Below are 453,849 nucleotides of genomic sequence, written 5' to 3'. Positions count from 1 at the left end.
GGCTTCGCGGGCGGTGTCGTCTCGCTGTTCTGCGCGCGCATGCTGCTCGGCGTCGGCGAGGGTGCGGCGCTGCCCGCGCAAGCCCGCGCGCTGGTCAACTGGTATCCGGCGAGCAAGCGCGGCTTCGTGCAAGGGCTCACGCATTCGTTCTCACGCCTCGGCAACGCGGTCACGCCACCCTTGATCGCGTTGCTGGTCGCATTCGCTTCGTGGCGTGCTTCGTTCGTGCTGGTCGGCGCGCTGACGGCCGTTTGGGTCATCGCCTATGCGTGGTACTTCGCCGATAACCCGCGCAAGCATCGGCACATGACGGCCGAGGAAGAAGCGGAGTTGCCGCCCGAACACAAGGTCGCCGTCGACAAGACGCGCGAGCCGACGCCCTGGGGCCGCCTGCTCAAGCGCATCGCGCCGACGATGATCGTCTATTTCTGCTATGGCTGGACCGGCTGGCTGTTCTTCACCTGGCTGCCGACCTTCTTCATGCATGGACGCGGTCTCGATCTGAAGAGTTCGGCGCTGTTTTCCGCAGGCGTGTTTCTTTCGGGTGTCGTCGGCAATACCGCGGGCGGCGTGATTTCGGATCGCATTCTGAAGCGCACCGGCAGCGTGGTTTCGGCGCGGCGCAACATGATCATCGTCGCGTTCCTCGGTGCGCTCGTGTTTCTCGCGCCCGTGATGGTCGTGAAGTCGCTGCCGGTCATGGCTGCTTCGTTGAGCCTGTCGTTCTTCTTCCTTGAGATGACCATCGGGCCGATCTGGGCCGTGCCGATGGATATTACGCCCAAGCACGTCGGGATCGCGAGCGGGCTCGTGAATGCGGGATCGGCTATCGCGGGGATCTTTTCGCCAATCGTGTTCGGGTTCGTCGTCGATCGGACTGGGAGCTGGACGTTGCCTTTTGCGGGGTCGCTCGGTTTGCTCGCGGTGGGGATCGTGATGACGTTTTTCATGCGGCCGGATATCGCGCTGGATCATGCTTCGGCGAAGGATGATGCTTTGGATGGGGAGTTGGTCGGGCGGTGAACGTCGGCTTTCGCCAGACCGCAGGGAACGCCCGCGAATGCGGGCGTGGACGATCGGGGCCTACTCAGTGTACGGACCTTTATAGTTAATCGAGCCAAGCATAACGCCGCCTCCTATGGCATCGACTAACCCCTCACCCATCCCGCGCAAGAGAACAAAGGCTTTCGCGCTCGCTCCAAGCGCACTTGCAAACAAGCCGGGGTTGAACATCCACGGAATCATTGCTCGTTGATCGATGCCTGCAATGAAGCCTGAGATGTTTTCCGTGACTAGCAGTCCGGCGCTCGCATCTACATAGATCGTCATTCCTGCAAAATCCTCTGGCTTTAATTCGGGCTCGCGGAACCGGTAGACAAAGCCCCTGCCTTGAAAGTCCGTCGTTGCACCCGAACCGCTTACCGTGCCTTTACGCGGCAATCTAATATCTGGCAGTCGCAGACTTTTCGGCATACGCGTGCTCAAGCCGACGCCCGCGCCAAAGCCGGCATATTCAAACGCGTGGAGCTTATGCGCTGGATCTTTCAAAATGAATTTCCCGCCCGAAAGCAGCAGATCACCGATTGATGCGGCAGCAGAACCGGCCGTTTCATACTCCCATTGGCTCGATTTAATCATCGTCGCCCCACCGGTGCTTGTTTGGACGCATACCGTAAAGACCACCTATGATAAAGACCGCAGAGAATGCCGTTATAAATGTGTGCATGCCCCATATACTCAATTCGTTATTTACTCTGGCCTCGATATACGGGGTTGTCCGATACCTGATTTCGACGCGATCACCCACTTCTGTGCGATACGTTGTGCTCCCTGCGAACGATGATCGCCTTCCATCACTCGTCGTGAACTCTATTTCTGGATGAAAGCCTCCGGCATTGAGCTTGACTACGGTGCCCCATGTCACCACCGAGTAAAGTCGAAACTCCAACGTCGATGGCAAAAACGGCAACTGAAGCGCGAAGACTGCGCAACCCATAATCACCGTATCCCAATTGATTTTCGAGCGATCAATCTTGAACATGATCAGTCGCCGCACCGTATTACGTAGTGATTGGTTGAAACGCCACATGCAGCGCCCTCCATGTTCATCAGGGTGTATTCTCGTTTGAACTCGTCAAACGAAATCACGACACGCTCATAATGTCCGTAGCCGGTGCCGTATGGCACGATTCGATGCACCATGACATTTTTCATTTGAATCTTAAGTGTGGGCTTCGGCGGAATGATTTTTCCGAGTGGAGTCGTTGACGATTGCGCAAAGGGACTAAGAACAGTCAAAATACCTTCCGACGCCACCTTGCTATGCAAGAGCATATTGAGCAAACCAGTAGATGCGAGACTGATGCGATGCACGAACGTGATGTGTTCGATAGTCGCGCGCTTATTGCGAGAAGCGCCGCGCGAACTTTGGTGCATATTCCATTCATAGCGGTACACATCAATTTCACCGACATGGCCCACGGCACTCGCTTCACCGGTGACGCCATCTATTTTCACAAAGATGTTCGTGTCGCTCATTGCTTATCCTTCGTTCTTTTCTCTCGCGATGGATGACTTGCCCTCGCTCAACACAAGCGGGCAGCGCACAGAGCATAGATATGGCAACGACTTGATAGCCATACGATATTTCTCATTCTCAATTAAAAAGCCCGCTCGTTGAGCGGGCTAGCGTGCACGGCGAAATAAGCGCGCGCCAGTGCGCGGGTTATCACCTTTTTTATTCACCGCTTATCGATTCTTCAAGCCCGTCGAATCGCATCGATCACCAGTTGCGTCGCCGGACTGATCCGCCGGTTCTTCCTGAGAATCAACCCATAAGGCGCGAGCCGCCCGCGCAATGCAGTGGGCAACGACGCAATCGTATCGAGCGCCGAATAATAGTCAGCGACGGAACTCGGCAACACCGCAAGCATGTCCGAGTCCCGCAACAGCGACAACGTGGTGAGAATGGAAGACGTCTCGACCGTACTCACCGGCGGCGCAACACGCGACTCCCGAAACGTCTGATCGATGATCTGCCTCATCGGACTCGGATGCGGCTGCACGATCCACGGATACTTCGCGAGATCTGCAAGCTTCGGCCTCCCCGCCATGGCGACCGCCGGGTGATCCGGCCGCGCCACGATCGCCAATGCCTCTTCCGACAAGGTCTCGAACGTCAGATCGAGCGCGGAAAAGCCGTAAGGAATGCGCCCCACCACGATATCCAGCTGATCCTGCTGCAACGCCTGCACGAGCACATCGCTCGTATCGATCTGCACGCTGATCTGCAGGCGCGGATGCGCTTCCTTCAGCTGCACGATCACCTTCGTCAGCAAATCGGGCGCCGGCGCCATCACCGCGCCGATGCGCACCTTGCCGATATCGCCCGCCTCGATCGCCGCCAGTTCCTCGCGCAGTTCATCGAGATCCTCGAAGACGACGCGCGCGTAGCGCATCACCGCCTCCCCGTAGATCGTCGGCTCCATGCCGCGCGCATGACGCACGAACAGCGTCGCGCCGATGGTGTCCTCCAGCTCCTTAAGCGCCTTGGTCGCGGCGGGCTGCGTCATCGCGAGTTCGTCGGCGGCGCTTCTGAGCGATTCGGTTTCCGAAAGCGCCGTCATCAATTGCAGATGACGCAGGCGCAGGCGTTTGCGGATGGTCGTGGCGGGCGCGATCATGCGAGCGATAACTCCAGGAAATAGCCTGATGCAAATAATTCAATGGTCAGTTATCGCAGAGTTTCGCACACTAGCGCTACCCGATACAGCCGCGCAAACCCTCGTTGCAGCGGCCCCCACCCGACTGGAACCGGAGACACCCGAGATGAAGATCAAGCATGTCCGCGCACGCGTTTTCGAATGGAAAGGCAAGGTCGTGCCGCCGCAATCGCACTTCTGCACGAACGCCGTCGACGTTCTCTACGAACGCGGCGATGCGATGGGCTCATTCCGCTTTCACGGCTGGCTCGTCGTCGAGATCGAATGCGACGACGGCACGGTGGGTATCGGCAATTGCGCGCTCGCGCCGCGCGTCGCGAAGCAGATCGTCGATGAATATCTCGCGCCCATCGCCATCGGCGAAGATCCGTTCGATCACGAATACATCTGGCAGAAGATGTATCGGCGCACGCTCGCATGGGGTCGCAAGGGCATCGGCATGGCGGCGATCTCCGCAGTGGACATCGCGCTGTGGGACATCATGGGCAAGGCGGTGAAAAAGCCTGTCTTCAAGCTGCTCGGCGGCCGCACGCATGAGAAGATCTGGTGCTATGCGTCGAAGCTCTATAACAACGACGACCGCGACGCCTTTCTCGCGGAAGCCCAGGGCTATCTCGACCAGGGCTTCACCGCGATGAAGATGCGCTTCGGCTACGGCCCGAAAGACGGCCCGAAGGGCATGGCGAAGAATCTGGAGCAGGTCCGCCTGTTGCGCGAACTCGCAGGCGACGATGTCGACATCATGCTGGAGTGCTACATGGGCTGGACGCTGGAATACGCGCGCCGCATGTTGCCGCGTCTTGCCGAGTTCAATCCGCGCTGGCTCGAAGAACCCGTGATCGGCGACGACGTCGAAGGCTATCAGGAGCTTAAGAAGATGAACATCGTGCCGATCTCCGGCGGCGAGCACGAGTTCACGAGCTATGGCTTCAAGGATCTGCTGGAACGCCGCGCCGTGGATGTCATTCAGTACGACACGAACCGCGTGGGCGGCATCACCGCCGCGCGCAAGATCAACGCGATGGCGGAAGCCTGGTCCGTGCCCGTGATCCCGCACGCGGGCCAGATGCATAACTATCACCTGACGATGTCGAGCACCGCGAGCCCGATGTCCGAATTCTTCCCCGTGTTCGATGTGGAAGTGGGCAACGAGCTCTTCTATTACATCTTCGACGGCGAGCCGCAACCGGAGAACGGCTATCTGCAACTCTCCGATGAAACGCCGGGCCTCGGCATCACGCTGTCCGACAAGCATCTGAGCGATTTCGACATCATCGAATGACGCAATGATGCAGGGCCGATGCAGCCCGCCCATATCAGGAGACAGGCATGGAAGGCAGGATCGAATCACCCGCGGCGCATGACGCCGCCGCGTCCGGACACGCGACGAGCGTACGCTGGCGCATCTTCGGCGTGGTGTTTCTCATCACGCTGATCAACCTCGTGGACCGCATCTCGCTTTCCATCGCGATGCCCACCATCGCGAAGGAGTTCGCGCTCTCGCCCGCGATGCAGGGGCTCGTGCTCTCGAGCTTCTTCTGGTCGTATGCGCTGTTGCAGATTCCGGGCGGCTGGCTCATCGACAAACTGGGGCCGCGCAAGGTCATTGCAGGCGCAACTGTCTTGTGGGGTCTCTTTCAAACGTTGATGGGCGCGGCCACCGGCGGCCTGTCGATGCTGCTGCTGCGCGTGGGTCTCGGCGGCGCGGAAGCCCCGCTCTTTCCCGCAGGCAGCAAGCTCAACGCGCTCTGGCTATCGCGCGGCGAACGCGCGCGCGGCGCGGTGCTGATGGATGCGGGCTCGCCGCTCGGCGCGGCGATCGGCGGCCTCGCGATCTCGCATCTGATCCTCATGTTCGGCTCGTGGCGCACCGCGTTCGTCGTCGCGGGGCTTGCGACGATCGCGTGTGGCTGGCTTGCATGGCGCTATCTGCGCGACGACCCCGCGAAACATCCCGGCGTGAATGGCGCGGAACTCGCGCATATCCGCGACGGCGCGCCGTCCGTGTCCGGCGCTGCCCGCGCGGTCCATGACGATGCGCCGTTGCCGCTGCGCTCGACCATCGCGATGTGCGTCGGCCGCATGAGCTGGGCGATGATCTTCTTCGGCCTGCTCACGTGGGGCCCGAGCTACCTGACGCAGGCGCGGGGCCTGAGCCTGTCGCAGATCGGCGCGGCGACCTTCTTCATCTTTCTCGCGGGCGCGCTCGGCTCGCTGTCGGGCGGCTTTCTGTGCGATGCGCTGTGCGCGAAGAATTTCTCGCGCGGCAAGGTCGTGAAGAGCATGATCACCGTATCGGGCGCGGCGACGCTCGCCGTGTTCGCCGCGCTGCCGACGATCACGTCGCCCGTCGTCGCGGTCGCAGTGCTGTGCGGCGCATCGTTCCTGCTGATGTGGGGCAGCCTCTACTGGAGCCTGCCTTCGCTGCTCGCAAGCCCGGGACGCGTCGGCCTGCTCGGTGCGTGCATGAACTGCGCAGGCAGCGTCGGCGGCATTTCGATTCCGCTCATCACCGGCTTCATTCTTCAGCGCACCGGCTCCTTCGATGCGGTGCTGCACTTTTACGGCGCGTGCGCGCTGGTGTATATCTTCGGTTCGATTGCAATCGATCTGCGCCGCACACGCTGATCACCGACCCACAGACCCTACGAACATGAAACCTCGCATCGCAGTTCTTCTCGGCGATCCCGCCGGCATCGGTCCCGAACTCATCGCGCGTCTCATCGCGAAGCCCGAGAATCGCGCGCGCGCCGATCTGCTGATCATCGGCGACAGGCGTGAGCTCGACAAAGGCATGGAGATCGCGCAGCAACGCTTCGAGTATCACGTGGTCGACGATGAAGCCGCCGCCGCGCGCGATACCGACGTGCCTTCGCTCATCGACTTCCGCCTGCCCGACGATGGGCTCTACGAGCGCGCCGTGGCGACGGAACGCGGCGGCCGCTACAGCCTCGAAGCCTTCAAACAGGCACTCGCGATGACGCGCGTGAACCGCACGCAAGCGATGCTCTTCGCGCCCGTCAACAAAACCTCGCTGCACATGGCCGGCATGGAGACGAACGACGAAATGGAGTGGTTCGCGCGCCAGCTCGACTACAGCGGCGCGTTCTGCGAGTTCAACGTGCTCGACGAGCTGTGGACCTCGCGCGTGACCTCGCATATCGCGCTGAAGGACGTGAGCGCGAAGCTCACGCCCGAGCGCATCATCGGCGCGGTGCGACTGATTCACGATGGATTGAAGCGCGCAGGCATCCACGCGCCGCGCATCGCCGTATGCGGCTTCAATCCGCATAACGGCGATAACGGCGCCTTCGGCCGCGAGGAAATCGACGTGATCGCGCCAGCCGTCGAACAGGCGCGCGCGCAGGGTTATGACGCGCAAGGCCCCTTCCCCGCCGACACCATCTTCGTGCGCGCGCGCGATCAGAAGGTCTTCGACGGCGTGGTCACGATGTACCACGACCAAGGCCAGATCGCGATGAAGCTGATGGGCTTCTGGCGCGGCGTCACGGTGCACGGCGGCCTGCCCGTGCCGGTCACGACGCCCGCGCACGGCACCGCGTTCGATATCCACGGCCAGGGCCGCGCCGATGTCGGCGCCACGCAAAAGGCCTTCGATATCGCCGTGAGAATGGCGCAGGACCGTGCGAGCTGACGTCATGATGCAAGCGCGTATCGAAGCCTTGCGCGAACGCTTCCTGGAAAGCGGCGACGACGCGGACCTGCCCATCGTCGACGCGCATCATCACTTCTGGGACGTGACGCACAACGATCATCCGTGGCTGCGCGATCTGCCGCGCATTCCGTTTCGCTATGGCGACTACGCGGCGATCTGCAAGGACTTCCTGCCCGATGATTACTTCGCGCAGGCGGGCAATCATCGCGTCGTGAAGACGGTCATGATGGAGGGCGAATGGAACCCGCGCGACGTGCTCGGCGAGGCGCGCTGGGCCACCGCGCTGCACGAACGCACCGGCCTGCCGAACGCGATGGCTGCGCAGATCTGGCTCGATCGCGATGATGTCGCCGATGTGATCGACGCCTATCGCGACATGCCGCTCGTGCGCAGCGTGCGCCACAAGCCGAAGACGGTTGCGCGCGCGGCGCATCGCGCGGATTTCGATGTGCCGGGCTCGATGCGTTGCGCGCGCTGGCGGCGCGGCTATGCGTTGCTCGCGCAAAGCGGCCTGATGTTCGAATTGCAGGCGCCGTGGTGGCATTTCGGCGAAGCGGCGGAACTGGCGCGCGACTTTCCGCAGATGAAGATCATCGTGAATCACACGGGCCTGCCCGCGGATCGCAGCGACGAAGCGCTCGCCGCATGGCGCGCCGCGCTCGATGCGCTCGCGCGATGGCCGAACGTATGGCTCAAGATATCGGGCATCGGCGAAGCGGGTGTAAGCTGGAGCGTCGCGCGCAACGGACGCGTCGTGCGCGATGCGATCGAGAGCTTCGGCGTCGAGCGGTGCATGTTCGCGAGCAACTTTCCGGTCGATAGCCTCGTCGTCACGCTCGATGAGCTTTTCAAGGGATTCAAGACCATCGTCGCGCAGCGCACGCGTGAAGAACGGCTCGCGCTCTTTTTCGACAACGCAAGCGCGCTGTACCGGATCTAGACCCATCAAAGGAGACACACTTCAATGGCTGCACCTGTTTATCGCGGCGTATTTCCCGTCGCCCCGACCATCTTCGACGATCAGGGCCGTCTCGATCTCGAAGGCCAGAAACGCGCGATAGATTTCATGATCGATGCCGGTTCGCACGGCGTCTGCATACTCGCGAACTTCTCTGAGCAGTTCGCGCTGTCCGATGCCGAGCGCGACACCGTGCAACGCACCGTGCTCGAACATGTGGCGGGCCGCGTGCCGGTCATCGTCACGACCACGCATTTCAGCTCGCGCGTCTGTGCCGAGCGCAGCCGGGCGGCACAGGACGCAGGCGCCGCGATGGTCATGATCATGCCGCCGTATCACGGCGCGACGATTCGCGTCGGTGAGCGCGGCATTCACGAGTTCTATCGCGAAGTATCGAATGCGATCGACATTCCGATCATGATTCAGGACGCGCCCGTCGCGGGCACGCCGCTTTCCGCATCGTTTCTCGCGAAGCTCGCGCGCGATGTCGAGCACGTGTCGTACTTCAAGATCGAAACGGCGCAGGCGGCATCGAAGCTGCGCGAACTGATCGAACTCGGCGGCGATGCGATCGTCGGTCCGTGGGATGGCGAAGAGGCCATCACGCTGATGCCCGACTTCGACGCAGGCGCGACCGGTGCGATGACGGGCGGCGGCTATCCGGACGGCATCCGCAAGATCGTCGACGCCTATTTCGCGGGCGATACCGAGAAGGCTGCGGAGTTGTATCAGCAATGGCTTCCGCTCATCAACTACGAGAACCGGCAATGCGGTCTTGCCGCGTGCAAGGCCTTGATGAAGGAAGGCGGCGTGATTCGTTCGGATGCGGTGCGTCATCCGCTGGCGGCGATGCATCCCGCCGTGCGCGACGGGCTGTTGAAAGTCGCGCGCAAGCTCGATCCGCTCGTGCTGCGCTGGGGGCGTTGAACATACCTCGCGGCGGCATTTGCGCGCGCCACCCGTGCGTCAGTCAACGCGCCGCCACGCGTATCAACCTTCCCGCCACATCCGCCTGATCGGCAGCGACGCGCCACTTCGGAAACGTCCCGGATCTGTCGACTTTCCACGGATCGCCGATTTCGTCGACGTACGTCGCGCTCGCGTTGCGCCCCGCCGCTGACGCGCGTCTAAGCGCGCCCGGCGCAGCGCGTTCGAACGAACGGCTGCCCTGTTCGTTGAACACGGTCGCAAGCGGCCGCCGCGCCTGGCCCGACAGGCTGAGCGGCGCGCCAAGCGGTCCTGACGGCGCGCGCAGCACCGCATCGGCGGGCTTGCGTCCGGCGAGGATCGCGGCGAGCAGCGCGGACGGACCGTTCGATGTCGATGCTTCGCGATCCGTATCATCCGTGCGCTTCGCGGGCGGCGCGCTCGGTGAATCGAGCGCGAGCGGTTCGCTCGCGCCATCGATCTGCACGACGAGGATGACGTGCCAGTCGTCCGGCGTGTTGTTGTAGCGCGGCGCGAGCGACACGAGACGCAGTCGCGCAATGTCGAAACCCGCGTCGCGCAGCAGCAGATATTTGGCGACGGCGAAATCCTTGCACACGCCGCTTTCGGCAAAGAACCGCGCCGGCGCGTAGTAGCTGCCGTCGGTTCCGTCGCGGTAGCGGACTTCGTTGACGAGCGCATCGGCGAGCAGCGCGGCTGATTGATCGCCGGCCTTCGTGCGCTCTGCCCGCACCTGCGCGACGAGCCGGGACCAGCCGGCGGGTTCGCGCGTCTGGTGGCTGCGCAGCGCTTCGCGCAGGCGCTGCACGCGGCCGATCGCATCCGACGAAGGTTCAAGGTTCTTGTCGGCAAGCGGCAGGAGGAACATCAGGTCGCCGACTTGCGCGAGTTCCGGGCGGATCTTCCGGTTGGCTTCCCACCACGTCCCGGCGCGCAGGCGCTCGATGCCGCTTTGCAGCGCGTGCGGCATCGACGAAGCGCTGGCGTCCTCGTCGCGCGTGCCGGGTGCATGGTTGTGCGACGCGGCTGGCAGACTCGCGGCGCCCGCGACGACGGGCAACAGCACCGCGGCAGCGAACGTGCACTGGAGCAAGCAAAGAAGCAGTCGAGCGAGCGGCATGGGTTGACTCCCGGTGTTTCGAAGCCTCCAAATGCCGTACACGCCGTTCGGCGCAAGACAACATTGGCTTGAAACCAACATTGCATGCGGCGTGCCAATTCGTCGTATCGCTCTACGTCATTGATTAAACGGGGAATTGTTCTTACGGGCCCGGTGTGGCGAACGCCGCATGACGCTCGCCGCCCAACAGACGCGCGATATCTGTCGGCGTGTCCCGCACGCTTTGAGTTCGCGAAAGGTGAATACGGCAAGTGGTTTCGCAGTGCAGCAGGCCATCACGGCGCATCGCTACGCCAGTCCGAGCGCGTCGAGATAGACGTTCATTGATCGCTGAACCAATACGGCGATCAGCCGGGCAATGCCCGTGTAGTCGTTGCTCACGCAAGCGTCATCCAGCGAATCGCAATAATCCGCACGATCCCCGCTCCGGACGACGGCCGGGGGATAACCGGATTTCATCAACTCGACGTTCAAGAGCAGGCGCCCCGTTCTGCCATTTCCGTCCACGAACGGATGGACCTTAACGAACCGCGTATGAAGTTCCGCCGCGCGAGCGAGAGGATGCATGTTCCCTGCTCTCGCATGCCACTCGACGAGCGAAGCCAGTTCAGCCGGCAGATTCAGAAAGTCCGGTGGAATCGTACGCGCGCCCGATATCGCTACGTTCACATGGCGATAGCGGCAGGCTTCCTCACCGGCACGGCCCTTCAGCACCACGTTGTGGATGTTCCTGATCTGCCATGCGGACAGGGACTCGTTCGTCGCGACGATCTCATCGAGGTAACGCATCGCGTCGGGACGGCCCATGCTTTCGCAGTACTGCGGCAGCGATTTGCCGTCCATGGCCATGCTGTCGAGCACGACCCGAGACTCGCGCAATGCGCGAGTGTGGCGCCCGGCTCCATGCGCTTCAGGCGTCCATTCAAGCCGCAGTCTGTCACGCAGCGAAGCCAGAGCCGGAGGCGATAGCGGACGCATCGCGTCCAGTTTCGCCTTGTCGGCATCGATCGCTTCCAGCATCCGTTGCAGAGACGAGTCCATGGCCTGCGTACCTGATTCGTCGATTGTACTCACTAGCCTGACGTTGCCTTACCGGACAAAAAAAACGCCAACCCGCAGGTTGGCGTTTGCCCGAGATATCGCTGCCGGTATCAGAACTGATTCATCGTGTTGTCCTTACCCGCCGCCTTCAGCGCCGCTTCGCCGCTGAAGTACTCCTTGTGGTCATCGCCGATATCCGAGCCCGACATGTTCTGGTGCTTGACGCACGCGATGCCCTGACGGATTTCCTTGCGCTGCACGCCCGCCACGTAACCCAGCATGCCCTGATCGCCGAAGTATTCCTTGGCCAGATTGTCAGTCGACAACGCGGCGGTGTGGTACGTCGGCAGCGTGATCAGATGATGGAAGATACCTGCTTCGCGCGACGCGTCGGCCTGGAAGGTACGGATCTTTTCATCGGCGAGCTGCGCCAGTTCGGTCTGGTCGTATTCCACGCTCATCAACTGGGCGCGGTCGTATGCCGAGACATCCTTGCCCGCGGCCTTCATCGCGTCGTAAGCCTGCTGGCGGAAATTCAGCGTCCAGTTGAACGACGGGCTGTTGTTGTACACCAGCTTCGCGTTCGGGACGACCTTGCGAATCTCGCTCACCATGCCGTTGATCTGCGCGATATGCGGCTTTTCGGTTTCGATCCACAGCAGGTCGGCGCCGTTTTGCAGCGCGGTGACGCAATCCAGCACGCAGCGCGCTTCGCCCGAGCCGGCGCGGAACTGGAACAGGTTGCTCGGCAGGCGCTTGGGACGCAGCAGCTTGCCGTCGCGCTTGATGATGACGTCGCCATTGCCCAGTTGGTCGGCCGACAATTCCTCGCAGTCGAGGAACGCGTTGTACTGGTCGCCAAGGTCGCCCGGCGTGTGGGTCACGGCGATCTGCTTGGTCAGGCCTGCGCCCAGCGAGTCAGTACGAGCGACGATGATGCCGTCATCCACGCCCAGCTCCAGGAAGGCGTAGCGGATCGCGCGGATCTTCGCCAGAAAGTCTTCGTGCGGCACGGTGACCTTGCCATCCTGGTGGCCGCACTGCTTCTCGTCGGACACCTGGTTTTCGATCTGGATGCAGCATGCGCCCGCTTCGATGAACTGCTTGGCCAGCAGGTACGTGGCTTCCGCGTTGCCGAAGCCCGCATCGATGTCGGCGATGATCGGCACGACATGCGTGACGTGGTTGTCGATCTTTTCCTGGATCGCGGCCTTGGCAGAACCATCGGCAGCGTCGAGCTGGCGGAACAGGCCGCCCAGTTCACGGGCGTCGGCCTGACGCAGGAACGTGTACAGCTCGCGAATCAGCGCGCTGACGGAGGTCTTTTCGTGCATCGACTGGTCCGGCAGCGGGCCGAACTCCGAGCGCAGCGCGGCCACCATCCAGCCGGACAGATAAAGGTAACGGCGCTCGGTGCTGTTGAAGTGCTTCTTGATGGAGATCATCTTCTGCTGACCGATGAAGCCGTGCCAGCAACCCAGCGACTGCGTGTACTTCGACGGGTCGGCATCATACGCGGCCATGTCGGCGCGCATGATCTTCGCCGTGTACCTGGCGATATCCAGGCCCGTCTTGAACTTGTTCTGGGCACGCATGCGGGCGGCGTACTCGGGATTGATGGCATTCCAGGCGCTGCCGTTAGTCTCTTTCAAACCAGCAACTGCCTTGATGTCGTCTTGATATTGGGCCATGTGACTCTCCTGGGAACAAAGCGGGTTTAACTGAATGATTTGGCGGGCCGCCGCGTCTGTCGTAGCGAACTGCATGACTCAATACTACCGCCATTTCACGCTCGCGAGTGAAGTCTTATATAAGACATAAGACATTATTAACGTATATTTTTCAATGGCTTAGACGACTATTTTTGCAATGCAAAACACGTTTTCAAGCGGCAAAAAGTCGACGGCGCGAAAATTCATCGCGAATTCCGCGATGTGAAATGTCCTTTCGGTTGCTGAAGACAGGTCAGCAGGGATGGCCCGAGCGACGTACGATGTCTGTTTCGACGTGCCGAGGTCGCGACGCGGCCCGACGTCCATTCGTTTTTTATCGGAGGCGAACGTGCCAGGGTTACTTCCCGATGTCGACCGCGAGGGGCTCCTCGAATATTCAGTCGTCTACACCGACCGATCGATCAACCATATGTCGCGGCTTTTTCAGGGCGTCTTGCGCGATATTTCTGCCGCCCTGAAACAGGTCTACAACGCGAAGTCGGCTGTGGTCGTCCCGGGCAGCGGGACGTTCGGCATGGAAGCCGTTGCCCGGCAGTTCGCGACGAACAAGAAGTGTCTGGTCATCCGCAATGGCTGGTTCAGCTTCCGCTGGACGCAGATTTTCGACATGGGCGGCATTCCGTCTGAATCGACGGTGTTGAAGGCGCGTCCGGTCGAATCGGGGAGGCAGGCAGCCTATGCACCGCCTCCGGTCGAAGAAGTGGTGGCTGCGATCAAGGAGAACAAACCTGATCTGGTCTTCGCGCCGCATGTCGAAACCGCGTCCGGAATGATGTTGCCCGACGCCTATTTGCGCGCGGTATCCGATGCCGTTCACGATGTCGGCGGCATGTTCGTACTGGATTGCATCGCCTCCGGCGCGATCTGGGTGGATATGCAGGCGAGCGGCGTCGACATTCTGATCAGCGCGCCGCAAAAGGGATGGAGCGCGCCGCCCTGTTGCGCACTGGTCATGCTCAGCCCGCTCGCGCGCGAAAGAATCGACTCGACCATCAGCACCAGTTTCGCGTGCGATCTTCGCAAATGGCTGCAGATCATGGAGGCCTACGAAGGCGGCGGCGTCGCATATCACGCCACGATGCCCACGGACAGTCTCGCGACGCTGCGCGACGTGATGAAGGAAACCGAAGCGTACGGTTTCGACAAGGTGAGAGCCGAGCAGCTCGAACTCGGCAAGCGCATTCGTTCGCTTCTGACTGGCGCGGGCTTCAGGAGCGTGGCGGCGGAAGGCTTTCAGGCGCCGGGCGTCGTGGTCAGCTACACGGACGACGACGGCATACGCTCCGGGAAGAAATTCGCCGACGCGGGCTTGCAGATTGCGGCTGGCGTGCCTCTCCAGTGCGACGAGCCCGCGGATTTCAAGACCTTCCGCATCGGCTTGTTTGGCCTGGATAAGCTGCATGACGTCGAAGGCACCGTCGCGAGGTTCGCGAAGGCGCTGGATAGTCTTCGTTAAGACGCGTCGCTATCCTGCGTCGCGAGTGCAGCGGCGCGCGTGCATCGGTGCCGCGCGCCGCATGGAGCCGCGCGGTGCTCCATGACGGCAGGAAACCCGTCCGGCCGGACACTTCAAACCCGCGTTTATTCCTTTCCCGCCCGCAAATAAATCGCCGCTTCCACGCGGAACAAAACCTCCTGCCTCGCTGTTTTGCTATCGACGGTCGCGACATCCCACGGCGACCATGATCGGCACGATTCGCTCGGCGAACGGCTCGACAGGAGGCATCATGCACCGCGAAATCTTCGTCCTTGAGCACAACTTCTTCAGCTTCGGCTGCATCTATCGGGTGGACGTGCGCAGTCGCAGCGGCCGCCTGATCGAGACCCGCTACGTGAAGCTGAACGATATCGCGTGGTGCTAGGCGCTCTCCCCGACACTCAACCACAAGCTCAGATTTTCGAGGAGACCTCTCCATGCCCTACGCTTATGCCCAGTTGCCCGACATCGTTCCCCACGATGAATGGCTAAGAGGAACCTCGGCGCTGCTTCAGGTACGCGGCGCGGCGCTGAAGGATCTGGATCAGCAGATCCTCATGTATCAGCGCAACCGGACGGTTCATCAATTCCACTCGCTGGTGCAGGCGTACGAGCGCTGGCAACTTTCGGCCGGCCCCGACGATGCCTGGAAAAGCGCTTCGCGCAACGGCTCGAAATACTTCACGCTGCTCGATCAGCAACTGCGCGGCAACGGCGACACGGACGCCGCGGCAGGCGCGCAGGACTTCATGACGCCGGCGCTCATCAACGCACGCCTCGGCGTGCTGTACCTCTTCGGCAACCTGGAACTGGAGGACGACACGTTTCAGGTGCTGCTGGAAGGCGCTTTCGATATCACCAACGTGGGCCTCGGGTTCGCGCCGGACACCAATGTCGCGGCGGCGCGCGCATCCGCGGTGCTGGACAACAGTGTCGTGCAAAAATCGGCATCGCTCGCGCTCGAACAGGTGCAGCAGAAGATCAGGAAGCGCAAGGAACCGACGCTCACGAAATCGAATCAGCTCACGAATTCCACGCTTACGTTGCCGGCGTTGAGCAGCGCGGCGCAGCGGCTGTACGAGGCCATTCGCGCCAAAGTCGAGGAAGGGGCGAGAAAACTGTGGGACATGATTCGCGAAAAGGTCGCCGACATCCGCAACGATCCCGGCGGTTTCGCGCTCGACACGATGCCCGCGCTGTTGCGCAAGCTCATCGATTTCCTGTGCGGCAAGCTGCTCGCCACGCTCGCGCCGTTCATCGGCGCGGGCCTCGATATCGCCAAGGGCATCGCCAATACCGTCGATAGCAGCATCACCAAGTATCGCGAATGGGTGCAAGGCCGCGACGTGCAACTGCTGGCCGGGCATCCCGGAACCATCGTGGAAGCGATCAGGCGCGCGATGAAGCTGAGCATCGGTTCCGGCGTATACGACCTCGTCAAGGGCGGCGCGAGCCTCGGCCTGCAGTTCGCGAGCCAGGGTGCGTCGACCATCATCGATGCGGTCGTGTCGATCATGGAAACACTCGCGAAGGTGATCTGGAAGATCGTGGAAATCAAGCGCATCAAGCGCTTTTGCGAGCAGGCGAAGGGTTACTGGGAAGCGCGCATGCAACGCGACGCGCTGCATACCCGGCCGCTCGCCTTCAACGGCTGGTTCAAGCGCTACGCCGTGCCGATTCCGGCGCTCTCGGTGCTCGCCCTGAACTCCGGCATCTGCGGCGACAAGATGCACTTCCTCGCGATGTTCAAGGATGACGAGAACATCGTCACGCAGGCGGAATTCACGGCCGGCTGCAAGTACGTCGACAGCCTCAAGGTCTGGGGATCGGACTATCTGGGCGATGCGGGCTTCGCATTCAGTTCCGACGACGCGATGATCAAAGGTCTGCTCACGCTCGCCACGAGTCACAAGGAAGAGCAGACCTGGGACCTGAAGGTGCGCAAGGCCGTGCTCGGCTTTTTGAACGGATAGCGCCTTGGCGCAAGACATGAAGAACGCCTTCGCTCATGCGAAGGCGTTCTTCATTCGGGGTGCCTGTTTCCACGGATCGAGCATCGCCGAGACCACCACGCACGACGCCGATCTGTTCCATCGACAAAGAAAAATTCATGTGGAATAGAAGCCGGGGTACGGCTGTTTTCGTCGCAATACCTTCACGCTCCGAGGCATCGCCGCGATGAACGCCCGAACCCTGCTGCACACCATTCGTTTGAGCGTCGCCCTTGCATGTCTGTGCGCGCTGCACGGTGCGCACGCGGGCCAGGCGATGCTGCTGCCCGAAGGAACCGTCACGCTGATCCGCGCGACGTCCGTGTTCAACGTCGATGCGCCCGTCGCGCTGCAGCCAGGCGATCTGCTCGCCACCGATGCACACGGCGGCGCGCAAATCGAGGACGGCGACGGCACGATCGTCGCGCTCGGCGCCAACACGCGCGTCGCCATCGATGCCTTGCCGCACGGCGATGCGCTCGCGCTCCTCTCAGGCTGGATCAAGATCGCGCGTCCGCGCACGGGCACGGCCGGGCCTTTGTCGATCGATACGCCCGCGCTCGACGCGAGCCTGCTCGACGGCGCGGCGGTACTGCATGCGAGCCGCGACATGACTTCGCTCTTCATCGAAACGGGCAGCATGATGCTCGCCCTGCCCGAACATGCCGACGCGCATCAGCAGCTCGACGGCGAACACTACGCCGAACGCGAGACCGGCAAGCCGCTCGATGTGGGCAAGCGCCCCGCGACGTCGTTCATCGCCGCGATGCCGCTGCCTTTTCGCGATCCGCTTGCTTCATCGGCGACGCCCGCGAAGGCGAAGCTCGTCGCGCCCGTGCAGGGCCGCGCGGCGACATATGCCGATATCGCCGACTGGCTGAGCGCGCCGCTGCCGATCCGGCGTGGCTTCGTCGCACGCTTTCGGCCGCTTGCGCAGGGCGAGCCGTTCCGCGCGCAAGTGCGGCAGAACCTGCGCAATCTTCCCGAATGGCGGCGCGTGCTGTGCCTGCCTCCCGCCATGCCGCGCCGGCGTGCGCCTTCGCCCGCGCAGAACCCGTCAACCGAGGTGGAATCATGAGACTGTCGCTCGCCGTCAAGTTCAATCTGGTGTTTCTGGCGGTGTTCGTCGTCGGCTTCGTGTCGGCCGGATTCGCCGCGCGCGAGTTGCTGCGTCGCGCGGCCATCGACGAAACCGTGCAGAACGCGCGCGTCCTCATGGAAGCGGCGGGCGCGGCGCAGAACTACACCGCGACGCAAGTCACGCCGCTTCTGCAGACGCAGCTCAAGTACAGCTTCGTGCCGCAATCGGTGCCGGCCTTCTCGGCCGTCGAAACGCTGATGACGCTGGAGAAGCGCCTCGCGGGATACTCCTATCGCTCGACGATGCTGAACCCGACCAATCCGCGCGACCGTCCCTCGGACTGGGAAGCGGATGTCATCCGCCATCTGCACGACAAGCCCGAACTGAAGGAAGTCGTCGGACTGCGCGACACGCCGACCGGGCAGAACCTCTACATTGCGCGCCCGAACCGCATCAACGACGCCGCCTGCATGGAATGCCACAGCGTGCCCTCGCGCGCCCCGAAAACGCTCGTCGACAAATACGGTCCCGACAACGGCTTCAACTGGGCGATGCACGACGTCATCGGCGCGGATTTCGTCTCGGTGCCGATGGCGCTGCCCATCGCGCGCAGCAACGCGGTGCTGCGCACCTTTCTCGGCTCGCTCTTCGCCGTGTTCGTGCTGTTGCTGATCGCGCTGAACGTAACGGTGCATCTGCTCGTCACGCGGCGCATCCGCGCCCTCTCGCGCGCCGCCGATGAAGCCAGCCTCGGTCAACTCGACGGCGCGAACTTCAGCGAGCGCGGCCGCGACGAGATCGCTTCGCTCGCCGCGTCGTTCGCGCGCATGAAGACGAGTCTCGTGGAAGCGTTCAAGATGATCGAGGCATGAGGTGAAAGCCGCTGCGATGGACCCGCCGCGCATCGCCCGACTGGGCAAGTACCGCATCGACGCGGTGCTCGGCACGGGCGCAATGGGCGTGGTCTATCGCGCCTTCGATCCGCACATCGAGCGGCATGTCGCGCTGAAAACGGTCCGCCACGAGCTGCTGGAGAGCGGCGAGCGCGCGAGTCTGATGACGCGCCTGCGCAGCGAGGCGCAGGCCGCCGGACGGCTCACGCATCCGAACATCGTCGGCGTGTACGACTACGGCGAAGCCGATGACACCGCCTATATCGCGATGGAGCTGGTCTGCGGACACGCCCTGAAGCCCTTGCTCGACGCGGGCCGTCCGCTCGCACTCGCGAGCGCGCTCGACTGGTTCGCGCAACTGCTCGCCGCGCTCGGCTTCGCGCACGCGCACGGTGTCGTGCATCGCGACATCAAGCCTGCGAACCTGCTCGTCAGTGAGCAAGGCCGGCTGAAAGTCGCGGACTTCGGCGTCGCGCATGTCGAATCGTCGACGCTGACGCTGGCGGGCGCGATGATCGGCACGCCTTGCTACATGTCGCCGGAGCAGTTCACGGGCGAGTCCGTCGATGGACGCTCGGACCTGTTCTCCGCTGCGATCGTGCTCTATCAGATGCTCACCGGATGCCGGCCGTTCGCGGGCGCATCGCAGGCGGAAGTGATGCGGCAGGTCATACACGAGACGCCGCGCGTGCCGTCCGTCTGCAACCCGGCGCTGCCGTCCGGGATCGATGACGTGCTGATGCGCGCGCTGTCCCGTCGTCCCGCCGCGCGCTTTCAGACGGCCGATGCGCTGCGGCAGGCGCTGGCGCTCCACCAGGCCTCGGACGACTGCACGATTCTCGAAGCGCAGCCGGTGACGTCAGCCGCTGCGCTCGCGTCGGGAACGGGCTCGTGGCGCGGCGAGTCGTTGCCGTCGCTCACGATGTGGCCCGCCGCCACGCTCGCCACGGTCGAGGCGCGGCTCGCCGCGCAGATCGGCCCGGTTGCGCGTCTGCTGGTGCGGCGCGCCGCGGCGCGCAGCGCGGACGCGCCGGATCTGCCGGCGCTCGTCGCGCTACTCGCGCCGCATGTGCCTTCCGAGCGCGGCCGCGCGCAGTTCGTCGCCGCTTTCGCGGACGGGTCGAGCGCGGGCACGGCGCATGGGGCGGCATTGGCGCCCTCGTCGCTCGATGCAGAAGAGGTGCGGGCCGCCGCGCTCAAGCTCGCCGTTTATCTCGGTCCGATCGCCACCCTCATCGCAAAACGCGAGGCCGCCCGCGCGGCCAGCCTGCGCGCGCTGCACGAACGGCTCGCGGCGGCCATCTCCGATCCACACGACCGCGCGCGTTTCCAGCGCGATGTCGGACTGTAGCGCCCGTTCACCACGACCCGCATCCGAAGGAGCACGACCGATGAATCCCGACACGCTCATCCGCCGCGCGCCGGTGCGCCTTGCCGCATGCGCGGCGTCCGGCCTCACCGATGCCGGCCGCGTGCGCCGCGAGAACCAGGACCGCTTTCTGATCGATCCGGCGCTGAACCTCGTCGCGGTCGCGGACGGCATGGGCGGCCATGCCTTCGGCGCGCGCGCCAGCGCGCTCGCGCTCGACTGCATCGCCACGCGACTCGCCGCCGATACGACGTCGCGCGCTCACGCCGACGCCGCCCACACCTACGATCCCGACGCCACCGTACACGATGAATCGGCATGCGCGATGCGCGCCGCCGCCGACGCGCTCGACCACGCCAACGCGACGCTTCACGCGATGAACCTGCGCGAGCGCCTCGCCCACCGGTCGATGGGCACCACGTTGACGGGCATCTGGCAGCCGTCCGGCTCGGCGAGTCTGATCTCGCTTCACGTCGGCGACAGCCGCCTCTACCGCTATCGCGACGGTGCGCTCACGCAGCTTTCGCGCGACCAGACGCTCTATCAGCAGGCGCTGGAGCGCGGTGTCATCGAACATTTGCCTCCGCGCAACGTGCTGCTGCAGGCGCTCGGGCCGCTGCCGTCGATCGCGCCCATCATCGAAACGCATGCGTGGCTGCCCGGCGACCGTTATCTGCTGTGCAGCGACGGGCTGCACGGCGAGGTGCCGCATGGCGAAATCGAAACGGTCCTCGGAGCGATGACGCCGCAAGGCATCGACGACGCCTGCGAGCGGCTGGTGGCGCTCGCGCTCGATGCGGGCGGCAAGGACAACATCACGGCCGTCATCGCCTGCTTCGACGGCGTCTAACCGGCACGGTCATCGAAGAGCGCCGCGACGAACGCGGCATCGGGCAGACCTGCGCTCGTGCGCGCCGATTGCGCGTGCCACCAGACGCTCGTTCCCCTGGCTCCTGCATGCGGCGGCGTCGAAACTTCGTTCGCGTCATGTCCGAGCGATAGCGCCAGCAATCCGGCATCGAAATCCGCGAGACGCGCGCCCTTGCCGAGCGTCGCGAGCGCGAGCGCGCCGCAATGCGCAAACCACGCGTGCGAATGCGGACGCCAGGCGGACCACGCGCCCGCTTCGACGGGCGCGGCGATCGTCAGGGGAAAATGCCGGCCCGCACTGTCGACGCTCGGCATCAGCACGCCCGCCCAGCCGTCCTCACCCAGCACGCCGCCGCCGAGCGCGAAGCGCCACAGCGGCGCGGTCAGATACGCGTCGAGCCAGGCGCGCCCGCGCGCCGCGCGGCTCGCGAGCAGGCCCGCCTGCAACATCGCATCCCAGGGAACGACGAAGCCTTGCGGCAGACGCCGCGTCACGAAGTCGCCGTTGCCGCGCAGCTTGCCGAAGCATCCGGCGACACCCGGCGACGCCATCACAGATGTTCCGGACAGCGAAACTGTTCGAGCGGCGCGCGCCGGAAGGGATTGACGACGCTCGTCGCGTCCAGCTGCAGCACGGCCTTGCGTCCGGCGGAATCGAGCGTGAGCCGGTAGCGGTCCGGCTGCGCGGTGGCATCGAGCCTGCCCGCATCGATCAGATGCAGGAGCGCCCACGGACCGCTCGCGTCGAGCGGCGCGGCTTGCGTCGCAAAAGCCGGATCGAACTGCGCACTGGCGCGGCCCGTGTTCTTGCCGCTCGGCCACTGCAGCAGCATCGACTGAAGGCCGTCCTGTCTGAGCGCAAGCTGCTGCCCGTCGATGTCGAGATTCAGTTGCGTCACCGCCGGATCGAACGAGAGCGCCTTCACGCGAAAACGGATCGACATGTCGCGGCTGCCGTCGTGGAAGAACGCATCGCGGATCTGCGCGGCACGCTGGAATTGCGCGAGCGCGTCGCGCGGCATGCCCGCCGGCGGCGTGCCGGCGCGCCATTGCCAGACGGGCCCGCTCGTATCGACCAGCGCGGCCAGGTTCTTCTGGAAGAAATCGTCGATCAGGCCGCCCGGCGCGAACAGCTTGCCGAAGTCGTCGGCGGCGACGTCGCGCGTAGAAGCACGCACGAAGGGATAGCGGCCATCGAGCGCGCGGCGGCACAGCAGGCCGGCGTTCGCGTTCCACTGCGCATCCAGCCGGGCGCGCTCGCCGCCTTCGAGGAGCGCCGTGCCGGCCGTGGCGATCGACGCGGCGACCGGCGTGAGCGGCGCCGGGCTCGTCTGGCTCGCGAGCCTCAGCTTGCCGAGCGCGTCGCCGGCGGGCGCGGGCTGGCCCATTCTGCGCGCGGCGTCGGCGGCATCGAGATAGACGGCGGCGTCCTTGAGCGGCGCGAGCGCGCGATCCAGCACCGTGGGGTCGCCCGGCTTGCCTGCGAGCTGATGCAGCGGCTGGAAGTGGTCGTCGACGCGCGTCGTCGGGTTCGCGCCGAGCGTCGTCTCGCGCGCCGCCGCGACGATGAACTTCCTGAGCGGCGAGTCGGGCGCGGACAGCTCGTTCGAGATACGCGCGCCATCGGCGAGACCGCTGACGGGCGCTGCGCTCACATCGTCGAGCAGTGCGTCCCATGCGTGGATATACGCGTCGAAGTAACGCTCGTCGAGTGCGGCGCGCAATGCGGCGATGCCATCGGGCGTGAGCGCGACGTCGTCGCGGCCGAGCACCCAGGCGTCCTTCTCGACATTGGCGAGCGCGGCGTCGCGCAGGCGCGTGTATTGCGCATAGCCGGCGCGCGTGTACGCGCCCGCGACGCCGGCCGTGAGCGGCGCGCCGCTCGTGCGCCGCAGCAGCAGCGGCGCGTTGGGTCCGGCCGCTGCGCTCACGCTGAACGCAGCGATGTTGCCCTGCGCGAGTTCGCCATCCACCCGGTTGCCGATGCGCTGCGACAGCGGCAACTCCGCCAGCCGCGCGCGCGCCGTCCTGATGAGCGCGTCGTCGAGCGGGAGCGACGGATCGAAGTGCGTCTTGTCGAACAGCGCGGCGAGATGCGCGTCGAGCGCGCTGCGCTGCGCGGGACTCGCGTCACCCGCGAGCGCCGGAACCAGGTGCGCGCGCAGCGCGGCGGCGTCGAAATGGCGCGCGTCGCCGAGCATCAGATAGGCGCGCAGCGCTTCATACCGATGCGCTTCGGATGCCGAAGCATTGCCCGTTGCGCCATCGCGCAATTCCTGCGTCAAGGTGCCGACCGCGAGCGGCAGCAAGGTCTGATCGAGCAGACGCCGGTACGTCACGCGCGCCGCCTGACCGAGCTTGTCGCCCTGATAGAGCCAGAGCCGCGTGAGCCACGGCACCGGCTTGCCGGCGTCGGCATAGCCGCCGGGCAGCGCGCGCGCCGCGTCCAGGAGCGGCAGCACGGCGAGCGGACCGGCGGCCGCGTTCGCCTCGCGCGCCAGTTGCCCGACATGCTGCGTCTCGCGCTCGAACGCCGCGACATAGGCGCGATTGCGCTGATAGCTCACGGCCATGCACGCGAGCGCGAGCGCGAGCGTCACGCCGACCAGCGCGAGCGCGCCGCGCCGCAGCCACGCGCTGCAGCGCTCGAAGCGGGCGTTCGCGCCCACCAGCCCGGCTTCCGCGATCACCACGTCCTTGAGCATCCGGTTGATGAAATACGCGCGCCCCGACGCATCGCGGTTATACGCCGCATCGCGACGCAAGCCGAGCGATTGCGCGATGCTGCTGATCGCGCGGTCGATCGGCCGGCCGTGCTGCGTGCCGCTCGTGAAATAGACCCCGCGCAGGAGCGGCGACGCGTCGAAGCGCGTGCCGCGAAACGCGCCATCGAGAAAACGGCCGAGCGCCGGCTGCAGCCCCGCGAACTGCTGCGCGAAGCCGTAGATGCGCGCGCGCCGCGCGACGTCCGTCTCACGCTGCATGCGATGCAGCACGCGCGCCTGCAGCCGCGTGCCGAGCGCATCGAATTCGGCGGGGAATGCGGCGAGCGCCGCGCTCGCCCCCGGCGACTCGTCGAGCGCGAAGGTGATGCCCCAGACCTGGTTGCGCTCCGCTTCGCCGAGATCGTCGAAGAATTCGGTGAAGCCCGCGAGCAGGTCGCACTTCGTCACGACGACGTACACCGGAAAGCGCACGCCGAGCCGCTCGCTCAGCTCCGTGAGGCGGCTGCGGATCGTGCGGATGTGCGTGTCGCGCGCGGCGTCGTCCTCACGCACGAGATCCGCCGCCGAGAGCGTGACGATGACGCCGTTCAGCGGCCGCCGCGGCCGGTATTTGCGCAGCAGTTGCAGGAAGCCGGTCCACGCGGATTCGTCGGCGTGTGCGTCGCTGTCCTGCGTCGTGAAGCGGCCTGCCGTGTCGACGAGCACGGCGTCGTCGGTGAACCACCAGTCGCAGTGACGCGTGCCGCCGACGCCGCCGATCGCGTCCTCGCCGAGCTTCTCGCGCAGCGGAAAGCGCAGGCCGGAATGCGCAAGCGCCGTGCTCTTGCCGGTGCCCGGCGCGCCGATGAACATGTACCACGGCAACTGATATACCCATTGACGGCCGTTGACGCCTTTCATGCGCGCCTGCCGCAGGATCGCGAGCGCCTGCTCGAAGCGCTCGCGCAGCACCGCGAGCTCCGCGCTGCCGGCCGCTGGCGCCTGTCCCTGCCCCGCCACGCCGCTCATGAAGCGCAGATTGACGAGCCGCGCGGCGACGAGGCGCGCGCCCCAGACGATTCCCCACACGGCGACGAGCGCGGCCATCGCGATCCAGCGGTGGCGAGCCGTCTCGAGCGGCGCGTGGCCATCGAAGGCGAACAGCGGCCCTTCGAACCACACGACGACGAGCAACGCGAGCACGCCCGCAAGCGTCAACCATTGCGGCGTCCTGAGCGCTCCTGCGATCTTTTTCATCGATATCTCCATGCTGATCTGCTTGACGAATGACTTACGACGATGCGCCCGGCGCGAGCAGCGTGATCTCCACGCGGCGGTTTTTCGCGCGGCCGGCGGGCGTATCGTTCGACGCGAGCGGCTCGGCGTCGCCGCGCCCTTCCGCCGAAAAGCGCGCGGGCGTGCCAGTGAGCGACGCGAGCATCGCGCGCACGCTGTCGGCGCGCGCCTGCGACAGATGCCAGTTCGACGGGAAGCGCGCGGACACGAGCCGCTGATCGTCGGTATGGCCCGTCACGACGACCTTGCCGGGCACGCCTGCAAGCGCCTGCGCGATGCGCCCGATCAGCGCGCCGTAGGCGGGATCGAGCGACGCGCTGCCGGAGGCGAACAGGTTGTCGCCGTTGATCGTGACGATCGAGCGGTCCGCCGCTTCGCGCACCGAGACCAGGCCTTCGCGAATCTCGGGCGCGAGGAAGCTCGCGAGGCTCGCGGCGGCGGCGGGCATCGCGGCGGGCGCGATCACGCGCGCCGGCGCGGCGGGCCGCGCGCTCACTCTCACGCGAACGCGGTCGAGCGCTTCGAACGCGGGGTCGGACGTGCGATTCAGGCTCATCGCGAGCGCGATGTGCGTCGCCACCACCACGACGCCCGCCAGTGCGGCGCAGACCCACGGCGGCATGCGCTGCACGAGCGGCCGGCGCGCGCGCTCGGCGGGCCGCCAGTGCACCGACAGTTCGGTTTCGAACGCGCCGCGCTGGTCGCGGATGATGCGTTCGAGCCGCTCGCGCACGGATTCGAGCTGACTGCGTCCGCCGTCGATCAGTCGATAGCGTCCTTCGAACCCGAGCGACAGGATCACGTACAGAAGCTCCAGCACGTCGACGTTGCGCGCCGGGTCCTGCGCGAGCCGTTGCAGGATCAGAAAGAAGCGCTCGCCGCCCGACGCCTCGTTGTGAAAGGTCACGAGCAGGCTGCGGCTCGCCCAGACGCCGCTGCCCCACGGCGTGCCCGCGATCGCCTCGTCGATGCAGGTGCACAGGCAATAGCGCGCCGCCGCGAGCTTCTCGGTGTCGGCGCCGCCCGCGCGGGCCTCCTGCTCGAAGGCGCGCACCATGCGTACGAGCTCGCCTCGCACGCCTTCGATGTCCGCGATCGCCGCACGCTGACGCAGCGGCAGCGCCAGTTCGATGAGCGGATTGGCCGCGCGCACCAGCGGGTTCAGGCCGCTCGCGGCCGGCAGCACCGGTGCGCGCAGCGCTTCGTCCATGCGCGCGCGCTCCGCCGGGCGTGCGCCCGGTTGCGGAATCAGAATGGTGTCGTCGGGATCGAAGCCGGCTTGCGGCAAGGCGGGTGCATTCACGATACGTTCCTTCGTCGAATGGAGCGGGGATTCACGGGCGGATCGCCCAGAACTCGAACTGGATGCCGGGAAAATCCCCCGCTACATGCAGCGCCACGCCCGCCGAGGTCGCGAACTGCCACCACAGATCGCCGCCGCGCTCCAGCTCGAAATAGGTGAAGCCGGCATGGAACGGCAACTGGCGCGGCGCGACCGGCAGCGCACGCAGCGCGACGCCCGGCAATTGCAGATTGACGAGATCGCGGATGCGCTCGACTGGCCCGAGCTTGGCCTGCTGCGGAAAGCCGTTGAGCAGCACGGCGGGCGCGAGATCGGCCTTCACCGCGAGCACGAAGCTCGCCGAGCGGAACAGCTCGCGGTCCGGCACGATCGCCACGCGCAGGCCGTACTTGCGCTCCTCCAGCGCGATCGGCACGGCATGCGGGTCCATCACGGCGGCGAGCGCGGCGCGCAGCGCATCGACGATCGGCGTGAAGGTCGCGTCGAGCCGCTCGTGGCGATACGCCGGGAACGCGCCCGGACGCTTGCCGGACTGGCTGAACGTGGCAAGCTCGCCCGCCAGTTGCAAGGCGTGCTGATGAAGGTCGTGCGGATGCAGACCGGTCGTCGACGCGATCCCCGCGAACAACGGCTCCGCCCGGTTGAGCACCTGCAGCAGCAGAAAGTCGGCGATCTCCGCCGCGCCGGTCGCGGCGGGCTGGGCGAGGCGCGCGGCGAGCGCATCGGCGCGCTGGTGCATGAGGCCCGTGAGTTCGTCGACGAATCCGCACAGCCGCCGCGACACGCGATAGTCGAGGCAGGGCGGCGCGTAGGCGGCATCGAGCACGATGCTGTTGTCCGCGCGACGCTCGACGATGCGCGCGATCCCGAGCGACGTATGCGCGTGCGCCACGTCCTCCTCGAACGCGAGGCGCAGCTGCAGCTTGCCGACCTGCACGAGCGCGGCGCCGGTCGCGCCTTCGTTGCTGTCGAGCACTTCCGTTTCCGCGATACGGTGGCGCGCGAAGCCATCGTGACCGGCCTGCGCCGCATACGCGGCCTCGGGCGCGCCATGACGCGCGACGGGCAACGCGAGCACGACCGTCAGATCGCGCGCGTCCTCGGGCACGGCGAGGGGAAGCGGGAGTTCATCGTCGGCGGGAAGCCGGAACGGACTGCCATCGGGCAGCACGCCCGCGCACGCGGTCAGCGCGATGCGGCCGAGCTTCAGTTGCCCGACGTCGATCTCCAGTTCCGAAAAGCCGAACGCATAGGGCCGCAGGGCGGCGCAACGCGCGTCGATCTGCGCGCGCATGTAGCGGTCATGCTGCTGCAGATGCTGCGGCTGAAGCAGCATGCCTTCGGACCAGATCACCTTGTTGTTCCTGGACATCGTCGCCTCGCGCTTGGATTCAATGAAGGATTGAAGGAGCCAGCGGCTTCGCATCGGCGAAATCGTTCGCCTGCCGCTCATATGCGTCGTTGAAAGCGCTGCCGGTGAGCGCCTGGAGGTCGTCGGCGCTCGCGCGCGTCAGTTCGGCATGCAGCGCCACCAGACGCTCCCACTGACGCGCCTTGCGGCACGCGGGCAGCCAGTCGAGCCAGCCGCGCCGGGTGTCGGCGGCCGCCGCGATCGCCTGCGGATCGAAGCGCCCGAGCAGGTGCTGCATGGCCGCGCGCGTGCCCGCGAGGACCGCGAGTTCGTGCCGCCGGATATCGTCGAAGGCGCCTTGAAGCGCGCTCTGCGCGGGCAGATAGCCGGCGCTCGCGCCACGCAGCATCTGCGCGAGCGCGCCGTCGCCGTCGGGGAAAAACTTGAGCGGGTTGTTGTCGCGCTGGACCAGCATGGTCGTGTCGAGGCTGATTTCGCGCTTCATCACCGAGCGCGAGAGCAGCACGTCCACGACGCCTCGCACCGCCGTGCGCAGCATCGCGCCCGCGAGACGCGCGACCTCGGCGGCATTGCGTGTGTTGAGCGCGGCGGCATCGACGCCCATGCCGTCGAGCAACGCCGCGTAGGCCGATTCGGCTACCGCGTCGTTCGCGGCGGCCGTCGTGGGGATCGGCAATTCCGGGGCGCTCGTGCAAGGCGCCAGCGCCATGTCGCCGAGCGGATCGTAGTCGTGCGGAATGCCGCCCGCCAGCGCATGCGTGATCGCGCGCACGGGCGGCGCGTAGGCGACCTGCTCGGGCGGCACGTGATCGCTCTGCGATCCGGCGAACGCCGCATGGCCGTCGAGCCGGTGAGGCGCTGCATGTTCACCGCAGAGCGGATCGAAGCGCGGGCTCGGCAGCGGCGAATCCGCCAGCACCGCCGCGCAGGCGAGCGGATCGTGCGCGAAGGTCTGCGCCGCGCCCTCTTGCTGCGCGCTCGCCGCGTCCAGAGGATCGAAGCCGCGACGGTCATGCACGCCAAGCGGCGCGTCGAACGCTGCAGCGGGTGCGCGCGCCATCGTTCGCACGCCGAGCCGGTAGCCGCCGATCTCCAGCACGTCGCCGTCGGCGAGCGGCGCGGGCTGGCCGCCCGCGAGCGGCCGGCCGTTGACCCGGCTCGGATTGCCGCCGAGATCGGCGAGCCGCCAGCCGTCCTCGGTCCAGTCGATCCGCGCATGCACGCGCGACACGGTCTTCGCCGCATCCGGCAGCACCAGCACGTTGCCGGTGCCGCGCCCGATGGTGCCGCCCGCGGCGCCGAAGCGGCACGCGAGCGGCGCGTCGGGCGTGCTGCCCTGATAGCTCTCCACCGTGAGCGTGAGATACATGGAGTCTCCTTGGTGTCCGTTCATCTGGAGCCGTCGTCGGCCTGGCGGGGCGCGGCGGGCGCATCGGGCGACGCGCTCGCCGCGCCCGCGCCGGCGCCTGCCCCGCCGCAGTTGATCTGCACGACCACGCCGTCGATCGACACCGGCCCGGCCGCGCTGATCGCGATGCCGGACGGTCCGAGCACGATGGTGTTGCCGCCCGCCTTGAGCGTAAGCGTCACGCCGGCCTCGATGGTGACGTTCGCTCCGCCCTTCACATCGACGTTAACACCCGCCCCCACCGAAATATTCGCCCCGCTCTTGTGATGTGTATCGCCGCCGATTTCGAGGGAAAACTTGCCGCCGATGCCCGTGCGCTGGTCGCCTTGCACCGCGTCGCTGCGATTTCCGCCGCAGCGCGCGTAGTCGTCCTGCTCGACGATTACATGCCGCTCGCGGCCGATGCGCGTGAGCGCGTCGTGCTTGACCCAGGTTTCCAGGTCGCGCTCGGCGTGAAAGAACAACTGCTCGGCATCCTTCGTATCGTCGAAGCGCATTTCGTTGAAGCCGTTGCCGCCTTTCGTCGAATTGCTCTTGAGCGTGGTGCGGGCCATCTTCGCAGGCAGTTCGTAAGGTGTTGTCTGCGCGGCGTTGTAGACGCTGCCGATCACGAGCGGCTGATCCGGATCGCCTTCGATGAAATGCACCAGCACTTCCTGTCCGATGCGCGGCAGGAAGAACGCCCCGTAGCCCTTGCCGGCCCAGGGCTGCGCGACGCGCACCCAGCAGCGCTGCAGCGACTCGCGCGACGCCTCCGGTCCGAGCTGCTCCCAAAGAAACTGCACCTTGATGCGGCCGTATTTGTCGGTATGGATCTCTTCGCCTTTCGGCCCGACGACCACCGCCGTTTGCGGCCCCGCCACGCACGCGCGCGGCGTGCTGCGCGCGGCCCGGAATCCGGCGTCGCGCGGCAACGCCGTGAAGGCGCAATCGAACACGGGCGGCCGGGCGCGCGCCTCGAAAGTGGAAATATAGTCATCCGAATTGATTTCATATTCGGCCGAAACGACGAGGTACTCACCGTTGTGCTGCGCGAGCGGATGATCGCTCAAATGCACGGTTCCGCCAGGCCAGATGGCGCGCGCGGTCGTGCGCGCGCTCACGAAGACATTGGCCGCCTGATGCGCCTCGACGCGCGCGCGTGCGAGACGCTCGGCGTCCTCGTGGCGCGTGTAGCCCGGCGCGTGCTCCTGCATCGCGTAGACGGGTTCGTCGAAGCGCTTCACGCGATGCGCGCGCGCGACGAGACCTTGCTGCGCCGATTGCGACGGCTTCTCGAAGTCGTAATCGTTGAGCTCGACGATGCCGGTCGCCACTTCGCCGCCCGTGGACCATGCGTAGACCCACTCGTGCTCGTGCGGCGCGCTGCTCTGCGCGCGAAATGGCAGTGCATCGCAATGCGGCGTCGCGCCATGCGCATGCGACGAATCCGTGAGAATCAGCCGATGCTTGCCGCCCCGATGCTCGAAGTAGTAATAAATGCCTTCGCGCTCGGCGAGCCGGCTCACGAAATCAAAATCCGTCTCGCGGTACTGCGCGCAATGTTCGAGGCCCGGATACGTCGCCGAGCACTTGTTCTCGAAGTCGATGTGAGAGTCGGCGAGCACGCGGCCGATGATCGCGGACGCGGTCATCTGGTGGAAGAAGCGGCAGTGCGACGCGCGCGTGAGCAGCCACAGGCGCGGGCGCACCGTCGCGCGATACAGCGCCGGGCGGTTGGGCTGCGTGCTCGCGGGCCGCGCCAGCTCGAACGCCGTGACGATGCCGTTGTACTCGCGCGTGCCGCCCGACGGAATCGCGAGCGACAGCGAGAAGTCGCTGCCGAGCATCTTCGCGATGTCGAGATTCGAGCGGTCGGCGAGCAGTTCGAGATCCCATTGCGCGAGGCGTCCCAGTTCCTCGCGTCCGCGCATGCGATACAGCACGAGCGCGTTCTTGCCGAACGCGCAGGTCACCTGCGCGATGCGATCGTTGTCGGTGAGCATCATCGGCGGCCTCGTCGTTCAGGGAATCTGCGTTTCGCACGTCGCCGGATCGGCGATCGTCACCACGCCGCCCCAATTGCAGAGGCATTTGGAAACGTTGTCGAGCGACGGCTGGTTGCCGAGCAGCGCCGTGAGCGCGCCTGGCACCCAGGGCGACAGGGTCGCGGGCACGCAGGGCATCGGCGTCGGCGTGCCGAGCGCGGCGGCGGTGGCCGCGGCGACTTCGGGATTCGCCTGCGAGGTGCACATGCCGAACGGCATGATGTTCACGAGCGGCTCGTGATCCATGATGTTCGCGGCAATCGACCCTTCGCAGCGCACGCGGTTGACGGGCAGGACGACGAGCGCGGACGGCGTCACGCCGAACGAGCATTGCAGCGTCGCGCCCATGACGACTTGTTGTGGCATGACCGGCTCCTCAATCGAACGAATAGGTGAACTCGCCGTCGCATACGCCGACTTCGACTTTCGCCACGCTGCGGCCATCGACGAGACGGCTCAGGAATTCCGTGCTCACGCGCGGCAGCACGGTGTTGGTGAGAATCGCGTCGATCATCCGGCCGCCGCTCGCGAGTTCCGTGCAGCGCCGCGCGATCTGCCCGACCACCGCGTCGTCCCAGGCGAAGCTCACGCGCTGCCGCTCGCCGATGCGCCGCCCGATGCGCGCGAGCTGGAGACGGATCACCGCATCGAGCATCGCCTGGTCGAGCGGGTAATACGGGATCACCGCGACGCGCCCGAGCAGCGCCGGCGGAAATGCTTCGAGCAGCGGCTCGCGCAGCGAGCGCGCGATGTCTTCCGGCGCCGGCGCTTCACGCCCGCCGCACAGATGCGTGATGAGTTCCGTGCCGACATTGGTCGTGAGCAGGATCAGCGTGTTGCTGAAATCGATCTCGCGCCCCTCGCCGTCTTCCATGCGGCCCTTGTCGAAGACCTGAAAAAAGAGCTTGTGCACGTCCGGATGCGCCTTCTCGAACTCGTCGAGCAGCACGACGCTATAGGGACGGCGCCGCACCGCCTCGGTGAGCACGCCGCCTTCGCCATAACCGACGTATCCCGGCGGCGCGCCCTTCAACAGCGAAACGGTGTGCGCTTCCTGGTACTCGCTCATGTTCACGGTGACGACGTTGTCCTCGCCGCCGTACAGCGCCTCGGCGAGTGCGAGCGCGGTTTCGGTCTTGCCGACGCCCGAGGTGCCCGCCAGCATGAACACGCCGACCGGCTTGCAGGGATCGTCGAGGCCGGCGCGCGCGGTCTGCACGCGGCGCGCGATCATGTCCATCGCGTGACCCTGTCCGACGATGCGGCGGTTCAGCGTCGCGGCCAGCTCGAGCACGCTGGCGGCTTCGTCGCGCACCATGCGGCCGACCGGGATGCCGGTCCAGTCCTGCACCACCGATGCGACCGCGTGCGCGTCGACGCCCGGCAGGATCAGCGGCGCTTCGCCCTGGCGCTCGCCGAGTTCATCGGTCAGCGCTTTCAGGTCGGCGAGCGTGACGGACTCGCCGCCCGCCTCGATCGCCCGCCGCGCCGCGAGAATGCGTCCGACAAGCGCGCGCTCCGTCTCCCAGCGCGCGGTGAGATCGGCGAGGCGCGCACGTTCGGCGTCGAGCCGGGCGGCGACATCGGCGGCGCGTTCCCGCGTGTCGATGCCAAGCGCCGCTTCGCGCGCCACAATCTCGCTTTCCGTCGTCCACGTCTCGATGCGGCGCCTCGCATCGTCGATGGCGGGCGGCAGCGCCTGCTGGCTCACCGCGACGCGCGCGCAGGCGGTGTCGAGCAGGCTCACGGCCTTGTCGGGCAACTGGCGCGCGGGAATGAAGCGATGCGAGAGCTTCACCGCCGCCTCCAGCGCCTCGTCGAGCACCTGCACGCCGTGATGGCGCTCCATCTTGCGCACGAGGCCGCGCATCATCGCGATCGCGCCCGCTTCGGTCGGCTCCGGCACCTTGACCACCTGAAAGCGCCGCGTGAGCGCCGGGTCCTTCTCGATGTGCTTCTTGTATTCGACCCAGGTCGTCGCCGCGATCGTGCGCAGCGTGCCGCGTGCGAGCGCGGGCTTGAGCAGGTTGGCGGCGTCGCCGGTGCCCGCCGCGCCGCCCGCGCCGACGAGCGTGTGCGCCTCGTCGATGAAAAGAATCACCGGCCGGTCCGACGCCTGCACTGCTTCGATCACCTGCTTCAGCCGGCTCTCGAATTCGCCCTTCACGCTCGCGCCCGCCTGCAGCAGACCGACATCGAGCGTACGCACGACGGCGTCGTGCAACGCGGGCGGCACGTCCCCGGCGACGACGCGCTGCGCGAAGCCTTCCACCACCGCCGTCTTGCCGACACCCGCCTCGCCCGTCAGGATCGGGTTGTTCTGCCGCCGCCGCATGAGAATGTCGATGACCTGGCGAATCTCCGTATCGCGCCCGACGATCGGATCGAGCTTGCCCTCGCGCGCCTCGGCGGTCAGATCGACGGTGTAGCGGGCGAGCGCGTCGTTCTGCGCGAGCGGCGCGGCGGGCTCCGTGACGGGCGCAGCCTGCGCTTCCGGCGAGCCGTCGAGCAGCGCGTCGAAGCGCGCGGACAGCACATCGAAGCTGATCTTCTCGAACTGGCGGGACAGCGCGTAGAGCGCGTTGCGCAGGTTCGGCGTGCGCAGCATGCCGATCACGAGATGCCCGGTGCGGACCTTCGAGGCATTGAACATCAGCGAGCCGAAGACCCAGCCGCGCTCGACGGCTTCATCGACTTGCGCGGAGATATCGGAAACGGCGGTCGCGCCGCGCGGCAGGCGATCGAGCGCGGCGGTCAGATCGCGTTCGAGCGCGGCCTGGTCCAGCTCGAAATGCCGCACGAGACGACGCAGATCCGAATCCGCCGCGAGCAGAATCTGATGCACGCAGTGCGCCAGTTCGACATACGGATTGCCGCGCAGCTTGCAGAACGCAGCGCCGTTTTCGATCGCACGATAGGCAAGCGGATCGAGCTTGCCGAACAACGCCATGCGGCTGATTTCAGTCATGAGAAGTCTCCTTGCTTCTGGCTTGCTTCTGGTTCGCTTGCGCCTGCCCGGCGATCACGACCCGATGGTTGTCATGAACCGGCGCGCCGCTCGTGAGCCAGGTGTTCCAGCCGAGGCGCGCGCCGTTCATCGAATGCCCTTGCAGCCGCAGCGGCGGCACTTCCTCGCGCTTCAGATGCAGCGCCACGTCCCAGTCGAGCGGATCGCGCACGTAGTTGCGGACCCAGTCGGCGAGCTTCGTGAGGCTCGCGCCGCCCGGCAGAAAGCGCATGAAGTCGACATAGCCGAGCGGTCCGATCACGATGCGAAACTTGTGCTGGCAATCCCAGACCCGCGTGCCCACGACCGTCGATACGCCGAGCCGCGCGCCGCAAAGACGTGTGCGCGCGTCTTCCGGCAGCGCGATCCAGTGGCCGCGCCACGGCTCGATCGACACGTTCACGCCGAAAAAGCGCGCGAGAATCAGCCGCAGCCCGTCGGCATGGCGCGTCGGCGCGGCAAGCACGCCCGCGAAGTGACGCTTGGCGGAATCGGGCACGGCGTCGCGATCGGCGAGTGCGGGCGCGCCGAGGCCGAACAGGCTGCCGACGTAGCCCGCGAAGCGATCGTCGCGCGGACGGTCGGCGCTCACGACCGGCTGCGCATCCGCCCACGCGCGATAGAACAGCGACAGCATGCGGTGATGGAACACGTCGAGAAAGCGCGCGAGCGTCGGATCGTTCGCGTTGCGCGCGCGCTCGCGCACGTAGGCGGTCAGGTGAGTCGGCAGCGGTCCGTTCGGTCCGAGCAGGCCGAGAAAATTCACCGCGAGCCGGCCGGGCTTGCCGTCCTCGCCCGGCGCGTAGTCGCCGAGCGTCGTCGGATGAAAGATCAGCTCGGGGTCTTGCGAGAGCCGCACGGCGTCGTCGCGCACGGACAGCGACCGGCCGAGGCGCGGACGCTCCGCATGCGCCTGCTCGATCCGCCGCAGGGCCTGAAAGAAGTCGAAGCGGCGGGCGTCGCGGGCGAGCACGCCGTCGATGGTCAGAGCGTCGCGCATCGTCCGGTCCTCGCTGGCCACCGCATGACCGGACCACGCGCGAGCGTCGCGACGTGGGTCTCGGTGAACGAATTGATCGACACGTACTGCGCGAAGAACTGCGCGAGCACCGCGCCGAGCAGGAACGCGCTCGCGCCTTCGAACGCGGCGTCGTCGAAGTGCAGCGTGATCGCGAGGCCGCGTCCGTAGACGATCGGACCCGGCGAAGGCAGACGGCGCACGACCGGCGCGCACGACACCGAACGCAGCCCTTCGACCTGCCGGTGCGCGGCGGCGTCATCGGCGGGGCAGTAGAGCGTGAGGAGTTCGCGCAGCGCGCGGGCGCCTTCCTGCTCGTTCGTATCGACGAGCGATGCGTAGTTAAGCGAAAGATGATCGAGCAGCCGCCACGCCGCCGGTCCTTGCGCGAACGAAGGCAGCGGCCGGCTCGGACCCGCGACGCAGCGCACGGCGGTGACGGGCGCTTCGGCGTCGAGCGTGAAGTCGGTCGAGCCCGCGCCGACCGGCATCGAGAGTGGCAGATCGCGGTTCGTGCACCACGCGCTGATGCCGAGCTGGCGCGCTTCGCCGCTTTGGGGCGCGCTCGCCGCATCGACCAGCGCGATGAACGCTTCGCTGCCGAGGTAGCTGCTGCGCGCGCCGTTCTGCTGCTGCCGCACCGACGCGCGCCGCGCCTCGCGACGCAGTTGATAGAACGCGCCGCCCTCGCCCGGCAGGTCGAGATCGTTCGCGCAGTGGAACGGCCGATACTGCTTCTGCGCATCGGCGCCCGCGCCGTAGCCGGTGACTTCGTCGATCTGATGGATTTCGTAGTCCATCGGACGCGTGCGATCGACCACGACGTGATATTCGAACTCCGTGTCCGACAGCGCGACGCGGTCGGTGCGGCGGCGAAACAGGTTGATGGCGGGCGTGCAGTCGAGCGCGAAATTCGAGGCGTCGACGCCGCGTTCGAGCGACGCATCCGCCTGATCGAGCAGGATCACGATCTCCGCTTCCCGGCCGTGGCAAAGACGCAGCGCATCGCGCAAGCCGGCCAGTTCGACGAACATGAAGCGCGGCGCGAAGGCGAAATATTCTTGCAGCAGACGATAGCCGTCGAACGATTGCCGGCCGACCGGCAGAAGCGCCTCGTCTTCGGCAAAGCCGAGCGGCTGCAGCGTCGTGCCGGGCAGCACGGCGAGCGTGGTTGCGGCGCTCGCGCCATTGCCCGGCTGCATCACCGCGACGCCGACGCAATGCGCGAGCAGCCGCTCGTGCAGTTTGGCCGGCAGGCCATCCGGGCCGCGCAGATACAGCGCGAGACGGTCGAGCGAGAGGCGCTCGAAGCCTAGCGAGCCGGTCGCGCGCACACGCAGGCGCAGTCCCGCCTTGACACCCGCGGGCAGCGCCGCCGCCGCGTTCAGCGATCCCGCGTGCGTGAAGAACTTCGCCTGCGCGATCTCGATGGGCCACAGCGTGAGCGCATGCGCGGTGCGATATTCGCAGCGCGTCGACGCGGACTTGTCGAGCATGCCGCGCAGCGCCGTATGACGCGGCACCACGATGCCATCGGCGCTCGCCGCGAGTTGCGGATTCGCGTGGTCGGCCTGCAACTGCACGACGGTCATCGACGGCGTCGGCGCGAGATAGTGCGGATACGCCTGTTCCAGCAGATGCTGCGTGAAGCGCGGGAACTCGGCGTCGAGCTTCATCTGCACGCGCGCGGCGAGAAAGCTGAAGCCCTCCAGCAGCCGCTCGACATACGGGTCCGCGCATTCGACGCCATCGAGTGCGAGCCGCCCGGCGATCTTCGGAAACGCAGCGGCGAATTCTCCGCCCATCTCCCGGACGTGCTGAAGCTCCTGGCTGTAATACCTGAGGAACGCGGGATTCATGTCTGCTGCTCCCCGGCCGACGCATCGCAGACGCGCACTTCGCCCGCTTCGAGATCCAGTTCCGTGCGCAGGAACAGCCGCTCGGGATATGGCTGCGACCACATGTCCGCCTCGATCTCGAAGCGGATCACGTGGCCGCCTCTCGCGCCACGCGCGCTTTTGGCGACGCCCGCGCCCTTCGCCTCGTCGATCGCCGTCACCTGCACCGATTCCCGCGCGAGCCGCGGCTCGAAAGCCCACAGCGCGTCGCGGATGATGCGCTCCAGCGCGCCCGCGGCGAGCGCGGCGACGTCGCGGCCGGCGAGATCCGGCAGGCCGTAGTTGAGCACCGACGTCGCAACATGCGGCAGCGTCGCCGCGCCCTGCGCGTTCGATCTCTCGCCGAGACCGCTCGCGTTGAGAAGCCAGCCGATATCGCGCTGCACGCTGTCGCGCAGCGCACGCGCCGAGATCACGCGACGCTCGCGGGATTCGTGACGCGCATGCGGTTCGAAATCGGTCAGGCGGTCCAGCAACGACGGCTGCAGCCGGTCGCGGGCGGAAGGTTCGGACATGGGCGGCTCCTTTTGCGGGCAATGGGCGGACGTGACGCGGCTCAGGCGGCCTTGGCCGTCGGCAGCTTCGACACGAGCCGCAGGGACACCGTGAGACCTTCGAGCTGGTAGTGCGGGCGCAGGAAGAACTTCGACGTGTAGTAGCCCGGATTGCCCGCCACTTCCTCCACGATGACCTGCGCGTCGGCGAGCGGCTTGCGCGCCTTGGTGTCTTCGGAGGAATGCGTGGGGTCGCCATCGACGTACTGGAGAATCCAGTTCTGCAGCCAGCGCTCCATGTCGTCGCGTTCCTTGAAGGAGCCGAGCTTGTCGCGCACGATGCACTTCAGGTAGTGCGCGAAGCGGCAGCACGCGAACAGATAAGGCAGACGCGCGGCGAGATTCGCGTTGGCGGTGGCATCGGGGTCTTCGTATTCGGCGGGTTTGTGCAGCGACTGCGCGCCGATGAATGCCGCGAAGTCCGAGTTCTTCTTGTGCACGAGCGGCATGAAGCCGTTCCGGGCGAGTTCGGCCTCGCGCCGGTCGCTGATCGCGATCTCGGTCGGGCACTTCATGTCGACGCCGCCGTCGTCGGTCGGAAACGCATGCACCGGCAGACCCTCGACCGCCCCGCCCGACTCGACGCCGCGAATGCGCGAGCACCAGCCGGAGGTCTTGAACGAGCGCGTGATGTTCGCCGCCATCGCATACGATGCGTTCGCCCACGCGTACTTGCTGCTGTTCGCGCCGACGGTGTCTTCCTCGAAGTCGAACGCCTCGACCGGGTCGGACTTCGCGCCGTAGGGTGCGCGCGCGAGAAAGCGCGGCATCGCGAGGCCGATGTAGCGCGAGTCCTCGGAATCGCGCAGCGAACGCCACGCGGCGTGCTCGGGCGTCTGGAAGATCTTGGTCAGATCGCGCGGATTGGCGAGTTCCTGCCACGATTCCATCAGAAGCGCCGCCGGGTCCGCGCCCGCGATGAACGGCGCGTGCGCCGCCGCCGCGATCTTCGCGATCTGAGTGAGCAGGTCCACATCCGGGCCGCTGTGATCGAAGTAGTAGTCCGCGACCAGCGCGCCGTACGGCTCGCCGCCGAACTGACCGTACTCTTCCTCGTAGAGCTTCTTGAAGAGCGGGCTCTGATCCCACGCGACGCCGCGATACTTCTTCAGCGTCTTGTGCAGATCCGCCTTGGAGATGTTGAGCACGCGGATCTTGAGCGACTCGTCGGTCTCCGTGTTGTTCACGAGGTAATGCAGGCCGCGCCACGCGCTCTCGACCTGCTGGAACGGCTCGCTGTGCAGGATCAGGTTGATCTGCCCGGTGAGCGTCTGATCGATCTGCGCGATCAGCGCCTCGATGGTCGCGAGGACATCGCCGGAAATCACGCCGGTCTCGCGCAATGCCTGCTCGGCGAGCGTGCGTACCGCGTTCGCCACGGCGTCGCGGGCACGCTCGGACTTGGGCTTGAATTCCTTTTGCAGCAGCGTGGAGAAATCGTCGAGTCCGGGCGCCGCGTCCAATACGGCGGCGCTGCCCTGTTGCTGGATGCTGAGATCGTTCATCGCGTCATGCTCCGGTGACGGGTTTGTCTGCGTCGTCGTTCCGACGAGGCTGGGTGGCGAGCGCCTTCATCAACGCGGGCTCTTCGAGCAGACGGGCGATCAGCGCTTCGGCGCCGGTCTTGCCGTCCATGTAGGTCAGGAGGTTCGCCAGTTGTGTGCGCGCTTCCAGCAGTTGCCGCAGCGGCTCGACCTTGCGTGCGATCGCGGCGGGCGTGAAGTCGTCCATGCTCTCGAAGGTCAGATCGACCGCGACGTTGCCGTCGCCCGTCAGCGTGTTCGGCACCTGCACCGCGACGCGCGGCTTCATCGACTTGAGACGTTCGTCGAAGTTGTCCACGTCGATTTCGAGAAACTTCCGTTCGGCGGCGGGCGCGAGCGGCTCGGCGGGCTGTCCCGCCAGATCCGCGAGCACGCCCATCACGAAGGGCAGGTTGACCTTCTTCTCCGAGCCGTAGATTTCGACGTCGTATTCGATCTGCACGCGCGGCGCGCGGTTGCGCGCGATGAATTTCTGACTGCTTTCCTTTGCCACGATGTCTGCTCCTTTGCTTTGCTTGTATCCGGGGCCGCTCAGACGACGCCGCCCAGATGCCTGAATTGATGCGCGCCGTCCGGCGCGACGTCCTCGATGATTTCGATGAAACTCTTCCCGACCAGCCTGCGCGCGCGTTGCAACAGCACCGGCAATGGGCTCGACGGCTCGCACTCCGCGTAGTACGCGCAGATCGCATCGAGCGCGTCGCTCACGTCTTGTGCGCTCGCGATGCGCCGGGGCGCTACGGGTCCGGCCGCGACGACTCGATGCGTCGCCGGACCGGAACCCGCGCCCTCTTCACTGCTGCTGGTCTCCATCACCCTTCCCCTTTTCCCCGTATCCGGATCCAGCACTTCGACCCGCGCCGCCACGAACTCCCCGATGCGTCCGAGCGGCCGCGCGAGCGGTCCGAAATCGAGCGCGCGCGCCGGCCCCACGCGAGCGGTCAGCGTGCTCTCGATCTGCGCGAGCGACGCCCGCGCCGCCGCGAGCGCCACGCCCATCGCCCGCGCTGCGTCGATGCCTGCCTGCGCGAACGCCGCATCGATGGCCGCGAGCGTCGGCATCTCGTCGCCTTCGACAAGCGGCGCTTCACCCGCCATCACATCGAGTTCGCGCAGTGCGAAACCGCGCTGGCCGCGCGGCGCGACGAACGGCACGTCGCGCAGATCGCCCACCAGTCCCGCGTCGTCGACGAGCGCCGAGAGCGCGTTGACCCGCGCGATCGGATCGTCGCCGTCGCTGGCATCGAGCTGCGGATGCACGCCGCCCCAGTGCTGATCGAGCAGCCCTTCGATCAGCGCAAGGCCGCGCGCCAGTCCGATGAAGCCCTCGCGGACCGTGCTCGAACGCGTGTAATGCACCGCCACGCGCAGATCGCGCGTGCGTTCGAGCAAGGTCATCGAGAGCGAGTGGGCGAGCGTCCAGTCGGGCGGCGTGGCGGCGATCACGGTGCCGCCGTACTGGGCGTCGGGCTTGCCGGCGAGCGCCTCTTCCAGCGACCGGAAATCGGCGCTGTACTCTTCGTCCTCGCCGCACGGAACATCCGGCGAGAGGTCGGTGAGCCAGGCTGCGATATCTGCGCGATTCATGGTGAGGTCCGAAAAAGGCGTGGGTTAGTTCGTGAGCGGGCGGTTCATTCCGACTTGTTCTTCGGGATGTTCCACTTGCCCGTCACCACGCCGCCCTTCTTCGCGCCGGTGTTGTCCTGCGGCTGATACTCCATGTTGAATTGCGCGAAGTTGAGCGTGACACTCTCGGCAATCTGGTCCCCGCCGCCCGAGCCCACCGAGTGGCTGCTGATGAGCACTTCCTTGAGCGTGATCTTCAGATACTCGACCGGCTCGTTGCCGCCCGCCTTGCGCAGCGTGAGCACGGCCTCGGGCATGTGCACGCCCTGGCAGCACGACTGCACGATCGTGGGCGAGCTTTTGTCGACGTACTTGCTGATCGTGAGATCCTGCACCGACGCGGTCCCGGTGCCGCCGCCCGTGCCGGTGTGCGTGGTGCCCATCTGCGAACAACCCCAGGACCAGCTCAGCACTTCGATCTCTTCGGTGTGACCCACCGCCAGAGATTCACCCTTGATATCGCCCAGCTTCAGAAACATATCTACAGCCATGTCAGTCTCCAGAGAAAAATGCGCCTTGCGGCACAGGCAAAATTCGCGTCGCCATTGGATCGCGAAGCTTGGTTTGCGGGCTTTGGATGCGCCGCATTGATTTGGATGCCTAATTTGTATCGATGCTTCGACGCGTTCGAAACGTCGCACATCAACCACTATTCACGTCAGGATTCATTCGCCGAGCGCGCGGCGGATCGCCGCCGCCACGGCTGTCACGTCGCCGCGTTCGCAAAGCGCAGCCCAGCTTTCAAGCGTGTTACGACTCACCGCCGGTGCTTCGCAAAGTTGCGCAAATCGTGCGAGGGTTGCCGTCGAACCGGCTATGCTATGAAAACGTTCGCGTCCGATGCACGCGTCCAGCATGACCGCCATGCCTGCCTGCCGGGCCCGGTCGAGGAGGGTCTCCATGATCTGTCTCCTATTCGGTGGTTCGAGTGCGCGCCGTTGCGCGATCCGTGACCCGAAAACAGCCGCCCCCCGCCGCTTATTCCGCAAAAAAAATCGAAAAATTTTCGGAATAGATCGGCTTCTGGAGTGTTGTCAATCATGAGTGCGCCCATCACAGGAGTTGCCGCGATGAACGACGACGACCTGACGACCGTCCTGCCGACGCTGTTGCCGCGGCTATGGCGGTTCGCGCTGCGGCTCACGCAGAACCAGCACGACGCCGAGGATCTGGTGCAGCGTGCCTGCGTGCGGGCGCTGGAGCGGCGCAGTCAGTTGCAGCCGGGCACGTCGACGCTGAGCTGGCTGTTTTCGATCGTGCATTCGACGTGGATGAACGAATTGCGCGCACGTTCGATCCGCAGCCGCGGCAGCATGGACTGGCAGGATGAGGAGATCGAATCTTTCGCCGATCCTTCGGCGCGTAATCCGGAACTCGATATGCTGCATCGCCAGGTAATCGACGCGGTCGAGGCGCTGCCCGAAGCGCAGCGCGTCGTGATGGTGCTGGTGGCGATCGAAGGCCTCAGCTATCGCGAGGCGGCCGAGGTGCTCGACGTGCCGATCGGCACGGTCATGAGCCGGCTGTCGCGCGCGCGGCTTACGATCGGTCAGAAATTCAGCGTGCAGGCCTCGACGGCAACAACTAGAAAAGGGGAATCCTTATGATGAATGTCGATGATTCGCTGCTGATGTCGTACGTCGACGGGGAGCTTTCGCCGGAGCAGCGCGCGGAAGTCGAAGCGGCGATCGCGCACTCCGATGAACTGGCGGCGCGCGCAGCGGCGCTGCAGGCGTCGGTCCTGCCGTATCGCGCCGCGTACGACCGGCAAACGGTTCCGCCCGTGCCGGAAAGCCTCACGCGCCGCATCGAGGAGCTCGTGAGCGTCAGCGCGCCCCAGGAGCGCAAGGCGTCACGCGGCGCGCGCCGCTTTTCGATGCAGTGGGCGGCCGCGGCCTTCGTCGCGGGTGCGGTCTGCTCGGGCGTGCTCACCGGTTATCTCGGCGGCTACAATCCGTTCAATCGCGGCGCCGATCCGTGGGTGCAAAGCGTGGCGGACTATCAGGTGCTCTACGGACGCGACACGGTCGCCAATCTGCGGGAAGACAAGGTCAGCACGGAGCAGGTTCTGTCCGATATCCACCAGCGCGACGGCATGCCGGTCGCGGTTCCCGATCTGCGTCAGGTCGGTCTCAAGTTCAAGCGCGTGCAGCGCCTGAATTACCATGACCGCCCGCTCATCCAGATGGTGTATCTGCCGGAGCGCGGCGATCCGGTCGCCCTGTGCGTGATCGAGGAAAACGAGGGCGACGCGCCGGTGCGCTCGGGTCAGGTCGGCGAAATGAAGACGGTCACGTGGCGCGCGAACCGGCTCGCTTACGTGCTGCTCGCCAAAACGCCATCGCTCGATCTGCAGGCAGTCGGCAACAGCATCGCCAGCGGGAAGACGGTTCCGCTATACAGCGATCGCGCGGATGTATCGCACGATAGTTAGCGAGGGCGAAAGCAATAGTTGAACACGCGCGAGATCAGGAACAGGCAAAGCACCCCGGCGAGCACGGGCAGCAGCAGAAACTTCACCGATGCTCCGCCCGCCAGCATGATGACCAGCGGATCCGCGCCCGCCGGCGGGTGCACCGTGCGCGTCAGTTGCATCGCCGCGATGGCGAGTCCGACCGCGATCGCCATCTGCCATAAGCCGATGCCTGCGAACGCGCAGATGCCTACGCCGATCGCGGATGCAATCAGGTGCCCGAACACCAGATTCCTCGGTTGGGCAAACGCGCTCTCGGGCACTGCGAAAAGCAGCACGCACGATGCGCCGAAAGGCGCGATCAGAAGCGGCAAGCCGGTGGTTTTCGCGAGCAAGCCGAGCACGCCGATCGCAGCCGTGCCCCCAAGAAAGCCGAGCAACGCAGGTCCTGCCATGATGCGAGCCGTTGCTCGCATCCCTTCGCCGGATACATTTTCCATTTCGCTGTGACGAGATTGGTTGATACGCCGCGATGCGTGATGTCTCACCCATCGCGGCGCGATGGCTATGCCCAATCAGGCGACCTTGAACCGGCTCGCTTCTTCCGAGCCTTTGGTAGCGTTGCCGGCGGAATAGGAATGCGCACCGGTACCGGCGAGCTTGCCTCCATCGACGATCAGATACTCGTCGCGGATCGGACGTTCGCCGAACCAGCAGTCCAGAATCTCGCGCGTGCCGGCCGCGTAGCGCGTCTGCGCGGACAGCGTCGTGCCGGACGTGTGCGGCGTCATGCCCTCGTGCGGCATCGTGCGCCACGGATGATCGCCCGGCGCGGGCTGCGGGAACCAGACGTCACCTGCGTAGCCTGCGAGCTGGCCGGTTTCGAGCGCGTGCACGATGGCATCCCGATCGCAGATCTTGCCGCGCGCGGTGTTGATGATGTACGCACCGCGCTTCATCTTCGAGATCATCTTTTCGTTGAACAGATGCTCGGTTTCGGGGTGAAGCGGGCAGTTGATCGTCACGATGTCGCAGACCTTCACCATCGATTCGACGCTGTCGTGCCACGTCAGGTTGAGCTCGCGCTCGATCTCGCCGGACAGACGATGACGGTCCGTGTAATGCAGCTTGACGTCGAACGGTTTAAGGCGCCGCAACACCGCCAGTCCGATACGCCCGGCCGCCACCGTGCCCACATGCATGCCTTCGAGGTCGTAGGCGCGTTCGACGCAATCGGCGATGTTCCAGCCGCCCTTCTTCACCCACTCGTGCGAGGGCAGATAGTTGCGCACTTGCGAGAGGATCATCATGACGACGTGCTCGGCCACGCTGATACTGTTGCAGTACGTCACCTCGGCGACCGTGATGCCGCGCTCGATCGCGGCCTGCAGATCGACGTGATCGGAGCCGATTCCGGCCGTGAGCGCGAGCTTGAGCTTCGGCGCCTTCGCGATGCGCTCGGCCGTCAGGTACGCCGGCCAGAACGGCTGCGAGATCACGACTTCTGCATCGTGCAGTTCGCGCTCGAAAACGGAATCCGGTCCGTCCTTGTCGGACGTGACGACCAGCGTATGTCCTTGCGATTCGAGGAAGCGCCGCAAGCCCAGTTCACCCGACACGCTGCCGAGCAACTCGCCCGGCGTGAAGTCGATCGCATCGGGCGTCGGCGCGGTCTGGCCGCCGGGATAGCTCGTGATTTCGGGCACGCCGTCGCGGGCGTATTTTTTCGGCATGCCGTTGACGGGATCGTCGTAAAGCACGCAAAGCACCTTGGCCATTTCGTCTCGCTCCGTTTGATTTGAAAGATCGGCCCGGCAAGTCATGACGCGCTGGGTCGATGGAGCCAAGTCTCGGCGAACGGGCGTGGTCGCGTCCAATCGTTTGGACGTATGCGCTGATAAGTGCGGCTTATCAAGCGCCGCGTTGTGCGGGCGGCAGCAGCGTATCGAAGCGCTGCTGGAGATCGAGTTCGCCAACCGCGCTCCACATCGCCGCGACGAGCGGCGGCATGGCCGGCGCACTGCGCGTGATGAGTCCGATCTCGCGCGTGAGTTCGGGCTCGAGTGGAATCGCGCGCACGCCGCTTTCCTTGCCGTCGATCACGCTGAGAAGACTATGCGGAAGGATGCTGTGCAGCCCCGCGTGCTGCACGTTCGAATGCAGGGCGAGCAGCGAATCGGTTTCCAGCACGACAGTCGGCTGGACGCTCGCGCGCCTGAACGCTGCGCTGATCACCTGGCGATTCTGCATCGCGGTGCCGAGCAGACAGAACGGCAGGTTGCCCAGTTCCGACCACTTCGCCGCGCGCGGGCGCGCACGCGTGTGCGTCCCCGCTGGAGACAACAGAAAGTAGCGCTCCAGATACAGCGGCAGAACCGCGAAGCCGGCCTGCACGCGCTTGTCGAGATACGTGAAGCCGATATCGATCTCGTAGTCGTCGAGCTGACGGAGAATGACGTCGGAACTCAGCGAACGCACGGCGTAGTGGATCGCTGCGTGCTGCGCGCGGCACGCGCCGAGCAACAGGCCGATGATCGGCATGGTCGTCGGAATCACGCCGAAGCGCAGCGTGCCCGTCAGGCGCACCTGCGACGCCGACGCATCCTGGCGCATGTGCTCGAGCGCGGCGAGCGTCTGGCGCGCCCAGCCGAGCACCCGCTCGCCTTCCTCCGTGAAACCAAGGAAGCGCCGTCCGCGTTTGACGATCACGAGCCCCAGTTCCGTTTCGAGACTGCGGATCGCCGATGACAAGGCCGGCTGCGACACGTTGCACAACTCGGCCGCTTTCGCAAAATGCTGCTCGGTCGCGAGCGTGACGAGATACTTCAGCTGGCGGATGAACATCTGGACGCCTGTACCATTTCCATTGCCGCTCCACGTTATATCTTATCGAATATAACGATGCAGATCGGTTCTGTCCACGTCGCCGGCGAAGCCAACCAGCAGAAAGTCCTCAGAGATACTCTACATTCCCGTCGACGCTGATCGACTGCCCGGTGATGTTGCGGGCGGCGGGTGAAGCAAGAAAAAGCGCCGTGGCGGATATGTCCTGCACCGTCACCATGCGACGTAACGAGATCTTCCCCAGGTATTCATCCCGCATTGCGTCTGCCGTCACGCCCAGTGATTCCGCCCGCGCGGCGATCACGCGATCCATCCGTTCCCCTTGCACGATGCCCGGCAGAATGGCGTTGACTCGAATGTCGCTGGGCCCCAGTTCGATGGCCAGCGATTTGGTTAGCCCGACCAGCGCCCACTTCGTCGCGGCATAGGGCGTGCGAAACGCGTAGCCGAGCCGCCCCGCAACCGAAGACATCGTGATGATGCTCGCGCTCCGGGATGTCTCCTTCATGAGCGGCACCGCCTTGCGCAGGAAGTTGAACTGTCCGTTCAGATTGGTGGTGACCGTTCGCTCCCACTGTTGCGCGTCGATATCTTCGATAGCCCCTGTCGGACCGGCGATGCCGGCGTTGTTGATCAGCAGATCGAGTCCGCCCAGCGCGCGCGCGGTTGCCGCGACGACCTCATCGACCTGGGTCGAGTCGCTCACGTCCGCGACGCAGCCATGCAACGACGCACTCGTCGACGTAAATGCTTCGACGGCGACGGCATCGACGTCGCAGATGACGACCTGCGCGTCGGCCTCGACGAACGCCTGAGCCATCGCGGCGCCGATGCCCGAGGCCGCGCCGGTGATCAGTACCCGCAAACCAGGCTGCGGCTTCAACAGTTCAAAAGTATTCATGTGGATCTCAGAGCGTCATGCCGCCGGACACTTCGATCACGGCGCCATTGATGTAACTCGCTTCGTCGCTGGCGAGAAACGCGTAGACATTCGCGACCTCTTCCGGCGCACCGAGCCGGCCCAGCGGCACCTGTTCGCGCATCTTGCGCAGAACGTCTTCGGGGATCGTCGACAGGATCGACGTGTCGATGAACCCGGGGGCGACAGCGTTGACGCGAATGCCCTTCGGCCCGAGTTCCCGGCTCCATGTCTTGGTGAAACCGATCACACCGAACTTGGACGCGGCGTAGTTGGTCTGGCCGAAATTCCCATAGATGCCGACGACCGAACTCGCATTCAGAATGACGCCCGAGCCTTGCGCGACCATTCCGTCCAGGACGGCCTGGCTGGCATGAAAGACAGCGCGCAGGTTGACGTCGATCACCGCGTCGAACTGGTCGAGGGTCATCTTCTGGAGACGAGCGTCGCGCGTGATGCCCGCATTGTTCACGAGCACGTCGATACGGCCGAAGCGCTTGATCACGCCTGCGACCACCTCGTCGACGGCGAGCCTGTCAGTCATGTCGATGCAGTATGCCGCCGTTTCTGCACCCGCCTCCTGGCAAGCCTGCGTCACTTCCCTGAGCGCTTTCTCGTTCACATCGCACACGACAACGGCCGCGCCTTCCTGCGCGAACTTGCGAGCGGTAGCGGCGCCAATGCCCTGTCCCGCGCCCGTGATCAGCGTTACCTTTTTCTGTAATCTCATCTTTTCGCTCTGTGTCGATCGTTCAGGATTGCATGCCGGCAGCACTGCCGTTGCCAAGCGGGGACGATGCTTCGGCCTCGCGGCGAATCGCCTTTGCGAACAATGGCACAAGCAGCAGGCCGAGCAACGACGCCACGAGAATGATGTAAAAGCCGGAATCGCTACGTCCCGTCACGGTCTCGGCCAAGCCGAACAGGTAGGGTCCGACGAACCCGCCGATCAGCCCGATCGTGTTGATGAACGCGAGACCTGCAGCGGCCTGAATGCCGTGCAGACGCTTCATCGCAATGGCCCAGTACGATGGCAACACGCCCCCGGCGAAGAAAGCCGTCACCGCAAGCAGCACCATGCGCGCCGCGGGGCTCGACGTGGCGATGAACGCGCACGCACCGGCGATGAGTCCAACCGTGAGAATGCCAAGGAACGCGCAGTCATTGCCGTAGCGCCGATGAATCCGTGGCAGGATCAGCACGCCCAGCAGGAAGCCAAGACCGACGCTCGCGGCAAGCACGCCGACGAGCAGCGGCGACTTGACGTGCATCTGCTGAATCATCGAGGGCGCGAAAAAGTACAGACCGACGAACGCCACCTGGTTGAGGAAGTAGATCAGGCCCATCATGACGGTCGTAGGGCGCTTCAACGCCGCCATCCAGTCAGAAGACGTCAGCTCCGGATGTCCTTGCGCATCAGCGGCGGCACGCGACTCCAGCGCCTGGGCTTCCTCGACGGACAGCCAGCGAGCGTCGCGCGGACGCTCCGGCATCTTGAAGAAAAGCAGAATGCCGACCAGTACGCTGGGAATGCCCTCGATCATGAACATCCATTGCCAGCCATGAAGGCCGCCGAGGCCGTTCATCTGCATCAGGGCGCCGCCGAGCGGACTGCCGAGCATCAGCGCGAGCGCCGGCGCGATGTAGATCCAGCCCACGACGACCGGCTTGTCGTTCGGTGCGAACCAGAGCGTGACCATGTACATGAGCGCCGGGAAAAGCCCGGCCTCGGCGATGCCCAGCAGCACGCGCAGAACGTAGAACGACCACTCGCCCTGCACGAACATCATCGCGGTGGAGAGAATGCCCCATGTCACCGCAATTCTCGCAATCCATCGACGCGGCCCGATGCGATGCGCGGCGAGATTGCTCGGCACCTCCAGCAAGGCATAACCGATGAAGAAGATGCCCGAACCCAACCCGTACGCGGCGGCGCTGATGCCGACATCGATTGCCAGTTGAGCTTTCGCCAGCGCGACGTTCGTGCGATCCAGGAACGACATGAAGTAGATCGCACACATGAGTGGAATAAGGCGCTGCATCGCTTTGCGGGTAGCGGCGCGGTGCAGCTTGTCGAGGTCGTCGATGATGTTCATTGTGTCTCCGGGATGGGTCTGCGCCCTGTCTGCGAATATCGAGAGTCTTACGGTGTAACCTTGTCGCGCCCTTTCAGCCCGAGCATCGCGCGCGCTTCGTCCGGCGACGCTATTTCGAGCGACAGCTCTTCGAGGATGCGACGGATCTTGCGTACTTGCTGCGCGTTCGACTCGGCCTTGACGCCCTTGGCGATGTACACGCTGTCTTCCAGCCCGACGCGGACGTTGCCGCCGAGAATCGCGCTCATCGTGACGAGCGGCATCTGGTGACGGCCCGCGCCGAGCACGGAGAAGTGATAGTTCTCGCGTCCGAACAGGCGGTCGGCCGTTGCGCGCATCACGGTCATGTTCTCGGGATCCGCGCCCATGCCGCCGAGAATGCCGAACACCGACTGAATGAAGAACGGCGGCTTGATCAAGCCCTGATCGACGAAATGCGCGAGATTGTAAAGATGTCCGAGGTCATAGCACTCGAACTCGAATCGCGTGCCTTTACCGCCGAGTTCGAGGAGGATGTGCTTGATGTCCTTGAAGGTGTTGCGGAAGATCATGTCCTCCATGCCTTCGACATACCCCTTTTCCCATTCGTAGCGCCAGGACGACGTTTTCGCCGCAAGCGGATGGATCGAGAAATTCATCGAGCCCATGTTGAGCGAACACATCTCGGGCGCCGCGCGCAGTGGATAGGCGAGCCTCTCTTCCAGACTCATGCGCGTGCTGCCGCCCGTCGTGATGTTGATGACCGCGTCCGTCGCCTCTGCGATGGCGGGGACGAATTCGCGGAAGATGTCGGGGTTGGGCGTCGGACGGCCGTCGATGGGATCGCGTGCGTGGAGATGGATGATCGCCGCTCCGGCTTCGGCGGCTTCGATCGCCTGATCGCGAATCTGGGCGGGGGTGATCGGCAGATGCTCCGACATCGTCGGAACGTGGGTGGCGCCGGTGACAGCGCACGAAATGATGACCTTGCGGCTCGAATCGCTCATCGAAAAATCCTCGTCTCCGTTTCCATTCAGCGCCTCCCGTACACGGAGTGGCGCCTTGTGACTCGAATCTTATTGAGGTAGCATCCGCGAGAAAAGGTCTTTTTCGGACACTCGAGAGTCCTCAGAGGACAACAGGACACATGGCTACCATTCGACCTCCGCTCAACGAACGCATGTTCGCGCCCTACAAGATCGCCGCACTGGTCGAGGTGCTCGCAGAACAGGGAATCGCGCCCCAAGACAGCCTGAGCGGCTCGGGCGTCACGGTTGCCGAACTCCAGGACGCTTCGGTGCTCACGTCCATCGGGCAGTACGCGACTGTCTGCAGGAATGCCGTGTCGCTCGGCTGCGAGCCGGCAACGCCTTTCAAGGTCGGACGCAAATTGCATTTGTCCGCCTACGGGATGTATGGCTACGCGCTCATGTCGTGTTTGTCGTTGCGCGACTATTTCAAGCTCGGCGTGAAGTATCACCGGCTCGCAACGCCGACCGTCGCTATCGAATGGACGGAGTATCCGGATCGCATGGTCTGGACGTTTCCTGATGCGTTCACGTCGAGTCCGTCGCGCGAACTGCGCGAATTCATCATCGAGCAGCAATACACGCAACACGTGACGCATCTTCAGGACGTCGCCGGCGGCGTATGCCCGCCGGTGAAAGCGTGTTTCTCATATCCCGCGCCCTCGCACGCAGACATTTACGCTGACTATCTCGGATGCGAATGCCTCTTCGATCAGGAGCAATGCGAGCTGGTCTACGACAGCGCGATTCTTGAACGCAAGCCGCAACTTGCTCACCCTCTCACGACGACATTGCTGCAAGAGACCTGCGATCGGTTGATTGGACAGGCGAAGACATCCAGCGGCGTCTCGGGCGAGGTGTACCAAAGCCTGATGGCCACGCCCGGATCCTTTCCCGACATGGAGAGCGTCGCGAAGTCGATGCATCTGACATCGCGCACCCTGAGGCGGCGACTGGACGAAGAAGGCTCGTCATTCCAGGCCATCGTCGATGATGTCAAACGCTCACTCGCGCTCGAATACCTCAAAACGACGAAGATGAGTACCGAGGACGTCGCGATGCTGCTTGGATTCAGCGATGCCGCGAACTTTCGGCGCGCGCTCAAACGGTGGACGGGGAAAGGCGCGGAGGAGCTTCGTCGCTGAAGCTGGAATCTGTCCCAACTGGTATTTGAAGTTCACCTCCACGTTGTTCGACGTCGCGCGGTCGCTGCTCCCTCCCGCGGGTTTCAAACCCACCCGGTGACGTAATAGACGCCGATGACGAACGCGACCGCCATGGTCTTGATGAGCGTGATCGCGAAAATCTCCCGATAAGACTGTCGATGCGTCAGCCCGGTCACCGCCAGCAAGGTAATGACGGCCCCGTTGTGCGGTAGCGTGTCCATGCCGCCGCTCGCCATCGCGACGACGCGATGCAGGACATCCAACGGTATGTGCGCTGCTTGCGCATTCCTGATCAACAAATCGGATGTCGCGGCAAGCGCGATGCTCATGCCGCCGGAGGCCGACCCGGTGATGCCGGCCAGCGTGCTCACCGACACGGCGGCATTGACGAGCGGGTTAGGGATGGTCTTGAGCGCATCGCTCACGACCAGGAAACCCGGCAATGCAGCGATCACTGCACCGAACCGTATTCCGACGCCGTGTTCATTGCAGCCAGCAAGGCGCCGCTTGCAGCAGCGCGCGTGCCATCGGCAAAAGTGGCTGCGACCCGCCTGTACGCCGTCAAGACCACGAGCGCGATGCCGAGAATCAATGCAGCCTCGACGGACCAGATCGCTGTCACCGTCTTGATCGACGTCGTAACCTGACCGTGCACGCCTGGCAGCACCTCCGGCGCCACGGTGTACGAAGGTCCATACCAGAGCGGAATCCACTTCGTGAAGCAATAGTTCGAGACGCCGACCAGGACTAGCGGCATGATCGCCAGCACCGGGTTGGGCAGCATGTTCTCCGCCACGCGCTCCGGTTCGTTGACGAGCGCCGTGCCGTAACCTTCGCCCGTTGCCATCACGCTCTTTCTGCGCCATTCGAGATAGATCAGTCCGACGACGAGCATGAATACCGAACCGCTCATCCCAAGCGCAGGCGCGGCCCAGCCCGTGGTCTTGAAAAAGGTCGACGGGATGATGTTTTGAATCTGCGGCGTGCCGGGAAGCGCATCCATGGTGAAGCAGAACGCGCCCAACGCGATGACGCCAGGCATTAACCGCTTCGGAATATTGCTCTGCCGATAGAGCTCCGCAGCGAATGGATAAACCGCAAACACGACCACGAAAACCGACACCCCGCCGTAAGTCAGCAACGCGCACACCGTAATGATCACGACATTCGCGCGTGAACGGCCGATATACCGGATGGCGGCCGCGACAATGGCGGCTGCAAATCCCGATATCTCGATCAACTTTCCAAATAATGCGCCAAGCAGAAACACCGGAAAGTAGAGCTTCACGAAGCCAACCATCTTCTCCATGAAGATGCCCGAGAACACCGGCGCCACGGCTGCGGGTTCCGTGAGGAAGACAGCGCCGAGCGCGGCGATCGGCGCAAAAAGAATCACGCTGTAGCCGCGATACGCCGCGACCATGAGAAACGTCAGCGAACAAAGAACAATTACCAAGGCCATACCTGTCTCCGGTCCCGACTATTTCTTTCGGTTTTGATTTTCAAACTCACAGTGAAGTCTTCGGCTGTTTTCAAAATCCGGTCTCCTCATTTTATTTAGCCATACGAAATTACAAGGATGGAGTATCGCGCTGGATGACCCGACGACATTCAGATTGACTTAACTGGCCCCGGCGAGACACATGACTCGCGCCTCTGCATTACGCAGTCGCAGCGGCAGGATGTCCTGATACGCGGTCGATGCATACCATTCTTCCGCGCGTTGGAGGCTTTCGAATTCGAGGACCACGATCGTGCCGCCATCCGTTGTTCCTTCCAGCACGTTTTGCGTGCCGCCCCGAATCAGGAACACGCCGCCGTATGCGTCGAGCGTTGCCTGAACCTTGCTGCTGTATTCGCTCCACTCAGCGTTGGCCGAGCGAATATTCACTTCGGCAAAAATATAACCCTTGGTCATTTTGAAGTTCTCTCTGCGTTCGATATGTCGTTCAACGTCGGGAAGCGAAGGCCTCGGGCGCGTCGCAGGCCACTGTGCCCATCTTTGCCGGCACCGACACTTCAAGAAGCTCGAAGTCTTCCGAGATGGCGATCTCGTTGTGCTTCAGCCCACCCGGAATAAGCAGCGATTCGCCTGCGCTCACGCGAATCTTCCGTCCGTCCTCGATCAGAAGATCAACCCATCCCCGCAACGTGAAGATGAACTGGGACTCGCACAAGTGGTAGTGCCAGCCCGTTTGCTGCATGTCGCCCGTGGCAATGGTGAGTTGCGCACGCATGCGACCGTCCGTGGCATCCGTGACACTAAGATCGCGATATTTAAAGAATTCGCGACGCCCCGGCACCAGTGGCGCGGTTTCCGGAGTGGCATAGGCAAGTTTCGCAATCAGCTCGGCGGAATTCATGATTTTCTCCGTGGGTTCAGGCAGTTGAAGGGTTAATGAACGCTATCCGCGGAGCTATCGTCGTGGCGCGCCACGAACCGTCACGCCGCCGCGTACTTCCACGATCTTGAGGATGAACGTGAAGTCGTCGCCTCCGTGGCCCTGTTCGATGGCGCCATGCCATAGACTTCGCGCTTCGTTCAGCACGGGCACCGGCACGTCGAGCGCCTCTGCTTCGGCAATGGCAAGCTCCACGTCCTTTGCCACGATCGACATGTACGCACCGAAGTCGAATGCGCCGCAGATGGCGAAGCGGGCGAGAATATCCGCGGCCGCGCTGTGGCCGGTGCTCGACCGGATCACCTCGACCATTGCGTCCGCGTCGAGTCCCGCCTTCGCGCCGATCGTGAGCGCCTCGGAAGCCACGGCCATGTTGGCTGCGAGCATGATGTTGTTCACCAGCTTCATCGCCTGGGCCTGGCCGGGCTGTTCGCCGAGCCGGCAGATTGTCTTTGCGATGAGTGTGAGCCACGGCATGGCGGTCGCGATGGTCTCGTCATTGCCGGACAGCATGATCGACAAGGTGCCTGCGCGCGCCGCAGCGGGCCCGCCGCTGACTGGCGCATCGATGGTCGCGATGTTCGAGGCAGCGAGCCGCTTCGCATTCGACGAGATCACGGTCGGTCCGAGCGTGGACATCTCGATATAGGTTTGCACGCGCTTGCCCGCAACCACGGCATCCTGCCCGAACAGCGCGCGTTCGCAGACGTCGCTGTTCGGCAGACAGGCCATGACAACGGTCGCCGCATCCGCCACCGAACGCGGGCTGGCATGCGCGATCGCGCCAGCTTCGACGAGCGGCCCGACCGCTTCCGGATTCGGGTCGAACACATGCAGCGTCGAGCCTGGATGAATGAGCCGCAGGGCAATCGCGGCGCCCATGTTTCCGAGGCCCAGAAAGCCGAGATGCGTGGTATTGCTCACGTTGTTGAGTCTCCGTGAATTCAGATGATCAGTTCAATCAGGAAGGGCCCGTTTTGCAGGAAGCTCTGCTTCATCAGGTCCGCGCATGCTTCCAGTGTCGTCGCGCGCGCCGCTTCCACGCCCATGCCATTGGCGAGCTTCACCCAGTCGAGATCGGGGTTGGAGAGATCGAGCATGCTCATCGCGGTCGGGCCCGGAATGGCGCCGACATTCTGGTATTCGCCGATCAGGATGTTGTATTTCCGGTTGCTGAGAAGGATCGTCGTGCAGGGCAGCTTCTCGCGGGCTTGCGTCCATAAGGACTGCAACGAATACATGGCCGAGCCGTCCGCCTGCAGACTGATGACTCGCCTCGCTCCACCGCTCGCCACCGCCGCGCCGGTCGCCACGGGCAGGCCGTCGCCGATGGCGCCGCCAGTCAGTTGAAGCCAGTCGTGCGGCGCGGCCCCATGGGTGAACTGGTAGAAGCCGCGCCCGAACGAAACGCTCTCGTCGGACACGATGGCGTTCTCCGGCATGAGCGCGGCCAGCGTCCGCGCGAGGCCTTCCGGCGTCGGCGTGCCTCGGCCCGCTTCGGGTCGCGGACCGGCATCGGGCATGGCGGCCGGGGGCGCATTCAGCGCTTGCGCGAGCGCCAGCAATGCGGAAACAGGATTCTGCTCGACGCGCGACACGGTGTGAATCTGCGCAGTGCCCGAGTATTGAATGGAAGGCTTGCCGGGGTACGCAAAGAATCCGACCGGTGCTTTCGCATTGACCAGGATGATGTGCTGGAATGGCTCCAGCAGCTTGATGGCCTGATCGGTGTTGTACGGCAGGCGCTCGATCGGCAAGCGGCCACGGCCGCGCGCGACGCGTCCGTTCACATACTCATACTTCAGTGTCGCGCCCGTTGCGCTCGCGATGCGCCATGCCAGCTCCTGCGCTTGCGGCATCGCGCAGTGTCCGCCGAGCAGGATCAGTACGTTCGGGTTGTGCCGAAGGATGCGCGCAGCCGTCTCGACCGCGAACGGATCGACGGCAGGCGCGGCGGGAACGGGCAGCGCGCGCGCGGCAACGCCACCTGCATCCCACGACGTATCGGACGGCAGAATGAGCGTGGCGATCTGTCCCGGCGCGGTGCGCGCCGCCGCTACCGCCGCCGCCGCATCCCTGCCGACATCGGCCGCGTGCCGGCTCGTGCGCACCCAGCGCGACACGGCATTGGCGAGGCCAGCGGTATCGGCGGTGAGCGGTGCATCGAACGGCTGATGATAGGTCGCCTGATCGCCCACGATATTGACGATGCCGCTATTGGCCCGGCGCGCGTTGTGCAGATTCGCCCAGCCATTGGCGAGCCCCGGCCCGCAGTGCAGCAGCGTGCTCGCCGGCTTGCCGGCGATACGGTAGTAACCATCGGCCATGCCGGTCACGATGTTTTCCTGAAGGCCGAGCACGCAACGCATGCCCGGGATCTGATCCAGTGCCGCAACGAAGTGCATCTCACTGGTTCCGGGATTGGCGAAGCAGGTGTCGATGCCCGACTCGAGCAACGTGGTAACAAGACTCTCAGCGCCATTCATGCTGTACTTTCTCCGATTCAACGATATGCGCGCCGGCCGGCAAGGAACGCCCGCCCGGTTCGCGATTGCAGATGTGCCGGCCTTTCATACGATCGCGCGGCTGCGCAGCGCCTCGATATCGCCCGCACGCATCCCGCAGAGCGATGCGAGCACCTCGTCGGTGTGCTGACCGAGCGTTGGCGGCGGCGTATCGTAGGTCATGGGTGACGCGGACATGCGGATAGGACTGGCCACGCTCGGCACGCTGCCTGCCAACGGATGCGCAATGTCCACCCGCATCTGCCGATGTTTCACCTGCGGATGCTCGAACGCCTGCGCGATGCTGTTGATGGGCCCGGCGGGCACGCTTTTCCGATTGAGCTGCACGGTCCACTCGTCCACCGTGCGCGTGAGCATCATCTCTTCGAGCATGGGAATGAGCACATCGCGGTGAGCCACGCGTGCAGCGTTGGTCGCGAATCTCGGGTCGGCCGCGAGATGAAGGCAGTCACCCGTCTCGCAGAACTTCGCGAACTGACTGTCGTTGCCGACGGCGATCACCATTTGCCCGTCCTTCGCGTCGAACACCTGATATGGCACGATGTTCGCGTGTGCATTGCCTTGCCGGCGCGGCGTCGTCCCCGAGACGAGGTAGTTCAGGTTCATGTTGGCCATCGTCGCCACCTGAACATCGAGTAACGCCATGTCGATGTACTGCCCTTCACCCGTTGTGGCCCTCTGCGCGATGGCCGCGAGTATCGCGACCGTCGAATACATGCCCGTCATGATGTCCGCAAACGCGACGCCGACCTTCTGCGGGCCGCCACCTGGACACTCATCGCGTTCGCCGGTGATGCTCATGAGGCCGCCCATGCCCTGAACGATGAAGTCGTAGCCGGCCATCCCGGCGAGCGGTCCGGTCTGCCCGAAGCCCGTCACCGAGCAATAGACGAGACGCGGGTTGAGTTTCCGAAGGTCTTCGTATGACAGACCATAGCGGGCCATATCGCCCACCTTGTAGTTCTCGATGAATACGTCGGCCTGTGCCGCGAGCTGACGGACGATGGCCTGACCCTCCGCACGCGCTATGTTCAGGGTCACAGACTTCTTGCCGCGATTGGCCGCGAGATAGTAGGCGGCTTCGCCCGTGGGTCGACCTTCTGGGTCCGTCAGATAGGGCGGTCCCCAGCCACGCGTGTCATCGCCGCTTCCGGGCCGTTCGATCTTGATGACTTCTGCTCCCAGATCCGCGAGCGTCTGACTCGCCCAGGGTCCGGCGAGCACGCGCGACAGATCCAGCACGCGTACACCGGATAATGCTTTGGACATCTGTTCTCTCCTGCTTGAGTCGTGTTGATGCGGGCAGTCTTCAGGCCTGCGCCCAGCCGGAGACGGCCTTGACCTCGAGAAACTCCCCGATGCCCCACACGCCGCCCTCACGTGCGCGGCCCGATGCCTTGATGCCGCCGAAAGGCGATCCGGCTCCACGCGGTTTGCCGTTCATCTCGACCATGCCGGAGCGCAGCCGCGCGGCGACGCGATTGCGCTTCTCGCCGTCCGTGGATTGCACGTAGTTGGCGAGGCCGTAGGGCGTGTCGTTGGCAATGGCGATGGCTTCATCCTCGCTATCGAACGGGATGATCGAGAGCACCGGCCCGAAGATCTCCTCGCGGGCAATGGCCATCTGGTTATTCACATCGGCGAAGACAGTCGGACGAACGAAGTAACCAGCCTCGTGTCCGCGCGGGCGTCCGGGACCGCCTGCCACGAGTCGCGCGCCTTCGTCGATGCCCTTTTCGATCATCTCCTGCACTTTCATGAACTGCGCCTCGGATGCGAGCGGCCCCATGTGCTTGCCCGGCTGATGAGCCACATCGACGGCCACGCTTTGCGCGATCTCGCGCGCTTGCTCGACCACGCGCTCGTAGATCGACCGCTCGACCAGCATGCGCGTGGGTGCGTTGCAGCTTTGTCCCGTGTTCTTGAAGCAATGGAGCACACCGCGCTTCACTGCGCCTGCATCCGCGTCTGCGAAGACAAGATTCGCGCCTTTGCCGCCGAGTTCGAGCGATACGCGCTTGAGGGTCTGCGCCGCCGCGATCGAAATGGCGATGCCCGCGCGCGTCGAACCGGTGAAGCTGATCATGTCCACATCCGGATGGGATGAGAGCCGTGCGCCCGCTTGCGCGCCGTCGCCATTGACGAGATTGAAGACACCGCCCGGGAAGCCCGCTTCGTCGATGTACTCCGCGAAAAGCAGCGACGACAACGGGGCGATTTCCGAGGGCTTGAGCACCGCGGTGCAGCCCGCGAGCAACGCGGGCACGACCTTCAGCGCGACCTGGTTCATCGGCCAGTTCCACGGCGTGATGAGGCCCGCTACGCCGATCGGCTCCATCAGGATGCGGTCATCGGGAGCGTGAGCTCCCAGCGGGCGTTCGAATCGAAAGTCACGAAATGCGGCGATGAAATTTTCGATGTGGAACGCACCGGCGCCGACGTGGTCGTGCGCGGCCAGGTCGATGGGCGCGCCCATTTCCAGGCTGATCATCTCCGCCATCTCGGGCGCGCGACGCTCGTAGATCGCAAAGAGCTTCTCCACCAGCGCGAGGCGCTCGGCCGGCGTGGTACGCGACCAGCCGGTGAAGGCACGGCGCGCCGCATCGACCGCACGATCGATGTCGGTTTCATCGCCGGCGGAAATGACTGCGCAGGGCTGTCCGGTCGATGGATCGACGACGGGAAGCGCTCGCGCCGTCCGTGGTTCATCCCAGCGCCCATCGATATAGAACTCTCTTTTTTCAAGCACGATTTCTCTCAGGCTGCAGATTTCAGAATCGACGCTTCCCGTATTGCGAAGAGCGGGAAGTCCCATTGGCCGAACGGTAAGCTCGGTCATTTGACGTTGCAAATAGGGATAACCCGTTGTCTATAGGATAACGATCGGCAGGCCCGTGGGCCGGTCGTTACACCTTGATCGACAGGTTTGAATCGAATCAAAAAGAAACGCGGAAAACGGCCATTCCGCGAGAATGGGGACGAATGCGGGCGCGAGCGTTCGGATGGATTTGCGCGTTCATCGGCCCGCAGTGCGGCATTGACAGGACCGGACAGCGTCGTGCGAGTGGTAGAGTTAACGGACCGCCTGAGCGCGAATCCCCACGTCGATCGACGATCCGGATCAAGGAAATCACCGCATTGCCCACAACGAAAAGACGAGCTACGCAGACTTCGACGCCGTCCAGGCACGAATTGTCTGCCGGGTCCGCCGACAGTGGCGGCGGGCGACGGCGCATCCAGTCGGCGGACAAGGCGACGGAAATGCTGCTTGCGCTCGTCACAGCCGGGAAGGCTGCGCCGTTGCGAGATCTGGCGCGCGCGGCAGGCATGCCGAACAGTCTTGCGCATCGATATCTCGCCAGTCTCACTGCGAGCGGTCTGGCCGTGCAGGACGAAATCACCGGACTTTACGACCTGGGCCCCGCTGCGATTCGCATCGGCGCGTCCGCGCTCGGACGCCTCGATCCTTTGCGGCTTGCCGGCGAAGCGATGCCGCAACTGGTCGCCGACACGGGTCTCCCCACTCTGCTCAATGTGCTCGGTGACCGCGGTCCAACCATCGTCCGTTGGGAACGCAGTTATGTTCCCTTCATCACGACGCTGTCAGTCGGATCGACATTCCAGTTGACCAACTCGGCAACGGGGCGCGCGATGCTCGCGTTCATGCCCTCTCAGATAAGAGACCATCTGATCGAACTGGCCGTATCGAAGAATCACGAAAAGCCACCGTCAGATCTGCTCGATCGTCTGGCGACGGTTCGTCGGCGTGGGTATGACGAGGCGGAGTCCGTGCTCATCCCTGGCCTCGCCGCCATAAGCGCGCCGATTCTGGACGTGCAGGAAGAAGCCGTTGCCTGTCTGACCTTGATTGGCGCGAGCGTGGAAGTGTCGTCGATCAAGGAAATGGCCATCGCGCGCCTGGTCGAAGCGAGTTCGCGCGTGTCGCAGGCATGCGGAAGCCGGTTCTCGTTTGGCGGCGATGGCGTCGCGGAACCTTGACAATCGAATGCGTTGCAAAAGCCGGTGCGGCGTGACGGCTTCCGGCTCGCCCGCGTTGAAACGCGGCGCATCGACACGGCGCTTCGCTAGATCCCACTGGCACAAACATCGATCACATCGAGCAACGCGCGCTTGAGGGCATTCGCCGGCGGCAAGTAGGCAGTCCGACGCCCGCCGTTTGGCCGTGGAGCTGGAGAGCCAAACGAAGGCAGCCAGGCCGCGAGATGCGGGTCGGTTACGTCCGCTGCGTCATACGGCGAAGCCCACCCCCGCGAGCATCGACACGCGCGAACGCGTCTCCATCGGCTCGCCGTCCAAGCCGAGGATTTGCGGACCTTCCACGATTCCGAGTTGAGAGGGATATCGGAGCGCGCCTAGCAGAGTTGTGTCGCGATAAACCTATACTTCGCGACTTTTCTCGCGTTACGCATCATGAACCGAAACACTCTCTCGCTTGCGGTAGCAAGCTTCGCGCTGATTTGCATCGGCGCGCTTGCCTGCCCCAAGACGGGCGACATGCGACCAAAAGACGAGGCCGCGCTCATTGCGGTCGTGAATCATCAAGCACAGCGCTGGGATGACGCCGAGAATGATGTCCAGCACGAGTCGATTGGACCCGCACGCGACACCTCGCTGTGCAACATGCCGAAGGAGGCTCGCAATTGGAGCGGTACGGTCGAACGTATCGATACATATCTTGCCAACGAAGCGCGGTTTGAAATCAGGATTGCGCCCAATCTGACGCTGGGCACGAACGGCGAGTTGCAGGACGCCGGGTCGAAGATTCAGCGGGGAACGCGGCTGTTCGATTCGGTCGCAAAGCTTTCGCGCGGACAGCGGGTCGTTTTCTCCGGGCGATTTGTGCCGGATTCAAAAGGCTGCTTGACTGGATACGGCACGGCCGAACGAGGCAGCGCGATTGCGCCGAAGTTTGTCTTTGCCTTTGATCGCGTTAGCCTCTTGAGATAGAGAGCTATCGGTGCACGGAGCGAATCGGCGCGCGAGCGCGGCAAGCATTCTTTAGCTGCTGCTGACGCTGCTTGATGAGCGCCGCGAGGTTCGCTGCGTTATACGTCACACTTCGCGTGCCATCGCCCTTCGTGTACAAAAAGTAGACGCCTTGCGCGCCGGTCGAGAGCTTCACATAAGCCGCTTGACGCGATCGAGATGCCAGAGTCGCTCGCTTCACGAACGGCCCAGTTCGCGAGACTCTCGTTCGTGCTCTTTCCTTTGAGTATGGTCTTTATGTGTTTTGCATCGCTACAACGCTAACTGTGAAACCAAACCGCGCGCGGCTTCGCTCTGTCCTGCGAGCGTCATGGCGAGTTCGCCATTGATTACGGCAATTACTATGCTAACTGACGGATTCATCTTTCAGTAGATTGCCGGGACCGCTTTTTCGAAAGTGGTCCTTCAGCCCATCACACTCGACGCGAGCAGCACCAAGGCATCCGCGAGCGACAACACAGTCGTACGCGAATCGAACGCGGTGGAAAACAGATGGTCATGCACCACCTGATCCGGGTCGTAACAACAATCCTTGACCGTGTACAGGCGAAAGTCCGCATCGCTCGCATACGCAACCGACGACAACACGACCCCGGTCGACGCAATACCGGCCATGATCAGCGAATCGACGCCTCGTGCAGCGAGCCGTTCCGCGAGACCGGTGCCGAAGAACACGCTGGCCCGGTGCGCGATGACGAGCGGTTCATCGTCGCGCTGGCCCAACTCCGGCGCGATACCGTCGTCGGTGAAAAGACCCAGCCGTTTGATTCCCTGCCCGTTCTTGTTCGATGGGCTGACTTCCGGATAGCCCGGACTGAAGCGGAGATTGGCGAAATAAACGCCGACGCCGCTCGCCCGCGCCGCGTCGCATAGCTTGCGCGTATTGGCGATCAGCGCCGGCGCGACCGATAAAAAGAGCCCGAGAATATCGGTCTGGTAATGCATGACGATGAGCGCGGTTCGCGCCGGCGCGATTGCCGGAATGTGCGGGCTCGAGCGCTGCTCTGTTTCCATATCCACTCTCCTTTGCGTCGAACACGGCCATCAGGCCTCGCCTGCCCCAGGCTTCGCATGCGCCAGCGCCAACGCCAATCTCGCCCCCACCTCGGCATTGTGTTTCACGATCGCGATGTTCGTCGCCAGACTGCGCCCGCCCGTCAGCGCGTGGATGCGAGCCAGCAAGAAGGGGGTCAGCGCCTTGCCGGTGATGCCTCGCTCCGTCGCCTCGACGAGCGCCTGCCGCGTCAGAGCGTCGATCTCTTCGACCGCCATCTCCGACGCTTTCGGCACCGGCGTGCTCAATACGACACCCCCGGCGAGTCCCAGGTCCCACTTGGCGCGGATGAAGCGTGCCTGCTGCGCCGCGTCGTCCAGCCTGAAGTCCGCGCGAAAGCCACTGTCGCGCGTGTAGAACGCCGCGAAATTGTCCTGCTCGCAACTGAGCACCGGCACGCCGTGCGTCTCCAGGTATTCCAGCGTGAGCCCGATGTCGAGGATGGACTTCGCGCCGGCGCAGACCACCGCCACCGAGGTCTTCGCCAGCTCCTGCAGATCGGCCGAGATATCGAACGTTTCCTGCGCGCCCCGGTGCACGCCTCCAATGCCGCCGGTGACGAATACCTCGATGCCCGCCAGTGCGGCACATATCATCGTGCCGGCAACCGTCGTGGCCCCAGGCTCGCCGCTGGCCAGCACGGCCGGCAGGTCGCGGCGGCTGACCTTGTGCACGTGGTCCGAACGGCCGAGCAGTTCCAGCTCGCCATCCGTCACGCCGACGCGGATTCGCCCGCCGATCACGGCGATCGTCGCGGGCTCGGCCCCCGCATCCCGAATCAGCGCCTCTACGTCGCGCGCGGTCCGGATGTTCTCGGGGTAAGGCATGCCGTGGGCGATGATGGTCGATTCCAGCGCCACGATGGGGCGGCCCGCGGCCCGCGCGGCCGCCACGGGCGCGCTCAAGGTCAGCCATGATCGTGCAAGGTCGTTAGCCATGTCGATGTTCCCGGCGGTGCGATGTCAAAGTATGCAGCATCGCGCCATTCTGCTTCAGACATCGTTCGTTCCTTTCCCGCATTGGCTCCGTGCATGCGGGTCTTCCCGGCCTCATGCAGGGAAGTCATGCGCCCCATGAGATCTTTTCGATTGTCGCCACGACCGGGCCGCGTCGAGAATGATTCCACCCCAGCCACCGCCAGCGCGCACTGTTGACTCGTGCACCCCGACCGCGTCCGTGCTCAAACCAACCAGGAATGCGACGACCGATGAACCTTCGCGAATCCATCAAGCACTTCGACTCATGCCTTCGAACCTGTGGCGAAACGCTCGTCACACTGCTCGAAAACTACGGCGTCGAGTACGTCTTCGGCATCCCGGGCGTGCACACCGTGGAGCTCTATCGCGGGCTTGCGCACTCGTCGATGCGGCACGTGACGCCTCGTCACGAACAAGGCGCGGGCTTCATGGCCGACGGCTACGCGCGTGTCACGGGCAAGCCCGGTGTGTGCTTCATCATCACCGGGCCGGGCATGACCAACATCGCGACCGCGATGGCGCAAGCCTATGCCGACTCCATTCCGATGCTCGTGATATCGAGCGTCAATGCACGCAACCACCTCGGCAACGGCGACGGTCGTCTGCACGAGCTTCCTTCGCAGCGCCAAGTATTCGACGGACTCGCCGCGTTCTCCCACACCCTGCTCGATGCCGCCGAGTTGCCTCAGGTGCTGGCTCGCGCGTTCGCCGTGTTCGAGAGCGCGCGGCCACGGCCCGTGCATATCGAGATTCCGCTCGATGTCATCGTGTCCCCGGTGCATGCGATGAAGGCTTCGCCCGCTGTGCGCGCGGCGAAGCCCACCGCACATCCCGCCGCGCTCGCCGCTGCCGTCGAACTGCTCGCCGATGCCCGCCGCCCGCTGATTCTCGCCGGCGGCGGCGCGGCGCACGCAGCGGTCGAATTGCGCGAACTGGCCGAGCGGCTGCAGGCGCCCGTCGCGCTCACCACCAACGCGAAGGGACTTCTGCCGTGCAAAGAGCCCCTTCTCATCGGCTCGACACAGTCGCTGCCGCCGACCCGCGCGATGATTCGCGAAGCCGACGTCGTGCTCGCGGTCGGCACCGAACTGGGCGAAACCGACTACGACGTGCTTTTCGATGGCGGGTTCGCGATCGACGGACAACTCATCCGCATCGATATCGATGCGCAGCAGGTCATGCGCAATGCGCAACCGGACGTGGCGATCGTCGGCGACTCGCGCGAGACGTTGAGCGCGCTGTCGACGAGACTGCACGAGCGACCGGTGCGTCCCGCATCGCCCGACTGGGGCGCGGCGCGCGTGACGGCGGTGCGCAACGCAATCTTCGCCGGCTGCGACGCCGCGATGCGATCGCAGCAACGCCTGATCGACACGATCGTCGACGCGCTGCCCGGCGTCATCATCGCAGGCGATTCGACGAGCCCGGTCTACGCGGGCAATTTTCTTCACGATGCGCCGGCCCCGCGCTCATGGTTCAACTCGTCCACCGGCTACGGCACGCTCGGATACGGGCTGCCCGCCGCGATCGGCGCGAAGCTTGCCGCGCGCGAGCGGCCGGTCGTGTGTCTGATCGGCGACGGCGGCCTGCAGTTCACGCTGCCGGAACTGGCGAGCGCGGTGGAAGCGCGCGTGCCCGTCATCGTGCTGCTCTGGAACAACTTCGGCTACGGCGAGATCCGGAAATACATGGACCAGCGCGATATCTCGCCCGTTGGCGTCGATATCTACACGCCCGACTTCATCGCGCTGGCGAAAGCCTTCGGATGCGAGGCCGCGCGCGCCGACGATCCACAGGCGCTCGACGCGCAATTGCGGAAAGCCGTTTCGCGCGAGGTCCCGACCGTGATCGAGGTTCGCGAAGCCGACTGGTTTGCGCGGGTGCCGTCATGAGCGCGCAGACACGCCCTCTTTTCGATGTCCCGCTGCGCACGCAACTTTTCATCGATGGCCGCTGGTGCGTGCCCGAGACGCGGCGGCGCTTGGCCGTCGTCAATCCGTCGACGGAAGAAACGATCGTCGAAGTGGAAGTCGGCGGCCCCGCCGATGTCGATTGCGCCGTGCGCGCGGCATCGCGTGCATTTCGCGCCTGGAAGCAGACATCGGGCGCACAGCGCGCCGGTTTTCTGCGTGCGATTGCGCGCGGTGTGGAGGCGCATGGCGAGCACCTCGCCGCGCTTCAGTCGCTCAACAACGGCAAGCCGATTGCCGAATCGCGCATCGACATCGGCGACGTGGTCGCGACCTTCGACTACTACGCTGAACTCGCCGAAACGCTGGACGCGGCGGAAGAAGAGATCGCGATTCCGAGCAGCGATCATCGCGCCGTGATCCGTCGTGAACCGACGGGCGTGGTCGGCTTGATCGTGCCGTGGAACTTCCCCATGGTCACGACAGCGTGGAAGCTCGCCCCCGCGCTCGCCGCGGGATGCACCGTCGTGCTGAAGCCGTCCGAATTCACCCCCTTGCCGGAGCTGGAACTGGCCGCGATCGTCGAGCGCGCGGGTCTGCCGCCCGGCGTATTCAACGTGGTGACGGGTACCGGCGCGGAGGTCGGTGCCGCGCTCACGACGCATCCGCTCGTGTCGAAAGTGTCGTTCACCGGCAGCACGGCGGTCGGCGAGCAGGTCATGAAAGCGGCGGCGCAATCCATCAAGGGCGTGAGCCTCGAACTGGGCGGCAAGTCGTCGATCGTCGTGTTCGCGGACGCCGACCTCGATCTCGCCGTCGATCTCGTCACGGGCGGCGCGTTCTTCAATGCCGGACAGATGTGCTCGGCCACGTCGCGGGTGCTCGTCGAGCGGCCGCTCGCGGAGGCGCTGATCGCGCGTCTCGCCGACCGCGTGGCGCGAACCGTCGTCGGCGATCCGTTTGCCTCCGGCGTGCAGATGGGGCCGCTCACGAACCGCGCGCAATACGAACGCGTGCAACGTTTCATCGCGCGGGGCAAGGCGGATGGCGCGAGTCTCGTGGTCCAGGGCGAAGCGCCGGAAGGAGCAGGCTATTTCGTTCAGCCAACCATGTTCGTCGATCTTCCCACCGACAGCGCAATATGGCGCGAAGAAATATTCGGACCCGTGTTATGCGTGCGCAGCTTCGATACGGAAGACGATGCGATCGCCACGGCCAACGATACCGAGTTCGGCCTGGTCGCAACCGTCGTCACGCGCGACGGGCCACGCGGCCAGCGCGTGGCCGGCGCGCTGCAGGCCGGCGTCGTCTGGATCAATTCACCGCAACTGATCTTTCCTCAGACGTCCTGGGGCGGCTACAAGAAAAGCAGCATCGGCCGCGAACTGGGGCCGTTCGGGCTCGCGGCATTCCAGGAAGTCAAACAGATCCTGAGCGCGGCCGATCCCGTTTGAAAGGCTTTTCGAAGCTTGAGCCATGCGTTCGGCTCATGGCAACCATGCCGAGAATTCGATTGTTGCCGAAATTTGGCATCCCTAGAGTGTTCTCACCGAAGCCGTTGTTGATCGACCCACCGCATTGACCGACCGCTGCACCGTTTTCGCGAGGAGTGAGCCATGCAAGACATCAAACGAGGCAGAAGGCAGGCCATCAAGACCATCGGCGCGGCGCTCGCCGCATCGAGCCTGCCGATGCCGTTCATCAGCACGGCGAAGGCGCAGGAAAAGAGCTTTGCCGGCAAGACGCTGCGCCTCTTGACGTGGTCCGACGACACCGGCGCGGCGGCATTGCGCAACATCGCCGCGACCTTCAGTCAGAAGACCGGCGCGCAGGTCGTCGCGGACCGCGCCGACGGCACCTCCGGCATGGTGGCGAAAGTGAAGGCGGCCGGCGACAGGCCGACCTACGACGTGATCACGCTCGCGGGCGTGGGCGCGTCGGGCCTCGCGGACGCCGGCCTTCTGATGAAGCCCGATCTGAACAAGCTGCCGAACCTGAAGGACGTCGGCGCGCAGTACCGCACCGGCGCCAATGGTTTCGGGATCGGTTATCTGCTGTGGTCGGACGGCCTCTTCTACAGCACGGCCTCGGTCAAGACGGCGCCGTCGAGCTACGAGGCGCTCTGGGATCCGAAGTATGCAGGCCGGATCTTCCTGCCGCCGCCGGAGTGGGCTGAAGCGGTCGATCTCGCGATCATCGCCGCCAAGATGGCCGGAGGCTCGCAGCAGAACATCGAACCGGGCTTCAAGAAGCTCGCGCAACTGAAGGACCGCGTGCTCACGCTCGGCGAGAACCCGAACCAGGTCGCCGATCTGTTTCGCACCGGATCGCTGGATATCGGCGGCATCTATTCGCCGGCGTTCTTCCCCAATCAATTGCGCAAGCCCGAGTACAAGATGGCCGTCACGTATGGCATGAAGGAAGGCTTCGCGACACAACTGATGTTCACGGTCATCCCGAAGGCGCATCCGGGCGATATCGACCTGATCCACGCGTTCATCAACCATTCTCTCGACGCCGGCGTGCAAGGCCGCATGGCCGCCGACGTGCTGAACGGTCCGGTGAACTCGAAGGCCGTGATTCCCGCCGAAAGCCGCGCGTTCGTGCCGTCTGCCCAACAGATCGCCGAGAGCGCCGTGTTGCACGACGACAAGGCGCTGGCGGCGGTGCAGCCGGCCTGGATCAAGCGCTACACGGAAATCTTCTCGGCCTGACATCCATGTCCGCACTCCTTTTCCGTCGCAGGACAGGCGCAATGGCAGACGAAGCCGTCGGGCAGCCGGCGGCTCCCGCGTTGCCCAGGGTGCCGCCCTGGGCGCTGCTCGCGCCGATCCTGGCGTTTCTCGCCGTGCTCATCGCGGCTTCGCTCGCGGTGCTGCGCATGAGCATCGGCGTGTCGGGGAACGAGTGGCATGCGTTCACGCTGCGCAACTACGCGGACCTCGCCGATTCGTACTTTCTGCGTTCGCTCTGGCTCACGCTGAAGCTCGCGTTCCAAAGCATGATCTGCGCGGTGCTGCTCGCGATTCCTGTCGCGCTTGCCATGGCGCGCACGGAGTCGCGGCTCGCGCGCCGGCTGCTCCTTGCAGGCGTGCTCCTGCCGCTGCTCGTCAACCTGCTGCTGCAGGGCTACGGCTGGCTCGTGATGCTGGGACCGGCGGGCATGCTCAATCATGCGTTGCTCGCCGCCGGCGTCGTGCAGCGACCGCTGCAGTGGCTCTACCGTGAGAACGGCGTGCTGCTCGGCCTGATCCAGACCGCGTTTCCGCTCGCCGTGCTGCCACTCGCGAGCGCGATGCGCGCCATCTCGCGCTCCTACGAGGAAGCGGCCGCGACGCTCGGCGCAAGCCGCGGGCAGACGTTGCGCCACATCGTGCTGCCGCTCGCGATGCCCGGCCTCGTGTCCGGCGCCCTGCTGGTCTTCGCTTACAACGCGAGCGCGTTCGCCGTGCCGCTGCTGCTCGGCGGGCGGCGCGTGCCCATGCTCGCCGTGCTGGTGCACGATCAGGTCGCGCCGCTCCTGAACTGGCCGGCGGCGTCGGCATCCGGCGTGGTGCTGATGGTGGCGACGCTCGTCGTCATGTCGGTCTCGCAACGGCTCGTGCGCGGCATGCAACGCACGGAGGAGTCTTGCTCATGAGTACCCTGCGCCTCTCCGCGATCATGCCGGGACGGCTGAGCCGCGCGACCAGCCTGCTCGCGACCATCGTGCTGTTTCTCGCGGCATTGCCGATCCTGACGATGATCACGATGTCGTTCGGCACGTCGGACACGCTCGAATTCCCGCCGCAGAGCTTCGGACTGCGCTGGTATCACGCCGGGTGGCACACGTTCCTGTCGCCCGACGCCAGCGATGTGCTCTCGATGGGCACTGCCCTGACAACGAGCTTCATCGTCGCGATCTCGACGATGCTGCTCGCCACCGCGGTCTCGGTGCCCGCCGCCTACGCGCTCTCACGCTACCGCTTTCGCGGCAAGGCCGTGATCGAACAGCTCGTCGCGCTGCCGCTCGTCTATCCGCTCGTGATGCTCGGGCTTTCGCTGCTGCTCGTGTTCAACGTGCTGCCCGTCGAGCTCGGCATCTTCCGGCTCATCATCGCGCACGTGATTCTCGCCTTGCCGTTCACGGTGAAGAACTGCGCCGCGTCGGTCGCCTCGATCGGCCCCGAGTTCGAGGAAGCCGCGTGCCTGATGGGCGCGAGCCCGCGCCGCGCGATCGTCGATGTGGTTCTGCCGCTCATGCGGCCAGGCATTCTGGCCGGCATGCTGTTCGCCTTCATCATCTCGTTCAACGAATTCACGGTGACGTTCTTTCTGTACGGCATCGACACGATGACGTTGCCGATCTGGCTGTACAGCCGCACCGTGTCATCGCTCGATCCGACCGTGTTCTCGTTCGCGGTCGTCATCGTGCTCATCGATTTCGCGTTGATCTGGCTGCTCGAAAAACTGGTCGGCGACGCTGGCGTCGCGCTGTGAAGTCGCGCTGTGAAAGGGAACCCTCATGACTCATCTGACACTTCAGGCGGTGACGAAGCGCTTTCACACCGCATATGCAGTCGACCACGTCGATCTCGCCGTGCCCGACGGCAAGCTCGTGTGCTTTCTCGGACCCTCCGGCTGCGGGAAGACGACGCTGTTGCGGATCATCGCGGGCCTCGAAACGGCGACGTCCGGAACCGTCGCATTCGCCGGGCGCGATCTGACGCACGTGCCGGCGAACCAGCGCGATTTCGGCATGGTGTTCCAGTCGCTCGCGCTCTTTCCTCACATGACGGTGGCGCAGAACATCGCCTATCCGCTGCGGCTGCGCCGCGTCGCGAAGGACGCGCAGGCGGCGCGGGTCGCCGAGCTGCTCGAGCTGATCCAGTTGCCGCATATGGCGGACCGGCCCATCTCGCGGCTCTCGGGCGGGCAGCGCCAGCGCGTGGCCATCGCGCGCGCGATCGCGTCGTCGCCGAAGCTGTTGCTGCTCGACGAACCGCTCTCCGCGCTCGACGCGAAGCTGCGCGAAGCGATGCAGGTCGAAATCCGCCTGCTGCAGCAACGCCTCGGCATCACGACGATCATGGTGACGCATGACCAGCGCGAAGCCATGACGATGGCCGACGAAATCGTCGTGATGGAAAAAGGACGCATCGCGCAGGTCGGCAAGCCGCTCGACATCTATCGCAATCCCGTCAGCGAGTTCGTCGCCGATTTCATCGGTCTCGGCAACATCCTGCCCGTCACGCTCGACGGCACGGATCGCATCGCGCTCCCGGGCGGCCAGCAGATTATCGTCGACGGCGCGCTGCGCGCAGTCGACGCAACAGGTGATGTCCGCTTGCTGATTCGCCCCGAGGATGTATCGATGCGCTCGGTCATGGCCAATCCGGGACCGAATGTGCTGGCCGGCAAAGTGGCGTTCATCCGCGATGTCGGCTCGTCGCTCGAAGCCACCATCGATTGCGCCGGCTTCACGCTCACCGCCGCCACGACCCCGCGCGAAACACCGGACCTGCGGGTTGGCATGCCCATCTTCGCGGAGTTGCCTCCGCATGCCTGCAAGCTCATCGCGGCACGTACCGCGCACTGATTCACGCCGACCAAAACACAGTCACAGGAGACACCCCATGAACACGACGACTTCCGTGCAGCGCTTCCTCAAGCGCGCGTCCGCCACCCTCGCCCTCTCCGGCGTCGTGGGCCTTTGCGCATTCGTGCCGCTCGCGCAAGCCGATGCGCTCGACTCCATCAGCAAATCCGGCGTCGTGCGGATCGGCGTGTTCGAGGACTATCCGCCGTTCGGCTCGATCGGGCCGGACATGAAGCCGCAAGGCTATGACATCGACGTTTCCAGCCTCATCGGCAAGACGCTCAACGCGAAGGTCGAACTGATTCAGGTCACGGGCGACAACCGCATGGCGTACCTCGTCGACCATAAGGCCGACATGCTGCTCTCGGTCGGCAAGACGCCGGAGCGCGAAAAGGTCATCGACTTCTCGCAGGCGTATGCGCCGTACAACCTCGCCGTATTCGGTCCGAAAACGCTGGCCGTGAAGAACGCGGGCGATCTGGCCGGCAAGAGCATCGCGGTTGCGCGCGGCACGCTCGAAGATCTGAGCGTGAGCAAGGTCGCGCCGCCGTCCGCGACCATCAAGCGCTTCGACGACCCGAATGGCGCGATCTCCGCGTTTCTGGCCGGGCAGACGCAATTGCTCGTGGTCGGCAACGACGTGGGCGCGACCATCATCGCCCGTCACCCCTCGAACGATCCCGAGCAGAAATTTTCGCTGTTCAGTTCGCCTGATCATGTCGGTCTGAACAAGAACGAACCGCGCCTCAAGCAGAAGGTGGACGAAGCCATCGCAGCCGCGAAGAAGGACGGCACGATGAACGCCATTTCCCAGAAGTGGCTGCGCGCACCGCTGCCGGCCGATCTGTGATGCGCTGCGCCTTTTCGTCCATTCGCGCGCCGGGGATACCTCGATGACCTACACGTTCGATTTCAGCGACTTCGGTCTCTACGCGGACGTGCTCGCGCATGGTGTCGCGGTCACGCTGGGTCTCACCGCCGTATCGACGGTCCTGGGCGGTCTGGTCGGTATCGGCGGAGCGTGCATCGCCGTGACGGGATCGAAGCCGGTTCGCGCCTTGGTAGCTGCGTACGTCGAGCTGATTCGCAATACGCCGTTTCTCGTGCAGCTGTTCTTCGTGTTCTTCGGGCTGCCGAGCCTCGGCGTGCATATCGGCGAAATGGAAGCCGCCGTGCTCGCAATGACGGTGAATCTCGGCGCGTATGCGATAGAAATCGTCCGGGCGGGCATCGACTCGATTCCGCGCGGACAGGTTCAGGCCGCGATGGCGCTCGGCTTGCGCGGCCCGCACGTGTTTCGCCACGTGGTGCTGCCGCAGGCGATTGCCAACGTATTTCCGGCGTTGCTCGGCCAGGTCCTGATCGTGATGCTCGGCTCCGCGGTCGTGTCGCAGATCTCGGTGGCGGATCTGACCCATGCCGCCAGTTTCATTCAGTCGCGCAACTTCCGATCGTTCGAATGCTACGTGATCGTCACCGCGATCTATCTGCTGCTGTCGATCGTGCTGCGCCTCTTGATCAACCGGGTCGGCCGGCGGCTGTTCGCAGGGCGGGCCGCCCGCGGCGTCACGATTGCGCCGCGACGCGGCTTGCGCGGCCTCCTGTCCGTGCGTGCAGCCCTGGCCGGTCGCGGCCTTCCGAAGGAGCGTTCACGATGATCGAGTTCACGCTATGGGATATCGCGCGCAATCTGATGCTCGCTGCGCGCTGGACGCTGTTGCTTTCGGTGATCGCGTTCGCAGGCGGCGGCCTGACGGGGCTGGTGCTGCTCGCCATGCGCGTGTCGCCGTTGCCGTGGCTGCGCAGGTTCGTGGTGCTGTATGTCGAAGTGTTCCAGGGCACGCCGCTCCTGATGCAGCTCTTCCTCGGCTTCTTCGGCCTGCCGCTGCTGGGCGTCGAAGTGTCGCCGTGGGCTGCGGCGACGGTCACGCTCACGCTCTATACCGGCGCCTATCTCTCCGACATCTGGCGAGGCTGCGTCGAAGCGGTGCCGCGCGGTCAATGGAGCGCGGCGGCGAGCCTCGGCATGACATGGACGCAGCAGTTGCGCTACGTCGTGTGGCCGCAGGCATGGAAGATCGCCGTGCCGCCCACCGTCGGCTTTCTCGTGCAGGTCGTGAAGAGCACCGCGCTCACGTCGATCATCGGGCTCACGGAGCTGACCAAGACCGGCACCATGATCACGAACGCAGTGTTTCGCCCTTTCCCGATCTACGCCCTCGTCGCGTTGCTGTACTTCGCGATGTGCTTTCCGCTGACCTGGTATGCGCGCGCGCTCGAACGCCGGTATCGGGTCGGCAGACATCGTTGAAATTCGACACGGTGTCCAACGTCCTTTCAAAACGGGTTCGCGCATGATTTCCATCGGTAACGTGTCGAAGTGGTACGGCCAGTTTCAGGTTCTGACCGACTGCACCACCACGGTCAGCAAAGGCGAAGTGGTCGTGGTCTGCGGGCCTTCCGGGTCTGGCAAATCGACCCTCATCAAGACGGTCAACGGACTCGAGCCGTTTCAGAGCGGGAACATCACGATCAACGGCGAGTCCGTCCATGACAAGCGGACCAATCTGTCGAAACTGCGCTCGAAGGTCGGGATGGTGTTTCAGCATTTCGAGCTGTTTCCGCATATGTCGATCACGGAGAACCTCACGCTTGCGCAGACGAAAGTGCTGGGCCGCTCGAAAGACGAAGCGTCCGACAAGGCGCTGCGCCTGCTCCAGCGAGTCGGCCTGCGCGCGCACGCGGACAAGTACCCCGCGCAGCTGTCCGGCGGCCAGCAGCAGCGCGTGGCGATCGCGCGGGCGTTATCGATGGACCCGGTCGCGATGCTGTTCGACGAACCGACTTCCGCGCTCGATCCGGAGATGATCAACGAAGTGCTGGACGTGATGGTCGAGCTGGCCCAGGAAGGCATGACGATGATGTGCGTCACGCACGAAATGGGCTTCGCCAGAAAGGTCGCGCACCGGGTGATCTTCATGGACCACGGGCGCATCGTCGAAGACGACGACAAGGACGCGTTCTTTGCCCATCCACGCTCCGAGCGTGCGAGGGAATTTCTGGGCAAGATACTTCATTGATAGCGTGTCGCCGTCGCGGTGCGTCGGGCTTGCTACACTACCTGCGCAGCACACGATTCCCCTGACCGGAGACACGCCCCATGCGACGACTTCCTCCGCTCAATGCATTGCAGATCTTCGAGACAGTCGCGCGGCACCGCAGTTTCACGCGCGCGGCTGAACATCTGTGCCTCACGCAAGGGGCGATCAGCAGGCAGATTCTCGCGCTCGAAGAGTACTTCGGATTTCCTCTTTTCATACGGGGCGCACGGGGACTGACGTTGACCGCCGAAGGCGACGTGCTGCTGCCCGTCGTCAGAGAGGGGTTCGCGCGTATCGAGGAAGTATCGTTGCGGCTCACGCGCCAGCGCACCGATCTCGCGCTGAAGGTTCCGACCTGCGTGATGCGCTGGATGCTGCCGAGGATCATGCGCTTTCAGGGCGAGCATCCCGAACTGCAACTGCAGATCACTACAACCTGGCAGCACGACGTCGACTTTCAGGTGGAATCGTTCGATGCGGCGATCATCTATGGTTCGTCGCCGGGTGCGGACGTGCACGCCGTGCCGCTCTTCGACGAGCAGCTTACGCCCGTGTGCTCGCCCGATCTGCTTACTGAAAGGCCGCTGGCCGCCACGGCGGATCTTGCGCATCATGCCCTGCTGCATCCGACGCGGGATCATCGCGACTGGAAGCTCTGGCTCGACCGCGCGGGTGCGAACGAGATCGATGCGACGCTCGGCCCGACCTTCGAAACGCTCGATATGGCGACCAATGCCGCCATGCAGGGTTTCGGGGTTGCGATCAGCGACCGCACGCTGGTCAGCGAAGACGTCGCCGCCCGACGGCTTGTCATGCCGTTCGACACCGTGCTGGAGACGGGGTCACGCTACTACTTCGTCTATCCGGATTGCGTCGCGAATCAGCCGAAGGTCAAGCTCTTCAGTGAATGGATCACGCGCAACCGGGACCCTGTTTCGGCTGCCGGACAGGTCCGATAAGGCCGGTGAAAGCGATTTCGTTCAATTGCCGAAAGGAGCGTCGTCCCGTGAAGAACCGCCTTCTGTGCATGCTGCCCTTCATGTGGGCCAGCGCGGCCTGGGCCGCCGCCCCTGTCTGCTTCCCGGTCGGCACGAACATGACGCTTCGCGGCACGCCCGTGCAGGACGTCATGGAAACCGACGGCGGCGCGCAACAAGCCGTCTGGATGCTGGCGATGGACCCGCCGCTGTGCGTGATCGACAAGCGCTTTTCTCAGGACGCGCAGGGCCGGGTCCTGGTCCCCCGTGTATTGATCATCGGGCCACCGCTTCCGACGGGCGTCACGCTCTCGGTCACCGGCATGCTGATGCGACGCAGCGCACCGCCTTACTACATGGCCCCGACGTCCGCCTGGGTCGTCCCGCCGACGATGGTCCCGCCGCGCCAATAGCCGTCGCCCAGCCGCCTCACGCATCCGGTCAGCCTCTGCCGACGAACGGCATTTTGGTCGCCATGACCGTATGGAACAGCACGTTTGCGTCGAGCGGCAGACTGGCCATATAGGCGACCGAACGCCCGACTATCTCCACGTCGATCAGCGGTTCGGCGGCGAGTTCGCCGTTCGCCTGCGGCACGCCCTGCGCCATCGCCGAGGCAAGCGCACTGTGGGCGTTGCCGACATCGATCTGACCGACGGCAATGTCCTGCGCGCGGCCGTCGAGCGATGCGCAGCGCGTGAGTCCCGCGACGGCATGCTTGGTCGCGGTATAGGCCATCGAATTGGGACGCGGCGCCCATGCGGACAGCGAACCGTTGTTGATGATGCGGCCGCCGCGCGGCGTCTGTGCCGACATGATCCGGAACGCGCTCTGCAGGCAGAAGAACATGCCGTTGAGATTCACGTCGACCACGCCGCGCCATTGCGCGGGCGTCCACGTGTCGAAAGGCCCCGGCGGATTGCCGACGCCCGCGTTGTTGAACAGCAGGTCGAGCCGGCCGAATCGCGCGACGACCGCGTCGAACGACGCGGCCACCGCCCGCGCATCCGACACGTCGCATGGGAGCGCGAGTGCGCGGCCCGCAAACTCGCGGGCATGTGCAATCTCCACGAGCGGCTCGCGGCGCCTGCCGAGCAGCGCGATCGACCAGCCGTTGCGAAGCAGTTCGAGCGCCGCCGCACGGCCGATGCCCGAGCCCGCTCCTGTCACGATGCCTACGCGCGTCGCTTGCGCGTCGTCCTGTCGAATCATGCGCTCTCCATCAATGGTTGTCGCGCGCCTCGCCGCGCGTCTCGACGATGTTCAGAAACAGTGTCGCCGGTTCGAGGCACGCGCCGTCGCCGTGCTGTCCGACCATGCTTCGATAGATGGCCTGCCACGGCGTCTGGTCCGCGAGTTCGGGCGGCGTCCACGCGGCGCGCCGCGCGGCGAGTTCATCGGCGCACACGAGCAGATCGACACGCCGCGCGTTGAGATCGATACGCAGGCGATCGCCGGTCTTCAGCAACGCGAGCCCGCCTCCCACCACCGCTTCCGGCGACACGTTCAGGATCGACGGACTGCCCGACGTTCCGCTCTGACGGCCGTCGCCCATGGTCGGCAGCGTGTCGACGCCGCGCCGGATCAGCGCGGCGGGCGGCTGCATGTTGACCACTTCGGCGCCGCCCGGATAACCGACCGGACCGCAGTTGCGCATGACCAGGATCGAATCTTCGTCGATATCGAGTGCAGGATCGTCGATGCGCGCGTGATAGTCCTCCGGGCCTTCGAAGACGACCGCTTTCACTTCGAATGCATCCGCGTCGGCGGCGTTCGACAGAAAGCGCTCCCGAAAGCGCGCGTCGATCACGCTGACTTTCATCACGGCGTTGTCGAACAGATTGCCGCTCAGCACGACATGGCCGCCCGCTGCCTTGAGCGGCGCATCGAAAGCGCGAATCACCTCGCGGTCGGGCTCGGCGACGCCGGCGAGATTCTCGGCGAGCGTGCTTCCCGTCACGGTCAATGCATCGCGATGAAGCCGGCCCGCACGGAGCAGTTCGCGCATCACGCCAGGCACGCCGCCCGCACGGTGGAACGCCTCGCCCAGAAAGCGCCCGGCCGGCTGGCAATCGACCAGCAGCGGAATCTGCGCGCCCACGCGCTGCCAGTCGTCGAGCGTATGGCGCACGCCGACGTGACGCGCGATCGCGATCAGATGAATCGGGCAATTCGACGACGCGCCGATCGCGGCCGCGACCACGACCGCATTCTCGAACGCCTCGCGCGTCATGATGTCCGACGGCCGCAGGTTCTCCGCGATCATCGACACGATCCGCCTGCCCGTCTCGTAGGCGAACCAGCCGCGCTCGCGGTAGGGCGCGGGCACGGACGCGCAACCGGGCAGCGACATGCCGAGCGCCTCGGCGAGCGCGTTCATCGAAAGCGCGGTGCCCATGGAATTGCAATGCCCGGCGGATGGCGCGGACGACGCCACTTTCTCCATGAACGCGTCGTAGTCGATCTGGCCGGTCGCGAGTTCCTTGCGCGCCTCCCACACGACCGTGCCCGACCCCGCCAGCTTGCCGCGATACCAGCCGTCGAGCATCGGTCCGCCCGACAGCACGATCGACGGAATGTTGACCGTCGCCGCCGCCATCAGGCAGGCGGGCGTGGTCTTGTCGCAACCAGTGGTGAGCACGACGCCGTCGAGCGGATAACCGTGCAGTACTTCGACGAGACCGAGATACGCGAGATTGCGGTCGAGCGCGGCGGTCGGACGCTTGCCGGTTTCCTGGATCGGATGCACGGGGAACTCGAGCGGGATGCCGCCCGCGTCGCGAATGCCGTCGCGTACGCGCTTCGCCAGTTCGAGATGATGCCGGTTGCACGGCGCGAGATCCGAGCCGGTTCGCGCAATGCCGACGATCGGCTTGCCCGACTGCAACTCCTCACGCGTGATGCCGAAGTTCATGTAGCGCTCGAGATAAAGCGCGGTCATGCCGGGATTCGACGGGTCATCGAACCAGCGGCGGCTGCGCAGGCGCTTCGGTCCGGCAGGTGACTGAGCAGGGATCAACGAAGTCTCCATGAATGATCTATCGCGCGCGCAACAGCGCTTCATGACGATCGATGAACGACGCCACCGCTTGCGCGAAGCGTTCGAGATCGCCTTCGTCGTGCGCCAGCGTCAGCACGATGAAGCCGCGCCGCGCGACATAGCAGCCGCGCTCCAGCATGTGGAAGAAGAACAGGTCCTTGAGCAGCGACTCGCCTTCGATGAAGTCCTCCACCGAATGGATCGGATGCACGCCCGCATGCAAGTTCATCAACGATCCGATACCGGTGAATTGCATCGCCACGCCGCGTTCGCGACACAGTCCGTTCAGTCGCGCGCGCAGCCGCTCGCCCTTTTCGCTGAGCGCGGCGGCAGCACCCGGCGTATAGAGCCGCGACAGACCCGCGTGCCCCGCCGCCATCGACAGCACGTTGTTGTTGAAGGTGCCCGCGTGCGGCGTCGCGCCGGGTCTGCGCGGATCGAATTGCGCCATCACGTCCGCCCGGCCGCCGAACGCGCCGAACGACATGCCGCCGCCGATGTACTTGCCAAAGGTCGTGAGGTCGGGCCGGATCCCGAGCAGCGCCTGCCGTCCGCCGCCCGACAGCCGCGAGGTCACGACTTCGTCGAAGATCAGCAGCGCGCCGTGACGCTGCGTGAGATCGCGAAGGCCTGCGAGAAAATCCGCTTCGCCGACGATGCATCCGCCCGCGACCTGCATCGGTTCGACAATGACGGCGGCGATTTCATCGCCATGCGCGGCGAAGATCCGTTGCGCGCCGGGCAGATCGTTGTAGGACGCGACGATGAACTCGTGCGGCACGTTCACGGGACTGTTGCCGTTGCCGAAGGTCAGCACGCCGCCGTGATATCCGCCGGTGAACGCTACGACTTTCCTGCGCCCCGTAAAGATGAGCGATGCCGCGATGGCCATCAGGTTCGACTCGGTTCCCGAATTGGTGAAGCGCAAGGACTCGACCGACTCGAAGCGTTCGCGCAACAGGCGCGCGAGCGGCACTTCGAGCGTGTTGTGACCCGTCAGGTTCAGGCCGTTGTCGAGCGCCTCGACGATCGCCGCGCGTATCACGGGATGGCTGTGGCCGTACATCGCCGTCGTGTATTCGGCAAGGAAATCCGTGTAGGCGTGGCCGTCCAGATCCCACAGGCGCTTGCCTTCGCCGCGTGCGATCGTCAGCGGAAACGGCGCATAGAACAGCACCGAGCGCGTGTTGCCGCCAGGCATGACAGCGAGCGCGTCGAGATGGGCGGCGGCGCTCTTCGGATTCGCCTCGGCAAAGACGCCGGCGGCGCGCTCCGCGGCTCGGCCGAGTCCTTCCACGTCGAGTTGCGGAGATACTGCGTTTTCAGTGGACATACGCTTCCTGGATGGTTCGAGGTTGGTTCACGATCGGCATCCTTCCCGCGGTCAGTCGACCGGCACGATCGATCCGCCCGCCGACCAGTACACCGTCATCGGCGCCTTGATCCATTCGCCGCGCTGATCGAACCGGACCTGACCGAACAGCGTATTGAAGGTGGTCTGATGCAGCGTCTTGTCGAGCGCTTCGGGAGAGAGCGATTGCGCCGACGAGATCGCGTCGCCGATCATCATCGTCGCTGCATAGAACGACGGTCCCTTCTGATCCGGATTCACGCCATACGCCGCCTTGAAACGTGTCTCGAAACGCTTGCCTTCCGGCAATGCGCCGAGCGGCATGCCGCCCTGCGGACAGTACATCTTCTTGTCGAGCGCACCGTCGGCCAGGCGCGGGAATTCGCCGACGCACAAGCCGTCGCCGCCCATCAATACGCCGTTGACCGCGAGATCACGCATCTGCCGGGCCAGATAGGCGGCCTGGCCGTAGTAGCCGCCGTAGAAGATGCCGTCTGGTTTCGTCGGCTTGATTTTCGAGAGCACGGCCTTGAAGTCCACCGTGTGATCGGTCGAATACTCGCGCGTCACGATATCGATGCCGAGCTTCTTCGCGGTGGCGACGAACACATCCGCGACGCCCGAGCCATAAGCGGTGCGGTCGTCGATCACCGCGACGCGCTTCAGATGCAGCGTATTGAGCGCGTAATCCGCCATCTTCGCGCCGAGCACGTTGTCGTCCGTGGTGAGGCGAAACACGTACGGGTAGCCCGGCTCGGTCAGCGCCGGGTTCGACGCCGCGGGCGTGATCATGATTACCTTGGCGTCGTTGTAGATCTTCGATGCGGGAATCGTCACGCCTGAATTCCAGTGACCGATGACGGCGATCACGCCGCTGTCCACGAGCTTCTGCGCGGCCGTCACGCCGGCTTTCGGATCCGACTGGTCGTCCACCGAGATCAGTTCGAACCTGAGCGGCTGGGCGCCGAGCGTCATGCGCCTCGCGTTCAGGTCGTCGACCGCCAGTCTCGCGCCGCGTTCATTGTCCTTGCCGCTTGCCGCCTGCGAGCCGGTCAGCGGACCCGCCACGCCGATCTTCACGAGTGTGTCCGCACGCACGGCCGGAGCCGCACACGCGATGCTCATACATAGAATGAAAGTCTTGATTGCCGGGATACGCATGTTCGTGCTCCTGTTACCGTTCGATGAGCCGTTCCAGTAAGCCGCGCACCGGTTCGAGCGTGGCGAATTCATGGTCCGGACGCGCCTGCCAGTCGCCCAGACGCTCGTTGCCGCGATTGATCCACGCGACCCGGATGCCGAGCGGCTTCGCGCCGTCGATGTCCGCCCAGGTGCCGATCGAGCAATGGAAGATCTCGTCGGCATTCAGGCCGAGCGTCGCGAGCCCGGTCTTGAAGATCGTTTCCGAAGGCTTGTAGGCCCGCGCCATTTCAGCCGTCGTCACGTGCGGAAAGTAGCTCACGAGGCGGCTGCGGCGCCACAGGTCCGTGTCCATGTTGGTGATGGGCATCAGCGTGAAGTGTTCACGGGCCCAGTCGAGGAAAGCCACGGCGTCGTCGAAGGGCGGCGAGGACTCCACGAGATGCGTGAGCAGCAGCTCGGTCAGCGCCGCCATGTCCCGGCCGTCGGTGCATCCTTGCGCGAGCGCTTCCAGACAGCCCGTGAGCGCATGCTGCGCCACCACGCGATAACGCATATAGGCGTGGCTTCGGTAGGTCTGGACCGCGCGCATGTCCCAGTCGAGGTAGACATCGGCGGCGGATTTCGCCGGAGCGAGGGAGAGATGCTGCAGCACGGCTTCGATGCCGCGTATGCCTCCCGTGGTCACGTCGACGAGCGTGCCGAAGTAGTCGAAAGTAAGCGCCCTGGGTTTCATGAACCGATCCTTTGCGTAGTATGCCTAATCAAAATGAATGCCGCGCCGCTTGCTTGAGCGGCGTTCTGTTCAGCCAAAGCGGCGCGCCCGCGAGGTCCGTGCCGCCGATTTGCATTTACTGTACGCCGTACAATTAAACCGCGCAAGCGAGCAGATTGCCGGGTTTTCCCGCACGTGTCGCGTGCGGGCACCGATTGCAGTAGAGTGACGCTCGGTCGAACTGAAACTCGGGAAGTTACGTTGAGCAAAAAGGAAGAGGCAGCGCCGCCCGCGCCAGAAAAGAAGCGACGGGGCCGCTCCGCGCGCGATCAGGGGCTCTCGCGGGAACGTGTCGTCGAAGCGGCGCTCGCACTGATCGACGCCAAGGGTTACACGTCGTTCAGCCTGCGCGATGTCGCGCGCGAGCTCGGCGTCTATCCGACCGCCATTTACTGGTACGTCGCGAGCCGCGACGAATTGCTCGTCGAAGTCATCACGCGCGCGCTCGGCGACCTCGTTCCCCCAACGCTTCCGCCGGGGCGCTGGCGCGAGTGGCTAAAAGAATTGTTCCATCGCTACCGTTCGGCAGTCGCGCGGCATCCGAACGTCGCGCCGCTGCTCGGGTCGCAGATCATTTCGAACGCCAGTATGAATCCGGTGATGGTCGAGGCGGTACTTCAGACGTTGTTGTCGGCGGGCTTCAAATCCGAGGAACTGATTCACGTCTACAACACCGTGATCACCGCCATGGTCGGATTCGTCACGCTCGAATTCGCCAGCCACGGCGCCGATGAGCGCGACGAATGGGAGAGCAGGCTGCGCACACGTTTCGAAGAGCTTGAACGTGATGCGTTTCCGCTGTTGACGGCGAACATGACGCGCATGTCCAACCAGGCGTTCATCGTGCGATGGAAGGGAGGAACCAATCGCGCACTCGAGCGAAGCTTCGATCGATATATCGACGTCGTGCTGGATGGATTGCAGAATCAATTGGCGCGTGATGGCGGCGCTGAGAGATAGCGCCGCGCCTTAGGATGCTTCGATGTCTGACCAGACGGGCACGTCCGGATACTGAAAGCGCGCAAGCGTGTCGCGCTTCATCTCGACGCTGTAGCCGGGCCGGCTGGGCGGCATATAGCGGCCCTGTCGAATCGTCACGGGGTCGAGGAAGTGTTCGTGCAGATGATCGACATACTCGAGCACGCGATTCTCGAGCGACCCGCCCACGGCGATGTAGTCGAACAGCGAAATATGCTGCGTGTACTCGCAAAGACCCACGCCTCCACCGTGAGGGCACACCGGGATGCCGAACTTCGCCGCCATCAGCAGGACGATCAAGACCTCGTTGAGACCGCCGAGACGTGCTGCATCGACCTGGCAGAAATCGAATGCGCGCGCCTGGAACATCTGCTTGAACATCACGCGATTGTGGCAGTGCTCGCCGGTCGCGACGCCTATCGGCGCGATCCGCTCGCGGATGCGCGCATGGCCGAGAATATCGTCGGGGCTCGTCGGCTCCTCGATCCACAAGGGCTCGAAGACAGCCAGCCGGCGCATCGCCTCGATCGACTGATCGACGCTCCAGACCTGATTGGCGTCCATCATCAGCGCGCGCTCCCAGCCGATCTCCTCGCGCAGGATCTGCGCGCGCCGCATGTCCTCGTCGATGTCGGCGCCGATCTTCTGCTTGACGTGGGTCCAGCCGGCAGCGACGGCTTCGCGGGCGAGCCGGCGCATCTTCTCCTCGGAGTAGCCGAGCCAGCCCGGCGCGGTCGTATAGCCGGGAAAGCCGTGCTCCAGCATCTCGGCCTCGCGGCGCGCCTTGCCGGGCGCTTGTCTGCGCAGCAGCGCGATCGCTTCCTCCGGCGTCAGCACGTCGGTGACATAGCTGAAGTCGAGGCATTGCACGAGCGCTTCGGGCGTCATGTCGACGAGCAGCTTCCAGATCGGCTTGCCCGCCGATTTGGCCCACAGATCCCACACCGCATTGACGATGGCCGCCGTGGCGAGGTGGATCACGCCCTTCTCCGGCCCGAGCCAGCGCAACTGGCTATCGGCGGACGTTATCCGCTTCCAGAAGCCGCCCATGTCGGCGGTGATCGCTTCGAGCGTGAGGCCCGAGACGAGCCCGGACAGCGATTCGACGGCCTTCACGCAAATCTCGTTGCCACGTCCGATCGTGAACGTCAGGCCGTGCCCTTCCATGCCGTCGGGTGAATCCGTGTGCAGAACCACGTAGGTCGCCGAGTAATCGGGCGCGGCATTCATCGCGTCGGAGCCGTCGAGAGACTTCGACGTGGGAAACCGGATGTCGCGGACTTCGATTTGGGTGATTCGCGTGTTCATGTGTGTCGTGGCTCGCTTGAAGTGAACTGGACTGTACATGTCCGCGCGATATATGAATAATTGTCGATCCGTATCTATCGATACCAGAATTCATATGTCTTCCGACCTCCCCGACCCGGCGGCCGCCGTCGCGCCGTCACATGCGCCGCTGAAGATCTCCAGTCGCCAGATCGCCCTGATCAATGCGCTGGCCGAGTACCGCAACCTTCGCAAGGCCGCGGCGGCGATGCACACCACGCAGCCCGCGGCGAGCCTGCTTCTGCAGCAACTCGAAGAGCGCATCGGCGTGCCGTTGTTCACGCGTCTGCCGCGCGGCATGGAGCCGACTGCGTTCGGCGAAGTGCTCATTCGTTTCGCGCAGGGCGTGGTCCACGAGTTCAGCCATGCCGAATCGGAAATCAGGGAACTGGCGGCAGGCGCGGCGGGGCTCGCGCGCATCGGGACGGTGGTCGGGCCGGTGCCCTCGCTCATCACGCGCAGCCTGCTGGCGTTCAAGGCGGATAACCCGCGGGTGCGGATTTCCGTCGATGTGGGCACCAGCGACATGCTGTTGCCGTCGCTGATCCGTGGGGATCTCGATGTGGTGATCGGCCGTCTGCCCGACCGGAGCAGTCATCCGGAAGTCGAGGTGGAACTGTTCGGCACGCCCGAGCACATGCGCGTGATCGGCAGGCCGCAACATCCCGCCACACAAATGGACAAACTGGCGCTCGAGGATCTCGTGACGCTGACGTGGATTCTCCATCCCGTCGGAAGCCCGATGCGCCTGCGCGTGGAGAACATCCTGGCGCTCGCCGGCATGACCGACACGCTCGACGTCATCGAGACCTCCAACCTTCTTGCCACGACCGCGATGATCGAAGCTTCGGACATGATCTCGGTGGTGCCCGAGGACGTGGCGCAGTACTACGCCCGTTACGCGATCGTGGCCGTGTTGCCGGTGGAGTTGCCCGTGCCGATGGTGAACCTTGGGCTGTTGACGCTGCGCGGGCGGGCTTTATCGGCGGCAGTGACGCGGTTGATCCAGCACCTGCGCGAACAGGGCGGATGCAGCGCGTCTGCTCGCTATCTGTCAGCCGAACTCGGCGATCCGCCCGGACCGTAGGGGTCCGGATTGCCGAATCTGGGAAGCGAACCGTTCAACCGCGCCTTGCGAAGTTCGTCTTGCACATCCTGCCGGGATTTTGGCGGCGGTGTCGCTGGCAAGGGCGGCGGAACGTCGACCGGAAGCGGCCGGCTCTGGATCGCAGGCTGAGCCGTCTCATCCCCCGGCAACGCCCGCAGTGCTGAGTTCGCCAGCGCAGGCTGCACAGGGAGCATTGCGTCACGATTCGGGCTTTCCGCATGATCGATCTCCGCTTCATGATGCCCGGAGGAGACAGTATTGTCGTGTGCGCTTCCCGCGCGTTCATTGCTCTGCGGCGCTGCATGCTTGCGCTCGGCAGGCCGTCGCGGCTGCTGCGTGATCGCGCGCCCCGGCCTCCCTCTTTCGACATTCGAAGCCTGCGAGCTCGCCTCTCGCGGACTCGAATCCAGCTCATCGGCAGCATCCGGGCCACCGACGCTCGATTTCATTTCGGCCGTGACCGGCTTATCGGCGTCGATATCCTCCCCTTCGTCCGAATTAGCGCGTACCGGAAGGACATTCGTAGCGGGCGACAATGAACCAACGGTGCCCGTCACCACTGATGACTGTTGCCGGGATGACCATACCGGTTCGATCGCATGCTGCTCATGGTGCGGGAACAATGTGAATAAGCCGAGGATTGATACCCCGACAATCCAAAAGCCCATGACGACGATACGATCGTAATTTCCAAGCATCAGATGCTCCCCGCTGATTCGCGCGCCCACGGCTTCGGCTGAGCCGCCGACCTCTCATTGCGCATACGGAGCACAGCGACAGTGAGATTCAAGTGGTTACAGATTCTTTCACTCGAAGCCCGCTACGACATGTCGTTACCGCGTCAACAGGTAGGGATTTGCAAACTCGACCGCGTGCGACGAGCGTATCGTCGTGAGGTATGACGAAAGGGCCTCACGCGCGATCGTTATTGATTCACTAATCGGGCGATCGCGTATGCCCGACCTCCGAGCAGATGAGACAGATCTCCAATCCGTTTTTGTCGAAGGCCATCTTCACCTTGCTTGCGATGGCAATCCCCGCGCCCGCAATCAATGCCAGCGCTATCAGTCCCATAAGTAGTCGATCCCGCCCTATCGCATGAATCGCCTTCCAAAGCGAATTAACGATTCTGCTCATTGCATTGCTCCTGATTCATGCAGGGACGCCGACCTGAGATGTCGTTCGCCCCACACCCGCAAAGCGACCAATCCAGGCAAGCGCATAGAGGCGTGGTCGCATTAGATTTAAGGCATATTGTGACATAAATTCAAGCAATTCTCCGAAGCAGGCCGACGGTGCGACAATCGGCCCTTGCTAGCCAGAGCCGCCCATCCGCTGTGTGACGGGCCTTCAGGAGCGCGCCCCTTAGCCTGACGGTAGATCCAGTGGCCACTACCTGATTTCGCTCTCGTACGACCCAGCGTGTCCCACGAGCAGACGTTCGAGCACGTTCGCGTCCGTCCATTCTTCGACGCTCAGCACAGCATGTGCCAGCGAACCGGTTGCATCGTGTCCGATCACATCGGCCGCGAGGCTCCGGTACTTCGTCAGCAGTTGCGTATCGTCCAGTGGACGGCGCGGGTCGCCCAGCGGAATCGTCGCCTGAAGCGAGCGCACCGTGCCGTCGACGTACGTGACCGTGACTTCGGGCTCGTCGAGATCGGCCAGCGATGCATCCGGCTCGAGCACGATGCGCTGCATCATCGGCGTGACGCGCTCGTCCCCGCGCGCGCGTCCGGTGAACGCCTCGATGCCCGCATGGCCGAACACGAGTACAGCGGCGAGCGCATAGGGCATGCTCATTTGCGCCGATGCCAGATTGACCGGCTCGCGGTCGCCGCACATCCCGTGTACGAATTCGCTGAGCTTCACGCGCACTTGCGCGACCGAACCACCCTTCGTCAGTTCGATGAGCGCGTCCAGCGCCGAATGAATGCTGCGGCAGCACGCATGTGGCTTGATTGAGCAGCGCATGATCTTCCAGTTCGCGCCGAGTTCCGCGACGAGCGCTTCGGGGCTGGCCGAATCGGGCGCGAACGTGCGCAGGAAGCCGCCCCACACGTCCTCGAAAACGCGGCTCGCGCCGCTCATACCCTGCGCCGCGAGCAACGCCGCCGTGAGGCCGCCTTCCGCCGCGCGTCCGGAATGCAGGCGCTTGGTCTGCGACCCGTCGTGGATGAAGCCCCAGAGTCCTCCCGCGAAGCTCGCCGCATGCCCGAGCACCGCGCCGATGCCGCGCGCATCGAGACCGAGCACGCGCGCACTCGCGGCGGCGGCGCCGAATACGCCGCAGGACATCGTCGAATGCCAGCCGCGTCCGTTGTGCGCCGAGTAGCCGCCGCACGCTTCGAGCACGCGCCGCGCGATGTCGTAGCCGAGCACGATCGCGTGCAGCAACTCCCGGCCGGATAAGGGCCGCTCGACACGGTTCAGCGCCGCAAACACCGCCGGCACGACGACCGCGCCCGAGTGATCGCAACCGCCGGAATCGTCGAGTTCGAGCGCATGCGCCGCGATGCCGTTGATGAACGCGGCATCGCGTGCATGCGTGCGTCGCGATGTGCCCCAAACGATGGCGTCGCCGGTCGAGTCCATCACCGAGCGCGCAACGCGCGCCGGCTCGGTGCGCGCGCCGGCGAGCGCTGCGCCGAGCGTATCGAGCAGATGCCGTTTTGCCTTCTCGACGACCTCTGGCGGCAGATCATCGAACGACGAGTCCGCGATGAAGTTCGCAAGCCGTTCCGACAGAAAGTGCTCTCGCTTGTTCATACGATGGTGTTCCTGTGACGCTCGAAGATCTCGACCGGATGTCCTGCCTCGTTGGCATCGCATCGCTCGCGCCACCACGACGCGGCCTGCGCGCCGGTCGCGAACCAGACATCGCCGCGTGCGCGCATCGTCGCGAGCAGGGACCGCAATACGCCGATGCGTCCCGCCGTGCCGATGATCTCCGGATGCAACCGCATCACGAAGCACAGGCCGAAGCGATGAAATGCCTCGAAGTCGCGCGTCCAGTTGTCGAGCACTTCGCGATACGACGCGATGCGCGACTGACCGACCGGCACCGGCGGCGCGAGATTGAACGCGAAGTAAGGCTCGTCTTCGAGTTCCACGTGCAGCGGCAATTCGATCAACGGCGCATCGTGATGGTAGTAAGGCAGGTCGTCGCCATGCCACGCCGAGGTCCACGTGACGTCGCGCGCGTGCAGATGCGTGGCGAAGCCCGGCGCCCAGTTGCCGGTGAACGGACGAAAGCCGACGGGAGCACGCCCGAGCGCTTCGGCGAGCACCGCGTGCCCGCGATCGAACGAATGCTTCTGCTGCGCGAGATCGAGCGCATCGAAGTCCTCGCAGGCATCGCCGCTTATCCCCATTTCGTGACCAGCCGCGTCGATAAGCGCGACGAGATCGCGATGCGTTCGCACGACCTGTCCAGGCACGAACCAGCTCGAAGGCACATCGTATTCAGCGAGCGTATCGAGCAGGCGATGCACGCCGCGCTTCGCGCCATAGCGCCACACGGACAAGGATTTCTCGCGGCCCTCGATAGCCGGCGTCTGCGTGCGAATGCCAAGATCGTCGTTGAAATCGACGGTGAGAATCACGGCCGAGCGCGCGCCGCCGGGCCATTTCGCAGCGTTTCTCATGCGCCCGCCTGCCCGCTCGACATCCACCAATCGGCTACTTCGCTGCCGGTCGCGAACCATGCGTCGCCCGCCGCGAGCATGTGATCGATCAAGCCCTCGATGAGCGCGATGCGCCCGGGCTTGCCCGACACCTTCGGATGAAACAGCGTGGTCATGCAGAGCCCCTCTTCATGCGAGCCGTCGAACTCGCGGCGCCAGTTGTCGAGCGTCGTCTCGTAGCTCGCGATACGATCGAGGCCCGCGGGAAAGTCCGGCCTGCGCTGATACGCAAGCGATGCATAGTCGTCCAGTTCCCAGCGCGCGGGAATCTCGATCAGACCGCTCTGCGCATCGAGCACATAGGGACGATCGTCGCCGCGCATCGAGCTGGAATAGCGCACGCCGAACTCCGCGAGAATGCCGGCGGTCGCAGCGGTCCAGTCGCCCGATGGCGTGCGAAAGCCGACCGGACGCACGCCGAGATGACGTTGGAAGAGTTGTGTCGAGATCTCCATGACCTCGCGCTGACGCTCCGGCGTGAGCGTCCAGAACGCCTCGTGCCGGTAGCCGTGATACGCGACTTCATGACCGCCGCGCACGATCTCGCGGCATTGCGACGGCCAGTTCTCCATCACCCATGCGGGTATGAAGAACGTCGCGCGCACGCCGCGTTCGCCGAGCACATCGAGAATCCTGCCGAGCGCGCGCCACGGCCCATAGGCGCCCAGCGTGAAGTACGCGGGATTGCGCCAGATCGAGCCGTCGAGCATGGCGCCGCCGGTCGGGCCGTCGAGATCGAACGCGAGCGCGACGCACGAGCGCTTGCCATTGGGCCAGCGCGGCGTCGCGGATCGTGAATCAGTTGCTTGCATTGATCAGCGCCTTTTGAACGCCATGGTCCTGCAAGCCCCACTTGGCAAGTATCTTTTGATAGGTGCCGTCGGCGATCAGCTGATCGAAGGCCTTCGTCACGGCGTCGTTGACGGCCGCGTTGTCCTTCGCCATGCCGACGCCCATGTATTGCGACATGAAAGGCGCGCCGATCGTCACGTAGGCGTTCTGATCGATCCGGTTCTGATACGGCATGGTCTCGCCGCCCTGCACGGCTGCGTCGAGCCGTCCCTGACGCAGTTGCATGCGCGCATCCGACGAGCCATCGGTGCCGACGACCGTGACCGGCTTCTTGCCCGTCTTCACGCAATGCTCATCGCTCCACGCCTTGATGTTCGTAGGAAACGAGGTGCGCCGGCTCGAACCGATCGTCTTGCCGCACAGCGTATCCATGTTGGGGAAATCGCCCGCGCGCGTTTTCAGCGCATAGAACTGCGGGCCGCTCTTCAGATAGTCGAGAAAGTTCACCGACGCGCGCCGCTCGGGAATATCCGTCATGCCCGACAGGATGATATCGACGCGCTTTGTGGCGAGCGCGCTCAGCATCTGATCGAAGCTCGTTTCCTGCCATACCATCTTCACGCCCATCTTCGCGGCGAGCGCTTCGCCGAGGCCGATGTCGAAGCCGGTCAGCTTGTCGGTTTCGGGGTCCTTGAACTCGAACGGCGGATAGTTCGGCACCACGGCGGCGACGATTTCCTTCTTGCCTGGCGCGGACGTCTGCGCGCTGGCCGCATCGACATGCAGCAGCGCGGCGGCGCACACCAATGCACAGAGGCTTTGCAAACGAAGAATGGCTTTCATGAAACGCTCGCTCCGGAATCGATTGATTGAATAAGCTTCAGACGTTCTCAGGCCAGAACGGCGGAAATGAAATCTCGCGTGCGGGCATGGCGCGGTTCGGACAGCACCTGCTCTGGCGGTCCGGCCTCGACGATTTGCCCTTGATCCATGAATACAACGCGATTCGCCACTTCGCGCGCGAAGCCCAGTTCGTGGGTGACGATGATCATCGTCATGCCGCTTCGAGCGAGGCCGCGCATCACGGCGAGCACTTCACCGACCAGTTCGGGATCGAGCGCGGACGTGGGTTCATCGAACAGCAGCAGTTGCGGATGCATCGCGAGCGCGCGTGCGATGGCCACGCGCTGCTGCTGGCCGCCCGACAACTCCACGGGAAAGGCATCGCACTTGTGGCCGAGCCCCACGCGTTCGAGCAGCGCGCGCGCTTCCTTCACGGCTTCCACGCGCGGCCGCTTCAGCACATGCACCGGACCTTCGATCACGTTCTCCAGCGCCGTCATGTGCGGGAAGAGATTGAAGCGCTGAAAGACCATCGCGGTCGCGAGACGCTGCCGCGCGATCTCCTTCTCCGAGAGTTCATGGAGCTTGTGTCCCGCCTGCCGATAGCCGAGCAATTCGCCCTTCACCCACAGCGATCCTTCGCTGACCGTTTCGAGCTGGTTGATGCAGCGCAGGAACGTGCTCTTGCCCGAGCCCGAAGGCCCGATGATGCACAGCACTTCGCCCTCGGCGACATCGAGCGTGATGCCCTTCAGCGCCTGGAACTCGCCGAACGATTTGCGCACATCCGCTGCGCGTACGATTGGATTCATGCGTGTCTCCTCACTGACGGCTCGAGGCCCGGCCCGCGCCGCGCGCATAGCGCCGCTCGACCCGCGTCTGCAGAAACGAAAGCACCGTGACGACGACGAGATACCAGATCGCCCCGACGATCAGCAGCTCGATCACGCGTCCGTTCGCGTAGTAGATGTTCTGCGCGTTGTGCAACATCTCCGCGTACTGGATCACGCTCGCGAGCGACGTGAGCTTGACCATGCCGACGAGCTCATTGCCGATGGGCGGCACGATCACGCGCATCGCCTGCGGAAGAATGATGCGGCGCAGTGCCTGAAGGCGCGGCATGCCGATCGACTTCGCCGCTTCGTATTGCCCGGTATCGACGGACAGCAGCCCCGCGCGCACCACTTCCGACGTATACGCACCCTGATTGATGCCCAGTCCGAGGAGTGCCGCGAGAAACGGCGTCATGACATCGACCGTACGCAGCGCGAACACGCCCGGAATGCCGATGGTCGGAAACACGAGCGCGAGGTTGAACCACAGGAGCAGTTGCAGAATGACCGGCGTGCCGCGAAAGAGCCATACGTAGCCTTGCGAGACGGAACTCAGCACCGGATTGCTGGAGAGCCGCATCACTGCCGTGATGACGCCGAGCGTGATGCCCAACGCCATCGCGAGTATCGTCATGACGATGGTGTTGACGAGGCCCATCAGGATCGTGCGCGCGGTGAGAAAGCGCCCGACCGTCTGCCATTCGATCTGCCCGCGCGCGAACGCCGCGACGATATATCCGATCACGACGATGATCGCCGCCGACGCCACATAGCGGCCCCAGTACCTGCGACGCACGCGTTCGAGCGTCGACGGCTGCGCTGTCATCGAATGCTGCGCCTGCTCCGCTGCGCTCAACATGTCGGACCTCCGTATTCGTTTGCCCATTCGCTCTGCCGCGCGAGCGCCAGTTTCAGGCGATCGATCTGCTCGACGACGCGTGCCGGCGCCGTGCCGCCGAAGCCGCTGCGTGCATCGACGGCGGCTTCGAGCGTGAGACGGTCCAGCACGTCTGCATGAAGACGCGGATCGACTGCGGCGAGCAGGTCCACCGTCACCTCGGACAATTCGATGCCGCGTTCCTCGCACGCCCGCACCAGCGCGCCGGTGATCTCGTGCGCCTCGCTGAACGGAATGCCTGCGAGCGCGAGCCAGTCGGCCACTTCGGTCGCGAGCGTGAAGCCGAGCGGCGCCTGCCTGCGCAATTCGTCCACGTTCACGCGCATCGTGCGGATCATGCCGGCCATCGCGGGCAGCGTGAGCGCGAGCGTGTCGATGCTGTCGAACGCGGCGTTCTTGTCTTCGGCAAGATCGCGGTTGTACGCGAGCGGCAGCGACTTGAGCGTCGCGAGCAGGCCGCTCAGATTGCCGATCAGACGCCCCGCCTTGCCGCGCGTCAGTTCCGCGATGTCGGAGTTCTTCTTCTGCGGCATGATCGAGCTGCCGGTCGCGTAGCCGTCGTCGAGCTCGACCCAGCGGAACTGGCGCGAGGTCCAGAGAATCACTTCCTCCGAGAGCCGCGACAAGTCCACCGCCAGCATGCTCGTGACGAACAGGAATTCAGCGACGTGATCGCGCGCCGCGACGGCGTCGATCGAGTTTTCGCAGGGCCCGTCGTAGCCGAGTTCGCGTGCGGAGAGCGCCGGATTCACGCAGATGGCCGAGCCCGCGAGCGCCGCCGCGCCGAGCGGCGAACGCGCGCTGCGCCGGTCCCAGTCGAGCAGGCGATCGACATCGCGATAGAACGCCTGCGCATGCGCCAGCAACTGATGCGCGAACACGACGGGCTGCGCCGGCTGCAGATGCGTGAAGCCCGTGCTGTAGCTGCGCAGATGCGCTTCTGCCTGAGCGACGAGCGCATCCTGCAGCGCAATCACGTCGCGCGCGATCCTGCGCGCCTTGTCGCGCAGGAACAGGCGCAGGTCGTTGGCGGCCTGGTCGTTGCGCGAGCGTCCCGCGCGCAGCTTCGCGCCCGCCGCGCCGAGCCGTTCCGTCAGCACGCGTTCGAGGAACGTGTGGACGTCCTCGTCGTGCGGCGACGGCGCGAGGCGCCCTTCGACGAATTCGGCGCGCACCTGCTCCATTTCCTTCAGCAGGTCCCGCAGTTCGTCCGCGTTCAGGATGCCCGCGCGCTGCAGCTCGCGGGCGTGCGCCTTGGAGCCTGCCAGGTCATAGGGCGCGAGCCTGAAGAAGCTTTCCTCGGAGCGCGACAGCGCCTTGAGTTCGGCTGCGGGCGCCGATCTGAAACGTCCGCCCCACAGCCGTTCGGTCCCTTCCGTCACCTTCATGCTGAATCCTCGTCACGTTGAGTTCACGACGAGCATAGGCCTACAATTTTTTTGTTTGTAGCGAGATTTTGAACCTGCTTTAATGAAATTTTTCTCAGCATCTCAACTGTGAACCAGCCGAACGACCATGCGTAGCCGCCTGCCGCCGCTCAATCCCCTGCGCGCTTTCGAAGCGACCGCGCGCCATGCCACCGTCGCCAAGGCCGCAGAGGAGCTGAACGTCACGGCGAGCGCGGTCAGCCATCAGGTGCGCGTGCTGGAGGAATCGCTCGGCGTCGACCTGTTCATCCGCTCGCGCGCGCGGCTCAAGCTCACGCCGGCGGGCGAAGCACTGCTGCCCTCGGTGCGCGGCGCGTTCGAGATGATCGCCACGGCAGTCGCGAAGGTGGGCGAGACGGTCGTTGCGGGGGATCTCGTCGTGTCGGCGCCGCTCTCGTTCACCTCGCGCTGGCTCGCGCGGCATATCGGCGACTTTCTGCATCGCTATCCGTCGATCAAGCTGAAGTTGATTCCGTCGAACGACGACAAGGAAGTCTATTCGCCTGACGTGGATGTCTGCATCCGCTACGGCGAGGCGCACTGGAAAGACCGCTCGGTCACGCTGATCGAGCATCCGTCGCTGTATCCGGTGGTGAGTCCCGCGTTGATGAACGGCCCGAAGGCGATCCGCTCACCCGAGGACCTGCGGCACTATGCGCTGTTCTGCGAGCACGCCGGTTCGTGGATGCGCTGGCTCATGGAAGCGAAGGTGGAGCATCCCGAACGCATGCGCGTTCTGGAGATCGGCAATGCTCATATCGCGGTCGAGGCTGCCCTGCACGGTCAGGGCGTCGCACTCGGCGACAGCATCTCCGTGCGCGACGATCTGATCGAGGGCACGCTCGTGCGGCCGTTCAAGGCTACCGTGCCGTCGCGGCATCCGTACCACATCGTGCGGCCGCCGGAGCGCGCGGATGCGCCGCTCGCATCCGTGTTCGTGTTCTGGCTCGAACAGCATCTGAGCGAGTCGGCATAGGTCTGCTGCGGCTCGCGAGCCAGCGGGCGTCAATTCGCGCGACGCGATCGCATGTTCCGGCAATGTGTCCAGCGGTTGACGGAGCCGATGCGAGATCAAAGGTTGGAAAACCGTATATACTGTTTTTTCCGATCGAAGGGAGAGACCATGAACACGCCAAAAATCGAACCGCCTACCAAGAAAGCCTTCAACTTCCCGAAAAGCGCCCCGGCAAAGAACAAGAAGGCGCTTGCGAAAGCGCCCGTCGCCAGCGAGGTCGAAAACGCTGCGCCCACGCCCCGTGCGGCAAAGAAGACTGCCAGGAAAGAAGTGATCAAGCCGTCCGCCAGCGCGTCGAAGCCCGGGCAGGCTGAAAAGAGCAGCCAGAAGCTCGCCAAGCCAGCCGCGGAGAAGTCCGCCCGGACTGTGGCCAGCAAATCCAAGGACACAGCAAGCGCAAGCGAGGCGAAGCGAGCGAAGAAAGAAAAGGTCGTGCGCGACAGCTTCACGATGCCGAAATCGGACTATGCGAAACTCGCGTCACTCAAGCAGAAATGTCTCGCGAACGGCGTACGTGTAAAGAAGAGCGAACTTCTGCGCGCCGCGCTCGCCATGCTGGATAGCGCGCCGGAGAAGCGTATCGTCGCGGCGATCAAGGCGCTCGAAACGGTCAAGACGGGCCGTCCAGCGGCCGCCTGACGACCCTCGAATGAGCATGCGATGCGAGGTGACGAGATTGACGCCACGAGCGCCTCACATCGCATAAGCGTCTCCTATCCTCGAGCAAGCCAGCGGACACGCCTGATACGCAATCTCCGCCCGAAGGACGGGAAGATCCGTGGAGTCGCACTCCACGACGCATTCAAGCGTGAATCTCAGGCCAGCAACTTCCGCGCGGGCGCACTTGAGCAGCGCATCCAGACGACTGCACGCATTCACCGGAACCGGCGCGTGCCGAAGGATCGCGCGCAGCGGCATCGTCGTCCACACTCAACGGGTCACGGACGTCGGTCGCCGCAGCCCGAAGCGGCTGCGGCCCTTCTTTATTCACGCCTTATGGTCGCGCAGGAATCGGAAGAACTCCACGCCTTCCTGCAGGCGTCGTTTCATCATCTCCCAGCTCACGAGCATCTCGCGGACGATTTCCCAGATTTTCGTGGGCCTGAAATAAAAGCGCTTGTAAAACTCCTCGACGCCGAGAAAGATCTCTTCGCGCGACAGGTGCGGATAGCCGATAGCCGATTGCTGAGTACCCGCTGAACTGACGAGCGTGATGACCTTGCTCTTCTCCAGCCATCCATTCTCGACAGCCTGCTTGTGAAGGACCGTCCCCGGATACGGCGCGGCGAGCGAAACCTGGATGGTGTGCGGATTGATCTCTTTTGCGTACTGGATAGTTTTCTGAATCGTTTCTTGCGTTTCTCCCGGAAGCCCAAGAATGAATGTGCCGTGGATCTTGATGCCGAGCTTGCGGCAATCTTCACTGAAGCGGCGCGCCATATCGGTGCGCAACCCTTTTTTGACATTGACGAGAATCTGGTCATCACCCGATTCGTAGCCCACCAGCAAAAGCCGCAGGCCGTTATCCTTCATCACCTTGAGGGTCGAGTACGGCACGTTCGCTTTCGCGTTGCAGGACCACGTCACCCCCAGCTTGCCGAGACCGCGAGCAATCTCCTCGGCCCTCGGCCTGAGATCGGTGAAGGTGTCGTCATCGAACATGATCTCCTTCACTTCGGGCATGTTGTCCCTGATCCATTTCACTTCTTCGAGGACGTTCTCCACCGACCGGGTCCGGTAGCGATGCCCCCCGACCGTATGCGGCCAGAGGCAAAACGTGCACCGCGACTTGCAGCCCCGTCCCGTGTAGAGCGATACATAGGGATGCTTGAGATATCCGCTGAAGTAGTTCTCGGTCTTGAGGTCACGCTTGTAGATGGGCGCGACGAACGGCAACTGATCCATGTCTTCGAGAATCGGCCTGGCTTCGTTGTGCGTGATGCCACCGTCGGGTAGCCGATAACTCAGGCCGGGAATGGACTCGAACGGCACTCCCTGCGCGATGTCGCGGCACGTGAAGTCGAATTCTTCACGACACACGAAATCGATCGAATCGCTCGCGGCAAGCGAGCCGTGAGGATCGACGGCCACCTTTGCCCCGATCATCCCAATCCGGATGCTGGATTTGCGTTGTTTCAGATGCTCCGCGAAACGCACATCGCTCGAGAACGACGGCGAGCTCGTATGAATGATGATCAGATCGTATTCCTGAGCGATATCCAGCGTCGCATCCAGAGACAGGCCATCCGCGGGGGCGTCCACGACACGGCTATCCGGGACCAGCGCAGCGGGCTGGACGAGCCACGTCGGATACCAGAATGATCGTATCTCGCGTCTCGTCTGGAAGCGTGAGCCTGCTCCGCCATCGAAGCCGTCGAACGAAGGTGCCTGGAGAAACAGTGTTTTCATGGATGCCCTCAAAGGTTACGGGATTACTTTGCGTTCACGTTGTCCAGCTTGGCAGCCATCGGGCGCCGAGGACCGAACGAACGCTCGGCCAACTGCCAGTAAACGAGCCCCGGCACGAAGAACAGCAGATCGCGCACGCGCCGCGCACCTGCGAGCGCGAGACACGTGGGCGCATCGATACCCAGCATGCCGCCGATCAGAACGAAGCCGCCTTCCTGCACGCCGATGCCACCCGGCACGACAAAGGCCACGCTGCTGACGAGTTGAATCAGCGCCTCCAGCACGAACGCCGTCGTGAAGCTTGCATTCGAGCCGAGCACGCGCAACGCCACCCAGATCTCCAGTGCCAGGCCGAGGCACTGCAGCGTTTGCCAGACGAACACATAGCGCGCCACGATGCCGGTCTGTCGCCAGATCAGCTTGATGGACTGATCGATTCGCGCTGACTTTCCGACCAGGGCGTACACCTTTCCGCTGGTGACCTTGTTGAGCGTTCGCGCGACACGTTCGAACGGCCGTGCATGCTGCACGAGCGCGAACAGCAGGAGCACCGGCATGAGTCCGGCAAGACCCCATGCGAACCCTCCCGCAAGACGCGCGGCATCCGACGAAGTCTGCCCCAGCACGTAGCCAATGGCTACGAGCGCAAACACAACCTGACTGATCAGCGTGAGTTGCATGTCGACGACGAGACTCGCCACCGCTGTTGCCGGACGCACACCGACACGACCGAGCAGGCGAAATGACACGATCTCTCCGCCGATCCGCGCGACGGGCAGCAGTCCGTTGATCGACTCGCGAATCCAGACGAGCTTGAGCATGGTCGCGAAGGAAGGCCGCTCTGCTTCACGTATCAGCAGGCGCCAGTCCCAGGCGTTCGGCAACATCGGAAGGACATGCACGAGCGCGGCCAGCAGCAGCCCTGCGCCGCCGGTTTCCAGCAAATGCAGGATCGCTACAGGGTCGTCGCGCCAGATGAGCCATCCTGCGATCACCAGGCCGAGCAACGCGGCAATGGACCCGAGAAATTTCATTTCGGCACGTCCTGTCCAGAACGAGTGGCAGATATCGAGTCGATCATCATTTCAGGCCTGGGTCACGTTGGACACACGGCGACATCAAGCCGTCCCCGTCGACATCGAAGCGTCGTCCACGCCACAACACGCGAAACGAGAGGAAGCTCGCCACGTAGATTACGAATTGAAGGACATCCCAGAGCGGCAACCATGGGAAGCCGTTGCAGCGCTCGCCCGTCGAGCGATCGGTTTGCCATACCAGGAGTGCACGAACGACGAGGGTCAGCACGACCAACCCGCATGCCAGCGGATTGCCGGAAGAAAAGAGCACGGCGAGCAATGCAAGCGGAAACGGATGCATCAGGACGGCGCCGAGATGCCCCATCCTGTCCGCAGCGCGGATCGTGCGGCTCCACCGCAACTCGTGCGCGAACAGTTGGGAAAACGTGGTTTCGACGCAGGCATGACTCACGATGAAAGGCGCAACGACGACTGAAGCACCACTGCTGCGGACCGCTTCGCCAATCGCGTAGTCTTCCGCGAGATGATGTCCGAACTGCGCGAGGCCACCGATGCGCTGCAGTGTCGCCCTCATGATGGCAATCGACTGGCCGAAGCAAGGTCGCGCGCGTTCAATCGAGAGTCCGGTCACTACGCCGGGCAGGAAGTGATAGTCGGTCATGGCGCCGCTGACCCGAGGCCAGAACCCGGGCGCACACATTCCGCGATAGGCGCAAGTAACAAGGCCGACGCCGGGTTGCTGAAGCGCACCTACGACGTCGCGCAGGAAGCTGGGCTTCACGCGGACGTCGCTGTCGGCGAAGCAGAGCAGATCGTGCTCCGCGCGGTCCAGCATGTTCGCAAGATTGGCGACTTTTCGGTTGGGCCCGTACACCCTGGCGTCTACGACGACTGTTATGTGTTTCTCGGGAAAGCGCGCGCACAACATGTCGACGGCTTTAAGCGCCGCGTCACCCTCGTCATGGACGCCCAAAACATATTGAACCGCTCCCGGATAGTCCTGCTGCACAAAGCTCGTCAAGTTCTCGAATAGCTGCCACTCGGCGCCGTGCAACGGCGTGATGACGGTGACCGCCGGGAAGGAGACGGGCGCGTGTATCGGACGCGAGAAGAAACGTCGCATGACGAAACTCGCCGACACGGTGTACGCGACACCGACGCCGGAGCACAGTGCAGATAAGGTGGCGGCACAGGCAAAGAGCAGGTGGACAACATGCGGTTGAGCCATATGCCTCGGAGACCATAGCACCGTTGGGATGCCAAGCCTGAGTGACAGTTGCTTAAGACAACCTTAAGGACGGCGCCAGCCGTCGCACTATCGCCGTCTTTCTGGCGATAAGCAAACTGTCAGGAGAAGCGTTCAGGCTCGAGATCAACTGCTGCTACACCCGTTCCATGTCGATCACACTCGTGCGTCGAACGTGCAGATCATCGAAAGGCATAGGCAAGCCCAACACCGTATGTCAGTTGATTGCGCGTGCCACGCTGCGTCACGATGGGGCTGGCCGCCGAGTCGCCCATCAGACGCTGGTAATAGACCATCGCGCCCGCGTACCATTTCGGGCTGATTTGAAAGATACCGGCAACCCAGCCGGTAATCTGATTGAGGCCGCCTCCGGGATTGAAGACCGGCAATCCGCTCTTCTGCGAGTCCTCGGATGTCACGCCGTAGTAGGTCTCGTTGAAGCCGCCGCTCACCCATGTCGCGCCGAGTCCGCCGCCGACGAACACGCGCGAATGCAGCGGAAACCACGCGCTCGTATTCACCGACGTGCGCGCACCCGTGTAGACGGAACCGGCATTCGTGACGACGGTAATCTCCCCTCGCAAACGGTACGGCACATCGCCGATGTGACTGTATTCGTAGCCGACGTACCCGCCCCCTTCGAGCGTGGTGGAGACGTCGTGGACCTGTGACACCACGGGGTCGTCGACATTCCGTCGTCCTAGACGAAGCGCCAGCGCCGGCCCCCACTGAAACCCCGCCAGGCTTCCGAAGTTGTATTGCGTATACGTTCCGTACCATTCGAACAGATGGCCACCGCTCGTCACGTAACGCATGCCCGGAAGCACGCCTACGATGCGGTCCTTGCCGCCGGCATACTCGGTGGTCGAGCCGATCCCCGCGCCGAAGAAATTGGGCAATGCGTTCGAAAAATCGACCGGGCTCGCGCAGGCGCTGCCGAGGACAAACGAAGAACAGGCGCCGATGATCACTCTGCATGGTTTCACGCGTGCCTCTCCGGTCGATATAACCCCCGCCTGCCTCGCGCGATATCCCGCGTTGAGCGTTCGCTTTACAAAAGTCATTCACAATGGCCGAGGATGCAGCTATCTTGATGCACACACGACATCCAGGATGTCTCGACCCGCCCCCCGGAACTCACATCATGCTCGCGTGCAATCTCAGGCTCATCGCGTTCGTTGCGGCGATTCTCGTCTGCTCCTGGCCGGACGTGTCTTCGGCAACGGAGCAGGCACAGCAAAGGCGCGCCGGGCGCGACGTCCGCCAGGATACGCGCCAGCACGCCCGGCACACGAAGCAGGACTGCCGCGCCGCCAACCAGCAATCGAACGCGCATTGCCGGCACGACAAGCGGGAGACGAAGCAGCACGGGCGTCAAGCCGCAAGAAACATCAAATACTGATCAAGCAGGACGCGGTCAAGGCCAGTTCGCGTCACTGCTTCTCGATGCGCCACTCTTGCCGGACTGTTGTTGTCATGCACATGCACCCATGCGTCAGTTCCTGCTAGCGCGGCGACGGATCGGACGGCGGAAGCCCGAAGTGCGTCTTGACGTCTTTCACGCCCGGGACATTCTCGGCTGCGACGCGGATCGCGTTGCCTTCCTCCGAACCCACGACCGGCCCCCAGAGATGCACGGTTCCGTTTTCGACGGTGACGTTTTCACGTGCCAGCGCCCAGGGATGGTCCTTCATGGCCGCGAGCACGTCCTCGCGGATCGCGTTATCGCCGCTCTCCGCCGTAGCGGACACATCGGGCGCCATGGTCACGAGCGCGCGAATCAGGTTGGCGCGGCTTACCACGCCGACGATTTTTCCGTCGCGCATGACCGGCACGCGCTTGATATGGCGACGATCGAGCAGCTCGGCGATATCGGCGACCGGACATGATTCGGTCACCGTCGAGACATCGGTGGTCATCACGTCCTTGACCTTCCTCGCGTGTTCCTTCACATACTGGCTCGCGAGTTCGGTCGTGGACGCGGCAAGTTCGAGCCACCACGAACGCTGTTTGACGCCGGTCCCGATTTCCGCGCGACGCATCAGATCGCCCTCCGTGACCATGCCGAGCAGTGTGCCGGACTCGTCGACCACGGGCATGCCGCTGATGCCGGCGAACACCATCATCCCTGCCGCGTGCCGTATGGTCATGTCCGGAGTGGCCGTAATGATCGAAGTCGTCATGATGTCGGAAGCTCGCACGTTCATCTCCTTCAGCCAGGTCAAGATGCCGCTGTGGTCACAGTATGCGAACTCCAAAGTGAATTCAAGAAACGGGACGCGTGCATGTCCAGGAGACTTAAGTACCAACTTACGCAAAGCCGTGCTACTTGTATTTCGTGTTCGTGCGTGATATCGACTCTATATGGAAGGGTCATCCGAAGCTGCAGATGACACCGGCAGCGCTCAGCGTCCTCGCGGCGACCAGATGACTCGTACGCGGTGCAACGCCGCGAGTAACCATGCGACATACATTCCGATGCACGTTCATTGAATGGAGACGTCGTTATGAGCAAGCACTCCAGAAGCGACGCACCGCAAAAGCCCGTTCCCGAGAGCGATGAACTTCGACTCGTCGATGCATGGTGGCGCGCGTGCAATTACCTTTCGGCGGGCATGATCTTTCTCATCGAAAATCCGCTGCTGCGAGAGCCGCTCAAATCCGGGCACGTTAAACAACGCCTGCTCGGTCACTGGGGCGCGAGCCCCGCTCTCTCGTTCACGTGGGCGCATCTGAACCGCGTAATCAAGCGCGACGATCTCGACGTGATCTTCATGGCAGGACCCGGTCACGGCGCGCCCGGCGTGCTCGGCCCCGCCTATCTGGAAGGCACCTATTCGGAGGTGTATCCGGACAAGAGCGAAGATGCAGAAGGCATGCAGAAGTTCTTCAAGCAGTTCTCTTTTCCCGGTCATATCGGCTCACACGTGACACCGGAAACCCCGGGCTCCATTCATGAAGGCGGAGAGCTTGGCTATAGCCTCTCTCACGCCTATGGGGCGGCATTGGACAACCCGGGCTTGATCGTCGCGTGCGTGGTCGGCGACGGCGAAGCGGAGACCGGTCCGCTCGCGACGGCCTGGCACTCGAACAAGTTCATCAATCCCGCGCGCGACGGCGCCGTGCTGCCGATCCTGAACCTGAACGGCTACAAGATCGCCAATCCGACGATCCTCGCGCGCATCAGCCACGAGGAACTGGAGGCCTTGTTCGTCGGCTATGGCTATCGGCCTTATTTCGTCGAGGGATCGGATCCGGCCGAAATGCATCGGAAGATGGCGGAGACGCTCGATGCCGCGACCGCCGGGATCCGCGCGATCTGGGACGAAGCGCGCAACGGCAAGGACGTCGAGCGGCCGCGCTGGCCGATGATCGTGTTGCGCACGCCGAAGGGCTGGACCGGGCCGAAGGAAATCAACGGCCACAAGGTCGAGGGCTCGTGGCGCGCGCATCAGGTGCCGTTCTCCGATGTGCATAACAATCCCGCGAATCTCGCGGTGCTCGAACGCTGGATGCAGAGCTACAAGCCCGAGGAGCTTTTCGACGACGACGGCAGGCTGCGCGCGGAGATTCGAGCGATCGCGCCCACCGGCACGCGACGCATGAGTGCCAATCCCCACACGAACGGCGGCGTGCTTCGCAAGGAACTGAAGCTTCCCGATTTCCGCGCCTATGCCGTCGATGTCGGTCAGGCCGGCAAGATCCAGCACGAAAACACGCGTCCGCTGGGCGCGTTCCTGCGCGACGTCATGCGTTGCAACATGGACCGGTTCCGCGTGTTCGGCCCCGACGAAACGGCATCGAATCGACTTCAGGCCATCTATGAAGTCAGCAAGAAAGTCTGGATGGCCGATCTCCTTCCCGAAGACGAGGACGGCGGCGAGTTGTCGCGCGATGGCCGCGTCATGGAAATGCTCTCCGAGCACACGCTGCTCGGCTGGCTCGAAGGCTATCTGCTGTCAGGGCGACACGGCTTCTTTCATACCTACGAAGCATTCGCGCATGTCATCGATTCGATGTTCAATCAGCATGCGAAATGGCTCGACATCTGCAAGAACCATGTGCCGTGGCGCGCGTCGGTGTCGTCGGAAACCATCCTGCTCTCGTCCACCGTGTGGCGGCAGGATCACAACGGCTTCTCGCATCAGGACCCGGGCTTCATCGATCTCGTCACCAACAAGAGCCCTTCGGTGACGCGCGTGTATCTGCCGCCGGACGCCAACACGCTGCTTGTCGTGGCAGACCAGTGCCTGCGCTCGAGCGATTGCATCAATGTGATCGTCGCGGACAAGCAGAAGCATCTGCAGTTCACGACCATCGACGAAGCGATCGTCCACTGCGCGAAGGGCATCGGTGTGTGGCGCCGCGCGAGCAACGACGAGAACGACGAACCCGACGTGGTCATGGCGTCCTGCGGCGATGTCGCGACGCAGGAAGCGCTCGCCGCGACCGCCATACTCCGCGAGCGTCTGCCGGAGCTCAAGGTGCGCTTCGTGAACGTAGTCGATCTCTTCAAGATGCAGCCCAACACGGAGCATCCGCACGGCTCGAGCGTGCGCAATTTCGAGAGCCTGTTCACCATCGACAAGCCCGTGATCTTCAATTTCCACGGCTATCCGTGGCTGATCCACAGGCTCGCCTACCGGTTCCGCAATCACGAGAATCTGCACGTGCGCGGCTATAAAGAGAAGGGCAATATCAACACGCCGCTCGAACTGGCGATACTCAATCAGGTCGATCGTTTCAATCTCGTGATCGATGTGCTCGATCGCGTGCCGCGCCTGCGCGGTAGAACCGCGCATCTGAGAGAGGATATGAAGAACGCGGTCATCTCTCATCTGGATTACGCGCACACGCACGGCACCGACAAGCCGGAAATCGCGGAATGGGTGTGGCCGTTTTGATAACCGAACGGGGATGGTCATGACGACGCGCCATGGACGGTTCCTGAGTGCCAGCCTCGTCGTCTTGCTGGCAGGCTGCCCCTCGAAACAGCAGGATCAGCCGGCTCAGACTCAAGCGGCGTCGGCGCCTGCTCAAGCTTCGGCGGCGCCGCCTGCCTCCGTCGCGGCGCCGGTTTCGGCAGCGGTGCCCGCCTCCGTTGCGGCTGTGCCGCCGCTGCCCGCTTCCGCGACGCAGCCTGCGGCCCAGCAATATCCGCCGGAGGAACTCGAGGCGCTGGTCGCGCCGATCGCACTCTATCCTGATTCGCTGCTGTCGCAGGTGCTGATGGCATCGACTTATCCGCTGGAAATCGTGCACGCCGCGCGTTGGGTCAGATCGAATCCGAATGTGAAAGGCGACGCCGCGGTAAAGGCCGTGCAGGATCAGACATGGGACGTCAGCGTGAAGTCGCTGGTGGCGTTTCCCCAGGTGCTCGTCCCCATGAACGACAAGCTGGACTGGACCCAGCGACTCGGCGATGCGTTTCTCGCGCAACCCAACGACGTGCTGGCCGCCGTGCAGCGTCTGAGGATTCGCGCGCAGGACACCGGACATCTGAAGTCGACGCCGCAGCAGAAAGTGAGTGTCGAAGCACGGTCCGCCACGAGCCAGAGCGGCCAGCCGGGTCAGGCGCCGCCCACGCAGATCGTGCGTATCGAACCGGCCAATCCGCAGGTCATCTACGTGCCCTCCTACAATCCGACCGTCGTGTATGGCGCCTGGCCCGCGCCGGCCTATCCGCCGACCTACTGGCCGCCCCCACCGGCCTATTACCCCGGCGCCGCCCTTGCGAGCGGCTTTGCGTGGGGCCTCGGCATTGCCGCGGCGGGCGCGATCTTCAGCGATTGCAACTGGAACAACAACGACGTCAACGTCAACATCAACAAGGCCACGAACATCGATCGCAACTTCGACCGCACCAAGGTCGAGGGCGGCAAGTGGCAGCATGACGCGCAGCATCGCCAGGGCGTTTCCTATCGCGACAACGCAACGCGCGACAAGTACTCACGCGGCGTGCAAGGTGCCGATGCCCGGCGCGACTATCGCGGACGCAACGGCGCTACGCCGGAGCGCGCGGGCGCGGCCAATCGGCCCGCGACACGCGACCAGGCGGCCAACCGGCCCGCTCGCGCCAACAACGCGAACGTCGCCAACCGCGCCGACGCCGGCAATCGCGCGCATGCGCAAAATCGTCAGGCGGGAGCGGGCAATCGGGCGCAGACGGCCGACCGCAAAGCGCCAGCGGCCAATCGGCCTCAGACCGCCAATCGGCCGGCGCACACGCCAGAGCGCGCTCAATCACACGCCCGTGGCGGCGCAGCGGGCGCGCAGGCGGGCAACCGGGGCGCATACGGCGGCGGCCCGCGCGACACCGCATTTCAGGGTGTCGGCGGCGGCGGTGGCGCGGCGCAACGCGATTTCAACCGTGGACAGTCGAGCTTCCAGTCATCGAACTTCCATCGTGGTGGCGGCGGTGGCGGCGCGCGTGGTGGTGGTGGCGGCGGTGCGCGCCACGGCGGACGGCGCTGAGGAGAGCGATCATGAAGAGACTATCGGAGATTGGCGCGCTCCTCGCCTTGGCCGGCAGCACGCTGAGCGTCGCGCTCGCGCTCGCCGTCATTCCGGTTCCGGCGATGAGCGCGCAGAAGTTCTTCCAGACACCCGAGGCGGCGATGAACGCCTTCGGCAGCGCCGTCGCGGACAACGACGAAAGCGAACTCAGGGCGTTGCTGGGCGGCGACTTCCGCGACGTGATTCCTTCGGTCGGCGCCGAGCTGCGCAGCAAGTTCCTGACCGCGTGGCAGGCTTCGCACGCGATCCAGACGACCGACAATGACCACGCCCGGATCGCCGTCGGCAACGACGGCTGGACGCTGCCGATCCCCCTCGTGAAAACGCAGCAAGGCTGGGAATTCGACATGCGCGCTGGCGCCGACGAGATGCGCCTTCGGGAGATCGGCCGCAACGAGCTTGCCGTGATCCAGACGATGCTCGCGATCTACGATGCACAACGCGACTACGCATCGAAGTATCACGACGGCAACAAGGTCTACGTCTATGCAGACAAGTTCGCCAGCAGCAACGGCAAACACGACGGCCTGTACTGGCCGACCAGCGCCGACGAGGAACCGAGTCCGCTCGGTCCGGCCTTCATGACAGCCGGCGCTCGCGCCAGATCGGAGTCGGGCTACTACGGTTATCACTACAAGCTGCTGCGCGCCCAGGGGACTCATGCGCCGGGTGGCGCATACGACTACATGGTCAACGGCCGTCTGTTCGGCGGCTTTGCCGTGGTCGCATGGCCGGCCCATTATGGGGAAACGGGCATCAAGAGCTTCATGGTCAGTCACGACGGACAGGTCTATGAGCGCGATCTCGGCCCGGAAGGCGACAAGAAGGTCCAGGCGATGAAATCATTCGACCCCGGACCGGGGTGGAAAAAGGTGTCGCCCTGAAGGGTTCGGTTCGCGAGCTTAGCCGATCCTCGGGTTCACAACCGAGATCGTCAGACCTGACGGTATCCCGTTACCCAGGTACCAGCACTTCTGCCACACCGGATTCGTGTTGGTGATCACTCCCGTCACGATGTAGCCGCTCGGCGCCATGCCGCCCACGCTGAACGGGCCATCGACCAGGCTGTTGTCGATATGGTTCGTGATCTGGATATCGACGGTCTTGGGGACCGGTCCCGCGAGCGATCCCAGATCGACCTGGATGCCCGGGCCGGCGCAGCCCAGCGTCTTCGGGCTGACGATCCTGATCGCCCGGAACACCGCAGTGTTGTCATTCGGTTCGATGTCGAGCCCCGCCCCCGGAGCCGTTCCACCGATGTTCTGCCAGACAGGGCTGTTGAACGTGACGGTGTCGCCCGAAATGATCGACACACCCTGGCGGCGACAGCCATCCGCGAGATGGTTGCTGACCGTGATGCCCTTGCTCGTCACGCCGTCCACGGAATAGCTGTTGGCAATGTAGATGCCGTCACCCCAGCAGTCGATGGTCGTCGGCGACGTGATCGTGATGTTCGAACTGCCTGCGATCGAAATGCCCATGCCCCACTCCCCCGACGTCGCCGCATTGAGCGACTTGCTGCCGTCGAGGTACGGCGATTCGATGTTCACGTTGCTCACATCCCAGAGGCGCATCATCTGATACGAGTCGGTATTGTGAGCCAGCAGCTTGATCGAAGCGCCTTGTGCGAAGCGGATGTGCGTGTTCGAGCGCAGCGTGAGGCCCGTGCTGTCGATCCGGCTTTGCCCGGTGATCAGGAGAATCTGCCCGACCGATCCGTCGATCGCGGCCTGCAGCGCCACGCGGTCGTTCGTGGTTCCGTCGCCCTTCACGCCGAAAGAGGTGTCCGTCAGGACGCCGTTCGGGCTGCGTCGCTCGCATTGCGCGTGCCGGTGACCGTGTCCGGACTGGTCACGCTCGCGCTCTGTGAACCGGTGCCTGTACCCGGTGTAGTGCCGGTCGTGTCCTGCGAGCCGCCGCTCGTGCCCGGACTCGTCTTGCTCGACGAGCTGGCCGCAGTCGGTGAACTCACGCCACCACCGCCGCCGCAAGCGGACAGCACAAGCGAGCCGGCGCCGCAGACGAGCGTCGAAAGGATTTTGCGACGCATCGCGCTGGGAATATCGGAGCGTGTCGAGGCCATCGAGAAATCTCTCGTGCGCGACTCGGTGGAGTCGAATTGATTTGCGCCTCACGAAGATGAAGCGACAGGCGACGAGCGAACCGTTTCGGCGCTTGATTGGTTTACGGCGCGAGAATCGAATTCCTTAATAAAAAGGCCGTCATAACGTGGATGGTCTTCGCCTGAGACGAGTACATGTAATTCGGGATGGCGTAGCAGAATTGACAAGCGAATGCGGCATTGCGGCCAGCGCCCGCGTTGCTGAAACGTCGCAGTGGATCGTTTCTCTCCGCTCGATCTGATTTGGCGATTTACCGGATCATCGATTCAAAACAAATCGCTTTCGAAACAGACACGAATAAATATAGGAGCCTTGAGATTATCGAATTGATTTTAGATCTGACCGCCATTCACGGCACTTCAAAAGTCTTCGCAGTGTATTTTCATTATCGGAAATTGTGGATGCCTGCCGACCTCGCGCATTGCTCACGTCAGAGCGTCACCACGACCACCAGACCGCATGACACTGCGCCCCCGAGCGTCACATGAGCGCTGATACGCTGTGCGATCGTCCCGACGATCGACAGTCCGAGTCCTGATCCATCCACTTCGCTGCCAAGCACGCGATAGAAAGGGTCGAACACACGCGTGCGCTCCTCGGGCGCGATGCCCGGGCCCGTGTCCTCGATCCGGATCCACGGCCTGCCTTCCGTGGTTCCCGTAGAGAGATCCACGCGGCCTCCGTGCGGCGTGTATCGAATGGCGTTGTCGACGAGATTCTTGATCATGATCGTCAGGTCGGCCTGCGGCGCATCCACGTACACCTCCTGCACGCTGGACACGCCTATATCGATCGCCTTCGCTTCCGCGAGCGGCATGAGGTCCTCCAAGATGTTGCGAAAGACCTCCTGAACACGCAGGTTCAGGCTTTGCGCCGACACATGGTTTTGCAGACGCGCGAAGGTCAGCAATTGTGTGAGCAGGGATCGCGATCGCGCGAGACCACGCCGTACCGCATCGAGACGCTCGCGTGCGCCGTCGGACAACTCGCACTCGTTCAACCGCTCGACTTGCAAGGACAGCGCCGTCAGCGGCGAGCGAAGTTCGTGGGCCGCGTCGGCAACGAATCTGCGTTGCAGCGCGAACGATGTCTCCACGCGCGCAAGCAGCCGGTTGATCGCAACGACGAACGGGACGATTTCGCTCGGCAACGTCGCGCTCGAAAGCGGCGAGAGATCGTGTTCGGGACGTGTGTCGAGATCGACGGACATTGCCGAAAGCGGCCGGAACATATGCTGCAGGATCAGATGCAACGCCGCGATCAGTACGATCGCCAGCGCCCCGAACGGCATGACGGTGGCGAGCGCGCTATTGCGCGCGATCTCGTCGCGTCCGACGGTCTGCTGACCGATCACGACGCGCGTTCCGTTCGGGAGCGTCTTGACGAAGAAACGCCAGGACACGCCGCCGACGATCGCGCTCTGGAGTCCGTCGGGCAATGCGGCGGGGACGGCGAGCGGCTTCGACTCGTCGACGGTCTGAATCACGAGCCTCGATTCGTGATCCGCGCCCGCGACGTTTGCAAGCGCCTCGCGCTCCATCACGTCCAGCGTGCCCGGCGTCACGAGCGCGGAAACCTGCAGGAGCTGGCCGTCCTGCAATTCGTTTGCCTCGTGAAACGCCACCTTGAACGCAATGGCGCCGCCGATGGTCGCAAACGCGACGATCAACATCGACAGCCAGGCGGACAGCCTGAACTGGAGCGAACGCGTCATGTTTGCCTGGACACCATCCAGCCGACGCCACGGACGTTCTTGATGGCGTCGACGCCGAGTTTCTTGCGCAACGAGTGGATCAGAAACTCCACGGCATTGCTTTCGACTTCTTCGTTCCATCCGTAGATGCGGTCTTCCAGATCCGCACGCGACAGAATCGCGCCAGGCCGGATCATCAGCGCCTGCATGAGCGCGAATTCGCGGCTGGAAAGGCGGATCAGCGCGCCGCCCGAACTCGCTTCGCGCGTCGCCGGGTCCAGCGTGAGCACGCCGTTGGTCATGACCGGCGCGGCCTGCCCTCCGCGCCGGCGAATCACGGCGCGCATGCGCGCGAGCAGCTCGGCGATTTCGAATGGCTTGATGAGGTAATCGTCGGCGCCTTCGTCCAGTCCGCGGATGCGGTCCTCGATCGAATCGCGCGCCGTGATGACGATGAGCGGCACGGGATGATCCCCGCGGCGCACGGTGCGCAGCACCTCGAAGCCATCGGCGCCCGGAAGGCCGAGGTCGAGCAGAATCGCATCGTAGACGTGCGTCATGAGGCTCGTCCACGCGAGCTTGCCGTCGCGCACCCAATCCACGGCGTAGCTGCAATCCTTCAACGCATCGTGAACGGACTCGCCGATCATGCGGTCGTCCTCGACCAGCAACACCCTCATACGCGCCTCCCCGTCGCCTTCGCCATAGCGCACGGGCGGCGAAGGGAATCGTATATCTGCAGAGTTTCTCTCTGCGCGATCCGGGAGGTTAGTCGAACAATCCTTATGAGACGCTTAGGACATTGCAGGAAGGCCGTGCATGCGTGACGCGCGCGATGTCCAGGCGACATCGCGCGCAGATCGTCTTACTGATAGAAATTGAGCGTCAGCATCGCCGAACGTCCGGGCGCCCAGGTCGCATAGATCGGGTATGCGCTCGAATAGTATTTGCGGTCGAAGATGTTGTTCACGTTCAATTGCAAGTCCACGCTTTTCGCGACGTGATAGGTCGCCATTGCGTCGAAGCGCGCGTAGCCGGGCGTCCACTTGAGCACCGTCGGCGAAACCGACGCATACGACTTGCTCGCGATGATCGCGCCCGCGCCGACCTTCAGCTTCGGCGAGACGTCGTAGAACGACCAGAGCGTGAAGTTGTGCTTGGGCACCATCACCATCGGCAGACCGGACGACGCCGCGCTGACCGCGCCCGCATCGACGGTGATCGCGTCGAGATACGAATAGCCGCCGAAGATGCTCCACTTGCCCGTGACGTTGCCGGCCGTGCCGACTTCGACGCCGCGCACGCGCTGATGACCCGCGTTGATCGTGCCGCCCAGACCGTCGCTCACGCGTGCGTTGGTCTTGTCGGTCTGGAACAGCGCGAGGTTCATCGACAGACGGTCGAGCACGTCCCACTTCGCGCCGACTTCGATGTTGCGGCTGCGCTCCGGCGACAGATCCTGATTCGTGGCCGTGAGCTGATCCGTGCCGCCGCCGAGACCCGAGTTCGCGCCCGGCGGATTCGCGGAGGTGCCATACGACGTGTACAGGCTGACCGTCGGAAGCAGCTTGTACACGAGACCGAGCTGATAGCTGAAGAGATTCGAGTTGTTGGTCAGGTCCTTCGCGCCGGCCTGCGTCGACGTGACGTCGAAACGGTCGAAGCGCGCGCCCGCGTTGAAGAGCCAGCGGTCGGTGATCTTCACGCTGTCGAACAGATAGGCCGAAGCGATATTGGTCTGCGTGTGCGTCGCCGCGCCGGGAAAGCCCTTGTCGCCATTGAGCAGCACGCTGCCGAGCCACGGATTGTCCGGATTCCACGCGTTGACCGGCGTGCAGTTGTACGCGACCGAGCACGGACCGCCCGTGCGGATGTTGTTGCCCGCGCTATCGGTGACGAGATAGCCTTCATAGAGGCTGCGCTCGTGACTGAACTCGACGCCGCCCGTCATCGTGTGCTGCATGCCGAGCAGCGTCGCCTTGCCGGTCAGCTCGGTCTGGTTCGTGATGCTGTTGGTCGCGTACTTGCCGCTCTTTGCCTGCAGACTGAGAATGTTCGACGTCGGGCTCGTCAACTGCGGATTGGTCGCGATGTAGTCGAGCGTGGAGCGGCCGAACATCGTCGTGTTCCTGAGCTTCAGATTGTCGTTGAAGCGATGCTCGACGCGCACTTCGCCGGTGTCGGTCTGTCCATAGCGATAGTCACGGTTATTGAAACCGTAGAACTGGCCGCGGTCGCTGTTGATCGGAGTGCCGCCCGTCGAGCGGAAAGGCACGCTGAAATCGGGCATGTCGTAGCTGTTCAGATGGTAGTAGCTGAACGTGACCGTCGTCGGGCTGTTCAGGCCGAACGCCACCGAAGGCGCCACGCCCCAGCGCTTGCTATACACGTTGTTGCGGCCCGGCTGATTCGCATCGAAGCCCATCGCGTTGAAACGGAACGCGCTGTCGTCGGCGAACTTCTGGTTCACATCGAGCGTCAGGCGCTTGTACGCATCGGTCCCGATGCCCGCGCTGCCGCTGATGAAGTTCTCGTTCTTCGGCATCTTCGTTTCGATGTCGATGGAACCGCCCACCGCACCGCGCCCCGCATAGACGGAGTCCGGTCCCTTGATCACCGTGATGCTCTCGATATCGAACGTTTCGCGGTTCTGCACGCCCGAGTCGCGGATGCCGTCGACGAAAATCGAATTGCGCGATTCGAACCCGCGAATCACCGGCCGGTCCGCCGAAGGATTCGCTGCCGCATCGCCGCCGAGGAAGGTGATGCCGGGAACGGTCTTGAGCGCATCGGCGAAGGTGGTCGCGTTGGTCTCCTTGATGAGTTCCTCGGGAATGACCGTGATCGAACGCGGCGTGTCGAGCAGTGGCGCAGTGAATTTATACGATGGCAATTCCTTCGTCTGCAGGTCCGACTGAACCGCCGCCGCGTTCACCTGGACCGCGGGCAGCGATTGCGCCGACGGGTCGCTGGCGTTTGGCGCAGACGTCGACTGCGCGACGGCCTGGGACGGAACGAGAAAACTTGCGCAATAAAGAGCACCGACGGACGCGAGCAGGCGCGTCCGCGTCTTTAACAAAGCGGGCATGGTGACAGAGTGAAGAAGGATGAAGCCCCACGTTGCATGGAGCGGACAGGGCGCGAAACGGGATCGCGTTTAGAAATGGTTAATGAGAATCATCCTCAACAACCGAGACCGGATTGTAATGTTTATTTACAAACGTGTAAATGTCTTCGAACGCCGATCTCGCGAGACGCCCGTCAGATAAGGCGAAAGCGCAACGCTGAAAGCTTACGCTAAGTAAACAATCTCTCGAACATGGCATAATGCGAATGATTCTTATTGGCGATTTTAGCAAGAACGACGACGCTCCCTTCCCGATTCCCTCACTAAGCGACCCCTAAGTAATCCCCATCAGAGTGCCTCATGAGTCGACGCTGGTTCAATCTCAAGGAGAGGCCTCTGATGTCCATATCCAAACGAACGTATCTCATCCAGGCAGCGAACAAGGTTCCGGAAGTGACGATCGCGTTCTGGCTGATCAAGATACTGTCGACGACCGTCGGCGAGACGGGCGCCGACTATCTCGCCGTCAATGTCGGGCTGGGCATGCTCATCACCGACGCGATCACGGCCGCGCTTCTCGCCATCGCGCTCGGCTTGCAACTGCACTTTCGAAGACTGGTCCCGTGGGCTTACTGGCTCAGCGTGGTGCTGATCAGCGTCGCTGGCACGCAGATCACCGATGCGCTGACCGATGGCGCCGGCGTCAGCCTGTATCTGAGCACCGCCTGCTTCGGCGCGCTGCTCGCGATCGTTTTCTGGCTCTGGTATCGCAGCGAGGGAACCTTGTCGATCCAGCATATCGACACCCGGCCGCGCGAGATCTTCTACTGGGTCGCGATTCTTTGCACGTTCGCGCTGGGCACCGCGGCAGGCGATCTGGCGACGGAAGCATTGGGACTGGGATTCTCGTGGGGCGTCGTGGTCTTTGGCGGACTCATCGCGCTTACTGCGGCGGCGGCGTATTTCGGTGCGAACCGCGTGCTCGCCTTCTGGATCGCCTATATCCTCACGCGCCCGCTGGGCGCTTCACTCGGCGATCTGCTCTCGCAGTCGCGTACGTATGGCGGCGTCGGGCTCGGCGCGGTCTATACGAGCGTGGCGTTTCTCACGGCGATCGTCGCGCTGGTGATTTTCGTCAGTATTCGCAAGCCGACGGCCAAGGCATCGCCGTCGGCACACATCTAGTCTTTAACGGGAGAGTCGAAGCATGAAAGCAAATTGGCTGTTGGTCACTGGCGTCAGCGCTGTCATCGGCGCGGCGGCGTTCCTTACTTCGTTCTCGCCTTCGGGTTTCGAACTGGTTGCCTCGGTACAGGCCGCATCGAAGCTTGGAGACCTGTCTGCGTTTCGCGGCATCGTCGTGGATACGGCGGCGAAGGTCGATAAGAACGATCTCGCTGGAGCCAAGACTCGCATCAAGGATCTTGAAACGTCGTGGGACGAAGCCGAACCCGCGCTCAAGCCCAGAGCCGCGTCGGACTGGCATACCGTCGACAAGGCGATCGATCGCGCGCTCGAGACGTTGCGCGCCAAAGCGCCCGAACAGGCGGCCTGCAAGAAGGCATTGGCGGATCTGCTTGCAACGATGGACAAGCTCGGATCATAGTAACGACGTGCCTGCTGCACGGCCGGCCACGGCCTCATGACAATCAAAAACCAAGGGCGGAATGCATATGGATACGTTGTTGCTCGTCAAAGCCGCGATCATGGGCATCGTCGAAGGGTTGACGGAGTTTCTGCCCATCTCGTCGACCGGTCACCTGATCCTGGCTGGCTCGCTGCTCGACTTCACCAGCGAGAAAGCCAAGGTATTCGACATCGCGATCCAGACGGGCGCCATCTTCGCCGTGATCCTGTTCTACTGGCGTCGTCTCGTCGACACCGCCGCCGCGCTCGGCGATTCCTCGCGTGCGCGGCGTTTCGTGTCGAACGTGCTGATTGCGTTCCTGCCTGCGGTGGTGATCGGTCTTCTGGCAGGCAAGGCGGTCAAGGCGCATCTCTTCACCCCGACCGTCGTGGCCACCTCCTTCATCGCCGGCGCGCTGGTGATCCTGTGGGCCGAGCGCCGGCCCAAAAGCGTGGTGCGCGTCTTCACCGTCGACGACATGTCGCCGTTCGATGCGCTCAAGGTCGGTCTCCTGCAATGTCTCGCGCTCGTGCCGGGCGTCAGCCGTTCGGGGTCGACCATCATCGGCGGCATGCTGGTCGGGCTGAGCCGAAACGCGGCGACCGAGTTCAGTTTCTTTCTTGCGATTCCCACCCTCATCGGCGCGGGCGCGTACAGCCTCTTCAAGGAACGTCATCTGCTCTCGGCGGCCGACGCGCCTTTGTTCGCCGTCGGATTGATCTTCTCGTTCCTGAGCGCATGGGTATGCGTGCGCTGGCTGCTGCGCTACGTCGCCACGCATGACTTCGTGCCGTTCGCCTGGTATCGGATCGCGTTCGGCATCGCCGTGCTGGTCACGGCGCATTTCGGCTGGGTCAACTGGGCCGACTGACGCGTCACCAGACGGCCGACGCAGATTACAGGATTGTCATGTGACAGTCAGAATCAGGTAAGTCGGCGACCCGCACACTCCACTGCGTTGTGCAATCAAAAACCCGCGTGTCCGAGCGCCGGGTAACAACCGTGGATACGTCTAGTGTGGATCGTTCGACTGGCCCTTCGTAGGCCCTATACCTTCATCGTTCTGGCGCTGCTGCTGTTCATGATCGGCCCGCTCGCGATCCTGCGCACGCCGACCGATATCTTCCCCAACATCAATATTCCGGTAGTCAGCATCGTCTGGTCCTATAACGGCTTTTCCGCCGAGGACATGGCCCGGCGCATCACGACCAACTATGAGCGCGCGCTGACTTCGGATATCGAGAACATCGAGCACGTGGAGTCGCAGTCGCTCAACGGCGTGTCGATCATCAAAATCTTTTTTCATCCCGGCGCGGACATCAACCGCGCGGTGGCGCAGGCGACGTCCAGCTCGGCGTCGATTCTGCGCGTCCTGCCGCCAGGCACGCTGCCGCCTAATATCATCACGTATAACGCGTCCACCGTGCCCATCCTGCAACTGGGTCTGACGAGTGCGACGCTGCCGGAGCAATCGCTGTACGACCTCGGCAACAGCTTCGTTCGCACGCAGCTCGCCACCGTGCAGGGCGCAGCCGTGCCGCTGCCCTATGGCGGCAAGATTCGCCAGATCATGATCGATATCGATCCGCGCAAGCTGCAGGCGAGAAACCTCTCGCCGAGCGATATCGTCAACGCGGTGAACGTGCAGAACCTGATTTTACCGGGCGGCACCGCGAAGATCGGCACGCGCGAATACAACGTCCAGATGAACGGCAGCACAGAGAGCGTCGCCGCGCTCAACGATCTGCCCATCGAGGCGGTCAACGGCGGCGTGGTCTATCTGCGCGACGTGGCCCAGGTGCGCGACGGCTATGCGCCGCAAACCAACATCGTACGCAGCGACGGAAAGCGCGCCGCGCTGCTGACCGTCGAGAAGACCGGCAGCACGTCCACGCTGACCATCATCCAGCAGATCAAGTCGATGCTGCCTACGATCTCCGCCGGCTTGCCCAAGGCGTTGCATATCGTGCCGCTCGCGGATCAGTCGGTGTTCGTCAAGTCCGCGATTCTCGGCGTGGTGCGCGAGGCGCTGATCGCCGCGTGCCTGACCGCGATGATGATCCTGCTCTTTCTCGGCAGCTGGCGCGCGACGCTCATCATCGCGGTGACCATTCCGCTGTCGGTCATCACTTCGCTGCTGGCGCTGTCTGCGCTCGGCGAGACCATCAACATCATGACGCTCGGCGGTCTCGCGCTCGCCGTCGGCATTCTGGTGGACGATGCGACCGTCGCGATCGAGAACATCACGCATCATCTGGAGAACGGCGCGCCGCTTGCGGACGCCATTCTCAACGGCTCCGGTGAGATCGCCGTCCCCACGTTCGTATCGACGCTTTCGATCTGCATCGTGTTCGCGCCGATGTTCATGCTTTCGGGCGTGGCGCGCTATCTGTTCGTGCCGATGGCCGAGGCAGTCGTGTTCGCCATGTGCGCTTCGTACTTCTTCTCGCGCACGCTGATTCCGACGCTCGCCATGTACCTGCTCAAGGCCCGCGCGAAACAGGCGCCGGCTGGGCGGCTCGCGTTTCTGTCGCGCTGGCAGGCGGGCTTCGAGCATCGCTTCGAAGCTGTGCGCCTGCGTTACAAGGCCGCGTTGACGCGCAACACGGGCAGGCCGCGCAGCGTCGTCATGGTCTTCGCGCTTTTCTGCGCGGGCTCGATGGCGCTGATTCCGTTCGCGGGACGCGACTTCTTTCCCAGTGTCGATACCGGCGAGATTCGCCTGCACATGCGCGCGCCGACGGGCACACGCATCGAAGAAACGGCGCGGCTCACCGATGAAGTCGAGGCGAAGATCCGCACGGTGATACCGAAGTCCGAAGAGGCGTCGCTGCTCGATAACATCGGCCTGCCGGTGAGCGGCATCAACCTCACGTATTCGTCGTCGGCGCCGATCGGCTCGGAAGATGCCGACATTATGATCGCCCTCAAGCCCGGTCATGCGCCCACCGCATCGTACGTCGCGAAACTGCGCGGCGTGCTGGCGGCCTCGTTTCCCGGCACCACGTTCTCGTTCCTGCCCGCCGACATCACGAGCCAGATTCTCAACTTCGGCCAGCCCGCGCCGATCGACATACAGATCGTCGGCAGGAACCTCGCCGCCAATCGCGCGGTAGCCAACGATCTGCTCGCCCGGATACGCGGCGTCCACGGACTCGTCGATGCACACATCCAGCAGCCCGACGATGCCCCGGCGATCAACGTCCGTGTCGATCGCACCAAGGCCATGCTGGCCGGCCTCACGCAAAAGCAGATCGCGCAGGACATGCTGATCTCGCTCTCGGGCAGTTCGCAGACGACGCCGAATTTCTGGCTCGATCCGAAGAACGGCGTGAGCTATCCGCTCATGGCGCAGGTGCCTCAGTACGACATCCATTCGTTGCAGACGCTCGCCAATCTGCCGCTCAGCCAGCACACGGCGTCGAGCGCGCCGCAGAGCATCCTGGCGTCGCTCGGCAGCATGCAGCGCGGCTCGCAGCAGGCGGTGGTGTCGCACTACAACGTGCAGCCCGTGATCGATATCTACGCCTCGGTGCAGGGCCGCGATCTGGGTGGCGTCGCCGCGGACGTGTCGCGCCTGATCGCGCAGAGCCGCGCCCATCTGCCGGGTGGCTCGACCATCGTCATGCGCGGGCAGGTCCAGTCGATGACGCAATCGTTCAACGGACTCGGCTTCGGACTGATCTTCGCCATCGCGCTCGTCTATTTGCTGATGGTCGTGAACTTTCAGTCGTGGCTCGATCCGCTCATCATCATCGGCGGATTGCCTGCATCGCTTGCAGGTATCGCGTGGATGCTCTTCGCGACGGGCACCACGCTGAGCGTGCCGGCGCTGACCGGGACGATTCTCTGTATCGGCATCGCGACGGCCAACAGCATTCTGGTGGTCAACGCGGCGCGCGAACTGTTGAGCAATGGCATGGCGCCGGTGCAAGCCGCGATCGAAGCGGGCTTCTCACGCTTTCGCCCGGTGCTGATGACCGCGCTCGCCATGCTGATCGGCATGCTGCCGATGGCGCTCGGACTGGGCGATGGCGGCGAACAGAACGCGCCGCTCGGACGCGCGGTGATCGGCGGCCTGATGCTCGGCACGGTGTCCACGCTGCTTTTCGTCCCCGTGGTGTTCGGCGTGGTGCACGCATGGCTCGCACGCCGGCGCGCCGCGCGAGGCGCATCGGACCTCCATCCTTCCATCGACGCCAAATAACGACCATCATGAATCAGCAAGACGAACACACCACCAAGCCGCGCATGCCACGGCGCATTCTTCCTCCGCTGATCCTGCTCGGGATCGCCGCCGCACTGCTCGCTGTCGGCATCGTGCCGCGCCTGCATGCACAAAGCGCGCTGGCCGCGCAGGCCGACGTCCAGAGCGTGATGAACGTCTCGGTCATCGCGCCGCGTGCAGCGCCCGCCACGCAGGAACTGCTGCTGCCGGGCGCCGTGTCGGCGTTCTCGGACGCGTCCATCTACGCGCGCACCAGCGGCTATGTTCAGCACTGGTACGCCGATATCGGCGCGCACGTGAAACAAGGGCAACTGCTCGCGGTGATCCAGACGCCCGAAGTCGATGCGCAATTGCAGCAGGCACGCGCCGACGAAGCCACCGCGCGTGCGAACTATGTCTACGCGCGGGACACGGCCGCGCGCTGGCAGGACATGCTGAAGACGCAGTCGGTCTCGCAACAGGACGCCGATACGAAATCCGGCGACATGCTCGCGAAGCAGGCCATGCTGTCATCCGCGCAAGCCAACGTGCGCCGCCTCACGGAACTCGTGTCGTATGAAAAAGTGCTCGCGCCGTTCGACGGCGTGCTGAGCGCGCGCCGTGTCGATGTCGGCGCGCTCGTCACGGCAGGCGGCGCACCGGGACTCGCTGGCGCCACGGGCGAACTCTTCCATGAAGTGCAGAGCGACACCCTGCGCGTATTCATCGACGTGCCGCAGGGCGACGCGCCTTACGTGACCTCGACGACACAGGCGTATCTCACCGTGCAGCAGTACCCCGGACGACGTTTCCCCGCGACGGTCGCGCGCAATGCCGGCGCAATGGACCCGGTAACGCGCACCCTGCGCGTCGAGCTGGATGTCGCGAACGGCGATGGCGCGCTGTTGCCGGGCGCGTACGCACAGGCGCATCTGGAGCTCGTCAGTCAGACGCCGAAACTGGATCTTCCTGTCAGCGCCCTGCTCTTTCGGCCGAACGGCGTGACGGTGGCCACCGTCGATGCATCGAACCGGATCAGCCTCAGGACCGTGACGCTCGGTCGCGATTTCGGCACGCATGTCGAAGTCGTGACCGGCCTGCAGGCGTCCGACAAGGTGATCGACAATCCCGGCGACGCCATCACGAGCGGCGAAGCGGTGAAGATCGCGAAGACCGCCAGCGCATCGTGAAGGAAAACAGAATGAATCGCGTCCCTTTCGCCCTGCATCGTTGCGCCGCCGCCCTCGTCTGCGTGGCGCTCGCCGCCTGCTCGACGGTGCCGCCGTACCATCAACCCGAGGTCGCCGTTCCGGCGCATTTCGCGGGCTCTCCACAATGGTCCGTTGCCCAGCCTGCCGATTCGACACCGCGCGGCCCCTGGTGGACGGCATACAAGGACCCGCAGCTCGATGCGCTCGAAGCGCGCGTGAACGTCTCGAACGAGACGCTGAAGAAGGCCGTCTCTTCGTTGCAGGAAGCGCGCGCCATGGTCGACTATCAGCGCGCGGGCTTCTTGCCGACAGTGAGCGCCGGCGTCGCGCAGAGCCGCTACCGCACCTCGCAGAATCTGCTCGGCAAATCGCTGGCGGGACAGACCATCTCCGACTATTCGGCAGGCGTATCCGCGTCCTGGGAACCGGATCTGTTCGGGCGCATCCACGATGCCACCCTCGACGCGCAAGCCAGCGCCGAAGCAAGCGCCGCCGATGTCGAAGCGTTGCGCCTCTCGCTCTCGAGTCAGCTCGCGGTGGACTACTTCAATCTCCGCTCGCTCGATACGCAAAAGCAGCTTCTCGACGATTCCGTCAGTGCCTACGACGCTGCCCTGCAACTGCTGAAGCGGCAACTCGCCAGCGGCGCAATCGACGCATCCGCGGTCGCACAGGCGCAGGCGCAACTGGAAAGCACGCGCACGCAGGCAACCGAGGCCGCGTCTCAACGCGCCATGCTCGAACATGCGATCGCGACGCTCATCGGCGAACCGGCTTCGACGTTCTCGATTCCATCGCGCCAACAAACCTTCCTGTTGCCGGACATTCCGCATGCCGTGCCTTCGCAGTTGCTCGAACGGCGGCCGGACATCGCCGCGGCCGAACGCCGCGTGTTCGCCGCCAATGCGCAAATCGGCGAAGCGCGCGCCGCGTTCTTTCCCGACCTGGTCCTGAGCGCGAGCGCGGGTCTGGAATCGAGCTTCTTTGCGCCCTGGCTCACCGCGCCGAGTCTCTTCTGGTCACTCGGTCCGCAGCTCGCAGGCACCTTGTTCGATGGCGGACGCCGGAAGGCTTCGCTTGCGAGCGCGCATGCCCGCTATGACGGCTACGTCGCGGATTATCGGCAAACCGTGCTGACTTCGTTCCAGCAAGTCGAGGACAACCTCACAGCTTTGAACGCACTCGCCGACGAGGCACGCAGTCAGCGCGTCGCCTCGGACGCGGCGGCGCTCTCCCTGAAGCTCGTGAAGAATCGTTTCGATGCTGGCGCGGTGAGCTATCTGGATGTCGTGACCGCACAGACCATTGCGCTCACCAACGAACGCACCGCCGAGCAGATCGACGCGCGCCGGGCCGTTGCCTCCGTGGGGCTGCTGGTCGCGCTGGGCGGCGGCTGGAGGGTAAGCGCCGATCAATGATATTGGACGTGTGATTGAAGCGGCACGGGAGTTCGGCATGTCGAAACATGCCGGCGCAACCCGTGCAACTCAGTGCCGCACGGCGTGCCTATACGCTTCCCGCCCGGCCGCGACGCGGGACAGCAGGACGATGGTCACCGCGGTGACAACGTACGCGACGATTTGCGTACCTGCAGGACGTGCCGTGTAGCCGATGAGCGCATGCAGCATCTTGCCGAGCAACGAGGTCTCGTCGAGCAGGCCGGAGGTGTCCCAGGCGGCGTCGCCCCAGGTCGGCACGAGATCGGCCGAGATGAGGAAGCCGATACCCTGGCTTGCCATGCCCGCGGCAAGCAGGACAATCAGCGCGTTGGTCACAGTGAAGAGACGCTTCAGCGGGATCTGCAACAGGCCCGCATACATGGCATAGCCCAGGAATACGCCACCTGCGAGACCAAGCACCCCGCCAAGCGCCATTTCGGGCTTCTGACCCGGCGAACTGACGAGCACGCCGTAGAGAAACAGGACGGCCTCGGCGCCCTCGCGCAGCACGGCCGCGCCAACCACGATGGCAAGGCCCGCCAGCGGCCGGGTTCCGCTGGCCACCGCCTTGCCGACTTCGGCGATCTGCCGCGCCATCTCGCGGCTATGCCGGCTCATCCAGATGCTGTGCCATCCGAGCATCGCGACCGCGACGAACATGACGGCGGCATTGAAGTATTCCTGTCCGAACCCCGATGCAAGATTCGACAGCGCATCCGCGAACAGCGCGAGCAGGGCCGCGCCGGCCAAACCGCCAATCAGTCCGCCGCCGACCCACCATCCACGTCCCGCGACGCCTCTGCTCGCCGCAAGGACGATGGAAACGATCAGCGACGCTTCGAGCACTTCCCGAAACACAATCAGAGCGGTGGGCAACATGGCGGAGGTTGGCGAACGAGGAAAAGCTACGAGCGTAAACAGATTGCAAGCAAAAAGGCTTAGCGTTTGCTTACGCGACGTAGCGTAATCGATGAAACCGTTCCCCGCGCGTCCGCGTTCAGTTCGACGTCTGACCGTCCGCTGCTCCGCCGTAACCCGTTGCCGAAGCATGCGCCTGCTCGCGTGCCTGGAAGGCCGCCTTGTTCCGCGCGACGGCGGCTGCATTCGGCGGATAGTCCGTGCCGCTCGAAGGCAACAGACCCTGTGCTTCGGCCTGAACCAGTTGTTGATTGACCTCGGAGCGCGTCAATCCGCTGGTCTGCGCGGACGCCTGACCCGCCACGCCGATAGCCAATGAAGCAAGAAGAAACATAGCAGTCTTTTTCATGATTCAAATCCCTTAGTAATACGTAAATAGATTAATTGAGTTTCGCGGCGACGCCGCTTCAAACGCTATTGCGAAGCGGTACCCGTTTGATGCGCGCCGCCCTGATCGCCGCCATACGCGCCGTTGTGACCTTGCATCGTTGCGACTTTCGCCTCGGCGGACATGAGCGCATTGGGATAATCGGCGTCATGTGTGCTCGGCCGATACCCGACCGCTTCCAGCTGCGCGAGATCGGCGCGCACTTCCGCGCGTGTCACCTGGCTGCCCGTGGTTTGCGCGAACGCGCTGAACGGCAGCAATGTGGTCGCTACCAGTACCGCACATGCCATGGCTTTCATGGTTTTCCCTCTCCGATATAGAAGACGAGGGTTTTGCCCGAGTGCAATTGACCCTCCCGACACCGGCTTCAATGATTGCCGACGCTGGAGTCATTCTGGATTCGGAGCGCTGCCGAAAGTCTGACTGTGACGTTACAAGTTTGAAATCTGAAGGCGTAGAAACGCTGCTGCCTGCGGAACGTTTATTTCTGTCTCGCGGGCAAGCCAGGCGCTTCCGCAACCGGGAAGGTCAGTATGAACCGCGTGCTGCGCGCATCGCTCTCGGCGTGCGCGCGGCCGCCGTGCAGGTCCATGATGGTGCGAACAATTGCAAGTCCGAGTCCGGCCGATCCTGCAACCGCCCCTGACGCACCGCGCGATGGATCTGCCCGGTAGAAGCGATCGAAGATCCGCTCGAGCAGGGAAGGATGAATGGGCGTGCCTTCGTTCTCCACGCAAACGCGGGTCATGTCTCCCGCGTCGTGGATCGACAGGGTGATCACGCCTTGCGCCGGCGTGAATCGCATGGCGTTGGCAAGCAGGTTGCTGACCGCGCGCCTGAAGAGTTCCACATCGACGCGCAACATCGCGGACCCACACACGACGATATGAACACCCGCATCGTCCGCCAGTCCCTCGAAGTAATCACCGATATGCTGCAACTCCTTGCCGCCGTCGATGACGCGCATGTTCTTCGAAAACTGCGGATGCTCGGCGCGCGCGAGAAAAAGCACGTTCTCGATCATCCGCGAAAGCCGCTCGCACTCTTCGAGGCTGGACTCGAGTGTCGCCTGATACTCCTCGACGGGGCGTGGCCGCGCGAGCGCAACCTCCATCGCGCCACGCATGTTGGAAAGCGGCGTACGCATGTCGTGCGCGAGATCGGCGGTGAACTGCGAGAGTCGTTGAAAGCTGCTCTCCAGTCCGGCGAGCATCCCGTTCAGCGAGACGACGAGCGGTTCGAGTTCGGTGGGAATGCGCGACATTTCGATGCGTGTATTGAGCTTGTCCGAGGTGATGCTGGCCGCATCGACAGCCATTTCACGCACCGGCCGCATGGCACGACGCACGAGGAAATAGCCGATGCAGAACGCCAGCAGAACGCCGAGCATGCCTGCCACATTCAGCTTGTCGCGGTATCGATCCAGCAGCACCCAGCGGTCATGCATGTTGCGCATGACGACGATGGTCGCAGTCGTTCCGTTCTGCAGCAAGGCATCGACCGCGAGTGCGCGAATCGGCGCGCCGGCGGTCGTGGCGAGCGGCAGGATGGATCGTTCCGTGATCTGTGCGTCGGCAGGTACGGCGGCGGGAATCTCCAGCGTGGCGGTCGCTGGATCGACGTTGTGTTGTACGAGCGTCTTTCCGGAGGAATCCAGGATTCGCAGCGATAGGGCTCCGTTTCCGAGCACCTGGCTTTCGAGTCGTTCCTGATGCTGCAGAATATCGCCGTAGTCGGTCAACTCGTCGGCAAGGCGGCGTGTATGCCGGGCCGCGAGAACGATATCGAGATCATCCTGAACCTTGACCTGCTGTTCCAGCGCGAAGTAGACGAACGTGCCGACGAGCCCGAATACCGCCAGTGTGGTCGCCGCGAACGCCAGAGCAAGCGTGGTGGTCAGCGAACGTGGTCTGATCACGCCGAGTCTTCCAGCGCGATGACGTAACCCACACCGCGAACGGTCTGAATCAGTTTGGTGGCGAATTCGTCGTCGATCTTCGCGCGCAGTCTTCGTATGGCGACTTCCACGACATTGGTGTCGCTGTCGAAATTCATGTCCCAGACGTATGACGCTATCTGCGTGCGGCTCAATACTTCGCCGTGCCGTCTGGCGAGCAATTGCAGCAACGCGAACTCGCGCGGCGTGAGGTCGATGCGCTTGCCCGCGCGCTTGACGCGCCGCCGCGTGACGTCGATTTCCAGATCTCCGAGAACGATGAGATCGCTTTCCCGAGGGGGACCGCGACGCGCAAGCGAGCGCACCCGGGCGAGCAGTTCGACAAAGGCGAACGGTTTGACCAGATAGTCGTCGGCACCCAGTTCCAGGCCGCGCACGCGGTCGGAAACGTCGTCGCGCGCGGTCAAAAAAAGAACGGGCGTCGACTTCGACTCGCGCAGGTTCTTGACCACCGACCAGCCGTCCATCGAGGGCAGCATGACGTCGAGAACGATCACGTCGTAGTTCTCTTCTTTCGCGAGAATGAGGCCCTCGGCGCCATCGCCGACCACGTCGACAAGGTAACCCGCTTCCTCGAGGCCCTTTTTGATGTAGGCGCCCGCCTTCTGCTCGTCTTCGACAATGAGTACCCGCATCGTGGCAGTTCCGTTTGCTCAAAGTTCGTCTGCAGGCAATTTTACGCGCGCCTCACGCAAGCTGAATTACAAATCTGTTATCTAGGGATGGTTCAGCCAGGACGGGTTTTCCTGCAAATCCTGACGGAAAAAAAGTCCCGGCGATGATCGGGCTCATCCTGCAACGCATACCCATCCTTATGACATCCTTAACAAAGACTGCAATCGACGAAAATAAAGTACGCAGAAGACAGTCAATCGAAAGCGCTTGTTCATGGACACGCCGCAATCGCACCGCAAATTGATAGGCCTCTGAAAAGAGGTTCATCAATTGACAAAAAGGTGAGACATGAAGAAGACGAACAGGCGCGCCCTCGCGCAAATCCCTCTCCTCGGCGCGATTCTCGCGGCGGTCGCCTTTCACGCGTCGCATGCGAAGGCGGACGAGCGCGATCATCGCCGGCCGGATCATGACGACCGCGCTATCGCGAAACATGTGATTCTGATCAGTTTCGACGGTCTGCACGAACAGGACGTCGCGCGCTGCGTGGCGTCCAATGCGTGTCCCAACATCGCGCTGCTCGCGAAGGACGGTGTTACTTACACGAACGCTCACACGCCCGGACTGTCCGATTCCTTTCCGGGTCTCGCCGCACTCGTGACCGGTGGCTCGCCCAAGACGACCGGGCTCTTCTACGACGTGTCGTACGACCGCACCCTGTACGCACCGTCCGATGCCAACTGCAGCGGCGCGCAGGGCTGGAATGTAGTCTTCGACGAAACCACCGGCATCGATGGCCAGAACGGCGGAGCGCTCACACATCTGGACGGCGGCGGCGCATTCAATCCGCAGGCGATTCCCCATGCGAAAGTCGATGGCGTCTGCAAGCCCGTTTATCCGCACGATTATGTGAAGACCAATACCGTCTTCGAGGTCGTCAAGGCGAGCGTGCCGCAAGCGCGCACGGCGTGGGCCGACAAACACGCGTGGGGCTACGACTGGCTGAACGGACCGTCGGGCACGGGCGTCGACGATCTGATGCGTACCGAGATCAACGCCATCGACCCGAAGACGAACTCGAACTACACCGATATCTACACGCATACCGAAGTCTTCGACGATCTCCACGTGCAGGCGCTCGTCAATCAGATCGACGGCAAGAGTTCGACAGGCGATGCCTCGCCTGGCGTGCCGACCCTCTTCGGCGCGAACTTCCAGACGCTGAGCGTCGCGCAGAAGGCCACGGTGGCGACGAACGGCGGCTATCTCGACGCCAGCTTCACGCCGGGTCCGCAGGTGAGCGCCGCCATCGCTTATGTCGACGCGTCGCTCGGGCGTATCGTGTCGGAGCTGAAACAGCGCGGCCTGTATCGCTCCACCGCGATCATCGTGACGGCCAAGCACGGCCAGTCGCCGACCGATCACAGCAAGCTCGTCAAGAACGGCGATACGGTCGCGGCGCTGCTTCAGGCGAACAACTATCTCGATCCGAAGGGCAATTACGGCCAGAACGCGACGAAGACCGGCAACCTGAACGATGGGAGCGGGCTGGCCGACACGGGCTTCGTCCAGAGCGACGACGTCAGTCTCATCTGGCTGCGCGATCAGCATCAACTGGCGCAGGCGGTCAAGTCGCTCAAGGACAATCTGAGCTGTAACGCGCCGGGCATCTGCGCGGACGGACCGTATGCCTATCTGCTTTACGGTCCGCGCATCGCAGCCGCGTTCGGCGATCCGAAACAGGGTCGCACGCCGGACATCATCGTGCAGCCGAATCCGGGCGTGATCTATACGTCGAGCGCGTCGAAGGATGAAGAGCACGGGGGCAACGCGCCAGATGACGGCCATCTCGGCCTGATCGTGTACGCGCCCGGCATGAAGCACGCGGGCCGAACGGTCGATGACCGTGTGCTGACCACGCAGGTCGCGCCGACCATGCTCAGGCTGCTCGGCGTGAACGCCGGACGCCTGCATTCCGTCGAGATCGAAGGCACGCAAGCGTTGCCCGGTTTCGACGGCGAGCGCTTCTAGTCGCGCGCTCCCGGCGGCAAATTCCGCTCTCTCGTTTTGCCCGTCCAGACGGACGGGCATTTTTTTTGGCGGCGCATCTCGCAGCGACGCATTGTCTGACCTTTCCGTCGCGTAAACCCTTGATTGACTAAAGGCCCCTATCGCAAATATCATTTTTTCAAGGAGAGACACTGTCTCTCATAGAGAGACGAAGAAATGCTCAAAACACTCGATAGCGCGTTGGCCTTGCTTACCCGATTCACACTTCAGGACCCGTCGTGGGGCGTGAGAGAACTCGCGAAAGCCACCGGCGTTCACCACGCCGTGGTGCATCGCGTGCTCGCGTCGTTCGCGGAGAATGGTTTCCTGAGGCAGGACAGCACCGGCCGCTATTCGCTGGGCTTGCGGCTGTTCGAGCTTGGTCAGGTCGCGCACCGCACCTTCGCGCCTTCCGACGTCGTGCAACCCGCGCTCGATGCGCTGGCCCAGACGAGCGGCGAAACCGTCTTCCTTTCCCTACTCGACGGCACCGACGCGGTTTGCACCGACATGGCGCAGAGTCAGCAGCAGTTGCGCTTCTCGATCGAATTGGGTCAGCGGTTTGCGCTCAACGCCGGCGCGCACGCAAAAGCAATCCTCGCTTTCCAGCCCGAAGCGTTTCGCGCCACGATCCATCAACACAACAAAACGGCAGGCGACGCGAAGCTGGAAGAACAACTCGCCAAGGTTCGAGCGGACGGGTGGTGCCACACCCGGGAAGAGGCGGCCGCGACGGTCGCCGGGCTCGCAGTCCCGCTATGGTCTCGCGACCGCCGCAGCGTCATCGGTTCGCTGGGCATCGCCGGGCCCGTCCAGCGGCTGGATGGCGAGGCCATTCCGCGACTCATCGAAGCCCTGAAGAAGACCCGCGAAACGATCGAGCCCGTGGTCGGGCTGACCGGTTGACCCTTCCGACGACTCACCCACCCTATTGCCTGAGCCGCGCCACTCGAGCCGGCGGAGACACGACATCATGAAAGGATCAATCGACATGCCTGCCGATTTAGACACATCCATGCCAGCAGACGCGCCGCGCCCGCGCGTGTCCTTCTTCGAGCCTTTGCTGCTGGTCGTGTCGATGGCGCTCTCGGTGCTCGGCGCGATCATCGGCATGCAGCTCATCGTTTCGCTCGGCATTTCGGCGAACACGTCGATCATCGGCGCGTTGATCGCGATCGTGTTCTCGCGCATTCCGCTGCAGGTGACGCGCCGCTTCCGCGTGCTCGAACGGCAAAACCTCGTGCAGACGGCCATTTCGTCGGCCACGTTCGGCGCCGCCAATTCGCTGATGATCCCGCTCGGCGTGCCGTTCGCGATGGGCATGCCCGAACTCGTCACGCCGATGCTCATCGGCGCCATTGCGGCGATGCTCGTCGATGGCGCAATGCTCTATCACCTCTTCGGCAGCAAGATCTTTCCGGCGACCGGTACGTGGCCGGCCGGAGTCGCTACCGCCGAAGCCATCTGGGCGGGCGATCAGGGTGGCCGCAAGGCCGCCTTCCTCGGACTCGGCGTTGCGGCCGGCGTTGCCGGCGCGATCGTCGGCGTGCCGATGTCCGCGTTCGGCGCGGCCTTCCTCGGCAATCTCGCCGCGCTGACGATGTTCGGCATAGGTCTGCTGATCCGCGGCTATTCGATTCCGCTCCTTCATGTCGACATCGCGGCGGCCTATATTCCGCACGGGCTGATGATCGGCGCGGGCATCGTCGCGCTGTTTCAGGTGGCGCGCGAGATTCATCGCTCGCGTGCAAGCAACGACACCGATCCGCGCAATCTGGAAATGTCCGGCGCGCGCGCAACACGCGTGCTGTCCGGCGGATTCATCGCATACATGCTCGTCGCGCTGCTGATCTCGGTGCTTGCAGGTCACATCACCGAGTTGTCGCCGGGGATGCTGGTCGGCTTCATCGTCTATGCCGCGCTCGCCGCTTACGCGCACGAATTGATCGTCGGCATCGCGGCGATGCATTCCGGCTGGTTCCCGGCGTTCGCCGTCGCGCTCATCACGTTGACGATCGGCATCGTGATCGGCTTCCCGCCCTCGGCGCTGGCCGTGCTGGCCGGCTTCTCGGCCGCCACGGGCCCGGCGTTCGCGGACATGGGCTACGACCTCAAGACCGGCTATCTGCTGCGCGGTGAAGGCCGCGACATGGACGCCGAACTGGCAGGCCGCCGGCAGCAACTGATCGCTGCGATGGCAGGCTTCATCGTCGCGGCGATCGTCGTGATCGCGTTTCACGATCACTTCTTCTCACGCAACATGGTGCCGCCGGTCGACCGCGTTTATGCGGCGTCGGTCAAGGCAGGCTCGTCGATGGAAATCGCCCGCAACCTCGCCATCTGGGCGATTCCGGGCGCGCTCCTGCAATTGCTCGGCGGCGCCAAGCGCCAGCTCGGCATTCTGCTTTCGACCGGCATGCTGATCGCTTCGCCGCTTGCTGGCTGGGCCGTACTTGCCGGACTCGCGATCCGCTTTGTCATCACGCGCCTGCGCGGCGAGCGCCATAGCGCCGAGATGAGCGCATTCGCGGGCGGTGTCATCGCCGGCGACGCCCTGTTCAGTTTCGGGGGTTCCGTCACCCGTTTGCACAAGTAATCCGCTCCCCTTCTACTGGACTGAAACGCAGCATGAATATCGAAGCCATCCGCGCAGCCACGCCGCTGACCGCCACCACCGTCTACATGGACACGGCCGCCGCGTCCCTGCCGCCCGATTCCGTGCTCGACGAAGCGCGTCGCTATCTGCTCGACACGGGGCACGTAGGCATCTACCTGCCCTCGTTCCGCAAGGAAACCTACGCCCGCGTGGACGCCGTGCGCGGCGAGCTCGCCGCGTTCATAGAGGCGGGCCCGCACGAAATCGCCTTCACCAAGAACGCGACGGAAGCCATTTCGCTCGTCGCGCACGGCATTCGCTGGCAACCGGGCGACGAGATTCTCGTCGCCGATACCGAAATGCTCAGCAACCTGCTGCCCTGGCGGCGCCTCGAACACACGCACGGCGTGGTGGTGAAGATGATCGCGGCTGACGCGGCTGGCATGCTCGCGCCGGAATCGTTCGCCGCCGCCATCACGCCACGCACACGGCTCGTCACCTTCTCTCACGTGCCCAATTCCACCGGCGCGGTTCAGCCCGCCGCGAGCATCTGCAAGGTAGCGCGCGAGCACGGCGTGATGTCGCTCGTGAATGCGTCGCAGAGCGTGGGCATGCTGCCGGTCAGCGTCGAGCAGCTCGACTGCGACTTTCTCGCGGCATGCGGGCGCAAGGCCCTGCGCGCGACTGAAGGCTCGGGCTTCCTTTACGTGCGAGAGGCGCATATCGACAAGCTGGAGCCGGTGCTCGCGGGCTGGTGGAACGGCACATTCGACCGCACGACGGGCGCGCTCTCGTTCGTGGCGAGCGCGCGACGCTTCGAAGCCGGATGCCCCGTCGTGCCGGCCATTCTCGCGCTCGGCGCAGCGGTGCGTTACGCCCGGGAAATCGGCATCGACGCAATCGCCGAACGCGTGCGGGAGTTGACTGCATACGCGGTCGACCAGTTCTCGACACTGCCCGGCTTCGAGCTTTACGGACCGACGCATGTCGCGCAACGCATCGGCATCGTGCCGTTCAACCTGCGCGGGGTCGATCCTGCCACGCTCGTGTCGGCGCTGGAGGCGCAGCACTGCATCATCGAGGCAGGCGGCTTCATGGCCGACACGATCCTCGCGCGATACGGCGTGAGCACGATGGCCCGCGTGTCGCTGCACTACTTCAATACGCACGACGAGATCGACCGCGTCGTGCAAATCATCCGCGCGACGCTCGCCTGAGCGCCGCCATCCGATTCGATCAAGGAATACGCCATGACCCAACGCATCCTGCTGATGAGCAGCTCCCGAAAGGACCAGCTCGGTTATCTCGAGCACGCCACCGAACAGATCCACGCGCTCCTCCAGCGCGAACCTCTCAAGGTGCTCTTCGTGCCGTTCGCCGGCGTGACGTTCAGCTTCGACAGCTACGAACAAATCGTCAAGCCAGTGTTCGAAGGTCTCGGCTACGCGCTCGAATCGATTCATCACAGCGCGGACCCGCTGGCCGCAGTCGAGAGTGCGCAGGCCATCGCCGTAGGTGGCGGCAATACGTTCGCGCTCCTCAAGCGCATGTATGACGCGGGCATCGTCGATGCAATCCGCGCGAAAGTCGCGGCGGGCACCCCGTACATGGGATGGAGCGCGGGAAGCAACGTTGCGTGCCCCACGATCCGCACCACCAACGATATGCCGATCGTGCAGCCGCCGACGCTGCGCGCGCTCGGCCTCGTGCCGTTTCAGATCAATCCGCACTTCATCAGCGGCAAGCCGGCCGGACACAACGGCGAGAGCCGTGAGGAACGGCTTGCCGAGTTCCTCGACATCAATGCGCCGGAACAGGTATTCGCGCTGCCGGAAGGCTCCGCATTGCTGTCCGACGGCGCCACCGGCACGGTCCTCGGCGAACGCGGCGCGCTGCATTTCGTCAGCAAGACTCAGGTCGAGACGTTGGGCGAACACGCGACCTTCCCGTTGAACTCGATCACGGGTCCGTCGGATATCGATCAGTGGCCGACGTTGCGGCGTTGATCGTCCGCCGCCTTTTTTTCAGAGGCGGCAATTTTTGCCGTTCACGATTAGGATGTCTAAATTGAAGACAGAGATCATTGCGCTCGCCGTGCTTACGGGCTTCGCGGCTGGCGCGCAGGCCCAGTCGAGCGTGACGCTGTACGGCGTCATGGACGTTGCATTGAGCTATCAGACGCACACTAACCCGTCCGGCGATTCGACGATCGGGCTGCAGCAGGGTAACGAGGGCTTCCTCTCGGGCAGCCGCTTCGGGCTGAAAGGCGACGAGGCGCTCGGCGACGGCTGGCGGGCCGGTTTCACGCTCGAAAACGGCTTTCTTGCGAATACCGGCAAGCTGGATCAGCAAGGACAGCTATTCGGACGCCAGGCGTTCGTCAAGCTTGGCCGTGAGCGCTGGGGCGACCTCGCGCTCGGACGTCAGTACACCACCGCGAACACCATGCTGTACTACGTCGATCCGCTGGGCGTCGGCGCCGCACCGAGCAACTCGTGGCAGGTGTATCTGGTTGGCCAGCGCTATGACAACGCGATCAGCTATACCGGCGCGTGGGGGCCGATGCAGGTGATCGCGGAGTATGCGGCAGGCGGCATTGCCGGCGAATCGCGCGCGCGTTCGTCGATGTCGCTCGGCGTCAAATACGCGTCCGGACCGATTACCCTGATCGGTGACGCACAACAGACGAACGACACGCAGAGCCGTCGTGCGCGCATCTATCTCGGCGGTGTCAAGGCGACGATCGGCAATGCCAGTCTGTATGCGAACTACCTGCACAGTAATCGCGACGCGGGTTTCGATTCGTCCAACGGCGGCACCGATACGGCGTCCATCACCAGCATGGCCTCGGGCTCACCGACCGCGCCTGTCGCGATCAATTCGGTGTTCAGTCAGCGGCGCAGCGACGATTTCTTCACGCTCGGCGCAAGCTACCGCGCCACCCCGAGCTGGCTCTTCACCGTCGCCGGGATGCAGGACCGCACCCACGCCGACGGCTTCGATGGCACTCGCACGACCACATACGGCGTCGCGGACTACAGCCTGAGCAAGCGCACCGATGTCTATCTGGCCACCGCCTACGAGTGGACGAGTGGCGGATGGTCGGGGCTGTTCGGCAATACGACCACGAATGCTTCGGCGGCCAAGGGCGTCACGCTCAACGGCAGGAGCGAGCAGCTCTCCGTGATGCTCGGCCTTCGGCATTTGTTCTGACTCCCAACAAACGATCGATGCGGCCCGATGCGCGCCGCATCGGCTCTATATTGAGATACTTCACATGGCATTGAAACAGACCCTCGTCATCTTCGACGCGCTCGATAGCGCCACCGTTACTGGTCACACCATCGCCGAGATTTTCGAGCCTTATACCGGCCACGGCATAACGGTCGAAGTCAGGTCCATCAAGAACGAACCGCCCGGCAATCCCGCGAAAAGCACCGATTTCATCACGATCGTGATTCCGGGCACGCACGGCAAAAAGGCTGGTGGCCAGGCTCGCACGCTCGGCGTCATCGGCAGGAATGGCGCGATCGGCGCGCGCCCGGCGAAGCTCGGCATGGTATCGGACGCGGACGGCCCGATCGGTGCGCTTGCCGTAGCGCTCAAGCTCGCGCAGATGAAGGCGAACGGCGACGCGCTGCCCGGCGACGTGATCGTGACGACTCATCTGTCGACCGACGCACCCATGAGCGAGAACAACGGCGTGCCGTTTATGGGAATGCCCGTCTCCTCGGCCACGATGAACGAATACGAGGTATCGGCCGAGATGGACGCGATTCTGTCGCTCGACGCGTCCAAGGGCAACCGCATCGTCAAGCATCGTGGCTTCGCGCTGTCGCCGACCGCGATGCAGGGCTACATCCTGCGCATGGCGCCCGATCTCGTCGCGATCATGGAGTCGACGACGGGCCAACCGGCCGTTACGTTCCCGATTTCGCTGCAGGACATCACGCCCTATGACAACGGGCTATCGCATTTCAACAGCATCATGCAGCCGCACGTCGCCACCGACAAACCCGTGGTCGGCGTGGCGATCACCGCGCGATCGGTCGTGGGCGGCAGCGATTCAAGCGCCAGTCACGAAGTCGATCTTGCGGAAGCAGTGCGCTTCACGACCGAAGTCGCAAAACGCTATACCGGCGGTGCGTGCGAATTCTTCGATGCCAGCGAGTGGCAAAAGATTCGCAGCATGTACCCGGATCTGACCGCGTTTCAGGGACGTGGCAAAGCGCTTCACGCGTGATCTTTCGCGGCCGGACGCACGCGCGCAGGATTGCCGACAGCGGTGGCGCCCGCCGGCACGTCGCGCGTGACGATGCTGCCCGCGCCGATCAATGCGTCGTCGCCAATCGTCACGCCCGGCAGAATGATCGCGCCCGCGCCGATCCACACGTTACGTCCGATCCGCACCGGGCGCCCGAATTCCAGGCCTGCCGCGCGAACGGCCGGATCGCGAGGATGATCGGCCGTCAGAATCTGCACGCCGGTTGCAATCTGCGTCATGTCGCCGATCTCGACCTGAACGACGTCAAGGATGATGCAGCCGTAATTGAGGAACACCCCGGCGCCCAGACTGATGTTGAAGCCATAATCGCAGTGAAACGGCGGCCGGATCATGGAGTCCGGTCCAATCGCGGCGAGCCGCTCTTGCAGGAGTTCGTATCTCTCCGAGAGCGGCATGTCGATGGCGCCGTTGAAGCGCGCCATCCACGCGCGGGCTGCTGCCTGATCGGCCTGAATTTCGGGTGCGTTCGCCGTGTACAGTTCTCCGGCGAGCATCTTTTCTTTCTCGGTTCTGCTCATGATCCTCTCTCCAGTCATCCCGCTCCGGGTACATCGCGTCTGACCCATCGAATGCTCAAACGTTCGGACTGAGGCCACGCACCGAATTCATCAGATGCCAGCGCCCGCGAACAGCGCCACTGTGATCTCGACGAATCGCTTCACCGATGGCGCATTCTCCCGCGTCCTGTAAGCAATAGCGAGTTCCGCTTCCTCGTGATAACCCGCGACCCGCAGGAACGCGACGTCAGCCGGCGCGAGCGACTTCATCGATTCCGGGACCAGCACGACGCCGTAGCCCGCAGCGGCCATGCAAAGCGCCGTCATGAAATCGGCGACGCGATGGCGCGGCGAAGCGTCGAAGCCGCCGAGCCGGCCGAGACTCGACAGGTTCTCCGCGAAGCCTTCGCTCTCGCTGAACTGCGGAACGATGAACGCGGCGTCGCGCAATGCCTGCGGACGCACGATCCCGGACGCCGCGAGCGGATGATTCGACGCCAGCGCGATCATCAGCGGCTCGCGCTTCACGACGGTCGCCGCGACGCCGTCCGGGTAGCGCGATCTGGAACGCAGAAACCCGACATCGAGCCGGCCGTCATGCAGGCATTCGAGCTGCCGCGGCGTCTCCATGGCCGTGATCTCCATGTCGACATGGGGACAATCCGCGCGAAAGCGCTTGAGCGCCGCCGGCAGCAGGCCCGTGGACACGGCCGAACCGATGTAGCCTAGCGAAACGTTGCCGATTTCCCCCCGCGCCGCGAGCTTGCCGACCGACTCGGCGCGTTCGAGCTGGCGAAGCGCCAGCACCGCCTCCCGCAGAAATGCCGCGCCCGCGTCCGTCAGGGTGACGGCCGAACGCTTGTTGCGGTTCAGCAGCCTGACGCCGAGCGCGGTTTCGAGCTTCTTCAACTGATCGCTGAGCACGGACTGCGCGACATTCAGCCGATCCGCCGTCCGCGCGAAGTGAAGATCCTCGGCCAGCGCCACGAAAGCCTTCAACAGGCGGCTATCCATTTAATCGCTTTTTCGGATTAAAAATGAGGTTTCTGGCAGTTTAACCGAACACAGGATCCACGTGAAATAGCGACATCTCTCACATGGAGCAATTGATGAACGCGCCCGTCGAAGCCAGTGTCGTCCAGACGCATTTCCGCATTCACGCCCATCCGCAGCACGCTCGCCTGCGCCGCATCGAACTCGACGAGGACGGGCTCACGCGCTTTTTCGAGGCCGTGAAGGATGTCGATGTGCAGAACCTGCAATACGTGCCCTTCATGCGCTTCATGCTGGCGCACGAACTGGACCGCGCGTTCGGTGGCGCGCTCGGCTCGACGCTCACGCAGATCGCGCGCGATCGCTCGAGCGGTGGATTCACGACCGGCGTGCAAGGCGTGACGTCCGATAGCGACGATTTCGTCCGCTTCGGCACGGCCGTCGCGCATCTTCTCGGACCGGGCAATCACGACGCGATGTCGGGAACCTACTACGCCCGCTTCCTCGTTAAAGATACTGACTCGAGCGACTCCTATCTGCGCCAGGCCTATCGCCTGTTCTCGCTGCACACGGACGGCACCTACGTCGAGGAAGAGACGCACTGGCTGCTCATGATGAAGTTCGACGAGACCAACGCGAGCGGCGGCGAGTCGCGTCTCATGCACCTCGACGACTGGACCGAACGCGACCAGTTCGCGCTCGATCCGATGGGCGCGCTGCCGTTCGTCTACAAGGCGCCCGGCTCGAAGAACGTCAGCGCCGCGGTCGAGCGCCCGCTGTTCTTCCATTCGGAATTCGGTCTGTCGATGGCCTTCATCGACCAGTTCGTGCAGCCGCGCACGCTCGCCGAAGCGCGCTTCCTGCACGCCATGTCGAACTCGATGGAAACGTCATCCGCGACCCGCGAAATCTCGTTGCCGGTGGGCGAGCTGATCGTCGCCAATAACTATTTCTGGCTGCATGGACGCGCGCCGTTCGAGAAGCATCCGCAACTGCATCGTGAATTAATGCGCCAGCGCGGGACCTTCGCCCAATGAGCGCCCACGTCTCCTTCCGCGATGCCGATGCGGACGTGATCGTGATCGGCGGCGGCATCATCGGCGCGTCCACCGCGATGCAGCTCACGCAGCGCTATCCCGCGCTCAAGGTGATCGTGCTCGAAAAGGAAGACGCGCTCGCCGTGCATCAGTCCGGCCACAACAGCGGCGTGATCCACGCGGGCGTCTACTACGCGCCCGGCAGCCTGAAGGCGGAGTTCTGCCGCCGTGGCGCCGCCGCCACCTACGCGTTTTCACGCCGCCACGGCATCCGCTTCGAGCAGTGCGGCAAGCTCATCGTCGCGACGAACCGGATCGAAGTCGAACGGCTCAAGGATCTGTTCGAACGATGCCGCCAGAATCAGTTGCAGCCGCAATGGCTCGACCAGAACGAACTGACGCGCGAAGAGCCGCGCATCGTCGGCGAAGCGGCGATACGCGTCGCGTCGAGCGGTATCGCCGACTATCCCGCCGTGACCCGCGCCATGGCGCGGGTCGCGCAGGAGAACGGCGCCGAGATCATGCTCGGGCAACGGGTCGTCGGCATGAGCGAGGACGACGATGGTGTCGTCGTGACGACCGCGAGCGGACGCTTTCGCGCGAAGCACGCGATCGTCTGCGCGGGCCTCATGGCCGATCGCCTCGCGCGCATGTGCAAGGTCGACGTCGACTTCCGTATCGTGCCGTTTCGTGGCGAGTACTACCGGCTGCCCGCATCGAAGAACGATATCGTGCGGCATCTCGTCTATCCGGTGCCGGACCCCGCGCTGCCGTTCCTTGGCGTGCACCTGACGCGCATGATCGGCGGCTACGTGACCGTGGGCCCGAACGCGGTGCTCGCGATGGCGCGCGAAGGCTATCGCTGGCGCGACATCGACGTCTCCGATCTCGCCGAGATGGCGTCCTTCGGCGGATTCTGGAAGATGCTCAGGACCTACGGTCCGTCGGGCATCTCGGAGATGCGCAATTCGCTCTGGAAGAGCGGCTATCTCGCGCTATGCCGCAAGTATTGTCCCGAGCTCACGCTCGAGGACCTCGAACCCTACCCTGCGGGCGTTCGCGCGCAGGCCGTCTCATCGAGCGGCGCATTGATTCATGACTTCCTGATTCGTCCATCGAAGCGAAGCCTGCATGTCTGCAATGCCCCGTCTCCTGCCGCGACTTCGGCGCTGCCCATCGGCGAACATCTCGTCGACGCCTTCGCCAACGCATTCGATTTCGCGCCGCAGTCCGCAGTGGCTGCGTGACGTTAAAGCGGTCAATACGAGGAAACTCATGAAAGACGTGTTCATTTGCGACGCCGTTCGCGATCCGGCGCACGCTACGCGCTTTGCACGATGTGCATCGGCGTCGGACAGGGCATCGCCATCGCGCTGGAGCGCGTGGCTGCGCAGGCCTTGCGTGTCGTCATTTTATTTATGTCGACATGAATAAATCGAGCGCCTATGATGGAGGCTACCGGACAATGAAGAGAATCAGGAGACATGCAGATGATCAAGATTGAAAAGCTCACCGCCTGCATTGGCGCTGAACTGTCAGGCGTCAATCTGGGCGACGCATCGCGCGATGCGTCCTTGTTTGCGGAGATCAAGGCACTGTTGCTGCAGCACCGCGTGCTCTTCTTCCGCGACCAGAACATCTCCCGCGAGGAACATGTCGCGTTCGCCCGCAAGTTCGGTGATCTCGAAGATCATCCGGTTGCGGGAAGCGATCCGGAGCATCCCGGGCTCGTGCGGATTTATCGATCGGATGCGAAAAACCCCTACGAAAACAACTTTCACACCGACGGTTTGTGGCGGCCGAAGCCTTCCATGGGCGCGGTGCTTCGCTGCATCGAGTGCCCCGAAACCGGCGGCGACACGATCTGGGTCAATATGGTCGAGGCCTACAAGCAGTTGCCGGAAGAGATCAAGCGCCGCATCACGGGCCTTCGGGCGAAAAGCAGCATCGAGCATTCGTTCGGTGCGGCGATGGATCCCGAGGAGCGCAGAAAGCTCGCTGCGCAAAATCCGGACGTGGAGCATCCCGTCGTCCGCACGCACCCGGAAACCGGCGAGAAAGTCCTCTACGTGGGAAGCTTCACGACGCACTTCGTCAACTTCCATACACCCGAGAATGTCCGCTACGGCCTCGACAAGACGCCGGGCGCGAGCCTTCTGCTCAACTATCTGCAAAGCCAGGCGCTAATCCCCGAGTATCAGGTGCGTTTCAGATGGAAACCGAACAGCATCGCGGTCTGGGACAATCGCTCCACGCAGCACTACGCGGTCATGGATTACTGGCCGGCCCCGCGCAAGATGGAACGCGCAGGCATCATCGGTGACAAGCCTTACTGAAGCATCGCGGCCAGCGTATCCGGTTCATTCATCGGATATCGCTGGCCGTGTTCTTTTTACTTCGCTCGCGGCGTCAGGCGGTCTTGCGCAGAAAACCCTGATTGCCGCCATTGCGATTCGGCGCGAAGCCGTTGGCCTGCAGGGATTCCTCAACGGTGTCGTAGAACACGCCGATGCGCGAGATCTCGCGCGCCTGCCGCGCCGTCGCGATCTCGCGTCCGAATTCCCGTGACATACGCACCAGTTGCTCGATCTGCTTCACGGTGCTGATCTTCTCCGTGCGCGACTGGTTCCAGAGACAGTCTTCCGTGCCGCAGCGCACATGCAGACCCATGGAAATGCCCCACATGTTCACCGGCAGCACGTTGCGTACGTTGCTTTCCACCGTGACCACCGCGCCATCGGGCACGGCGCGAATGAAGTTGGCGAGGCTGTAGACGTTCGGCGTATCCATGCCGCCGGCTATCGCGACCCAGTTCATCACCAGCGGGCCCTTGTAGAAGCCGCGTCGCATCAGGCGCTCGACCGATTCGAAACTGTTGAGGTTGTAGCATTGGAAGGCGCTCTGAATGCCCTTGGCCGTCAGACGCCGCACGTGTTCCTCGACCCATCCGGGCTGCGCGGGAACGGTCATTTCCTTGTAGGCATTGAACAGCGCGGGCTGCTCGCGCGACGTGCCCTTGAAGTCCGCGTCTTCCGCCTGATCGGTGACGTTCATCTGGGACGTGTTCACCGTCACGGTCACCTGATCCGGCTTCGGTTCGAGTTCGGCCAGCATATGGCGCGTATCGTCCGACAGCCATTTGGCGGCCTGCCCTTCGTCCTCGGGAGCGAACGAAATCGAACCGCCGACCTGGATGATCATCTCCGGCACCGCCTTGCGCACGCCTGCGATGAGCTGATTGAACATGGACAGGCGCTTGCTGCCCTTGCCATCCAGCTCGCGCACGTGCAGATGCAATACGGTGGCGCCCGCGTTGTAGCAGTCCACCGCTTTCTGGATCTGATCTTCCATCGTGACCGGAATGTCTTCGGGGAAGTCACCGGGCAACCATCCGGGCGCGTACGGCGCGGCCGTGATGATCAGCGGTTGCTGGTTCTCGGGAAAGAGATGACCGTCGAGAAAATTCATGTCGATTTCCAAATGAGAGGCAGATTTGCTTGCGGCAGGCAGACGGCGCGCAGAGGCGTTGATTGCGTCCGCTGTGGTGAGCGGACGTGGACGATGCGGCGCAGCGCGTGACGCTAGTGCGGCGTGGCAAGCTGGCCGATGAGTTCGCCGGCCATGGGCCATTCGCCATGACCCGACGCTGGATTCAGATGACCGACATCGCCGAGTTCGACGAAGCGGCTTGCCCACGACCGCGCGAATTCACGGGCGCGATCCAGCCGCGTCAAAGGGTCGTTGCTGCTCGCCGCGACGATGCTCGGGAATGGCAGCACGCCGCGCGGAACCGGCAGCCATCCGTGTTCGTCCAGTGCGTCGATCGTCGGATAGCCGGGGGGCATGGGCGTTTCGAGATCAGCGGGCGCAGCGAGCAATGCACCGTGAATCGCATGCGTGGCGCAGCGCTGCGCCCAATGCGCGAGCATCATCACGCCCGCACTGTGCGCGACGACGATGACCGGACCTTCGATCGATGCCAGTGCGCGATCGATCGCAGCGACGCGTGCAGCGCAACTGAGCTTGTCATGCTCGAGCGGCGCGACGCTTCGCACGCGCGGCAGCTTCTGCGCGAGCAGCGTCTGCCAATGGTCCGCCACGTGTTCGCGCAAGCCCGGCACGATGAGCACCGTCGCAGAGGTGATATTGATCTTCTCCGTCACGGCACGAGCACCGTGGAACCCACCGTCTTGCGCGATTCGAGCGCGCGATGCGCGTCGGCGGCTTGATCGAGCGCGAACATCTGCCCCGGCTCGCTCTTGATCTTCCCGGCCAGCACGAGATCGAAAAGCTCGCGAGCCATCGACAGCATGTGCGAGCGCGGCGTCGCGTAATGCACCATCGCGGGCCGCGTCACCCAGAGCGATCCCTTGCGAGCCAGTACGCGCGTGTCGATCTGCACGGGACCGGACGACGTGCCGTTGCTGACCAATGTCCCGCGCACCTGCAGGCTGTCCAGCGACGCTTCCAGCGTGTCCTTGCCCACCGAGTCGAACACCACTTCGACGCCCTTGCCATCGGTAAGCTCGCGCACGCGCTCGGCGATGTTTTCCCGCGTCGTCACGATGGTATGCGTGCAGCCATTCGCCTTTGCCGCTTCGGCCTTCGCATCCGAGCTGACCGTGCCGATCATCGTGACGCCCAACGCGCGCGCCCACTGACAGGCGATGAGTCCGACTCCGCCCGCGGCAGCGTGATACAGGATGGTTTCGTGGCCCTTGAGCGGGTAGACCTGGCGAAACAGATACTGCGCGGTCATACCTTTCATGATCAGCGTCGCGGCCGTCTTGTCGCTGATGCCATCGGGCAAGGGAATCAGCACATCCGCGGGCATCACGCGAACGTCAGAGTAGGCGCCCTGCGGCCCGAGCAGATAGCCGACGCGGTCGCCCACCTTGATGTCATCGACGCCTTCGCCGATGGCTTCGACCACGCCTACCGCATCGGAGCCGAGGCCATTGGGCAGCGCAAGCGGATATTGCCCAGTGCGGAAATAGATGTCGATGAAATTGACCGCCACGAAGGTGTGACGCACGCGCGCCTCGCCAGGGCCGGGTTCGCCGACCGCAACGGTTTCGAGACGAAGGACCTCGGGGCCACCGATTTCATCAAAGCGAATCGCTTTTGCCATGTTCAACTTTCCTTGGTGAATGATTCCGGGATGGTGCGAAGCGATGTCGGGATCGTCAGAACATCTGACGAATGCCGAGTTCGAAGCCCATCTGATTCGAGCCGCCGAACGGAGCGGCGGGAACAGCGGTGCCCGCCGATACCGAGTAGATCGCGCCCTTGCCATGATTTTTCATATACCCCGCGACGCCATACACCGACGTGCGCTTGCTCAGGAAGTAGTTCGCCCTGAGCATGCCGAGCGTGCCATCGGCGTCGTCGGCGGCATTGCCGATGTGCGAAAGCTGGGCGTCGAACTGCCACGCGCCATAGAGAACGGATGCGCCGAGGTATTCGACATCCGTCTTGACCGAGCGCACGTCGCCGTGAAGGAGACGATGTATCCAGCCCATGCCCAAGCGCACCGGTCCGACGGTGAGATGCCCATTCACCTGATAGCGGCGATCGGTATCGCCGGAGTTCGTGAACGCGACACCGGGCGCGCCCGGCACGACCGTATTCGGCGCGGAGCCCTGCCCGCCTCTCAGCTCTTCGAAGGAGGTCGCGACACCCCAGTTGCTCGCGTCGTACTTGATCATGGCGGACAGGCCGCGGCAGGCCACGAAGTCGCCTGCAACCTGACCGCCGCAATTGCCGGCCGTCGATGCATCGCGGCCGAATGAATAGCTTGCGCCGATGGTGAATCCGTAGAACGTACCCATATAGGCGACGGCGTTATCGAACCGGTCGGCCAGCAACGCGCTGTCGAGCGAACCCAGACTCCCGATGCCGGCCGGACCGACGATGTTCGCATCGGTCATCGCCCATGTCTGCATGCTGTACTGGCGCCCGAAGGTAAGCTGTCCCCAGCCGTTCTTCAGTCCGACATAGGCCTGACGCCCGAACAGACGACTGGCTTGCTGCAGCGCGCCGTTGGAGAGGGAGAAGCCATTTTCCAGCGTGAAGATCGCTTTCAGTCCTCCGCCCAGGTCTTCCGATCCCTTCAGGCCCCATCGCGAAGGCAGGTCTCCGCCGCCGATCACTGGCATGCGCGCAACCGATCCGCCGGTCGGCGTCGCGTGCGTCAGATATTCGACGCCTGTATCGACGATTCCGTATAACGTGACCGAACTTTGCGCGAATGCAGGTGCACACGCCAATGGCGCCATCACAGCAATCGCAAGTCGTGCTTTCCTCATTTCGTCTCCGTTCGTTATTTATTATGCATACCGAATCGTTATTGATGTGATCTGCGCGGCTGTTCAACCACGATTCCCATGCGTGCCCCGGCGACGTCGAGGATCGACGCGGGGGGACACGCAGCCTCACGCTTGGACTCAGTCTATCAGCCAATAATATTAAAGTCGACAACAATTATACGAGGTTCGCGATTTTACAGCCGCTCGAACACGGCGGCGATGCCCTGACCGCCGCCGACGCACATCGTCACGAGTGCGTATCGGCCCGCGATGCGCTGCAATTCGTAGATCGCCTTGGTGGCGAGAAAAGCGCCCGAACAGCCGATCGGATGCCCCAGCGCGATCGCGCCGCCGTTCGGATTGGTCTTCTGCCGGTCGAGTTCGAGGCCTCGCTCGACCGCGATCGCCTGCGCGGCGAACGCTTCGTTGCTTTCGATCACGTCCATCTGATCGAGGGTCAGGTCGCCTTTGCGGAGCGCCAGTTTCGTGGCGGGAATCGGGCCCTCGCCCATGATCTCGTTGGACACGCCCGCGACCGCGTACGACACGAGCCGCGCGATCGGCTTGTGTCCGGCAGCCATCGCGACCGCTGCATCGGCGAGCACGAAGAACGCAGCGCCGTCGTTGATGCCGGAGGCGTTCCCCGCGGTCACCGTGCCGTCCTTCCTGAAAGCAGGCGTGAGCCTGGCGAGCGACTCCATCGTCGTCGCGGGCTTGACGTGTTCGTCGGTGTCGAACACGACCGCGCCCTTGCGCGTCTCTTTCACGATCGGGACGATCTGCGATCTGAAGCGCCCCTCGGCAATCGCGTGCGCCGCTCTGCGATGCGATTCCACGGCGAGCGCATCCTGCTGTTCGCGCGTGATGTTCCACTTGCGCGCGAGGTTCTCCGCCGTCACGCCCATGTGCCCGACGCCGAACGGATCGGTCAGCGTCGCGACCATCATGTCGGTGAGCACGGCGTCGCCCATGCGCGTGCCGTTGCGCATCGAGGCGAGAAGATGTCCGCTGCGGCTCATCACCTCGACACCTCCGCCGACACCATAGTCGCAATCGCCGAGAAGGATGTTCTGCGCGGTCGTGACGATGCCTTGCAGCCCCGAGGAACACAGCCGGTTCACGGACATCGCCACCGATTGCATCGGCAGGCCGGCGCGCACTGCCGCCACGCGCGCCACGTAGGCGAAGCGGCCCTCGGTGGGAATCGTGTTGCCGACCGTCACGTAGTTGATCGCCTGCGGGTCGACGCCCGAGCGCGTCACCGCTTCTTTCATGACGATGCCCGCTAGCTCCGCCGGCTCGAGATGGGCGAGCGACCCGCCGAATGCTCCGATTGCAGAGCGTGCCGCACCCAGAACCACCACTTCGCGTGTACTCGTCATTGCTGTCCTCGCCAAACAATCCCATTGCTTCCGAATGAAGCAATCCACCGAGCCAGTCTAGTTTTGTCGCGGACAGCGGACTTGACGAATCGAGCCACCTGCTTGGCATTTGCTGACACTGCGGGTAAACGCGCAAACCCGTCGGGCTCGCATCCCGAATGCCAAACCGTGACGCGATCAGTCAAGCGCGCGCAGCGTGTCGTCAACACAATCGAACCCGTAACGATTCACCGACCTCATGATTTAAAGGAAAGCGCAACCATGCGAATCAAACCGCTTACATGCTCGATCGGTGCGGAACTCACGGATGTGAACCTCGCGGACATCGCCCGAAGCGAATCTTTGCTCGCCGAGATCAAGGCGCTGCTGCTGAAACATCGCGTGCTGTTTTTTCGCGACCAGGAGATTTCTCGCGCCGACCATGTCGCCTTCGCGCGCTGTTTCGGCGATCTCGAAGATCATCCCGTCGCCAATACGGTGCCCGGCTATCCCGGCCTGATCGAGATCTACAAGAGCGAGAAGCGCGATCACTTCGAGAACACGTATCACAGCGATGCATCATGGCGCGCCAATCCGCCCAGAGCCGCGGTATTGCGCTGCATCTCGTGTCCCGATGTCGGCGGCGACACCATCTGGGTGAACATGGTGGAGGCGTACAACAGCCTGCCGGAAGAGATCAAGACGAAGATCGCGGGCCTGCGCGCCAAGCACGGCATCGAGCATTCGTTCGGCGCGATCCTGACGACCGAGGAGCGCGAGGAACTGGTCAGGAAGAACCCGCTGGTGGATCATCCGGTGGTCCGCACGCACCCGGAGACAGGCGAAAAGGTCTTGTACGTGGGGCCGTTCTCGACTCACTTCATCAACTATCACACGCCCGGGAACGTGCGCTTCGGACAGGACAAGACGCCGGGCGCGAGCCTGCTGCTCAACTATCTGATCAGTCAGGCGGCCATTCCGGAGTATCAGGTGCGCTTTCGCTGGGAACCCAATAGCGTGGCGATCTGGGACAACATGGCGACCCAGCACTACGCGGTGAGCGATTACTGGCCGGCGCCGCGTCGCATGGAGCGCGCCACCGTTCGCGGAGACCGGCCGTTCTGAACGCCGTCCGAAAAAAATTCCAGGAGACAAGCAAGCATGAACGTGATTCCCGATGCGCCTTCGGCCAGCCCGCACGACGGCTACGTCACAGGCCGGCGGCAAGCGTGGTTTGCCTTCGCGATGACCTTCGCGCTCATGTTGTTCGACTTCATCGATCGACAGGTGATCGTTTCGCTCTTCCCGCACATCAAGAGCGAATGGGGTCTCAGCGACAAGCAACTCGGCTCGCTCGTGTCGATCGTCTCGATCGTGGTGGCGGCAGGCGGCATTCCCGTCGCGCTCATCGCTGACCGGAAGGGGCGCGTGAAAAGCATCATCGTGATGGCGATCGCCTGGAGTCTCGCGACGATATCGTGCATGTTCACTGGCAACTACGGCCAGTTGTTCGCCGCGCGCGCGGTCGTGGGCCTCGGCGAAACCGGCTACGGCTCGGTCGGCGCGGCGCTCATCTCGACGTTGTTTCCGCGGCGCTTGCGAAGCGCGGCGCTCGGCGCGTTCTTCGCGGCGCCGTCGCTGGGCTCGGTGCTGGGCGTGTTCCTCGGCGGCATCATCGCGGCGCACTGGGGCTGGAAGGCTGCGTTCGGCGTCGTGGGCGTGCCCGGGCTCGTGCTCGCGCTCATCTACCTGCGCGTGCGCGACTACGATTCCGTGCCGCTGACATCGGGTACCAGCCGCGCCCCGCAGCGGCTGGGTGAAACGCTCAGCCATATCTTCGGCACGCTGGCGCGCACGCCGACCCTGCTGTTCGTCTGCGCGGGCGCGGCGGCGCAACTGATCACGGTGTCCGCCATCTGGTCGTGGCTGCCGAGCTATCTCAACCGTTATCACGCCATGACCGCGGAGACTGCGTCCGGAGCGGCGGCGGCGGTCGTGCTGATCGGCGCGCTGAGCTGCACGTTCTGGGGCATCGCGGTGGGACGCGTGGCGCAACGCAAGCCGCGCAACAAGCTGCCCGCGTTGTCGGTGCTTTGCGTGACGACGTCCGTGATCTTCATTACCGCATTCGGCGGACATTACACGGGCGATGTGCAGTTCAGATGGATCGTCGTGGGCGCGTTCTTCATGAACTGCACGGTGGGCGTGGTGGCCGGCGTCGCGATGGACGTGATTCATCCGGGCATGCGATCGACGGGCGCCGCCGTGCTGTCCCTCTTCCAGAACATGTTCGGGCTGGCCGTCGGTCCGTTTCTGGCCGGCATCCTGTCCGATCGCTGGGGTCTGCAGCACGCGCTCGCGCTCACGCCGCTGTTCAGTCTGGTGGCGGCGGTGTTCTTCGTCGTAGCCATGCGCAGCTATGACCGGGATGTCGAGCGCATCGCGGCGGCCGAGCGCGACGTGGCGCCCGCCGTCGCCGAAGATCGCGTGCCCGAACCGCAAACCGAATGACGATGCCCGATGAACCCCGCAAGTCCCGCTTCATTCTCCACACCATCAGGAATCTCGATGTCGAATCATATTGCTGCGCTGCCGCTCGCCGGCGTGCGCGTTCTCGATCTTTCCCGCGTGCTTGCAGGCCCGTGGTGCGGCATGGTGCTCGGCGATCTCGGCGCGGAGGTGATCAAGGTGGAACATCCGCAACGCGGCGACGACACGCGCGACTGGGGCTTGCGCGCCGGTTCGTCAGGGACGTCCTATTTCAACAGCGCGAACCGCAACAAGCGCTCGGTCACGATCGACCTGCAAACCAGCGAAGGACAGGACATCGCGCGAGCGCTCGCGCGACAGTGCGATGTCGTGGTGCAAAACTTCAAGCCTGGCGGCGCCGACAAGTTCGGGCTCGGGTACGCGCAACTGAAGCAGGACAATGCGTCGCTCATCTACTGCTCGATCTCGGGCTACGATCCGACCGGAACGGAAGCCCAACGTCCTGGCTACGATCTGCTCGTGCAGGGCGAAGCCGGGCTGATGGCACTGAATGGCGAGGCCAGCCAGCCGCCGCTCAAATTCGGCGTCGCCGCCGTCGATCTGTTCACTGGCATGTATGCGGCACAGGCCGTGCTCGCGGCGCTGTTCGAACGACAGAAAACGGGACGCGGGCGGCACATCGAAATGGCGCTGTTCGATTGCGGGCTGATGATCACGTCGTATTACGGACTCGAAGCGCTGATGACGGGCGAAGACCCTTTGCGCTACGGCAATGCACATCCGTCGATCGTGCCGTATGGCGTCTTCGAGGCGGAGGACGGAGCGCTCGTCATTACTGTGGGCAACAACGCGCAGTTCGTCCGGTTCTGCCGCGACGTCATCGATCGACCCGACCTCGCCGAGGACGAGCGCTTTCGCACGAACATCGCCCGGGCGCAAAACCGGTCGACGCTATTGCCCGAGATCGATCGCGAACTCGCGCGGCGCACACGCGCCGTCTTGCTGGAGCGCCTGAAGAAGGCCAGCATTCCATGCGGAGAAGTGCTCGGCCTGCATGAAGCGTTGTCGTCCGAACGGGCCACGGGTTCCGGTCTCGTCACGAACGTGCCACATCCGGAAACCGGCAGTATGCAGGTGCTTTCGCCGCCGTATCGCTTCGATGGCGCGCGTCCGCCGGTGCGGCGCGCGCCGCCGTCACTGGGCGAAGGCACGCGTGAAGTGCTTCAGTCGCTGCTCGAATTGAGCGACGAGCAGATCACGCAACTCGAAGCGGATGGAATCGTGTGACCTGCGCGTCAGTGCGTTTCCCGCACGTCGTCCGCAAAGTAGTCCGTTCTCCAGCGGGTCGGCGGTTTGCCGAACTCCGCGCTGAACCATCGCGAGAACGCGCTGACTTCGGAGAAGCCTACGAGAATCGCGATATCCGAAACCGTATGGCGGCGATTGCCGAGATATCGCATCGCCAGTTCGCCACGCACCTCGTTGACGAGTGCGGAGAAGCTCTGGCCCGCCTGCTCCAGTTGCCGCTGCAACGTGCGGGGCGCGAAGCCGAGGCGTTGTCCGACGCGTTCGATGGCGCCGTGCCCTTGCGGCAGCAGGATATGGAGCGCGCGCCGCACCTCGTCCGTTATCGACGCAGGTCGCGCGGGTAGCCGCAAATCGAGCAGCTCTTTGGCGTAGCGTGCGAGCGTGGCATCGCCGAGCGGATTGGGCCGATCCAGTTCCTCGCGCGTGAGCGCGATGGCGTCGAACTCCGAATCGAATTCGACATTCGGTCCCAGAAATGGCCGATGAAACCGCATGCTCTCAGGCGCGGCGTGCGCGAAATAGACGCTGCGCGCCTTCCACTGCGCGCCGAGAATGCCGCGGATGAGATTGAAAACCGCACCGACAGTCAGCTCGACGATGTCGCGCCCGGGATCGGGCCGACCGGTGACCAGCACCACATGCACGAGCGACACATCGCCGAAGTCCGCCACGCGAATAGAAACCGAATCGCTCAGCATGTGACGATACTGCTCGATCTGCTCGAGCACATGGCGCAGCGTCGGCTGATGCTGGAGATAGAGGCTCACCGCGCCGAAGTCCGACAGACGCCACGCCTCCCCGATCCGCACGCCGAGCGATCGAAGCTCCGACGATCTCGCCGATTCCGCGAACACGCTCGCGAGCCCGGACTCCGGAATGCGCAAATCAGGCGCGCTCAGACACACAGGGTCCAGCCCGGCTTCACGCACCTTGCAGACCGGATCGATGCCGACCGCACGGGCGATGGTGGAATACTTGATCAGCGATGCGCTGCGAACGAAGATAGCCATGTCGAGGTCGTCAAATTCAACCGGTAAAACTATCGGAAAGTCGCTGCGGCGTCTGCACGGAATAACCACTATGGTCTTCGTCATATTTTTGTCGACATTACACACGGTGCATCCTAGAATCAGCCTGTTAAAAATCGACGCGGATCGCTCCGACTCGCCATGGCCCGACTCAAAACGCAGAATCTTCCCGACCTCTCCGCGCTTCTGACGCCCAAAAATCCATTGATGCTGGCTGTCGAGCGCGCCGTGCTCCGCGGGCAGGATTCGGGGTATGCGTCCGCACCTATAGCAGAGCAGATCGCGGCCCGCCTGGCCGGTGTCATCACGCTCGATCTGCTCAAGTCGGGACAGCGCCTGCTCGAAAAGGACATCAGCGAGGTGCTTCATGTGAGCCGCGCCCCGGTTCGCGAAGCGCTGCGCATCCTGGAGCGGGACCGGCTGGTCGAATTCCAGGTGAGACGAGGGGCGATCGTCACCGCGCCTGACGAAAACGAGCTTCGGGACATTTTCCGCGTACGCAGCGTGCTCTATCTGACGATGCTGGAACAGGTCGCCAACGAAAGCCCGTCCGAGCTGGAAGCGCTCATGTCCGAGCGCTTGCCGAGGCTCGTCAAGGCGGCCGATGAATCTCCGGACGCTTATGCGGTGGAAAGCTTCCTGCTGAACTTCGCGACGGTGGATCTCTGCCGCAACCGGCTGCTGGTGGATATTCTGCAATCCATTTCGCTTCGCACGCTGCGCTATCTGAGGCTGAGCATGGTGGCGGATCCGCAGTCCATTCGCGTTTCGCTCAAACGCTGGCGCGCGTTGCACAAGGCCGTCGTCGGCCGCGACGGCGAAACGCTGCTTTCGTTGGCCGCACAGCGCCTCGACGAGGCACGCGATGCCGCGGTTCAGGCGATTGCACCCGTATCAGCGCGCCGCGCCGGGAAGTCACAGAAGAAGGCGCCGGTAGCCTCGCTGGACTGAACTACTTAAAGCATTTCAAGTTCCGCATGCGGCCTCCTCGCCGCATCTGCATGCCCGCTGCCTGGCGGGCGTAGATTCCCTCCCTCCTCACTGCTCCCGACAGTTCCGGCTCCGCCAGCTGTCGGATCGCCTATGCTTCCTCCATGCCCGACACGCATGAGGTATAACCCCAACTCGTTTAATGTCGACATAAATTAAATGCAGTGATAGTCTTCGATCGTGGTGAAGAAGTTCGTCAATCACGAGAGGAGACACCAGTGAGTCTATCGACCACAAATGAAATGCCAGCCTTGAACGTCGCGACCCGCGCTTCCTCCCGCCCCTACGCCTGGGTGGTTTTCGCGCTGATGTTCTGCCTTTTGCTTTCCGACTACATGTCGAGACAGGCGCTGAATGCCCTCTTTCCGATTCTGAAAGTCCAGTGGCACATGTCCGACACGCATCTCGGTTCGATCAGCAGTGTCGTGCCGCTCACGGTCGGTGTCCTGACGCTGCCGTTCTCCATCTTCGCTGACCGCTGGGGGCGGGTGAAAAGCATCGCAGTGATGGTCGCGCTGTGGAGCGTCGCCACCCTGGGATGCGCGATTGCAAGCAATTACGAGGAGATGCTCATCGCGCGCTTCTTCGTGGGCGTTGGCGAGGCGGCTTATGGCAGCGTCGGCATCGCGATACTCGTGAACATTTTCCCGAAACACATGCGCTCCGGCATTACCGGCGGTTTCACGTCGGCAGCCGCATTCGGCTCGGTGCTGGGCGTCTCCCTTTCCGGTATCGTCGCGACACACTTCGGCTGGCGCTGGTCCATGGGTGTGATGGCGATCTTCGGATTCGTGCTGCTCATCGTCTACTGTTGCGTCGTGACGGAGAAAAGGCTCGCACGCGCGCATCCGGAAGATGCCGCGCCGACCGCACATGGGTCCGCCAGATTGACATTCCGCGCGCTCATCGCCGGCATCTTCCCGAGCCGATCGGTGTTCTGCGCGTATCTCGGATGTGCGCTGCAGGTATTCATCCAGGGAACGCTCTTCGTGTGGCTGCCGAGCTATCTGAATCGATACTGGGGCATGTCGGTCAGTCAGGCGGCGTTGACGGCGGCGGGCCTCGTGCTGGTCAGCGGTGTGGGCCAACTCATGTGCGGCGTGATCACGGACCGGATCAGCGGAGGGTCGTCCCTCAAGCGATGGAACATGGCGATTGCCTACTGCCTCGCGCTCGGCACGCTGCTGACGATTGCGTTCCTCGTGCCACAGGGCATCCTGCAACTGGTGCTGCTCGCCTTTGCCGTGTTCTTTCTCGCAAGTTCGTTTGGCACATGCAGCCCGATCATTGCCAACGCAACGTCATCCGCCATTCATGGGTCGGTGTTTGCAACGCTTACGCTCTTCAACAACATCCTGGGTCTCGCGGCCGGCCCATTCCTCACCGGCGCGGCTGCCGACGCGGTCGGCCTCAAGGTCGCTCTGCATTGCCTTCCGCTTCTGGCTGTTCTTCCGTTCATCGTGTTTATCGTCGGCAGGCGGTGCAGCGTGGCGGAAATGTCGCGTGACATCAAATAGTGGACATGAATTAGTTATCCGTATTTGAGTTACGACACGTTTCGAATCAGCCATTCCGGGCGCTTCTCCTTGAACGCTCTCCACTTCAAACTTTCGATTCATACAGCCACCACCATGAATTTCCTTGACGGTCACCTCTACCCCGAGAATCAACAGCCCCTGATCATTACCGCCGCTCCCTACGCGCCAGGCTGGATTCCTTCCGATTTCCCGGAAGACATCCCTGTCACGATGGAAGACCAGATTCAGAAGGCCGTCGATTGCTATGAAGCAGGCGCCACCGTGCTGCATCTGCATGTGCGCGAACCCGATGGCCGCGGCAGCAAGCGGCTCTCCATGTTCAACGAACTGATTGCCGGAGTGCGGGCCCGCGTGCCCGAAATGATCATTCAGGTCGGCGGCTCGATCAGCTTCGCTCCCGAATCCGAGGGTGAGGCAGCCAAATGGCTGAGCGACGACACACGACACATGCTGGCCGAGCTCGATCCGAAGCCCGACCAGGTGACCGTGACCGTCAACACCACGCAAATGAATGTGACGGAGCACGCTGGCCTGGATGACTTCAAGGGCGTGTCGCGCGGATTTCCGCATCTGTACGCGACGTACAAGGACATGATCGTGCCATCGAATCCGAGCTGGGTCGAAGAGCACATCCGACGCCTGACGGCAGCCGGAATCCAGAGCGAGTTTCAGTGCTACAACATCAATAGCTTCGAAACCATCGAGCGGATGATTCGGCGGGGCGTCTACAAAGGTCCGCTGGTGATGAACTGGGTCGCGATCAGCGGCGGGATGGATCAGGCGAATATCTACAACCTGGCAAACTTCCTGCGAGCCGCACCCGACGGCGCCGTGATAACGGTGGAAAGTTCGGTTCTGAACGTATTGCCGGTGAATATGATCGGAATTGCTTTGGGCCTGCATGTGCGATGCGGCATCGAAGATGTGCTCTGGAATCAGACCCGCACGGGCAAGATGAGCTCCGTCGAACAGATCCGGCAACTCGTGCGGATCGCCGGCGAGTTTGGCCGTCCCATCGCAACGGCGCAGCAGGCAAGAGAGATCATGCAGATCGGCGTCTTTTACGAAACCGCGGACGAGACGCTTCAGGCCAACGGCTTCGCGCCCAACCGCAATGGCGCCAACCAGGGCTTTCTGAGGAAGCCGGTCTGAGAGTCTCTCGAATCGCGGGTCCGGCGCCCCAGGGAGAACCGGACCCGCGCGATCATTCCGGCACGGCAATGCCGGACGATGCAACGTACCGTGACCTGCGCCGCTGCAAGCCGAGCAGGCATGCGAGCGATACGGCCGCAAGCGAGCTGTAGAAGAGCGCAAGCGGCCACCACTGCCCCGGCCACGCATGCGCGAGCACGGTGCCGATGAGCGGCGTGAGGCCGCCCGCGACCGCCGCGCAGGTCTGATACGACAGCGAGATCGCGGAGTAGCGATAGCGGACGTCGAACGCATCGGTCATCAGTCCGGCCATCACCGCGTACGAACCGGACATGCACATCACCGCAATCGCAATGCCGATGACGATGGCAACGGGACGTCCGGTCGATACCAGCATGAACATCGGATACGGCGAGAGCATGGCGAGACCCGCCGCCCAGGCCAGGAACCGCACTTGCCCGATGCGTTGCGCAAGCCATCCGGAGATGAGCTGGTTGAAGAAGTGCACGAATGCGACCACGAAAAGACAATCGAGAATGAGCGCGCGGTCGAGCCCGAGCGTCTCGGTCGTGAAGCTGAGCATGAAGGTATTGACGAACCACGCGCCGGCCACGCCGATCACGTTCGCGCCGAGACACAGCAGCACCGTGCCCCACGCGTTGCGCACTACGTCGAGTATGGGCAGACGCGCGGGCTGCGTGCGCTTTGCGGCCGCCGCGAATTCGGGCGATTCGGACACGCCCGAGCGAATGAAGATGCCGACGAAAAGCAGCACCGCGCTGGCGAGAAACGGCACGCGCCAGCCCCAGTCCATCATCTGCTCGCGCGGCAGATGCCCGATCGTCCGGAACGCGAGCAAGGCGAGAATCAGTCCTGCCGGGCTGCCGAGTTGCGCGAACGACGCGAGAAACGTCCGCCTGTTCTTCGGCGCATGCTCGCCCGCCATCAGCACGGCGCCGCCCCATTCACCGCCGATCGCCACGCCCTGCGCCACCCGCAGCGCGACCAGCAGCACCGGCGCGAGCGCGCCGGCGCTGGCGTAAGTCGGCAGAAATCCGATGCCGATCGTGCCGAGCCCCATGATCGCGAGCGTCGCGACGAGCGCCTTCTTTCTGCCGATGCGATCGCCAAGATGGCCGAACACAAGCCCACCGAACGGACGCGCGAAGAAGCCGACCGCGAACGTGCCGAACGATGCGAGCGTGGCATAGAACGGATCGCCTTGCGGAAAGAACAGCTTGCTGAACACGAGCGCCGACGCCGTCGCGTAGATATAGAAGTCGTACCATTCGATGGTCGTGCCGACGAACGCGGCGAACGCGGCGCGCCCCGGCTGACGCGCCGGACTGCCCTGAACATGGCTCTGCATGAACGTCTCCTGATGGTATGGGCCGGTCTGGGTCGCCGGCTTCTCTTGAGGTTGAGTGAAGCGAGATCAGCCTGTCAGCACGCCCGCATCGAACAGACGTTGCTGGGTCGCCGCATCGATGCCGAGTTCGTCGAGGACGGCGCGGGTATCGCCGCCGAGCGCGGGCGGCGGCGTTCGATACGTCGCGGGCGTGCGCGAAAGCTTGATCGGTGTGCCGGTGCCGCGATACGCGCCCATTTCGACGATCAGCTCGCGATGCAGCGTGTGCGGATGCCTCGCGACGGCGTCGACGGTTTGCACGGGGCCGCACGGCACGCCCGCACGAATCAGCTCGGCCGCGAGCGGCTCGCAGTCGTGCTGCTTCAAAAGATCTTCGAGCACCTCCTTGAGCGCCTCGCGATGCGCGCAACGGCTCCTGTTATCGATGAAGCGCGCGTCGTGCGCGAGCGCCGCCGCATTCAGATGCGCGACCAGCTTCGCAAACTGCCGGTCGTTGCCCACAGCGAGAAAGATGGGTGCCGTCGCGGTCCGATAGCTGTCGTACGGCGTGATGTTCGGATGCGCGTTGCCGCTGCGCTGCGGCGTGCGCCCGTTGCCGAAATGATTCGGCAGATGCGGATGCAGCAGCGAGACGCCGCAGTCGTACAGCGCGATGTCGAGCGACTGCCCGCGGCCGCTCTTCTCACGCTCCGCGAGCGCCAGCAGAATGCCCGCGAGCGCATTGAGACCCGTCACCATGTCGACCACGGGAAGCCCGACGCGCAGCGCCGGTCCGTCGCGTTCGCCGTTGACGCTCATCAGCCCCGTGATCGCCTGAATGGCTGCGTCGTAGCCGGGCAGTCCACCGAGCGGGCCGTCCGGGCCGAAGCCGGAAATCGCGCAATGGATCAGACGCGGAAAGCGCCCGGCGAGCGTGTCGTAGCCCATGCCCCAACGCTCCAGCGTCCCCGGCTTGAAGTTTTCGACGAGCACGTCCGCGCCTTCGAGCAACTGCCACAGCACGGCGCGCCCTTCCTCGCGGGACAGGTCGACGCAGATCCCCTTCTTGTTGCGATTGACGCCAACGAAATACGATGCGGTTTCGCCGACGAACGGCGGCCCCCATCCGCGCGTTTCGTCGCCGCCCGGCGGTTCGAGTTTGATGACCTGCGCGCCGTGATCGGCGAGCGATTGCGTGCAATACGGACCGCCGAGCACGCGGCTCAGGTCGATGACACGAAGCCCCTGCAGGGCGCCTGCCACGCGCGCCGGGCTCATCGTGCGCCTCCATCGTGTGCGGGCACGATCGACATCGCTTCGGCGAGGCTTACCGGCGTTTCATCGACGAGCTTGCGAAGCAGCGCTGCATGCAATCGCACATCCGTGGGCGCGAGCGGATCGCGCGGCATGAGCTTGTGCTCGATCACGAGATGCGCAAGCGCGAGCCTGCGATGATCCGGCGCGACGCGGGCCGCTTCCGTCGCCATGAACACGGCCGTGGTCGCGTGGTAGACGGCGCTCGCGGCTTCCCGTACGTTTTCGTCGCGGCCGCATTCGGCCACGCCGTCGAGCGCGGCGCTCGCCCGCCTGAACACGTCACGCAGCAAGGCGACGGTCTGCGGCGGCAAGGCGGCATCGTCGAGTTGCGCATTCAGGTATTGACCGAGCGATGCAAGCGCGCCTTCACGCCGCGTCGCGCGCGCGACGTCCAGCGCAACGATATTGCTCGTGCCTTCCCAGATCGACCCGAGATGCGAATCACGCACGAGTCGCGGGTCTGCCCATTCTTCGATGTAACCCACGCCGCCGCGCACTTCCATCGCATCGCCGGTGACCTTGCGGGCATCGCGGCAGGCGCGGAACTTCACGAGCGGCGTGAGGATGCGTACGCACTTCGCCGCGAGCGCATCGCCGCGATCGGCGCGGGGCAGGAGCGCTGCGATCTGCATGAACATGGAGCGCGCCTGTTCGGCCGGCAGCATCATCTTCAGCAACTGGCGCTGCATCAGCGGCATCTCGATGAGCTTGCGACCGAATGCCGAGCGGTTTCGCGCAACGTGCAGCGCCTCGGTCAGCGCGCGGCGCATCAGCCCCGCCGCGCGCACGCCGTTCGACAGACGCGACATGTTGATCATGTCCGCCATCTGATGAAAGCCGCGGCCCACTTCGCCGATCAGATACGCCTCGGCGCCCTCCAGCACGATCTCGCCGCTCGCCATGGAACGGCTGCCGAGCTTGTCCTTCAGCCGCACGATGCGATACGCGTTGCGCGTGCCGTCGTCGCGTACCTTCGGCAGCAGAAAGAGTGCGAGCCCCTTGATGCCGTCGGGCGCATCGTCGGGACGAGCGAGGACCATCGCGAGGTCGGCATCGGCATTCGAGCAAAACCATTTGTCGCCGTACAGCTTCCATGCTTCCCTGCCGCTCGCGTCGACGCTGCGGCTCGCACGCGTCACCGTGCGTCCGGTATCGGAACCGGCCGCCTGCTCGGTCATGAACATCGCGCCCTGAAAGAGCGTGTCGAAGTCCTGCGATGCAAGCATCGGCAAATATCGATCGACGAGTTCGCGCGAACCGAACTTGCGCAGCGTGCGGGTGAGCGAATCGGTCATGCTCACCGGGCAGCAGAGGCCGAACTCGGCCTGCACGAAGAGGAAGGTGAGCGCGTACTTGACGAGCGGCGGCGGCGCGTCGCTGCGATGACTCATCGATGCGAGGCCGAGTTCGCTGTATGCAACCCGTTCGAGCTCGACATAGTCCGGATGCTTCTCGATACGCTGAATCGCAACGCCTGCGCGCGTGCGCTGCAGCAGCACCGGCGGATGATGATCGGCGCTGGTGGCCCAGACATCGAGTTGGTCGGAGGCGCGCTGTCCGAGATCGGCGAGGCGGCCCTTCACGCTTTCATACGTGGTTTCGCCGAGGAAGCTCCTGAGCAGCGGTCCGAACGACGGATCGCTCGTGAAGAAATTGATGCCGCGGCTGTCGGGAATATTCGACGTCGCGGGCTCGTTCATGCGCTCGGGCATGGGCTGTCTCCTGGTTTATCGTGCGGCGCGCCGGCACCGCATCGTCCTGGGAGTCAGACTACGTTTCGCTTCGATAACGGTCCAATACAATCGATGGCACGTGCGATAACATGAATTTATCGTAGGCGGGAGACATCGCATGGAATTGAGGCAATTGAGGTACTTCGTGGCGGTCGCGGAGGAGCTGCATTTCGGGCGCGCGGCGCGGCGGCTCTTCATCTCGCAGCCGGCGCTGAGCTTCGACATACGCCGCTTCGAGGAACAGCTCGGCGTGAAGCTGCTGGAGCGCTCCAACAAGGCCGTGGCCCTGACCAACGCCGGGCAGGTGCTGCTCGGCGAAGCGCGTCAGCTATTGCAGCAGGCGGAGGACGTCGCCACGCTCACGATGCAATCCGCGCACGGGCTCGTCGGGCGGCTTCGCATCGGCTTCGTGAATTCCATGCTGTATCGCGGCCTGCCCGAAGCGGTGCAGCAGTTCGAGGCGGAGCACGCGGCGGTCGAAATCGTGCTCAAGGAGATGAATACGGCGGAACAGGTGCGCGCCTTGCAGCAATTGCAGATCGACATGGGCTTTGCCCACTGGGGGCATTTTCCCGCCGAGATCGAAGCGCAAACGTGGATGTCGGAGGCGTTCCTGTGTTGTCTGCCCGCAAACCACAAGCTGGCGAAGAAGCGGCGCATCGACCTGCGTCAGCTCGCGCACGAACCGTTCATCCTGTTTCCGCGCGGCGTGTCGCCGCATTATCACGATCAGATCATCGCGACCTGCGTGGAAGCGGGATTCAGCCCGCGAATCAGGCACGAAGCGCGCCTGTGGCAAACCGTGGTGACGATGGTCGAATTTCAGATGGGCGTGGCGCTGGTTCCACAAGCACTCGCGCGCACGCAGTCCCAGCGGGCGGTCTTCGTCCCGCTCGCGCGCAACCCGTTTTCATCGCAGATCTTGCGGCTCACGCGCGCGGGGAGTCAGCTCGATCTGGCGCAAAGCTTTCTCGCCGCGCTGCAACCGAAATGACGGGTGCGTCCAGTCAAAACTCTCGCAGCGTCAGCTCTACATGCTTCAGCCTGCGCACCATGCGCTCGATGAACTCGTCCGTGACATGCGGCAACGCGCGCTGACTCGGGACGATGATGCCCACCGTCAGCGCGTTGATGTTCTCGTCGTCGATCGGCCGCCACACCACGTCGCCGCGCGTCAGTTCATCGAGAAACGCGAGCTTCGAGAAGAACGAGATGCCGCGTCCCGACGCGATGAGCCGTTTCAGCAAGGTCGTCGAATTGCATGTCACGCTCGGCTGCAGCGATTCCCAGAACGGCGGGAAGTCGTTGGACATCACGCCCTGAATCGGCGAACGCCCTTCGAGACGCAGAAACGCGTGATGCCGGCACTCGTCGAAGGTCACGCGCTCGCGCTTCGCGAGCGGATGCGACGACGCCATCACCACGCCCGGCGGCAAGGGCACTTCAGTCACGACATCGAGTCCGGTCGGCAGCTTCGTGATGTACGTGATGCCGACGTCGTACTCGCCGCTCAGCACGCGCGGCGGGACATCGTGCGGCGGCACGGCGGCGATCGAGTACGTGACGGCCGGATACGCATCCGAGAAATCCTCGACCGTCGCCGGCAAAAAGTCGACGAACAGCGAATCCATCGCCACCACCGACACGTGGCCCTTGCGCTCGCCCTTCAGTTCGTCCAGCTCGCTGCGCATCAGGTGGAAATCGTTCAGCGTCCCGCGGATGTGCTGCAGCACGCGCTCGCCGGCGGCGTTCAGGCGAATGCCGTTGGGCAGTCGGTCGAAAAGCTCCGTGCCCATCTCCGATTCGAGCTTGAGTATCTGCCGGTTCACCGCGCTCGATGCGACATAGAGGTTCTGCGCGGCCTTGCGGATCGATCCGCACCGCGCGACCTCGACGAAATACTTCAAAACGTTCGCATGCATCGCCAGTCCCTGATCCTCACTCCATGACCCGCACCGGCCACGACGCGACCACGGGATGATCGAAGGCTACCTTGCCGACGTCCGAAGCGCCACCCGGTGAACCGAGCGCGCTCACGCCCGCATCGAAGAACGCGCGGTTCACCGCGGCGAACGCCGCTTCCGCTGGAGGCAACTCATCCTCGTGATAGATCGCCTCGGTCGGGCACACCGAGACGCATACGCCGCAGTTGATGCATTCCTCCGGATGGATATACAGCGTGCGCCCGCCTTCGTAGATGCAGTCGACCGGACAGCACTGCACGCACGCGCCGTCCTTCACGTCGATGCACGGCGACCCGATCACATAAGCCATCAGCGTCCCCTCCATTGCGGCTTGCGCTTTTCCTGGAACGCGCGCACACCTTCGTGCGCGTCCTCGGACTGCAGCGCGCTGACGAGCGCGGGGAGTCTGAGCGCCTGTGCCTCGCTGGCGGACAGCGTCGACGTGCGGCGCACGACCTGCTTGATCGCCTGCACCGACAGCGGCGCGCAGGCGAGCACGGCATCGACCCATCGATCGACGGCACCGTCCAGATCGGCGCGCGGCACGACCTCGTTGACGAGCCCCATTTCCAGCGCATCGCGCGCGGAGATGCGGCGTCCCGTCATGAGCATCGCCATCGCCTGACGATAGGGAATCTGGCGTTGCAGCAAGGTCATGCCGCCGTCGAGCGGCATGCGGCCGACGAGCGCCTCGGGCAAGCCGAAGCTCGCTTCCTCGCACGCGATCACGAGATCGCAGCCGAGCACCATCTCGAACCCGCCGCCGAGCGCGTAGCCGTTCACGCGCGCGATCACCGGCACGTTCAGCGTCTCGCGCAGCGCGATGCCGCCGAAGCCGCCCGGACGCGGCGCGGCCCAGTATTCGAGGCCGCTCATCGCGGGATTCTTGAGATCCGCGCCGACGCAGAACGCGCGCTCGCCCTCACCCGTCAGCACGACGACGCGCACGTCGCGGTTATGTTCGAGCTCGCTCCAGATGCGTTGCAGCTCGGCTTCGGTTTCGAGATCGACGGCGTTGAGCGCCTCGGGACGCGCGAGCGTCACGGTGGCGACGTGTCGATCGATGACGAGGCGCACGCTCATACGGCCTCCGTCGTCGTGAGGCCGAGCACCTCGGCCGTGTGTTGCCCCAGTCGCGGCGGTGCGCGACGCAACACGACGGGGGCGTTCGACAACTCGATCGGGCTGCCGATCAGACGCACCGGTTGCCCTTCTCCCTCGCCTTCGAGGACGAGCCGGTTGTGCAGCGTCTGCGGATCGACAAGCGCCTCGCGCAGATCGCGCACCGGCGCGCACAGCAGATCCTGTTCTTCGAGCCGCGCGAGCCAGTGCTCGCGGCTGTTGCTCGCGAAGCGCTCGCGGAAGGTGCGCTGCAATTCGGCCTTGTGGGCGAACTGCTGGTTCAGGTTGCAGAAACGCGCATCGGCGGACATGTCGTCGATTTCCAGCGCCGCGCAGATATCGCGCAACGGATTCGCCTTGAACGCGCCGACCAGCACGAGCGGGCCCGTCGTCGTGTCGAACACGCCGGAGAGCGGCATCGCGGCCCAGTTCACTTCGGAGTCGGCCATCATGATCATCGCGGCTTCCTGCATCTGCATCGCGAGCATCGAGTTGTAGAGCGACACGTTGACCTTCTGCCCCTCGCCCGTGCGTTCGCGATGCAGGAGCGCGAGCAGAATGCCCTGCACCATGTGCATGCCCGCCGAGTAATCCGCGAGCGCGGTCGGATAGACGGAGACGGGCAGCGAGTCATCGGCGCGGCGCGCCATTACGCCGCTCATCGCCTGCGCGAGTACGTCCTGGCCGCCCTTGTGCGCGTACGGTCCGGTCTCGCCGAAGCCCGTGCCGACCGCGTAGATGATGCGCGGATTCAGCGCGCGGCAGTCCTCGAAGCCCAGGCCCAGCCGATCCATCACGCCCGCGCGGAAGTTGTTCACGACCACGTCCGCGTCCGCGATCAGCGCCTTCAACGCTTCCATCTGCGCCGCATCGCGCAGATCGAGCGCGACGCTGCGCTTGTTGCGATTCAGGCTGCAGAAGATCGGGTTGTCCGCGCCCGCGACCGGCTCGAAAGTCGAGCGGCTCAGATCGCCCGCGCCATGCCGCTCGATCTTGACGACATCGGCGCCGTAGTCGGCGAGCATCTGCGTGCAGACGGGGCCCATCATCACCTGCGTGAGGTCGATCACGCGCACGCCGGTCAAAGGCAGATCGTGTTGTTTCATCTTGTTCTCCGAATTCCTCATGCTGCTTCCCTCGCATCGATATGCCGTGCGAGCGCCGGGACGTCCGCGTTGCGCCCGCTCTGGTCGCCCGGGTCCGCGCCCTGCGAGCGCAACGTCTTTTGCAGCGCGGGCACGTCGACATCGCGCACCGTGACGCCCGCGTTCAGCGCGAGCGCCGCCGCGACGCCCGCGGCTTCGCCCATCGCCATGCAGGGCGGAATCTCGCGCGACATCTTTTGCGCCTGCGAGGTCGCCGAGTAATGACGGCCCGCGACGAGCAGGTTGTCGATCTCCTTCGGCAGCAGCACGCGATACGGCATGTAGTAATCGCGTCCGCGTGCGATGCTGTCGGTGAAGCGCGTGCGCTGCGCGAGATCTTCCTTCGTCATCACGTATTCGCCTTGCAGCAGGCGCGTCTGACGCACGCCGGTCTGCGGCGCGACATCGATCACATAGCATTGCTCGAAGCCCGGCAGCTTCTCGCGCGCGAATTCGACGACCGCATGAATGTGGCCGCGGCCCTGCATTTCGGCGCGCGTCAGGTCTTCGGGCTTGAGGCCATCGAGACCGGCCATGTGCGGGCAATTGCACCACACGACGCCCGGCAGCGGCGTCTTGAGCCACCAGTAACCCCAGGAACCGCCGAGAATGCGTTTGATCTGACGATCGATCGCGGCGAATGCTTCGGGTTCCTCTGCTTCGAAACGTTCGGCTGCCTCGGTGTCGACGCCGCCCAGACGAAACACCGTCGTCGTGATGTAAGTGCCGCCGACATGCGGCACGCCAGCCGATGCCGCGACATCGAGATCGCCGGTCGCGTCGATGACGACATCGGCGAGAATCGCTTCGCGCCCGCTCTTGGTCTCGCAGATCACGCCCTTGACTCGGCCGTCTTCCACGAGCGTGCGCGAGAACCACGAATGCAGCCGCAGTTTGATGCCGAGCGACTCGACCATTTCGAGCGCGACGCGCTTCATCGCGTCGGGATCGAAGGCCGCCGCGAAGCACACCGGATGCGGGTTCTTCTGGCTATGAAAATCGAACGTGCCCCAGCGGCCCCATTTGCGATACGCCGCCGGGTCCTCGCCCCATTCGTCCGCGCGCGGGAAATACGCGAGCTTGCGCGCCGCCATGCGCTCGATGAAGGTCATGCAGGTGCCGCGCACCGAGATTTCCTGCAAGTGGTTGTCCCACATGTCGTCGAGCACGAGCACCATGCCGCCCGAGGCGAGACCGCCCAGATGGTTGTAGCGTTCGAGCAGAATCACTTCCGCGCCGTTGCGCGCCGCCGCGATAGCCGCCGACAATCCCGCCGGGCCGCCGCCGACCACGACGACGTTCGCCTGCGCCGCCACGCGCACGTCGCGTGCGGGTTCCTGAATCCAGTCGCTGATCATGTTCATTTCGTCTCCTGTGTTGATGGTTCGTGTCGCGTCGGATTCAGCGGACGCCTTCCGGCTGCCACTTGACGAGCCAGCGCTCGAGCGCCGCGATCACGAGGAAAAAGAAGCCCGAGAGAACGGCGCTCATGATGATCGCCGTGTAGAGCAGCGCCGAGTCGAAGGCATAGGTCGCCTGAATGATCATTGCGCCGATGCCTTCGGTCGCACCGATCCATTCGCCCACGACCGCGCCGATCACCGCCATCGACGCCGCGATGCGCAGCGCGGAGAACAGATACGGCAGCGACGCGTAGAGCCTCAGCTTGAAGAAGATTTCGCGTTTGCTGGCGGAGAGCACGTGCATCAGTTCCATCGCCTGCGGGTTGACGGCTTCGAGACCGCGCACCATGTTGACGAGCGTCGGGAAGAAGCAGACGATCGCCGCGATGGTGATCTTCGGCTCCAGCCCGTTGCCCATGATGAGCACGAGAATCGGCGCCTTGGCGACCACCGGAATCGAGTTGATCATTACCGCGACCGGATAGAAGATGTCCTGCAGCGTCTTGTTGTGCACGAAGATCGTCGCGAGCACGATGGCCGCGAGATTGCCGAGCAGAAAGCCGAGCGAGGCTTCGATGGCGGTCGGCACGAGGTTCTGCAGCAGCACGTCGCTCTTGGCGAAGAGCGTCTCAAGCACGAGCGCCGGCGACGGCGCGATGAACGGCTTCACATGAAAGCCCGCCACCACCGCCCACCACGCGAAGATCAGACTCGCCACGCCAAGCGCGGGCAGCATCCGCGCGCGCCACATTTGCTGGCGACGGCGCGCGCGCCACGCCTGCGATTCCTCGTCCGGCAGGTTGGCCGGGACGTTCAGATTCATTTCGGACGTAGCCATCAGCAAGTCTCCAGTACGCGCCGCAGGTGCGCGGTGAGTTCGACGAATTCGCGCGTCTCGCGGATATCGAGCGTGCGATCCTCGGGCAGGTCCACCGGCACGATTTCCTTCACGCGCCCGGGGTTCGCCGCGAGCATGAGCACGCGCTGACCGAGGAACGCGGCTTCGTAGATGCTGTGCGTGACGAACAGCGTCGTGAGGCCGAGCTCTTTCCAGACGCGGCGCAGTTCTTCGTTGAGACGGTCGCGCGTGATCTCGTCGAGCGCGCCGAAGGGCTCGTCCATCAGCAGCACCTTCGGGTCGCAGACGAGCGCGCGGGCGATTGCCACGCGCTGGCGCATGCCGCCCGACATCTCGTGCGGAAAGGCGTCCTCACGTCCCTTCAGGCCGACCAGTTCCAGCAGTTCGCGCGGCGTCGCTCGGCCCGCGCGCGAGCGGCCGTTCGCCACCTGAAGCGGCAATTCGACGTTCTGAAGCGCGGTGCGCCACGGCAGCAGCGCCGCGTCCTGAAACACGAAGCCGATATCGCGGCGTTCACGCGCGGCCTGCGGCGCCGCACCGAGCACGCTGATGCTGCCGCGGCTCGGCTTCACGAGATCGGCGACCACGCGCAGAAACGTCGACTTGCCGCAACCCGAAGGACCGAGCAGCGTGAGGAACTCGCCCGTCGCGATATCGAGGCTCAGGCCTTCGATCGCGGTGACGCTGCGGCGGTCGGTGAAAAAGCGCACGTTGATGTCGCGGCAACTGACCGCGCAATCGATGTCCTGCGGCAGCGCGAAGTGCGAGTTCGCCCGCCCCGCGCGCGGCGGATTCAAAGTGGCAGCATGCATGGGTTACACCTTCAGGCGAGAGGAGTGAGTGGCCTTGAGCACGTCCATCGTCATGACGTCGTCGACCTTGGGTGGTCCGGCGCGGAACTGGCCGAGCTGGCCGTACATCGCGATCTGCTCTTCCCAGACGCCCGCGTCCATCGCGCCCCAGCCCTGCGTCTGCGTGGTCTGGTCGAATGCGTAGCGCATCAGCGAGTCGATCGCGACGCGCTCGTCCGCGCGATTCAGGTTCGGATAGTCCTTCACCAGCATGTCGACGGCCTGATCGCGGTTCTGGTTGGCGTACATCCAGCCGCGCGCGGTGGCCCGCAGAAAGCCCGCGACCGTCTCCGGATGTTCCTTCAGGCTCGACGTGGTCGCGTAATACGGCAGCGCGTAGAGGCGCACGCCGGTGTCCCACAGGCGCAAGTCCACGCGGTCCGCGCCGAGCGGCTTGAGCGCCGTGGTGTTGGTCTGCCAGCCGGTGACGGCATCGACCTGACCGGCGACGAGCGGCATCATGTCCGCGCCGACCGGCACGATCTTCACCTGGCTCTCGGGAATCTTGTGCTTGGCGAGTAGCGCGCGCAGCAGGACCATACCCGTCGACTGAATGCCGATGCGCTTGCCGATCATGTCCTGCGGCGAGCGGATCGGCGCCTTCTTCAGCGAGAAGAAGGTGTACGGATGCTGCTGGAGCCCGACCGCGATGCACTTGATGGGCAGCCCTTCCGACACGGCCAGCATGATGGACGGGCTCGACGAGATCTCGCCCGCCTGATAGCGCCCCGACGCGACGATCGCGACGCCGTCGATATTCGGTCCGCCCGGCTGGATATGAAAGTCGATGCCTTCCTTTTCGTAATAGCCGAGGCGTTTTGCCACCACCTCGCCGACCTGATTGCCGCCCGGCACCCAGCCGAGCTGCATGTTGACGGTAGCGAGTCCGCCCGCGAACGCGCGCACCGACAGCAGGCCGCCGCTCGCCGCCAGCGCGCCCGCGGTGAGCGTGCGCAGCATGCACCGCCTTCCCGCGTTTTCGATCATTGCCATTTTCGTCTCCGGTGTGTCCAGCATGGGCTCCCCTTTTCAACGGTAATTCATCTGACGGGTGATGCCGAGTGACCCCATTGTCAGCAGCCAAAAGTGTCCCCGCATAGCATCATTTTTTGCGATGAGTGATGCCAAAATTAGAGCGGGTGGGTATACCCGGTGCGTCGAACCCGATGAAAAGGCGTACGCAATGCGCGCGGATACGGAACGCATGCGCGCTAAAAATTCGCTCGCTGGTGGCCAAATTCGGTGCTATCCCGCGCGTTTTTTGTTCCGCAAGAATCTGTCGGTGCCGATGCCTGAGTGCATCGGGCAAGACGTCATTCGAAGCCCTGCGCCGGTTTCCAGACGGATTGATTCGCCATCCTTATCGACCGGGACGCTTCCGTTCAAACTCATACAACAGGAAAGCCATGAAACGACGTTTGTTGGTCATCGCCGCAAGCGCGCTGTGTGCCCAGAGTGCGTTCGCCCAGAGCAGCGTGACGCTCTATGGTCTGGTTTCGACAGGCATCGTCTATGCGAACAATCAGCGCGGCGCGGACAAGCAGGGACATTCGACCTGGCAGTTCGCGAGCGGACCGATGCAGACGCCGCGCTGGGGCATGAAGGGCACCGAGGATCTGGGCGGCGGCGTGAAGGCGATTTTCACGCTGGAGAACGGCTACAACATCGGCAACGGCACGCTATCGCAGGGCGGACGCGAGTTCGGGCGGCAGGCGTTCGTCGGGCTGTCGTCGAACACGCTCGGCACGATCACCTTCGGGCGTCAGTACGACGAGGCGGTCACGCTGTGCGCGTTCGAATCGGCGTGCCAGTTCGCGGCGTACGGCGCGCATATCGGCGACAGCGACAACGTGTTCGACACCTTCCGCATCAACAACGCGGTGCAGTACAAGACCATCGACTATGGCGGGTTTCAGGCGGAAGCGCTGTATGGTTTCTCGAATCGCGCGGGCGGCTTTTCCGACAACAACGCGTACAGCGCGGCGGTGCAGTATCGCCGGGGCCCGCTCTCGCTGGGCGCGGCGTTCCTGCTCGTCAATGAGCCGAACGATCCGAACAACCCGAACGGCGCGGTGGTCGGCGATTACGGTTTCTCGTCGCCCTTCATCACCAACCCGGCGACCGGCGCGGGCGTGCGCAGACAGACGATGTACGGCGCGGGCGGCGCCTACGCGTTCGGCACGGCGAGCGCGTCGTTCCTCTATACCAACGCGCGCTTCGACTATCTCGATGAGTCGCGACTGACCTTGCAGAACTTCGAAGTCTCGCTGACGGACTACGTGATGCCCGACCTGCTGCTCGGCGCGGCGTACATCTACACGACCGGCCAGTACCATCCGCAGGACGCATCGCCCGCGTGGCATCAGGTGAATGCAGGCGCGAACTACTTCCTCAGCAAGCGGACGGACCTGTTCCTCGTCGGCGTCTATCAGCGTGCGGCGAAGGACGCGCCGTATGCGCAGATCTATACGTTGTCGCCATCGACGACGAAGACGCAGGTTTCAGCGGTGATCGGGATGAGGCATCGGTGGTAATGCGGGTGGTGCAGCTTCTTCATCAGGCGACATCTCGACCGAAGGCGGCGTGTCCTCGGCCGGAAGCGTGAACCAGAAGCTCGATCCCACTACGCTGCCGTTTTCCATGCGATTCTCCGCGCCGATCTCGCCGCCGTGCGCTTCCACGATGGCGCGGCATATCGCGAGCCCGAGCCCGACGCCGGACTGCGCCGACTCCTTCTCACCGCGCGTGAACTTCTCGAAGAGACGCTTTTGCATGCCGGCCTGAATGCCCGGGCCGCGATCGTCGACCCGGACCCGCACGACGCGCTTCCCGGCATCCTGCTCCACGCGCGCGGAGATATCGATGTCCGTGCCCTGCGGCGTGTATTTCGCGACGTTCTCCAGCAGATTGGCGAACAGCCGGTCCATCAGGACGGCATCGAGTTGCAGCAGAGGCAAGTCCGCGGGAATGCGCGTTTGCACGCGGCGGCCCGTCAGCGTGCGCCTGAGGCCGGCGAGCGCCGCGCCCACGGTTTCCTCCAGCATCGTCCATTGCCGGTTCAGGCGGATCGCGCCTGCCTGCAGTCGCGCCATGTCGAGCAGATTCGTGACAAGGCCGCTCATGCGCAACGCTTCGTCGTGAATCGCATGCACGAGTTCCTGTGAACGCGCCGAGCCTTGTTCGCCCGCATTGACCTGCTCGTCCAGAATCGACGCGAAGCCGACGATGGACGTAAGCGGCGTGCGCAGATCGTGCGAAATGGCCGACAGCAGCGAATTGCGCAGCCGTTCCGATTCCATGTTGACGAGCGCATCCTGCGCGATCTCCACGTAATGCACGCGCTCCAGCGCGAGCGCGATTTGCGCCGCGAAGGTTTCGATCATGCGCCGTTGCTCGGGGACGGCCAGATCGGCGGGCCGCTGCGAAGCAAAGGCGAGCACGCCACGGGTACGCATCGGCGCCTTGAGCGGCAGATAGAGCGCTTGCGCGGCAGGCAGCGTGTCGGTGCTGCGTCCCGCGGGCTTTTGCTGGTCATAAACCCATTGCGCGATATCGAGGTCGAGCTCGGTTCTGTCGAGCGTCGTCCCTGGGCTCACTTCCGTCACCTTCTGTTGCATTTTCTCGCCGCTGTCCGGCAACAGGATGGCGGCCCTCGCCTGGAAAACCTCGGCGATGTGCCGGGTGCCGATCTCGATGATCTGCTCGGTCATCAGCGCAGCGGCGAGTTCCTTGGTCATGGCGTACATCGCGCCGGTGCGGCGCTCGCGCTGCGAGGCGATCCGCGCTTCGCGCCGCAGGCTCGAAGTCAGATGGCTGATCGTCAGCGAGGTGAGCAGCATGACCGCGAAGGTGAGGAGATACTGTGTGTCGCCGACCGAGAACGACATCACCGGGGCGACGAAGAAGTAGTCGAACGCAGCGACCGACAGAAACGACAGCATCACGCCCGGCCCGCGCCCGAGCCGCACGGCGGCGAAGATCACGCCGAGCAGATAGAGCATCACGAGGTTCGTGACGGCGAAGCGTTGCGCGGCAAGCGCGGTGGCCACGAGCGTGATGCCCGCGCCGATCGCGAGCGCGAACGCGTAGGCGCGAGGCGGCGAACGCATGCCTTCCCGCAGCGCGCCGAACGTGAGCGTCGAGCGCGGCTGCCCGTCGCGCGCGCCGGTCGACACGAGCGTCACGTCGATATCCGCCGCCTGACGGATGATGCGCTCGCTGACCGGCCGGTCGAAATAGCGCTGCCACCCTTGCGCGGACGACGCGCTGGCCACGAGCTTCGACACGTTGCGCATGCGCGCGTAGTCGATGAGCGTCGCGGCGGCGTCCGCGCCGTCCAGCGTGACGGTTTCCGCGCCGAGTTCGGAGGCGAGCTTGAGCGCTTCGAGCGTGCGGCGGCGCTGATCATCGGAGAGGCGCTGAAGCTTCGGCGTTTCGACATAGACCGCCAGCCAGTCCGCCTTCAAGGCCGCCGCCAGCCGCGCCGCGGCGCGCACCAGCGCGGCGCTCTGCGGACCCGGCCCGACGCATGCGATCAGACGCTCGCGCGCGCGCCAGATGCGCTCGATCGACTGATCGGCGCGATATTCGCGCATCTGGGCATCGACACGATCGGCAGTGCGGCGCAACGCGAGTTCACGCAGCGCGATCAGATTGCCCTTGCGGAAGAAGTTGCGCACCGCGTTCTCGGCCTGCGCCGGCAGATAGACCTTGCCGTCGCGCAGCCGGTCGAGCAGTTCCTCGGGCGGCAGATCGACGAGCGTGACTTCATCGGCGAGATCGAAGACGCGGTCGGGCACGGTCTCCCACACGCGAATGCCCGTGATGCGCCCGACGATATCGTTCAGGCTCTCCAGGTGCTGCACGTTGACGGTCGTGTAGACGTCGATGCCCGCGTCGAGCAGTTCCTGGACGTCCTGCCAGCGCTTCATGTGACGCGAGCCCTGCACGTTCGAATGCGCGAGTTCATCGACCAGAACGAGTTGCGGCTTGCGCGCGAGCGCGGCATCCAGATCGAACTCCGCGAGCAGCCGCCCGCGATATTCGATGCGCGCCGCCGGCAGCGTCTCCAGACCGTCGAGCAGGGCGATCGTCTCCTTGCGGCCATGCGTTTCGACCACGCCGACGACCACATCCGCGCCCTCGTCGCTGCGCCTTCGCGCGGCCTGCAACATCGCGAAGGTCTTGCCGACGCCCGCCGACGCCCCGAAGAACACCTTCAGGCGCCCGCGCTGAAGCTTCTCCTCATCGCGCTGGAGCTTGTCGAGCAGTTCATCGGGATCGGGGCGGGTCATTGCGCTTGCTCGTGATGGTCCATGGTTGCGCGTTTCAGCCCTTGGCCGCATCCAGCGCGAAATTGAGCTTCAGCACGTTGACGCGCGGCTCGCCGAGCACGCCGAACTGGCGTCCCACGGTCGCCTGCGCGACGAGCGCCTGCACCTGCTCGACCGTCATGCCACGCGCCTTCGCGACGCGCGCGACCTGATACGCCGCAGCGGCGGGGCTGATCTCGGGATCGAGCCCGCTGCCCGACGAGGTCACCAGATCGACCGGCAGCGCCGCCCGATTGTCCGGGTCGGCCGCGTGCAGCGCGTCGATGCGGCCCTTGACCTCATCGGCGAGCGCGGGGTTGGTCGGCCCGAGATTCGAGCCGCTGGAACTGCCCGCGTTGTACGGATTCGGCGTCGTGGCCGACAGACGGCCCCAGAAATACTGCGGCGCATCGAACTGCTGGCCGATGATTTCCGAGCCGACGATCTTGCCGTCGCGCTCGATCATGCTGCCGTTCGCCTGATGGCTGAACGCCGCCTGACCGATCGCCGTGACGACCGCAGGATAGATCAGCCCGGTCACCACCGTCAGCGCGACGAAGAGCACCAGAGCCGGACGAAGAACGTGTTTCATGATGTCATTTCCCTTCGAATCAATATATCCGCAAATGGCGGTTCAACTCCAGCCGAGCGCCGTGATGACCATGTCGATCAGCTTGATGAACGGGAACGGCAGCAGGATACCGCCCAATCCGTAGATCAGCAGGTTCCTTCGCAACAATGAAGCGGCGCCCAGCGCGCGATACTTCACGCCCTTCAACGCAAGCGGAATCAGGAACACGATGATCAGCGCGTTGAAGATCACCGCCGACAGAATCGCCGACGACGGCGACGCGAGATGCATCACGTCCAGCACGCGCAATTGCGGATACGTCGTCGCGAACGCGGCCGGAATGATCGCGAAATACTTGGCGACGTCGTTGGCGATGGAAAACGTCGTCAGCGAGCCGCGCGTCATCAGCATCTGCTTGCCGATCTCGACGATCTCGATCAGCTTGGTCGGATTCGAATCGAGATCGACCATGTTGCCCGCTTCCTTCGCGGCCTGCGTGCCCGTGTTCATCGCGACCGCGACGTCGGCTTGCGCGAGCGCGGGCGCGTCGTTGGTGCCGTCGCCGGTCATTGCGACCAGACGCCCTTCGGCCTGATGCTGCCGGATCGTCGCGAGCTTGGCTTCGGGCGTCGCTTCGGCGAGGAAGTCGTCGACGCCCGCTTCCGCTGCGATGGCGGCGGCGGTCAGGCGGTTGTCGCCCGTCACCATCACCGTCTTGATGCCCATCTTGCGCAACTCGGCGAAACGCTCCTTGATGCCGCCCTTCACGATGTCCTTCAACTCGATCACGCCGAGCGCGCGCGTCGCGCCACCGGCCGTTTCCGCGACGACGAGCGGCGTGCTGCCACGGCGCGCGACGTCATCGACGGCGCTTTGCAGTTCCTGCGGGAAGCGGGCGCCGCGCTCTTCGATATAGCGCTTCAGGGCATCGGCCGAACCCTTGCGGATCTCGCGACCGGGCAGATCCACGCCGCTCATGCGCGTCTGTGCGCTGAACGCGAGGAAGGTCGCGTGGAGCGAGGCCATGTCGCGCTCGCGGATATTGAAGCGCTGCTTGGCCAGCACGACGATGCTGCGCCCTTCCGGCGTTTCATCGGCGAGCGAGGCGAGTTGCGCGGCATCCGCGAGTTCGCGCTCCTGCACGCCCGGCGCGACCGTGAATGACGAAGCCTGACGATTGCCGAGCGTGATGGTGCCGGTCTTGTCGAGCAGCAGCACGTCGACGTCGCCCGCCGCTTCGACCGCGCGCCCCGAGGTTGCGATCACGTTCGCCTGCATCATGCGGCTCATGCCCGCCACGCCGATGGCGGAAAGCAGCCCGCCGATGGTGGTCGGAATCAGGCACACGAGCAGCGCGACGAGCGCGGTGATGGTCACGACGTGGCCCTGCTTCGCCGCTTCGACGGAGAACATCGAGAACGGCAGCAGCGTGGCGGTGGCGAACAGCAGCACGAGCGTCAGCGCGACGAGCAGAATCGTCAGCGCGATCTCGTTGGGCGTCTTCTGACGCTTCGCGCCTTCGACCATCGCAATCATGCGATCGAGAAACGCCTCGCCCGGATTGACCGTCACGCGCACCACGATCCAGTCCGACAGCACGCGCGTGCCGCCCGTCACCGACGAAAAATCGCCGCCCGACTCGCGGATCACCGGCGCGGATTCACCGGTGATCGCGGATTCATCGACGGACGCCACGCCTTCGATCACTTCGCCGTCTGCGGGAATCACGTCGCCCGCTTCGACCAGCACGACGTCGTTCTTCACCAGATCGGTCGAGGTCGTGATGCGGATCGGCGATTTCGGATGCGGCTCGTTGAGCTTCTTGGCCATCACGTTGTGCTTGGCGCTGCGCAACGACGCGGCCTGCGCTTTCGAGCGCCCTTCGGCGAGCGCTTCGGCGAAGTTCGCGAACAGCACCGTGAACCACAGCCACAGCGCGATCGCGAGGATGAAGCCGGCGGGCGCTTCCGCCTGGCCCGCCAGCGCCGCGATCCACAACACCGTCGTCAGAATGCTGCCGATGTACACGCAGAACATCACCGGATTGCGCAACTGCGTGCGCGGCGCGAGCTTCCTGAACGAATCGACGATCGCCGGTTTGAGCAGCGTCGGGTCGAACATCGAACGCGCGGCCGTGCGAGCCTGCCCCAGATTCTCGGGACGGTGCATCGGCGGTTGATTGATTTGATTCATGCTGTCCTCGGAAATCAATGGCCCGTGACCATCGTGACGTGCTCGACGATGGGGCCGAGCGCGAGCGCGGGAATATAGGTCAGCGCGCCGACCAGAAGCAGCGTGCCGAGCAGGAGCACCACGAAGAGCGGGCCGTGTGTAGGCAAGGTCCCGGCTGTCACGGCAAGACGCTTCTTGGCCGCGAGCGAGCCCGCGATGGCGAGGATCGGGATGAGCGAGCCGAAACGGCCGAACCACATCGCAATGCCGAGCATCGAGTTGTAGAACGGCGTGTTCACCGAAAGGCCGCCGAACGCGCTGCCGTTGTTGTTGGCGGCGGAACTGAACGCGTAGAGCACTTCCGAGAAGCCATGCGCGCCGGGATTCGCGATGCCTGCGGTGCCCGCTGCCGTCAGCACCGCGATCGACGTGCCCACGAGCACGAGCAGCGGCGTGAGCAGAATCACGATGGACACCATCTTCATCTCGAACGACTCGATCTTCTTGCCCACGTATTCGGGCGTGCGGCCGATCATCAGGCCCGCCACGAAGACCGCGAGCAGTGCGAACGCGAGCATGCCGTACAGACCCGAGCCGACGCCGCCGAAGATCACCTCACCCAGCTGGATGAGCAGCATCGGAACGAGGCCGCCGAGCGGCGTCAGCGAATCGTGCGTATTGGCGACCGCGCCGCAGGAGGCCGCCGTGGTCGCGACCGTGAAGATGCCCGACTGCGCGATGCCGAAGCGCGTTTCCTTGCCTTCCATGTTGCCGCCGGCCTGCAGCGCGGACGCGGCGGTGTCGACCTTGAGCGACGCGTACAGCGGATTGCCGGCCTGTTCCGACGAGATCTCGCCCCAGCACGCGACGGCAAACGCGATGGTCATGGCGGCGAGCACCGCGTAACCCTGCCGCTTGTCGCCCACCGTGCGCCCGAACACCACGCACAGCGCCGCCGGGATGATCAGCATGGCGAGCATCTGCATGAAGTTGGAGAACGGCGTCGGGTTTTCGAACGGATGCGCGGAGTTGGCGTTGAAGAAGCCGCCGCCGTTGGTGCCGAGCATCTTGATCGCTTCCTGGGATGCGACCGGGCCCATCGGCAGCGTCTGCTTGTCCGCCTTCACGTCCTGCATCACCGGATTGCCCTTCTCGTCCTTGACGGCATTGCCTTGCGCGTCCGACTTCGGCGCCTGGTATGTCGTGACCTGAAGCGTGGGCACGTCCTCGTAGGCCTTGAAATTCTGAATCGCGCCCTGGCTCACGAACACCAGCGCGAAGATCACCGCGAGCGGCGCGAGAATGTAGAGCGTCGTGCGCGTCAGATCGACCCAGAAATTGCCGATGGTCTGCGCCGTGTGACGCTTGAAGCCCCGGATCAGCGCGATCACGACCGCGATGCCGGTGGCCGCCGAGACGAAATTCTGCACGGTGAGGCCCAGCATCTGCGCGAGATAGCCGAGCGTGCTTTCGCCGCCGTAGTCCTGCCAGTTCGTGTTGGTCACGAAACTGACGGCGGTGTTGAACGCGGCATCGGGCGTCATGCCGGCCATGCCTTGCGGATTCGCCGGAAGCATGCCCTGCAGGCGCAGGATCGCGTAGAGCACCAGTGCGCCGAGCGCATTGAAAAGCATCACGGCGATCGCGTAATGCTTCCACGACATCTCGGCTTCGGGATCGACGCCGGCGATGCGATACAGCAGGTTTTCGAGCGGTCGGCCGATCTTGCGCACGACGACCGACGAGCCGTCGAGCACATTGGCGATGTATCTCCCGAGCGGAATCGCCAGCGCGATGAGGACGACGATGAAGATCGCCGTCTGCATGAACGTGTTGGGGTTCATTCGAGATCCTCCGCACGCAACAGCGCGTACACGAGGTACACGAACAGCAGCAGCGTAGCTGCCGTCGCCAGCCACAACATCCAGGCGCTCATGGACGGCCTCCCGTCGCGCGACGGCTCAGCTTGTCGCAGCCGTGCGTGAGCGCCAGGCAAAGTCCCCAGAAGAGGACGATGCCGGCGAGATAAACGAAGTCCATTTTGATGTTCTCCCCAAGTGCGGTTCAGGACAGCGTGGAGAATAGGAGAACGGACGTAAAGGACTTACGAAGAGAGTTGGGGAAGGTATAAAAAATGTGTAAACGGCGCGCGGCAATCCGTTACGCCCGCGCGGTTCGCCCGATACGCGTGCGCCGACGGATAGCCGAGTGCGGCAAAGGTATCATTACGCAATGCCCGGATGCTTTTCCCTCACCGTCCCGAGGAGACCGCATGACAACTCACGACTTCTCCCAGTTTTCCTGGGACGAACAGGAAGACGTCAAGGCCGTACTCGCCAACCGGGGACTCGACCCTCGCGATTTCGAGATCGCGGACAATGACGACGTTCCCCCGGGCGCCAAAAACGGCACGATCCGGCAGGTTTCGGTCACGCGGGTCGCGAACGGCAAGCGCGCGACCTACGACACGGACCACTTCGGCACCTGGCTCACCGATTTCGCCGAGGCTCTGGAAGCGGGCGAGTTCGACGACTGAGCGGCCCGCGCCTGCACCGCATCACTTGAGACTGCCCGACAGAAACCCGCGCAGCCGGTCGCTGCGAGGATTCACGAGCATGTCGTGCGGACAGCCCTGCTCCTCGATCCGCCCCTGATGCAGAAACACCGCGTGATTCGATACATTGCGCGCGAAGCCCATCTCATGCGTGACGACGATCATCGTGCGCCCCTCTTCCGCGAGCGCCTGCATCACGCGAAGCACTTCGCCCACGAGTTCGGGATCGAGCGCCGACGTGGGCTCGTCGAACAGCATGACTTCCGGCTCCATCGCGAGCGCGCGTGCGATCGCCACGCGCTGCTGCTGGCCGCCCGAGAGATGGGACGGATAGCGGCTTTCCAGCGCCGGCGTCAGGCCCACCTTCGCGAGATAGCCCCGTGCGCGCTCGGTCGCTTCGGCGCGGCTCAGTCCCAGTACGCTCACCGGCGCCTCGATCACGTTCTCCAGCACGGTCTTGTGCGCCCAGAGATTGAAATGCTGGAACACCATCGACAGCTTCGCGCGCATCCGGCGCAACTGCTTCGGATCGGCAACGCGCAATGCGCCGCGCCGGTCGCGCTCCGTGCGGATCGGTTCACCATCGAGCGCGATGCTCCCCGAACAGGGCTGTTCGAGAAAGTTCATGCATCGCAGAAACGTGCTCTTGCCCGAACCGCTCGAACCGATGATGCTGATGACATCCCCCGCCTTCGCATCGAGCGACACGCCCTTGAGGACTTCGTTTTCACCGAACTTCTTGTGCAGGTCATGCACGGCCAGCTTGGACATGGGTTCGAAATCTCCTGCCTGACGAAGAGTGTGCCGGACGCCCTTCAGAGCGCCTGCGGCTTCAGAAACGCAAGCCAGTGCGACTCCAGCTTGCGGAAGGCGAACACCAAAGCGAACACGATGCCCGCATAGAGCAGCGCTGCGATGCCGAATGCCTGAAACGACTGATAGGTCGCCGAGTTGACGTCGCGCGTGACCTTCAGGATGTCGGGCACGGTCGCGGTGAATGCGAGCGTCGTCGCATGCAGCATCAGGATCACTTCGTTGCTGTAGCTGGGCAGCGCGCGGCGCAGCGCCGAGGGCAGAATGATGCGTCGATACAGCGTGAAGCGCGACATGCCGTAAGCCATCCCGGCTTCCACTTCTCCGTACGCGGTGGCCCTGATCGCGCCCGCGAAGATTTCGGTCGTGTAGGCGCACTCGTTAAGCGTGAAGGCGAGCAGCGTGCAATTCATCGCGTTGCGAAAGAAGGCGTCGAGCAGCACATGCGAATGCACGACCTGCAGGCTGTAGAGGCCCGTATAGCAGAGCAGGAGCTGGACATAGAGCGGCGTGCCGCGAAACACATAGGTATAGAGCCACACGGGCGTCGAGATGAACCGGTTGGGCGACGCCCGCGCGATCGCAAGCGGCACGGCGAGACAAAAACCCAGCCCGATGGACGCGGCCAGCAGCCACAGCGTGATGGCGAGACCCGTGAAGCGGTAGCCGTCGGTGAACAGATAGTTCTGCCAGTATTCGCGAACGATGTCGATCACAGCGCGGCCCTCCGCACGCCCACCGAATAGCGCCTTTCGAGCCAGGCGAGCAGCAGGTTCGAAAGCGACGTGATCGCCAGATAGATCGCGCCCGCGGCCAGCGTGAAGAAGAAGAATCGCAGCGTGCTCTTGCCGGCATCCTGCGTGACCTTGACGATATCCGCGAGACCGATGATCGACACCAGCGCCGTCGCTTTCACCACGACCTGCCAGTTGTTGCCGATGCCCGGCAGCGCGTAACGCATCATCTGCGGGAACATCAGCCGGCGGAACACCTGCCAGCGCGTCATGCCGTATGCGTGCCCCGCTTCGATCTGTCCGCGAGCAACCGCGAGAAACGCGCCGCGGAACGTCTCCGTAAAGTACGCACCGTAGATGAAGCCGAGCGTGAGCACGCCCGCGATGAACGGATCGATGTCGATCTGCTCCACGCCCATCGCATCCGTGATGCGGTTCAGCAGGATCTGAATGCTGTAGAACAGCAGCAGCATCAGCACGAGGTCGGGCACTGCGCGAATCAGCGTCGTGTAGGCCGTGCCGATGCTCACGAAAGCGCGCCTGCCCGAGAGTTTCGCCGCTGCGCCGATCAGTCCCAGCGCGAACGAAACCGCGAGCGACAACAACGCCAGCTCCAGTGTCCTGCAGGTGCCCGCGATCAGTTGCGGTCCATAGCCTTCCAGCATGATGGGGTGTCTCCGTTGTGGTCGTTATGTGCGGCGGGCGCGGTTCAAACCGCGCGCGGCGTGCGATGCAGATCGGGCAACGCCTTCAGCGCGCGCTCCCAGACCTGCCGCGTGCGACGCCACGCGATATCGCGCCAGTCCTCGTCGGCGGGCAGGAAGGCATCGAACAGCGCGCGGCTGATCTGCCTGCCGCGCGCATCGTGCGGGTCGCCGTGCAGGTGCAGCCAGTGATCGTTGCGCAAGGCCTCGTGCATGGGTCCTTCGGCGTACGTGCCGCACTCGATGACGAGCTGCATCAGGCGCGTGCCGGGCAACGCGTCGAGCATCGCCTGCGAGGTGTAGCCGGTCGCGCGGGCGACGACGCCGGTGTCGCTCACCGCGGCCTGCGCGTCGGTCACGAGCGTATGCAGCCACGGGCCGTAGAGCGTCTGCGCGTCGGCGAGCGCGGGATAGCGCGCCTGCGCGATCGCCATCAGCATCGGATAGCCGAACGGACCGGCGCCGGTATGCAGATCGAACGCGATCGCGACCTGAGCGGGCGTCAGAAACCGGTCGATGATCGCGCGCAAGGTCTGGTTGGACCACGCGGCCTCTTTGCCGCCATAGAAAAGGCCGTCCGCATGCGCGTACTGTCCCGCGCCGACGATCGCCTGATATTCCGGCCAGCCCATGCTGCGCAACTGCGCGGCGAGCTGCGCATCGGCGCGCGCGCGGCCGGGCCCGTCGAGATCGCGGCAGGTGTAGATCTCGTGAATCGCTTCGTAACGCGCGTTGACCGGCAGCGGCGCGTTGAAATCCAGATAGTTGCGGTTCAGGTCGATGTTGTCCTCGTTGACGCGGCGCACCCACGCCGTGCCCCACGGGTTGATCAGATGCACCATCATCACCGCGACGCCAGCCGGCAAGGCGCGCGTGCCGAGCTCGCGCAGCCACGCCGTCTGGCACGCCGAGCCGTAGTAGCCCTCGACGCCGTGCGTCCCCGAAATCGCGACCAGCACGCGGCGGGCATCGGACGGGCCGAGCCACGCGACGTCCGTGGCGAGCGTTTCGCCCGCCGGAGCGCGCAACGGATGTTCGTACGACACCACGGCCGCGCCCGCTGCCGTCGCCGCCTGCAGAAACCGTTCGCGCTGACTTGCGTAGCGGGGTTCGACTGGAAATTCGATCGTCATGCGCTCCTCGTCTCCTTGCTAGTGTTGAAACCGCGTGTCGACGCGGCGCTCATGTGCATTGCAGCGCCAGCGTCACCGAAGTCAATGGCTTCGCGCAGCACAGCAGCACTTCGCCTTCGGCAGGCGGATCGAGCGGCGGCTCGACATAGCTCACTTGCCCTTCCACGAGACGCGCGGCGCAACTGCCGCAGATACCCGCGCGGCAACTGAACGTCGGCGCGTGGCCCGCCTGCTCCGCAAACTCCAGCAGCGATCCGCATGCGGGGTCCCAGGCGAGCGGCTCGTTCTGCGGATGAATGCGCACGGTGAGCGCAGCAGCGGTGGAATCCGCGATCGTCGAGGGACGTGTCGTGTCGGCCGGCGGCTCGGGCTGCGAAGCTTCGTCATCGATCACCGTCGCAGGGCCGAAGAACTCGTAATGGATGCGCTCGCGCGCGACACCGAGGCTGCGCAGCAAGCGCCAGTTCGCCTGCATGAACGCGGGCGGCCCGCACAGATAGACCTCGTAGTCGTCGAGCGGCAGCAGCGCCTGCAAGGTCGCCTTCGTCAGCAATCCGCTGCTGTCGCAGACGTCGAGATCCTCGCGCCCGCGCGGCACGCGGTAACACACGTGCACGCCGATGCCCGCGCGCGTGCCGGCGAGATGCCGCACTTCATCGCGAAACGCATGCACTGCGCCGTTCTCGCATGCGTGAATGAAATGCACGCGCCGCGTGCTCGCCGAACTCAGCCGGTGCAGCATGCTCAGCATGGGCGTCACGCCGATGCCGCCGCTCAGCAGCACGACGGGCCGCTCGCTGTCTTCCGCGCAGACGAACGCGCCCAGCGGTCCGGCGATCTCGAGCGCATCGCCGACCGCGATCTGCTCGTGGAGATGGCAGGAGCCGCGCCCGCGCGGATTCGTTTCCTGCTTGACCGATATGCGCCAGCGCGACGTGTCGGCGGGATCGCCCGACAGGCTGTAGGTGCGCACAAGCGGCTCGCCGTCGGGCATCGCGAGGCGCACGGCGACGAACTGGCCAGCGAGAAACGGCGGCAGCGCGGCGCCCTCCGTCGGCACGAGTTCGAACGACACGACCGAAGCGCTCTCGCGAACCCGCCGTGCGACCCGAAGCCGTCTGAAACCGCCTGGCGCGGGCGAAACGGCGCCTGTCATGCCACGGCTCCGCCCGCCGTCTGACCCACGACGTACACGGTGGAAGACGCCGTCGATGAAGCCTGCTCGCGCTCGATCATCTTCGCGAGCGCACGGCGAAAACGCAGCGGTCCCGCATCGATGGCGAGATCGATGTTCGGCGTGCGCCGCTGCGCCATGCCCGCGTGCACGGCGCTCAACACCGCCCGGTCTTCTTCGAAGGCGTGGCGCACGTCCTCGTCGAACTGGCGCGAGACGTCTTCGTCGCCCGGTGCGAAGTTGCGTGTCTGGAACCAGAAATAGCGCGTGTGCGAAGCGTCCACCGGCGTCATGAAGTTGTACGAGTTCATGAGGAAGACATCCGGATGCGGCGGCGCATCGTCGCCGCCGGTGCCGGCCGGCGTGAACACGGCCTTGATGATCGCGTGCGACGGAAAGCGCACTTCGTAATGCTGCTTGCGGTCGCAACGTCCGCCGAAACGCACGAATTTCGCATAGAAGGGCGCCACGTCCACGTCGCGCATCCAGCGCGAGACCGTCACGCCCTGCTCCGCGACCTCCGTTCTGAGCGGCTCCGCCTCACAGGCCGCGTTACCGAACGACGTACGATGAACCCACGCGACATGCGAGGGATCGAGCAGATTGTCCGTGACGTACAGGTAATGGCAATCGACGGTCATCGCATCGCCCCGGTTCGAGCCCCACGCCGGATCGTTCCATTCGTCGACCTCGATGATGGCGGCGGGATCGGCCGCGTCCGGCTCGCCCATCCAGATCCACACGAGACCGTAGCGCTCCGCAAGCGGATAGCTGCGCACGCGCGCGCCCGTCGGGATACGCGCCGCGCCCGGTGCGCGCGTGCACGCGCCCGAACAGTCGAAGGTCAGTCCGTGGTAGCCGCATTCGACCTCGTCGCCCATGCGGCGGCCCATCGAGAGCGGCAGCTTGCGATGCGGGCACGCGTCTTCCAGCGCGACGGGCGTGCCGTCCAGCTTGCGGTAGAAGACGATGCGCTCGTCGAGAATCGTCAACGGCCGCAGTTTCTGCGTGACCTCGTTGTCCCACGCCGCGACATACCACGCGTTCTTCAAAAACATTGCACTGCCTCCTGTTCGGTAGCGCCCGGTCGATGCCGACCTCTGCTTCGCTTCGAGCATGTGAGAAGCATAAGAAGTCAAAACACCGAAGAACAGGTGTGAAAATCTGCCGTTTCGTTTAGAGTTTCTAAACCGAAAAGATCACGCGGGAGACGCGGATGCAGACCCTTCCTCCTTTGCGCGCGCTTCAGGTTTTCGAGGCCGTGGGCCGCTGCGGCGGCGTCACCGAAGCCGCGCGGCGCCTCGGCATTTCCGCGGGCGCGGTCAGCCAGCAGATGAAGCTGCTCGAGGACACGCTGGGCCTGCGCCTGATGCAGAAGGACGGCAAACGGCTGCGGCTCACGGCCGCCGGCGCGCGCTACCACGCAAGCTGCGCCGTCGCGTTCGAAAGCCTGCGGGTCGCGCACGCCGAAATCGAGCGGTCGAGGAACGTGCGCAATCTCAGCGTGAGCGCGCTGCCGTCGCTGCTGTCGAAATGGCTCGCCGCGCGCGTGGCCACATGGCAGCAACGCTATCCCGATCTGAGCGTCTATCTCGACGGCACGCACACGGAACCGTCGCCGGATGGCTACGAGATCGATTTCCGCATCAGCTACGGCGATCGCGTGATCGACGTGAACAACGCCGTCGAACTTTTTCGCGACTGCGTGGTGCCCGTCTGCAGCCCGCATCTTCTGCGCGAGGATGCGCCGCTCGCGACGCCCGCCGACATCCTGGCCTATCCGCTGATTGCCGTCGACTGGCAGCCGAAGTTCGCGTCGCCCCCTTCGTGGCGCGACTGGTTCCGCGCGAACGGCGTCGACGAAGCGGACAACGGCCGCGTCAACGACTCGCGCCAGGTCCATTCGCTGTCCAGCGTGGCGATCCAGGCGGCCATCGACGGTCACGGCTTCGTGCTCGCGCAGTCGTCGATGATCTGCGACGATCTCGCCGCCGGACGCCTCGTCATGCCCTTCGCGCTGGGTCTCGCGCTGCCCGGGCCGTACTTCCTGACGTGGCGGCCTCACACGTTCGACAAGGCGCACTGTCGCAGCTTTCATCGCTGGCTCCTGACGCAGGCAAAGGAACAGCAGCAGCTCAACGACAGTCTGCTGCGCGTGATCGGCGAAACGGGCGCGCCGGCGGACAGTTAGGCTTCGGATCGGGCGTGCGCGGTCCACAAGACCGGAAACAGCGGATGATCCATCGGCGCGCCGTCGGCCAGCACGGAGGCGAGTCCGGGAAACTCGGGCGAAGTGCGCCACGGGCGCGGCGCGTGCCGGATGTCGTCGCCGATGAAGCGGATCGAGAAAGCGCGCCGCCGCACCTTGCCTCCGACGCCGCCCGACGCGTGCAGCGTGAGCATGTTGAAGCAGACCATGTCGCCCGGTTCGAGCGCCCAGCCGACGATCGGATGCGCAGCGCGATCGGCTTCGATGTCCGGCAGGTCCGCGAGGCTGCCTTCCGGGAACCACTTCGCCTCGTTTTCCATGAACGTGCGCGGCATCAGCCAGGGCCCGCGATGCGAGCCCGCGACGAACTCGAGCGTCGACTCGCGCGCCACCGGATCGACGGGAATCCACATGCTCACGTTGTCCCCGCCGACGATGTTGTAGTACGGCTGATCCTGATGCCACGGCGTGCGCTGGCGCGTGTTCGGCTCCTTCACGAGCACGTGGTCGTGATACAGCCGCACGGTCTCGCAGCCCATCAGCGCGCCGGCCACCGCAGGCGCGGCTGACCCGCCGATGAAGCGCCGGTACGCATCGTTCGACTGCCAGTTGCAGAAGTCCTCGAAAAACCAGCCCGGATCATTGGGCCGGCTCGCGACCTTGGCGCGTTCGCTCGGCGCGGCGAGATTGCGCTCGATACCTTCGCGCAGCAAGGCGACTTCCTCTTCAGTGAAGATATTGCGCACGCACACCGCGCCATCGCGACGAAACGCTTCCGTCAGCGCCGGCGTCACGGCACGTGCAAGACGCTCCTTCAGGCTTTCGTGCATCGCTCGCTCCCTGTGAGTGGGTTGATTGCGTTCAATTGCCGTAGATGTCGAAGTTGAAGTACTTCGACGCCACGCGCTGATAGTTGCCGTTCTTGCGAATCGCGTCGATCGCCTGATTGAGACGGTCTTCGAGCGCGGCGTCGCCTTTGCGCACGCCGATCGCGACATCGCCCGCCACGCGATTGTCGTTCACCGGCTCGCCGACCAGCGCGAAGCCCTTGCCGCGCGGCGTCTTCAGAAAGCCGTAGTCGGCCTGCACCGACGACTGGAACGCGGCGTCGAGCCGGCCCGTCACGAGATCCTGATAAATCTGGTCCTGCGTCTGGTAGGACACGAGCGTGACGCCCTTCGTCGCCCATTCGGTGCGCGCGAAGCTCTCCTGCGTCGAACCCTGCACGACGCCGACGCGCTGTCCCTGCAAGGCCTTCGCATCCGGCTGCAGCTTCGTGCCGGAACGCGCGATCAGCGCCGACGGGCCGTTGTAAAGGCGACGGGTGAAGTCGATCTGCTGACGGCGCGACGCGGTGGCCGACATCGCGGAGAGGATCGCGTCGAACTTGCGCGCCTTCAGCGCCGGGATCATGCCGTCGAAGTTCTGCTCCACCCAGACGCATTTCTGGTTCAGTTGCGCGCAGATCGCATTGCCGAGTTCGATATCGAAGCCGACGAGCGAGCCATCCGCCGCCTTCGACTCGAACGGCGGATAACTCGGATCGACGCCGAAGCGCAGCGTCTGGGGATCCTGCGCCTGCACCATCGCGGGCGCCATGACGAGCGCGAGCAACACGGGAAGCAATGCACGTTTCATAGCGATTTCCGAAGTGTGGGGATGGATAATCGGGCGCTGCGCGCGTCAGGCGAGGAAGCGTTCGACGAGCCGCACCCAGTAGCGCGCGCCCGTCATGAGAATGTCGTCATTGAAGTCGTAGCCGGGGTTGTGGACCATGCAACTGCCTTCGCCGTCGCCATTGCCGATGATCAGGTAGCAGCCGCGGCACTGGCGCAGGATCCACGCGAAGTCTTCGCTGCCGGTGAACGGCTGGAGATCGGCGATCAGGCGATCGTCGCCGAGCCATTCGCGCGCCACGTCCTCTGCGAACGCGGTCATCTCCGCGTCGTTCACGAGCACCGGATAGCTCGCCTCGTAGTTCACTTCGGCGCGTGCGCCGTACACCGCCGCCTGGCTTTCGATCACCTGCGTGATGCGCCGCTCCAGCTCGTCGCGCACGGCGGGGCGCAAGGCCCGCACCGAGATGTTCATGCGCGCTTCGTCGGGAATCACGTTGGACGCCTCGCCTGCGTGGATCGCGCCCACGGTGATCACGGCCATGTCGAGCGGCGCGACGTTGCGCGACACCACGGTCTGCAGCGCGAGGACGATCGCCGAGCACACGACGACAGGATCCACCGTCATATGCGGCATCGCGCCGTGGCCGCCATGACCGATCACCCGCACGGTCACCTGATCGGCGGACGCCATGAACGGTCCTGCGCGAAAGCCGAGATGACCGGCGGGATAGCCCGGCATGTTGTGCATGGCGAACACGGCGTCGCACGGAAAGCGTTCCAGCAGTCCCTCTTCGAGCATGCGCCGCGCGCCGGCGAGCCCTTCTTCGGCGGGCTGGAAGATGAGGTGCAAAGTGCCGTCGAAGTCGCGGGTGCGGGCCAGCTCTTTAGCGGCGGCGAGCAGCATTGCCGTGTGGCCGTCGTGACCGCACGCGTGCATCTTGCCGGGCGTGACGCTGGCATAGGGCAAACCGGTGCGCTCATGTACCGGCAGCGCGTCCATGTCCGCGCGCACGCCGATCCGGCGCGGACCGTCGCCGCATTTCAGCGTGCCGACCACGCCGGTGCCCGCAAGTCCGCGATGGACCTCGTAACCCCAGTCGAGCAGGCGTTGCGCGACGAGATCGCTCGTCATGAACTCCTCGTAGCCGAGTTCGGGATGGGCGTGAATCTGGCGCCGCAACGCGATCATCTCATCGCGGATCGCAAGGAAGTCGTCTGGAGCATTCATCGTTCACGTCTCTCGTTATGTCTCGCTGTATCAGGGTTATCCGGCAGGCGAAGCTCTGGCGTGCCACTAACGTAGCGCGACAGAATCGGGCGGGGGAGAGCTAGAATCGTGAACGTGACAACCAACGGCTAACACCCGGCGCCGCATGAAGCTCCAGCAACTTCGAACACTCGTGGCCGTCGCCGAGGCCGGTGGCATTCGCGGCGCCGCGCGCCTGCTCGACGCATCGCCCGCGGCGATCACCAAGAGCCTGCGCCAGCTCGAAGAAGACGTGCAGATGCCGCTCGTGAACCGAACGTCATCGGGAGTCATGCTGACGGAAGCGGGCCAGGCGCTGCTGGTCCATGCGCGGCTGATGGTGGGTCAGATGACACGCGCTCACGAAGCGATGGGCGCGTTGCGCGGCGCGCCGCGAGGCAAGCTCACGGTCGCCGTGACGCCGTGGATCGCGATGACGTTCCTGCCGGAAACCATCACGCGGTTCTGCGAGAAGATGCCCGACGTGAGGCTCGAATTCTTCGAAGGCCTGTTGTCGATCGCCAATCCGCGACTGCGCGACGGCAGCCTCGACTTCTTCATCGGCCGGCCGGCGCCGGGCACGTCGGGTGTCGAATTCAACTATCGGCCGCTGTTCTCGTCGACCTGCGCGGTAGTGGGCCGCGAAGGCCATCCGCTGCTCGGCTGTCACTCGCTCGCGGACCTGCGCGAGCTCGACTGGGTTCTCACCTGGGACCCGGCCAATGACGGACCCAACGTCGATAACATGTTCTCGCGGCACAGCGTGCCGATGCCCCGCAAGATTCATCTGGCGCATTCGTTCTCGATCGCCATTTCGCTGCTGCGGCAGACCGACATGGTGAGCGTCTTTCCCTGGCCGCTCGTGGAACTGAGCGCGCCGCGCGAACGTCTGTGCGCGTTTCCGCTGCGCGAACAACTCGAGGACGCGATGGTCGGCGTCATCTCGCGCAGCGGCCAGCCGCTCAGCGAAGCGTCCGAGTGCTTCATCGCGTGTCTGATCGGCACGATTCGCGACGGGCTGGAATCCTCCTCGCAGCAGACACGCAATGTCCTGCGTTCCGTCGAACTGCTGATCTGACGATGCCGGGACGCGCTCAACCGCTCGATATGTCGAAGTCGAAATAGCGCTGGCGAATCCTGAGGTACGTGCCGTCCTTTTTCATCGCCTCGATCGCGCCGTCGACCTTCTCGCGCAGCGCGGCGTCGTCCTTGCGAAAGCCGATGGCCGCGCCCTTGCCCAGCGTTTTCGCGTCGGTCACGGGGTCGCCCAGGAACGCGTAGCCCGCGCCCTGCTGCGTCTTGAGAAAGCCCTCGCTGCCCGAAATCATGTCGGTCAGCGTGGCGTCGATGCGCCCCGAGCGCAAGTCCGTATAGACCTGTTCCTGATTGCCGTACGACACCACTTCGATGCCGGCCGGCGCCCAATAGGCCTTCGCGTAGGCCTCCTGCGTCGAACCCTGCGCGACGCCGATCCGCTTGCCTTTCAGCGAATCGACGGCCGGCCGGATGTCGGCGCCCTGATGGCCGATCAGGCGGCTTGGCGTATTGAAGAGCGGCGTCGAGAAGGCAACTTGCGTCTCGCGCTTCGGCGTGATCGACATCGCCGACAGGATCGCCTCGAACTTGCGTCCCTGCAACGCGGGGATGATGCCGTCGAAGGCCGTTTCCACCCACACGCAGCGCACGCTCAGGCGACGGCAGATTTCGTTGCCGAGGTCGATCTCGAAGCCCACCAGTTGCCCCGAAGGCGACTTCGATTCGAACGGCGCGTAAGAGGGATCGACGCCGAAGCGCAGTTCCGCCGCATCCTTCGCGTGGGCGCACAGCGCGAGCATCGACAACGTCAGACAGGCAATCGCTTTTTTCATGGGGCTCTCCTCGTCTCATCGAACGAGGTCGAGCGTAAGAACCCAAAAACGGCGCGTACAGAGGCTTCGTGCTGCGGCATGGTTTAGTTTTTCTAAACCGGGCGCGAGAGAGCGAGTGCGATCGCTAAGGTTTGACGAACCTCAGCGTCATACGATCTGATTCTCCGATCGCCGCATAGCGCGCCCGGTCGACGTCACCGCCCTCGTAGGTCGGCGGCAGCGACCACACGCCGTGCGGATAGTCCTTCGTATCCTTCGCGTTCGCGTTGATCTCGCTGCGCGCGACCAGCCTGAACCCGGCCGCTTGCGCGTGCTCGACGACATACGCTTCCGTCACGTAGCCGGAATCGATCATCTGCTGCACCGACGTCCCCGGCCGCGCGCGATGTTCCTCGACGCCGAGTTCACCGCCATGCTTCAGCGCGCCATAGAACGCGCGCAGATTCGCATCGATTTGGCCGTCCTTGATCCAGTTATGGATGTTTCGAAACGTGAGCACGCGATCGAAACGTTCATGCGCGTCGAAGCCCATGAACTGGCCCGCGTGCAGCGTGCCGACGACGACGTTTCCATACATCGCCGGAGCGTTCGCGAGCTTGCGTCGGTAAGCGGCATCGGTTGCATTGTCCTCGGCGGCGAGATCGGCGGACGTGCTGACATACTGCGCTTCATAAAGCTGCCCGGCGTCATGCAGATAAGGCGCAAGGATGTCCGTGTACCATCCGCCTCCCGGGGCGATTTCCAGCACAGCCTGGGTCGAGCCGAGGTCGAAGAACTGCAGCGTTTCCTTCGGATGGCGATAGACGTCGCGGGCGCGCGCCTTGTCGCTGCGCTGCGATCCGCTGATCGCGGCATCGAGAGATTGCGAATCATGTGATGAATCGGGAGCCGAGGACGCGCAACCTGTCAGCGCGAGCATGAGGAGGCTGAGGGCGATCGTGACTGTCCGCGCCCGGGCAATGCGAATAGAGTTGTTCATGAACCAGATGGAAGGTTTTGAAGGTAAGACACGATACGCGTTTCTTTCATGCTCTTCCAAAGCGACCGCGCAAGACAGGAAGCTTTCTGGTTTCGATTACTTCGGCAAGGCGACCCCAATGACGAATCATTCCGACAGCGATCCGCCATCCGATCCCGACGAGCTAAAAGGCCCGGGCGGCATGACATTGCGGCAGATTCACGAACAGGTGCAGAGGTCCGTGCAGCGGGACCGCGAGGCGCAGGCTGCGCACAACGCGATCGCACCGAAAACCCGATGGCAGCGATGGGTGCGATACGTATGGGGCCGCAGCGGCCGTCGCTAGCCCTCATCGACGGGAAAACTGCGCGCGTTTCATTGACGCACGCTCTGGGCCAAAGCGCGCAGCAACCCGGCGCCGTCGCCGTTCCACGCGCTGCCATGCATGCAGGCCAGCGTCGTCGGCTCGAGTTGAGCGAGGCGCTCGAACATCGCGTCGGCGTTCCGGGTGTGCGAGAAGTAGTCCATGCTTCGCCTGAACGCTTCGCTCGGACCCAGGATATCGGACGTCGTGAGCGCAGGCAGCGTAGCGCCGCCTTGCGTGAAGAGGTCACCGCACAGCAGGGTGCGCGTGCTTTCCTCCATCATGAAGCCGCATTCCCACGCGTGCGGAAGATGAGGCGTGTCGATCCATCGCACGCTGTGCCGTCCGAGCGAAACCGCCTGTCCGTCGGCGAGCGCGACGGGCGCGCGATCGGCGAGATCCGTGATGGACACCATTGCCGCCACGGTGCCGCACAGCGGCGCAGCATCGGGGGCCACCGCCAGCCACTCGTTGAGCGAACCGCATTCGTCTGCCTCGACGTGCGAGAACGCGATATGCCGCAGACGCGCCGGCTCGATGACACTCGCGAGCGCTTCGCGCACGAGCGGAAACATCCTGCGCGGGCCGGTATGAAAGAGCAACGGTTCGTCGTCGACGATCAAATACTGGTTGAAAGAGAAACCGCCTGCGTCGCCGGGCAGCACCACCGGCGTGTTGATGCGATACACCCCGGCGGCGATTTCCTCGACGTTCGTGGACGACTGCGAGTTCGTGATGACCATGCGTGCCTCCTGGTACGTGCGCTTTCATTCTTGTTTGTTTAAAGCTATACGGCAGGCATGCTGTAAGCAAGTCAGCGCGGGCCGCACTTACGCGGCAAGGCTGTCGACAAACTGCCTGATGTTATCGAGCACGGCGTGTTGGTCTCCGGCGAAAGCCCAGTGATCGGCACCTTCGAGTTCGACGTAACGCGCCTGCCCGATATGCCCGGCGAGATGCCGCCCGGCGCCCACGCGAACCGCGCGGTCGTCCCGACGGTGCAGCACCAGAGTCGGCACGGATACGCGGTCCAGAAGATGCCGCACATCCATATCGCGCAGGGTCTCGAGCACGCCCTTGATCGCGCCCGGGCTCGACGCGGCCCGCAGCATGCCAGCCCACCAGGCTCGCGCCTGTGGATCGCCGGACAGGCTGGGCGCGAAGGTCTCGATGCCTGCCGGCCCGCCCCACCCTGCAATGAGTTGCCCGAGCCACGCGTCGTACTGACTTGCCTGCAGCGCGTGAGCATAGTCGTGCGTTGCGGTCCCCTTCGCCAGCGAGCCGAACAGAATCAGACCCGCGACACGCTCAGGGTGATCGACGGCGAACCTGATGCATGCCGGGCCGCCTTCCGACGCGCCGAACAGCACGACCCGACGGCTGCCGGCGGCGTCGAGCACGGTGCCGATGTCGCGCGCGGTCGCATCGACGCCGGGATTGAATCCGACCCGATCGGAAAGCCCGATGCCGCGACGATCGAGCAGGATGAGGCGGCCCATTCCGGCGAGCGCGGACAGGAACGCCCGGCAACGGGGTTCCTCCCAGACCCGCTCGACATGCGACACGAAACCGGGCAGCACCAGTACGTCGAAGCGTCCGGCGCCGCGGGTCTGAAACGCGAGATGGATGCCGTCACCGCTGGCGTAACGCGTGGACGGCAGTTCCTCGCTCGGCGATGTGGCGCTCGTGTCCAATAGCGCGAGGGTCTCGCCCTCGGGCGCCACGCCGAGTTCGTCGCGAAGGCGCCGTGTCAGGGCGTCGAGATGCCGCTGGGCCGTGGCCCGGTCTCCGGCGAGCAGAAGGTTGCGGATCAGGTGACGGCCATACACTTCGCTGAGCGGATCGAGCTCGACGAGACGGCTCGCGTGCGCGACCGCCGCCGCGTAGTCGCCGGCTGCATTTCTGTCGCGCACGACGCGCTCGAAGGCCTGGATCGCCCGGCCGCGGAGCGCTTCCCGGCGAAAGAAAGCCCACTCGTCGAACGCGGGGCAGTCGCCGGGCGAAAAACCCTCGAGAAAGTCGCCGGAATACAGGCGGCAGGCCCGATCGAACTCGCCGCTGTCGCAGGCTTGCTCGAACAGCCGGGAATCCACCTCCAGGTCGATCGTCGGCGACCATCGAACGGTCGATCTGTCCGTGATCAGAACGTCGTCGCCGAGCGCGAGCGGGAGACGATGCAGCAGTCGGCGCAACCGCGCCCGCACGACCTCTTCGCGGTCTTCCGGCCACAACATCGTGGCGCAGGCGTCGCGCCCGACGGAGACCTTCGCTTCGGCCAGAAAAACCAGCAGGGCCAGGCCCTTGCGCAGGGCCAATGGGCACGGCCGGCCGGCCCGACGAATCTCCGGAAATCCAAGCGTTCGGACACTGAACGAAGCCATGGCGAGGCGACCCTCGATGACGGCGTCCGGGGGACGCTCAGGGGACGACGCAATCCTAGCATTGCCTGCAGACGATGGCCGCAGGCTCATCGCGACAGACTGAACCGGAGGATTGCCATGAAGAACCTGGGCGAACATGCGATCGTGATCGGCGCCAGCATGGGTGGGCTGCTTGCCGCCCGCGTGCTGTCTGATTTCTATGCCAGCGTCACCGTGCTCGAACGCGACGAGTTTCCGTCAGCGGACACGCCGCGCAAGGGCGTGCCGCAGGGTCGCCATACCCACGGGCTCCTGGCACGCGGGAGCGCGATATTCGAGCAACTCTTCCCGGGATATAACGACGAGGTCGTCGTGCAAAGCGGCGGTCTGATCGGCGATGTCGCCAACGACGTGATCTGGATCGGCCGCAACGTCAGACTGGCCAATGGCCCGAGCGACCTGATCGGACTGCTTGCGAGCCGTCCCGTGCTCGAAGGCCATCTGCGCCGGCGGCTGCTGGCGTTGCCGAACGTGCGCGCCATCGGGAATTGCGCTGTGCGGGGGCTTCTCGCCGACCCCGCTCGCACGCGCGTGACGGGCGTGCGAGCGTGCGCCGACGGCAAGCCGGAAGAGACCATCGACGCGGACCTCGTCGTCGATGCGACCGGTCGTGGCTCATCCGGCGCCGCGTGGCTCGAGCAACTGGGCTACCCGTCTCCGCCCGATGAGAAAATCGAGACCGGCATCGGCTACATGACCCGTACCTATCGGCGTCGGCCGGCCGATCTCGACGGCAAGCACGGTATCGTCATCGCCGGCAGTGCGCCGAACTGGCGCAACGGCGTCATGCTCGCGCAGGAAAATGAAAGCTGGATCGTCAGTACCGGCGGCTATCTCGGCGACGAAGCACCGGACAACGACGAAGGCTTTCTCGCGTATCTGGCGACGCTGCCGACCATGGAGATTCATGACGTGGTCGCACGCGCGGAGCCGCTGAGCGATTACCGACGCTATCGCCACGTCGCCAGTCTGCGCCGGCGGTACGAACGGCTCGCACGTTTCCCCGAAGGTTATCTGGTTTTCGGAGACGCGATCTGCAGCTTCAACCCTGTCTATGGACAGGGCATGACGGTCGCGGCAGAGGAAGCGCTGGCGCTGCATCAATGCTTGCGCGCAGGCTCGACCAATGTTGCGCGCCGCTTCTTTGGCGCGGTCGAAAGGATCGTCGATATTCCGTGGCACATCGCGGTTGGCAACGACCTTCGTCATCCACGAGTCAAAGGTGCGCGCCCGCCGATGCTGCGTTTCATCAACTGGTACCTCGGCAAGCTTCACCTCGCCGCGACACACGACAGCGCGCTGGCGACCGCGTTTCTGAAGGTCGTCAATCTGATGATGCCGCCTTCGTCTCTGCTCAGTCCTGCGATCGTCGGGCGCGTCTGGCAAGGCAACCGGCGGCCTGTACGGTTCATTGCCGCGTCTGCCACCGGGGAAACGAGGCCGGACGGCGCGCCGTCATGACCGGTATGACGGCTTCGCGACACTCGGCGATTTTGGGGCCGTAGCCAAAGACACCGCAAAGAGCCTATTGACCCGTTTTTTGAGCGTCGACCTGACGCTCCATCGGTGCGGGATAACGTGCGGACATCCGCGATCCATCGTCTCGGCTCATATCGCCCGGAACGCGATTCCAGGGGCTGGACACGGGTTCACTATGATAGGTCATGCCCGATGTGGCGGCGCCGTGAGACCCGCCGCCTCCACTGCCGCCATTGCCATTGCCTCCTGCCCATACAGCAGACGAAATGATGCAGCCCACCGCGGTGAGCGTAAGCGTGAGCGAAGCCTTGCGTAATGTAGTCATCGACGTTCTCCCTAAGCGCGTATGCGCGTAAATCCCCGTAAATCACTATACGGCCGGGCACGAGGCGAGGATGCGCGAAGCGCACATCGTCAGGACCGCCAAAGTCGCTCGTTTGACGCTCCGGGAACATGTGAATAGACTTCGCGTTCGCGTATCGTCAAGCAAGTCCCATGACCATTCATCAGGAAACGCCCGCGTCCGACGGTTCAGCGCTGGATATTCCCGTGCCGCCACGCGATTTCGGCACGACGCGTCGCATGCTCATCGCGACATTGGTCGCTTCGATCGTCACGCCCTTGCTCTTTCTTGCGGCCTACGGCTATTTTGGCTACCAGACCCGCATTGCCGATTCGTCTGAAGGAATCGATCGCCTCGCGCGGATCGCCGAAGAACACGCGGTCAAAGCGCTGGATGTCATCCAGGAGGTGTCGCTGCGCGTATTGGCGATGGTTCACGATGACGGAGATGCGGCGATCCGCGCGCGCCAGAAATCGCTGCACGATTTTCTCGAGGACACCGTCCGGCGCTTGCCCTCGGTCGCTTCCATCGAGATATACGGACGCAACCGAAGTCTGCTCGTCAGCAGCAACACGTACCCCGTCGGACTTCAATCGATCGATGAGCATCTCCCGGGCGCGTCCGGAAAACCGGCGAGCGCGTCGGGGATAGTCATCTCGCAACCCGAACGCACATCCGACCCCGCCATCGATGTTTTCAATCTGACCTTGCCTCGCTACGACGCAAACGGTCGTTTTCTCGGCGCGCTGGTCATTGCGCTTCGACGCGATTATTTTTCGGCGTTCTATGAGCGGCTGACCGTTCACGACCGGGCATTGACCGTGGGCCTGTTTCGAAGCGACGGCACCACCCTCGTTCGATTTCCCGCGCCGCAGGCACGGCGACCGCCGACCAGCAACCAGCCTCTCTTCGAAGCGCTTCAAATCAACGCGCATAGTGGCCATCTGAAGATTTTCTCCACGCTGGACGGCGTCGAAAAGCTCCTGGTCTATCGACAGGTGGGCGGCTACCCGCTTTACGTGACGTGCGGCATTCCTGTTTCGATCGTGACGTCCAGATGGCTGGGACATGATGGGCTGATTGCTGTCGCGACGCTGCTCCCGTGCATCGGCATCTGGTTGCTGGTTGCATTCAGCCTGGGCCGCCTCAGGCGAGAACGGACGGCATGGGAAAGGTGGAACGCCGAATTCAGGATGCGTGTTTCCGCCGAGGAGACCACACGCCAGATGAAGCGGATGGGCGCGCTCGGCAATCTCGTGGCCAACGTCGCGCACGACTTCAACAACCTGCTGATGGTGGTGAAGGCCAACATGGAACTGGCGCGCCGCAAAGGCTTCAACGGGCTGGAGAAGGAAGTCATCGCGGTCGAACGCGCCTCCATCTCCGCCGAAGCGCTGGCGCGGCGTCTGCTCAGCGTCGCTCGCAAACAGCCGCTGCATCAGGACGTGGTCGACGTCAAAGTATGGCTGGAGCAGGACGCCTCGCTGATCCGAATGTCGCTCGGCGAACGGGTCGGACTGCATATCGAGGCACGCGAAGCGATCTGGCCGATTTACGTGGATCCGACGGAGTTGCAGTCCGCGCTGATCAATCTTGCGGTCAACGCCAAGGATGCGATGCCGCACGGCGGCGCGTTCACGATCCGTTGCGAGAACATCGCCATCGGGACGGCACGAGCCAATCTCAAGTCGGGCGAGTACGTCGTGATCGCCTGCTCGGATACCGGCGTCGGCATGCCGCCCGCGGTCGTGCGACGCGCATTCGAGCCGCTCTACACGACCAAGGCCGCGAACGCAGGCACCGGGCTGGGTCTCGCGCAGGTCACCGCGATGTGCGAGCAGGCCGGCGGCACGGCCCGCATCGAGAGCGCGCCTGGAGAAGGCACCACGGTATCGCTCATCCTTCCCCGCTCGGCGAAGGAAGTCGAAGTTCGCCAGGTGAAAGCGCCTCCCGAGCCTGCCCGCACGAAAGAGCCGACCAAAGGCTCCATCCTGCTGGTCGAGGATAACGAAGAAGTCGCCGCCGGGCTGTCGGCCGTGCTTGAAGTTTTCGGCTGGCAATCGCGCCACGAACTGACGGGCGATGCCGCGCTCGTTCTGCTCGACGATGGCGCGCGGTTCGACCTCATCCTTTCCGATGTGCAGATGCCCGGCATGAATAACGGTATCGACGTAGCCGAGAAAGTGCGCCGGAAGTGGCCGAAGCAGGCCATCGCCTTGATGACCGGCTATGCCGACGAGCTAGAGCGGGCAAGACATGCCGGCGTGACTATCCTGTCGAAGCCGTTCAATATCGATGACTTGCAAGCGTTGTTGCAGAGCGTGAACTTGCCTGCGTCCCGCAATGTTTAGATGGTTCGAGATCCCTACTTCCCGCCGCTGACAAAACGCAACCCAAGCCGCGCCGCGATCGAGAGCATCGCGAGACTGATCGTCACGACGAGCATCGCGCGCTCGGTTCGCGATGCGCGATCAGTACGCTCGATCAGCAGTCCGGTTTCCGACTGGCGCATCTGCGCGATCAGCATCCGGATCCGGTTCATGCGCTCGAGGCCGACATCGCTCAGTATCATCTCGCGCGCCTGCGCAGTCCCTTGTTCCCTCACAACACTCAGCGTGCGTGCAAGTTCGGAAAGCTTGTCCGTCAAGGCGAGGTCGAGTGCATCGACGCGTGCAAGCTGCGCCGGACTGTCGTGGACGAGCGCCCTCAGCTTCGCCGGCTGTGCTCGCACATCGTCGATCGCCTGCAAGTAAGGCCTGAGATACGCTTCATTGACCGTGAGAATGTAGCCACGCTGGCCGGTTTCGGCATCGGTCATCAATTGCAGCGTGGTCTCCAGCGTCGACATCACCTGATACGTATGCTCGATCCAGTCGCGTTGCGCGAGCAGGATGCGGTGATAGCCGTAGGACGTCGCGGCGGCGACGATCACGAGCGCCGTGAGCGGCACGACACGCCAGTCGAATGACTCACGAATACGCCACCGCTCGCGCTCGCGCTCGCGTTTCATCGCCGTTCAGAAGCGCCGGACAGCGCAAGCGACGGATCATCGGCGGCATCGCGGCAATTGCCGCACGCTTTCCTGATCGATGCGCCGAAGCACAGCCAGAGCGCGAGCGAGCCTGTCGACACCGCGCCCAGTGCGAGAAACGCGGCCACATAGCCGAAATGCTGTGCGATCGAGCCGCCCAGCGCGGGACTGAGCGCCGCACCGATGCCCTGCACCGTCATCACCACGCCCTGCCCGACATTGACGCGCCCGGTGCCTTGCAGCAAACGCACGACGAGCGCCGGAACCGCCACGCTCTGCAACCCCGCGCCGATGCCGTCGAGCGCCTGAACGGGCCACACGCCCCATGCGGTGATGAACATCGCCGCGACCAGACCACGCAGCGGCAACGCCAGAAAGGTGATCAGAATCACGCCCCAGTAGCCCGTGCGCTGAATCAGCCGGTTCGCGAAGAACGCCGCGACGACCATCACGAGTTGCGCGACCACGATCGTCTGGGCGGTGAAGGCGCTCGGCTCGCCCTGATGCGCTGCGACGACGGCGAGACCATAGAGCGGCAGCATCGCCGCATTGCCGAGGTGGAACATCGCGAGCGCGGCGGCAAGCAGCAGCAGCGGCCTGCACGTGAGCAACATCCGGAAGCCGCTCGCGTGCTCATGCTCCGAAGAAGACGACGATGGCGACGAGGCCGCGAGCCCGCGCGCGCTGTCGTGATCGATCGCATCGCGGCGGATCAGCAGCGTCGAGAGCACGGTCATCGCGCCGAACACGCCCGCGAGCGCGAACACCGCGCCGAATCCGAAGCGCCAGCCGAGCCATCCCGACAGCGCCGCGCCCACGACATTGCCCGCGTGATTCGCCACCTGATTGCGCGCGAACTGCCGGTCGAAACCGCGCTCGCGCACGATGCCGAGCGTCACGCCCGCGACCGCGGGACCGAGCGCGGCGCCGGTCACCGCCGTGAGAATCTGCGAGGCGGCGACCATCCAGAAACCATGCGACACCCACAGCGCGAGCGAAGCGAGCGTCGTCATGACGCCCGCCGCCACGATGAGGCCGCGCTTGTGATGCGTCGAGTCAACGAGCGCGCCCGCCGGCGAGGTCGCGAGCATGCCGGCGATGCCGCCGAGCGTCATCACGGTGCCGATCGACTCCGGATGCCAGCCCTGCGCCTGCAGAAAGACGCCGAGAAACGGGCCGATGCCCGCCTGCACATCGGCCATGAAGAAGCTCAGTCCTTCGAGCGCGTAGAGAGGATTCATGAGCCGCTCACCGTGGACGTCTTCAGTCAGGCGGAAACGGGCGCGTCGATGAGTTCGGCGATCTCATCCACGTCGATCGTCCGCCCGTGCCGGTTCCGGATGCCGCGCCCCCACGCCTGCACGTGCGCGCCCGGCGCGAGATACGTCGACAGTTCGGCGGCGGCATGCGGCGGCATCCGCAGCGAGGTGCCGTCGTCGAGCAGCGCGCCGCGTAGCTCGCCCTTCGGCCCGAAGAGCGACAGCAGCACCTCACCGCTCGCGTCCATCGGCTTGTGTTCGACGTGCGGCTTGGGATGCTTTTCGCCATCGTGATGCGGGCCTTCGTCGAGGATGACCTTGCCGGTCTTCGTCACCAGCGAGACCGCCGCGACCATGTCCGCGCCGCGCGGCTTCACGCCGCGCACACGGACCGCATCGCCCACGGCGACCTGCCGCGCGATCTGCCGCGACAGGTGCGGCGGAAAGTGAACCTGCAGCGCTTGCCGCGCGCCGAGCACGATGCCATCGATTTCACCGTGCGGGTTCAGCAGAAAGCGCGTGACCGTGCCGCGCGTTTCGGGAAGGCTTTCAGGGTCGATCCAGTGCATTTCGTTGATCCTAGTTTGACGTTGATAAAAACATGCCGGACGTCGACGCGCTCATGGGCTCGGCGGCGCACGGTCATAGAGCGAAGTCAGGTTGCCCGGCGCACCGAACGACGTCGCCTGGAGGGCGGTGCCGTATTGATTGCGCGTGCCGTAGCCTTGCGCCGATACCTGCGCGCCCGCCCGAACGAGCGACGGAAATTGCTGGGCCACGGGAGGCGTCAGTTTGATGACGGTGCCATCGGCGAGAATCACGCCGTCAGGCTCGCCGCGCGGAGCGGTGGTGATGTGCGCCACTTGCCCCTGCGCGCTCAGACGTGCCAGCCCCGCGCCGCGCAGTTCACGCGGCAAACGCGGCGCGCCCGGCAGCGGCGGCTGGTCGATGAGTTGCTGCCCGCTTCTCGCGTCGGTGATGCGTTGCGCCTTGAGATTGCCGCCCGCATCGCGCCAGCCGTCGATCCGCACGCTGTCGCCCGGGCGTAGCGCCGAGGTGAGTTGCGCGCTCATGTGCGGCGGGAAGCGCACGAGCGCGCCGTCGCTGGTCAGAAAGCCGTCGACATCGCCATCGGGGTTGATGAGAAAGCGCGATACGGTGGCTTGCGCGCTGACCGCCGCGCCGTCGTCCACGGGCGGCGGCGGTGGCGGTGGCGGTGGCGCGCCCACTGCCGCGACGGGCGGCGGCGGCGCAACGGGCGGTTGAGTCTGAGCAGCGCAACCCGCGCTCGTCGCGAACAGCACGACGAGATTGATCGCGCTCAGCACGCGGGCGGTCGTGCAGTGGACCGGGTTCGTCGATATCGATTGCATGATTCACTCCCTGACTTTGACGTGGAGTGATCTGCAAGGGCCATGCCATCGAATGAAAGCCCGGCCGCTCAATGGTTCGGCGTGAAGTAGCGCCATGCAGTGTCGGGAAACCGGACGCGTGCTGTCCGATATCCCGACACTCGCTCACTCATCGGACATCCCTAGGTTCGCGAGACGCGTATAGAGCGACTGACGGCTGATGCCGAGCCTGCGCGCCGCTTCGGCGCGATTGCCGTCGGTGAGCGCGAGGGCGCGTGCGATCAGCGCGCGTTCGAGTTGCGCGAGTGCGTCGTCGAGTGGAAGCCCGGCGAGGCCGGCGGGGATTGCGTCGGTGGCGTCGCTCGTGGCGGTGTCGAAGAGGAAGGCGAAGTCGTCGCGCGTGAGCAGCGCACCCGGCGCGAGCGCGCTCGCCCGCTCGATCGCGTTCGCCAGTTCACGCACGTTGCCGGGCCACGCGAAGGTGACGAGCATGCGCTGCGCATCTGCGGAAAGTCGCTTGCGCGATGCGCCAAACGCCGACAGGAAATGCTCCGCGAGCGGCAGGATATCGGCCACACGCTCGCGCAAGGGCGGCAAGTGCAGCGGGATCACGTCGAGCCGATACAACAGATCGCGCCGGAACGCGCCAGCCGCGACCATCGCCGGGAGATCGCGGTGCGTGGCGGCCACGACGCGCACATCGACGGCGACCGGCCGGTTCGTGCCGAGCGGCGTGACCTGCCGTTCCTGCAGCACGCGCAGCAGCTTTGCCTGCATCGCCAGCGGCATGTCGCCGATTTCATCGAGAAAGAGCGTGCCGCCGTGTGCCTCCTCGAAGCGCCCGCGCCGCTCCGCATGCGCGCCAGTGAACGCGCCCTTGCCGTGACCGAAGAGTTCGCTTTCGAGCAGATCCTCAGGAATCGCCGCGCAGTTCACGGCGACGAACGGTCCGCCCGAGCGCGCCGACGCGCGATGCAGCACGTGCGCCGCCACTTCCTTGCCGGTGCCGGTCTCGCCCGTGATGAGCACCGTCGAGTGAGTGCCCGCCGCGCGGCCCAGACGTTTTTGCACGTCGCGCATGGCTTCGCTCACCCCGAGCAGTTGCGGCTCGCGCGACGCCGTTTCGTCCGCGAAGGCCGTCGTCGCGGCATCGGGCGCATCGGGATGCGCCGCGAGCATGCGCTCGAGCAGCGCGGCGATCTCGTCGCGGCCGACGGGTTTGGTCAGATGTTCGAACGCGCCGAGCCGCATCGCGCCGATGGTGTTGTCGCTCGTCGCGTGCGCGGTGAGCATCACGACCGGCACGCGTTGCAGGCCGTCGGCGCCACGCAGCGATTCGAGCACGGCGAGACCATCCGTGCCCGGCAGCCGGAAGTCGAGAAAGATGCAGTCGGGCGCTTGCCGCTCGCGCAGGCATTCGAAGGCCGCTTCGCCCGAACCTGCCTCGAGCGGCGTGTGGCCGAGGTCCTGCACGGTTTCGGCGAGGCCTTCGCGAAAGGCGTCGTCGTCGTCGATGATCAGTATGGTCGCCATGGCAAGTCGATCACGAAGCAGGTCAGGTTCGAATCCTCCGCGAGATACGCGCGGCCGCCATGCGCCGAAGCGATCTCCCGCACCACGGCCAGGCCCAGCCCGGAACCATCCGGGCGTCCCGTCACGAACGGCTCGAAAATGCGCTCGCGTTCGGCCGCGCTCACGCCGGGGCCATCGTCGGTCACTTCCAGCCTGAGCCGTTCGCCCTCCGCGCATTGTGCGCCCGTCGCGCGCACCGTCACATGGCCGCCCGGCGGCGCATGGCGCAGCGCATTCACGATCAGGTTGTCGAGCGCGCGCGCCAGTTGCGCGGGATCGAAGACGGGCTGCATCGCGCCGGTATCGACGACCGCGCTCAGCGCTATCGCGCGGCTTTCGGCGCTCCCTTCATGCGTATGCACGATGTCGCCGAGCCACGCGGGCAGATCGACGGCGCGCGCGTTCACCGTCACCGGCTGCGTGAGCGCGAGCAGACTCGTCACCTGCGCCTCGATGCGCCCCACCTGCTCGATGATCGCCCTCAGCGCGGCTTCGCGGCGCGCGCCGTCGCCGGCGAGCGCGTTCTCCGCCTTCAGGCGCATCGCGCCCGCGGGGTTGCGGATCTCGTGCGCGATCTGCGCCGCCATCTTGCCCAGCGCTCCGAACCGTTCGGCCTGCGCCAGTTGAGTGCTCAGCGCGTTCGCCTCGCGCCGCAGGCGCTCGGTGCGCTCGACATAGCGATTGAGCGCATCGACGATCTGGTCGAGATCCCGCTCGCCGAGCCGTTCGAGCCGCCTGCCCTGCTCGAATCCGCCAGCGGGCGCGAGCGCCTGTTCCAGCCGGGCGAGGTTGTGTCTCCAGCGCCTGAGCGCCACGGCCAGAAACAACGCCAGCACGACGATGATCGCGAGCACGCCCGCCAGGATGGTCGCAGCGCGCTCGCCGTACGGTCCGAGCGGCGGCCGCGCGCGCGTGAGCATCCACGCCTGGAGCCCCGTGTGGCGCGGCACGGGACAGGCGACGGCGATCACGGCATCCGCCCCGCTCGATACGACATCGACCTGCATCTGGCCCGCGCTCGCAGCGTTCTTCAGCGTGCGCAGAATGAGCGGCGTCTCGGCCTCGGGGATATCGCGCTTGACGCCGCTGCCTTCGTAGGTGGGAAACGCGTAGGCGAGAAAGCCGTTGGGCGCGCCGGCCGCTGCGTCGTTCCAGAAACCGCCTTCGATGCCGTCGGTGCGGATCAGCACGAGATCGAGCACCGCGTGCATGAGATCGACATTGGTTTCGCCTGGGCGCTGCATCGACAGATCGTAGCGCGATGCGATCGCCGTGCAGGCCGCCGCCGCCTGATGCTTCGCCGCCGTGACACGCTCGCCGAGCGCGGACGAAAGCATCAGCCACACGGCGGCCGTCAGCAGGCCGCACAAGACGGCGACGAGCACCCAGAGCGCGAAGAGCTGAGTGGAAAACGACGGTCGGGGCATGAAGAGCCTGATCGCGGATGGAGGTGGAGCCTGTACGAGCAAGTCTCTTGCCACCGTCTCATCCACGACGAAATATCAGAACGCTGAGACTGGCCATTACCCAGACACCGACGCCCCCGTAAATCATCGCCCAGCCGAAGCCATGCGTTAATGCGGCCCGCAGGACGGCTCCCGATGGATCGAGCGCATGCAGGGTAGCGAGTCCGCCGCGAGGCGCGTCCACATCGCCCGCGACGATTCTTTCGGCGAGCTGGCGAAGCAAAGTTGCGTCGATGGTCGCTGGCAGATGCGCTCTCAGCTGGCTCAGGATGCCGGCCATCAGGATCGCGCCCATCAACGCGATATTTACCGCCAACGTGAGCATCCGCGCCGTCATGTCGATGCCCGACGCCATGCCGGCACGATCGGCCGGCACAGCGCCCGTTGTCGTGTTCGTGACGGGCGTATTCGTCAGACCGAGGCCTGCCCCCGCGAATACGCATCCGGGCAGCATCGTGAGCGCACTAGGATGTGCCGCGATGCTGCCGAGCTTCATCAGGAGGAAACCGAGCCCGATAGTAAAGAGACCAGTCGGGATCGCCACAGCCGGCCCGAAGCGCACGACGAGACGTTCGCCAAGCGGCGGAAAAATCAAAGTCGGCACGGTATAGGCGAGAAGCGCCAGACCGGTGGTCATGGGATCGTAGCCGAGCCCGACCTGGAAGTAGGTCGGAATGTAGATCATGAACGGCCAGAAGCTGAAGTTCATGCCGATCGAGCCCATCAGCGCGCCGGAAAACCTGGGCGATCCGAAGACCGAAAAATCAAACGCAGGCTGTTTGCTCACTCGTTCGGCCCGGATGAAAGCGGCGAAGGCCAGCGCCGCCCCTGCGACGATCGTGAGCGTGTATGCGCTCGCGAATCCCTTCTCGGGGCCACGCGTGATGGCGAACACCAGCCCGAACACGCAGATCGAAAGCGTGGCGATGCCGGGAACATCCAGCGCGCGCCCGGCGCAATGGCTTGATTTCTCCACCCCGAACCACAGAAGCAGGAATGTGGGGGCTGCGAGGAGAGCGTGAATCAGGAAGACCCATTCCCAGCCCAACCGGTCCACGAGCGCGCCGCCGATCGTCGGCCCGAAACCCAGCCCGATGCCCAGCAGCACGCCCCATGCGCTGAACGCCCTGGCGCGTTCGCTACCCAGCGTGAACTGATTCGACAGCACGGCGATCTGGCTGATCAGCATCGCCCCGCCGCTCGCACCTTGCAGCGCGCGCCCGACGATCAGCATGGGAACGCTCTGGGCCAGGCCGCAGAGCAGCGAAGTGAGTCCGAAAAGCGCAAGACTGGTAAGGAATACGATTCTTCTTCCAAATCGGTCCACGAGCGCACCGGTAGCCATCAGGATGGACGTGACGGCCAGCGTGTAAGCGTTCACGATCCATTGCATGTCCTCGAAGCTGCCGTCGAAGATGCGCTGAAGGACCGGCAGCGTCACCGGCACGCTCGATATCTCGAGACCGAACATCAACGACGTGAGACATATGGCGCCCAATGCGAGGTTGTTTCTGCTCCAGGAGAGGCGGCGCGAGCCGCTCTTCGACGTTTCAGGTTCTGCTGATTCCACGATTTTATTTCCGATAGGGGCCACGGCGTTTGACGAGGAATCCGAATCTTATTGGAACCGCCAAATCACGCCGTGGGAGCCAAGGCTCACTTCGCAGGCAGATAATCGAACGGACCTTTGGACGTGACGAAGAAGATGCACTCCGTCTGCGAGATGCATTTCGTGACGTGTTGTTCACCACCTTTCTGGTACCAGTACGAACCGGCGGCAAGCGGGTGATCCTGCTTCGAGCCAGGCGCTTCGTTGGCGACCACGCCGGCGATGACGACGCCGTAGTAGGAGTAGGTGTGCGTGTGAACGCCGCTGGCAGTGCCGCCAGCCATCTTGATGTAGTTGCTGTGCGCGCTCGCCGCCGGATCGCCCCACCCGTTTGCGATGGTGAGGCCTTCCTTGTTCTGATAGAACTTCAGCTCCGTCACCGGCACGACCTTCGAGTTATCCGCATAGAGATCGGTTTTCTCGCCGGCTGTCGCGGCGAGGACGGGGATTGCTGCGAGCAATGCAGCCGCAGCTGCGAGTCGTTTGGCTTTGGTGGCGAATGACATGGCGTATTCCTTTGTGTTCCTGGATTGATTGAAAGAATCCCGAAGCCGGCACTGCGTGTCAGGCTTCGTGTGATCGATGAAGCGCAGTATGGGCCGACGTTGGAATGTGAGAAACGAGGCCAGCCCGAAAGGATCTTTCGCGAAACGAGAAAGGCGGAATCGCCTCTCAACCTGGACCTTGATTCGCAGTACGTGACTGATCTCGTTGCGCGAACAGTGCTTTCTGCCATTCGTGGATTCCATCGCTCGCGTTGATCGGGCAGCATTTTGCCTGTTGCACTGCAGCCGCTCTCTTGCATGACGCAACGAGAGCCGCTACGCGAGCCAGGCCCGACCGCGGGCCTTGTCCTTATTCAAATTTCGAGGTGAAACGAACATGACGAAGCGAGCACTAGTCGTAGTTGATATTCAGAATGACTACTTCCCTGGAGGGAAGTGGATACTCGATGGCATCGAAGCCGCTGCCGATAATGCGAGTGCCGTCATCGAGTCTTTCAGGGCGCACGGCGACCTTGTCGTCCATATCCGGCATGAAAGTCTCGCCAAGGACGCGACGTTCTTCCTGCCTGATACCGACGGCGCCCAGCTGCACAGGAAGGCAGCGGCTCTGCACGGCGAGCGGGTCATCGTGAAGCACCACATGAATCCCTTTCGCGAGACGGATCTTCGCGAGATTCTCGATGCTCAGGGCGTCAAGCAAGTCGTGGTCATCGGGGCTATGAGCCATATGTGCATCGACGCCGTCACGCGTGCGTCGGACGACTTCGGCTTCGAGACCACCGTGATTCACGATGCCTGCGCCACCCATGCGCTCGAGTTCAAGGGCGTGAGTGTTCCGGCCGTTCAGGTGCATGCCGCTTTCATGGCGGCGTTGAGTTTCGGTTACGCGAAAGTTATCTCTGCGGCTGATTTTTTGAGTTCTGAACGCAACCGAAACGCGTAGCCGACGGTTATGCGTACCACAGCGTCTTATTCGCCCTCAAGGTTTCGACCGCGAGGTCGACGAATACGCGCACCTTCTGATTGACGTGCCTGCCCTCGCGATGCACCACGTGAATGGGAAGCGTGGCCAGCTCGTGTTCCGGAAGCACGACCTGAAGCTTTCCTTCCGCGAGCGCGGGCGCGATCTGACAGGACAGCAGGCACACGATGCCCAGCCCTGCCAGCGCTGCCGACATCGCCGAGTCGTTTGTCGTCGTGATGAGGCGGGGCTGGATTGGCACGATGCTCGACTTCGAGTCTCCGCGAAAGCGCCACTCGGGCGATGGCGTCGAAGGCAACGATTGAATCGTCACGTGCGAGGCGAGGTCGTCCGGCTTCTGCGGCTCGCCGCGTGCCTCCAGATACTCAGGCGATGCGCAGAGCAGGCTTCGAACCCTTCCCACTGCGATTGCCTGCAGAGAGGAACTCGGCAAGTTTCCGATGCGGATCGCAACGTCGACTCCCTCATCCACCAGATTCACGGTTCGGTCCAGAAACCAGCAGCTCGCGCTGACATCCGGATACCTCGCGAGATACTCCTGCACGATGGGAGTCACATGGCTGTTGCCGAGCACGATGGGTGCGGTCACCGTCAACTGGCCGCGCGGCGACGTGCGCGTGCCGGCGGCGGCCAGTTCCGCTGCCTCCACAGTCGCGAGCACGCGGCGGCATTCATCGAAAAACGCGGCGCCTGCGTCAGTCGTTCGAACGATGCGTGTCGTGCGGTTCAGAAGGCGCACGCCGAGATGCTCCTCGAGCTCGTTGACGAGGCGGCTGATCACGGACGTCGAAACCTGGAGCTTGCGTGCCGCCGAAGAGAAACCCTCTGTTTCGACGACCGTCACGTACGTCGCCATAGCCTGCAGTTTGTCCATGTTCGATGCGAATCTCCATGACGGTGACCCGCTCGTGGAATCGGACCGGGTCACAGGAATGCAGTTTATGGACGCATGGCCACGCGCGGAATCCCTCCGTGGCGCATTACGTATTTCGCGAAATGAGAACAATGGGAACAGCTCGCCAGTTAGAACAGGGCAAGAACGAAAGTACGAACGTACGTGAAGACCAGGGAGTGCCGCCGGTTCTCCGCACAGATCCGCGTCATCAACCCACGTTCAGCCTGCCGCTCAATCGGGCGTGAAACGCACGGCTGCGCTCATCGAGACCGACCATCGTCACGTCGACGCCGTGTTTTCGATACTTGAGCTGGATCGAGTCGAGCGCGGCGACCGTCGACGCGTCCCATATCTGCGACTTCGTGAAGTCGATGATCACCGTGGCCGGATCGATCGCGTATTCGAACCGTTCGACGAGATCGTTGCTGCTGCCGAAGAAGAGCGGTCCGTGCACTTCGTAGCGCACGCTCCGGCCATCGTCGGCGATCGTGCGGACTGTGTGGATCACGTGCGCCACGCGCCTCGCGAACAACACCGTTGCGAGCAATACGCCGCCCGCCACGCCGACCGCCAGATTGCCCGTGTGCACCGTCAGCGCGACCGAGAGCAGCATCACCGAGGTTTCCATCCAGGGCATGCGGCGCAGCGTCGCCGGATGCAGGCTGTGCCAGTCCACCGTTTTCACGGCGACAACCATCATCACGCCCGCGAGCGCGATCATCGGGATATGCGCCATCACCTGGCTGAGTCCGGTGATGAGCAACAGGAGGGTTGCCGCCGCTGCGAGCGTGGATACACGCGTGCGCGCGCCGCCGATGCTCACGTTCACCACGGTCTGCCCGATCATCGCGCAGCCGGCGACGCCGCCGAACGCGCCCGCGCCCAGATTGGCCAGTCCCAATGCCCACGACTCGCGCGACTTGCGCGAGCGGGTTTCGGTCATCTCGTCGACCAGCTTGGCCGTGAGCAGGCTTTCGAGCAAACCGACGAATGCGATCGAAACGGCCGTCTTCCACACGATCTTCAGCGTGGAGAAATCGAATGGCACGGTCCACGCGGTGAGACCGGGCAGATCCGACGGCATCGGACGGTCGCCGCCGACCGTCGGCACGGCCCAGTGCAGGCCCATCGCGATCAGCGTCGTCACGATGATGGCGACCAGCGGCGCGGGCACCGCGCGTGTCACGCGCGGCCCGATCAGCACGATCGCCAGCGTGAGCGCGAAAAGCACGTACACGGCCGGAGGCTGGCCGACGAGATGCGGTATCTGCGCCCAGAAAATCAGTATGCCGAGCGCGTTGACGAAGCCGAGCATCACCGAGCGCGGGATGAAGCGCACGATGCGCGCGAGGCCCAGAAGACCGAACGCGACCTGGATGAGCGCCGCGAGCAGCACGGCGGGCAGGATATAACCCGCGCCGTTCGCATGCGCCATCGGTCCGACGACGAGCGCGACCGATCCGGCGGCCGCGGTGACCATCGCCGGGCGGCCGCCGAACAGCGACGTGACGACCAGCAGCACCACCGACGCGAACAGCGCCGAGCGCGGCTCCACGCCGGAGACGAACGCAAAGGAGATGACTTCGGGAATCAGGGCGAGACTGGTGACGATGCCCGCGAGAATCTCGCGCGTCCATGCGATACGCGATTCGGGGGCCGCGATGCGCGGCGCGTCATTCCCGGTGACGGGCTTGTTCATGTTTGATGCCGATGGTGATCGCACGCAGCGCGGCCCCGAGGGTGGAGCGGCGCATTTGCCGTGCTGGAGGACTTCGTGAAGTGAGCAGCGCGGAGGATTTTAACAGGCTGGTGCAACCGTCCCCGGCGAAGTCAGCGCACGCGCTGGCCGGTTCGATACCGACCGGCGAGGCCGCGAACGCCCCCCACGCGCGCCTCGACGGCACGCGTGGGCACCTGCGACATCAACAGGCTAACCGTCAGATATATCGGCGAATCATGCGGCGTCGCCCGAACGCTGCAGATGCCGCAGTTGAACGCGCAAGCGTGAACGCTACTGGCTGGCGCCCGCCCCGATTCCCGCCTTCTTCTGCGCGTCCTGCAAATTTTGTGGATAGTTGGGATCGTTCGCCCGGCCCGGGTTGTAGCCGGCGTCCTCGAGTTTCTTCAATTCGGCGTTCTTCTTCGCGCGCGCCTGTTTTCGCGCGGCTTTTTTCTCGGCTTTGGTCGCAGGCGCGGCTTGCGTCGCGTCGGTTGCGGTCGAGCCGGTTGCGGTCGAGCCGGTATCCTGTGCATAGGAAAGCGGGGCAACGGAAGTTGCCACAGCGCCCAGGAAGAATGACACAGCAAGGCTTGCCAGTTTCGTTCTCACATCGTTCTCCGGTCGGCTGAAAGACAACGTTTCAGGAAGTATAGAGCGTTCGTGTCGACGTTGCGCCTTCCGTGCACATTGCTCAGCATTGCAGATCACTTCATGTCGACCGGAACGTAAAACAGGGCGTGCGTGAGTGAAACCGCACGCCGCAGGAGTAAGCTTTCGGTGCTGAACCTCAATTCCTGGACGGAGACCGCGCGATGAGCATCGCTTCCGAATCGACATCCGCTCCCCGCGGACATACGGCCGAATCACTGCAGACGCTGGCCGCGCTGCTGGAAGTGTCGCTGGAAAAGGGCACGTCCGTGGTCATGGTGCGTCGCGGCACCGGGGAATGTTCGGTCTACATCGGCAAGCCGGGCGATGAGGACGCGAAACTGACCGGTCACGGAACCATCCCGACGGCCGTGGCCGAAGAACTGCTGGTACTGACTCAGGCAGGGTTGAACCGGATGACGGTCGGCGATCAGACGTACCGGTTCTTTCGAAGCTTTACCCAACTATCCGATGTCGGCGGCGCCGTGGTGTTCGCGCCGACCTGAGAAGCCGAAAAGCCCGCGCGCGGGAAAACCCTCACCCCGCGCAGCCGCCCGCTCTGCCCCGCCCCGCGCGGCGCACGCCGCATTGCACCACCGATCATTAACCTGCGGATAACGAACGCATCCTCAGGGTGATTGAACACACCTGTGGCGCTCCCTAGACTCGCCTCAAGTCCTGAGCGAGAGTCCACATGTCCAGTCAAAGTCAGTCCCCGTCCCGCTGGGCCACGCGCCGCGCGGAGAAGCATCGCCGGCTTGCGCGGGTTGCATCGATCGCGGATGGCATGGTGCTGCCCGGCGAGCGCATCGTCGAAGTCCTGCAGGCGCTCGTCGCCCCGGGCGACCGCGTGGTCGTCGAGGGGAACAACCAGAAGCAGGCGGATTTTCTGTCGCGTTCGCTCGCGAAAGTCGATCCGGACATCGTCCACGACCTGCATCTCATCATCCCGAGCGTGAGCCGCGCCGAGCATCTCGATCTCTTCGAGCGCGGCATCGCGAGAAAGCTCGACTTCGCGTACGCCGGCGCGCAAAGCCTGCGCATCTCGCAGTTCCTGCAGGATGGCATCCTCGAGATCGGCGCGATCCATACCTACATCGAACTGTATGCCCGGCTCTATGTGGACCTGACGCCGAACGTCGTGCTGTGCGCGGGCTACAAGGCGGATCGCGAAGGCAATCTCTATACGGGTCCGAGCACCGAGGACACGCCCTCGCTCGTCGAAGCCGCCGCGTTTCGCGACGGTATCGTGATCGCGCAGGTCAACGAGATCGTCGACGATCCGAAGGATCTGCCGCGCGTCGATATCCCCGGCTCGTGGATCGACTTCGTGGTGCAGTCGGACAAGCCGTTTTTCATCGAGCCGCTGTTCACGCGCGATCCGCGCCTCATCACGCCGATACAGGTCCTGATGGCGATGATGGCGATTCGCGGCGTCTACGAGCGGCATCAGGTGCAGTCGCTCAATCACGGCATCGGCTTCAATACGGCGGCGATCGAACTGATCCTGCCGACCTACGGCGAGAAGCTCGGCCTCAAGGGCAAGATCTGCCGCCACTGGACGCTGAACCCGCATCCGACGCTGATCCCCGCGATCGAAACCGGCTGGGTCGAGAGCGTGCACTGCTTCGGCGGCGAACTCGGCATGGAAGCCTATGTCGCGGCGCGGCCCGATATCTTCTTCACCGGCCGCGACGGTTCGATGCGCTCCAATCGCACGATGTGCCAGCTGGCAGGGCAATACGCGGTGGACATGTTCATCGGCTCGACGCTGCAGATGGACGGTGAAGGCAATTCGTCGACCGTCACGCACGGCCGGCTCACCGGCTTCGGCGGCGCGCCCAACATGGGCCACGATCCGCACGGCCGCCGTCACGCGACGCCCGCGTGGCTCGATCTGCTGCAAACGGACAGCCCGCTGGAGCGCGGCCGCAAGCTCGTCGTGCAGATGGTCGAGACGTTCCAGGCGGGCGGCCAGCCAACCATCGTCGAATCGATCGATGCGGTCGAAGTCGGCCGCGAATCCGGCATGCCGCTCGCGCCGGTCATGATCTATGGCGACGACGTCACGCACGTGCTCACCGAGGAAGGTATCGCGTACCTGTACAAGGCGCGCTCGCTCGAACATCGCAAGGAGATGATCGCGGCCGTGGCGGGCGTCACGCCGATCGGTCTCAGGAGCGATGCGAGCAAGCTGGCCGCGCTGCGCCGCGACGGCTTCGTCGCGCTGCCGGAAGACCTGGGCATTCATCGCAGCGAGGCCAGCCGGTCGCTGCTCGCCGCGAAGAGCATGGCGGATATCGTCGACTGGTCGGATGGCTTGTACGAGCCGCCCGCCCGCTTTCGGAGCTGGTGATGCGCGCGAACCTCGCAATCGGCGCGGCGCACGCGCCAAATCTGGCCGCGCATTTCGGCGCGCATGGGGTGCAGGCGCTGATCGACGAAGTGACGCTCGCGCCGAAGCCCGGCCTCGTCGATATCCGCAGCCGCGGCGCGCACCACGATCTCGACTGGCAACTGATGCGCGCATCGGCGCTCGCGTTGCAGCCGACCTTCGTCGAGCTGGCGCGCGCGGGCATCGAAACGCAAGCGCTGCTCGCGCTGCGTGAGCGCATCGGCGCAATCGGGCGCGCAGGCGAAGCGCGCATGTTCGATGCGACCGGCGGCGTGAACACGCATCGCGGCGCGATCTGGGCGCTCGGGCTGCTCGTGACCGCCGCCGCACGCGATCCTGACGACCTCGCGCCGCAAGCCGTCGCCGCGCGCGCGGGTTCAATCGCCCGCGTGCCGGATCGCCACGCGCCCGCGATCACCGGCAACAAGGGCGAACAGGCCTGTCTCGATTACAACGTCGGCGGCGCGCGCGGACAGGCGCAGGCAGGCTTTCCGCATGTCGTGGATGTCGCGTTGCCGGAACTCGCGCGCTCGCGCTCGCGTGGCGACAGCGAAACGGCCGCGCGCCTGAACGCGTTGCTCGCCGTGATGGCGAGCCTCGACGATACCTGCGTGCTCGCGCGCGGCGGACCGGATGCGCTCGCCGACATGCAGCACGGCGCGCGCCGCGTGCTGGAACAGGGCGGCGCGGCGGCGCTCGCGGGCCGGCGCGAACTGAAGGCGCTCGACCGGCGTCTCGTCGAACTGCATGTCTCGCCCGGCGGCGCCGCCGACCTGCTCGCCGCCGCCCTCTTTCTCGACCGGCTTCAACGCGAAGCCCTTCCCACGACGAAGGCATAGGAACGCATATGGAAACCATCGTCCTCGAATTCCCGGCGGGGCAGCCCGCGCAAGGCCGCGCGCTCGCCGGCGTGGTCGCCTCGGGCGATCTCGAAGTGCTGCTCGAAGCCAACGCCGCGCACCGCACCGTAGTGAATATCACGACGTCCGTCGACGGCAAGGGCCGCCTCTGGCACGCCGTGCTCGAACGCATCTTCGGCGACGGCTCGCTGCCCGCCGCGAAGCTCGAAATCAACGATTCGGGCGCGACGCCGGGCGTCGTGCAGATGCGTATCGGGCAAGTCCTCGAACAACTGCAATCCAACGGCGGAGCGTGACGATCATGGATACCCAGCAACTGCTCGAACGCCAGAGCTTCATCGAACTGGATGCGCGCAGCCGCGCGAAGAAACTGCTCGACGCCGGCACCTTCCGCGAACTGCTCGACCCGTTCGAGCGCGTCACGTCGCCGTGGCTCATGCGGCAAGGCATCGTCACGCAGGCCGACGACGGCATGGTGGTCGCGAAAGGCGAGATCGATGGACAGCCGGCCATCGTGCTCGGCATCGATGGCGGATTCCAGGGCGGCAGCATGGGCGAGGTGTCGGCGGCGAAGATCGCGGGCAGCCTCGAACTCGCCGCCGAAGACAACCGCAACGGCATCCCGACGCGCGCCGTGATCCTCTTCGAAACGGGCGGCGTGCGCCTGCAGGAAGCCAATCTCGGGCTCGCGGCGATCGCGGAGATCCACGCGGGCATCGTCGACCTGCGGCGCTATCAGCCGGTGATCGGCATCACGGCGGGGCCGATCGGCTGTTATGGCGGCATGTCGATCGCGGCGGGCCTGTGCAGCTATCTGATCGGCACCCGCGAAGCGCGCCTCGGGCTCAACGGTCCGGCAGTCATCGAACAGGAAGCGGGCATCGCGGAATTCGATTCGCGCGACCGTCCGATGATCTGGAGCTTCACCGGCTGCGAGCAGCGGCATCGCACGGGACTCGTCGATGACTACGTCGCCGACGACGCCGATGCGATCCGCGCCGCCGTCATCGAACGTTTTCGTGGCGGACGGCCGCGGGCGTGCCGCAGCGAACGGGTCGCGGGCTTCCTGACGCGCCTTTCCGAAGTCGATCCGGGCGTGCAAGCCACGCCGGAACACGCAACCGCCATCTACGGCAAGGGGTTTCAGTCATGAGCACACCAGCGCTTTCCAAGCGCGGCGCAGTCTGGCTCGACGCGCTCACCAACAGCGCGCCGTTGCAGCCGGGCTATCCGCCCTCGGTGCGGGTCGCCGATGCGCGTCTTGGCGACCATCCCGCGCGATTCATCGCCGTGGTGCCCGATCCGGACAACCCGTTCCCGCGCGCGCGCGGCGGCGAAGTCGGGCTGGTCGAGGCGTGGGAAGTGGCGCGTGCCGTGCGCGAGGTCATCGACGCCGACAAGCACGGCGACGACAAGCGCGCGATCGTCGCCGTGATCGACGTGGCGAGTCAGGCGTATGGACGGCGCGAGGAAGCGTACGGCATCCATCAGGCGCTCGCCGGCGCCGCCGATGCGTATGCGAGCGCGCGTCTCGCCGGCCATGCGGTGATCGGGCTGATCGTCGGGCGGGCGATGTCGGGGGCGTTTCTCGCCCACGGCTATCAGGCCAACCGGCTGATCGCGCTCGCCGATTCGCAGGTCATGGTCCACGCGATGGGCAAGGAATCGGCGGCGCGGGTCACGCTGCGCTCGGTCGCCGATCTCGAAGCGTTCACCGCGCGCGTGCCGCCGATGGCCTACGACATCGACAACTACGCGTCGCTCGGTCTGCTCTGGAAGCTCCTGAGCGTGAACAATGCCGACGCCCCCAGCCGCGCCGATCAGACCACCGTGGAAAAGGCTCTGCAAGCCGCCTTCGACGACATCCGCAGCGATCCGTCGCGCGGTCTGGAAAGCCGGCTCGGCAGCGCGCACCGCGCGGCTTCCGTCACGGTGCGGCGCAAGTTGCGGGAGCAATGGCGCTGATCCTGTTTCATGCCGGCTCGTCAGAAGCCAAATAAATTCAATCAAGGAGACACGAAATGATCATCTACGGAACTGCTTTGCTCGCGTTCTGCCATCTGGCGGGGCTATTTCTCGGCGACCTGCTCGGCGTCGCGATCGGCGTGAAGACGAATGTCGGCGGCGTCGGCATCGCGATGCTGCTGCTGATCTTCCTGCGCCTCTATCTGCACGGTAAGGGCTGGCTGCCGAAGGAAACCGAAGCGGGCGTGGGCTTCTGGGGCGCGATGTACATCCCCGTGGTCGTCGCGATGGCGGCGAACCAGAACGTCGTCGCCGCGCTGAAGGGCGGGCCCGTCGCGCTGCTCTCGGCGCTGGGGGCTGCTGCGCTCTGCGCGGGCTGCATCGCCGTGCTGTCACGCACCGGCCGCGACAGCACGTCGTTCGTGAATGCCCCGCACCTCGAAGAAATCTGAATCAGGAGACAGTCATGCTGCATATGCTCGACAAGATTTTGATCCAGAACGGCCTCGTCACCGCGTTCTTCCTCGTGGGCCTCATCATGTGGGTGTCGTCGCTGATCTCGCGCAAGCTGACCTTCGGGCGCGTGCACGGCTCGGCGATCGCCATCGTGATCGGCCTCGTGCTCGCCTACTTCGGCGGCGCGTTCACCGGCGGACAAAAGGGTCTCGCGGACCTGCCGCTCTTTACCGGCGTCGGCCTGATGGGCGGTGCGATGCTGCGCGACTTCGCCATCGTCGCGACCGCGTTCGAAGTGCAGGCGACCGAAGCGCGCAAGGCGGGGCTCATCGGCGTGGTGTCACTGCTGCTCGGGACGGTGCTGCCGTTCATCGTCGGCGCGAGCATCGCGCATGCGTTCGGCTATACGGACGCGGTCAGCATGACGACCATCGGCGCGGGCGCGGTGACGTATATCGTCGGTCCGGTGACGGGCGCGGCGATCGGCGCGAGTTCGGATGTCATCGCGCTCAGCATCGCGACGGGCCTCATCAAGGCGATCATCGTGATGATCGGCACGCCGATCGCGGCGGGCTTCATGGGGCTGAAGACGCCGCGCTCCGCGATGATCTTCGGCGGGCTCGCCGGCACGGTGAGCGGCGTCAGCGCGGGGCTGGCCGCCACCGACCGGCGGCTGGTTCCCTACGGCGCGCTGATCGCGACCTTCCATACGGGCGTCGGCTGCCTGCTCGGACCGTCGCTGCTGTTCTTCGCGACGAAAGCGCTGATGGGCGCGTGAAGCGCCGGGGAGACGCGGCATCATGAGCGTGCTGTTCACCTTTCCCGGCCAAGGCTCGCAGCGCGCCGGCATGCTGCACGCGCTGCCGCCGCACGAAGAAGCCGCGCGCACGCTCGACGAAGCCAGCGACGTGCTCGGCTACGACGTGAAGTCCATCGACGACGCGGCATCGCTTCGTTCAACAGTCGCGGTGCAGCTTTGCCTGTTGATCGCGGGCGTCGCTCAGGCGCGCGTCATGCGGGCGCACGGCCATGAGCCCGACATGGTGTCGGGGCTCTCGGTCGGCGCGTATCCCGCCGCCGTCGTCGCGGGCGCGCTCGCGTACGCCGACGCCATCAAGCTCGTCGCGTTGCGCGGCCAGTCAATGGAGCGTGCCTACCCTGCCGGCTACGGCATGACGGCGATCGTCGGCCTGACGCAGCGAGCGCTCGAACGGCTGATCGCGCAAGTGAGTGACGAGGTCTTTCTCGCCAACGTCAACACGGACACACAGATGGTCGTCGCGGGCAGCGACGCCGCGATGCATCGTCTCGCGGCGCTCGCAAGCGATCACGGCGCGCAACGTTGCGAGCGTCTCGATGTCGCCGTGCCGTCGCACTGCGCCCTGCTCGACGCACCCGCCGCCGCGCTCGCCGATGCCTTCAGCGCGGTCGACGTGCGCACGCCGCGCATCGTCTATCTGAGCGCCAGCGCCGCGCGGCCGCTTTTCGACGGCGCGCGCATCGCCGCCGATCTGGCCGGCAACATGGCGCGACAGGTGCGCTGGCACGACACGATGCGACTCGCGTGGGAACGCGGCGCGCGCCTCGCGATAGAGATGCCGCCTGCGAACGTCCTGACGCGGATGGCCGGTTCGATCTTCGCGGAAGGCGTCGCGGTAAGTTGCAGCGAAACCTCGCTGCCCGACCTCGGCGCGCTCATCGACCGCGAACGAACCCGCGACGAACGCTGAAGCGTCAGCCAGCGTTTCTCGTGCGCAGACGGCAGACCGCCATCAGCGCGAGCAGGTTCGGGTCGCGCTCTCGCGCGCGCAGGAAACTGACGCCGATCGTCTGGCGCATCAGATATTGCGGCTTGAGCGGAATGAACTGCACCTTGTCGCCGAACACGCCGCGCACGCGCCCCGGCAGCAGCGTATAGCCGACGCCGCCGCTCACCAGATTCATCAGCGAGAAGATATCGCCGGTTCGCATCGTCACGTTCGGCGTGAAGTCCGCGACGCGAAACGCTTCCACGAAACCGTGATACGTCGCGAAGCCTTCGCCGAGCGACACGAACGTTTCGTCGCGGCAGTCTCGCAGATCGACGGCTTCCTGATTCGCGTAGACCGAGCCGGCCGGCGCGGCGAAGAAAATGTCGTCTTCGAACAGCGGGATGGATTCGATTTCCGGATCGGCATCGGGCACGGCCATCAGCGCCGCGTCGATTTCGCTTCGCTTCAGTTTGTCGACCAGTTCGACGTTCGGTCCGAGCACCAGTTCGACCTGAAGCGTCGGCCTGCGCACCTTGATATCGACGACGATGCCCGGCACGGTCTTGATCGTCAGCGAATACAGCGAGCCGATCTTCAGACGGTCCGACGAGTAGCCCGCGGCTTCGCGTGTCGCACGAATGCCGTCGGACATCAGCGTCATCACCTCTTGCGCGACATCGGCGAGCATCTGCGCCGCTTCGGTCGAGCGGAGATTGCGGCCCTCATGGCGAAACAGCGCGCATCGCACGCCTTGTTCGAGCGAGTGCAGCGCGCGATGCACGCTGACCGTGCTCACGTTCAGCGCCTCGGCCGCCTTCGCCAGATTGCCGGTCTCCATGAAGGCGAGCAGGACTTCGAGCTTGCGGAAGGTGATCTCATCGTCGATTCGGTCGCGCATGTTGGCTCAAGAATGCTTTCAGATGCCTGATTATCGCCTCGCCGCCCGGTCGGACGAATAGCGTTTATCCCTCAAGGCATCGTCAGCCGAGTTCTTCGAACAGCCAGTCCTGAAAACTCTTCACCTTGGGCAAATCCACCGACGACTTGAGCAGATTCAGCGTGTAGCCATTCACACGCAGCCCGTCCAGACCGAACGGCGCGACGAGCCTGCCGGTATCGAGTTCGCGCTGCACGAGCAGCAGGCTTTCCAGACACACGCCGACGCCATCGGCCGCCGCGCTGATCGCCATGAACGAGCGATCGAAGCGCGGTCCGCGCGAAATATCCAGCGGCGTCTTTCGATGCAGGCGCATCCAGTCGCGCCATCCGGCCAGGCAGTTCTCACTGTGGATCAGCGTGTGATGCTTCAGGTCCGCGACCGCGCGAATCGGATGCGGGCCTTCCATCAGCTTCGGCGAACACAGCGGCACGATCGTCTCGGACGGCAGATCGAGCACCAGCGTGCCCGCCGGCTGCAGCTTGCGCGCGCCGTAGCGCAGATCGATATCGACCGATGCGCGCGTCAGGTCCACCGGATCGTTCGAGGCGTTCAGGCGCAGATCGATGTCCGGGTTCTGCGCGGAGAAGCGCGCGAGGCGCGGCATCAGCCATTGCGTCGCGAAGCTCGGCGTCGAATGCACGGTGAGGATGTCGCTCTTCGCGACGCGGCCGATATCGCGCGTCGCCTTCTCGATGCGCGCGAACGCCGCCGCGATCTCTTCCGCATATTGCCGGCCGCTGTCCGTCAGGATCACGGCGCGGTGCACGCGATGAAACAGCCGCACGCTCAACTGCTCTTCCAGCAGCTTGATCTGATGGCTGATCGCGGAGGGCGTCACGAACAGTTCGTCTGCTGCAAGCGCGAAGGACGAGAGCCGCGCGGCCGCCTCGAAGGCCTGTATGGACTTGAGTGTGACGCGATTGTGCATTGCAGTATTCGAGTGAATTGAATTCAACGATACGCCACTTTAATTCGTTTGAGCGCGTGAGCGCACGCGAATACGCTTTTATCTACCGGCAACGTGCTCGATTCGAGGGATAACCCTGAGCAGCGCGCCAACATAAAAACGATGGAGACAAAAGCGTGAACAACGACATCGCGCAACTCGCGGAGCATGCGTATCGCATTCGCCGCAACGCGCTTCTGATGGGCGAAGTGCAGGGTCAGGGTTATATCGGCCAGGCGCTCGATATCGCCGACGTACTGGCCGTCGCTTATTTCGGCGCGATGAACCATCGCCCGGAAGACCCCGAGTGGGAAGCGCGCGACCGCTTCCTGCTCTCCAACGGTCACTACGCGATCGCGCTGTATGCGGCGCTCTTCGAAGCGGGCGTGCTGCCCGCGGACGAACTCGAAACCTACGGCAGCGACGACAGCCGCCTGCCGATGTCCGGCATGGCCAGCTACACGCCCGGCATGGAGATGTCGGGCGGCTCGCTTGGGCAAGGCCTGACGATCGCCGTCGGACGATGCCTCGGCCTGAAGCGCAAAGGCTCGAAGTCCTTCGTCTACACGCTCTTTTCCGATGGCGAACTCGACGAAGGCGCGATCTGGGAAGGGCTGATGTCCGCGGCGCACTGGAAGCTCGACAACCTCATCGCGATCGTCGATGTGAACAATCAGCAGGCCGATGGCCCGTCGACGCAGATCATGGCGTTCGAGCCGCTCGTCGACAAGCTTGAAGCGTTCGGCTGGCACACGCAGCGCATCGACGGCAATGACATCGGCGCGGTGAAGGCGGCCTTCGACACCGCGCGCACGCTGAAGGACGCGAAGCCCCGCATCATCGTATGCGATACGAAGATGGGCTGCGGCGTGCCGTTTCTCGAAGAGCGCGAGAAGAACCACTTCATCCGCGTGGATCCGCACGAATGGAAGCTCGCGCTCGAAGCGCTCGAACAAGGGAGACGCGCATGAACACGCGATTGAAAACCTCCGCGATGATCGCGTCGATCGCGAACGAAGGACAGCTCACGCGTTCCGCGCCCTTCGGCCACGCGCTTGCCGAACTGGCGCGCACGAATACCAACATCGTGGGCATGACGGCCGACCTCGGCAAATACACGGACCTGCATATCTTTGCGCAGGCCTTTCCCGAGCGCTATTACCAGATGGGCATGGCCGAGCAACTGTTGATGGGCGCGGCGGCTGGCATGGCGCACGAAGGCGCGCAACCGTTCGTCACGACCTATGCGGTGTTCGCGACGCGCCGCGCGTATGACTTCATCCATCAGACCATCGCGGAAGACAATCTCGATGTGAAGATCGTCGCCGCGCTGCCTGGTTTGACGACGGGCTACGGCCCGAGCCATCAGGCCGCCGAAGACCTCGCGCTGATGCGCGCGATGCCGAACATGACCGTCATCGATCCGTGCGATGCGCTCGACATCGAACAGATGGTGCCGGCCATCGCCGCGCACAAGGGTCCGGTCTATGCGCGCCTGTTGCGCGGCAACGTGCCCGCCGTGCTCGACGAATACGGCTATCAGTTCGAACTCGGCAAGGCCAAGCTTCTGCGCGGCGGCAACGACGTGCTGCTGATCTCGACCGGCATCATGACGATGCGTTCGCTCGAAGCCGCGAAGGCCCTGCGCGAAGACAGCGTCGATGTCGCCGTCCTTCACGTGCCGACCATCAAGCCGCTCGACACCGCGACCATCCTGCGCGAAGCGAAGCGCACGGGCCGCATGGTCGTCGTCGCGGAGAACCATACGACGATCGGCGGACTGGGCGAAGCCGTCGCGCGCAAGCTGCTCGGCGCGGGCGTCACGCCTGCCTTCCGCCAGATCGCCCTGCCCGACGCGTTCCTCGACGCGGGCGCGCTACCGACGCTGCACGATCGCTACGGCATTTCCACCGAAGCGATGTGCAACACCATCAAAGGCTGGCTGAACTGAGCCTTCATTCACCTCACCCCTATCAGGAGCATCCCATCATGTCAGAGTCGCGTCTTCTCGAAGGCAAGGTCGCCGTCATCTCCGGAGCGGCATCGCCGCGCGGGATCGGCATGGCGACGGCGCGCATGTTCGCGAAGCACGGCGCGAAGGTCGTCATTCTCGATCTCGATGCCGCCGCCGCGCGCGAAGCCGCCAGCAGCATCGGCCCGGAACATCGCGGCTATGTATGCGACGTGACCGACCGCGACGCCTGCGGCGCCGCGGTCGACAGCATCGTCGCGGACCTCGGCACCATCGATATTCTCATCAACAACGCGGGCATCACGCAGGCGTTGAAGCTGCTCGATATCGACAGCAAGAGCTGGGACCGCATTCTCGATGTGAACCTGCGCGGCGTGCTGTATCTGTCGCAGGCGGTCGTGCCGGTGATGAAGCGCAACGGCGGCGGTTCGATCGGCTGCATGTCGTCGGTGTCTGCGCAGCGCGGCGGCGGCATTCTCGGCGGCCCGCACTATTCCGCTGCGAAGGCGGGCGTGCTCGGCCTCGCGAAAGCCATGGCGCGCGAGTTCGGCATCGACGGCATCCGCGTGAACTGCGTGACGCCGGGCCTCATTCAGACCGATATCAATGCAGGCAAGATCAGCGACGAAAAGCGCGTCGAGATTCTCGCGGGCATTCCGCTCAATCGTCTCGGCGTGCCCGATGACGTCGCGGGCGCGTTCCTGTTTCTGTCCGCGCCGATTTCCTCGTACATCACCGGCGCCGTCATCGACGTGAACGGAGGCATGCTGATCCACGGATAAACGCTCACGCGCACAGGGCGCGGCATCGGATAACAACACTTATATCGACATCATCAGGTTGGAGGAGCACACCATGACCATTCGCACGAAGGACAGCGGCATCGACCGGCGCACGTTTCTGAAGGCGGGCGCGACCATCGCCGCCGCCGCGCCGCTCTTTGCCATCACGACGCGCCGCGCATCGGCGGCGGAGTTTTCGTACAAGCTCGCGACCGGACAGGACCCGACGCATCCGGTGAACATTCGCGGCCAGCAGGCGTGCGACAAGATTCGCGAAGCCACCGCCGGCCGGGTCGATATCAAGCTCTTTCCCGCCAACCAGCTCGGTTCCGACACCGACCTGCTCTCGCAGGTGCGCAGCGGCGGCGTCGAGTTCTTCAACCTGGCCTCGTCGATTCTCGCGACGCTGACGCCCGCCGCTGGCATCGTCAACACGGGCTTCGCGTTTCCGGATTACGACACGGTCTGGAAAGCGATGGACGGCGATCTCGGCGGCTATATCCGTCAGCAGATCGAGAAGTCGGGGATCATCGCGGTATCGAAACCCTGGGACAACGGCTTCCGTCAGGTGAGTTCGTCGACGCGCGTCGTGAAGACGCCCGCCGACCTGAAGGGCTTCAAGATCCGCGTGCCGCAGGCGCCGATGCTCACGTCGCTGTTCAAGTCGCTCGATGCCGGCCCCGCGCCGATCAACTTCAACGAACTGTATTCCGCGTTGCAGACGGGCGTGGTCGAAGGTCAGGAAAATCCGCTGCCGATCATCGCGACGGCGAAGCTCTACGAAGTGCAGAAGTCGATCAGCCTGACCTCGCACGTATGGGACGCGTACTGGATTCTCGGCAACCGCCGCGCGTGGGAGAAGCTGCCCGCCGACATGCGCGCGATCGTCACGCGCGAATTCGAGGCCGCCGGCATGAATCAGCGCGCGGACATCGCGAAGCTGAACCTGTCCTTGCGCGATGACCTGAAGGCCAAGGGCATCAACATGGTCGACGTGGATCGCGAAGCCTTCCGCAGCGCCCTGAAGAAAACCAGCTTCTATACCGACTGGAAAGCGAAGTACGGCGAACAAGGCTGGGGCGCACTCGAGAAGTACACCGGCAAACTGGTATGAAGACCATGCAGACGATCATGCTTCCGCATCCGGCGCCGCACCGCAGTGTCGCCGCGAAACTCGATACCGTGCTCGGCCATCTCGTGGAGATTCCGGCTGCGTTGCTGGTCGTGGCCGAAATCCTCGTGCTGCTCGCGGGCGTGACGAGCCGCTATGTGCTGCATACGCCGCTCGTCTGGTCCGATGAACTCGCCTCGATGCTGTTCCTCTGGCTCGCGATGCTCGGCGCGGTCGTCGCGCTGCGCCGTGGCGAGCACATGCGGATGACGGCGCTGGTCGGCATGGCGTCGCCGGGCATGCGCGCGTTTCTCGATGTCGTCGCGATTGCCGCGCCGCTCGCGTTCCTCGCGATGGTCGTCGGCCCGGCCTTCGACTTCGCGCAGGACGAAGCCTTCATCACGACGCCCGCGCTCGACATTCCCAACTCGTGGCGCGCGGCGGCGCTGCCGATCGGCTCGGGTCTGATGCTGCTGGTCGCGTGCCTGCGGCTCGCGCGGGTCGGCGACTGGAAGCTCGTGCTCGGCGCGCTCGCGCTGGTCGCGGCCATCGCGGGCGCGTTCTACGCGGCGAGCCCGGTGCTGAAGGATCTCGGCAATCTGAACCTGCTGATCTTCTTCGTCGGGCTGGTTGCGGTGTGCGTGCTGTCGGGCGTGCCGATCGCGTTCTCGTTCGGCCTCGCGACCTTCGGCTACCTCGCGCTGACGACCAGCACGCCGCTCGTCGTCGTGGTCGGGCGCATGGACGAAGGCATGTCGCATCTGATTCTGCTGTCGGTGCCGCTGTTCGTGTTCCTCGGCCAGCTGATCGAGATGACAGGCATGGCGGCCGCGATGATCGCGTTCCTCGCGAGCCTGCTCGGCCACGTGCGCGGCGGCCTGTCGTACGTGCTCGTCGGCGCGATGTATCTCGTCTCCGGCATCTCCGGCTCCAAGGCCGCCGACATGGCCGCCGTCGCGCCGGTGCTGTTTCCCGAGATGAAGGCGCGCGGCGCGAAACCCGGCGATCTGGTCGCGTTGCTCGCGGCGACCGGCGCGCAGACCGAAACCATTCCGCCGAGCCTCGTGCTCATCACGCTGGGTTCGGTCACGGGCGTGTCGATTTCCGCGCTGTTCACGGGCGGCATGCTGCCGGGCGTCGTGCTCGCGATCACGCTGTGCGCGGTCGTGTGGTGGCGGTATCGCGTGGACGACCTGTCGAACGTGAAGCGCGCGACGCGCGGCGAAATCGTGCGCCGGCTCGCCATCGCGCTGCCCGCGCTCGCGTTGCCGTTCGTGATTCGCGCGGCGGTCGTCGAAGGCGTCGCGACGGCGACGGAGGTGTCCACCATCGGCATCGCGTATGCGATTCTCGCGGGCCTCCTGATCTACCGCCGCTTCGAATGGACGCGCCTCAAGCCGATGCTGATCGATACCGCCGCCCTCTCCGGCGCGATCCTGCTCATCATCGGCGCGGCGACGAGCATGGCGTGGGCGCTCACGCAATCCGGCTTCTCGGGCCAGCTCGCGCGCACCATGGCCGCGCTGCCCGGCGGCGCGTGGATGTTCATGGCGGCGTCGATCCTGGTGTTCATCGTGCTCGGCAGCGTGCTCGAAGGCATTCCGGCGATCGTGCTGTTCGGCCCGCTGATGTTCCCGATCGCGCGGCAAATGGGCATCAACGAGGTGCACTACGCGATGGTCGTGATCCTGTCGATGGGCGTCGGCCTGTTCGCGCCGCCGTTCGGCGTCGGCTATTACTCGGCGTGCGCGGTGAGCCGCATCCATCCCGACGAAGGCATGAAGCCGATCATCGGCTACATCCTGGCGCTGATCGCCGGCCTGATTCTCGTCGCCGCCATTCCGTGGATCTCCACGGGCTTCCTGAAATAACTCTCTTCCTGTCCCTTTGATGCCGCTCCTCGCCGGAGCGGCAAGGAGAAGTCATGTCTTCCATCGACACGCAGCCGCTGTCGAACGCCATTCGCTTTCTCGCCATCGACGCCATCGTGCGCGCGGGCGAAGGTCATCAGGGCGTGCCGCTCGGCATGGCCGAAATCGCGACCGCGCTGTTCACGCGCCATCTGAAGTTCAATCCCGCCGATCCGCAATGGCCCGACCGCGACCGCTTCGTGCTGTCCAACGGGCACGGTTCGATGCTGCTCTACGCCGTGCTGCATCTGACGGGTTACGCGAACTTCGGCATCGATCAGATCAGGACGTTTCGCGACATGGGCTCGCATTGCGAAGGCCATCCGGAATTCGATACGGCGTCGGGCATCGAAGTGACGACGGGACCGCTCGGGCAAGGCATCGCGAATGCGTTCGGGATGGCGGTCGCGGAAGCGTATCTGAGCGCGAAGTTCGGCGATCGCCTCGTCGATCACCATACCTATGCGTTCGTCGGCGACGGCTGTCTGCAGGAAGGCGTCGGGCAGGAAATGATCTCGCTCGCCGGGCATCTGAAGCTCGGCAAGCTGATTCTGTGCTGGGACGACAACCGCATCACCGATGACGGCAGCACCGCGCTGTCCATCAGCGAGGACGTGAGCGCGCGTTTTCGCGTCGCGGGCTGGCATGTCGTCGAAGTCGACGGGCACGATCTCGAAGCGGTGTCCCGCGCGCTCGAAGAAGCAAAGCAGGACCCGCGTCCGTCGATGATCGCGTGCCGCACGGTGATCGCACGCGGCATCGCGCGCTTGCAGGGTCAACGCGGCGGCCATAGCGGACGTCTCTTCGAGAAGGACGCCGATGCCGCGCGCAACGAACTGAACTGGCCGCACCCGGCCTTCGAGATTCCCGCCGATGTGCTGAAAACCTGGCGCGACGCGGGCCGTCACAGCGAAGGCGAGTATCGCGCATGGCGCGAGCGGCTCGCGTCGCTGTCCGCGCAAGATCGCGCCGAATTCGATCGCATCCAGGCTGGTGAGTTGCCCGCTGGCTGGCGCCGGACGCTCGAAGACTACAAGCGCGAGGCATCGAAGCAGGACGAAGCGCCCGGCGGCATCATGATTTCCGCCGAGATCAACGATCTGCTCGTGAACGTGCTGCCCGAACGCATGATCGGCTGCGCGGACCTCGAAGCGCCGACGAGCCACAAGCGCAGCCTGCGCGCGTTCACCGCCGAGGATGGCGGCGGCGCATACGTGCATTGCGGCGTGCGCGAGCACGTGATGGGATCGATGGCGAACGGCATGGCGGCGCACGGCGGCGTCGTGCCGCTCGCAGTCACGTATCTCGCGTTCGCCGACTACGAGCGCCCGGCCATGCGGATGGCCGCGCTGATGGGTTTGCCGGTGAAATTCGTGTTCAGCCACGATTCGATCGGCGTCGGCAAGAACGGCCCGACGCATCAGCCCGTCGAAATCCTGGCGTCCTTGCGCGCGATGCCGAACATGCGCGTGTTCCGTCCCGCCGACGCCGTCGAAGCCGCCGAATGCTGGATGCTCGCGTATGAGCGCAAGACCGGCCCGAGCACCATGGTGTTCGCGCGCCAGGCGCTGCCGCTCGTGCGCCGCACGCACGACGACGCGAACCTGAGCGCGCGCGGCGGCTACGTGATCGCGGATGCGGATGGCCGGCCGCGGCGCGTCACGCTCATCGCGACGGGATCGGAAGTCGCGATTGCGCTCGCCGCGCGCGAGCAATTGCAGGCGCAGGGCATCGCGACCGCGGTCGTATCGATGCCGTGCTGCGAACTCTTCGACGAGCAGGACGCGCCGTATCGCATGAGCGTGCTCGGCGTCGACAGCGTGCGCGTCGTCGTGGAAGCGGCCGTGCGCTTCGGCTGGGACCGCTATCTCGGCGAACGCGACGGCTTCGTCGGCATGAAGGGCTTCGGCGCATCGGGACCGGCCGAGACGCTTTACGAGCACTTCGGCATCACGCCGGCGCATGTCGTCGCCGAAGTGAAGCGGCATCTTTGAACTTTCAACTCAGGAACACCATGCAGAAGATCGTCTTTCTCGACCGCGAAACGCTCGCGCCGCAGATCACGCTCAAGCGTCCCGCGTTCGAACACGAACTCGTCGAATACGGCCGCACCGCGCCCGACCAAGTCGCGTCGCGCTTGCAGGGCGCGAGCATCGTCATCACCAACAAGGTGGCGATCACCGCGGACGTCGTCGCGCAAGTGCCGACGCTCAGGCTCGTCGCGGTCGCGGCCACCGGCACGGATGTCGTCGACAAGGCGGCGTGCGCGAAGCGCGGCATCGTCGTGTCGAACATTCGCGGCTATGCGGTGAATACCGTTCCCGAGCATACGTTCGCGCTGATGCTGGCGCTGCGCCGCAACCTGATCGCGTATCGCGATGACGTGCTCGCCGACGAATGGCAGAAGTCCGGCCAGTTCTGCTTCTTCAATCACGCGATCCGCGATCTGGGCGGCGCGACGCTCGGCATCATCGGCGAGGGCGTGCTCGGGCAGCGCGTCGCGGAGATCGCGAAGGCGTTCGGCATGAAGCCGAAATTCGCGGCGCACAAAGGGCGCGGCGACATGGGGCCGCTCTACGCGCCGTGGGACGACGTGCTCGCGACCAGCGATGTCATCACGATCCACAGCCCGCTTACGCAAGCGACGCGCGGCATGCTGTCGAGCGCCGAATTCCGCGCGATGAAGAAGAAGCCGCTCATCATCAACACGGCGCGCGGCGGTCTCGTCGATGAAGCCGCGCTGGTCGCCGCGCTCGACGAAGGATTGATCAGCGGCATCGGCTTCGACGTGCTGACGACCGAGCCGCCCGCGCCCGACAACGCGCTGATGCGCGTCGCGAACCGGCCGAACGTGATCGTGACGCCGCACGTCGCGTGGGCCTCGGATGAAGCGCAGCAAACGCTCGCCGATCAGTTGATGGACAACGTCGCGGCCTTCGTCGCGGGCCATCCGGTCAACGTGGTGTCATGAAGCGCCGGCGATGCCGAGCGCGTGCAGCAACCACGCCTTGAACGTCTCGAATGCCTCGTGCCGATGCGCCCTGCGCGGATGCACGAGGTAATGCCCGACATATTCCACTTCGCGCGTCGAACCGGCGAGCGGGCGCACGAGTTCGCCGCGTTGCAGCTCGCGTTCGGATAGCAACGTCGATTCGAGCACGACGCCCAGGCCATCGACGGCGGCGGCGATCGCCATCGAACTGCGGTCGAAGCGCAGACCGTAGTGTGTCGGCGGCGGCAGCTGATTGGCTTCGAACCAGCCTTTCCACTGATACATCTGCACTTCGCACTGAATCAACGGCATGTGATACAGGTCTTCCGGCTTGCGGATGCGCTCCGCGAGCGCGGGCGTGCACAGCGGCGCAAGCCCTTCGAGCGCGAGCGGAATCTTTTCGTGCGGCGATGGCTTCGGCTCGCCATAGACGATGTCGAGATCGAAGTCGTCGTCGAAACGCGCGTAATCGGTGCTCGCCGAAAAGCGCAGATCGATGTTCGGATGGTCGCGCACGAAACCCGCGAGCCGCGGCAGCAGCCATTGGGTCGCGAAGCTCGGCGCGGTGTGCAGCCGCAGCGGCGTGCGTTCCTCGCTCGTCAGCAGCGCGAAACCGCGCTGCATCTCGTCCATGCCGCGCTGAATGTGCTCCATCAGCATCGCGCCTTCGCGCGTCAGACGCACTTCACGCGTGCTGCGCAGAAACAGGCGATGTCCGAGCAGATCCTCCAGCTTGCGCACCGAATGACTGACCGCGCTCGGCGACAGGCTCAGCTCGCGCGCGGCGTCGGCGAAAGACAGCGTGCGCCCGGCAGCCTCGAAAACCCGAATATACGAAAGCGGAACCTTGCGGAAGACGTTCATGCGCGGGATTCGTGAATGGCATTCAATAGTTGGTGCAATCTTTTCTTTTGTCAGCCCCGGTTGTCAAGGCTAAATTAGGCCGACCTCGTTCCTACACCCGTCCGATTGCTGAACAGGAGACAACTGCAGCCGTCGGGGGTTGTCGAGGCACTCACTCCCGTCTTTCGCAGGAACAGCCATGACAATGATCACAGAGGCCGAGCCGCAAGCAGGCTCGGCGTCGGCGCAGTCCGCCACCGTCGCGAAGCTCGACCATCACGCGTATCGCATTCGCCGCTTCGCGCTGCGCATGGGCGAAGTGCAGGGCCAGGGCTATATCGGCCAGGCGCTCGGACTCGCCGATGCCCTCGCCGTCGCCTGGTGCCACGCGATGAATATCCGCCCCGGCGAGCCCGAATGGGAAGGCCGCGACCGCTTCCTGCTCTCGCACGGCCACTACGCGATCGCGCTTTACGCGGCGCTGATCGAAGCGGGCGTCATCCCCGAGGAGGAGCTGCAAACCTACGGTTCGGATGACAGCCGCCTGCCGATGTCCGGCATGGCGACCTACACGCCCGGCATGGAAATCTCGGGCGGCTCGCTCGGCCAGGGCCTGACGATCGCTGTCGGCATGGCTCTGGGCCTGCGTCTGAAGGGCAATCCGGCCTTCGTCTACAACTCGATGTCCGATGGCGAGCTCGACGAAGGCGCGACCTGGGAAGCCGCGCTTTCCGCCGCGCATCACGGTCTCGGCAATCTGATCACGATGGTCGACATCAACCGCCAGCAGGCCGATGGCGCGTCGCACGACGTGCTCGGCTTCGAACCGCTCGCGGACAAGTTCGTGTCGTTCGGCTGGCACGTCGAGCGCGTGAACGGCAACGACATGCCCGCGCTCGTCGCGGCGTTCGACCGCTGCCGCGCGCTGACCGAAGCGAAGCCGCGCGTGATCCTGCTCGATACGCTGATGGGCAAGGGCGTGCCGTTTCTGGAGACGCGCGAGAAGAATCACTTCATCCGGGTCGATCCGGAAGAATGGCAGCAGGCGATCGCCGTGCTCGACCAGAACCACGCAGCAGCACAGGGAGACCAGGCATGAGCGCCGTCGCTGAAAAGAAGCCCCGCCTGACGACCTCCGCGATGATCGCGTCGATCGCGTCGGAAGGCCAGAAGACGCGCCCGGCGCCGTTCGGCCATGCGCTCGTCGCCGAAGCCGAGAAGCGCGGCAACATCGTCGGCATGACGGCCGACCTGTCGAAGTACACGGACCTCCATATCTTCGGCCAGGCGTTTCCCGAGCGTCACTTTCAGATGGGCATGGCCGAGCAGCTGCTGATGGGCGCGGCGGGCGGCATGGCGAAGGAAGGCTTCATTCCGTTCGCGACGACTTACGCGGTCTTCGCGACGCGCCGCGCGTATGACTTCATCCATCAGGTGATCGCGGAAGAGAACCTCAACGTGAAGATCTGCGCCGCGCTGCCGGGACTCACGACCGGTTACGGCCCGAGCCATCAGGCGACGGAAGATCTCGCGCTGATGCGCGCGATTCCCGGCATGACCGTGATCGACCCGTGCGACGCGCTCGACACCGAGCAGGCGGTCGCCGCCATCGCGGCGCACGACGGCCCGGTCTACATGCGCCTTTTGCGCGGCAAAGTGCCCGCCGTGCTCGACGATTACGATTACAGCTTCGAACTCGGCAAAGCGAAGATGTTGCGCGACGGCGCGGACGTGCTGATCATCTCGTCGGGCATCATGACGATGCGCGCGCTGGAAGCCGCGCAAGCGCTCGACGACGGCTCCGCGAGCGTCGGCGTGCTGCACGTGCCGACCATCAAACCGCTGGACGAAGCCACCATCGTCGAGCAATGCAGGAAGCCGGGGCGTCTCGTGATCGTCGCGGAGAACCACAGCGTGATCGGCGGTCTCGGCGATGCCGTGACGAGCGCGCTCGTGCGTCATCGCGTGATGCCGGAATATCGGCATGTCGCGCTGCCCGACCAGTTCCTCGATGCGGGCGCGCTGCCGACGCTGCACGACCGCTACGGCATCTCGACGCTGTCTATCGTCGAGAACATCAAGACGTGGCTGAAGTGAGCGGAGAGAAGAGCATGAACGTGACATTTGTCGGCATCGGCGCAATCGGTCTGCCGATGGCGCTGCGTATCCAGAGCGCGGGACACAGCGTGACCGGCGTCGATCTGTCGCCGCGCGCGCTCGAACTGGCGCAGCAAAGCGGCCTTCCCGCCGTCGACAGCTTCGCGGCCGCGCCCGCGCCGCACGTCGTCATCGCGATGGTGGCGACGCCGCAGCAACTCGCATCGCTCGTGGAAAGCGTCGGCACGATGCTCGACGGACAAACCTGGGTCGTCATGTCGACGGTCGGTCCCGACGCGGTGCGCGCGCAAGGCGAACGGCTCGCGGCAGCGGGCGCGCGCGTCGTCGATGCGCCCGTGACCGGCGGCACCGCGCGCGCGAAAACCGGGCAACTGGTGATCTTCGCGTCGGGCGACGTGCGGGACATCGACGCCGCGCGCCCCGTGCTCGACGCGATGGGCAGCGTGCGCGTCACCGGCCCCAGGCTCGGCGACGGCCAGGCGATCAAGGTCGTCAATCAGCATCTGTGCTCGGTGCATATCGTCGCGGCGGCGGAAGCCCTGAATCTGGCGCGCTCGCTCGGCCTCGATCCGGCGGCCGTGCTCGAATTCATCGAGAAAGGCGCGGCGGGTTCGTGGATGCTGTCCGATCGCGGTCCGCGCATGCTGCAAGGCACGGACGTCGACGTGACGAGTTCGATCAACATCTTCGTGAAAGACAGCGATCTCGTGGCCGATGCCGCGAAGTCGTGCGGCGCGGACGTGCCGCTGCTGTCGACCGCGAACGCGCGCTATCGCGAAGCCGCCGATGCGGGACTCGGCCTGCGCGACGACAGCCGCGTCATCGAAACCTGGAAGCAGTCCTGAAGCCGGGACCCCACTTGTCGCGTTGAAAGCGCCTCTTCGAAGGCGCAACGCAGTATCCGGAGACGACACAACATGAGCAGCAACAACGAAGACCGCGCGGTGAAAGTCGCCGTCGCGTCGATGATCGGCTCGGCGGTCGAGAGCTACGACTTCTTCATCTACGGCACCGCCGCGGCGGCCTGGTTCGGCAAGATCTTCTTTCACACGACCGAGCCGATCGTCGGCATTCTGGCGTCGTTCGCGACGCTCGCGATCGGCTTTCTGATGCGCCCGTTCGGCGGCTATCTCGCCGGGCATTACGGCGATCGCGTCGGCCGCAAGGCGGTGCTGTTCTGGTCGCTCATCGCGATGGGCGGCGCCACCGTGCTGATCGGCTTCCTGCCGACTTATGCGCAGGCCGGCGTGCTCGCGCCAATCCTGCTGATTCTGCTGCGCATGGTGCAGGGCATCGGCTTCGGCGCGGAATGGGGCGGCGCGGTGCTGATGGCGTGCGAGCACGCGCCGGAAAAGCGGCGCGGCTTCTTCGGCGCGGTGCCGCAGCTCGGCATTCCGCTCGGCCTGCTGCTCGCGAACGGCGCGTTTCTGTTGTCGGGCGCGCTCTTCGAAGGCGACTGGATCTGGCGCATGCCGTTTCTCATGTCCTTCGTGATGGTCGCGATCGGCATCTTCATCCGGATGAGCGTGTCGGAATCGCCGGAATTCGAAGCCGTGAAAGCCGAGAACAAGGTGATGAAACAGCCCGCGCTCGCAGTCATCAAGAGCGACTGGCGCAGCATTCTGAAGATCATCGGCCTGCGCATGGCGGAAACGGGCGGCTACTACATCACGACGAGCTTCATGCTGTCGTATGTCACGCTCGCGCATATTTCGACCACGCGTCATGTCCTGTGGGGCACGTTGATCGGCTCCGCGCTCGGTCTCGCGAGCCATCTGATCTACGGCGCGCTGAGCGACAGGATCGGCCGCCGTCCGGTGTTCATGATGGGCGCGCTCTTCACCATCGCGTTCGGCGTGCCGATGTTCATGCTCATCAACACCGGCGCGCTCATCATGGTGATCGTCGCGGTCGCGCTGTCGCTGCTCTTCAGTCACGACCCGATCTTCGCGGTCGAAGCAAGCTGGTTCTCCGAGCAGTTTCCCGCCAATGTGCGCTCGTCGGGGATTTCGCTCGGCTATAACGGCGCATCGGTGATCGCGGGTCTGTTGCCGATCATCGCGACCGGGATGTACGGCGCGTTCGGCTGGATCGGACCGGCGTTGATGTTCTCGTCGCTCGGAATCGTCTCGACATGCTGCGCACTGGCGATGAAGGAAACCGCGCCCGCCGTGCTCGAAAGACGCCAGCCGCAGCACAGCGCGGAACGACGTTACGCTGCGTGAAAAATTGCTTAGACGATGGCATCAGAACGGACTGATGCCCGACATGCCGCCGTCGACGGCAAGGTCCGCGCCGGTCATGTAGCGCGATGCATCGGACGCGAGGAAAAGCATGGCCGCCGCGATTTCGGCGGGCTCGGCTGGCCGCTTCATCGGAATCACGTTCGACCAGTCCAGCAGTTGCGCTTCCGACATGCCCAGGCTATCGAAAATCGGCGTGTTGGCAACGCCCGGCGAAATGCTGTTGACGCGTATGCCGGATTCGACGAACTCTGCCGCGAAACTCTTTGCAAGCGACACGACGGCCGCCTTCGACGCGCAGTATGCCGAGAAATTTTTCGTGCCCTGACCGGCCGCGAGCGACGCGACGAGAATGATCGATGCGGGACGCGCGAGATAGGGCAGCGCCTCGCGCACGGTGACATAGACTCCGCCGACGTTGGTGTAGAACACATCGGAGAATTGCTCCAGCGTTGTTTCATGCACCAGCGTTTGCCGGGAAATACCCGCATTCGCGACCACCACGTTCACCTGGCGCTGGAAGTGATTGACAGCGGTCTCATAGAGCCGTTTCATATCGTTCGTGCTGGCGGCGTCCGCAACGACAGGCAGCGCGTTTTCGCCGAGCATCTCTGCGGCGCGTCGCAGTTTCTCCGCATCACGCCCGCTGATCACCACACGCCCGCCTTCGGACACGAATCGTTCGGCGGCGGCAAGGCCTATGCCACTGCTGCCGCCGGTCACTACCGCGAGTGCGTCTTTCAATAGCATCGTGTTGTCTCCGCATGTCGACGGCCGATTTCAGGCTAGTGCGCCGGCACGACCAGCGGTTCGCCCTTCCTGACGATGTACGTTGCCAGTTCGGATGCACTGCCATCGCCGACGTTTCTTGCCGAGTGAACGGTCCCCGCCGGAATGAAGAGCGCGTCGCCGGCCTTCAGGGTCACGGGCGGCCGGTCATCGAGCCGATACTCCAGGGTGCCTTGCAGTACATAGGCGATCTCTTCACCCGGATGCGAATGTCTGGCGGCAAACGCACCGGGATCGAAGTCGACCTTGACCTGTATGCCTTCACGACCCGGCGCGCTCAGGTCCTGCTTGACGAGGTCCGTGCGATGGATTCCAGAAGACTGCGCATTCGCCGGCTGCAGGGACGACCCCGCCGCCGCGACCAACAGCGCCGTAGCGATGCCTGAGATCAGTTTCATCGTCAACTCCTTGAGCGACAGCCGGGCGATCAAAAGGAAATACGCTAATAGACGCGGCAAAAACTACGCATTGCCGACGTTCTACTATGCGCCGAAAACGTACCGGCTTCCCGTGTATGAACGAATGAACCTGTCGGGCATCTCTTTCTGCAGGATCTGGGCGAACGTTTCTCCGGAGCAGTGCATCGGAATGATGTAGTCAGGATCGACGTCCCTCAGCGCAGCGACGGTTTGCCTGACGTACTCTTCCTTTTGCGGCGCCAGATGAAATCCTCCCGCCACCGCATGCACTTTCTGGACGCCAGAAACCTCCATCGCGCGCCGGACCGTGTTGATCACGCCGCGATGGCTACACGAGGTAATCACCACCAGACCGCGCCCCTTCACGTTGAAGCATGTCGCTAACTCATGCTGGAAATCATCGGGGATGACCTGCACGCTTTGCTTTTCGGTCGCGAGCTTGTCCGGAAAGCAGCCGATGCCATCCTTGGTGCCCACATGCATGCGGCTCGGCGACATCACCTGTTCGAACGATGCGGTCGGTATCCTTCCCGTGGTGAAACCGTGATCGGCGATGATCGACGGCGCTTCGGTGCTGAAGACCTTGATCCTGGCGGCTGTCAACGCGCGACGATCGATCGCGCCGAAATCTTCGATCTTGCCGGCCGTCCACTCGCGCGTGCAGAACGCCTCTTCGCCGCCCAGATACAACGGCAGGCCGGGTCGAAGCCTGCGCTGGTTGTGCTGTAGAAATCCCGCGAGCCCGCCGAAGTGGTCGTAGTGACCGTGGCTCAGAACGAGTGCGTCGAGCCGTTCCGGGGCAATGCCCAGCATGGACAAGTTGTTCTCCAGCGTCTCCGACGTGAATCCGAAATCGATCAGCATGTTGCGCGTCTCGCCATTGCCGTTCGATTCGACGTGCATGGACAAACCAAACTCGCCCAGCAACGATTTCCCTGCCGGCGGCATGCCGAAGCGCGTCACTTCGACGTTGCCTGTCCTTCCGCTCGGCGCGATCGCCAGTTGATAGCTATCCGTGACCACCCGCAGCGCAACGCGGTCGACCGTGGGTACGTCGCCCGCGAGGGGCTCGGCTTTGGCGACGGAAGAAGAGCTCAGGAGTGTGCCGATGAGTGCGCTGAAAGTCGCCGACGCACTACAGCACAGGAACATGCGGCGAGAGGGCCCGTGAGTATGCATGCATTGCGGCATGATGACCTCCCCAGAGGAAATGCCACACTCGCGCACGCCCCGCCCCGGCACGACGTCAAGTGAATGCGTGCGCACTTCGAACTTAGGCCGTTTGATTGGACTAGTCCAGACTCTGTCAAACCGCATTCAGAACGCGCGACGGACGTTCGTGCCAAACCGCTTGCAACGGCATCAAAAACTCACGCACGATCGGACTGATTCGCGCGCACCTTGCAGTTTGCCATCGGTGTACTAACGTTTCGTTTGGAACAGGTCGATGGAGGTTGCCATGCGCGCGCTAACGATTCTTCTGGCCCTGTTGGCCATTCCCGCCCTCGCACTGGCCGACGCCGTGAGCACCTCGAACAACAACTCGACGCTCACCGTCACGCGCGACGATCCTATCTATAACCTGAATCTGCCGAGCGATCCCGTGCAGCTCGTCAGAACGCTCGAATGGAACGTCGACGGCCGGCGAATCCTGATCTATCCATCCGGCCCATCGACCTTTATCGACCTCGGACACATGCACGCGGACGCGCATGTCACGACCAATCAGATACACGCGCAAGGCCCTATTCTGGGTTACGGCACAGGCGCCCTTTCAGGCACGGTGCTGGGCGGTATCGTCTATACCGTCGACGGCGACACCGCCGGAACGCTCAAATCCCGCTTGACCGAAAAGGTCGACATCCAGAACAAGAGCAATGCGCCCGTGCAGCTATGGATGAGCGGTCTCGGCTATAAACCGAGTCAGTCGAATCTCGAAGTGCCGGATTACAGCGGGCTGGATATCGTCGGCACGACGGTGGCCGTCATCACGAATCGTTCGATCACGGAAATTCTGCCAGCGCCGCAGAACTCGTTCGGCGAGGTCACGATTTTTCCCGTCGTCAGTTTCGTGGGCTTCAATCCGCTGATCAACCAGAGCGTGACGATCCCGCCCGGCGCGACCTTGTCGATGATCAGCGAGATCAAGGTGTCGCGCACGTCGAGCCAGATTCAGCAGTTCCTTCGTGAAAACGCGCCGAGTCGCTTTCAGGATTCGCCCCTGCTGAACAACCCGTTCATACGCGTGCCCTGAGCGGCCGCTATCGGGCGATATCACCGGGCTGGGACGTACGGCCGGATGCTTTCGCCGCAGCCGCCTTCTGCGATGCCAGCCGGAATTTCGCGGCCTGTACTTCGCCATCCGGGAAGTCGGCCCATGCGGTTGGGCCGTAGCCGGATTTTTCGGCCTGAACGAGATCGGCGCGGACTTGCGCGCGCGTAAGGGACTGGCCGTCTCCCTGAGCGTACGAAACGACCGGTGCCGCAAGGACCAGTGCAACGACTGCTTTGATAAACGCTTTCATGGCAGCGCCTCCCAGTAATCCTTACAAGGATACTAGGGGAAAACGCCTAGTTATCAAGCCATGAAGAGTGTGCGTCGCAACAATTCAGGGATGCTATGTTCTGAACAATCTAGTCGCGGGCGGAAACGTCGCGGGCGGATAGATGCACCATGACCCATCGCCATGGCGGAAGAAGACGATCGCAAACGCAGCGGACGAGCGCGCGACTTCGATACGCACGGCGCGCCATGGCATGCGCTGCGAGCGAGCCGGTCTGCTGACGCGCATGCTCTCGACGGCGCCGAGCCAGTCATGCACGAGATATCGAAGCGATGTGGTCGGCTGTCTCATGACCGTCTCGCATTACGCTGAGCGCCGCTCAAATCGACGAAGCCGTGAATATCGTTCAGCACTCCAAGCGATGACTTGCATCGCCGCAGCAGGTTCAAGGTCCAGACTCGCATGATCAACTCCGGGAAGGCTTATCGTCATCATCGGGGTCATCGCTGCTTCGGTCCATTGAGATCAATTGCCGATGCCTTAACGAAACCCTCAAGTCATTCAATGCAACGCATCGCGTCTCGCGAGCGGCTTGAACAGACGACTCCATGCGAGGCTGACGAGTATCGTCGCGCAGCCTCCGACGACCACCGAACCCACGACCCCGAACGACGCAGCCGTCAGGCCGGACTCGAATTCGCCGAGCTGATTGCTCGCGCCGATGAACAGCGTGTTCACGGCGGCGACCCGTCCGCGCATGCGATCCGGCGTTTCCAGTTGAACGAGCGTCTGCCGTACGATCACGCTGATCGTGTCGGCGCCGCCCGAAATCGCCAGCAGCAACAGCGAGACCGAAAACGACCGGGACAGTCCGAAGCCGACGATGGCGAATCCGTAAATGGCGACGGCAATCAGCAGCTTCTTGCCGACTCCGCTGACGATGGCGCGTCGGGAGAGAAAGAGACCGACGCATAGCGCGCCCACCGCCGGCGCGGAACGCAGCAACCCGAGGCCTTGCGGCCCGACATGCAGAATCTGTTTCGCGTAGACCGGCAGCAACGCGGTAGCGCCGCCGAACAGCACCGCAAACAGATCGAGCGAGATGCCGCCGAGCAACAGCGGATTGCCCCAGATGAAACGCAGTCCCGCGAGAATCGTATTCGCCGTGACAGGTTCACGCGGCGGCGGAACGTAGTCGTAACGGACCCATGCATACATCACGGCGCTGATGCAGAAGAGCACCGCGCTGGTCAGATAGACGGCGATGACACTGACCGCGAACAGCATCCCGCCCATCGCGGGACCGGCGATGACGGACGTTTGCTGAACCACGGTGCCGAGCGCCATCGATCGCGCGAGCAGTTTCTGCGGAACGAGCATCGGCAGGAGCGCCTGCTGCCCCGCCATCTGAAACGGCCGGATCGCGCCGAGCGCGAGCGACAGCCCGAGCAGCATGTCGCGCGTCATGCTGTGGCCGACCGTGGCGACGACGAGCAACGCCGCGATGACGGCCTGCACCGCGAGACAGGCCGCGACCATGCGTCCGCGATGCATCCGGTCGGCGCAATGTCCAGCGACGAGCGTCGTGGCAAGCCCTGGAACGAACTGAAAGAGCCCGACCAGGCCCAGATCCCACGCGCTCGACGTCAGGTCGTACATGTGCCAGCTGATCGCCAGCATCAGCATCTGCTGCGCCGAAATCGACCCGAAGCGAGCAATGAGGAATCGCGTCAGCGGCGCGTGGCGGAGCAGCGAGGTTCCATCGATGCGCGCCTCCACGGACAACGATGACGAATCGCGTGAAGGCGTCATTCCTGGCGCTTATCCGAGCGAACCGGTGACATCGTCGAACAGTTCGTCGACGGACAGGCGGCGCGGAATGATCTTCTGATCGAGCGCCCAGTCAACCGCCAGTTGCAGCCCTTTCCGGTTCGCCTCAAGCCCGATCGGCGGAAACACCGCAGGCACGCTCTCCGCGCTCGCACGGCTCTCGACGATCATCCGATACAGTTCGCGAACGATATCGGGCCGCTCCTTCGACAGCTTCTCGTGCACCACGAACATATGGTTGATCGGCACCACGCCGGTACGCGAGAACCAGTCCTTCGCGGCGGCATGCGCGTCGGGGACGAGCGTGCGAACGCGCTCGTCCTTCGGCATGTCTTCGCCGAGCAACGCGGCCGCGAGTTGCCCATCCAGCGTCATCCGCGGAATCGACGAACCCGCCGGCAAGCGCTGGCAGTTCTGCGGATCGCTGTACTCGGCGAGGTGGCCGTCACCCAGCGTCATCCATGTGACCTTGTCGAGATCGACTCCGTATTCGTGGCGCAGGATGCCGCGAATCCACAGCGCGGTCGTCTGCGTGTAAGTCCGCACGCCGACCTGCCTGCCCTCGATGTCCTTCGGATCGAGATGACCGAAATCGATGTTGTACCCGGCGCAGTGATGCTGAAAACGTCCGGAAATCGGCGTCGGCAACAGCACGTACGGCTTTCCGTACGCCTTCGCCTGCAGGAACGTGACGATCGCTAGTTCACCGGCGTCGAACCTGCTCTCGCGCACCATCGCCTTGAAACCGTTGTGCGCGGGCGTCGGACCGCAGTAGTCGAGCGTCACGAGGTCCGAGCGCACGCGGCCTTCGCGCATCGCTTTGGTCACCGCGTAGTCGGCCAGGTTGACGCGCAAGGTCGTCTGCGTCGTTGTCATGGTTTTTACTCCTTTTGCTTAGCTTTTCTGATTAAAGCCTGACCTCAATCAAACTCGGACCCGGCTCGCGCGCCGAATCGACCAACGCCTTGTGGAAACTCTCCGCCGTCTCGACGGCCACGGCCGGCACGCCCATGCTCTTCGCCATCGCGAGCCAGTCGATGCTCGGCTTGTCGATATCGATCATCGAGAGCGCGCGTTCACCCGGCGCGCCCGCGCCCATGTTGGCGTACTCCGCCTTCAGGATCGCGTAGCTGTTGTTCGCGAAGATGATGGTCGTCACGTTCAGCCCCTCGCGCGCCTGCGTCCAGAGCGACTGAATGGTGTACATCGCGCTGCCGTCGCCGACCATGCAGAACACGCGCCGGTCGGGACACGCGAGCGCCGCGCCGGTAGCGACGGGCGTCGCATAACCGATCGAGCCGCCCATGTTGTTGATCAGATCGTGCGGCAGCGCGCCCATCGTCAGGCTCATCGACTCGCGCCCCGTCGTCAGCGACTCGTCCACGACGATGCAATGCTCGGGCAACGCCGCGGCCAGTGCGTGAGCGATGCTCGTCGGGTTGAGCGCACCGGCCGGCTTCGGCGTCTCGATGCGCGGCTGGAGAACGGGCGCCGCGCCGCTCGCGCCGAGTGCCTGCAAGAGCATGTCGAAAGCAAGTTCGCTATCCTCATCGGCTTCGACGAGCGTATGCACCAGCGTGCCTTCTGCCTTGAGCAGGCTCGGCTTGTCTGGATACGCGAAGAAGGCCACCGGCTCGCGCGTCTCGACGGTGATGATGTGCCTGAAGTCCTCGAGGAACGCCGTGGCCTGCGCGACCGCATACGGAATGCGCGCGAGCGGCACCCGGCCCGCGCCGCGTTCGATGCGCGCGGTGAAGAACTGCGAGCCCAGCGTGGCGTTGGTGGCGGCGGCCACACGGCCCGCCTTCTCGAGGGCCGCGCCGCGCGTCGCCTTGTTCGCGAGGACGATCAGCGCCGGCTCGCCCGAGCGCAGCACGCGCGCGATGTGCTCGATGCGCGCGGCGGACGGCGCTTTGCGCGCTTCGGCGCGCACCGGCAACACGGCGGGCGTTGCGGTCACGGTCTGCCAGGAGGTATCGCCGGGCAGGATCAGCGTGGCGATCTGTCCCGGATACTCGCTCGCCTTCGAGACAGCCTGCGCCGCATCCCACGCGATGGTGTCCGGCGATTCCGCGCGGCGCACCCAGTGGCTCAGCGGCCGCGCGAGACCTTCGATATCGGAGGTCAGCGGCGGATCGTACCTGAGATGCGACACCGAATGCTCGCCGACGACGTTGACCATGCCCGACGACGCGCGCTTCGCGTTATGGATGTTCGCAAGTCCGTTCGCCAGGCCCGGCCCCAGATGCAGCAGCGTCGACGCGGGCGTGTCCTTCATCCGGTACCAGCCATCGGCGGCGCCGGTGGCCACGCCTTCGAAGAGGCACAGCACGCTGCGCATCTTCGGATTGTTGCCGAGCGCGGCGAGAAAATGCATCTCCGACGTGCCCGGATTGGCGAAGCAGATGTCCATGCCCTGCCCGACCAGCGTCGCGACGAGACTTTCGGCGCCGTTCATCAGTAACCCGCCAGTTCGCGTGCGAGACCGACCACGCCGTAGGTGCGCGCGGGCGCCGACATCAGAAAGCGATAACCCTCCTCCTGCAAGCGGCGATGATTCTTGGCCGTGACATGCGGATTGCCGACCACGACCTTGTGCTTGTGGCAGGTCTCCGCGATCTGACGCATTGCGGCGACGACTTCCGGATGCTCGTACTGACGCGGCAGCCCGAGTTCCTGGCTGAGATCGCCCTCGCCGATCAGAATGAAGCCGATGCCCGGCACGTTGGCGAGAATGTCATCGAGGTTTTCGATTGCCTGCGTGCTCTCGCACATCAGCCCGACGAGGATTTCGCCCTGCGGGGCGAGCGGCCAGACATCGGCTTTCTCGTAGTAATCCTGCATCGAGAGGCCCCAATAGCGCGCCGCATTCGCGGGGCCATCGCCGCGAACGCCCCTGGGTTCGTAGAGCGGCGCGTTTTTCGGACGCGCATAACGGCACGACGCGACCGCGTTATACGCCTGCTCGACCGTCGCCACGTGCGGCCAGATCACGCCATAGGCGCCGCGATCGAGCACCTGCTTGGCGAAGCTCTGGTTCATCTCGGCGCCGTTCGCGGGAATGCGCGCGAGAGGCGTCACCTTGGCCGCTACCGATCCGGACTCGGCAATCTGCTTGCGGCTGAGCATGTACTGCAGTGCGTCGCCGAGCGCGCTCACGTCATACGGGTTGTGCTCCATTTCGAACACGATGCCGTCATAAGGCGAATCGCTCATCTCGATGGCGGTCTGCTTGTCGAGCTTGGCGAACGCGGCGTGCGCGGCCTTGCCCGATTCGAAGGCGCGGATGATGCTGTTCAGGCGGATGTTGGACATGGTGATCTCTCTTTTTTCTCAGCTCAAAGCCGGATAAAGCGTCTGCGCGGTCTTGCCAAAAATCCACGCGCGGTCTTCCTCGCCGAGGCACGCGAGCCCTTGCCCGGCCGTCGCGAGAATCTCGCTCAGCGTGCCGGGCGATGTCGGGAAGTTCGAACCCCACGCCAGGCGCTGTGCACCGAAGGCCTCGACCACGCGCGGGAAAAAAGTCGCGGCGCTCGCCTTCTCTTTCTTCACGTCGCCGAAGATGCGCGGCGTGAGCTTCATATAGACGTTCGGCAGATCGGCGAGCTCGAACAGGCTGGCGGCGTTGGCATACGGCGGACCATCGAGCACATCGGGACGCGCGAGGTGATCGAGAATGATGTTCACCGCCGGGAACTTCGTGGCGAGCATGCGTACTTGCGGCAAGCCGACCGGTCCGGTCTGGATGCACATGGGCAGCTTCAGCTCTGCGAGCATCTCCCACGCCTTGAACGACTTCGGGTTATCGAGTTCGCTGGGATCGAAATCCTTGGTCGATCCGCCGGTGAAGATGCGCAGACCCGCCAGGCCCTGGTCGGCCCAGCCCTTGATGACCGCGGGCACGTCGTCGGCCAGCATGTCGACGGAACCCACGGCGATGAGCCTGTCCTTGTACTGATTGCAGCCGTCGACGACATAGCTGTTGTCGAAGCCGTACGTCGTCGACGAATGCACGACCGCTGCCTTGGCGACGCCCGCTTCGTCCATCGCCGCGATCAATGCCTCGACCGTATTGGGCCTTTCCTGCGACCAGTCCGAGCGCTTGCCGAAGAGCGGCGCGGGCGGATAGCGCTTCTCGTCATCGGAGATGATATGAGGATGAATGTCGATGATGTTCATGGTGTCCGTTCAACTCTCGTCGAATCACAGTCCTTTGGCCTTGAGATGCTGGTCCAGCCGCGGATACACGCGCCGCGCATTGCCTTCGAAGATCGCGTGGCGATCCGCATCGCTTAACGCCGTGCATGCGTCGAGGTAGCGCTTGGTGTCGTCGAAGTACTGGCCCGTATTCGGATCGCGCCCGCGTACCGCGCCGATCATCTCCGAACCGAACAGCACGTTGCTCGTCGGCACGACCTTGGTCAGCAGTTCCACGCCTGGATGGTGATAGACGCAGGTATCGAAGAAGACGTTGTTCAACAGCCCTTCGAGAGGACGTTTGGCCATCTCCAGCGACATGCCGCGATAACGCCCCCAGTGATACGGCACCGCGCCGCCGCCGTGCGGAATGACCAGACGCAGCGTCGGGAAGTCCTTGAACAGATCGCCCTGCAGCAACTGCATGAACACCGAGGTATCCGCGTTCAGGTAATGCGCGCCGGTGCCGTGATGACACGGATTGCACGATGCCGCGACGTGGATCATGGCCGGCACGTCGAGATCGCACAGCGCTTCGTAGAGCGGGTACCACTCGCGGTCGGTCATCGGCTTGCCGGTCCAGTAGCCGCCGCTCGGATCGGGATTTAGATTGCAGCCGACGAAACCCATCTCTTCGACACAGCGGCGCAGCTCAGGCACCGAGTTCTTCGGCGGCGCCAGCGGCGACTGCGGCAACTGGCACACCGGCACGAAGTTGTCCGGGTACAGATCGCAGACGCGGCGCACGAGGTTGTTCGACACCTCGGCCCATTCGAGGCTCGTGCGCTCGTTGCCGAGGTGATGGCTCATGAGACCGGCAATCGGCGAAAACAGCGTGAGGTCGCCGCCGCGTTCCTTCTGCAGGCGCAACTGTCCGTTGCCCACGCCTTCGCGGATGTCGTCATCGCTGACATGCGCGCCCGAGAGCGGCGGCGCGTTGGCCGGATCGTTGGCCGAGTCGATCTGTTTCGCGCGCCAGTCGCGAAACGATGCAGGGACGGTCGTGAAGTGACCGTGGCAATCGATGATCATGTTGCTGGCTTTCCGTATGAATTTAGACGCGGGGATCGACGAACAGCTCGCTCATCGACATGCGGCGCGGCGTCAGGCCCTGCTTGAACGCGGTGGCTTCGAGCGCTTCGATCGTCTTGCGGTTTTCCTCGATGCCGTACGGCAGCGGATCGTGGCCGACGATCTTGCGCAGCTCGAGATACTTCTGGTTCTTCTTGTCGTTCAGTTCGCCCGCGTCGAGTTTGGCGAGCCAGTCTTTCTTCGCTTTGTCGAAGGCGTCGTAGATCGACTTGGCGACCCACGGATGCTCGGCCAGCACCGAATCCTTCACGACGATCGTGCCGTGCATCGGATACACGCCGGTGCGGGCGTAGTACTCGGCCTCCAGCTCATCCGCGTTCGGGAACAGATCGGGGTAATCGGCTTCCACTTCCTGCCAGCCGCCGGTCGGCGCGCCCGTGCGGCCGATCCCGGCGTTGCCGTGGAAACCCGCCACGAGTTCACCCTTGGCCATCATGTCCGCGAGCGAGCTGCCCTCGGGTGCGTGAATCACGTTCGGCGGCAGCTTGAGCTGCGTGACGTGCTCCTCGTCATCGACGACCCACGTCACCTTCGACGGATCGAGGCCGAACTCGTCGATCAGCACCTGGCGCGTCCATGCGCCGGTGGTCACCGAGTAAGCGCGCACGCCGACTTTCTTGCCTTCGAGGTCCTTCGGCGTCTTGATGCCCGCGTCCGGACGCACCAGCAATCCGGAGTGGTGAAAGCGGCGCACCACGAAGATGGGCAGCGCGACGAACGGCGCACCGTATGCACGGGCGATGATGTAGGTCGTCGGCGCGAGTTCGCACACGTCGAATTCGACGTCACGCACCATGCGGCGAAACGCGCCGATCTGCGGCTGGACCGTGACGAACTCGGCATCGACACCTTCGATGGGAATCGAGCCGTCGCGAATGGCCGAGGTGTGCGGATGCTCGGCAATCGCGAGCTTGAGGTGTATCTTGTTTGCCAACTTAGTCTCCTTGGGAAAGTAGCCTGTCTGCACGGGTCATCTCGTTGACGTCATGATCTTCCCGCGCCTATCACCCGTCTATTGAATTAAGCCGCGCCTCTGTTAACCATCCGGTAAAGGCATTACGGTTCAGTTAATGCGATGCGGCTTCGAAGACTTCGGCGTCCCTTGCGCCGTCGCGTCGTGGTCCGGCCGTAGCTGCCGCGCAGCCTCTTCGAGACACTCGATCATGAGTTGCGCGCTGGGCGTCAGGCTGCGATTGCGATTCCACAGCACGCCGGCCGGCCGCAGAAGCCTGGGCAGGCTCAACGGAAGCGTGCAAAGCGGCTGTGTGGTGTCGTTGGCGGGCGTGCCGGCCATGACCGCGATGAAATCCGAGATCTGCAAATGCGCGCGCGCGACGTGAACCGAGAGCGTCTCGATGTAATTGGTGGTGAGCGGTACGTTGTGCGCTTCGAGCGCGCGTTCGAGCGGATCGCGCAGGATCGAACCGGGCGGCGGCAGAATCCACGGATACGGATGCAGGTCCGCCCACGTCAGGCTCTTTCTGCGCGCGAGCGGATGATGACGGCCGGTCATCAGCGTCACCGGTTCTTCGAGCAGCTCTTTTTCCTCGAAGCTGCCGAGCGTATCCGGCGGCGGCAGACGGCCCACGACCAGATCGAGACGGCCTTGCCAGAGTTCCGGAAGCAACGACGCCTTCGTCCCTTCGATCACCATCACGTTGGTGCCGGGCGAGCGATGCTTGAGCAGACTCAGCGCCTGCGGCAGCAACGCGGAGGCCGACGCCGGCAACATGCCGATATGCACCTTGCCTTCCGTTCCGGAACTGAGCGCTTTCAGTTCGTCGCGCGCCTGATGCAGGATCGTCAGCATCTCGCGCGCATGGCGGATCAGGCAATCGCCGTATGGCGTCGGCACGAGGCCCTGCGCCGTGCGCGAAAAAAGCGTGAGTCCGAGGCCGCGTTCGAGTTCGGCAAGTGACTTCGACACCGCCGGCAGGGTGACGTGAGTGACATCGGCCACCTGAGTCAGATTGCGATATGTATCGATCGTCACGAGCAGGCGCAGATGCCGCGCCTTCAGGTTGATTTGCAGATACCAGTCCAGCCCTGACACGTGATGTCCCTCCCACACCTTGTCGATCTATCCGCGCCCCTCAGTCCTTGGGCCGAAGCGCGTGCAAGGTCATGCCGAGTGAAATCGAAGTGAAATAGCCCACCGTGACGAGCAATTCGGCGATCACGTCGCGGCCCAGTGCGGCCTCGTACCGTGCGAAACGTGCATCGTCGATCGCCCCGCCGGAGAGCAGGTCGCAGACGGCTGCGCAGATCAGGCCGAAGCGATCGTCGTCCGTTTCGGGTCGCCGCTTTTCCAGAATGGCCGTCACCACCGGTTCCGGCACGCCTGACTTCAGCGCGTGCCGCCGATGGTTCGCGATGACATACGGCGCGTTCCAGAACACCGCCGTCGCCAGAATCGCGACTTCGCTTTCCGCCTCGCTCAGCACCGGAGAACGATCGACATGCGTGCCGATGATTTCCATTCCTTCGGCCAGACGCGGGTTATGCAGCCAGATGTTGAACGGCGTGGGAATTCGGCCACGCCCTTCGCCCAGTCGCGCGATGACTTGCTTTTGCGCATCGCTCGCGCGTTCTGCGTCGATTCGTTCGAGTCGGTCGTTCGACATGCTGTTTCCTTCCAGTCAAGAGAGTTCTCAGGCGCCGCGCAGGGCGGGAATCCATTGCCCCAGGAAGCTGTCAGGCCAGGGAATGTGAATGATCTGGTCGAAGACCAGATAGAGGAACGCCGTCACGCACACTGCGAGGATCACGCTCAGGCGCCACGGCTCGCGTCCCTCGATCCGCATATAGGCGACGATCATCAGCGGCACGGTCGGGAGCATGCCGATCACCGACATGCAGGCGAGAAACGCGAGAAACCAGCCGAAGAACCTTGCTGCTCGCCGCAGGACGACCGTGTTCGACAGCTTTTCGCCGTGGTCCGCGGCGACGTCCATGTGAATGCCGCCGCCCGCGTGCGCCGCGCTTGCCTGCGCCGGAATCACGAAGATCTTGTATGCGAGGCTGACGCTCGCCGCGACGACCAGAATGCTCGCCACCGCCGTCGGTCCGATCCGGGCCATGAGCAGCCAGCCTTGCGCCGTCACCAGCATGTAGAGTCCGATGCAGATGAAGAACACATAGACGAGATCCTCGCGTTTGAGCACGATCTTCCCGCTCGGGCGCAGATGCGCGAAGCCACCCGTGCGCAACGCACTGAACAGCGGCTTGAAGAACACGAGCGCGGCGAGGATCAGCAGGACCATCACGACGGGCCGCGTCAGCCAGTCGGTGCCGTAGCGGACGAAGGAGATCGACATATAGCGCTCCATCAGCACGCCGAGCACAAGACCGAGAATCAGCGGCGGACGCGCCCACCGCAGACGCTTCATGGTCCAGCCGATGACCCCGGCGATCAGCAGCACGAAGAGGTCGCCCCAGCTGCGCGAACCCTGAAAGGCGCCGACATAGATGACCGGCATGATGACCGGAAGAATCAGCGTGTAACGCAGCGTGGAAACCTTGGCGAACTGCCCGCTGAGCAGAAAGCACAGACCGGCGCCGAAGATGTTGGCGAGCGCGATCGACCACACCATCGAATAGGTGAAGTCGAGATGCTTGGTCAGCATGTCGGGGCCGGGAATGAACCCGTGCACCATCATCGCGCCGAGCAGGATGGCCTGCGCCGCGCCGCCCGGCACGCCGAAGGAGAGCATCGGCACCAGGCTGCCGCCCTCTCGCGCATTGTTCGCCGCTTCGGGCGCGATCACGCCGCGCACGTCGCCGGTGGTGAAGGTCTGCTTCGCGCCCTTTGAGGTCTGCAGCGCGTGGCCGTAGGCGATCCAGTCCGTCACCGCACCCGTGATGCCCGGCACCGCACCGAGCACAGCGCCCAGACCGCCGCAACGAAGCACGAGAAACCAGTTTCGCAGGCTGTCGACGACGCCTTGCCGCATTCCCTGCCGCGATGTGAACTGCATGTTCTGGGCGATGGCGGTCCGGCGGATCGCCAGCTCACACAACTCCGGCAGCGCAAAGATGCCGAGGATGATCGGCACGAGCGGAATTCCGTCCTGCAGATAAAGGATGTCTCCGGTCCAGCGCATTTGCCCCGTGGCGACGTTGGTTCCGACCATGCCGACCAGAATGCCGAAGCACGCGGCGACGACACCGCGCAGCGGGGCGTTGCCCGAGAGCGCCGAGACCATCGAGACGCCGAAAATCGTCAGCCCCAGCATTTCCGGCGTGCCGATGGAAAGCACGAAAGGCCGCACGAGCGGCAGCGACACGGCGAGGATCACCGCGCCGATCAGGCCGCCCATCAACGATGACATGTAGCATGCGCTCAGCGCGCGCGACGCCTCGCCGCGTTTGGTCATCGGCAGGCCGTCGAGCACTGTCGCCTGCGATGCGGCGTGACCGGGCACGCCGAAGAGCACGGCGGGAATCACGTCCGAAGTCGTGATCACCGACGCCATGCCCAGCAGCATCGCGAAGGCGGCGTACGGGTCCATCGTGTATGTGAACGGCACGAGGAGCGCGAAGCCCGTGAGCCCGCCAATGCCGGGCAGCAAACCGATCGCCAGTCCGACCACGACGCCGAATACGAGGAAGATCAGGCGGTTGAACTGAAGCAGCGTCGACAACGCATGGCCTGCCGCCAGCAGCGTTGCATCGTTGAAGAATTCCATGCGTCATCCTGATTGAATGGCAAGCTCGGTAGGCTTGCACTGTAGTAGTTCCAACGCGGATCGAACGTGTCGAGCCGGAATCAGTCGGCGAGCATCGGATACAGGACCTTTGCCGTGCGGCCCCAGACCCACGCGCGCTCGTCGTCGCTCAGAGTCGCGAAGCAGGCCTGCCCCTGCTCGATCAGTTTTTTCAGCGGGCCAGCCGATGCCGGATAGTTCGAACCGAACGCCAGATGATCGGCGCCGAACACCTTCACGAGATGCTCGAAGAACGGCTGCGCACCGCCCGGGGCCGCCTGTGCGAGATCGAAGGTGCGCGGCGTGATCTTCATGTACACGTTGTCGTACTTCGACAACGCGAACAGCGCCGCGCAGCGTGCATACGGCAGGCCATCCTCTATGTCGGGACGGCCGCAGTGATCGAGCGCGATCCGCACCTTGGGAAAGCGCTCGGCCAGTTCCGCGACCATCGAGAGACCTTCGGGCGTCGTCTGCACGGCCATCGTCATGCCGATCTCCGCGCAGCGCTCCCAGATCGGGAAGGTCGCCGGATTGACGAGCCAGCTGCCATCGCTCTGATGCGTCGCGCCGCCGGTGAAAAGACGGATGCCGCCCATGCCGCGCGCCAGCCAGTAGTCGAACGTCTTCAGCGCGTCGGGCGCCAGCAGGTCGAAGGAATAGACGCCGGTGAAGCGCTTCGGGTGCTGCGCGACGCTGTCGGCCACGTATGCGTTGTTGGCGCCATACGTGGTCGACGAATGCACGATCGCAGCCTTCGCTACGCCGGCTTCATCCATCTCCGCGATCATCTGCTCGAACGTCACGGGGCGCGTGGCGGACCACTTCGAGCGATGTCCGTGCTGCGGCGCGATCGGATAACGATCCGTGTCCGTCGAGATGATGTGGGGATGGATGTCGATGATTTCGGGCGTCATGTGATGTGACCTCGTGATGATGTTCTGTCCTTCAGTGCGAACTGAAGATGAGCTTGCGCGCATCCTCGAGCTGCGGCTCGGGCGTCGCATACAGCCTGGAGACGATCTGTTCCACCGCGTTCCCGTCGATGGGATCGACCGGATAGCCCGATTGCTTCATCGCATCGATGAAATCCGGGTCCGCGATGGTCTTTGCAAACGCGTCGCGCAGCGCGTCGAGACGGTCCTGCGGCACGTCCTTGGGCACCGCGATCGGGCGGCCCGCCTGGAACGGCAGCAGGAACAGATTGAACAGCGCCTTGACTTCGGGTTTGGTGATGTAGGCGCTCAGGTTCGGCACGTCGGCGTAGGCGGCCGGGCTTTTCCAGCCGAGATGCAGCAGCACTTTCATCTTGCCGTCGGCGAGCATGCGTACCGGCTCGCCCTGCTGAAGCCCGTCGATAGTGGAGGCCCAGCCGTCGACTTCGCCGCGCTGCATCGCCAGATACACTTCGCCGCGTCCCGTGTAGCCGGGCACGATGCTCATCTTCGCGCCGAGGTATTCGTCGAGCAGCGCCGGCAGCGTTCTGTCCTCGTTCGCGAAACCGGTCGCGCCGATATACATCTTCTTGCGGGTGAGATCGTCGGCCGTGGTCACGCCGGAGCGCGTCATCGATACGATGCAGTATTCGACCTTGTTGAGACTGCCGAGCCATCTGACATTGCGCGGATCGAAGCGGTTCTGGCGCTGATCGAGCAGTGGGATATAGAGATTGTTGCGCTGAAGAAAGCCGATGACGGTGCCGTCGCTCGGCTGTCTGGACTGGAGCGAGGCCGCCGCGACCATGCCGCCCGCGCCGACCACGTTCATCACGATGGCCTTCGGATGACCCGGAACGTATTTGACGAAGAAGCGCGAGAACTGCCGCGCGATGATGTCGGTGGGCGTGCCTGCGTCCGCGCTGACGACGAGCGTCAACGCCTTGCCCTTATAGAACTGTTCGACTGATTGATTGGACGCTGGCCCGGCAAGCGCCGTCGCGGCGAAACTGAACAGCGCCGCACAAGCGCAGATTGCGGTCCGGTAATTCATGGTCGTCTCTGTCTCCGTGTTTTGATTCGCGATCCGTGCTCGAGGCCCACGGGAAATAGAACTGTCCCGATGGTGGATCGCGCTGCCGTTCATATTCGAGTGAACGCAATCAAATTCTGGCCAGCACGACAGAATGGGTCAATTGAGAAAAAGCGCCCGCGACTTGAGCAAATGGTTAAGCCTTGCAGAAGGGAGTCCGCAAGGCGGCAGCTTCAGCGGCGCGCGATCAGCGCGTGCCCTGTCCTTTCTCGGCGAGACGCCCGGCGGTCTCTTCCAGACAGGAAACCATCAGCCGGGCACTGGGCGTCAGGCCGCGCACGCGGTTCCAGAGCACGCCGGCCGGCCGCAGCAGGCGCGGCAGGCTCAGCGGAAGGGTGTGGAGCGGTTGCGGCTGCGTGGCATCGTTGGCGGCGGTATCGGCCATCACGGCGATGCAATCGGATACTTGCAGATGCGCGCGCACGACGTGAACCGAGAGCGTTTCGATGTAGTTGTTCGTCAGCGGTACTTCGTGCGCTTCGAGTGCGCGTTCCAGCGGATCGCGCAGGATGGAGCCGACCGGCGGAAGAATCCACGGATACGGATGAAGGTCCGCCCATGTCAGGGTTTTCCTTCGGGCCAGCGGATGCTGACGGCCCGTCACGAGCGTCACGGGCTCTTCGAGAAGCTCTTTCTCCTCGAAGCTGCCGAGCGTATCCGGCGGCGGCAGGCGGCCCACGACGAGATCGAGATGCCCTTGCCAGAGTTCCGGCAGAAGCGACCCCGTCGTGCCTTCGATGACCGTCACGTTCGTGCCCGGCGAGCGCTGCTTGAGCAGGCTCAGCGCCTGCGTCAGCAGCACCGAAGCAGAAGCCGGCAACATGCCGATGTGAACCTTCCCCTCCGCGCCCGAACTCAGCGCCTTCAGCTCGTCGCGGGCCTGGTGGAGGATCGTCAGCATCGAGCGCGCGTGACGGATCAGACAGTCGCCGTAGGGCGTGGGAATCAGGCCCTGCGCGGTGCGCGAGAACAAGGTGAGCCCGAGCCCGCGTTCGAGCTCGGCCAGCGATTTCGACACGGCCGGCACCGTGACATGCGTGACTTCGGCGACCTGACTCAGATTGCGATACGTGTCGATCGTCACGAGCAGGCGCAGATGTCGCGCCTTCAGGTTGATCTGCAAGTACCAGTCGAGTTCCGACACGTCGCGCGCCTCTTCAGGGTTTTACCAACTCGTTAAGCTTACGGCCATTTTACTCAATCGACCGGCGCGCGTCGTGTCGCCACAATCCGGGGCAGATAGCCGGCCAGACCGGCGCACGGAGACAGACGATGACACGCACCATCAACCGCCGGCGCTTCCTGCGCGGCGCGAGCCTTCTCGGTTTGAGCATCGCGACGGGTGGACTCGCCGCGCCCTTTCTCGCGCGGGCGGCCGCAAGCCAGCTTCGGATCGTCAGCAATCCGGGGCTGGAGAACGCGACGCTGAACGTGCTCATGGACGAACTCGGGTACTTCAGGAGATTCGGTGTCGATGCGCGCATCGTCGAAGTGCCGGGCGTGACGGGTCCGTTCGATGCGGTGTCCGCCGATAGCGCGGATGTCTGCATGGTTTCGGGCTACAACATGGTGCTGCCGCGCATCGCGCAGGGCGCTCGCGTGAAAATCGTCGGCGCCGGGATGAAAAAGTGCGCGCTGACGGTGTTCGCGAAACCGGACGGCGCGACGACACTCGCTGATCTGAAGGGCAAGACAGTCGCGGTGGGTCCGAACGGAGGCCTGCTGCATACGCTGATGCTGCAATTGCTGAAAGAGAAAGGCATCGATGCATCGCGAGTCGATTTCGTCGACAAGGGCAGCAACGATCAGTGCCATGATGCCGTCGTCAAGGGCGAGGCCGACGCCTGCTGCTCCAGCATCTCGCATCTGAACGACAGGGACGGTCTCGTGGTCATCGGCGAGGGAAACATATGGCAGGCGCTGCCACACTGCATTTTCCAGACGGCCTACGCGTCCGATACCGCGATCCGCGCGAAGCACGAGGGACTGGTCGCAGTGATGGCCGCGTATGGCTCGCTCTACGATTACCTGATGTCGCCGGCATCGCACGACGCGTTCTTCGAAGCGCGCAAGCACGCGCAGAAGAAGTTTGACGCGGCATCGGCCCGGGCGATCTGGGACTTCAATCAAATGCAGCGGCCATATTCGCGCGATCTGTCTCTGAGCCGCGCGGACATCGACTATCAGCAGGACATGTACGTCGGATTGGGGAGCCTCGGGCGCAAGCAGCCGTTCTCCGATGTAGCCGATATGTCGGCGGCACAAACCGCGGCGAAGCTGATTGCGTGAGCTTCTCCGCCGCGGCCGCGCGCGACTCAGAACGTATGCCTGATGCCCGCGATGATGGAGATCTGCGCCCCGCCGGCGGGCGGCGTGGGCACGGGCGAGAGCGTGGTCGCCGCGAAGGCCAGATTGCCCGAGTTCTGAATATGCTCGCCGGTCAGATACAGCAGCGTGCGCTTCGATAACAGATACTCGCCGCGCAAGACCTCGATCAGCGCCTTGTTCGGCGAGTGCTCGTATTTGATTTGCGCGAGCATGCCATCGACGTGGAAGAAAGGCGTCACGGGAATGGTGCCCGTCACCCAGAACAGGTTGCTGCGCGGCGTGGCGATGCCTTCGTTCACGCGCTTGATCCAGCCCACGCCGAACTTGGCCTGATAGATCATGAAGTAGCCACCCAGCGTGAAACGACTGTCCGTCAGATCAGGCGATGTGAGACCGCCCCACGTCTTCGAGGTGCCGCCGTAATTGCGTTCGTAGGATGTGGCCAGGCCCCAGCTATGTCCTTCGTACTTGAGCAGCGCCGAATACTCGCGGCATTGATTCGACGGCGAGGTCTGCCCCGGGCAATTCGTGGCGACAGAGCTGTTGCCGTCGACGGCATCGCGACCGAAGCTGTAGTTCACGCCGGCTTCGAAATCGCCGAGAAAGTAGCGATAGCTCACCGAGTTATCGGCACGCGCGTTCGCAATGCCGTTGTCCAGCGTCGTGAGACCCTGCGCGCCCGTGCCGAACGGGTTGATGAAGGAGATGCCGAAGAACCGCATCGTGTATTGCCGGCCGAAGGTCAGCCGCCCGTACCGTCCATCGATACCTACATAGGATTGCCGTCCGAACAGGCGTCCACCTTGTCTGGATGCGCCGGTGGTCGGACTGAAACCGCCTTGCAGGTCGAAGATGGCCTTGACGCCGCCGCCCAGATCCTCGCTGCCCCGAAAGCCGAAGTACGAAGTCGCCGTGCCGTCTCCGGTGCGCCAGCCGTTCGCCGTCGTGTTCTTGCCGGTCGCCACGTTGTTGACGAACTCCAGGCCCTGATCGATGAGACCGTAGAGCGTCACCGAACTCGCACCGAGAGGTTTCGGGGGCGGTGTGCCCTCCTCGTCATCCTGCGCCCACGACGTCGAAACGCACATCGATGCAATGCACGCACACGCTACAGCCTTGTAATTCATGATCTTGTCTGTCTCCTTGCCATGAGATCACGACGTGCGTCTATCGCGCATCTGTCGTGTACGTCTTTCTGTGTATTTGTAACGCACTGAAATTCTGCCAGCGCCATACCGCAGGTAAATTGAAAAAATCGGCGTGCGGGTTGAGGAAACGGTTAATGTCGCTCGTGAGGTATTCCCGCCGGGATCGGACGCGCGCAAGATTCGCTGCATGAACACGCCAAAGCGCGTACCATGCCCTGACGCCGCCTCGTCGAATCGATGTATCGAGCGAAGCGCGCGGATCGGCCCCGATTGTTTCGATTCCCGGTTGCAACGGCTGCTGCTCGAGGCAGCGACAAACGGCGTTCAGAACAAACAGTTTGGATAACTGACGGCAGGTCTGATCGAAGGCCCTTTCGGAATCGTTCCATGAAAGCGCACGACTCACTGGTGGACTTCGCTGAATACCTGCAACTGCCGTTGCAGGTCGGGGAGAGCATCATCATGATGCAGGAGTGCAATGCGTCATGCGCGATCTATATCGGCAAGGTATCCGGCAAACAGAGCGCGCTCATGTTTCGCGGAACCATCGCAGCGTCGGTCGCGAAGGAAATTCTGCACTGCACGCGGCTCGGCCGGAACAGGATCGAGATCGCCGGTCAGGTATTTCGCTTCTTGCGTCGCGCCACATACTTCGAAGATCGCGGCGCGGTGGTATTCGATCCGGTGTGAGCGTCGCGATCATCCTTCGATCGAAACGGCCGGCGGCACTTCCAGCACCAGATAGTCCAGCAGCGCACGCACCGACGGCAACTGGTTCTGCCCGTACGGCACCAGCGCGGTGAGCTGCGCATCGCCGCAGGTCCACGCGGGCAGCACGCGCATCAGGCGGCCGTCGGCAAGCTCTTCCCTGCACACATAACCGGGCAGCGCGACGATGCCCAGTCCCGCGACGGCCGCATCCTTGAGCGTCAGCATGCAGCTCGTCATGAGCACCGGCGAGACCCGCACCGTGTGCACGGTGTCATCGCGACGCAGGGTCCATTCGTAGGGCACGCCTTCGCGCAGCATGAACAGCGAACGCCGCTCCGCGATATCCTCCGGCTGCTCGGGCAGTTTCGCGCCGTCGAAAAAATTCGGGCTGCTGAACAGCATCCAGGGCGTGGGCGCGAGTGGCCGCTGGATCAGCGTCGAATCCTGCAACGGCTGGCTATGTGCGCGGATCGCGATATCGAAACCTTCGGCGACGATATCGACTTCGACATCGGACAGGCGCTCCATGAGCCGCACTTTCGGAAAGCGCTCGCAGAAGCGCGGCAACAGCCCGCGCAGCGCGAACTGCGCGGTCGCGACCGCGGTAGAGATCCGCACGAGGCCGCTTGGCGACACCATGCGCTGACGCACCACCGATTCCGCCGCGAGCGCTTCCTGAAGCATCGAGCGCGCATGCACATAGAACTCCGCGCCGATCTCCGTCACCGCGAACTGGCGCGACGTGCGATTGATGAGGCGCACGCCGAGCTGCGCTTCGAGCTGATTCACGCGATAGCTGAGGGTCGATTTCGGCAGCGCGAGCGCGCGCGCGGCGGCGGTGATGCTCTTGTGATCGACCACCTGCACGAAGTAGTACATGTCGTTGAGATCCAGCATGTGCGTGATTCCCGATGGCATGGTTGGCGTGTTGCATGTTACACGGCGTCATCCGGCGCTTCGCGCGCCGATCGTCCAATTCGTTGCACGCAGCGTCCATTGGCGACGCCTTGTTTCGCGCGGCCAGACGTCTAAGCTCCGCAGTGTCCAACCCAGGGAGACGACGATGAAGGCCCAAGCGAGAACGCGCATGACCCGCGACAACACCGCCGTGCTGCTGATCGACCATCAGGTCGGCCTTTTCACCGGTGTGCGCGATATCGGCGTCGGTGAGCTCAAGCACAACGTGGTCGGACTCGCGAAGGCCGCGAAGGCGCTCGGCCTGCCGGTGATCGCGGTCACAACGGCGCGCGACAGCATGTGGGGACCGACGATTCCCGAACTGCGCGCGGCGCTCGGCGATGCCGACATCCTCGACCGTTCGACCGTGAACGCATGGGACGAGCCGCGCTTCGTCGAAAAGGTGAAGGCGGCGCAACGCGATCATCTGATCATCGCGGGACTGAGCTTCGAAGTGTGCGCGTCGCTGCCGGCGATATCGGCGCGGGAGGAAGGCTATCAGCCGGTCGTCGCGCTCGACGCGTGCGGCACCTTCAGCGCGTACAAGCACGAAGCGGGACTCGCGCGCTTGACCGCGCTCGGCATCGAGGTGTCCGACTACGCGACCCTGATGGTGGAAATCATGGCCGACAACGCCGACCCGAAAGCGCTCGAAGTCTATGCCGCGCTCGACATGCCGTTCGCCACGCTGATGGGCCAGGTCGCGCAAGGGTTCGCGCGATGAGCGAGACCCATGACATCGTCATCGTCGGCGGCGGGTCGGCGGGCGCGGTGCTCGCCAACCGGCTCAGCGGCGAGGCGGCGCGCCGCGTGCTGCTGCTCGAAGCGGGCAACGCGTATCGGCCGAACCTGTTTCCCGAGGTGCTCTGGAACGCCGATCACGCGGGCGGCGACGCGCAGCACGACTGGGGTTATCGCGGCGCGGTGGTCGAAGGCGGACAGACGATTGCGGCGTTGCGCGCGAGGGCGCTCGGCGGATGTTCGTCGGTGAATGCCGCCGTCGCGATGCGCGCGCGCCCCGCCGACTTCGCGAAGTGGACGGCGCGCGGCCTCGCGGGCTGGTCCTTCGACGACGTGCTCGACTGCTTCAAATCGATCGAGAATACGCCCGACGGCGACGATCGCCATCGCGGACGTCACGGCCCGCTGCCCGTGCGCCAGCGGCGTCGCGACGAGCTGACGCCCGCCGTGAACGCGTTCGTCGACGGCGCGCTCGAATGCGGCTTTGCCTATATCGAGGACTTCAACGGCGACGAACAGGCGGGCGTGTCGCCGTATCCGCTCAACGTGATTTCGGGGCGTCGCATCAATACGGGCATCGCGTTCCTCGATGACGCCGTGCGCGCGCGGCCCAACCTCACGGTCAGGGGCGGCGTGGAAGTCGACCGCGTGCTGTTCGACGAAGGCCGCGCCACCGGCGTGCTCGATACGGACGGCGTCGCCTGGCGCGCGCAGACCGTGATTCTTTGCGCGGGCGCGTTCGGCAGCCCCGCGATCCTGATGCGCTCGGGCGTCGGGCCGGCGGCGCATCTGCGCGAACTGGGCATTCCGGTCATCGCCGATCTGCCCGTCGGAGAACGCCTGCAGGAGCATCCGTTCTACTACAACGTCTACGCGCTGAAACCCGGCGCGAACGGCATGTTTCCCGCAGCCGGCGCGATCCTGTGGACGGCTTCGTCGGAAGCGACGCCCGGCGACCTCGACCTGCACGTCTCCGCGACACATCTCTTCGATCCGGCGCTATCGCCTACGGGCGGCGCGCTCGTGCTGGCGGCATCGGTGACGCAGCCCGAATCGGTCGGCTATGTGCGGCTGAGAGACCGCGATGCGCGCAGCGCGCCGCAGATCGTCTACAACTTTCTGACGACCGCGCGCGATCGCCGCCGCATGATCGAGTGCGTGAAAATCGCGCGGCGCATCGGCCGCTCGAAGGCGTTTTCGGCGACGGTGGCGCAGGAGATGACGCCGGGCGCGTCGGTGACGGACGCCGATCTCGAACCGGTGATTCTCGGCAATCTCGACGCCTACGCGCATCCGACCTCGACCGTGCCGATGGGCGATGACGGCGTCGTCGACAGCGAAGGCCGCGTGCATGGCATCGACGGACTGATGGTCGTCGATGCGTCGATCATGCCCGGCATCCCGAGCGCGCCGACCAATCTGACGACGATGATGATCGCCGAGCACATCGCGGCTCGCGTGTTCGCCGCACCGTGAGGACGACATGGCCACGCAAAACGACCTGACGCACGAAGTGTTTCCGTTGTCGCCCGCCGACCGCGACGCCCTGCCCGCGTTGCACGAGATGTTCCGGCGCTTCTGGTCCGGGCCGCTCGCGAAGGCCGCGCCACGCGTCGCCTACGATGCGTTCTTCGCGACGACGCCGCCGCTCGCCGATGTGTCGCTGCATCCATCGACCGATGCCGCGCTGCCGGGCTGGGCCTGCGTCCCCGCGCATCCGGTCGACGATCAGGCCCTGCTGTTCCTGCACGGCGGCGCGTATGTGATGGGCACCGCGCCCGCGTATCGCGGCCTCGTCAGCCAGATCGCGGCGCGGGCGCGGCGCACGACGTACATTCTCGAATATCCGCTTGCGCCCGAATCGGCGTTGCCTGTCGCGATCGATCTCGCGGCTGCCGCCGTCGAACGGTTGCACAGTCGATTCGGCAAGGTCGGCGTGATCGGCGATTCGGCAGGCGGCGGTCTGACGCTCGCAACGCTGGCGCACACCGACAAGGCGTGCGCCGCCGTGGTGTTCTCGCCGTGGACGGATCTGACCTTCAGCGGCGCGAGCATGCGCGAGCGCGCAGCGGCGGACGTGCTGCTCGACGAATCGGCCCTGCGCGACGCCGCGCTCGGTTATGCGGGCGATGCATCGGCAAGCGATCCGCGCGCGTCCCCACTTTTCGCCGTGCCCGACCGTCTGCCGCCGCTGCTCGTTCAGGTCGGCGCCGACGAGATTCTCTACGACGACGCCCTGCGCTACGCGCAACGCGCGCATGCAGGCGGCCACGACGTGACGCTGCAGGAATGGACCGGCATGCATCACGTGTTTCAGCAGAGCGTCGAGCAACTGGAAGCGGCGCGGCGTGCGCTCGATCTCGCGGCCGATTTTCTGCATCGGCACATGGGCAGCCACGCATGAACGCCACGTAGCCGCCCATTGCCGTCACGACTTCATTTGACCGCGCCGACGACGAAGGCGTCCGACCGGTCGGGCAAGGTCAGCGCCGCGACGATCTCATTGTTGCTGAAGAACACGACGCCCGTCAGCGTCGCGCCCGGGTACGCGCACGGGCTCGCACCGAACGTGATCGTGGCGTCGAGTACATCCGTGGTGCCATGGGGGCTGGCCGTGCCGCTGAACGTGCAGCCGCTCAAACCTGCGCCCTTGATCGCCCCGTCCTGACCGATCGTGAAGCTCGTGGTCTCGCCACCCTTCGTCGATCCAGCCGAGCCCGAGTAAGTCCCTGCAATCGCGGACAGCGAGATCGGGCGCTCGTAGGCGGCGTCGTAGAGCACGTTGAACTTGATGCTGCTCTGCTTCGCCGCGCTCATGTAGATCGCGCCCTGCATGCTGTTCTTCGCGTTGTAGCCCGCAATGACGGGCGTATCGCTCGCGCCCTTGCCGCTGATGTCGAAGGTGCGCGCGTTGTCGGACTGGAAAGTGCCGTGCGATGCGGAACCCGTGCCCTGCACCAGGCCCAGTGCGTTGGTCGCCGTGTTCGCATACACGAAATAGAACGCGCCCGAATCGAGCACGACCCCGCCTACCGCGTTGTTGTTCGCGTCGTTCCCTGCGTAGAGTCCCTGAGCGGCGTTCGGCTCGGGTGCGGCTGGCGCGTTATCCGATCCGCCTCCGCCACCGCCACATGCGGCCAGGGAAAGTGTGAGTGCAGAAAGGGCGATGACGTGTTTCATGCTTGTTCTGGTGTTTTGAAAGCTTGCGCTCGCGGCAAGATAAAAATGGCAGTCCGGATCGCGAATGCTTCGTGCGCCGGCCAAATGGCGCGCCATTGTAGCAACGCATTCCGGTACGTTCGAATTCGGCTGCCGCTGGGATAACGGCATCCGCGGAGAAAAACTTGAGGGGAATATGCAACTGCACGAAGCAAGTACAGAAAAACGCGCATCACGTCCACGGCAAGCCGATATCCGCCAACCGTCCGCATCCCTCCGTCATTGATACGGATAACGAAAGCATTTCGATACACATCCACTGACGAGCCAACGCGCGATTGTGCGCTAACCCTCACGCGAAGCGGTTTCGTACCACAAGTCTTCGCAACGTTTCCTAGGATACGCATACACGAAACACGCTCGACCGGCTCCGATACACGACTCGTCGGCTTCGCAACGCGACGGCACATTCAAAGCGGGAACCCTCCTTCGGGCATCGATCAATTCGAGTGAAGACTTGCGCGCCGCGTTCGCACGCCGGCGCTCCCTGTCTTGCTGCTCGAATCCGGGCGCATGCATGCGTGCATGACGACCGAATGCGAGGTTCTCATGCGACACACGCCGGCATCCACCAATACGCGCATCGCGCGGCACGACGACGCGGTTCCGACTCACGCGGTGACGCACTTCTGGCTCGGTTGACGCGGCGCGGCTTGCCGGTCCGGCCGAGATGCGCCTCGTTCTGCATCACGATGATCCCCGCGCGCTGCATGCAGCGTTGCGCGAGCGCGGCCTGCCCGACGAGCTCGAAGCGAGCGCGACCGGCGACGGCCCTTTCGTGGTCGTCGTGATCGCGCAAGGCAACCGCGTCGCCGATGCCGCCGCGCGCTGGCTGCGGCGTCATCCGTTGCCGGCGGGCTTCATCGTCGGATGCACGCCGGCTACGCGCGCCGACTGCCAGCCCGAAGCCTGGTGGCCCGCGTCGCTATGCGACATGGTCCTCGCCGACGACGAAGACATGCTGCTCGATGAAATCGCGCGACGTGTCGATCGTCTTGCTGAAATGGAGTCGATCCTCGATGCGGAGTGGCTGCGCGAGCGCGCAGTCGGCGCATCGGCGATCTGGCGCAATACGTTGCGCGCGGTCGCGGAAATCGGCCGCTTCGGCGACGGCGCGTGCCTGCTGCTCGGCGAGAGCGGCTGCGGCAAGGAACTGCTCGCGCGCCTCGTGCACGATCTCGATCCGGTGCGCAGGCGCGGCCCGTTCGTCGTCGTCGATTGCACGACCTTGAGTCCCGAACTGTCGGGCAGCGAGCTGTTCGGTCACGCGAAGGGCGCGTTCACGCATGCGGTGTCGGCACGCGACGGCGCCGTTGCGATGGCCGACGGCGGCACGCTCTTTCTCGATGAGATCGGCGAACTGGAGCCGCGTCTGCAAGCGCGTCTCTTGCGCGTGATCCAGGAGCGCACGTACAAGCGCATCGGCGAGGATGTGTGGCGCAAGTCGGACTTCCGGCTCATCTGCGCGACCAATCGCGATCTCGAAGGCGAAGTGCTCGCGGGGCGTTTTCGCAACGACCTGTACTTCCGCATCGCGCGATGGACCGTGCGCGCGCCGAGTCTCGCCGAACGTCGCGACGACATCCCGTTGCTGGTCGCGCACTTTCTGGCCGAACACAGCGATGCCGCGCCGCAGGTCATGCCCGAAGTCATGCAGCGGCTCGTCGCGGCTGATTATCAGGGCAATGTGCGCGAGCTGCGCAATGTGGTGCTGCGGCTCGCGGACCGGCAGCGCGGCTTTCGCGTGCTGAGCACCGGCTGTCTCGGCGATGTCTGCGCGGCCGGCGCGACGCCTGGTTGGGAGCAGGCGTTTGCCCTCGCGGTGGAAGGCGCGCTCAATGCCGGACTCGGGTTGAAGAACATCGGGCAGATCGCGGAGACGCTCGCCGTCGAGCTGGCGGAGCGTCGCGCCGGATCGACGAGCCGTGCGGCGGAGTTGCTGCGCGTGACGCCGCGGGCGCTGCAACTGCGGCGGCAGATGCGGCCTTCGGATGCAGGTTGATCGAGCGGGGACTTTCTATGGCCGGGGTTTTCGCCGGATCCCGTATCCGTGTTGGTCGGTTGGCGTTGCCCCTGTGCGGGGCGGCAGTCACTTTCTTTGCTGCTGCAAAGAAAGTAACCAAAGAAACAGCTATCCCCATCCAAAGTACTTCACGCCGGCCGCGGCACAGGCGATCAGTCTTGGCACAGCAGTAGCGAGTGCCCTCAAAGGCCAGACCGGGCTTGGACCGCGCACGGTCTGAAACATCGCACCACATAACAGACTGGTTCAGCACGAAATGGCTCCGGCCCGCTACGCGGCCGACCGGTCCATCGGGTTTGCGTGTGCTTCTGCGTTTCTCTTTTTTCGGCGGTTTTCCTCGCATACCCATCGGCAGCGCGCAGCGCTGTGCCGAAGCTATTTCGTGCTGAACCAGCGCGCTTAAAGAACTGGCTAGTCAGACCGTGCGCGGTCCAAGCCCGGTTAGGCCTACGAGGGCACTCGCTACAGAGGCCACGAGCGAGGAGAAGAATGCCCAAATTGCGTATGACCGCGGGCGTATCGAGCTGCTTTCTTTGGTTACTTTCTTTGCAGCAGCAAAGAAAGTGACTGCCGCCCCGCACAGGGGCAACGCTAATAAACCAACAGGAAAGCGGGATCCGGCGAAAAACCTCAAAGCGCGTCAATGAGCTGCCGCACGCGGCGCGGCCAGTATTCGCGCGCGCGCAAGCAGCCGCATCGCATTGCCGCCCGCAATGGCATCGAACGCTTCACGCGACGGATCAAGCGCGCGGATCTTCGCGAGTTCAAGCCCCGGATGCAACCACGGCCCATCAGTACCGAACAGCAGCTTGCGCGGCCCCGCACGATGAAACGCTTCCTCAAGCAGATCGAAACGCCGCACGCCCGAAGTATCTGCAAACAGATTCGGATATCGAACGATCAAATCGATGACACGCCGCTGCGCCGCCCAGTCATCGGCGAAGCTGCCGAGATGCGCGAACACGAACGCCACATTCGGATGCGTCTGCGCGAGCAGTTCGAGCCCTCCCGTCTCGCCGCCGGGATCGTAAAGCACCGGCAGGTTCCAGCGTTGCGCGGCATCGCAGACCTGCCGATGAATCCGCGCATCGTGCCGATGCACCTTGATGCCGCGCAGGCCCAGCATCAGCACGGCTTCCTCGATCATGCGATGAATCCGCTCGCGGTCGCGCTCGGCATGCACCATCGCAAAGCCGATCCAGCGCTGCGGGTCCGCGCGCACAATCGCCGCGACATCGCGGTTGCCGCGCGCGTAGTCGGATTGAAACACCGGCAGCAGCACCGAACGCGCGATGCCCGCGCGCGTCGCCCGGCGCGCATAGGCGGCAAGCGGCGCGGTGGTGTCCCACGGTCCGGTCATGCCGTCGCCCTGACCGGCGTGCACATGGAAGTCGATGATCATGGCGCAAGCTCGAATGTGCTGCCCTGCGCCAGATCGATCGCCTTGCCCGGCGCCTTCGCCGACGCGATGCCCGGCGGCAGGAGGTTGCCGATCCTGAGGCCGCCCTTGCCGACCATCAGCGCGACCTTGAGCTTGCTGTTGGTCACGCGCGTGCGCAGCGCGCGCACCAGCACATGCTCGAGCGCGGCCGCGTCCGAGGCGAGCGGCGTGTTGGTGATCCATACGTTCAGATCGGATTCATGCTGGCGTGCATAGAGGCGATGCTTCCCGAGCCGCTTGCCGAGATCCTTCGATTTGCCGACATAGATCGGCCGGCTGCCGCGCATCAGGATATACACGCCGATTCCACGGGCATTGGCCGCCGCGCCGCGCAGGGTCTTGTAGTGCTTCCAGTTCAGATCGAGATTCGCCGCGCGCTCGACTTCGAGTTCGAGTTCGAAGTTCTCGAGTTCCTGTTCGAGCGCTTCGAACTCGTGTTCGTAGAGATGCGCGCCCGGCGCGACCGCGAGCGCGACGATCTCCATCGCATCGCGCTTCTGTCGCGCGAGAAAGCACGCGCGGCAGCATGCGCCCGAGCTTTCGAAGCGCGCGACACGGCGATTCGGACCCGCGTCCACGCGCCGTGCGCGCCGCAACAGAATCTGCAGGTCCTGCGTGATCGTGCGGGAGGTCGTTCCGGGCGGCGCGCGCCGCGTCTGCGCGACGAGCCGCATGAACCGCCGCATGCGCCACGGCGCAAGCTCCAGGGTGTGTCCGTCAGCGGTCTTGAACATGCTCGATCTCCTTGTATGCGTTGATGCGCGGCGCGCTACGTCGCGCACCGGGAAGGCTGGGCGCGAGCGACGCGATCGCATCGAGCAGCGCGTCGATGTCGGCGGTGCGATGATCCGTGCGCGCGATGACGATCAGCGCATAGCCGCCACCGCGCTGACGCAGGAGCGCGGTGCGTATGCCGCACGCGCTCAGGCCCGCATGCAGCGCGAGCGCGCGTTCGTCGCTCGCGAAACAGAGCCGTTGCAGCGGATGCCATCGGCCCGACAGATGCAGATCGGGAACGGCGCAAGCTGCGAGCGCACGCAGCCCGTCATGCAGCCGATGCAGCCGGTGCAACAGCCGCAGACGCAGCCGCGCGCCTGCGCGCCGGTTGATCGCGAGCGCATCGAGCGCGGCGAGCAGCGCCACCGCGCTCGCGGGACTGCAATGCGATTGCGCGGGCCCGTCGCGGGCGATGTCGTTGATCAGCGCGGCCGGGCCGCACAGCGTTGCGAGCGGCGCGCCGAACGCTTTCGCCCATGACGCGAGCAGCAGCACCGGCTGCCGCGACGGCGCGGGCAACGCGGCGTGCCGCAATGCGCCGCCGCCGCCCTGTCCCCACGGGCTGCGCGGCGCGGCGCGCTCGCCGGTCAGCCCGAGCACCTGACTGTGATCGACGAGCACGAGGCCGCCTTCGCGCCGCACCGCGTCCACGTACCGTGCAATGGGCGCGGGCGCGCCGTCGCCGACGGTCGCATCGGTGACGACGGCGGGCGGGCGCGCCGACGCGCGCCGCGCGAGCCTGCGCGCGAGATCGGCGGCGTCGCCATGCCTGAACCACGCGACCGGCACGCCGCGGCCCATCATGCGTTCGAGCGCCCAGCGCATCACGGGGTAGAGCGCGTCGTCGGCGATCAGCGCGTGGGTGCGGCCGAGCCGGTCGAACGCGTCGATCGCCAGATGCAGCGTCGATGCGCCGACCATGCCCGCTTCCGTGCCCTGCAGCGCGGCGGCGTCGGCGGCGACGCGGCGGGCGAGCGGCGCGGCCGCCAGCGCGGCGGGCAGGCCGGTGGTGAGCGCCTCCCAGCCGCCGAGCGCGCCCGCCGGATGCCGCATGCCGAGATACAGCGCGGAGGCGAAGTCGATCATCGCGCGCCTCGCTTCGCTCTACGCCGCGAGGCTGCCGCGCCGCTCGCGCAGACGCCTCATCAGGTGGATGCCGGGCACCTGCACATCGACCGGTTCTGCGCTCACGTCCACGCCCGTCACCGCGCGATACGAGTGGATGTACGCCTGGATCTCCGGCCGGAAGAACGTGGCCCAGTTCGCGGCGTTGGCCGGATCGTTGATCGAGTTCCAGTCGCCCCAGCGGATCGACGAGACGATCTGCTCGCCCATCGTCGCGAGTTGCCAGAACTGGAACGTGTTGGTGTCGCCCCAGCCTTGCAGCTTGCGCATGCTTTCCACGGAATGCATCCACGGTTCCGGATACGCGACCATCGCGCGGCGCGGCAGATACTCGCGGAACTCGGGCCGCGCGAGCAGCCACTGCTGCATCATCATCTCGATGCGCGAGGTGGTCGGCAGATCGAGGAACTGGTTGTGCGCGCCTTCCGACAGGATCAAATGCACTTCGCGCAGCGCGTTCAGGATCGGGAAGCCGTCGGGCACGACGGTGGTGTCGTCGGCCTGCCGGAAGAACGGCACGCACAGGTTCAGGAGCGTGTGGAACGCGCCGAGGAAGCGGCTGCGATTGTCGGCGGTGCGGACTTTCGGCACCGCGCGGCCGAACAGTTGCAGGCCGTATTGATGCGCGTACTCCGCCGCGCGCCGCTCGATCGGCAGACGATGCTGCTCGTCCTGCACCCAGCCCCAGATGAGGTTGTTCAGCGGCCGCAGCGAATCGAGCTCCAGTTGCGCGAGCGGATCGCGCGGGCCGCTCGAAATATTCTGGAAACGTCGCGAGACCGCGTTCATCGTCTGCACGAGCTGAAGCTCTTCCATCCAGTAGCTCCAGATCAGCTCGATGAGCGGCGGATGCATGAGCTTGGCGGAAAAGTCGTTGTTCCACTGCGTGAGCCACAGGCACTTCTCGTTGCAGCCCATGCCGCCCTGCTCGTAGACCACCGCTTGCGCCGCCTGCGCGACCTCGCCCGCGCCGGTGCCCTGCAACTGGCTCACGATGCGTTCGAGATACGGCACGGACGGCGACTCATTCAGGTCGCGATTTTCCGTGAGATACATCTTCGCGAGGTCTTTCACGTCCATCGGGGAAAGCTTCAGCCCGAGGCGCTCGTTGGCGAGCAATCGCGCGCTGTCGTCGCCCTGCAAGAGCGTGATGACCTTGGCGGACTCCGGCCCGCCCGGCACCACCGCGCCCCACGTCACGACGAACGCCTCGGTCGCGACCTTCAGCGCCCGATAGGCGTCGGTGTCGGTGAAGGGCAGAAAGCGCCGGTGGCTCAGCCGCGACGCTTCCGGATAGAGTTGCGGCTGTTTGCCTTTCGCTTTCGGATCGGGGAAGAACAGCAGATCGAGATTGCGCGTGTAGTTGTCCCACGACAGCGTGTCCGCGTTGCGCTTGATGAGAATCCACAGCGCGACATCGGCGGTGAGCGGCAGTGTCGAGCGGCGCATCGTGACCGGCGTCACCACGCCGAACAGCGATTTGTCGTCGACGACACCGGAGCGCTCGGCGATTTCATCGCCGGCGTCGTCGTCGACCGGCAGGGCGATCTGCGTGCCCGTCTCGTCATGCACGGTCATGGCGCGATCGGGCGCGACCGCAAGGCTCGTCGATTCGGTCAGCGCCGGGTTCATCGGGTTCAGCGGGTTCAGCGGATTGCGCGTGGCCATCGCGATGGTCGGCGCGCTCGCGGCCTGCGCCGCTGCCACCGATACCGCCGCCGAGGTCGCCGGCGGCGTATGCGTGCCGGTTAGCTTCACGCTGTCGCCGCTCAGCAGATGCCCCGCGATACGCATGACGTCGGTCGGCGACGTTTGCGATGTCACGATGCCCTTGATCGCGTCGGCCAGTTGCACGAGCAGGTCGCCCGCGCTGGTTTCGCTGGTCGTCTCCGGATTCGCGAAAAGCGTGATGGTACGCACGAGCGCCGGGCCGCCCGCGACCACGCTCGCCGGGCCGGCGGCCGCATGGCTCGCGCGGCGCAGCGGCCCCTTCGCGCTGCGCTCCGTCGCGGCGAGCGTCTCGACGGGTATCTGCACGGTGAACTTGCCGGGGTTGTCGGGATCGTCCTGGTCCACTTTCAGTTGCAGCACGCCCGGGAATGGGATGGTACTCATCGTTGTTCTCCTTCAGAGAATCATGGGTTCATGCGTAAAGGGCGAATGGGTTTGCGTGCAACGGATTCGCGGGTGGCGGGATCGACGGCGGTCTTCGCTGATTGAGCGCGACGCTCAGTTGCGTACTGCCCGCGCGCCACGGCAGATAGCCCGCGAGCGCCCAGCGCTGCAGCAGTTCGGCGATCACCTTCAACTCGGTCTGCGCGGGCAGCAGACCGCTGTAGCGCGCTTGCCCGAGAACGGCGAACGAGAGCGTCGGTGTATCGGCGAGCAGTTGCTGCGGCCGGGCCTTCACGCGTTGCCAGAGTGCGAGCAGCGCGTCGGGATGACGGTCCGGCAGACTGAGCGCCGCGCCGATCGTGCGGCCGCGCAATGCCGGCGGCCGCAGCGACAGCAGCACGGCGACGAAGCGCGGAATCTCCCGCGACAGGGCATCGAAGGCGGCGCGCTGCGCGGCGCTCATCTGCATGCGCGGATAGAGCCGCTCCCACACCGCTTCGAGCGCGCTCCACTGCGGATGCGGATACAGCGCGCGGCCCATCGCGACAGAAAGCTTCACGCGTATCCACGGCGCGGGATGCGGATCGTCGAGATTGATGCGCGTGACGAACGCGCGCGGCAGGCTCACCACGCTCATCAGTCCGACGCTCGCCGCGATGCCCACGCGCGACACCGCCCACAGGTCCGCGACGATCTCTCCGATCCAGCGATCCCAGGCGCGCCAGATCGTAGGCCCCTGTGCGAAGCGCGACGGCGACGCGCGCTTGTACGTGTTGGCGAGATCGAGCAGCGCCGAGGCCTGATGGCCCACCTCGTGATACAGCGACGCCGCGATGCCCGTGCCGACCATCCGCTCGCGCGGCATGCGGATCACCGCGACGGGGTTGTCGCCGCCGCCTGGCAAGCGCGTGCGCGCGCGCCGGATCGCGCCGCCGTGACCGCGCTCCACATAGCAGATGACGGGCGGCGGCGCGACCGGCACGCCCGGCTGACGCAGCCCGTCCTGCGCGGCGACATCGAGGCCCGCGAGCCAGACGCCGGTGCCGTGCTGACTGCGCTGCGTGAGCACCTCCGCGAAGATCTCGAAGTGCGTGAGCGCGGCGTGGAAGTACAGCTTCAGGAGCGCATAGCGGCGCTGCGCGCGGGCGACGTTCGCGGGCGTGGCGGCGAGCGCGCGCAACTGCCGCAGAAATTGCGCGATGCGCTTGCGCAGTTGCTGGCGGGCCGCCTGCATGTGCCGTTCTATGGCGGACATCGCCTCGTCGCTGACGTTCGCGGCGGGGACCATCGGCATCTGCAGGGCGTACGGGAGTTGCGCGTCGAGCCGCGCCCGGATGCCGAGCGCTTCCTGTTCGAGCAGACGCAGCGCGTCGTGGCACGGGTTCATCGCGTTCGAGCCTCGCGGTTCAGTACGCCACGCGGCGCGGGCTCAGATAGAGGATGATGGCGCGCCCGTTGCGCGAACGCCGCCATTGGCCGCCCTGGGGAATCGCGGCCTGCGTATGCGTGCCGCAGCTCGGACACGGCGCGCTCGCGACGGGCGCGGCGGGCGCGACGCCGTCATAGGCGGGTGCGCTCATGCCGCCGTCGTAATACGCGCCGGATGCCATGCGCGCGACGGGATAGCGGCGGGCCGGCGCGCCGAAGATCGGCAGCGGCGCCTGACGCGCGGCCGCGATGCCGTTGCGCGAGATCGCGCGCATTGCCGGCAGCAGCCCCGGCGCGACCTGACGCGCGGCACGCAGGAACGCGATGCGCGCGGCGCGGGCGGGCGGCATCTGCTGCGGCATCGACGCGAGATGATGGGTGGCATGCTGACCGATGCGTACGAGGCGGCGCGCGACTTCGAATTCGCGGTCCTCGTTGCTGAGGCCTTCGAGTTCGAGACCGAGCGCGCTGCCCGCCATGCTCGCGAGCTTGCCGCCGATCAGACCGCCCGCGCCGGGCACGACGAAGTTGCCGAGCGCGCTGCCGACGATCGGCAGGGCGGACTTCGCGGCGGAGCGCAGGATGCCGCCGAGCGCCTTGCCTGCCGACGATTTCGCGAAGCTGGTCGCCGCGCGCCCGACGGATTTGATCAGCCCGCCGAGAAATTGCTCCATCTCCTGTTCGTTGCTGACGGCGAGTAGTTCGGCGGCGAGCTCCATCTCCTGCATTTCGCCCGAGACTTCGCTTTCGAATTCGTTCTCGAACTCGTTTTCGCCGACTTCGAACTCCGATTCGAATTCGCTTTCATTCTCGAATTCCTGAGCCATTTCCCCTGCCGCTTCGGCCGACAGTTCCTGCTCAAACTCGTTATAGCCGGGGCCCCATCCGGTGGGCCGGGAACTTCCGATATCGTGCATTTTGTCGCTCCTTTGCGCTGGTTGGCGAGACTCGAAGCTCGCACGCAGCCCTATTTGCAGGGGCCGTGCCAGTTTGAAGGGAGCAGCGAGAGCCTTGTCCCGCAAGGGTTCCAGCGATGAGTGCGAGGAGCGCGGGCGAATGGCGCTTCGTTTCGCGCGAACGGGATGGGGGTGTGTCGCGAAGGGCGCTTCGCAGGGAGAGGGGGATTGGTTGGAACCGCTGGGGGAGTTGTGTCAGGGCCCGGAACGTTGGCGTCCCGGGCCCGCCTCGTGTCAGGCTAGTGCCACTTCGCGCTCTTGTGACGATTGCGGCCGATGACGTCCCACAGTTTCTTCGCCTGCTTCTGGACCGACCTGGCGTGCTCCTCGTGGTGAGGCTCCGCGTCTCCGGCTTGCGTGACCGTGGCGCCCCGCTTCGAGCGCTTGAATATCTCGGCGAATCTCATCGCAACCTCCTTCTGCGGCAGGGACACCGCGAGAATAGTGTACGCCGGTCCGATCAATGCACGCGAGGCCGATAAGCCACGCCAAACCGCGCCGATATATCCATCAGGCGCTTATCGAGCGTCCAGATTTGCGCCCCGGGTGTCATCAACACCGAGCCCAGCAGCATCAGGTCGACCAGTCCGCAGCCGAGCCCGTAAAGCGCTTCGCGCTCAATGAACGCCATCACCTCTTCAACGCTGATCTGCTGAGCCTGCCGCAACAGGCCAATATCGCTCAACGTCCGCACGCGCGGCCCGGGCGGTGTCCCGCAGGCCAGCTCGCCTATCACCATCGGATGCGTCAACGCCCGATCCCACTCGATCAGTTCGACCAGTGCAGCATTGCGATGACGGAAGTGATCCACCCACACCGATGTATCGATCAGCACACTCGTCATGACCCGTCCGACTCGTCACGACGACGCGCAATATCACCCATCTCCGGCGCGCTCCCGCCCAATGCTGCAAGCCGCTTCGCCGCCTGCACCCGCACGAATGTCTTGATCGCTTCCCGAAAGAGATCGGATTTGTCCATTTCCGGATCAGCCACCTCCAGCGCTTTTGCGTAAAGCGCATCGTCCAGCGTCACGGTCGTACGCACGGCATTTCTCCAAGATTATCCAATTGATGCAGTTTAGCATCAATTCAAGCATCTCGGCACGTCCTCTCGCGCGCTGCGGTCGCTCAGATCCCATACACCCGCGCGGTATTGTCATGAAACAACCGCAAGCGATCCTCGACCGAATACCCCCGCACGATCTGCTTGAAACCATCGAAGATATCGGTCATGCGATCCACCACGCCGTCCACCGGATAGTTGCTCGCGAACGAGCAACGCTGCGTGCCGAACACATCGATCGCGTCGCGCACGACCGGCCCGTTCACCTCCACGCTCCAGCGCTCGCCGGGAATGCAGATTCCTGAAATCTTCAGGTGCACATTGGGTTCCCGCGCGACCTTTTCGAGCGCCCTGCGCCACGCGCTCAAGCCTTCTTCCGATCGATCCGCGGGCAGCCCGCCATGATTGATGACGATCTGCGTGAATGGAAAATCACGCGCCAGTTCCGCGGCCTCGTTGAAATGCCACCAGAAAACCTGCAACTCGAAAAGCAGGCCATGCGCGTGCAACTTCGTGTAACCGTCACGCCATTTCGGATCGCGCATCGATCCCGGCGCCGCGAAGCCGTCCGTGTGCTCGGCGCGCGCCACGGCGGCCGGCTTGTGCCGAATGCCTTTGACCAGCGGATGACGGCCATAGACGCCGAGGACTTCATCGACGTCTTCACGATCGAGCCACGCCTGGCCGCTCATCGCGTGCGGAAAGCCGTGTTCGCGCCGCAGCGATTCGACCCAGCGCAATTCGCCCAGCGGATCGGCCGGATTCCATTCGCCTTCGATCAGCACCGTCTTCACGATCCTGTGATGCCCCGCCGCGCGAAAATAATCGTCGGGCAAAAAGGTGCGGCGGATGCTGTCGTAATTGCCGTAGCGGAAGTTCTTCACCGGCTTGTCGGCAAGCCACGGATAGTAATTGCGCTCGACATCGAAGAAATGTTGATGCGCATCGGCGATAGGCAAATCATCGTCCGCGCCGGTTTCGAGGAAGCGGCGGCGAAGTTCCATTGCATCTGACATGAGCGATATCCCTAAACCTTCATGCGATAAAACCGCAGCGCGTTGCGGTAGAAAATCTTTTCCGACGCATCGCGTCCGAGCGGTTCGAGCATCGTTCTCATGCTGTCGACGAGCACGTCATAACTCACCCTCAATCCCGCGACGGGAAAGTTGCTGGCGAACATGCAACGATCGACGCCGAAGATCGAGACCGCATCGAGGACGATCCGGCGATTGTCGTCGTAGTTCCAAGGCGCATCTTTCAGGCCGAATTCCGAGAGCTTCACGAACACGTTCGACTGTCTCGCGAGCCGTTCCATGCCGCGTCGCCAGCGCGCGAGACCTTCATCGCTCCGGTCCCACGGAAAGCCCGTGTGATTCAACGCGATCTTCGTGTTCGGGAACGCGCTCGCCACGTCGGCGGCGTCGGCGAGATGCCAGGGCGGCACGCGCAAGTCCCACGAAAAGCCGAACTTGTCGAGCAACGCAAAGCCTCGCAGCCACGCCGGGTCCCGCATCGTGCCGCGCCGATCGTCGAGCGGCGTATCAGGACGAGGCGACGTCACCGGCTTGGAGCGAATGCCGCGCACGAGCGGATACGCGGCGTGTTGCGCGAGAATCTCCTCGGTGTCGGGCCGATCGAACCACGCATGTGCGATCACGGCGTTCGGAAAGCCGGCTCTGTCATGCACTTCGTGGAGCCAGCGCGTCTCGGCGACCTGTTCGTCGCGGGCACGTTCGGCTTCGACATGCACCGTGCCGATCACCGGTTGCGCGCCGACCGTCGCGAGATAGTCCTCCGCAAGAAAGTCGCGGCAGATGCCACGGTAATCGCCGAGGAAGAATGCGTCGTGGTAATCGTCCTGCAACCACGGATAACGTCCCGTCGCAAGATCCCAGAGATGATGATGTGCATCGATGATCGGAATCTGGTCCGGCCCAATGTCTTTCATGTGCATGATATGGGTCGATCAATGGTCCGGGAGAAAGCCGGTCGATACCCACGGCACGGCGACGAGCACGAGCAGCGCAACCGCGAGCGCTCCGAGATACGGCCACACGCGTTTCATCGCGCCGTCCGGATCGACCTTCGCAATCGCGCAGGCCGCATAGAAGCCCACGCCGAAGGGCGGCGCGAAAAGCCCGAGGCCCATCGCGAAGATGGCGACCATCGCGTAGTGGACGTCGTTGATGCCGAGCGAGCGCGCCACCGGGAACAGCAGCGGGCCGAACAGCACGATCGCGGGAATGCCTTCGAGGAAGCTGCCGAGCAGCACGAACGCCAGCGCCGATATCAGCAGAAAGCCCATCGAACCGCCGGGCGCTGTCGACATCAACAGCGCAAGCTCGCGCGAGAAGCCCGACTGCGTCAAGGCCCAGGCCATCGCGGTCGCACAGCCGATGATGATCAGAATCGCGCCCGATAGCGAAGCCGTGCCGACGATGATCGGATAGAGTCGGCTCCACTTGAACGAGCGATAGAAGATCAGACCGACCACGAACGTATAGGCGACGCCGACCGATGCGACTTCGGTTGCCGTGGCGATCCCCTCGACGACCGCCGCGCGAATCACGAACGGCAGCGCCAGCGCGGGCAGCGCGAACAGAAATGCCCGGCCGACTTCACGCGGCTTCGCGCGCGCGACTTCCTTCAGCTCGCGCTTGCGGTTCTTCATCCAGATGACGGCGATCATCGCGAGCGCGCCCACGACGGCCGGCATGAAGCCGCCCGTGAACAAAGCGGAGATCGATACGCCCGTCACCGAGCCGATGGTGATCAGCACGAGACTCGGCGGAATGGTCTCCGACATCGCGCCCGATGCGCTCAGCATCGCGACCAGCTCGTTTTCATCCTCGCCGCGTTTCTTCATCTCGGGAAAAAGCGCCGGCGCGACGGCGGCCATATCCGCAGCCTTGGACCCCGAAATGCCGCTGACCAGATAGATCGCGCCGATCAGCACGTACGAGAGCCCGCCCTTGAAATGCCCGATCAGCGACGCGAGAAAGCGGATCATCGCCTGCGCCATGCCCATCGCTTCGATGAGCGCGCCGAGGAACACGAACAGCGGAATCGCGAGCAGGATCAGACTCGACATGCCTTCGTCGATGCGGCCCATCACGACGAGCATGGGTGTCGCCGTCACCGTACTGAGATACGCGACGGTCGACAGCCCGAACGCCACCATGATCGGCACGCCGATCACCACCATGAACACGACAGCCACGACGAAGAAGATGACGAGGTTCCAGTTGCCCAGCGCGGTCATCGCGACCTTGAAGGTCATCAGCGCGGCCGCGACGCCGCCGACCGCGAGCGCCGAGATCACGAAGTGCAACGCACGCGCCTGCTCCATGAGACGAGCGACGGAAATCGCGAGCATCAGCGTGAGACCGACCGCGAGCGCCGCGACACGATAACCGTTGGAGATTTCCAGCGCCGCGCTCGTGATCGCCCATTCTTCCGACACGTACTCCCACGCAGGCGACAACAGCATCATGATGAACGCGATGACGATCACCGCGCCGAAGGTATCGACGAATGCGCGCCTCGCGGGTTGCAGATGCGCGATGAACGTCGTGAGCCGCATGTGCTCGTTGCGCCGCAACGCGATCACCGTGCCCAGCATCGCGAGCCAGATGAAGAGCAGTGTCGCGAGCTCGTCGCCCCAGATCAGCGGATCGTGCAGCACGTATCGACAGAACACGTTGGCAAACAGCAGCACCACCTCGGCCACGACCAGCGCCGCGGCGCAGAGTTCGGTCGACCAGCGGATGCAGGCATCGAGAATGTGGCCCGCTCTTGCAACTGGCCCTAGCGGCTTGCTCGCGCTCGCCACAGGCATGGCCCCCAAAGAAACGTCAGTGCTCATGATCCGCTCCTTGCTCACGAAAGCTGCCCGGAATACTTCTCGAGCAGCGTCCACGCCGCATCGCCGTATTTCTTCTTCCACTCGGCGTAGAAGCCCTTTTGCTGCAGGTCGGTGCGGAACGCCTGCTGATCGACCTTGTTAAACGTGACGCCCTTGGACGTGAGCATCGGCTCGAGACTCTGGTTGAGGCGGATGACTTCCTCGCGTTGCTTCATCGCCGCTTCATTGATGTTGCGCGCGACGATGTCCTGCACGTCTTTCGGCAACTTCGGCCAGGTCTTGCCGCTCGCGAGCAGCCAGAAGCCATTCCAGATATGACCCGTCAGCGAGCAGTACTTCTGCACCTCGTAGAAGCGCGCCGACTGCACCACGACGAGCGGATTCTCCTGGCCTTCGACGACTTTCGTCTGCAGCGCGGAGTACGTCTCGTTGATGCTGATGCCGGTGGGCGCCGCGCCGAAGGTCTTGAACATCGAAGTCCATAGCGGGCTGACCAGCACGCGGATCTTGAAGCCCTTCAGGTCGGCGGGCGTCCTGATGGGCCGCGTCGAACTCGTGATCTGCCGGAAGCCGTTGTTCCACACCTTGTCCATCGCGATGAGGCCGGTCTTTGCCGCCTCGGCGCGCACGTGCCGGCCGAGATCGCCGTCCATCGCGGCCCACACGGCGTCGTAGTCCTTGAAGGCGAAAGGCACGCTTTCGATCGACGCAACCGGTACGAGCGTCGAAAGAATCGCGCCGGGCAGCGGAATGAAATCGACGCCGCCCGCGCGGACTTGCGAGAGCATGTCGGTGTCGCCGCCCATCTGCGCGTTCGCGAAGACCTGAAGATCGACGCGGCCGTTCGTCTCCTTTTTGATCGCGGCAGAGGCCTCGCGCATGTGTGCGTTGAGCGGATGACTATCCGGCAGGCTGCTCGCATATTTGAGGACGATGGGCGCGGCCTGCGCGAATGTGCGGCTCGGCAGGCTCACGCCCGTTGCCGTGGCGGCCACGGCAAGTCCCGCCGTCGTCAGGAAATCCCGACGCGTGATGATTCGACTCATGTTTGTCTCCTGAACTCTGTCATGCGCGATGGATCGCGTCTGTTATTGCGCCAAGGCCACGACTGCCTTCTCTTCGATCAGCCGATCGACTTGCGCCGCCGAATAGCCCGACTCCCTCAATACTTCTCTCGTGTGCTGACCGAGCAGCGGTGCGGGACGGCTTCCGGAACGCTTCGCATCGGAGAAGTGAATCGGCAGACCGAGGCCTCGGACCTTGCCGGCCAGCGGATGATCGGTCTCGACGACCATCCCGCGCGCGATCGTCTGCGGATGCGCGAGCGCCGCGGCGATATCGAGCACCGGGCCCGCGGGCAGACCGATGCGGTCGAACTGCGCCATCCATTCATCCGTGCTTCGGCGCACCAGCAGTTCGTTGAGGATCGCGACGAGCGCCTCGCGATGCTCGAGCCGCAGCGCGTTCGTCGTGAAGCGCGGGTCGCTCGCGAGTTCCGGCGCATCGAGCACGTCGAGCAGCCGTTCGTAGTTGCTCTGATTGGCCGCGCCGATGTTGATCCAGCCATCGCTCGTCTTGAAGACCTGATACGGCGCGCTCGTCGAATTGGCGGACCCCATCTTCGGCAGAATGGTGCCGTCCGCGAGATAGCTCGCCGCTGGCCAGAACATCTGCTGCAGGCCCGCTTCGAAGAGCGATGTGTCGACCATCTGCCCGCGCCCGGTGCGCAGCTTCTGCGCGTACGCCGCCGCGATGCCGAGCGCCGCGAGAATGCCCGAGTTGATGTCGGCCACGGGCGAGCCGGCCTTGACGGGCTCGCGTCCCTCTTCGCCCGTCATGCTCATCATGCCGCTCATGCCTTGCGCAATGAGGTCGAAACCGCCCTTCTCGCCGAACGGACCGGTGCGGCCGAAACCCGAAATCGCGCAGTAGATCAGCCCCGGGTTGAGTTCCTTGAGCGTGTCATAGCCGAGGCCGAATTTCTCCATCGTTCCGGCGCGATAGTTCTCGGTGACCACATCCGCGTCCGCCAGCAGGCGCTTGAGGACTTCGCGGCCGCCTTCACTCTTCAGATTGAGGCCGATGCCGCGCTTGTTGCGATTGACGATCATGAACGACGCGGATTCGCCGCTCGGCAGAATCGGCGAGAAGCGGCGCGAATCGTCGCCGTCGGGCACTTTCTCGACCTTGACCACATCCGCGCCCATGTCGGCGAGCATCATGCCGCACACCGGGCCGGACATGATGTGCGCGAGTTCAACCACTTTCATCCCACTCAGCGGACCCATTTCACTTTCCCTTGAAGACTGGCTTCTGTTTTGCATTGAATGCTTCCGCGCCGATGCGAAAATCCTCGGTGTCGAAGCAATCGAAGGCGGATTCGATATCGGCGGCGGATAGTGCGGGCGATCGCGTCAGCGTGTTCGCAGCTTGCTTGTGCCAGCGTGCGACGAACGGCGCGCCGCGCGCGATGCGCCGTGCGGTGGCAATGGTTTCTTCCTCGACGGCATCGTCGGCGACGACGCGCGATGTCAGTCCTTTCGCGAGCGCTTCTTGCGCATTGAAGATGCGTCCTTCGAGCACGATCTCCATCGCGACCGGACGGCCCGCGAGACGAATCAGCGCGCCGAGTTCGGCAAAGGACATCGTGAGGCCGAGCTGTCCGACAGGCGCGCCGAAACGGCTCGATTCGCCGCAGATGCGGATATCGCAGAGCGACGCGATCTCGAGCCCGCCGCCGACGCACACGCCGTGAATCATGGCGACGACCGGATGACGGCATTGCTCGATCGCCTCCATTGCGGCTGTCGTGATCGCGGCATAGGCGCGCGCCTGCTCGCGATTCGAGCGAAGCGTGGCGAACTCGCCGATGTCCGCGCCCGCCGCGAACGCTTTCGATCCGGCGCCGCGCAGCACGACGCATCGAACGCCGTCATCGTCCGACAGACGATTCATCGCCGCGCCGAGATCGCGCCACATCGAGAGCGTGAGCGCGTTCATCTTCGCGGGGTTGTCGAGCGAAACGACGGCGATATCGCCGTCCCGCTCGATGGTCAGCATGTCTCCCATGTCTTCCTCTGGTCAGAACGATGCTTCGAGCATCGCGTGATAGTCGACGTCCGATGCATCGCGCGGATTGGTCTTGTGGCTGTGATCCTTCAACGCGCCCTTCACGATGTCGGAGAACATCTCGCGCGTCACGCCGACGCCGGATAGCGTCGTGGGCAGGCCGAGGCGGCTCGTCATCTCCCTGATCGAAGGCCCGACGTGCGCGGGATTCTCCAGTCCCATCGCCTGCGCGAGCCGTGCGAGCTTGCCTTCTTCCTGAACCGTCGGCGCATCCTGATTGAACGCGATCACGGCAGGCAGAAAGATCGCGTTGAGCGTTCCGTGATGCAGACGCGGATTGATGCCGCCGAGCGAATGACTGAGGCTGTGCACGCATCCCAGGCCCTTCTGGAACGCGAGCGCGCCCTGCATCGATGCGCTCATCATGTTCATGCGCGCCACTTTGTCGTCGGGATGCGTCGTGGCGCGCTCGATGTGACGCCACGCGCGCCACAGGCCGTCGAGTGCGATGCCGTCCGCCGCGGGATTGAACGCGGGCGCCATGAACGTCTCGATGCAATGCGCGATCGCGTCCATGCCGGTCGCGGCCGTCATCGTCGCGGGCAATATCAGTGTGAGTTCGGGATCGCAGATGGCGGACTTCGGCACCACGAAGGGCGATATCACGCCGACCTTTCTGCCGTCGTCGAGAATCAGGATCGCGCCGCGTCCGACTTCGCTGCCGGTGCCGGCAGTCGTGGGAATCGCGATCACGGGCGCGGTGGCCGACGTGATGCGCGTAGCGCCGCCTTCGATCACGGCAAAGCTCTGCAACGGGCCGTCGTGCCTCGCGCATACGGCGACGCCTTTCGCTAGATCGATCGACGAGCCGCCGCCCACCGCGATGATTCCGTCGCATCGCCGATCGGCGAACACGGCGACCGCTTCGCGCACCGCCGCTTCGTTTGGATTGGGCGGCGTGCCGTCATAGACCGGCGCGTCGTGATCCGCGCCCAGCGCGGACAGCACCTTGTCGACGATGCCGGCCGCCCTGATGCCGCGATCCGTCACGATCAGCGGACGGCGGATCCCGACGCGTTCGCATTCGCTCTTCAGAAGCCGCAAGGCGCCGAACTCGAACTGTATCTGCGTGATGTAATTGATGAGGGCCATGTTGATCGACAGTTATAGGTACATAAAAACCCGAATAGAAGGAACCCTTATCGATGCGGGTTAACGTTAGGCCAGAAGCTTTGTACGATGCGGGTTTGATGCGGCAGTATAGGCAGCGGCCGAAACGGCCGGAATTGACAATAATGAATAGCGGTATAACTATTCCTCAACTCGCTTCATGACTCCTTCCCTCAACTCGATCATTTCCCGGCTGCATCTGAAGCAGTTGCGTCTGCTCATCGCGCTGGCCGATCATGGCTCGCTGCTCAGCGCGGCCAAGCAGGTTTCGCTCACTCAGCCGGGCGCGAGCAAGGCGTTGCACGAGATCGAAACGACCTTCGGGACGGCGCTTTTCAACCGGACGAGCCGCGGACTCGAACCGAACGACATCGGGCACTGCGTGATTCGTTATGCGCGGCTCATTCATACCGATGTCGCGCATCTGCGCGAGGAAATCGTCGGCATCATGCGAGGACATGGCGGACGTGTGTCGGTGGGCGTCATCATGGGTGCGGTGCCGCGCGTGATCGAAGCGATTTCGTCGCTGGTCACGCGGCATGCGGAGATGTCGGTGGAGATCGTCGAAGATACGAGCGCCGCGTTGCTGAGTCTCATCGATGCGGGACGGCTCGATCTCGCCGTGTGCCGCACGACCATCAGCCAGACGCCGTTTCTGTATGACAGCGTCAACCTGCAGGACGAGACGCTTGCCGTCATCGCGAACCTGAGTCATCCGTTTCAGAACGCGCGCAAGCTGCATCTGAAGGATCTCGTGGATGTGCGATGGGTCGTCTATCGCGCCAACATGCCGATGCGCATGCTGCTCGAACGCGAATTCCGCGAGGCCGAAATCCGCTTTCCTCGACATCTCGTCGAGACGACGTCGGCCTTTGCCACGCTTTCTCTGTTGCAAAGCAATCCGACTTTCGTCGCGCTCGTCTCCGTCGATGTCGCGGAATTCTTCACCCGCCACGGCATGACGGGCATGCTGCCGCTCAGGCTTTCATCGAAGAGCGAGCCTTATGAACTGGTCACGCGACGAGGCGCGCCGATATCCGCGGGCGCACGTCTGCTCATGGAAGAACTGCTTGCGCAGCACGATCAGGCGGAAGACGTCTCGTGAGTCATGAGCGCGGGTTATAGCCCTAGTCGCAGCTCTCAGTATTCCGTCGTGAACGTCTTGTCTACACTCCGCCGCAGCCGAATCGACTCGGCAACGACATCAACGGAGACAGCTTCATGGACGAGACTTATCTGCGCAGGCACTTCTTCAAGAACATCGCGGCGCTGTCGGCCGGGGCGCTCGCAACATCCATCATTCCGGGTGGCGTGTCGGCGCAAACGCAGTCGCCGGCGGAGTGCGAAGCGGGCGTGATCGCCGCTGGCGGCCCCGACGTGCAACGCAGATACATCAGGACACCGACGGGTTATTTCATGGTGCTGCGCATGGGCGACAACGTCTTCGAGCATCTGACAACGTTCGCGCTGGCGGAGAACATTCCGGCGGCGTCGGTGACGGGCATCGGCTTCGGACATCCGACGTTCGGCTTCTGGAACGCGGCGAAGAAGGACTTCGATGCGAAGACCTTTCGCAATGTCGAGATGGGCAGCCTCGCCGGTTCGGTCGCGTGGAAGGAAGGCAAGCCGTCGATCCATATTCACGGCATTGCGGGCGACAGCAACTTCAACGCCTACGGCGGCCATCTGCTGAATCTCGAAGTGGGCACCGGCTCGATGGAACTCACGCTCGTCATTCATCAGAAGCGGCTCGAGCGCGCGGTCGATCCGTGCATCGGCGCCAATGTGCTGGGTATTGGCTGACGCTTCAGCGATGTCCCGTCAGCGCGAACTCAGTGGTCTTCACGGCGTCCGCCAGAAAGTCGACGAACGACGCGATGCGCGCGGAGATCGCCGTGTTGCGATAGTAGACCGCGTTGATCGGCTGCCGCACTTCCTGCGTGTGACGCGCGAGAATCTGCACGAGTCTGCCCTCGCGCCGATCGCGCAAGGTCATGAAGTCCGACAGGCACACGATGCCCGCGCTTTCGAGCGCGAGATGCCGCAAGGTCTCGCCGCTCGATGACGCAATGTTCGGCGTGATCCGATAAGGCTCGTTGTCCGGGCCTGACAGCGGCCAGACATTGAGCGACTCCGGCTGCGTGAAGCCGAGCAGCGAGTGATTCGCGAGTTCGTCCACGCGCTTCGGAAGGCCGTGCGCCTGAAGATAGTTTGGCGTGGCGAGCACGCGAATGCGGCTGCTGCCGATCGAACGGCTGTGCAGCGTCGAATCCTTCAGCCTGCCGATGCGGATCGCGACATCGGTGCGACGCTCCAGCAGATCGATCACGCCTTCGTTGCTGTTCAGCTCCAGCTCGACGTGCGGATAGCGCTCCCGATAACCCGCGACCAGCGGCACGATCACGTGCAGCATGAAGGGCGTCGCGGCATCGACGCGCAACAGTCCCGAAGGCCGCTCGCGGCGCGCGGCGATCTGTTCCTCCGCGCTTTCCACCGCGTCGATGATCTCGCGCGCGTGCTGCAGAAAGCTCCTGCCCTCCTCCGTCAGTTCCAGACGCCGCGTGGTCCTGCGCAATAACGTGGTCTGCAGCTTTTCTTCGAGGCGTCCGAGCGTGCGGCTCGCGCCCGACACCGTCTGATCCAGTTGCTCGGCCGCGGCCGTGATGGAACCCGTGTCGACTACCGTCGCGAAGGTATGAAGCTCGTCGAGAGTGACTTTCATCGTTGATTTTTATTCAAGAGTCTTTCATTTATAGACCGGTTTTTGCGCAAAATTAAAGTCGGCATACTGCGTTCATCCATTCATCAACCGGAGAACGCATCCCATGAATCCGATTCCCGCTTTCGGTCTCGGCACTTTCCGCCTGAAAGACCAGATCGTCATGGAATCCGTGCGCAACGGTCTCGAACTCGGTTATGGCGCCATCGACACCGCGCAAATTTACGGTAACGAGGGCGAAGTCGGCGCGGCGATCGCCGCGTCGGGCGTGCCCCGCTCCGACATCTTTCTGACGACGAAAATCTGGACCGACAACTACGCGCGCAACAAGCTCGTGCCGAGCCTGAAAGACAGTCTCACGAAGCTGCGTGTCGATGAAGTCGATCTGACGCTGATCCACTGGCCCGCGCCGAACAACGGCGTGCCACTCGACGAATTCATGAGCGCGCTCGCCGAAGCGAAGGCGCAGGGTCTCACGAGGCAGATCGGCATTTCCAACTTCAACATCGAATTGACGAAGCAGGCGATCGAAGTCGTCGGCCGCGAGCACATCGCGACCAATCAGATCGAGCTGAGCCCGTATCTGCAGAATCGCAAACTCGTCGATTTCCTGCGCGAACAGGGCATTCAGGTCACCTCGTATATGACGCTCGCGTACGGCAAGGTGCTGAAGGACCCGGTCATCGGCGAGATCGCGAAGCGGCATCACGCGACGCCCGCGCAAGTGGCGCTCGCCTGGGCGCTGCGGCTTGGCTATGCGGTGATTCCGTCGTCGACGAAACGCGAAAACCTCGCGAGCAATCTGCTCTCGCAGCAGCTCAAACTGACCGCCGAAGACATGGCGCAGATCGCGGAGCTCGAACGCAATGGCCGTGAAGTGAGCCCGGAAGGTCTTGCGCCCGCGTGGGACTGAACGGCCAGTCGGGATAGGCTGTTTCGGCCAAAGCGTCGCCCGTGCGGGCCGCGCAGCTTGCTGAGTTGCAGCCGAGAGGCTAAGACTTATTGAGTGCGAGGCAAAGGACGGGCCATCATGAGCAAGAACATCGTTTTCTGCGCGGACGGAACCTGGAACGGTCCGAACTCCGACCACGACAAGGATGGCATTCCAGACCCGACCAACGTATTCAAAGCGTTTCTTTTGCTGTCCGGTGAGCCGGACCCCGCTTCGACGCTCCTCGCCTCGGAACAGGAGATCGCGGAGCCGGGCCCCGATGGACAGGTCGCCAAGTATCTGCACGGCGTCGGCGATTCGCGCAATGTCATCACGAAGCTGGTGGGCGGCGCTTTCGGCGACGGGATCATCGCGCGTATCGTGCGCGGCTATACGTACGTGTCGCGCAACTACAGGCCGGGCGATCGCATCATCCTGACGGGGTTTAGCCGCGGCGCGTACACGGCGCGCGCGCTCGGCGGCATGATCGCGAACGTCGGCCTGCTCGATACCAGCCGCTACGACGTAGAGGACAAGGCGCTTGCCTATCGGATGGGCATTCTTGCGTGGCGGAAGTATCGCGAGGCGCGGCCGCCGGCGCGCGATACCGGCGGTCGTCTGAAGGGTCTGCTCGAGAAGATCGTCAATTTCACGCCGGCGCTCGCGCTCACGAGACTGCAGCCGGAGGACACCGTGCCCGTCGATGAGATTCGGGCGATCGGCGTATGGGACACGGTCGGCGCGCTCGGCATCCCGCTCTATCTGGACGATGAAGACTCGAGCGTCGATCTGTTTCGCTTCGCCGACACGGCGCTCAGTCCGAAGGTGAAGTTCGGCATCCACGCGATCAGCCTCGATGAGCAACGTGGCGATTTCACCCCGACGCTCTGGGACAGCCGCGACGGCATCAGGCAGGTGCTGTTCGCGGGCGCTCACGCGGACGTGGGAGGAGGTTATCCGAGCGGCGAATCGGGCCTTTCCGATATCGCGTGTGAATGGATGCTGAATCGCCTGGCCGATCCGGCCATCGGCGTGCGGCTCAAGCAGCAGCCGTGGTCGCTGAAGCCCGATTTCCTCGGCGAGTCGCATTCGCCCTGGAAACAAGCGCCCTTCTTGCTGCGTCCATCCGGCCCGCGTGGTCCGTTCGCGTTTCCGCAGGATATCGGCGCGCATGTTTCCGTCGCGCAGCGCTTGGGACTTGTTTCGGTAGCCGGCAGGCCCGTGCCGATGCCCAATCCCTATCTGCCTGCCGTACTCGGGACGGCCTTCACGACACACACGAACTGGGTGACGGCCTGAGGGAAACGTCTTCAGCCTGTCTGTATAACGGCGTGGGTCGAACTAGACAGTTAGTTGCGCGTCGTTTCCGGGGTTGCCTTATTGACCCCGGCCCTTGGCGGATCGAGTCTTTTGAAAGACGTAGCCGGAGAAACCGTCTCTCAGATCCGGATACTTCTGGATCATGGCTTCGACGAGTTCGCCCGATGGATCGATGCCCAACCTGCGCAGTGTCAGTTTTCCGCCGGGGCTCGTCCGGTAGGTGCGTCGCCAGTCGTCGCGCTGTCGTGGCACTGCCGCTTCGTATTCTTCCCAGCCACGACGAACTTCGTCGACGATCCGGTTCTGGGCATTGACGTCCTGCGCGGCCACCTGCAAGGCGAAGCGCGTTTCGGACTGCTGTTTCGCCTCGGTTTCTCGTCGATCGGTCAGCGCCAGGTCTTCCTGGATCTGCACCATCTGACGCTCGGCATCGGAGACGATCCATCCTTCCTTCAGGGCCTTCATGAAGAAGCCCGCGGGACTCTTCGACACCTTGCCCAACTTCAGGCTGAAGCGCGTGCGTTCGACCGCCTGCTCGAGACGTTGATCGGTGTAGGTTTCGCGGTCGGAGGCGATCTGATTGAATTGGGCGCTGGAGAGGCCGATTTCCTGCTTCAACGTCTGATAGAGCGCCTGCGCGTGCTCGTGTGTATGGAGCAGGCGCTCGGCCATCTCCTTGCGCTCGACGCGAAAGCGCATCCGTCCGATCTTCCGGGAGCCCGGTTCGTTGCGTGTTTCGTACGACAGCGACAGATCGGAGACGTCGTTGATCTGGTCCACAGCAGGCGCGAGCCAGTCCCGCTTGAAATACTTGAACTCCTGCGCCTTCGCGCCCATCGTGCCTTGCCAGGCCCGCAATTCGTCGAGCGTGAACCAGTCCGTCATGCCGTCGCCGGCGTAGGGAAGAAGATGGTCGTACATCACGCGCGCATAGCTGAGCGTGAAGAGAGAGGTAATGCGAAGGCTCAGCCAGTGAGACTTGCCGGGGCCGCGGATGATGCCGATCAAATCCGGAGGCACACGGAACTGAAACCGGCCTCCCACGTACGAGATACGGCCGATCAGCTGAACCGACCCGAACGGTTTGGAGCCGTCGACATCGGCTTCGGCCGTGGCCTGAATCAGCGCCCGCTGCGCCTCGGTAATCACCTGTTCGAGGTGCGCGTTGTTCCGGCTCGAGTAGCGCATGAGCCACTTGAAGTAATCGAGCTCGACGTCATACAGGTCGTGTATCTTTTCCTCCTGCGCGACGATGAAGTACGCCGCGTCGATGAGGCGTCGAGCCGCCACGCCGAGATCGACGATACGGATCAGAACGTTCTTTCGCGAAAATCCGATGTCCGTGCGAGCAGAATCGACGGGCAAGCCTTCCGCGTTTGCATCGTCGAATAGCGCCAGCGCCAGTTGTCTGGACGTGGCTACCTGCCCTCCTGTCGTCATTCCTTCTCCCGATTCGGCGCCGCAGTTCGTGTTATCGAGCGGTACGGTACCGGGCACAAGGTGAGCTGTCAACACACATCACCTCACCTTCTCGAGGCCGTGACACAGGAAACCTCACTTTGGTCAACGGGACATCACAAATTCCCTCACCGCTGAGGCGTAAACATCTCACCGGCGACGCCAATACCTCTCACTTCTGCGTGGTAAACGGATCACCTTGACGCTCAATCAACAGCACCTTGGGCACAATATGCCTCACCTTCCGTCGTTAAGTGACTGATTTTACGATTGTTGTACTGGTGCTGTTAGTGGTGGTGAGTCTTATTCTTTAAGTAAACGAACAAACCCGCTCGCAAACTCGGCGTCGCGTGATGCTTTAAAGCGGGAAACTGACCGTGGCGTAAGAGCGGGCTGTTCTGGTTCGCGGATCCGCGTTGTTTGGTGAGGTGAATTGTGATCGCCGCAGAGCACGGCTAATTTTCGCGTCCCGAAGCGCACCAACGGTGAGGTCTTTTGTGTTGGTCCGACGCCAGTGCGCGTGCTGCATCGCACACATCAGGCATCGAGTCTGCGAAAGGCCTGTCGAAACCGCTCAAAGCACATCTTGCAAGCCTTAGATAAATAAGCAGTTTTCGCCCGTCGACCCGCATTACGCAAATTTTGGTCTGATAGCCATGGCTTTCCGTCGCGCCCACGCGTATTCTACGGTTCGACACCGAGTTGAACCAAAACCGTAGAAAGAGCGGCGAGCGTGGATAAAACGCCTCACCGTCGACATTACAGGAAGCATCAGAATGAATTTGAGCGAACTGCCAGAGATTAATCGAAGGGTGAAACTCTCCAATCTGGGAGAGTTCGCCGAACGTTTGTCGGTGATGACAAATGAACTGCGAGACCAAATCCTCGCACCTAGACCGCGAAAGACCGCGCCCCTCTTTACGATAGGCGAACTATCGGAGATGTGCGGGATCGACCGTCAGAAAATCAACTATCTGGCCACCAAGGAAGGCAGCGATTTGCCGCCGGGCGAAACGCACGGCACCGGTCGCGCGCGCATATTTTCCTTGAAGGATGCCCGTGCCTGGGTGCAACAGGTATCGGATATCTATCAGACGCCGCTCGTCACGGGGACACGTGAGCACCGGGGACGCGTGCTGATCACGGCGAACTTCAAGGGCGGCTCGTGCAAGACGACGACATCGATGTGTATCGGTCAGGGACTGAGTCTGCGTGGCCGCAAGGTTCTCATGATCGACCTCGATCCACAAGCATCGCTGTCGGAACTATGTGGTCTGTATGCGGAAAAGGATGTGACCTGGGAGGACACCGTCCTGCCCTTCATCTACGATCCGGAGATCGAAGGCGGCCTTTCCTCGAAGGTGCAGACTACGTACTGGGACGGTCTCGACGTCATTCCGGCACATAACTATTTGCACGATGCCGAGTTTCATCTTCCTACCGCGCAGAAGACGCACGCCAATTTCGAATTCTGGTCTGTGCTGCGCAAGGGCATCGAGCCGCTGCGTGCGCAGTACGACTACATCATTCTCGATACAGCGCCGTCGCTTTCTTATATGACGCTCAACGGGCTGATGGCAGCCGATTCGATGGTGATGCCGCTCGTGCCCGAGAGCCTCGACTTTATTTCTTCCGTGTCGTTCTGGTCGCTGTTCGCGGAAGTCGCGAATGGTTTCGTCCAGCACGAAGTCGACAAAACGTACGACTTCATTTCGGTGCTCCTTTCCAGGGTGGATTACGGGACGACATCGTCGGCACCGGTCGTGCGGTCCTGGTCGCAACGCGCTTATGGAGACTGGTTGCACACGACCGAGATTCCGGCGAGTTCCGTGATGAGTAACGGAGCGTTGGCATTCTCGACGGTGTTCGATTTATCGCGTGCGGAGACGGTGGCGAAAACTTTGGCGCGAGTAAAGCAGCCGATGGTGGATTACTGCAAGTGGATCGATGACCAATATGTCGCCCAATGGAGGGCCGGACAATGAGCAGCCTTCGTGATCGCATGATGAGCAAGACCGCCGAAGTTCGGGCGGCAAAGGACATCCAGCTCGATCCACAACAGGAAAAGTCCGCGAGTCCGCGCACCGCGCCAGGGATGGCGGCAGCATTGGCGGCTGCGCAGCAGCGCATCGTGCATCTCGAGAAGGCCGGTTCTTCGTCGGAGGCGTCTGTTTCCGAGATCGTTCCGAATCCTTGGCAGCCTCGGCAGGTTTTCAACGACGCGAAGCTTGCGCAACTCGCAGAGTCGATTCGCGAGGCGGGTCTGGTTCAGCCAATCGTTGTGCGTCGCGTGGGAGCGGGATATCAGATCGTAGCGGGCGAGCGGCGTTGGCGCGCGCACAAGATGATCGGGAAAGAGACGATCAAGGTTTTGGTGGTCGAACTTTCTGATGAAGAGATGGCGATGCTGGCGCTCGTGGAAAATGTGGCGCGGGAAGATTTGTGCGACTACGAGATTTCGCGTTCGATTCGGCGGACCGAAAAGGAATTTCCGAACCGAAAGCGCATGGCCGAGGCTTTGGGGATTTCGCGATCGGAGCTTTATCGATATCTGTCGTTCGGGGAGTTGCCCGAATTTGTGGTTCAGGATCTGGATGTGCAACCCCGTTTGCTCGGCGCGACGGCCGCGGAGGGCGTGGTGTCGGTTCTTCGTGGAAGGGATGGCGCGGCGCGTGAGGTTGCCAAGGGCCTCTGGGCGAAAGTTGTAGCCGGCGATCTGGATCAGTCGAAATTAGGCAAGGCGATCAAGCAGGCTTTGGATGATGCCGGCAAGCCTGTCGTGAGCGTGAGCGATCGAAGCATCGACAAGATTTTTTCCGGCGGATCACAGGCGGGATCGATTACGAAGGATTCGGCGGGGCTGACCGTGAAAATCAAGGCGGGCGTGCTGACTGCAGAAAACGAGAAGCGAATTCGCGAGTTGTTTACACAGTTGTTTGCCGACAATGGCTGATCGTCGGCGCGCGTGTTGAGCGCGCAGTCGAGTGGGGTGTCCCGACCTGGGACACTGACGGCGGGCAGATTTCAACGGGTGATTCGGACGATAGCGGCGTCAAGAGTGTCCCGACTTGGGACACTCGGAGGTGCAGTTGGCAGGGCGGGATCCAATAACGAATTCGAACGATGTTCCTAGCCTGCCACGGTCAAAAGCGCTAACTATTGGCCACCGATTCTTACGCGCGCGCGGCGCGGCGGACTTAGTGAAAGTGTCCCGACTTGGGACACCATTCCCGCGCCTCCAATTCCCAGGCCACGCACTCATTCATACGATGGTCCGATCCAGAGCGAAACGGCCAAGTTGCCCGTTCGCGTTGTGTGCCTAGGATGTTCGACACACCGCCGAAATGCCTGAGAACCCGTCCTGGTTTATTCTTGACCGCCAAGCGGCGCACGGGATGAACCGAGGTTGTAGAAGAGAAGCAAAAGGCCGCACTGGCACAACTACACGCCGTCCGATCGCTGCGACCCGAATTCGCTTCCCTCTCCGCAGTTGTCGATGCACCCGAAACGCCGCCTTATCTGCGAGCGCTTGCATTCCGCCACAGCTAAAGCTTGTCCACGCCTAAATCTCAACATCGCATTGATTGTGACCGGCTTTCCACGCCAGGCAGGTCTGTTGGCGGAGGTTCCTCATAGCGCTGTCTCACTAGCCTGACCCGAGAGAGAGCGAAGTTGCTGATCCGCAGCGTGATGCGCTCGAAACTCCACCAATTGAAAATGGCGCGAAGGAAAATGGCTTGCCGCAACAATGCCGCATACAGCAAGAGACCACGGAAACGGAGCGAAACGCTGCCCACTCTAGATTCGGCACGTTCGCCTTTATCGTCCGCGACGGCACTGCGGTGCTCACAGAATCGACGAACAGCGTTGCAACCTCACAGTTGGTTTGGAGACCATCGCAGGCGCGTCGGCGGCGAAAGGAGTCGGGCGAGACGATGCGTGCTACGCCATGGCCGGTACCTTGCCGTGAAACAATCAGCGCAATTGGCGTCGATAGCTCAGAGGCTCTACTAGAAAGGCTTTCAGCCGCGTGTTACCTCCATTTCGACCGGATGTTTCACGGAAAATCGGTGCGCGGCGCCGAGCAAGCCTGACCTAGTGCTTCAAAATGCTCCCACGAGCGTCGAATTGCCGTGGGCGTAACAAGTTGAACGCCTTCTGTAGCATTCGATACGATTCTTCGACTCGCGGAATGTTGAGGTCAGGCGCACTTGAACTAGCGGCCACGTGAGCGGAGTCGAGCTACACACGGGAACTAGCGGGCCAGAAGTGGAATTGCTGGAGCGCACCCACCGGCACAACGTCGCGCATTAGAAGTCCGCGGAAGTAAAGAGGGCGCGGCAAATGGGCGCGTCCACGAACGCGCGTCGCTCTTTATCACGCAGCGCCAAACCGCACCGAACGATTGAAAATCATCCAAATACAACGCCCAACAAATGAGGATTACGTAATAAATCGACGCACCCCCACGCCCGTCACTCCGACCGCACTGCCCGACATTCCGCCTGATACCACCGATCGACCTGACGTTGCGCCGCCTGCAGATCATCCGGATAGTACGGGTCATAGAACCTCGACGGGTCATACCCGGCCGCCCTCAGCGCCGCCAATTCACTCAGGTTGCGCTCGCGTGTGGGCGGAGCGTTGTTTTTCAGCGCGGTGAGGTCGCCGCATTGCGTCTCGCTCAGATGCCTGCCGTCCGCCGAAGTGCCGCCTGCCGCACAGCCGGCGAGCGAGATCATCAACGCGGACCAGATCGGCCAGATTTTCCCTGAGTTCTTCATATATGTCTCTCGTTCGCCAGCCCGGCAACGAGCGCAGCGGGCGCTGCGCTCCGATGACGCCATTTTCCACCGTGCCGACGAGAGAGACCAACCTGCAATAAACGCGCACGGATTATTTTGCGACCTGTTCGCGCCACCGGTAAGCCTGCCGCCATCCCAGCAGACGTTTGAGCTTCTCGTTGCTCAGCAGCGTTTCGAACTCTCCCAGTTGCTTCTTCACCGGCACGCCAGGATAGAAACGCTCGAGCAGCGCGGCCGTCGGCTGATCGGACGACACATCATCGGCGGCGACGTTCATCACCTGAAAGCCCAGGCCGTCCTTTTCGATCGCAAGCCGGCAAGCCGTCGCCAGATCGCGGCCGTCGATGTAGCTCCACGCGATGCGCTTTCTCAGCGCCGGATCCTTCAGCCAGACCGGAAACTTCTGATAATCGACCGGGTCGAGCACGTTGCCGATGCGAAAACAGTAGATATCCGCGCCCGTGCGCGCGTGAAACGCCTTGGCCGTCACCTCGTTGATGACTTTCGATGTCGCGTAACTGTCCATCGGATCGACGGGATACTCCTCGTCGAGCGGAAAATACTGCGGGTCGCGATGCCGGTGCGCGAACACGACGCCGTACGTCGTTTCGCTCGACGCCAGGATCACCTTTCTGATGCCGAGCTTCGAGGCCGCATCGAGGATGTTGTACGTGCCCATCACGTTGATGCGGAAAACCTCGTTATCCGTCGTGACGAGAATGCGCGGAATCGCCGCGAAATGCACGATGGCGTCGATCGGCTTCGGCTCGATGTCGTCGTCGAATTCCTTAGACGTGGTACTCGACGCGAGCGCGTTGAACACCTGACCCGCGTCGGTGATGTCGGTGATGAGCGTGCGCGCGGTGGCTTTGGCCATCGGCACGCGGTCGACGTTGAGCACCTCGTAGCCGTGCGCGACCAGATCCTCGACGACCCATTTCCCGGCCAGTCCGCTGCCGCCGGTCACAATCACTCGCTTCGTCATGCTGTGGCTCCTTTTGATGTAGTCCGCTTCAGACGGAAACCATCGTAGGGCCGTTCGGCGCGCGAAATCTGTGACGCGCGTCATAGCCACGCGTGCGTATCGATTCGGGTTCACCCCGATGCGCGACTATGACGCGCGTCACAGATTTCGCCGCCCGTGCGCTCATAAGATCAATGCCATCCTGAACAGGAGGACATCGGTGAGCGCAATATCGTCGAAGAAGGAACCCGCGCAGCACTCCCGCGCCGTGGACGTGTTGCACGCCTGTCTGCGCATCCGCGAACTGAATGTGCTGTCGGTGCTGCTGCTCGTCGGTTTGCTCATCAGCCTATTCTCGCCGTACTTCCTCACCACCAACAACCTGATGGGCGTGTTCCGCTCGTTCTCGCTCGTCGCGCTGATGTCGATCGGCATGATGCTCGTCATCATCACGGGCGGTATCGATCTGTCGGTCGGCTCGGTGATGGGCCTGTCGTCGCTGATTACCGCGCTCGCGTTCCAGCATGGCTTGGGCGCGTTCGCCGCAGTGCTGTGCGGGCTCGCCGTCGGGCTCGTCGTGGGCGCGTTCAACGGCGTCATGATCACGTGGATCCAGTTGCCCCCTTTCATTGCGACGCTGGGCACGCTCTCCATCGGACGCGGGCTCATGTACATCATCACCAAGGGCGTACCGGTCACGCCCGATGTGCCCGATGCCTTCACCTTCATCGGTCAGGGCTATGTCGGCTTCGTGCCGTTTCCGGTGGTCATCCTGCTCGCGATGACCGTGATTTTCTCCATCGTCATGCGTCAGACGCGTTTCGGTCGTCACGTCTACGCGACGGGCGGCAACGAAGTCGCTGCGCGCCTCTCGGGCGTGCGGACGGCGCGCGTGAAATTCACGGTGTACGTGCTGTCGGGATTCATCGCGTCGATGGCGGGCGTGATCGCGTTCTCGCGCTTCGTATCGGCCGAACCCGCTTCGGGCTTCGGCGCGGAGCTGGACGTGATCGCGGCGGCGGCAATCGGTGGGGCGAGCCTATCGGGTGGCGCGGGCAGCGTGGAGGGCGCGATCATCGGCGCGGCGCTCGCGGGCATCATCACCAATGGCGTGGTGCTGCTGAACATCGATACCTATGCGCAGCAGGCGATTACCGGCTGCGTGATCCTGATCGCCGTGAGCATCGACATCTGGCGCGTGCGTCGCAAGGGTCGCTGAAGCAGTGTAGGTCGAAAACAATCAAAGGAGACGAAGCATGAAACCCACGCCAACAATCGTCGCGAGCGCGCTGCTCGCATTGTCGGCCGCGTGTGCCGGCATCGCGCACGCGAAGGACGCGAAGGACATCTCGGTCGCCGTGATACCCAAGGTCGCGGTGCCGTTTTTCGATGACTGCAACAAGGGCGCCCAGACCGCCGCCGACAAGGCCGGCGTCAAGTACCAATGGGTGGTGCCGCAGAACACGCAAGGTTCGACGCAAGTGCAGATCATCGAAGACCTGATTTCGCGACATGTGGACGGCATCGCGATCTCGGTGAACGAGCCGAAGTCGGTCGAAAGCGTGATGAAGCGCGCGGAGAAGAGCGGCGTGAAAGTGCTGACCTACGACTCCGATTCTCCCAATAGCGGCCGCTCGATGTACATCGGCACGAACAACGTGCAGGCCGGCGAGACGATGGCCGACACGATGGGCCGTGCGTTGAACGGCAAGGGCGAAGTCGCGATCATCACTGGCCAGCTCGGCGCGGTGAACCTGAACGAGCGCATCTCGGGCATCAAGCGTGGCCTCGCTAAGTATCCGGGCATCCGGATCGTCGAGACCCAGGGCACGGACGACGACCTCGCGCGCGGCGTGTCCGTCGTCGAGACGACTTTGCGCGCGCATCCGAATCTCAGCGGCATCTTCGGCGTGAGTCAGGTCGGCGGCCCGGCGGTGGCGAAGGTGCTCAACACGAAGGAATTCGGCGCGATGAAGGGCAAGCTCGAAGTGCTGGCGTTCGACGACTTGCCCGATACGCTCAAAGGCCTGAAGGAAGGTTACATACAGGGGATCATGGTCCAGCGCCCGGTCACGATGGGCTCGCTCGCGGTTCAGCATCTCGTCGCGCAGATTCAGGGCACGGAGGCGAAGTCGAAGGATATCGACACCGGCGTGACCGTCGTGACGAAGGACAACATGGGCAGCTACACGAAATGACGCCCTTTCTCGAGATGCGCGATATCTCGAAGACATTTCCCGGCGTGAAGGCGCTCGAGCGCGTCAGTCTCGACATTCATCGCGGTGAAGTGCTCGCGCTCGCCGGGGAGAACGGAGCGGGCAAAAGTACTCTGATGAAGATCCTGACCGGCGTGTACGCGCCCGATCCGAGCGGCACGATCCGCATCGAAGGGCGCGAGGTCGCGCTCGCCGACAGCCATCACGCGCGCGCGCTTGGCGTGAACATCATTTATCAGGAACTCGCGGTGGTCGAGAACCTGACGGTCGGCGAGAACATCTTTCTGGCGAAGGAGCCGCGCACGCGATTCGGCTTCATCGATCGCGCGCGCATGTATGCGCAAGCGCGCGACGTGTTGCGCACGATCGACATGGACATCGATCCGGCCACGCGCGTGAGCGAACTGAGCGTCGGCCAGCAGCAGATGATCGAAATTGCCAAGGCGCTCAGCGCGCAGTCGAAGGCGATCATCATGGACGAGCCCACCGCATCGCTGAGTCATCACGAGACGAGCGTGCTGCTCGGCCTCGTGAAGCGTCTGCGCGAACGAGGCATCGCGGTCGTGTACATCTCACATCGTCTCGAAGAGATCTTCGATCTCGCGGATCGCGTGACGGTCTTGCGCGATGGCCGCACGGTAAGCACTGCGCCGATTGCGCAAGTGACGCGCGAAACTCTGGTGCGGCAGATGGTGGATCGCGAACTCAGCGAACTCTACGGCGAGCCGCAATCGCATGCGAGCGGCACGCCCGTGCTCGAAGTGCGCGGCCTTTCGCTCAGGCCGGTGAAAAAGGCGGAGGCGCGGATCCGCGATATCGGCTTCACTCTGCATCGCGGCGAAGTGCTGGGTATCGCGGGCCTCGTCGGTTCCGGGCGCACCGAGATCATGGAAATGATCTTCGGCATGCGCGCATCGACCGGATCGGTTTCGATCGACGGCGCGCCGGTCAGGATTCGCAATCCGCACGATGCGATTCGCGCGGGCATCGGCTTCGTCACCGAGGATCGCAAGGCGCAAGGCCTCGTGCTCGGCATGAGCGTGCGCGAGAACTTCAGCCTCACGCATCTGCGACGCTATTCGCCGTTTCAGTTCGTGCAATACGCGCGCGAACGCGAAAGCTGCCAGCAGTACGTACGCATGCTCGGCATCAAGACGCCGGGTGTCGAGCAGAAAGTCGTGAACCTGAGCGGCGGCAATCAACAGAAGATCGTCATCGCGAAATGGGTGGCGCGCAATCCGAAAGTCCTGATCGTCGATGAGCCCACGCGCGGCATCGATGTCGGCGCGAAGGCGGAGGTGCATGCGCTCATCGCACGGCTCGCGGCGCAGGGCATCGGCGTGATCGTCATTTCATCTGATCTGCTCGAAGTGCTTGCGCTGAGCGACCGCATCCTGACCGTGCGCGAAGGCCGCATCAGCGGCGAACTGAGTCGCGCCGAAGCATCGCAGGAAAAGGTGATGGCGCTCGCCACCGCCTGATCATCCACGAACAAACACGGATTATTTATGACCATGATCGCCGTAGTGCACACCGGACCAGTGACCGTCGAGCCTTTGAAGGCGCAATTCGCGCAGCAGTTGCCGGATGCGCGCGTCGTCAATATCGTCGACGACAGCCTGCTCGCCGATGTGCGGGCCGCCGGCCGCCTGACGCCCGAAGTGACGGCGCGCCTTTTCAGCTATATGTCGAACGCGCAGGCGATGGGCGCGGACCTCATCCTCAATGCGTGCTCGTCGGTGGGCGAAGCGACGGACGTGCTGCGCGGCATGATTCGCACGCCGATCATCAAGGTGGACGAAGCAATGGCGGAGCAGGCCTGCGCGCTCGGCGCGCGTGTCGGTGTCGTGGCGACGGTGTCGACCACGCTCGAGCCGACGGCGCGTCTGATTCGCAGGAAGGCCGTGCAGCACGAACGCAAGGTGGACGTGACGGAATGCATCGCCGAGGGCGCGTTCGAAGCGCTATTGGCCGGCGACGGGGCGAAGCACGACGATATCCTCAGACGCGCGATCGTCGAGCTTGCCGATCATGTCGATGTGATCGTGCTCGCGCAAGTGTCGATGGCGCGGCTCGTGCCGACGCTCGACGCATTGCCGGTGCCGGTGCTGTCGAGCCCGCACAGCGGCGTGGCCGCCGTGAAGCGCGCGCTCGCTCAGAGCGACGCGAGGGCCGGCGCCGCGCTCGGCTGAGCCTTGTTGAGGAAACGCGTGACGAATGCGGGCGTGAGCACGATCTTGCGCTCGCGCATGTCGACGAGTCCTTCGGCCTTGAGATCGCTGAAATGTCGGTTCACCGACTCACGCGACGTGCCGATGAATTCCGCGAGCTTGTCCTGCGCGATCGGAAGGTCGATCAGAATCGCATCGCCCTGTTCGAGGTAATCGCAGGGCGCGCCGACCTGTCCCGCGAACATCACGAGAAGGTTCGTCAGACGCTTTCTGACGTCGTGCAGCGAGAGGTTTTCGATCAGCTGCTGCGCTTCCTGCCAGCGCAAATAGTGATTTCGTAACACGAATTCATTGATGACCTCGTAGCGCCCGAGCAGGTCCTTGAAGTCTCGCTTGCGGATATAGCAGACCATGCTGGGCGCGAGCGTCTGAGCGTGATGCGAATAGTTCGCCTGGTTGAGCACGTCGCCGTCGCCGAAGATCATGCCTGCCTTGACGAACGCGAGCGTGATTTCCTGCCCGTCTTCCGTGAGCCGAAACAGCCTCACGCTGCCGCTCTTGAGCAAATAGACGTGTTCGCTCGACTCATCCGGGCGATACACGATGGTGTTCTTGCGAAGCGTGCGATGGTCGCTGAAGGCGGGCATCACCTCATCGAGGCAATGATGTTGGATCAGAGAGAGCAGTTCGCTTTTGCCGACAAACCACATGTTCGTCTCCTTAAATTTGTCTTGCGATTTGGCTCTCTTATCAGCTATTCGTAATGAATGCGGCGGGCCTTGCGCTTAGGGACGTGGCCATTCTACACATCGACGCTCGCAGTTCGTGCGACGAGACGCGCGACGCCTGATCGCGTCGCGCGTCCCGCCGTTTTAAGGCTCGATTACTTGCCGATGCCGAGCAGTTCGACCTCGAACGTGAGATCGCTGTTCGGCGGGATGGCGCCGACACCGCGATCGCCGTAAGCGGTCGCTGCCGGGCAGGTCAGTTTGGCCTTGCCGCCGACTTTCATCTTCTGCACGCCCTGGGTCCAGCACGGAATCACGCGGCCGAGCGGGAATGTCGCAGGTCCGCCGTGTTTTTCCGAGTTGTCGAACTCGGTGCCGTTCGCGAGCGTGCCGCGATAATTGACGCGCACGATGTCGTCGGCCGTTGGTTGCGGACCGGTGCCTTGCTTGAGATGCTCGACGACGACGCCCGACGGCAACTTGTCGATGCTGTTGGCGGCGAACGCGGTCGATGCGATAGTTGATGCGGCGAGCAGAGCGATGACTGATTTCATGCGATGTCCTGGTTGAATGACAACGCTGATTATATCGGGAGCTTTTCGTGGTCCAGACCGATCGCGCGTCGGGACATTTAGCGGATCAGTCGGAACGATTGACGTGTCGGCACTATCTGGAGTACCTATGATGATCTGGCGCGAACGTGACTTCTTCATCGACAGGTTCACTCATTTTCCCATTAGCAACATGTAGAAAAGCGCCGCGCGTGGTTTCCCACCTTCCTTTTCACGTTCAGGAGGCAATCATGTGCATCGGTTCCCGCTCAGGGCGCGCTCATTCGATCTATTGCATCTTGCCACCGCATATGCTCGCGGCGATCGCGAAAAACGGCTCGGCCGAGCAACGCTCGCTCGCCATCGATACCCTGTCGGCGGACCATACGTTCCGGCAATTCCGCTCCGTGCAGGCCGCGACGCTCCAGCCCAGGCGCGCGGGGCAGATGCCCGCCGTCGCGCCGGTCGTGCACCGGACCATCTATACCGCGAAGAATACGGAGACACTGCCGGGGACCATCGTGCGCGCGGAGGGCGCGAAGAAGACAAAGGATCCTTGCGTCGACGAAGCATACGACGGCCTAGGCGACACCTTCGAGTTCTATCTCGAGGTCTTTCAGCGCAATTCGATCGATGATGCCGGCATGCCGCTCATCGGCACGGTGCATTTCGGCGACAAGTACGACAACGCGTTCTGGAATTCGCAGCAGATGGTCTTCGGGGACGGCGACGGCGAGCTCTTCAATCGCTTCACCATCTCGCTCGATGTGATCGGCCATGAACTAACGCACGGCGTGACGGAGCACACGGCCGAACTCGCGTACTCGGGGCAGGCCGGCGCGCTCAACGAATCCGTCTCCGATGTGTTCGGCTCGCTGATCAAGCAATACACGCTGAAGCAGACGGCCGATAAGGCCGACTGGCTGATCGGAGCGGGGCTGCTTGCGAAGGGCGTTAAGGGCGTCGCATTGCGCTCCATGAAAGAACCGGGTACGGCGTACGACGACCCCGTGCTGGGCAAGGATCCGCAGCCATCGACCATGAGCGGTTATGTTCAGACGACGCAGGACAACGGCGGCGTTCACATCAATTCCGGCATTCCGAATCGCGCGTTCTGTCTTGCGGCGCTCGATATCGGCGGTAACGCATGGGAAAAGGCGGGGCGCATCTGGTATGAGACGCTGAACGATTCGCACATCAAGGCGACGACGGGCTTCAAGAGTTTCGCGCGTCTCACCGTGTCGAACGCCAATCGGCTGTTCGGCACGAACAGCGCGGAATCGAAGGCGGTCACTCAGGCGTGGCATCAGGTTGGTGTCCTGTGATGCAGGCGGAATTGTTCATCGAAGGCGGGGTGGGGTTTTTTCCGGGGCTTGCGCGGCCGATCGTCGTGCAAGCGGCGGGTTTGTCGCCCGACGAGAGCGCCGAGTTCGCCAAACTGGTTTCGGCTGCGCGCGCGGAGGGCGGCACGGCTCGACCGAGCGCGAAGAAGCCGGTGCCGGATGCGCGGAGCTATCGGATCAGCATCGCCGTGGATGACGGCAAGCTCGAACTCGAGGCCGCCGATCCAGGCGTGCCACCGGCGTTTGCCGCCCTGATGAGTTTTCTCAAGCAGCACGGACATCGATGAGCGATCCGCGCAGCGCGTCGATGCGGGATCGCGAATGACCGCGGTAAATTTGACTCGATAAGTTTTTTAAAAAAGACGCTTGACGATACGAAAATCAGTCTGCATAATTCGCCTCCCGTTGAATGACGGCGCGCAAGAAAGCAAGCGAAAGCAGATAACCCGCGAAGCAAATTCTTAGCGCAATGCTCTTTAAAAACTAACAGCCGATAAGTGTGGGCGCTTGATAGCGAGTGCGGTTTCAGTCTTTCGGGGCTGAAGCGATAGCAAAAGTATCAAGAGTCTCACACGAAGTATCAGAGGAAGGTTTATCTGTCGAAAGATGGATTAATCATCGTCAGTACGTTGAGTGAGCGACCGGTTCTTAACGGAACCGAAAACAGTAACAGGTTTGAACTGAAGAGTTTGATCCTGGCTCAGATTGAACGCTGGCGGCATGCCTTACACATGCAAGTCGAACGGCAGCACGGGGGCAACCCTGGTGGCGAGTGGCGAACGGGTGAGTAATACATCGGAACGTGTCCTGTAGTGGGGGATAGCCCGGCGAAAGCCGGATTAATACCGCATACGATCTACGGAAGAAAGCGGGGGATCTTCGGACCTCGCGCTATAGGGGCGGCCGATGGCAGATTAGCTAGTTGGTGGGGTAAAGGCCTACCAAGGCGACGATCTGTAGCTGGTCTGAGAGGACGACCAGCCACACTGGGACTGAGACACGGCCCAGACTCCTACGGGAGGCAGCAGTGGGGAATTTTGGACAATGGGGGCAACCCTGATCCAGCAATGCCGCGTGTGTGAAGAAGGCCTTCGGGTTGTAAAGCACTTTTGTCCGGAAAGAAAACCATCGCCCTAATATGGTGGTGGGATGACGGTACCGGAAGAATAAGCACCGGCTAACTACGTGCCAGCAGCCGCGGTAATACGTAGGGTGCGAGCGTTAATCGGAATTACTGGGCGTAAAGCGTGCGCAGGCGGTCTGTTAAGACCGATGTGAAATCCCCGGGCTTAACCTGGGAACTGCATTGGTGACTGGCAGGCTTTGAGTGTGGCAGAGGGGGGTAGAATTCCACGTGTAGCAGTGAAATGCGTAGAGATGTGGAGGAATACCGATGGCGAAGGCAGCCCCCTGGGCCAACACTGACGCTCATGCACGAAAGCGTGGGGAGCAAACAGGATTAGATACCCTGGTAGTCCACGCCCTAAACGATGTCAACTAGTTGTTGGGGATTCATTTCCTTAGTAACGTAGCTAACGCGTGAAGTTGACCGCCTGGGGAGTACGGTCGCAAGATTAAAACTCAAAGGAATTGACGGGGACCCGCACAAGCGGTGGATGATGTGGATTAATTCGATGCAACGCGAAAAACCTTACCTACCCTTGACATGGTCGGAATCCCGCTGAGAGGTGGGAGTGCTCGAAAGAGAACCGGCGCACAGGTGCTGCATGGCTGTCGTCAGCTCGTGTCGTGAGATGTTGGGTTAAGTCCCGCAACGAGCGCAACCCTTGTCCTTAGTTGCTACGCAAGAGCACTCTAAGGAGACTGCCGGTGACAAACCGGAGGAAGGTGGGGATGACGTCAAGTCCTCATGGCCCTTATGGGTAGGGCTTCACACGTCATACAATGGTCGGAACAGAGGGTTGCCAAGCCGCGAGGTGGAGCCAATCCCAGAAAACCGATCGTAGTCCGGATCGCAGTCTGCAACTCGACTGCGTGAAGCTGGAATCGCTAGTAATCGCGGATCAGCATGCCGCGGTGAATACGTTCCCGGGTCTTGTACACACCGCCCGTCACACCATGGGAGTGGGTTTCACCAGAAGTAGGTAGCCTAACCGCAAGGAGGGCGCTTACCACGGTGGGATTCATGACTGGGGTGAAGTCGTAACAAGGTAGCCGTATCGGAAGGTGCGGCTGGATCACCTCCTTTCTCGAGCTTCGCACTTCAACATTAAGCGCTCACGCTTATCGGCTGTAAGAAAGACAGGCTAAGGGTCTGTAGCTCAGTCGGTTAGAGCACCGTCTTGATAAGGCGGGGGTCGTTGGTTCGAATCCAACCAGACCCACCACCCGAGAGAGGCGTGCTGACGGAGCAACCGTTCCTAGTCAGGCCACGGAAGGGGGATTAGCTCAGCTGGGAGAGCACCTGCTTTGCAAGCAGGGGGTCGTCGGTTCGATCCCGTCATCCTCCACCAAGTCTTCAATGCCAAGTGTTTGCTGCAAGCACTTGGCATTGGCGACTATAGCCAGTTGATGCTGCAAGCAGTGCAACACGCTTGTCGGCTAAACGTTCTTTAACAATCTGGAAGAAGTAGTAAAGAGAATCGCGAAAGCACTTAGAGATGGGTGTGAGTAGAGATTTAAGGGTAGTGATTGTATCAAGTATGAAAAGGTGATCGAGAGATCGCTTTGGAATACGGCACAACGCGAATACTCAGCCTATGACGGGACGTGACAAGCGCAAGCAGACACACTCGTTATAGGGTCAAGCGAACAAGTGCATGTGGTGGATGCCTTGGCGATCACAGGCGATGAAGGACGCGGTAGCCTGCGAAAAGCTACGGGGAGCTGGCAAACGAGCTTTGATCCGTAGATGTCCGAATGGGGAAACCCGGCCCGTATGGGTCATCCTAAGCTGAATACATAGGCTTAGTGAAGCGAACGCGGTGAACTGAAACATCTAAGTAACCGCAGGAAAAGAAATCAACCGAGATTCCCAGAGTAGTGGCGAGCGAAATGGGATCAGCCTGTACTCTTTATTTGACTTATTAGCCGAACGCTCTGGAAAGTGCGGCCCTAGCAGGTGATAGCCCTGTAGGCGAAAATAGGTTGAAAGAACTAGGTGTACGACAAGTAGGGCGGGACACGTGAAATCCTGTCTGAAGATGGGGGGACCATCCTCCAAGGCTAAATACTCGTGATCGACCGATAGTGAACCAGTACCGTGAGGGAAAGGCGAAAAGAACCCCGGGAGGGGAGTGAAATAGATCCTGAAACCGCATGCATACAAACAGTCGGAGCCTGGAAACGGGTGACGGCGTACCTTTTGTATAATGGGTCAGCGACTTACGTTCAGTAGCGAGCTTAACTGATTAAGGCAGGCGTAGCGAAAGCGAGTCCGAATAGGGCGATCAGTTGCTGGGCGTAGACCCGAAACCAAGTGATCTATCCATGGCCAGGTTGAAGGTGCGGTAACACGTACTGGAGGACCGAACCCACTAACGTTGAAAAGTTAGGGGATGAGCTGTGGATAGGGGTGAAAGGCTAAACAAACTTGGAAATAGCTGGTTCTCTCCGAAAACTATTTAGGTAGTGCCTCGTGTATCACCTTCGGGGGTAGAGCACTGTCATGGTTGTGGGGTCCATTGCGGATTACTACGCCATAGCAAACTCCGAATACCGAAGAGTGCAATCACGGGAGACAGACATCGGGTGCTAACGTCCGGTGTCAAGAGGGAAACAACCCAGACCGCCAGCTAAGGTCCCAAAGATTGGCTAAGTGGGAAACGAAGTGGGAAGGCTAAAACAGTCAGGAGGTTGGCTTAGAAGCAGCCACCCTTTAAAGAAAGCGTAATAGCTCACTGATCGAGTCGTCCTGCGCGGAAGATGTAACGGGGCTCAAGCCAGTCACCGAAGCTGCGGATACACGTTGAAAGATACGTGTGTGGTAGGAGAGCGTTCCGTAAGCCTGCGAAGGTGCGTTGAAAAGCGTGCTGGAGGTATCGGAAGTGCGAATGCTGACATGAGTAGCGATAAAGGGGGTGAAAAGCCCCCTCGCCGTAAGCCCAAGGTTTCCTACGCAACGTTCATCGGCGTAGGGTGAGTCGGCCCCTAAGGCGAGGCAGAAATGCGTAGCTGATGGGAAGCAGGTCAATATTCCTGCACCATTGTTAGATGCGATGGGGGGACGGATCGCGGAAGGTTGTCCGGGTGTTGGACGTCCCGGTCGCTGCATTGGAGAAGGCGCTTAGGCAAATCCGGGCGCGTAATTCAAGGGTGTGGCGCGAGCTTCTTAGGAAGCGAAGCAATTGGAAGTGGTTCCAAGAAAAGCCTCTAAGCTTCAGTCTAATAGTGACCGTACCGCAAACCGACACAGGTGGGCGAGATGAGTATTCTAAGGCGCTTGAGAGAACTCGGGAGAAGGAACTCGGCAAATTGGTACCGTAACTTCGGGATAAGGTACGCCCTTGTAGCTTGACTGGCCTGCGCCAGGAGGGTGAAAGGGTTGCAATAAACTGGTGGCTGCGACTGTTTAATAAAAACACAGCACTCTGCAAACACGAAAGTGGACGTATAGGGTGTGACGCCTGCCCGGTGCCGGAAGATTAAATGATGGGGTGCAAGCTCTTGATTGAAGTCCCGGTAAACGGCGGCCGTAACTATAACGGTCCTAAGGTAGCGAAATTCCTTGTCGGGTAAGTTCCGACCTGCACGAATGGCGTAACGATGGCCACACTGTCTCCTCCCGAGACTCAGCGAAGTTGAAGTGTTTGTGATGATGCAATCTCCCCGCGGCTAGACGGAAAGACCCCATGAACCTTTACTGTAGCTTTGCATTGGACTTTGAACCGATCTGTGTAGGATAGGTGGGAGGCTATGAAGCGTGAACGCTAGTTTGCGTGGAGCCGTCCTTGAAATACCACCCTGGTTTGTTTGAGGTTCTAACCTTGGTCCATGATCTGGATCGGGGACAGTGCATGGTAGGCAGTTTGACTGGGGCGGTCTCCTCCCAAAGTGTAACGGAGGAGTACGAAGGTACGCTAGGTACGGTCGGAAATCGTGCTGATAGTGCAATGGCATAAGCGTGCTTAACTGCGAGACCGACAAGTCGAGCAGGTGCGAAAGCAGGTCATAGTGATCCGGTGGTTCTGTATGGAAGGGCCATCGCTCAACGGATAAAAGGTACTCTGGGGATAACAGGCTGATACCGCCCAAGAGTTCATATCGACGGCGGTGTTTGGCACCTCGATGTCGGCTCATCTCATCCTGGGGCTGTAGCCGGTCCCAAGGGTATGGCTGTTCGCCATTTAAAGAGGTACGTGAGCTGGGTTTAAAACGTCGTGAGACAGTTTGGTCCCTATCTGCCGTGGGCGTTGGATATTTGAAGGGGGCTGCTCCTAGTACGAGAGGACCGGAGTGGACGAACCTCTGGTGTACCGGTTGTCACGCCAGTGGCATCGCCGGGTAGCTATGTTCGGAAGAGATAACCGCTGAAAGCATCTAAGCGGGAAACTCGCCTTAAGATGAGATATCCCCGGGGCTTCGAGCCCCTTGAAGGGTCGTTCCAGACCAGGACGTTGATAGGTCAGGTGTGTAAGTGCAGTAATGCATTGAGCTAACTGATACTAATTGCCCGTAAGGCTTGATCCTATAACCAGTGTGTTTGTGCCTCCTCAGGAGCCCGCACTGGCGAGTCACAGCGTGTGCGACAATCGCCACCCGAATTCTTTACCGCTTCTTCCCAGATTGGTTGTGCGCCCACAGGCGCTCAACAACAAGTCATGCCTGATGACCATAGCGAGTCGGTCCCACCCCTTCCCATCCCGAACAGGACCGTGAAACGACTCCACGCCGATGATAGTGCGGGTTCCCGTGTGAAAGTAGGTAATCGTCAGGCTCCTCATGCCGTAAAACAAAAACCCCACCTCACAAAGGTGGGGTTTTTGCGTTTCTGGACTCGACATCAACGCCTGATCAGCATCGACATCAACGCGCTCGCCGCGCAGAGCCCTGCGACAATGGGAAAGATGATCGTGGTCTGCCCCGTCGCGTCGATGACATGTCCGATCACCGGTTCGCCGATGCCCGCGAACGCGTACGACATCGTGTTGAGCACGCCTGTCGCGGTGCCTGCCGCACGCCGCCCGAACAGATCGGGGCACAGCGCCCAGAACGATGACGCGGGACCGAACACGAAGAATCCGCACAGAAACAGCAGGACGACGCCGGTCATGCTGCCGTGCGCAACGAGCATCATGCACATCGCCGTGACCGAGGCGAGCACCATGTAGCAGACGATCGCGACGTAGCGCTTGCCCCGGAACAGCACGTCGGAGATCCAGCTGTTCGACAGCGAGCCGAGCGCCATGCCGATCGGCAACGCCACCGTGATCCACTTCGGATCGATGAGCGCAGTCGAGGTCTTCCAGTCCATACCGAGAAAATGCACCGGCACCCAGACGACCAGCGCATAGCGCGCGGCGTTCTGAAACCCGATCGCGAGCCCGGTGATGTAAAGCTTCCAGTTCTTCAGCACGAGCAGATAACGCTGCGCGCTGCTCAGATCGTCACCGGCGGAAGAGGGCGCGTCTTCTTGCGCGAGTCTGTCGACGGCGGGCAGATGCTTGTCCTCAGGACGTTCCGCGACGAAGATGAGCAGCACCAGCGCACCAAGCAACATGGAAAGCGGCGCCAGCCGGAAGATCCAGACCCAGCCGAGATGCATCGAGCCGAGAATCAGCACGGGCAGGATATACGCGAGCACCGACGAAAAGCCCGAAAACCCCACATACACCCCGTACACGAACCCGCGATGCTTGCTGCCCCACCAGTTCGACAGCAGGCGGCTGCCCGGCGCGAAGCCCATCGACTGGAAATAGCCGTTCAGGCCCCACGCGAGCAGAAAGAACAGGAACGTGTGACCGAAGCTGAACAGCCAGTTGGCCGCGAGCGAGAGCAGGGCGCCCGCGATCATCATCGTCTTGCCGCCGAGCTTGTCGCCGAGATTGCCGTTGATGAACTGGCCGCCCGCATAGCACCACAGCATCGTCGCGCTGATCCAGCCGATCTCGTACTTCGACAGCCCGTAATCGAGCTGGATGCCGCTGACCGCGAAGCCGAGCGTCTGCCGCCCGGTGTAGTAAAACAGATAGCAAAACGTGACACCGACGAGCGCACGCCATTTGTATTGCGCAAGCGTGGTCTCGCGGCGAGATGTTTCGTAATCCAGAACGTCGGGTGTATCCGAGGGCATGATGTCTCCTTATGGCGCGATTCTTCGTCGCGCTCGCGGGGTGTCGTGGTCAGGCGAGGTGATTGAGCGCGAGATCGAATGCGTCGAAATTGCGCAGCCGTCGCGCATCGTCGATACCGCTCAGCTTGCGGTTGAAGAGCAGCGGCACCTTCTGTTCGGACGCGCCACCGTGCGAACGCAGCGGTACGGTGAGACCCGAGAGATCGTGCTTGTCGGCGGCGCTGCCGAGCGCGGTGAGCCGCTCGCCCAGCACCACGAGATCGCCGATGCGGTCCGGCGGCAATTCGAAACGCTCGCATGCCTGCGCACGCGTCAACACGGCCTCGACGCCCGCGATGCCTGCAATGAAATCCGTCACCTCACGCTGCCGTTCGCGTTCGCCGATATACACCGTCGCGTAGGAGCCGAGCGCGCCGTGATGGACCACATAGGGATCGGTGATCGGCAGGATGACGCGCGTGCTCTGGTTGCCGAAGCGCGCATCGAGCCGGTCCTGCAGATACACGATGCGCGGCCGCCCGATAGAATCGGTCTTCGCGTTCATGCCGTGATCGGCGGTGATCGCGAGCACCGCGCCTTCGTCGTGATACTGCGCGAAATAGCGGTCCATCATCGCGTAAAACGCGTTGGCTTCCGGCGTGCCCGGCGCGTGCTTGTGCTGCACGTAATCGGTCGTGGACAGATACATCAGGTCCGGACGCTCGCGCCGCAGCAACGACAGCCCCGCCGCGAACACGAACTCCGACAGCTCCGCGCTGTACACCGAAGGCAGCGGCATGCCGATGCGTTCGATCATGCCGGCGACGCCATGCACTTCGACATCGAGCTGATCGGCCTTTTCCGCCGAGAAGCAGACGCCGCGCAGGCCGTGCCCGAGCAGCGCGCGCAGCTTGTCCTTCGCGGTGACGACGGCCACGCGCTGCCCGGCGCGCGCCATTTCCGCGAGGATGGTCGGCGCGCGCAGATACTTCGGATCGTTCATCAGGACTTCGGTGCGCGTGTCTTCGTCGAAGAAGAAGTTGCCGCAGATGCCGTGCACGGCGGGCGGTGCGCCGGTCACGATCGACACGTTGTTCGGGTTGGTGAACGACGGCAGCACGCAGTCGCCGGTCAGCACCGTGCCGAACCCCGCGAGCTTCGCGAGGAACGGCGCCTGACCGGCGAGGATGGCCTGATTGATGTATTCCTGCTCGCAGCCGTCGACGCAGACCACGATGGTCGGCGCGGCAGGCGTTTTGTAGTGGCGGGCATTGACGATGATCTGGGAGGACATGAGCGCACCTTTTCTGGTTGAGACAGACCCAGCGTAAGATGAGCGATGCGCTCACACAATCGAAAAAAAGACGCGATACCTGTCAGAAAAAATCACATATGAGACACAAGCTCCCACCGCTGAACGCACTGCGCGTGTTCGAAGTCGCGGCGCGCGCCGGCAGCTATTCCGCCGCCGCGCGCGAGCTCAATCTGACGCACGGCGCGATCAGCCGCCACATCGCGAATCTGGAAGACTGGCTCGGCCAGCCGCTGTTCGCGCGCGACGGCCAGAGCATGGTCGCATCGCCGCACGCGCGCGCCTTCGCCCGCGAGATCAGCGCGGCGTTCGATCACATCGCCGATGCCGCCGAGCGCTACGGCAAGAATCAGCGCGTGAAGGTCATTCGCGTGAGCGCGTCGGCCACCGTGGCGATGCGCTGGCTGATCCCGAAGTTGCCGCTGTTCGCCGAGCGCTATCCGGATGTCGACGTACGGGTCTCCACGGCGATGTCGACCGAGCCGGCGTTGCGGGGCAGCTTCGACCTGGCGATCCGTCGCCATGTGCCGCCTGGCGGGCAGTTCCAGAGCTGGCAGCTGTTCCAGGAGCACAACACGGTTATCGCGAGTCCGGCGTTGCTCGCGCGCGCGAGGGTGTCGAGCGTCGGGCAACTGGCTGCCGAAACCTGGCTGACGAGCGAGACCCGTCCCGGCGACTGGGAAGCTTGGCTCGAAGCGGCGGGGCATGCATCGCTGCGCGCCAACCGCACGTTGAGATTCGATCATTTCTTCGTCACGCTGCAGGCCGTGGTCGATGGACTGGGCTTCGGCATCGGACCCTTTCCGACGCTTGACACCGATTGCGCGGTCGGCCGCGTGCAGATGCCGTTTCCCGATCTCACCGCGAAAGGCTCGACCTACTACGCGCTGATCCCGCTCGATGCGGACAAGCCCGTGCACATGCGTGACTTCGTGGGCTGGCTGAAGGAAACCGGCGAGCCTGGCTAAAGATTGACCCCGCCGATCCGTCTGCCCAGTTCGTCGGCGCGGCGGCAGACGGCCCGCATCAACGCCATCGCGCTTCGCGACGGCGGCGAGAACTTCGAGTAGACGAACGTCGACACCATCTCCAGATCCTCGACGAGCGGGCGCACCACGCAATCCACGCCGCCGGTCGCATACTCGTCGACGATGGCGAGCCCGAGGCCGCCGCGCACGAGCGCGAGCGCCTGATCGGCGCGCGTCACGTCGACCACGGAGTTCAGCTCGACGTCGGCCTGCTGGCATGCCCGCGCGATCATCGTGCCGAACGGGATGTCGCGCCTGAAGAGGATCATCGGTTCGCTCTTCAGATCCGCGAGCGCGATCCGCTCGCGCGCCGCGAACGGATGATCCGGCGGCAGCACGCACACCATGCGTCCGCGCATGAACGGCACGACTTCGAGATGTTCATGCTCGATCGGCAGCGACGTCACCGCGACATCGACCGTCTTGCTCAGCACTTCGAGCGGCATGTCGGCCATGAGCGTCGTATGCCAGTCGACCCTGAGTCCCGGCAACTGCCGTTTCAATTCGACGATGGCCGGCGCGACGATCGCGGGCGCAAGCGACGGGCTGCACGAGATACGCAGAAGACTCGCCGGCCCGAGCGCGAGCGCCCGCGCGAATTCGTCGACGCGCAGCGCCGCCTGGTAGACCTGCTCCACTTCGCGAAAGAGCGCCTGCGCCTCGGCGGTCGGGATCAGCCGGCCCTTCGCGCGCTCGAAGAGGCGCAGGCCCAGCGTCGTCTCCGTGTGCGCGACGAGCTTGCTGACCGCCGGTTGCGATACGTACAGCATCTTCGAGGCCGCATTGATCGAGCCGGTCAGCATCACCGCGCGAAACACTTCCATTTGCCGCAGCTTGAAGCGCATCGTTCCTCCGCCTTCGAACCAGCGATTAACCAAAGGTTATAGGTTAGCTGAAACTGGGCATACGACAGCGGTCTGTCATCTCTCTAGTATCTCCAGCCATACCAGTCATCAAACAAATGGATGGAGACACGATGAACCAGACCCAGTCGATGGCAACTGAGGCCATCGCCGCGGCGCCCGCCGCGACGCGCACCCGGGCGCGCTTCGGCATCCTCGCGCTGCTCGCGATCGGCACGATGATCAACTACCTCGATCGCAGCGTCGCCGGGATCGCGGCGCCCGGCATGAGCCACGAACTGGGCCTGACGCCCGCGCTGATGGGCGTGATCTTCTCCGCTTTCTCGTGGACTTACACCGCGTCGCAGATTCCGGGCGGCGTGATGCTCGACCGCATCGGCACCCGCTGGACCTATTTCTTCGCGCTGACGTTGTGGTCGCTGTTCACCGGGCTGCAAGGGCTCGCGACGGGCTTCGTCTCGCTGCTGATCATGCGGCTCCTGATCGGCATCGCGGAAGCGCCGTGCTTTCCGACCAACAGCCGCGTCGTCGCGATCTGGTTTCCGCAGAGCGAGCGTGCCCGCGCGACGGGCGTCTACACCTTCGCCGAATATGTCGGTCTCGCGTTCCTGAGCCCGCTGCTTTTCTGGATCGATCATCTCTATGGATGGCGCGCGCTGTTCGGCATCGTCGGCGCGGTCGGGGTCGCGTTCGGCGCGGTCTGGCTCATGCGCTTTCGCGAACCGCACGAGTCGACCCGCGCGAACCGCGCCGAACTCGATTACATCGCGAGCGGCGGTGGCGTGGTCGACGGCAGCCAGCAGGCGACGCGCTTTCGCTGGGCCGATATCGCCGCGCTCCTGCGCCGCCGCAGCATGCTCGGCATCTGCATCGGCCAGTTCGCGTGCAATTCGACCAACGTGTTCTTCCTCACTTGGTTCCCGACCTATCTCGTCACCGAACGCCACATGCCGTGGCTCAAGGTCGGCATGGTCGCGGTGCTGCCGTTCATCGCCGCGTCGGTCGGGACGCTCGCGGGCGGCTGGATTTCCGATGCGATGCTGCGCCGTGGCATCTCGCTGAACTGGTCGCGCAAGCTGCCGGTGATCGCCGGTCTGGTCGCCGCATCGAGCATCGTGCTGGCGAACTATGTCGATTCGATCAGCCTGGTGATCGCGATTCTGTGCGTCGCGTACTTCGCGCAAGGGATGTCGGCGCTGGCGTGGATGATCGTCTCCGATATCGCGCCGAAGGGCCTGCTGGGCCTGAGCGGCGGCATCTTCAATCTGTTCGCGAACGCGGCGGGCATCGTGACACCGCTCGTGATCGGGCTGATCGTCAACGCGACCGGCTCGTTCGTCTACGCGCTCGCCTTCATCTCGGGCGTCACGCTGCTCGGCGCGCTTTCATATGTCTTCGTCGTCGGCGACATCAGGCGCATCGAGTTTGCGGCGTCCGCTTCCTCTTCCAACTGAATCACGCAGGGAAATCATCGCAATGAGTCATTCTCTCGACGGCCAGGTGGCCATCGTCACGGGCGCGGCGCGCGGGATCGGCCTCGGCATCGCCCGCAAGCTCAAAGCCGACGGCGCGCGCGTCGCGATCTGGGATCTCGATATCGCCGGCTGCGACGCACAGCGTCTCGGCTTCGAACCCGATCACCTGCAGCCGGTCGATGTCGCGTCGTACGAATCGGTCGAACGCGCATTCGATGCGACGCTCGAGGCGCTCGGCCGCGTCGACATCCTCGTGAACAACGCGGGCATCAACGGTCCCGTCGTGCCGAGCTGGGAGTATCCCGTCGATGCGTGGCAGCGCGTGCTGGCCGTCGACCTGAACAGCGTGTTCTACTGCTGCCGCGTCGCGATCCCGCATATGCGCGCGCGCGGGGGCGGGCGGATCGTCAATGTCGCGTCGATCGCGGGCAAGGAGGGCGTGCAGTACATCTGCGCTTACTCCGCGGCGAAGGCGGGCGTGATCGCGTTCACCAAGTCCGCCGCGAAGGAGCTGGCGCGCGACAACGTGCTGATCAATTGCGTCGCGCCGGCGATGGTCGAGACGGAGCTGTTCCACGAGATGTCGGACCAGCATATCGAGGCGAGCAAGGCGAAGATTCCGATGGGCCGCTTCCTGCAGATCGATGAAGTCGGCGCGATGGTGAGCTGGATCGCCAGTCCCGCGTGCAGCTTCACGACCGGCTTCACCTTCGATCTGACGGGCGGGAGGGCCACCTATTGAACGCCGCTCGACTCGCCGCGCGGCCGCTCGCCGCCGCGCATCTGACCGCGCTGGAGGTCGCGCCGGTGCCGTGGGTCCGGCTCGCCGCGCGTGCCGGTTTCGCTGCGGTCGGTCTGCGCATGCATCCGGCGGTGCCCGGCGCGATTGCCTGGCCGACGATGCCCGGCACCGCCGCGCATCGTGAATTGCAGGACGCGCTCGCGGGCGAGGGCATCGCGGTTCACGATGTCGAGTTCATTCCCGTCGTGCCGGAACTCGTGCCCGCTTCGTTTGCGCTACTCTTCGAAACGGCGGCTTCGCTGGGTGCGCGCTGCGTCAACGTATCGGGCGACGATCCGGACCCGGCGCGGCTCGCGGACCATCTCGCCGCGCTTGCAGAACTCGGTCGGACGTACGGTTTGCGCATCGATCTGGAATTCATGCGCTGGCGGCATGTCGCGTCGCTGGCGCAAGCCCGCGCGATGATCGCGCGAGTCGCGCATCCGACTCTCGCCGTGCTCGTCGATGCGCTGCATCTGTCGCGCTCGGGCGGCACGCCGGACGACGTCGCCGCGATGCCGTCCGGATGGATCGGCAGCGCGCAACTCTGCGATGCGCGCGCGCGTCTGCCTGCCAGCGACGACGAAGCGATTCACGAAGCGCGCGCCGACCGCCTGCCGCCGGGCGAAGGCGCGCTGCCGCTCGACGGGCTGTTGCGCGCGTTACCAGCCGATACGGCGTTGAGCGTCGAGATGCCGTTTCCGTCGCTGCCCGCCGAGGTTCGGCTCGCGCGCGCGTACGGCTCGGCGCGACGCATCGTCGACAGGAACGCCGCGCTTGTGAAAGAGGAAACCTGAGATGACGCTGTTCGAAGAAGACAAGATCGACTGCCACTGTCACGTATTCGATCCCGCGCGCTTTCCGTATCGCGATGACACGCCGTATCGGCCGGCGCAGCAGGAGATCGGCACGGCCGCCCAGTTCGTCCGCGTGATGGATGCCTACGGCGTGCGCCATGCGCTGCTCGTCGGCCCGACGAGCGGCTACCGGACCGACAACCGCTGCCTGCTCGACGCGCTGGAAACCTACGCAGGACGCTTTCGCGGCATCGCGGTGGTCGATAACGACATCGCCAGAAGCGAGCTCGCGGCGCTGCATCACGCGGGCGTGGCCGGCGTCGCGTTCAATCCGGCGATGGAAGGGCTCGATGCCGTGCTAGAAGCGGGCGCGCTGTTCGCATCGCTCGCGGACCTCGGGATGGTCGCGCAGGTTCAGGTCGCCGGGGATCAGATGGCGGCGCTCGAACCGTGGCTCGCGCGGCAGGCGGCCACGCTCGTGATCGATCACGGCGGGCGGCCCGACATCGGCGCGGGGATCGCTCAGCCCGGCTTTCAGGCGTTGCTGCGGCTCTCGGATAGCGGCCGCGCGAGCGTCAAGCTGTCGGGCTGGCAGAAGTACGCGCGTGAAGCGCATCCGTACGAGGACGCGTGGCCCTACGCCCACGCGCTGCTTAGCGCGTTCGGGCCGCAGAACTGCGTGTGGGGTTCCGACTGGCCATTCCTGCGCGCGCCTGAGCGGCTCGACTATGGACCGCTGCTGACGCTGTTCGAGAAGATCGTGCCCGACGCGCAGACGCGGCGCCAGATTCAATGGGAAACGCCGCGCAGGCTGTTCGGTTTCGACAGCGATTCTGGCTGAGCACTTGATCGGGATCAAGCGCACAATACGCGGCAAGCCGGACAATGGAAGACCCTTCCCTTCAAGGAGATGAATGTGCGCGCTGCCGATGTCATGACGAAAAAAATCATTTCCGCTCATCCCGACATGTCCGTGCGTCAGGCGGCCGGGACCATGGTGTTCGCCGGCGTCAGCGGCATGCCCGTGATCGACGAGGAGGGCCGTCTGCTCGGCATGGTCACGGAAGGCGATCTGATGCATCGCGCGGAGATCGGCACCGGCGTCACGCAACGCGCGTGGTGGCTCGAACTGGTCGCATCGACGCGCGATCTCGCGAGCCAGTATGTGAAGGAGCACGCGAGGAAGGTCGGCGATGTGATGACCACCGATGTCGCGACCATCACCGAAACGTGCCCGGTCGCCGATATCGCCGAGTTGCTCGAACGGCGGCGCATCAAGCGCGTGCCCGTCATGCGGGACGGCAAGGTGGTCGGCGTGGTGAGCCGCTCGAACCTGATCCGCGCGCTCGTGACGATGGCGCCCGAACTGCCCGCCGACACCGACGGCAGCGATCACTCGATTCGCGAAGCGGTGCTCGCCGCCATCGCCGAACATCCGTGGGCGCTTGCGAGCGAAAACGTGACTGTCGAGAACGGCATCGTGCATCTGTGGGGGCCGATCGTCAGCGCGGAAGAAGGCAACGCCCTTCGCGTCGCAGCGGAAAACGTGTCGGGTGTGAACGGCGTCATGACGCACTTCGGGCTTCCGAAGGCGTAGTGTGGGTTTTCCCTGAGCCGGCCGATGTCGATTCCGGCATCGGCGCATCGTCGTGGAAGTGTGTCCAACTCATTCCATCGAAAGGCGAACACACCATGACTACGACTACCGGTACCGTCCGACTTCACCGCGTGCTGCGCGCGACGCCCGAGCGCATCTATCGCGCGTTCCTCGAACCCGACGCGATGGCAAAGTGGCTTCCGCCCTTCGGGTTCACCTGTCAGGTCCATCAGATGGAAGCGCGCACGGGCGGCACGCACAAGATGTCCTTCCGCAACTTCAGCACCGGCCATAGCCACTCGTTCGGCGGTGAGTATCTCGAACTGGTGCCGTTCGAAAAGATCCGCTACACGGACCGCTTCGACGATCCGAACCTGCCCGGCGAGATGCACGTCACCGTCTCGTTGCGGCAGGTGTCCTGCGGCACCGAACTCAACATCGTGCAGGAAGGCGTGCCCGCCGTCATTCCCGTCGAGATGTGCTATCTCGGCTGGCAGGAGTCGCTGGTTCAACTGGCGCGACTGGTCGATCCGGAAATCCCCGACTGACGTCAGAGCGCGACGCTAGCGCTTGTCGCCATCCTTCGCGCGTACGGCGGCGAACGCCATCAGCCGTTCGTCGCGCCAGTCGCGGCGCGCGGCGAGTGCATCGGCGGGGAGATGGGCGCGCCGGTCGCGTTCGACGCGCGCGATCAGCGCGTCATCCCACGGCCCGTCTTCCGTGCGCGAGCGGGCGATGGCGTGATAGAGCGGCCCCAGCCGGTTCGCATAATCGGCAACCCCGCCTGGCGCATTCAGATCGATCGTCTCGAACGGGCCCATGAAGGACCAGCGCCAGCCGAGCCCGTCGCGCACGGTCTTGTCGATGTCCTCGCAACTCGCGATGCCGTCGCGCTGAAGCGCCCACGCTTCACGCAGCAGCGCCGCCTGCAGGCGGTTCAGCACGAAGCCCTCGATCTCCTTGCGCACATGCACGACGCTCTGGCCGATACCGCGCATGAGACGGTCGGTGAAGGCGATCGTCTCCGGCGACGTCTGTGTCGACGGCACCAGTTCCACCACCGGCACGAGATAGGGCGGATTGACCGGATGCGCGATCAGCACGCGCGGCGAGATCGTCAGGTCGTTGGCGAAGTCGGAGGCCTTGATGCCCGAGCTCGAACTGCCGATGACGACATGCGCGTCGGCGAGCGCATCGAGATCGAGCATCAGTTGCCGCTTCACGTCGACGCGTTCGAGCACGGATTCCTGCACGTAGGCCGCGCCGTCGATGGCCTGGGCGAGCGAGTCCGCGAGCGTGAGCCGCGCGGCGACGGCTTCGGGCGCTTCATCGATCAGTCCATGCCGATGCAGCGCCGCGAGCTGGTTCCCCGCCCACGGCAGCGCCGCCGATGCGGTGTGCGGATTGGCATCGTAGATCCGCACGTTCAGGCCCGCGCGCGCGAATGCGATGGCCCATCCCGCGCCCACGAGGCCCGCGCCGACCACCGCCACCGGCTGGCCGGAATTCACTTGCGATACGTTCATCGTCTTTCCTGCTTCTATTGATTGATGTGTGTCAGGCGGCCGTCCAGCCGCCGTCGAGCATGAGCGCGCTGCCGGTCATCAGCGTCGATGCGTCGCCGGCGAGAAACACGATCGCGCCCATAACTTCCTCGACGCGTCCCACGCGGCCGAGCGCGATCCGTTCCGTGACCCATTCGCGAAAGCCGGGCGCATCGAACATGCTCGCTGTGAACGCGGTCTCGATGAAGGTCGGACAGAGGGTGTTCACGCGAATGCCATGCGGCCCGAGTTCCCACGCGAGCGCTTTCGTCATGCCTTCGATCGCGTGCTTGGACGCGCAATACACCGTGCGCTTCGGACTGCCGACATGTCCCATTTGCGAGGACACGTTGATGATCGAGCCCGCGATACCTTCGCGCAGCATGCGCTTGGCCACCGCGCGTGATACATGAAAGACGGCTTTCACGTTGAGATCGAGAATGGCGTCGATGTCTTCGTCCGTCACATCGACGAGCGGCTTCGGGCGATTCATTCCCGCGCAGTTCACGAGGATGTCGAAAGGCCCGGCTTCGTCGATCGCCGCGTTCACGGCGCGCGAGTCGGTCACGTCGAGCACGATGTGGCGGCTCTGGCCGCCGTCCGCGTCGATCTGCGCGCAGGCGCGTTCGAGCTCATCCGCCGATCGCGCGGCGAGCGTCACGCTCGCGCCCGCCTGGGCCAGCGCCGCCGCCGCCGCGAGACCGATGCCGCGTCCCGCGCCCGTGATCAGCGCGCGTCTGCCCTGCAAAGAAAAACCCGGCGCCCGTGGCAGCATGCACTCTCCCGTTAGTGATCGACTTGAACGACGCCAAGCGTAGCGAGCCGCGAGCGTCATCGCTTGCATACCTGTTATGCGGGCGAGTCGGTCAGCGCTTCGTTTGCGATGTTCGCGTCGGCTGGCTTCTGCGGTTGCTTGCCGCGCGCGAAGGTCGCCGCTGGCAAGCACAGCACGAGCACGCCGGTGCACATCAGCACGAGGCCGAGCGCGTAGGTGCCGTTGTTGATGCTGCCGGTCATCTGCTTCATCAGGGTGGTGATCCACGAGCCCGCGATGCCGGAGAGACTGCCGAACGAGTTGATCATCGCGAAGCCCGCTGCCGCGGCCGTGCCGGAAAGCAGGCTGCCCGGATACGTCCAGACCACCGGCGTCAACCCCAGCACACCCGATGCCGCGAAGCACAGACAGACGATCGCGACCGGCACGTTGTTGGCGAAGACCGCGCTCAGGATCAGCCCCGCGCCGCCGACGAACGCGGGTATCGCAGCGTGCCAGCGGCGCTCGCCGGTCTTGCTCGAATGCCACGCGTTGAAGAGCATGGTCGCGGCGGCGAAGACGAACGGAATCGCGGTGAGCACGCCGATATGGAACGTGTCCTTCACGCCGGATTCGCGCACGATCGAGGGCAACCAGAACGACAGACCGTACCAGCCCGTCGCATACGTGAAGATGATCCCCGCGCAGATCCACACGCGATAGTCGCGCAGCGCCGCGCCGAAGTGAAACTCCTTGTGCGCGCTTTCGGTGGCGACGTTCCTTTCGAGCAGACGCTTCTGCGCATCGGTGAGCCAGCGCGCCTGACCGATCTTGTCGGTGAGGCCGAAGTACACGAGGAACGCGAGCGCCATCGCCGGAATGCCTTCGATCATCAGCATCCATTGCCAGCCGCTGTAGCCGAGCCAGCCGTGCGACTGCTGCATCAGCCAGCCCGAAAGCGGACCGCCGAACACGAGACTGGTCGGCAGCGCGAGCAGCAGCCCGAAGGTCACCTTCGTCTGCCGATCGGAAGGAAACCAGTAGTTGATATAGAGCAGCACGCCGGGATAGAAGCCCGCTTCGCAACATCCGAGCAAGAGACGCAGGATGTAGAACATGGTCGCGTTCTGGATGCCGAACAGATGCGCGAGTTCGGCGGTGAACATGGTGCCCGCCGAGATGAGACCCCACGTCAGCATGATGCGCGCGATCCATCGCCGCGCGCCCACTCTGTGCAGCACGATATTGCTCGGAATCTCCAGCGCGATATAGCCGATGAAGAACATGCTCGCGCCGAGCGCGAACGCCGAATCGCCGATCTTCAGGTCGCCGAGCATTTGCAGCTTCGCAAAGCCGATGTTGACGCGATCCAGAAACGAGAACGTGTGGCAAAGAAACAGGATCGGCGCGATGCGCCATAGCAGCTTCTTGTACAGCTTTTCTTCGTCGACGGAACGCGCGGACGCGCCGTCGATTGCATCGATGCTCATGGAATGTCTCCTGTGATTCAAGGCGAATGAAACGGGTGTCCCGCTCTTGGGCGGCGGGTCGATGTTTCGTGAAGCGTATTGAGAGCGCGGCGCGCACGCTTGAATACCTGTTATGCATCGGCTGCATATCGCGATCACGGCGGCAAACGGCAAAGCCTTGCGCGGCGGGCGTTGCGGCGATTGGCGCGGCATCGGCGGCGAGCAGATTCCGACGCGTTTACCCCTATCGTCCGACTGTCGACAGTTTGACAGAATGATTTAAAGACTCGCTGACAACGTCGCGGCGGGCTTCTTCAGGAGACGATCGAATGCTCTTTCGCGTGCTCTTAGTCCCGTCACGAACGCAGCGGAGGCCGCGATGACGCGCGCCCTCTCGCACCGGATCCGCCGCTCGATGCTGATCACGCCCGCGCATCGTCCCGACCGCATGGCGGGCGCGATGAAGCTCGCGGTCGATTCGTTCGTCTTCGATCTCGAAGACGGCGTGCCGCCTGCGCGCCGCGACGAAGCGCGCGCGAATCTCGCGAAGCTGATGCCGACGCTCGATTTCGGCGGACGCGAACGCGTCGTGCGTATCAACGCGGTGGGCACGGCGGAGTGTCAGCGCGATCTCGACGCGATCCCGCTCGCGCATTGCGATGCGCTGCTCGTGCCGAAGGTCGAAGCGCCGGAACAGTTGCGCTGGCTCGACGACGCACTCACGCGACACGACGCCTCGCCGCGACTCATCGTCACGCTGGAAACGCCGCGCGGCGTGCTGAACGCGCTCGCGATCGGCGATGCGTCGGCACGTTGCTGCGCGTTCTTCTTCGGCTCCGGCGACTACACGATGCAAACCGGCGCCGCGATCACGCCGACCGCGTTGCTGTGGGCGCGCTCGACGATCGTCGCGGCGGCGGGCGCGACCGGCTGCGACGCCATCGACGCGCCGTATCTGCACGGCCTGCGCGATCCGCACGGCACGCACGAGGACGCGTTGCGCGCGAGAGAACTGGGCTTCAGCGGCAAGGTCGTGTTCCATCCCGCGCAGGTCGATGCGGTCAACCGCGCCTTCACGCCTACCGACGCGGAGACGGCGCGCGCCCGCCGCATCGTCGATGCATTCGAAGCGGTGAAAGCGAGCGGCGAGGGCACGGCCATCGTCGATGATGAATTCGTCGCGATCGATCTCGTTCCGCGCATGCAGCGCATGCTCGACGTCGCGGCGTTCGCACAAAGGAGAAGCTCATGAAGCAGGCAACGCTGGCGTCGTATGACGAGGCCGAGGTGCGCGCCGTGGCCGATGCGCCCACGTCCGCGCTGAACATCGCGGGACGGCTGGAACGGCTGCCGCTCGCGCGCTTTCACTGGGTGCTGTTCGCGATCCTGGGCGTTGCGATGTTCTTCGACGGCTACGACCTCACCGTGACCGGTTTCGTGATTCCGGCGCTGCACAAGCACGGCTGGCTCACGCCGGCGACCACGGCGACCTTCATCTCGGTGCCGCTCGTCGCGGCCGCGTTCGGCTCGATCGCGGCGGGCCTGCTCGGCGACCGCATCGGACGGCGGCGGCTCTTTCAGGCGACCGTGCTCGCGTACAGCCTGTCGAGCGTCGGCTGCGGCCTCGCGACGAGCTACGGCATGCTGCTCACGTTTCGCACGATCAACCTCTTCGCGATCGGCACCGTGACCGTCACCGGTTACGCATATCTCAACGAGTTCACGCCGAAGCGCTATCGCGGACGCTTCCAGTCGGCGGTCGCGCTACTGCTGAACGGCGGGCTGCCGTTCGGCGCGCTGATGGCCCGGCTCATCGTGCCGAACACGGATGTCGAAGTGGGCTGGCGCATCCTGTTCCTGCTTTCGGTGATTCCCGCGCTGCTCGTGTTCGCCAACAAGCGGCTGTTGCCGGAATCGCCGCGCTGGCTCGCATCCGTCGGGCGCGACGAGGAAGCCGCGCGCGTGCTCGACGCCATCGAAGCGACGATCGTGCGTCAGGGCAAGCCGATGCCGGACGCCGAACCCGGCCGCGAACCGGCGCGCCATCTCGGCTGGGACGCACTGTTCTCGCCGCTCGTGCGCGGCCGCTTCGCGCTGGCGATCGTGTTCAACGTCTGCCATCTCACCGGCCTCTTCGTGCTGATCAGCTGGCTGCCGACGCTCTTCGTCTCGCGCGGCCTCACGCTCGGCAACACCTTCACCTTCGCCGCAGTGAGTTTCATGGGCGGCTTTCTCGGGCCGCTGCTCGGCATCGTGCTCGCGGATCGCATCGAGCGGCGCTGGGCGCTCGTCGCCGCCGCGCTGGTCGCCGCCGCAGCCGGCGTCGCCTATGCGCAGCAGACCTCGCCGTCCGGCCTGATGATCACGGGCCTGATCCTCGTCACGGCGATCTTCTTCATCTCGTCGGTCGGCTTCGCGACGTACATCCCCGAAATCCTCCCGACCGGGGTGCGGCTGCGCGGACTCGGCACGGCCGCGCTGATCGGACGCCTCGCATCGGCCGTCACGCCGTTCGCCGTAGCGGCCGCGCTGCTCACGTTGAAGAACCCGTTCTATGTCGTGTCGTCGGTGGGCGTCGCGTATGTCGTGATGGCGGTGTTGCTCGCCGCGCTCGGTCCGAACGTGCGCGGCAGGTCGCTCGAAAGTCTTGAGTCCGGATTGAAGCAGAAATCTTGAGGAGCTATTCGATGGCGCTGTCCCGCACATTCCTGTTCGTCCCCGGCAACCACGCGCGGCGCGTCGAGAAGGCGCTCGCCGCCGATGTCGACGCCGCGATCCTCGATCTCGAAGACGCCGTCGCCGCCAGCGAGAAAGTCGCGACGCGCGCGCAGGTCGTCGATGCGCTGCAGCGCGCGCATCGGGCGCGCGGTTACGTGCGCATCAACGCGCTCGACACCGAGTACGCATTCGGCGATCTGCAGGCGGTCGTCGCGGGTGGCGTGGACGGCATCGTGCTCCCGAAGCTCGAATCGGTCGAGCAACTGCATACGGCGGACTGGCTCATCGCGCAGATCGAACGCGAGCGTGGCCTCGACGCGAACTCGGTCGAGCTGATGCCGATCGTCGAGACGGGCGCGGGCTTCGCCGTCATCGATGCGCTGTGCCACGCGGCTGCGCAGCGGGTGCAGCGCCTCAAGCGCTTCGCGTTCGGCGCGGGCGACTTTTGTCTCGACATGAACCTCGTCTGGAGCGACGACGAGTCCGAGCTCCAGACCTACCGCAGCGCGCTCGTGCTGGCGTCGCGCGCGGCGGGACTGCAGGCGCCGGTCGACACCGTATGGGTGCGTCTGGACGACGCCGACGGCCTCGCGCGCTCGGCCGCCCGCGCGCGCGGCATGGGCTTCCAGGGCAAGTTGTGCATCCATCCGGCGCAGTGCGATGCGGTCAACCGCGCGTTCTCGCCGAGCGCTGCCGAGATCGCCCACGCGCGCGCCGTCGTCGAGGCGTTCAGGCGCGCGGAGGCCGAAGGCGTCGCGTCGATCCGGCTGGACGGCGCGTTCATCGATTACCCGGTCGCGTACCGCGCGCAACGCGTGCTCGACTTCGCCGCGCAGATCGACGCGCGCGCGAACGCGGCCTGAATCTGTTCGACCATCTGAATCGGAGAATCGGCATGACTGCTTCATCGTCCGCATCAACGACACGCACTGTTCGTCCCCTCGACGGCATCCGCGTGATCGACGTATCGAGTTTTCTGGCGGGACCGTTCTGCTCGACGCAGCTCGGCGAATTCGGCGCGGAGGTCATCAAGGCCGAGCTGCCCGACGTGGGCGACGCGCTGCGCCGCTTCGGATCGATGACGGAAGCGGGCGTCACGCTGCCGTGGCTCTCGGAATGCCGCAACAAGAAGTCGATCACGCTCGATCTGCGCAAGCCCGGCGGCGCGGCGATCTTGAAGAAGCTCGTCGCCGATGCGGACATCCTCGTCGAGAATTTTCAGCCGGGCACGCTCGAAAAATGGGGCCTCGGCTGGGACGTGCTGCATGAAGTGAATCCGCGGCTCATCATGGTACGCATCTCGGGGTTCGGGCAGACCGGGCCGTATCGGGATCGGCCGGGCTTCGGGCGCATCGGCAATGCGTTCGGCGGGCTGTCGTTTCTCGCGGGCTATCCGGACCGGCCGCCGGTCACACCCGGCTCCGCGACGATTCCCGACTACATGGCCGGCCTCTACGGCGCGCTCGGCGCGCTGCTCGCGATCCAGGCGCGCGAGCGCACGGGCGAAGGGCAGTTCGTCGATATCGGCCTGTACGAGCCGATCTTCCGCATCCTCGACGAACTCGCGCCGTCGTATCAGCAGAACGGCTTCGTGCGTCAGCGCATGGGTCCGGGCACGGTGAACGTCGTGCCGCACAGCCACTATCCGACCAAAGACGGCCGCTGGATCGCGATCGCCTGCACGAGCGACAAGATCTTCGCGCGCCTCGCCGAAGCGATGGAGATGCCCGAAGTCGCGGGCGCCGGAAAGTGGGGGCATATTTCGGGCCGCGAGCGCGATCGCGCGGAGGTGGATCGCACCGTGGGCGAATGGACCGCGCAGTTTTCGCGCGATGAAGTGCTGGCGCGCTGCGAGCAGTTTCAGGTGCCGTGCGGCCCGGTGTATGGCGTCGACGAGATCTTCGAAGACCCGCAGTACGCGGCGCGCGAGAACATCAAATACATGCAGGACGAGCGTATCGGCGAGCTCGCGATACCGAACGTCGTGCCGCGTCTTTCCGCGACGCCGGGCGGCGTCGACTGGCTCGGGCCGGATCTGGGCGAACACAACGACGAGGTCTATCGCGGCTTGCTCGGCCTCGACACCGAACAGCTCGCGACGCTCAGGGAGGAAGGGTCGATCTGATAAGATTCCGCTTCCTTTTTCAAGCGGCCCGGCGCGTCGAACAGCGCACCGCGCGCCGCCTCCCGGGTCTTCTCAAAACGGCGCATGTCCATGAGCGCACACGATCAGAAATGGGACCTGCCGCAGCAACAGTCGTTGCCGCAACTCGTCGAAGCCCGCATCGTCAGCGCAATCCGCGCGGGCGATCTGAAGGCGGGCGAGCGCATTGTCGAAACGCAACTGGCCAAGCGGCTCAGCGTGAGCCGCGGGCCGCTGCGCGAGGCGCTCAAGTCGCTCGAAGCGAACGGCCTGGTGTTCACCATTCGCGGCAAGGGCACCTATGTCGCCGAAGTATCGCAGGACGACTTCGTGCGCATGACGGGCATCCGCGCCGTGCTCGAAGGGTTCGCGGCGCGGCTCGTCGCGGCGCGTTGCCGTCATGAGCCGGAGGTGATCGCGCTGCTGGAACGATCGCTTGCGGACCTCGAACGCGCCGAAGCGAGCCACGACGCCGCCGCGCTGCGCGATGTCGACTGGGAATTCCACGAACTCGTCTGCACGCTCGCCGACAACGACCTGCTGCATACCACGTGGCATTCCATCAGCTCGCTCGTGCGGCTCTATCAGCAGGGCAACGCGAATTACGAAGTGCGCAGCGGCAGCGTCGTGCATCATCATCACGAGTTCGTCGAGGCGCTGAAGTCGGGCGATCCGGACTTCGCCGAGCAGACCTTTCGCAGCATCATCACCGATACGACCTTTCGCTCGCTCGGACAGACCGTGCCCGAAGCGATGACCTCGATGACCGTGCCGCCGCGCGCGCCGAAGAAAACGAAAAGCGCAACGAAGTAGTCAGCCCGAATCGGCGTGCAGCGTCGCCGCGAAGTGCGCGCGCAGATGATCGAGAAACAGCGTCGAGGCCAGATTCAGGTCCGCTTTCGCGCGCACCAGTACACCGAAGTTGCGCGACAGGTCGATGTCGGGTACGTCGAGCGTCGCGCGCGATTCGAGCGAATAGCGCTGCGCCATGTAGCGCGGCAGGAAGGTCGCGCCCAGACCCGCATCCACGAGCCCGAGCACCGTGCCGACGTTGGTCGCGTGCTGGATCGTACTCAGCGACAACCCGCGCTTCGCCAGTTCCGCCGACAGCCGCGTCTGCAAAAGCGCATAACGGTCGAGCAGCATGAGCGGCAAATCCGCGAGCTGTTCGAGCGAGATATGCTGCGCGCCCGCGAGCGGATGCGCTCTCGGCAGCACGACGAGCATCGGCTCCCGCGCGAGCGGCTCGAATCGCAGCGTGCTGGAATCGCCGTCGAACGCGCTCACGGCGAGATCGGCCTGACCCGATTCGACCGATGCGAGCACATCTTCGTATTGCAGGTCCCTGACCTGAATCTGCATCGCCGGATGCGCCTGACGAAACGACTGGATGAGCTGTGGCAGCACGACGGCGGCGAGCATCGGCGTGGTCGCGATCACCGTGCGCAGCTTCGACGACGCCGCCCGCGACTGGAAGTCCAGCAGCAGTTCGCGCAAACCCGCGAGGGCGAGTTTCGCGCGGCGCGCGAGTTCTTCGCCGTCGGGCGTGGCCGTCACGCGCCGCGTCGTGCGCTCGACGAGCCTGGTCTTCAGCATCGATTCGAGCCGCTGGACGCGGTTCGTCACGGACGGCTGCGACACGTGCATTTTCTTCGCCGCCGCGCTGAAGCTGCCCAGTTCGATCACCGCGAGAAAGGTCTCCAGCTCGACGAGTTCGAAGCGCAGGCTGATCGGGTCGATGCTTTCTGCGGTAACGGAACGCGCATCACGCGACATGGTGATTTATAACCCCAGCTTATAAATCCATATTCTAAAGCGAATAGAGTTTCACAGTCCCGTTCCCGATAATTTCGGCAACAGTCGATAAAGGAACGGAGACTTCATGAAGGACGAAATCAAGATCCTGACGCCCAATGGCATTCTGGGCTATGGCATCCCGGCCGCCGACTTCTGGCGCGGCATCGAACAGCAGCCCGACGCGATGATCGTCGATGGCGGTTCCACCGACCCCGGTCCCTATCTGCTCGGCCTGCCCAAGACCCTGGTGACGCGCGAAGCGTATCAGCGCGATCTCTCGCTGATGCTCGAAGCCTGCGCCACGCGCAAGATTCCGATCTACATCAGCTCGGCAGGCGGCCCGGGCATTCGCGCGCATGTGGACTTCATGGTCGATGTGATCGCGGAGATCGCGCAGCGCGAGGGCTATCGCTTCAAGGTCGCGAAGATCTATGCGGACGTGGACCCGTCGTACGTGCGCGATGCGCTGGGCGAAGGGCGCATCACGCCGTGTGCATCGGCGCCGGCGTTGCAGGCGGGGGACATCGGCGCTTCGTCGCATATCGTCGCGCAAATGGGCGCGGAGCCGTTCGCAAAGGCGTTGCGCCAGCATCCGGACCTCGACATCATCATCGCGGGCCGCGCCTATGACCCGGCGCCGTTCGCGGGCCTGTGCATGCTGCACGGCATCGATCCGGGCATCTACTGGCACATGGGCAAGATCGTCGAATGCGGCGCGAATTGCGCGGAGCCGAAAGGCAAGGTGATTCTCGCCACGATCCGCCGCGACAGCTTCGACCTCGAACCGATGAACCCGCGCGAGCGCTGCACGCCCGCATCGGTGGCCGCGCACACGCTCTACGAAAAGACCCGGCCCGATCTTCTGACCGGACCCGGCGGCGTGCTCGATCTGCGCGAGGCGACCTACGAACAGATCACCGATCGCGCCGTGCGCGTGCGCGGCAGCCGCTTCATTCCGGCCGACGACTACACGGTGAAACTCGAAGGCGCGGGCGTCGTGGGCATGCGTACGATTTTCATCGGCGGGATTCGCGATCCGATCCTGATCGGGCAGATCGATAACTTTCTTGAGCGCATCGAGGACGAAGCGCGCGAGACGTATCCCGAACTGCGCTCGGGCGAGGCGACGCTGAACTTTCACGTGTACGGCAAGAACGGCGTGATGGGCAGCTTCGAGCCGCTCGCGAACACAGTGCCGCATGAGATCGGTCTGCTCGGCGAAGTGACCGCGGCGAATCAGGAACTGGCGAATGCGATTTGCAGCAGCGTGCGGATCGATGTGCTGCACACGCCATATCCGGGACAGGTGGCGACGGCCGGCAACTTCGCGATCCCGCTCAATCCGCCGGAGAACCCGATCGGCCCGGTGTGCAAGTTCACGGTCTATCACGTGATGAAGATCGACTCGGCCGAGTTGCTGTTTCCGATTGAAGTCGTGGAGATCTGAACATGAACGCAACGCAGACGAAGACATTGCGCGATCTGGCGAAAGTCGTGCGCAGCAAGAACTCCGGCCCGTTCGAGATCACCTTCGACGTGATCTTCGACGACGCGCCGCTTTACGAACGCGTGAAGCAGAGCGGCGTGCTGACCGAAGCGCTGATCTGCAAGCTGTACAACGTGACGAAGGAAGACATCGTGACCCTGATGTTCTTCGATCCGGCACGCGCGTTCAAGCTGACGCTCAAGCGCTCGTGGGCGCAGGGCAGCGTGGGCGAGCGCGACACGTTCGGTGCGCAGCAGCATGCGCCGTTATTGACAGTCGAGATTCCCGGCGTCTGACGACGTCGGCCAAATAAAAGCAAGCGGAGGAGACAACATGGTCAACGATTCGGATATCCGGCGAGTGTCGTTCGCCAGCGCGATTGGCGCGACGCTCGAATGGTACGACTTCTTCATCTTCGGATCGGCGGCCGCGCTGATCTTCAACAAGCTGTTCTTTCCGGCATTCGATCCTGTCGCGGGCACGATCGCGTCGCTGGCGAGTTTTGCGATCGGTTTCATCGCGCGACCGGTGGGCGGCATCGTGTTCGGCCATTACGGCGACCGCATTGGCCGCAAGGCCATGCTCGTGCTGAGCCTGCTGATGATGGGCGGCGTGACCTTCCTGATTGGCCTGTTGCCGACTTACGAGAGCATCGGACTCGGCGCGCCGATTCTTCTCACGACCTTGCGCTTCCTGCAGGGCTTCGCGGTAGGCGGCGAGTGGGGCGGCGCGACGCTGATGGTGATCGAGCATTCGCCCGCGAAAAAACGCGGCTTCTACGGCGCGTGGCCGCAGATGGGCATCTCCGCCGCGCTGATTCTTTCGACTGGCGTGATGGCCCTGACCACCGCGCTCACGACGGCCGAGCAGTTCGCGGCCTGGGGATGGCGCGTGCCGTTCCTGCTGTCGGGCTTGCTCGTCGTGGTGGGCTTCATCATTCGACGCCGCGTGTCCGAGTCGCCGAGCTTCCAGAAACTGCAGCGCTCGCACACCGCCGAGAAGATGCCGATCGCCACGGTGCTCGCCACTCAGAAGAAACGCACGCTGCAGATCGTCGCGGCGCAGGCGGCCGAGAACACCAGCTTCTTCGTGATCTCCGTCTATGCGCTCGTCTATCTGACGCAGAACCTGCATATCGGCAAGCCGCTCGCGATTCGCGCGCTGATGATCGGCTCGTTCTTCACACTGTTGTCGCAGCCGTTCTTCGGCGCGCTGTCGGATCGCATCGGCCGCAAGAAGGTGTACATGGGTGGCATGATCTTCCTCGGCGCGTTCATCTTTCCGTTCTTCAGGATGCTCGACACGGGCAGCTATCCGGTGATCGTCACGGCGATCACGATCGCGATGGTCTTCGGTCTGGGCAGCACGCTGTCCGCGCAGCCCGCGCTGATCAGCGAGCAGTATCCGGCTGCGATACGCTATAGCGGCGTGTCGGTAGCGTATCAGCTCGCGACCGTGATCTGGAGCGGCCCCACGCCGATCCTCGCTGCGCTGTTCGTGATGTGGGCGGGCGGTTACTGGTTGCTGGCCGCGTATATCGTGCTCGCCGCGGTGATCTCCGTGCTCGGCATCATGCCGTTGCGCGAAGCGGCGGGCGTCGAGCTTGCCGCGCTGGAGGACGGCGCGAACCGCGAGCCGCGCATGGAACGTCAGCCTGTCGCAGCAGGATTGTCGGGGGAGCAGGCATCGTGATTCGATTCCAGATTGGCAACGTAACGGCGACGCTGGTTCAGGAAACCGTCGACACGTCCTTCGACTTTCTGAAGTTCTTTCCGCTGGCGACGCCGAAGGACGTCGCGGACAATCTCTCGTGGATCGCGCCCGGTCACTACGATCCCGCAACAGGGCGGATGCTGCTCAGCATGCACTCGTGGCTGCTGGATACCGGGCGTCACAAGATCCTGATCGACGGTTGCGTCGGCAACGACAAGGAACGCCCGGGCCGGCCCGACTGGTGCAATCTGCAGACGCCGTATCTCGACCGCCTCGCTACGGCGGGCGCCACGCCCGAGCAGATCGACTACGTGCTTTGCACGCATCTGCATGCGGATCATATCGGCTGGAATACGCGGCTCATCGGCGATCGCTGGGTGCCGACGTTTCCCAACGCGAAGTACGTGTTCTCGAAGATCGAGAACGACTACTGGGCGGCGCGCTACGCGAAGGAATCCACGGGGCATCACATTCTCGGCTACAAGGACAGCGTGTTGCCCGTGATCGAGGCCGGGCAGGCGCTGATCGTCGATGACTACGCCGAGATCGCGGACTGTCTCTCGCTCGAACCCGCGCCGGGGCACACGCCGGGGCATGTCGCAATCTGGCTGAAGTCGAACGACGCGCACGCCGTGATGACCGGCGATATCCTGCATCATCCGATTCAGGTGAAGTATCCGCACTGGAGCTGCTTCGGCTGCATCGACCAGAAGCAGTCCGCCGAGACGCGCCGAAGGATTCTGGAGCAGACCTGCGAGCGGCGCGCGCTGCTCTTACCGGGGCATTTCATGGCGCCGCACGCCGGTTATGTCGATGAGACGCCCGGCGGCTTCGATTTCCGGCATCCGGATGCTTCCGAGCGATAAGACACCATGACCCATCGACCAGCCCCGACCGATATCGCCATTCATCCACTGATCGCCGCGCGCTGGAGTCCGCGCGCGTATGCGGACCGTGCCGTCGAACACGCGCATGTGATCGCCATGCTCGAAGCGGCGCGTTGGGCGCCATCCGCGTTCAACGCGCAGCCGTGGCGCTTCGTCGTGTTCGAGAAGGCCGCGGATCCCGTGGCGTTCGGGCGTGCGTTCGGCACGCTCATCTCCTTCAATCAATCGTGGAATGCGAACGCACAAGTGCTGATCGCCGTGCTCGCGGACACGCTCACGGCCAAGGGCGCAGAGAATCCGAGCGCAGGCTACGATGCCGGCGCGGCCGCGATGGCGCTGCTTTTGCAGGCGCATGCGCTGGGTCTTGCAGCGCATTCGATGAGCGGCCTCGATGCGGATGCGTTTCGGGAAGCGTTTTCGATTCCCGGGCGTTATGAGGTGCTGAGCATGATTTCGGTTGCGCATCATGGCGACGCGCAGTCGCTGCCCGCCGCGCTTGCGGAGCGCGAGCATGCGCCGCGCGCGCGGTTGCCGCTGGAGAGGATTGCGCAGTTTGGTGGGTGGGTGGAATAGAGGCGATAAAAAAGCATCCTGCGTGGAGCCGGATGCTTTCCTTACATCGAGCAACCCCGTCACACAATCATCGCCACCCGCTGCAGAGTCTCAACACAAGCGTTCGCCACTTCCCGTCCCTTCACGCTCATATGCTCGTGAAAGAACCGCAGATGCTCTCGAACGCATGACGGCACTGATCCACGATCTCGCGATGCCAGCACGACTGCACGAACGCGATGCGCACGGTCCCGTTCATAACGCGGCCCTGTAAATATCGAGCGCAGCCGCTTCGGTCATCTCACGCGGGTTGTTGATGAGCAGACGCTGCTGCTTCATCGCGTCGGCGGCGAGCATCGGCAGATGCGATTCCTCCACGCCCACCTCGCGCAGCGTGCGCGCAATCCCGGTCTCGTTCACGAGCGTCTGCATCGCCTGAATGAAGGCTTCGGTCTTCGCTTCGGCGCTGTCACCGGCGGCGGCGCAGCCGAGCGTATCGGCAAGCTCCGCATAGCGCGCGGCGGCGGCGGGCGCGTTGAAGCGCAGCACATGCATCAGCACGAGCGCATTCGACAGACCATGCGGCACATGGAAATGGCCGCCGAGCGGATACGCGAGCGCGTGCACCGCGGCGACCGGCGCATTCGAGAACGCCTGGCCCGCGAGCGTTGCGCCGAGCAGCATCGCTTCGCGCGCGGCGCGATTCCCGCCATCGCGACAGGCGGGCAGCAGGTTCGCATACAACAGACGCAGCGCTTCCTTCGCGAGCATGTCGGAGAGCGGATTCTTCAGACGCGCCGACGTGTACGCCTCGATCGCATGCACCATCGCGTCGATGCCGGTCGCGGCGGTCGCTTGCGGCGGCAGGCCGAGCGTGAGTTCCGCGTCGAGCAGCGCGAGATCGGGATAAAGAACCGGCGAGACGACGCCGCTTTTCGTGGTCGCACCCGTCGTCACGATGGAAATGGCCGTGACTTCGGAGCCCGTGCCCGCGGTGGTCGGCATCAGCACGAGCGGCAGACGCGGACCTTCGACGTTGCCGACGCCGTACATCTTTTCAAGCGGTTGCGCCGACGCGCACAGCACGGCGATCAGCTTGGCGACGTCCATCGACGAGCCGCCGCCGAGTCCCAGCACGATTTCCGCGCCGCTCGCCTTCGCGCGCGCGGCGGCGTCGAGCACGACGTGATCGGGCGGATCGGCGACGACGTCGTCGATCACCGTGACTTGCCAGCCTTGCATGGCGAGATTGTCGAGCGCCGGCGCGATCAGGCCGCTCTCATTCAGGAAGCGGTCGGTGACGAGCACGAGACGGCGTTCGTCGCGATAGCGCTCGCGCAAGAGCGCGCCGAGACGCCGCGCGCCGCCGTAATCGACGAGGAGCGAAGGAACCGTGGTGAAGCTGAAAGCGTTCATGCGATGCGCTCAGATAAGTGAATCTGCGGTTTCGAGTTCGAGGTTGCGAAAACCCCGGTTGTAGTAGACGAGCGGCGTGGCGTCGCCGAGTTCGACGTCCTGGATCTCGCCGATCAGCACAGTATGATCGCCTGCTTCGTGCACGTCGCGCGCGATGCACACGAGCGAGGCCATCGAGCCCGGCAGCATCGGCGGATGCGGGTCGTCGCCGGTGCCGTAGCGAAACGCGTGCGGGCCGAACTTGTCGACGCCCTTGCGCGCGAAATGCATCGCGACGTCCTTCTGCTCCTGCGACAGGATGTTGATCGCATAGCGTTGCGCGTTGACGAACGCGGCGTGCGAATCCGCCTTGTTGGCGATGCACACGAGCACGAGCGGCGGGTCCATCGATACCGACGAAAACGAGCTGGCGGTAAAGCCCCAGTGGCGGCCTTGTTCATCGGTGGTCGAGACGATGGTAACGCCGCTCGGGAAAGCCGAAAGCGCGTCACGAAAAGTCTGTTTGTTTTCGAGCGTCATGAGAGGTCTCCGGTATGAGATGAGCGCATGGCATCAGCACTCCATGACCCGAGTCTAGAGTCGCGGGCTCCGCAGAACAATTTCAATGTCGCGATCGATTGATCGGCGAAACGGATAGATGCGCGCATTCATAGGGGATCAGGACGGCGACGCATCGCTCGCGAGCGTCGCGCCGAAATTGGCCTGCAAGTGCCGCACGAAGCTCAAGGCGGCCGCGCTCAGGTCGGCGTCGCGCGCGCGCAGGATGCCGAAGCGGCGGCTCAGGCTCACATCGGCGACCCGCAGCGTGGCGCGGGTGTCGCGCGCGTAGCGCTGGGCCATCGAGCGCGGCAGGAAGGTCGCGCCGAGCCCCGCGTCCACCATGCCGAGCAGCGTGCTCAGATTGGCTGCGTGATGCATTGGCCGCAGCGTGAGGCCGCGTTTCGTGAATTCATCGGCGAGCCTGTCGCGCAGCATCGAGTAGCGGTCGAGCAGCATCAGCGGGATTTGCGCGAGCTGCTCCAGCGTGACTTCGCCGGCTTGCGCAAGCGGATGTGTCTTCGGCACCACGACCAGCATGTCCTCCTCGGTCAGCGCTTCGAAGCTCAGCTTGCTCGAATCATTGTCGAAGGCGACCACGGCGAGATCGGCCTCGTTGCTTTCGATCTTCGCGACGACATCTTCGTATTGCAGATCGCGCAGTTGAATCTGCACGTCCGGATAGCGCTGGCAGAACGAATGGATCAGCGAGGGCAGCATGACGGCCGAGATCATCGGCGTGGCGGCGACCACCACGCGCAGGCGCGCGGCCTCGGCGTCGGCCTGGAATTCCTGCAGCAGCTTGCGCAGTTCGCGCAACGCGATTTCGGCGTGCTCGCGCAAACGCTTGCCGGCGGGCGTGGGCTCCACGTGACGCGTCGTTCGCACGAGCAGGCGCGTCTTCAGGGTCGATTCGAGGCGCTGCACGCGGGCCGTCACGGAAGGCTGCGAGATGTGCAGGCGTCTGGCGGCGGAACTGAAACTGCCCAGTTCGACCACGGCGAGAAAGGTCTCCAGTTCGACGAGGTCGAAGCGCAGCGTCGGTGGCGCTGCGGAGTGCGGGCCCTCGTCCGGCTTGTCGGGCGCCATGACGGGAAGTCTCCGTTGGTTTTATCAGGATCGGCTATGAGTCTATCCCATAAAGCAAATAGTGTCGTCGCGGCGCCGTCGACATAATCGAATCCATACCGACATCTGGAGGCATGGACGACATGGCACACGACACTTCGCGTCAGATGACGCTGATCGGCTTTTTGCAGGCTCAGAACTGCTCGACGTATCCCGGTTCCTGGCGTCATGGCGGTGCGATGCAGGACTTCATGTCGCCGGAGTATTACCAGCGCATCGCGCGCACGCTGGAAGAGGGCAAATTTCATCTGGCGTTCTTCGACGACCGTCTCGCGATGCCCGATATCTACGGCGACGATCACGCGCAAACCGTCGAGCATGGCGTGCGCGCCGTGAAGATGGATCCGTCGCCGATTCTCACCGCGATGGCGATGGCCACGACGCACCTCGGCCTCGGCGCGACCTATTCGACGACGTACTACGAGCCGTACCACGTCGCGCGCCATTTCGCGACACTCGATCTGATGACCAAGGGCCGTGTCGCGTGGAACGTGGTGACGTCGCTCAATGATTCGGAGGCCGCGAACTTCGGCCGCGAGATGCATCTGGAGCACGATCTGCGTTATGACCGCGCCGATGAGTTCCTCGAAACGGTGATGGGTCACTGGGATTCGTGGGAAGACGACGCGCTGATCCTCGACAAGCAAAGCGGCCGCTTCGCCGATCCGGCCAAGGTGCATCGGCTCGATCACAAGGGCGCGTACTTCAGCTCGCGTGGCCCGCTGACCGTGCCGCGTTCGCAGCAGGGGCATCCGGTGCTGATTCAGGCGGGGCAGAGCGGGCGTGGCCGCGCGTTTGCATCGCGGTGGGGCGAACTGATTTTCGTGGTGTATCCGAATCTTGCGGCGGGCAAGAAGCAGCGCGCGGAACTCAGGCAATCCGTGCTCGATGCGGGGCGCGATCCGGAGAAGGTGAAGGTCGCGACTGCGTGTTATACGGTCATCGCCGAATCGGATGAAATCGCGCAGCAGCAACGCGAATATATCGATTCGCTCGCGAAGCCGATCGACTCGCTTACCTTGCTGTGTGAAGTGCTCAACACGGATTTCTCGAAGCGAGATTATGACGCGCCGTTCACTGACGCGGAGATGAAGGCTATCTCCGGGTGGACGGGTTTTCGCGATCGCGTGGTGATGTTGTCGGGGAAGCAGAATCCGTCGGTACGGGATTTTGTCGATTTCTCGAATCGTGCGCGGTTGAACGAGTTTCCGGTGTTTGCGGGCACGGCTAAGACCGTGGCGGATCAGATGGAGCAATGGTTCGTCGAAGGCGGTTGCGATGGGTTTGTGATCTCGCCGACGCATGTGCCGGGCGGGTATGAGGATTTTGTGCGGCAGGTGGTGCCGGAGTTGCAGCGGCGCGGGGTGTTTCGCAAGGATTACGACGGGTCGACGTTGCGGGAGAATTTGGGCCTCGCGAGACCGGATGCGGGGGATTGGCGCAAGCAGGCGTTTGCGGGGGTGAATGGGGAGCCGATGCGTAAGGCCGGGTAGGTTTGTTCGGGTCTTCGCCGGATCCCGTTTGCGTGTCGGTGTATTGGTGTTGCCCCTGTGCGGGGCGGCAGTTACTTTCTTTGCTGCTGCAAAGAAAGTAACCAAAGAAAGCAGCTCGAGACGCCCGCGGTCATACGCAATTTGGGTGTTCTTCTCGTCGTTCGTGGGCTCTGTAGCGAGTGCCCTCGTAGGCCCCGTCGGGCTTGGGCCGCGCACGGTCTGACAAGCTAGTAGTTTAAGCGCGCTGGTTCAGCACGAAAGGGTTCCGGCACAGCGCTACGCGCTGCCGTTGGATATGCAAGGGAAACCATTGGTATGGATACCTTGATATGGAAGCGCATGCAGACCCGATTGACCCATCGGCCGCGAAGCGGGCTGGAGCCATTTGGTGCTGAACCAGTTTGTTCTGTGGTGCGATGTGGCGGACCGTGCGCGGTCCAAGCCCGCTCTGGCCTTTGAGGGCACTCGCTACTGCTGTGCCAAGACTGATCGCCTGTGCCGCGGCCGGCGTGAAGTACTTTGGATGGGGATAGCTGTTTCTTTGGTTACTTTCTTTGCTGCTGCAAAGAAAGTGACTGCCGCCCCGCACAGGGGCAACGCCAATAGACCGACACGTCCACGGGATCCGGCGACGCCCGCCCCCGGCGTGAAAACGCGTCGCCAATACGCCTCACACGATCGAGCGCCACACCCCCGCCCGCACGAGCGCATCCGTCTCCTGCCGCACGATGCGATACAGCGCCTTCATCGCAAGCGTCGCTTCCTTCTTCGGCGAGAACGCAATGGAGAGCACGCCCGGCAGCGCCGGCTCGACGATCGGCCGCGCCTTCAGCGTGCCCCGCTCGATGCGGTTTCGCACCGCCGCATACGGCGCGACCGAGAAGCCCTGACCCGCTTCGACGAGTTCGAGGACCGCCATCATCGCGTCGATCTCGAAGGCGATGTTGAGCGTGAGCGAGCGCGCCGTCGCGGCGTCTTCGGCGAGCGTACGCATGCCATGCGGACGCGCCGGGAGAATCCACGGCAACTCGACGGCGTCGGCGAAGCGGATCGGCTCCATCGCGCGGGCGAGCACGCTTGCGTCGGGCGGGCCGATGAGCAGCAGATCGTCCGACAAAAGCGGCTCGATGCTGATCGTGCTGTGCGGTCCGATGTTGTACAGCACGCCGATATCCAGTTGCCCGCTCAGCAGCCATTCGAGCATGTAGCCGCTCAAACCTTCGCGCATGCGCAGCCGCACGTCGGGAAACTCCGCGCGAAAGCGCCGCACGAGCGGCACCACCAGAAAGTCGCCGAGCATCGGCGGAATGCCCATCGTCACGGTGCCGCCGGGCACCGCGCGCATCGCCTGCATGTGATTCACGGCTTCGTCGCTGCGTTCGAGGATATCGCTCGCGCGCGCGAGGAACTTCTGCCCCGCCTCGGTGAGCGACATGCCGTGGCCGTGCCGATAGAGCAGCGGCGGCCCCAGCTCCTGTTCGAGCATCTGGATATGCCGCGTGAGCATCGACTGACTGATGCCGAGGATCGCGGCGGCGCGCGAGACGCTGCCCTCGCGCGCCACGACCATGAAATACCTGAGCTGCTTCAACTCCACGTGCCTGACTCCTCTGGCGTCGGACGGTTTCGTCCGCGATGCATAACAGGTATGCGAGCAGTTCGCGGCTCATCTGATTACGCTTGATTCCATTCACGAACACAACGGAGACAAGAGCGCAATGGAAGAACTCAGATTGCTCAGCACTACAGCGATCCTCGGCTACGGCTTCGCGCAAAGCGCGTTCGAAGCGGGTCTCGCGCGCAAGCCGCATCTCATCGGCGCCGATGGCGGCAGTTCCGATCCGGGACCGTACTATCTCGCCTCGGGCGAATCGTTCACCTCGCGCATGGCCACCAAGCGCGACATGCGCCTGATGCTCGCGGCCGCCGTGCCGCTCGGCATTCCCGTGGTGGTCAGCACGTGCGGCGGCGCGGGCGGCGATCCGCATCTGCAGATGATGGTCGATATCGTCAAGGAGATCGCGCAGGAAGAAAGTCTGTCATTCAAGCTCGCGGTTATCAACTCGGAATTGCCCAAGGACGTGTTGCTCGAACACGTGAACGCCGGCAAGACGCGCCCGCTTTACGGCCTGCCGCAACTGACGCCCGAACTCATCGATCAAGCTGTGCGCGTGGTCGGCGCGATGGGGCCGGAGCCATACATCGCCGCCCTCGATGCGGGCGCGCAAGTGATTCTCTCGGGCCGCAGCACCGATCCCGCGCCGTGGGCCGCGATGGCGATCCGCGCCGGCTTCTCGCCCGCGCTCGGCTGGTATGCCGGCAAGATGCTCGAATGCGGCGCGGAACCGGCCTTGCCCAAGCGCGAAGGGTGTCTGCTCGCGACGATCCGCGAGGATCACGTCGAGCTCGAACCGATGCATCCCGAACAGGCCTGCACGCCGCGTTCGGTCGCGTACTTCGCGCTGCACGAGAACAGCAGCCCGATTCATCATCACGAGCCGGGCGGCATGCTCGATACCTCCGAATGCACCTTCGAAGCGGTGACGGATCGTGCCGTGCGCGTGTCCGGCATGCGCTGGCGTCCCGCGAAGTACACGGTGAAGCTCGAAGGCGTCGAAGCGCGCGGGCATCGCGTCATCACGCTGTGCGCGACGCGCGATCCGGTGCTGCAGGCGCAGATGGACCGCTACCTCGCGCGCTCGCGCGAAATCGTCGACGAGAAGGCGACCGCGTTCGGTGCGCCATCCGATACCTACACGCTGAACTTTCGCGTCTACGGCCAGAACGGCGTGATGGGCGAACGCGAGCCCTTGCCGCTCGCCGAACGCCATTCGCACGAAACGGCGATCGTCGCGGAAGTGGTCGCGCAGGATCGCGACACCGCGAAGGCCGTGCTGGCCATCGCGCGCACGACGATCCTGCACTCGGAGTTCCCGGGGCGCCTGTGCAAGGAAGGCAATATGGCGATCCCGTTCTCGCCGTCCGACCTCGATCTCGGTCAGGTCTACCGCTTTTCCGTCTGCCATCTGCTCGAACCGGAGAACGCGCTCTCGCTGTTCCCGATCCGCTACGAAGACATTGGAGACCGTCATGCCAGCCATTAAGGATTTCGCGAGCGTATGCCGCAGCAAGAACGCGGGGCCGTTCATGGTCACGCTCGACATCGTGTTCGAAACCGATGAGATCTACGACCGCGTCGCCGCGACCGGCGTGCTCAAGCCCGAACTGTTCGCGCGGCTCTATGGCGTGACGCCGGAGCAGGTCCAGTTCACGCCGTATCGCGCCGCGCGCGCGTTCAAGGCGACCTTGCCGCGCCTCGTCTCATCGGGCGATATCGGCGACACGGACGTGTATGGCTCGCAGCAGCACGCGCCGATGCTCGACATCGAGATTCCCATCAAGCTGGAGAACACGCGATGAGCGAAGCCGAACTTCAGGTGCGTCCGGGCGTCGAGCGTGCCGACGACGCGCAGACCTTGCAGAGCTCGTTTCGCCAGGCGATGCGTAGGCTCGCAGGCGGCGTCGCGCTGGTCTCCACGGTTCAGGACGGCGTGCGTCACGGCATGACGGTCACGGCCGTCACGTCGCTGACGATGGACCCGCCCGCGCTGGTCGTATCGGTGAACCGGCATGCGTCGGCATTCGATGCGCTCGTGCTGAGCGGGCGCTTCTGCGTGAATCTGCTGACGCAGCAGCATGCGGACCTCGCCGCGGCGTTCGCACGCAAGCCGGACGGCGACGCGCGCTTCGCCAACGGCGCGTGGCGCATGAACGAAGCCGGCATGCCGGCGCTCGATGGCAGCGTCGCGTCGATATCGTGCCGCGTGCACGACCTGGTCGAGTACGGCACGCACGCGATCCTGATCGGCGCGGTGGAGCATCTCGAGATCGAGCCGCAGCAACCGATGGCGCCGCTCATCTATCTGAGCGGGCAGTTCGGCGGCTTCTGGCCGCTGACCGCATAGGGAGCGCGCATGTTCGACGCGAAATATGAACGCAGCAATTTCCCGCGCATCCGGCCCGAGTGGCTCGCGCAGGTCGCCGAGCCCGCCGTCGAGCCCGAGTTGCCGGTCATCGATCCGCATCATCATCTGTGGGATGTCGAGAGCGCGTTCTATCACGCGCCCGAGTTCGTCGCGGATGCGGTCGCGGGGCATCGCGTGCTGGCGAGCGTGTTCGTCGAATGCAAGGCGCATTTCGACGCCGACGCGCCCGCCGGGTTCGCGCCCGTCGGCGAGACGCGCTTCGCCGTGGCGCAGGCGCAGGCCGCGGCGCGTCTGCCGCACGGCGATGCGAATCTCGTAAAGGGCATCGTCGCGTATGGCGATCCGTTCGTCGCGAATCCGCAGGCGGTGCTCGAAGCGCACATCGACGCGGGGCAGGGGCGCATGCGCGGCGTGCGCGTGCGCGCCGCATGGCATGCCGATCCCGCATTCGCCGCGCCCCACGATGGCCCCGACGAACACACGATCAGCTCGCCCGAACTCGACCGCTACTGCGCGATCCTCACGGAGATGGGCCTCGTGCTCGATCTGTGGGTGTACCACACGCAACTCGATCAGGCCGCCGCGCTCGCACGCCGTCATCCGCGTCTGCCGATCGTGCTGAACCACTGCGGCGGGCCGCTCGGCATCGGGCCGTATGCGGACCAGCGCGCGCAGGTCCGCGAGGCATGGAGCACGTCGCTCGCGCGCGTGGCGTCGAACGAGAACGTCATCGTAAAGATCGGCGGCCTCGCCATGCCGCGCACGGGCCTGTCCTTCGCCGATGCCGCGAAACCCGCAAGCTGCCTCGAACTCGTCGAGCGCTGGACGCCTTATGTGCGTACCTGCATCGATCTGTTCGGCGCGCAACGCTGCATGTTCGAGAGCAATTTTCCCGTCGACAAGGGCAGTTGCAACTACGTGTCGGTGTGGAACGCATTCAAGATCATGTGCGCCGGTCATCCGGCGGCGGCGCGCCGCGCGCTGCTCGCGGGCACGGCCAATCGTGTGTACGCGCTTGGCGTCGAGACGTTGACGGAGGAGGCGATTTCATAACGAGCGGACTGAAGCGTTGCAGACATCCGTACAGGCAAAGACCATCCGGCGCGCGAGATCGCGCGCACGGATTTTCGGAGGAGACACATGAGAAATCGCCGCATCTTCATCTATATATTTCTGTTTTCGCTCACGAGCATCAACTACATCGACCGCGTCGCGCTGTCGGTCGCCGCGCAGCCGATCGCGCACGAGTTCGGCATCAGCCCGATCCAGATGGGCTTTCTGTTGTCGTCGTTCATCTGGACGTACTTCGCGAGCCTGATTATCTGGGGTCTCGCGCTCGACCGCTGGGGCACGCGCTACGTCAACGCCATCGGCATGGCGATCTTCTCGCTCGCCACCGTCGCGACGGGCTTCGCGTGGAGCTACGCGTCGATTCTCGTCACGCGTCTCGTGATGGGCGCGGGCGAGGCGTCGTCGTATCCGGCGGGCGGCAAGGTGATCCGCGAATGGATGCCGGCGCGCGAACGCGGCATCGCGGCGGCGACGCTCAACAGCGGCTCGTACGCCGGGCCGGCGATCGGTGCGCTGGTCGTCGCGTGGGCGGTGCAGCTCTTCGGCTGGCGCACGGGCTTCGTGCTGGTCGGCAGCTCGGGCGCGATCTGGCTCGTCTGCTGGCTCAAGTGGTTCAGGAAGCCCGAGTTCGCGAGCTTCATCGACGACGAAGAGCGCGCGCTGATCCTGCGCGAGCGCAACGGCGGAATGCCCGACGCGCCGAGCGGCCCGACGCTCTCCATTCCCGACCTGCTGAAATCGGTGAGCGTGTGGGGTCTGCTCATCACGCAGGGTTTCGGTTCGTACGCGCAGTTTCTGTTTCTCACGTGGCTGCCGAGCTATCTGCAGACGGAGCGGCATCTGGACATCGTGAAGAGCGGCTATTTCACGGCGCTGCCGTATGCGCTTTCGGTGATTCTCGCGCTCGGGATCGGCAAGCTGAGCGATCGTCTGCTGCCGGTCGAAGCGATCAACAAGGGCGGACGGCGCACCATGGTGGCGGCGTCGATGCTGCTGACATCGGTCGTGCTCGCGACGCCTTTCGTCGATGACATGTGGGTGATGGTCGCTGTCTTCACGCTGTCGCTGACCGGCGCGCAGGCGGCGCTCGCGATGAACATCGCGCTGATCGGCGATCTGCTGCCGTCGTCGGCGGAAGTGGGACGCGGCACGGGCCTGCTGATCACGGGCGGCGCCTCGTTCGCGATGATCGCGCCGATCGCCACCGGCTATGTGGTCGCCATCACGCACAGCTACAACAACGCGTTTTATATCGCGGGTGCGCTCGCACTGGCCGGCGCGCTCGTGAGCCTGCTCATGACTCGCTCACCGATTCGCAGATCCGACAGCGTCGCGACCGTCAACGAAGTATCGGTCGGCGTCTGAGACTAATTTCATAAGGAAATCGAAATGACCAAAAAGCAAATGACCCTGATCGGCTTTCTGCAGGCGCAGAACTGCTCGACCTATCCCGGCTCGTGGCGGCACAGCGCGGCGATGCAGGACTTCACGACGCCCGAGTATTACCAGCGCATCGCGCGCACGCTGGAAGAGGGCAAGTTTCATCTGGCGTTCTTCGACGACCGCCTCGCGATGCCCGACATCTATGGCAACGATCATGCGCAAACGGTCGAGAACGGCGTGCGCGCCGTGAAGATGGACCTGGTCTCGATCCTCACCGCGATGGGCATGGTCACGTCGAAGATCGGCCTCGGCGCGACGTATTCGACGACGTATTACGAGCCGTTCCATATTGCGCGCACGTTCGGCACACTCGATCTGATGACCAAGGGTCGCGCCGCGTGGAATGTCGTGACGTCGCTGAACGATTCGGAAGCAGCGAACTTTGGCGAGAGCGCGCATCTCGAACACGATCTGCGTTACGACCGCGCCGACGAGTTCGTCGAAACCGTGATGGGCCACTGGGACACGTGGGAAGACGGCGCGCTGATTCTCGACAAGGAAAGCGGCCGGTTCGCGGATGCATCGAAAGTGCATCGTCTCGATCATGAAGGGCGCTTCTTCAAGTCGCGCGGTCCGTTCACCGTGCCGCGCTCGCAGCAGGGACATCCCGTGCTGATCCAGGCGGGGCAGAGCGGGCGCGGGCGGCTTTTCGCGTCGCGCTGGGCGGATCTGATCTTCGTCGTCTATCCGAATCTCGCGGTGGGCAAGAAGCAGTATGCGGAGATGAAGCAGGCGCTCGCCGACGCAGGCCGCAATCCCGATGACGTGAAGATCTCGACCGCGTGCTACACGATCGTCGCGGAGTCGGACGAGATCGCGCAGAAGGAGCGCGAGTACATCGACGCGCTTGCGAAGCCGATCGATTCGCTCGCGCTGCTGTGCGAAGTGCTTAACACGGACTTCTCGAAGCGCGGCTACGACGATCCGTTCAGCGATGCCGAAATGGCCGCGATTTCCGGCTGGACCGGGTTCCGCGATCGCGTGGTGACGCTGTCGGGCAAGAAGAATCCTTCGGTGCGCGATTTCGTGGACTTCTCCAAGCGCGCGCGCATCGACGAGTTTCCGGTGTTCTGCGGCACGCCGAAGACGGTCGCGGATCAGATGGAGCAATGGTTCGTCGAGGGCGGCGTCGATGGCTTCGTGATCGCGCCGACGCACGTGCCCGGCGCGTACGAGGACTTCGTGAGGATGGTGGTGCCAGAACTGCAGCGGCGCGGGCTGTTCCGCAAGGACTACACGGGCGGCACGCTGCGCGAGAACCTCGGGCTGCCGATTCCGCAATCGGGAGACTGGCGCAAGACGGCGTTTCCGAGGACGTCGAAGATCAAGGTGGCTTGAGCGGGGGGGCGTTGGTTCGACAGCGAGGCTTGCACTAGGCGAGTCTCCGCTGGCGGTCGAGGTGGTCGAGTTCCGCAAAGAATGCGTCGCCGTCGGCGTATTCGCCGCGGTCGATCCGCTTCTGGCCGATTTCGAGAATCTTCAGGAGCGCGATTGTCTGCTGCGTGGCTTCGCAGGTCCGCGCATCCTGAACCACAAGTTTCGCTTCGCCATTCCGCGTCATGATGAGCGGCTTTACGCGATCGGCGATAGGCATGGGGGCGCTCCGTTATAGTCTGATCGACTGATGAATATAGACTGTTTTCGGTTTGGCGCCCATCTCGATCGGGCAGGCGAGTTCCCCTATATCCCTGTCCGACCGCTCGCAAGCGAAACCCGAAATCTCGCCAGATAGATATAGCACGCGTGTATGCAAGCAGCGCCGACGCCGGTCGCAAGCAGCACGCCCTGCGCCCCATACAGGCGCACCAGCAGGACATTGCAGAGCACCTTGACCGAGAACCCCAGCAGCGAAACGATGGAGATCGTGCGATAGCGCATCTCGCTCGCGAACAACTGCACGAGCACGCACATGCCGAAGTAGAACGGCACCTGCAACAGACCGAAGCGGAACAAGGTGGTGACGGCGAGCGTGTCGTCGGCGGTGAACGCGCCTTTCTGAAACAGCAGCTTGATCGCGTACGGCGCGAGAACATAGGCCAGGCAGGCGCCGAGCAAGCCTACGGTCAGCATGACACCCGACCACTTCAGCGCGGTGCTGCGCGCGCGCACGTGATCGCCCTGAAAAAGGATCTCCGACAGAATCGGCAGCGTGGCGCGGCTGATGGCGAGCGCGCCCATGCTGAGCAGCAGCGAGAGCAGCCGGTTCGCATAGCCGAGCGTCGCGATCGCGCCATCGCCTTGTTGCGCCATGAAGTACTGGTCTACCGGAAGCCACAGTCCGGCGACCACCGATCCGACCATCAGCGTGCCCATCGAGCGGATGGTCTTCGGCCACTGGGGTGCGTTCATCGAGACGCGCGGCATGTCGGACGCGCCGTCCGCGCGCCGCGCCAATATCCTGAGCCATACCGCCTGCACCACGAAGCCGATCGACGTGCCCAGCACGAGCGGCATGATCGACTCGCTGTTTTGCGCGGCGAGCACAAAAATCAGCAGGCCGATGGCCGGCACGCATTCGAGCAGAGTATTGATGTGCCGTCCCGAAGCCTGAAGCCGCGACGCCGATATGCAGATGGTGAAGGTCAGCACGCCGACCGGAATCATGCCGAGGATCATCTGCCGGACGCTCTCGCGTGTGGACGGAGACAGACTCGTGGCGACGAGCTCGGCCATGTAAGGCCAGGAAAGATAGAGCAGCAGGCAGAACGCCAGGGAAATAACGAACCCCATGCCTTCGAGTTCGCCGAGAAATCCGTTCTGTTGCGATTTATCCTTGCGAAGCGCGACGAGGGCTGGCACGAGCAGCACGCTCAGCTCGTTGGTGAGCAGAGTGGGCAGCCAGGTGACGAGTGTGAGAGCAAGCTGATAGGCATCGACAGTGCCATTGATTCCATAGCGGTAGGCGATCGCCATTTCCTTCGATGCGCCTATGCACTTGCCGGCGAGAACGAAGATCAGGAGAACGAACGCGCTTCTCGCGATTCGCTTGTGATCCTGATGCATGCCGCCCAAGCGTCTTCGGACGGATTCCACCGCTGCGGTAAGCACTAAACCTCCAGTCAGCCGATCGCCCTGCGTAATGACCCAGGACGATATCTTTATAGTTGAGCGTTGTAAGGCCGGACGAATGCAGGCCGCCCGAGAAGGAATAAAACCGCGCAAGAAGCCGTCGATGACTCTATCACGCGCTTCAAGACGTTTGATCGAGGGTATGAAGCTCGCTTTGTTACGCAGCATTACTGCTTCATAAGAATGCGAATGCGCGACGCTTGCTTTCGATAAGATATGCGCGGTATGTCTCAGACAAGACGGCTGTACGGTGATAATCACGTCGATGAAGTTATCTGGACATTCTCGACACGCAATAATCGGAAAGGATGAATCAAGCTTTGATCAAGGCCATTTTGTGGGATATGGACGGTACGCTCGCGGAAAGCGAGTCGCTGCATTTGCGCACGCTGATTGCGGCGCTCGCGCGTCATGGCGTGGAAGCGGGCGAGGAGATGCATCCGCTCGTCTTCGGCAAGACGGGGCGTGAAGCGCATGCGCTGTGTTGCGAGCGCTTCGGCTTGTCGGTCGATTACGCCGACTGGTCCGCGTTTCGCGCGAGGACCTATCTCGAAGGTGCGCCCGCGCTCGTGCCGCGCCCCGGCGCGCTCGAGGTCTATCGCGCCGCGAAGGCCGCGGGCATCACGCAGGCGATCGTGTCGAACGCATCGCGCATGCTGCTCGAAGCGAATCTGCGCGCGCTCGGCATCGAGGAGCCGTCGCTCGTCACCATCAGCGTCAACGATGTGCGCCACGGCAAGCCGAGCCCCGAGCCGTACGAGCGTGCGGCGTGGCTGCTGCGTCTCGCGCCCGAGGAAGTGATCGCGGTGGAAGACAGTCCGACGGGCGCGCGCGCCGCCATCGCCGCGCATATGCGGGTGCTCGCCTGGCCGTTCGATGACGAAGGCGCCGCGCTGTTCCCCGCAGAAGCGCAGGTCGTGCGCTCGCCGCGCGAACTGGCGCTGGCGTTGGGTCTCGATGCGGATTCGCTTTGCGCGCGCGCTGTATCGTCAATGAGATGACACATACGCCGAATCAGCAAACGGAGCAGGCATGGCGAAGCTTGCGCGCATCCGCCTCGTCTCCGCCGCTGGCGTCAAGCCAAAAAGCCTCTTGAATTCCCGGTTGAACTGCGATGCGCTCGTGTAACCCACGGCGAGGCTCGCTGCCTCGGCGGTCAGGTCCTGGCGGATCATCAACAGACGCGCCTGGTGCAAGCGCGTCGACTTGAGATACTGCATCGGCGAAACCTGAGTGATCGCCTTGAAGTGGCTGTGAAAGCTCGGGATGCTCATTCCGGCTTCTTCGGCCAACTGTGTCACGTCCAGCGGCTGCCCATAGCCGGCGTGGATGAGGCGCAGCGATTTGCCGATTCGCCCGAACTGTCCTCGCATCGCCAAGGCTTCGCGCATCGAGCCGCCCTGTGCTCCGGTCAGCACGCGAAAGTAGAGTTCGCGCAGCAGGCCCGGGCCGAGAATCGCGGCTTCGAGCGGCCGGCTCATCGCCTCGAGGAAGCGCAACACGGAGGTCTGCATCGCGTCGTCCATCGGTGTCGACATCATGCTTTGAGGCGCTTGCACGTAATCCGGCACGCCTTCACGATCGATCTGCGCCGCCAGTTCGGCGGCCAGCGTGAAATCCAGGTGAAGGTAAAGCGCGAGCAACGGACGCTTCTGGCTAGCGTCGGTTTCCATGCTGAACGGAACGGGCACCGACACGGCGAGATAGTGATGCTCGTCGTATAGATATGTCTGATCGCCGAAATAACCACGTTTGCGGCCCTGACAGACAATCACGATGCCGGGATCGTAGAGAACCGGCGTGCGCGACAGCGGGCGGTCAGAACGCAGGATGCGAACGCCCGGCAGCGCTGTGAGGTTGTAGCCTTCTTCGGACGCCATCGCGCGAAGCAGCGCGATCATGCGGTTCCGGCTCGGCGCAGAGTGCGCCCGATTCATGCTCATAGGTTTAGGCAATAAAGTTAGCGGATCGTGGCTTGGCTAGCGTCCTTCGCCATACTATTCTGCACTCTCCAGTGAACATTCGAGAGGAAAAGCTCCCATGGCATCCAGCAAGATTCTGCTCATTACCGGCGTCAGCAGCGGTTTCGGCCGTGCGCTCGCACAAGAGGCGCTGGCAGCGGGGCACACGGTTGTCGGCACCGTGAGAAGCGATCAGGCAAAGCGCGACTTCGAGGCCCTGTCTGCGAACGCCGCATTCGCGCGTGTGCTCGACGTGACCGATTTCGATGCCATCGATGGCGTCGTGGCGGAAATCGAGGCGTCCGTCGGGCCCATCGACGTGCTGGTCAACAATGCCGGCTACGGGCACGAGGGCATCATGGAGGAATCGCCCTTGTCCGAGATGCGCAGACAGTTCGACGTGAACGTGTTCGGCGCCGTCGCCATGATGAAGGCCGTGATTCCGTTCATGCGCAAGCGCAGACAAGGCCGCATCCTGAACATCACGTCGATGGGCGGTCATATCACCATGCCGGGGATTACCTACTATTGCGGAAGCAAGTTCGCACTGGAGGGTGTCTCCGAAGCGCTCGGCAAGGAAGTCGAGCCGTTCGGCATCGCCGTGACAGCCGTCGCGCCGGGTTCGTTTCGCACCGACTGGGCGGGCCGCTCGATGACGCGCACGCCCCGGTCGATCGCGGATTACGATTCCGTCTTCGATCCCATCCGCCAGGCGCGCGAGGAAAAAAGCGGCAAGCAGCTGGGCGATCCCCGCAAGGCGGCGCGCGCGATGCTTGTCGCCATCGCCGCGGTTAATCCACCCATGCATCTCCTGCTCGGTAGTGATGCGCTGCGGCTCGTGAGAGAGAAGCTGTCGGCACTGGAGCGCGAGATCAGTGACTGGGAAGACGTCACGGTTTCCACGGACGGCTGACCGGCCGCGTAGCCCGGCAGCAGTTCCGCTCGGCGATTGGTACTATCGACCGATCCCTACCATCACGCGATTCCATGCCGACTTCCGCCGCCTCCGCCCCACGCGTTGGCCCGCTGTTCGCCCTCGTCCCTTTCCTGCGGCCGTACGCCGGGCGCTGGGCGCTCGCGTTCCTGGCTCTCGTGACATCGGCGGGCGCGACACTGGCGCTGCCGATGGCGTTCAGATACCTGATCGACCGCGGCTTCGCGAGCGGCGACCGGACCCATATCGATCGCTATTTCATCGGGCTTTTTGTCATCTCGCTCATCCTCGCCGGTGCGACGGCGCTGCGCTTCTACTGGGTCTCGTGGCTGGGCGAACGGGTGACGGCCGATTTGCGGCGCGCGGTCTACGATCACATCATGGGCATGAGTCCGCAATTCTTCGAGACCACGCAAACCGGAGAAGTCCTGTCGCGCCTCACGACCGATACCACGCTGATCCAGACCGTGGTCGGCACGAGCCTCTCGCTCGGATTGCGCAATGCCCTGCTGGCGACGGGCGGCGTCGCGATGCTGGTGATGACGAGCCCGGTGTTGTCCGGCTATATCATCGCTGTGCTGATCGTGGTGGTCGTGCCGATCATCTTCTTCGGACGGCGCGTTCGCCGGCTTTCGCGCGCCAGTCAGGACAAGGTCGCGAATGCGAGCGCGCTGGCCGGCGAGGTGCTCAATGCGATGCCGACGGTGCAGTCGTACACGCAGGAGGCATTCGAGGCGCGGCGCTTCGGCACGGCGGTCGAAGCGGCCTTCGAGACCGCGCTCACGCGCATCCGCGCCCGCGCCGGGCTGACGGCCATGGTCATCGTGTTCGTGTTCGCCGCCATGGTGTTCGTGCTCTGGCTCGGCGCGCAGGCGGTCCTGGCCGGACACATGACGGCGGGCCAATTGTCCCAGTTCATCCTGTATGCGGTGTTCACGGCGGGCGCCGTGGGGACGCTCGCAGAAGTATGGGGCGATCTGCAGCGCGCGGCCGGCGCAACCGACCGGCTCATGGATCTGCTGGCGGCGCGCTCGCCCGTCACGCAGGCCCGCACGACCGTGCCGATGCCGCCGGCAGGCGAAGGCATACGCTTCGACGAGGTCGGCTTCTCCTATCCGTCCCGTCCCGGCATCAGCGCGTTGTCTGCATTCTCGTTCGATGTGCGTCCGGGTGAGCACGTCGCGCTCGTCGGGCCGTCGGGCGCGGGCAAGACCACGCTGTTCCAGTTGCTGCTGCGGTTTTACGATCCGCAGTCCGGAAGCATTTCGATCAACGGTGTCCCGACGCAGCACATGTCGCTCGACGCATTGCGTCGGGCGATCGGTGTCGTGTTGCAGGACTCGGTGATCTTTTCGGGAAGCGTGCTCGACAACATTCGTTACGGCATGCCCGAGGCGACGCTCGCGCAGGCGCGACACGCCGCCGACATGGCCGCCGCCGCCGATTTCATCGAGGAGCTTCCGCAAGGCTACGACACGTTTCTTGGCGAGCGCGGCGTGAGGCTGTCCGGCGGACAACGTCAGCGGATCGCGATCGCACGTGCCATCCTCAGGAATCCGCCCATCCTGCTGCTCGACGAAGCCACCAGCGCGCTCGATGCGGCAAGCGAACGGCTGGTGCAAACTGCGCTGGACAATGCCGCGCAGAATCGCACGACCCTGGTCATCGCGCATCGGCTCGCCACTGTTCAGCAGGCCGACCGCATCGTCGTGATGGAGCACGGGCGAATCGTCGCGCAAGGCCGTCACGCCGAATTGCTTCGAAGCTCGCCGCTGTATGCGCGGCTTGCCGCGCTTCAGTTCGGCGAGCTGACCGCAAGCGATGCTGCGTGACCCGATGAAGCGGCCCCATGCCAGAGGCACAAAGACATGACCCATGAGAACGTGAATATTTCGACTCGCGATGGCGTGTGCCCCGTGTACGTTTTCACGTCCGGCGCGGCAACACCTTCGCACGCCATCATTTTCTATATGGATGCAGGCGGCATCCGGCCTGCCGCACTCGCCATGGCCCAGCGCCTTGCCGATGCCGGATATGTCGTTCTGCTGCCCGACCTGTTCTATCGGTACGGCGCTTATGGTTCTTTTGATCCGGTGGAAGTGTTCAAGGGCGACGTGCGAGCGATCCTCGGCCCATTGATGGCGACCACGAGCAACGAAAAGGCGGCGGAGGATACAGCAGCGCTTCTGGGTTATCTCGACACGCGTATCGATGTCGAGCGCAAGCCGATAGGTGCAGTCGGCTTCTGCATGGGTGGCGGCATGGCGATCGCCGCCGCGGGCACCTATCCCGATCGCTTTGCCGCTGTGGCCAGCTTTCACGGCGGACACCTCGCGACCGACGCACCCGGAAGCCCGCATCGCCATGCGCCGCACTTGAAAGCCGAAGTCTATATCGCAGCGGCGGAAGGCGACGAGACCTATCCGCCAGCCATGGCGCGGCGTCTCGAGAACGCGTTCGATCAGGCCGGCGTACGGTACTTCGCTGAGACATATGCCGGTGTATCGCATGGCTGGATGAAACCGGACTTTCCCGTCTACGATCCGGTGGCCGCCGAGCGCGGATGGTCGAAGATGATCGGGTTCTTCGACCGGACACTCAAGAATTCGAACTGAACCGCTCGTGATCAGGCGCGCATCAATCCGCGCCTATCCGATAATTGCCCGTCTTCTTGCCGACGAAGTTGTACGAGCCCTTCTCGGCGGGAAGCTGCTGTACCTGCTGCCAGTCGAGTTCGCCCTTTATGCCCTTGTACTTGCCCGTTCCCGAGCCCAGCACCGCTTTTCCCGCAGGCGTGCCCGCCGCGTGACTGAAGGTCTCGACGAAGTTATCGCCGTCCTTGTCCGTGAAGACGCAGAATCCGTTGGCAACGCCCGCGCTGAAACCCGCTTCGACGCAGCGCGCGGTGATGTTCTGCATCAGCGGTGTCTTCCTGTTCTCGGCGAAGCCCATGGTCGCTTCGGATAGATAGACGGCGTTATCCGTTCCGACCGGCGTCTCCTTTACATCGCGCCAGAATGCCGTAAAGGTCACATCTATCGGCCCCTGCTTTGGAATCGATTGTGACCATCCGAAAGTGCTCGTCAGCAGGGTTGCAGAAAGCGCAACAATCCGCATGCTCGCACGACGCGTGAGCCTTTTCATATCGCACCCGGTCACAGACCCATGGCTGAGCAATGCTTAAAGTTATAGAGCTTTCGAGTTGAAAGTTCTAGTTTCAGCGCGTGCTGAGCCGCCCAAAACAGGACTTCGAACGAATTTCTGCTGTGACGAATGGACGATCCAGAAGCCGTCGGCGATTTTTTTCCGGCGTTGACAAATAAAAATACGGCGCCTTAGACTCTGCACATCCCGCGAGGCCTGACAAAGACGTCCGCCCGAGGATCCGGCACAGAAGCCCCCTGACGAACCACCGGTTCGTCAGGGGGCTTTTTTTTGTCCGCATTTTCCCTGTTCTAGCGTTCACTTCTCTGGAGAATCCGCATGTTGCTGAAGCCGTCGGGCTGGATGCGTCTCGCCCTCACCGCAGGACTTGCAATGACGTCGCTCGCATCGAGCGCGGCCGACCCCGTGAAGATCGGCCTGCTGGAGGACGCCTCGGGTAACTTCGCACTGGCGACCATACCGAAGATCCACGCCACGCAACTCGCGGTCGAAGAGATCAACGCGAAGGGCGGCATCCTCGGACGTCCCGTGACGCTGATCGCCTACGACACGCAATCGGACAACACCAAGTTTCAGGAGCTTGCACGGCGCCTCGTCCAGACGGACAAGCCGGATGTGATCTTCGGCGCTTTCTCCAGCGCGTCGCGCGAAGCGATCCGCCCGATCATGGACCGCGCGCATCAGCTCTACTGGTACGACAACCAGTACGAAGGCGGCGTCTGCGACACGAACACCTTCGTGACCGGCGCGGTGCCGGAGCAGCAATTCTCGACGCTCATTCCCTGGATGATGCAGAAGTACGGCAAGAAGGTGTACACCATCGCCGCCGACTACAACTTCGGGCAGATCTCCGCGGAATGGGTGCGCAATATCGTCAAGGAAAACGGCGGCACCATGGTCGGCGAGGAATTCATTCCGCTCTCGGTATCGCAGTTCGGCCAGACGATCCAGAACATCCAGAAGGCCAAGCCGGATTTCGTGGTCACGTTGCTGGTCGGGGCGAATCAGGCGTCGTATTACGAGCAGCAGGCTTCGGCGCATCTGAATCTGCCGATGGCGAGCTCCGTCAACGTCGGTCAGGCGTATGAGCACAAGCGCTTCAAACCGCCCGCGCTCAAGGACATGTACGTGACGGCGAATTACGTCGAGGAAGTCGATTCGCCCGCGAGCAACGACTTCAAGAAGCGCTTCCACGCGAAGTTCCCGAACGAGCCGTATATCAATCAGGAAGCGGCGAACGCCTACGACGCCATCTATCTCTACAAGGCCGCCGTCGAAAAGGCCAAGTCGACGAATCAGGATGCAGTGCGCAAGGCCCTCGAGAGCGGCGACATCTGCACGGAAGGCGCGCAAGGCAAGGTCTGCATCGATCCGAAGAGCCATCACGCGAGTCACACCATCTATCTCGTGCACGTGAAGGAAGATCACTCCGTCGATATTCCGAAGGTCTGGAACGACGTGCAGCCGTACTGGCTCGGCAAGGTCGGCTGCGATCTGCCGAACAAGCCGGATCACCGTCAGTACACGCCGTCGAATCTGCCGAAGAAGTCCTGATCCGGGCCGGCGCGCGCTCGAACGGACACGTGCGCGCGCCGGTCTCCTGAACGTGGGGCAAGCATGGCCACCTTATCGGTTCTCTATTCGCTGATCTATCAGTTCGGCGACAACTTCGCGTATCTGGTGCTCGCGGCGCTGGGTCTCGCGGTGATCTTCGGCATGATGGGCGTCATCAATCTCGCGCATGGCGAGTTCATCATGTGCGGTGCGTACGTCACGATCATCGCGGCCAAGCGCGGCGTGCCGCTGCCGCTTGCGATGCTGCTCGGCGCGTTCGCGGCGGCGCTCGCGGGCGTGGTCATCGAACGGCTCGTCATTCGACACCTGTACGACCGCCTGTTCGATTCCGTCGTGGCGACGTGGGCGATCAGTCTCATCGTGCAGCAGACGATGCTGCTCGTCGCCGGTCCGTCGATCGAAGGCATCGGCACGCCGTTCGGTTCGTTCTCGCTCGGCGACTACTCGTTCTCGACGTATCGCGCCGTGCTGCCGGTCATCGCGCTGGCGATCCTGTTCGGGCTCTATCTGCTGTTCTTCAAGACGAACTACGGCGTCTGCGCGCGCGCGACGATCCAGAACGCGAGCATCGCGCAATGTCTCGGCCTGCGCACGGACCGGCTCTATACGCTGACCTTCGCGCTGGGCGCGGGCCTGGCCGGACTCACCGGCGCGCTCTACGCGCCGACCATGACCGCGGTCCCGACGATGGGCAGCAACTTCATCGTGCAGGCGTTCGTGTCGGTGGTCGTCGGCGGGGCGAACGTCATCGCGGGAACAACGCCGGCCGCCGGCGTGCTCGCCATCATCCAGACCGCGCTGACGGCGTCGTATGGCCAGTTGTTCGGGCAGATCGGGCTGCTGGTCACGGTCATCGTCGTGATCCGGCTGATGCCGCAGGGCCTCGGCAATCTCTTCACCCGCTTGCGCTAGGAGGCAGACGTGAAGCAATCGAAGGTACCTCCGGCGCTCGCGCTGCGTTACGCGCCGTGGCTCGTGGCGCTGTGCCTGCCCCTCGTCGTCGATGCGAACACCAGCGGCAATCTCGCTTACTGTCTGCTGTGGGCGTTCAGCGCGCTCGGGCTCGCCGCGATGTGGGGCTACGGCGGCATTCTGTCGTTCGGACAGACCGCGTTTTTCGGGCTGTCGGGCTACAGCTACGGCATCTTCACGCTGAACTACGGCGACACATGGTTCCAGTCGTGGCTCGGCCTCGGCGCGGGACTGGCGGTGAGCTTCGTCGCCGCGGCGCTGATCGGCTACATGATCTTCTATGGCCGCATCAAGGGCGTGTTCATCGGCATCGTCACGCTGTCAGTGACGCTCGTGCTCGAAACCTTCATGTCGCAGACGGCCGGGCCGCAATGGGCGATCGGCGAAGCGCGGCTGAACGGCTACAACGGCATGGGCGGCATGCCGCAACTGACGATTCCCTGGCCGGGCGGACCGCTCACGCTGGAGAACGCGAGCTTCTATTACCTCGTGCTGCTGCTGCTGATCGCGGTCTATGCCGCGATGCGCAAGCTGCTCGACGGCACCTTCGGGCTCACGCTCATCGCCATACGCGAGAACCCGCAGCGCGCGGAGATGCTGGGCGTCGATATCCGCCGTCATCAGTTGCTGGTGTTCGTGCTCGGCTGCACGCTGGGCGGACTGTCGGGTGCGCTGTACACGATCTGGGGCGCCTACATCACGCCATCGACGATGGGGCTCACCGCCGCCGCGATGCCCGTCATCTGGGTCGCGACCTCGGGCAGGAAGAGCATCGGCGGGACCATTCTCGGCACGGCGCTGCTCGTCTGGCTCTCGCAGAATCTGGCGGTGTACGGCAGCCAGTATGCGTTGATCCTGCTCGGCGCGATTCTGCTGATCGTCGTGCTGGCCGCGCCCGAAGGCCTGCTGCCGTTCGTCACGCGGCAACTGCGGCGCGTGGCGTGCCGCGTGAAAGGCCGCGCGAACGGCGGCGCGCGTCACGCGGGCGCGTGTCTCAAGCGAGAGGAGGGCAAGTCATGACCACGCTGCTGGAAACGCGCGGGCTCAAGAAGCATTTCGGCGGCGCGCATGTGATCAACGGGATCGACTTCAAAATCGACGCAGGCGAGATTCGCTGCGTGATCGGGCCGAACGGCGCGGGCAAGAGCACGTTCTTCAAGCTCATCACGGGTGAGCATCGGCCGTCGGAAGGCAGCGTGATGTTCCTCGGCCAGGACATGAGTCATGTGCTGCCGCACGAACGCATCCGCATGGGCATGAGCATCAAGTTTCAGATTCCCGGCGTGTTCCCGGACCTGAGCGTGCGTCAGCACCTGCAACTGTCGCTGCATCGCGCGAAGGACGACCGCGCCGAAAGCCTCGACGAACTCCTGCGGCGCTTCATGCTGGAGCACGAGGAGCACGTGCTGGCGCGCAATCTGTCGCACGGCAAGAAACAGTGGCTCGAAATCGCGATGGCCGTGTCGCTGCGCCCGAAGCTGCTGTTTCTCGATGAACCCGTGGCGGGCATGTCGGTCGAGGAGACGCATGCGACGGGCGAACTCATCAAGCGTCTGTCGGCAGCCGGTCTCACGATGATGGTGGTCGAGCACGACATGACCTTCGTCAGGCAGATCGCCTCGCGCGTCACGGTGCTGCATGGCGGGCGTCTGCTCGCCGACGGCCCGCTCGACGAGATCCTCGCACGCGACGATGTCGCGGAAGTCTATCTGGGGAAGCGGAAATGAGCGCGTTGCTCGAAGTGTCGGGTGTGGAAGCGGGGTACGGCGGCGGGCGCGTGCTCAATGGCGTGTCGTTCGGCGTCGGGCCAGGCGAGGTGCTCGCGCTGATCGGGCGCAACGGCGTCGGCAAGACCACGCTGATGCGCGCGCTGATCGGTCTCATCCGGCTCGACGCCGGTTCGATCGGCCTGGACGGCACGGCGATCGGTCACGAGAAACCGTACGTTCGCGCGCAAAAGGGCATGGGCTACGTGCCGCAGGGCCGCGAGATCTTCGGTGCGTTGACGGTCGCCGAAAACCTGCAGGTCGGCGCGCAGGCGAATCGCGCGCAGGCGGCGCGGATGAAGGAGAAAGTCGTCGGCTATTTTCCTATTCTTGAGAAGCGTTACCAGCAGAAAGCCGGGACCATGAGCGGCGGCGAACAGCAGCAGCTGGCGATCGCGCGTGCGCTCATCAGCTCGCCGAAGGTGCTGCTGCTCGACGAGCCGTCGGAAGGCATTCAGCCTTCGATCGTCGATCTGATCGGCGAGACGCTGCAGCAGATCGCGCGCGAGACGGGCATCGGCGTGGTGCTCGTCGAGCAGGACATCGGCATGGTCGAGCGCATCGCGACCCGCTGCTGCGTGATGGACAAGGGCCGTATCGTCGAGACACTGAGCCCCGCGCAGCTCGGGGACGAACAACTGATTCGCCAGTATCTGGCACTGTGACGGAGAGCGGAACATGAAATGGCTTGAAGATTCGATCATGATGAAGCGCGGTGTCGGCGCCGGTCGTGAGCCGGTGGAGCACCATCTCACCGAGGAGATGCAGAAGACTTATCACTACACCATCGGCCCATACTCGCAGCCCGTGCTGCACGTCAAGCCGGGCGATCGCGTCGTGGTCGAAACGCGCGATGCGTTCGAAGGCAAGATCAGGGAAGAGACGGACAAGCCATCGCAAGTTCTGCAGGTGCCGTTCCTCAATCCGCAGAACGGACCGATCATGATCGAAGGCGCCGAGAAGGGCGACGTGATCGCGGTGCACATCGAGAAGATGTCGCCGCGCGGCGACGATCCGCACGGCTTCTGCTGCATGATCCCGAACTTCGGCGGGCTGACCGGCACCGACTACACCGCGCTGCTCAACGAGCCGCTGCCGGAAGTGGTGCGCAAGATCAGGATCGACGAGGAGAACGTGTACTGGAGCAAACGCAACACCCTGCCCTACAAACCGCATATCGGCACGTTGAGTCTCTCGCCCGAGATCGATTCGATCAACTCGCTCACGCCCGATAATCACGGCGGCAACATGGACGTGCCCGACATGGGGCCGGGCAGCATCACGTATCTGCCGGTGCGCTCGCCGGGCGGACGGCTTTTCATCGGCGATGCACACGCCTGTCAGGGCGACGGCGAAGTCTGCGGCACGGCCGTCGAGTATCAGAGCACGACGACGGTGCGCGTCGATCTCATCAAGCAGTGGAAGATCGACTGGCCGCGGCTCGAGAACGAGGACGCACTGATGAGCATCGGCAGCGCGCGGCCGCTGGAGGACGCGACGCGCATCGCCTATCGCGAACTGGTACTGTGGATGGCTGCGGAATACGGCTTCGACAAGTGGGATGCGTACATGATGCTGAGCCAGGTGGGCCGTGTGCGCCTCGGTAATTTTGTCGATCCAAAATATACGGTTGGCGCGATGGTCGCCAAGCGGTACCTAAAGTAACGCGCTGGAGTACGGATTCGTCAGCATCAGTCAGAAGAATCAAAGCGCGGGGCGCCGCTCCGCGCGCATTCGAGAGCGTGTCACGAAATGACCTTGTCCGATCCCATCCGAGTGGGCCTGCTTTGCTCGACGAGCGGTTCGACCGCCTTGCTCGAACAGTCTCAATGGCGCGGCGCGAGCCTCGCCATTGAGGAGATCAATGCGCGCGGCGGCATCGGCGGACGGGAGCTCGTCGCTCTTCATCTGGACCCCGGCTCCGACCCGGCCGCGTTCCGTGAGCTCGCCGAGCGCCTGATCCTGAAGGATGGCGTCAACACCATCTTCGGCGGTTATACGTCGAGCAGCCGCAAGGCAATGCTGCCCGTCGTCGAAAAGCACAACCGGCTGCTGATCTATTCCCAGCAGTACGAAGGTTTCGAGTATTCGGACAACATTATCTATAGCGGAGCGTCGCCGAATCAGAACGGCGTGCAGCTCGCGGACTTCATGACGGAGACGTTCGGCGCGCGCGTCTATTTCGTCGGTTCGCGCTACGTCTATCCGTACGAATGCAATCGAACGATGCAGGAGTTGCTGCTGCAACATCCCGAAGGCGCGATTCTCGGCGAGCGTTATCTGCCGCTCGACGCCACGCGCGAGCAGTTCGCGCAGGTCGTCGCCGACATCAGGCGCAAGTCGCCGGACTGGATCTTCAGCACGGTCATCGGTGCGACCGTGCCTTATCTCTACGATGCCTATGCACACGCGGACTTCGATCCGGCCAGCATGCCGATCGGCAGTCTGAATACCTCCGAGACCGAGATTCATGCGATGGAGCGCGGCATCGCGGCTGGGCACTACACTGCCGCGCCGTATTTCCAGAGCATCGATACGCCGGAGAATCATCGCGCGGTGCGGCGTCATCAGGCGCGCTTCGGCGCGGATACGCCCACCGACATGAACTGGGAGGCCGCGTACTATCAGATGCACATGTTCGCGCAAGCGTATGCGCGCGCGGGCTCGGACGAAATCGGGACCATCATGCCGCATCTGCTCGGTTCGGAGTTCGCCGCGCCGCAGGGCCGCGTGCGAATCGATCCCGTCAATCATCACATGGCGCTCTATCCGCGCATCGGCCGCGCCAATGCGGATGGCCAGTTCACCATCCTGCGCGAATCGAAGTTCGCCGTCGGGCCCGATCCGTACATGACGCGCCAGACGCTCGGCGACTGGGTCACGAAGTTGAGCACGCGGGACTACTGACGTGAGCGCGCGCGCGGACAGAGGCCAGCGTAGTCTCACGAGCTCCATCCTCGAGCGCAATGCGCGCGTGGTCGTCTTCCATCCGGACGACGACGACGGCCTGACGCTCACGAATCATCTGCGGCGCATGGGTTTTCAGGTCGAGCGATGCTGGCCGCCGCAGGACACGCTGCCCGACCGGACCGATCTGGTGTTTCGCGCGCTGCTGCCGGAGGAACGCGCGCCGGCGGGCGAGTGGTCCGGGCCGGATGCGCCGCCCGTCATCTGCGTGGTGGCGTATGAGAATCCGACCTTCATCGATCAGGCCATCAAACTGGGCGCGGACGGCATCGTCACGACGCCGATCCGTGCGTCGGGGCTGCTGTCGACCGTGGTGATGGCGCTGTATCACGCGAAGCGGTTGCGTCAGCATACGCAGCGCATCGCCAAGCTCGAACAGAAGCTGCTCGACAGCCGGCATCTGCAGGAAGCCAAAAACATTCTGATGACCATGCATCGCGTGAGCGAACGCGAGGCGTACGACATGCTGCGCGCGCAGGCAATGGAAAAGCGCGTGACCATCGACGATATCTGTCACTCCGTCATTCAGGCGGGTGAAGTGCTGCAGATCGCGCGCGGCATGGCACCGGAGGACGGGCGCGAGCCACAGTGAGCGCCGTCACAGCGTTATTCCATCGACACAGGAGCGACGAACATGGACCTGCATTTGAAGGGCTTGAAGGCGATCGTGACCGGCGGCACCAAGGGCATCGGTCTCGCGATCGCGCGAACGCTGGCCGCCGAAGGCGCGGATGTCGCCATTTGCGCGCGCGACGCGGCGAGCGTGCAGTCGACCGCGAACGCGCTGGCGGAACTGGGCGGCGCGCGCGCATCGGGCGAGGCCGTCGACGTGTCGAATGGCGCCGCGCTGAAGGCGTGGGTCGGGCGCGTCGGCGCGGACTGGGGCGGGCTCGATATCGTCGTGGCCAATGTGAGCGCGCTGGCCATCGGCAACGACATCGAATCGTGGCGCAAGGAGTTCGAGACGGATCTGCTCGGCACCGTCAATCTCGTCGATGCCGCCATGCCGTTTCTCACCGCGAGCAAGGCCGCGTCGATCGTCGCGATATCGAGCGTTTCGGGTCGCGAGATCGACTTCGCCGCGGGCCCGTATGGCGTGTTCAAGGCCGCGCTCGTGCACTACATGCAGGGGCTCGCGAATCAGCTTGCGTCGAAGGGCATTCGCGCGAATACGGTCTCGCCCGGCAATGTGTACTTCGAAGGCGGCGTGTGGGACTGGATCGAGCACAACGATGCGGCGCTGTTCGAGCGCGCGCTCGCGCTGAATCCAACCGGACGCATGGCCCGGCCGCAGGAAATCGCCAACGCGGTGGCGTTCATCGCGAGTCCGGCGGCGAGTTTCGTGAGCGGGGCGAACTTCGTGGTCGACGGTGCGCTCACGCGCGGCGTGCAGCTCTGAGGCGCGGGTCAACTTCACAGGAGCATCGAATGGCGACAGGCAGTGCGATGGACATCGATCTGGACGGTCTCACCGTCGAAACCGTGCAAGAGGGTTTTCGGACCGGCAGGTTCACGGCCGAGCAACTGGCGCGCGCCTCTTTCGAGCGGATCGCGCGCCACAACGCGAAGGTCAACGCGCTGATCTTCCTGAACCCGGCGGCCATCGACGATGCACGCGCGATCGACGCACGACGCGCTGCCGGCGAACGGCTGGGGCCGCTCGCGGGCGTGCCGGTCGTCATCAAGGATCCGATGGACATGGTCGGCTTTCCGACCACGGCGGGATGGGCGAAGCTGTACAGCAAGACCGGCGGCATCGATCTGATGCCCGAACGCGACGCGCCGGTCGTCGCGCGCATGCGGCGCGCGGGCGCGATCATGCTCGGCAAGACCAACGTGCCGGTGTTGAGCCATACCGGCACGCATGCGAACGATAGCTGGGCGGGACCGACGCTCAACGCCGTGATGCCGGACCGCGTACCGGGCGGCAGCAGCGCGGGGACGGCGTCGGCGGTGGCGTCGGGCATGGCGGTGCTCGGGCTCGCCGAAGAAACCGGCGGATCGATTCAGAATCCGGCGTCGGCGCAGGACCTCGTCGGCATCAAGCCGACCATCGGGCTGGTGCCGAACGCCGGTGTTGTGCCGCTGTCGGGCAATCGCGATGTGGTCGGGCCGATCGCCCGGAATGTCAGGGATGCTGCGCTGTGTCTCGACATCCTCGCGGGATATTCGGGCGAGGACCCGAAGACGCTCGCGAGCGTTGGCCGGCAGCCGGAAGGCGGCTATGCGGCGGGGCTGGACCGGAACGCGCTCGCCGGCAAGCGGATCGGCCTGTACGGCCCGGGATGGCGCGCCCAGCCGCTTTCCGATGAAGCCGCGACGCTGTACGAGCGCGTGAAGGGCGAACTGCGCGCGCTCGGCGCGACCCTGATCGACGATCCGTTCGAAGGCTCCGGATTCGCCGGATTGCGCAAGCCGACCCATCCACTTCACAACTTCGATGCGCGCGGTCTCGAATCGATTCCGCACGATCTCGAGAAGTATCTGGCGCGGTTGGGCAAGCATGCGCCGCTGAAAACCTTCGCGGCATTCGCCGACGCGACCAAGGACGATGATCCTTTCGGCCCGGACGGCGTGCTGCGCTATCTGCACAGTCTCGCGGACTTCAGGGCGGCGCTGGCCGATCCGTCGATGCCGCCCGACTTGCCCGAGTTCGTCGAACTGAAGGCGCGTTATCTAGGCATCTTCGAGAGCGTCATGATCGGGCATCGACTCGATGCGCTCGTCTTTCCGCAGATGCGATGCGAACTGCCCGCGCTTCATGGGAAGGAGACCATTCAGGAAACGACGGTGGGCGAGATCAATATCGCGGGGCTGCCGGGGATTGCGGTGCCGGCGGGGTATTACGCATCGGGTTCGCCGTTCGGATTGATCTTCGTTGGCCGCTTGTGGGATGAGGCGGCGTTGCTTGGGTATGCGTACGCGTATGAGCAGGGTGCGGGGCGTCGGAAGGCCATAGAAAATCTGTGAAGCCCGATATCGAGCGCGGCGAGCAGATTGTCGACGGCGAGATGGGCGTTCGCACGGTGTGTCGCGATCGAAGCGATCCCGCGGCACGCGTTAGCGCGCGCTTGCCGCGCTCATCCGTCGTTCATCCTGCAGCATCACCGTAACGATCACGCCCACGCACGCAAGCACCGACGCGACGATAAACACGCCCTGCAGCGATCCATACCAACCCGGAATACGTCCCCCGATGGCATTGCCCAACGTCGTACCCAAACCGAGGAAAACATTGGCGACGGCGAAAACCCTGGTCGCCGACTGAGGCTCGATGGTCTTGCTGATATAAGCGGGAATAAGGCCGTAGATGGCATAGAACGACCATCCGAAACAAACGGCAGCCGCGCGCAACTGCCAGAGTTCTGTCTGAAAAGCGATCAGGATGGCTGAAAAGGCGAGCGTGGCATAAGAGACGATGAGCGCGATCCGCACGCCGACCTTGTCCGCGAGCACGCCAGCCAGAAATCCACTGAAAAGCCCGGTCACGCCGATGATCGACCAGAGCTGTCCGATCGTCTCCAGTGAACGTCCACGCTCTTCGGTCAGAAAGCTCGACAGGTAGTTTTGCCACGGCCCGCAGACCACTCCACCAAGCGCCAGCAGTATCCAGACGGTCAGATTGCGCGCCGTGACGATGCGGCCTGACTCGCCGGGTCCGCGATCATCGATCGAACCCGGCGACACGTCGCGGACGAATACGTGAGAGGCGAGCAATCGGAGCGTCACGAATCCGAGCAGCATGACCGTGAGCGACACTGCGCCCGTCACGAGCCATACCGAACGCCAGCCGTGGCCCGTCAGAAGCCACGGCACGAGCATGGCGTTGGCCAGTTGGCCGTAGGCCGTGCCACTCGATACCAGCCCGTTGACGCGAGACCGGTAAGCAAACGGGACGGAGGTCGAAATCGCGCCGACGGTCGGAACGATCATGCAGGCCGCTGTCGCGCCGAGACCGGCCATAACGACCGCGCCCTGCAGAACGTTCTGAATCCTCGCGAAGACCAGCAGCAACAGGCCCGACGCAGCGACAGCGCTCACGATGACCCAGCCCGCGCCAAAACGCCTCGTCAGAAGCGGACAGAGCAGGGCGGCGACGAGATACGCAATCTGTGCTCCCCCGGTTGCGATACCCATCGCGGCATAATCGAATGCGATGCTCTCCCGCATCGCGGTGACGATCAAACCGAAGAGATAGATACCGAAGCCGAACGCGACCGCCGTGTAGAGCGTGAAAACGACAGCAATACCGATTGCACGCGTGGCGCTACCCGCTTCGGAGCAAGCGATTGCATCCGTCTCCATGGCCGGTTATCCTATATCGATTGAAATCAATATAGGTCTATTTCTATATTCGATGCGTCAACGTGTCAAGGAGAAACGCCGACCTATGCCGAGATCGACCACCGCGCATGAGAAGCGGCTGCATGAGGCCCTGAACGCGCTTTCGAACCGCCACCGATTCACGATTCTGATCTGGCTGACCGATCCGCAGAAGCATTTCCCTCCGCAGCAGGACGGCGACCTCGTCGAGGACGGCGTCTGCGTCGGGGTCATCACGGAGAAGATCGGTCTGAGCCAGCCGACGGTGACCACGCATATGCAGGCTCTTGCAAACGCAGGGCTGGTCACCTCCAAGAAGATCAAGAACTGGGTCTACTACAAACTGGATGACGCCGCGATCGAACGCTTTCTCGGCGATCTTGGTCAGGTTCTGCGCCGGCCTCGATGAATACGCCGTCGCCCTTCAGGCCGCGGCGCGTGCGCGCTGCACTTGCGTCGTCGGCACGTCGCCGCGTTCGCGCGACAGCGTGAAATCGAAGTCGATCAGCGCGAAATTGCCCGTCACGCCGTAAGGCTCGCCCTGCGCGCCCTCGGCCTTCTTGAGCTCGGGCACGAGACCATCGCGCGTGGCGAACGCGAAGTCGTCCCACAGATACGGATCGTCTTCGATATTGATCTGCGTCGTCAGCTTGCGATAACCCGGCGACGACACGAAGAAGTGGATATGCGCGGGCCGGTGACCATGCCGCCCGAGCTGATCGAGCAACTGCTCGGTCTTGCCGCCCGGCGGCACGCTGTATCCCACCGGCACGACGCTGCGGAAGCTGTAGCGGCCTTGCGCATCGGCGCGGATCGAGCCGCGCAGATTGAACGCGGGCTGCGACGCGTCGAAGTACGAGTAGCTGCCCAGATGATTCGCGTGCCATACCTCGACCAGCGCGTGAGCGAGCGGCTTGCCGTCATCGCCCAGCACGCGGCCGCGCATCACGAGGGTCTGGCCGGGATCGGCGCCGTCGTCGATGCGCGCATGCCCATCCGACTCGGGAGCGCCCGCGACATACAGCGGTCCTTCGATCGTGCGCGGCGTGCCGCCTTCCATGCCCGCCTTCTGCTCCGCTTCGTCGAGCCGCAGGTCGAGAAAATGTTCGAAGCCGAGTCCCGCCGCGATCAGGCCGAATTCCCCGCGCTTGCCCGTCTCGGTCAGGAAATTGAGCGCGGTCCAGAATTCGTCCGGCGTAACATCGAGGTCCTCGATCGTATGAAACAGATCCCGCACGACGCGGTTGACGATGGCCTTCGTGCGCGGATTGCCTTCGCTCGTCGCGCTGTCGTTGATCGTTTGCAAGAGGGCGTCGATCGTATCCTGGTTCATGGCTTGTCTCCGTATGTATTCAGATCGATTTGAACAGCGGACTTTTCGCGAGCGCCTCGGCGCCGTCCGCGCTGGTGAGAAACTTCTCCGTATAGATGTCGCGCTCGAATAGCTGACCCTGCATCAGCGTGCGGATCGCCGCTTCGATCATCACGGGCGGCCCGCACAGATACGCCTTGTGTCCGCGAAAGACGTTGTCGAAATGGGCCTTCGCCGCGTCGTGCACATAGCCGCGAAAACCTTGCCATGGCGAATCCGCCGCTTCATCGGACAAAGCCGGCACGTAGGTGAAATTCGCGTGCTCGCGTTCGAGTTGCAGAAACAGCTCGTGGTAGTAAAGCTCCGCGCGATTGCGCGCGCCATAGACGAGCGTGATCTTGCGCGCGTCGTTCTCTTCGAGCATGTCGATCAGCATCGATTTCGGACTCGACAGGCCCGAGCCGCCCGCGATCAGGATCACCGGCTGCGGGTCCGACTTGCGCACGAAGAAGCGCCCATACGGACCGCTGAAGCGGATCTCGTCGCCGGCGCCGATCCGTTCGTGCAGATAGCCCGTGCCCTTGCCGCCGGGCACCCGCCGCACGTTCAGCTCGATGACCGTGCGCGACGCGGGCTTGTCAGCCAGCGAAAACGCGCGCGGCATGTCCTCGCCCGGTATGTGCACGTTCACGTACTGCCCAGCCTGAAACTCGATGCCGTGGCCGTCCAGTTCGACGAAGATGCCTTTGATCGTCGGCGTGAGATCGATCATCTCCTTCACGCGGCCGGTGTAGTCGCGCACGGGAAAGTGCTGAGCGTCCTCGTCTTCGTCGATATCGGCTTCAATCGTCAGATCCGATTGCGCGGTCGCACAACAGGCGAGACACTTGCGCTCGTCGCGCTCGAAGTCCATCAGCGCGAACGGCGAAGCCTGCCCGTGCTCGATCTCGCCGTCCAGCACCTGCACCTTGCAGGTGGCGCACAGGCCGTGACAGCACGCATGCGGCAGCCATACGCCCGCGCGCATGCAGGCGTCGAGTATGGTCTGCTCGTCTTCGATCTCGATGGTCTGCCCGATCGGCTCGATGGTCAGTTGATAGCTCATCGCATCATCTCCTGCTAGCTGCACGATCCGCCGATGCCGTTCAATCCCGGCGTGCGGAAACGAATGACCGCCTTGTGGCCGAGACCGTTCTCGCCGATGGTCGCATCGAAATCGGGCGTGAACGGCTGGCCCGACCTGAACCATTCGGCGGCGCGCAAATCGGCCTTGCGCCAGTCCGGATGCGAGGCATACATCGCCGGCAGCATCTCGTCGACGAGTGCCCGGAACGGCGTGGCCGCTTCGACCGGAATGCAATGCGGCGCGCAGAACATCAGATGATCTTCCCAGCCGACGAAGAGCAACTGCTTGCCGCGATAGTTCTCGACGCGATCCCTGATCTCGCCTCTATAGCCTTCCTTCAGCGCGATGACTGACATGATTCGTCTCCTGTGTTGTGCGTTACGCGGCCTGCTGATTCGCTTCGGGCGCTTCCTCGCCGCCGTGGCTCGGCTTGCCGGTCCAGCGCAGCCAGTTCGCGCGATCGGGCGAGTCCTCGAACTCGTGGCCATCTTCGCCTGCGTGAATGTGGTAATAGCGCAGCACTTCACGCATCGGATCGAAGTCCGGCGCGGCCGGATCGGCATCTTCGGGGAAGCAGTTGCCCTGATAGATCTGCTGCACGGGCATCCAGGCCTGCACGTATTTCTCGGGCTCGTTGTCGAAAATGTCCTTGCAGCCGTCTGAACAGAAATGGAACTTGTTGCCGAGGTAATCGCTCTCGCGATAGCAGATCTTGGTCGGGTCGTCGGGCTCGGTGAAGGCCATCGGGATCTGGCAGGTCTGACACAGCATCGGCAGCGTGTCGTTGTAGAAGCGGCGGCCGGCCTTCTGCTCATCGCGCCAGTATTCGAGGCGCGGGCGATACAGCTTGTCGAACGTGACCGGATACTTTTGCGCGAGCCACTGCATTTCATCGTCGGAAGGAATCCACGTGTGCAGCGCCGCCGCGTGCGTGTAGTTGTAGAAGATGCCCCACGCTTCGTGAGAGAGGCGGTCTTTCTCCTTCATCGCGACGTCGTGATATTTCGGCATGCGAATGCCATAGCGTTCGAGGTCGTGAAAGAGCGCGCCGCCATTCTTCTCGAAGTAGGTTTCCCACGCTTCCTGCCACGACATGATCCGCTTGGGCAGCATGTAGTCCATCATCATCGCGACGAGCGTGAGCAGCCGATAGCCGCGCCAGAACCACTTGTCGATCCACTTCTGGATGATCGGCACGTTGCCCGGGTCCTGCTCAAGCAGGAACTTCACGACTTCGAGACCGAGCGTCATGTGGCGCGATTCGTCGGACTGCGCGGAGAAGCCGAACGTGACCGTCGCCATGTCGCCGTTGAACGCCGCGCCCGACATGAACGGCATGAACAGCAGATTGGTCAGCACGTATTCGAACGAGAACGAGATGGCCGTCACGAACTCGAACGGGCCGGCGCTCATCGCGTCCTCGAAGTACGACTTCGGCACGGACAGGTACCACACGCGGTCGTGCATGTGCCTGAAGTCGTGAAAGCCGTTGAAGTACTTGTTGTAGTGGCTGATCGTATGCACCTGCGTCTGCGCATGACGCAGTTCATCGATCGCCTGCATCTGGCACGCGATGCGCGCGCCCGCGCCGCGAAAGTTGCGACCCGCGAGCGCGAAGCCGCGATGCGCCGCATATTCGAGCGGGCTCACGCCGGTCAGAAAGAGCTTGAGCGCGTTGATATAGCGCGGATCGGTGACGTTGAACTGGCCGTTGTTCTGCTGGAACGCGTCGATGATCGCGTAGAGCTTGCGCTCCTTTTCGCCCTGGTACTTCCAGTACGCGTCCATCGTGAGACGGAACGGGTCTTCCCACTTGTCCCAGTCGTGCACCTTGATGCCTTCGAAGCGGTCGTAGGGGAAAACTTCGTCCATCGGCTGATAGGTGGTGTCCCAGCCGAGGCCGCGCGTGAGCATCGCGTAGTTTTCCTTGATGCTCAGCTTCTTCGGCGTGTTCGGTTGTGTGCTCATTTGCCTGTCTCCTTAGTCCTTATGTCGCCGCTCAGGCTGTCCATTCGAGGATGAATTCGTCGTCGGTTTCGTCGATGTTGCCGCCGAGCGAGATCAGATTCAGTTGCAGTTCTCGCAGGTCGAAGTCGCGGCCGATGATCCCTTCGATCGACTCGCGCCTGATCACGAGCCTGCCGACCGCGTCGATCTTGACCATTGCCGGAAAATGACTCACGACAGCGTGCGGGTTGTCCGCTTCGATCGCTTCGATGATCGGCCGCGAATCGTCGTTGGCCTGCAACGCGATGAATACGGAATCAGCCATGGCTCACCTCCACGCCCTGTTTCGCCATGCGCGCGTCGAACGCCTGCGCGATCGCTTCGAGCGCGTGATGCGCGTCGTCATCGAGACCAACGATTGCGAGCGGCTTCAACGCGTCGAGCACCGCGCCGCGCCACTTCGAGGTCCATTGCGCGAGCAAGGCCGCGTTGGCCGGCGATTGCGCGGCGGCGGTCTTGATGGTCGCGTCGACCCAGCGGCTCGTCTCGTCGAACCATGCGCTCGCGAACTCGTTGAGCATGCCGAGTCCCGGACCGTGCAGACGCGCGATGCGCTCATCGATGTGCCGGTACACGAGCGGATACAGCAGGCCATCGAGCACGACGTTCTGCGCGACGAAGGTTTCGAACCAGTCCTTCACGACCATCGTGTCTTCGACGACGCGGCGCAGGCCCTGCCACATCGGATCGTCGAGCCAGCGTTGCTTGCCTTCCACGAGCGACGTGCCCTGATTGCCGTCGAGCGCAAGCCCGATGCGCGACAGATACTGTGCGATGCCGAGCCGGTCCATGCAATGGAACATCGTCGCCTGCGTGATGGCCGTGCCCCAGCCGTAAGCGGTCACGAAGCAGTTGTTGGTGTTCGCCGCCCATTCGACGTGACGCAGCGGCACCATGAGCGTGGCGATATGCGCCTTTGCTTCGTCGGAGAGATCGGTGAGCAGACGGCGCTTCGCGACGAACTCGAGGTTCTTCTCCATCGTCTCCTGCTGCTTCGCACGCGTGGTCGTGTACGCGCCGTAGTAGTACTGGCGCGGGTCCTTGAACGCATACCAGTCGTTCATCACGATTGCCGTGCGGCCTTTGTCGTACAGCTCGAACTCCGGCTGCCACAGCGGGCGATAATGAAAATTGACCTCGGGCTGAAGGTCGAATGTCGCTTCCTGATAACGCGACGCGGGCTTGTCCGCGCCGAGCCGGCGCGCGACATGCGAGAAGGTCTGCCGCACCTGCTCGACTGCTGAAGTCTTGATGTCGATCTGCATTCGTCACTCCTTCGGTTCGGAAATCATTCAGAGAGTCCGGGCTGTCCGTAACGCCACTTCGACTGATCAAGATCGAGCTGCGCGCCTTCGTCGCGCGTCAGATGGATCACGCGATTCGCGCGGCAGAACGACTGGTATTCGCGCAGCGGCATCACCAGTTCGACGCTCAGCGCCGGATCGCCGATGGAGAAGTCGAACTCGACGAAGCCATCGTCGCGCTGCTCCCTGAAGCGCACGAAGCGCCGGGTGATGTCGAATGCGCGCGGTGGCCGCGCATAGGCGGGCAATTGCATCGCTGTCTCCTTGGGTCTTGTGTTCGCCGCCGGCCCGGATCGATGAACGATTTGATCGAGAACCGGTGTGCGCTCCCTATAAGGCAACAGGCATGCCAGTCGATCGTTGCAGGCGAAGGGATCGGCGTACGCGATCGCGGCGATAGCCGCATGGGGCGCGGCTCTCGGGGCATTGCCATGTCTGCGCGGGCACGCGGCGGCGTGCGGCCACGAACGGAATCGAGTTGATGAAATGCTCGAAAAGCGCGTGATTCGCCGCGCGGCGATTCGATCAAATCCGCATCAGGGATCACACTAGTACCGCGCGCGATGACGACGCCACGGCATTGCGCGGCACGCGCACATCGCCTATCGTGGTGCCATGAAAACATCCCCACGGCAGGAGACACGCGCAATGCCACGCCGCGAGAAAGCGCCTTTGAAAGAGCAGGAAGGCCTGTCGATGGTGGCGCCCAAGGGCGGTCCCGTCGACAGTCTTCGCTATCCCGACATCGCCGATCTGATGTCGCGCCTGCACTTCTCTCCCGGCGACGGGCGCATCTGGCTCGACGAACAACGCATGCTGCTCGTGCATACCGGCGCGATGGGCACGATGCGCCGCGAGCTGATCGAGAGTCTCGGCATCGACGCCGCGCGCGGACTGCTCACGCGCATGGGCTATAACTCCGGCGCGCGCGATGCTGAGCTCGCGCGGCGTGTTCGCCCCGAGAACACCATCACGGAAATGTTCGCGGTCGGGCCACAGTTGCACATGCTCGAAGGCATGACCATGGTCGAGCCGGTGCGCCTCGAGATCGATGTCGAGCGCGGGCAGTACTACGGTGAATTCATCTGGAAAAACTGTGCGGAGGATGAGGAGCACGTACGCATCTACGGCATCGGCGCGGAGCCGGTGTGCTGGACGCAGCTCGGCTATGCGGCCGGTTACACGAGCGTGTTCATGGGAAGGCCGATTCTCTATCGCGAAGTGGAATGCCGCGCGCTCGGCCAGCCGCATTGCCGCATCATCGGCAAGCCGGTGGAGGAATGGGGCGAGGAAGCCGCCGACGATCTGCGCTTCATGCAGGCGCAGACGTTCACCAAAGGACTGTCCGCATCGGGCGCGGCGAGCGAAGGCGCGTTCGGCGACGTGAACATGGTCGGCGCATCGCCGGGCTTCAACGCGGTATGCCACATGATCAAGCGTGTCGCGGGCACGCGCGCGACGGTGCTGTTCCTCGGCGAGAGCGGCGTCGGCAAGGAAGTGTGCGCGCGCACGCTGCACCGGATCAGCGCGCGCGGAGACGGCCCGTTCGTCGCGGTGAACTGCGCGGCGATTCCCGAGGCGCTGGTCGAATCCGAACTCTTCGGCGTGGACAAGGGCGGCTATACCGATGCCACGCAAAGCCGCCCCGGACGCTTCGAGCGCGCGCACGGCGGCACGCTGTTTCTCGACGAGATCGGCATACTCAGCATGACCGCGCAAGGCAAGCTGCTGCGTGCGCTGCAGGAGGGCGAGATCGAGCGCGTCGGCGGAACGGAGACGAAGCGCGTCGATGTGCGCGTGGTCGCCGCGACGAACCTCGATCTGCGCGATGAAATCCGTGCGGGGCGCTTTCGCGAGGACCTGTACTTCCGGCTGAACGTCTTCCCGATTCGCGTCCCTTCACTGCGCGAGCGCCGCGAGGATCTGCCGGTTCTGCTCAATCACATGCTGCGCAGATATCGCGAGCGGCACGAGCGCGATGTCACCGGCTTCACGCCGCGCGCACTCGATGCACTGCTGAACTACGGCTGGCCGGGGAATATCCGCGAGCTGGAGAACATCGTGGAGCGGGGCGTGATTCTCGCCAACGACGGCGGTGCGATCGATATCGGCCATCTCTTCACGAGCGGCGAGAGCATCGTGACGGAGACGTTCGGCATCGGCGACGATGGGTCGCTGATGGCGTCGCACGCGTTGTCGGCACGCGCGGACGATGCGGGTGGCGACGAGGTCGAGCGTGTTACGCGCAAGGTCAACAGCCTGCTGCTGGGAATCGGCGGCGATGTGGAGCCCACATCGCTCGACGATATCGAAACTGCGTTGCTCAGGAGCGCGGTGCAGCGCGCCGACGGCAATCTGTCGGCGGCGGCGCGCACGCTCGGCATCACACGGCCGCAACTGGTGTACCGTCTCAAGAGCCGGGGATTGCGCCTCTAGCGATGAAGGGTAGGTGTACGACCGGTCCAATGGAGGACATCATGCCTGCGACCGAACCCTGGATATGTCCGACGTGTGCCCATCATGTCACCACACCTTTTTGCCCGATGTGCGGCGAAAGCCCGCTTCGGCCTCCCGATCTGACGTTGCGCGGGATCGGCGCGAAGGTACTGCACGCGGCGACGAGCATCGACGGACGACTGCTGCGTACGTTCTGGGTTCTGCTGCGTCATCCAGGCGAGCTGACGGTCGCGCATCTGAATGGAAAGCGCATGCCTTTCGTGCCGCCGTTCCAGTTGTTCCTGGTCGCAAATGCGTTCTTTTTCGCGTTGCAGTCCCTGACCGACACGCAGGTGTTCGGCTCGACGCTGGAGTCTCATCTCTATCATCAGGACTGGAGTCCGCTGGCGCGCTCGCTGGTGGCGGAGCGCGTCGCGAGATTGCGGACGGACGTGGCGCAGTACACGGCAACGTTCGACCGTGCGGCGGTGCTCAATGCCAAGTCGCTGATCATTCTCATGGTGGTTCCGTTCGCTTTGTCGTTGCGGATGATCTTTCTACGCTCGCGCAAGCCGTTCGTCACCTTTGTCTATTTTTCTCTCCATCTCTACGCGTTCCTGCTATTGGTGTTCTCGCTCGCGCTGGCCGTCGCGGCCATCGATATTCACCTGGGCGGACTCGGACTCAGTTCGCCATTCATCGACAACCTTCTGTCGGTCGTCAATCTCTGCTTCTGCGGAGGCTATATCTTTCTTGCGATCAAACCCGTCTTCGGCTCGCGCGGTAAAGCGAGAGTCGTTCAGGCCGTGGCAATGGCACTGGTGGCGGGTCTGATCGTTCTTGGTTATCGATTCACCATCTTTCTGGTCACGCTTTATACGACGTAACGGTGAAATTCGTGCATCAGTCCAATGCGACGGCCGGCGCCTGCACGCGCTTCCGAGCCGGTGCCGTCTCTTTCAGGCAGAGCGCGACGACAAGTCCGATCGCGAGCGCGGCGAGCCCGAGATGCATGATGTACTGAATGCCGAAGTGCTTCGCGATATAACCCGCGATCGCCGGTGCGAGTCCACCACCGAACACTTCTCCGATGCCGACCACCAGACCCGAAGCCGTCGACATCAGTTTCGCCGGCACCGATTCCGCACTCAACGGCCCCACCGTCAGGGTGATCATGCTGAAGACGAACAGCAGTGTGAGCGTAAGGTAAGTGAACAGCAACGTCGGATTCGCACCGGTCCACATGAGAAGAAGCAGAAAGAGCGCCGCACCGATTACGGAGAAGATCATGACCGGTTTTCTCCCGAGCTTGTCGGAGAGAGCGGGCATGACGAGCGTGCCGAGCGTGCCGCCGAAACCGATTGCCGAGAGCACATAACCCATCTGCTGCATGCTCAGATGAAGATAGTCGATCAGATAGCTGGGGAAAAGCGCGCTCAGCACGACGAGGCACGTGAGCCAGCACAGCATGCCGACGATGTTCAACGAGATGTTGCGGTAGCGAAAGACGTCGGTCCACTTGTGGCTGGTGGCGTCGTGTGTGGCGGTGTGCTGTGCAGCGGATGAAGCCTTCGTGTCGCGCAGCACCTTGAACATCAGGTAAGCAACCAGCAAACCCGGAATCGATACCACCGCGAAAATCCAGTGCCACGGCAAGACTTTGAGCAGCTGTGTCACGAGGATCGGCGCGATGCCCAGACCGAAGAGAGGCAACGCCATCTGCTGAATGCCGATATTGCGCCCGTGGCGCGTCGGCTTCGATGCGTCGAGCGTCGCGATGATGCTGGCAGGCGTGTACGCGCCCTCGGCAAAGCCCATCACCGCGCGAATCAGGATCAGCGAGCCGACGCCCGTCGCAAGTCCGCTCAGGCCCGCCAGCAGCGAGAACACGATGATCGCCGGAATGATGACCTTGCGATGGCCCGCGCGGTCGGACAGGTTGCCCATGAACATCGCCGACACGCCCCACGCGACGGCGAGCGCGCCGGTGATGTGTCCGAGGTCCTGATAGTCGAGATGCAGTTCCGTCATCATGACGGGAAAGAGCGGCATGATCATGAACCGGTCGATGCCGACCAGTCCAAAGCCCAGCGACAGCAAGGCCACGGCTTTCCACTCATAGGCGGTATCCCACCTCGAACCGGTGTTGTATTCCATGTTTGCAATCTCCAGATTGATAAGCGCGTGTCAGAAAATAGTCTGCAGGCCGAGGCGGCCGATGATTTGATGCGTGGTGCTCGACTGTCCCGCACCGTTGATCCAGGCGTTATGTCCGCCTTCGACATCGCCGCCCGTCCACTGGTAGACGGCTTCGGCGTACAACGTGGTGCGCTTGGACAGGAGATACTGCGCGACGCTGGTGACCTGCTGTGCCCTGTTGTGGCTCAGTTGCGCGTTGCCCTTCATGTACTGATAGTTCGCGCCGAAGCGGATATCCGGCATGAACGTGTACAGCCCTCCGACCTGAACCGCCTGCACGACGCCTCCCGTCAGCGTATTGCGCGTATTCGTGTAGAGCGCATTGAGATACACGTCACCGATGGTCTGGCTGAGACCGCCTCCGAAGTTGCGAATCCCGTCGTGACCGTCGTTCAGCGCTGCGTATTTCGTTTCGTTGTAAGCCGCCGCGATACCGAAGTTGCCGATCGCATAGTTCACGCCGAATCCAATCGTGTTGTTCGCGGAAAACGAACCGGGCGTATTGCCGAAGCCGTACAGCGCGCCGAGCCTCAAACCCGCGAAAGTGGCCGATACGATCTTGATCGAGTTCGACACGCGCGACGTACCGCCGGTCTGATCGAAGTCGAACGAGCCGGTCGGATTCTGGGGAATGCCGAGCGCGGCGAACGGACCCTGGCGCATGTTGTAGAGGCCGCCATAGGTGAAGGCTCCGTCCAGTTTCGCGGGCGGAAAGAAGAGGAAATCCGCCATCAGGTTGTATTGCTGACCGAACGTGATGCGCCCGACGTCGTCCTTCGACAGACCGACGAAAGCCTGCCGGTTGAAGTCGGCGTTCGGTCCCGGGATGCCTGCGCCGCTGTTCACCGAGAACTGCGACGCGAGTTCGAACACGGCCTTGTAACCACCGCCCAGATCTTCGACGCCGCGCATGCCCCAGAGGCTGGGCGTCCAGATCGAATCGTCGGCCTTGAAATTGTGGCTGCCGTTCTCGTTGCTCACATAGCTCACGCCGACGTCGAGAATGCCGAACAGCGTTACGCTGCTTTGCGCGTGAGCGTGCGGCGTGAGCGCGCATGCAACAGCCAGCGCGCACAGTGTCTTTCTCATGTTCTCCTCCAGTCAGTTTCTATTCGAGTCAGGAAAGAGCCGCTTCCGTGTGTTCGTCGATCGAAAGCCGCGACACGAGATCGGTCAGCAACGCCGGCAGTTGTTCGAGCGTCTTCACGCCGCCGAAGATGTAGTAGTCGGGACGCACGACGATGGCCTTGACGCCGTGTTCGTCGAAGAAGCGCTTGTATTTGCCGCTGACATCGAACAGCACGCGATCCTTGACGGCTTTGTCGGCGTCGGTCGTGATGCCGATCGAATGCCCGCCGATGGCCGCCAGCGCCGCCTTGTCCTGCGCGTCGAGGTACCGGTTCGGATGCGCGTCGAGCGCGATCACGTGAAAGCCGTTGGGCATGGTGTCGTCGTAGCGGGTTGCCTCGCCCAGGTTCTTCACCTGACCGTGAACGCTCAGCAAGCCAGCCACGCTCTCGCAGGCGAATGCGGGGTCCTTGCAGATCAGGCCATCGGTCAGGCCGGGGAAGGGCGCAAGCGCGGGTATGTCGCCTGCGAGATACGCTTCGTCGCGGCGGGCCGCTTCGTCCTTGTCGGAGATGCACACGACCTGACCCATCGCGATGGACGCATCGATCACGGCACGCACCTGCGGCCGACGTTCGGGCGTATAGCCTTCGAGCACCCGGTCCGAAGCCAGGCCCTTCAGGATCAGGTCGAAGCGCCAGGCGAGATTCCATGCGTCGCGGATACCGGAGCACATGCCCTGCCCCATGAACGGCGGCATTTGATGCGCAGCGTCGCCAGCGAGCACCACGCGGCCGCTATGCCAGTTTCTTGCGATCAGCGAGCGAAACTTGTAGACGGCATGGCGCACGAGCGTCGCGTTCTCCGGCGTCACCCAGGGCGACAGCAGCTCCCACACCTTCTCCGGCTTTTGCAGGTCTTCGATCGATTCGTGCGGCAGACGCATGAACTCCCAGCGGCGGTAGCCGGGGCCGCCCGGCACCATCGTCGTCGGGCGCGCAGGATTGCACCACTGGCCGATGTCGGGCACGTCGAGCTTCACGCCATCGTTGGGCTGAAGATCGATGACGAGCCAGTCTTCCTGAAAGCCGAGATCGTCGAACTCGATGCCTTGCGACTTTCGAACGAAGCTGTTCGCCCCGTCCGCCCCGACGACATAGCGCGCGCGCACCGTCTGCGTCTCGCCGGTCGGCTGCCAGATCGCGCCGTCCATCGCGCCGCGGCGCAGGGTCAGTTCGCAGCAGTCGGACAACTGCCGCAATCCGGTCGCTTCCCAGCCCTGTTGCACCGAGACATTCGGTATTGATTTGGCCTTGCTGTCGAGCAGCGCTTCGAGCGAGGGCTGATTGAAAAGGTAACCCACCGGTCCATCGCTGATCGATTCCGCGGACCAGTCGATCTCGACGAGCGTTTTCCAGTCCGCGTTGAACCACTGGTATTTGGAGGACGGTTGCGAGATGCGCTGGACCTCTTGTCCAAGATCCATTGCATGAAACACGCGGCGGATCTCGTGATCGTGAAAGACGGCACGCGGAAGCGGATACAGCGAAGGCCAGCGGTCGAAGACCGCCACGTTATAGCCGCGCTCTCCGAGCAGAATGGAAAGAGATTGCCCGACCGGTCCGTATCCGACAATCGCGACGTCGAGGATGGTTTGATCTGTCATTTCGGTTCACCTGCGGAAAAATGAACGAGTTGTGCCCTGGCGCCGGATGAATCCGGCAGCCATCGAATCGATGCAATGGGTGTGAAGCGATCAGTCTTGTGAAACGACGCCGGCTTCGGTGTTATGGATGAAGTCGTCGGGGACCGGCGGGCCCCACAGATAGAGCGAGTCTTCCGGCGCGAAGTCGCCAGCGGGCCATGTCTGGCCGGCAGACACGAAATCGATGTCGGCGGAGTACTCGCAGAACGAGCCCCACGGGTCCTGCACGTAGTGGAAATAGTTCGAACCCAGTACGTGTCTGCCCGTGCCCCAGCCCTTTGCGAAACCGGCCGCGGCCATCTGCGAGGCGCCTTGGCCGACGAGGTTCACGTCATCGACGTCCCACGCCGCGTGATGCCAGCCGCGCGCGCTGCTTTTGGCGAACGCGAGCAGATGGTGGTCGCTGCCGTGCGGCGCATGCGTGAATGCGATGATGTCGAGCGACTTGTCCGACAGACGCAGGCCGAGTGCCTCGCCATAGAACGCCAGCGCGCGGAGAACGTCGGGCGAGAACAGCAGCACATGCGAGAGACGCCGTGGCCGCACGGTTTGCGCGGCTGAACGCGTGTGCGCGCCGCGCTCGTCCGCGTGACTCGATGCGACGACGCACGGTTGCTTCCCGGATGGCGTCGTCTTCGGGCCGACCTTGACCTGAATCAGGTTGCCGTCCGGATCGCGGAACCAGAAGCCTTGATCGGGCGATGCGATCAGGTCCGCGCCTGTCGTCTCAACCTGTTCGCGGATCGCCGCGAAATCCTTTTCGAAGCAATTGAAACTCAGATACGCCAGCGACTTTGCCGACGCGGGGAGCATGCGCGCCCAGCGATGCCCGTCGGTTGCGCGCAACTCGATTGCTTCGGCTGTCGCGGTCACATCGAGGCCGAAGGCGCTGAAGAATCGCTCTGCATCGGCGAGCGAGGGAACGTTGAGGGCAAAGTGATCGATCGAATGAACACTTGCGCATGCGGATGCTACGGCTGGGTCGCTCATGACCGTGTCTCCATGTCCGATGAGCGCCGGCTCTGCGGCCGGCTTCGTGGATGAGGTATCAACGCGCTGCTTCGTCGGCGATGACATTGCGCAGGGTGCCGATTCTCTCGACCGACACTTCGCATACGTCGCCCGCTTTCATCAGAAGGCGCGGCGTGCGCGCCCAGCCGATGCCCGACGGCGTGCCGGACACGATCACATCGCCCGCTTCGAGGGTGATGGCTTCGCTGATGACACTGATGAGCGTCGCGACGTCGAAGACCATGTCGTCGGTGCTCGCCGACTGGACCACTTCGCCGTTCACGCGCGTCTCCAGCAACAAGCCTTTCGCTCCGGCGGGCAGTTCGTCGGCGGTGACGAGATCGGGACCGAATGCGCCCGTGCCATCGAAATTCTTGCCGACGGTCCACTGCGGCGTCTTGAACTGATACTCGCGCACGGAGCCATCGTTGAAGAGCGCATAACCCGCGACATGCGAGAGCGCGTCTTCTTTCGCGATGTGACGGCCGCCCTTGCCCAGCACGACCGCGACTTCGCCTTCGTAATCGAGGCCCGCTGAATCGCCGACGCATGGGCGGATCATCGGTTGCTCGTGGGCGACCAGACTGGTGTTGACGCGCAGGAACAGGGTCGGGTAGTCGGGCTGTTCGTAGTTGCTTTCCTTGGTGTGATCGGCGTAGTTCAGACCGACGCAAACAATCTTGGGCGGTTTCTGCAGCGGCGGAAGGTATTTCAGGCCGGCGGAAGGCACCTTGTCTTCCGTCGCGTGAGTTGCGGCGTACTCATCGAGACGAACGCCGCGCGCGAGAAGCGACTCCAGTGTCTCGTCACCGACGACGCGCACGTGATCGCCATCCCGTACGCCGAGGGTTGCCTTGCCATCCTTTTCGAAACTGACGAAACGCATATCTGCCTCCTTTGGACCCGAAGGCAAAGCGCCTCGGGTTTGCGTGAATCTCATATTGACGAATGTGTCAGTTCCAATTCTATGCAAATTGACAATATCGTCAATATGAATCGACTCAGGACAAACCCGCACGCGGCACGCGCTGCTAAAATCAAGCCAGATCAACGGGATAGCCCATGGAAGACACAGAATCGACCGAAAATCACCGAACCCGCGTGGGAGCGCAGCGGCGGGAGAAGACGCGCATCCGTCTCATCGAAAGCGCGCTGGGTGTGTTCGCGGAAAAGGGCGCGGATGCCCCGACGATCGACGATTTCATTGCCGCGGCGGGGGTCGCGCGCGGGACGTTCTACAACTACTTCCGCACGACCGCGGAACTGCTGTCGGCTGTGGCGGGCGAAAGCAGCGATGAAGTGCTCGCGATCCTCGACCCGCTCGTGCGCGCGATCGATGATCCGGCGCAACGCGTGGTCGTGGGTTCGCGTCTTTACATGGGGATGGCGGCGCGCTATCCGCTGTGGGGCGCGTTCATCACGCGGGTGGGCACGAAGCGGGGATCGCGTGGACGCCTGCTCGACGAGTACCTCACGCGGGATTTGCAACTGGCGCTGGATGCGGGCCGCTTCGACGTGACCGATCTGGTCGTCGCGCGCGATATCGCGCTTGGCTCGATCATGTACGGCATCGAAACGCTTTTATCCGCCGATGCGCCCGCCGATTACGCCGAGCAGTCGATGTTCGCGCTGATGCGTGCCTTTGGCATCGGCGCGAAGGAAGCGCGCAAGCTCGCCTATGCGCCGATCGCCGAGCCTCCGGCGCCACGCGGCGCCATCTTCGAGCGAGTCGGTGCGTTGGCGGGTTGATGCGTGGAAACTTGGCATCCCTGAAAAATAGTTCCTGACACGCTCCGACACATCGTTATCGTCCCGTCGAGCTTGTCATTCGACCGAAACCGCGCTCTCCCGCCGCGCGTTCCTGCGCAGGACATCGGCGGGCACGCCATACGTCCGTACGAACGCGCGACGCATGCGCTCCCTGTCCGCGAAGCCCGTCTCCTGCGCGACCACGTTGATCGTATGCCGGCCTTGCTCGATCATGAATCTCGCGGCTTCCAGCCGAAGCTGTTCGACGGCCTTCGCCGGAGACTGACCCGTTTCCGCCAGAAACGCGCGGCTGAACTGCCGGGGGCTGAGATTGGCCACGTCCGCGAGTTCCTCGATGGTGAGCGGATTGCGCAGGTTGCGTCGTATGTGTCCGAGCACCGACTCGATCCGGTCCGACTTCGGCGTCATGTCGAGCAAGGCCGAGTGCTGCTTTTGTCCGCCCAGCCGCCGCTGGTTCATGACGAGAAGGCGGGCCACCAGTTTGGCGGCATCGGGTCCGAGGTCGTTATCGAGCAGAGCCAGGGCGAGATCGATCCCGGCCGTCATGCCTGCCGATGTCCATATCGGTCCGTCATTGATGAAGATCCGGTCTTCTTCCGTTACGACATCCGGGAAGCGTGCCCTGAACTCGGACGCGTGCGCCCAATGCATGGTCGCGCGCCGGCCATTCAGCAGTCCCGCTTCGGCAAGCACGAATGCGCCACTGCAGATGGAAGCCACGCGTCGCGACGCTTTCGCGGCTTCCTTCACGAACGCGATCAAGGCCGGGTCGAATGGAGGAATCCTGAGCTCCGTGATCGAGCCCACGATGACCGTATCGAATGCCGGCTCTCCGAATGCCCTGGTTTGCAGCGTCATTCCGCTCGACGATTCGAGCGGGCCGCCCTGCGGCGACAGCAGATGAATCTCGTAGCACGGACCTCGTGGCGGCATGTTCGCGAGTTCGAATGCCGTGAGCGCCGCGAGGCTCATGAGCTGGAATCTCTGCGGCACGATGAAGCCGATCTGATGCATACCTGCTCCTGCCAGGCGCGCGAGTCGATTCCCCCGTGCGGCCGATGGCGCAAATGGTGGCAACAACGACCTACATGCTAGTGGCATGCGGAGCTAAGGTACAAGCACTTCTTTCTCCGCCAGGAAACGACGACATGTCGAAAATCATCCGCGCCGCAGCCGTCCAGATATCGCCCGTTCTTTATAGCCGCGAAGGTACCGTCGAAAAAGTTGTCCGCAAGATTCTGGAGCTCGGACAGCAGGGCGTGCAGTTCGCGACTTTCCCCGAAACGATCGTTCCTTACTACCCGTATTTCTCGTTTATCGAATCGCCGTTCGCCATGGGGGCCGAGCATTACAAGCTCCTCGAACAGGCCGTGACGGTTCCGTCGGACACGACCGATGCGATCGGTGAAGCCGCGCGTCAGGCCGGCATGGTGGTGTCGATCGGCGTCAACGAACGCGATGGCCGCACGCTCTACAACACCCAGTTGCTGTTCGATGCGGATGGCACGCTGGTGCAGCGCCGTCGCAAGCTATCGCCGACTTACCACGAGCGAATGGTCTGGGGAATGGGCGACGGCTCGGGCTTGCGCGCGGTCGATACAGCCGTGGGCCGGGTCGGTCAGCTTGCGTGCTGGGAGCACTACAACCCGCTCGCGCGCTACGCGTTGATGGCGGACGGCGAGGAAATCCATTCGGCAATGTATCCGGGCTCATTCGCGGGCGATCTCTTCTCGGAGCAGATCTCCGTCAACATTCGTCAGCACGCGCTCGAAGCGGGAGCGTTCGTCGTGAACGCAACGGCATGGCTCAACCCTGAGCAGCAACAGCAGATTCTGCGGGATACCAACACCACGCAGATCGGCCCGATCTCGAGTGGCTGCTTCACTGCGATCGTGTCGCCGGACGGAGAGTTCATGGGCGGAGCGCCCTTGCGTGAAGGAGAGGGCGAGATCATCGCGGATCTCGACTTCTGGCAGATCGACAAGCGCAAACGCATGATGGATTCCCGCGGCCACTACAGCCGCCCGGACGTGCTCGGGCTCGTGATCGATCGCGCGCCGAAGACACATGTCATCGAACGGACGCTGCATGCGCCGGCCGTGAACCTGGAAGTCTCCGCCTGAACCGGGCTACGTGCCCACGAACCTGGAGTGAGTGCAATGGACTTCAACGATGTCATGCTCGAACGCAACGCGGCGTTCGCCAACAGCGCGTTTTCAGCCGAGCTCAAGATGATGCCGTCGACGGGAACGGTGGTGATCGGCTGCGTCGATCCGCGGGTCGATCCGGCGAGCGTGCTGGGGCTGAAGCAAGGCGAAGCGGCGGTGATCCGCAATGTCGGTGGCCGGCTCAACAAGCCGTTGCTCGAAACGCTGGCCATCTTGGCTGTCGTCGCGAAGGCGGCCGGACGCCCGGACGGCGCGCGCAATCTCGTGCTGCTTCAGCATACCGATTGCGGGATCATCGGCTGTCATGAGCATGCGCCGGCCTTGCTGGCGAACCATCTCGACGTCGAAACCGACGCACTCGCCGATCTCGCGATCACCAACCCATACGAGGCGGTCGCGCTCGACGTTGCCGCGCTCAGGGCGAACAGGAATCTGCCGGACGGTCTGATCGTGTCGGGGCTGGTGTACGACGTCAAGACCGGACTCGTCAAGACGGTCGTTCCCGCTGCGCCTTTGCGGGCGCCGGCGGATTAGAAGACCAGACGCGGTCGATCAGGGTCGCAACGACTGTGCCGTGCTGATCAGATTTTGCGGCGCCACGCGGATGATGCCGTTGCGCGGACTGTCGATATCGGCGATCAGCATGAACGACAGCGACACCACCATCGGCATGATCAGAAGAAAGCGGCGTGTCGCGGTCGCAGTTCGTACGCCGTAGCCGACGAGCAGGTTGGCGAACAGGCCGATGACCATCAACAACGCCCACGCGGCACTCGGGATGCGATTCCTCCACGCAGCCTGCGTGTAGCCCTGAGTGTTGATCACATCGTTCATGCCGGCGACGACGAGCGCCGTGAGCGGGTTCGGCAGCGCTGCGGCATCGGCCGTGGCCGCCGCCCAGAGCTGGGTCTCCAGCTGCGTGGTGGCGGCGTCGATCTGCGTGAGTTGCTGCGCATCGTGCACCTGATAGTACTGAATGCGCTGGTCGATATATTTGACGAGGAGCGCGCGCACATCGGCGGCGGCCGGGCCCGGCAAGAGGTCGGCGCGAATGAACTCGGTGCCGATGGCGTTGGCTTCTTCTTCCTCGAAGTTCTTGCGCTGATCGTAACGGCCGACCGCCATCGACAGACTGAAGCCGATCACCAGCGCGAGCAGCGTGAGCACGGCGGACTGCACGACGCCGAAGTCGTCGCGAGCTTCATCATCGAGTGGTTTGGCGCGACGCAGGACCGATGCGCCGAGCCACGCGGCAAACGACATCATCACGATCGACACGACAAAGACAGTAAACGGATGACTCGCGAGTTGCGCCATGCCTGGCCTCCTTTGAAGTTCGGTCCACCGCTTCGCACCGCGCGCTCACGGCGACTGCATATTCTGCATTGCCTTCGCCTTGGTTGTCTGAGCGTCGGCGATCAGCTTGTACGCTGCGTAGTATTTATAGATGTTGCGCACGTAAGTCGTGGTTTCGATGCCGATCTTCTCGGCCACGACGATCTCCACATTGTTGAACCACTTGTCGGGATCGAGCCCGCGGGCGGCGGCTTCCTTGCGCATCTTGGCGATATTGCCGGGCCCGGCGTTGTAGCTCGCAAACGCGAAGAGCGGCCGGTCGCTGTCGCTGAAGTGTGCATCGGAGAAATAGCGGGTCATCAGTTGATCCATGTATTTCGCACCCGCGTGAATATTGGCCTCGGTGACGGAGATGCTGCCGACCGCCATCTGCTTGCCGGTGGCGGGCATGATCTGCATGATGCCGATCGCGCCGACATGACTGCGCGCAGTCTGGTTGAGTTGCGATTCCTGATAACCCTGCGCGGCCAGCATCAGCGGATCAAAGCTGTACTGTTTGCCGTACCTGTCGAACAGGGCGAGGGTCTGCTCGAAGCGCTTGCGTTCCGCGTCGTCGGTGTTGTTGGAGATCTGCTTGATCTGCTTCATGAACTGGGCCTGGCGATAGGCCGCCACGCCCAGCTTCTTCACGTAGCTCACGTAGAAGTCGGTGACCGCCGCCTTGAGTTGCGGACTGTCCTTGCGGAACGCCCAGCCGACATAGCCCTCGGTGCGAACGGCGAGATCGTCGCGCACCTTGATGCGGGGCAGCACCTGCGCCCACATTTTCGCTTTCCAGTCATCGACGATCACGATATCGATCACGCCCGCGTTCAGCATCTCGAGCTTGTCTTCGTCTTCGAGCGCATCCGGCAGCAAGGTGATCTGCATCGGGGGCTTTCCCGCTGCACGGAACCGGTCGTTGAGCGACATCAGGCTGTCGTAGTAACTCGTTGCCTTGCGTACGTCGACCTGCTTGCCCGCAAGGTCGTCCAGGGTGGCGAGCGGCGGCGCCTTCGGGCCCGTGACGACCACTTCGCGCACGGATTGCCGGTCGCTCGGCGCCACGAAGTCGACGATCTTCTGCCGTTCGGGCGTCGCGGTCAGATTGCCTGCGGAGATGTCGCCGAGGCCGGCCACCAGGTTCGTCAGAAGCTTGTCGCGGGTGGTCGGAATCAGATAGACCGTGACGGGCCGTTTGCCGAGCCGATTGGCATAGCGCTTGTTGATATAGCGTTCGAAGTCGCGCGCGAGTTCAGCCGACAGGCCGCGCTCGCGGCCCTTGTCGTTGAAATAGAGCGTTCGGCTGTACGGGACGAGAAAGCGGATCGTGCGCCGCTCCAGCATAGCGTCGAAGTCGCCGGTCCATGGCTTGACCATCAGGTTCAGTTGACGCACTGCAGCGGGCGGCATGGTCTTGCTCGCCGAGGCCGGCATGGCGCCGGAGGCGGGCTGCGGCGATGCCGCTCGCGCGCCTTCGAGCGCCATCAGGATGCAAACGAGTGCAGCGATGAATCGACGATCTGCTTTCATGACGACGCGTCCCCCGAATGTTGACGAGTGCCGAGCTTGGCCGACTACTAACCAATCATAGGTCAGCGATTCGAAGGCTTTTGTTTTCGCTGGATCCCGTTAGCGTGTCGGTTTATTAGCGTTGCCCCTGTGCGGGGCGGCAGTCACTTTCTTTGCTGCTGCAAAGAAAGTAACCAAAGAAAGCAGCTCGAGCCGCCCACGGTCACACGCAATTTGAGTGTTCTTCTCCTCGTTCGTGGCACTCAGTAGCGAGTGCCCTCGTAGGCCTAACCGGGCTTGGACCGCGCACGGTCTGACGAGCCATAACTATTGGGGTGCAGGTTCAGCACGAAAGAGTTCCGGCACAGCGCTACGCGCTGCCGTGGGGTGTGCAAGGGAAACCAACGGAACACCAATACAGTGAGATGGAGGTGTTAGCAAGAAGGCACGTGCAGACCCGATTGACCAGTCGGCCGCGCAGCGGGCCGGAGCCATTTGGTGCTGAACCAGTGTGTTCTATGGCGCGATGCGACAGACCGTGCGCGGTCCACGCCCGATGTGGCCTACGAGGGCACTCGCTACTGCTGTGCCCTAAGTGTTCACCTGTGCCGCGGCCGGCGTGAAGCACTTTGGATGGGGATAGCTGTTTCTTTGGTCACTTTCTTTGCAGCAGCAAAGAAAGTGACTGCCGCCCCGCACAGGGGCAGTGCTAATAGACCGACGCGAATACGGGATCCGGCGAAAGCCAGAACCGTGTCACGGCGCTTTCGCCGAAACCGGGCTACCAGCGCAGCAGCCGCGGCCCCAGCCAAGCCCCGACGAGCGCCGGCAGCGCCATGCCGATCGCATACCACACGCCCCAAAACGCCGGGCTCATTTCAGGGCAATGCAGGCAATAGACGATCGTCGCCGTCGAACTCGCGAGCAATCCGGCGATAGCGCCCGCAAGCCGCAGCCGAGTCGGCGCAAGGGACCGCATGGCCCAGATCGCCGCTGGGAACGTGGGCACCGAAAGCAGCAGGATGTTGAACGGGCAGGTGCGCCACGTCCGCCCCAGCACGAGCGCCCAGCGCGCCGCGGAATCCGTCCCGTCGAGCACTAGCCAGCCGGCGATCCAGACCGCCGCGAACGGGGCCGCGACGATCGCCCACGAATATCCCACGCGCGCGCCCGGCCTGCCGATCCGGCCGATGGTGAACATCGCGCCCACCGCGATGGCCAGCGGAAACGCCAGCTTCGCCCAGAAGAGACCCGTTTGCGCGACAACGCCGAGATCGTGCCGCACGCCGAACACGATGCTCATCAGAATCAGCGAGCCCGCAGCCCCGAGCAACAGCGCCTGCATGAAGCGACGCGAAACCGCCGCGCGGTCGACCCGCGTCACCTGATTCGAAAGGAGGGTGATCAGATCATCGGTCTTCATCGAAGTCCCCGGATTTTGGCGGCGAGTGCCTTGAGACCGCGATGCACGCCCACTTTCACGGCCGATTCCGAAAGACCCGTGACCCGCGCGGTCTCCGTCACCGAAAGACCTTCGAGTTTCATGTGGATGATGGGCAGGCGTTGTTTGTCCGGCAGATGCTCCAGCAGCTTGCCGACATCGTGGCGCGCCTGTGCGGGTTCGTCGTCGATGGCGGCGAGCAGTTCCTCGTGATCGTCGAGCGGCACGTTCAGCGACTCGCGGCGCGCATGGGCGCGGAAGAAGTCCATCAGCTTGTAGCGGGCGATCGCGTGCAGCCAGGCCGTCAGAGGCTCATCGGCACGATAGGTGTGACGCGCGTTATGCACCGCCAGAAGGATTTCCTGGACGAGGTCTTCGACGTCATCGGGACGACGCGCCAGGCGCTTGCGCAGATAGCCGCGCAAATGCCGCGTGAGCGCCTGCAGGAAGCTGCGATACGCGTTCGGGTCGCCATCGAGTCCGCCGACGAACAGCGCTTTCAGCCGGCTTTCCGCATCTTGCGACATGGTTCCTGTGGGTACGGTGTAACGGGCGAGCAGTCCGCCGCGCGTCGGATCGAGCGTTTCAGCGTAGCCGAAGCCGTGATGCGCCGCAATAGCGCCGTTCTGATCCATGGTCGTCGTTCGCCTCCTGTCCTGTGTTAGTTCGCCGTTTCACCGTCGCACGTTACAGCGCGACCTGTAACTTTTCGCGGGCGGCCAGCGAACTGACCCATGACGACGCGGATTCGATGCAACGGCTGTAACCGGCGACGCGTCCGCGACGAATTAACCGGTAACCAACGCTTGAGTTGACCGACATGAAAACGCTGAAAGCACCGCTTGCCGCCGCGCCCGAACGCGCATCCCGCGATGCGCCGGTTCACCCGGTCTGGCTGCGCATCACGCACTGGCTCAACGCAGTCGCCGCGCTGATCATGATGTTCTCCGGCTGGCGCATCTACGACGCGTCGCCCGTATTCCGGCAGATCGTCATTCCGCCGTCGATCACGCTCGGCGGCTGGCTCGGCGGCGCGCTGCAGTGGCACTTCGCCGCCATGTGGCTGCTGGTGTTCAACGGCATCGTCTATGTCGCGCTGAATGTCGCGAGCGGGCGCTTCGCCTCGAAATTCTTCCCGCTGTCGCCGCGCGCCGTGTTGCGCGATTTCATCGCCGCATTGAGCGGCAAGCTCTCGCACGCCGATCTGCGCCAGTACAACGCGGTGCAGAAGCTCGCGTATCTCGCGATCGTCGTCGATCTCTTCGTGCTCGTGCTCTCGGGACTCGCGATCTGGAAGTCGGTGCAGTTTCCGTTGCTGCGCGAACTGATGGGCGGGTACGACAACGCGCGCATTGTGCACTTCTGCGCGATGGCGGTGATGGCGGCGTTCGTCGTCGTGCATGTAGCGATGGTCGCGCTCGTGCCGCGCTCGCTGCTGACGATGCTGCGCGGCCGCTGATGAACTCCGGGACACACGCCATGAAAACCGACGACAAACGAATCATCGCGGTGGATCGCGCCTCCGTTCTGGCGGATGCGCGCCGCGAACTGGAGATGCCTTCGCGGCGCCTGTTCGGCAAGCGCATGCTGACGCTGGGCGGACTCGCGCTGCTGACGGGCTGCTCGATCACCGATGACGATTCGGTCAACAAGTTTCTCACCGCCGTATCGCGCCTGAACGATCGCGCGCAGGCGCTTCTCTTCGATCCGAAACAGCTCGCGCCCATTTACACCGAGGCACAGCTCACGCGGCCGTTTCCCTTCAATGCGTTCTACGGAATCGACGATGTCCCGGCAGTCAATGGCGACGACTATCGCCTGAAGGTGAGCGGTCTCGTCACGGGGCAGCGCGTCTGGACGCTGCCGCAGTTGTACGCGCTGCCGCACGCGGAGCAGATCACCCGGCATATCTGCGTCGAAGGCTGGAGCGCGATCGGCCGCTGGGGCGGCACGCCGTTCTCCGAATTCCTGCGGCGCGTGGGCGCGGATACGACGGCGAAGTACGTGGGCTTTCGCTGCGCCGACGACTACTACGAAAGCATCGACATGCCGACGGCCCTGCATCCGCAGACGCTGCTCACGTTCGAATACGACGGCGAGCGCCTGCCCGCGAAATACGGCTATCCGATGAAGCTGCGCATGCCGACCAAGCTCGGCTACAAGAACCCGAAGCATATCGTCGAGATTTTTGTCACCAACACGTATCCGGGCGGCTATTGGGTCGACCAGGGATACAACTGGTTCGGCGGCTCCTGAGCCCCGCGCCATCCACCGGTTCCGGATCGTCCGGATGCCATGTCTGACTCACCAAGGAGAAGCGCTATGAAACGATTGATGACGGCAGTACTCGCGGCGGCACTGACGATGGGCGCGACGAGCGTCTTCGCGCAGGCGAGCGGCGCGATGTCGAATGACGCGATGTCGCACGACTCGATGAAAAAGGACAGCATGTCCCACGACAAGATGAGCAAGGGCGCGATGTCGCACGACAAGATGAGCAAAGGCGACAAGATGAAGAAAAACGATGCGATGGGCATGGACCATCCGGCATCGGGCGCGATGTCCCAGTAACGCGCAAGGAGACCCGATCCGGGCGCGAGAGTGCGCCCGGATCTTGAAATTTCAATAAAATCATAAAGTTATCGAAACGTCGAACATGAGCGGGCTGCTACTGCTTGCAATCTGCGCGCGTCCGCGTAAGATGTAGCACATCTGTAGCACAAAGAGAGCCTGCCATGTCGACCACCACGCTTCGCTTGCCACCGGATCTGCGCGACCGTGTCTCCCGGCTCGCCCAGCAGTCCGGCACCACGGCGCACAGTTTCATGCTGGACGCGATCGCGGAGCGCGTCGCGAACGAAGAATTGCGACAAGCGTTTCTCGACGAAGGGAACGCACGGCTCGCGAAGATGCTCCAAACGGGCGAAGGTCTCGACTGGGCCGATATGCGCGACTACCTGCGCGAGCGCGCAGCGGGCGATAATCCGGCGGCGCCCCAGGCCAGGCGATGGCGCGCGTAATCCTCGCGCCGGAGCTTCGCGAGGATTTCGATCGCATCTTCGAGTTTCTTTTCGAGCACACGCCCGAGCGTGCAGTCGAGCGCATCCAAGAGATCGTGTCCGCGCTCGACATTCTCCAATCGAGCCCGATGATCGGCCGCACGGTCGATAACCAGTCGGGCATGCGCGAACTGGTCATCTCGAACGGCGCTCACGGCTATCTGGCACTGTACCGCTTCATGCCGGAACTGGACGCGGTGTTCGTCGTGGCGATTCGAAGCCAGCGTGAATTGCGCTACCGACGAGCGTCCAACGATCCCGAGGCGTGAAATAATCGAAGCCGCAGCCAGAGCCGTCCGCGGCGCACCCTTTTATGCGTGATCAAGAACCGACCGGAGCGCTCGATGAACGCTGGCAATGACTCGCTTCCTTTCGCACAGACTGGCGTACCCGGACTCGACGATGTCCTCGTAGGCGGCCTCACGCAAGGGAATCTGTTCCTTCTCGAAGGCGACCCGGGAACCGGCAAGACGACGATCGCCATCCGTTTTCTCATGGCGGGTGCCGACGCCGGCGAGCGGGGCCTGTACATCACCTTGTCGGAGACCGAAAAGGAACTGCGGCACGGCGCGGCTTCGCACGGCTGGCAGCTCGGCAATGGCATCACCATTTTCGAAGTCGTTCCGCCGGAAAGTCTGATGGAAGCGGATCAGCAGCAGAGTCTGCTGTATTCATCTGACCTCGAGTTGGGTGAAACGACGCGGCTGATCCTCGGCGAATTCGAGCGGATCAAACCGCAGCGCGTCGTGATCGACAGTCTCTCTGAAATCCGCTTGCTGGCGCAAAGCTCGCTGCGCTATCGACGCCAGATCCTGGCGTTCAAACACTACTTTTCGCGGCATGGTGCGACGGTTCTGCTGCTCGACGATCTGACCTCGGACGCGGCGGACAAGACCGTGCACAGCGTGGCGCACGGCGTCATTAAGCTCGAAGAGTTGTCGCCGGAATACGGCGCCGAGCGGCGCAGGCTCAAGGTGTCCAAGTATCGAGGGCAAGCCTATCGTGGCGGGTTTCACGACTTCACCATCAAGAAAGGTGGCGTGTCGGTGTTTCCGCGTCTCGTTTCCAGCGAGCATTACACCAAGTTCGTACGCCGCCAGGTGAAAAGCAATGTCGAAGGACTGGATGCGTTGCTGGGCGGCGGCATCGAGCAAGGGTCCAGCACACTTATCCTCGGGCCGGCGGGCACGGGCAAGAGCCTCTTTGCGCTGCAGTTCATCGTCGCAGCCGTGGCGCGCGGGGAGAAAGCCGCCTTGTTCGTGTTCGACGAAGAACTGGGACTTCTGTTCGACCGCGTGCGCGGGATGGGCTTCGACCTCGAAGCATTGCGCGATGCCGGCAATCTGCAGATCGAGCAGGTCGATGCCGCGGAGCTGTCGCCCGGCGAGTTCGCGCATCGCGTGCGCGCGCGAGTCGATATGGCGCAGGCGAAGACGATCGTGATCGACAGCCTCAACGGCTATCAGGCGGCGATGCCGCAGGAAAACGCGCTGATCCTGCATGTGCACGAGTTGCTGCAGTACCTGAACCGGCAGGGCGCCAATACGTTTCTCACCGTCGCGCAGCATGGCCTCGTCGGCGACATGAAGGCGCCGGTCGACGTCACTTACCTTGCCGATACCGTCATCCTGCTGCGCTATTTCGAGGCATTGGGCCGGGTTCGACGCGCGGTGTCGGTCATCAAGAAGCGCACCGGCCGTCACGAAGAAGCCATCCGCGAGTTCCGCATCTGCGATTCCGGGCTCAAGGTGGGCAAACCATTGACCGAGTTTCAAGGCGTATTGCGCGGCGTGCCGACCTTCGTCGGCAATGCGGGTCCCTTGCTGACTGCGAACGAAGGCGGCGGGAGCGATGTCTGACGTCGATTCGTGTACGACCTTGATACTCGCGCCCGCGGGACGCGATGCCAGTATCGCCGCGGCGATGCTCAGGGAGGTCAATGTCGCATCGCAGGTGTGCCGCGACGTCGGTCATTTGTCGTCGCTGGTGGGAGACGATACGTGCTGTGTCATCGTCACCGAAGAAGTACTCGTCGCTGCTGATCTCAAGACGCTCTCCGAGTGGATCGGCGCGCAGCCGGCCTGGTCGGATCTGCCATTCATCGTGCTGACGCGGCGCGCAGGTGTGGCGGACCGCGCGCCCGAGGGACGGCTCGCCAGAACATTGGGCAACGTGACCTTTATCGAGCGGCCGTTCCATCCGACGACATTCGCGAGCGTGGTCGGCACCGCCGTTCGCGGACGCCACCGGCAGTACGAAGCCCGCTTGCGTATCGAACAGTTGCACGAAGGCGAAGCGCGCCTGCAGACCGCGCTGACCGCGGGTCATCTGGGTTCATGGGATCTCGACCTGTCGACTGGGGTGCTCACTGCGTCCGCAACCTGCAAGGCCATCTTCGGTCACGCTGCGCACGCGCCGTTCACCTACGAGACGCTACTGTCCAGCATTCACCCTGAAGACCGCGATCGAATGCAGGCTGCGGTCAAGGCGAGCCTGGAAACGCGCTGCGACTACACCATCGAATATCGAAACGTCTGGCCGGATCGCACGGTTCACTGGGTCGACATCCGGGCGAGGTTCCTGTCGGGCGATGCCGTGAAGCCCGACCGCCTCGTCGGTGTCTCGTCGGACATCACGGCGCGCAAGACGGCCGAGGACGGACTCCGGCGACTCAATGAATCGCTCGAAGCGAAAGTCGCCGAGCGCACAGCCGAACTTCAAAAGACCCATCAGAAGGTCCTGGATGAAATCCGGCAACGAGAACAGACCGAAGAGCTGCTGCGCCACATCCAGAAGCTGGAGATGGTGGGTCAGCTGTCGGGCGGCATCGCGCACGACTTCAACAATCTGCTGATGGCGATCATCGCGAATCTGGAACTGGCGCGCAAGGAAGTGCTGACCGACTCGCGGATGCTGCGACTCATCGACGGCGCGTTCGGCGGCGCGCAACGCGGCGCGGCGCTCACGCAGCGACTGCTGGCCTTTGCCCGCCAGCAGGAACTGAAGGTCGAGCCGGTTTTGATGTCGTCGCTGATCGCGGGCATGTCGGATCTGCTCGAACGCTCGATTGGCTCTGCGATCGAACTTGTCATCGAAGTCGGTCCCGCGTCCCCGCCCACGATGCTCGACGCCAATCAGGTCGAGCTCGCCATTCTCAATCTGGTGGTCAACGCCCGCGATGCGATGCCCGATGGCGGAACGCTCACGATCAGCGTGGACACGGCGCAGTCGTCCGGGTCGAAAGAGTTGCGCGCGGGAAGCTATGTTCGCGTCACGGTGAGCGATACCGGCACGGGCATGGACGCGGCCACGCTCGCGCGCGCGACCGAACCGTTCTTCACGACCAAGGAAATCGGCAAGGGCACGGGCCTGGGCTTATCTATGATTCACGGGCTTGCGCAACAGTTGAACGGCTCGTTGCGGCTCGAAAGCAGCCCCGGATGCGGCACGCGGGCGTCGCTATGGTTACCTGTGAGCGAACATGTCGCGAGCATTGAGAAGGATGCGCCTGCCCTCATCGAACGACAGGACGATGAAGTGCAGGCGCGCGCAACCATTCTCGTCGTCGACGACGATCCGCTCATTGCGACAAGTACCGCCTATCTGCTCGAAGATCTTGGGCATGAGGTGGTCGAAGTCGGCTCGGGCGCGGCGGCGCTCGAGGTCCTGAAGAACGGCAAGCGCGTCGATCTCATCCTCACCGACTATTCCATGCCGCGCATGACAGGCCTCGAACTGGCTCATGCGGCGCGCGCCCTCAGGCCGGACCTGCCGGTCATCCTCGCGACCGGATACGCCGAGCTACCCGAGGGCGCCGACAGCAACATTCCCCGCATACGCAAGCCGTATTTGCAGAATCAGCTGGTCGCGGAGATTCGCAAGGCGCTGCATCATCAGGCTGGTTGACGTGACGGGCCATTCGCATGCCTGCTTTGAGGCTTATGAGGACAGCTTCTTCATCTCGGCGAACAGGTCGGCTTTTCCTTCGAAGCCGATGCCGGGAAGATCGGGCATGGTGATGTAGCCGTTATCGACCTTGACGCCATCGGGGAAACCGCCGTATGGCTGAAACAGGTCCGGATACGATTCATTGCCGCCGAGTCCTAGGCCTGCCGCGATATTCAGCGACATCTGGTGACCGCCATGCGGAATGCAGCGGCTGGGCGACCAGCCATGCTCGCGCAGCATGTCGAGCGTACGCAGATATTCGACCAGACCGTAGCTCAGCGCGCAGTCGAATTGCAGCCAGTCGCGGTCCGCGCGCATGCCTCCATAGCGGATCAGGTTGCGCGCGTCCTGCATCGAGAACAAATCTTCACCGGTGGCCATCGGCTTGCTGTAGTAGTTGCGCAGCGTGGCCTGCAATTCGAAGTCGAGCGGGTCGCCCGGTTCCTCGTACCAGAACAGGTCGTACTGCGAGAGCGCCTTTGCGTACTGGATGGCGGTGTCGAGATCGAAGCGGCCGTTGGCATCGACGGCGAGCTTCTGGCCGTCCTGCAGTACGCTCAGGATCGAGTCGATACGACGCAGATCTTCATCGAGCGACGCACCACCGATCTTCTTCTTCACGACCGTGTAGCCGCGGTCGATGTAGCTGCGCATTTCGTCCTTGAGTTTCTCGTGATCCTGGCCGGGGTAGTAATAGCCGCCCGCCGCGTACACGAAGATCTTGCGATCCGGCTGACCGTTGCCGTAGCGGTCCGCGAGCAACTGGAACAGCGGCTTGCCTTCGATCTTCGCGACGGCATCCCAGACCGCCATGTCGATCGTGCCGATCGCAACCGAACGCTCGCCGTGACCGCCGGGCTTTTCGTTGGTGAACATCGTCGCCCAGATCTTGTGCGGATCGAGGTTATCGCCTGCATCGTTGACGAGCGTCGCGGGGTCGGCTTCCAGAATGCGGGGAATGAAACGCTCACGCATCAGCTTGCCCTGACCGTAGCGGCCGTTCGAGTTGAAGCCGTAGCCGATTACCGGCTTGCCGTCGCGGATCACGTCGGTCACGACCGCGACGAGACTCAGCGTCATCTTGCTGAAGTCGATATAGGCGTTGCGGATCGGGGAGCTGATAGGAACGGTCTTTTCGCGGATTTCGACGATTCTCATGGCTTTGTCTCCTGAGTGTTTTGAACGGAATGGCGAGCCATCGGCTGCAATATGGGATGTAGCTTAACCGCGAAAAACATTGCTACACTGCACTTTCATTCACTTCATTTTTCACATCCGGTGAATACCGAAACCCAGACCGCGTCCGATTTCGAGTTCTTCATTCTTCTCGCGAAACTCAGGAGTCTGTCCGGAGCCGCGCGCGCACTCGATCTGTCGCCGCCCGCCGCGACGAAGCGGCTTGGCGTCATTGAGCAGCGGCTCGGCGTGCGTCTGGTGAATCGGACGACCCGGAGCGTGAGCCTCACGCCCGAAGGCGAGACGTATCTGCGGTACGCGTCGCAGATCGTCGGGCAGGTTCGAGAAATGGAGGAGGCGATTTCCGGAGCGAAGCGCGACCCGCAGGGCTTGCTGCGCATCAACGCGACGCTTGGATTCGGCCGCACGACGATCGCGCCGCTCGTGTCGGAGTTCGCGAAGCGCTTTTCTGGCGTCGAGGTTCAGTTCGAAGTGACGGACCGGCCGGTCGACCTGGTCGAAGGCGCTTTCGATATGGCCATCAGATTCGGCGAGCTTCCCGACAGCCGCCTGAGCGCCCGGCGCATCATGAGCAATCGCCGTTTTCTCTGTGCCTCGCCGAAATATCTGGAGAAGTACGGCACGCCGGAACGCGTCGAGGATCTGGCCGAACACCGGTGCATCATCCATCGGCAGAACGACGACGCGTACGGGGTATGGCGTTACATCGTCAACGACCACACCGAGGCGATCAAGGTGAAGGGCGCCTTATCGAGCAACGACGGCGATATCGTGTTGCGCTGGGCGCTGGAAGGGCATGGAATACTGATCCGGTCGGAATGGGATCTCGCGAAGTACGTGCAGAGCGGGCGGCTGAGTCTCGTGTTGCCGAACACGGTTCTGCCTTCCGCCGACCTGTTCGTCTACTATCCGCGGCAAAAGAATCAGACGGCCCGCGCGCGCGCTTTCATCGATTTTCTGGTGAGCCGGTTTCAGGCTCCGTTCACGCCGGTCGATACGGGGACCGAGCCGCGTGAACGGAAAAAGCGCAGTCCGCGCCGATAACTTAAAGGTCTTTTACGAGGCGAAGCGCATCGTAGATCGCGGCATGCGTGTTCCGCGCGGACACCGCATCGCCGATTCTGAAGAGCTGAAAGCGTCCCTCAGGATTACGTTCGACGATTTGTGGCTTGCCGTCGATGAGATCATCGTAGTCGATCGCGCCGAGATTCGTCGATGCCGGCCTGAGCTCGAAATATAGTTCGTCCATCGGTATGGTGCCGTGATTCACGACGATCTGGTCGTAACGCTGCTCCTTCGTCACGCCGCCGTAATCGCTGCCGATCGTCGCGACCAGTTCGGCGCCTTCGCGGCGAACCGATTCGAGGCGGAACGTCACCGTGAACGTCGTTGCGAGTTTCTGCAGCGAGCGCATGTAGGGCACGAGATTCATGCTCATGACCTCGGGCGAGAACGTGCGGTCGGGCGTCATCACTTCGACGCGGCCGCCCGCCTGCGCGATGGTCTCCGCTGCCTGAAGCGCGGCATGATCGCCGGCATCGTCGAAGATCAGTACGTTGGCGCCGGGCTTCACGTCGCCCGAAATGATGTCCCACGACGACACGACATGCTCGTTGCCCTGCGAACACACCTCCGTGTGCGGCATGCCGCCGGTCGCCACGATCACCACATCGGGGCTGTGCGCAAGCACGGTTTCGGTGTCGGCCCATGTGTTGAACGAGAAGCGCACGCCGAGCTTTTCGCATTGCGCCATGCGCCAGTCGATGATGCCCATCATCTCCTTGCGGCGGATGTTCTGCGCGGTCAGACGGATCTGTCCGCCGGGATCGTTCATCGCTTCGAGCACGGTGACATCGTGACCGCGTTCGCCCGCGACGCGCGCTGCTTCCAGCCCCGCCGGTCCCGCGCCGACGATCACGACCTTCCGTTTCTTTTCGGCCGGTCTGATCGATTGCGGCATCTCCAGTTCGCGCCCGGTCGCGGCGTTGTGAATGCACAGCGCCATGCCGCCCTGATAGATGCGATCGAGACAATAATTCGCCCCCACGCACGGACGGATATCGTCTTCCCTGCGCTCGATGATCTTGCGCACGATATGCGGATCGGTCATATGCGCGCGCGTCATGCCGACCATGTCGATCCTGCCCGACTCGATGGCGAAACGCGCCGTCGCGACATCCTGGATGCGCGCGGCGTGGAAGGTGGGAAAGTCCGTCGCCTGACGAATTTCGCCCGCGAAATCCAGATGCGGCGCGCTTTTCATGCCCATGATCGGGATGACGTCGGTGAGGCCCGCATCGGTATCCAGGTGTCCGCGTACGACGTTCAGGAAGTCCACGAGGCCGCTGCTCTTGAGCCGCTTCGAAATCTCGATGCCGTCTTCCTTCGTGAGGCCGCCCGCCATCATTTCATCGGCGGTGTAGCGAATGCCGAGCAGGAAGTTATCGCCGACGCGCTCGCGCATCGCCCGCATCACGTCGAACGTGAAGCGCAGGCGATTATCGAGCGATCCGCCGTAAGGGCCATCCAGCGTATTCGTGAGCGGCGACCAGAACTGGTCCATCAGATGTCCGTAGGATTCGATTTCGAGCCCGTCCATACCGGCCGCTTTCATGCGCTCGGCGGCATCGGCGAAGTCGCGCACGATGCGCTCGATGTCCCAGTCCTCGATCTTCTTCGGAAACGCGCGATGCGAAGGCTCGCGGTTGTGCGACGGCGACACGGCCGGCAGCCAGTCGCCCTTGTCCCAACGCGTGCGCCGGCCGAGATGCGTCAACTGGATCATCACCTTCGCGCCGTGCTCGTGGCATTCGTCGACGAGATCCTTCATCCAGGGCACGACCTCGTCCTTGTATACGAGGATGTTGTTGAACACCGGCGGGCTGTCCTTCGACACCGCGGCCGAACCCGCCGTCATCGTCAGCGCGATGCCCGCCTTCGCCCTTTCGACGTGATACGCGCGATATCGCTCCTTCGGCATGCCGTCCTCGGCATACGCCGGCTCGTGCGACGTCGTCATGATGCGATTGCGGAACGTGAGATGTTTCAGCGTGTACGGCTGGAGCAACGGGTCCATGGACATGGGCGCCTCATCGAAGCGAGTGGGGATCGAATCACGTGTTGTGCGCTCAGAGTAGGTCCTATGTACACAGGTGTCAAGTATCGAGACAATGGTGTACAGTGAGTTAAAGCAAAGAGGAATCGCGGTCGTCGATTCGCGAAACCATCACACGAAAGGAACGGAATGGATCAGACAGTCGAGACCGTTCGCGGCTCAGCCGATATGTGGCTGGATTGCGCATACGAGAGTCTGCTAGAAGGCGGCATCGATTCGGTTCGGGTGCTTGCGCTCGCCAAGAAGCTGAATCTCGCACGAACGAGCTTTTACTGGTTCTTCCGCGATCGGGAAGAACTGCTCGATGCGCTCATCGCACGCTGGGAAGAGAAGAACACTGGCAACTGGATCAGCCGCAACGAGGCGTATGCGGACAGCATCTGCGAAGCGATGCTGAACGTGTTCGATTGCTGGTTCGACGATTCGCTCTTCGACACCCGCTTCGAAGCCGCGATTCGCAACTGGGCGCAGCAATCGCCGGACATCACGCGACTCATCCAGACGGACGATGCGAGGCGCATCGAAGTGCTGACCGCGACGTTCGTGCGCTTCGGTTATGAGCCCGCCGTGGCCGATGTGCGCGCGCGGACGACCTATCTCACGCAGGTCGGCTATGCGGCGACGCGGCCGAACGAAGACTTTGCAACGCGCATGCGGCGCATTCCGGAGTTTGTCGAGGTTTTCACCGGCGTGCGTCCGCAGGATCACGAGATGCAGCGCTTCTACGCGCGCCGGCAGTACGTGAACGAGACATGATCGACGCCCACTTACGCATAACTTAAAGTAATGCGGCGGTGAAAACAAATCACGTTGACATCGTTTTTATGCACTCGAATACTCAAGCGCCAAATTGCCGCGTGTATTTCGCGCACCGTTTTTCTCAACCCTCGGAAGATTAGATCGTACGCATCCAGCTCGTTTCGTTGTCACCGTCGCGATAAGAACACAGGGAACCTGACATGAAGAATTCCTCCGCCGTACGCTTCATCCTGAACGTTGGCATGGCGGTTTCGACCGTTACCTTCGCGATGTCTGCCAGCGCCGCCGATCCGATCAAGATCTCTCTGGCCAACTGGGCCGATACGCAAGCGGTCACGTACACGGCGAAGTACGTGCTGGAAACGAAACTGCAGCAGCCCGTGACGCTGATCGTCGCCGATCTGGGCATCCAGTTTCAGGGGGTCGCTCGCGGCGACGTCGACCTGATGCTCGGCGCGTGGCTGCCGGTAACGCACGCGGCGTACTACGCCCGCTTCAAGAACGAGATGGATGACCTGGGCGTGATCTATACGGGCGCGAAGATCGGCTGGGCGGTGCCGGACTATGTGCCCGAGAGCGAAGTCTCGTCGATTGCCGATCTCAACAAGCCCGAGGTCAAGAGCAAGCTGAACGCAACGATTCAGGGCATCGAACCGGGCGCCGGCGAAATGGTCGCATCGGAAAAGGCGATGAAGGACTACGACCTCGCAGGTTACAACCTGATCCGGGCGAGCGAGGCGGGCATGCTGACGGCGGTCTCGCGCGCGTATCAGTCGAAGAGCTGGATCGTCGCGACGGTATGGAGCCCGCATTGGCTGTGGCAAAAGTACAAGATGCGCTATCTGAAGGACCCGAAGGGCGTTTTGGGCGGTGACGAGCAAATCCGTGGATTCGCTTCGAAACAGTTCGCGCAGAAGTATCCGCGCGCGAACACGTTCATCCGGCATTACAAGCTGACCTTGTCCGATGTCGAAGCGATCGAACTCGACGGCAACGCGACGAACGACTGGAATGCGGCGGCGAAGAAGTTTGTCGACTCGCATCCGGAGAAAGTGAAGGCGTGGCTTCAGGAATGATGCGCGAGGCCGGGATCGTCCCGGCCCGTTGCATCGCGGCGCCGCCATTCGTCATGACGTACTTGATATAGCATCGACATGAAGCTTGCGCGGCTTGCGTTCGTGATGCTCGGTCTCTTCTGGGGATCGAACTTTATCTACATGAAGTGGGCGTCGTCCTCGATCAGCCCGATGCAGATAGCCTTCCTGCGCGTATTCTTCGGCTTTCTTCCGCTGGCTTTCGTTGCCTGGCGAAGGAAGGTCATCCGCTTCGATCAGTTGCGTTACCTTCATCATTTCATCGTGATGGGGTTCGTCGCGACTGCGTTCTACTATTTCGCAATTACCCAAGGCACGGCGCTGCTTCCTTCCGGGATAGCCGCCGTGCTTGGCAATGCGGCCACGCTCTTTACGGCGATTTTCTCTGCCTTCTTTCTGAGAACGGAGAAGATGAACAGCACGATGGCCCTGGGCGTTTTGCTCGGCTTCGTTGGCATCACCTTGATCGCGCGGCCATGGGAAGGCGCGGCGGGTTCGATCGAGTTCGCAGGTGTTTGCTGGCTGCTGATCAGCTCACTCGTGCTCGGACTTTCTTACGTCTACGTGCGCGCATTCTTGTCGCCATCGGGTCTGCCTCCGCTCGCACTGGCAACCTGGCAGATGGGCATCGCGGTTGGGGTTCTTGCGGCCGTCACCGATTTCAGCGGAGTGACGAACATCCTCCACGATCCATTGGCCACCGTCGGCCTGGTGGTCGGAGGCGGGATTCTCGGTACCGGCGTTTCCTTCTTCCTGTATTACTACCTTCTCGAAAAGTTCGGCGCGGTGGCGTCGTCCGGCGCCACTTACATGGCTCCGGCCGTCGCGTTGATCATCGGTTGGGCGGTTGGAGAGAAGTTCGGTCTGCTGGAGTTCGCGGCGCTCGTACTCATCATCTTCAGTGTGATGATTCTGCACGTGGGCCGTCAGCGAACGTTGCAACGTGCCGTAGGTTAGGAAAGCCACTTCATCATCAGCGTGGCGAAGACGACCATCCCTGCGCCGCCGATGCGCGTGGAGATCTGCGCGAAGGGCATCAGACCCATCCGGTTCGATGAAGACAGAATCGCCACGTCGCCGGTTCCACCAAGGCCGCTGTGACACGCGGTGATGATCGCGGATTCGACCGGGTACATCTTCAGCCACGCGCCGACGAAGAAGCCGGAGATGATCATCGCGATGACGGTCGCTGCGCAAATGACGAAGTATGCCGGCGAGAACGCGCCCACCAACTTGTCCCACGACACGAACAGCGTGCCCAGTCCGACGAGAATGGCGAAGGTCAGGTTCGTCGACATGAACTTGTACATCTGATACGCGCCGACTTCCATCGATTCCGGAATTGCCTTGAAAAGCTTCAATACGGCGGCCGCAATGATCATCAGCACGGGACCCGGGATACCCGTCATGGGTGAAAGCAGCGCGCCGAGGATGAACAGCGTGCAGCCGAGCAGCAAGCCGAAGCCCATCAACCGCAGGTCCAGTGCCGCTTCGGTTTTCTGCGCCTTGAGCAGAGCCTGATCTTCTCCGGTCCTGACGAGCGTGCCGTCGCCGCTGTACTGCCGATATTTCTCGCCAAAGCGCTTCAGAATACCGCTGCCGAGAATCGCAACGACGTTGCCGATCAACGCTGCGGGAACCATCATCGCAATCAGGTGGCCTTGCGCCGAACCCGTGATTTCCGAATAGCCGATGGAAAGCGGAAGAATGCCCTCGCCGATGCCGCCGCCGAGAATGGGTATCACGATGTAGAAGAACACGTGCTTCGGATCGTAGCCGAACATCAGGCCGACGAGTACGCCCGCTGCGATTGCCGTGATGGTTCCAATCAGCAATGGCACGAACATCTTCAGAAAGCCTTCGATGAGGATCTTCCGGTTCATGCCGAGAATGCTGCCAGCCACGAGACACGCGATATACAGATACTGGAGATTCGCCGTCTTCATCGTCGTGGTGATGGCCTTGAGCGAGGCGTCATCCATCAACTTGTATCCGAGCAGCGCGGACGGTACGAACAGGCAGAGTATGGCCGGGCCGCCGATATGCCTGAAAAGAGGAATTCTGCTTCCGATCTCTCCGAGCAAAAGTCCGGAAAGCATGAGAACGGCGAAGCCGCCGATCATGTCGTTCGGAAGCTTCTTTGTAGCGGCCGCCAGTATGGTCACGAGCGCAAGCGCCGCGAACATCACGACAGGCATTCCGCCGATCTTGACGTGGTTGATTTTCGCGAGAAATCCCGACGGCGCATTGCATGCGCGCACGGAAGAGGTTTCCATGAATGTCTCCTGATGGATTGCGGGCTCTGCGGGCCTTGAGATGCCCTTGGGAATGGACGCTTGGCGCGTCTCTTATCGAGCTGCTTTTTGCTGTTTCGGAAGGTCGATCTTCATCCACGGATGCGCGGCGTAATGCTTCGATTCGAATGCGCCGATGGCATCGCTGTCACTCAGCGTCATGCCGATCATGTCCAGCCCTTCGATGAACATGTGCTTCTGTCGGGCGGGCAATTCGAACGCGTATTTCGTTGCGCCGTCTGCTGTGATGACGCATTGATTCTCGACATCGATCGTCAATGTGTTCGTCGCCGGGTCGCTGGCGAGCGCGGTCAGCTCCGCGATGACGTGCGGTTCGAGCATCACCAGCAGAAGCCGGTTGTTCAACGCATTGAAGTAGAAGATCTCGCCGAAGCTGGGCGCGATGACTGCATCGAAGCCCGCCTGTTGCAAGCCCCAGACGGCGTGTTCGCGGCTGGAACCACAGCCGAAGTTCGCGCCGGTTATCAAAATGCGCGCACCTTGGTATGCGGGGCGATTCAACACGAAGTCGGGTCGGGGCGTGCCTGTGGCCGCGTTCGTACGCAGGTCGTAAAGAACGCCTCGTGCGAGGCCTGACTTATCGATACCGAACAGAAACTGCTTCGGCATGATCTGGTCGGTGTCGAGATTGTTCAGCGGCAGCGGCGCGGCAACGCCGGTCAGGGACGTGTTCTTAGACATGAGCCAACTCCTTGCGTACGTCGACGATATGGCCCGCGAGCGCGGCAGCCGCGGCCATGGCAGGGCTCATCAGATGCGTGCGTGCGCCGCGACCTTGCCGCCCTTCGAAGTTTCGGTTGGTGGTCGAGGCGCAGCGCTGACCCGGTTCGAGGATGTCGTCGTTCATGGCGAGGCACATCGAGCAGCCCGGCTGACGCCATTCGAAACCTGCCTCGATCAGCACACCGGTGATGCCTTCGCGTTCGGCCTGCTCACGCACCATGCCGGAGCCGGGTACGACCATGGCCCGAACCGACGAAGCGACCTTGCGGCCACGCACGACATCGGCGACCGCGCGAAGGTCTTCGATACGCGCGTTGGTGCATGAACCGATGAACACATGATCGATGGCGAGTCCGTCGATGGCCTGGCCGGCGTCGAGACCCATGTAGTCCAATGCCTTCGCTGCGTTCCTGCCTTCGACCGGCTCTTCAGGAAGGCCGGGAATGCGCGCGGTAACCGGAATGGCCTGGTCGGGACTGGTGCCCCAGGTGACGAACGGCGCAACGTCCCGCGCGTCGAACCGGTGCGTGATGTCGAAAGCGGCATCCGCGTCGGACTTCAGTTCGAGCCACGCGTTGGTCGCGGCGGCGATATCGGCTTGCGAAAGGTCCTTGATGCGCTCGGCTACGTACTGAAGCGTCGTCGCGTCGGGCGCGATCAATGCACCGCGCGCGCCGGCTTCGACCGTCATGTTGCAGAGCGTCATGCGCGCCTCGGCGGACAGCGACGCGATCGCCGGGCCCGAGTATTCGACCGCGAATCCGCGTGCGCCTTGTGCGCCGATCTTCGAGATGATGTAAAGCACGAGGTCTTTCGACGTCGTACCCGCCGGCAAGGTACCGTCCACGACGATGTGCATGTCGCGGGCCACGCGGTAGACCAGCGTCTGCGTTGCAAGCACGTGTTCGACTTCCGACGTTCCGATGCCGAAACCGAGCGCGCCAAGCGCGCCGTAAGTCGTCGTGTGGCTATCCCCGCACAGCACCACCATGCCCGGACGAATCAGGCCGATTTCGGGCGCCACGACGTGCTCGATACCCTGTTCGCGGTCTTTGACATCGAACAGATGGATACCGTGCTTCTGGCAGTTGCGCGTGAAGTTGGCGGCCTGATTGGCGGCCGCGTCGATGAAGATGGTGCGCTTGTCGACGGCGACGGGATGCGTCGGAATGACGTGATCGACGATGCCCATCTGCTTTTCGGGGCAGCGCACGGGCAGGTTCTTCTCGGCGAGCCCCGCGAATGCCTGCGGACTCGTGTACTCGTTCATGATGTGCAGGTCGGCATACAGCGCGACGTGCTGCTCATCGACGCGCAGGACCGTGTGGCTATCCACGATCTTCTGATAAAGCGTCTGTGCCATTTGTCTCTCTCCGGTACTGGGGGCGCTCGCTTGTCCGAGCGTTGAAGAGAGTGTAATTGCAGCGTTGATTCCGTAAAATACAGCCTGACTTAACCTATTCTTAAGATAGGCTTATAAATGGACGCGATTTCAGACCTTGAGTTCTTCGGCCGGTTAGTCACCCAGGGAAGCCTGTCAGCGCTGGCGCGCGAACTGGGCGTGACGCCTCCATCGATCAGTCTGCGCCTGAGCCAACTGGAACGACGGCTCGGCGTGAAGCTTCTGAACAGAACGACGCGTCGGCTCGCGATGACGCAAGAAGGCGAGTTGTATCTGAGCACCGGCACAAAGCTGCTGGAACAGGTGCGAGAGCTCGAGAGGATGGTGTCGAGCAGTCGCGATTTACCTCAGGGTCTTTTGAAAGTGAACGCGACCTTTGGCTTTGGCCGCCGATACATCGTTCCCGCGTTGTCGAAGTTTCGCCGGCAGTATCCGGATGTCGAAGTGCAACTGGATCTGACTGACCGGCCCATGAATCTTGCCGAGTTCGCATTCGATGTAGGCATCCGCTTCGGCGAATTGCCCGATATGCGCGTCGTCGGCAAGAAGCTGGCTTCCAATCGACGTTTCGTTTGCGCATCGCCCGCGTATCTGAAAGCGCACGGCGTTCCCGAAACGCCGGGTGATCTGCGCGGCCATACCTGCATCGTTCTGAGAGAGAACGACACGGCCTATGGAACATGGCACTTCACCAAAGGCAAGCGGCACGAGATGGTGAAGGTGCATGGTTCGATGAGCAGCAACGATGGCGAAGCGACCCTGCGTTGGGCGCTCGAAGGACACGGTGTGCTGGTCCGCTCCGAATGGGATGTCCAGCCGTATCTGGACGCAGAGTCGCTGAGACGGGTGCTCGCGGACTGGTCGCTGCCTTCTGCCGACATCTATGCGATCTACCCGGAGCGTTTGAATCTGTCGGCGAAGGTGCGGGTGTTCGTCGAGTTTCTGGAGCAGTATCTCAAGGCGCCGCATAAGGACCGCGAGGGCCGTTGATCTCTCGCGTCAGGCGGGCGCCTGCTTCAGCGCTGCAATCCCGGCGATGACCAATACGACACCGACGACCCGCAGCGCGCTCACTGCCTCGCCGAACAGCACGACGCCGAGCAGCACGGTTCCCAACGCGCCGATGCCGGTCCATACCGCGTACGCGCTGCCCACGGGCAACACGGTCAATACCTTGCCGAGCAGATAGACGAACGCTGCGAGCAACACGATCGACAGCACTGTCCATCCGGGGCGCGTGTAGCCTTGCGTGAACTTCATCGAGACGGCCCACGCGACATCGAGCAATCCGGACAGGATGAGCAACAGCCAGCCCAGACTCTGGCTCATATCGTTCTCTCCGTGCTTTCGCGAAGCAGGTACGCGTCGCGACCATGCAGAAACGCGCGCAATCGCTGTGCGTAGTCGGCAGGCACCGCGCCGATCACGCTCGGGCGTGCCGCAAGCGCGGCTCGCCATGCGGTGACTTTTGGCGTATCGGCGAACACGTGAAGATCCGCGAGTTCGTCGAATACATCGAAGTAGCGGAAGATCGGCGCGAACACGGCGTCGACCATGCCGAACTCGCCGCCTGCGAACCACGGCCCCGCGCCCAACACGCGCTCGACCGCCGCGAAGCGCTCCACCAGTGCCTTGAGTTGAGCGTGGTATGCCGGCGCATCGGTGGCGATTTCCAGCTTCCAGATCTCGGCAAGAATCGACGAACCGAATTCGATCCATCCGCGATGCCGCGCACGTTCGAGCGCATCGCTCGGCAGCAGCGTGCGGCCCGGCTGCGTTTCGTCGAGATATTCGCAGATGACGGCGCTTTCGAAGAGCACAGCGTCCTCATGGCCGTCACGCGCGATCATCAATAGCGGCACTTTTCCAAGCGGCGAAAGCGGGTCGAACCATTCGGGCCGGTTCGCCAGATCGACATAACGTTTCTCGAAACCAGTGCCTTTCTCCGCCAGCACGATGGCGGCGCGCTGCACGTAAGGACAAAGCGGATGACTGACGAGCGTAAGTGTGGATGTTTCATTGATCTTCATTGAGTCTCTCCCGTTTGATGCGTTCGGATAACGGCAGAGTAGTGTTTGCGAGACTGCAAGTCCATTGTCACCGGGAAAGCCGCACTTGCAGGGATGCAAGCGCCGTATTAACCTCGACGCATGGAAGACTGGAACGAACTTCGACTCGTGCTCGCCATTCAGCGTGACGGCAGTCTCACTGCCGCATCCGAGACGCTGGGCATCGACCATTCGACGGCTTATCGCCGCCTGAAGGCGCTCGAAACGCAGCTCGGCGCGCGTCTGTTCGAGCGCTTGCCGGGCGGCGTGTATCAGCCCACCGAGGCAGGCGCGCGCATCGCGGCCGGCGCTGAGCGAATGGAGGATGAGTTTCTGGCGCTGGGCCGCGACGTCGTCGGCGGCGATCATCGGCTGAGCGGGCGCTTGCGCGTCACGTCGTCGGAGACGCTCGCGTATAGCCAGCTCACCACGCATCTCGCGGCATTTCGTCGGGCGCATCCCGGCATCGTCGTCGAATTGTCGATCGAGAATCGCGTGCTCAGTCTCGCGCGGCGTGAAGCGGATATCGCGTTGCGTCCGGTTCGGCCGAAAGAGGGCGAACTGTGGGGTAAAAAGCTTGCGGGCGTCGCGTGGGGCTGGTACGCCGCGCCGTCGTATGTCGCGGAGAAAGGCGCGCTTTCGCGCAGCCAGAAGCTCGACGGTCACGCGTTGATCGGCTGGGACGAAGCGGCATCAGGCATTCGCGCGGCGCAGTGGCTCGCGATAAATGCGGCGTCGGCGTCGGTCGTGTACCGGACCAACAGTCTGGTGAATCAATTGATCGCCGCGCGCGCCGGTGTCGGCCTTGCGCTCTTGCCGTGCTATCTCGGCGACAGCGATACGGGTGTCACGCGCGTGGCCGCGAATCCGGTCGCCGAGATGGAAGGCGAATTGTGGATCGTCACGCATGCCGATCTGCGGAAAACCGCGCGCGTGCGAGCTTTCTTCGATGTGGTGGGAGAAGGCCTGGCCCGACAGCGTGAACTCTTCGAAGGCAAACGCGGTACTCCGAGGAAACGCTAGCCTCACATATCAATGACCGAGGCGCCCTCTACCTTTCCATCGATGATGTCTTCACCCCGTTGACGAGCAGCGCGCCGGGCAATGCCGAAGTCCGAGAACACGTCTTCCCGATCCACTTTGAACACGCGGCTCGTGCTGGTCTCGCCCGATGCGACCGGGCGACAGATGCGAACCGCGACGTCGTAACCTTCGGCATAGCGCGAATGCCTGTCGAAGCGGTCGAATGCGCGCGAGAACACAAGGGGATGAAGCTCGAACCCTTTGTAGAGGAGAGGCGGGATTGCTGGCATGACGTCTACTCCTGATTGGAGCTTCACTATACCCGCAAAACTGCCTCGGACGCGCAATTATCGTTCTCGATCTCGGTTCTATCATAGGAATGCTAAACGAAAGTGACCACGCATCCATATCACCGCTGATCTCGCCACTTCTTTGCGCATTCGAAATAGCTTGACGGTTTTCGAGTCAAAGCGTAATTTTCCTGATGAAGCCTTCAAGAAGCGCGATTGCTGCTCATCATTAACCGCAGCCCTGCGGTGTTCGTTGTCCTCTCCCTCCTTGATCCTTTATTCCGATACCGCTATCGCGGCGGTTTCGTTTGTTCGTCCTTTTCAGGAGAGTTTCATGGATACCGGCACCGTCAAGTGGTTCAACGATAGCAAGGGATTTGGATTCATCACGCCCGACAGCGGCGGCGATGATCTATTCGCGCACTTTTCGGAGATTCGCAGCGAGGGATTCAAAACGCTCGCCGAAAATCAGAAAGTCACCTACGAAACGAAGAGCGGTCCGAAGGGTCTGCAGGCGGCGAACATCACGCCGATCTAAAGAGCTTTTCTGCCGGCTCGCATGCGGGACCGGCAGCGCTTCTTTCCATCTGCTGGTTCGCGCTCGCGTGATACGATGAACCGCCACCACCGGAGTTCTCGATGTCACGCATGTTGAAAGTTGGAAGCCATGAATTCCATGTCGTGGTTCAACCGCTCGCTGCCGGTGGCTTCACCTACGCATGCGTCGACGTGGATCTGAGCGGCCCGAACGTCAGCGAGATTCGCTACGACAGCCATCTCCGCTTCGAGACGGAGGACGAGGCATACGAAGGCGGATCAGCCCACGCGAGGCGTCAGGCCGCGAGGCTGAGGCGCTAGACATCCTTGCCGTCTAGCCCTTCGGCGAAACGTAACGCCACTTCGCAGCGTGCACGTCGATGCGCGCATCATCCTGAAGTCGCTTTTCCGCGCGGTCGGATTCTGCCTGCCGCAAGGCTTCGGCGCGACTCTTCTGCGTTGCCGTGAGGTCTTGCTTTTTGAAGTGTGTAGCCGAATCGGCCGAGGTTCGCTTTAGCATGATGATGTCCGAAGAAGGAAGGCGTGTGGGCGAGCGTGCGCTCCATGACCGAACAAAGCAAGAAGAATCGTCGATTCATCAAATAGATCGCGACAGCAACCGGAAATGCGCTCAGAATGAGTGAGGAGCGACCCATTTCGTGGTCGCAGACAGGGGGATGAAATGGCAAAAGGTCAAATGCGAAGTAATCGCGAAGCAAAAAAACCTAAACAAGCGAAGAAGCTGGCCTCTCCAGTCGCCGAGCCGTTCAAGGTTCCGCTCCCGAAGACTTCGGGCTCCACCAGCGTCGCGAAAAAGAAATAGCCGTTATCGATGTAGCTTGGCGATCCTTACTGATCGTCGCTCAGGAAACGAATCAGATCGGGCAATACGACGGGCTTCACGAAATGTCGTTCGAAGCCGGCTGCGTGCGCCCGTTTCACGTCTTCGGAATGACCATAGCCCGTGAGCGCAAATAGGCGGAGTCGCGCGTGCTGCGGTTGCGCGCGCAAGGCGAGCGCCAGTTCATAACCGTCCATGCCTGGCAGGCCGATGTCGAGAACGGCGACCGCGGGTGAGAAGCGCGCCGCGATGTCCAATGCCTGAAAGGGATCGAGAGCGGTCGCGACCTCGAAGCCCAGTTCGGTCAGGAACGCTTCCATCGAGAGAAGTCCATCGACGTTATCGTCGACCAGCAGGACGCGCAATCCGGCCTGGCTCGACGGCACCGAAGCAGAGGGCAACGGCGAAGCTTGCGAACCGGCGATCTCGGCGCGTGTTGCAAGCGGCAGTGTCACCGTGAATGTTGCGCCTGTGCCGGGGCCGTCACTGCTCGCATCGACAGTGCCTCCGTGCAATTCCACCAGATTCTTCACGAGCGCGAGGCCAATGCCCAGGCCGCCTTTCGACCGGTCGATCGTCGTGCGTCCCTGCTCGAAAATCCTGAAGAGCTTCGGCATCAACTCCGCGCTGATGCCCACACCGTTGTCCTGGATGAAAACCGTGACATGACCTGGCGTCGTTCGAGCCTCGACGCGAATCTCTCCACCGACATCCGTGTATTTGGCCGCATTGTTCAGCAGGTTGCTGAACGCCTGCGTCAGACGCGTCAGATCGCCGAATATCTGCGTTCCGTCGTCGGACAGGGCAACGGTGAGCCGCTGGTTGCGTTGTTCCACGAGCGGGCTAGCCGCCTCGACCGCACGTGTGATGACGGAACTGATGCGCAGGCTTTCACGCTTGAGCTCGATCTTTCCCCGCGTGATGCGGCTGACATCCAGCAAGTCTTCGACGAGCCGGGACAGATGTGCAACCTGGCGCTCGATGATTTCGTGGTAGCGGTCGGCGATATCGCCGCGCTCGCGCCGGATCAACGCCAATGCGGTTGAAATAGGCGCAAGCGGGTTGCGCAATTCATGACCGAGCATGGCGAGAAATTCATCCTTCGCCCTGTTCGCTTCCTCGCGCTCATGGGCCGCGCGGGCGGCCTGAATGCCTGTCGCAGCCTGAGAGGTGGCCGCGCGCAGAAAGGCGATCTGGTTGAGTGTCGGGAAAGTCGGAGCCGCGGCACCGAACCACACGCTGCCTTGTCCCGAGCTGAAGCCCATGCTCAGCCTGATCATCCGCATCGGGCCCGCAGGCGTGTCGCACACACTGACCCGGGTTCCGATCGGCAGCCGGTGCCATCGGGCTATCGTCTCCTGCCATGCCGCCGACGCGTCCGCTGCGACAGTGCGTCCGTACATTCGCATCTGCACGAATGGTGGGACCGCCGGCAGCAAGGGAACGTCCACATAGCAGATGTCCAGCGGAACGATCCTTTCGATCGCCTGCGTCATCAGGCCGACGATCGCTTTGCCGTCGCCGCCCGCCCAGAGTGCCGGAAGCGCCAGCAAGCCCATCAGGTCCCTGAGCGCGTGTTCGGCGCTCTCACCGCTGAATCGGTCGATGTCCATTCTTCTGTCGCGATGGCTCAAATGGTTCGGCGGGCAAATCAGGCCTCCGCCTGTCTTTTGCGCGATTCCAGTTCCTTGATCATCTCCGATGGCCGGATAAAGAACGGATTCTCCTGGACGATTCCATTGATGAGCGTGAGCGGATGAGTGCGCAAGACATCCATGAGCATGGCGCCTGAAAGTTTGGCCATATCGTAGACGCACACGGCGGGCTGACGGTTGCGTTCGATGATCTCGTTGACTTCGGCTTCGTACGCGATGAGTTCCGGCGCGTTCGGGGTTTCTCCAAACGCCCAGTCCATGTTTCCCATGATGCGAAGCCGGGTGAATCCCTTGTCGCGTCCGGAACCGGTGAGCCGGTCTACCAGTGCGAGCATGCGATCCTTGTTGAACCTGCCTTCGTCATCCAGATAAGCTTCGGGCCATGTGATGACTTCCAGTTGTCCGCACGCCTCGCATTCTTCTACGTCGATGCCGGCGGTCTCCAGCCGGGCCTCGTGGTCGGCAAGATTCGCGGGATCGACGATGTGGAAGTTCTTCTCTCCGTTCTCGACCGCCTGTTTGTAGAACGGATTGAGCGCGTCGTATTCCTCATCGCGGCTATTGAAAAACGCGCACACGTGATAGGCGTCCATCGGCGTGCCGGCGATGGTGATTGGACTGTCCATAACCCTTCCTTACTTGACCACTTCTTGAGGAGCGGCGGCGGAACAACCCGGCGCTGGTCGGCGACCCTTGACGCGGCCACAGCCGAACCCATTTTATGGCATCGCTCACGCCGATGGCTTCGCAATTCGAAACTCATCACTGAAGGAAGCGGAAATGCGGTAACGACGACCGGATCGGTTACCAGAGAAAATGTCTGTTGATATGCCGATCGGCACAATTTGCGAGCCGCTGGCGTGAAGGACATTGCGCGCCGCAAGCAAGCGTAGAATTTCCGGCTCGTGGCGGCGAGCCCATTCGCCGCCGTTCGCACACGGATGGCTCATGGAAATCAAGTGGATCGAGGACTTCATCGCGCTCGCCCGCTATCAAAGCTTCTCGCGTGCGGCCGAGTTTCGCAACGTCACGCAATCCGGATTCAGCCGGCGCATCCAGTCGCTCGAACAATGGGTAGGCGCCGATCTGGTCGATCGCAGCGGCTTTCCGCCGACCCTCACACCAGCGGGCCAACTGTTTCGCGACGCCGCCGAAGACATTCTCGACAAGCTCTTCGATACGCGCGCCATCATTCGCACCGAGCAGCGCATTGCGGGCACGAGCCTGCAGATCGCAGCGGGCCATACCATCGCGCTCAACTTCTTGCCCGCCTGGCTCCGAACGCTCTCGAAGCAGGCCGGCGAAGTGCGCGCGCGAGTGATTCCGGCGAATGTGCACGATTCGATTCTCATGCTCGTCAATGGCAATTGCGAGTTGATGTTCGCGTATCACCATCCGCGCCTGCCGCTGCATCTCGACCCGCAGAAGTACGAGTACGTGACCGTCGGCGTCGATACGTTCATGCCGGTCTGCAAGCCCAATCAGCGGCTCGCGCCAACCTACCGTCTGCCGGGCGCGAAAGATCGTCCGATGCCGTACATCGCCTATACGGAGACGAGTTATTTCGGGCGCTGCTTCGCGTCTTTGATGGAGCAAGCGAACGCATCGCCCGCATTACGCCTGCATTACGAATCCGATATGGCCGAAGTCGTGAAGAAACTCGTTCTCGAAGGCGAGGGCGTGGCGTGGCTGCCGAAAAGCTCGATCGCGGCCGAACTCGATGCCGGCGAACTCGTTGCCGCCGGCCAGTCCGAATGGCAACTGGCGCTCGAGTTGCGCGTGTACCGCGATCTCACCAATCGCAGCGAATTGCTCGACACCATCTGGCGGCATCTTCACGCCTCGCCCGGCGCGGCCGGATAACGTCATCCGACGTTATGCGAAACTTGCATAGCCATATGCAGCACTGGCATTCACGTTTTTTCTGCCTTCCCTAAGATTCCGTCCTGACACAAAAAAGCGGCGTATCGAACTTCGACGCGCCAGCCATTCAGAACGCACGATGGTCGCGACCGACCGTTCGTGCGTCATCCCAGGACGGAGACACATGAAGAATCGCCTCACCCTCTATATCCTCGCCGGCATGGTGCTCGGCGTGGCTGTCGGTTACGTCTGTCATCGCACGGCGGCGGATGCCGCGCAGGCCAAGGTCATCGCCGGATACTTTTCCATCGTCACGGATATCTTTCTGCGGCTGGTGAAGATGATCATCGCGCCGCTAGTCTTCGCGACGCTCGTATCGGGTCTCGCCGGCATGGAAGGCACGAGCGATGTGCGCCGCATCGGCTTGCGCTCGATCGCGTGGTTCGTGTGCGCGTCGCTCTTTTCGCTTGCGCTCGGACTCGTGCTCGCGAACCTGCTGCAACCGGGCGCGGGCCTGCACATGACGCAGACGAGCGCCGACGTCGCCACCGGCCTCAACACGTCCGGTCTGAACTTCAAGGACTTCGTGACACACGCGTTTCCCACGAGCGTGATCGATGCGATGGCGCGCAACGACATTCTGCAGATTCTCGTGTTCTCCGTGATGTTCGGCATCGTTCTGAGCGTGATCAAGTCGGACCCGCGCGTGGCTCCCCTGATCGCCGGCGTGGAAGGGCTCGTGCCCGCGATGCTGAAGCTGACCGACTACGTGATGCGGCTCGCGCCCATCGGCGTGTTCGGCGCGCTCGCATCGGCGATCACGGTGCACGGACTCGATGTGCTCACCACCTACGGCAAGCTCGTCGCGAGTTTCTATGTCGGACTCGCGCTGTTGTGGGGCGCGCTGATCCTCGCCGGTTACGCGTTCCTCGGCAAGCCGGTCTGGGCCCTGCTCAAGTCGATCCGCGAGCCTGCGATGCTCGCGTTCTCCACCGCCAGCAGCGAAGCCGCGTATCCGCGTCTGACCGAGAAGCTGGAGGAATTCGGCGTCGACAAGAAAGTGGTGGGCTTCACGCTGCCGCTCGGATACGCGTTCAATCTCGACGGCTCGATGATGTATCAGGCGTTCGCGGCGATCTTCATCGCCCAGGCGTTCGGCATCGACATGCCGATCGGCACGCAGATCGTGATGCTGCTCGTGCTCATGGTGAGCAGCAAGGGCATGGCCGGGGTGGCGCGCGGCTCGGTGGTGGTCGTCGCGGCCGTGGCGCCGATGTTTCATCTGCCGCCATCGGGCGTCGTGCTCGTGCTCGCGATCGACCAGATTCTCGACATGGGGCGCACTGCGACCAACGTGATCGGCAACAGCATCGCAACGGCGGCCATCGCGAAGTGGGAAGGCAAGCGCGCCGCACGGCAGGAACGCCGCGCGGTGATGGGCGCGCCTTCGTTCGGTCAGATGGAAGGCGAGACGAAATGAACGGCACGGACACCGCGCTCACGCGCAAATTCGGCGTGGTGGGCGGACTCGGTCCGCTCGCGAGCGCGGACGTATTCTTCAAGCTGATCAAATCGACACCCGCCACGCGCGATGCCGAGCACTTCGACGCGATCTTCGAGCAGCAGCCGTTCCGCAGCGCCGGTGCCGAGAGCGAGACGCTGACGCAGCGCAAGCTGTTCATCTTCGATCTGATCGGCAACTTCGAGAAGCGTGGCGTCACGACAGTGGTGCTGCCGTGCTTTCTCAGCCACACGTTCATCGACGAACTGAAGGCGAATTCGCCGCTGGAGATCGTCGACATGCTCGACGCGGTGCGCAGCCACGTGCGCAGAAAGTTTCCGACGGTGCGCCGTGTAGGCGTGCTCGCGTCCGGCTATACGCGTCGCAGGCAGTTGTTCGAAAAGTATTTCGCCGCGCCCGAGTTCGAGCTGATCCATCCGCGCATGAGCGACGGCGTCGATCTCGTCACCGAAGCCATCTATGGCGCCGATGGCGTCAAGAGCGGCAATCTGCGTGGCCGTCCGGTCGAGCTGTTGCGCGCGGCATGCGAGGACCTCATCGCGCAGGGCGCCAATGTGATCGTGCCGGGACTCACCGAGATCGCCCTCGTGGCCGACGAGCTGGGCAGGTTCCGTGTTCCGCTCGTCGATTCGAATCTCGCTTACGCGCAGTATGTCGTGTCCGGCCAGTACGACTCGCCCGCAACGATCTTCAAGGTCGGCGTGGTGGGCGGCGTCGGGCCGGCGGCCACGGTCGATTTGATTCACAAGGTCGTGCGCGCCACGCCTGCGAAACGCGATCAGGATCACATCAAGCTGCTCGTCGAGCAGAACCCGCAGATACCGGACCGCACGGAGAACCTGATCGGCGACGGACCCGATCCGACCGTCTCGCTCTATGCGACCTGCAAGAAGCTCGAAACGGGCGGGGCGGATCTCATCGCGATTCCATGCAATACGGCGCACGCGTATGTAGAGCGCATCCAGCCGTATCTCGGCATACCGATCGTGAACATGCTGACGGTGACGGTGCGCTATCTGCGCGAGTCGTTCCCGTCGCTGCGCTCGGTGGGTTTGCTCGCGACGTCCGGCACGATCGCAAGCGGCGTCTACGAACAGGCGCTCGCGTCGCAAGGCTTGCGGCAGGTCGTGCCCGGTCCCGCGTTGCAGGCGCGCGTGATGGACGCGATCTACGGCAAGGAGGGCGTGAAAGCCGGCTTCACGACCGGGCAGTGTCAGAAAGATATCGCCGCCGCGATCGACGGTCTCATCGCCGAGGGCGTCGAGGTGGTCATTCTCGGCTGCACGGAATTGCCGCTTCTGCTGCGCGAGACGCATGTCTTCGGCGCGAACGGCGCGCGCGTGCGCGCAGTCGATCCCACTGACGTGCTCGCGAAACAGTGCGTCGCGTATGCGACTTCGGCGGCCGAGTCGCCGCCTCTGGAAGTCAACCGAGTCAACTAGCCGATCTGCCCGATCGAATCATCCAGAACCTGAGAGAAACAGATGCTTAACATAACTGAACGTATCGAACACGACCTTCTCGGCGATCTCGCCGTGCCCGCCACCGCGTACTACGGCGTGCATACGCTGCGCGCGCTGGAGAATTTCCCGATCACGGGCATTCCCATCTCCGTCTATCCGAATCTCGTCAACGCACTGGCGAGCGTGAAGGAAGCCGCGGCGCTCGCGAATCACGACCTCGGGCTGCTGAGCGAAGTGAAGATGCAGGCCATCGTGCAGGCGTGCAGACAAGTACGCTCGGGCACGGCGCACGAGCATTTCGTCGTCGATGTCATTCAGGGCGGCGCGGGCACGTCGACCAACATGAACGCGAACGAGGTCATCGCCAATCTCGCGCTCGAACATCTCGGGCATCAGCGCGGCGAATATGGCGTGCTTCACCCGAACGAAGACGTGAATCTCGGCCAGAGCACCAACGACGTCTATCCGACCGCGCTGAAGATCGCCACCTACGCGGGCATCGTGCAACTCGTCGAGGCGATGGCCGTGCTGCGCGCGTCGTTCGAACGCAAGGCGCAGGAATTCGCCAGCGACCTCAAAATGGGCCGCACGCAGCTTCAGGACGCGGTGCCGATGACGCTCGGCCAGGAGTTCAGCACCTTCGCGGTGATGCTCGGCGAAGACGAAGCGCGGCTCATGGAAGCGGCCGGGCTGATTTGCGAAATCAATCTGGGCGCGACCGCGATCGGCACAGGCATCAACACGCATCCGGACTACGCGCGCCTCGCATGCCGGCACTTGAGCGACGTGACCGGCATCGCGCTCACGACGTCGCCGAATCTCGTCGAAGCGACTCAGGATGTCGGCGCATTCGTGCAGCTTTCGGGCGTGCTGAAGCGCGTCGCGATCAAACTCTCGAAAACCTGCAACGATCTTCGCCTGCTTTCGAGCGGGCCGCGCGCGGGTCTCGGCGAAATCAACCTGCCGCCCGTGCAGGCCGGCTCCAGCATCATGCCGGGCAAGGTGAACCCGGTGATTCCGGAGGTCGTCAACCAGATCGCGTTCGAAGTCATCGGCAACGATGTGACCGTGAGTTTCGCCGCCGAAGCGGGTCAGCTTCAGCTCAACGCGTTCGAGCCGATCATCGCGCATAGTCTGTTCAAGAGCGTCGCGCACCTGCGGGCAGGATGCCTCACGCTCGCCTCGAAATGCGTCGACGGTATCACCGCGAACCGCGAGCGGCTGCGCGCGATCATCGAGAGCTCGATCGGCATCGTGACGGCGCTCAATCCGTACATCGGCTACACGCACTCGACGGAAGTCGCGAAGGAAGCGCTCGCGTCCGGCAGGAGCGTCGCGCAGATCGTGATCGAGAAAGGGCTGCTGAGTCAGTCGCAACTCGACGAAATCCTTCACCCCGCGATGCTGACGCAGCCCAGAACACTGGCGTCGATGGCGTGATGCGGCACGCTCGCCGCACTCATATGCGGTGCGCGAAACGCGTGGCGAGCGCGGCCCTGAAGCGGGCGGCGATGGCCGCGAAGCCAGCGCCGGTCGGGTGCAGTTCGTTGGCCCAGTCGCGCGCGTCGAGCGTGCCCTGCGTCTCGACCAACACCATGTCGTGGGCGGGGACGCTCGCGAGCCGCTGCAGCATCGCGCGGAATTCGACGAGAATCGTCTTGACGATCAGCGCGCCCGGCGCAAAGTCGGGCCAGCCCCGGTCGACGAGCGAGGGACGCAGCCACGGCCCCGCGAGATGGCAGGCCGACACGCCGGTGGGAAGCGCGAAATCGTAGGCGTGCACGAAGATCGGCGCGTCGGGCGCGAACTGATCGCGGATGCGGATCAGATCGAGATAGGCGCTTTCGACCACGCCGAAGATATGCGCGAGCCGCTGATCGTCGACGCCCCGTGCGGGATCGTTGCCGACCGCGCTCGCGTCGTTGAGCCAGAAACGGAACTGGTCGCCGACCACGTCGTTGCCGCCGCCGGAAAACAGCAACGCGTCGATCGGTCCGTTGGCCGGGTCCTTCAACTGGTCGATGAGACGGTTGCGCTTGGTCACGCCGAGCAGCGTCGTGGTCGCGTCGCTGTAGTGCGCGAGCTTGAGGATCATCGGCGTGGGCGTGCCCGCGGCGCGCAGGGCTTCGAGCACGTCGGTGGCGTGAAGCGGATCGGGCAGCGGGTAGTCGAACCAGGAATCGCCATCGCCGAGCAGGATGAGCGGCGCGGGTGCGCCGGTCTGAGCGCGCTGCGCTTGCGCCTGCCGCACCGCATGCTGGTGCGCCTTGACGCGTGCATTCAGATCCTGCTGGATCTGCTCTTGCCAACTTTCGTAGAGGTTCTTCATGGTGCCTCCGTAGCGAGCCGCAAACTCATGCAAAATACGCCGGTTCAATCGGTAATGGCAAGGAGCGCCTCGTGGGCGTTAATTTCGATCTAAATGATTTGCAGGCGTTTCGGGCCGTCGTCGAGCTGGGGAGCTTTCGCAAGGCCGCGGATGCGGTCAACATCTCCCAGCCCGCGTTGAGCCGCCGGATCGAAAAGCTGGAGGATGCGCTCGGCGTGCGCCTCTTCGACCGCACTACGCGCAGTGTGACGCTCACCACCGTCGGCCGCGTGTTCGCGCCGAGCGCCGAGCAACTGCTCGACGATCTCGATGTCGCGCTGCTCGGCATCCGCGATGTATCGTCGAGCCGCCTGGGTCATGTGACCATCGCGTGCGTGCCGTCGGTCGCCTATTACTTTCTGCCCAACGTGGTCGCGAGCTACCATCGCCGCTATCCGCGCATCCGGGTCAAGCTGCTGGACTCCAGCGCCAACGAGGTGCTCAGCACCGTCATGAGCGGCGAGGCGGATTTCGGCGTGAGCTTTCTCGGCACGCAGGAATCCGAGATCGAATTCAAGGTGCTGTTGCAGGAACGATTCGTCGCCGCGTGCCGGCGCGACCATCCGCTCGCGCGCAAGAAGCGCGTCACCTGGAACGAGCTTTATGAGCACGAGTACGTATCCGTCGACAAGACGTCCGGCAATCGTCTCCTGCTCGATCAGGCGCTTGCGGCCGTCGCGCCTCGCGCGCCGAGCGTGTGCGAAACGCGCCACGTCACGACGATGCTCGGCCTCATCGAAGCGGGACTCGGCGTCGCGGCGGTGCCGTCGATGGCCATGCCCGGACGCGATCATCCGGTCCTGACGAGCGTGCCTCTGGTCGATCCGGTGGTGCGCCGGCGCGTGGGCATCGTGCGGCGGCGCGGCAGAGCGCTTACGCCTGCGGCGCAGCAGTTCTACCGCGAGATCATGGAGATGAAGCGCAGCGGCGCCGGCAAGGGCGAGAGCGGCGACGGTGACGCATCGTGAGCCTGCCCTGGCCGTTCCGGCTGCTTTACGTGCAAGTCCTGCTGGGGATGGTGCTCGGCATGGCGCTCGGCCATATCTGGCCGCAGACGGGCGCGCTGCTCAAGCCGGTCAGCGACGCGTTCGTCGCGCTGGTGCGGATGATGATCGGGCCGATCGTCTTCTGCACGATCGTCTCGGGTATCACGTCGCTGGCGAGCGGCGCGGCCATCGGACGAACGATCCTGAAGGCGCTCGCGCTCTTCTACTTCCTGACGGCGGTTGCGCTGGTGCTCGGGCTCGCGACCGCCTACGTACTGCATCCCGGCGCGGGCATGCATATCGACGTGCGTCATCTCGATACGGGCATCCTCTCGCAGTACGTCAAACGCTCGCAGCCGCACGGGCTCGTCGAGTTCGCGCTCGGCATCATCCCGGAGACGATGCTCGGCGCCTTCGAAAAAGGCGAAGTGCTACCGGTTCTCCTGCTCTCGCTGCTCTTCGGCTTCGCGTTGAACTTGCAACCGCGCGCAGGCAAGCCGGTGCTGGCGTTCATCGACGGCATCGCGCACGCGCTCTTTCGCATCCTCGCGATGATCATGCGGCTCGCGCCGGTCGGCGCATTCGGCGCGATGGCCTTTACGGTGGGGCGCTTCGGCATCCGCTCGGTCGGTTCGCTGGGCATGCTGATGGCGTCGTTCTACGTGGCATGCATCCTGTTCGTCATGCTGGTGCTCGCGCCGCTCGCGCGGCTTCACGGCTTCCCGCTCTGGCGTCTGTTGCGCTATCTGCGCGAGGAACTCGTGATCGTCCTTGCGACGTCATCCACGGAACCGGTCCTGCCGCGCCTGATCGGCAAGCTGGAGGCGCTCGGCTGCGACAGGGGCATCGTCGGGCTCGTGCTGCCCGCGGGCTATTCGTTCAATCTCGACGGCACCGCGATCTATCTGACGCTCGCGTCCGTGTTCATCGCGCAGGCGTGCGACGTGCAGCTCTCGGCCGCGCAGATCGCGACGATGCTCGCCGTCATGCTGATCACGTCGAAAGGGGCGGCGGGCGTCTCCGGAAGCGGACTGGTGGCGCTCGTCGCGACCTTGACGGTGATTCCCGACCTGCCCGTTGCCGGCGTGGCGCTGCTGGTGGGCATCGACCGCTTCATGTCGGAGGCGCGCGCGTTGACGAGCGTCATCAGCAACGCGTGCGCGGTGATCTTCGTGTCGATGTGGGAAGGCGCGTGCGACCGCACGCGCTTCAAGTCGATGCTGCATGCCGGCGTCGCGCGTAATGCCGACGCGGCCACCGAATGACCGCGTGGCGGGTCAGTGCGACGTGACGGAATCGAGGCCGGTCGCCTTCACTTCCGGCTGAACCTCGGGTGAAGCGAGATAGTCGAGCAGCGCTTTCGCCTCCTTCGGATGCTGCGCGCCGACGGGAATGCCGGCGGCAAAACGCGTGACCGATTGCAACGACTCCGGAATCTTGCCGACGAAAGTCGCGCCCTTCACCGGCAGAAGTTCGCTGACCTGCTGAAAGCCGATTTCGTAGTCGCCGCTCGCCACCACGGACGCGACGGGAATGCGCGGGATCATCTTCGCCTTCTGCTTCATCTGCTCCTCGATACCGAGCCGCTTGAACAACTCGCGCTCGATATACACGCCGCTCGCGCTGTCCGAGTAAGCGACCGATTTCGCCCGCAGCAGCGTCTCCTTCAGCCCTTCGACCGAGCCGACATCGGGCTTCGCCGCGCCATCGCGCACGACCACGCCGATGCGCGAATCCGCCAGTTCGACGCGCGATCCAGGCACGACCTTGCCGGCCTTGATCAGCTCGTCGAGCGCATAGCCGACCATGATGACGGCGTCGGCGGGCTCGCCGCGTTCGAGCCGGTTGGGAATGGCCTCGGGCGATTTGCCCATCGACGGGCCGAGCGCCGTGTCGAGCGTGTTGCCGCTCGCGGCGGTGAATTTCGGACCGAGCAGCCTGTACGCGGCGGTGAAACCACCCGAGCTCATGACGTGCAACTCGGCCGCCTGCACGCCCGCCGACGCTACGGAAGCCGCGACGAGCCCCGCCGCGCATACCTTGAGAAGCAGATTCTTCATGGATGAGGACATGTGCGGTTGCGTGGTCAGTGAGCCGGTGACAGTGTCACCGGGCGGCGCCGGTAGAGCACGAACGTGGCGCACAGCGCGCATGCGGCGGCGAAGCTCATCCAGATGCCGGGCGCGGCCTTGTCGCCGGTAAAGTGGATCAGGCCCGTGGAGATGGCGGGCGTGAAGCCGCCGAAGATCGCCGTCGCCAGGCTGTAGGCGAGCGAGAAGCCCGCGACGCGCACGTCGGCCGGCATCACTTCCGTCAGCGCGACGACCATCGCGCCGTTGTACATGCCGTACATGAACGAGAGCCACAGCAGCACGAGCAGCATGTTGATGAAGCTCGGCGCATGCGCGAGGAACGACAGCGCCGGATACGCCGTCGCGATGGCGAGCACGGTCATGCCGAGCAGCAGCGGACGCCGCCCGAAGCGGTCGGAGATCACGCCGCCGATGGGCAGCCAGATGAAGTTCGACACACCGACGCACAGGGTCACGAGCAGACTGTCCGCCGTGCTCAGATGCAGAACCGTCTTGCCGAAGGTCGGCGCATAGACGGTGATGAGGTAGAAGCTCGTCGTGGTCATCGCGACCAGCATCATGCCGGCGACGACGATTCCCCAGTTGCGCATCAGCGTGGCGAAGACTTCCTTCATCGACGGACGATGCTGGCGCGCCTTGAATTCCTGCGTTTCCTCCAGATTGCGGCGCAGCATGAAGATGAACGGCACGATCATGCAGCCGACGAAGAACGGCACGCGCCATCCCCACGCGGCGATGGCCGACGTGTCCAGCCATTGATTCAGGGCGAAGCCGAGCGCCGCCGCCACGACGATCGCGACCTGCTGGCTCGCGGACTGCCAGCTCGTGAAGAAGCCCTTGCGGCCGGGCGTGGCCATCTCGGAGAGATAGACCGACACGCCGCCCAGTTCCGCGCCCGCCGAGAAACCTTGCAGCAGCCGTCCGATCAGCACGAGCGCCGGCGCGAGCAGACCGATGCTGGCATAGCCCGGCACGAACGCGATGAGAATGGTGCCGCTCGCCATGATCGACAGAGTGACGATGAGGCCCTTGCGGCGGCCCACGTCGTCGATATAGGCGCCGAGGATGATCGCGCCGAGCGGGCGCATCAGAAAGCCCGCGCCGAACACCGCGAAGGTCATCATCAGCGAAGCGAATTCGCTCGCGGCGGGAAAGAATACGTTGGCGATCTGGGTGGCGTAAAAGCCGAACAGAAAGAAGTCGAACTGCTCGAGGAAATTGCCGGCCGTCACGCGAAATACCGCGGCAGCCTTTGATTGCCCGGGCGAATGGGCAGGGGGGGATTGGTGCATCGAAATGTCTCCGAAAACCTGGAATGCGCGGTGCGCGCGGATTTATCTTTCATGCATGTTCGCCGCAAACGACTGAGACGATAAGTGCAAACTATCGAACGATTGATGTTCTATGGTTATCAATCGAACTTCCGGCGACTCATGCGACAATCATGGCCTGTGAAAATACAAGCATCGGGGCTGGAGATACACATGACCACGCGAGCGGACGAGATTCTCACGACGCTTGAGAGCGAAATCCTTTCGGGACGCTTGCCGCCCGGTTCGCGGCTGGAGGAAACCGAGCTTTCGGAGCGATTCGAATGCTCGCGCACGCCGATACGCGAGGCGTTGCGTCAACTGGCCTCCGAAGCGCTCATCACCATGCGCCCGCGCCAGCCCGCGATGGTCGCCGCGCTGTCCGCGCGCAAGCTGCTGGAAATGTTCCAGGTCATGGCGGAACTAGAAGGACTGTGCGCGCGCCTGGCCGCGCGCCGTGCGACGCCGCAGCAAATCGCGCGGCTGCGTGAAACGCAGGTCGAACTGCGCGGCACGCTCGACGCCGAGCAGGTCGACAGCTTCTACGAAATCAATCGCCGCTTTCACGAAATCGTCTACGAAGCGAGCCAGAACGACTTTCTCGCGGACCAGACCCGCGGCCTGCGCAACCGCGTGTCGATCTATCGGAAGATGGTCACGCAAAAGGTGCGGCGCCGCCTCGATACCGTCGACGAACATGAACAGGTGATCGCCGCCATCGAGCGCGGCGACGGCGACGCCGCCGCCAAGGCGATGTCCGCGCACGTCAACCTGCTCGGCGAGCAGATGCTCGACTTCATCGCCCTGTTCCCCGAACCCGCCGACGTGCCCGAATAAGGGCACGCTTTACCCTCCCGACATCGACGAAAGCCGCCGGCACACGCCGGCGCGCGCCCGCACGCTCAATTTTTTGAAAAACTCCTTGCAACGTATTTTGAATCGGTATTATCTGGATACAAGAACGCCGACTTGAAATACATTGAGCGGCGATTCCTCTGACATGACGACCGACGCCAAAGACAAGGAGCAGGTGATGAGCGACACGCTGCATGCCGCGAACGACGTAGGGCAAGCGCAGAAAACCGAAGACCGCGTGTACCGCAAGGCCACGCTGCGGCTCATCCCGTTCCTGATTCTCTGCTACGTCGCGGCGTATCTGGACCGGGTGAACATTGGCTTTGCGAAACTGCAGATGCTGAGCGACCTGCAATTCAGCGAAACCATCTACGGACTGGGCGCGGGCGTGTTTTTCATCGGCTACTTCCTGTTCGAGGTGCCCAGCAACCTGATGATGCAGCGCGTGGGCGCGAAGGCGTGGATCGCGCGGATCATGGTGACCTGGGCGCTCATCTCGGGCGCGTTCTTCTTCGTGCAGACGCCGACGCAGTTCTACGTGCTGCGCTTTCTGCTCGGTTCGGCGGAGGCGGGCTTCTATCCCGGCATCGTGCTGTATCTGATGCAGTGGTATCCGGCGCGCCGCCGTTCGCACGTGCTCGCGATCTTCATGGTCGGCATTCCGCTCGCCGGGATCATCGGCGGGCCGCTGTCGGGCTGGATTCTGGAGGCGTTCAACGGCTCGCACGGGCATCCCGGCTGGCGCTGGCTGTTTCTGATCGAGGCGCTGCCGTCGCTGGCGCTCGGCATCGCGGCGTTCTTCTATCTCGACAACAAGCCGTCCGAGGCGCGCTGGCTCACGCGGGAGGAAGCCAAAATCATCACCGACGCGCTCGACACGCCGGACCACCGCCATACGCGCATCTCGGAGACGGTCGGTCAGGTGTTCCGCGATCCGCGCATGCTGCTGATGGCGCTCATCTACTTCTGCGTGATCATGGGCCAGTACGGCCTGACGTTCTGGATGCCGACGCTCATCAAGGCGTCGGGCGTCTCCGGCGTGCTGATGATCGGCATGCTGTCGGCCATTCCGTTCGTGTTCGGCGCGATTGCGATGGTCTCGTTCGGCCGCAATTCGGACCGCACCGGCGAGCGGCGCTGGCATCTGATCGTGCCGATGCTGATCGGCGCGCTCGGCTACGCGATCACGGCGTCGTCGGGCTCGAACGTGCCGCTCGCGCTCGTCGGCCTGTCTCTCGCCGCGGCCGGCGTGCTCACGCCGGGCCCGCTGTTCTGGGCGTTGCCGTCCGCGATCCTCGCGGGAACCGGCGCGGCGGCGGGCATCGCGGCGATCAACGCGTTCGCCGGGCTGGCGGGCTTCGTGAGCCCCTATCTGATCGGCTGGCTGCGCGATCTCACGCATACGTCGGTCATCGCGATGTATGTATCGGCAGGCGTGCTGGTCGTCGGCGCAGCGCTGATCCTGCTGATTCCGGCGAAGCTCGTGAATCGCTGATCCGACGCGGTCTTTCCCGCTACAGACAGAACGGCATGCCGCCCCGCATGCCGTTTTTTTATTCCTGATCGACGTCTTTTGTATTTTTACATGCTAGTCTATGTATTCGTACACGTCGTTTATAAATACACGGAGCGATACATGGAACTGAACTTCAAGGGCAAATCGGCGCTGATCACCGGCGCGTCGAAGGGCATCGGGCTGGCGACGGCGTGGGCGTTCGCCGCCGAAGGCATCGAAGAACTGCATCTGGCGGCGCGCTCCGCCGATGCGCTGCATCGCGCGCAGGACGAAATCGCGACGAAACACGGCACGCGCGTGCACGTCTATGCGACGGATCTGTCGGTCACGCAGAACGCCATCGATCTGGCGCATGCCTGCGCAAACGCCGACATCCTCGTCAACAACGCCGCCGATTCCAGCCCGGGCCCGCTCGACAAGATGACGGACGCCGACTGGCGCGCGAGCCTCGACATGAAGATCTTTTCCTACGTGACCTTGACGCGCGAACTCTATGCGTCGATGAAGCGGCGCGGCAGCGGCGTGATCGTCAACGACATCGGTAACTCGGGCGAGAACTGGGACGCGAACTACATCATCGGTTCGACGGGCAATGCCGCGATGATGGCCTTCACGCGCGCCATCGGCGGCTGGGCGCTGGACGACGGCATTCGCGTGGTTGGCGTGAATCCGGGGCCGGTCGCGACCGATCGCATGGTCAAGCTGATGAAGCGCCGCGCGCTCGACTGGTACAGCGACGAAAGCCGCTGGGAAGAACTCTTCGACAAGTATCCCGGCAAGCGCGCGGCACAGGCCGAGGAAGTCGCCGATCTGATCGTGTGGCTCGCGTCGGAGCGCGCGGCGTACATCACGGGCACGATCGTCACCATCGACGGCGGCATCGCGTCGCGCCGCTCGATCATCTGAGGAGACCACGAACATGCGTCGATTCGAAGAACGCAACGCCTATTTCGACCGCCTTTGCAACAGCGAAGGCCTGATGTGGCTCGGTCAGAACACCAATCACTTCGAGCCGCATCCGGCCGTGCGTCAGGCCGTGATCGACGCACTCGACGGCGGCGAATATCACGCGTACGCGCCGCCGCTCGGTTTCGAAGCGCTGCGGCAACTGATTCGCGAGGACATCGGCCTGCCGGATGCATCGGTGATGATCACCGACGGCGCCGTCGAAGCGCTGTACAACGTGTGCCGCAACATCTGCGAAGCGGGCAAGGATTTCGTCACGACGAATCCGAGCTGGGCGTGGCCGATGCAGTTCGCCGCGCGGGCCGGTTCGCGCGTCATCGAATTGCCGATCTATTCGCCCGAGCAGAACTACAAGCTCACGCCCGCGCAACTGCGCGCGGCGGTGAACGAGAACACGGGCGTCATCTATCTCGTCGATCCCAACAATCCGCTCGGCACCTGTCATACCGAAGACGAGATCCGCGAATTCGCGGAGATCGCGCGTTCGGTCGGCGCGTACTTCATCCATGATGCAACGTACTTCCAGTTCGCCGATGACTTCACGCCCGCGTACCGTTTCTATCCCGAGAAGACCATCGTCACGTACAGCTTTTCGAAGTGGCTCGGCCTCGCGGGCATGCGTCTGGGCGCGGTGATCGCGCATCCGGATCTGATCGAGCGTTTCGCGTCCGCGCCGCCGAACAATCTCGGCAGCAACGTGTTGTCGCAGCGCGCGGCCATCGCCGGATTGCGCACCAAGAACGAATGGTTTCCGGAGATCAACCGGCGTCAGCGCCGCAACCAGGCGGCGGTCGTCGAAGCGGCGAAAAATGTCGAAGGCCTGAGCGTGCCGGTGTTTCCTTCGCAGGCGAACCTGCTCGTGGTCGAGACGATCGGCGCGGGCATCACGCCGGAAGCGCTCGTCGAAGCGTTTCAAAGCGAGCGCGTGATGATCCGGCAGGGCGCCTACCACACGAAACAGTTCGGGCATCGCTTCGTCAAGGTGAGCCTGACGGTGCCGGAAGCGTGGGCCGATCGCTTCTGCGAACTGCTGCCTTCCATGGTCGAGCGCGCGCGTTCGATCAAGGAACCTGCGAATCAATTCTGAATACCGACGAGGACGGAACATGCCGTATCTGACGACATCGGATGATGTGAAGCTGTATTACGAGGAAGCTGGCGTTGGCACGCCGGTTGTGTTCGTGCATGAATTTGGCGGCGATCTGCGCAGTTGGGAACCGCAGATGCGCTACTTCAGCAGACGCTATCGATGCATCGCGTTCGCGGCGCGCGGCTACGCGCCGTCGGACGTGCCCGACGATATCGAACAGTATTCGCAGGCCATCGCCGCGCGCGATATCCGCGACGTGCTCGATGCACTGGACATCGATCGCGCGCATATCGTCGGTCTGTCGATGGGCGGTTTCGCGACGCTGCATTTCGGGCTCGACTACGCGGATCGCGCGCGTTCGCTCGTGGTCGCGGGCGCGGGCTACGGCGCGGAAAAGGAGTTCGAAGACACCTTCCGCGAAGTGTCGCTCGAAGTCGCGAAGCAGTTCGAGGCGCAAGGCGCGGAGCAATTCGCGAAGACGTATTCGCTCGCGGCATCGCGCATTGCGTTTCAGGTGAAGGATCCGCGCGGCTGGCTCGAATTCGCGACGATGCTCGGCGAACATTCGGCGCGCGGCTCGGCGCTGACCATGCGCGGCGTGCAGGCGCGACGTCCTTCCATCTACGATCTCGAAACGCGGCTGAAAGCGATGACGGTCCCCACGCTCGTGGTCGTCGGAGACGAGGACGATCATTGTCTCCAGCCGGGCATCTACCTGAAGCGCACGGTGCCCGCGAGCGGACTCGTCGTGATGCCGAAGACCGGCCATACGTTGAATCTCGAAGAACCGGCGCTCTTCAATCAGCACGTCGCCGATTTTCTCGCGATGGTCGAGCAGAACCGCTGGCTGCCGCGCGACCCGCGCGCCGTGCCCGCGCAGATCATGAAGACATCATGAGCGCGAGTGCGTACGTCGACGAAAAGCGGCTCACGGAAAGGCTCGCCGCGATGGCGCGCATCGGCGCGACGGACAAGGGCGGCGTCAATCGACAGGCGCTCTCGAAGGAAGACGCGGCGGCGCAGCGCCAGCTCGTGCAGTGGGGCGCGGCGCTCGGATTGAAGCCGTCCGTCGATGCGATCGGCAACCTGTTCCTGCGGCTCGAAGGCGCGGATACGAACGCGCCGCCCGTGCTGTCCGGCTCGCATCTGGACAGCCAGCCGACCGGCGGCCGGTTCGATGGCGTGTACGGCGTGCTGGCCGCCTTCGAAGCGGTCGAGGCGATCGTCGCGTCGGGCGTGAAGCCGCGCGTGTCGATCGATGTCGTCGCGTGGATGAACGAAGAAGGTTCGCGTTTCGCGCCGGGCATGATGGGCTCCGCCGTGTTCGCGGGCGCTCGCGAACTCGACGCCGTGCTCGCCGTCGTCGACACGGACAACGTGAGCGTGAGGAACGCGCTCGCCAGCGTTCGCGACAGCCTGCGCGATGTGCCCGCGCGCGCGCTTGGCGGACGCGCGTCGGCGTATGTCGAGGCGCATATCGAACAGGGTCCGCATCTGGAGCGCGAAGGATTGACGATCGGCGTCGTCACCGGCATTCAGGGCAAGCGCACCTTCAAGGTGCGCGTGGACGGCGAAGCGGCGCACGCGGGCACCTCGACGCGCGCCGAACGCAAGGACGCGCTGCTCGCCGCCATCGCGATGGTGCAGGCGCTGGCCGACGCCTTGCACGACCGGGAAGACATCGTGAAATTCACGGTCGGGCGTTTCGACGTGAAGCCGAGCGCGCCGTCCGTCGTGCCGAGTTCGGTCGATTTCTCCATCGATCTGCGTCATCCGGATTCGCATGTCCTGCAGGCGCTGGGCGACAGAATCGCGGCGATCTGCGAGGCGCACGCGGGCGTGTGCGCGGTGCGCGTGACGGAACTGTCGACGGCGATGTCACTCGACTTTCCCGAACCGATGCGTGCGCTCGTCCGCGCTGCGGCGGCGCGGCTGGAGCTTGCGCATCGCGACATCCTGTCGACCGCGGGCCACGACGCGCGCTATCTGCATGGCGTGTGTCCGTCGGCGATGATCTTCGTGCCGTCGCATCTCGGACTCACGCATTGCGAGACCGAGTTCACGTCGTCGTCCGATCTGGCCGCGGGCGCGAAAGTGCTTGCGGATGTGCTGAGCAGACTCGCGTCCGTTTAGAACTTGTGCGTCATCCCGATGACGACACCGCGCGTGTAGGCCGCCTGTCCGTGGTTGTGGGTCGGACCGGCGGCCGCGCTGCCTACGTCATCGCGCCATTCTTCATCGTGCTTGCCACGAAATCGTATTCTTCCGTGTTGATATGCGTAAGCCGGTACTCGACCGGTTTCTGATTGATCGAGTAAGCCACGCGTTCGACCTCCATCACCGCAGCTCCGGCATCGAGCTGCAAAATCGCGCTTTCCGATTCGCTCACGCGCCCGACGCGCAAACGCTCGTCGGTGCCGGCCACATTGATGCCGAACGCGTCCTGATAAAAGTTGTAGAGCGTGTCCTGGCGGCTGCGCAGCGTGCTTTCGGTGAGTCCGGGAAAGAGCGTCTCGGGCAGCATGATGTGGTCGATCATGATTACCTTCTCATGGAGCGCGAGCGCGTTCGCGAAGGAATATAGCCGCGCGCCATCATCGATGCCGAGCCTGGCCGCAATGGCCGGCGACGCCTTCACTCTGCGGAAGTTGATCAGCGTGACGACGGGATAGGTGCGCTCGCCGTCGCGCCGCGTGACGCGAAAGTAGCGGAAAAAGTGGCGGTCGCGACGATGCATCGCCACGAAGGTGCCGAGCCCCTGATGACGGATCAGGATGTTTTCGGCGCACAACTCGTCGATGGCTTTCCTCAGCGTGCCGATCGACACGCCGAACCGTTCCGCCAGCTTTTTCTCGGACGGAATCACTTCGCCGCCCTTCCATTCCTGCACCGTCAGCGCAGCAAGCATGGCTTCCTTGACTTCCTTGTAACGCGTGCCGCCAGGACTGGTCGGCATGGCGGTGACTGTGCTCATCACGCCTCCCTCCGCTCTGCTTTATATGGCGCTCATTCTACCCGTTCATCGAAAAGATGTAACACATATAGATGAGTTAGTTGACATGGATGAGATGCAGGCCTAGTATTCATTTCAACGGCAGGCGCGACGCGTTTGGCCTCGCCGATTGACCAACCATGACGGAGGAGCACATGAGTTACGCGGCGGCTGGAGCAGGCAGTGCAACGAAGCAGGCGGCAAGCGGCGAACGCAGGACGATCCATATCGTGCTGCACGAGGCGAAGGACACCGTGGGCGTGGCGGTCGTCGAGGGCATCAAGGCGGGCTCGCAATTGAACGCCTGGATCATGGACGAGGATGAAGTCGTCACGGTTGCGGCAAAACAGGACATTCCCATCGGTCACAAGGTGGCGCTCAAGGATATGTCGGTAGGCGACACGGTGTTCAAGTACGGCGTGGATATCGGCAAGGTGGTCGCGCCCATCACGGCGGGCGAGCACGCTCACGTGCACAACATCAAGACGAAGCGCTGGTAAGCCCTGCATCGCAGCCGGCTACTTCCACCCCACATCGAGAGAGACATCATGAGCGTGCTTCAACTGGACACTACTTTTCGTGGTTATCGCCGTGAGAACGGCCGCGTCGGCGTTCGCAACCACGTCATCATCCTGCCGGTGGACGACCTGTCCAACGCGGCGGCGATGGCCGTCGAAAGCGCCATCAAAGGCACCATGGCCATTCCGCATCCGTATGGCCGCCTGCAGTTCGGCGCGGACCTGGATCTGCATTTCCGCACGCTGATCGGCGCGGGCAGCAATCCGAACGTCGCGGCGGTCGTGGTGATCGGCATCGAGGAAGGGTGGACGAAGCGCGTGGTCGACGGCATCGCGAAATCCGGCAAGCCGGTGATGGGCTTCGGCATCGAGTTGCACGGCGATCACGACACGATCATGCGCGCATCGAAAGCGGCCAAGGAAATGGTGCAGTACGCGACCACGCTCGAGCGCGAGGAATGCCCGATCAGCGAACTGTGGGTCTCGACCAAGTGCGGCGAATCGGACACGACCTCGGGCTGCGGCGCGAATCCCACCGTCGGAAACGCGTTCGACAAGCTTTACGGCCTCGGCAACACGCTCGTCTTCGGCGAGACCTCGGAACTCACGGGCGGCGAACAGATCGTCGCCGCGCGCTGCGCGAACGACGGCGTGCGCGAACGCTTCCAGTTCATGTTCGACCGCTATCAGGACATGATCAACCGCTGGAAGACCGACGATCTTTCGGAATCCCAACCGACCAAGGGCAACATCGCCGGCGGCCTGACGACCATCGAGGAAAAGGCGCTCGGCAATATCCAGAAGATCGGCAAGAAGTGCATGGTCGACGGCGTGCTCGACAAGGCCGAGGAGCCGACGCATTCGGGCCTGTGGTTCATGGACTCGTCGTCGGCCGCGGCGGAAATGGTGACGCTGTGCGCGGCTTCGGGCTTCGCGGTGCACTTCTTCCCGACCGGCCAGGGCAACGTGATCGGCAACGCGATCGTCCCGGTGATCAAGATCTGCGCGAATCCGCGCACGGTACGCACGATGGGCGAGCACATCGACGTGGACGTCTCCGGCATCCTGCAACGCGAGCAGAACCTCGATCAAACCGGCGACAAGCTGCTCGAATGCATGCTCGCCACCGCGAATGGCCGCTGGACCTCGGCGGAAACGCTCGGTCACCGCGAGTTCGTGCTGACGCGTCTGTTCGAGAGCGCGTAAGCCCGCGTGCGGCAGCGCGTGCGGCGGCTTCGTCGCGCCGCGCGCGCTGAAGTATCGAAAGCAAGAGCAATCAGAGAGAGATCCCCATCCGGCGCGCGCCGGTTCGCAAGCCGTCCCAGAAGCGGCGCGGACCGATATCGCGCCCCGGTCGTCATCTGGCAGCAGCGAGTGGAGGAGACACCATCTTGCGCGTGCTCAAGCATCTCTATGTCCAGGTCCTGATCGGCCTGGCAGCCGGCATTCTCGTCGGCTATTTCGCGCCGGCGCTGGGCGTGCAGTTCAAGCCGCTCGGCGATACGTTCATCCGCCTCATCAAGATGCTCATCACGCTCTTGATCTTCTGCACGGTGTCGGTCGGCATCGCTCGCATGGAGAGCCTGAAGCAGGTCGGGCGCGTCGGCTTCAAGACGATTCTCTATTTCGAGGTGGTCACGACCCTCGCGCTCGTGATCGGCATGATCGTCGCGAACGTGATGCATCCCGGCGCGGGTCTGGACATCGATCCGAAGACGCTCGATCCCGGCGCGGTCTCGCATTTCGTCACCGAAGTGCATAGCGCCGAGCACAGGAGCATGCTCGAGGAGATCGTGCCGAACTCGGTCGTGGGCGCGTTCGCGCGCGGCGATCTGCTTCAGGTGCTGCTGTTCTCGGTACTGTTCGGGGTGGCGCTGTCGCTGATGTCCGAGCGCAGCAAGTTTCTCTCGCAGTGCATCGAGCAGCTCGGCGACGCGTTGATGCGTATCGTCGAAATGATCATGCGGCTCGCACCGCTCGGCGCGTTCGGCGCGATCGCGTTCACGGTCGGCAAGTACGGCATCGGGACCTTGCAGCAACTGGGCCTGCTGATTCTGTGCTTCTACGCGACCAGCATCATCTTCGTCGCGCTCGTGCTCGGCACCGCATGCCGCTGGGCCGGCGTGGGGCTGTGGCCGCTCTTACGCTATCTGCGCGAGGAACTGCTGATCGTGCTCGGCACGTCGACGACCGAATCCGTGCTGCCGCGTCTGATGGAAAAGCTCGAACGGCTGGGCTGCCCGAAATCGGTCGTCGGACTCGTGCTGCCGACCGGCTATTCGTTCAACCTCGACGGCGCCGCCATCTATCTGACGATGACCTCGCTCTTCATCGCGCAGGCGACCAACACGCATCTCTCGCTGATGCAGCAGCTCGGCCTGCTCGCGATCTTGCTGGTGACATCGAAAGGCGGGGCGGGCGTCGCGGGCGCGGCGCTGGTTGCGCTGACGGCCACGCTGTCGTCGCACAACATCATTCCGGTCGCGGGGATCACGCTCATCATCGGCATCGATCGCGTGCTCAACGAGATTCGCGCGCTCGTGAACATGATCGGCAACGCGGTCGCGACACTGGTCGTCGCGCGCTGGGAAGGCGTGTTCGATGTCGACACGGCACGCGCGGTGCTCGCGAACCCGCGCGCCGCGAACGACGAAGAAGCGCGCTTGATGATCGAACCCGCGCAGGACATGCACAAATGAGCGCACATGACGACATCACCATACCGGTGAAGGATCTGCACGCGCTCGCCCGCGCGGCCTTGCTCGAAGCGGGCGCGACGCCCGCAACGGCTGAGGCGGCCGCGCAGGCGCTCGTGTATGCGGATGCGCGCGGCCTGTCATCGCACGGCGTGAGCCGGTTGCCCATGTATCTCGCGCAGTTGCGCAACGGCCGCGTCGATGCAGGCGCGGTGCCGCGCATCGTGCGCGACAAGGGCGCGGCGTTTCTCGTCGACGCCTGCGACGGACTCGCCTTCGGCGCATGCGAACTGGCGATCTCGACGGGCATCGCGCGCGCGCGGACCTTCGGCACGGCGGCGGCCAGCGTCACGCGCAGCCATCACTTCGGCGCGGGTGCGTATCACCTGGAAGCGGCCGGCGCCGCGGGCCTCGTCGGACTCGCGTTCAGCAACTCGCCGGGCGCGATGCCCGCGTGGGGCGGAACGCGTCCGCTGTTCGGCACCAACCCGATCGCCGCCGTGTTCCCGCGCGCCGATGCCGCGCCGCTCATGATCGATCTGTCGATGTCGCAAGTCGCGCGCGGCCGGATCATGGTCGCGGCGCGCGACGACCAGCCCATTCCCGAAGGATGGGCCACCGCGGCGGACGGGAAACCCACGACCAGCGCGCACGCGGCGCTCGAAGGCATGATGCTGCCATTCGGCGGCGCGAAGGGCGCGATGCTCGCGCTCGTCGTCGAACTGCTCGCGGCGGCGTTGTCGGGCGCTCAATTCGGCGCGGAAGCCGGCTCGTTTCTCACGGAAGACGGGCCGCGCTCGGGCGTGGGCCATCTCTTCTGGCTGATCGATCCCGAAGCGCTCGCCGGCACGACGCTGTATCAGCGCAGGATCGAGACGCTCGTCGAATTGATGCTGGCCGATCCGGACGTGCGATTGCCCGGTTATCGCCGGCAGGAGATTGCAGCGCGCAGCGAGCGTACGGGAATCGTGATGAACCGTGCCTTGCTGAGCCAGCTTCGAGCGCTGTCGAAGGAAAGAACCGACACAATATGAAATAGTCGACATTCCCGCTTTACCTTCTTCCAGCGATAAGAAACCGGCACCGATGCCGCGGAGACAAGCATGCGAAAAATCTTTCGTCAGATTTACGTTCAGGTGCTCATCGCAATCGTGGCAGGCGCGCTGCTCGGCCATTACTTTCCCCACTTCGGGCAGAGCGTCGCACCGTTGAGCACGGCGTTCATCAAACTGGTCAAGATGGTCACCGCGCCGCTGATTTTCGTGACCATCGTGCTCGGCGCGAAAGAGATGGGCGGCGCGGGTGCGCTGGGGCGCATCGGCGGGCGGTCGATCATCCTGTTCGAACTGACCACGACCATCGCGCTGCTCATGGGCTTGTGGGCCGTCAACTATATCCAGCCCGGCGCGAGCCTCAATCTCTCGCCGGCATCGATCGATGCGAGCGTGCTGAGCGGATACGAACGCTCGATGCATGCATCGGGCGGCGTCACCGAATTTTTTCTGAACATCATTCCCGATAGCGCGGTGTCGGCCTTCGCGCATTCGGACATGCTGCAGGTCGTGCTCTTCTCGACCCTCTTCGCGATCGGTCTGTCGCATGCGGGCAAGGCCGGCGAGCCGGCGTACAAGTTCTTCGAAGCGATCAGTCACGCGCTCTTCGGCATCGTGCGTATCGTCATGCGTGTCGCGCCGATCGGCGCATTCGGCGCGATGGCCTATGCCGTCGGCAAGTTCGGCTTCGCCACCATGAACTCGCTCATGATGCTGCTGATCACGGTCTACGTCGCGACACTCGCGTATATCGTGCTGGTGCTGGGCGGCATCTGCCTGATGTGCGACGTCAGCCTGTGGCGGCTGCTCAAGTACATACGCGGCGAGATCCTGCTCGTCATCGCGACGGTTTCGTCGGAAGCGGCGTTTCCGCAGCTCGTCAAGAAGCTCGAAGCGCTCGGATGTCCGACGGGCGTGGTCGGTATCGTCATGCCGATGGGCTATACCTTCAATCTGGCCGGAACGTGCGTGGCGCAGGTCATTTGCGCGGTGTTCATCGCGCAGGCCTTCGGCATTCAGCTGTCGGTGGCCGAGCAGGCGGTGCTCGTCGGCATTTCGATGCTGACGTCCAAAGGCATGGCGGGCGTGGCCGGCGCGAGCTTCATCTGCCTCCTGGCGACGCTCGCGGCGTTCAAGCACATTCCGATCGAAGGCGCGGCGCTCGTGCTGGGTGTCGACCGGTTCATCGCCGAAGTGCGCGCGACGACCAACATGATCGGCAACGCGGTCGCCACGGTGGCGGTCGCGCATTGGGAGCGTCAGCGCGATGACGTCTGCATGCGCGAGACGCTCGGCATGCGGCCGAAGGCGTCGAGCGCGTCGTGACCGTCATGAGCGTCGCGGCGATCAGGCCGGCGGCGGCCCGCTCGTGCCGCGCACCACGAGTTCGATCGGCAGGCACGCGTCGGCGGGAACCCGATCCGAGGCGAGCCATTCGAGCAGGGTGAGGGCCGCGCGCTGGCCCAGTTCATACGTAGGCAGCAAGACAGTGGAAAGACCCGGCGTGATCTGCGAGGAGATCGGCAGGTTGTCGCAGCCGACGATCGACAGTTCGCGCGGCACGTCGATCTTCATCGATTGCGCCTCGAACAGCGCGCCGAGCGCGAGGACGTCGTTGCCGCAAAAGACGGCGCTCGGGCGCGGGCGCAGTTGCATCAGATGCTTGAGACCTGCGCGTCCGCCATCGAAACCGAACGGCTGCTCGACGACATTGGCTTCCGGCAGGCGCAAGCCCGCGTCCGCGAGCGTCGTGCGAAAGCCATCGACGCGATGCCGCGCGCGGTCGTTCTGGCGCGTGAGGCCGGAGATCATGCCGAACGTCCGATGCCCGAGCGACAGCAGATGCTCCGCCGCGAGCTTGCCGACGAGGCGGTTATCGAAGCCGATGAGCGGCGTGGAAGCCGTGAGGAATTCGCCGGCGTTGACGGCGTTGGTCCAGGTGATGAGCACCGGAATGCGGCTTGCGCGAACCAGTTCCCATGTTTCATGGGCATGATCCGCGCCGACGAGCACGAGCGCATCGACGGCGCGTTCGAGCAGCGCGCGTGCGCTTTCCGTCTCCGCTGCAAGACTGTATTCGTGCGATGAGATCAGCAACTGGTAGCCCGCGCTGGAGAGCGTGCTTTGCAGGCCTTGCACCGCGCGCGCGAAGATGGCGTTGTCGAGTGTCGGAACGATCGCGCCGACCATGCGCGCCCGGCCGAGAGCCAGCGCCCGTGCGGCGCCGTCGGGAACATAGCCCAGCCGCGCAACCGCTTGCAGAATGCGCTCGCGGGTCGGTCCTTTCACCACCTCGGGGTTGGACAGCGCACGCGACACGGTTGCCGTAGAGACGCCCGCGAGCGCCGCGACATCGGCGAGTCTTGGTCTTTCGACGTTGCTCATGAACGGGCTTTTGTCCTGGGTCGAAGTCGTCATTGTATGAAGATCGTACGGTGCCGCGAATAGAGCATGTCTCTAGGTAACAGTCCCGATGTCATCGCAGAAAAGTCGATTTATTATAAATGCAAGCGCTTGCATCTAGCGCGTTAGGAACATATCAGCCGAGTTCAGTATCGGCTTATTTTTAAGGCAAAAATGCAAGCGCTTGCATTTTCAGATCGAAGTGTTCGAACTCAGGAGCAGACCATGACGGTGTTGTATATCAAGAAGGCCGCCAAGACCCCGGAAACCGAAACCGCCACCGCCCAGCGGGTCGTCACGGAGATGCTGGCGGAGATCGAAGCCAACGGCGAAACCGCCGTGCGCGCCTATGCGGCGAAGCTCGATCGCTGGGATGGCGAGATCATCGTGTCGCGCGAGGAAATCGAGCGGCGCGCGTGCGAAGTGCCGCAGCCTATTCGCGACGACATCGACTTCGCGGTGAAGCAAGTGCGTGACTTCGCGCTCGCGCAGCGTCGCTCGATCGAAGATTTCTCGGTCGAGCTGCATCCGGGCGTGACGGCCGGTCAGCGTGTGGTTCCGGTGAACGTCGTCGGCTGCTATGCGCCGGCCGGGCGTTACGCGCATATCGCGTCGGCATACATGGGCGTGGCGACGGCGAAGGCGGCCGGCGTGAAAACGGTGATTGCCTGCTCCAGCCCGTTTCGCGGCGGCGGTATTCATCCGTACGTGCTGTACGCGTTCAAGGCGGCGGGCGCGGATGTCGTGATGACGCTTGGCGGTGTCCAGGCGATCGCTTCGATGGCATATGGTCTCTTCACCGGCAAACCGGCGGATGTCGTCGTCGGTCCGGGCAACAAGTTCGTCGCGGAAGCGAAGCGCGCGTTGTTCGGCAAGGTCGGCATCGACGTGTTCGCGGGTCCGTCGGAAGTCGCCGTGATCGCCGACGAAACCGCCGATCCGGCGATCGTCGCGAGCGATCTGGTCGGCCAGGCCGAACACGGCCACGAGTCGCCCGCGTGGCTTTTCACGACCTCGAAGGCGCTCGCCGCCGAAGTGATGGCGCTGGTGCCGCGTCTGATCGACGATCTGCCGCCGACCGCCCGCGACGCCGCCGCCGCCGCATGGCGCGACTATGGCGAAGTGATCCTCTGCGACACGCGCGAGGAAGTGGTCGAGATATCGGACCGCTATGCCTCCGAGCATCTCGAAGTGCACGCCGCCGATCTCGACTGGTGGCTCGACACGCTCACCTGCTACGGCTCGCTGTTCCTGGGCGAAGAAACGACGGTCGCGTTCGGCGACAAGACGAGCGGTCCGAACCACGTCCTGCCGACCAAGGGCGCGGCGCGCTATTCCGGCGGGCTTTCCGTGCACAAGTTCGTGAAGACGCTGACGTGGCAGCGCATGACGCGCGATGCGGCCAGACGTATCGGCGAAGTCACGGCGCGCATCTCGCGACTCGAAGGCATGGAGGCGCATGCGCGAACGGCCGACGACCGCCTGAAGAAGTACTTTCCCGACGAGCAGTTCGAAAAGGGCGAGACGGTTCAGGTTTGAACGCACAGCGCACTCGACGGAGCGATCGATGAATCATGCAAAGCTGTTCAGTCTCGAAGGACGCATCGCGCTCGTGACCGGCGGCAACGCCGGCATCGGCCTCGCGATGGCGCGCGCGCTCGGGCACGCGGGCGCGCGCGTCGTGCTCGCAGCAAGGCGCGAAAGCGCGCTGCGCGACGCGGTGGCCAGTCTCGCCGCGCAGGGCATCGCGGCGGATTGCATCGCCGGGGATATCGGCAGTCCGGAAGCGGCGCGTCAATGCGCCGGGCAGGCGCTCGCGGCGAACGGGCGGATCGACATACTGGTGAATGCCGCCGGCGTGAATCTGCGCCAGCCGTTTTCCGAGGTCACGCCCGAGGCATGGCAGACGCAACTCGCGCTGCATCTCGGTGCGCCGTTCTTTCTGACCCAGGCGCTCGCGCCGCGCATGAAGGAACGGCGCTGGGGAAGAATCATCAACGTCGCTTCGCTGCAGTCGTATCGGGCGTTTGCGAACAGCGCGCCATACGGCGCGGCGAAGGGCGGCGTGGTGCAGCTCACGCGCGCCATCGCTCAGGAATGGGGGCGTCACGGCATCACCTGCAATGCCATCGGTCCAGGCTTTTTTCCTACGGCGCTCACGGCATCCGTATTCGCCGACGAAGCGCTCGCCGCGCGGCACGCGGAACAAACCTGTCTCGGCCGCAACGGCACTCTGGAGGACATCGACGGCCTCGCCGTGTTTCTCGCAAGCGACGCGTCCGCTTACATTAGCGGTCAAACAATCATGATCGACGGCGGTTATACCGCACGCTGATCCACGTTGGTGGAGACAAACATGCTGATTCAGGACAGTCAGGGACGCGGGCACGTCGGCACGGGCGCGCCTTCGTCCGCTGAAGATGTCGCGCGCAGCGGTTCGGAGAATCTACGGGCGGTCACGGTGTCGAGCGTGCTCGGCGCGGTGATCGAATGGTACGACTTCTTCCTTTATGGGGTGGTGGCGGGCGTCGTGCTGAACAAGCTGTATTTTCCGCAGACGGACCCGGTGATCTCGACGATGCTCGCTTACGGCACGTTCGCGCTCGGCTTCGTCGCGCGGCCGGTGGGCGGCGTGATCTTCGGTCACTTCGGCGACCGGCTCGGCAGAAAGAAGATGCTGATGCTCACGCTGCTGCTGATGGGTGGCGCGACCGTTCTGATCGGCCTCGTGCCGCCGTATGCGAGCATCGGCATTGCGGCGCCGCTGTTGCTGCTTGCCTGCCGCATCGTGCAGGGTATCGGGCTTGGCGGCGAGTGGGGCGGCGCGGTCCTGATGACCTATGAGTCCGCACCCGTCGAAAAGCGCGGCTTCTACGCGAGCCTGCCGCAGGTGGGCATGTCGCTCGGCCTCGTGCTCGCCTCGGGCGTCATCGCGGTGCTGTCGTTCACGCTCGACGAGAAGCAGTTCCTGACGTGGGGCTGGCGGCTGGCTTTCCTTGCGAGCGGCGTGCTCGTCATCGTGACCTTCTACATGCGCAAGCATGTCGCCGAAACTGACGACTTCAAGAAGGCGAAGAAAGCGCACAAGGCCACGCTGCCGATCATGGACGTGTTCCGCCGCTATCCGCGCACGGTGCTCGCATGCATGGGCGCCCGCGTGATCGATGGCGTGTTCTTCAATGTGTTCGGCGTGTTCTCGATTCACTATCTCACCGACACCTTGCACTTCGCGCGCACCACCGCGCTGCTCGGCGTGGTATTCGGCGCGCTTGTGATGACGTTCTTCATCCCGTTCTGGGGGCGCGTGTCCGACAAGGTCGGGCAGCCGGTCGTGTACGGCACGGGCGCGCTGCTGGCGGGACTCTCGGCGTTTCCTGCGTTCATGCTGATGGCGGGCGCGAACGGCTCGGCGCTGCCGGTGTGGATCGCGATCATCGTACCGTTCGGCGTGTTTCATGCTGCCGTGTTCGGCACGATGTCCTCGCTCTTTTCCGAAGCGTTCGAGCCGGATGTGCGCTATAGCGGCATCTCGTTCGTCTATCAGTTCGCAGGCGTGTTCGCGGGAGGCCTGACGCCCGTCGCGGCGACATGGCTGACCGGAATCCAGTCCGGCAAGCCGTGGTACCTGTGCCTCTACGTGCTGGCTGCGGGCGTCCTGAGCGCGTCGTGTTGTGCGTGGCTCGCGCGGCACCGCAAGTCGCCTTCGTGCGAGCGCCTGCGCGCACGCGAACTCGCCAGCCATCGATAACACCAACGGGAAAACCTTTCGATGAAAGCCCTTGTGTACACCCAGCCGAACGAGATGCAGCTCCTCGATCGCCCCGAGCCGGTCGCGCAAGCGGGCGAGGTCGTGCTGAAGATCGACGCGGTCGGCATCTGCGGCTCCGACATGCACGCCTATCACGGGCACGATCCGCGTCGCAAGCCGGGTCTCGTACTCGGACACGAATTCGCCGGCACCATCGCGCAGAGTCGCGATGCGAAGTGGCGGGAAGGAACGCGCGTGACCGGCAATCCGCTCATCACTTGCGGGACGTGCGAGTTTTGCGTGCAGGGCCGCGATAACCTGTGCGCGAATCGCACGATGGTCGGCATGACGCGTCCCGGCGCCTTCGCCGACTACATGTCGATACCGGCCGCGAGTCTCGTCGAGATTCCCGGCGATATGCCCGCGCACATCGCCGCCGCGACCGAGCCCGCCGCGACCGCGTTGCATGCGGTGAATCTCACGATGCGCGCGTTGCTGCGGCCCTTGCCCGAGTGCCGCGCGCTCGTGATCGGCGGCGGCGCGATTGGCCTGCTCTGCGCGTTGCTGCTGCGTGCGTACGGATGCCGCGACGTAACGGTGGCCGAAACCCACGCCGCGCGCCGTGCATCATGCGAGCGCGAAGCCGGTTGCAGAACGCTCGATCCGCTGGCGCAGGAAGCGCCGCAGAACCACTTCGATTTCGTGATCGATGCGGTGGGCGCCAAGGTCACGCGCGCGAGCGCACTCGCGGCGGTGAAGCCGGGCGGCGTGATCATGCACATCGGTTTGCAGGACTGGGCGAGCGAGATCGACATGCGCAAGCTCACGCTCGCGGAAATCACCCTGCTCGGCACCTACACCTACACGATGGCCGATCTGCGCGCGAGCGTCGCCGCGCTGCACGAAGGCGCGTTCGGTTCGCTGGCGTGGCTGGAGCAAAGGTCGCTCGCGCAAGGTCCGCAAGCATTTGCCGATCTGCATGCGGGCCTGGCGAAATCGAGCAAGGTTCTGCTCATTCCAGACCCGGCCTGAGGGACCCGGACGTCGAGTTCTGCCGGCCTCGGCGCGAGGGCAATCGCGCCGGGGCCGGTCCGTGCTCAGTCGTGACGATGATGCTTGTGGTGCTTGCCGTGATGACCGCGGCTGTAGTCGTCCGCGTAGGAATTCGAGCGCGAGACATTGCCGCCCAGCGCGGCACCCGCGCCGCCGCCCAGCGCCGCGCCGACCAGGCCGCCGCCACGGCCGCCCATCGCATTGCCTGCCGCCGTACCCGCGCCGCCGCCCAACGCGCCGCCGATGATCGCGCCCGTGCGCTCGCGACGGTTCGACGTGACCGCACCGCCCGCACCCCCGCCCACTGCGCCGCCGAGCACCGCGCCCGTGCTGCCGCCTACCGCGCCGCCGAGCGCCGCCCCGGCCACGCCGCCGAGCGCGCCGCCGAGCGCATTGTTCATGTCGCCCGCCAGGGCCGGCATCGACGCCGAAGCCGCGAGCGCGGCGATCGCAACAAACTGAATGATTCGCTTGGACATTGTTCGGATGTTTGTTTTTGAGACGGCGCGAGTATACCCGTAGCCCTGAAAGGTTTTCGTAACGACGCACGTAGTTGGCGGTAAGAGGTGTAACAAAATCGATTCGCCGCCCTTTCGCCGCGAATCTATGCCGCCGCTAATTCATTCATGATCCTGAATCGATATCTAAATTTTTTCTAACTTTTCCTTATCGTTTTTCGCGAGCACGATTCACTCGTGTGCTTTTCCGCGTTCGATCGCGCCTGCCGCGACGACCGGCCATCTATCCGACACACCGACTCGCCACCGACGCACCGCGTCGGTTTCTGAAGTACATAGGCGCCGCACGAGCGCACTGACACATAACGGAGACAGACATGGCAAGCGCAGACACGGCGATGACCGGGTATTCGAACGGACTTCGTCATAACAGGTGGGTGCAGTTGACGATCGGCATCGTCTGCATGGGGCTCGTGGCCAACTTCCAGTACGCGTGGACGTTGTTCGTGATGCCGATGGACGCGAAGCACCATTGGGGTCAGGCGGCGATTCAGACCGCGTTCACGATCTTCATCGTCACGGAGACGTGGCTCGTGCCCGTCGAGGGCTGGCTCGTCGACAAGTTCGGGCCGCGACCCGTGGTGATGGGCGGCGCGATCTGCGCGGCGATCGGCTGGATCATCGACGCGCATGCCACCACGCTCATGCATCTGTACATCGCCGCCGTGGTCGCGGGTATCGGTGCGGGTTGCGTGTACGGCACGTGCGTCGGCACCGCGCTGAAGTGGTTTCCGGACAAGCGCGGCCTCGCGGCCGGTCTGACGGCGGCAGGCTTCGGCGCGGGCGCGGCCGTGACCGTGATCCCGATCTCCAACATGATCCAGAGCACGGGCTACGAAAGCGCGTTCATGTTCTTCGGCAGCCTGCAAGGCGCGGTGATCTTCGTGCTGGCGCTGTTGCTCGTGCGGCCGAAGCCGCCTGCGAACCTGGTGCCGGCCAAACGCATCGTGTCGACCAAGATCGACTACACGACCGGGCAGATGGTGCGCGCGCCGATCTTCTGGGTGCTGTATGCGATGTTCGTCGCGGTGGCGGCGGGCGGCGTGATCGCCACCGCGCAGTTCGGGCCGATTGCCAAGGAATACGGCTTCGCCAGCATGCCGGTGAGCCTGTTCGGCGCGACCCTGCCGCTGCTCGCGATGACGCTGTCCATCGACAACCTGTGCAACGGCTTCACGCGACCGCTATGCGGCTTCATCTCGGACAAGATCGGCCGGGAAAACACCATGTTCATCATCTTTCTGGGCGAGGGCGTCGCGCTGCTCGGGCTGATGCAGTTCGGCCAGAACCCCTACATGTTCATGGTGTTCGCGGCGCTGACGTTCCTGTGCTGGGGCGAGATCTTTTCGATCTTCCCGGCGACCTGCGCCGACACGTTCGGCAGCAAGTACGCCGCCGCCAACGCGGGCACCTTGTACACGGCCAAGGGAACGGCCTCGATGATGGTGCCGATTGCGTCCGTGCTGGCGTCGCTCGGCTCGTGGAACACCGTGTTCATCGCGACCGCGATCACGTCGATAGCGGCGGGCATATGCGCCAAGTTCGTACTCGCGCCCATGCGCCGCCGCTGGATAGAAAACACGATCACGCAGACCGCATCGCCGCCGCCGATCGGCATGTCCTTCCCGTCTGACTGGACGGAAGCGCCGAGCAAATCGTCGGCGCGATGAAGACGCGTTGACCCACAAATGCAAAAGGCCGCGTGACGGACGTCCGCGGCCTCGGTTTCTAAAACAGCCAGCTCAAAAAAACCAAAAATAGGCTTTGACAAATTCAGTATCTGATATCTAGTATATCACCACGATAACCATCCATCAGGAGGAGACAAAATGGCAGACGTACTCGAGGAAAGCGCGCAGGCAGTCGCTGAAGAACAAGTGCAGCAGACGACTGACGGTTTCCACCTGGTCATCGATGCGCTGAAACTCAACGACATCGACACGATCTTCGGCCTCGTCGGCATTCCGATCACCGACCTGGCGCGCCTCGCGCAGGCGGAAGGCATGCGCTTCATCGGCTTTCGTCATGAGCAGCATGCGGGCAATGCGGCCGCGATCGCCGGCTACATGACCCAGAAGCCGGGCATCTGCCTGACCGTGTCGGCGCCGGGCTTCCTGAACGGCCTGACCGCGCTGGCCAACGCGACCACCAACTGCTTCCCGATGATCCTGATCAGCGGCTCCAGCGAGCGCGAAATCGTCGATCTGCAGCAGGGCGACTACGAAGAGATGGACCAGCTGAACGCGGCCAAGCCGTATGCGAAGGCGGCCTATCGCGTGCTGCATGCGGAAGACATCGGCATCGGCGTGGCGCGGGCGATCCGCGCAGCCGTGTCGGGCCGTCCGGGCGGCGTGTATCTCGATCTGCCCGCCAAGCTGCTCGCACAGACGATGGACGCGCTCAAAGGCCAGCAATCGCTCATCAAGGTGGTCGATGCCGCGCCGCGTCAGTTGCCGTCGCCGGATTCGGTGAAGCGCGCACTCGACGTGATCAAGAGCGCGAAGCGTCCGCTGATCCTGCTCGGCAAGGGCGCGGCCTACGCGCAGGCCGATGCGCAGATTCGCGAACTGGTCGAGAAGAGCGGCATTCCGTATCTGCCGATGTCGATGGCCAAGGGCCTGCTGCCCGATACGCATGCGCAATCGGCGTCGGCGGCGCGTTCGTTCGTGCTGCAGGAAGCGGACTGCGTCGTGCTGATCGGCGCGCGTCTGAACTGGCTGCTGGCGCACGGCAAGGGCAAGACCTGGGGCGCGGCGCCCAAGCAGTTCGTGCAGATCGACATCTCGCCGACCGAGATCGACAGCAACGTCGCGATCGCGGCGCCGGTGATCGGCGACATCGGTTCGTGCGTGTCGGCGCTCGTCGCGGGCATCGATGCGGGTTTCCCGAAGCCGTCGGGCGAATGGACGGGCGCGATCAACGAGCGCAAGAACAAGAACCTCGAAAAGATGGCGGCCACGCTCGCGAAGAATCCGTCGCCGATGAATTTCCACAGCGCGCTGCGCGCCATTCGCGACGTGCTGAAGACGCGCCCGGACATCAACGTCGTCAACGAAGGGGCGAACACGCTCGACTATGCGCGCAGCATCATCGACATGTACGAGCCGCGCAAGCGCTTCGATTCCGGCACGTGGGGAATCATGGGCATCGGCATGGGCTTCGCGATCGGCGCGGCGGTGACGAGCGGCAAGCAGGTCGTCGCGATCGAAGGCGACAGCGCGTTCGGCTTCAGCGGCATGGAGCTCGAAACCATCTGCCGATACGACTTGCCGGTCTGCACCATCGTCTTCAACAACAACGGCGTGTATCGCGGCACCGATGTGAATCCGACCGGCGGCAAGGACGTCGCGCCGACCGTGTTCGTGAAGAACGCGCGCTACGACAAGATGATCGAGGCATTCGGCGGCATCGGTTTCCACGCGACGACGCCTGACGAGCTCACACATGCACTCGAAGAAGCGATCAAGTCGGGCAAGCCGACGCTGATCAACGCAGTGATCGATGAAACGGCCGGCACGGAGAGCGGTCGCCTGACGAATCTGAACCCGCAAACCGCGGCGATGAAAAAGTAATCAAGACCAGCCACCCAGGAGATTTCAAGTGAGCGAAAAACCACTCAAAGGCATCAAGATCATCGACTTCACGCACGTGCAAGCCGGTCCCGCATGCACCCAGATGCTGGCCTGGTTCGGTGCGGATGTGATCAAGGTCGAACGTCCCGGGTCGGGCGACGTCACGCGCAACCAGTTGCGCGACATTCCGGACGCCGACGCGCTGTATTTCACGATGCTCAACAGCAACAAGCGCTCGTTGACGCTCGATACGAAAACGGAAGAAGGCAAGGAAGTGCTCACCAAGCTGATCCGCGAATCGGACGTGCTGGTCGAGAACTTCGGTCCGGGCGCGCTGGACCGCATGGGCTTCTCGTGGGAAAACATCCACGAACTGAACAAGAAGCTGATCGTGGCATCCGTCAAGGGTTTCAGCGACGGTCACCATTACGACGATCTGAAGGTTTATGAAAACGTCGCGCAATGCGCGGGTGGCGCGGCATCGACGACGGGCTTCTGGGACGGCCCGCCGACCATCAGCGCAGCCGCGCTCGGCGACAGCAACACCGGCATGCATCTGGCGATCGGCATTCTCACGGCTATCATCGGCCGTCAGCAAACGGGCAAGGGGCAGAAAGTCGCCGTGTCGATGCAGGACAGCGTGCTCAACCTGTGCCGCGTGAAGCTGCGCGACCAGCAGCGTCTGGATCGCGTGGGCTACCTGGAAGAGTATCCGCAATATCCGCACGGCACGTTCAGCGACGTGGTGCCGCGCGGCGGCAACGCGGGCGGCGGCGGACAGCCGGGCTGGGTGCTCAAGTGCAAGGGCTGGGAAACCGACCCGAACGCGTACATCTACTTCACGATTCAGGGTCACGCGTGGGCGCCGATCTGCCGCGCGATCGGCAAGCCGGAATGGATTCAGGACCCGAACTACATGACGGCCGAAGCGCGCCAGCCGCACATCTTCGATATCTTCAATACGATCGAAACGTGGCTCGCCGACAAGACCAAGTTCGAAGCCGTCGACATTCTGCGCAAGTTCGATATTCCGTGCGCGCCGGTGCTGACGATGAAAGAACTCGCGAACGATGAATCGCTGCGCGCGAGCGGCTCGATCGTCGAAGTGGATCACAAGGTGCGCGGCAAGTACCTCACGGTCGGCAGCCCGATCAAGTTCTCGGATCTGAAGCCGGAAATCACGGGCTCGCCGCTCTTGGGCGAGCACACCGAGGAAGTCTTGCTCGAGCTTGGCTACAGCGCGGAGCAGGTTGCGCGCATGCAGGAAATCCGGGCCGTCTGACGCGGTCACATTGGCAGGTAAAGGGTGATCGCTGCCTTCTGCCGTCTTGACAGGAAGACGGCAGGACGGCAGCGCCCCCTCGATAATTACTAGATCGCTTTCAAGCGTAAGCTGCATCGTTACCCCACGATCCGGACGACACCATGGCCCACACCATCGACTACGAACAGCTCGTCAATGCAATTGGCGATGCCGTGATCATTTCGGATGCGAACGGTGCGATCACGCTATGGAATCCGGCTGCGGAACGCATGTTCGGCTTTACCGAGAGCGAAGCAATGGGACAGTCGCTGGATCTGATCATTCCGGAACGTCTGCGCGGCCGTCATTGGGACGGCTACCAGAAGACGATGGCGACCGGCGAGACGCGTTATGGGCACGATCTGCTCAAGGTGCCTGCCGTCGATAAAGCCGGACGCGCGATGTCGATCGCGTTCACGGTCGCGCTATTGCGCTCGCCGCAAGGCGAAGTGACCGGCATTGTCGCGATCATTCGCGATGAAACGGCGCGCTTTCAGGAAGATCGTGCGCTACGCAAGAGGATCGCCGAGCTGGAGGCAAAGACCCCCGCCTGAGCTTCAGCGATTCAAAGAACATAAGACAGCGGCTTGCGTCTGCGCACCACGAAGCGCCCGGACGAAGCTGTAGAGGAGGAAGCGGCCACCCATCCCACCGGCCGCTTCAACGACGCCCGCGTTCGCGGCTGACCGACCAGAAATCGACAACTATTCGTACCTTGCGCCAGCTTCGCTGACGCGAGGCGCAGGCGGCTGCGCGCGCAGCGCGAAAGGTCTTGCGACATCGGGAGGAGACAATATGAGCTTGTGGATCCGCTATACGCACGCGACGGGCAAGGAAAACGGCCGCGCTGGTTTTGGCCTGCTCGACGACGGGCGCGTGATCGAATACGAAGGCGACATGTTCGCCTCGCCGCGTCCGACAGGACGGACGTTCGGCCTCGACGACGTTTCGCTGACGAGTCCGTGCGTGCCGAGCCGGATCGTCGCGTTATGGAACAACTTTCATGCGCTATCCGCGAAGCTCGGCAAGCCGCTGCCCAAACATCCGCTGTTTCTGATCAAACCGTCGACGTCGCTCGCCGGACCCGGCGACACGATTCAGCGTCCCGCCGCATACGACGGCAAGATCGTCTACGAAGGCGAGCTCGGGATCGTGATCGGCAAACGGTGCAGCAATGTGAGCGTCGAGGAAGCCGCCGGTTATGTGTTCGGCTATACATGCGTCAACGACGTCACGGCCGCCGACCTGCTGTTCGAAGATGCGAACTTTGCACAATGGTGTCGCGCGAAAGGCTATGACACGTTCGGTTGCATCGGACCTGCGATCACGACCGAACTCGACTGGGAAAACACCCACGTCGTGACCACGCTCGACGGCGTCGAGCGGCAAAACTATCCGCTGGCCGACATGGCGTTTTCACCGCTGGAACAGGTGAGCCGCATTTCCCGCGACATGACCTTGCTGCCAGGCGACGTGATCGCGTGCGGCACTTCGCTGGGCGTGGGTTCGATGCGCGATGGCGCGACGGTCGAGGTTTCGATCGAAGGCATCGGCACATTGACGAACCACGTGTCCGAAGTACTCGCGACGGTTGAAGCACGCTAAGGCTTCTCTCAGGCGCGCGCCACTCAGAATTTCAAACCGTCGATTGGGAATTTAGTCATGCCAATGATGATTGCAGTGCCACGGGAGCGCTATCCCGGGGAACGTCGCGTCGCCTTGACGCCCGAAGTAGTCGGACATCTGCTGAAGCTCGGTTTCGAAGTGACCGTCGAGACCGGTGCGGGTGAACTTGCCGCATTTACCGATGACGCCTATCGCGCGGCGGGGGCGCATATCGCGCAGGACGCGCCGTCGCTCTATGCGGGCGCGGATATCGTCGTGAAAGTGAGGGCGCCTTCCATCGAACCTGCGGCCGATGAAGTCGTGTGGTTGCGTGAAGGATCGACGCTGATCAGTTTTATCTGGCCGGCGCAGAACGAAACGCTGTTGACGCGCCTCGCCGCGCGCAACGTCACCGCGCTCGCGATGGACTGCGTGCCGCGCATCTCGCGCGCGCAAAAACTCGATGCACTGAGTTCGATGGCCAATATGGCGGGCTATCGCGCGGTCATCGAAGCCGCGCACCAGTTCGGCCGTGGCTTCATGGGACAGATCACGGCGGCAGGCAAGATCGCCCCGGCCAAAGTGATGGTGATCGGCGCGGGCGTGGCGGGACTCGCGGCGATCGGCGCGGCGCGCAGTCTCGGCGCGATCGTCCGTGCATTCGATACGCGGCCCGAAGTGCGGCAGCAGGTCGAGAGCATGGGCGCGGAGTTTCTCGAACTCGATTATGTGGAAGACGGCAGCGGCAGCGGCGGCTACGCGAAAGAGATGAGCGCGGAATTCATCGCCGCGGAAATGGCGCTGTTCGCCGCGCAGGCGAAGGAGGTCGACATCATCGTGACGACCGCGCTGATTCCGGGCAAGCCCGCGCCCAGACTGATCACCGCCGACATGGTGCGCAGCATGCGCCAGGGCAGCGTGATCGTCGACATGGCGGCGGAGCAGGGCGGCAATTGCGAGCTGACGCAGCCGGGCGAGGCGGCATTCGTGGAGGGCGTCACGATCGTCGCTTATACGGATCTGCCATCGCGCATGGCGACGCAATCGAGCCAGTTGTACGGCACGAATCTGCGGCATCTTCTGACTGATCTGACGCCGCAGAAGAACGGCGAAATCGTGGTCGATACCGATGACGAAGTGATCGGCGGCGTGGCCGTGGTGCTGCGCGGCCACGTGAGATGGCCGATGCCCAGGAAGCCCGCGCCCGCGGTCGCTCCTCCCGCCGCCGCGAAACCCGCCACGACGATTGCCGCGACGGTCGAACAGAAGCGCCGCGCGGGATGGATCGGCGTGGCCGGGCTCGCTGTCGCAGCCGTATTGCTCGCGGCATTGGGCGCCGTTGCTCCGCCTGAGTTCGTCGCACACTTCACCGTGTTCGTGCTTGCGATCTTCGTCGGCTATCAGGTCGTATGGAACGTGACGCCCGCACTGCACACACCGCTGATGAGCGTGACCAACGCGGTCAGCGGCATCATCGTGACGGGCGCGCTGTTGCAGGTCGGCACGCCGAATAACCTGGTCGCGATTCTTTCCGGCCTGGCGATTCTGATCGCGACCATCAATATCGCTGGCGGCTTTCTCGTCACTCAACGCATGTTGAACATGTTCCAGCGCTAAGGAGATCGACATGCAAACTGGAATCGGAAGCATCGCCTATCTGGTGGCGAGCGTGCTGTTCATCCTGAGCCTGCGCGGGCTCAGTCATCCGGCGACGGCGCGGCGCGGCAACCTCTGCGGCGTCGCCGGCATGGCCATCGCGATCGTCACGACGCTATGGCTCAACGGCGGAGCGGCGCTGCCGGTCGTCGTCGTGCTGATGGCGATCGGCGTGGCGGGCGGCGCGCTGCTCGCCCGACGCGTCGAGATGACGCAGATGCCGCAACTCGTCGCGGCATTGCATAGTTTCGTGGGGCTGGCGGCGGTGCTGGTCGCCATCGCGAGCTATCTGTCGCCGGGGTCAGGCGCGGAGCCGGACAGCGTGGCGCAATCGGTGCACGAAGTCGAGATCTATCTCGGCGTGTTCATCGGCGCGGTGACGTTCACCGGATCCATCGCCGCATTCCTCAAGCTGCAGGGCATCGTGGGCGGCAAGCCCTTGCTGCTGCCGATGCGGCACACGCTGAATCTCGTCGGCGTGTTCGCGTGCCTCGCGCTCGGCTATGTGTTCCTCACTGCGCCCGATGCGGATGTCGGCATCAGCGCGCTGCTCACGATGACCGCGATCGCCGCACTGCTCGGCGTGCATCTGGTGATGGCGATCGGCGGCGCGGACATGCCGGTGGTCGTGTCGATGCTGAACAGCTACTCGGGCTGGGCGGCAGCCGCGACCGGCTTCATGCTCAGCAACGATCTGTTGATCGTGACCGGCGCGCTGGTCGGCTCGAGCGGAGCGATTCTGAGTTACATCATGTGCCGCGCGATGAACCGCAAATTTCTCTCCGTGATTCTGGGCGGCTTCGGCACGGTGACGTCTTCCGCAGGAAAGGCGATCGAGGGAGAAGTCGCACCGGTCACGGTCGATGAAGTCGGCGCGCTGTTGCGCGATGCATCGGAAGTCGTCATCGTGCCGGGCTACGGCATGGCCGTCGCGCAGGCTCAGGCGACCATCAGCGAGATCACGAAAAACCTGCGCAGCAAGGGCGTGAAGGTGCGCTTCGGCATTCATCCGGTGGCGGGCCGCTTGCCGGGGCACATGAACGTATTGCTTGCGGAGGCGAAGGTGCCATATGACATCGTTCTCGAAATGGATGAAATCAACGAAGACTTTTCCAGCACGGATGTCGTGCTGGTGATCGGCGCAAACGACATCGTGAATCCGGGCGCGCTCGAAGACCCCGGCAGTCCGATTGCCGGCATGCCGGTGCTCGAAGTGTGGAAGGCGCGCACCGTGGTCGTGTCCAAACGAAGCATGGCGGCGGGCTATGCGGGTGTCGACAACCCGCTCTTCTACAAGGAAAACACCCGCATGTTGTTCGGCGATGCGAAAGGCAGTGTCGATGCGCTGCTCAATCATCTTGGAGCGTGAGTGACCATGAAGATCTGTGTCTATGGCGCCGGTGCAATCGGCGCATATCTCGGCGCGCAGCTGGCGCTCGCGGGTGCTGACGTGAGCTTCGTTGCGCGCGGTCCGCACCTCGCCGCCATGCAGGAAAAGGGCGTACGGCTGCAAATCGACGGCGAGGAACGTGTGGTCAAGGTCCGATGTGCATCGGACCCGCGCGAGCTGGGTCAGCAGGATTACGTGATCGTGGCGTTGAAGGCGCATTCGGTGCCGGGTGTCGTCGGCCAGATACGAACCTTGCTCGGGCCGGACACGGCGATCGTCACGGCCGTCAACGGGATTCCCTATTGGTACTTTCACAGGCATGGCGGGAATCTGGAAGGCACCACGCTCGACAGCGTCGATCCCGGCGGAACGCAATGGAGCGCGCTCGGACCGGAGCGCGCGATCGGATGCGTGGTGTACCCGGCGGCGGAAGTCGTCGCGCCGGGTGTGATCCGCCATGTGTATGGAAAGAAATTTCCCATCGGCGAACCCAGCGGGGAGCGCAGCGAGCGCATTCAGAGGCTGCATGAAATCATGAGCGCAGCGGGTCTGGATGCGCCCATCCGGGAACGTATCCGCGATGAAATCTGGCTGAAGCTCTGGGGCAATCTCTGCTTCAACCCGATCAGCGCATTGACGCATGCAACCCTCGATGTCATCACGAGCAATCCGGCTACGCGCGCGGTGTCCAAAGCCATGATGCTGGAGGCCAAGACGATCGCCGATCAGTTCGGCGTGCATTTCCGGGTCGATGTCGAAAGGCGTATCGACGGCGCGGGCGCGGTCGGCGCGCACAAGACATCGATGCTCCAGGATCTCGAAGCCAACCGGCCGATGGAGATCGATCCGCTCCTCACCGTCATCCAGGAAATGGGGCGTCTCGTCGGCCAGCCCACGCCCACGATCGATACGGTGCTGGCGCTGATCAAACTGCGAGGACAGGTTGCGGAGCACGCGCCCCGGCCATCGGAAAAATCGACACCCGTAGCCGAAACGGCCTGAAAGACGTGCGCCGCCCTGAGGGGCGGCGCACGAGCGATACGACCAACCATCATCACTGGGGAAACCTCACACCCTCAACTCTTATATAAGACATAAGACATAAGACATTTGACGCGGTGCAGTATTGCGATTAAAATGGCGGCCGAAGCAGTGCCAGAACACCCTTGGCACGTTTGGAAAGCCCCTGAAACGCAATACGAACGGTCCCCATGCTCGAAAACTTTCGCGCCCACACAGCCGCACGCGCCGCGCTCGGTATTCCTCCCCTGCCGCTGTCGGCTCAGCAAACCGCCGAGCTGGTGGAACTGCTGACGAATCCGCCCGCCGGTGAAGAACAGACGCTGCTCGACCTGATCACCAACCGCGTGCCCGCGGGCGTGGACGAAGCCGCCCGCGTCAAGGCCGGCTTCCTCGCCGCCGTGGCCAAGGGTCAGACGGCCTGCGCGCTGATCACGCGCGCCCGCGCCACCGAACTGCTCGGCACCATGCTCGGTGGTTACAACATCGAGCCGCTGATCGAGCTGCTGTCCGACGCGGAAGTCGGCGCCGTGGCCGCAGAAGCGCTCAAGAAGACCCTCCTGATGTTCGACCAGTTCCACGATGTCAAGGAACTGGCCGACGCGGGCAACGCCCACGCGCGCGCCGTACTGCAAAGCTGGGCGGACGCCGAATGGTTCACGAGCCGTCCGGAAGTGCCGCAAAGCCTGACCATCACCGTCTTCAAGGTGACGGGCGAGACCAACACCGACGACCTGTCGCCGGCCCCGGACGCCACCACCCGCCCGGACATTCCGCTGCACGCGCTGGCGATGCTGAAGAACGCCCGCCCCGGCATCACACCGGAAGAAGACGGCAAGCGTGGGCCTGTCGCGTTCATCGAGTCGCTGAAGGAAAAGGGTCACCTGGTCGCGTACGTAGGCGATGTGGTCGGCACTGGCTCCTCGCGCAAGTCGGCCACCAACTCGGTGCTGTGGTTCACGGGCGAGGACATTCCGTTCATCCCGAACAAGCGCTTCGGCGGCGTGTGCCTGGGCGGCAAGATCGCCCCGATCTTCTACAACACCATGGAGGACGCCGGCGCGCTGCCGATCGAACTCGATGTCTCGAAGATGGAAATGGGCGACGTGGTCGAACTGCGCCCGTACGAAGGCCGTGCGCTGAAGAACGGCGAAGTGATCGCCGAATTCCAGGTCAAGTCCGACGTGTTGTTCGATGAAGTGCGCGCCGGCGGCCGCATTCCGTTGATCATCGGCCGCGGGCTGACCGCGAAGGCGCGCGAAGCGCTGGGCCTGCCGGCATCGACCCTGTTCCGCCTGCCGCAGCAGCCCGCCGACAACGGCCGTGGCTTCTCGCTGGCCCAGAAGATGGTCGGCCGTGCCTGCGGCCTGCCGGAAGGCCAGGGCGTGCGTCCGGGCACGTACTGCGAACCGAAGATGACCTCGGTTGGCTCGCAGGACACCACCGGCCCGATGACCCGCGACGAACTGAAGGACCTGGCGTGCCTGGGCTTCTCGGCCGACCTCGTCATGCAGTCGTTCTGCCACACGGCCGCTTATCCGAAGCCGGTGGACGTGAAGACCCACCAGACCCTGCCGAACTTCATCAGCACCCGTGGCGGCATCGCGCTGCGCCCGGGCGACGGCGTGATCCACTCGTGGCTGAACCGCATGCTGCTGCCCGACACCGTCGGCACCGGCGGCGATTCGCACACGCGCTTCCCGATCGGCATCAGCTTCCCGGCGGGTTCGGGCCTGGTCGCCTTCGCGGCCGCGACGGGCACCATGCCGCTGGACATGCCGGAATCCGTGCTGGTCCGCTTCAAGGGCAAGATGCAGCCGGGCGTGACCCTGCGCGATCTGGTCAACGCAATCCCGCTGTACGCGATCAAGCAGGGCATGCTGACGGTTGCCAAGCAAGGCAAGAAGAACATTTTCTCGGGCCGCGTGCTCGAAATCGAAGGCCTGCCCGACCTGAAGGTCGAGCAAGCGTTCGAATTGTCGGATGCTTCGGCCGAGCGCTCGGCCGCCGGATGCACGGTCCACCTGAACAAGGAACCGATCATCGAGTATCTCAACAGCAACGTCACGCTGCTGAAGTGGATGATCGCCCAGGGCTATCAGGACCCGCGCAGCCTGCAGCGCCGCATCGAGGCGATGGAGCAGTGGCTGGCCGACCCGCAACTGCTGTCGCCGGATGCCGACGCCGAATATGCCGCGGTCATCGAGATTGACCTCGCCGATATTCACGAGCCGATCGTGGCCTGCCCGAACGATCCGGACGACGTGAAGACGCTCTCCGACGTGGCTGGCGCCAAGATCGACGAAGTGTTCATCGGCTCGTGCATGACCAACATCGGGCACTTCCGTGCCGCGTCGAAGCTGCTGGAAGGCAAGCGCGACATCCCCGTCAAGCTGTGGGTCGCGCCGCCGACGAAGATGGACCAGAAGCAGCTGACCGAGGAAGGTCACTACGGCGTGTTCGGCACGGCCGGCGCGCGTACCGAAATGCCGGGCTGCTCGCTGTGCATGGGTAACCAGGCACAGGTGCGCGAAGGCGCGACGGTCATGTCGACCTCGACCCGCAACTTCCCGAACCGCCTGGGCAAGAACACGAATGTGTATCTCGGCTCGGCGGAACTGGCGGCGATCTGCTCGCGTCTGGGCAAGATTCCGAGCAAGGCCGAGTACATGGCCGACATCGGCGTGCTCGACGCCAACAGCGACAAGATTTACCAGTACATGAACTTCGACCGGATCGAAGACTTCAAGGAAGTGGCCGATACCGTGAAGATGTAAGGACGCAGTCGGTTCTCAACATCGTCATGCAGTGGCGCCGCAAGCTGAATGCCTGCGGCGCCATTTTTTTGTCGGCGTCGAAACGTTGATTCGCCTTGCCATTAGCGATACCCTGAATCGTTCGTGATCGTCGGATGCAGGTCAACGTGGAGACAACCATCTCGTGAAACCGGCACGCGTTTTCACCTGCATCTTCGTCTTGAGCGCACTCCTCGGCGGATGCGACAAGAACAAATCGCCTACTGCAGCTCAAGACACGGGCGCATCCGCCGCGAGTCAGGCGGCGGGCCAACTGAGCCAGGCCGCGAGCGAGCCACCCGCCGCATCGGGCGTGCTCGCCACGGTCACCCGGGCGAAATTGCCGGCAGAGGCAACTGAAACGCTGCGTCTGATCAAAGCGGGCGGCCCGTACCCGTTCGGCGAGGACGGCGTCCTGTTCCGCAACAGCTCGACACTGCTGCCGCAGCATCCGCGCGGCTATTACCACGCATATACGGTTCGCACGCCCGGTTCGACGGATCGCGGGCAGCGCCGCATCGTGTGCGGCGGACCGCGCCGGCAGACGGGCGATTGCTACTACACCGAGGATTACTACGCCAGTTTCAAGCGCATCGCGGAATGAACATGCGCCTTGGCGGTGCGAATGGCCTCGTCGAAGGACGCGGCGGTCGCCACATGCCGATGATTGACGCTCACGAGCCAGCCTTCGGCGGCGCGGCACCAGCGAATCTCTCCACCGTCCATCAGGGCCGAAAACCATCGCCATAGGGATGCGTCATCCGCGTTGGCGCGCGCGGCCGCCAGCGCGCGGGTTTCCCGGAGTTGCTGCACGTCGGTCATCGACGCCGTGCTAACGGTCGGCATGAGACAGGACCTCGTCGATGACAAGCTGGTTGCCCAGCGAATTCTCGAGCGTAAATACAATCGATTTGTCGGGCCCGAGCACCGCTGCACTGAAATCTTCAATCATCGACTGATACTGATCGATGTTTCCAAATTCGACCGTTTCGACCTTTCCCGTGTCATCCGGACGAATGTGAACGCACGCACCGGCGTACACGCCGGGGTTGAACGGCGCATCCAGTGAAAGCCAGCCTTTCGAGCCGTGGAAGATCATTTGCTGGCGGCGCGCGAGTTGCGTGCCGCAGTAGAAGTGAAGGTCGAAACCGGGAAATTTCAGATCGCAGACCGCCAGCTTGTCCGTGCCGTAGCGCGGATCGATGGTAATGCTCGCGTTGACCTCGACAGGCTCAAGGCCCGTCGCGATGCGCGTCGTGACGACCGGATAGACGCCGATGTCACGCACGCCGCCACCGCCCAGCGCCAGATCATTTTTGAGTGCGCGAGGATCATCGTTGAAGTAAGTGAAGGACCCTTCCACGCGCTTCAGTTCACCAAGTGACCCGTTTGCGATGCGCTCCCTGACGAATGCCCACTGCGGATGGTGCGCCACCATGAACGCCTCGCCGCAGATCAGACCCGTCGCGTCCCGCAGCGCAATCAACTCACGAACCTGCGAGGCCGTCATCGCGATGGGCTTCTCGCACAGGACATGTTTGCCCGCGAGCAGCGCCTTTTTGCACCACTCGAAGTGACTGGCCGTCGGCAGAGGGATGTAGACGGCATCGACCTGATCGCTTGCGATGACTTCGTCGTAACTCGCATGTGTGGCTGCGATGCCGTGCCGCGCGGCGAACGCGGCGGCGCGGTCGCGATCGCGTGCGGCGACGCACACCACGCGACCGTTGACCGATCGCTGGATGGCGGGCACCACGAAATTGTCGGCGATGCGGGCGGCGCCAAGCACGCCCCAGCGAACCTTGTCACGCGTCATGATGTTCCTCTCATCGTTTCAGCACACACTCTGCAGGCGTTCCGCGCAGATGCGCAGCACTTCATCCGGATCGCGGCGCCACCAGTTTTCTTTCGAAAAAATCTCGACTTCGACCAGACCGTCATACCCGGCGTGCTCGACACTTTTGCGAATGTCGGAGAGATCGACGACACCGTCGCCCATCATGCCGCGATCCAGCAAGAGATCACGTGTTTCGCGCAGCCAGTCGCACACATGAAACGCGAGCAGTCGATCGTCCTGTCCCGCTCGCGCGATCGATGCGCGCAGCGCCGGGTCCCACCAGCAGTGATAGATATCGAGCGCGACGCCGAGATTGCCGGCGTGGTCAGGATCGAGTTCGGCGCAAATATCCAGCGCCTGCGCAAGCGTGTTGATGACGGCGCGGTCCGCTGCGTACATCGGATGAAGCGGTTCGAGCGCGAGCGGCACGCCACAATCGCGCGCCGTCTCGACCAGTTCGCCGATCCCCTCGATAACCTGGGCGCGCGCGCCGTGCAGATCGCGGCTGCCCTCGGGCAAGCCACCGACCACCATGACGAAGCAGCGCGCGCCGAGGGTCGCGGCGTCGCGCAGGGCCGCCTTGTTCGCGTCGATGTTCGCGGCGAATTGCTCACGGCTGGTCGCTGGCAGATACGTCGAACGGCAATAGCCCGTGACGCTCAGGCCGACATCGCGGATCTGCCTCGCGAGTTCGTCTACGTTCGCGTTCTCCACTTCGTGACGCCACGGCGCGATGCCGCCGAATCCCGCCGCCGCAACGCGGTCGATCGTCACGCTCAGCGGCTCGCGATGGCCGAGCGTCGCGGTGTTGACGGCGCACAGATCGAGTCTTCCCTGCAGGTTTCTCATGATCGCTCGCCGCAACCAAGCGCCGTCATGACCTTGCGAACGCGGCCGATGGCATCGTCGGGATCGCGCAGCAGACCTGCCTGATCGGCAAGACGGAAAACATCGGCGAGATAGGCGGGCGGGCGCATGCCGTGATGGCCGCCGAGCATGAAGAAGTGATCCTGAAAGCCGTTCAGATAGGCGAGGAACACGACGCCCGTCTTGTAGTACTGCGTAGGCGCGCGAAAGATGTGACGCGACAGCGGGACCGTCGGCGCAAGCAGCGCGTGGAACGTATCGGGGTCATCGCCGGCGAGCGCGTCGAGTGCCTGCGAAGCGGCCGGCGCAATCGCATCGAAGATGCCGAGCAGCGCATGCGAATAGCCGACGTCGTCGCCCGCTATCAGGTCCGGATAGTTGAAATCGTCGCCGGTATACATCTTCACCGTGTGCGGCAGCCGACGGCGGAACGCAATTTCCTTGGCGTCATCGAGCAGGGATATCTTGATGCCGTCGACACGATCGACGCTGTCGCCGATCACGTCGAGACACACTTGCGCGGCGCGCTCATAAGCCGCCTCGCCCCAGTAACCGGCCAGCTCGGGATCGAACATCTCGCCGAGCCAGTGCAGGATCACCGGTCGATCGCACATTGCGAGGACTTCACGATAGACGCGCCGATAGTCGTCCGGCGAGAGCGCGACCCGCGCAAGCGCCCGGCTCGCCATCAGGATGACGCGTCCGCCCACGCGCTGCACGGCTTCGAGTTGTTCGGCGTAGGCGCGGATCACCTGATCGCAGTTCGTGATCGATGGCAGCGCGACGTGATCCGTGCCGCAGCCCGAGGCAATCAATGCGCCGGGAATATCGCGCGTGCCTTCGATGGTGCGCGTGATGAGTTCCAGCGCGCTATGCCACGGCAGACCCATGCCGCGTTGCGCGGTGTCCATCGCCTCGGCGATGCCGAGACCTTGCCGGAGCAGATAGCGCCGATATTCGAGCGTGCGCTCCCAGTCGATGGCGGGCGGCGCGCCGAGTTCAGCGGCGCGCAGCGGATCGGCCACGACGTGCGCGGCCGAATAGGCGATGCGGTTGAATGTGCGAGCGGGCGTTCGCGCATCGAGGGGGGTGCCTTGCAGGCGATAACTTTCCATCGTGCCGAGGGCAGTCGGCAACTTGAGCGTTGAGTTCATGTGCATCTCAGTATTTGTTGACGAGTAAGCCGCCATCGACGCGGATCGCCTGTCCTGCGCTGTACGGCAAGCCGCCGGTCGCGAGCGTTCGCACGGCCGTCGCGACTTCCAGCGGCGTGCCCCAGCGCCTGATGGCGGTGAGACCTTGCTCCATCTGCGCGTCATAGCGCGCGCGGGAAGGCGCGGTCATCTCGGTCTCGATCAGACCAGGCTGCACTTCATAGACGCCGATGCCGTGCTCGGCGAGGCGCAGCGAAAACAGCGTCGTGGCCATCGATGACCCCGCCTTCGACACGCAATACTCGCTGCGCAACGGCGAAGCGGCGACCGCATTCGACGAGGTGATCGTGATGACGCTCGGATGCGCCGCCACGCTCTTGCGCGTGCGCGACAGAAAGTGCCGCGCGAACGCCTGCGTCAGAAAGAAGGTCCCGCGTGTATTGATCGCGATGCAGCGGTCGAAGCTTTCGGGCGTCACGTCGAGCAGATCGCCGCGCGACATCACCGACACGCCCGCGTTGTTCACGAGACAATCGATCGGGCCGCCGAGACGCGTTTCGATGTCGAGCAGCGTGGCGTGATGCGCGGCGATATCGGCGAGATCGGAGACGACGGCGATCGCGCGCGCGCCGGTCTTCTCGACTTCGGCGACGGCCTGATCGAGTTCATCGGAGGCCACGGCGTCGGTGAGCGCGACATCGAATCCCGCGCGGCCGAGTTCGATTGCAATCGCCCGCCCGATGCCACGCCGGCTGCCCGTGACGAGCGCAACGGGGCGCGCGCTCATAACGATGCTCCGTTGGCGATCAGATCGCGCGCGATGATCGTGCGCTGAATCTGATTCGTGCCTTCGTAGATCTGCGTGATCTTCGCATCGCGATAGAGGCGTTCCACTTCATAGCCGCGAATGTAGCCACTGCCGCCGAAGATCTGCACGGCGTTCGCGCTGTGCTTGACCGCCGTGTCGCCCGCGAAGCATTTCGCCATCGAACACGCGATGCTCGCGCGCTCACCGGCTTCGAGACGCGCGGCGGCATCGTGCACCAGCAGGCGCGCGGCCTGGATATCTTTCGCCATGTCGGCGAGCATCCACTGCACGCCCTGAAACTCGGCGATATGCGTGCCGAACTGCTTGCGGGTCTGCGCGTATTCGAGCGCTGCTTCGAGACCCGCCTGCGCAATGCCGACCGCCAGCGCGGCAATGCCCACGCGGCCTTTGTCGAGCGCGCTCATCATCATGTGAAAGCCGCGTCCTTCCTGCCCGAGCAGCGCGTCTTCGGCAAGCTTCACGCGGTCGAAATGAAGCTCGCCGACCTGCGACGCACGCTGCCCCATCTTGTGTTCCTTCGGCCCCTTCGATACGCCCGGCAAATGACAGTCGACGATGAAGATGCTCATGCCGCGCTTGCCCGCAGCGAGGTCCGTGCGCGCCAGCACGAACGCGAGGTCCGCGACCGGCGCGTTATGAATCCACAGCTTCGCGCCGCTGAGTTCCCAGCCATCGGCTGTGCGCGTGGCGGTGGTCCGGATGCCGGAGACGTCCGTGCCCGCGTCGGATTCGGTGATGCAGTAAGCCGGGCGCAGCTCCGCGCGCAGCAGCGACTCGAGATACCTTGCGCGCTGCGCATCGCTGCCATGCGCGCTCAGCAAGGTGCCGACGAGTTCGAGCAGGCCGCACTGATCCGCCACCGACGCGTAACCGCGCGACAACTCTTCCATCACGAGCGCATACGCCGTGACATCCATCCCGGCGCCGCCGAATTCCTCCGGCACGGTGATGCCGAATAACCCGAGCTCGCCCATCTGCTTGTAGATCTCCGCCGGAAAGCGCTCTTCGCGATCCAGTTCCTCGGCCAGGGGCCGGATGACTTCCTGCGCAAAACGCCGCGTGGTGTCGCGGATTTGCTCGTGTGTTTCCGAGAGTCTCATGCTGTCTCCATGCCATTCGTCAGACCAGATATTTGCGGCAGGACTTGTCTTGAAGGTATACCCGAAGACCGTCTAAATACCGCTTGAATTCAGAGGTTTCGTGTGCCAACATTCGCAACAAGTAACCATCTGGTGGGTTATTTAAGACCAACGAATGGCCGCTGTCAATGGCTTTCGCGGCGGATTCTCAAAGGAGCTTTCAGTGAACAAGTGGATGGACGCTGCCGCTGCGGTCGGGCAGATTTTCGATGGCGCGACGATCGCGCTCGCGGGTTCCGGCGGCGGGCTGCTCGAAGCGGACGCCGTGCTCGCGCAGCTCGAACGGCGCTTTCTCGAAACCGGGCATCCGCGCGATCTGACCATCGTCCACGCGCTCGGTATCGGCGATGCCAAGGGCAGCGGGCTGGGCCGGTTCGCGCATGCGGGCATGGTCAGGCGCGTGATCGGCGGCCACTGGAGCTGGGCGCCCGCGATGCAGAAGCTCGCCCGCGAGAATGCGTTCGAGGCGTACAGCTTTCCGGCGGGCGCCATCTCCACGCTGCTGCGCGAGATCGGCGCGGGCCGGCCGGGACTCGTCACGCATGTTGGACTGCGAACCTTTGTCGATCCGCGTATCGATGGCGGCAAGATCAACGAACGCGCCAGCGAAGATCTCGTGGAACTGATCGAGCTCGATGGCCGCGAGTATCTGCGCTACAAGCCGTTCAAGGTCGATTTCGCGATCGTGCGCGGCTCATCCGCCGATGAGAGCGGCAATGTCACGCTGCGCCGCGAACCCGCCGACCTCGATGTCTACGC

The 453,849-nt window shown here is 63.7% G+C and carries 419 protein-coding genes, 2 tRNA genes, 3 rRNA genes and 1 pseudogene (2 of these 425 running past the window's edge); 205 read left to right on the top strand and 220 right to left on the bottom strand.

The features are described 5' to 3' along the window. On the top strand, positions 1–1,023 hold the 3' portion of the coding sequence (locus BTHE68_RS25480) for an MFS transporter (RefSeq protein ID WP_162069041.1). 276 nt of this gene lie to the left of the window's left edge; the window shows 1,023 of its 1,299 coding nt (coding positions 277–1,299); the start codon falls outside the window, past its left edge; it ends in the stop codon at positions 1,021–1,023. Positions 1,024–1,083: 60 nt separating this feature from the next. Here BTHE68_RS25480 and BTHE68_RS25475 read toward each other — a convergent pair whose 3' ends face one another. The 4 genes from BTHE68_RS25475 to BTHE68_RS25460 form a co-directional block, all read right to left on the bottom strand. Further along, a complete protein-coding gene (locus BTHE68_RS25475; protein WP_162069040.1) occupies positions 1,084–1,638 on the bottom strand; it encodes a hypothetical protein in 555 nt (184 codons plus the stop codon). Continuing rightward, positions 1,631–2,041, bottom strand: coding sequence for a DUF3592 domain-containing protein (locus tag BTHE68_RS25470; protein ID WP_162069039.1), 411 nt, complete (start codon positions 2,039–2,041; stop codon positions 1,631–1,633). Before BTHE68_RS25470 ends, BTHE68_RS25475 begins: the two co-directional genes overlap by 8 nt. Positions 2,042–2,043: 2 nt before the next feature. Continuing rightward, positions 2,044–2,538 carry a type VI secretion system tube protein Hcp gene (locus BTHE68_RS25465; RefSeq protein ID WP_162069038.1) on the bottom strand — a complete coding sequence of 165 codons (495 nt, stop codon included), beginning with the start codon at positions 2,536–2,538 and terminating at the stop codon, positions 2,044–2,046. A gap of 221 nt (positions 2,539–2,759) precedes the next feature. Continuing rightward, positions 2,760–3,683 (bottom strand): LysR family transcriptional regulator, encoded by a 924-nt coding sequence (locus BTHE68_RS25460; RefSeq protein WP_162069037.1) that lies wholly within the window; start codon positions 3,681–3,683, stop codon positions 2,760–2,762. A 145-nt stretch (positions 3,684–3,828) separates the two neighbouring features. On the opposite strand from BTHE68_RS25460, the gene BTHE68_RS25455 reads away from it, so the two are divergent. Genes BTHE68_RS25455 through BTHE68_RS25435 form a run of 5 tightly spaced genes read left to right on the top strand, consistent with a single transcriptional unit; the run spans position 3,829 to position 9,283 of the window. Further along, positions 3,829–5,004: an L-rhamnonate dehydratase gene (locus tag BTHE68_RS25455; protein WP_162069036.1), complete on the top strand. Its 1,176-nt coding sequence runs from the start codon at positions 3,829–3,831 to the stop codon at positions 5,002–5,004. 47 nt (positions 5,005–5,051) lie between these two features. After that, on the top strand, positions 5,052–6,350 hold the full coding sequence (locus BTHE68_RS25450) for an MFS transporter (protein WP_162069035.1): 1,299 nt from the start codon (positions 5,052–5,054) through the stop codon (positions 6,348–6,350). A 25-nt stretch (positions 6,351–6,375) separates the two neighbouring features. Beyond that, positions 6,376–7,377 (top strand): 4-hydroxythreonine-4-phosphate dehydrogenase PdxA, encoded by a 1,002-nt coding sequence (locus tag BTHE68_RS25445; RefSeq protein ID WP_162069034.1) that lies wholly within the window; start codon positions 6,376–6,378, stop codon positions 7,375–7,377. A gap of 4 nt (positions 7,378–7,381) precedes the next feature. After that, positions 7,382–8,338: an amidohydrolase family protein gene (locus BTHE68_RS25440; protein WP_162069033.1), complete on the top strand. Its 957-nt coding sequence runs from the start codon at positions 7,382–7,384 to the stop codon at positions 8,336–8,338. 24 nt (positions 8,339–8,362) lie between these two features. Then, positions 8,363–9,283, top strand: a complete 921-nt coding sequence (locus BTHE68_RS25435) for a dihydrodipicolinate synthase family protein (RefSeq protein ID WP_162069032.1) — start codon at positions 8,363–8,365, stop codon at positions 9,281–9,283. Between the two features lie 43 nt (positions 9,284–9,326). Here BTHE68_RS25435 and BTHE68_RS25430 read toward each other — a convergent pair whose 3' ends face one another. The 3 genes from BTHE68_RS25430 to BTHE68_RS25420 all read right to left on the bottom strand — a co-directional run bounded on the left by BTHE68_RS25430 (position 9,327) and on the right by BTHE68_RS25420 (position 13,156). After that, positions 9,327–10,424, bottom strand: coding sequence for a transglutaminase domain-containing protein (locus BTHE68_RS25430; protein ID WP_162069031.1), 1,098 nt, complete (start codon positions 10,422–10,424; stop codon positions 9,327–9,329). A 288-nt stretch (positions 10,425–10,712) separates the two neighbouring features. Then, positions 10,713–11,465, bottom strand: coding sequence for a Fic family protein (locus tag BTHE68_RS25425; protein ID WP_162069030.1), 753 nt, complete (start codon positions 11,463–11,465; stop codon positions 10,713–10,715). Positions 11,466–11,575: 110 nt separating this feature from the next. Then, positions 11,576–13,156: an isocitrate lyase gene (locus BTHE68_RS25420; protein ID WP_162069029.1), complete on the bottom strand. Its 1,581-nt coding sequence runs from the start codon at positions 13,154–13,156 to the stop codon at positions 11,576–11,578. A 370-nt stretch (positions 13,157–13,526) separates the two neighbouring features. Here BTHE68_RS25420 and BTHE68_RS25415 point away from each other — a divergent pair, with 370 nt between their 5' ends. The 8 genes from BTHE68_RS25415 (at position 13,527) to BTHE68_RS25385 (ending at position 20,859) form a co-directional block, all read left to right on the top strand. Next, entirely contained in the window at positions 13,527–14,654 is a 1,128-nt protein-coding gene (locus BTHE68_RS25415) for an aminotransferase class V-fold PLP-dependent enzyme (protein WP_162069028.1), read from the top strand. A 226-nt stretch (positions 14,655–14,880) separates the two neighbouring features. After that, a complete protein-coding gene (locus BTHE68_RS25410; protein WP_061179963.1) occupies positions 14,881–15,060 on the top strand; it encodes a hypothetical protein in 180 nt (59 codons plus the stop codon). Between the two features lie 52 nt (positions 15,061–15,112). Next, positions 15,113–16,648 carry a hypothetical protein gene (locus BTHE68_RS25405; protein WP_162069027.1) on the top strand — a complete coding sequence of 512 codons (1,536 nt, stop codon included), beginning with the start codon at positions 15,113–15,115 and terminating at the stop codon, positions 16,646–16,648. A gap of 16 nt (positions 16,649–16,664) precedes the next feature. Continuing rightward, positions 16,665–16,796: a hypothetical protein gene (locus tag BTHE68_RS37195; protein WP_286202793.1), complete on the top strand. Its 132-nt coding sequence runs from the start codon at positions 16,665–16,667 to the stop codon at positions 16,794–16,796. 57 nt (positions 16,797–16,853) lie between these two features. Next, complete coding sequence (locus BTHE68_RS25400) at positions 16,854–17,744, top strand: FecR domain-containing protein (RefSeq protein ID WP_162069026.1); 891 nt, start codon at positions 16,854–16,856, stop codon at positions 17,742–17,744. Then, the gene (locus BTHE68_RS25395) at positions 17,741–18,619 is read left to right on the top strand and encodes a Tll0287-like domain-containing protein (RefSeq protein WP_162069025.1); all 879 of its coding nucleotides are present in this window, start codon (positions 17,741–17,743) and stop codon (positions 18,617–18,619) included. The genes BTHE68_RS25400 and BTHE68_RS25395 overlap by 4 nt, the downstream gene beginning before the upstream one ends. Position 18,620: 1 nt before the next feature. Further along, positions 18,621–19,991 (top strand): serine/threonine-protein kinase, encoded by a 1,371-nt coding sequence (locus tag BTHE68_RS25390; protein WP_232078059.1) that lies wholly within the window; start codon positions 18,621–18,623, stop codon positions 19,989–19,991. Positions 19,992–20,031: 40 nt separating this feature from the next. After that, complete coding sequence (locus BTHE68_RS25385) at positions 20,032–20,859, top strand: PP2C family protein-serine/threonine phosphatase (RefSeq protein ID WP_162069024.1); 828 nt, start codon at positions 20,032–20,034, stop codon at positions 20,857–20,859. On the opposite strand, the gene tagF is transcribed toward BTHE68_RS25385, so the two are convergent. The 16 genes from tagF to BTHE68_RS25305 all read right to left on the bottom strand — a co-directional run bounded on the left by tagF (position 20,856) and on the right by BTHE68_RS25305 (position 41,539). Next, positions 20,856–21,431, bottom strand: a complete 576-nt coding sequence (gene tagF, locus BTHE68_RS25380; RefSeq protein WP_162069023.1) for a type VI secretion system-associated protein TagF — start codon at positions 21,429–21,431, stop codon at positions 20,856–20,858. The two genes, BTHE68_RS25385 and tagF, sit on opposite strands and share 4 nt — an antisense overlap. Beyond that, positions 21,431–24,841 carry a type VI secretion system membrane subunit TssM gene (tssM, locus tag BTHE68_RS25375; protein ID WP_162069022.1) on the bottom strand — a complete coding sequence of 1,137 codons (3,411 nt, stop codon included), beginning with the start codon at positions 24,839–24,841 and terminating at the stop codon, positions 21,431–21,433. Before tssM ends, tagF begins: the two co-directional genes overlap by 1 nt. Positions 24,842–24,875: 34 nt before the next feature. Continuing rightward, positions 24,876–26,183 carry a type VI secretion system protein TssL, long form gene (gene tssL / locus BTHE68_RS25370; RefSeq protein ID WP_162069021.1) on the bottom strand — a complete coding sequence of 436 codons (1,308 nt, stop codon included), beginning with the start codon at positions 26,181–26,183 and terminating at the stop codon, positions 24,876–24,878. A 31-nt stretch (positions 26,184–26,214) separates the two neighbouring features. Next, positions 26,215–27,555 carry a type VI secretion system baseplate subunit TssK gene (gene tssK, locus BTHE68_RS25365; RefSeq protein ID WP_162069020.1) on the bottom strand — a complete coding sequence of 447 codons (1,341 nt, stop codon included), beginning with the start codon at positions 27,553–27,555 and terminating at the stop codon, positions 26,215–26,217. 19 nt (positions 27,556–27,574) lie between these two features. Further along, positions 27,575–28,924, bottom strand: a complete 1,350-nt coding sequence (gene tagH / locus BTHE68_RS25360) for a type VI secretion system-associated FHA domain protein TagH (protein ID WP_162069019.1) — start codon at positions 28,922–28,924, stop codon at positions 27,575–27,577. A 20-nt stretch (positions 28,925–28,944) separates the two neighbouring features. After that, on the bottom strand, positions 28,945–30,951 hold the full coding sequence (locus BTHE68_RS25355; protein ID WP_162069018.1) for a type VI secretion system Vgr family protein: 2,007 nt from the start codon (positions 30,949–30,951) through the stop codon (positions 28,945–28,947). A gap of 15 nt (positions 30,952–30,966) precedes the next feature. Continuing rightward, on the bottom strand, positions 30,967–31,356 hold the full coding sequence (locus BTHE68_RS25350; RefSeq protein ID WP_162069017.1) for a DUF4280 domain-containing protein: 390 nt from the start codon (positions 31,354–31,356) through the stop codon (positions 30,967–30,969). A 10-nt stretch (positions 31,357–31,366) separates the two neighbouring features. Next, positions 31,367–33,958 carry a type VI secretion system ATPase TssH gene (gene tssH, locus BTHE68_RS25345; RefSeq protein ID WP_162069016.1) on the bottom strand — a complete coding sequence of 864 codons (2,592 nt, stop codon included), beginning with the start codon at positions 33,956–33,958 and terminating at the stop codon, positions 31,367–31,369. After that, positions 33,951–34,997 (bottom strand): type VI secretion system baseplate subunit TssG, encoded by a 1,047-nt coding sequence (tssG, locus tag BTHE68_RS25340; protein ID WP_162069015.1) that lies wholly within the window; start codon positions 34,995–34,997, stop codon positions 33,951–33,953. Before tssG ends, tssH begins: the two co-directional genes overlap by 8 nt. Then, on the bottom strand, positions 34,982–36,874 hold the full coding sequence (gene tssF / locus BTHE68_RS25335) for a type VI secretion system baseplate subunit TssF (protein WP_162069014.1): 1,893 nt from the start codon (positions 36,872–36,874) through the stop codon (positions 34,982–34,984). The genes tssG and tssF overlap by 16 nt, the downstream gene beginning before the upstream one ends. Continuing rightward, a complete protein-coding gene (tssE, locus tag BTHE68_RS25330) occupies positions 36,871–37,428 on the bottom strand; it encodes a type VI secretion system baseplate subunit TssE (RefSeq protein WP_162069013.1) in 558 nt (185 codons plus the stop codon). The genes tssF and tssE overlap by 4 nt, the downstream gene beginning before the upstream one ends. 41 nt (positions 37,429–37,469) lie before the next feature. Then, positions 37,470–38,972, bottom strand: a complete 1,503-nt coding sequence (tssC, locus tag BTHE68_RS25325) for a type VI secretion system contractile sheath large subunit (RefSeq protein ID WP_225936394.1) — start codon at positions 38,970–38,972, stop codon at positions 37,470–37,472. Between the two features lie 4 nt (positions 38,973–38,976). Next, positions 38,977–39,504, bottom strand: coding sequence for a type VI secretion system contractile sheath small subunit (gene tssB / locus BTHE68_RS25320; protein ID WP_162069012.1), 528 nt, complete (start codon positions 39,502–39,504; stop codon positions 38,977–38,979). Between the two features lie 38 nt (positions 39,505–39,542). Beyond that, the gene (tssA, locus tag BTHE68_RS25315; protein ID WP_162069011.1) at positions 39,543–40,598 is read right to left on the bottom strand and encodes a type VI secretion system protein TssA; all 1,056 of its coding nucleotides are present in this window, start codon (positions 40,596–40,598) and stop codon (positions 39,543–39,545) included. Between the two features lie 44 nt (positions 40,599–40,642). Beyond that, on the bottom strand, positions 40,643–41,128 hold the full coding sequence (locus BTHE68_RS25310) for an Hcp family type VI secretion system effector (protein WP_035498968.1): 486 nt from the start codon (positions 41,126–41,128) through the stop codon (positions 40,643–40,645). 174 nt (positions 41,129–41,302) lie between these two features. Next, complete coding sequence (locus BTHE68_RS25305; protein ID WP_162068314.1) at positions 41,303–41,539, bottom strand: hypothetical protein; 237 nt, start codon at positions 41,537–41,539, stop codon at positions 41,303–41,305. A 168-nt stretch (positions 41,540–41,707) separates the two neighbouring features. Between BTHE68_RS25305 and BTHE68_RS25300 the strand changes: the two genes are divergently transcribed. Together BTHE68_RS25300 and BTHE68_RS25295 are read left to right on the top strand one after the other, a co-directional pair. Next, complete coding sequence (locus BTHE68_RS25300) at positions 41,708–42,244, top strand: RNA polymerase sigma factor (protein ID WP_162069010.1); 537 nt, start codon at positions 41,708–41,710, stop codon at positions 42,242–42,244. Continuing rightward, positions 42,241–43,071, top strand: coding sequence for an anti-sigma factor family protein (locus tag BTHE68_RS25295; protein WP_232078058.1), 831 nt, complete (start codon positions 42,241–42,243; stop codon positions 43,069–43,071). The genes BTHE68_RS25300 and BTHE68_RS25295 overlap by 4 nt, the downstream gene beginning before the upstream one ends. On the opposite strand, the gene BTHE68_RS25290 is transcribed toward BTHE68_RS25295, so the two are convergent. The 7 genes from BTHE68_RS25290 to kce form a co-directional block, all read right to left on the bottom strand. Further along, on the bottom strand, positions 43,068–43,505 hold the full coding sequence (locus tag BTHE68_RS25290; RefSeq protein WP_162069009.1) for an HPP family protein: 438 nt from the start codon (positions 43,503–43,505) through the stop codon (positions 43,068–43,070). The two genes, BTHE68_RS25295 and BTHE68_RS25290, sit on opposite strands and share 4 nt — an antisense overlap. A 120-nt stretch (positions 43,506–43,625) precedes the next feature. Further along, the gene (locus tag BTHE68_RS25285; protein WP_162069008.1) at positions 43,626–44,828 is read right to left on the bottom strand and encodes an NAD-dependent formate dehydrogenase; all 1,203 of its coding nucleotides are present in this window, start codon (positions 44,826–44,828) and stop codon (positions 43,626–43,628) included. A 133-nt stretch (positions 44,829–44,961) separates the two neighbouring features. Continuing rightward, positions 44,962–45,894, bottom strand: coding sequence for a LysR family transcriptional regulator (locus tag BTHE68_RS25280; protein ID WP_162069007.1), 933 nt, complete (start codon positions 45,892–45,894; stop codon positions 44,962–44,964). Positions 45,895–46,003: 109 nt separating this feature from the next. After that, positions 46,004–46,795 (bottom strand): SDR family oxidoreductase, encoded by a 792-nt coding sequence (locus tag BTHE68_RS25275; RefSeq protein WP_162069006.1) that lies wholly within the window; start codon positions 46,793–46,795, stop codon positions 46,004–46,006. Positions 46,796–46,802: 7 nt separating this feature from the next. Next, positions 46,803–47,543 (bottom strand): 3-oxoacyl-[acyl-carrier-protein] reductase, encoded by a 741-nt coding sequence (gene fabG / locus BTHE68_RS25270; RefSeq protein ID WP_162069005.1) that lies wholly within the window; start codon positions 47,541–47,543, stop codon positions 46,803–46,805. A 22-nt stretch (positions 47,544–47,565) separates the two neighbouring features. After that, positions 47,566–48,909 (bottom strand): MFS transporter, encoded by a 1,344-nt coding sequence (locus BTHE68_RS25265; RefSeq protein ID WP_162069004.1) that lies wholly within the window; start codon positions 48,907–48,909, stop codon positions 47,566–47,568. Between the two features lie 47 nt (positions 48,910–48,956). Beyond that, the gene (gene kce / locus BTHE68_RS25260; RefSeq protein ID WP_162069003.1) at positions 48,957–49,895 is read right to left on the bottom strand and encodes a 3,5-dioxohexanoate:acetyl-CoA acetone transferase; all 939 of its coding nucleotides are present in this window, start codon (positions 49,893–49,895) and stop codon (positions 48,957–48,959) included. Between the two features lie 140 nt (positions 49,896–50,035). Between kce and BTHE68_RS25255 the strand changes: the two genes are divergently transcribed. Then, positions 50,036–51,061, top strand: coding sequence for an AraC family transcriptional regulator (locus tag BTHE68_RS25255; protein ID WP_162069002.1), 1,026 nt, complete (start codon positions 50,036–50,038; stop codon positions 51,059–51,061). Between the two features lie 83 nt (positions 51,062–51,144). On the opposite strand, the pseudogene BTHE68_RS25250 reads toward BTHE68_RS25255, so the two are convergent. From BTHE68_RS25250 to BTHE68_RS25220, 7 genes and pseudogenes are all read right to left on the bottom strand, one after another. Then, positions 51,145–52,544: pseudogene (locus BTHE68_RS25250) on the bottom strand (GntP family permease). A gap of 159 nt (positions 52,545–52,703) precedes the next feature. Next, positions 52,704–53,000 carry a DUF1330 domain-containing protein gene (locus tag BTHE68_RS25245; protein ID WP_162069001.1) on the bottom strand — a complete coding sequence of 99 codons (297 nt, stop codon included), beginning with the start codon at positions 52,998–53,000 and terminating at the stop codon, positions 52,704–52,706. Positions 53,001–53,031: 31 nt separating this feature from the next. Beyond that, positions 53,032–53,445 carry a cupin domain-containing protein gene (locus tag BTHE68_RS25240; RefSeq protein WP_162069000.1) on the bottom strand — a complete coding sequence of 138 codons (414 nt, stop codon included), beginning with the start codon at positions 53,443–53,445 and terminating at the stop codon, positions 53,032–53,034. 54 nt (positions 53,446–53,499) lie between these two features. Then, entirely contained in the window at positions 53,500–54,408 is a 909-nt protein-coding gene (locus BTHE68_RS25235; protein WP_162068999.1) for an NAD(P)-dependent oxidoreductase, read from the bottom strand. A 20-nt stretch (positions 54,409–54,428) separates the two neighbouring features. Beyond that, a complete protein-coding gene (locus BTHE68_RS25230; protein WP_162068998.1) occupies positions 54,429–55,970 on the bottom strand; it encodes an acetolactate synthase large subunit in 1,542 nt (513 codons plus the stop codon). 84 nt (positions 55,971–56,054) lie between these two features. Further along, positions 56,055–57,278 carry a CaiB/BaiF CoA transferase family protein gene (locus BTHE68_RS25225; RefSeq protein ID WP_162068997.1) on the bottom strand — a complete coding sequence of 408 codons (1,224 nt, stop codon included), beginning with the start codon at positions 57,276–57,278 and terminating at the stop codon, positions 56,055–56,057. Positions 57,279–57,318: 40 nt separating this feature from the next. Then, complete coding sequence (locus BTHE68_RS25220) at positions 57,319–58,758, bottom strand: aldehyde dehydrogenase family protein (protein WP_174258110.1); 1,440 nt, start codon at positions 58,756–58,758, stop codon at positions 57,319–57,321. A gap of 512 nt (positions 58,759–59,270) precedes the next feature. Between BTHE68_RS25220 and BTHE68_RS25215 the strand changes: the two genes are divergently transcribed. Together BTHE68_RS25215 and BTHE68_RS25210 are read left to right on the top strand one after the other, a co-directional pair. Further along, positions 59,271–60,008 (top strand): IclR family transcriptional regulator, encoded by a 738-nt coding sequence (locus tag BTHE68_RS25215; RefSeq protein WP_162068995.1) that lies wholly within the window; start codon positions 59,271–59,273, stop codon positions 60,006–60,008. 432 nt (positions 60,009–60,440) lie between these two features. After that, the gene (locus BTHE68_RS25210) at positions 60,441–60,977 is read left to right on the top strand and encodes a hypothetical protein (protein WP_162068994.1); all 537 of its coding nucleotides are present in this window, start codon (positions 60,441–60,443) and stop codon (positions 60,975–60,977) included. A gap of 444 nt (positions 60,978–61,421) precedes the next feature. On the opposite strand, the gene BTHE68_RS25200 is transcribed toward BTHE68_RS25210, so the two are convergent. Both BTHE68_RS25200 and BTHE68_RS25195 read right to left on the bottom strand, forming a co-directional pair. After that, positions 61,422–62,030 (bottom strand): cysteine hydrolase family protein, encoded by a 609-nt coding sequence (locus tag BTHE68_RS25200; RefSeq protein ID WP_162068992.1) that lies wholly within the window; start codon positions 62,028–62,030, stop codon positions 61,422–61,424. Between the two features lie 30 nt (positions 62,031–62,060). After that, a complete protein-coding gene (locus BTHE68_RS25195; protein ID WP_162068991.1) occupies positions 62,061–63,008 on the bottom strand; it encodes a pseudouridine-5'-phosphate glycosidase in 948 nt (315 codons plus the stop codon). A 269-nt stretch (positions 63,009–63,277) separates the two neighbouring features. Here BTHE68_RS25195 and BTHE68_RS25190 point away from each other — a divergent pair, with 269 nt between their 5' ends. The 12 genes from BTHE68_RS25190 to BTHE68_RS25135 all read left to right on the top strand — a co-directional run bounded on the left by BTHE68_RS25190 (position 63,278) and on the right by BTHE68_RS25135 (position 75,026). After that, positions 63,278–64,939 carry a 5-guanidino-2-oxopentanoate decarboxylase gene (locus BTHE68_RS25190; RefSeq protein ID WP_162068990.1) on the top strand — a complete coding sequence of 554 codons (1,662 nt, stop codon included), beginning with the start codon at positions 63,278–63,280 and terminating at the stop codon, positions 64,937–64,939. Then, the gene (locus BTHE68_RS25185) at positions 64,936–66,411 is read left to right on the top strand and encodes an aldehyde dehydrogenase family protein (protein ID WP_162068989.1); all 1,476 of its coding nucleotides are present in this window, start codon (positions 64,936–64,938) and stop codon (positions 66,409–66,411) included. Before BTHE68_RS25190 ends, BTHE68_RS25185 begins: the two co-directional genes overlap by 4 nt. A gap of 162 nt (positions 66,412–66,573) precedes the next feature. Beyond that, positions 66,574–67,671 (top strand): ABC transporter substrate-binding protein, encoded by a 1,098-nt coding sequence (locus tag BTHE68_RS25180; RefSeq protein ID WP_162068988.1) that lies wholly within the window; start codon positions 66,574–66,576, stop codon positions 67,669–67,671. Between the two features lie 41 nt (positions 67,672–67,712). Further along, positions 67,713–68,597 carry an ABC transporter permease gene (locus tag BTHE68_RS25175; RefSeq protein WP_232078056.1) on the top strand — a complete coding sequence of 295 codons (885 nt, stop codon included), beginning with the start codon at positions 67,713–67,715 and terminating at the stop codon, positions 68,595–68,597. Continuing rightward, complete coding sequence (locus BTHE68_RS25170; RefSeq protein WP_162068986.1) at positions 68,594–69,436, top strand: ABC transporter permease; 843 nt, start codon at positions 68,594–68,596, stop codon at positions 69,434–69,436. The genes BTHE68_RS25175 and BTHE68_RS25170 overlap by 4 nt, the downstream gene beginning before the upstream one ends. 25 nt (positions 69,437–69,461) lie before the next feature. Next, positions 69,462–70,535, top strand: coding sequence for an ABC transporter ATP-binding protein (locus tag BTHE68_RS25165; RefSeq protein ID WP_162068985.1), 1,074 nt, complete (start codon positions 69,462–69,464; stop codon positions 70,533–70,535). Between the two features lie 37 nt (positions 70,536–70,572). Further along, complete coding sequence (locus BTHE68_RS25160; RefSeq protein ID WP_162068984.1) at positions 70,573–71,385, top strand: transporter substrate-binding domain-containing protein; 813 nt, start codon at positions 70,573–70,575, stop codon at positions 71,383–71,385. 43 nt (positions 71,386–71,428) lie between these two features. Next, positions 71,429–72,193 carry an amino acid ABC transporter permease gene (locus tag BTHE68_RS25155; RefSeq protein WP_162068983.1) on the top strand — a complete coding sequence of 255 codons (765 nt, stop codon included), beginning with the start codon at positions 71,429–71,431 and terminating at the stop codon, positions 72,191–72,193. Beyond that, the gene (locus BTHE68_RS25150) at positions 72,190–72,846 is read left to right on the top strand and encodes an amino acid ABC transporter permease (RefSeq protein ID WP_162068982.1); all 657 of its coding nucleotides are present in this window, start codon (positions 72,190–72,192) and stop codon (positions 72,844–72,846) included. Before BTHE68_RS25155 ends, BTHE68_RS25150 begins: the two co-directional genes overlap by 4 nt. 43 nt (positions 72,847–72,889) lie before the next feature. Next, positions 72,890–73,615 (top strand): amino acid ABC transporter ATP-binding protein, encoded by a 726-nt coding sequence (locus BTHE68_RS25145; protein WP_162068981.1) that lies wholly within the window; start codon positions 72,890–72,892, stop codon positions 73,613–73,615. 80 nt (positions 73,616–73,695) lie between these two features. Then, positions 73,696–74,595: a LysR substrate-binding domain-containing protein gene (locus tag BTHE68_RS25140; RefSeq protein ID WP_162068980.1), complete on the top strand. Its 900-nt coding sequence runs from the start codon at positions 73,696–73,698 to the stop codon at positions 74,593–74,595. Positions 74,596–74,642: 47 nt separating this feature from the next. Then, positions 74,643–75,026, top strand: a complete 384-nt coding sequence (locus BTHE68_RS25135; protein ID WP_232078055.1) for a hypothetical protein — start codon at positions 74,643–74,645, stop codon at positions 75,024–75,026. A gap of 28 nt (positions 75,027–75,054) precedes the next feature. Here the strand turns inward: BTHE68_RS25135 and BTHE68_RS25130 are convergent, their stop codons facing one another. Genes BTHE68_RS25130 through BTHE68_RS25110 form a run of 5 tightly spaced genes read right to left on the bottom strand, consistent with a single transcriptional unit; the run spans position 75,055 to position 80,880 of the window. Beyond that, positions 75,055–75,825 carry an SDR family oxidoreductase gene (locus BTHE68_RS25130; protein ID WP_162068979.1) on the bottom strand — a complete coding sequence of 257 codons (771 nt, stop codon included), beginning with the start codon at positions 75,823–75,825 and terminating at the stop codon, positions 75,055–75,057. A 10-nt stretch (positions 75,826–75,835) separates the two neighbouring features. Continuing rightward, positions 75,836–77,632, bottom strand: coding sequence for an IlvD/Edd family dehydratase (locus BTHE68_RS25125; protein WP_232078054.1), 1,797 nt, complete (start codon positions 77,630–77,632; stop codon positions 75,836–75,838). A gap of 19 nt (positions 77,633–77,651) precedes the next feature. Further along, the gene (locus tag BTHE68_RS25120; RefSeq protein ID WP_162068977.1) at positions 77,652–78,986 is read right to left on the bottom strand and encodes an aspartate aminotransferase family protein; all 1,335 of its coding nucleotides are present in this window, start codon (positions 78,984–78,986) and stop codon (positions 77,652–77,654) included. A gap of 51 nt (positions 78,987–79,037) precedes the next feature. Beyond that, positions 79,038–80,165: a branched-chain amino acid ABC transporter substrate-binding protein gene (locus BTHE68_RS25115; RefSeq protein WP_162068976.1), complete on the bottom strand. Its 1,128-nt coding sequence runs from the start codon at positions 80,163–80,165 to the stop codon at positions 79,038–79,040. Between the two features lie 13 nt (positions 80,166–80,178). Further along, positions 80,179–80,880, bottom strand: a complete 702-nt coding sequence (locus BTHE68_RS25110; protein WP_162068975.1) for an HAD family hydrolase — start codon at positions 80,878–80,880, stop codon at positions 80,179–80,181. A gap of 240 nt (positions 80,881–81,120) precedes the next feature. Here BTHE68_RS25110 and BTHE68_RS25105 point away from each other — a divergent pair, with 240 nt between their 5' ends. After that, the gene (locus tag BTHE68_RS25105; protein WP_162068974.1) at positions 81,121–81,879 is read left to right on the top strand and encodes a TetR/AcrR family transcriptional regulator; all 759 of its coding nucleotides are present in this window, start codon (positions 81,121–81,123) and stop codon (positions 81,877–81,879) included. Positions 81,880–81,888: 9 nt separating this feature from the next. Here the strand turns inward: BTHE68_RS25105 and BTHE68_RS25100 are convergent, their stop codons facing one another. Further along, positions 81,889–83,205: an L-fuconate dehydratase gene (locus BTHE68_RS25100; RefSeq protein ID WP_162068973.1), complete on the bottom strand. Its 1,317-nt coding sequence runs from the start codon at positions 83,203–83,205 to the stop codon at positions 81,889–81,891. 94 nt (positions 83,206–83,299) lie between these two features. On the opposite strand from BTHE68_RS25100, the gene BTHE68_RS25095 reads away from it, so the two are divergent. Next, the gene (locus BTHE68_RS25095; protein ID WP_162068972.1) at positions 83,300–84,310 is read left to right on the top strand and encodes a LysR family transcriptional regulator; all 1,011 of its coding nucleotides are present in this window, start codon (positions 83,300–83,302) and stop codon (positions 84,308–84,310) included. Here BTHE68_RS25095 and BTHE68_RS25090 read toward each other — a convergent pair. The 9 genes from BTHE68_RS25090 to argH form a co-directional block, all read right to left on the bottom strand. Further along, entirely contained in the window at positions 84,271–85,029 is a 759-nt protein-coding gene (locus tag BTHE68_RS25090) for a hypothetical protein (protein WP_162068971.1), read from the bottom strand. The genes BTHE68_RS25095 and BTHE68_RS25090 overlap by 40 nt on opposite strands. 238 nt (positions 85,030–85,267) lie before the next feature. After that, a complete protein-coding gene (locus BTHE68_RS25085) occupies positions 85,268–85,468 on the bottom strand; it encodes a hypothetical protein (protein WP_162068970.1) in 201 nt (66 codons plus the stop codon). Between the two features lie 255 nt (positions 85,469–85,723). After that, on the bottom strand, positions 85,724–87,100 hold the full coding sequence (locus BTHE68_RS25080; RefSeq protein WP_162068969.1) for an MmgE/PrpD family protein: 1,377 nt from the start codon (positions 87,098–87,100) through the stop codon (positions 85,724–85,726). Further along, entirely contained in the window at positions 87,097–87,978 is an 882-nt protein-coding gene (locus BTHE68_RS25075; protein ID WP_162068968.1) for a polysaccharide deacetylase family protein, read from the bottom strand. The genes BTHE68_RS25080 and BTHE68_RS25075 overlap by 4 nt, the downstream gene beginning before the upstream one ends. Then, positions 87,975–88,829 (bottom strand): polysaccharide deacetylase family protein, encoded by an 855-nt coding sequence (locus BTHE68_RS25070; protein ID WP_162068967.1) that lies wholly within the window; start codon positions 88,827–88,829, stop codon positions 87,975–87,977. Before BTHE68_RS25070 ends, BTHE68_RS25075 begins: the two co-directional genes overlap by 4 nt. After that, on the bottom strand, positions 88,816–89,652 hold the full coding sequence (locus BTHE68_RS25065) for an ABC transporter substrate-binding protein (protein ID WP_162068966.1): 837 nt from the start codon (positions 89,650–89,652) through the stop codon (positions 88,816–88,818). The genes BTHE68_RS25070 and BTHE68_RS25065 overlap by 14 nt, the downstream gene beginning before the upstream one ends. A 47-nt stretch (positions 89,653–89,699) precedes the next feature. Then, on the bottom strand, positions 89,700–90,464 hold the full coding sequence (locus BTHE68_RS25060) for an amino acid ABC transporter ATP-binding protein (protein WP_162068965.1): 765 nt from the start codon (positions 90,462–90,464) through the stop codon (positions 89,700–89,702). Between the two features lie 10 nt (positions 90,465–90,474). Continuing rightward, positions 90,475–91,344 carry an amino acid ABC transporter permease gene (locus tag BTHE68_RS25055; protein ID WP_162068964.1) on the bottom strand — a complete coding sequence of 290 codons (870 nt, stop codon included), beginning with the start codon at positions 91,342–91,344 and terminating at the stop codon, positions 90,475–90,477. Next, positions 91,338–92,771: an argininosuccinate lyase gene (gene argH / locus BTHE68_RS25050; protein WP_197919712.1), complete on the bottom strand. Its 1,434-nt coding sequence runs from the start codon at positions 92,769–92,771 to the stop codon at positions 91,338–91,340. The genes BTHE68_RS25055 and argH overlap by 7 nt, the downstream gene beginning before the upstream one ends. A gap of 127 nt (positions 92,772–92,898) precedes the next feature. Between argH and BTHE68_RS25045 the strand changes: the two genes are divergently transcribed. After that, positions 92,899–93,786, top strand: a complete 888-nt coding sequence (locus tag BTHE68_RS25045) for a LysR substrate-binding domain-containing protein (protein ID WP_162068963.1) — start codon at positions 92,899–92,901, stop codon at positions 93,784–93,786. Positions 93,787–93,873: 87 nt separating this feature from the next. Beyond that, positions 93,874–94,464, top strand: a complete 591-nt coding sequence (locus BTHE68_RS25040; protein ID WP_353622659.1) for a hypothetical protein — start codon at positions 93,874–93,876, stop codon at positions 94,462–94,464. A gap of 348 nt (positions 94,465–94,812) precedes the next feature. Here BTHE68_RS25040 and hpnJ read toward each other — a convergent pair whose 3' ends face one another. The 4 genes from hpnJ to BTHE68_RS25020 form a co-directional block, all read right to left on the bottom strand. Next, complete coding sequence (hpnJ, locus tag BTHE68_RS25035) at positions 94,813–96,234, bottom strand: hopanoid biosynthesis associated radical SAM protein HpnJ (protein ID WP_162068962.1); 1,422 nt, start codon at positions 96,232–96,234, stop codon at positions 94,813–94,815. A 23-nt stretch (positions 96,235–96,257) separates the two neighbouring features. Next, the gene (locus BTHE68_RS25030) at positions 96,258–97,268 is read right to left on the bottom strand and encodes a lysylphosphatidylglycerol synthase domain-containing protein (protein ID WP_162068961.1); all 1,011 of its coding nucleotides are present in this window, start codon (positions 97,266–97,268) and stop codon (positions 96,258–96,260) included. A gap of 46 nt (positions 97,269–97,314) precedes the next feature. Next, positions 97,315–98,499 (bottom strand): bacteriohopanetetrol glucosamine biosynthesis glycosyltransferase HpnI, encoded by a 1,185-nt coding sequence (gene hpnI, locus BTHE68_RS25025; protein ID WP_162068960.1) that lies wholly within the window; start codon positions 98,497–98,499, stop codon positions 97,315–97,317. Between the two features lie 200 nt (positions 98,500–98,699). Next, the gene (locus BTHE68_RS25020) at positions 98,700–99,488 is read right to left on the bottom strand and encodes a MipA/OmpV family protein (RefSeq protein WP_232078053.1); all 789 of its coding nucleotides are present in this window, start codon (positions 99,486–99,488) and stop codon (positions 98,700–98,702) included. A gap of 173 nt (positions 99,489–99,661) precedes the next feature. Here BTHE68_RS25020 and BTHE68_RS25015 point away from each other — a divergent pair, with 173 nt between their 5' ends. Further along, positions 99,662–99,919, top strand: coding sequence for a hypothetical protein (locus BTHE68_RS25015; RefSeq protein ID WP_162068958.1), 258 nt, complete (start codon positions 99,662–99,664; stop codon positions 99,917–99,919). Positions 99,920–100,022: 103 nt separating this feature from the next. Here the strand turns inward: BTHE68_RS25015 and BTHE68_RS25010 are convergent, their stop codons facing one another. Next, positions 100,023–100,718, bottom strand: a complete 696-nt coding sequence (locus BTHE68_RS25010; RefSeq protein WP_162068957.1) for a CBS domain-containing protein — start codon at positions 100,716–100,718, stop codon at positions 100,023–100,025. A gap of 306 nt (positions 100,719–101,024) precedes the next feature. Between BTHE68_RS25010 and BTHE68_RS25005 the strand changes: the two genes are divergently transcribed. The 3 genes from BTHE68_RS25005 to BTHE68_RS24995 are packed head-to-tail and all read left to right on the top strand — an operon-like array spanning position 101,025 to position 105,917. Next, entirely contained in the window at positions 101,025–103,421 is a 2,397-nt protein-coding gene (locus tag BTHE68_RS25005; protein WP_162068956.1) for a phosphoketolase family protein, read from the top strand. Between the two features lie 19 nt (positions 103,422–103,440). Continuing rightward, positions 103,441–104,991 carry a DUF3300 domain-containing protein gene (locus tag BTHE68_RS25000; protein ID WP_162068955.1) on the top strand — a complete coding sequence of 517 codons (1,551 nt, stop codon included), beginning with the start codon at positions 103,441–103,443 and terminating at the stop codon, positions 104,989–104,991. 11 nt (positions 104,992–105,002) lie between these two features. After that, entirely contained in the window at positions 105,003–105,917 is a 915-nt protein-coding gene (locus BTHE68_RS24995) for a DUF2950 domain-containing protein (protein ID WP_162068954.1), read from the top strand. A gap of 18 nt (positions 105,918–105,935) precedes the next feature. Here BTHE68_RS24995 and BTHE68_RS24990 read toward each other — a convergent pair whose 3' ends face one another. From BTHE68_RS24990 to BTHE68_RS24975, 5 genes are all read right to left on the bottom strand, one after another. After that, the gene (locus tag BTHE68_RS24990) at positions 105,936–106,805 is read right to left on the bottom strand and encodes a glycoside hydrolase family protein (protein WP_232078052.1); all 870 of its coding nucleotides are present in this window, start codon (positions 106,803–106,805) and stop codon (positions 105,936–105,938) included. A 17-nt stretch (positions 106,806–106,822) separates the two neighbouring features. Beyond that, complete coding sequence (locus BTHE68_RS36970; protein WP_232078051.1) at positions 106,823–107,116, bottom strand: hypothetical protein; 294 nt, start codon at positions 107,114–107,116, stop codon at positions 106,823–106,825. Positions 107,117–107,586: 470 nt separating this feature from the next. Then, positions 107,587–108,870: an ATP-binding protein gene (locus BTHE68_RS24985; RefSeq protein ID WP_162068953.1), complete on the bottom strand. Its 1,284-nt coding sequence runs from the start codon at positions 108,868–108,870 to the stop codon at positions 107,587–107,589. After that, positions 108,867–109,529 carry a response regulator transcription factor gene (locus BTHE68_RS24980; protein WP_162068952.1) on the bottom strand — a complete coding sequence of 221 codons (663 nt, stop codon included), beginning with the start codon at positions 109,527–109,529 and terminating at the stop codon, positions 108,867–108,869. The genes BTHE68_RS24985 and BTHE68_RS24980 overlap by 4 nt, the downstream gene beginning before the upstream one ends. A 185-nt stretch (positions 109,530–109,714) precedes the next feature. Then, the gene (locus BTHE68_RS24975) at positions 109,715–111,937 is read right to left on the bottom strand and encodes a TonB-dependent receptor (protein ID WP_162068951.1); all 2,223 of its coding nucleotides are present in this window, start codon (positions 111,935–111,937) and stop codon (positions 109,715–109,717) included. A 378-nt stretch (positions 111,938–112,315) separates the two neighbouring features. Between BTHE68_RS24975 and BTHE68_RS24970 the strand changes: the two genes are divergently transcribed. The 6 genes from BTHE68_RS24970 to BTHE68_RS24945 all read left to right on the top strand — a co-directional run bounded on the left by BTHE68_RS24970 (position 112,316) and on the right by BTHE68_RS24945 (position 120,379). After that, positions 112,316–113,101: a COG4705 family protein gene (locus BTHE68_RS24970; RefSeq protein WP_162068950.1), complete on the top strand. Its 786-nt coding sequence runs from the start codon at positions 112,316–112,318 to the stop codon at positions 113,099–113,101. Positions 113,102–113,123: 22 nt separating this feature from the next. Continuing rightward, entirely contained in the window at positions 113,124–113,522 is a 399-nt protein-coding gene (locus tag BTHE68_RS24965; RefSeq protein WP_162068949.1) for a histidine kinase, read from the top strand. Between the two features lie 67 nt (positions 113,523–113,589). Continuing rightward, positions 113,590–114,414, top strand: a complete 825-nt coding sequence (locus BTHE68_RS24960; protein WP_162068948.1) for an undecaprenyl-diphosphate phosphatase — start codon at positions 113,590–113,592, stop codon at positions 114,412–114,414. 144 nt (positions 114,415–114,558) lie between these two features. Next, positions 114,559–117,750, top strand: a complete 3,192-nt coding sequence (locus tag BTHE68_RS24955) for an efflux RND transporter permease subunit (protein WP_162068947.1) — start codon at positions 114,559–114,561, stop codon at positions 117,748–117,750. Positions 117,751–117,758: 8 nt separating this feature from the next. Further along, complete coding sequence (locus tag BTHE68_RS24950; RefSeq protein WP_162068946.1) at positions 117,759–118,940, top strand: efflux RND transporter periplasmic adaptor subunit; 1,182 nt, start codon at positions 117,759–117,761, stop codon at positions 118,938–118,940. Positions 118,941–118,951: 11 nt separating this feature from the next. Beyond that, positions 118,952–120,379 carry an efflux transporter outer membrane subunit gene (locus tag BTHE68_RS24945; RefSeq protein WP_162068945.1) on the top strand — a complete coding sequence of 476 codons (1,428 nt, stop codon included), beginning with the start codon at positions 118,952–118,954 and terminating at the stop codon, positions 120,377–120,379. Between the two features lie 69 nt (positions 120,380–120,448). Here the strand turns inward: BTHE68_RS24945 and BTHE68_RS24940 are convergent, their stop codons facing one another. The 5 genes from BTHE68_RS24940 to BTHE68_RS24920 form a co-directional block, all read right to left on the bottom strand. After that, positions 120,449–121,279, bottom strand: a complete 831-nt coding sequence (locus BTHE68_RS24940; RefSeq protein WP_162068944.1) for an FTR1 family iron permease — start codon at positions 121,277–121,279, stop codon at positions 120,449–120,451. A gap of 118 nt (positions 121,280–121,397) precedes the next feature. Continuing rightward, a complete protein-coding gene (locus BTHE68_RS24935) occupies positions 121,398–121,667 on the bottom strand; it encodes a DUF4148 domain-containing protein (RefSeq protein WP_162068943.1) in 270 nt (89 codons plus the stop codon). Between the two features lie 65 nt (positions 121,668–121,732). Continuing rightward, entirely contained in the window at positions 121,733–122,005 is a 273-nt protein-coding gene (locus tag BTHE68_RS24930; RefSeq protein WP_162068942.1) for a DUF4148 domain-containing protein, read from the bottom strand. Positions 122,006–122,187: 182 nt separating this feature from the next. Further along, positions 122,188–123,621: a heavy metal sensor histidine kinase gene (locus BTHE68_RS24925; protein ID WP_162069186.1), complete on the bottom strand. Its 1,434-nt coding sequence runs from the start codon at positions 123,619–123,621 to the stop codon at positions 122,188–122,190. After that, a complete protein-coding gene (locus BTHE68_RS24920; protein WP_061176283.1) occupies positions 123,621–124,298 on the bottom strand; it encodes a heavy metal response regulator transcription factor in 678 nt (225 codons plus the stop codon). The genes BTHE68_RS24925 and BTHE68_RS24920 overlap by 1 nt, the downstream gene beginning before the upstream one ends. A gap of 328 nt (positions 124,299–124,626) precedes the next feature. Here BTHE68_RS24920 and BTHE68_RS24915 point away from each other — a divergent pair, with 328 nt between their 5' ends. The 7 genes from BTHE68_RS24915 (at position 124,627) to BTHE68_RS24885 (ending at position 133,166) form a co-directional block, all read left to right on the top strand. Further along, entirely contained in the window at positions 124,627–126,309 is a 1,683-nt protein-coding gene (locus BTHE68_RS24915; RefSeq protein ID WP_162068941.1) for an alkaline phosphatase family protein, read from the top strand. A gap of 195 nt (positions 126,310–126,504) precedes the next feature. Then, a complete protein-coding gene (locus BTHE68_RS24910; protein WP_162068940.1) occupies positions 126,505–127,233 on the top strand; it encodes an IclR family transcriptional regulator in 729 nt (242 codons plus the stop codon). Between the two features lie 109 nt (positions 127,234–127,342). Continuing rightward, entirely contained in the window at positions 127,343–128,923 is a 1,581-nt protein-coding gene (locus tag BTHE68_RS24905) for an OPT/YSL family transporter (RefSeq protein WP_174258120.1), read from the top strand. Positions 128,924–128,955: 32 nt separating this feature from the next. After that, a complete protein-coding gene (locus tag BTHE68_RS24900) occupies positions 128,956–130,140 on the top strand; it encodes an aminotransferase class V-fold PLP-dependent enzyme (RefSeq protein WP_162068939.1) in 1,185 nt (394 codons plus the stop codon). Positions 130,141–130,173: 33 nt separating this feature from the next. Continuing rightward, on the top strand, positions 130,174–130,929 hold the full coding sequence (pepE, locus tag BTHE68_RS24895; RefSeq protein WP_162068938.1) for a dipeptidase PepE: 756 nt from the start codon (positions 130,174–130,176) through the stop codon (positions 130,927–130,929). 61 nt (positions 130,930–130,990) lie between these two features. Continuing rightward, a complete protein-coding gene (locus tag BTHE68_RS24890) occupies positions 130,991–132,136 on the top strand; it encodes a porin (protein ID WP_502710602.1) in 1,146 nt (381 codons plus the stop codon). A gap of 64 nt (positions 132,137–132,200) precedes the next feature. Further along, complete coding sequence (locus tag BTHE68_RS24885) at positions 132,201–133,166, top strand: DUF1177 domain-containing protein (RefSeq protein ID WP_162068936.1); 966 nt, start codon at positions 132,201–132,203, stop codon at positions 133,164–133,166. Here BTHE68_RS24885 and BTHE68_RS24880 read toward each other — a convergent pair. Then, on the bottom strand, positions 133,157–133,726 hold the full coding sequence (locus tag BTHE68_RS24880; protein WP_162068935.1) for a sugar O-acetyltransferase: 570 nt from the start codon (positions 133,724–133,726) through the stop codon (positions 133,157–133,159). The two genes, BTHE68_RS24885 and BTHE68_RS24880, sit on opposite strands and share 10 nt — an antisense overlap. 90 nt (positions 133,727–133,816) lie before the next feature. Then, on the bottom strand, positions 133,817–134,719 hold the full coding sequence (locus tag BTHE68_RS24875) for a LysR family transcriptional regulator (protein WP_162068934.1): 903 nt from the start codon (positions 134,717–134,719) through the stop codon (positions 133,817–133,819). Positions 134,720–134,814: 95 nt separating this feature from the next. Between BTHE68_RS24875 and glaH the strand changes: the two genes are divergently transcribed. The 3 genes from glaH to BTHE68_RS24860 all read left to right on the top strand — a co-directional run bounded on the left by glaH (position 134,815) and on the right by BTHE68_RS24860 (position 138,071). Then, positions 134,815–135,735 carry a glutarate dioxygenase GlaH gene (gene glaH / locus BTHE68_RS24870; RefSeq protein ID WP_162068933.1) on the top strand — a complete coding sequence of 307 codons (921 nt, stop codon included), beginning with the start codon at positions 134,815–134,817 and terminating at the stop codon, positions 135,733–135,735. Beyond that, entirely contained in the window at positions 135,732–136,982 is a 1,251-nt protein-coding gene (gene lhgD, locus BTHE68_RS24865; protein ID WP_162068932.1) for an L-2-hydroxyglutarate dehydrogenase, read from the top strand. Before glaH ends, lhgD begins: the two co-directional genes overlap by 4 nt. Positions 136,983–137,228: 246 nt before the next feature. After that, positions 137,229–138,071, top strand: a complete 843-nt coding sequence (locus tag BTHE68_RS24860; RefSeq protein WP_162069184.1) for a TauD/TfdA dioxygenase family protein — start codon at positions 137,229–137,231, stop codon at positions 138,069–138,071. Between the two features lie 73 nt (positions 138,072–138,144). On the opposite strand, the gene BTHE68_RS24855 is transcribed toward BTHE68_RS24860, so the two are convergent. From BTHE68_RS24855 to BTHE68_RS24835, 5 genes are all read right to left on the bottom strand, one after another. Next, a complete protein-coding gene (locus BTHE68_RS24855; RefSeq protein WP_162068931.1) occupies positions 138,145–139,203 on the bottom strand; it encodes a beta-keto acid cleavage family enzyme in 1,059 nt (352 codons plus the stop codon). Positions 139,204–139,316: 113 nt separating this feature from the next. Then, a complete protein-coding gene (locus BTHE68_RS24850; RefSeq protein WP_502710601.1) occupies positions 139,317–139,898 on the bottom strand; it encodes an RBBP9/YdeN family alpha/beta hydrolase in 582 nt (193 codons plus the stop codon). After that, positions 139,895–140,866 (bottom strand): quinone oxidoreductase family protein, encoded by a 972-nt coding sequence (locus BTHE68_RS24845; RefSeq protein ID WP_162068930.1) that lies wholly within the window; start codon positions 140,864–140,866, stop codon positions 139,895–139,897. The genes BTHE68_RS24850 and BTHE68_RS24845 overlap by 4 nt, the downstream gene beginning before the upstream one ends. A gap of 55 nt (positions 140,867–140,921) precedes the next feature. Then, a complete protein-coding gene (locus tag BTHE68_RS24840) occupies positions 140,922–142,043 on the bottom strand; it encodes a porin (protein ID WP_162068929.1) in 1,122 nt (373 codons plus the stop codon). A gap of 194 nt (positions 142,044–142,237) precedes the next feature. Further along, positions 142,238–143,425 carry an acetyl-CoA C-acyltransferase family protein gene (locus BTHE68_RS24835; RefSeq protein WP_162068928.1) on the bottom strand — a complete coding sequence of 396 codons (1,188 nt, stop codon included), beginning with the start codon at positions 143,423–143,425 and terminating at the stop codon, positions 142,238–142,240. A 261-nt stretch (positions 143,426–143,686) separates the two neighbouring features. On the opposite strand from BTHE68_RS24835, the gene BTHE68_RS24830 reads away from it, so the two are divergent. The 3 genes from BTHE68_RS24830 to BTHE68_RS24820 are packed head-to-tail and all read left to right on the top strand — an operon-like array spanning position 143,687 to position 147,181. Then, the gene (locus tag BTHE68_RS24830; RefSeq protein WP_162068927.1) at positions 143,687–144,529 is read left to right on the top strand and encodes a TauD/TfdA dioxygenase family protein; all 843 of its coding nucleotides are present in this window, start codon (positions 143,687–143,689) and stop codon (positions 144,527–144,529) included. Positions 144,530–144,565: 36 nt separating this feature from the next. Further along, positions 144,566–145,915, top strand: a complete 1,350-nt coding sequence (locus tag BTHE68_RS24825) for an MFS transporter (RefSeq protein ID WP_162068926.1) — start codon at positions 144,566–144,568, stop codon at positions 145,913–145,915. Positions 145,916–145,972: 57 nt separating this feature from the next. Continuing rightward, entirely contained in the window at positions 145,973–147,181 is a 1,209-nt protein-coding gene (locus BTHE68_RS24820) for a CaiB/BaiF CoA transferase family protein (protein WP_162068925.1), read from the top strand. 8 nt (positions 147,182–147,189) lie between these two features. Here the strand turns inward: BTHE68_RS24820 and BTHE68_RS24815 are convergent, their stop codons facing one another. Further along, positions 147,190–148,212, bottom strand: coding sequence for an AraC family transcriptional regulator (locus BTHE68_RS24815; RefSeq protein ID WP_162068924.1), 1,023 nt, complete (start codon positions 148,210–148,212; stop codon positions 147,190–147,192). A 159-nt stretch (positions 148,213–148,371) separates the two neighbouring features. Here BTHE68_RS24815 and BTHE68_RS24810 point away from each other — a divergent pair, with 159 nt between their 5' ends. The 3 genes from BTHE68_RS24810 (at position 148,372) to BTHE68_RS24800 (ending at position 151,910) form a co-directional block, all read left to right on the top strand. Next, complete coding sequence (locus BTHE68_RS24810; protein WP_162068923.1) at positions 148,372–149,181, top strand: GntR family transcriptional regulator; 810 nt, start codon at positions 148,372–148,374, stop codon at positions 149,179–149,181. 281 nt (positions 149,182–149,462) lie between these two features. Beyond that, the gene (locus tag BTHE68_RS24805; RefSeq protein WP_502710606.1) at positions 149,463–150,737 is read left to right on the top strand and encodes an MFS transporter; all 1,275 of its coding nucleotides are present in this window, start codon (positions 149,463–149,465) and stop codon (positions 150,735–150,737) included. Between the two features lie 114 nt (positions 150,738–150,851). After that, on the top strand, positions 150,852–151,910 hold the full coding sequence (locus BTHE68_RS24800) for a beta-keto acid cleavage family enzyme (protein ID WP_162069181.1): 1,059 nt from the start codon (positions 150,852–150,854) through the stop codon (positions 151,908–151,910). Between the two features lie 52 nt (positions 151,911–151,962). Here the strand turns inward: BTHE68_RS24800 and BTHE68_RS24795 are convergent, their stop codons facing one another. From BTHE68_RS24795 to BTHE68_RS24785, 3 genes are all read right to left on the bottom strand, one after another. Continuing rightward, a complete protein-coding gene (locus BTHE68_RS24795; protein ID WP_162068922.1) occupies positions 151,963–153,279 on the bottom strand; it encodes an MFS transporter in 1,317 nt (438 codons plus the stop codon). Between the two features lie 66 nt (positions 153,280–153,345). After that, on the bottom strand, positions 153,346–154,536 hold the full coding sequence (locus tag BTHE68_RS24790; RefSeq protein WP_162068921.1) for a CaiB/BaiF CoA transferase family protein: 1,191 nt from the start codon (positions 154,534–154,536) through the stop codon (positions 153,346–153,348). Then, positions 154,533–156,287 carry an acyl-CoA dehydrogenase family protein gene (locus tag BTHE68_RS24785; protein ID WP_162068920.1) on the bottom strand — a complete coding sequence of 585 codons (1,755 nt, stop codon included), beginning with the start codon at positions 156,285–156,287 and terminating at the stop codon, positions 154,533–154,535. The genes BTHE68_RS24790 and BTHE68_RS24785 overlap by 4 nt, the downstream gene beginning before the upstream one ends. 139 nt (positions 156,288–156,426) lie before the next feature. Between BTHE68_RS24785 and BTHE68_RS24780 the strand changes: the two genes are divergently transcribed. Further along, positions 156,427–157,302, top strand: coding sequence for a LysR family transcriptional regulator (locus BTHE68_RS24780; RefSeq protein WP_162068919.1), 876 nt, complete (start codon positions 156,427–156,429; stop codon positions 157,300–157,302). 13 nt (positions 157,303–157,315) lie between these two features. Here BTHE68_RS24780 and BTHE68_RS24775 read toward each other — a convergent pair whose 3' ends face one another. The 8 genes from BTHE68_RS24775 to BTHE68_RS24740 are packed head-to-tail and all read right to left on the bottom strand — an operon-like array spanning position 157,316 to position 164,645. Then, a complete protein-coding gene (locus BTHE68_RS24775) occupies positions 157,316–158,230 on the bottom strand; it encodes a LysR family transcriptional regulator (RefSeq protein WP_162068918.1) in 915 nt (304 codons plus the stop codon). A gap of 16 nt (positions 158,231–158,246) precedes the next feature. Continuing rightward, positions 158,247–158,582, bottom strand: a complete 336-nt coding sequence (fdxA, locus tag BTHE68_RS24770) for a ferredoxin (RefSeq protein WP_162068917.1) — start codon at positions 158,580–158,582, stop codon at positions 158,247–158,249. Beyond that, positions 158,582–159,355, bottom strand: coding sequence for an enoyl-CoA hydratase-related protein (locus BTHE68_RS24765; protein WP_162068916.1), 774 nt, complete (start codon positions 159,353–159,355; stop codon positions 158,582–158,584). The genes fdxA and BTHE68_RS24765 overlap by 1 nt, the downstream gene beginning before the upstream one ends. Beyond that, a complete protein-coding gene (locus BTHE68_RS24760; protein ID WP_162068915.1) occupies positions 159,352–160,500 on the bottom strand; it encodes a CaiB/BaiF CoA transferase family protein in 1,149 nt (382 codons plus the stop codon). The genes BTHE68_RS24765 and BTHE68_RS24760 overlap by 4 nt, the downstream gene beginning before the upstream one ends. Before the next feature lie 17 nt (positions 160,501–160,517). Further along, a complete protein-coding gene (locus BTHE68_RS24755; RefSeq protein WP_162068914.1) occupies positions 160,518–161,903 on the bottom strand; it encodes an FAD-dependent oxidoreductase in 1,386 nt (461 codons plus the stop codon). A 37-nt stretch (positions 161,904–161,940) separates the two neighbouring features. Further along, complete coding sequence (locus tag BTHE68_RS24750; RefSeq protein WP_162068913.1) at positions 161,941–162,780, bottom strand: ABC transporter permease; 840 nt, start codon at positions 162,778–162,780, stop codon at positions 161,941–161,943. After that, positions 162,780–163,613, bottom strand: coding sequence for an ABC transporter ATP-binding protein (locus BTHE68_RS24745; RefSeq protein ID WP_162068912.1), 834 nt, complete (start codon positions 163,611–163,613; stop codon positions 162,780–162,782). Before BTHE68_RS24745 ends, BTHE68_RS24750 begins: the two co-directional genes overlap by 1 nt. Before the next feature lie 3 nt (positions 163,614–163,616). Further along, positions 163,617–164,645, bottom strand: a complete 1,029-nt coding sequence (locus tag BTHE68_RS24740) for an ABC transporter substrate-binding protein (RefSeq protein WP_162068911.1) — start codon at positions 164,643–164,645, stop codon at positions 163,617–163,619. 413 nt (positions 164,646–165,058) lie between these two features. Here BTHE68_RS24740 and BTHE68_RS24735 point away from each other — a divergent pair, with 413 nt between their 5' ends. Then, entirely contained in the window at positions 165,059–166,186 is a 1,128-nt protein-coding gene (locus tag BTHE68_RS24735) for a porin (RefSeq protein ID WP_162068910.1), read from the top strand. Here BTHE68_RS24735 and BTHE68_RS24730 read toward each other — a convergent pair. The 6 genes from BTHE68_RS24730 to BTHE68_RS36740 all read right to left on the bottom strand — a co-directional run bounded on the left by BTHE68_RS24730 (position 166,154) and on the right by BTHE68_RS36740 (position 173,747). Further along, on the bottom strand, positions 166,154–168,946 hold the full coding sequence (locus tag BTHE68_RS24730) for a DUF4118 domain-containing protein (protein WP_162068909.1): 2,793 nt from the start codon (positions 168,944–168,946) through the stop codon (positions 166,154–166,156). The genes BTHE68_RS24735 and BTHE68_RS24730 overlap by 33 nt on opposite strands. Before the next feature lie 34 nt (positions 168,947–168,980). After that, a complete protein-coding gene (gene kdpC / locus BTHE68_RS24725; RefSeq protein WP_162068908.1) occupies positions 168,981–169,556 on the bottom strand; it encodes a potassium-transporting ATPase subunit KdpC in 576 nt (191 codons plus the stop codon). A gap of 42 nt (positions 169,557–169,598) precedes the next feature. Then, positions 169,599–171,656: a potassium-transporting ATPase subunit KdpB gene (gene kdpB / locus BTHE68_RS24720; protein WP_162069180.1), complete on the bottom strand. Its 2,058-nt coding sequence runs from the start codon at positions 171,654–171,656 to the stop codon at positions 169,599–169,601. 86 nt (positions 171,657–171,742) lie between these two features. Next, positions 171,743–173,551, bottom strand: coding sequence for a potassium-transporting ATPase subunit KdpA (kdpA, locus tag BTHE68_RS24715; RefSeq protein WP_162068907.1), 1,809 nt, complete (start codon positions 173,549–173,551; stop codon positions 171,743–171,745). Further along, positions 173,548–173,643: a K(+)-transporting ATPase subunit F gene (gene kdpF, locus BTHE68_RS24710; protein WP_162068906.1), complete on the bottom strand. Its 96-nt coding sequence runs from the start codon at positions 173,641–173,643 to the stop codon at positions 173,548–173,550. The genes kdpA and kdpF overlap by 4 nt, the downstream gene beginning before the upstream one ends. Further along, entirely contained in the window at positions 173,640–173,747 is a 108-nt protein-coding gene (locus BTHE68_RS36740) for a potassium ABC transporter ATPase (RefSeq protein ID WP_197919710.1), read from the bottom strand. The genes kdpF and BTHE68_RS36740 overlap by 4 nt, the downstream gene beginning before the upstream one ends. A 232-nt stretch (positions 173,748–173,979) precedes the next feature. Between BTHE68_RS36740 and BTHE68_RS24705 the strand changes: the two genes are divergently transcribed. Further along, positions 173,980–174,243, top strand: coding sequence for a hypothetical protein (locus tag BTHE68_RS24705; RefSeq protein ID WP_162068905.1), 264 nt, complete (start codon positions 173,980–173,982; stop codon positions 174,241–174,243). Positions 174,244–174,264: 21 nt separating this feature from the next. Here the strand turns inward: BTHE68_RS24705 and BTHE68_RS24700 are convergent, their stop codons facing one another. The 6 genes from BTHE68_RS24700 to BTHE68_RS24675 are packed head-to-tail and all read right to left on the bottom strand — an operon-like array spanning position 174,265 to position 179,877. Beyond that, entirely contained in the window at positions 174,265–175,032 is a 768-nt protein-coding gene (locus BTHE68_RS24700; protein ID WP_162068904.1) for an ABC transporter ATP-binding protein, read from the bottom strand. A gap of 44 nt (positions 175,033–175,076) precedes the next feature. After that, positions 175,077–175,790, bottom strand: coding sequence for an ABC transporter permease (locus tag BTHE68_RS24695; RefSeq protein WP_162068903.1), 714 nt, complete (start codon positions 175,788–175,790; stop codon positions 175,077–175,079). Then, the gene (locus BTHE68_RS24690; RefSeq protein WP_162069179.1) at positions 175,787–176,476 is read right to left on the bottom strand and encodes an ABC transporter permease; all 690 of its coding nucleotides are present in this window, start codon (positions 176,474–176,476) and stop codon (positions 175,787–175,789) included. The genes BTHE68_RS24695 and BTHE68_RS24690 overlap by 4 nt, the downstream gene beginning before the upstream one ends. A 41-nt stretch (positions 176,477–176,517) precedes the next feature. Then, positions 176,518–177,645, bottom strand: a complete 1,128-nt coding sequence (locus tag BTHE68_RS24685; RefSeq protein ID WP_162068902.1) for a DUF2817 domain-containing protein — start codon at positions 177,643–177,645, stop codon at positions 176,518–176,520. A gap of 49 nt (positions 177,646–177,694) precedes the next feature. Beyond that, the gene (locus BTHE68_RS24680) at positions 177,695–178,801 is read right to left on the bottom strand and encodes a 2Fe-2S iron-sulfur cluster-binding protein (RefSeq protein WP_162068901.1); all 1,107 of its coding nucleotides are present in this window, start codon (positions 178,799–178,801) and stop codon (positions 177,695–177,697) included. Continuing rightward, positions 178,798–179,877 (bottom strand): aromatic ring-hydroxylating dioxygenase subunit alpha, encoded by a 1,080-nt coding sequence (locus BTHE68_RS24675; protein WP_162068900.1) that lies wholly within the window; start codon positions 179,875–179,877, stop codon positions 178,798–178,800. The genes BTHE68_RS24680 and BTHE68_RS24675 overlap by 4 nt, the downstream gene beginning before the upstream one ends. Positions 179,878–180,035: 158 nt before the next feature. Between BTHE68_RS24675 and BTHE68_RS24670 the strand changes: the two genes are divergently transcribed. Beyond that, complete coding sequence (locus tag BTHE68_RS24670; RefSeq protein ID WP_162068899.1) at positions 180,036–181,010, top strand: LysR substrate-binding domain-containing protein; 975 nt, start codon at positions 180,036–180,038, stop codon at positions 181,008–181,010. On the opposite strand, the gene BTHE68_RS24665 is transcribed toward BTHE68_RS24670, so the two are convergent. Genes BTHE68_RS24665 through BTHE68_RS24655 form a run of 3 tightly spaced genes read right to left on the bottom strand, consistent with a single transcriptional unit; the run spans position 181,007 to position 183,875 of the window. Further along, positions 181,007–181,858, bottom strand: a complete 852-nt coding sequence (locus BTHE68_RS24665; protein WP_162068898.1) for a phytanoyl-CoA dioxygenase family protein — start codon at positions 181,856–181,858, stop codon at positions 181,007–181,009. The two genes, BTHE68_RS24670 and BTHE68_RS24665, sit on opposite strands and share 4 nt — an antisense overlap. Positions 181,859–181,889: 31 nt before the next feature. Continuing rightward, positions 181,890–182,666: an ABC transporter substrate-binding protein gene (locus tag BTHE68_RS24660; protein WP_162068897.1), complete on the bottom strand. Its 777-nt coding sequence runs from the start codon at positions 182,664–182,666 to the stop codon at positions 181,890–181,892. 45 nt (positions 182,667–182,711) lie between these two features. After that, positions 182,712–183,875 carry a M20 aminoacylase family protein gene (locus BTHE68_RS24655; RefSeq protein ID WP_232078049.1) on the bottom strand — a complete coding sequence of 388 codons (1,164 nt, stop codon included), beginning with the start codon at positions 183,873–183,875 and terminating at the stop codon, positions 182,712–182,714. Positions 183,876–184,020: 145 nt separating this feature from the next. Between BTHE68_RS24655 and BTHE68_RS24650 the strand changes: the two genes are divergently transcribed. Next, positions 184,021–184,971 (top strand): LysR family transcriptional regulator, encoded by a 951-nt coding sequence (locus BTHE68_RS24650; protein ID WP_162068896.1) that lies wholly within the window; start codon positions 184,021–184,023, stop codon positions 184,969–184,971. 16 nt (positions 184,972–184,987) lie between these two features. Here the strand turns inward: BTHE68_RS24650 and BTHE68_RS24645 are convergent, their stop codons facing one another. Together BTHE68_RS24645 and BTHE68_RS24640 are read right to left on the bottom strand one after the other, a co-directional pair. Continuing rightward, entirely contained in the window at positions 184,988–185,761 is a 774-nt protein-coding gene (locus tag BTHE68_RS24645) for an ABC transporter substrate-binding protein (RefSeq protein ID WP_162068895.1), read from the bottom strand. Positions 185,762–185,885: 124 nt separating this feature from the next. Then, complete coding sequence (locus tag BTHE68_RS24640) at positions 185,886–186,680, bottom strand: class I SAM-dependent methyltransferase (RefSeq protein WP_232078048.1); 795 nt, start codon at positions 186,678–186,680, stop codon at positions 185,886–185,888. A 58-nt stretch (positions 186,681–186,738) separates the two neighbouring features. On the opposite strand from BTHE68_RS24640, the gene BTHE68_RS36965 reads away from it, so the two are divergent. Then, complete coding sequence (locus tag BTHE68_RS36965) at positions 186,739–187,065, top strand: hypothetical protein (RefSeq protein ID WP_232078047.1); 327 nt, start codon at positions 186,739–186,741, stop codon at positions 187,063–187,065. Between the two features lie 29 nt (positions 187,066–187,094). On the opposite strand, the gene BTHE68_RS24630 is transcribed toward BTHE68_RS36965, so the two are convergent. Further along, positions 187,095–187,826 carry an oxygen-binding di-iron domain-containing protein gene (locus BTHE68_RS24630; protein ID WP_162068893.1) on the bottom strand — a complete coding sequence of 244 codons (732 nt, stop codon included), beginning with the start codon at positions 187,824–187,826 and terminating at the stop codon, positions 187,095–187,097. Between the two features lie 87 nt (positions 187,827–187,913). Continuing rightward, positions 187,914–189,464 carry a bifunctional AfsR/SARP family transcriptional regulator/alpha/beta hydrolase gene (locus BTHE68_RS24625; protein WP_162068892.1) on the bottom strand — a complete coding sequence of 517 codons (1,551 nt, stop codon included), beginning with the start codon at positions 189,462–189,464 and terminating at the stop codon, positions 187,914–187,916. A 117-nt stretch (positions 189,465–189,581) separates the two neighbouring features. Here BTHE68_RS24625 and BTHE68_RS24620 point away from each other — a divergent pair, with 117 nt between their 5' ends. Continuing rightward, positions 189,582–190,964 (top strand): FAD-dependent oxidoreductase, encoded by a 1,383-nt coding sequence (locus BTHE68_RS24620; RefSeq protein ID WP_162068891.1) that lies wholly within the window; start codon positions 189,582–189,584, stop codon positions 190,962–190,964. A gap of 600 nt (positions 190,965–191,564) precedes the next feature. After that, positions 191,565–193,676 carry a hybrid sensor histidine kinase/response regulator gene (locus BTHE68_RS24610; RefSeq protein ID WP_232078046.1) on the top strand — a complete coding sequence of 704 codons (2,112 nt, stop codon included), beginning with the start codon at positions 191,565–191,567 and terminating at the stop codon, positions 193,674–193,676. Positions 193,677–193,690: 14 nt separating this feature from the next. Here BTHE68_RS24610 and BTHE68_RS24605 read toward each other — a convergent pair whose 3' ends face one another. The 8 genes from BTHE68_RS24605 to BTHE68_RS24570 form a co-directional block, all read right to left on the bottom strand. After that, the gene (locus BTHE68_RS24605; protein ID WP_232078045.1) at positions 193,691–194,335 is read right to left on the bottom strand and encodes a CHASE3 domain-containing protein; all 645 of its coding nucleotides are present in this window, start codon (positions 194,333–194,335) and stop codon (positions 193,691–193,693) included. Next, complete coding sequence (locus BTHE68_RS24600; RefSeq protein WP_162068889.1) at positions 194,332–195,597, bottom strand: MFS transporter; 1,266 nt, start codon at positions 195,595–195,597, stop codon at positions 194,332–194,334. The genes BTHE68_RS24605 and BTHE68_RS24600 overlap by 4 nt, the downstream gene beginning before the upstream one ends. Before the next feature lie 26 nt (positions 195,598–195,623). Further along, positions 195,624–196,184, bottom strand: a complete 561-nt coding sequence (locus BTHE68_RS24595; protein WP_162068888.1) for a hypothetical protein — start codon at positions 196,182–196,184, stop codon at positions 195,624–195,626. 51 nt (positions 196,185–196,235) lie between these two features. Then, positions 196,236–196,988, bottom strand: coding sequence for a hypothetical protein (locus BTHE68_RS24590; RefSeq protein WP_162068887.1), 753 nt, complete (start codon positions 196,986–196,988; stop codon positions 196,236–196,238). A 144-nt stretch (positions 196,989–197,132) separates the two neighbouring features. Next, entirely contained in the window at positions 197,133–198,500 is a 1,368-nt protein-coding gene (locus tag BTHE68_RS24585) for a sigma-54-dependent transcriptional regulator (RefSeq protein WP_162068886.1), read from the bottom strand. Continuing rightward, positions 198,485–199,966 carry a sensor histidine kinase gene (locus BTHE68_RS24580; protein ID WP_162068885.1) on the bottom strand — a complete coding sequence of 494 codons (1,482 nt, stop codon included), beginning with the start codon at positions 199,964–199,966 and terminating at the stop codon, positions 198,485–198,487. Before BTHE68_RS24580 ends, BTHE68_RS24585 begins: the two co-directional genes overlap by 16 nt. A gap of 58 nt (positions 199,967–200,024) precedes the next feature. Continuing rightward, a complete protein-coding gene (locus BTHE68_RS24575; RefSeq protein WP_162069175.1) occupies positions 200,025–201,476 on the bottom strand; it encodes an MFS transporter in 1,452 nt (483 codons plus the stop codon). 185 nt (positions 201,477–201,661) lie between these two features. Continuing rightward, positions 201,662–202,120 carry a DUF4437 domain-containing protein gene (locus BTHE68_RS24570; RefSeq protein WP_162068884.1) on the bottom strand — a complete coding sequence of 153 codons (459 nt, stop codon included), beginning with the start codon at positions 202,118–202,120 and terminating at the stop codon, positions 201,662–201,664. Positions 202,121–202,496: 376 nt separating this feature from the next. Between BTHE68_RS24570 and BTHE68_RS24565 the strand changes: the two genes are divergently transcribed. Continuing rightward, entirely contained in the window at positions 202,497–203,063 is a 567-nt protein-coding gene (locus BTHE68_RS24565; RefSeq protein ID WP_162068883.1) for a cysteine hydrolase family protein, read from the top strand. 7 nt (positions 203,064–203,070) lie between these two features. Here the strand turns inward: BTHE68_RS24565 and BTHE68_RS24560 are convergent, their stop codons facing one another. The 3 genes from BTHE68_RS24560 to BTHE68_RS24550 all read right to left on the bottom strand — a co-directional run bounded on the left by BTHE68_RS24560 (position 203,071) and on the right by BTHE68_RS24550 (position 206,326). Next, on the bottom strand, positions 203,071–203,976 hold the full coding sequence (locus tag BTHE68_RS24560) for a LysR family transcriptional regulator (protein WP_162068882.1): 906 nt from the start codon (positions 203,974–203,976) through the stop codon (positions 203,071–203,073). A gap of 229 nt (positions 203,977–204,205) precedes the next feature. Continuing rightward, on the bottom strand, positions 204,206–205,696 hold the full coding sequence (locus BTHE68_RS24555) for a SulP family inorganic anion transporter (protein ID WP_162068881.1): 1,491 nt from the start codon (positions 205,694–205,696) through the stop codon (positions 204,206–204,208). A gap of 312 nt (positions 205,697–206,008) precedes the next feature. Next, positions 206,009–206,326, bottom strand: a complete 318-nt coding sequence (locus BTHE68_RS24550) for a DUF4148 domain-containing protein (protein WP_162068880.1) — start codon at positions 206,324–206,326, stop codon at positions 206,009–206,011. A gap of 203 nt (positions 206,327–206,529) precedes the next feature. Between BTHE68_RS24550 and BTHE68_RS24545 the strand changes: the two genes are divergently transcribed. The 9 genes from BTHE68_RS24545 (at position 206,530) to mdcH (ending at position 213,771) form a co-directional block, all read left to right on the top strand. Further along, positions 206,530–206,871 carry a hypothetical protein gene (locus BTHE68_RS24545; protein WP_162068879.1) on the top strand — a complete coding sequence of 114 codons (342 nt, stop codon included), beginning with the start codon at positions 206,530–206,532 and terminating at the stop codon, positions 206,869–206,871. 188 nt (positions 206,872–207,059) lie between these two features. Continuing rightward, the gene (mdcA, locus tag BTHE68_RS24540; RefSeq protein ID WP_162068878.1) at positions 207,060–208,721 is read left to right on the top strand and encodes a malonate decarboxylase subunit alpha; all 1,662 of its coding nucleotides are present in this window, start codon (positions 207,060–207,062) and stop codon (positions 208,719–208,721) included. After that, a complete protein-coding gene (locus tag BTHE68_RS24535; RefSeq protein WP_162068877.1) occupies positions 208,721–209,599 on the top strand; it encodes a triphosphoribosyl-dephospho-CoA synthase in 879 nt (292 codons plus the stop codon). The genes mdcA and BTHE68_RS24535 overlap by 1 nt, the downstream gene beginning before the upstream one ends. 8 nt (positions 209,600–209,607) lie before the next feature. Next, a complete protein-coding gene (locus BTHE68_RS24530; RefSeq protein WP_061178447.1) occupies positions 209,608–209,916 on the top strand; it encodes a malonate decarboxylase subunit delta in 309 nt (102 codons plus the stop codon). 5 nt (positions 209,917–209,921) lie between these two features. Then, positions 209,922–210,773, top strand: coding sequence for a biotin-independent malonate decarboxylase subunit beta (locus BTHE68_RS24525; RefSeq protein WP_162068876.1), 852 nt, complete (start codon positions 209,922–209,924; stop codon positions 210,771–210,773). Continuing rightward, on the top strand, positions 210,770–211,585 hold the full coding sequence (mdcE, locus tag BTHE68_RS24520; RefSeq protein ID WP_162068875.1) for a biotin-independent malonate decarboxylase subunit gamma: 816 nt from the start codon (positions 210,770–210,772) through the stop codon (positions 211,583–211,585). Before BTHE68_RS24525 ends, mdcE begins: the two co-directional genes overlap by 4 nt. 56 nt (positions 211,586–211,641) lie before the next feature. Then, positions 211,642–212,037, top strand: coding sequence for a malonate transporter subunit MadL (madL, locus tag BTHE68_RS24515; protein WP_061178449.1), 396 nt, complete (start codon positions 211,642–211,644; stop codon positions 212,035–212,037). 14 nt (positions 212,038–212,051) lie between these two features. Then, positions 212,052–212,819, top strand: a complete 768-nt coding sequence (gene madM / locus BTHE68_RS24510; RefSeq protein WP_061178450.1) for a malonate transporter subunit MadM — start codon at positions 212,052–212,054, stop codon at positions 212,817–212,819. Between the two features lie 22 nt (positions 212,820–212,841). Beyond that, positions 212,842–213,771, top strand: a complete 930-nt coding sequence (gene mdcH / locus BTHE68_RS24505; RefSeq protein ID WP_162068874.1) for a malonate decarboxylase subunit epsilon — start codon at positions 212,842–212,844, stop codon at positions 213,769–213,771. A 4-nt stretch (positions 213,772–213,775) separates the two neighbouring features. Here the strand turns inward: mdcH and BTHE68_RS24500 are convergent, their stop codons facing one another. After that, positions 213,776–214,690, bottom strand: a complete 915-nt coding sequence (locus tag BTHE68_RS24500; RefSeq protein ID WP_162068873.1) for a LysR family transcriptional regulator — start codon at positions 214,688–214,690, stop codon at positions 213,776–213,778. 82 nt (positions 214,691–214,772) lie between these two features. Further along, a complete protein-coding gene (gene gcvA / locus BTHE68_RS24495; protein ID WP_162068872.1) occupies positions 214,773–215,660 on the bottom strand; it encodes a transcriptional regulator GcvA in 888 nt (295 codons plus the stop codon). A 218-nt stretch (positions 215,661–215,878) separates the two neighbouring features. On the opposite strand from gcvA, the gene BTHE68_RS24490 reads away from it, so the two are divergent. From BTHE68_RS24490 to BTHE68_RS24460, 7 genes are all read left to right on the top strand, one after another. Further along, positions 215,879–216,649: a transketolase gene (locus BTHE68_RS24490; RefSeq protein ID WP_225936403.1), complete on the top strand. Its 771-nt coding sequence runs from the start codon at positions 215,879–215,881 to the stop codon at positions 216,647–216,649. Continuing rightward, positions 216,646–217,629 carry a transketolase family protein gene (locus BTHE68_RS24485; protein WP_162068870.1) on the top strand — a complete coding sequence of 328 codons (984 nt, stop codon included), beginning with the start codon at positions 216,646–216,648 and terminating at the stop codon, positions 217,627–217,629. The genes BTHE68_RS24490 and BTHE68_RS24485 overlap by 4 nt, the downstream gene beginning before the upstream one ends. A gap of 38 nt (positions 217,630–217,667) precedes the next feature. After that, positions 217,668–218,432, top strand: a complete 765-nt coding sequence (locus BTHE68_RS24480; protein WP_162068869.1) for an SDR family NAD(P)-dependent oxidoreductase — start codon at positions 217,668–217,670, stop codon at positions 218,430–218,432. Positions 218,433–218,505: 73 nt separating this feature from the next. Continuing rightward, positions 218,506–219,546, top strand: a complete 1,041-nt coding sequence (locus BTHE68_RS24475) for a TRAP transporter substrate-binding protein (RefSeq protein WP_061178457.1) — start codon at positions 218,506–218,508, stop codon at positions 219,544–219,546. A gap of 5 nt (positions 219,547–219,551) precedes the next feature. Further along, a complete protein-coding gene (locus BTHE68_RS24470) occupies positions 219,552–221,414 on the top strand; it encodes a TRAP transporter large permease (RefSeq protein ID WP_162069174.1) in 1,863 nt (620 codons plus the stop codon). 53 nt (positions 221,415–221,467) lie between these two features. Next, positions 221,468–223,447 (top strand): transketolase, encoded by a 1,980-nt coding sequence (tkt, locus tag BTHE68_RS24465; protein WP_162068868.1) that lies wholly within the window; start codon positions 221,468–221,470, stop codon positions 223,445–223,447. A 20-nt stretch (positions 223,448–223,467) separates the two neighbouring features. Next, positions 223,468–224,424 (top strand): D-2-hydroxyacid dehydrogenase, encoded by a 957-nt coding sequence (locus BTHE68_RS24460; protein WP_162068867.1) that lies wholly within the window; start codon positions 223,468–223,470, stop codon positions 224,422–224,424. Here BTHE68_RS24460 and BTHE68_RS24455 read toward each other — a convergent pair. Next, on the bottom strand, positions 224,419–225,309 hold the full coding sequence (locus BTHE68_RS24455; RefSeq protein ID WP_162068866.1) for a LysR substrate-binding domain-containing protein: 891 nt from the start codon (positions 225,307–225,309) through the stop codon (positions 224,419–224,421). The two genes, BTHE68_RS24460 and BTHE68_RS24455, sit on opposite strands and share 6 nt — an antisense overlap. A gap of 289 nt (positions 225,310–225,598) precedes the next feature. Here BTHE68_RS24455 and BTHE68_RS24450 point away from each other — a divergent pair, with 289 nt between their 5' ends. The 4 genes from BTHE68_RS24450 (at position 225,599) to BTHE68_RS24435 (ending at position 229,631) form a co-directional block, all read left to right on the top strand. Beyond that, positions 225,599–226,387 carry a transketolase gene (locus BTHE68_RS24450; protein ID WP_232078096.1) on the top strand — a complete coding sequence of 263 codons (789 nt, stop codon included), beginning with the start codon at positions 225,599–225,601 and terminating at the stop codon, positions 226,385–226,387. After that, positions 226,384–227,385 (top strand): transketolase family protein, encoded by a 1,002-nt coding sequence (locus tag BTHE68_RS24445; protein ID WP_162068865.1) that lies wholly within the window; start codon positions 226,384–226,386, stop codon positions 227,383–227,385. Before BTHE68_RS24450 ends, BTHE68_RS24445 begins: the two co-directional genes overlap by 4 nt. 14 nt (positions 227,386–227,399) lie before the next feature. Then, positions 227,400–228,251, top strand: a complete 852-nt coding sequence (locus BTHE68_RS24440) for an NAD(P)-dependent oxidoreductase (RefSeq protein WP_162068864.1) — start codon at positions 227,400–227,402, stop codon at positions 228,249–228,251. Positions 228,252–228,323: 72 nt separating this feature from the next. Further along, complete coding sequence (locus BTHE68_RS24435; RefSeq protein ID WP_162068863.1) at positions 228,324–229,631, top strand: MFS transporter; 1,308 nt, start codon at positions 228,324–228,326, stop codon at positions 229,629–229,631. 21 nt (positions 229,632–229,652) lie between these two features. Here the strand turns inward: BTHE68_RS24435 and BTHE68_RS24430 are convergent, their stop codons facing one another. From BTHE68_RS24430 to BTHE68_RS24420, 3 genes are all read right to left on the bottom strand, one after another. Beyond that, the gene (locus BTHE68_RS24430; RefSeq protein WP_162068862.1) at positions 229,653–230,399 is read right to left on the bottom strand and encodes an SDR family NAD(P)-dependent oxidoreductase; all 747 of its coding nucleotides are present in this window, start codon (positions 230,397–230,399) and stop codon (positions 229,653–229,655) included. A 35-nt stretch (positions 230,400–230,434) separates the two neighbouring features. Next, positions 230,435–230,836, bottom strand: a complete 402-nt coding sequence (locus BTHE68_RS24425; RefSeq protein WP_162068861.1) for a cupin domain-containing protein — start codon at positions 230,834–230,836, stop codon at positions 230,435–230,437. 84 nt (positions 230,837–230,920) lie between these two features. Next, positions 230,921–232,048, bottom strand: a complete 1,128-nt coding sequence (locus BTHE68_RS24420; protein ID WP_162068860.1) for an MBL fold metallo-hydrolase — start codon at positions 232,046–232,048, stop codon at positions 230,921–230,923. 268 nt (positions 232,049–232,316) lie between these two features. Between BTHE68_RS24420 and BTHE68_RS24415 the strand changes: the two genes are divergently transcribed. Beyond that, positions 232,317–233,111 carry a hypothetical protein gene (locus tag BTHE68_RS24415; protein ID WP_162068859.1) on the top strand — a complete coding sequence of 265 codons (795 nt, stop codon included), beginning with the start codon at positions 232,317–232,319 and terminating at the stop codon, positions 233,109–233,111. A gap of 7 nt (positions 233,112–233,118) precedes the next feature. Here BTHE68_RS24415 and BTHE68_RS24410 read toward each other — a convergent pair whose 3' ends face one another. The 15 genes from BTHE68_RS24410 to BTHE68_RS24340 all read right to left on the bottom strand — a co-directional run bounded on the left by BTHE68_RS24410 (position 233,119) and on the right by BTHE68_RS24340 (position 248,358). Then, positions 233,119–233,382: a DUF4148 domain-containing protein gene (locus tag BTHE68_RS24410; protein WP_162068858.1), complete on the bottom strand. Its 264-nt coding sequence runs from the start codon at positions 233,380–233,382 to the stop codon at positions 233,119–233,121. A gap of 93 nt (positions 233,383–233,475) precedes the next feature. Further along, the gene (locus BTHE68_RS24405; RefSeq protein ID WP_162068857.1) at positions 233,476–233,712 is read right to left on the bottom strand and encodes a hypothetical protein; all 237 of its coding nucleotides are present in this window, start codon (positions 233,710–233,712) and stop codon (positions 233,476–233,478) included. A 210-nt stretch (positions 233,713–233,922) separates the two neighbouring features. After that, positions 233,923–235,173 carry an MFS transporter gene (locus BTHE68_RS24400; RefSeq protein ID WP_162068856.1) on the bottom strand — a complete coding sequence of 417 codons (1,251 nt, stop codon included), beginning with the start codon at positions 235,171–235,173 and terminating at the stop codon, positions 233,923–233,925. Positions 235,174–235,182: 9 nt separating this feature from the next. Next, on the bottom strand, positions 235,183–236,067 hold the full coding sequence (locus BTHE68_RS24395; RefSeq protein ID WP_162068855.1) for a type 2 periplasmic-binding domain-containing protein: 885 nt from the start codon (positions 236,065–236,067) through the stop codon (positions 235,183–235,185). 31 nt (positions 236,068–236,098) lie between these two features. Further along, positions 236,099–237,649, bottom strand: a complete 1,551-nt coding sequence (locus BTHE68_RS24390) for an acetolactate synthase large subunit (RefSeq protein WP_162068854.1) — start codon at positions 237,647–237,649, stop codon at positions 236,099–236,101. After that, positions 237,649–238,506 (bottom strand): HpcH/HpaI aldolase family protein, encoded by an 858-nt coding sequence (locus BTHE68_RS24385; protein WP_162068853.1) that lies wholly within the window; start codon positions 238,504–238,506, stop codon positions 237,649–237,651. The genes BTHE68_RS24390 and BTHE68_RS24385 overlap by 1 nt, the downstream gene beginning before the upstream one ends. Positions 238,507–238,524: 18 nt before the next feature. After that, a complete protein-coding gene (locus BTHE68_RS24380; protein ID WP_162068852.1) occupies positions 238,525–239,370 on the bottom strand; it encodes an amidohydrolase family protein in 846 nt (281 codons plus the stop codon). A gap of 24 nt (positions 239,371–239,394) precedes the next feature. Beyond that, positions 239,395–240,420 (bottom strand): amidohydrolase family protein, encoded by a 1,026-nt coding sequence (locus BTHE68_RS24375; RefSeq protein ID WP_162068851.1) that lies wholly within the window; start codon positions 240,418–240,420, stop codon positions 239,395–239,397. Positions 240,421–240,442: 22 nt separating this feature from the next. Continuing rightward, positions 240,443–241,414 (bottom strand): ABC transporter substrate-binding protein, encoded by a 972-nt coding sequence (locus BTHE68_RS24370; RefSeq protein ID WP_162068850.1) that lies wholly within the window; start codon positions 241,412–241,414, stop codon positions 240,443–240,445. A 129-nt stretch (positions 241,415–241,543) separates the two neighbouring features. Further along, the gene (locus BTHE68_RS24365; RefSeq protein ID WP_162068849.1) at positions 241,544–242,533 is read right to left on the bottom strand and encodes a LysR substrate-binding domain-containing protein; all 990 of its coding nucleotides are present in this window, start codon (positions 242,531–242,533) and stop codon (positions 241,544–241,546) included. 40 nt (positions 242,534–242,573) lie between these two features. Further along, a complete protein-coding gene (locus BTHE68_RS24360) occupies positions 242,574–243,104 on the bottom strand; it encodes a carboxymuconolactone decarboxylase family protein (RefSeq protein ID WP_162068848.1) in 531 nt (176 codons plus the stop codon). Between the two features lie 27 nt (positions 243,105–243,131). Beyond that, positions 243,132–245,168, bottom strand: a complete 2,037-nt coding sequence (locus BTHE68_RS24355) for a tripartite tricarboxylate transporter permease (RefSeq protein WP_162068847.1) — start codon at positions 245,166–245,168, stop codon at positions 243,132–243,134. Between the two features lie 80 nt (positions 245,169–245,248). Next, complete coding sequence (locus BTHE68_RS24350) at positions 245,249–246,103, bottom strand: amidohydrolase family protein (protein WP_162068846.1); 855 nt, start codon at positions 246,101–246,103, stop codon at positions 245,249–245,251. Positions 246,104–246,134: 31 nt separating this feature from the next. Next, on the bottom strand, positions 246,135–247,175 hold the full coding sequence (locus BTHE68_RS24345) for a Bug family tripartite tricarboxylate transporter substrate binding protein (RefSeq protein ID WP_162068845.1): 1,041 nt from the start codon (positions 247,173–247,175) through the stop codon (positions 246,135–246,137). Positions 247,176–247,401: 226 nt separating this feature from the next. Next, positions 247,402–248,358 (bottom strand): LysR substrate-binding domain-containing protein, encoded by a 957-nt coding sequence (locus BTHE68_RS24340; protein WP_162068844.1) that lies wholly within the window; start codon positions 248,356–248,358, stop codon positions 247,402–247,404. A gap of 128 nt (positions 248,359–248,486) precedes the next feature. Between BTHE68_RS24340 and BTHE68_RS24335 the strand changes: the two genes are divergently transcribed. Continuing rightward, positions 248,487–249,503, top strand: a complete 1,017-nt coding sequence (locus BTHE68_RS24335) for an ABC transporter substrate-binding protein (protein ID WP_162068843.1) — start codon at positions 248,487–248,489, stop codon at positions 249,501–249,503. Positions 249,504–249,529: 26 nt separating this feature from the next. Here the strand turns inward: BTHE68_RS24335 and BTHE68_RS24330 are convergent, their stop codons facing one another. Next, positions 249,530–250,669 carry a porin gene (locus BTHE68_RS24330; protein ID WP_162068842.1) on the bottom strand — a complete coding sequence of 380 codons (1,140 nt, stop codon included), beginning with the start codon at positions 250,667–250,669 and terminating at the stop codon, positions 249,530–249,532. Between the two features lie 408 nt (positions 250,670–251,077). Between BTHE68_RS24330 and BTHE68_RS24325 the strand changes: the two genes are divergently transcribed. Further along, positions 251,078–251,380, top strand: a complete 303-nt coding sequence (locus BTHE68_RS24325) for a hypothetical protein (protein WP_162068841.1) — start codon at positions 251,078–251,080, stop codon at positions 251,378–251,380. Between the two features lie 9 nt (positions 251,381–251,389). Here BTHE68_RS24325 and BTHE68_RS24320 read toward each other — a convergent pair whose 3' ends face one another. Continuing rightward, positions 251,390–252,298: a LysR substrate-binding domain-containing protein gene (locus BTHE68_RS24320; RefSeq protein ID WP_162068840.1), complete on the bottom strand. Its 909-nt coding sequence runs from the start codon at positions 252,296–252,298 to the stop codon at positions 251,390–251,392. Between the two features lie 190 nt (positions 252,299–252,488). On the opposite strand from BTHE68_RS24320, the gene BTHE68_RS24315 reads away from it, so the two are divergent. From BTHE68_RS24315 to BTHE68_RS24305, 3 genes are read left to right on the top strand one after another with little or no spacing between them, the layout of a single operon-like run. After that, entirely contained in the window at positions 252,489–253,082 is a 594-nt protein-coding gene (locus BTHE68_RS24315) for an isochorismatase family protein (protein WP_162068839.1), read from the top strand. Further along, entirely contained in the window at positions 253,079–254,575 is a 1,497-nt protein-coding gene (locus BTHE68_RS24310; protein WP_162068838.1) for a GMC family oxidoreductase, read from the top strand. The genes BTHE68_RS24315 and BTHE68_RS24310 overlap by 4 nt, the downstream gene beginning before the upstream one ends. Positions 254,576–254,582: 7 nt before the next feature. Further along, positions 254,583–255,503, top strand: coding sequence for an alpha/beta hydrolase fold domain-containing protein (locus tag BTHE68_RS24305; protein WP_162068837.1), 921 nt, complete (start codon positions 254,583–254,585; stop codon positions 255,501–255,503). Between the two features lie 32 nt (positions 255,504–255,535). Here the strand turns inward: BTHE68_RS24305 and BTHE68_RS24300 are convergent, their stop codons facing one another. Further along, entirely contained in the window at positions 255,536–256,279 is a 744-nt protein-coding gene (locus BTHE68_RS24300; RefSeq protein WP_162068836.1) for a hypothetical protein, read from the bottom strand. Positions 256,280–256,988: 709 nt separating this feature from the next. Between BTHE68_RS24300 and BTHE68_RS24295 the strand changes: the two genes are divergently transcribed. Then, the gene (locus tag BTHE68_RS24295; protein WP_162068835.1) at positions 256,989–258,320 is read left to right on the top strand and encodes a sigma 54-interacting transcriptional regulator; all 1,332 of its coding nucleotides are present in this window, start codon (positions 256,989–256,991) and stop codon (positions 258,318–258,320) included. A gap of 661 nt (positions 258,321–258,981) precedes the next feature. Here the strand turns inward: BTHE68_RS24295 and BTHE68_RS24290 are convergent. The 16 genes from BTHE68_RS24290 to gbd form a co-directional block, all read right to left on the bottom strand. Then, entirely contained in the window at positions 258,982–259,743 is a 762-nt protein-coding gene (locus BTHE68_RS24290) for an amidohydrolase family protein (protein WP_162068834.1), read from the bottom strand. Beyond that, positions 259,740–260,516 (bottom strand): GIY-YIG nuclease family protein, encoded by a 777-nt coding sequence (locus tag BTHE68_RS24285; protein WP_162068833.1) that lies wholly within the window; start codon positions 260,514–260,516, stop codon positions 259,740–259,742. The genes BTHE68_RS24290 and BTHE68_RS24285 overlap by 4 nt, the downstream gene beginning before the upstream one ends. Next, entirely contained in the window at positions 260,500–261,645 is a 1,146-nt protein-coding gene (locus BTHE68_RS24280) for an aminotransferase class I/II-fold pyridoxal phosphate-dependent enzyme (RefSeq protein ID WP_162068832.1), read from the bottom strand. The genes BTHE68_RS24285 and BTHE68_RS24280 overlap by 17 nt, the downstream gene beginning before the upstream one ends. An 18-nt stretch (positions 261,646–261,663) precedes the next feature. Then, positions 261,664–263,799 (bottom strand): 8-amino-7-oxononanoate synthase, encoded by a 2,136-nt coding sequence (locus tag BTHE68_RS24275; protein ID WP_232078044.1) that lies wholly within the window; start codon positions 263,797–263,799, stop codon positions 261,664–261,666. Positions 263,800–263,827: 28 nt separating this feature from the next. Then, on the bottom strand, positions 263,828–265,186 hold the full coding sequence (locus BTHE68_RS24270) for a hypothetical protein (protein ID WP_162068831.1): 1,359 nt from the start codon (positions 265,184–265,186) through the stop codon (positions 263,828–263,830). Between the two features lie 19 nt (positions 265,187–265,205). Next, a complete protein-coding gene (locus BTHE68_RS24265; RefSeq protein WP_162068830.1) occupies positions 265,206–266,144 on the bottom strand; it encodes a hypothetical protein in 939 nt (312 codons plus the stop codon). Positions 266,145–266,422: 278 nt separating this feature from the next. Further along, positions 266,423–266,590: a hypothetical protein gene (locus BTHE68_RS36655; RefSeq protein ID WP_167390482.1), complete on the bottom strand. Its 168-nt coding sequence runs from the start codon at positions 266,588–266,590 to the stop codon at positions 266,423–266,425. A gap of 53 nt (positions 266,591–266,643) precedes the next feature. After that, positions 266,644–267,027 (bottom strand): type II toxin-antitoxin system VapC family toxin, encoded by a 384-nt coding sequence (locus BTHE68_RS24260; RefSeq protein ID WP_162068829.1) that lies wholly within the window; start codon positions 267,025–267,027, stop codon positions 266,644–266,646. Further along, positions 267,024–267,230, bottom strand: coding sequence for a type II toxin-antitoxin system VapB family antitoxin (locus BTHE68_RS24255; protein ID WP_162068828.1), 207 nt, complete (start codon positions 267,228–267,230; stop codon positions 267,024–267,026). Before BTHE68_RS24255 ends, BTHE68_RS24260 begins: the two co-directional genes overlap by 4 nt. A gap of 83 nt (positions 267,231–267,313) precedes the next feature. Continuing rightward, on the bottom strand, positions 267,314–268,264 hold the full coding sequence (locus tag BTHE68_RS24250; protein WP_162068827.1) for an amidohydrolase family protein: 951 nt from the start codon (positions 268,262–268,264) through the stop codon (positions 267,314–267,316). 11 nt (positions 268,265–268,275) lie between these two features. After that, positions 268,276–269,202, bottom strand: coding sequence for an amidohydrolase family protein (locus BTHE68_RS24245; protein ID WP_162068826.1), 927 nt, complete (start codon positions 269,200–269,202; stop codon positions 268,276–268,278). Positions 269,203–269,214: 12 nt separating this feature from the next. Next, positions 269,215–271,113: a TRAP transporter large permease gene (locus tag BTHE68_RS24240; RefSeq protein ID WP_197919706.1), complete on the bottom strand. Its 1,899-nt coding sequence runs from the start codon at positions 271,111–271,113 to the stop codon at positions 269,215–269,217. Between the two features lie 14 nt (positions 271,114–271,127). Further along, positions 271,128–272,159, bottom strand: a complete 1,032-nt coding sequence (locus tag BTHE68_RS24235) for a TRAP transporter substrate-binding protein (protein WP_162068825.1) — start codon at positions 272,157–272,159, stop codon at positions 271,128–271,130. A gap of 42 nt (positions 272,160–272,201) precedes the next feature. Then, on the bottom strand, positions 272,202–273,383 hold the full coding sequence (locus BTHE68_RS24230) for a CaiB/BaiF CoA transferase family protein (RefSeq protein WP_197919704.1): 1,182 nt from the start codon (positions 273,381–273,383) through the stop codon (positions 272,202–272,204). Between the two features lie 19 nt (positions 273,384–273,402). Further along, positions 273,403–274,182, bottom strand: a complete 780-nt coding sequence (locus tag BTHE68_RS24225) for an enoyl-CoA hydratase/isomerase family protein (RefSeq protein WP_162068823.1) — start codon at positions 274,180–274,182, stop codon at positions 273,403–273,405. 12 nt (positions 274,183–274,194) lie between these two features. Further along, positions 274,195–275,334: a 4-hydroxybutyrate dehydrogenase gene (gene gbd, locus BTHE68_RS24220; protein WP_162068822.1), complete on the bottom strand. Its 1,140-nt coding sequence runs from the start codon at positions 275,332–275,334 to the stop codon at positions 274,195–274,197. Positions 275,335–275,512: 178 nt separating this feature from the next. Between gbd and BTHE68_RS24215 the strand changes: the two genes are divergently transcribed. After that, a complete protein-coding gene (locus tag BTHE68_RS24215) occupies positions 275,513–276,457 on the top strand; it encodes a LysR substrate-binding domain-containing protein (RefSeq protein ID WP_162068821.1) in 945 nt (314 codons plus the stop codon). Positions 276,458–276,573: 116 nt separating this feature from the next. Continuing rightward, on the top strand, positions 276,574–277,155 hold the full coding sequence (locus tag BTHE68_RS24210) for a PPC domain-containing DNA-binding protein (protein WP_162068820.1): 582 nt from the start codon (positions 276,574–276,576) through the stop codon (positions 277,153–277,155). A gap of 4 nt (positions 277,156–277,159) precedes the next feature. Here BTHE68_RS24210 and BTHE68_RS24205 read toward each other — a convergent pair whose 3' ends face one another. Next, on the bottom strand, positions 277,160–278,074 hold the full coding sequence (locus tag BTHE68_RS24205) for a LysR family transcriptional regulator (RefSeq protein ID WP_162068819.1): 915 nt from the start codon (positions 278,072–278,074) through the stop codon (positions 277,160–277,162). Between the two features lie 103 nt (positions 278,075–278,177). Here BTHE68_RS24205 and dkgB point away from each other — a divergent pair, with 103 nt between their 5' ends. Both dkgB and BTHE68_RS24195 read left to right on the top strand, forming a co-directional pair. Further along, positions 278,178–278,984: a 2,5-didehydrogluconate reductase DkgB gene (dkgB, locus tag BTHE68_RS24200; protein WP_162068818.1), complete on the top strand. Its 807-nt coding sequence runs from the start codon at positions 278,178–278,180 to the stop codon at positions 278,982–278,984. 117 nt (positions 278,985–279,101) lie between these two features. Then, positions 279,102–280,301: a T6SS phospholipase effector Tle1-like catalytic domain-containing protein gene (locus BTHE68_RS24195; protein ID WP_162068817.1), complete on the top strand. Its 1,200-nt coding sequence runs from the start codon at positions 279,102–279,104 to the stop codon at positions 280,299–280,301. 78 nt (positions 280,302–280,379) lie between these two features. Here the strand turns inward: BTHE68_RS24195 and BTHE68_RS24190 are convergent, their stop codons facing one another. Then, positions 280,380–281,762 carry a replication initiation protein gene (locus BTHE68_RS24190; protein WP_162068816.1) on the bottom strand — a complete coding sequence of 461 codons (1,383 nt, stop codon included), beginning with the start codon at positions 281,760–281,762 and terminating at the stop codon, positions 280,380–280,382. Between the two features lie 794 nt (positions 281,763–282,556). On the opposite strand from BTHE68_RS24190, the gene BTHE68_RS24185 reads away from it, so the two are divergent. Both BTHE68_RS24185 and BTHE68_RS24180 read left to right on the top strand, forming a co-directional pair. Next, the gene (locus tag BTHE68_RS24185) at positions 282,557–283,765 is read left to right on the top strand and encodes a ParA family protein (protein ID WP_162068815.1); all 1,209 of its coding nucleotides are present in this window, start codon (positions 282,557–282,559) and stop codon (positions 283,763–283,765) included. Continuing rightward, entirely contained in the window at positions 283,762–284,733 is a 972-nt protein-coding gene (locus BTHE68_RS24180) for a ParB/RepB/Spo0J family partition protein (RefSeq protein WP_162068814.1), read from the top strand. The genes BTHE68_RS24185 and BTHE68_RS24180 overlap by 4 nt, the downstream gene beginning before the upstream one ends. A 1,522-nt stretch (positions 284,734–286,255) precedes the next feature. On the opposite strand, the gene BTHE68_RS24175 is transcribed toward BTHE68_RS24180, so the two are convergent. Further along, positions 286,256–286,564 (bottom strand): DUF4148 domain-containing protein, encoded by a 309-nt coding sequence (locus BTHE68_RS24175; protein WP_162068813.1) that lies wholly within the window; start codon positions 286,562–286,564, stop codon positions 286,256–286,258. 112 nt (positions 286,565–286,676) lie between these two features. Then, the gene (locus BTHE68_RS24170) at positions 286,677–287,570 is read right to left on the bottom strand and encodes an NAD-dependent epimerase/dehydratase family protein (protein WP_162068812.1); all 894 of its coding nucleotides are present in this window, start codon (positions 287,568–287,570) and stop codon (positions 286,677–286,679) included. Positions 287,571–287,769: 199 nt separating this feature from the next. Between BTHE68_RS24170 and BTHE68_RS24165 the strand changes: the two genes are divergently transcribed. The 4 genes from BTHE68_RS24165 to BTHE68_RS24150 are packed head-to-tail and all read left to right on the top strand — an operon-like array spanning position 287,770 to position 291,957. Next, on the top strand, positions 287,770–288,768 hold the full coding sequence (locus tag BTHE68_RS24165) for an ABC transporter permease (protein WP_162068811.1): 999 nt from the start codon (positions 287,770–287,772) through the stop codon (positions 288,766–288,768). Positions 288,769–288,805: 37 nt separating this feature from the next. Further along, positions 288,806–289,747, top strand: a complete 942-nt coding sequence (locus tag BTHE68_RS24160; RefSeq protein WP_162068810.1) for a sugar-binding protein — start codon at positions 288,806–288,808, stop codon at positions 289,745–289,747. Further along, entirely contained in the window at positions 289,744–291,246 is a 1,503-nt protein-coding gene (locus tag BTHE68_RS24155; RefSeq protein ID WP_162068809.1) for a sugar ABC transporter ATP-binding protein, read from the top strand. The genes BTHE68_RS24160 and BTHE68_RS24155 overlap by 4 nt, the downstream gene beginning before the upstream one ends. Before the next feature lie 27 nt (positions 291,247–291,273). Next, a complete protein-coding gene (locus tag BTHE68_RS24150; RefSeq protein WP_162068808.1) occupies positions 291,274–291,957 on the top strand; it encodes an aspartate/glutamate racemase family protein in 684 nt (227 codons plus the stop codon). On the opposite strand, the gene BTHE68_RS24145 is transcribed toward BTHE68_RS24150, so the two are convergent. Continuing rightward, positions 291,921–292,646, bottom strand: a complete 726-nt coding sequence (locus tag BTHE68_RS24145) for a Crp/Fnr family transcriptional regulator (protein WP_162068807.1) — start codon at positions 292,644–292,646, stop codon at positions 291,921–291,923. The genes BTHE68_RS24150 and BTHE68_RS24145 overlap by 37 nt on opposite strands. Positions 292,647–292,819: 173 nt before the next feature. Then, complete coding sequence (locus BTHE68_RS24140) at positions 292,820–293,218, bottom strand: FKBP-type peptidyl-prolyl cis-trans isomerase (RefSeq protein WP_162068806.1); 399 nt, start codon at positions 293,216–293,218, stop codon at positions 292,820–292,822. Positions 293,219–293,466: 248 nt separating this feature from the next. Between BTHE68_RS24140 and BTHE68_RS24135 the strand changes: the two genes are divergently transcribed. The 7 genes from BTHE68_RS24135 to rrf all read left to right on the top strand — a co-directional run bounded on the left by BTHE68_RS24135 (position 293,467) and on the right by rrf (position 300,454). After that, positions 293,467–294,540: a M4 family metallopeptidase gene (locus BTHE68_RS24135; protein ID WP_162068805.1), complete on the top strand. Its 1,074-nt coding sequence runs from the start codon at positions 293,467–293,469 to the stop codon at positions 294,538–294,540. Between the two features lie 11 nt (positions 294,541–294,551). Continuing rightward, positions 294,552–294,845, top strand: a complete 294-nt coding sequence (locus BTHE68_RS24130; RefSeq protein ID WP_232078043.1) for a protealysin inhibitor emfourin — start codon at positions 294,552–294,554, stop codon at positions 294,843–294,845. A gap of 390 nt (positions 294,846–295,235) precedes the next feature. Further along, a 16S ribosomal RNA gene (locus BTHE68_RS24125) occupies positions 295,236–296,767 on the top strand. A gap of 62 nt (positions 296,768–296,829) precedes the next feature. Next, positions 296,830–296,906 (top strand) — tRNA-Ile (locus tag BTHE68_RS24120). A 50-nt stretch (positions 296,907–296,956) separates the two neighbouring features. Next, positions 296,957–297,032, top strand: a tRNA-Ala gene (locus BTHE68_RS24115). 288 nt (positions 297,033–297,320) lie between these two features. Continuing rightward, positions 297,321–300,207: ribosomal RNA gene (locus BTHE68_RS24110) — 23S ribosomal RNA — on the top strand. Between the two features lie 134 nt (positions 300,208–300,341). Further along, positions 300,342–300,454 (top strand): 5S ribosomal RNA (gene rrf, locus BTHE68_RS24105). Together the 16S, 23S and 5S rRNA genes with 2 tRNA genes alongside form the textbook arrangement of a ribosomal RNA operon. Positions 300,455–300,520: 66 nt before the next feature. On the opposite strand, the gene BTHE68_RS24100 is transcribed toward rrf, so the two are convergent. Together BTHE68_RS24100 and phnA are read right to left on the bottom strand one after the other, a co-directional pair. Next, entirely contained in the window at positions 300,521–301,810 is a 1,290-nt protein-coding gene (locus tag BTHE68_RS24100) for an MFS transporter (RefSeq protein ID WP_162068804.1), read from the bottom strand. Positions 301,811–301,859: 49 nt separating this feature from the next. Then, on the bottom strand, positions 301,860–303,083 hold the full coding sequence (gene phnA, locus BTHE68_RS24095) for a phosphonoacetate hydrolase (RefSeq protein WP_162068803.1): 1,224 nt from the start codon (positions 303,081–303,083) through the stop codon (positions 301,860–301,862). A 98-nt stretch (positions 303,084–303,181) separates the two neighbouring features. On the opposite strand from phnA, the gene BTHE68_RS24090 reads away from it, so the two are divergent. Then, entirely contained in the window at positions 303,182–304,069 is an 888-nt protein-coding gene (locus BTHE68_RS24090; protein ID WP_162068802.1) for a LysR substrate-binding domain-containing protein, read from the top strand. On the opposite strand, the gene BTHE68_RS24085 is transcribed toward BTHE68_RS24090, so the two are convergent. Then, a complete protein-coding gene (locus tag BTHE68_RS24085) occupies positions 304,066–304,974 on the bottom strand; it encodes a LysR substrate-binding domain-containing protein (protein WP_162068801.1) in 909 nt (302 codons plus the stop codon). The two genes, BTHE68_RS24090 and BTHE68_RS24085, sit on opposite strands and share 4 nt — an antisense overlap. Before the next feature lie 131 nt (positions 304,975–305,105). Between BTHE68_RS24085 and BTHE68_RS24080 the strand changes: the two genes are divergently transcribed. From BTHE68_RS24080 to BTHE68_RS24055, 6 genes are all read left to right on the top strand, one after another. Continuing rightward, positions 305,106–306,446 carry an MFS transporter gene (locus BTHE68_RS24080; protein ID WP_162068800.1) on the top strand — a complete coding sequence of 447 codons (1,341 nt, stop codon included), beginning with the start codon at positions 305,106–305,108 and terminating at the stop codon, positions 306,444–306,446. A gap of 22 nt (positions 306,447–306,468) precedes the next feature. Beyond that, positions 306,469–307,209 (top strand): SDR family NAD(P)-dependent oxidoreductase, encoded by a 741-nt coding sequence (locus tag BTHE68_RS24075; RefSeq protein ID WP_162068799.1) that lies wholly within the window; start codon positions 306,469–306,471, stop codon positions 307,207–307,209. Next, a complete protein-coding gene (locus tag BTHE68_RS24070) occupies positions 307,206–308,045 on the top strand; it encodes a sugar phosphate isomerase/epimerase family protein (RefSeq protein WP_162068798.1) in 840 nt (279 codons plus the stop codon). Before BTHE68_RS24075 ends, BTHE68_RS24070 begins: the two co-directional genes overlap by 4 nt. A gap of 1 nt (position 308,046) precedes the next feature. Continuing rightward, the gene (locus tag BTHE68_RS24065) at positions 308,047–308,886 is read left to right on the top strand and encodes an amidohydrolase family protein (RefSeq protein ID WP_162068797.1); all 840 of its coding nucleotides are present in this window, start codon (positions 308,047–308,049) and stop codon (positions 308,884–308,886) included. Between the two features lie 93 nt (positions 308,887–308,979). Further along, a complete protein-coding gene (locus BTHE68_RS24060) occupies positions 308,980–309,642 on the top strand; it encodes a CBS domain-containing protein (protein ID WP_232078042.1) in 663 nt (220 codons plus the stop codon). Positions 309,643–309,737: 95 nt separating this feature from the next. Further along, the gene (locus BTHE68_RS24055; RefSeq protein ID WP_162068795.1) at positions 309,738–310,190 is read left to right on the top strand and encodes an SRPBCC family protein; all 453 of its coding nucleotides are present in this window, start codon (positions 309,738–309,740) and stop codon (positions 310,188–310,190) included. 15 nt (positions 310,191–310,205) lie between these two features. Here the strand turns inward: BTHE68_RS24055 and BTHE68_RS24050 are convergent, their stop codons facing one another. From BTHE68_RS24050 to BTHE68_RS24040, 3 genes are all read right to left on the bottom strand, one after another. After that, the gene (locus tag BTHE68_RS24050) at positions 310,206–311,168 is read right to left on the bottom strand and encodes a 3-hydroxyacyl-CoA dehydrogenase (protein WP_162068794.1); all 963 of its coding nucleotides are present in this window, start codon (positions 311,166–311,168) and stop codon (positions 310,206–310,208) included. A 31-nt stretch (positions 311,169–311,199) separates the two neighbouring features. Then, positions 311,200–311,961 (bottom strand): SDR family NAD(P)-dependent oxidoreductase, encoded by a 762-nt coding sequence (locus BTHE68_RS24045; RefSeq protein ID WP_162068793.1) that lies wholly within the window; start codon positions 311,959–311,961, stop codon positions 311,200–311,202. Positions 311,962–312,035: 74 nt separating this feature from the next. Further along, a complete protein-coding gene (locus tag BTHE68_RS24040; protein WP_162068792.1) occupies positions 312,036–313,430 on the bottom strand; it encodes an MFS transporter in 1,395 nt (464 codons plus the stop codon). 358 nt (positions 313,431–313,788) lie between these two features. Between BTHE68_RS24040 and BTHE68_RS24035 the strand changes: the two genes are divergently transcribed. The 5 genes from BTHE68_RS24035 (at position 313,789) to BTHE68_RS24015 (ending at position 319,083) form a co-directional block, all read left to right on the top strand. Then, the gene (locus BTHE68_RS24035; protein WP_162068791.1) at positions 313,789–314,661 is read left to right on the top strand and encodes an HpcH/HpaI aldolase/citrate lyase family protein; all 873 of its coding nucleotides are present in this window, start codon (positions 313,789–313,791) and stop codon (positions 314,659–314,661) included. Further along, on the top strand, positions 314,658–316,085 hold the full coding sequence (locus BTHE68_RS24030; RefSeq protein WP_162068790.1) for an MFS transporter: 1,428 nt from the start codon (positions 314,658–314,660) through the stop codon (positions 316,083–316,085). Before BTHE68_RS24035 ends, BTHE68_RS24030 begins: the two co-directional genes overlap by 4 nt. An 11-nt stretch (positions 316,086–316,096) precedes the next feature. Continuing rightward, a complete protein-coding gene (locus BTHE68_RS24025) occupies positions 316,097–316,990 on the top strand; it encodes an HpcH/HpaI aldolase/citrate lyase family protein (protein WP_162068789.1) in 894 nt (297 codons plus the stop codon). Positions 316,991–317,022: 32 nt separating this feature from the next. Continuing rightward, a complete protein-coding gene (locus BTHE68_RS24020) occupies positions 317,023–318,252 on the top strand; it encodes a CaiB/BaiF CoA transferase family protein (protein ID WP_162068788.1) in 1,230 nt (409 codons plus the stop codon). A 90-nt stretch (positions 318,253–318,342) separates the two neighbouring features. Beyond that, positions 318,343–319,083 (top strand): GntR family transcriptional regulator, encoded by a 741-nt coding sequence (locus tag BTHE68_RS24015; protein WP_162068787.1) that lies wholly within the window; start codon positions 318,343–318,345, stop codon positions 319,081–319,083. Here BTHE68_RS24015 and BTHE68_RS24010 read toward each other — a convergent pair whose 3' ends face one another. Beyond that, the gene (locus BTHE68_RS24010) at positions 319,084–320,046 is read right to left on the bottom strand and encodes a LysR family transcriptional regulator (protein ID WP_162068786.1); all 963 of its coding nucleotides are present in this window, start codon (positions 320,044–320,046) and stop codon (positions 319,084–319,086) included. A gap of 106 nt (positions 320,047–320,152) precedes the next feature. Between BTHE68_RS24010 and BTHE68_RS24005 the strand changes: the two genes are divergently transcribed. From BTHE68_RS24005 to BTHE68_RS23985, 5 genes are read left to right on the top strand one after another with little or no spacing between them, the layout of a single operon-like run. Beyond that, positions 320,153–321,514: an acyclic terpene utilization AtuA family protein gene (locus BTHE68_RS24005; RefSeq protein ID WP_162068785.1), complete on the top strand. Its 1,362-nt coding sequence runs from the start codon at positions 320,153–320,155 to the stop codon at positions 321,512–321,514. A gap of 2 nt (positions 321,515–321,516) precedes the next feature. Beyond that, on the top strand, positions 321,517–321,849 hold the full coding sequence (locus tag BTHE68_RS24000) for a DUF4387 domain-containing protein (RefSeq protein ID WP_162068784.1): 333 nt from the start codon (positions 321,517–321,519) through the stop codon (positions 321,847–321,849). Between the two features lie 37 nt (positions 321,850–321,886). Beyond that, entirely contained in the window at positions 321,887–323,245 is a 1,359-nt protein-coding gene (locus BTHE68_RS23995; protein ID WP_162068783.1) for an MFS transporter, read from the top strand. Beyond that, positions 323,242–324,132 (top strand): MBL fold metallo-hydrolase, encoded by an 891-nt coding sequence (locus tag BTHE68_RS23990; protein ID WP_162068782.1) that lies wholly within the window; start codon positions 323,242–323,244, stop codon positions 324,130–324,132. Before BTHE68_RS23995 ends, BTHE68_RS23990 begins: the two co-directional genes overlap by 4 nt. Before the next feature lie 6 nt (positions 324,133–324,138). Next, positions 324,139–324,726, top strand: coding sequence for a nitroreductase family protein (locus tag BTHE68_RS23985; RefSeq protein ID WP_162068781.1), 588 nt, complete (start codon positions 324,139–324,141; stop codon positions 324,724–324,726). Positions 324,727–324,960: 234 nt separating this feature from the next. On the opposite strand, the gene BTHE68_RS23980 is transcribed toward BTHE68_RS23985, so the two are convergent. The 3 genes from BTHE68_RS23980 to BTHE68_RS23970 form a co-directional block, all read right to left on the bottom strand. Further along, positions 324,961–326,121 carry an iron-containing alcohol dehydrogenase gene (locus tag BTHE68_RS23980; RefSeq protein ID WP_162068780.1) on the bottom strand — a complete coding sequence of 387 codons (1,161 nt, stop codon included), beginning with the start codon at positions 326,119–326,121 and terminating at the stop codon, positions 324,961–324,963. A 9-nt stretch (positions 326,122–326,130) separates the two neighbouring features. Further along, positions 326,131–326,640 (bottom strand): flavin reductase family protein, encoded by a 510-nt coding sequence (locus BTHE68_RS23975; RefSeq protein WP_061178298.1) that lies wholly within the window; start codon positions 326,638–326,640, stop codon positions 326,131–326,133. Between the two features lie 138 nt (positions 326,641–326,778). Then, a complete protein-coding gene (locus BTHE68_RS23970) occupies positions 326,779–327,747 on the bottom strand; it encodes a LysR family transcriptional regulator (RefSeq protein WP_162068779.1) in 969 nt (322 codons plus the stop codon). A 122-nt stretch (positions 327,748–327,869) separates the two neighbouring features. Here BTHE68_RS23970 and BTHE68_RS23965 point away from each other — a divergent pair, with 122 nt between their 5' ends. Further along, positions 327,870–329,279 (top strand): LLM class flavin-dependent oxidoreductase, encoded by a 1,410-nt coding sequence (locus BTHE68_RS23965; protein WP_162068778.1) that lies wholly within the window; start codon positions 327,870–327,872, stop codon positions 329,277–329,279. 670 nt (positions 329,280–329,949) lie between these two features. Here BTHE68_RS23965 and BTHE68_RS23960 read toward each other — a convergent pair. Next, positions 329,950–330,876, bottom strand: coding sequence for a LysR family transcriptional regulator (locus tag BTHE68_RS23960; RefSeq protein ID WP_162068777.1), 927 nt, complete (start codon positions 330,874–330,876; stop codon positions 329,950–329,952). Between the two features lie 121 nt (positions 330,877–330,997). Between BTHE68_RS23960 and BTHE68_RS23955 the strand changes: the two genes are divergently transcribed. The 6 genes from BTHE68_RS23955 (at position 330,998) to BTHE68_RS23930 (ending at position 337,117) form a co-directional block, all read left to right on the top strand. Further along, positions 330,998–332,383, top strand: a complete 1,386-nt coding sequence (locus tag BTHE68_RS23955; protein ID WP_162068776.1) for an acyclic terpene utilization AtuA family protein — start codon at positions 330,998–331,000, stop codon at positions 332,381–332,383. Next, positions 332,370–332,699, top strand: coding sequence for a DUF4387 domain-containing protein (locus BTHE68_RS23950; protein ID WP_061178295.1), 330 nt, complete (start codon positions 332,370–332,372; stop codon positions 332,697–332,699). The genes BTHE68_RS23955 and BTHE68_RS23950 overlap by 14 nt, the downstream gene beginning before the upstream one ends. Then, entirely contained in the window at positions 332,696–333,244 is a 549-nt protein-coding gene (locus tag BTHE68_RS23945; RefSeq protein ID WP_162068775.1) for a flavin reductase family protein, read from the top strand. Before BTHE68_RS23950 ends, BTHE68_RS23945 begins: the two co-directional genes overlap by 4 nt. 9 nt (positions 333,245–333,253) lie before the next feature. Then, positions 333,254–334,318: an amidohydrolase family protein gene (locus BTHE68_RS23940; RefSeq protein ID WP_162068774.1), complete on the top strand. Its 1,065-nt coding sequence runs from the start codon at positions 333,254–333,256 to the stop codon at positions 334,316–334,318. 87 nt (positions 334,319–334,405) lie between these two features. Next, on the top strand, positions 334,406–335,701 hold the full coding sequence (locus tag BTHE68_RS23935; RefSeq protein WP_162068773.1) for an MFS transporter: 1,296 nt from the start codon (positions 334,406–334,408) through the stop codon (positions 335,699–335,701). A gap of 24 nt (positions 335,702–335,725) precedes the next feature. Next, the gene (locus BTHE68_RS23930) at positions 335,726–337,117 is read left to right on the top strand and encodes an LLM class flavin-dependent oxidoreductase (protein ID WP_162068772.1); all 1,392 of its coding nucleotides are present in this window, start codon (positions 335,726–335,728) and stop codon (positions 337,115–337,117) included. Positions 337,118–337,151: 34 nt separating this feature from the next. Here BTHE68_RS23930 and BTHE68_RS23925 read toward each other — a convergent pair whose 3' ends face one another. Next, entirely contained in the window at positions 337,152–337,373 is a 222-nt protein-coding gene (locus BTHE68_RS23925; protein ID WP_197919702.1) for a prevent-host-death protein, read from the bottom strand. 86 nt (positions 337,374–337,459) lie between these two features. Further along, the gene (murJ, locus tag BTHE68_RS23920; protein WP_232078041.1) at positions 337,460–338,782 is read right to left on the bottom strand and encodes a murein biosynthesis integral membrane protein MurJ; all 1,323 of its coding nucleotides are present in this window, start codon (positions 338,780–338,782) and stop codon (positions 337,460–337,462) included. 374 nt (positions 338,783–339,156) lie between these two features. On the opposite strand from murJ, the gene BTHE68_RS23915 reads away from it, so the two are divergent. Beyond that, entirely contained in the window at positions 339,157–339,849 is a 693-nt protein-coding gene (locus BTHE68_RS23915; RefSeq protein WP_232078040.1) for an HAD family hydrolase, read from the top strand. Here BTHE68_RS23915 and BTHE68_RS23910 read toward each other — a convergent pair. Next, positions 339,838–340,749 carry an AraC family transcriptional regulator gene (locus BTHE68_RS23910; RefSeq protein ID WP_162068770.1) on the bottom strand — a complete coding sequence of 304 codons (912 nt, stop codon included), beginning with the start codon at positions 340,747–340,749 and terminating at the stop codon, positions 339,838–339,840. The genes BTHE68_RS23915 and BTHE68_RS23910 overlap by 12 nt on opposite strands. A 139-nt stretch (positions 340,750–340,888) precedes the next feature. Between BTHE68_RS23910 and BTHE68_RS23905 the strand changes: the two genes are divergently transcribed. The 3 genes from BTHE68_RS23905 (at position 340,889) to BTHE68_RS23895 (ending at position 344,358) form a co-directional block, all read left to right on the top strand. Continuing rightward, entirely contained in the window at positions 340,889–341,722 is an 834-nt protein-coding gene (locus BTHE68_RS23905) for an oxidoreductase (RefSeq protein ID WP_162068769.1), read from the top strand. Positions 341,723–341,796: 74 nt separating this feature from the next. Continuing rightward, positions 341,797–343,575, top strand: coding sequence for an ABC transporter transmembrane domain-containing protein (locus tag BTHE68_RS23900; protein ID WP_162068768.1), 1,779 nt, complete (start codon positions 341,797–341,799; stop codon positions 343,573–343,575). Between the two features lie 36 nt (positions 343,576–343,611). Next, positions 343,612–344,358 (top strand): dienelactone hydrolase family protein, encoded by a 747-nt coding sequence (locus BTHE68_RS23895; RefSeq protein WP_162068767.1) that lies wholly within the window; start codon positions 343,612–343,614, stop codon positions 344,356–344,358. A gap of 22 nt (positions 344,359–344,380) precedes the next feature. Here the strand turns inward: BTHE68_RS23895 and BTHE68_RS23890 are convergent, their stop codons facing one another. Beyond that, complete coding sequence (locus BTHE68_RS23890; RefSeq protein ID WP_225936372.1) at positions 344,381–344,776, bottom strand: hypothetical protein; 396 nt, start codon at positions 344,774–344,776, stop codon at positions 344,381–344,383. A 450-nt stretch (positions 344,777–345,226) separates the two neighbouring features. Between BTHE68_RS23890 and BTHE68_RS23885 the strand changes: the two genes are divergently transcribed. The 10 genes from BTHE68_RS23885 to BTHE68_RS23840 all read left to right on the top strand — a co-directional run bounded on the left by BTHE68_RS23885 (position 345,227) and on the right by BTHE68_RS23840 (position 355,158). Then, complete coding sequence (locus BTHE68_RS23885; protein WP_162068766.1) at positions 345,227–346,462, top strand: urea ABC transporter substrate-binding protein; 1,236 nt, start codon at positions 345,227–345,229, stop codon at positions 346,460–346,462. 63 nt (positions 346,463–346,525) lie between these two features. After that, a complete protein-coding gene (locus BTHE68_RS23880) occupies positions 346,526–347,395 on the top strand; it encodes an ABC transporter permease subunit (protein WP_162068765.1) in 870 nt (289 codons plus the stop codon). A 9-nt stretch (positions 347,396–347,404) separates the two neighbouring features. Further along, positions 347,405–348,475 (top strand): ABC transporter permease subunit, encoded by a 1,071-nt coding sequence (locus BTHE68_RS23875; RefSeq protein ID WP_162068764.1) that lies wholly within the window; start codon positions 347,405–347,407, stop codon positions 348,473–348,475. Next, entirely contained in the window at positions 348,472–349,182 is a 711-nt protein-coding gene (locus BTHE68_RS23870; RefSeq protein WP_162068763.1) for an ABC transporter ATP-binding protein, read from the top strand. Before BTHE68_RS23875 ends, BTHE68_RS23870 begins: the two co-directional genes overlap by 4 nt. Then, a complete protein-coding gene (locus tag BTHE68_RS23865) occupies positions 349,179–349,886 on the top strand; it encodes an ABC transporter ATP-binding protein (protein ID WP_162068762.1) in 708 nt (235 codons plus the stop codon). Before BTHE68_RS23870 ends, BTHE68_RS23865 begins: the two co-directional genes overlap by 4 nt. Before the next feature lie 13 nt (positions 349,887–349,899). Beyond that, positions 349,900–350,886, top strand: a complete 987-nt coding sequence (locus tag BTHE68_RS23860) for an acetamidase/formamidase family protein (protein ID WP_162068761.1) — start codon at positions 349,900–349,902, stop codon at positions 350,884–350,886. 87 nt (positions 350,887–350,973) lie between these two features. Continuing rightward, entirely contained in the window at positions 350,974–352,128 is a 1,155-nt protein-coding gene (locus tag BTHE68_RS23855) for a transporter substrate-binding domain-containing protein (RefSeq protein WP_162068760.1), read from the top strand. 1 nt (position 352,129) lies between these two features. Continuing rightward, on the top strand, positions 352,130–352,780 hold the full coding sequence (locus BTHE68_RS23850) for an ANTAR domain-containing response regulator (RefSeq protein ID WP_162068759.1): 651 nt from the start codon (positions 352,130–352,132) through the stop codon (positions 352,778–352,780). Positions 352,781–352,822: 42 nt separating this feature from the next. Continuing rightward, entirely contained in the window at positions 352,823–353,587 is a 765-nt protein-coding gene (locus BTHE68_RS23845; RefSeq protein WP_162068758.1) for an SDR family NAD(P)-dependent oxidoreductase, read from the top strand. Between the two features lie 29 nt (positions 353,588–353,616). Further along, the gene (locus BTHE68_RS23840; RefSeq protein ID WP_162068757.1) at positions 353,617–355,158 is read left to right on the top strand and encodes an amidase; all 1,542 of its coding nucleotides are present in this window, start codon (positions 353,617–353,619) and stop codon (positions 355,156–355,158) included. Positions 355,159–355,248: 90 nt separating this feature from the next. Here BTHE68_RS23840 and BTHE68_RS23835 read toward each other — a convergent pair whose 3' ends face one another. Beyond that, positions 355,249–356,373 carry an MFS transporter gene (locus BTHE68_RS23835; protein WP_162068756.1) on the bottom strand — a complete coding sequence of 375 codons (1,125 nt, stop codon included), beginning with the start codon at positions 356,371–356,373 and terminating at the stop codon, positions 355,249–355,251. 205 nt (positions 356,374–356,578) lie between these two features. On the opposite strand from BTHE68_RS23835, the gene BTHE68_RS23830 reads away from it, so the two are divergent. Continuing rightward, positions 356,579–356,920, top strand: a complete 342-nt coding sequence (locus BTHE68_RS23830) for an ArsR/SmtB family transcription factor (protein WP_162068755.1) — start codon at positions 356,579–356,581, stop codon at positions 356,918–356,920. Between the two features lie 15 nt (positions 356,921–356,935). Here BTHE68_RS23830 and catA read toward each other — a convergent pair whose 3' ends face one another. The 7 genes from catA to BTHE68_RS23795 are packed head-to-tail and all read right to left on the bottom strand — an operon-like array spanning position 356,936 to position 362,514. Then, entirely contained in the window at positions 356,936–357,844 is a 909-nt protein-coding gene (gene catA, locus BTHE68_RS23825; protein ID WP_162068754.1) for a catechol 1,2-dioxygenase, read from the bottom strand. 19 nt (positions 357,845–357,863) lie between these two features. After that, positions 357,864–358,928 (bottom strand): NADH:ubiquinone reductase (Na(+)-transporting) subunit F, encoded by a 1,065-nt coding sequence (locus tag BTHE68_RS23820; RefSeq protein ID WP_162068753.1) that lies wholly within the window; start codon positions 358,926–358,928, stop codon positions 357,864–357,866. A gap of 14 nt (positions 358,929–358,942) precedes the next feature. Continuing rightward, on the bottom strand, positions 358,943–359,305 hold the full coding sequence (locus BTHE68_RS23815; RefSeq protein WP_162068752.1) for a phenol hydroxylase subunit P4: 363 nt from the start codon (positions 359,303–359,305) through the stop codon (positions 358,943–358,945). A gap of 22 nt (positions 359,306–359,327) precedes the next feature. Further along, the gene (locus BTHE68_RS23810) at positions 359,328–360,917 is read right to left on the bottom strand and encodes an aromatic/alkene/methane monooxygenase hydroxylase/oxygenase subunit alpha (protein WP_162068751.1); all 1,590 of its coding nucleotides are present in this window, start codon (positions 360,915–360,917) and stop codon (positions 359,328–359,330) included. 31 nt (positions 360,918–360,948) lie between these two features. Beyond that, positions 360,949–361,221, bottom strand: a complete 273-nt coding sequence (locus BTHE68_RS23805; protein ID WP_162068750.1) for an MmoB/DmpM family protein — start codon at positions 361,219–361,221, stop codon at positions 360,949–360,951. Then, entirely contained in the window at positions 361,214–362,221 is a 1,008-nt protein-coding gene (locus tag BTHE68_RS23800; protein ID WP_162068749.1) for an aromatic/alkene monooxygenase hydroxylase subunit beta, read from the bottom strand. Before BTHE68_RS23800 ends, BTHE68_RS23805 begins: the two co-directional genes overlap by 8 nt. A gap of 23 nt (positions 362,222–362,244) precedes the next feature. Continuing rightward, positions 362,245–362,514 carry a phenol hydroxylase subunit gene (locus tag BTHE68_RS23795; RefSeq protein WP_162068748.1) on the bottom strand — a complete coding sequence of 90 codons (270 nt, stop codon included), beginning with the start codon at positions 362,512–362,514 and terminating at the stop codon, positions 362,245–362,247. A 442-nt stretch (positions 362,515–362,956) separates the two neighbouring features. Between BTHE68_RS23795 and BTHE68_RS23790 the strand changes: the two genes are divergently transcribed. Then, positions 362,957–364,696, top strand: coding sequence for a sigma-54-dependent Fis family transcriptional regulator (locus tag BTHE68_RS23790; protein ID WP_162069167.1), 1,740 nt, complete (start codon positions 362,957–362,959; stop codon positions 364,694–364,696). Between the two features lie 41 nt (positions 364,697–364,737). Continuing rightward, on the top strand, positions 364,738–365,583 hold the full coding sequence (locus tag BTHE68_RS23785) for a DUF3667 domain-containing protein (protein WP_162068747.1): 846 nt from the start codon (positions 364,738–364,740) through the stop codon (positions 365,581–365,583). Between the two features lie 16 nt (positions 365,584–365,599). Here the strand turns inward: BTHE68_RS23785 and BTHE68_RS23780 are convergent, their stop codons facing one another. The 5 genes from BTHE68_RS23780 to BTHE68_RS23760 form a co-directional block, all read right to left on the bottom strand. Further along, positions 365,600–366,853 carry an MFS transporter gene (locus tag BTHE68_RS23780; protein ID WP_162068746.1) on the bottom strand — a complete coding sequence of 418 codons (1,254 nt, stop codon included), beginning with the start codon at positions 366,851–366,853 and terminating at the stop codon, positions 365,600–365,602. 30 nt (positions 366,854–366,883) lie between these two features. Next, positions 366,884–367,984: a porin gene (locus BTHE68_RS23775; protein WP_162068745.1), complete on the bottom strand. Its 1,101-nt coding sequence runs from the start codon at positions 367,982–367,984 to the stop codon at positions 366,884–366,886. A gap of 28 nt (positions 367,985–368,012) precedes the next feature. Then, entirely contained in the window at positions 368,013–369,629 is a 1,617-nt protein-coding gene (gene mhpA, locus BTHE68_RS23770) for a bifunctional 3-(3-hydroxy-phenyl)propionate/3-hydroxycinnamic acid hydroxylase MhpA (RefSeq protein ID WP_162068744.1), read from the bottom strand. 90 nt (positions 369,630–369,719) lie between these two features. Then, positions 369,720–370,658 (bottom strand): VOC family protein, encoded by a 939-nt coding sequence (locus tag BTHE68_RS23765; protein ID WP_162068743.1) that lies wholly within the window; start codon positions 370,656–370,658, stop codon positions 369,720–369,722. A 58-nt stretch (positions 370,659–370,716) separates the two neighbouring features. Beyond that, a complete protein-coding gene (locus BTHE68_RS23760) occupies positions 370,717–371,565 on the bottom strand; it encodes a fumarylacetoacetate hydrolase family protein (protein WP_162068742.1) in 849 nt (282 codons plus the stop codon). Positions 371,566–371,741: 176 nt separating this feature from the next. On the opposite strand from BTHE68_RS23760, the gene BTHE68_RS23755 reads away from it, so the two are divergent. Further along, complete coding sequence (locus BTHE68_RS23755) at positions 371,742–372,428, top strand: TetR/AcrR family transcriptional regulator (RefSeq protein WP_162068741.1); 687 nt, start codon at positions 371,742–371,744, stop codon at positions 372,426–372,428. A 75-nt stretch (positions 372,429–372,503) separates the two neighbouring features. On the opposite strand, the gene BTHE68_RS23750 is transcribed toward BTHE68_RS23755, so the two are convergent. Continuing rightward, positions 372,504–373,463, bottom strand: a complete 960-nt coding sequence (locus BTHE68_RS23750) for a GlxA family transcriptional regulator (RefSeq protein ID WP_162068740.1) — start codon at positions 373,461–373,463, stop codon at positions 372,504–372,506. Between the two features lie 134 nt (positions 373,464–373,597). On the opposite strand from BTHE68_RS23750, the gene BTHE68_RS23745 reads away from it, so the two are divergent. Further along, a complete protein-coding gene (locus BTHE68_RS23745; RefSeq protein ID WP_162068739.1) occupies positions 373,598–374,572 on the top strand; it encodes a nitrilase-related carbon-nitrogen hydrolase in 975 nt (324 codons plus the stop codon). Between the two features lie 36 nt (positions 374,573–374,608). Next, positions 374,609–375,151, top strand: coding sequence for a carbonic anhydrase (locus BTHE68_RS23740; RefSeq protein WP_162068738.1), 543 nt, complete (start codon positions 374,609–374,611; stop codon positions 375,149–375,151). Between the two features lie 18 nt (positions 375,152–375,169). Here the strand turns inward: BTHE68_RS23740 and BTHE68_RS23735 are convergent, their stop codons facing one another. From BTHE68_RS23735 to BTHE68_RS23720, 4 genes are all read right to left on the bottom strand, one after another. After that, positions 375,170–375,934, bottom strand: coding sequence for a bestrophin-like domain (locus tag BTHE68_RS23735; protein ID WP_162068737.1), 765 nt, complete (start codon positions 375,932–375,934; stop codon positions 375,170–375,172). A 45-nt stretch (positions 375,935–375,979) separates the two neighbouring features. Then, positions 375,980–377,485, bottom strand: coding sequence for a transglycosylase SLT domain-containing protein (locus BTHE68_RS23730; protein ID WP_162068736.1), 1,506 nt, complete (start codon positions 377,483–377,485; stop codon positions 375,980–375,982). Positions 377,486–378,245: 760 nt separating this feature from the next. Next, positions 378,246–378,887, bottom strand: a complete 642-nt coding sequence (locus BTHE68_RS23725; RefSeq protein ID WP_162068735.1) for a DUF1109 domain-containing protein — start codon at positions 378,885–378,887, stop codon at positions 378,246–378,248. Then, positions 378,884–379,432: a sigma-70 family RNA polymerase sigma factor gene (locus BTHE68_RS23720; protein WP_162069166.1), complete on the bottom strand. Its 549-nt coding sequence runs from the start codon at positions 379,430–379,432 to the stop codon at positions 378,884–378,886. Before BTHE68_RS23720 ends, BTHE68_RS23725 begins: the two co-directional genes overlap by 4 nt. 293 nt (positions 379,433–379,725) lie before the next feature. On the opposite strand from BTHE68_RS23720, the gene BTHE68_RS23715 reads away from it, so the two are divergent. From BTHE68_RS23715 to BTHE68_RS23685, 7 genes are all read left to right on the top strand, one after another. Then, complete coding sequence (locus BTHE68_RS23715; protein ID WP_162068734.1) at positions 379,726–380,364, top strand: cytochrome b/b6 domain-containing protein; 639 nt, start codon at positions 379,726–379,728, stop codon at positions 380,362–380,364. A 20-nt stretch (positions 380,365–380,384) separates the two neighbouring features. Then, positions 380,385–381,161 carry a molybdopterin-dependent oxidoreductase gene (locus tag BTHE68_RS23710; RefSeq protein ID WP_162068733.1) on the top strand — a complete coding sequence of 259 codons (777 nt, stop codon included), beginning with the start codon at positions 380,385–380,387 and terminating at the stop codon, positions 381,159–381,161. A 66-nt stretch (positions 381,162–381,227) separates the two neighbouring features. After that, positions 381,228–381,476, top strand: a complete 249-nt coding sequence (locus BTHE68_RS23705) for a pentapeptide MXKDX repeat protein (RefSeq protein WP_162068732.1) — start codon at positions 381,228–381,230, stop codon at positions 381,474–381,476. A gap of 164 nt (positions 381,477–381,640) precedes the next feature. Then, entirely contained in the window at positions 381,641–381,925 is a 285-nt protein-coding gene (locus BTHE68_RS23700; protein ID WP_061178258.1) for a CopG family ribbon-helix-helix protein, read from the top strand. Beyond that, a complete protein-coding gene (locus tag BTHE68_RS23695; RefSeq protein ID WP_162068731.1) occupies positions 381,913–382,233 on the top strand; it encodes a type II toxin-antitoxin system RelE/ParE family toxin in 321 nt (106 codons plus the stop codon). Before BTHE68_RS23700 ends, BTHE68_RS23695 begins: the two co-directional genes overlap by 13 nt. A 75-nt stretch (positions 382,234–382,308) precedes the next feature. Continuing rightward, the gene (locus BTHE68_RS23690; protein WP_162068730.1) at positions 382,309–383,823 is read left to right on the top strand and encodes an ATPase domain-containing protein; all 1,515 of its coding nucleotides are present in this window, start codon (positions 382,309–382,311) and stop codon (positions 383,821–383,823) included. After that, on the top strand, positions 383,816–385,870 hold the full coding sequence (locus BTHE68_RS23685) for a hybrid sensor histidine kinase/response regulator (RefSeq protein ID WP_162068729.1): 2,055 nt from the start codon (positions 383,816–383,818) through the stop codon (positions 385,868–385,870). The genes BTHE68_RS23690 and BTHE68_RS23685 overlap by 8 nt, the downstream gene beginning before the upstream one ends. A gap of 33 nt (positions 385,871–385,903) precedes the next feature. On the opposite strand, the gene BTHE68_RS23680 is transcribed toward BTHE68_RS23685, so the two are convergent. Next, positions 385,904–387,070, bottom strand: a complete 1,167-nt coding sequence (locus BTHE68_RS23680) for a mandelate racemase/muconate lactonizing enzyme family protein (RefSeq protein ID WP_162068728.1) — start codon at positions 387,068–387,070, stop codon at positions 385,904–385,906. 120 nt (positions 387,071–387,190) lie between these two features. Between BTHE68_RS23680 and BTHE68_RS23675 the strand changes: the two genes are divergently transcribed. Further along, positions 387,191–388,153: a LysR family transcriptional regulator gene (locus BTHE68_RS23675; RefSeq protein ID WP_162068727.1), complete on the top strand. Its 963-nt coding sequence runs from the start codon at positions 387,191–387,193 to the stop codon at positions 388,151–388,153. A gap of 1 nt (position 388,154) precedes the next feature. Here BTHE68_RS23675 and BTHE68_RS23670 read toward each other — a convergent pair whose 3' ends face one another. Continuing rightward, positions 388,155–390,191, bottom strand: coding sequence for an NADH:flavin oxidoreductase (locus BTHE68_RS23670; RefSeq protein ID WP_162068726.1), 2,037 nt, complete (start codon positions 390,189–390,191; stop codon positions 388,155–388,157). A 162-nt stretch (positions 390,192–390,353) separates the two neighbouring features. Here BTHE68_RS23670 and BTHE68_RS23665 point away from each other — a divergent pair, with 162 nt between their 5' ends. From BTHE68_RS23665 to BTHE68_RS23655, 3 genes are all read left to right on the top strand, one after another. Next, positions 390,354–390,980, top strand: coding sequence for a TetR/AcrR family transcriptional regulator (locus BTHE68_RS23665; protein ID WP_162068725.1), 627 nt, complete (start codon positions 390,354–390,356; stop codon positions 390,978–390,980). A gap of 203 nt (positions 390,981–391,183) precedes the next feature. Next, positions 391,184–392,059: a glycine betaine ABC transporter substrate-binding protein gene (locus tag BTHE68_RS23660; protein ID WP_087131681.1), complete on the top strand. Its 876-nt coding sequence runs from the start codon at positions 391,184–391,186 to the stop codon at positions 392,057–392,059. Positions 392,060–392,137: 78 nt separating this feature from the next. Further along, positions 392,138–393,034, top strand: coding sequence for a DMT family transporter (locus tag BTHE68_RS23655; protein WP_162068724.1), 897 nt, complete (start codon positions 392,138–392,140; stop codon positions 393,032–393,034). Here the strand turns inward: BTHE68_RS23655 and BTHE68_RS23650 are convergent. The 3 genes from BTHE68_RS23650 to leuC form a co-directional block, all read right to left on the bottom strand. Beyond that, positions 393,031–394,353 (bottom strand): 2-hydroxycarboxylate transporter family protein, encoded by a 1,323-nt coding sequence (locus BTHE68_RS23650; RefSeq protein ID WP_162068723.1) that lies wholly within the window; start codon positions 394,351–394,353, stop codon positions 393,031–393,033. The genes BTHE68_RS23655 and BTHE68_RS23650 overlap by 4 nt on opposite strands. Positions 394,354–394,425: 72 nt before the next feature. Beyond that, positions 394,426–395,073 (bottom strand): 3-isopropylmalate dehydratase small subunit, encoded by a 648-nt coding sequence (gene leuD / locus BTHE68_RS23645; protein WP_162068722.1) that lies wholly within the window; start codon positions 395,071–395,073, stop codon positions 394,426–394,428. Continuing rightward, positions 395,066–396,478: a 3-isopropylmalate dehydratase large subunit gene (gene leuC / locus BTHE68_RS23640; protein ID WP_162068721.1), complete on the bottom strand. Its 1,413-nt coding sequence runs from the start codon at positions 396,476–396,478 to the stop codon at positions 395,066–395,068. Before leuC ends, leuD begins: the two co-directional genes overlap by 8 nt. Positions 396,479–396,595: 117 nt before the next feature. On the opposite strand from leuC, the gene BTHE68_RS23635 reads away from it, so the two are divergent. Then, the gene (locus tag BTHE68_RS23635; RefSeq protein ID WP_162068720.1) at positions 396,596–397,507 is read left to right on the top strand and encodes a LysR family transcriptional regulator; all 912 of its coding nucleotides are present in this window, start codon (positions 396,596–396,598) and stop codon (positions 397,505–397,507) included. A 9-nt stretch (positions 397,508–397,516) separates the two neighbouring features. On the opposite strand, the gene BTHE68_RS23630 is transcribed toward BTHE68_RS23635, so the two are convergent. Both BTHE68_RS23630 and BTHE68_RS23625 read right to left on the bottom strand, forming a co-directional pair. Then, entirely contained in the window at positions 397,517–397,846 is a 330-nt protein-coding gene (locus tag BTHE68_RS23630; protein ID WP_162068719.1) for a DMT family transporter, read from the bottom strand. Continuing rightward, positions 397,843–398,547 (bottom strand): glutathione S-transferase family protein, encoded by a 705-nt coding sequence (locus BTHE68_RS23625; protein ID WP_162068718.1) that lies wholly within the window; start codon positions 398,545–398,547, stop codon positions 397,843–397,845. Before BTHE68_RS23625 ends, BTHE68_RS23630 begins: the two co-directional genes overlap by 4 nt. Positions 398,548–398,667: 120 nt before the next feature. Between BTHE68_RS23625 and BTHE68_RS23620 the strand changes: the two genes are divergently transcribed. After that, on the top strand, positions 398,668–399,588 hold the full coding sequence (locus BTHE68_RS23620) for a LysR family transcriptional regulator (protein ID WP_162068717.1): 921 nt from the start codon (positions 398,668–398,670) through the stop codon (positions 399,586–399,588). Between the two features lie 2 nt (positions 399,589–399,590). Here the strand turns inward: BTHE68_RS23620 and BTHE68_RS23615 are convergent, their stop codons facing one another. Beyond that, a complete protein-coding gene (locus tag BTHE68_RS23615; RefSeq protein ID WP_162068716.1) occupies positions 399,591–399,878 on the bottom strand; it encodes a hypothetical protein in 288 nt (95 codons plus the stop codon). A 334-nt stretch (positions 399,879–400,212) separates the two neighbouring features. On the opposite strand from BTHE68_RS23615, the gene BTHE68_RS23610 reads away from it, so the two are divergent. Together BTHE68_RS23610 and BTHE68_RS23605 are read left to right on the top strand one after the other, a co-directional pair. Then, positions 400,213–400,416 (top strand): cold-shock protein, encoded by a 204-nt coding sequence (locus tag BTHE68_RS23610; RefSeq protein WP_162068715.1) that lies wholly within the window; start codon positions 400,213–400,215, stop codon positions 400,414–400,416. Between the two features lie 110 nt (positions 400,417–400,526). Then, on the top strand, positions 400,527–400,736 hold the full coding sequence (locus BTHE68_RS23605) for a hypothetical protein (RefSeq protein WP_143328157.1): 210 nt from the start codon (positions 400,527–400,529) through the stop codon (positions 400,734–400,736). 528 nt (positions 400,737–401,264) lie between these two features. Here the strand turns inward: BTHE68_RS23605 and BTHE68_RS23600 are convergent. From BTHE68_RS23600 to BTHE68_RS23590, 3 genes are all read right to left on the bottom strand, one after another. Then, the gene (locus BTHE68_RS23600; RefSeq protein WP_162068714.1) at positions 401,265–402,890 is read right to left on the bottom strand and encodes a hybrid sensor histidine kinase/response regulator; all 1,626 of its coding nucleotides are present in this window, start codon (positions 402,888–402,890) and stop codon (positions 401,265–401,267) included. A gap of 17 nt (positions 402,891–402,907) precedes the next feature. Continuing rightward, positions 402,908–403,504, bottom strand: a complete 597-nt coding sequence (locus BTHE68_RS23595) for an MEDS domain-containing protein (protein ID WP_232078095.1) — start codon at positions 403,502–403,504, stop codon at positions 402,908–402,910. A 138-nt stretch (positions 403,505–403,642) separates the two neighbouring features. Continuing rightward, positions 403,643–403,888 carry a hypothetical protein gene (locus BTHE68_RS23590; protein ID WP_162068712.1) on the bottom strand — a complete coding sequence of 82 codons (246 nt, stop codon included), beginning with the start codon at positions 403,886–403,888 and terminating at the stop codon, positions 403,643–403,645. On the opposite strand from BTHE68_RS23590, the gene BTHE68_RS23585 reads away from it, so the two are divergent. From BTHE68_RS23585 to aspA, 4 genes are all read left to right on the top strand, one after another. Continuing rightward, on the top strand, positions 403,860–404,774 hold the full coding sequence (locus BTHE68_RS23585) for a LysR substrate-binding domain-containing protein (protein ID WP_162068711.1): 915 nt from the start codon (positions 403,860–403,862) through the stop codon (positions 404,772–404,774). The genes BTHE68_RS23590 and BTHE68_RS23585 overlap by 29 nt on opposite strands. Before the next feature lie 184 nt (positions 404,775–404,958). Next, positions 404,959–406,254: a dicarboxylate/amino acid:cation symporter gene (locus BTHE68_RS23580; protein WP_162068710.1), complete on the top strand. Its 1,296-nt coding sequence runs from the start codon at positions 404,959–404,961 to the stop codon at positions 406,252–406,254. Then, the gene (cuyB, locus tag BTHE68_RS23575) at positions 406,251–407,738 is read left to right on the top strand and encodes a cysteate racemase (RefSeq protein ID WP_162068709.1); all 1,488 of its coding nucleotides are present in this window, start codon (positions 406,251–406,253) and stop codon (positions 407,736–407,738) included. Before BTHE68_RS23580 ends, cuyB begins: the two co-directional genes overlap by 4 nt. Positions 407,739–407,780: 42 nt before the next feature. Continuing rightward, complete coding sequence (gene aspA / locus BTHE68_RS23570; RefSeq protein ID WP_162068708.1) at positions 407,781–409,199, top strand: aspartate ammonia-lyase; 1,419 nt, start codon at positions 407,781–407,783, stop codon at positions 409,197–409,199. Positions 409,200–409,218: 19 nt separating this feature from the next. On the opposite strand, the gene BTHE68_RS23565 is transcribed toward aspA, so the two are convergent. Continuing rightward, on the bottom strand, positions 409,219–410,088 hold the full coding sequence (locus BTHE68_RS23565; protein ID WP_162068707.1) for an SGNH/GDSL hydrolase family protein: 870 nt from the start codon (positions 410,086–410,088) through the stop codon (positions 409,219–409,221). Between the two features lie 71 nt (positions 410,089–410,159). On the opposite strand from BTHE68_RS23565, the gene BTHE68_RS23560 reads away from it, so the two are divergent. Further along, the gene (locus tag BTHE68_RS23560; RefSeq protein ID WP_162068706.1) at positions 410,160–411,095 is read left to right on the top strand and encodes a LysR family transcriptional regulator; all 936 of its coding nucleotides are present in this window, start codon (positions 410,160–410,162) and stop codon (positions 411,093–411,095) included. Between the two features lie 47 nt (positions 411,096–411,142). After that, on the top strand, positions 411,143–412,378 hold the full coding sequence (gene dctA / locus BTHE68_RS23555) for a C4-dicarboxylate transporter DctA (RefSeq protein WP_502710608.1): 1,236 nt from the start codon (positions 411,143–411,145) through the stop codon (positions 412,376–412,378). Positions 412,379–412,390: 12 nt separating this feature from the next. Here the strand turns inward: dctA (BTHE68_RS23555) and BTHE68_RS23550 are convergent, their stop codons facing one another. Both BTHE68_RS23550 and BTHE68_RS23545 read right to left on the bottom strand, forming a co-directional pair. Continuing rightward, a complete protein-coding gene (locus BTHE68_RS23550) occupies positions 412,391–413,173 on the bottom strand; it encodes a substrate-binding domain-containing protein (protein ID WP_162069165.1) in 783 nt (260 codons plus the stop codon). Positions 413,174–413,199: 26 nt separating this feature from the next. Continuing rightward, the gene (locus BTHE68_RS23545) at positions 413,200–414,498 is read right to left on the bottom strand and encodes an MFS transporter (RefSeq protein WP_162068704.1); all 1,299 of its coding nucleotides are present in this window, start codon (positions 414,496–414,498) and stop codon (positions 413,200–413,202) included. A 192-nt stretch (positions 414,499–414,690) separates the two neighbouring features. Between BTHE68_RS23545 and BTHE68_RS23540 the strand changes: the two genes are divergently transcribed. From BTHE68_RS23540 to BTHE68_RS23515, 6 genes are all read left to right on the top strand, one after another. Beyond that, a complete protein-coding gene (locus tag BTHE68_RS23540) occupies positions 414,691–415,353 on the top strand; it encodes a GntR family transcriptional regulator (RefSeq protein WP_162068703.1) in 663 nt (220 codons plus the stop codon). Between the two features lie 196 nt (positions 415,354–415,549). Further along, the gene (locus tag BTHE68_RS23535; protein ID WP_162069164.1) at positions 415,550–416,866 is read left to right on the top strand and encodes an MFS transporter; all 1,317 of its coding nucleotides are present in this window, start codon (positions 415,550–415,552) and stop codon (positions 416,864–416,866) included. A gap of 141 nt (positions 416,867–417,007) precedes the next feature. Continuing rightward, positions 417,008–417,793 (top strand): short-chain dehydrogenase/reductase, encoded by a 786-nt coding sequence (locus BTHE68_RS23530; RefSeq protein WP_162068702.1) that lies wholly within the window; start codon positions 417,008–417,010, stop codon positions 417,791–417,793. Between the two features lie 13 nt (positions 417,794–417,806). After that, complete coding sequence (locus BTHE68_RS23525; protein WP_061179411.1) at positions 417,807–418,940, top strand: pyridoxal phosphate-dependent aminotransferase; 1,134 nt, start codon at positions 417,807–417,809, stop codon at positions 418,938–418,940. A gap of 19 nt (positions 418,941–418,959) precedes the next feature. Further along, the gene (locus BTHE68_RS23520) at positions 418,960–419,841 is read left to right on the top strand and encodes an alpha/beta fold hydrolase (protein ID WP_162068701.1); all 882 of its coding nucleotides are present in this window, start codon (positions 418,960–418,962) and stop codon (positions 419,839–419,841) included. Beyond that, positions 419,838–421,076 (top strand): M20 family metallo-hydrolase, encoded by a 1,239-nt coding sequence (locus BTHE68_RS23515; RefSeq protein WP_162068700.1) that lies wholly within the window; start codon positions 419,838–419,840, stop codon positions 421,074–421,076. The genes BTHE68_RS23520 and BTHE68_RS23515 overlap by 4 nt, the downstream gene beginning before the upstream one ends. Before the next feature lie 82 nt (positions 421,077–421,158). Here the strand turns inward: BTHE68_RS23515 and BTHE68_RS23510 are convergent, their stop codons facing one another. After that, positions 421,159–421,917, bottom strand: coding sequence for a GntR family transcriptional regulator (locus BTHE68_RS23510; protein ID WP_162068699.1), 759 nt, complete (start codon positions 421,915–421,917; stop codon positions 421,159–421,161). 248 nt (positions 421,918–422,165) lie between these two features. On the opposite strand from BTHE68_RS23510, the gene BTHE68_RS23505 reads away from it, so the two are divergent. From BTHE68_RS23505 to BTHE68_RS23485, 5 genes are all read left to right on the top strand, one after another. After that, positions 422,166–422,435, top strand: coding sequence for a UxaA family hydrolase (locus tag BTHE68_RS23505; RefSeq protein ID WP_162069163.1), 270 nt, complete (start codon positions 422,166–422,168; stop codon positions 422,433–422,435). 48 nt (positions 422,436–422,483) lie between these two features. Further along, positions 422,484–423,659 carry a UxaA family hydrolase gene (locus BTHE68_RS23500; protein WP_061179400.1) on the top strand — a complete coding sequence of 392 codons (1,176 nt, stop codon included), beginning with the start codon at positions 422,484–422,486 and terminating at the stop codon, positions 423,657–423,659. Between the two features lie 185 nt (positions 423,660–423,844). Next, positions 423,845–425,152 carry a C4-dicarboxylate transporter DctA gene (dctA, locus tag BTHE68_RS23495; protein WP_162068698.1) on the top strand — a complete coding sequence of 436 codons (1,308 nt, stop codon included), beginning with the start codon at positions 423,845–423,847 and terminating at the stop codon, positions 425,150–425,152. Beyond that, complete coding sequence (locus tag BTHE68_RS23490) at positions 425,149–426,183, top strand: Ldh family oxidoreductase (RefSeq protein WP_162068697.1); 1,035 nt, start codon at positions 425,149–425,151, stop codon at positions 426,181–426,183. The genes dctA (BTHE68_RS23495) and BTHE68_RS23490 overlap by 4 nt, the downstream gene beginning before the upstream one ends. Positions 426,184–426,252: 69 nt before the next feature. After that, positions 426,253–427,527, top strand: a complete 1,275-nt coding sequence (locus tag BTHE68_RS23485) for a cation:dicarboxylate symporter family transporter (protein ID WP_162068696.1) — start codon at positions 426,253–426,255, stop codon at positions 427,525–427,527. Positions 427,528–427,548: 21 nt separating this feature from the next. Here BTHE68_RS23485 and BTHE68_RS23480 read toward each other — a convergent pair whose 3' ends face one another. Continuing rightward, the gene (locus BTHE68_RS23480; protein ID WP_232078094.1) at positions 427,549–428,619 is read right to left on the bottom strand and encodes a LacI family DNA-binding transcriptional regulator; all 1,071 of its coding nucleotides are present in this window, start codon (positions 428,617–428,619) and stop codon (positions 427,549–427,551) included. A 210-nt stretch (positions 428,620–428,829) separates the two neighbouring features. Between BTHE68_RS23480 and hpsN the strand changes: the two genes are divergently transcribed. The 4 genes from hpsN to BTHE68_RS23460 are packed head-to-tail and all read left to right on the top strand — an operon-like array spanning position 428,830 to position 433,384. Further along, complete coding sequence (hpsN, locus tag BTHE68_RS23475) at positions 428,830–430,143, top strand: sulfopropanediol 3-dehydrogenase (RefSeq protein ID WP_162068695.1); 1,314 nt, start codon at positions 428,830–428,832, stop codon at positions 430,141–430,143. Between the two features lie 28 nt (positions 430,144–430,171). Next, positions 430,172–430,939, top strand: a complete 768-nt coding sequence (locus BTHE68_RS23470) for an SDR family NAD(P)-dependent oxidoreductase (RefSeq protein WP_162068694.1) — start codon at positions 430,172–430,174, stop codon at positions 430,937–430,939. A gap of 21 nt (positions 430,940–430,960) precedes the next feature. Then, the gene (locus tag BTHE68_RS23465) at positions 430,961–432,352 is read left to right on the top strand and encodes an MFS transporter (protein ID WP_162068693.1); all 1,392 of its coding nucleotides are present in this window, start codon (positions 430,961–430,963) and stop codon (positions 432,350–432,352) included. Between the two features lie 21 nt (positions 432,353–432,373). Next, a complete protein-coding gene (locus BTHE68_RS23460) occupies positions 432,374–433,384 on the top strand; it encodes an alcohol dehydrogenase catalytic domain-containing protein (RefSeq protein WP_162068692.1) in 1,011 nt (336 codons plus the stop codon). A 65-nt stretch (positions 433,385–433,449) separates the two neighbouring features. Here the strand turns inward: BTHE68_RS23460 and BTHE68_RS23455 are convergent, their stop codons facing one another. Then, a complete protein-coding gene (locus BTHE68_RS23455; RefSeq protein WP_162068691.1) occupies positions 433,450–433,884 on the bottom strand; it encodes a hypothetical protein in 435 nt (144 codons plus the stop codon). A 356-nt stretch (positions 433,885–434,240) separates the two neighbouring features. On the opposite strand from BTHE68_RS23455, the gene oxlT reads away from it, so the two are divergent. The 10 genes from oxlT (at position 434,241) to BTHE68_RS23405 (ending at position 447,868) form a co-directional block, all read left to right on the top strand. Continuing rightward, entirely contained in the window at positions 434,241–435,593 is a 1,353-nt protein-coding gene (gene oxlT / locus BTHE68_RS23450) for an oxalate/formate MFS antiporter (protein WP_162068690.1), read from the top strand. Between the two features lie 159 nt (positions 435,594–435,752). Continuing rightward, positions 435,753–437,495: an oxalyl-CoA decarboxylase gene (gene oxc, locus BTHE68_RS23445; protein ID WP_162068689.1), complete on the top strand. Its 1,743-nt coding sequence runs from the start codon at positions 435,753–435,755 to the stop codon at positions 437,493–437,495. Positions 437,496–437,523: 28 nt separating this feature from the next. Beyond that, a complete protein-coding gene (gene frc, locus BTHE68_RS23440) occupies positions 437,524–438,777 on the top strand; it encodes a formyl-CoA transferase (RefSeq protein WP_162068688.1) in 1,254 nt (417 codons plus the stop codon). Between the two features lie 143 nt (positions 438,778–438,920). Continuing rightward, complete coding sequence (locus BTHE68_RS23435) at positions 438,921–439,352, top strand: PAS domain-containing protein (protein WP_162068687.1); 432 nt, start codon at positions 438,921–438,923, stop codon at positions 439,350–439,352. A gap of 241 nt (positions 439,353–439,593) precedes the next feature. Next, on the top strand, positions 439,594–440,403 hold the full coding sequence (locus tag BTHE68_RS23430; RefSeq protein WP_162068686.1) for a fumarylacetoacetate hydrolase family protein: 810 nt from the start codon (positions 439,594–439,596) through the stop codon (positions 440,401–440,403). 57 nt (positions 440,404–440,460) lie between these two features. Continuing rightward, positions 440,461–442,020, top strand: coding sequence for a Re/Si-specific NAD(P)(+) transhydrogenase subunit alpha (locus tag BTHE68_RS23425; RefSeq protein ID WP_162068685.1), 1,560 nt, complete (start codon positions 440,461–440,463; stop codon positions 442,018–442,020). Positions 442,021–442,030: 10 nt separating this feature from the next. Next, entirely contained in the window at positions 442,031–443,428 is a 1,398-nt protein-coding gene (gene pntB / locus BTHE68_RS23420) for a Re/Si-specific NAD(P)(+) transhydrogenase subunit beta (protein ID WP_162068684.1), read from the top strand. Positions 443,429–443,434: 6 nt separating this feature from the next. Continuing rightward, positions 443,435–444,451 (top strand): 2-dehydropantoate 2-reductase, encoded by a 1,017-nt coding sequence (locus BTHE68_RS23415; RefSeq protein ID WP_162069161.1) that lies wholly within the window; start codon positions 443,435–443,437, stop codon positions 444,449–444,451. Positions 444,452–444,660: 209 nt separating this feature from the next. After that, complete coding sequence (gene acnB, locus BTHE68_RS23410; protein ID WP_162068683.1) at positions 444,661–447,246, top strand: bifunctional aconitate hydratase 2/2-methylisocitrate dehydratase; 2,586 nt, start codon at positions 444,661–444,663, stop codon at positions 447,244–447,246. 163 nt (positions 447,247–447,409) lie between these two features. Continuing rightward, positions 447,410–447,868 (top strand): ribonuclease, encoded by a 459-nt coding sequence (locus BTHE68_RS23405; RefSeq protein WP_061179384.1) that lies wholly within the window; start codon positions 447,410–447,412, stop codon positions 447,866–447,868. Here BTHE68_RS23405 and BTHE68_RS23400 read toward each other — a convergent pair. From BTHE68_RS23400 to BTHE68_RS23375, 6 genes are read right to left on the bottom strand one after another with little or no spacing between them, the layout of a single operon-like run. Continuing rightward, positions 447,838–448,086 carry a hypothetical protein gene (locus BTHE68_RS23400; RefSeq protein ID WP_162068682.1) on the bottom strand — a complete coding sequence of 83 codons (249 nt, stop codon included), beginning with the start codon at positions 448,084–448,086 and terminating at the stop codon, positions 447,838–447,840. The two genes, BTHE68_RS23405 and BTHE68_RS23400, sit on opposite strands and share 31 nt — an antisense overlap. Positions 448,087–448,096: 10 nt before the next feature. Continuing rightward, a complete protein-coding gene (locus tag BTHE68_RS23395) occupies positions 448,097–449,080 on the bottom strand; it encodes a Gfo/Idh/MocA family protein (protein WP_162068681.1) in 984 nt (327 codons plus the stop codon). Positions 449,081–449,098: 18 nt separating this feature from the next. Next, positions 449,099–449,950 (bottom strand): sugar phosphate isomerase/epimerase family protein, encoded by an 852-nt coding sequence (locus BTHE68_RS23390; protein WP_162068680.1) that lies wholly within the window; start codon positions 449,948–449,950, stop codon positions 449,099–449,101. Continuing rightward, positions 449,947–451,122, bottom strand: coding sequence for a dihydrodipicolinate synthase family protein (locus BTHE68_RS23385; protein WP_162068679.1), 1,176 nt, complete (start codon positions 451,120–451,122; stop codon positions 449,947–449,949). The genes BTHE68_RS23390 and BTHE68_RS23385 overlap by 4 nt, the downstream gene beginning before the upstream one ends. Positions 451,123–451,129: 7 nt before the next feature. Continuing rightward, positions 451,130–451,909, bottom strand: a complete 780-nt coding sequence (locus BTHE68_RS23380) for a 3-ketoacyl-ACP reductase (protein ID WP_162068678.1) — start codon at positions 451,907–451,909, stop codon at positions 451,130–451,132. Further along, complete coding sequence (locus BTHE68_RS23375) at positions 451,906–453,051, bottom strand: acyl-CoA dehydrogenase family protein (protein ID WP_162068677.1); 1,146 nt, start codon at positions 453,049–453,051, stop codon at positions 451,906–451,908. The genes BTHE68_RS23380 and BTHE68_RS23375 overlap by 4 nt, the downstream gene beginning before the upstream one ends. Before the next feature lie 214 nt (positions 453,052–453,265). Between BTHE68_RS23375 and BTHE68_RS23370 the strand changes: the two genes are divergently transcribed. Next, on the top strand, positions 453,266–453,849 hold the 5' portion of the coding sequence (locus tag BTHE68_RS23370; RefSeq protein ID WP_162069160.1) for an acyl CoA:acetate/3-ketoacid CoA transferase. Its footprint extends 937 nt past the window's final position; the window shows 584 of its 1,521 coding nt (coding positions 1–584); the start codon lies at positions 453,266–453,268; its stop codon lies off the right edge, out of view.

It is taken from the genome of Burkholderia sp. THE68 (assembly GCF_009938265.1).
GTDB lineage: Bacteria > Pseudomonadota > Gammaproteobacteria > Burkholderiales > Burkholderiaceae > Caballeronia.
The sequence above is the reverse complement of the archived record's forward strand: the minus strand, read 5'-3'. Positions and strand labels throughout refer to the sequence as shown.

Excerpts from the sequence above, each read along its gene's own strand:
- BTHE68_RS24385 (WP_162068853.1), bottom strand. The coding sequence starts at position 238,506 with ATGTCCAACATCCGCCTGAACAGCATCATCCGCGCCTTCGAATCGGGC.
- BTHE68_RS24665 (WP_162068898.1), bottom strand. The coding sequence starts at position 181,858 with ATGCACGAAAGCCTGAAGGAGCGTCTTGCACGTGCCGTGACGCCGGCG.
- BTHE68_RS23935 (WP_162068773.1), top strand. The coding sequence starts at position 334,406 with ATGAGAAATCGCCGCATCTTCATCTATATATTTCTGTTTTCGCTCACG.
- leuC (WP_162068721.1), bottom strand. The coding sequence starts at position 396,478 with ATGGCACAGACGCTTTATCAGAAGATCGTGGATAGCCACACGGTCCTG.
- BTHE68_RS23380 (WP_162068678.1), bottom strand. The coding sequence starts at position 451,909 with ATGAGCGCGCGCCCCGTTGCGCTCGTCACGGGCAGCCGGCGTGGCATC.
- catA (WP_162068754.1), bottom strand. The coding sequence starts at position 357,844 with ATGAACCAGGATACGATCGACGCCCTCTTGCAAACGATCAACGACAGC.
- BTHE68_RS23455 (WP_162068691.1), bottom strand. The coding sequence starts at position 433,884 with ATGTCCAAGCGAATCATTCAGTTTGTTGCGATCGCCGCGCTCGCGGCT.
- BTHE68_RS24160 (WP_162068810.1), top strand. The coding sequence starts at position 288,806 with ATGAAACCCACGCCAACAATCGTCGCGAGCGCGCTGCTCGCATTGTCG.
- BTHE68_RS24005 (WP_162068785.1), top strand. The coding sequence starts at position 320,153 with ATGAAGGACGAAATCAAGATCCTGACGCCCAATGGCATTCTGGGCTAT.
- BTHE68_RS25230 (WP_162068998.1), bottom strand. The coding sequence starts at position 55,970 with ATGAATGGCGCTGAGAGTCTTGTTACCACGTTGCTCGAGTCGGGCATC.
- BTHE68_RS24835 (WP_162068928.1), bottom strand. The coding sequence starts at position 143,425 with ATGACGAGTACACGCGAAGTGGTGGTTCTGGGTGCGGCACGCTCTGCA.
- BTHE68_RS23525 (WP_061179411.1), top strand. The coding sequence starts at position 417,807 with ATGCGTCGATTCGAAGAACGCAACGCCTATTTCGACCGCCTTTGCAAC.
- BTHE68_RS23895 (WP_162068767.1), top strand. The coding sequence starts at position 343,612 with ATGACCCATGAGAACGTGAATATTTCGACTCGCGATGGCGTGTGCCCC.
- BTHE68_RS24080 (WP_162068800.1), top strand. The coding sequence starts at position 305,106 with ATGAACCAGACCCAGTCGATGGCAACTGAGGCCATCGCCGCGGCGCCC.
- BTHE68_RS23595 (WP_232078095.1), bottom strand. The coding sequence starts at position 403,504 with ATGGACGCCTATCACGTGTGCGCGTTTTTCAATAGCCGCGATGAGGAA.
- BTHE68_RS24580 (WP_162068885.1), bottom strand. The coding sequence starts at position 199,966 with ATGCCCCGACCGTCGTTTTCCACTCAGCTCTTCGCGCTCTGGGTGCTC.
- BTHE68_RS24680 (WP_162068901.1), bottom strand. The coding sequence starts at position 178,801 with ATGACAGGCGCCGTTTCGCCCGCGCCAGGCGGTTTCAGACGGCTTCGG.
- gbd (WP_162068822.1), bottom strand. The coding sequence starts at position 275,334 with ATGGCCCTCATCAATTACATCACGCAGATACAGTTCGAGTTCGGCGCC.
- BTHE68_RS24685 (WP_162068902.1), bottom strand. The coding sequence starts at position 177,645 with ATGACGATCGAATTTCCAGTCGAACCCCGCTACGCAAGTCAGCGCGAA.
- BTHE68_RS24145 (WP_162068807.1), bottom strand. The coding sequence starts at position 292,646 with ATGTGGTTTGTCGGCAAAAGCGAACTGCTCTCTCTGATCCAACATCAT.
- BTHE68_RS23620 (WP_162068717.1), top strand. The coding sequence starts at position 398,668 with ATGGAAGACTGGAACGAACTTCGACTCGTGCTCGCCATTCAGCGTGAC.
- BTHE68_RS23715 (WP_162068734.1), top strand. The coding sequence starts at position 379,726 with ATGAAAACGCTGAAAGCACCGCTTGCCGCCGCGCCCGAACGCGCATCC.
- BTHE68_RS36970 (WP_232078051.1), bottom strand. The coding sequence starts at position 107,116 with ATGGCCTCGACACGCTCCGATATTCCCAGCGCGATGCGTCGCAAAATC.
- BTHE68_RS25140 (WP_162068980.1), top strand. The coding sequence starts at position 73,696 with ATGCGACGACTTCCTCCGCTCAATGCATTGCAGATCTTCGAGACAGTC.
- BTHE68_RS23795 (WP_162068748.1), bottom strand. The coding sequence starts at position 362,514 with ATGCAATTGCCCGCCTATGCGCGGCCACCGCGCGCATTCGACATCACC.
- BTHE68_RS25065 (WP_162068966.1), bottom strand. The coding sequence starts at position 89,652 with ATGAAAGCCATTCTTCGTTTGCAAAGCCTCTGTGCATTGGTGTGCGCC.
- BTHE68_RS24190 (WP_162068816.1), bottom strand. The coding sequence starts at position 281,762 with ATGACGACAGGAGGGCAGGTAGCCACGTCCAGACAACTGGCGCTGGCG.
- phnA (WP_162068803.1), bottom strand. The coding sequence starts at position 303,083 with ATGTCCTCCCAGATCATCGTCAATGCCCGCCACTACAAAACGCCTGCC.
- madL (WP_061178449.1), top strand. The coding sequence starts at position 211,642 with ATGATCATCTACGGAACTGCTTTGCTCGCGTTCTGCCATCTGGCGGGG.
- BTHE68_RS23910 (WP_162068770.1), bottom strand. The coding sequence starts at position 340,749 with ATGATCGCGCTGCTTCGCGCGATGGCGTCCGAAGAAGGCTACAACCTC.
- BTHE68_RS24000 (WP_162068784.1), top strand. The coding sequence starts at position 321,517 with ATGAACGCAACGCAGACGAAGACATTGCGCGATCTGGCGAAAGTCGTG.
- tagH (WP_162069019.1), bottom strand. The coding sequence starts at position 28,924 with ATGTATCTCACGCTCACGGTGGAGAGCTATCAGGGCAGCACGCCCGAC.
- BTHE68_RS24775 (WP_162068918.1), bottom strand. The coding sequence starts at position 158,230 with ATGCATGCGAACGTTTTGAAGTATTTCGTCGAGGTCGCGCGGTGCGGA.
- BTHE68_RS24620 (WP_162068891.1), top strand. The coding sequence starts at position 189,582 with ATGAAGAACCTGGGCGAACATGCGATCGTGATCGGCGCCAGCATGGGT.
- mdcH (WP_162068874.1), top strand. The coding sequence starts at position 212,842 with ATGAGCGTGCTGTTCACCTTTCCCGGCCAAGGCTCGCAGCGCGCCGGC.
- BTHE68_RS23930 (WP_162068772.1), top strand. The coding sequence starts at position 335,726 with ATGACCAAAAAGCAAATGACCCTGATCGGCTTTCTGCAGGCGCAGAAC.
- BTHE68_RS23970 (WP_162068779.1), bottom strand. The coding sequence starts at position 327,747 with ATGGCGCCCGACAAGCCGGACGAGGGCCCGCACTCCGCAGCGCCACCG.
- kdpA (WP_162068907.1), bottom strand. The coding sequence starts at position 173,551 with ATGAACCCCAACACGTTCATGCAGACGGCGATCTTCATCGTCGTCCTC.
- BTHE68_RS23690 (WP_162068730.1), top strand. The coding sequence starts at position 382,309 with ATGAACGCTGGCAATGACTCGCTTCCTTTCGCACAGACTGGCGTACCC.
- BTHE68_RS23545 (WP_162068704.1), bottom strand. The coding sequence starts at position 414,498 with ATGCACCAATCCCCCCCTGCCCATTCGCCCGGGCAATCAAAGGCTGCC.
- BTHE68_RS24590 (WP_162068887.1), bottom strand. The coding sequence starts at position 196,988 with ATGCAATCGATATCGACGAACCCGGTCCACTGCACGACCGCCCGCGTG.
- BTHE68_RS23780 (WP_162068746.1), bottom strand. The coding sequence starts at position 366,853 with ATGGAATACAACACCGGTTCGAGGTGGGATACCGCCTATGAGTGGAAA.
- BTHE68_RS23615 (WP_162068716.1), bottom strand. The coding sequence starts at position 399,878 with ATGCCAGCAATCCCGCCTCTCCTCTACAAAGGGTTCGAGCTTCATCCC.
- acnB (WP_162068683.1), top strand. The coding sequence starts at position 444,661 with ATGCTCGAAAACTTTCGCGCCCACACAGCCGCACGCGCCGCGCTCGGT.
- BTHE68_RS25175 (WP_232078056.1), top strand. The coding sequence starts at position 67,713 with ATGGCAGACGAAGCCGTCGGGCAGCCGGCGGCTCCCGCGTTGCCCAGG.
- BTHE68_RS24875 (WP_162068934.1), bottom strand. The coding sequence starts at position 134,719 with ATGGATAGCCGCCTGTTGAAGGCTTTCGTGGCGCTGGCCGAGGATCTT.
- BTHE68_RS23390 (WP_162068680.1), bottom strand. The coding sequence starts at position 449,950 with ATGAGAAACCTGCAGGGAAGACTCGATCTGTGCGCCGTCAACACCGCG.
- BTHE68_RS25130 (WP_162068979.1), bottom strand. The coding sequence starts at position 75,825 with ATGATTCGACAGGACGACGCGCAAGCGACGCGCGTAGGCATCGTGACA.
- BTHE68_RS25155 (WP_162068983.1), top strand. The coding sequence starts at position 71,429 with ATGACCTACACGTTCGATTTCAGCGACTTCGGTCTCTACGCGGACGTG.
- BTHE68_RS23490 (WP_162068697.1), top strand. The coding sequence starts at position 425,149 with ATGAGCGCACATGACGACATCACCATACCGGTGAAGGATCTGCACGCG.
- BTHE68_RS23550 (WP_162069165.1), bottom strand. The coding sequence starts at position 413,173 with ATGAAGAATCTGCTTCTCAAGGTATGCGCGGCGGGGCTCGTCGCGGCT.
- BTHE68_RS25405 (WP_162069027.1), top strand. The coding sequence starts at position 15,113 with ATGCCCTACGCTTATGCCCAGTTGCCCGACATCGTTCCCCACGATGAA.
- BTHE68_RS23830 (WP_162068755.1), top strand. The coding sequence starts at position 356,579 with ATGCCGAGATCGACCACCGCGCATGAGAAGCGGCTGCATGAGGCCCTG.
- BTHE68_RS25310 (WP_035498968.1), bottom strand. The coding sequence starts at position 41,128 with ATGGCTGTAGATATGTTTCTGAAGCTGGGCGATATCAAGGGTGAATCT.
- BTHE68_RS23865 (WP_162068762.1), top strand. The coding sequence starts at position 349,179 with ATGAGCGCGTTGCTCGAAGTGTCGGGTGTGGAAGCGGGGTACGGCGGC.
- BTHE68_RS37195 (WP_286202793.1), top strand. The coding sequence starts at position 16,665 with ATGAAGAACGCCTTCGCTCATGCGAAGGCGTTCTTCATTCGGGGTGCC.
- BTHE68_RS24225 (WP_162068823.1), bottom strand. The coding sequence starts at position 274,182 with ATGGGAGACATGCTGACCATCGAGCGGGACGGCGATATCGCCGTCGTT.
- BTHE68_RS24880 (WP_162068935.1), bottom strand. The coding sequence starts at position 133,726 with ATGAGCAGAACCGAGAAAGAAAAGATGCTCGCCGGAGAACTGTACACG.
- BTHE68_RS23530 (WP_162068702.1), top strand. The coding sequence starts at position 417,008 with ATGGAACTGAACTTCAAGGGCAAATCGGCGCTGATCACCGGCGCGTCG.
- BTHE68_RS25185 (WP_162068989.1), top strand. The coding sequence starts at position 64,936 with ATGAGCGCGCAGACACGCCCTCTTTTCGATGTCCCGCTGCGCACGCAA.
- BTHE68_RS24840 (WP_162068929.1), bottom strand. The coding sequence starts at position 142,043 with ATGAGGAAAGCACGACTTGCGATTGCTGTGATGGCGCCATTGGCGTGT.
- BTHE68_RS23995 (WP_162068783.1), top strand. The coding sequence starts at position 321,887 with ATGGTCAACGATTCGGATATCCGGCGAGTGTCGTTCGCCAGCGCGATT.
- BTHE68_RS24730 (WP_162068909.1), bottom strand. The coding sequence starts at position 168,946 with ATGACCCGCCCCGATCCCGATGAACTGCTCGACAAGCTCCAGCGCGAT.
- BTHE68_RS24705 (WP_162068905.1), top strand. The coding sequence starts at position 173,980 with ATGACAACTCACGACTTCTCCCAGTTTTCCTGGGACGAACAGGAAGAC.
- BTHE68_RS23855 (WP_162068760.1), top strand. The coding sequence starts at position 350,974 with ATGACCTTGTCCGATCCCATCCGAGTGGGCCTGCTTTGCTCGACGAGC.
- BTHE68_RS24040 (WP_162068792.1), bottom strand. The coding sequence starts at position 313,430 with ATGAGCATCGATGCAATCGACGGCGCGTCCGCGCGTTCCGTCGACGAA.
- BTHE68_RS23975 (WP_061178298.1), bottom strand. The coding sequence starts at position 326,640 with ATGACGCTCGAAAACAAACAGACTTTTCGTGACGCGCTTTCGGCTTTC.
- BTHE68_RS24260 (WP_162068829.1), bottom strand. The coding sequence starts at position 267,027 with ATGACGAGTGTGCTGATCGATACATCGGTGTGGGTGGATCACTTCCGT.
- BTHE68_RS36965 (WP_232078047.1), top strand. The coding sequence starts at position 186,739 with ATGAACCAGATGGAAGGTTTTGAAGGTAAGACACGATACGCGTTTCTT.
- BTHE68_RS24275 (WP_232078044.1), bottom strand. The coding sequence starts at position 263,799 with ATGAGTACCATCCCATTCCCGGGCGTGCTGCAACTGAAAGTGGACCAG.
- BTHE68_RS25240 (WP_162069000.1), bottom strand. The coding sequence starts at position 53,445 with ATGAATTCCGCCGAGCTGATTGCGAAACTTGCCTATGCCACTCCGGAA.
- BTHE68_RS24595 (WP_162068888.1), bottom strand. The coding sequence starts at position 196,184 with ATGCACTGGATCGACCCTGAAAGCCTTCCCGAAACGCGCGGCACGGTC.
- BTHE68_RS23700 (WP_061178258.1), top strand. The coding sequence starts at position 381,641 with ATGTCGACCACCACGCTTCGCTTGCCACCGGATCTGCGCGACCGTGTC.
- BTHE68_RS24205 (WP_162068819.1), bottom strand. The coding sequence starts at position 278,074 with ATGAAAGTCACTCTCGACGAGCTTCATACCTTCGCGACGGTAGTCGAC.
- kdpC (WP_162068908.1), bottom strand. The coding sequence starts at position 169,556 with ATGAAACACGTTCTTCGTCCGGCTCTGGTGCTCTTCGTCGCGCTGACG.
- BTHE68_RS25425 (WP_162069030.1), bottom strand. The coding sequence starts at position 11,465 with ATGGACTCGTCTCTGCAACGGATGCTGGAAGCGATCGATGCCGACAAG.
- BTHE68_RS24170 (WP_162068812.1), bottom strand. The coding sequence starts at position 287,570 with ATGACGAAGCGAGTGATTGTGACCGGCGGCAGCGGACTGGCCGGGAAA.
- BTHE68_RS24055 (WP_162068795.1), top strand. The coding sequence starts at position 309,738 with ATGACTACGACTACCGGTACCGTCCGACTTCACCGCGTGCTGCGCGCG.
- BTHE68_RS24630 (WP_162068893.1), bottom strand. The coding sequence starts at position 187,826 with ATGGTCATCACGAACTCGCAGTCGTCCACGAACGTCGAGGAAATCGCC.
- BTHE68_RS24230 (WP_197919704.1), bottom strand. The coding sequence starts at position 273,383 with ATGAAAGTGGTTGAACTCGCGCACATCATGTCCGGCCCGGTGTGCGGC.
- BTHE68_RS25180 (WP_162068988.1), top strand. The coding sequence starts at position 66,574 with ATGCAAGACATCAAACGAGGCAGAAGGCAGGCCATCAAGACCATCGGC.
- tagF (WP_162069023.1), bottom strand. The coding sequence starts at position 21,431 with ATGGCGTCGCCGGGTGTCGCCGGATGCTTCGGCAAGCTGCGCGGCAAC.
- BTHE68_RS24545 (WP_162068879.1), top strand. The coding sequence starts at position 206,530 with ATGAGCATCGCTTCCGAATCGACATCCGCTCCCCGCGGACATACGGCC.
- BTHE68_RS24600 (WP_162068889.1), bottom strand. The coding sequence starts at position 195,597 with ATGAATCCTCTCTACGCGCTCGAAGGACTGAGCTTCTTCATGGCCGAT.
- BTHE68_RS24100 (WP_162068804.1), bottom strand. The coding sequence starts at position 301,810 with ATGCCCTCGGATACACCCGACGTTCTGGATTACGAAACATCTCGCCGC.
- dkgB (WP_162068818.1), top strand. The coding sequence starts at position 278,178 with ATGAATCCGATTCCCGCTTTCGGTCTCGGCACTTTCCGCCTGAAAGAC.
- BTHE68_RS24915 (WP_162068941.1), top strand. The coding sequence starts at position 124,627 with ATGAAGAAGACGAACAGGCGCGCCCTCGCGCAAATCCCTCTCCTCGGC.
- BTHE68_RS23650 (WP_162068723.1), bottom strand. The coding sequence starts at position 394,353 with ATGGAAACCTCTTCCGTGCGCGCATGCAATGCGCCGTCGGGATTTCTC.
- leuD (WP_162068722.1), bottom strand. The coding sequence starts at position 395,073 with ATGTCTAAGAACACGTCCCTGACCGGCGTTGCCGCGCCGCTGCCGCTG.
- BTHE68_RS24065 (WP_162068797.1), top strand. The coding sequence starts at position 308,047 with ATGACGCTGTTCGAAGAAGACAAGATCGACTGCCACTGTCACGTATTC.
- BTHE68_RS25055 (WP_162068964.1), bottom strand. The coding sequence starts at position 91,344 with ATGTTGAGCGCAGCGGAGCAGGCGCAGCATTCGATGACAGCGCAGCCG.
- BTHE68_RS23695 (WP_162068731.1), top strand. The coding sequence starts at position 381,913 with ATGGCGCGCGTAATCCTCGCGCCGGAGCTTCGCGAGGATTTCGATCGC.
- BTHE68_RS23775 (WP_162068745.1), bottom strand. The coding sequence starts at position 367,984 with ATGAGAAAGACACTGTGCGCGCTGGCTGTTGCATGCGCGCTCACGCCG.
- BTHE68_RS25100 (WP_162068973.1), bottom strand. The coding sequence starts at position 83,205 with ATGAACACGCGAATCACCCAAATCGAAGTCCGCGACATCCGGTTTCCC.
- BTHE68_RS24830 (WP_162068927.1), top strand. The coding sequence starts at position 143,687 with ATGCGAATCAAACCGCTTACATGCTCGATCGGTGCGGAACTCACGGAT.
- BTHE68_RS23460 (WP_162068692.1), top strand. The coding sequence starts at position 432,374 with ATGAAAGCCCTTGTGTACACCCAGCCGAACGAGATGCAGCTCCTCGAT.
- BTHE68_RS23590 (WP_162068712.1), bottom strand. The coding sequence starts at position 403,888 with ATGAAGTCCTCGATCCACTTGATTTCCATGAGCCATCCGTGTGCGAAC.
- BTHE68_RS23790 (WP_162069167.1), top strand. The coding sequence starts at position 362,957 with ATGGTGGCGCCCAAGGGCGGTCCCGTCGACAGTCTTCGCTATCCCGAC.
- tssH (WP_162069016.1), bottom strand. The coding sequence starts at position 33,958 with ATGACTGAAATCAGCCGCATGGCGTTGTTCGGCAAGCTCGATCCGCTT.
- BTHE68_RS24760 (WP_162068915.1), bottom strand. The coding sequence starts at position 160,500 with ATGAAACAACACGATCTGCCTTTGACCGGCGTGCGCGTGATCGACCTC.
- BTHE68_RS23670 (WP_162068726.1), bottom strand. The coding sequence starts at position 390,191 with ATGTCCATGGACCCGTTGCTCCAGCCGTACACGCTGAAACATCTCACG.
- BTHE68_RS24820 (WP_162068925.1), top strand. The coding sequence starts at position 145,973 with ATGTCGAATCATATTGCTGCGCTGCCGCTCGCCGGCGTGCGCGTTCTC.
- BTHE68_RS25450 (WP_162069035.1), top strand. The coding sequence starts at position 5,052 with ATGGAAGGCAGGATCGAATCACCCGCGGCGCATGACGCCGCCGCGTCC.
- gcvA (WP_162068872.1), bottom strand. The coding sequence starts at position 215,660 with ATGCACAATCGCGTCACACTCAAGTCCATACAGGCCTTCGAGGCGGCC.
- BTHE68_RS24750 (WP_162068913.1), bottom strand. The coding sequence starts at position 162,780 with ATGGCTACGTCCGAAATGAATCTGAACGTCCCGGCCAACCTGCCGGAC.
- BTHE68_RS23955 (WP_162068776.1), top strand. The coding sequence starts at position 330,998 with ATGGAAGAACTCAGATTGCTCAGCACTACAGCGATCCTCGGCTACGGC.
- BTHE68_RS23745 (WP_162068739.1), top strand. The coding sequence starts at position 373,598 with ATGTCGAAAATCATCCGCGCCGCAGCCGTCCAGATATCGCCCGTTCTT.
- BTHE68_RS23435 (WP_162068687.1), top strand. The coding sequence starts at position 438,921 with ATGGCCCACACCATCGACTACGAACAGCTCGTCAATGCAATTGGCGAT.
- BTHE68_RS24700 (WP_162068904.1), bottom strand. The coding sequence starts at position 175,032 with ATGTCCAAGCTGGCCGTGCATGACCTGCACAAGAAGTTCGGTGAAAAC.
- BTHE68_RS24215 (WP_162068821.1), top strand. The coding sequence starts at position 275,513 with ATGACTCCTTCCCTCAACTCGATCATTTCCCGGCTGCATCTGAAGCAG.
- tssA (WP_162069011.1), bottom strand. The coding sequence starts at position 40,598 with ATGAATCGCGCAGATATCGCAGCCTGGCTCACCGACCTCTCGCCGGAT.
- tssF (WP_162069014.1), bottom strand. The coding sequence starts at position 36,874 with ATGAATCCCGCGTTCCTCAGGTATTACAGCCAGGAGCTTCAGCACGTC.
- BTHE68_RS24420 (WP_162068860.1), bottom strand. The coding sequence starts at position 232,048 with ATGCCGCAATGCATGCATACTCACGGGCCCTCTCGCCGCATGTTCCTG.
- BTHE68_RS23485 (WP_162068696.1), top strand. The coding sequence starts at position 426,253 with ATGCGAAAAATCTTTCGTCAGATTTACGTTCAGGTGCTCATCGCAATC.
- BTHE68_RS23540 (WP_162068703.1), top strand. The coding sequence starts at position 414,691 with ATGACCACGCGAGCGGACGAGATTCTCACGACGCTTGAGAGCGAAATC.
- BTHE68_RS24945 (WP_162068945.1), top strand. The coding sequence starts at position 118,952 with ATGAATCGCGTCCCTTTCGCCCTGCATCGTTGCGCCGCCGCCCTCGTC.
- BTHE68_RS23630 (WP_162068719.1), bottom strand. The coding sequence starts at position 397,846 with ATGAGCCAGAGTCTGGGCTGGCTGTTGCTCATCCTGTCCGGATTGCTC.
- BTHE68_RS24480 (WP_162068869.1), top strand. The coding sequence starts at position 217,668 with ATGTCAGAGTCGCGTCTTCTCGAAGGCAAGGTCGCCGTCATCTCCGGA.
- argH (WP_197919712.1), bottom strand. The coding sequence starts at position 92,771 with ATGAAGGTGACGGAAGGGACCGAACGGCTGTGGGGCGGACGTTTCAGA.
- BTHE68_RS23425 (WP_162068685.1), top strand. The coding sequence starts at position 440,461 with ATGCCAATGATGATTGCAGTGCCACGGGAGCGCTATCCCGGGGAACGT.
- BTHE68_RS24180 (WP_162068814.1), top strand. The coding sequence starts at position 283,762 with ATGAGCAGCCTTCGTGATCGCATGATGAGCAAGACCGCCGAAGTTCGG.
- BTHE68_RS24405 (WP_162068857.1), bottom strand. The coding sequence starts at position 233,712 with ATGAGACAGCCGACCACATCGCTTCGATATCTCGTGCATGACTGGCTC.
- BTHE68_RS25430 (WP_162069031.1), bottom strand. The coding sequence starts at position 10,424 with ATGCCGCTCGCTCGACTGCTTCTTTGCTTGCTCCAGTGCACGTTCGCT.
- BTHE68_RS23580 (WP_162068710.1), top strand. The coding sequence starts at position 404,959 with ATGAAGAATCGCCTCACCCTCTATATCCTCGCCGGCATGGTGCTCGGC.
- BTHE68_RS24265 (WP_162068830.1), bottom strand. The coding sequence starts at position 266,144 with ATGCACGATATCGGAAGTTCCCGGCCCACCGGATGGGGCCCCGGCTAT.
- BTHE68_RS24305 (WP_162068837.1), top strand. The coding sequence starts at position 254,583 with ATGGCCACGCAAAACGACCTGACGCACGAAGTGTTTCCGTTGTCGCCC.
- tkt (WP_162068868.1), top strand. The coding sequence starts at position 221,468 with ATGTCTTCCATCGACACGCAGCCGCTGTCGAACGCCATTCGCTTTCTC.
- BTHE68_RS23730 (WP_162068736.1), bottom strand. The coding sequence starts at position 377,485 with ATGAAAGCAGATCGTCGATTCATCGCTGCACTCGTTTGCATCCTGATG.
- BTHE68_RS24345 (WP_162068845.1), bottom strand. The coding sequence starts at position 247,175 with ATGAATTACCGGACCGCAATCTGCGCTTGTGCGGCGCTGTTCAGTTTC.
- fdxA (WP_162068917.1), bottom strand. The coding sequence starts at position 158,582 with ATGGCTTATGTGATCGGGTCGCCGTGCATCGACGTGAAGGACGGCGCG.
- BTHE68_RS24015 (WP_162068787.1), top strand. The coding sequence starts at position 318,343 with ATGAGCGCACACGATCAGAAATGGGACCTGCCGCAGCAACAGTCGTTG.
- BTHE68_RS24975 (WP_162068951.1), bottom strand. The coding sequence starts at position 111,937 with ATGCCCGCTTTGTTAAAGACGCGGACGCGCCTGCTCGCGTCCGTCGGT.
- BTHE68_RS23665 (WP_162068725.1), top strand. The coding sequence starts at position 390,354 with ATGGATCAGACAGTCGAGACCGTTCGCGGCTCAGCCGATATGTGGCTG.
- BTHE68_RS23465 (WP_162068693.1), top strand. The coding sequence starts at position 430,961 with ATGCTGATTCAGGACAGTCAGGGACGCGGGCACGTCGGCACGGGCGCG.
- lhgD (WP_162068932.1), top strand. The coding sequence starts at position 135,732 with ATGAGCGCCCACGTCTCCTTCCGCGATGCCGATGCGGACGTGATCGTG.
- BTHE68_RS24795 (WP_162068922.1), bottom strand. The coding sequence starts at position 153,279 with ATGCAGAGCCATGTTCAGGGCAGTCCGGCGCGTCAGCCGGGGCGCGCC.
- BTHE68_RS25280 (WP_162069007.1), bottom strand. The coding sequence starts at position 45,894 with ATGTTCATCCGCCAGCTGAAGTATCTCGTCACGCTCGCGACCGAGCAG.
- BTHE68_RS25120 (WP_162068977.1), bottom strand. The coding sequence starts at position 78,986 with ATGTCCACTGAAAACGCAGTATCTCCGCAACTCGACGTGGAAGGACTC.
- hpnI (WP_162068960.1), bottom strand. The coding sequence starts at position 98,499 with ATGGCTCAACCGCATGTTGTCCACCTGCTCTTTGCCTGTGCCGCCACC.
- dctA (WP_502710608.1), top strand. The coding sequence starts at position 411,143 with ATGGTGCTCGGCATGGCGCTCGGCCATATCTGGCCGCAGACGGGCGCG.
- BTHE68_RS24325 (WP_162068841.1), top strand. The coding sequence starts at position 251,078 with ATGAAAGCGCACGACTCACTGGTGGACTTCGCTGAATACCTGCAACTG.
- BTHE68_RS23660 (WP_087131681.1), top strand. The coding sequence starts at position 391,184 with ATGAAGAATTCCTCCGCCGTACGCTTCATCCTGAACGTTGGCATGGCG.
- BTHE68_RS25350 (WP_162069017.1), bottom strand. The coding sequence starts at position 31,356 with ATGCCACAACAAGTCGTCATGGGCGCGACGCTGCAATGCTCGTTCGGC.
- BTHE68_RS23480 (WP_232078094.1), bottom strand. The coding sequence starts at position 428,619 with ATGACGACTTCGACCCAGGACAAAAGCCCGTTCATGAGCAACGTCGAA.
- BTHE68_RS23395 (WP_162068681.1), bottom strand. The coding sequence starts at position 449,080 with ATGACGCGTGACAAGGTTCGCTGGGGCGTGCTTGGCGCCGCCCGCATC.
- BTHE68_RS23860 (WP_162068761.1), top strand. The coding sequence starts at position 349,900 with ATGAAATGGCTTGAAGATTCGATCATGATGAAGCGCGGTGTCGGCGCC.
- BTHE68_RS24440 (WP_162068864.1), top strand. The coding sequence starts at position 227,400 with ATGAACGTGACATTTGTCGGCATCGGCGCAATCGGTCTGCCGATGGCG.
- BTHE68_RS24645 (WP_162068895.1), bottom strand. The coding sequence starts at position 185,761 with ATGAAAAAAGCGATTGCCTGTCTGACGTTGTCGATGCTCGCGCTGTGC.
- BTHE68_RS24020 (WP_162068788.1), top strand. The coding sequence starts at position 317,023 with ATGACTGCTTCATCGTCCGCATCAACGACACGCACTGTTCGTCCCCTC.
- BTHE68_RS24790 (WP_162068921.1), bottom strand. The coding sequence starts at position 154,536 with ATGAGCCCGGCGCGCGTGGCAGGCGCCCTGCAGGGGCTTCGTGTCATC.
- BTHE68_RS24575 (WP_162069175.1), bottom strand. The coding sequence starts at position 201,476 with ATGTTCGGTCTCGAGATATCGAGCGTGCCGGTGACGCTGCCGGTCCTT.
- BTHE68_RS24490 (WP_225936403.1), top strand. The coding sequence starts at position 215,879 with ATGGGCGAAGTGCAGGGTCAGGGTTATATCGGCCAGGCGCTCGATATC.
- BTHE68_RS24655 (WP_232078049.1), bottom strand. The coding sequence starts at position 183,875 with ATGAATGCTCCAGACGACTTCCTTGCGATCCGCGATGAGATGATCGCG.
- BTHE68_RS24935 (WP_162068943.1), bottom strand. The coding sequence starts at position 121,667 with ATGAAAAAGACTGCTATGTTTCTTCTTGCTTCATTGGCTATCGGCGTG.
- BTHE68_RS25385 (WP_162069024.1), top strand. The coding sequence starts at position 20,032 with ATGAATCCCGACACGCTCATCCGCCGCGCGCCGGTGCGCCTTGCCGCA.
- BTHE68_RS24670 (WP_162068899.1), top strand. The coding sequence starts at position 180,036 with ATGCAGACCCTTCCTCCTTTGCGCGCGCTTCAGGTTTTCGAGGCCGTG.
- BTHE68_RS24765 (WP_162068916.1), bottom strand. The coding sequence starts at position 159,355 with ATGAGCGTGCGCCTCGTCATCGATCGACACGTCGCCACCGTGACGCTC.
- BTHE68_RS24965 (WP_162068949.1), top strand. The coding sequence starts at position 113,124 with ATGAAAGCAAATTGGCTGTTGGTCACTGGCGTCAGCGCTGTCATCGGC.
- kdpF (WP_162068906.1), bottom strand. The coding sequence starts at position 173,643 with ATGAGCGCCTGGATGTTGTGGCTGGCGACGGCAGCTACGCTGCTGCTG.
- murJ (WP_232078041.1), bottom strand. The coding sequence starts at position 338,782 with ATGCATCAGGATCACAAGCGAATCGCGAGAAGCGCGTTCGTTCTCCTG.
- BTHE68_RS24235 (WP_162068825.1), bottom strand. The coding sequence starts at position 272,159 with ATGAGTCGAATCATCACGCGTCGGGATTTCCTGACGACGGCGGGACTT.
- BTHE68_RS25400 (WP_162069026.1), top strand. The coding sequence starts at position 16,854 with ATGAACGCCCGAACCCTGCTGCACACCATTCGTTTGAGCGTCGCCCTT.
- BTHE68_RS24415 (WP_162068859.1), top strand. The coding sequence starts at position 232,317 with ATGCGCGCGCTAACGATTCTTCTGGCCCTGTTGGCCATTCCCGCCCTC.
- BTHE68_RS23565 (WP_162068707.1), bottom strand. The coding sequence starts at position 410,088 with ATGAAGAACCTCTACGAAAGTTGGCAAGAGCAGATCCAGCAGGATCTG.
- glaH (WP_162068933.1), top strand. The coding sequence starts at position 134,815 with ATGAACGCGCCCGTCGAAGCCAGTGTCGTCCAGACGCATTTCCGCATT.
- BTHE68_RS24400 (WP_162068856.1), bottom strand. The coding sequence starts at position 235,173 with ATGACGCCTTCACGCGATTCGTCATCGTTGTCCGTGGAGGCGCGCATC.
- BTHE68_RS23515 (WP_162068700.1), top strand. The coding sequence starts at position 419,838 with ATGAGCGCGAGTGCGTACGTCGACGAAAAGCGGCTCACGGAAAGGCTC.
- BTHE68_RS25215 (WP_162068995.1), top strand. The coding sequence starts at position 59,271 with ATGCTGCTTGCGCTCGTCACAGCCGGGAAGGCTGCGCCGTTGCGAGAT.
- BTHE68_RS25245 (WP_162069001.1), bottom strand. The coding sequence starts at position 53,000 with ATGACCAAGGGTTATATTTTTGCCGAAGTGAATATTCGCTCGGCCAAC.
- mdcA (WP_162068878.1), top strand. The coding sequence starts at position 207,060 with ATGTCCAGTCAAAGTCAGTCCCCGTCCCGCTGGGCCACGCGCCGCGCG.
- BTHE68_RS25395 (WP_162069025.1), top strand. The coding sequence starts at position 17,741 with ATGAGACTGTCGCTCGCCGTCAAGTTCAATCTGGTGTTTCTGGCGGTG.
- BTHE68_RS23755 (WP_162068741.1), top strand. The coding sequence starts at position 371,742 with ATGGAAGACACAGAATCGACCGAAAATCACCGAACCCGCGTGGGAGCG.
- BTHE68_RS25455 (WP_162069036.1), top strand. The coding sequence starts at position 3,829 with ATGAAGATCAAGCATGTCCGCGCACGCGTTTTCGAATGGAAAGGCAAG.
- BTHE68_RS24210 (WP_162068820.1), top strand. The coding sequence starts at position 276,574 with ATGGACGAGACTTATCTGCGCAGGCACTTCTTCAAGAACATCGCGGCG.
- tssK (WP_162069020.1), bottom strand. The coding sequence starts at position 27,555 with ATGTCCAGGAACAACAAGGTGATCTGGTCCGAAGGCATGCTGCTTCAG.
- BTHE68_RS23635 (WP_162068720.1), top strand. The coding sequence starts at position 396,596 with ATGGACGCGATTTCAGACCTTGAGTTCTTCGGCCGGTTAGTCACCCAG.
- BTHE68_RS24855 (WP_162068931.1), bottom strand. The coding sequence starts at position 139,203 with ATGAATTTTCTCGACGGTCATCTCTTTCCCGAGAACCAGCAACCGCTG.
- tssG (WP_162069015.1), bottom strand. The coding sequence starts at position 34,997 with ATGCGCGACGCTCTGACCATCGACGGCGTGCTCGCCCGCGACGCCCGC.
- BTHE68_RS24350 (WP_162068846.1), bottom strand. The coding sequence starts at position 246,103 with ATGACGCCCGAAATCATCGACATCCATCCCCACATCATCTCGACGGAC.
- BTHE68_RS23720 (WP_162069166.1), bottom strand. The coding sequence starts at position 379,432 with ATGTCGCAAGATGCGGAAAGCCGGCTGAAAGCGCTGTTCGTCGGCGGA.
- BTHE68_RS24530 (WP_061178447.1), top strand. The coding sequence starts at position 209,608 with ATGGAAACCATCGTCCTCGAATTCCCGGCGGGGCAGCCCGCGCAAGGC.
- BTHE68_RS25265 (WP_162069004.1), bottom strand. The coding sequence starts at position 48,909 with ATGAACATCATCGACGACCTCGACAAGCTGCACCGCGCCGCTACCCGC.
- BTHE68_RS24090 (WP_162068802.1), top strand. The coding sequence starts at position 303,182 with ATGAGACACAAGCTCCCACCGCTGAACGCACTGCGCGTGTTCGAAGTC.
- tssE (WP_162069013.1), bottom strand. The coding sequence starts at position 37,428 with ATGTCCGAACCTTCCGCCCGCGACCGGCTGCAGCCGTCGTTGCTGGAC.
- BTHE68_RS23905 (WP_162068769.1), top strand. The coding sequence starts at position 340,889 with ATGGCATCCAGCAAGATTCTGCTCATTACCGGCGTCAGCAGCGGTTTC.
- BTHE68_RS23980 (WP_162068780.1), bottom strand. The coding sequence starts at position 326,121 with ATGAACGCTTTCAGCTTCACCACGGTTCCTTCGCTCCTCGTCGATTAC.
- BTHE68_RS23750 (WP_162068740.1), bottom strand. The coding sequence starts at position 373,463 with ATGCATCAGATCGGCTTCATCGTGCCGCAGAGATTCCAGCTCATGAGC.
- aspA (WP_162068708.1), top strand. The coding sequence starts at position 407,781 with ATGCTTAACATAACTGAACGTATCGAACACGACCTTCTCGGCGATCTC.
- BTHE68_RS24175 (WP_162068813.1), bottom strand. The coding sequence starts at position 286,564 with ATGAAGAACTCAGGGAAAATCTGGCCGATCTGGTCCGCGTTGATGATC.
- BTHE68_RS24565 (WP_162068883.1), top strand. The coding sequence starts at position 202,497 with ATGACGAAGCGAGCACTAGTCGTAGTTGATATTCAGAATGACTACTTC.
- BTHE68_RS23940 (WP_162068774.1), top strand. The coding sequence starts at position 333,254 with ATGTTCGACGCGAAATATGAACGCAGCAATTTCCCGCGCATCCGGCCC.
- BTHE68_RS24045 (WP_162068793.1), bottom strand. The coding sequence starts at position 311,961 with ATGCTGCCACGGGCGCCGGGTTTTTCTTTGCAGGGCAGACGCGCGCTG.
- BTHE68_RS24435 (WP_162068863.1), top strand. The coding sequence starts at position 228,324 with ATGAGCAGCAACAACGAAGACCGCGCGGTGAAAGTCGCCGTCGCGTCG.
- BTHE68_RS24650 (WP_162068896.1), top strand. The coding sequence starts at position 184,021 with ATGAAGCTCCAGCAACTTCGAACACTCGTGGCCGTCGCCGAGGCCGGT.
- BTHE68_RS24745 (WP_162068912.1), bottom strand. The coding sequence starts at position 163,613 with ATGCATGCTGCCACTTTGAATCCGCCGCGCGCGGGGCGGGCGAACTCG.
- BTHE68_RS23985 (WP_162068781.1), top strand. The coding sequence starts at position 324,139 with ATGACCCATCGACCAGCCCCGACCGATATCGCCATTCATCCACTGATC.
- BTHE68_RS23785 (WP_162068747.1), top strand. The coding sequence starts at position 364,738 with ATGCCTGCGACCGAACCCTGGATATGTCCGACGTGTGCCCATCATGTC.
- mhpA (WP_162068744.1), bottom strand. The coding sequence starts at position 369,629 with ATGACAGATCAAACCATCCTCGACGTCGCGATTGTCGGATACGGACCG.
- BTHE68_RS24905 (WP_174258120.1), top strand. The coding sequence starts at position 127,343 with ATGCCAGCAGACGCGCCGCGCCCGCGCGTGTCCTTCTTCGAGCCTTTG.
- BTHE68_RS25295 (WP_232078058.1), top strand. The coding sequence starts at position 42,241 with ATGATGAATGTCGATGATTCGCTGCTGATGTCGTACGTCGACGGGGAG.
- BTHE68_RS23415 (WP_162069161.1), top strand. The coding sequence starts at position 443,435 with ATGAAGATCTGTGTCTATGGCGCCGGTGCAATCGGCGCATATCTCGGC.
- BTHE68_RS25225 (WP_162068997.1), bottom strand. The coding sequence starts at position 57,278 with ATGTCCAAAGCATTATCCGGTGTACGCGTGCTGGATCTGTCGCGCGTG.
- BTHE68_RS23810 (WP_162068751.1), bottom strand. The coding sequence starts at position 360,917 with ATGAGCACACAACCGAACACGCCGAAGAAGCTGAGCATCAAGGAAAAC.
- BTHE68_RS24610 (WP_232078046.1), top strand. The coding sequence starts at position 191,565 with ATGCTCATCGCGACATTGGTCGCTTCGATCGTCACGCCCTTGCTCTTT.
- BTHE68_RS24140 (WP_162068806.1), bottom strand. The coding sequence starts at position 293,218 with ATGAAATCAGTCATCGCTCTGCTCGCCGCATCAACTATCGCATCGACC.
- BTHE68_RS24755 (WP_162068914.1), bottom strand. The coding sequence starts at position 161,903 with ATGAACATGATCAGCGACTGGATTCAGGAACCCGCACGCGACGTGCGC.
- BTHE68_RS24815 (WP_162068924.1), bottom strand. The coding sequence starts at position 148,212 with ATGGCTATCTTCGTTCGCAGCGCATCGCTGATCAAGTATTCCACCATC.
- BTHE68_RS36740 (WP_197919710.1), bottom strand. The coding sequence starts at position 173,747 with ATGGACTTCGTTTATCTCGCCGGCATCGTCCTCTTCTGGGGACTTTGC.
- BTHE68_RS25475 (WP_162069040.1), bottom strand. The coding sequence starts at position 1,638 with ATGATTAAATCGAGCCAATGGGAGTATGAAACGGCCGGTTCTGCTGCC.
- cuyB (WP_162068709.1), top strand. The coding sequence starts at position 406,251 with ATGAACGGCACGGACACCGCGCTCACGCGCAAATTCGGCGTGGTGGGC.
- BTHE68_RS24060 (WP_232078042.1), top strand. The coding sequence starts at position 308,980 with ATGACGAAAAAAATCATTTCCGCTCATCCCGACATGTCCGTGCGTCAG.
- BTHE68_RS24035 (WP_162068791.1), top strand. The coding sequence starts at position 313,789 with ATGACGCGCGCCCTCTCGCACCGGATCCGCCGCTCGATGCTGATCACG.
- BTHE68_RS24570 (WP_162068884.1), bottom strand. The coding sequence starts at position 202,120 with ATGTCATTCGCCACCAAAGCCAAACGACTCGCAGCTGCGGCTGCATTG.
- BTHE68_RS23610 (WP_162068715.1), top strand. The coding sequence starts at position 400,213 with ATGGATACCGGCACCGTCAAGTGGTTCAACGATAGCAAGGGATTTGGA.
- BTHE68_RS25420 (WP_162069029.1), bottom strand. The coding sequence starts at position 13,156 with ATGGCCCAATATCAAGACGACATCAAGGCAGTTGCTGGTTTGAAAGAG.
- BTHE68_RS23820 (WP_162068753.1), bottom strand. The coding sequence starts at position 358,928 with ATGAGCTATCAACTGACCATCGAGCCGATCGGGCAGACCATCGAGATC.
- madM (WP_061178450.1), top strand. The coding sequence starts at position 212,052 with ATGCTGCATATGCTCGACAAGATTTTGATCCAGAACGGCCTCGTCACC.
- tssM (WP_162069022.1), bottom strand. The coding sequence starts at position 24,841 with ATGAAAAAGATCGCAGGAGCGCTCAGGACGCCGCAATGGTTGACGCTT.
- BTHE68_RS25275 (WP_162069006.1), bottom strand. The coding sequence starts at position 46,795 with ATGAATACTTTTGAACTGTTGAAGCCGCAGCCTGGTTTGCGGGTACTG.
- BTHE68_RS23375 (WP_162068677.1), bottom strand. The coding sequence starts at position 453,051 with ATGAGACTCTCGGAAACACACGAGCAAATCCGCGACACCACGCGGCGT.
- BTHE68_RS25285 (WP_162069008.1), bottom strand. The coding sequence starts at position 44,828 with ATGGCCAAGGTGCTTTGCGTGCTTTACGACGATCCCGTCAACGGCATG.
- BTHE68_RS36655 (WP_167390482.1), bottom strand. The coding sequence starts at position 266,590 with ATGAGATTCGCCGAGATATTCAAGCGCTCGAAGCGGGGCGCCACGGTC.
- BTHE68_RS25090 (WP_162068971.1), bottom strand. The coding sequence starts at position 85,029 with ATGCTTGGAAATTACGATCGTATCGTCGTCATGGGCTTTTGGATTGTC.
- BTHE68_RS25005 (WP_162068956.1), top strand. The coding sequence starts at position 101,025 with ATGAGCAAGCACTCCAGAAGCGACGCACCGCAAAAGCCCGTTCCCGAG.
- BTHE68_RS24980 (WP_162068952.1), bottom strand. The coding sequence starts at position 109,529 with ATGAGGGTGTTGCTGGTCGAGGACGACCGCATGATCGGCGAGTCCGTT.
- BTHE68_RS24910 (WP_162068940.1), top strand. The coding sequence starts at position 126,505 with ATGCTCAAAACACTCGATAGCGCGTTGGCCTTGCTTACCCGATTCACA.
- BTHE68_RS23500 (WP_061179400.1), top strand. The coding sequence starts at position 422,484 with ATGAGCGTGCTTCAACTGGACACTACTTTTCGTGGTTATCGCCGTGAG.
- BTHE68_RS23605 (WP_143328157.1), top strand. The coding sequence starts at position 400,527 with ATGTTGAAAGTTGGAAGCCATGAATTCCATGTCGTGGTTCAACCGCTC.
- BTHE68_RS23510 (WP_162068699.1), bottom strand. The coding sequence starts at position 421,917 with ATGAGCACAGTCACCGCCATGCCGACCAGTCCTGGCGGCACGCGTTAC.
- BTHE68_RS23430 (WP_162068686.1), top strand. The coding sequence starts at position 439,594 with ATGAGCTTGTGGATCCGCTATACGCACGCGACGGGCAAGGAAAACGGC.
- BTHE68_RS23740 (WP_162068738.1), top strand. The coding sequence starts at position 374,609 with ATGGACTTCAACGATGTCATGCTCGAACGCAACGCGGCGTTCGCCAAC.
- BTHE68_RS25160 (WP_162068984.1), top strand. The coding sequence starts at position 70,573 with ATGAACACGACGACTTCCGTGCAGCGCTTCCTCAAGCGCGCGTCCGCC.
- BTHE68_RS25040 (WP_353622659.1), top strand. The coding sequence starts at position 93,874 with ATGCGAGATCAAAGGTTGGAAAACCGTATATACTGTTTTTTCCGATCG.
- BTHE68_RS25460 (WP_162069037.1), bottom strand. The coding sequence starts at position 3,683 with ATGATCGCGCCCGCCACGACCATCCGCAAACGCCTGCGCCTGCGTCAT.
- BTHE68_RS24740 (WP_162068911.1), bottom strand. The coding sequence starts at position 164,645 with ATGGCAATGATCGAAAACGCGGGAAGGCGGTGCATGCTGCGCACGCTC.
- BTHE68_RS24825 (WP_162068926.1), top strand. The coding sequence starts at position 144,566 with ATGAACGTGATTCCCGATGCGCCTTCGGCCAGCCCGCACGACGGCTAC.
- BTHE68_RS24640 (WP_232078048.1), bottom strand. The coding sequence starts at position 186,680 with ATGCTCGCGCTGACAGGTTGCGCGTCCTCGGCTCCCGATTCATCACAT.
- BTHE68_RS24430 (WP_162068862.1), bottom strand. The coding sequence starts at position 230,399 with ATGCTATTGAAAGACGCACTCGCGGTAGTGACCGGCGGCAGCAGTGGC.
- BTHE68_RS24270 (WP_162068831.1), bottom strand. The coding sequence starts at position 265,186 with ATGAACCCGTGCCACGACGCGCTGCGTCTGCTCGAACAGGAAGCGCTC.
- BTHE68_RS23870 (WP_162068763.1), top strand. The coding sequence starts at position 348,472 with ATGACCACGCTGCTGGAAACGCGCGGGCTCAAGAAGCATTTCGGCGGC.
- BTHE68_RS24390 (WP_162068854.1), bottom strand. The coding sequence starts at position 237,649 with ATGAACGGCGCCGAAAGTCTCGTCGCGACGCTGGTCGGGCAGGGCATG.
- BTHE68_RS23680 (WP_162068728.1), bottom strand. The coding sequence starts at position 387,070 with ATGAGAATCGTCGAAATCCGCGAAAAGACCGTTCCTATCAGCTCCCCG.
- BTHE68_RS24395 (WP_162068855.1), bottom strand. The coding sequence starts at position 236,067 with ATGACAACGACGCAGACGACCTTGCGCGTCAACCTGGCCGACTACGCG.
- BTHE68_RS25075 (WP_162068968.1), bottom strand. The coding sequence starts at position 87,978 with ATGAGAAACGCTGCGAAATGGCCCGGCGGCGCGCGCTCGGCCGTGATT.
- BTHE68_RS24185 (WP_162068815.1), top strand. The coding sequence starts at position 282,557 with ATGAATTTGAGCGAACTGCCAGAGATTAATCGAAGGGTGAAACTCTCC.
- BTHE68_RS25095 (WP_162068972.1), top strand. The coding sequence starts at position 83,300 with ATGTCTTCCGACCTCCCCGACCCGGCGGCCGCCGTCGCGCCGTCACAT.
- BTHE68_RS23945 (WP_162068775.1), top strand. The coding sequence starts at position 332,696 with ATGAGCGAAGCCGAACTTCAGGTGCGTCCGGGCGTCGAGCGTGCCGAC.
- BTHE68_RS25150 (WP_162068982.1), top strand. The coding sequence starts at position 72,190 with ATGATCGAGTTCACGCTATGGGATATCGCGCGCAATCTGATGCTCGCT.
- BTHE68_RS23710 (WP_162068733.1), top strand. The coding sequence starts at position 380,385 with ATGAAAACCGACGACAAACGAATCATCGCGGTGGATCGCGCCTCCGTT.
- BTHE68_RS24425 (WP_162068861.1), bottom strand. The coding sequence starts at position 230,836 with ATGAAACTGATCTCAGGCATCGCTACGGCGCTGTTGGTCGCGGCGGCG.
- BTHE68_RS24485 (WP_162068870.1), top strand. The coding sequence starts at position 216,646 with ATGAACACGCGATTGAAAACCTCCGCGATGATCGCGTCGATCGCGAAC.
- BTHE68_RS23885 (WP_162068766.1), top strand. The coding sequence starts at position 345,227 with ATGTTGCTGAAGCCGTCGGGCTGGATGCGTCTCGCCCTCACCGCAGGA.
- oxc (WP_162068689.1), top strand. The coding sequence starts at position 435,753 with ATGGCAGACGTACTCGAGGAAAGCGCGCAGGCAGTCGCTGAAGAACAA.
- BTHE68_RS24355 (WP_162068847.1), bottom strand. The coding sequence starts at position 245,168 with ATGGAATTCTTCAACGATGCAACGCTGCTGGCGGCAGGCCATGCGTTG.
- BTHE68_RS23915 (WP_232078040.1), top strand. The coding sequence starts at position 339,157 with ATGAATCAAGCTTTGATCAAGGCCATTTTGTGGGATATGGACGGTACG.
- BTHE68_RS23880 (WP_162068765.1), top strand. The coding sequence starts at position 346,526 with ATGGCCACCTTATCGGTTCTCTATTCGCTGATCTATCAGTTCGGCGAC.
- pntB (WP_162068684.1), top strand. The coding sequence starts at position 442,031 with ATGCAAACTGGAATCGGAAGCATCGCCTATCTGGTGGCGAGCGTGCTG.
- BTHE68_RS24150 (WP_162068808.1), top strand. The coding sequence starts at position 291,274 with ATGACCATGATCGCCGTAGTGCACACCGGACCAGTGACCGTCGAGCCT.
- hpnJ (WP_162068962.1), bottom strand. The coding sequence starts at position 96,234 with ATGAAAACACTGTTTCTCCAGGCACCTTCGTTCGACGGCTTCGATGGC.
- BTHE68_RS23965 (WP_162068778.1), top strand. The coding sequence starts at position 327,870 with ATGGCACACGACACTTCGCGTCAGATGACGCTGATCGGCTTTTTGCAG.
- BTHE68_RS25000 (WP_162068955.1), top strand. The coding sequence starts at position 103,441 with ATGACGACGCGCCATGGACGGTTCCTGAGTGCCAGCCTCGTCGTCTTG.
- BTHE68_RS24560 (WP_162068882.1), bottom strand. The coding sequence starts at position 203,976 with ATGGACAAACTGCAGGCTATGGCGACGTACGTGACGGTCGTCGAAACA.
- BTHE68_RS25300 (WP_162069010.1), top strand. The coding sequence starts at position 41,708 with ATGAACGACGACGACCTGACGACCGTCCTGCCGACGCTGTTGCCGCGG.
- BTHE68_RS23400 (WP_162068682.1), bottom strand. The coding sequence starts at position 448,086 with ATGACCGACGTGCAGCAACTCCGGGAAACCCGCGCGCTGGCGGCCGCG.
- BTHE68_RS24240 (WP_197919706.1), bottom strand. The coding sequence starts at position 271,113 with ATGAGCACTGACGTTTCTTTGGGGGCCATGCCTGTGGCGAGCGCGAGC.
- BTHE68_RS23760 (WP_162068742.1), bottom strand. The coding sequence starts at position 371,565 with ATGCGTTTCGTCAGTTTCGAAAAGGATGGCAAGGCAACCCTCGGCGTA.
- BTHE68_RS23765 (WP_162068743.1), bottom strand. The coding sequence starts at position 370,658 with ATGAGCGACCCAGCCGTAGCATCCGCATGCGCAAGTGTTCATTCGATC.
- BTHE68_RS23800 (WP_162068749.1), bottom strand. The coding sequence starts at position 362,221 with ATGCAGATCGACATCAAGACTTCAGCAGTCGAGCAGGTGCGGCAGACC.
- BTHE68_RS24845 (WP_162068930.1), bottom strand. The coding sequence starts at position 140,866 with ATGGCAAAAGCGATTCGCTTTGATGAAATCGGTGGCCCCGAGGTCCTT.
- BTHE68_RS24675 (WP_162068900.1), bottom strand. The coding sequence starts at position 179,877 with ATGTTTTTGAAGAACGCGTGGTATGTCGCGGCGTGGGACAACGAGGTC.
- BTHE68_RS24920 (WP_061176283.1), bottom strand. The coding sequence starts at position 124,298 with ATGCGGGTACTCATTGTCGAAGACGAGCAGAAGGCGGGCGCCTACATC.
- BTHE68_RS23805 (WP_162068750.1), bottom strand. The coding sequence starts at position 361,221 with ATGGCTGATTCCGTATTCATCGCGTTGCAGGCCAACGACGATTCGCGG.
- BTHE68_RS24245 (WP_162068826.1), bottom strand. The coding sequence starts at position 269,202 with ATGCACATGAAAGACATTGGGCCGGACCAGATTCCGATCATCGATGCA.
- BTHE68_RS24535 (WP_162068877.1), top strand. The coding sequence starts at position 208,721 with ATGCGCGCGAACCTCGCAATCGGCGCGGCGCACGCGCCAAATCTGGCC.
- BTHE68_RS24025 (WP_162068789.1), top strand. The coding sequence starts at position 316,097 with ATGGCGCTGTCCCGCACATTCCTGTTCGTCCCCGGCAACCACGCGCGG.
- BTHE68_RS24300 (WP_162068836.1), bottom strand. The coding sequence starts at position 256,279 with ATGAAACACGTCATCGCCCTTTCTGCACTCACACTTTCCCTGGCCGCA.
- BTHE68_RS24360 (WP_162068848.1), bottom strand. The coding sequence starts at position 243,104 with ATGTCGAACGACCGACTCGAACGAATCGACGCAGAACGCGCGAGCGAT.
- BTHE68_RS25030 (WP_162068961.1), bottom strand. The coding sequence starts at position 97,268 with ATGAAATTTCTCGGGTCCATTGCCGCGTTGCTCGGCCTGGTGATCGCA.
- BTHE68_RS24950 (WP_162068946.1), top strand. The coding sequence starts at position 117,759 with ATGAATCAGCAAGACGAACACACCACCAAGCCGCGCATGCCACGGCGC.
- BTHE68_RS25465 (WP_162069038.1), bottom strand. The coding sequence starts at position 2,538 with ATGAGCGACACGAACATCTTTGTGAAAATAGATGGCGTCACCGGTGAA.
- BTHE68_RS23585 (WP_162068711.1), top strand. The coding sequence starts at position 403,860 with ATGGAAATCAAGTGGATCGAGGACTTCATCGCGCTCGCCCGCTATCAA.
- BTHE68_RS25210 (WP_162068994.1), top strand. The coding sequence starts at position 60,441 with ATGAACCGAAACACTCTCTCGCTTGCGGTAGCAAGCTTCGCGCTGATT.
- BTHE68_RS24885 (WP_162068936.1), top strand. The coding sequence starts at position 132,201 with ATGGCATTGAAACAGACCCTCGTCATCTTCGACGCGCTCGATAGCGCC.
- BTHE68_RS24805 (WP_502710606.1), top strand. The coding sequence starts at position 149,463 with ATGCCAGCCTTGAACGTCGCGACCCGCGCTTCCTCCCGCCCCTACGCC.
- BTHE68_RS24625 (WP_162068892.1), bottom strand. The coding sequence starts at position 189,464 with ATGGCTTCGTTCAGTGTCCGAACGCTTGGATTTCCGGAGATTCGTCGG.
- BTHE68_RS24030 (WP_162068790.1), top strand. The coding sequence starts at position 314,658 with ATGAAGCAGGCAACGCTGGCGTCGTATGACGAGGCCGAGGTGCGCGCC.
- BTHE68_RS23815 (WP_162068752.1), bottom strand. The coding sequence starts at position 359,305 with ATGTCAGTCATCGCGCTGAAGGAAGGCTATAGAGGCGAGATCAGGGAT.
- BTHE68_RS24410 (WP_162068858.1), bottom strand. The coding sequence starts at position 233,382 with ATGAAAGCGTTTATCAAAGCAGTCGTTGCACTGGTCCTTGCGGCACCG.
- BTHE68_RS24810 (WP_162068923.1), top strand. The coding sequence starts at position 148,372 with ATGGCCCGACTCAAAACGCAGAATCTTCCCGACCTCTCCGCGCTTCTG.
- BTHE68_RS24445 (WP_162068865.1), top strand. The coding sequence starts at position 226,384 with ATGAGCGCCGTCGCTGAAAAGAAGCCCCGCCTGACGACCTCCGCGATG.
- BTHE68_RS25195 (WP_162068991.1), bottom strand. The coding sequence starts at position 63,008 with ATGGCTAACGACCTTGCACGATCATGGCTGACCTTGAGCGCGCCCGTG.
- BTHE68_RS23950 (WP_061178295.1), top strand. The coding sequence starts at position 332,370 with ATGCCAGCCATTAAGGATTTCGCGAGCGTATGCCGCAGCAAGAACGCG.
- BTHE68_RS25015 (WP_162068958.1), top strand. The coding sequence starts at position 99,662 with ATGCTCGCGTGCAATCTCAGGCTCATCGCGTTCGTTGCGGCGATTCTC.
- BTHE68_RS25435 (WP_162069032.1), top strand. The coding sequence starts at position 8,363 with ATGGCTGCACCTGTTTATCGCGGCGTATTTCCCGTCGCCCCGACCATC.
- BTHE68_RS24660 (WP_162068897.1), bottom strand. The coding sequence starts at position 182,666 with ATGAAACGTGCATTGCTTCCCGTGTTGCTCGCGCTCGTCATGGCGCCC.
- BTHE68_RS24295 (WP_162068835.1), top strand. The coding sequence starts at position 256,989 with ATGCGCCTCGTTCTGCATCACGATGATCCCCGCGCGCTGCATGCAGCG.
- BTHE68_RS24310 (WP_162068838.1), top strand. The coding sequence starts at position 253,079 with ATGAGCGAGACCCATGACATCGTCATCGTCGGCGGCGGGTCGGCGGGC.
- BTHE68_RS25440 (WP_162069033.1), top strand. The coding sequence starts at position 7,382 with ATGATGCAAGCGCGTATCGAAGCCTTGCGCGAACGCTTCCTGGAAAGC.
- BTHE68_RS25200 (WP_162068992.1), bottom strand. The coding sequence starts at position 62,030 with ATGGAAACAGAGCAGCGCTCGAGCCCGCACATTCCGGCAATCGCGCCG.
- BTHE68_RS23725 (WP_162068735.1), bottom strand. The coding sequence starts at position 378,887 with ATGAAGACCGATGATCTGATCACCCTCCTTTCGAATCAGGTGACGCGG.
- BTHE68_RS24050 (WP_162068794.1), bottom strand. The coding sequence starts at position 311,168 with ATGAACGTATCGCAAGTGAATTCCGGCCAGCCGGTGGCGGTGGTCGGC.
- BTHE68_RS23705 (WP_162068732.1), top strand. The coding sequence starts at position 381,228 with ATGAAACGATTGATGACGGCAGTACTCGCGGCGGCACTGACGATGGGC.
- BTHE68_RS23685 (WP_162068729.1), top strand. The coding sequence starts at position 383,816 with ATGTCTGACGTCGATTCGTGTACGACCTTGATACTCGCGCCCGCGGGA.
- BTHE68_RS24250 (WP_162068827.1), bottom strand. The coding sequence starts at position 268,264 with ATGTCAGATGCAATGGAACTTCGCCGCCGCTTCCTCGAAACCGGCGCG.
- BTHE68_RS24455 (WP_162068866.1), bottom strand. The coding sequence starts at position 225,309 with ATGAACGTCTTCCGCAAGGTTCCGCTTTCGTATATTCGGGTTTTCGAG.
- BTHE68_RS24470 (WP_162069174.1), top strand. The coding sequence starts at position 219,552 with ATGCAGACGATCATGCTTCCGCATCCGGCGCCGCACCGCAGTGTCGCC.
- BTHE68_RS25470 (WP_162069039.1), bottom strand. The coding sequence starts at position 2,041 with ATGTTCAAGATTGATCGCTCGAAAATCAATTGGGATACGGTGATTATG.
- BTHE68_RS23385 (WP_162068679.1), bottom strand. The coding sequence starts at position 451,122 with ATGAACTCAACGCTCAAGTTGCCGACTGCCCTCGGCACGATGGAAAGT.
- mdcE (WP_162068875.1), top strand. The coding sequence starts at position 210,770 with ATGAGCACACCAGCGCTTTCCAAGCGCGGCGCAGTCTGGCTCGACGCG.
- BTHE68_RS25255 (WP_162069002.1), top strand. The coding sequence starts at position 50,036 with ATGGCTACCATTCGACCTCCGCTCAACGAACGCATGTTCGCGCCCTAC.
- BTHE68_RS25355 (WP_162069018.1), bottom strand. The coding sequence starts at position 30,951 with ATGATGCTCACCGACAACGATCGCATCGCGCAGGTGACCTGCGCGTTC.
- BTHE68_RS24555 (WP_162068881.1), bottom strand. The coding sequence starts at position 205,696 with ATGAACAAGCCCGTCACCGGGAATGACGCGCCGCGCATCGCGGCCCCC.
- BTHE68_RS24320 (WP_162068840.1), bottom strand. The coding sequence starts at position 252,298 with ATGCTGGATCTCAACGACATGTACTACTTCGTGCAGGTGGTCGATCAC.
- kce (WP_162069003.1), bottom strand. The coding sequence starts at position 49,895 with ATGAGCGATTCGAGCCGCAAGGTCATCATTTCGTGCGCTGTCACCGGC.
- fabG (WP_162069005.1), bottom strand. The coding sequence starts at position 47,543 with ATGAGATTACAGAAAAAGGTAACGCTGATCACGGGCGCGGGACAGGGC.
- BTHE68_RS24585 (WP_162068886.1), bottom strand. The coding sequence starts at position 198,500 with ATGGCGACCATACTGATCATCGACGACGACGACGCCTTTCGCGAAGGC.
- BTHE68_RS23625 (WP_162068718.1), bottom strand. The coding sequence starts at position 398,547 with ATGAAGATCAATGAAACATCCACACTTACGCTCGTCAGTCATCCGCTT.
- BTHE68_RS25070 (WP_162068967.1), bottom strand. The coding sequence starts at position 88,829 with ATGCAAGCAACTGATTCACGATCCGCGACGCCGCGCTGGCCCAATGGC.
- tssC (WP_225936394.1), bottom strand. The coding sequence starts at position 38,972 with ATGAACGATCTCAGCATCCAGCAACAGGGCAGCGCCGCCGTATTGGAC.
- BTHE68_RS25305 (WP_162068314.1), bottom strand. The coding sequence starts at position 41,539 with ATGGAGACCCTCCTCGACCGGGCCCGGCAGGCAGGCATGGCGGTCATG.
- BTHE68_RS24450 (WP_232078096.1), top strand. The coding sequence starts at position 225,599 with ATGGGCGAAGTGCAGGGCCAGGGCTATATCGGCCAGGCGCTCGGACTC.
- BTHE68_RS25445 (WP_162069034.1), top strand. The coding sequence starts at position 6,376 with ATGAAACCTCGCATCGCAGTTCTTCTCGGCGATCCCGCCGGCATCGGT.
- BTHE68_RS23655 (WP_162068724.1), top strand. The coding sequence starts at position 392,138 with ATGAAGCTTGCGCGGCTTGCGTTCGTGATGCTCGGTCTCTTCTGGGGA.
- BTHE68_RS24780 (WP_162068919.1), top strand. The coding sequence starts at position 156,427 with ATGGAATTGAGGCAATTGAGGTACTTCGTGGCGGTCGCGGAGGAGCTG.
- BTHE68_RS23520 (WP_162068701.1), top strand. The coding sequence starts at position 418,960 with ATGCCGTATCTGACGACATCGGATGATGTGAAGCTGTATTACGAGGAA.
- BTHE68_RS23535 (WP_162069164.1), top strand. The coding sequence starts at position 415,550 with ATGAGCGACACGCTGCATGCCGCGAACGACGTAGGGCAAGCGCAGAAA.
- BTHE68_RS25190 (WP_162068990.1), top strand. The coding sequence starts at position 63,278 with ATGAACCTTCGCGAATCCATCAAGCACTTCGACTCATGCCTTCGAACC.
- BTHE68_RS24155 (WP_162068809.1), top strand. The coding sequence starts at position 289,744 with ATGACGCCCTTTCTCGAGATGCGCGATATCTCGAAGACATTTCCCGGC.
- BTHE68_RS24460 (WP_162068867.1), top strand. The coding sequence starts at position 223,468 with ATGCAGAAGATCGTCTTTCTCGACCGCGAAACGCTCGCGCCGCAGATC.
- BTHE68_RS24335 (WP_162068843.1), top strand. The coding sequence starts at position 248,487 with ATGACACGCACCATCAACCGCCGGCGCTTCCTGCGCGGCGCGAGCCTT.
- BTHE68_RS24500 (WP_162068873.1), bottom strand. The coding sequence starts at position 214,690 with ATGCGCGACCGAATCGACGATGAGATCACCTTCCGCAAGCTCGAAGTC.
- BTHE68_RS24280 (WP_162068832.1), bottom strand. The coding sequence starts at position 261,645 with ATGATCGACTTCGCCTCCGCGCTGTATCTCGGCATGCGGCATCCGGCG.
- BTHE68_RS25290 (WP_162069009.1), bottom strand. The coding sequence starts at position 43,505 with ATGGCAGGACCTGCGTTGCTCGGCTTTCTTGGGGGCACGGCTGCGATC.
- BTHE68_RS24075 (WP_162068799.1), top strand. The coding sequence starts at position 306,469 with ATGAGTCATTCTCTCGACGGCCAGGTGGCCATCGTCACGGGCGCGGCG.
- hpsN (WP_162068695.1), top strand. The coding sequence starts at position 428,830 with ATGACGGTGTTGTATATCAAGAAGGCCGCCAAGACCCCGGAAACCGAA.
- BTHE68_RS24985 (WP_162068953.1), bottom strand. The coding sequence starts at position 108,870 with ATGACGCGTTCGCTCCAGTTCAGGCTGTCCGCCTGGCTGTCGATGTTG.
- BTHE68_RS24475 (WP_061178457.1), top strand. The coding sequence starts at position 218,506 with ATGACCATTCGCACGAAGGACAGCGGCATCGACCGGCGCACGTTTCTG.
- BTHE68_RS25110 (WP_162068975.1), bottom strand. The coding sequence starts at position 80,880 with ATGAAACCCAGGGCGCTTACTTTCGACTACTTCGGCACGCTCGTCGAC.
- BTHE68_RS24135 (WP_162068805.1), top strand. The coding sequence starts at position 293,467 with ATGTGCATCGGTTCCCGCTCAGGGCGCGCTCATTCGATCTATTGCATC.
- BTHE68_RS24375 (WP_162068851.1), bottom strand. The coding sequence starts at position 240,420 with ATGATCATCGATTGCCACGGTCACTTCACGACCGTCCCTGCATCGTTT.
- BTHE68_RS23845 (WP_162068758.1), top strand. The coding sequence starts at position 352,823 with ATGGACCTGCATTTGAAGGGCTTGAAGGCGATCGTGACCGGCGGCACC.
- BTHE68_RS25165 (WP_162068985.1), top strand. The coding sequence starts at position 69,462 with ATGACTCATCTGACACTTCAGGCGGTGACGAAGCGCTTTCACACCGCA.
- BTHE68_RS24735 (WP_162068910.1), top strand. The coding sequence starts at position 165,059 with ATGAAACGACGTTTGTTGGTCATCGCCGCAAGCGCGCTGTGTGCCCAG.
- BTHE68_RS24380 (WP_162068852.1), bottom strand. The coding sequence starts at position 239,370 with ATGAACATCATCGACATTCATCCTCATATCATCTCCGATGACGAGAAG.
- BTHE68_RS24525 (WP_162068876.1), top strand. The coding sequence starts at position 209,922 with ATGGATACCCAGCAACTGCTCGAACGCCAGAGCTTCATCGAACTGGAT.
- BTHE68_RS24960 (WP_162068948.1), top strand. The coding sequence starts at position 113,590 with ATGGATACGTTGTTGCTCGTCAAAGCCGCGATCATGGGCATCGTCGAA.
- BTHE68_RS23900 (WP_162068768.1), top strand. The coding sequence starts at position 341,797 with ATGCCGACTTCCGCCGCCTCCGCCCCACGCGTTGGCCCGCTGTTCGCC.
- BTHE68_RS24010 (WP_162068786.1), bottom strand. The coding sequence starts at position 320,046 with ATGTCGCGTGATGCGCGTTCCGTTACCGCAGAAAGCATCGACCCGATC.
- BTHE68_RS25060 (WP_162068965.1), bottom strand. The coding sequence starts at position 90,464 with ATGAATCCAATCGTACGCGCAGCGGATGTGCGCAAATCGTTCGGCGAG.
- BTHE68_RS24940 (WP_162068944.1), bottom strand. The coding sequence starts at position 121,279 with ATGTTGCCCACCGCTCTGATTGTGTTTCGGGAAGTGCTCGAAGCGTCG.
- BTHE68_RS24290 (WP_162068834.1), bottom strand. The coding sequence starts at position 259,743 with ATGATCATCGACTTCCATGTGCACGCCGGTCAGGGCGACGGCATGACC.
- BTHE68_RS24995 (WP_162068954.1), top strand. The coding sequence starts at position 105,003 with ATGAAGAGACTATCGGAGATTGGCGCGCTCCTCGCCTTGGCCGGCAGC.
- oxlT (WP_162068690.1), top strand. The coding sequence starts at position 434,241 with ATGGCAAGCGCAGACACGGCGATGACCGGGTATTCGAACGGACTTCGT.
- BTHE68_RS24195 (WP_162068817.1), top strand. The coding sequence starts at position 279,102 with ATGAGCAAGAACATCGTTTTCTGCGCGGACGGAACCTGGAACGGTCCG.
- BTHE68_RS24970 (WP_162068950.1), top strand. The coding sequence starts at position 112,316 with ATGTCCATATCCAAACGAACGTATCTCATCCAGGCAGCGAACAAGGTT.
- BTHE68_RS24085 (WP_162068801.1), bottom strand. The coding sequence starts at position 304,974 with ATGCGCTTCAAGCTGCGGCAAATGGAAGTGTTTCGCGCGGTGATGCTG.
- BTHE68_RS24930 (WP_162068942.1), bottom strand. The coding sequence starts at position 122,005 with ATGAAAGCCATGGCATGTGCGGTACTGGTAGCGACCACATTGCTGCCG.
- BTHE68_RS24285 (WP_162068833.1), bottom strand. The coding sequence starts at position 260,516 with ATGTTCAAGACCGCTGACGGACACACCCTGGAGCTTGCGCCGTGGCGC.
- BTHE68_RS25410 (WP_061179963.1), top strand. The coding sequence starts at position 14,881 with ATGATCGGCACGATTCGCTCGGCGAACGGCTCGACAGGAGGCATCATG.
- kdpB (WP_162069180.1), bottom strand. The coding sequence starts at position 171,656 with ATGTTCGACCCGACGCTGCTCAAACCGGCGATCGTCGATTCGTTCAGG.
- BTHE68_RS24605 (WP_232078045.1), bottom strand. The coding sequence starts at position 194,335 with ATGAAACGCGAGCGCGAGCGCGAGCGGTGGCGTATTCGTGAGTCATTC.
- BTHE68_RS24330 (WP_162068842.1), bottom strand. The coding sequence starts at position 250,669 with ATGAATTACAAGGCTGTAGCGTGTGCGTGCATTGCATCGATGTGCGTT.
- BTHE68_RS23735 (WP_162068737.1), bottom strand. The coding sequence starts at position 375,934 with ATGGCGCAACTCGCGAGTCATCCGTTTACTGTCTTTGTCGTGTCGATC.
- BTHE68_RS24900 (WP_162068939.1), top strand. The coding sequence starts at position 128,956 with ATGAATATCGAAGCCATCCGCGCAGCCACGCCGCTGACCGCCACCACC.
- BTHE68_RS25045 (WP_162068963.1), top strand. The coding sequence starts at position 92,899 with ATGCGTAGCCGCCTGCCGCCGCTCAATCCCCTGCGCGCTTTCGAAGCG.
- BTHE68_RS25170 (WP_162068986.1), top strand. The coding sequence starts at position 68,594 with ATGAGTACCCTGCGCCTCTCCGCGATCATGCCGGGACGGCTGAGCCGC.
- BTHE68_RS24785 (WP_162068920.1), bottom strand. The coding sequence starts at position 156,287 with ATGCCCGAGCGCATGAACGAGCCCGCGACGTCGAATATTCCCGACAGC.
- BTHE68_RS23840 (WP_162068757.1), top strand. The coding sequence starts at position 353,617 with ATGGCGACAGGCAGTGCGATGGACATCGATCTGGACGGTCTCACCGTC.
- BTHE68_RS25145 (WP_162068981.1), top strand. The coding sequence starts at position 72,890 with ATGATTTCCATCGGTAACGTGTCGAAGTGGTACGGCCAGTTTCAGGTT.
- BTHE68_RS23470 (WP_162068694.1), top strand. The coding sequence starts at position 430,172 with ATGAATCATGCAAAGCTGTTCAGTCTCGAAGGACGCATCGCGCTCGTG.
- BTHE68_RS24315 (WP_162068839.1), top strand. The coding sequence starts at position 252,489 with ATGACCCGCGACAACACCGCCGTGCTGCTGATCGACCATCAGGTCGGC.
- BTHE68_RS23925 (WP_197919702.1), bottom strand. The coding sequence starts at position 337,373 with ATGCCTATCGCCGATCGCGTAAAGCCGCTCATCATGACGCGGAATGGC.
- BTHE68_RS25080 (WP_162068969.1), bottom strand. The coding sequence starts at position 87,100 with ATGAACAAGCGAGAGCACTTTCTGTCGGAACGGCTTGCGAACTTCATC.
- BTHE68_RS24800 (WP_162069181.1), top strand. The coding sequence starts at position 150,852 with ATGAATTTCCTTGACGGTCACCTCTACCCCGAGAATCAACAGCCCCTG.
- pepE (WP_162068938.1), top strand. The coding sequence starts at position 130,174 with ATGACCCAACGCATCCTGCTGATGAGCAGCTCCCGAAAGGACCAGCTC.
- BTHE68_RS25085 (WP_162068970.1), bottom strand. The coding sequence starts at position 85,468 with ATGAGCAGAATCGTTAATTCGCTTTGGAAGGCGATTCATGCGATAGGG.
- BTHE68_RS25115 (WP_162068976.1), bottom strand. The coding sequence starts at position 80,165 with ATGCGTATCCCGGCAATCAAGACTTTCATTCTATGTATGAGCATCGCG.